Raw genomic sequence first — 456,108 nt, forward strand, 5'->3', positions numbered from 1 at the left:
GCCTTTGTCGATGAACTGCGCGACGCGGTCTATGCCGACCTGGAGACCACGCGATGAGCGGCCATGCCATCGATGCCGCCAGTCCGGCCGGCGAGGCCACGCGCCTGCCGTGGGCGGGCCTGCTTGCCTTGGCCGGCGGCGGCTTCATCACCCTGTTGACCGAGACCCTGCCGGCGGGTGTGCTGCGGCCGATGGGCTAAAGCCTGGGCGTGAGTGATGCGGCGGTCGGCCAGCTGGTGAGCGTGTATGCGCTGGGTTCGGTGATGGCCGCACTGCCGATGACCGCGCTGACCCAGCGCCTGCCACGGCGTCCGCTGCTGCTGGCGGCCATCGCTGGCTTCGTGGTGGTCAATACGCTGACGGCGTTGAGCAGCAGTTACGCGCTGATCCTGGCTGCGCGCTTCCTGGCCGGCGTGAGCGGTGGCCTGCTGTGGTCGCTGGTGGCCGGTTATGCCGCGCGCATGGTGGTGCCGTCGCTGCAGGGACGGGCCATCGCGGTCGCGATGGTCGGTTCGCCGCTGGCGCTGTCGCTGGGGGTGCCGGCAGGAACGCTGCTGGGCCAGCAGGTCGGCTGGCGCTGGGCGTTCGCGCTGATGAGCGTGCTGGGTCTGCTGCTGCTGGCCTACGCGCGCTGGGCGTTGCCTGCGCTGCCGGCCGCTGGGGCCGGGCAACGCACTTCGCTGGCGACCGTGTGGCGCCTGCCCGGTGTACGCAGTGCGCTGCTGGTGATGGCGCTGTACGTGCTGGCGCACAACGTGCTCTACACCTACATCGAGCCGCTGGCGGTCGACGCGGGTGCCGGTGCATGGCTGGACCGGCTGCTGCTGGCCTTCGGCATGGCGGCGATTGCCGGCATCGCGATTGCCGGCTGGGGCGTGGATCGCCACCTGCATGCGCTGGTGTGGGCGGCGGTGATCGGCTTCATCGTGCCGGTGCTGGCCTTGCTGGTGTGGCCTGGCGTGGCGAGCGCACTGCTGCTGGCGACGATCCTGTGGGGCGTGGCGTTCGGCGCCGTGCCGACCCTGTTCCAGACCGCCTTGGCACGGCGCGCCGGGGCCGCTGCGGACCTGGCGCAGTCGATGCTGGTGACCGGCTGGAACCTGGCCATTGCGGCCGGCGGCGTGGCAGGCGGCGTGCTGCTGCAGGCCAGCGGCCCACGCCAGCTGGGATGGCTGCCGTTGCTGCTGCTGGCGGTGACCGCCGCGTGGCTGCTGGCACGGCCGAAGGCCTGGGCGTAGGCGCAGGCCAAACGTTACGGAGGTGCCGGCCAGCGGCCGGCACTGCCGTGGTCCACGCCATCCACGCATGGCATGGATCTACCGAGCGCAGCGACCCGCGTTTGCCTTTGCTTTCGCTTTCTTCCGTTGATTCCGTGGCGGGACGCCGCCGCAATGTGCCCGTGGCCGGGTGGGTGGGTTGGGCAGGAGGCCCAACCCCGGTCTTGCCCACCCGCCCCACCTGATGGATCCACCGGGCGCGATCCGCCACGAGGGGCTCCGCCGTTCGCCGTCCTACTCCACTCCCTCACGCTCGATCGGCACGCTGCGCGGGTTCTGCATGTGTTCGCGTGCAGCGCCGTACTGCTGCTGCCGCTTCTGATGGAAGGCGACGAACTCATCGCGCGGCAGCGGCCGCGAGAACAGCCAGCCCTGTCCGAATTCCACATGCCGGCTGTGCAGATAGGCCAGCTGCGCTTCGGTTTCCACGCCCTCGGCCACCACCCACAGGCCCAGCTCCTTGGCCATGTCGATGATGTGCGGCGTGACCGGGCTGGTGGCGCTTTCGGTGCCGATCGCATCGATGAATGATTTGTCGATCTTCAGTGCATCCAGTGGCAGCTGCTGTAGGTATTGCAGGCTGGAGAAGCCGACGCCGAAATCATCGATGGCCACGCTGTGGCCGGCGCGGCGGGCGGCGGCGAGCATGGTGCGCGCGCGGTCCAGATCGAGGAAGCCACGTTCGGTGGCCTCCATCCAGATCTGCTGCGGCAGGATGCCGCTGCCGGCCATGTGCCGGGAGATCATCTTCAGGGCGCGACCGCTGCTGATGTCTTCGGCGGCGAGGTTGATCGCGATGTGCGCGCTGCGGTCGGCGACCAGCAGCTCGCGCATGTCGCGCACCACGTTCTCGATCACCAGGTCGGTGACGTCGGCGATCATGCCGGCCTCTTCGGCCAGCGGAATGAACAGGTCAGGGCGCACCTGGGTGCCATCCGGGCGTTGCCAGCGTACCAGCGCCTCGGCGCCGACGCAGATGCCGGTGTCCAGTTCGATGATCGGCTGATAATGCAGGTACAGCTCGCGGCGGCGGATGGCGGTAGCCAGTTCGCCGCGCAGGGAAAGGCGGCGCCGCGACAGCCAGATCACCAGCCCGGCGCCGGCGGCGGCCAGCAGCAGGCCCACCGGCACGTACAGCCAGGCCTGTTGGCGGAAGGCCGCAGCGAGCGCGGTGCGCGGTGTAGTGGCGACGGCCAGCCATTCCTCGTTGCGCGCGGTAGCGAACAGCGTGGTGTGGTCCAGGCCTTCGCCCGGGTCGCGCAGCAGTGCCTGCAGCAGGTCCGGATCCAGGCCGGGCTGTTTGGCCAGCAGGCGTCCGTCGGGGCTGGCCAGTGCCAGCCGCACATTCGGGTCGGCGATGACATCGACGAAGCGGCGTGGGTCCACCAGAGCGTCGTAGGACCCATACAGGATCGCCAGCACCTGGCGTCGCCCGCTGATTTCCGGGCGCACGTCCACTGCGATGCCGGCGCCGTCGCTGGTGACGTGGTCCGGCCTGGGCTGATCCACATCCGACAGGAACGGCCCCCAGGAGGTGCAGCGCAGCTTGCCTCCTTCGAAGTAGCCCATCTGGTCAATCGATGGGGTGGTCATCACCAGGGTCTGCATGCGCCGGATGTGCTCGGGGCTGCAGGACACGTAGGCACCGGCTTCGGCGGATTTCAGCGCCGCCAGCGCCTCCTGGTAGGACAGGTCGGAGCGGCGCAGGGTGCGATCGGCGATGTCGCGCAGGCGCTGCTGTTCGACGCTGACCGCGCGGTCCCAGGTGGCGTAGGCCATGACCGCGATCGGCACCGCAGCGGCCAGCAGGGCCAGTGCGGTACCGCCGATGATGACGCGCAGGCGGCTCATGGCCGGGGCTCCAGCGGGGCGGGCGGGGCAGGGCGCATGGTCGGGCCGGTCCTTGGGCAGATGCGGCTATCTCAGCATGGCACCGGGCCGGGCGGAATGGGATCAATACGGTATTCGGTCACATTGTGGTGAAAGCGGCCTGCTTTGACGCAATGGGGCCGTCTGGCGCTGGCGCTCGGCGTCGCGGAGGACTACCGTCGAACGCTTCGCCCGCCCCTTCCCGCGCCCATGACCGAGCCCGCCACGCCCCCCGAGCACCTGCGCCGCAGCCTGTCCAACCGCCACCTGCAACTGATCGCCATCGGCGGTGCCATCGGCACCGGCCTGTTCATGGGCTCGGGCAAGACCATCAGCCTGGCCGGCCCGTCCATCATCTTCGTCTACCTGATCATCGGCGCGATGCTGTTCTTCGTGATGCGTGCGATGGGCGAGCTGCTGCTGTCCAACCTGCAGTACAAATCCTTCATCGATTTCTCCACCGACCTGCTCGGCCCGTGGGCCGGGTTCTTCTGCGGATGGACCTACTGGTTCTGCTGGATCGTCACCGCCATTGCCGACGTGATCGCGATTGCCGCCTACGCACAGTTCTGGTTCCCGGGGCTTGAAGCCTGGAAACCGGCGCTGGCCTGCGTGATGCTGCTGCTGGCGTTGAACCTGGTGACGGTGAAGCTGTTCGGTGAAATGGAATTCTGGTTCGCGCTGATCAAGATCGTGGCGATCTGTGCGCTGATCATCACCGGCGCCGGTCTGGTGGCGTGGGGCTTCACCTCGCCGAGCGGCCACACCGCGTCGCTGTCGAACCTGTGGAATGACGGCGGCATGTTCCCGATGGGCCTGGTCGGTTTTTTCGCTGGATTCCAGATTGCGGTGTTCGCCTTCGTCGGCATCGAGCTGGTCGGCACCACCGCCGCCGAAACCGCCGACCCCGAGCGCAACCTGCCCAAGGCAATCAACTCGATCCCGGTGCGCATCATCATCTTCTATGTGCTGGCGCTGATTGCGATCATGGCGGTCACCCCGTGGCGGCAGGTGGTGCCGGACAAGAGCCCGTTCGTGCAGCTGTTCGTGCTGGCCGGCATTCCCGCCGCCGCCAGCCTGATCAATTTCGTGGTGCTGACCTCGGCCACGTCCTCGGCCAACAGTGGCATCTTCTCCACCAGCCGCATGCTGTACGGCCTGGCCGAAGAGGGCCACGCACCGCGCGGGCTGTCGAAACTGTCGCGCGCTGCGGTGCCGGCCCGTGGCCTGCTGTTCTCGTGCCTGTGCCTGCTGGGCGGCACGCTGCTGATCTACCTGATTCCCAACCTGGTAACCGCCTTCACCCTGGTGACGACGCTGGCGACGGTGCTGTTCATCTTCGTCTGGTCGCTGATCCTGGTGGCCTACATGGCCTATCGCCGTCGCTACCCGGAGCGCCACGCTGCATCGATCTTCAAGATGCCTGGGGGCGTCGCCATGTGCTGGGCCTGCCTGGTGTTCTTCGCCGCCGTGCTGGTGCTGCTGAGCCTGCAGGGCGACACCCGCCAGGCGCTGATCGCCAGCCCGGTGTGGTTCGTGCTGCTGGGCGCGGGGTATTGGGTGCGCCGGAGGGCCGCGAAGTGATCCAACGTCTCCGTTCCATCGATTGATCCATCGTCTCTACAGAGTTTCATCCACGCATGGCGTGGATCTACTGTCAGCCGCAGGAAATCGGCCGCTGCCGTTGAGGTTGCCGGCCAGCGGCCGGCACTACCGCGGGTGCAGGGCGCAGCCCTGCCAACCGCCCATTCACCCAACATTCGCGGGCGCGGCCGGATCATCCGGCCGCCATGTCCCATCGACCTCTCCTGCTTGCACTGGTGCTGCTGCCCATCCTGTGGCCCGGGATGGCTGCCGCGCGCACGGTCTATCGCTGCGTGCAGGGCAACACCGTCAGCCTGGCCACCGCACCGGAGCCGGGATCGCGGTGCACGCCGAAGGAGATCGACGACAACGCCATCCAGGCCCCGAACCTGTGGGGCAACATGGGCGTGTTCAGTGGTGTGCTGTACGAGCGCGAGCAGGACGGCGTGCTGGTCTATTCCACCCGCAACCTGCCCGGCTCGCGGGTATTCCTGAAGTTCACCGTGGCCACGCCGCCGGGCGAGCCGGCGCACGAGGGCCTGGGCAAGGTCGGCACGCCGCAGCTCGCGCAGCACGCCAGGCAGTTCAAGGCCGCGGCCAAAGCTACCGGCGTCGACGATGCCTGGCTGCGTGCGATCGCCCATGCCGAAAGCAATTTCGATCCGCTGGCGGTCTCGACCAAGGGCGCACAGGGCGTGATGCAGTTGATGCCGGAGACCGCACAGGAATATGGCGTGCGCGATCCGTTCTCGCCGCAGCAGTCGATCGAGGGCGGCGCGCGCTACATGCGCGCACTGCTACGCCGTTACAACGGCGATCGCCCGTTGGCGGCGGCTGCCTACAACGCGGGCATCGGTGCGGTCACCCGCTACAAGGGCGTGCCGCCCTACGCCGAAACCCTGGCCTATGTGGACAAGGTGATGGCGCTGTATGCGCGCTACCGCGAAGCGATGGGCATCCGCACCGAAGTGCCAGCCCGCTAGCGGACGGTGCTGCCTGCACGTGGCGTTGTAGAGCCGAGCCGACGCTCGGCTGCGCCAATTGCAGCCGAGCATCGGCTCGGCTCTACACAAAAGCCGCTCAGCGCGAGGTGGAAGTGCTGACCAGGTCGTAGCGCTCGATGCGGCCGACGCGTACCACTTCGGCCTGCACGTCGGCACGCTGCTTGAGTGCACGCCACGCGGCATCGATGCGCACATCGCCCGGCAATGACGGATAGGTGCGCATGTCCTGCAGGCTGGCCAGGGTTTCACCGCGTTCAACCGGCGAGCGCAGCTGTTCGATCAGCACGGCGGCGGCACCGTCCAGGTCGCCTTCTTCCAGCAGCATTTCGCGGTGGAACAGGCGGGCATCGTCGCGCTGGGCCAGGATCACCGCGCGTGCTGCATCGCGCGCCTTGGCATCACCGCGCTCGCGGGCCGCGGCGAACTGCAGCAGCGCCTGTGCGGCCTTGCCGTAACCGGCGAGGCCCGGCATGTCATTCACGGCCTGCGCAGCGTCCTGCATGCGTCCCAGCGAACTGAACACGAAGCCGACATTCATCTGGTGCTCGACACCATCCGGGCCGAGCGCGCCGATGCGGGCGGCCTGCTTCGCCGTGGCCAGTGCCTCATCGGTGCGGCCCAGCCGGCGCAGTGCGGTGAGCCGGCTGTTGAGCAGCCAGGCCACCCATTCCGCTTCCGTGGCGGCAGGCGATTCGCCGTTGCTGGCGGCAGCGGCCATGCCCTCGGTCAACGACAGCACTTCCTCGTTGCGGTCCAGCATCAGCAAGGTGGTGCTGAACTCGGCCATGCGCGCGTCCAGTGCGCGGTCGAGCAGGCCGGAAACACGCAGTTCATCGAGGTGGCGCTGTGCCGCCTGCACCGGATCGAAACGCGCGTCACCGCGATCGACATAGCGATCGAAGCGCTTGTCGCTGCGCAGGCGGATGATCTCGGCCGGGCTGTCGATGCGCGCCAGCGTGGCCGGAATGCTGTCGCCACGGCCGTTGTCGGCCTGCAGCGTGGCCAGCGCCAGCCACAGCCCGGTGGGTTCCAGGCCGCCACTCTTCCAGCCGTTGTCAAACAGCGCCTGCAGCAGGTCCATGCGCTTCTGCGGCTGGTCACGCAGGCGGTACTGCAGGTAGTTGACCGCGTGGTGATCGATCGGCAGCGGCGCGTCGGCGTGCCGCAGTGCCTTCACCAGCAAGGTGGTGGCTGCGGCCGGCTGGTTGTCCGACAGTTCCACCGACACCAGGGTGAGCAGGATCTGTGCATCCTCCGGCAGGGCCTCCTGCGCCCGCTGCAGGTAGCGGCGGGCCTGATCCGGCTTCTTCTGCATCAGAGCGGTCCAGCCGGCGACCTGCGAGGCGCGGCCGCGACGCTCGGCATCGAAGTCGTCCAGCAAAGGATCCTCCATCAGCCGCTCCATGCTGATCAGTGCACCCAGCGTGTTGCCGCCGCGTGCCTGCTGGATGGCTTCATCCCAGCGCGTGGCGTACGCCGCGTGTACTGCATCGGCGGTGGCCGATGGCTTCTGCGGGGCCACCGTGATCGAAGCGGAGGCGGGCGCACTGGCCAATGCGGCCAGCAGCAGTGCGGTGAGGGGGAGAGCGCGGGGCATGGAGAATCTCCATCCGTGGGAACCGCATTGAACCTGCTACGGCCAGCGAGGACAAGCACGACGAAGCGAATCCTGGCCTTCAGCCGCATGATCGGCCGTGGCGGATCGCACGCGCAGCGTCTATTGTCGGTGCCTCTTCAAGCAGCAGGCAGAGGCAGCGCAACACGATGGCACGGTGGCAATGGATGGCGGCAGGGGTGGCGTTGGCAACGGCGGTGGGCTTGGCTGCAACCTGGTGGGACACCCCGCTGAAAACGCTGGCCGGCCCTGCCGGCCCGGTGCCCACGCCCTTGGCCTGGACCGCGCAGATCGAGCCGCTGGCGGGTGATGGCCATCCCGGTGACCGCGACGGTGCGTCCGCGCAGGCGCGCTTCGCCGACCCGTATGCACTGCTGCGCGGCACCGATGGCAGTGTCTATTTCACCGATGCCGGTGACAACAACCGGATCCGCCGCCGCCTGCCCGATGGCCGCGTTGAAACCGTGGCCGGGCAGGGTGAGGGCCGTGTCGATGGCCCTGCGCTGCAGGCCAGCTTCAATACGCCCTCGGGCATTGCCGGCGATGCGCAGGGCAACCTGTACGTGGCCGACACCGGCAACCATGCGATCCGCCGCATCGGCACCGATGGCCAGGTGACCACGTTGGCCGGTGGCGAACAGGGCCACGCCGACGGCCCGGCCACGCAGGCCCGCTTCGATGCACCGATGGGCGTTGCGGTGGACGCGCAGGGCCAGGTCTACGTGGCGGACACGTTCAATGACCGCATCCGGGTGATCGGTACCGATGGCAGTGTGCGCACTCTGGCTGGTGGTGATCGGCCAGGCTTTGCCGATGGCGTGGGCGCCGCTGCGCGTTTCGATACGCCAGTGGCGCTGGCCTTCGACGCGCAGGGTGCGTTGCTGGTGGCCGATCTGTTCAACAACGCCGTGCGCCGGGTGGGGGCCGATGGCACGGTCAGCACCGTGGTCGCCGCCGGTGGCGTGATCAATGGGCCGCTGTCGCTGGCCACCACCCACGACGGCGTGCTGTACGTGGGTGATCTGGATGGCCGCATCGTGCAGGTGACGCCGCAGGGCCACCAGATCGCGCTGGTCGGCAATGGTCGCCTGCCGCGCCTGGCCCGCCCCAGTGGATTGGCGATGGATGCCGATGGCAGCGTGCTGGTGGCCGACGCCGCAGGCTACCGCCTGCATCGCCTGCGCCCGCTGCCGGTGGGCGAACTGCCGGCACCGGCACTGGTCGGCCCGGCCGCTGATGCCGCGCTGCCGAAGACGGGGGGCCGTTGGCCGCTCGCACCGCAGGACGGCTGGCACGAAGTGGTCGGCACCCTGGGCGAAGTGCGCGGCAACTTCAGCGGTGAGAGCCGCCACCACCTGCATGGCGGCTTCGACGTGCGCGGTGATGTGGGCCAGACCGTGCTGGCGATTGCCGATGGCAAGATCAGCAGCCCGGTGGCGGCCTGGAACCTGGGCGAGCAGGCCGAGGGCCTTGCGGTGGACCGCCTCAAGTACATCCACATGCGCGTCGGCCGCACCCCGCGCGATGTGCCGTTCGACGCGCGCTGGCAGGCGCTGTACGACGAGCAGGGCAAGCTGCAGCGGATGCGCGTGCGCCGTGGCATGCGCATCCACGTGGGTGACCGCCTGGGCAGCATCAACAACCAGGCGCACGTGCACCTGGCGGTGGGCACCGGTGGTTTCGAGACCAATGCGGTGGCGCTTGGCTTCCATAACTACGCCGATCACTTCGCACCGCGCATCACTGATGTAGCACTGCTGGACGACAACGACCAGCCGATGGCCGCAGGCAGCGATGGCGTGGTGATGGTTGCGCGGCAGGGGCGTGGCGTGCAGATCGTGGTGGAGGCCTGGGACCAGGTCGACAACAATCTGCCACGACGCCGCCTGGGCATGTACCAGGTGGGTTACCAGATCCTCGATGCTACGGGACAACCGCTGCAGGGCTACGAGCAGCCGCGCTGGAACATCGTGTTCAACCGCATGCCGCCGCAGCGGGAAGCAGTGCGCGTGGCCTACGCACCGGACAGCGGCATCACCGTGCATGGCAGCGCGGTGACCCGGTTCCGCTACCTGGCCACCAACACCGTGCGTGATGGCCTGATGGAAACCGGACGCTGGCAGCCGGCGGCGTTGCCGCCGGGCGAGTACGTCGTGCGCGCCAGCGTGCGCGACTACAGCGGCAACGAAGGCGTCGGTCCGCGCGAGATCAGGGTACGGCTGCTGCCATAGCCGCAGCCGGGGCGCCGCAGCGTTCGCGCTCGGCGTCCATGTCTTCCAGCGGCCGCACTTCGATGCTGCCGAAGCGTGCCCACGGGAAATCGCGGGCGATGCGCATGGCGTCGTCGCGGTCGCGCGCTACGATCAGGTTGAAGCCGGCCAGCAGTTCGCGGGTCTCGGCGAAGGGGCCATCCAGTACGCGGCTGTGGCCATCCCGCACGCGCAGGGTCTGCGCGGTGTCGACCGGCTGCAGCTTCTGTGCGGCCAGCAGCGTGCCTTCGGCCTGCAGTTTGTCGGCGTGGGCCAGGCAGTCGCGCATCAGCGCGTTGAATTCTTCGGTGGGCAGGGCCTGCAGCAGGGCAGGCTCGATGTAGATCAGAAGCAGGTACTGCTGCATGGCATGGTCCTGGCGGGGGCGGGTGCCCATGATCGCGCAGGATTGCGCACGGGCATGTTGCAGCGCGGAAGCGCGCCTTCGGCGGGGATCGGCGAACGGCGGAGCCCCTCCGTGGTGGGGTGGGGTTGGTCGCTGAAAGCGGTTTTCCTGAGGGTGGGCCGGGCGGGGAGGCAGGGCAGGGGGCGCTGCAAGTACGTCCATGTAAGCTCGGTCGCCGCATCCATGCGGCTCACGCCCCTGCCCTGCCTCCCCGCCCGGCCTTGGACAGATCTCTGCGGCTGACCCACCACGGGAAATCAACAACAAGAGCAAAAGCGGGTCGCTTCGCTCGCAAAGCCGAGCCCGCCAGCCAACCGCCATTGCTGTTGCTGTTGCCTTTCTCTTGATCTTCCCGCGGTGGGTACCGGAGGCAGGAAACTGTCCAGGGCCGGGTGGGTAGGCGAGGCGGGGGTATCCGCGGCATGGATGGCGCGGCTAAGCCCCCATGGATGGGTTTACGGCCTCCCCCGACCCGCCTACCCACCCGGCCAAACCCAAACCGAGCGTCAGCGACCAACCCACCCCACCACGGAGGGGCTCCGCCGTTCGCCGACCCTCGCCGAAGGCGCGCTTTCCGCGGAAGAAAAAAAACTTCCAACAGACGTGTCGATTCCCAGTCCCCTGGTTCGTTGTACCCAGTGAAGGGCACGCACCGCGCGTCCCACGGGAGACCAAAATGAAAGTGATGGTGATCGTGAAGGCCAACGCCGACTCCGAAGCCGGCCGCATGCCCAGCGAACAGGAACTGTCCGAAATGGGCGCCTTCAACGAACAACTGGTGGCCGCCGGCATCATGCTGGCCGGTGAAGGCCTGCACGCCACCCAGCGCGGCCGTCGCATTCATTTCGGCGCCGGGCCACCCAAGGTCGAGGCCGGTCCGTTCGGTCCTGCCAGCGAACAGATCGCCGGCTTCTGGCTGTGGGAGGTGCGGTCGCTGGACGAGGCCGTTGAATGGGCCAGCCGTGCGCCGTTCGGCGAGGGCGGCACGCTGGAACTGCGTCCCCTGATCTCCGCAGAAGACTTTGGTGAAGCCTTCACCCCCGAATTACAGCAGCAGGAACAGCGTCTGCGTGCACAGCTGGAAGGCTGACCCGATTCCTCTCCCAACCGGGCACGCCCCGGCACTACCACCCTGAACCGCACAACGGAGTATTGCCATGAGACTGATTCCCTTCCTCGGCTTCAGCGGCCAGGCCCACGAGGCAATGGCGTTCTATGCCAAGGCACTCGGTGGCCAGGTCACCTCGGAATTGAAGTACCGCGACATGCCGCCCTCCGATGGCTCGCCGGGCTGCAACGAAATGCCGCCGGAAACCCTCGACCACGTCGCGCACAGCCAGCTCGAGATCGGCAACGCCATCCTGATGGCAGCCGACGGCCCCGGCGGAGGCGAGGGCGGCTCGACCACCATCAATGTCGATGTCGACAGCATCGAAGAAGCCGAACGCGTGTTCGCCGCGCTGGCCGAAGGTGGCCAGGTGCAGATGCCGATCGGCGAAACGTTCTGGGCACATCGCTGGGGCATGCTGATCGACCGTTACGGCAAGCCGTGGATGGTCAACTGCATGAAGCAGCCCTGATCCCGCCTCTGTCATCCACAAGGAGCTTCAACGATGAGTGCACCACAACCGCAGATGATCTTCGTCAACCTGCCCGTGCAGGACCTGGAGAAGTCCAAGGCGTTCTTCACCGCGCTGGGCTACAGCTTCAATCCGACCTACACCAACGACGACGCGGCCGGCATGGTCATCAGCGAAAGCATCTACGTGATGCTGCTGACCCAGCCCTTCTTCCAGCAGTTCACCAACAAGCCGATTGCCGACGCGCACACCCACACCGAAGTGATCAACGCACTCTCGGCACCCAGTCGCAAGGCCGTTGACGAGTTGGTGGACAAGGCCCTGGCCGCCGGCGCCAGCGAACCGCAGCCGGCGCGCGACTACGGCTTCATGTACCAGCGTGGCTTCCAGGACCTGGACGGCCATCTCTGGGAGATCGCACACATGGACGGCGAGCCGGGCTGACGGCCGCCGCAGGAGAACCCGCATGGCTTACGTGGACGCTTACGTGCTGCCGTGCCCGCAGGACAAGGTGGCGGCCTACCGCCGCCTTGCCCGCAAGGCCGGCGCGGTGTGGAAGGACCATGGCGCGCTGCAGTACATGGAATGCGTGGCCGACGATGTGGAGCCGGGCAAGAGCACCTCGTTCCCGCGCGCGGTCAAGGCGAAACCGGGCGAGACGGTGATCGTCGCCTTCGTGGTGTTCCGCTCGCGCGCGGCACGCGACCGCATCAACGCAAAGGTGATGGCCGACCCGCGACTGGCGTCGCTGGGCCCGAAGGACATGCCGTTCGATACGAAGCGCATGTTCTGGGGCGGCTTCAAGCCGATTGTTGAAGCGTGAGCTGCGGCGCTTGTGCGGGCCGGGCCTGCGTGCTGTGATCGGCGCATGCTCGAGCCCGCACTGACGCAGCGTCTGGAAACCCTCTGGCGGATGGAGTCGCCAGTGCTGATCGCGCGCCTGGCGCGGCTGCTCGGTGGCGATGTCGGCCGTGCCGAGGAACTGGCCCAGGACACCTGGCTGGCCGCGCTGGAGCGTTGGCCGGAGCAGGGCATCCCGGACAACCCCGGAGCCTGGCTGATGACCACCGCGCGCAACCGTGCCATCGATGTGCTGCGCCAGCACCAGCGCGTGGCGCAGCAGCACGCGCAATGGGGCGAGGAACTGCATCCGGCGGCGCTGCCGGCACCCGATGACAGCCAGGCGCTGGAGGACGACCTGGGCGATGACCTGCTGCGGCTGATGTTCGTGGCCTGCCATCCCGTGCTGCCGGCCGATGCGCGCGTGGCGCTCACCCTGCGCCTGCTCGGTGGCCTGACCACCGTGGAGATCGCGCGCGCGTTCCTGCAGCCGGAACCGACCATCGCCCAGCGCATCGTGCGCGCCAAGCGCACCCTGGCGCAGAAGCAGGTGCCCTATGAAGTGCCGCGCGCGGAGGCGATGCCGGAGCGCCTGGCCTCGGTGCTGGAGGCGATCTACCTGGTGTTCAACGAAGGCTATGCGGCCAGCGCCGGCGACGACTGGATGCGCCCGGCGCTGTGCGAGGAAGCGCTGCGGCTGGCCCGCATCCTGGCCCATCGGTTGCCGGTGCCGCCGGTACTGGGCCTGCTGGCCCTGATGGAGCTGCAGGCCTCGCGCGCAGCGGCGCGGGTGGACGCGCAGGGCGTGCCGGTGCTGCTGGACCAGCAGAACCGCGCACGCTGGGATTGGCTGCAGATCGAACGTGGGCAGCAGGTGCTGGCGCGTGCGCTGGCCGCGGGTGGTGGCGACGATCCCTACGTGCTGCAGGCGCGCATTGCGGCCTGCCATGCAGCGGCGCGCCGCCCCGAGGATACCGATTGGCCGCGCATTGCTGCGCTCTATGCACAGCTTCTGCAGGTGCAGCCTTCGCCAGTGGTGGCATTGAACCGGGTGGTGGCGATCCTGCGCAGCGACGGTCCCTTTGCCGCCTGGGCGCAGCTGCAGCCCTTGCTGGTCGACGCGCGCCTGCGTGACTACGCGCCGCTGCAGGTGGTGCGTGGCGAGCTGTTGCAGGCACTGGGGCGCGAGCAGGATGCGCGTGACGCTTTTGGCGAGGCGGCTCGGCTCAGCCAGAACCAGGCCGAGCGTGGACTGTTGCGGCAGCGGGCGGGCCTGCCCCCCACGGACTGAGCCGACAAGGACAGCACTTGTCGCCGCGCGCCTTAGCGGCTATGTTTCGCGCCCAGCGGACGCATCAGCGCCCGCATTCCGTGCGTATTGACCGAGGAGCGGTTGGATGTATTCAAGGACGAAGAGCGCATCGCGCGCTTTTGCGCGCCTGCTTGCCTGTGCCCTGTGCCTGGCCGTATGGCCGATGGCCGTGCAGGCCGCGGACAAATCGCAGCAGGCCTATTGGGCCGGTTTTGCCTATACCGCTGACGCCGCCGCCGTGCAGGCGACCACCCCACATGCGCATGCGGTGCTGGAACGGCGTGGCCTGATCCCGCTGAACCAGACGCTGGCGCAGTCGCTCAAGCGCCGCGCACCGGCCCACCTGGAGCTGATCGACCAGCCGGTGGCGATGCTCGACGGCACCACCAGCGCCACCGTGCTGGCCGCCGCGCTGGACCGCGAACTGGTCTCGGTCGAGCCGATCGGCGACCAGTACAAGGTGCTGGTGGAAGTGGCGCTGCAGGCGTTGTTCTTCGACTTCCGCGAGCGCCAGGTGATCGCGTCCTATCCGCTGACCCTGCAGCGCATCGACGTGCAGGATTACCGACCGGACAACGACGATATCGACGCGATCGTCGCCGATCTGCTGTATGGCGGCGCCGATACCAGCCTGTCGCAGGTGCTGGCGGCCAGCCTCGCCCAGGCCAGGTTGCCCGACGCGGCGGTGCGCCGTCTGCAGGTCGGTGGTGTAACCCTGTCCGACGCGGTCCGCGCCAAGCTGCCCGACCCGAAGTGGGAAGCGCCGCTGCGCGCCACCCTCGCCCATGAACTGTCCAAGACGCTGTCGTCCAACACCGGCGTCGGGCTGCTGCCGCCGGCCTCGGGCCAGGCGATCGGTGGCGCGATGGCTGCCCGCTTTGCCGACGGCAAGGTCTACCAGCTGAAGATTCCCGAGCCCGACTACGTCATCAACCTGCAGGTCGATGCACTGAAGAGCGGTGTGATCGAGGAAACCCCGGCGATGAAGACGATGCTGTTCGGCGCCTTCTTCACCGCCAAGGTGACCGAGCCGTTCTCGGGGAAGGTCTATTTCGAACAGCCACTGCGCAAGGGCGCCACCAAGGTGGTGCCGGCCACGCAGTGGCAGGTCGACCAGTGGTCGGCCAGCTACGAAACCCTGCTGGCCGGGCTCGACGCCTTCGCCGGCGCCGCCGCCAAGCGTGCCGATTCGCGCGCCTGGCTGGACGAACAGAAGCCGGGCGGCCGCCCGTTGCAACAGCAGACCCAAGCCCTCCAGGAGTTGATCAAGTCATGTCGTTGATGCGTACCATCCTGCTCATCCTCATCGCGCTGGTGGTGGCCTCGCCGGTCGCTGCGCAGACCGCGAGTTCGCGCGGCACCGGCTCGGCCAGCTACGGCCTGCGCCTGAGTGCCGATACCCGTGCCCAGGCCCTGAACAAGGCCAAGGTCAATGCCCTGGAGGCGTACATCGCCGAAACCGGTGCGGCCAAGCTGCGCCTGTTCGAAGCGCGCCGCGCCGAGTTCATCGGTGAGATCGACCGCTACGTGCTCAGCGCTGTGCCGCTGTCGGACACCGAAGACAAGAAAGCCAAGACCTACACCGTCACCGTCCGTGCCGAGATCAACACCACCCTGCTGCAGACCAAGCTGGATGCGGGTTCGGCCGTGGCCGGTGCCACCGCCGCGCAGCGCTCGCTGCTGACCTTCCTGTTCATGGCGCGCTCGCAGGACACCGTGCAGTCGTTCCAGGACAAGGAATACCGCCGCGTCGACGCCAGCAGCAGCTACAGCGAGAACACCCGTGAGGGTGACAGCTTCCGCGGCAACTCGATCAGCACCAACGGCAGCATCAACCAGAATGGTTCGGTGTCGGTCACCAGCGGCGGCAGCACCACCGCGCGCGCCGACAACATCACCTGGAAGGTGGCCAACGCCGCCGAGGTCAACACCGCGATGACCGGGGCCTTCAGCGCCGCGGGCTACGAAGTGGTTGAAGCCGAATACGTGGAAGGCGAATCGCGTGGCCTGCTCAGCATCGAGCGCATCCGCAAGGACTTCAGCACCGGCAACGACCTGGCCCCGGCCACCCTGCGTGACACCGCCAACGGCATCCGTGCGGCCAACATTCCGTACATCGCCGTCGGCACCCTCGACATCGGCATGCGCGACCGTGATCCGGCCAGTGGCAACACCCGCGTGTTCGTCACCGTCACCGGCAAGGTGCTGGATGTGACCGGTCGTTTCCCGCGCACCGTGTCGTCGGTCGGCCCGGTGCAGTTCTCCGGCACCGGCCCGAATGAAACCGTGGCCCGTACCAATGCCCTGCAGCTGGCTGCCGAAAAGGCCGCCCAGCAGATGATCAACGAACTGAACGTCAAGGCGGTCCGCTGATCCGCCGCCCCCGTGGGTGCCGAGCGCGCTCGGCATCCACCGGGGCTTACCGATTCCCCACGTGCCGCACCGCGGCCGTCTCTCCCAAAGGACTCTCACATGATCCGCAATACCGCTCTTGTCCTGGCCATCGCGGCCGCCACCCTGTCGATGCCGGCGCACGCTGGCCTGGGCAAGCTGAAGGACCTGGCCGGCGCCGCCACCGGTACCTCCAGCAGCAGCGCCTCCAGCGCCGCCGCACCGGATGAAGCCGCGCAGGAAGCACTGGTGCGTCGTTTCGTCAGCTCGCAGTCGCACTCGCTGCAGGCCCAGACCTCGTTCGCCCGTGCCTTCGGCCTGGCCGAGCAGGTGCAGCTGCTGGAAGCCGAGCGCCAGGCGCTGTCGTCGGGTTCGGTCAGCGTCGATGCGATGAAGAAGTCGGTGTCGGTCAGCGAAGCCGCTCAGGCCGCGATCGACGAGCGCCAGGCCGCGCAGCCGGAGCTGAACGCTGAATCCAAGCAGCACTATGCCGAAGGCCTGGTCTCGCTGCTGGCGTCGGCTGCCGAAGCGCAGAAGCTGGGCGGCGAAGCCAGCAACTTCACCGCCGGCATGAAGAACCTGGGCGCCACCCAGATGGCCACCGTCGGCCGCAAGCTGGCTGCCGGTGCATGGGTGGCCAAGGAATCGCCGGGCTTCATCCAGGGCCTGTACGGCTCGACCAAGTCGGCCGTGACCTTCGCCAAGAAGAGCAAGGTGAAGGTGCCGTCGAACGCCGATTCGATGCTCGACTCGATCTGATCCGAGGATCAACCCCATGCGTACGACCTCCCGTTTGATCGGCCTGGGCCTGGCTGCCGTGCTGCTTGCAGCCTGCGGCAAGCAGGACACCCCGGCCGCCAATGCGCCCACACCCGCCAAGGACAAGGCAACCAGTGCACTGGCCAGCAATGCGCCAGTGGAAGCAGCGCCCCTGCGTGGCACGCCGGATTTCGGCGGCACCACCCAGGTCGCGCGCGAGGCCGACGGCATCGGCAGCACCCCGGAACTGGCGGTGCTGGCGGCGCTGCAGTCGGCGGTGGCGCAGGTCAACGGCGTACGCGTGGCCAGCCAGATGCAGGGCCTGCGCGCAGGCCTGCATGTGGACGTGGATGATGAACACGTCGGCGATATCCGCGCCGACGCGTTCACCCAGCAGATGATCGCCGGCTCGCAGGGCGCGGTGCTGGGCTATGAAATCCTGTCGCAGGACGAAGTGCGGCAGCTGGACGAGGAAACCATCGCCCGCGTGCGCGCCAGCGATGAAGGCTGGAGCTTCAAGGGCTCGGCCTCTGCCAGCGCCTCTGGCGAAGCCACGGCCAAGGGCGGCGGTGCCTCGGCCAGCGTCAGGGAAAGCTACGACGAGAAGGTCAGCGTCGATGCCAAGCGTGGCGCAAGCTCGTTCGATTCCGACGTGACCCACCGCAGCATGCGCAGCTACTGGAAGGTACGCGTGCGTGCCCAGATCGCCCAGTACCGCGCACCGGACGAGCAGGGCAAGCCGAAGATCGTGGTCGCGCTGCCGCGTACGAAGGCCGGCAGCTATGCCGTGGGCGATGGCCGCGTGAGCGCCGATGAAGTGGCCGACGCGATCCGCGCACGCCTGTCCGACACGTTGACCCAGACCCAGCGCTTCATCGTGCTGGATCGCGAGTTCGGCGACGAACTGCAGGCCGAGATCGACCACATCAACAGCGGCAACGTGCGTTTGCAGGACACTGCCCGCGTCGGCCAGCAGCTGGCGACCGACCTGATCCTGATCCCGACCATCGAACGCTTCGAGTACCCGCGCAGCGTGCGCAACCTGCGCATGTCCGACCGTCAGGTGACCTCGTACTCCGGTGGCGGCCGCATCACCCTGCGCCTAATCAACGCCACCACCGGCCAGGTGGTGATGTCCGACAGCTTCGACCACCAGTTGGCCTCGACCGGCCCGAGCACCCTGCCGCGTGTGGTGAACGGCCGCAACATGGCTGCGGCGATGATGGAATCGCTGTCCGGCCAGATCGGCACCAGCATCGTCACCACGCTGTTCCCGGTATCGGTGGTGTCGGTGGACGGTGACCAGGTGGTGCTGAGCCAGGGCGGTGACACCGTGCAGGCCGGCCAGCGCTGGCAGGCCGTGCGCCTGGGCGAGGAACTGAAGGACCCACAGACTGGCCGTTCGCTGGGCCGCAGCGAACACCCGTGCTGCACCATCCGCATCGACCGCGTGGCTGCGCAGACCTCGTACGGCACCATCGAAGATGGCGTTGACGCGATGCGCGGCGGCTTCCGTCCGGGCCAGATCGAACTGCGCCAGAAGCTGGGCAGCAAGCCGGCTGCCGCTGCTGCTGGCGCAACGGCCTCGGCAGCACCGGCTACCGCCGCGCGCCCGGTGGCCAAGCCGAAGCCCAAGCCTGCTGCCGCCCCGGCCGAAGACCCGAACTGGTAACACGCCCAAGCAACACACAGATGGGGTCAGAGCCCTTTCCTGCCGGGAAAGGGATCTGACCCCTTCGTGTTTCCGTTCGTGTCGACCAAGGTCGAGACCCCACCAACAGCAGCCGGACCCACCCCGCCTACCCTCAGGAAACCAGCTTTTGCTGTTGCTTCGGCTGTTGCCGTTGTTTCGGCAGGCGCAGGGCGCAGCCCTGCCGAATCCCATTACACTCCAGAAGGATTTCCCTGCTGGAGAGAGCAATGAAACGAGTGGTACTGGGCGTGCTGGCCCTGTCGGTGTCGAGCGCACTGATGGCGGCCACCCCGAAATTCGATGGCGCGCGGATCTCCGCCGACGTCAAGGAACTGGCCTCCGACGCCTACGAAGGCCGCTCGCCGGCCACCGCCGGCGAAGAGAAGACCATCGCCTATCTCAGCAAGCAGTTCGCCGATGCCGGGCTGCAGCCGGGCGGCGACCTGAAGGACGGCAAGCGCCTGTGGACCCAGGCCGTGCCGCTGCGCAAGGGCGACATCGTCGGCACACCGCAGCTGGCGCTGCACCAGGGCGGCAAGACCGTTACGCTGGAGCAGGGCAAGCAGATTGCCGTGCGCGCCGCCATGAACGGCGCCAGCAACGTCGACATCAGCAAGGCCCCGCTGGTGTTCCTCGGCTATGGCGTGAAAGCGCCGGAGCGCAACTGGGACGACTTCAAGGGCGTGGACCTGAAGGGCAAGATCGCCGTCGTACTGATCAACGATCCGGACTTCGAGACCGGCCAGGGTGATTTCGACGGCAAGGGCATGACCTACTACGGCCGCTGGACCTACAAGTACGAGGAAGGCGCGCGCCAGGGTGCACTGGGCGTGCTGATCGTGCACGAGACCGCACCGGCCTCCTATGGCTGGGCCACCGTGGCCGGTTCCAACACCAACACCATGTTCGACGTGGTGCGCGACAACCCGGCCGAAAGCCACCCGCTGCTGGAAGGCTGGATCCAGCGCGACCTGGCGGTGGAGCTGTTCCGCTCCGCCGGGCAGGACTTCGAGGCGCTGAAGAAGAAGGCGCAGCAGCGCGACTTCACCCCGGTGCCGCTGACCGGCGCCAGCCTGGACGCCAAGTACGCGGTAAAGACCGAAGTGATCACCTCGCACAACGTGGCCGCACGCCTGGAAGGCAGCCGCCACCCGGACGAGACGATCATCTACAGCGCGCACTGGGACCACATCGGCGTGGGCGAGCCGGACGCGCGTGGCGACCGCATCTTCAACGGCGCACTGGACAACGCCAGCGGTACCGCCTCGCTGATCGAGCTTGCCCGTGGCTTCGCCAAGGAAAAGCGCCCGCAGCGCTCGCTGCTGTTCCTGGCGGTCACCGCCGAGGAAAAGGGCCTGCTGGGGTCGGAGTACTACGCCACCCATCCGCTGTACCCGCTGGAAAAGACCGTGGCGGTGATCAACATGGACGGCATGGCGCCGTTCGGCCCGTCGCGTGACTTCGGCATCTACGGCGCCGCGCGTTTCGAGCTGCTGGACCAGCTGAAGGACGTGGCTAAGGGCTGGGATATCCGCTACACGCCGGACCCGAAGCCGGAAGCGGGCCTGTTCTTCCGCTCCGATCACTTCCCGTTCGCCAAGCGTGGCGTGCCGGCGCTGTCCTGGTCGGCCGGCCAGGACTGGGTGGACGGTGGCGTCGCCGCAGGCAAGAAAGCCTCCGAGGACTACACCGCCAAGCGTTACCACCAGCAGGGCGACGAATGGCAGCCGGACTGGGTGTTCGCCGGTGCCGCCCGCGACCTGGAAGTGCTGTACACGCTGGGCAACCAGCTGGCCAACTCCCGTGCCTGGCCGAACTGGAGCAAGGACGAGTCGTTCCGCGCCGTGCGTGACGCCAGCGCCGGCCAGCGCAAGTAAGAAGCACCGGTAGTGCCGGCCGCTGGCCGGCACTGCTGCCAGGTTTGCGGACATAACGGGATGCCGGCCAGCGGCCGGCACTACCAGAACGGCTTCCATCCGCACTTTCCGGCCCTTCGTCGCAGGCCGCTTGCTTGCCCGGCCGGCCGCCCTATGCTCGGCTCACCCCCTTCCTCCAAGGCGCCGCCGTGTTCGCCAGCCTCTCACTCCTGTTCCGTCACCTGCTGGCCTGGGCTGCGGCGCTGTTCGTCGCTGGCATGGTCTGGAGCGGCATCTTCAGTGGCATGAACGATGGCCCGGGCTGGATTTTCGGCCTGCTGGCGATGTTCCTGATCATTTCCGCGCTGGGCAGTGCCATCACCCACATCCGCCGGGTCTGGCTGGTGGCCGGTCGCCTGGACGCCACCACCCTGTCCGGTCGCCAGCGCCGCCAGATCGAACTGCCGATGGACGCCGGCCACGCCTTCTCGGTGGTGGAGGCGGCAATCTCCGAACTACCCCGCGTGGAAGACGTGGAAAGCTCGGCCGGCAGCCTGCAGGTGCGCGCCTATGTGCGCCGGGTCGATCTCTGGAATGGCCGCCAGCCGTCGCGCTGGAACCTGCCTGCGCGGCTGGCGATCAAGCGCAACAGCGTGCTGGCAACGGTCACGCCGGGGCAGGGCACCAGCACCGTTACCCTGCTGTTCGAACCCGATGCCGGCTGGTGGGCCGACCTGCTGGCGCTGGACGAGGGCAGCAACTTCGAGAACGCTGAAGCAGTCACCCGTGCGATCAGTCGCCGCGTCGCCGACCAGCGCCGCGACGAACAGGCTGCGGCCGAACAGACCCAGGTGGAAAAGGAACTGTCGGTGGCGCGGCTGAACCTGCTGCATGCGCAGGTGGAACCGCACTTCCTCTACAACACGCTGGCCAACGCGCAGGTATTGACCCGCACCGACCCGGCACGGGCCGAGCAGATGCTCGGCCACCTGATCCAGTACCTGCGCAGCTCGTTGCCACAGGTGGACGAATCGGTGTCCACGCTGGGCGTGGAGCTGGAACGCACCCGCGCCTACCTGGAGATCCTGCGCATCCGCATGGGCGCACGGCTGGCGGTGGAAGTGCAGGTGCCCAGCGAACTGCATGGCGTGCACCTGCCGGCGATGGCGCTGCAGACGCTGGTGGAAAACGCGATCAAGCATGGCCTTGAACCCAAGCCCGGCGGAGGCACGATCTGGATCCTGGCGCGCGGCTTCGACGACCACGTGACGGTGACCGTGGCCGACGATGGGCTCGGCTTCGGCCAGGGCACCAGTGGTACCGGCATCGGCCTGAAGAACCTGCGCGAGCGCCTGCGCCTGACCTGTGGTGAGCAGGCCGGCGTGGCGATCGTCGCCAACTTCCCCAGCGGCGTGGCAGCGACCATGACCCTGCCGCAGTCGCACAAGGAGCGCAGCCATGCCGCTTGAGGCACTGATCGCTGAAGACGAAGAACTGCTGCGGCAGTCGCTGGTGGAGCAACTTCGCCGGCTGTGGCCGGACCTGAAGCTGGTGGCCGAGTGCGAAGACGGCGCCAGCGCGCTGGAGCAGCTGGCCGAGAAGCAGCCGGACATCGCCTTTCTCGATATCCGCATGCCTGGCATCAGCGGCATCGAGGTGGCACGCTCGCTGTCCGAGCTGAGCCCGCGCACCCAGGTAGTGTTCGTCACCGCCTACGACCAGTACGCCATCGATGCGTTCGAACAGGGCGCGATGGATTACCTGTTGAAGCCGGTCAGCGACGAGCGCCTGCTGGCCACCCGCGAACGCATCCTGTCGCGGCTGCCATCGACGCGCCAGGACGATGCCGTGCTCGAGCGCCTGCTGCAGCGGCTGGGCCCATCGCAGGGCGCGGCCGAGCGCCCGCCACTGGCCTGGATCACCGCCAGCAATGGGCGCGAGACGCAGCTGATCATGCTGGAAGACGTGGCGTACTTCCGCGCGGACAACAAGTACACGACCGTGGTCACCGCCAGCGGCGAAAGCCTGCTGCGCACGCCATTGCGCGAGCTGCTGGAAGTGCTCGATGCGCAGCACTTCCGCCAGATCCATCGTTCGACCATCGTCAACATGAAGGCAGTGGCGGCGGTCAGCCGCGACGATACCGGGCGCGGCGTGCTGCGCCTGCGCGGGCGGACGGAGACGCTGGTGGTCAGCCAGCCGTTCATGAGCCTGTTCCGCGGCATGTAGCCGCAGCCGCATCCCCCTGCACCGAGGAATGAACATGTCCCGTCTGCTGATTGCGTGCGTTGCCGTGCTGGCACTGGCCGGCTGCGAAAAATCCCGCAACACCTCGATCACCCGCACCCATGCCAACGGCGTGGACACGTTGTACAGCAAGAGTACGGTGGTCGATGGCGAGGCGCGCTTTCAGTGCATTGCCAGCAGCAGTGGCCACTGCCATTACCTGGTGCTGGACCCAGCGTGCAGCACCGATGCCGCGTGCACCACACCGCCGCTGCGCCGGTTTGCCGTTGCAGCAGGCAAGACCGAGGCCATGCGTGGGCTACCCGACGGCTTCCGCCAGTGCGTCAGCCAGGACCCGATAGAACACTGCCACCGTGAGTGATCACGGTGGCAGTGTGGGTCCCCCCGCTTCCCTGAAGGCTCAGTAGGCAGGTTGCAGTGTCAGGTCGTGATGGTGCTCGGTCTCGCCCACATGGTTGAGGCGGCCGACCAGTTCGGAGTGCTGCTTCATCCGGCCGATCTCGGTCATGATGCGGATGTCCTCGTGGCGCAGTTCGCGCCTGGCGGTGACCGCCTGCTTATAGTCCAGCACTTCCGGGTAGTGCTCGGCCAGGTCCAGCGCCTCGGCCACGTGCTCCACGCTGTCGGCCTTGGAACTGATGCGGGCGCGGCTGTTGAACGCCTTCATCCAGCGCTCGAAGCCGGCCTGCTGATCGAACATGTTGGCCATGAACCAGATCACGAACAGGATCGAGACCCACGAGCCGAACACGATCACCACGCGGGTGAAGGTGATATGGAAGTCGTCGCGCCACAGGTAGTTGGCGATCAGGCCCAGGATCAGCAGCGAGGCCGCCTGCCAGCCGACGATCGAGGCGATCAGCCACTGGCACTTGGCCTGGGCCAGCACAGCCACTTCATCGCGGATCTGCTGCTCGCTGAGGTTGCGCCAGTGCGCCACCTGTTTGTCGAACGGGCTGCTGTAGAGCTCGTTGTCGCGAAGCAGAATTCCCAAACCCTTGAACAAGGCAATCATGGCTGGCTCCTTGTGGAACGTGCGTCGATCAGCATTGGACGGTGTGGCGGATCCAGTTCTAGCACTTCCAGCGAGCCGTGCAATGGGGGCAATGCCAAGCGGCGCAAGGGTTTGACCGGTGGGAGTGAAAATTGATGCGACGCAGCATCGCGGTCACGGCCTGCGACAGGATGTCGCAGGGTGAAACGTGCTGCGACCGCACATGAAACCGTCGCTGAGCGGGGAGGCTCGCCGCCAGAGGCGTGATCGCCGAGAATCGGAGCCAACCGCGCAAGACGCGACTGTTCTTCCGCCTCTTCTGGACCTGTGATGCCGGCTTTGCTGCAGCGACTCTCCCGCCCCGTCACGGCGCCGATCCGACGCTGGGTACTGGACGCCTTCCCGCGCGGCCAGAGTGGTATCGACTACGACCATCCGCAGGGCGACCCGGGCTGGTTCGGCCCGGACAGCGTCACCTGGCGGCTGCACGCCGAATTTCCCTCGATGCTCGCCGGTGGCCTGTGCGCGCTGATGCTGCAGACCCTGCACCCACGCGCGCTGGCCGGGGTCTATGACCACTCCAATTTCCGCCAGGACCTGGTGGGTCGGCTGCGCCGCACCACGGCCTTCGTTGCCGGCACCAGCTATGCGCCCAGCGGCGAGGTGGAGGCGCTGGTGGCCAGGGTGCGCCGCATCCATGCGCAGATCCGCGGCCAGACCGCGCAGGGCGAGCCCTACGCCGCCGACGATCCGCAGTTGCTGACCTGGGTGCACGTGACCGAAGCCTTCGGTTTCCTGCAGGGGTTCCGACGCTACGGGCGCGAGGTGCCGGCGCACATCGCCGATCGCTATTACGACGAGTACCGTTGCGTGGCCGAGGCACTGGGCGCGGTGGATGTGCCGCGCAGCGAAGCGGAAGTGGCGGCGTACTTCTGTGCACGTCAGCCGGAGCTGCGTGTGGATGAGCGCTCGCGCGAGGTGCTGGAGGTGCTGTCCGGCGTGCGCCTGCCGGTACCGGTGCCGGGGCTGTCGCGCGAGGTGTTCCTCGGTGCGGGCGCGGCGCTGCTGCCGGACTGGGCCGAAGGCATGCTTGCACGCAGTGGCCGTCAGCGCGCCCAGGCTGCGGCGTCTGCGAAGCTGATGCAGGGCATGGCGCCGCTGTTCCGCCGTGCGCTGCCCGACGGCCTCGCCAGCCGCGCCTGTGCACGCATGGGCGCGCCGGTGGAGATCCTGCGCGAGTGGCCCGCGGTTGCCTGGTAGGTGCCAACCTTGGTTGGCACGCTTTTCGCGGTGCCGCGGAAGCGCCAACCAAGGTTGGCAGCTACCCGCAAGTGAAACGGGCGCCTTGCGGCGCCCGTTCCGGTTACATCACCACACCTTGACCCGCTTGTCCGGGGCCAGGTACAGCTTCTGGCCTTCCTTCACCTCGAACGCCGGGTACCAGGCGTCGATGTTGCGCACGGTCAGTGCGCGGAACTGGCCCGGTGCATGCACATCGGTCAGCAGCGAGTTGCGCAGCGCCTGCTCGCGGCTCTTGCTGCGCCACGCCTGGGCGAAGCCGAGGAAGAAGCGCTGGTCCGGGGTAAAGCCTTCCAGGGTCTGGCCCGGCTTGCCCTGCAGCGACAGCTGGTAGGCATCGTAGGCGGTGCCCAGGCCGGCCACGTCGGCAATGTTCTCGCCCAGGGTCAGCTTGCCGTTCACATGCACGCCGGGGAACGGCTCGTAGCTGCTGAACTGCGCGGCCAGCGCATCACCGGCGGCGTTGAACTGCTTCAGGTCCTCGGCGGTCCACCAGTTGTGCAGCTTGCCGGTTTCATCGAACAGCGCACCGGCGTTGTCGAAGCCATGGCTGATCTCGTGGCCGATCACCGCGCCGATCGCACCGTAGTTCACCGCGTCGTCGGCGGCGCCGTCGAAGAACGGCGGCTGCAGGATCGCGGCCGGGAACACCAGGCGGTTTTCCAGCGGTACGTTCATCGCGTTGATGGTCTGCGGCAGCATCGCCCACTCGCTGTGGTCGACCGGCTTGCCCAGCTTGGCGATGTTGCGCTGGTACTCGAACAGCTCGGCGCGCTGCGCATTGCCCAGCGGGTCATCACGGCGGATCTCAAGGCCGGTGTAGTCGCGCCACTTTTCCGGATAGCCCATGCCCACGGTCAGGCCGGCCACCTTCGCCTTGGCGCTCGCCTTGGTCTGCGGCGACATCCACGCCAACGCGTCGATGCGCTTGGCGAAGGCGGCGATGATGTTCTTGGCCATCTCGTCCGCGCGTTCCTTGGTCTTCGCGTCGAAGTGCTTCTCGACATAGCGCTTGCCGATCGCTTCGCCGACGGCATGGTTGGCATCATCGACGGCGCGCTTCCAGCGGTCGCTCTGCTGCGGCGTGCCGCTCAGCGCGGTGCCATGGAAGGCGAAGCGGGCATCGGCGAACTTCTTCGGCAGGTAGGCGGCGGCACGGTCCAGCGCGTGGAAGGCCAGGTAGTCCTTCCACACCTCCAGTGGCTCGGTGGCGACCAGCCTGGACAGGCCGGCCACGGCCTTGGGCTGCCACACGATGAAGTCCTGCTGCTTGCCCAGCGCGGCCGCGTCGAGGAAGGCGTTCCAGTCCATGCCGGGCGCCTTGGCATTGAAGTCGGCCTGGGTCCACGGATTGGCACCCTTGGTCACATCATTGGTTTCTTCCTGGGTGGCATGCGCCTGCGCGATCTTCGTTTCCAGTGCCAGGATGCGCTGCGCCTTGCCGGCCGGATCGGCCACACCGGCCAGCTGCAGCATCTGCGCGATGTAGGCCTGGTACTGCTTGCGCAGCTCGGCCATGCGGCCGCCGCCCAGGTAGAAATCGCGGTCGGGCATGCCCAGCCCGCCCTGCACCAGGTACGGCGCGGTGCGGTCCGGCTGCAGCAGGTCCACCGACACCCACAGGCCGAACAGGCGGTCGGTGTAGAAGTTGGTGGCATTGAGCAGGTCGACGTCGGCGCGCAGGTCGCCGCCGAGGGCGCGGGCCAGCCCGGCCTTGTCGGCGATCGCATCGATCGCCTTCAGCTGCGGCTCCACGGGTGCAACGCCGCGCTGCTCGATGCCGGCTTCGTCCATGTAGGCAGCGTAGTAGTCGCCGATCAGCTTGTCGTCACCGCTGGCCTTGGTGTTGCCGGCCGCCCCTTCAAGGATGGCGCGGGTGTCGGCCAGGGTCTTCTCGGCAATGACGTTGAAGCTGCCGAAGCGCGAGCGGTCGGCCGGAATCTCGGTGTTCTTCACCCAGGTGCCATTGGCGAAGCCGAAGAAGTCGTCGCCGGCGGCGATGCTGCGATCCATGCCGCTGGCATCGAAGCCGAAACTGCCCAGCATCGGCTTGGCCGCAGCGGGGGCGGCATCGGCCGGCGCGGTGGCACCGGCGGCCGGTTCGGCCGGGCGGTCACAGGCGGCCAGGGACAGGCTGGCAACGATGGCCAGCGCCAGGGTGGGACGGCGCAGCTTGGACATGGACTTCTCTTGCAGCGGAAAACCCCAAGTCTAATCCGCTCCGGCGCCACTGGCCGCGTCCTTGCGCCGCCCGTCCTGTGCAGGATCTGGCTGAACGCGCAGACGCGATCTTCACGCCGTCACCGGGGTGGTGCATGCTGGACCCTGGAGCCCTGCGCGGACACGGGGAGGTGGCCATGCGGGGGCGGGTCAGGCGTCAAGAATGGCGTCCACCGGCCGTTGAGGTCGGGGACGTGGAGGATTCGTTCGCGCATGAAGCCAGCCGACTGCACAAGGAACACCCGCCGATGCCCGCGCTGAAACGCGCGTTGGCCCGCCCGCTGCGCGCCATTACCTGGGGCGGAGTGCTGCTGGGCGTGCTGCTGGTAACCGGCCTGACCCTCATGCTGGTCAATGACTACCACCGCCGCCTGGAAGCGGCACAGCGGCAGAGCCGGGCGCTGGCGGTGGGCAGCGAGCGCCTGCTGGCGCTGGAACTGCGCAACCTGGAGCGCGCCATGTCCGGCATCGCCGCCGACGCCGCCGAGCTGTTCCGCAGCGTGCCGGCGCAGGCGCCGGCCTTGATGGATGCCTCCATCGGCGGGGTGCTGGGCCGGCATGCCGAACTGCACAGCATCGCCGTGCTCGACCGCCATGGCCGACCGTTGACGGCCGGCGAGGGCGACCTGCAGCTGCCGCTGTGGACCGACCCGCAGCGTCGTGGCCAGGGCAGCGCCCTGTACATCGGCCCGCCGCAGCGGGCCAGCGATGGCGGTTGGGTGGTGCCGTTGGCGCTGCCGATGGCCGGCGAACGCTGGCTGCTGGCACGGCTGCGCTGTGGCGAACTGCAACGCATCGTCGGCGGCCTCGATGTCGGCCCCAACGGACTGGTCTCGATCAGCGATGCCGAGGGTTACATGCTGGCCCGCGTGCCTGATCCGCACGGCACGGTGGGCCGCCGCTACGGCCTGCCGCGCCGTGACCTGCTCGGCACGCAGGCGGTGGTCGAGCTGGGCAGCGTGCCGGGTGTGGTCGACGGCGTACCGCGCATCATGACCATCAGCACGCTGGAACACAGCCCGCTGGCGGTGCAGGTCGGCCTGGCCGACGAAGACGTACTGGCGCCGTGGTGGCCGTACCTGCAGGCGTCGGTGGCGATCGTACTGGCTTACATCGCGGTGTTGCTGGTGCTGCTGTACGCCGTGCGGCGCAGCACCCGCAGCCAGCAGGCGATGGCCGAGGAGCTGAAAACAGGCCACGCCGAGCTGCGTCTTGCGCACCAGGTCGGTCGTGTCTGTACCTGGTACGTGGATGAGGACGCCGCATTGCTGCGCTGGTCGCCGCTGGCGCGCGAGATTTTTGGCGTGCAGACCGATGCGCTGCCGGTGGCCGATTTCTTCGCACGCGTGCACCGCGACGATGCCGCGCGCCTGCAGCATGCCTTTGACCAGGCATTCGCCGGCGGCGCCGTGCTCGACCAGGTGTTCCGCCTGGTATTGCCCGGGGGCGAGGTGCGCTGGGTGGGCGCGCGTGGGCAGCGGGTGGAAGTGGCCGACAGCGAGCGGCGCATGATCGGCGCGCTGACCGACCTGAGCGAGCGTTACCAGGCGCGCGAGCAGGTGAGCGAAGTGGAACGGCGCTTCCGGCTGCTGTTCGACCGCAATCCTGCACCGTTCTGGGTGTTCGACCCGGATACGCTGCGCTTCATCGAGGTCAACGACGCTGCGGTGCGCCAGTACGGCTACAGCCGCGACGAGTTCCTGGCGATGAGCATCCTCGACATCCGCCCGCGCGAAGGCTGGGACGAGGTGCGGGGTGCCATCCAGCGCGCACAGGTGGGCGATCCTCCGGACGCGACCGTGCGCCTGCACCGGCGCAAGGACGGTAGTGTGTTCGAGGTGCGCGCACACCTGTCCAAACTCGATTTCGATGGACAGCCGGCGTGCCTCGTGCTGGCCGAGGATGTCAGCGAAAGGCTGGCCTACGAGCGCGACCTGGCCTATCGGGCACGGCACAACCCGGCCACTGGCCTGCTCAACGTGCGCGCCCTGACCGAACAGCTGGACGAGCAGCAGCAGGGCTACACCATCGCCTTCGTGCAGTTGCGTGGCCTGCAGCTTGTGGCCGATACGCTGGGCCGTGAGATCGGCGATGCGGTGCTGCAGTCGATGGCGACCCGGCTCGGTGGACTGGGGGCGCGTTGCGGCACGCTGGCATTCCAGCCGGCGGAAGACTTCGTGTTCGCGATCGGGGCCGAGCACGATACCCAGCGCGTGCTGGATGACCTGCTGCAGATCGTGTCAGCGCCGATGCGTGGCAAGGATTCGCTGCACCAGTTCGAACCGCGCATCGGTGTGGCCGTGCACACTGCCGGCGACGGCCACAGCGCCGAGCAGGTGATCGGCATGGCCGCACAGGCCGCGCACGCGGCGCGTGCCGAGGGCAACGTGGTGGTCTGGTTCGATGCGGCAGTGACCACGCGGCTGGCCGACCGCCTGCGCCTGGCCGGGCGCATCCATGCCGCCATCGACAACGAATTCCAGCTGTATTTCCAGCCCATCCGGCATGCCAGCGATGGCAGCCCGGCCGCGCTGGAGGCACTGCTGCGCTGGCCGCAGGCCGATGGCAGCTTCATCCCGCCCAACGAGTTCATCCAGCTGTGCGAGGACACCGGGTTGATCCTGGCACTGGGCCGCTGGGTGATCCGCGCCGCGGCGAAGGCACAGCGCCGGTTGGTCGAGGCCGGTTGGGGCGAGCTGCCGATCGCGGTCAACGTGTCGGCAGTGCAGTTCTTCAACAGCGACCTGGTGGCCGAATTCACCCGCGTCCAGCAGGAGTTCGGACTGGCTCGCGGCGCACTGCACGTGGAGCTGACCGAGAGCAGCCTGATGCGCAAGCCGGCGCAGGCGATGCAGACCATGCAACGCCTGCACGAGCAGGGCATCCGCGTGTCGCTGGATGATTTCGGCACCGGCTATTCCAGCATGTCCTACCTGCAACACCTGCCGCTGGACATCCTGAAGATCGATCGCAGTTTCGTCGCCGACGTGGAAACCAATCCGCGCAACGCCTCGATCTGCCGCGCATTGCTGTCGCTCGGCCACAGCATGGGCCTGACCATCATCGCCGAGGGCGTTGAAACGCCGGGGCAGCTGGACTGGCTGGCCGCGCACGGCTGCGACCAGGTGCAGGGCTACCTGCTGGGGCGGCCGGCGCCGCTGGAGCGGATCATCGACGCGCTGGATGAAGTCCCTGCCTGATCGGGGCTTCGTATTTGCCGGCCAGCGGCCGGCACTACCCGACCGAAACATTACGGATTTTCGTATTTGCCGGCCAGCGGCCAGCACACCCGACTGAAGCATGACGGTAGTGCCGGTCGCTGGCCGGCAGGCGCCCGACCGAAGCATGACGGTAGTGCCGGCCGCTGGCCGGCAGGCATCCGACCGAAGCATGACGGTAGTGCCGGCCGCTGGCCGGCAGGCATCCGACTGAAGCATGACGGTAGTGCCGGTCGCTGGCCGGCAAGCATCAGACGGAAGCATGACGGTAGTGCCGGCCGCTGGCCGGCAAGCGCGAGACTCGGCTACACCCCGGCCTCCACCAGGTGGTTGATGAAACTGCGCACCTTCGGCGCCAGGTGGCTACGGCTGGCATACACCGCGAAGATGCCGATCGGCGAGGCCTCCCATTCCGGTAGCACGCGCACCAGGCGGCCATCGGCCAGCGCGTCTTTCAGCAGGAAGTCGGGTTGCAGGATCACACCCATGCCGGCGATCGCCGCTTCGCGCAGCACGTCGCCGTTGTTGGCGTGCAGCAGGCTGTTCACCGCCACCTTCACTTCACCGCCGGGTCCCTGCAGCGGCCAGTGGTCGCCAGCGGCCCAGTAGCTGTAGCTCAGGCACGCGTGATCCTGCAGGTCCTGCGGCGTCTGTGGGGTGCCGCGTGCAGCCAGGTAGGACGGCGCCGCGCACAGGCTCACCCGCGATTCGCCCAGCCGGCGCGCGATCAGCGCCGGGCTCGGCTCGCGGGTGATGCGGATGGCCACGTCGTAGCCTTCCTCGACCATGTCCACCAGGCGGTCGGACAGGGCCAGGTCCAGTTCCACCTGCGGGAAGCGCTCGCGGTAGCTGGCCAGCAACGGGCCAAGGCGGGCGATGCCCCAGCTGACCGGTGCGTTGATGCGCAGCGTGCCGGAGGGTTCCAGCGCCTGCGCGCCGATGCTGGCCTCCAGCGCGTCGAACTCGGCCAGCAGGCGCACGCACTGGGCGTAGTAGGCGGCGCCGGTGCTGGTGGGGCTGACCCGCCGGGTGGTGCGGTGGAGCAGGCGGGTGGACAGGCGCTTTTCCAGTGCCGCGACCTGGCGGGTGACGCCGGCGGTCGACATGTCCAGGGCCTGCGCGGCGGCACTGAAGCCGTTGCGCTCGACCACCGCTACGAACACGCGCATCGCCTCGAGGGTGTCCATTGTTGCGTCTTCTGAAATAAATAAGGTCAAACGATCGTATTTATCGTCTCATGAAGGCGCAATAACCTGTCTCCACTCCCGTCAAGGTGCTTTGCCATGCACACCACGACCGCTCCTGTCTCGCCGCTGGCCCCGTACGGTGCCACCCTGCTGCGCCTGGCCCTGGGCGTGCTGTTCCTGGTCCATGCGCTGATCAAGCTGCTGGTATTCACCCCGGCCGGTACGGCGGCATTTTTCGAATCGCTGGGCCTGCCCGGCGTGCTGGCTTACCTCACCATCGGCGCCGAGCTGGTGATCACCACTGCGCTGCTGCTGGGCATCTACGCGCGCTGGGTGGGCCTGGCCGGCGTCCCGTTGCTGCTGGGCACCATCGTCACCGTGCACGGCGCCAACGGCTTCGGTTTCGCCAATGCCGGCGGCGGCTGGGAATACCCGGCGTTCTGGGCATTGGCGCTGGTGGTGCTGTTCCTGGTCGGCGACGGCAAGTGGACCCTGCGTTCGCGCTGATCGCCGCCTGACCCTGCAACCGGAGGATTCCATGTCCCGCCTGCCTTCGTTGTACATCTCCCACGGCTCGCCGATGACCGCCCTGCATCCGGGCCAGGTCGGCGTGCGCCTGGCCGAGCTGGCGCGCGACCTGCCGACGCCGCGCGCCATCGTGATGGCCTCGGCGCACTGGCTGGGGCGGCAGCCGCAGGTCGGCGCGCATCCGCAGCCGCCGACGATCCATGACTTCGGCGGCTTCCCGCGCGCACTGTTCGAACTGCAGTACCCGGCGCCGGGCGATCCGGCGCTGGCCGAAGACGTGGCCGGCCGCATCGCCGCTGCCGGCCTGCCGGTGGCGCTCGACCCTGAGCGTGGCCTCGACCATGGCGCGTGGGTGCCGCTGCGGCTGCTGCGCCCGCAAGCCGACATCCCGGTGGTGCCGCTGTCGATCCAGCCGCTGCTCGGCCCCGGGCACCAGTTCGCGCTGGGCCGCGCGCTGGCGCCACTGCGAGAGCAGGGCGTGCTGCTGGTCGGCTCGGGCAGCATCACCCACAACCTGCACGACTGGGGCGACTACCAGGACGGCAAGGAAGCGCCGTACGTGCGGCCCTTCATCGAATGGGTGGAACAGCGCCTGGCCGCCGATGATCGCCAGGCCCTGTTCGACTACCGCCGGCAGGCGCCGTTCGCCGAACGCGCGCACCCGACCGACGAGCACCTGCTGCCGCTGTTCTTCGCGATGGGCGCAGCCGGCGAGGACAGCTTCGGTGCGCGCCGCATCGATGCCGGCATCGATGCCGGCTTCCTCGCCATGGACCTGTACCGCTTCGACGGGGCATGAGCCGGGGCTGACGCGCGACCGCCCCGGCCGTCGCGCTCATGGCCGCATGTGGTAGTTTTTTCCGGGTTTCCGGCGCTGGCCTTCGAGCCTCCCCGCGCGCCGCTTCCTGGAAGAAGCATGCATACCATTGAAGTCGTCCTGGCGATGCTGGTGGCCGTTGTCGCCAGCGGCTACCTGGTTCGCGTCCTCCCGTTCTCGTTGCCGCTGCCGCTGGTGCAGATCGGCCTGGGCGCGGTCATCGCCGGGGTGTTCAACCGCGGCCACGCGCTGGAGCCGGAAGTGTTCTTCCTGCTGTTCCTGCCGCCGCTGCTGTTCCTGGATGGCTGGCGCATCCCCAAGCAGGGCCTGTTCCGCGACAAGGGCGCGATCCTCGAGCTGGCGTTCGGCCTGGTGGTGTTCACCGTCATCGGTGCCGGCCTGCTGATCCACTGGATGATTCCGGTGATGCCGCTGGCGGTGTGCTTTGCGCTGGCGGCCATCGTCTCGCCGACCGATCCGGTGGCGGTCGGCGCGATCGCTTCCAAGGCACCGATTCCCAAGCGACTGATGCACATCCTGGAAGGCGAGTCGCTGCTCAACGATGCGTCCGGCCTGGTCTGCTTCCGCTTCGCGGTGGCGGCGGTGATGACCGGTTCCTTCTCGCTGGCCACGGCCTCGCTGACCTTCGTGTGGGTGGCGGTGGCCGGCCTGGCCGTGGGCGTGGCGGTTACCCTCGGCGTGTCCACGTTCCAGCGCTGGCTGTGGCGCCGCTTCGGCGAGGAACCGGGTGCGGCGATGCTGGTCAACCTGCTGATCCCGTTCGCGGCCTACCTGCTGGCCGAAGAAATCCATGCCTCGGGCATCCTCGCCGCAGTCGCCGCCGGTATCGCGATGAGCTACGTCGAGCTGACCGGCCGTGTCTCCGGCAGCATGCGCGTACAGCGCGCGGGCGTCTGGAACATGCTGCAGTTCAGCTTCAACGGCATCATGTTCGTGCTGCTGGGCGAGCAGCTGCCCGGTATTGTCGAACGTGCCACCACCACCATGAACGAGACCGGCCACCAGAGCGCGTGGTGGCTGCTGGTGTACGTAGTGGTGATCAACCTGGCACTGATCCTGTTGCGCCTGCTGTGGGTATGGCTGTCGCTGCGCTGGAACCTGCTGCGTGCACGCCGCCGAGGCCTGGAACGCGGCGAGGCACCGAACTGGCGCATCGTGGTGGCGACCTCGGTGGCCGGCGTGCGCGGTGCGATCACCCTGGCCGGCGTGCTGACCCTGCCGTTGTTCCTGCCTGATGGCAGCGCGTTCCCGGCGCGCGACCTGGTGATCTTCCTGGCCGCGGCGGTGATCCTGTTCTCGCTGGTCGGCGCCAGCGTGGCGCTGCCGCAGCTGCTGAAGGGCCTGCAGCTGCCGGCCGATTCGGGCGAGCGCAAGGAAGAGGACCTGGCACGCCGGCTGTCGTCCAAGGCCGCGCTGGCCGGGGTCGAGCGCATGCGCCAGCAGCTGGTGATGAACCAGAACACCGAGAACGTGCAGCTGTACAACGACGCTGCCTCGCGGGTGAGCCTGCTGTACCAGCGGCACCTGGAGAAGGACAACGACGGGCCCGACGTGGACCCGGAGAAGGTGAGGCGCATGGAGCTGGGGTACCGCCAGCTGCGCAGCGCCGGCCTCAATGCCGAGCGCGAGGAACTGTTCCGGTTGACCCGGCGCGGGGTGATCTCCGATGAGATCTCGCGGCGCCTGATCCGCAACCTGGACCTGCTGGAATCGCGCAAGCGCGAGTGACGCCTGGGACCGGGCGTTGCAGACGCTGACGCGGATTCCGCCCTGGCATGTAGAGCCGAGCCCATGCTCGGCTGCGCTTGCTTCAGGCGTCATGAACCCGGAACGAAAAGCAGCCGAGTACAGGCTCGGCCCTACATGCCGGTGCCGGTTATTCCGGCTTCTGGTCCAGGAAATACACCTCGACCTTGCCCTTGACCTTGATCGTCATCGGGTTGCCACGGCGGTCGCGGGCCTTGCCGGCCTGCACGCGGATCCAGCCTTCGCTGACCGAATATTCCTCGACGTTGTCGCGCTCGACGTCGTTGAAACGCACGCCGACGCCGCGCTCCAGCGCCTGCGCATCATGGAAGGGGCTGGCCGGGTTGATCGCCAGGTGGTCGGGAGGGGTATCGCTCATCGCTTCATTCACAGTGACGGCCACCAAGGCCGGCTTCAGCGGCACAGGATAAACCGTAGAATGCCGGCCTGCCCCAGAGGACGTTCCGCCATGCCCGACAACAGCGACTATTTCGACTTCGAGGAAGACATCCACGACTTCGACGAGGATGGATTCGAGGCGCGGGTCTGGAACCTGCTGGTGCTGATCAACCCGGGCGACGAAGAGTTGGCCCTGCAGCAGTTCAACCGCTGGCGCGAGCACCTGTCCGAGGACGGGCAGCCGCTGGAAGCGGACAGCGACTGGCTGCCGGCGCTGTTCACCGCCATCGCCTGGCAGTCCGGTTTCGATGTGGAGCGCGACGACCTGGAATCGCTGCAGTCGGCGGTCAACGAGCTGGCGGCGCGCTTCAACCTGCAGCTGGACTGGGGTGGCGACCTGGACGACGAGGACTTTGCCGAAGGCCTGGACGGCGTGCAGCTGATGGCCACCGCCTTCGACCGCCTGCGCGAGCACAACTACACGCTGTGGAGCGTGGATGCCGGCAGCCACGGCTTCACCGGCGTGATGGCGCTGACCCGTGACGACGACGCGATGCTGGCGCTGTGCTCGCTGCTGAACGTGGAAATCCGGCTGGGCAGCGACCCGTTCTGATCGGGCCTGTAGAGCCGAGCCCACGCTCGGCTGCATTTCGCGTAGAGCAGCCGAGCATCGGCCCGGCTCTACAGGAGGCAAACGGCAGCCGAGCCTATGGCCGGTATTGCGCCCGGGCGTTGGCGATCACCGCCTTGACCAGTTCGCGCTCGGTGTGCCGGGAAATCGCTCGCGCGCCAAGCGCGATCGCCTGCGCGCGCAGCTCGACCGTGACATCGTAATGGGCACCGCTGGCCTTGTTCTGGAAGGCCCGCGGTGGGATGCCGAGCTGCGCCGCCATCGCGTGCAGCTCGGCCAGGGTGTCGGCCATCAGGTGCGCCCAGCGCTGTCCGCGCCAGGGATGCACCGCGTCATCGACGTAGACCGTCACCGCCGCGGCCGGTTCAGGCCTGCGGCTTGCTGTCGCTGTCAGCGGCCGGGCTGGCCTCGGCGTCGGCAGCAGCTTCAACCACATCGCCTTCGGCGGCCTCAGTGGCTTCTTCGCCTTCTTCGGCTTCCACGGTCTCGAACTCGGACACCAGCTTGTCCAGGTACTCGTCAGCGGTCTGGCCGGATTCGGCGGCCAGGGTGTCCAGCAGCTTCTGCAGCAGCTCGGAATACTCCAGGTTGACCTTGCGGCCTTCCTTTTCCTGCACGTTGGACAGGTGCTTGAGCATGGCCAGCATCGGCACCGGGTTCTCGGCGTTGCCCATGGTCTGACCACCGATGGCCAGCAGCCATTCGCGGCCCTGCAGGCCGATGGCGGCGACCACCTGGCCGTCTTCGTTGGTCAGCACGGCATGGTTCTGCACCTGCTGCTGGGCATTCAGGCGCAGGAACGGGCGCTTGGCCTGCTGCTTCTTGCGCTTGTCGCGCTTGGCCTTGGAGTTCTGGGACATGGGGTGGGGTCACCTGGAAACGGAAAGACCGCCATTGTAGCGGCCGCACGCAGGTGGGGTCAGATCCCTTTCCAGGGGAAAGGGATCTGACCGCGGTTCAGTGCGCCTTACCCTGCGCGGCCTGCACGTCCGGGTCGGCGGTCGGCGCCGACAGCCCCACCTGCGGACCGGCACCGGCCAAGGCGGCCGCTTCGGCGGCCTGGGTCATCACCACGATGCTGATGCGGCGGTTGATCGGGTTCTGCGGGTCGGCCTTGTCGAACAGCACCGATGAAGACAGGCCGACCACGCGGGTGATCTTGCTGTCCTCCAGGCCGCCGTCCACCAGTGCACGGCGTGCAGCGTTGGCGCGGTCGGCGCTCAGTTCCCAGTTGCCGTAGCCACGCGCAGCCGAATAGGCGGTGATGTCGGTGTGGCCGGTCAGGCTGATCCGGTTCGGCACGTGGTTCAGGTACTCGGCCAGCTCGTGCAGGATCTGCTGCGTGTACGGTTTCAGCGTGGCGCTGCCGAGGTCGAACATCGGCCGGTTCTGCTTGTCCACGATCTGGATGCGCAGGCCCTCCGGGGTCAGGTCCAGCAGCAGCTGGTCCTTGAACGGCTCCAGGGCCTGGCTCCTGCTGATCGCTTCCTGCAGCTCCTTCATCAGTGCTTCCAGCTGCTGCTTGTCGCGCTGCTGCTGGTCCACCGGCTGCGGTACCGCTTCCTTCTGGTTCTGGAAGGGGTCGTTGCTGTTGCCACGCGAAATGTCGGTGGCACCGCCCAGCTTGATCATCGAGGTGCTGGCGCCGCCCGGGCCGGCCATGCCGGGCGCCGGCGTGGCGCTCTGACCGCTCAACGGGCTGGGGTTGCGGAAGTACTCGGAAATGGCCGCACGGTCGTTCTTGTTGGTGGTGGCCATCAGCCACAGCACCAGGAAGAACGCCATCATCGCGGTCACGAAGTCGGCATAGGCCACCTTCCACGAACCACCATGATGGGCGGCGTGGCCGGCCTTCCTGACCCGGCGGACGATGACGGTGGGCTTGTTCTCGGCCATGGCTTACTTGACCGTCTTCAGGTGCTGCTCGAAATCGGAGAAGGCCGGGCGCACGTTCGACGGCAGGGTCTTGCGGGCGAACTCCAGCGCGATCTTCGGGTTGTAACCGCGCAGGCAGGCCAGCAGGGCGGTCTTGACCGATTCGTAGATGCGGCTGTCCTGCTCGGCGCGGGCCTCCATCGCGGCGGCCATCGGGCCGACGAAGCCGTAGCCCAGCAGGATGCCCAGGAACGTACCGACCAGCGCGCCGGCCACGTGGCCACCGACCTCGACGATGTCGCCACCGATCGAGCCCATGGTGATGACGATGCCCAGCACCGCGGCGACGATGCCGAAACCGGGCAGCCCGTCGGCGACCTTGGTCAGCACCTGTGAGGGTGCCATGGCCTCGGCGTGGTGCTTTTCCAGCTCCAGTTCCAGCAGCGGTTCCAGCTCATGCGGCTCGATGTTGCTGCCGATCATCAGGCGCAGGCAGTCGGTGATGAAGTCGATCAGGTGGTGGTCGGCCTGCACCTTGGGGTAGTTGCCGAACAGCGCGCTTTCGGCCGGGCGCTCGACATGGTCTTCCAACGCCATGAAGCCTTCGCGGCGGGCCTTGTTGAGCAGTTCATAGAGCAGGCTGAGCACATCGATGTAGTCCTGCTGCTTGTAGCGCGGGCCCTTGAACACACCCACCATGGCCTGCAGGGTCTGCTTGACCGTCTTGGCCGGGGTACCGACCAGGAAGGCGCCGAGCGCGGCGCCGCCGATGATGACCAGCTCATAGGGCTGCCAGAGGGCACCCAGGCGGCCGTGGGCACCGAGGTAGCCCCCGATCACGCTGATGATGACGACCAGGAATCCAACGATGATGAGCATGGGGCGACGCAAGGAGAGGGGATATCTCCTTGTCGGCCCGTCGCCCGGTTTTCTGAAGAGGGAATTCTGTGAAATCGGTCAGCGGGGTGTTTCAGCCCGCCACGCCGCTTTCTGCGCCGCCACGCTGCAACGGATCGGGCCAGGGCTCGCCATTGCCGGTGAACGAAAGTGAGACGGAGTTCAGGCAGTGGCGCTCGTAGGTGGGCGGCGGACCATCCGGGAACACGTGGCCCAAGTGGCTGCCGCAGCGCGCGCAGGTGATCTCGGTGCGCACCATGCCGTGGCTGGTATCACGGATCTCGCGCACGTGCGCCGGGTCGAACGGGGCAAAGAAGCTGGGCCAGCCGGTGCCGGAATCGAACTTGGTGCTGGAGCGGAACAACGGCAGCGCGCACAGCCTGCAGCAGTAGACCCCCTCGCGCTTGTTGTCGAGGAACACGCCGCAGAACGGCGCCTCGGTGCCGTGCTGCAGCAGCACGCGGCGCTCCTCGCTGCTGAGACCAGCGATCAGCGCCTCGGTCTGGGTGGCAGTGGGGGGCGTCAGGTCGAAGGCGGTCATGGCGGCGCTCCGTGGGGTCGATGGCCTGGGGATGGCGGAAAACGTGGGGGTGAAAGCGCAACCTTGCAAGTATGATGGCCGTTCATGGGCGGCACACAGGGGCAGGCGCAAGGTGAACGCGATCCACGCCGGAGCGTGCCATGAAACCGATCCTTCCCCTGCTGCTGGCCCTGTTGCCCATCGTGGCGCTGGCGCAGGTACCGACCGCCGACCCGACTGCGACCCGCAGCGCGACCACCGTGGCGCCGCAGCCCGTGGCACCACCGGCACAGGCCGCTCGCCCGCAACCGCAGGTGCTGCCGTCGCCGCAACCGGTGCAGCCGATCAAGTCCACCGGTCCGGCCCGGGTCGCGCCGGCGCCGGTGCCGAAGCCGGCCGACAAGGTCTATGACCGCAATGGCCGCATCGTTCCTGGCGTGCGCCCGGCCGGCCCGAACCGCGTGTTCGATTCGCGCACCGGCCGCTATTACGACAGCGTGCCGGCCGGCGATGGGCAGCAGATCAAGCGCTGAGCCCTGGTGCCACCAGGGTTTGCTGCTGGCTGACGCTGAGCGGGCTGAACGCACGAAAACAGCATCCAGCCGATCACTGCTTTTTCGCCTGCGATTAACCGTTGCGGGACCACCGTGGCCCTGCGCCGGCATTCCGCCGCCGCATGTCCTTCGTCCACTGGATCGCGACCATGAAAAACCAGCAGAACCGTCATCCCGGCAAGGAACCGCAGGGCCGTAACCCGCAGCAGCAACAGCAACAACAGCAGATGGAGCCGCAGCCGCCGCACAAGGGCGGCAAGCAGCAGGAACAGCGCTCGCAGAAGCATCCGCAGCAACGCTGACGGATCCGGCGTCGGAGCCCGCGTTGCGGGCTCTGACCTGATCGCCGGCCTCAATCCGGAATCGGCAGGCTCAGCGTCTCCTTCACCTCTTCCATCACGATGTAGCTTTTCGACTCACGTACATGCGGCAGTGTCAGCAACGTGCTGCCGAGCAGCTTGCGGTAGGAAGCCATTTCACTGATCCGTGCTTTCAGCAGGTAATCGAAGTCGCCCGACACCAGGTGGCATTCCAGCACGTTGGGCAGCTTCAGCGCGGCGCGGCGGAATTCCTCGAAGATGTCGCCGGACTTGTAGGCCAGGCTGATCTCCACGAACACCAGCAGGCTGGCCTTCACCGCGGCCGGGTCGAGGTGGGCGTGATAGCCGGTGATTACCCCTTCGCGTTCCAGGCGGCGTACCCGCTCGGTGCACGGGGTGGTCGACAGGCCGACCCGCTCGCCCAGCTCGGTGAAGGAGATGCGGCCTTCGGCCTGCAGGATGCGCAGGATCTTGCGGTCGATCTTGTCCAGTTCGCGGGTACGGGTGGCCATGGCCGTCAACCTTGGGGAATGAATTGCAGGAGAACATCCTGCCGGTTGATTTCAATTCAGGCAAATCAACTGGTATTGGCTGTCTATACTTCCCCAATTATGGCCCCGGCACGCTCCAGTGCAGGGAATGATCGGGTTGGAGAAGTCCCATGCGAGTCCTAGTTCTCGGCAGCGGCGTGATCGGCACTACCAGTGCCTGGTACCTGCGACAGGCCGGGTTTGAAGTCACGGTCATCGACCGCCAGCCCGGCCCAGCGCTGGAGACCAGCTTCGCCAATGCCGGCCAGCTGTCGTTCGGCTACACCTCGCCGTGGGCGGCGCCGGGCGTGCCGAAGAAGGCGATCGGCTGGCTGTTCGAGAAACACGCGCCGCTGGCGATCAAGCCGGGCATGGACCTGGCCCAGTACCGCTGGCTGTGGCAGATGCTGCGCAACTGTACCCACGAGCGTTATGCGATCAACAAGGCGCGCATGGTGCGCATGTCCGAGTACAGCCGCGACTGCCTGAACGAGCTGCGCGCGCAGATCGGCATCGAATTCGAAGGCCGCGACCTGGGCACCACCCAGTTGTTCCGCACCCAGCAGCAGCTGGATGCCTCGGCGCAGGACATCGAGATCCTGGCCCAGTACGGCGTGCCGTACGAGGTGCTGGACCGGGCCGGCATCATCCAGGCCGAACCGGCCCTGGCCCACGTCGATGGCCTGGTCGGCGCGCTGCGCCTGCCGCGTGACCAGACCGGCGACTGCCAGCTGTTCACCCGCCGCCTGGCGCAGATGTGCGTGGATGCCGGCGTCGAATTCCGCTTCGACCAGGACATCACCGGCCTGGAATTCGATGGCGACCGCATCACCGGCGTGCGCATCGACGGCAAGCTGGAAACCGCCGACCGCTTCGTGGTTGCGCTTGGCAGCTACTCGCCAGCGCTGGTTGCACCGCTGGGCATGCGCCTGCCGGTGTACCCGCTGAAGGGCTATTCGCTGACCCTGCCGATCACCGACCCGGCGATGGCGCCGACCTCGACCATCCTCGATGAGAGCTACAAGGTGGCGGTGACCCGCTTCGACGACCGCATCCGTGTCGGTGGCATGGCCGAAGTGGCCGGCTTCGACCTGTCGCTGTCGCAGCGCCGCCGCGAGACCCTGGAACTGGTGGTCAGGGATCTCTATCCGAAGGGCGGCGACCTGTCGCGCGCGCAGTTCTGGACCGGCCTGCGCCCGGCTACGCCGGACGGTACGCCGGTGATCGGCGCCACGCCGTTCCGCAACCTGTACCTCAACACCGGACACGGCACGCTGGGCTGGACCATGGCCTGCGGCTCAGGCCGCTACCTGGCCGACCTGATGAGCGCGCGACAGCCGCAGATCAGCACCGAAGGCCTGGATATTTTCCGCTACGGCCAGTACGGTCACGCGCCGCAACTCGAGAACCGCACATGCGTCCTGCCCGCGCGCTGATCGATCTGGACGCCCTGCGCAGCAACTACCGGCTCGCCCGTGAACTGGGCGGTGGCAAGGCCCTGGCGATCATCAAGGCCGATGCCTATGGGCATGGCGCGGTGCGCTGTGCGCAGGCGCTGGAGGGCGAGGCCGATGGATTCGGCGTGGCCACCATCGAAGAGGCACTGGAGCTGCGCAAGGCCGGCATCCGTGCGCCGATCCTGCTGCTGGAAGGCATCTTCGAGCCCAGCGACATGGCGCTGGTGGCCGAGCATGACTTCTGGTTCGCCGTCGGTTCGCCGTGGCAAGTGGAGGCACTGGCGGCGTTCGACAGCCCGCGCCCGTTGACGGTGTGGCTGAAGCTGGACAGCGGCATGCACCGCCTCGGCCTGGACGTGGACAGCTTCCGCGCGGCGCATGCACGCCTGTCGGCGCTGCCGCAGGTCGAGCGCATCGTGCTGATGACCCACCTGGCACGTGCCGACGAACTGGACAGCGAGCGCACCCGCGAGCAGGCCGCAACCTTCGCGCGCGCCATTGATGGATTGGAGGGCGAGACCAGCGTGTGCAACTCGCCGGCGCTGCTGGGCTGGCCGGAGGTGCGCAGCGATTGGGTGCGCCCGGGCCTGATGCTGTACGGCGCCAACCCGCTGCCGGATGACACCGCGTTGACCGCGCGACTGCGCCCGGTGATGACGATGCAGTCCAAGGTGATCGCCGATCGCTGGATTGAAGCCGGTGAACCGGTGGGATATGGCGCGCGCTTCGTGGCCAAGGCGCGCACCCGCGTGGGCGTGGTCGCGCTTGGCTATGCCGACGGTTACCCGCAGTTCGCCCCGAACGGCACCCCGGTGCTGATCGACGGCCAGCCCGGCGGGCTGATCGGGCGCGTGTCGATGGACATGTTGACGGTGGACCTGACCGCGCATCCGCAGGCCGGCATCGGCAGCGTGGTGGAGCTGTGGGGTTCCGCGCCGAAGCTGTCGGAGCTGGCGCCGCGCTGTGGCGTCAGTGCCTACCAGCTGCCGTGCGCGGTCAAGCGCGTGGCGAAGGTGTACGTGTAGAGCCGAGCGCACGCTCGGCTTCCGTAGCGGCCGACCCTGGTCGGCGCTGTGAATGCGTGTCGGCCAAGGTCGATACCTGCCGATGGGCCTACGGCCTACCGTGCTGCGGTGGCCTGCGCTGTCAGCTGCCGCTTCACCCAGTCGTCGATCAGGTGCTTTTCGTAGCGCAGTGGATCGCTGTCGCTCTTCAGGCCGATGTTGTGCAGGTAGCCGGTATCGCTCAGGCGCGCGTCGCCCTCGCTGATGATGCGGCCGCTGGCGTCCTTCAGCGTGTACTGCAGGCTGATCCGCGGTGGGTAGATGTCGCGCATGATCCGGATGTCGCGGCCGCGCGGGCCGTGCCACGGCTCGTAGTCACCGGCGCGCTTGATGTCGACCAGGGTCACATCAAGCGTCTGTCCCGGTTGCAGCGGTTTGGCGGCAGCGGTCTGCAGGTAGCGTGCCAGCTGCTGCACCCAGTCGCCACGCTCGGCTTCGAAGCGGTTGGTACTCTGGCGGATTTCGGTGAACTTGGCCGGATCGTCCCACTTCACGCTGACCGGGCCATCGGCCTGCAATGCGCGGGGAGCTTCCGGGTCGGTCACGGTGCGCGGGGCCGCGCTGGCGCCGCCCGCCGCCAGGGCGCCTGCCAACAGGGCAATCGCGAGTGAGCGTTTCATCACGGTCTCCTGCGTCCCCTCGATGGGGGCGATGTTGATCACAGATCGAGTGTGATCCTGCTTCCCGGTGTCGGCAATGGCCGCATGCGTCGTCTGCAAGAGCGGTTGCCGCCAATTCATCGACGTCAACCATGACTGACGGCGCTTGACGCTGTGAATACGCCCTTTGGAAGATGCTGTGCCTCCAACCTGGCCTGCACAGACACCCTTGTCCACACTGCCGCCCCTTGTGGAGCGCCCACCGATGACGGTGCCGGCGCCCGAACCCGACCTGCATCATGGCGTGCTTGAGCGCATCAACGCCGGTTTCTGCGTGATCCAGGTGCTGTTCGAGGGTGATCGTGCGGTCGACTACCGCTTCATCGAGGTCAACGATGCCTTCGAGCGCCACACCGGGCTGAAGGATGCGCGTGGAAAGCGCATGACGGCGCTGGAGCCCGGCCATGAGCAGGACTGGTTCCGCATCTATGGCGAGGTCGCACGCAGCGGCCGCCCGGCCCAGTTCGAGATGGAGGCGCGTGCGCTGGGCCGCTCGTTCGCGGTGGATGCGGTGCGCGTGGGCCGGCCGGGCGAGGACAAGGTCGGCATCCTGTTCTTCGACATCACCGCACGCAAGCAGATGGAAGTGGAGCTGGGCGAAAGCGAAGCCCGCTTCAGTGCGCTGGCCGACGGCCTGCCGATGCCGGTGTGGGTCTTGGACGAGCGCGGCCATGCCCGTTTCGTCAACAGTGCCTTCAGCGAGTTCTTCGGCGGTGACGAGACGCGCGTGCCGGAGGACGTCTGGCGCGGCCTGGTGCATCCGGACGACGCATCGGTCTTCGAGTACGAACTGCAGGAAGCATTGAAGGCGCAGCGCTCGATGCATGCGCTGGTGCGCGCACGCCGTGCCGATGGCCAGTGGCGCTGGCTGGAGATGAACGCCCGCCCGCGCTTCTCGCGCATGGGCCGCTTCATCGGCCTGGCCGGCAGCAGCCCGGACGTGACCGAACGCCGCGAGATCGAGCTGGCCCGCGAGGAACTGCTGCAGTCCGAGCGTGCCGCGCGCAGTGCTGCGGAAAACATGGCGCGGCTGAAGGATGAATTCCTGGCCACGCTGTCGCATGAGCTGCGTACGCCGTTGACCACCATCCTCGGCTGGAGCGAATTGCTTCTGCAGCGAGTGGACAACACCAGTCCGCTGTACAAGGGCCTGAACGTGATCGCCAACAGCGCCGGTGCGCAGAAGCGGCTGATCTCGGACATGCTCGACCTCAGCAGCATGCTGCTGGGCAAGGTGCAGCTGGAGGTGGAAGTGCTGGACCTGTGCGCGGTGCTGGGTGAGGCGATCGGCGCGCAGGAACTGGTGGCCGAAGGCAAGGCGCTGGACGTGCACCTGCAGCTGCCCACGCAACCCAGCCTGGTGCTGGGCGACGCCACGCGCCTGCAGCAGGTGTTCTGGAACCTGCTCTCGAACGCGATCAAGTTCACCCCGGCTGAAGGCCGCATCGACCTGCAGCTGCGGGCCGACGGCAACTACTGGGAGATCACCGTGCGTGACAGCGGTGATGGCATCGCACCCGAATTCCTCAATCATCTGTTCAGCCGCTTCCGCCAGGCCGACGGCACCACCACCCGCCGCCATGGCGGCCTGGGCCTGGGCCTTGCGATCGTGCAGCAGCTGGTCGAACTGCATGGTGGCACGGTCACTGCGGCCAGCGAGGGCCACGGCCACGGCGCGACCTTCACCGTGCGCCTGCCCCAGCATGTTCCCGATGCCGAACGGCGGCCGCTGCGTGAAGTGATCAGCGGGCCGATCCTGGAGCCGGTGATCGTCGAGCCGTATCCGCTGCGCGGCATGCATGTGCTGGCGGTGGAAGACCAGCCGGAAGTGCTGGAGTACTTGCGGCGCATGCTGGAAGAGCAGGGCGCCAGCGTGTCTGCGGCCAGTTCGGCTGGCGAAGCGCTGGCACTGCTGGCCGACACCGGCCACCTGCAATACCACGTGCTGCTGACCGACATCGGCATGCCGGGCATGGATGGCTATGGGCTGGTGCGCACCTTGCGCGAGGACATGGGCGTGGATGCGGCGACCTTGCCTGCGGTGGCGGTGACTGCACTGGCGCGTGCCGACGACCGTCGCCGCGCGCTGGCCTCGGGCTTCCAGGAGCATGTGGCCAAGCCGTACTCGGTAGCGCAGCTGGTGGCTGCCGTGCGCAAGGTGCAGGTGCCGCGCGCGGACAGCGCGCTGCACTGAACATTCACGGCCGATCGGCGACCCTGCAATCAGGAGGTCGCCGATGTCCCGTATAGCTCCACGTATCCACACCGATCCGGCGCAGATCGCGCGCCTGGAAGCCCTGCTGCCGCAGCTGGATGGCGAAACGCAGGTGGAACTGATTCTGCACGATGGCCGCCGCCTGCTCGGCACGGTGGCGGTGAGGCCAACTGTGCAGCAATACCGCAACGCCGCTGGTGATGAAGGCAGCAACGGCCAGTTGCGCCTGGATGACTACGACACGCCGGTGCAGCAGCACCATGTGTGGCTGGATGAAATCGCCAGTATCAACCGCCTGCCACCCAAGGCGCCTTGATCCGGTGTAGAGCCGAGCCCACGCTCGGCTCTGCCGCCGCCCGAGCGTGGGCTCGGGCGCTACGGATGTGTCAGTGCTCGAACAACGTCGGCGTCGCCTCGAATCGGCGTGCGTACGCACGCTCCTCTGCAACCCTCGCCACCTCGTCATCGGCCAGGTCCGGTGCCCCATAGACGGCGTAGGCAACGCTGCCGTCGGCACCATGACCGATCTGATGCAGCCGGTAGCGCGAGTGGCCGCCGCCGGTGTCCTCGGGGTAGTGCACGGGCGGATGGCTGCCTTCCAGGTCCATTTCACTGTTGTCGACCACGCCACCGACGAACAAGGCTCGCATGCAGGTTCTCCTGGGTTTCCGGGGGGAGCCTCTACCCTGAACGTTTCAATGTTTCTGGCGGATCAAGGCCCCGTTCGGGTTTCGCAAAGCGGGCCGCCGGGGCCGGCCCGGCCAAGCCGGTACAATGGACGGCCCTCACGCTTGAAGTACCCGCGCCGATGGCCTCCAGCGACGACGCCCCCCTGCAGACCCTGCTCCTGCCGTTCTCCCAAGGCGCCCTGCGCTGGCCGGAGGGCCCGGTGGCCTTCCTGCGTGCCCGCGATGGCTGGCCATTGCGCGAAGTGGCCGGCAACCGCGAGGTGCACTGCGAACAGAGCTTCGCCCCGTTCGCGCAACCGCTGCAGCAGTCTGCCGGCTGGACCGTCAGCGGCCAGCTGGATGACGCGGCCGGCAAGGGCCGCTACCCGTTGGTGCTGGTGCTGCCGCCGCGCCAGCGCGAAGAAGCCCGTGCGCTGTTCGCCCGTGCGCTGGCGCTGGTCGCCGATGGCGGCCGCATCGTTGCCTGCCAGTCCAACAACGAAGGTGCGCGTTCGGGCGAGGGCGACCTCAAGCAGTTGGCCGGCCTCGGTGGCTGCCTGACCAAGAACCACTGCCGCGTGTACTGGACCGCCCCGCTGCAGGGCCGGCACGACGTTGACCTGGCCAAGCGCTGGTCGGCGCTGGATGCGGTGCGCCCGATCGTGGGCGGTCGCTTCCTCAGCCGCCCGGGCGTGTTCGCCTGGGATCGCATCGATCCGGCGTCGGCGCTGCTGGCCGAGCACCTGCCGGCCGACCTGGCCGGACGCGCCGCCGACCTCGGCGCGGGCTACGGCTATCTGTCGCGCGAACTTCTGGAACGCTGCCCGAAGATCACCGCGCTGGACCTGTACGAGGCCGAGCAGCGCGCGCTGGCACTGGCCGAGCTCAATCTGGCGCCGCCGCCGCGACCGCTGCCGCTGCGTTTCCTGTGGCAGGACGTCACCGCCGGCATCGAGCCGGGCTACGACGTCATCATCAGCAACCCGCCGTTCCACACGCCTTCGCGCGCTGACCGCCCGGACATCGGCCAGCGCTTCATCGCCGTGGCTGCGCAGGCGTTGCGCCCGGGCGGGCGCCTGTACGTGGTGGCCAACCGCCACCTGCCTTACGAGCACACCCTCAACGACAGCTTCGGCGCGGTGCGCGTGGTCGCCGAGCGCGACGGTTTCAAGCTGGTGGAAGCCGTGAAGGGGAAGGGCAAGTGAAGCTGGTCAAGCACATCGCCAACCTGGGCTATGGCAGCCGCAAGCAGGTGCAATGGATGTTCCGCGAAGGCCGCGTCACCGACGCCGATGGCGAGGTGCTGTATGCCGACGACCAGGTGCCGCATGACGCCATCCGGGTCGATGGCGAGCCGCTGGACCCACCGCCGGGGCTGTCGATCGCGCTGCACAAGCCGGCTGGCTACACCTGTTCGACCAAGGACACCGGGCGCCTTATCTACGACCTGTTGCCGCCGCGCTTCCGCGACCGCGATCCGGTGCTGTCCACGGTCGGCCGCCTCGACCGCGAGACCAGTGGCCTGCTGTTGCTGACCGACGATGGTGGCCTGCTGCACCGGATCATCTCGCCGAAGTCGAAGCTGCCGAAAGTCTATGAGGTCGAGTTGAGCGAGGACCTGCGCGGCGACGAGGTGGCGCTGTTCGCCAGCGGCACGCTGATGCTGGAATCGGAGAAGACGCCCCTGCTGCCGGCTGAACTGGAAGTGCTGGATGCGCGCCGTGCGCGGCTGGTGCTGCACGAAGGCCGCTACCATCAGGTACGCCGCATGTTCGCCGCCACCGGCAACCACGTGCAGGCCCTGCACCGCAGCCGCGTCGGCGGGCTGGACCTGCAGGGGCTGGACGAAGGGCAATGGCGGCAGCTCACCCCTACCGACCTGGATACGCTGTTCGCTCCATGACCCCCATCGCTGCGCTGCCGTTTCTTCCCGACGCCGTCATCTTTGACATGGACGGCCTGATGATCGACAGCGAGCGTGTCTCGCTGGCCTGCTGGGGCCAGGCCGCCGATGAATTCGGGCTGGGCCTGGACGAGGCGGTGTTCCTGCGCATGGTCGGCCTCGGCGACCGCGATTCGCACGCGCTGCTGCGCGCGCAGGGCATCGAGGACAGCGTGATCGATGCGGTGGCCGCACGTTGCCACGACCTGTATGAGGCACGCACACAGACCGGGTTGCCGTTGCGTCCGGGCATCCTGGAACTGCTGGAGCTGCTGAAAGTGCACGCGGTACCGCGGGCGGTGGCCACCACCACGCGGCAGCCGCGGGCCAACCGCAAGCTGGCCGCTGCTGGCCTGCTGCCGTATTTCGATGCGGTGATCACCAGTGGCGACGTGGCGCGGCCGAAGCCGGCGCCGGATATCTACCTGCTGGCCGCGCAGCGATTGGGGCAGGTGCCCGGGCGTTGCCTGGCGCTGGAGGATTCACCGGCCGGTACGCGCGCGGCGCTGGCGGCTGGCATGACCGTGATCCAGGTGCCGGACCTGGTGCATCCGGATGAAGAGCTGCGTGCCCTGGGCCACCGCATCGTTGGATCCCTGGTGGACGCGCACGCGCTGCTGCTGCCGTTGCTGCCGAAGTAAGGTGGGTGCCGACCGTTGGTCGGCCCAGTGCCCCGGTAGGTGCCAACCTTGGTTGGCACAGAGCCGAGCATGGCTCGGCTCTACATCCTTGGGTGGGTGCCGACCGTTGGTCGGCACGCCCGTCCCCATCACACCCGCCCGAACACCAGCGCGGCGTTGGTGCCACCGAAGCCGAAGCTGTTGGACATCACCGTATCCAGTTTCTGCTCGCGGCTCTCGCGCAGGATCGGGAAGCTCTCCACCTTCGGGTCCAGCTCGCCGATGTTGGCCGAACCGGCAACGAAGCCATCGCGCATCATCAGCAGGCAGTAGATCGCCTCGTGCACGCTGGCTGCACCGAGCGAGTGCCCGGACAACGCCTTGGTCGAAGACAGCGGCGGCACCGCATCGCCGAACACTTCGCGGATCGCGTTGAGCTCGGTGACATCGCCCAGCGGGGTCGAGGTGCCGTGGGTGTTCAGGTAGTCCAGCGGGCGATCGACACCCTGCAGCGCCATCTTCATGCAGCGCACCGCACCTTCACCGGAGGGCGCGACCATGTCGGCGCCGTCGGAGGTTACGCCATAGCCGATCAGTTCGGCATGGATGTGCGCACCGCGTGCGACGGCGTGGTCGTAATCCTCCAGCACCAGCATGCCGCCACCACCGGCGATGACGAAGCCGTCGCGGTCCTTGTCGTACGGGCGCGAGGCGCTGGCCGGGGTTTCGTTGAAGCTGGTCGACAGCGCGCCCATCGCATCGAACATCACGCTCATCGACCAGTGCAGGTCTTCGCCACCGCCGGCGAACATGATGTCCTGCGCACCGTGCCGGATCATGTCCGCAGCGGCGCCGATGCAATGCGCCGAGGTCGCGCAGGCAGCCGACAGCGAGTAGCTGACGCCCTTGATCTGGTAGGCCGTGGCCAGGCAGGCCGAGACCGTCGAACACATCGTGCGCGGCACCATGTACGGGCCGACCTTGCGCACGCCACGTTCGCGCAGCAGGTCGACGGCACCGATCTGCCATTCGCTGGAGCCGCCACCGGAACCGGCGATCAGGCCGGTGCGCAGGCTGCTGACCTGCTCGGGGCTGAGCCCGGCATCGGCGATGGCATCGCGCATGGCCAGGTAGGCGAAGGCCGCCGCGTCGCTCATGAAGCGCTTCTGCTTGCGGTCGATCAAGGCGTCCAGGTCGAGGTCGACGCGGCCACCGACCTGGCTGCGCAGGCCTGCTTCGGCGTGGTCGGCCAAGGCGGTGATGCCCGAGCGTCCCTCACGCAGCGCGGCCGAAACGGTATCCAGATCATTGCCGAGGCAGGACGTGATGCCCATGCCGGTGATGACGACGCGACGCATCAGAAGCTCCCGGTTTCGGTGAACAGGCCGACGCGCAGGTCGCGCGCGCTGTAGATTTCGCGGTCGTCCACGTACATGCGGGCGTCCGACTGGGCCATCACCAGCTTGCGGTTGATGACCCGGCTGATGTCGATCTCGTAGCGTACGAGCTTGGCGTCCGGCAATACCTGGCCGGTGAACTTCACCTCGCCACAGCCCAGCGCGCGGCCCTTGCCGGGTGCACCCAGCCAGGTCAGGAAGAAGCCGGTCAGCTGCCACATGGCATCCAGGCCCAGGCAGCCTGGCATCACCGGGTCGCCGATGAAGTGGCAGCCGAAGAACCACAGGTCCGGGCGGATATCCAGTTCGGCGCGTACCATGCCCTTGCCATGCGGTCCGCCGTCCTCTCGGATGTCGGTGATGCGGTCGAACATCAGCATCGGGTCGTTGGGCAAACGGCCGGCGGCGGTGCCGAACAGTTCACCGCGTGCGCTGGCCAGCAGCTGTTCGCGGTTGAACGCGTGGAGACGGGTCATGAAGCACAATCCTGGAAGCGGAGAACAGGGAAACAAGCGCCCGAGAATGCCCGTGGAAACTGCGCCGATCAAACATTTCAACCGTACGCAACCGTAGTGTTTTCAAGGGAATACGCGCATCCTGTTGATGTGCAACGACCATACTTCGGCGTGTGGCCCACCCGGCCCGGCCCCGCCTTTTCCACCTGACATGACCCGACTGCGCAAGATCATCCACGTTGACATGGACGCGTTCTACGCGTCGGTGGAGCAGCGCGACGATCCGTCACTGCGCGGCAAGCCGGTGGTTGTGGCATGGCGCGGCGCACGCTCGGTGGTGTGCGCGGCATCGTACGAGGCACGCGTGTTCGGCGTGCGTTCGGCCATGCCGGCAGTGCGGGCCGAACGCCTGTGCCCGGATGCGATCTTCGTGCCGCCCGACTTCGCACGTTACAAGGCGGTGTCACGCCAGGTGCGCGAGATCTTCCTGCGCCACACCGACCTGGTTGAGCCGTTGTCGCTGGACGAAGCCTACCTGGACGTGACCGAGCCGAAGAGCGGCATCGAACTGGCGACCGATATCGCCCGTACCATCCGCATGCAGATCCGTGAGGAGACGAACCTGACTGCTTCAGCCGGGATCGCGCCGAACAAGTTCCTGGCCAAGATCGCCTCGGACTGGCGCAAGCCCGATGGCCAGTTCGTGATTCCACCGCAGCGGGTGGACGCCTTCCTGCTGCCGTTACCGGTGAGCCGGGTGCCTGGTGTCGGCAAGGTGATGGAAGGCAAGCTGGCCGCGCGCGGCATCGCCACCTGCGGCGACCTGCGGCAGTGGGCACTGATCGATCTGGAAGAAGCGTTCGGCAGTTTCGGCCGCAGCCTGTACAACCGCGCACGCGGCATCGACGAGCGGCCGGTGGAACCGGACCAGCAGGTGCAGTCGATTTCCTCGGAGGACACCTTCGCCGAAGACCTGCTGCTGGAAGACCTGACCGAGGCCATCGTGCAGTTGGCGGAGAAGACCTGGAATGCCACTCGCAAGACCGAACGTGTCGGCCATACCGTGGTGCTGAAGTTGAAAACCGCGCAGTTCCGCATTCTCACCCGCAGCTTCACCCCGGAACGTCCGCCGGAGTCGATGGAAGAACTGCGCGACATCGCACTGGCCCTGCGCGCCCGCGTCGACCTGCCAGCGGAGACACGCTATCGGCTGGTGGGTGTCGGGCTGGGCGGCTTCCGCGAAAAGGAACCGGTGGTGCAGGGGGAATTGTTCGAGCACGACATGAACAATCCCACAGATACCTAATCATCAAATAGTGGGGTCAGAGCCCGTTGCGCAGCAACGGGCTCTGACCCCGTGCCGACCAACGGTCGGCACCCACCATCAGCAGCAGGTTCCGACAGATAGCGGGAAACTGTCGAAGGCGGGGTGGGTCCGGTTGCGGGGGCGTGAGCCGCATGGATGCGGCGACCGAGCTTACATGGACGTACTTGCAGCGCCCCCCGCAACCGGACCCACCTCGCCTTCCCACCGATAGCCAGCTGTTGCTGTTGCTGTTGCCTCTGCAGGTGCAGGGCGCAGCCCTGCAAAAGAAAACTCCCCACCTCATGGCCACTGCATCTCGCCCTTGGCCACCTTCGCACTCAGCTCCAGCGATGCCACGCCGGCCAGCGTCGGGTAGCGCGCCTGCATCGCCTTCACCAGTGCCGCACTGTCCTTGGCCTTGGCCGCCTCGGCGTCGAACGCGCGGATGTAGTCCGCAGTGAAGCGCAGCGCACTGGCATCCAGTGCGGCACCCGGCGCGTAATGCCCCGGCACCACCACCTTCGGCTTCAGTGCCTGCAACCGCTGCAGGGTCTGCAGCCAGTCAGTGTGCGACTTCGTCGTCTGCGTGTCGGCCATCCACACGTGCTCACCGGCCACCACCGGAATGCCGCCGACGATCGCGCGCAGCGACGGTACCCACAGCACCGTGCGGTCCGGGGTCGGGCCATCCAGGCCGATCAGTGGCAGGCGCTGGCCTTCCAGCTGCAGGGCATCGCCGTCCAGTACCTGCGGCACCACGATGCGTGCCGGCACGTCGGCGCCCATTTTCGGTCCCCAGTGGGCCAGCTTGCCGGCCTGGGTCTGCTGGATGTGGGCGACGGTCTGCGCAGTGGCGACGATGCGTGCCTGCGGGAAGGCATCCTGCAGGGTGGCCAGGCCGAAGTAGTAGTCCGGATCGCCGTGGCTGATGTAGATCGTGGTCAGCTGCTTGCCACTGGCGCGGATCCGTTCGACCAGCTTGCGTGCGTCGCTGGCGCCGAACTGCGCGTTGACCAGGATCGCGTCGTGGCGGCCTTCGATCAGCACCGAGGATACCGAGAACATCGCCTGCGGGCCGGGATGGAAGGTCTGCAGGTGCAGTTGTGATTTCGTCGCGATGGTCGGCGCCGCGGTGGCCGGTGCGGCCAGCAGCGGCGCACTGGTGAACGTGGCGGCCAGGGCGAGGGGAAGCAGCAGGGCAGCGGTACGCATGGGGAATTCCTTGTGTCGGATAGGGAGCCGAGCGTGGGCTTGGCCCTACAGGGCTCGCGCGTCGATCAGTACGCGGCCGTGATGATCTGCTTCGGGTACTGGTGCGCTTCCAGCTCGGCGACGAACGCGGCGCCGTAGTCGGCATAACTGATGCGGCTGTGGCCGCTGGCGTCGGCCAGGAAGGCCTTGGGCTGCACACGGTACTGGCCGCGCTCTTCGCCCGGGCCGATTTCGGCGGCCGGCGAGAAGAAGGTCCAGTCCAGGTCGTCCACTGCCTGCAGGCGATTGAAGGCTTCACGATGGGCCAGCGCGTACGGCTTGTAGGCTTCCGGGAAGTTGGGGGTATCGACCAGCTGCACGCCCGGCGCGACTTCCAGGCTGCCGGCGCCACCCACCACCATCAGGCGCGGTACGCCGGCCTTGCGCGCGGCGGCCGCCAGCTGCGCGGCGATCTCGCCCACGCGGCCGATGTCATCGCCCGGACGCGGGCCGTAGGCGCTGGCCAGCACGTCGTGGCCAGCGATGGCGGCGACCAGCGCGTCCTGGTCATCCAACGAGGCGATCACCGGATGGGCACCGGCCAGTTCGGCCGGAAGGTCCTGCGCGCTGCGCACGATGACGGTGAGTTCGTGGCCGTGGGCCAGCGCGTGGCGGGCGATCTGGCGGCCGATGTTGCCGGTGGAACCAACGAGGGCGATCTTCATGGCAGGACTCCGTGGGGCGATGTGGGCTGGGAATGGGGCCACTCTAGGCCGCTGCAGTCGCTCGAAAAACAGCGTATAACGCGCTTGTTTGTTGCGTGGATCGAGCATATGGACCGATTGACCGCCATGGCCGTGTTTGTCGAGGTGGCCGAGCGCGGCAGCCTCACCGCCGCCGCAGAAGTGCTGGACATGTCGCGGGCGATGGTCAGCCGCTACCTGGCCGAGGTCGAGGGCTGGCTGGGCGCACGCCTGCTGCACCGGACCACACGCCGGGTCAGCCTGACCGGCCCGGGCGAGGCGGCGCTGGCGCGCTTCCGGCAGATGCTGGCAATCGGCGAAGAACTGCAGGGCGAGCTGGCCAGTGATGATCCCGAGCCGCACGGCACGCTGCGGGTGACCGCCAGCGTGTCGTTCGGGCAGAGCCACCTGGCGCGGGCGGTGGCCGGTTTCGTCGCACGCCATCCGGCGGCGCGCATCGAGCTGCTGCTGGTCGACCGCACGGTGAACCTGGTCGAGGAGCGCGTGGACCTGGCCGTGCGCATCGCGCGCCAGATCGACCCCAGCCTGATCGCGCGGCGGCTGGCCACCTGCCGCTCGGTGCTGTGCGCGACGCCGTCGTACCTGCAGGCGCGTGGCACGCCGACCGCGCCGGAGCACCTGGCCGCGCACAACTGCCTGACCCACCACTACGTCGGCAAGAGCCTGTGGCAGCTGCACCGCGATGGCCGTTCGCTGTCGGTGGCGGTGGGCGGCAACATCAGCGCCAACGATGCCTCGCTGCTGCTGGAGGCGGTACGCGCCGGTGCCGGGATCGCCATGCTGCCGACCTACCAGGTGGCGCCACTGCTGCGCAGCGGCGAGCTGATCGAACTGCTGCCCGGATTCAGTCTGGACGAGCTCGGCATTCATGCCGTGTACGCATCACGGCGCCAGCAGCCCGCTATCATGCGGCGATTCCTGGATTACCTGGCCGAGTGTTTCGCCAGCCCGGCCTTCCAGGATCTGGATTGGCGCCCACCGGGCAAGGAGAACACATGAACCATGGACAGGCCTTGATCGACCACAACCGTGCTGCCTGGGACCGCCAGGCCAGCGAAGTGCGCGAATGGTCGCGCCCGGTGGAGAGTTCAACCATTGCCGCCGCGCGCGAAGGCCGCTGGCAGGTGCACCTGACCCCACGCGCGCTGCCACTGGACTGGCTGGGCGACGTGCGCGGCCGCCGCATCCTGTGCCTGGCCTCGGGTGGTGGCCAGCAGGCCCCCGTGCTGGCCGCTGCGGGCGCCGACGTCACCGTGTTCGACCTGTCCGACGGGCAGCTGGAACAGGACCGCCGGGTCGCTGCGCGTGATGGACTGCAGCTGCGCACGGTGCAGGGCGACATGCGCGACCTGCACGTATTCGCCAACGACAGTTTCGACGTGGTGTTCCATCCGATCTCCAACCTGTACGTGCCCGACGTGCGCCCGGTGTGGACCGAATGCCGCCGCGTGCTGGCGCGCGATGGCATGTTGATGGCCAGTTTCTACAACCCGGTGCTGTTCGTCGGTGCACGTGATCCGCAGCTGGACGCACAGGGTTTGATCCGGCCGCAGTACGCCATTCCCTATTCGGACCTGGAAGACCTGCCCGCCGCAGAGCGTGAGGCGAAACTCGCCCGCGGTGATGCGCTGACCTTTGGCCACAGCCTGACCGAACTGATCGGCGGGCAGCTGGATGCAGGCTTCGTGATTGATCGGTTCATGGAAGACTGGCAGCCGAAGCCGCGCTTCCTGATCGACCGTTACCTGCCCACCTTTCTGGCCACCCGCGCACGCAGGATCGGATGAGGCGGATCCTGGAAAAGAACGCGGCGTACAATGGGCGGCCCCACGTTGTACAGGCGTCGTCCCTTGTCGTATCCCTATCCGCTGGTCGTATTCGATCTCGATGGCACGCTGGTCGACAGCGCATCTGACATCGCCGAAGCGCTGAACCGCACGCTGGAAGCCATCGGCATGGCACGCGTGCCGGAAGCCACCGTGCTCGGCTGGATCGGCGACGGAGTGCGCCGCCTGGTCGAACAGGCCGTGCACGCCGCCGGTCGTGAGGTCGACCTGGCCGAGGTCATGCCGGTGTTCATGGTGCACTACCGTGAATGCCTGCTGCGCAGCCCGCGCCTGTTCGATGGCGTGGCCGAGGCACTGGCGCAGCTGCGCGCGCGCGACGTGCCACTGGCGATCTGCACCAACAAGCCCGAAGCACTGGTGCCGCCGCTGCTGCAGCACCTGGGCATCGGTGATGCGTTCGCGCTGGTACTGGGCGGCGATTCACTGCCACAGCGCAAGCCCAGCGGCGAACCGCTGCGGCACATCGCCACGCACTTCGGGCTGCCGGTGCAGGCGTGCCTGATGGTGGGAGATTCGTTGACCGACTACCGCGCCGCCGAAGATGCGGGCATGCCGATCGCGCTGGTGCGCTACGGCTATCCGCGCGGCCTGGACCTGGCCAGCGCGCATGCGGTGGCGGTGATCGACGACCTGCGTGAACTGCCGGGGTTGACCGCCGGCGTCCCGGTGTAGAGCCGAGCCCATGCTCGGCTGCTTTGCTGCCTGAGCCGAGCATGGGCTCGGCTCTACAGAGAAAGCGCCGGGCAATGCCCGGCGCCTTCTTTCATTTCGGCTGGTAACGCACACTCAACTGGTACTCACGGCCCGGCTGGTTGAACCACGCCACCGTCTCATACCTGCGGTCGAACACGTTTGTGGCACGCGCCAGCAGCGACCACGACGGCGTCAGCGCGTACTCGGCGCGCAGATCCAGCGTGCCGTACCCCCCCACCTTCACCGCGTTGGCGGCATCGTCATAGCGCTTGCCCGCACCCTGAACCGTCAGGCCTGCGCGGAAGTCCCCGAAACGCCGGTCGATGTCCAAGCGCGCGGTCTGCTGTGCACGACGCGGCAGCCAGTTGTCGAACTGCGTGCTGCCGCCGGTGCGGTTGCGTGGGTCGGTGTAGCTCAGCTGGGCGTTGATGTCGAAGCCGGCCAGCAGCACGCCACCGGTCAGTTCGGCACCGCGGATGCGCGCCTTCTCCACCTGCTGCATCCTGAAGGTCGCCGCATCGTAGGTGATCAGATCATCGATGCGGGTTTCATAGACGTCCAGGCCCCAGTGCCAGCCCTGTCCCTGCTGCGAAACGCCCAGGTTGGCGCTCTTGGACTTCTCCGGGTTCAACGTCGGCACACCGCTCCACGGGTCATACAGGTCGCTGAAGGTCGGCGCCTTGAACGCGGTGCCGTAACTGGCATTGACACGCAGGCCGTGGCCGAGCTCCATCGCCCAGCCGAGGCTGCCCGTGGCGTGGTTGCCGAACTGCTGGTTGTCGTCGTTGCGCGCGCTGGCCTGCAGCTGGTGGCGGCCGAAGCGCCCCTGGTACTGCACGAACACGCCGGTGTTGCGGCGGCTGTCGACCCGATATCCGGCACTGCTGCCATCCAGGTTGTCTTCGCTCCAGTCCACGCCGGTGCTCAGCAGCTGGCCTTCGGCCAAGGCGAAGTCACCCTGCAGCGAGGCACTGTCGCGGTGGGTCTGAGCGCTGCCACGGGCACCGAAGTCACCGAAGTTGTCCGACTCGTTGTCACTGCGCCCGACATTGGCGGTGAACGCCAGGCGTTCGGACGGGGTGTAGCGCACCTTGCCGGCCAGCACCTGCTGGCGGGTTTCCGAATAGTTGTAGTAGCCGTCGTAATGGTTCTTTCCGTCGGCACGCAATGCACTGCCTTCCACGTTCCATTGGTCGTTGAAGGTGTAGCCACCGCGCAGGCTCTTGGACAGGTTGCGGTAGCCATCGCGGTCATGTTCGTCGGCAAAGCAGCCGGTGAACAGCGTTGCCGAGCCGCGGCAGGCATCGATGCCATCGGAATGCTGGTAGGCGATGTCGGCGCCGAACCAGCCGCGTTCGGTCCCGCCACCGATCCCGCCGCTGGCTTCGCGCAGGCCGTTGCTGCCGCCACCGAGCTGGAAGTGCGGGGCGAAATCACCCTGGTTGCGGCGGGTGAAGATCTGGATCACGCCGCCAATGGCATCGGCGCCGTACAGGCTCGACTGCGGGCCACGCACGATTTCCACGCGCTCGATCTGCGCCAGCGGCAGGTCCTGGTACATCGCCAGGCCGAGGTCGGCACTGTTGATGCGCACGCCGTCGACCAGCACCACGGTGTGGCCCGAGTTGGTGCCGCGCAGGAACAGCGAGCTCTGCTTGCCGAGCCCACCGGCATTGGTCAGGTTGATGCCGGCGCGGCCGCGCAGCAGTTCCTGCAGCGAGGTGGCCTGGCTGGATTCGATCTGCGCGCGGTCGATCACCTGGGCCGGCGCGATGCTGTCCTGCAGGGCGATCGGGGTGCGCGTGGCGGTGACCAGGATCTGGTCGAGCGCGGTGGTGTCATCGGCGGCCTGTGCCAGCGCGGGCAGGGCGGCCAGTACGGCCAGGGACAGCATTCGGGACTGCAGCTTCATGGGGGGACTCCAGGTGCCACGCACGCCCGCGTGGCGAAGGGGAGGAGCCGCGAAGGCAGGCACGCGCCGATGCCGCAGCGCACGCCACGGTCATCCAGCGCCATGCCCACCGCATCGCGACCTGAGGCTTCCGGGCCGGTCTCCGGGCTTGCCGCCGGGTGGCGCGAGGCCACCGTCCAGGCGCCTTCCCATGCCTGCGGCACAGTGGCGGTGTTGCCTGGAACTGACGTGCTTACCGTTGCGGGGGCAGCGCCGGCCTGGCGTGGAATCACGCGTCACCGGCTTCCCGTTTCAACCTGCCGGCCACGGCCGCAGGTCACCTGGAAGTGCGCGCAGTCTACGGCATCGCAGGCCGTCCCGTTGCGTCGCGCCTGCGCGGCTGCCTTTGCTGTGCCTTTAGAATGGTTGCTCGATCCCGTGGTGCCGTTACCGATGTCTGCCCGTTCTCCGTTGTACCTGCGTCGCCCGTCCGGGACGCACGCATGATCCTCGACCTGGTCCGCCATGCCGGCAACGGTCGCGATGAGTTCCTTGATGGCCGCAGCGATCCACCGCAGCTGGCCGGCCTGCCGCAGGAGCTGGTCGAGGCCTATGCCGAGCAACGCTGGGAGCGGGTGATCAGTTCACCGCGGTTGCGCGCCCTGCACACGGCGATGGCGCTGGCCACCCCACGCGGGCTGGACGTCGAAGCGGACGAGGAATGGGAAGAACTGGATTTCGGCGATTGGGACGGGCAGTCGCTGTTCGACCTGCCGGAAGATGCGCTGGCCGCCTTCCATGCCGATCCGCATGCGTTCCCGCCGCCGAACGGCGAGAGCTGGGGTCATTTCGAGCGGCGTATCGCGCGCGCGCTGGATCGCCTGCTCGATGATGATGATCCGGTGCCGACGCTGGTGGTCAGCCATGGTGGCCCGCTGCGCATGGTGTTGTCGCAGGTCTGCGGCCTGCCGATGTCGCTGTGCTGGGCCCTGCGCATCGACCACGGCACGCGCCTGCGGGTGTGGCTGGAGCGGGGCGAGATCGGGCTGGTGGGCGAGCTGCTGGAACTGCAGCAGCCCTGATCTGCTCTTGTAGAGCCGAGCCATGCTCGGCTGCACTTCGATCAGAAAGGCCAGCCGAGCGTGGGCTCGGCTCTACAGGAGGGCGCGGCTCAATCCTCGTCCGCGCGCTCGGCCACGTTGTCCTCGGCGTCATCGTCGGCATCGAAGCGCTGCTCGTGCACCGGGCCCGACGCCGGGCCGGCCGCCTTCAGCGGATGCGCGGCGATGCGCGCCTCATAGTCCTGCACCAGCGCCTCACGCTGCGGCTCGCTCAGCTCCTGCCAGTGGCAGTCCAGCAATGCGCCTTCCAGCGAGTACAGCAGGTTCAGGCTGGGCTTGAAGCCGGCCCGCTTGACCTTGACGAAGGCGCCGACTGCGCCGATCGCCACCAGGTCCTCGCGGCTGCGCAGCCCGACCTGGCGCAGCCAGGCTGCACTCTTCGGGCCGATGTTGCGCAGCTTCGGTGCGCTCATCCCAGTGCCTCGACGAACACGCGGGCGATGGCTTCCAGGCCGGCCTGATCGTCGGCGTCGAAGCGGCCGACCTTCGGGCTGTCGATATCGAATACGCCGATCAGTTCATCGCCGCGCAGCAGCGGCACCACCAGCTCCGAACGCGAGGCCGAATCGCAGGCGATGTGGCCGGGGAAGGCATCGACGTCGTCCACGCGCTGGGTTACGCGCTGGCTGGCGGCGGCACCGCACACACCCTTGTCCAGCGGGATGCGCACGCAGGCCGGCAGGCCCTGGAACGGGCCGACCACCAGTTCCTTGCCGTCATACAGGTAGAAGCCCACCCAGTTCAGGTCGGGCAGGGCGTGATAGACCAGTGCGGAGAGGTTGGCCGCGTTGGCGATGCGGTCGGACTCGGCGTAGACCAGGCCACGGGCCTGTTCCAGCAGCTGGGCGTATTGTTCCGGCTTGCTGCCGGTGAGCGAGGCATTGGCGAACATGCCCGCAGTCTAGCAAGTGCACCGGGCCGGCGATAATGCACACACTGTTGCCCTGTTGGAGCCCATCGATGCCGTTGCCCGCTACGCTGCCGCCCGCCCTGTTCGTTACCGGCACCGATACCGAAATCGGCAAGACCGCGGCCAGCACCGCGCTGCTGCATGCACTGCGCCAGCGTGGCCTGCGTGCAGTGGGCATGAAGCCGGTGGCCAGCGGCAGCGAGGATCTGGGGCAGGGCCTGCGCAACGAGGACGCGCTGGCGCTGCAGGCGGCCAGCTGGCCGGCGCCGGACTATGCCGACCTGAATCCCTACGCGCTGCGGCAGCCGCTGGCACCGGAGCTTGCCGCTGCCGAGGACGGCGTGCAGGTGGAGCTGGCGCCGATCGTGGCCGCGTTCGAACGCCTGCGCGCGAAGGCCGATATCGTCGTGGTGGAGGGCGTGGGCGGTTGGCTGGCGCCGGTCTCGGCCACGCTGGACCAGCTCGACCTGGTGCGTGCGCTGCAGCTGCCGGTGCTGCTGGTGGTGGGCATGCGGCTGGGCTGCGTCAACCACGCGCGGTTGACCGCGCATTCGCTGCAGGCCAGCGGCGTGGACTGCCTGGGCTGGATCGGCAACCACATCGACCCGGCAATGCAGCGCCAGGACGAGAACATCGCCACGCTGCAGCAGCGCCTGCCGATGCCGTGCTGGGGACGGCTGCCGCATCTGCCGGATGCCAGTGGTGAAGTGCTGGCGGCGCACCTGCTCGACGACCTGGGGTAGTGCCGGCCGCTGGCCGGCAACCTCGATGAATCACGTCCGTGCAGTTGCCGGCCAGCGGCCGGCACTACCGTGCTGCAGCCGCCAGCTCCCGCGCGATCGCACCCAGCCGTTCCACCGCACCGATGAAGCGTGCATCCAGGCTCTGGCAGCACGACAGCCGCAGGCAGTGGCGATAGCGCGCACCACGCGAATAGACCTGGCCGGGCATGAACACGATGTCCTCCTGCAACGCTCGCTCGAACAGCTCGCGCGTGTCCACGCCCGCCAGTTCCAGCCACAGCAGGAATCCGCCCTGTGGTTCGGTGGCGCGGGTGCCTGCCGGGAAATGCTCGGCTACCAGCTGGCGCAGCCGTCCCACCTGTTCGCGGTACAGGCGGCGCATGCGATGCAGATGGTGCTCGTAGCTGCCTGCTTCCAGATACGCGGCCACCGCATCGCCGAGCAGCTGCGGCTCACCACCGGTGGACTGGAACTTCAGCAGCGCGATGCGCTCTGCGAAGCGGCCGCCATCCAGCCAGCCGATGCGGTAATCCGGCGCCAGTGTCTTTGAGAAGCCACCGACCACCATCACCCAGCCATCGCGATCGAAGGCTTTCAACAAGGGTGCCGGCGGCTCGCAGAACTGCAGCTCGGCGTACACCGCATCCTCGATCAGGGGCAGCTGCCGTGCGTTGACCAGCTCGGCCAGGCGTTGTTTGGCGGCGGTCGGCATGGAGCAGCCGAGCGGGTTGTGCACGGTCGGCATCACCACCAGTGCGGCCAGCGGCGTGTGCTCCAGCAGCGCATCCAGTGCATCCACATCCAGCCCGTGCTGCGGGTGGGTGGGCAACTCGATTGCCTGCAGGCCGAGGTTGGCCAGCAACGGATACAGGTTGAAGTAGGACGGCGCCTCGATGCCCACTGCGTCACCGGGCTGGGTGACCGCGCGCAACGCCAGCTGCAGGGCCTCCATCGCACCATGGGTCAGCAGGAGTCGCTCGGCGTGGGTGTGCAGGCCCATGCGCGGACTGCGGCGCACGATCTGCGCCAGCAGCCGGGGGGAGCCGTTGGGTCTCGCATAGGTCTCCACCGTCTGCTGGCCGTGGCGCAGCACCTGCGCGGTATGCCGGGCCAGCTGCGCGCCGGGATAGAACTGGCGACCACGTGGGCCGGCGAAGGCCAGGTCGACCACACCCGGGCGGCGCTGCGCTTCCAGTACCCGGGCCATCAGCACCTGCTGCAGCGGCGCGGTGGGCGCGGACGGGGTGTCGCGCAGCGAACGCTCCGGCACCGACAGCCGCGGCGCGACTTCGAAGCCCGCCTTCGGCCGCGGAATCACCAGCCCGGCATCTTCCAGCTGGCGATATGCCGCGATCACCGTGTTGAGGCTGAGCCTGCGCTGCGACGCCATCTGCCGCAGCGAAGGCAGGCGGCTGCCGACCGGAAGGCGGCCGCCGTGGATGGCCTCGGCCAGTTCGTCGGAGAGCCGCTGGTAGCGTGGAGGGATCATCGTGGCCTGGTCATCTGTATCCATCGAACATGCCGCCATCTGGTTCTGTACCCATGATGATGGCGAGCCTAGCATGTCGTCGTCGGCCGGGCCTGATCGGGGCGTGGCCGGCGCATTCCAAGCGCACGGCGGGACCGCCGTGCGTCTTTTTTTGGTGTGTAGAGCCGAGCCCACGCTCGGCTGCTTTTCCGCCAACAGCAGCCGAGCGTGGGCTCGGCTCTACAGAAGCGCAGCGCCGAGCACCGATCAGCCCCAGGGGAAATGCCGTCAGCGCATCGGCACCAGCACCGCGTCGCGCCGGTACAGCGCCGGAAACTGCTTGGCCAGGGCCGCCAGCTTCGGTGCGTCGTAGTAGCGGATGTAGGCGGCCTGCGGGTAGTTGGTCATGTAGTTCTGGTGGTAGCTCTCGGCCGGGTAGAAGCGCTGGCCGCTGACCAGCTGGGTGACGATCGGCGCGCGGTAGCTGCCGGCCTGGCCGAGCTGGGCGATGTAGGCACGGCTGGCCGCCTGCTGGCGGGCGTCGTCAGTGAAGATCGCCGAACGGTACTGGCTGCCGTGGTCCGGACCCTGGCGGTTGAGCTGGGTCGGGTCGTGCGCGACTGAGAAGAACACCTGCATCAGCTGTCCATAGCTGACCTGGCGCGGGTCGTAGTCAATCTTTACGGCTTCGGCATGGCCGGTCTGGCCACCGCTGACGCGCTCATAGCGCGCATTGGCTGCACTGCCACCGATATAGCCGGACACCGCATTGCTCACGCCCTTGACGTGCTGGAACACGCCCTGCACGCCCCAGAAGCAACCGCCGGCAAACACCACGCTGGCGTGGGTGGCGTCATCGCGGAACGCCGCATCGCCGGTGGGGGCCGGCAGTGCCTGGATCTGCGCGCTGGCTTCGACCGGCGCCGCAGCCGCGCCGTGATCGACCAGCAGCACCCCGGCAATCAATGCCATGGCAACCAGGCCGGCAACACCGGCGGCGATGCTCTGTTCAAAGGAGAGTTTCATCATGTGCTCCCGGTTCAACCGAAGGTGAAGGCATAGGCCTGCACGCCCGCATCGAGGAATTCGATCTCGAAGCGATGCGGACCGACCGTGCCGCGCTGGCGTACCAGCTGGTACAGGCGATGCTCGTCGACCACGCCACTGCCATCGGCGCCGACATCACTACCGGCATCGGCAGCGGGCAGCGCCTTGCCATCCAGCCAGACGCGGAAGCGCACCGGCGTGCCGTCGCGGCTGGGCGCCAGCACCAGGTGCAGGTCACGCGCATGGAACTGGAAGGCAATGCGGCCACCGGCCTGCTGCAGCTGTGCGGCTTCATCGGTGACGGTCCAGCGCCCCGACAGTCCCCACTGGTTCAACGCCAGGGTGGTCGGCAGCGTGTAGTCGAACGCGCTGTTGCTGCGCTGTCCGCCGGGCGAGGCGAACTGCTCGGCGCGGGCGTGGCCCAGATAGGTTTCCGGCGAGCGCAGGTTGCCCATGTCGGCCTGCACGGCCACGCCTTTCAGGTCGGCGGCAGCAGGATCGGCAGGCGGCGGCAGGTTGGCCTGCCCGGCTTCGGTCAGCAGGCGACGGATCATCTGTTCCGAACGCGCGTAGTTGCCTTCGCCGAACTGGTGGCCGCGGATGTTGCCCTGCGCATCGACGAAGTACTGCGCCGGCCAGTAGCGGTTGTTGAACGCGCGCCAGATCGTGTACTGGTTGTCCAGCGCCACCGGGTACTCGACCTTCAGCTGCTGCACCGCCTTCATGACGTTGCGCGGGTCACGCTCGAAGGCGAATTCCGGCGTGTGCACGCCGATCACCACCAGGCCGTGGTCGCGGTAGCGGCGCTCCCATTCGTGCACGAACGGCATCGCGCGCAGGCAGTTGATACAGGAGTAGGTCCAGAAGTCGACCAGTACCACCTTGCCGCGCAGCTGCTGGGCCGCCAGCGGTGGGCTGTTGAGCCAGCCGGTGGCCCCGTCCAGCGCGGGCAGGGTGCCCTCGACCGGCAGCGGTGCATCGCCAGCGGCGTTGGCACCGGCCATCATCATCATCGGTGGTGCCGCCGGCTGCGCGCCGGGTACCGCGTCCAGCAGGCCCTGCTCGATACGCGCGGTGCTGACCGTGGAAAGGCGGGTCAGCAGGCCGGTATCCCAGCCCAGGCCGATCGCCACCACTGCCAGCAAGGCGGCCACGCCCAGCACCTTGCGCAGCACATCGCCGAGGCCAAGCCGCGCCTGCAGCGCACGGAACACCCGGCCGCCCACCCACACCGCCAGTGCCAGCGCGGTGATCGCGCCCAGCGCATACGCCAGCAGCAGGGCACTGGTACCCACGCTGGCACCATGCAGGGCGGCACCGGTCAGCACCAGGCCGAGGATCGGACCGGCGCATGGCGCCCACAGCAGGCCGGTGGCGATGCCGATCAGCAGCGAGGTCCACGCGCCGCCGCGCCCAGCGGCATCCGCGGCATCGGCGCGCGCGCTCAGACGGGCACCCACGCGCTGGAACGGCGCCAGCAGATGGTCGGCCACTCGTGGCCACAGCAGGGCGACCGCGAACAGCGCCATCAGCAGCAGGGCGATCCAGCGCCCGACCTGGTTGGCCTGTGCCACCCATTGGCTGCCCACCGCGGCCAGGCTGGCGACCACGGTGAAGGTGAGTGCCATGCCCAGCAGCAATGGCAGCGTGCTGCGCAGGAACGGACGGTCGGCACGCGCGAACACGAACGGCAGCACCGGCAGGATGCAGGGGCTGAGCAGGGTCAGCGCGCCTCCCAGGTAGGCAAGCAGCAACAGCAGCATCGTCAGGCTCCGGAAACAGGGGAAGAACCGACCGGCACCCGCCAGCCGTCGGCAGTGCCATCCGTGGCGCCGGGAACGAACACCATCGCTGCACCGTTCATGCAGTAGCGCAGCCCGGTCGGGCGTGGGCCATCGTTGAACACATGGCCGAGGTGGCCACCGCAGCGGCGGCAGTGCACCTCCACCCGCAGCATCCCGAAGGTGACGTCGCGGTCTTCGCCGATGGCGTTGTGCAGCGGCGCCCAGAAGCTGGGCCAGCCGGTGCCGCTCTCGAACTTGGTGGACGAGGAAAACAGCGGCAGCGCACAGCCGGCACACGCGAAGGTGCCCTGGCGGTGTTCCTTGTTGAGCGGGCTGCTCCACGGCCGTTCGGTGGCCTGCTGGCGCAGCACCGCGTACTGCTCCGGGGTCAGGCGCTGGCGCCAGTCGGCATCGCTGTGCATGACCTCGAACTGTCGCGACGGGCGCGCTTCGGCGGCGGCGGGGGCGGCGCGGCTGCAGGCCCCCAGGCCGAGCAGGCCGGCGGCGGTGGCAACACCGCCCAGGCCCAGCAGATGGCGGCGGGACAAGGACATGGCGGACTCCGGGAAGGGGGTGACGGGGCCATGCTGCGCCCGCCCGGGTCAACGAATCCTCACGCAGGATTCAATTTTTCGTGAGGTATCGGCGGCCGTCCCGCGCCACAATGCAACCCGCCTCCCCACTGGCCTTGAGCTGACGATGTCGACCAAACGCGTGCTGATTGTTGAAGACGATGCCCACATCGCCGACCTGCTGCGCATGCACCTGGGCGATGAGGGCTACGACGTCGCCCATGCTGCCAGCGGCGATGCCGGCCTGCGCCTGCTCGAGCAGGAAGGTCCCTGGGACGCGCTGGTGCTGGACGTGATGCTGCCCGGCGTGGACGGGCTGCAGGTGTGCCAGCGCGCACGCGCGATGGCGCGGTATGTGCCGATCATCATCATCAGTGCGCGCGGCAGCGAAACCCAGCGCATCGTCGGCCTGGAACTGGGCGCGGACGATTACCTGGCAAAACCCTTCTCGATGCCGGAACTGGTGGCACGCGTGCGCGCGCTGCTGCGCCGCGCCGAGGCGATGGCGCAGAGCGCACGCATCGATGCCGGCGCGATCGAGCTGGGGGGACTGCAGCTGGACCCGGTCGCGCGCACCGCCTCGGTGGATGGCAATCCATTGGAGCTGACCCCGCGCGAGTTCGACCTGCTGTTGTTCTTTGCCCGTCACCCGGACCAGGTGTTCGCGCGCATGGAACTGCTCAACCAGGTCTGGGGCTACCAGCACGACGGCTACGAGCATACGGTCAACACCCATATCAACCGCCTGCGCAGCAAGATCGAGCCCGATCCGGCCAATCCGCGGCGGCTGCTGACGGTGTGGGGCCGTGGCTACAAGCTGGTCGACCCGGCCGGAGCGGCGGCATGATCAAGCCGAACCTGTGGCAGAAGCTGGCAGTGGTGACCGCTGCGCTGATGCTGACGTGCTGCATGGCGCTGCTTGCACTGCAGATGCGTGCCAATACCCGCCACGAGCAGGAGGTGGTACAGCGGTTGTCGTTGGGCCTGGCCGAGCACATCGCCCAGCGCAGCGAGCTGATGGATACCAGCGGCATGCGTGATGCGGCGGTGCGGGCGTTGTTCGGCCAGTTGATGGCGGTCAACCCCAGCGTCGAGGTCTACCTGCTGGATGACCAGGGTCGCATCCTCGGCCACGATGCACCCAGTGGGCACCTGGTGCGAAACCGGGTGGACGTGGCGCCGCTGCGCCGCCTGCTGGCCGGTGCGCCGTTGCCGATCCTCGGCGATGACCCGCGCAGCGCGAATGGCCGCAAGGTGTTCAGCGCGGCACCTCTGATCGTGCAGGGCCGGCCGGCGGGCTACGTGTACGTGGTGCTGGTCGGCGAGCACCGGCAGATGCTGGCCGACGATCTTGCCGCCGGCAGCCAGTGGAACACCACGCTGTGGTCGGTGGTGCTGGTCGGTGGCCTCGGCCTGCTGGCCGGGCTGGTGGCGTTCTACTGGGTGACCCGTCCGCTGCGGCGGCTGACCCGGCGCATCCAGGCCTTCGACATCGACGCACCCACGCCGTTGCCACCGCCGGACCCGCTGCGCCCCGGTGAGCGCGACGAGCTGGGGATCCTCGAACACGCGCACGCGCAGATGGCGCAGCGGCTGGGCGAGCAGTGGCAGCAGCTGCGCCAGCAGGACCTGCAGCGCCGCGAACTGGTCGCCAACATCTCACACGACCTGCGCACGCCGCTGTCGTCGCTGCATGGCTACCTGGAAACGCTGGCGTTGAAGGACGCCACGCTGACAGCGGACGAGCGCCGCCGCTATCTCGGTATCGCGCTGGCGCAGAGCGCCAAGGTCGGCCGGCTGGCGCGCGCGCTGTTCGAGCTGGCGCGGCTGGAGCATGGCGAAGTGCGGTTGGAGTGGGAGGTGTTCGCGCTGCCGGAGCTGCTGCAGGACGTGCTGCAGAAGTTCGAACTGGCGGCACAGGCGCGCGGCCAGCAGCTGCACGCAGCGTTCCCCCCCGGCCTGCCGCTGGTGCGCGCCGACCTGGGCCTGGTCGAACGGGTGTTGACCAACCTGCTCGACAACGCGCTGCGCCATGCACCCGACGGTGGACAGATCGAAGTGCGCCTGCGTGCGACTCCCGACAGCGTGGAGGTCAGCGTGGCCGATGACGGCCCAGGGGTCGCGCCGGCGTTGCGCACCCAGCTGTTCCAGGCACCGGCCGCGCTGGGCGCGCGGCGCGGCGAGAACGGCGGATTGGGGCTGTTGATCGTGCAGCGCATCGTGCAGCTGCACGGCCGCCGCATCGAACTGCGCGACAGCGAGCGTGGCGCGCTGTTCGTGTTCGCCTTGCCGCGTGCGGAACCGGCGGCCTAGCAGGCCGCTTCGCATTCGACGATGCCGCCGTTTTCCAGCGGCAGGCGCAGGCGGATGCAGGCACCGCCCAGCGCCGAATCGGTCACTTCGACGTGGCCGCCATGCTTGTCGGCCACCACCTGCACCAGCGCCAGGCCGAGGCCGAAGCCGGGACTGCCCGGGTCCAGCCGGACATAGGGCTGCAGCACCTGGCCGCGTAGTTCGGGTGCGATGCCGGGGCCGTCGTCCTCCACCTGCAGGCATAGCCAGCCGTCATTGACGGTGCTGGCAATACGGATCTGCCGGCGCGCGTAACGCAGTGCATTGCCGAGCAGGTTGCGCAGTGCCAGCTCCAGCATGTGCCGGTTGACGTTGACCAGGCCCACCGGCGACAGCGCCTGCTGCACCGGCATCGGCAGCGGCGCGAACTGGGCGACCACGCCGCGCACCAGCGCCGCCAGCTGCAGGCGCTGGCGGGTCAGCTGATGGCAGCGGCCCAGTGCGGCGTACTCGACGCCTGCATCGGTCAGGTGCTGCAGCCGATCCACATCGGTGCGCAATCCGCCCAGTGCATCGCGCTGCCCATCATCAAGCGCGGTGTCCTCCAGGTCGGCCAGGCCGAAACGCATCCGCGCCAATGGCGTGCGCACTTCGTGCGCCACCGCCTGCGCCAGCACACGCTGGCTTTCCAGCAGCTGCTGCAGCTGCTCGGCCATGTGGTTGAAGGCATTGGCCAGTGGCCGCACCAGCGCGGTGCCCGCACGCGGCGCACGCGTGTCCAACTGGCCATCGCGCATCTGCCTGGCCGCCTGCGCCAGCTGCGAGACGTCGCGCCACAACCGATAGACCATCACGTACATCGGCAATGCCACCGCCACCATCAGGATCAGCAGCAGGATCGCCACGCCGGACACTTCGCTGTCCTGCCAGCCCTCGTCCGGCAGCGCTTCATCCAGCGGCCCCAGCATCACCGCGTAGTCGCTGTCACCGATGCGCTGCAGGCTGCGCATGTGCTCCAGGTCGATCTGCACGCGGCCGTTGTTGAACGGCGGACGTTGGCTGGCCGGCAACGCCTTCACTGCCTCAGCCAGCGGCACCATGCGCAGCGCGTAGGCGAAATCGGCGTCGAGTTCGCGTGCCAGCACCGGCCACTGGTCGCGCGGGGTTTCGGCGAAGCGGTGCTGCAGCAGGGCATGGGTGCCACGCATTTCGGCCTGCAGCCCGGCTTCGGTGCGGTCCTCCAGCAGGGCATCCCAGGCCCACAGGCCCAGCACGATCAGCAACAGGTGGGCAACCAGGAAGCCGATGCCGTAGCGCAGGAAGTGGAAGGCGTGGCCGCGCATCGCCGAGGGCGTGCGCTTCATCCCCATGCCGAGCGGCTGAACAGGTAGCCGCGGCCACGGACGGTCTTGATCCGTTCCGGCTGCTCGGGGTTGTCGCCCAGTTTGCGGCGCAGGCGCGAGATGCGGGCATCGATCGAACGGTCCAGGCCGTCGAAGGCGATGCCACGCAGGCCGCGCAGCAGCGCGTCGCGGTCCAGGATCTGGCCGGCGTTGCTGGCCAGCAGGAACAGCAGGTCGAACTCGGCCGTGGTCAACTCCAGCAGGCTGCCCTGCAGGTGCACGTTGCGGGTGGACGGGTCGATGTTCAGCTCGCCGAAGCGCAGGCTGCCGTCACGCGGTTCGACCCGGCGGTGGCGGCGCAGGTGGGCGCGCAGCCGCGCCAGCAGCACCCGCGGTTCGATCGGTTTGCCGATGTAGTCGTCGGCCCCCAGCTCCAGCCCCAGAACCTGGTCGATGTTGTCGGTGCGGGCGGTCAGCACGCAGATGATGCCGTCATAGAGGGGCCGGATCTGCCGACACACTTCGAAACCATCCTGGTCGGGCAGGCCGACATCGAGCAGCACCAGGGCTGGTTTCTCGGCCAGGATGCGGGCCACTGCGCGCTCGCCGCTGCGCTCGTGGGCCACCTGGTAGCCATGCCGTTGCAGGTAGTCGCTGACCATCGTTCCCAGGCGGGCATCGTCTTCGACCAGTACGATATCCAGCATTTCCAAGGCCTCCGTAGGCGCAAACGTACCGCCACGGCACGAGCGCGGCGATGCTATCCCAGCCATCGGGCCGCCCGGGTCCCGGGGGCGGGCGCCATTCAGCCGGGGTTGCTGGCGCAGGGGCCGGGTCTCAGTCCCGACAACAACTTGGCGTTCAGCATAGCCTGCCGCTGTTACAAAACGTTACCTTCGTGATACGGCGGGTGACGATCGCTGACAGCAAAGCGACTGACGCGACGGGGCCTGCGGCCGAGCATGGAGTCTTCTCCGCTCCGCGTGCCGTCCCCATGTCGCCCGCCGCCCCCTGCCTGCTGAACCCGTCCCGCCGCCGCCAGTGCGGAGGCTCCCGATGAGCGGCGTGGTCGGGGCCTGGCTGCCGCCCGCCGAGGACGAGCAGCTGCTGCAGCAGCTGGCGCCAATGCTGCGGGCGCTGCAGCAGCGTGGGCGTGGCCGCATCGGTTACTGGACCGACGCCGAGGCCGGCCTCGCGCTGGGCCACTGCCGGGCGCCGGCCGACACGCCGTTGCAGCCGCTGAGCTCGGACTGCGGTCGCTACGTGCTGTGCCTGGACGGCCGCCTGTACAACCGCGCTGACCTGCAGGCGCAGTTGCGCGATCTGCCACGCAGCTGCAGCGATGCACGGCTGCTGCTGCAGGCGATCGTCGAATGGGGCGTGCAGCGGGCGCTGGCGCGTATCGAGGGCGCGTTCGGTTTCAGTGTCTGGGACCGCGAGTCGCGCGTGCTGTGGCTGGCCCGTGATCCGGTGGGCGAGCGGCCGCTGTATTACGGCTGGTGCCAGGGCCGGTTCCTGTTCGCCTCGGAGTTGAAGGCGCTGCAGGCTTTCGCCGGGTTCGCCCCGAGCATCGACCAGGATGCGCTGAGCCTGCTGCTGCGCCACGACTATGTGCCGGCGCCGCACACCATCTACCGCGGCATCCACAAGCTGGTGGCGGGCGCGATGCTGCGCATCGATCTCAGCGACCATGCCGCGGGTTGCTCCAGCCAGGCCGCGCAGGGGGGCGCGCGTTACTGGTGCGCACGCGAAGCAATGCAGCGTGCACTGCAGGAGCCGGTGCAACCGGCGCCGAGCCTGGAACAGGCCACCGATCAGCTTGAGGCGGTACTTCAGAAAGCCATCGCTTCACGCATGCACTCGCCGCTGGCCTGTGGCGCGTTCCTGTCCGGAGGCACCGACTCCTCGCTGGTGACGGCGATGATGCAGGCCCAATCCACGCTGCCGATCGAAGCATGGACGGTCGGCTTCGACGATCCGGGACATGACGAGAGCGACTGGGCGTCGCAGGTCGCGCGCCATCTGGGTGTGCAGCACCACCTGCACCGCATGGACGCGCGCCAGGGCCTGGATCTGCTGCAGCGCCTGCCGCAGGTCTGGTGCGAACCGTTCGCCGACGCCTCGCAGCTGCCGACGCTGCTGGCCAGTGAACTGCTGGGGGCACGCAAGCCGGTGGCGCTGACCGGTGACGGTGGCGATGAACTGTTCTTCGGCCACCCCAGCTATGGCCGCGCGCTGCGCAATGCGCGCCTGTGCGGTGGCTTGCCGGACTGGGTACGCGACCTGGCGCGGCGCAGCGGCAACCGCATGAACGCCGAGCGTGGTCGCTTGGGTGGCTGGCGTGCATTGGTGGCCGAGGTTGCTGCCAACGATGTGGAAGGCCACTACCTGCAGCGGGTGACCCGCTGGCGGCAGCCGGCGCAGGTGGTGCTGGGCGCGCGTGAACCGGTGACGATCTTCCAGCAGCAGGACACGGCGCTGCCGGCCGAAGCGCGCATCCAGCTGCTGGATTTCCGCATGGACCTGGCCGAGGGCATTCTCGCCAAGGTTGACCGCGCGGGCATGGCGGCGGGCGTTGAAACCCGTGCGCCGCTGCTGGACATGGAGGTGGTGCGACTGGCCTGGCGCCTGCCGCAGCACCTGAAGTACCACGATGGCGAACACAAACTGATTCTGAAGCACCTGTTGGCACGCTACCTGCCCGAGCCGCTGGTGTACCGTCCCAAGCGCGGCTTTGGCCCGCCGATGGCGCGCTGGCTGGCCGGTCCATTGCGCGATTGGGCGGAGGCGCTGCTGGACCCGCAGCTGCTGCGCAACCAGGGCTGTTTCGATGCGGCGCGCGTGCGCGGCATCTGGGAAGCGTTCCTGCGCGGCGAGCGCAAGTGGCACACGCACCTGTGGAACGTGCTGATGTTCCAGGCGTGGCACCAGCACTGGCACGGTGGTCGCGGGCGCTGAGGTTCCTTTGCGGTGTGTTCTGCGTGGCGTGTGGCGGATTCGTTCTGCGTGGCGCAGGGCGGAGGCCCTTGCGTACGAATGTCCTCCGGCGCCGGCCGTTGGCCGTCACCTCCCCCTTTACTTCGTACGCAAGGGTCTCCGCCCTGCGTTCGAAATCTATCGGCGCTTTATTGGAGACAGCCTGCTCGATGCCTTGGCCGCCGCAAGCCGAACCTCGTCGGGGCGGGCAGGGGCCTGGGCAAAGTAAAGGAGGAGGTGACGGCCAACGGCCGGCGCCGGGGGACATTTGCCCAGACCCCTGCCTGCCCCGGCGGGGCCGTTCAATTCGCGGCGAATCGAAACGAAGGCACGCGTGCGGTGGGTTCATTTTGCGTGGCGCAGGGCGGAGACCCTTGCGTACGAATGTCCTCCGGCGCCGGCCGTTGGCCGTCACCTCCCCCTTTACTTCGTACGCAAGGGCCTCCGCCCTGCGTTCGAAATCTATCGGCGCTTTGTTGAAGGCAGCCTGCTCGGTGCCTTGGCCGCCGCAAGCCGAACCTCGTCGGGGCGGGCAGGGCCTGGGCAAAGTAAAGGAGGAGGTGACGGCCAACGGCCGGCGCCGGGGGACATTTGCCCAGGCCCCTGCCCGCCCCGGCGGGGCCCATCAGTTCGCAGAGAGTCCAAGCGAGGAAGCGCTATTCAATCCAGAAGCCAGGCAAAAAAAGACCCGGCAGAGGGAGGGATCTGCCGGGTCCGGATTGCATGGGGGGAGGGACCCATGCAATGAGCGTTGCGTCGCGTCAGTGACTGTTCGCGTCCGCCGTTGATTCGTTGTAACCCTGCACCAGTTCGGACCAGGCCTTGCTGGCCTGCAGGCCGAGACCGACCACATCCTGCTGGGCCTGGCCCAGCCGCTGCAGGTTGTCCTGCCACAGCTGTGCGCCCCTGTTGAGCATCCCGGCCGCGTCGTCGCTGCGGGCCAGTTCACCCAGCCAGCCGCCGGTCGCGGTCAGGTTGCGCTCCATCGCCTTCAACTGCACGCCGAACATGCTTTCCGCGTTCTCCAACGCCAACCGGTTCGCACGGGTTGCCGCGGCGGCGAGCTGGCGGGTGGCATCACTGAAGCGATCGCTGAAGGCGGCGGCCATGGGGCATCAGGGAGTGGCTTGATGCATTGCAGCATACGCCCTTGATGCGGCAATGCAACAAGAATAACAAAGGCGCTCAGGGCGCCTTTGAAAAACCTTTCAGATCAATGAGTTGATCAGGCCGTCGGACCGCGGTAGCGGCAGCCGGAGGTGCAGGTTTCGTGCACGGTGATCTCGCTCAGCGCTGGCAGGCTGGGCTTGAGTTCGTTCCAGATCCACACCGCCAGGTTCTCGCTGGTCGGGTTCTCCAGGCCGGGGATGTCGTTGAGGTAGTGATGGTCCAGGCGGTCATAGATGGGCTGGAAGGCCGCCTTCACGTCGCCGAAGTCCATGATCCAGCCGGTCTGCGCGCCGGGCTCGCCCTCGACCTTCAGTTCCACCCGGAACGAGTGGCCGTGCAGGCGCGCGCACTTGTGCCCCGGCGGCACGTTGGGAAGGCGGTGCGCCGCCTCGAGCATGAAGACTTTGAAGATTTCCATGGCGCAATTGTACGCCGCAGGTGGCCGGCCATCCTGAGCGGATGTCGGGCTTTCGTGAAGTAACTCTTTCCATCCGGATGAAGAGATGATAGCTTCTCTTATATCCGTATGAAGAGATGTTATTGGCCGGACCCGGGCCAGGCATGGACTACTGCGGAACTTCGTCGTCCTTACCATCTCCCCACATCGTCATGCCCAAGCACACCCTGCTCGTGGCGGCCCTGGCCGTCGCTCTGGCCGCGCCTTTGTCCGCCGCCGCCGAAACCTCCGCCGACGCCGTTGGTGACGCCAATACCCTGGCCGCCGTGCGTGTCACCGGTTCCAACATCAAGCGCACCGATACCGAGGCCTCCAACCCGGTGCAGGTGATCGGTCGCCAGCAGCTGGAACAGACCGGCAAGGCCACCGTGGCCGACGTGCTGCGTTCGATCTCGGCCAACACCGGCAACGCCGCCAACGAAACCACCAACAACGGCTGGGCGTCCGGCTCGGCCGGCATCGGCCTGCGCGGCCTCTCGCAGAAGAACGCGCTGGTCCTGCTCAACGGCCGCCGCCTGGCCAACTACGGTTTCCCGGCCGGTGGCCTGTCCGACACCTTCGTCGATCTCAATGCGCTGCCGCTGGTCGCGGTCGAGCGCATTGAAGTGCTCAAGGACGGCGCCTCGGCGGTATACGGTTCCGACGCCGTGGCCGGCGTGGTCAACATCATCACCCGGCAGAACTTCGAAGGCGCCGAGATCGGCGGCAGCTTCGGCGGTGCCGACCAGGGCGGCCTGCACGAGCAGAACCTGAAGTTCGTCGGCGGCCTCGGTGATCTGGACACCGACGGCTACAACATCCTCTTCAGCCTGCAGGGTTACAACCGCGAGCGTCTGGACCAGGACGAGCGCAATCTGACCCGCAGTGGCATCTACACCGACAAGCCCGGTGGCCGCTGGAACGGCTGGTCGGCCAAGGGCGCACGCTACCTGGTCAACGGCGTGTCGGTGCCGATGCTCGATGCCAACGGCAACTGCCCGGCCGGCACCACCCGCGTTGCCAGCGCGCCGATCGATGGCCTGTCCGGTGATACCTGCGGCTTCAACCAGGCACCGTTCACCACGCTGATCCCCTCTACCAAGCGCTATCAGGCCTACGCCAACGGTACGTTCCGCCTGAACGACAACGTCGAAGCCTTCGGCGAGGTGCTGTACAGCCAGATCAAGAGCGCCGCGTGGTTCGGCAGCAGCCCGTTCTTCACCCTGGAGAGCGGCCGCTTCGCACTGAACGCGGACAGCGGCCTGGCCGAGCCGGTGTCGTCGCTGCTGCCGGCCAGCAATCCGTATAACCCGTACGGCCGTGCGATCCCGATCGAGTACACCTTCTTCGACCTCGGCGGCACGATCAAGACCAACCGCTCAACCGCCTATCGCGGCGTGTTCGGTCTGCGCGGCACCACCGCCAACTGGGACTGGGAAGTGGCTGCATTCGGTGCGCGCAGCAGTGAGCGGGAGACTGTGTCCGGCGGGTTCGCCAACCGCTGGGCGCTGGCCAACGCACTGTCCACGGGCAGCTACAACCTGCTTGACCCGGCAGCCACGCCGCAGTCGGTGCGTGATTCGATCAACATCGCCACGCTGCGTCCGGCCGAGTCCAAGCTGCAGGGCGTCGATGCGAAGATTTCCGGCAGCCTGGGCCGCACCTGGGCCGGCGAGATCGGCTTCGCCGCTGGTGCCGAGTGGCGCCGCGAGAAGCTCGATTCCAACAACCCGTGGCAGATCGACGCCGGCCTGCAGGTGCGCCCGGCCATCGCAGAAGTACATGGCCAGCGCCAGGTCAGTGCCGCCTACGCCGAAGTGAACGTACCGCTGGCCTCGACGCTGGAGCTGTCCGCCGCTGCACGCGCCGATCACTATGATGATTTCGGCGATGCGTTCTCGCCGAAGATCGGCCTGCGCTGGCAGCCGCTGGACTTCCTGCTGGTACGTGCATCGGCCTCGAAGGGCTTCCGTGCGCCGTCGCTGTCGGAAAACTCCAACAGCACCAGCATCGCCTATGGCAGCGTGGTCGATCCGCGTGATCCGGACGTGCCGGGCTCGCGGCAGAACCCGACCTTCTTCACCGTCGGCAACAACGCATTGAAGCCCGAGCGCACCAGGAGCGTGAACTTCGGCGTGGTGCTGTCGCCGTGGGCCAACACCAATCTGAGCGTGGACTACTACTGCATCCAGCTGGACAATCTGGTCGGCACCAACAACACCCAGACCCTGGTCAACGACAACGTGGCCGGTGCCGTGCAGCGCGACGAGCGCGGCAAGCTGCAGGCGGTCTACAACCGCTACCAGAACCTGAGCGAGCTGAAGACCTCGGGCATCGACGTCGAACTGCGCCAGCGCATCCCGACCGCGGTGCTGGGTGACTTCACCGTGTCCTCGGCCTACACCCACGTGCGCGACTACCGTCGCCCGACCGTGGTCGGTGGCCCGCTGGTCGACTACGCCGGCAGCAACCTGGGCGCGACCCTGCCCAAGGACAAGGCCACCACCACGCTGGATTGGAAGTACGGTGATTTCAACGCAGCCGTGACCTGGTACTACACCAGCAGCTACCGCCAGGAAGCCAGCACCGCCGCCAAGGCCGTGCAGCAGCGCGTTGGCAGCTACAGCCAGTACGACCTGTACCTGGCCTACACCGGCATCGACAAGCTGACGCTGTATGCCAAGGTGCAGAACCTGGCCGACAAGACGCCGCCGTACGACGCCTCGTTCCCGGGCATCCGCGCGCCGTACGACTTCAGCCAGTACGACCTGCGCGGCCGCTACTTCACGCTGGGCTTCGATTACCGCTTCTGATCCATCCGCCGCAGCCGGCCACCTGAAGGGACCGGCCGCGCAACTGTCTGCCGTTGTGTTCCAGGGGAGTCACCGTGTCCTTGCATCGCCGTGCCGTTCTTCCGTTGCTGCTTGCCGCCGCCACTGTACTGTCCTGCCCGCAGCCGGCGCAGGCACAGAGTGCCTATTTCTTCCCGCAGGCCACGGATGCGGCAGCCTTCGATGCAGCGGTGCCGACGCCGGAGCAGTTCCTCGGCTACCCGATCGGTAGCCGCTACACTCGGCACGACCAACTGGTGGCGTACTTCCAGGAGCTGGCGAAGCGTTCCGACAAAATCAGCGTGCGCGAGATCGGTCGCAGCTATGAGGGCCGCCCGCTGCTGATCGCCACCGTCACTGCTGCAGGCAATCATGCGCGGCTGGAGCAGATCCGCCAGCAGCACGCGACCCTGGCCGATCCGGCGCAACCGCGCAGCGCGGCCGGTGACAGCCCGGTGGTGGTGTGGCTGGGCTACAGCGTGCATGGCAACGAGACCTCCAGTGCCGAGGCGGCGATGCTGACCGCTTACTACCTGGTGGCCAACCGCAGTGCCGAAACCCAGCAGTGGCTGCAGCACGCGGTGGTGCTGTTCGACCCGGCACAGAATCCGGACGGCCGCGACCGTGCCGCCAACTGGCACAATGCCTGGGCCTCCGATCCGGCGTCGGCCGACCCCGCCGACAAGGAACATGTCGAGCCGTTCCCGCAGGGTCGCACCAACCACTATTTCACCGATCTCAACCGCGACTGGCTTGCCCTGACCCAGCAGGACTCACGGCCGAAGGTAGAGGTGTTCCACCAGTGGTACCCGAACGTGCAGATCGATTTCCACGAGATGGGCAAGGACAGCACGTACTACTTCGAGCCTTCGCCGAAGAGCATGCACAGCCCGTTGATTCCGGCGCCGTCGTACGAGTTCAACAAGACCCTGGCCAGGTACCACGCGCAGGCGCTGGATGCCTTGGGTTCGCTGTACTACACCGGCGAGAATTTCGACAACTTCTCGCCGGTGTATGGCTCGACCTATCCGGACTTCCACGGCGCGGTCGGCGTCACCGTCGAGCAGGCCAGTTCGCGTGGCCGCGTGCAGGAATCGGTGAACGGCCTGCTGACCTTCCCGTTCACCATCCGCAACCAGGTCGCCACCGGGCTGGGCACGGTGCGTGGTGCGGTAGCTGAGCGCAGCGGCCTGTTCGACCTGCAGAAGCATTTCTTCCAGAGCGCGTTGAAGCAGGCCGCACAGCAGCCGGTGAAGAGCTTCGTGTTCGGCGACGCGCACGATCCGGCACTGACCCGTCGCCTGCTGGAACTGTTGCTGCTGCATCGCATCGAGGTGCGCGCGCTGGAGCATGCAGTCACTGTCGATGGCCAGCGCTTCGATGCCGGCAGCGCCTACGTGGTGCCGGTGCAGCAGGCGCAGTTCCGCCTGGTGCATTCGATCTTTGCCGAGACGCCGCCAATCAAGGGGGATGTGTTCTACGGCAGCACCAGCTATGCGATCGCACCGGCCTACGGCGTGGCGTTCGCCGGCAGCCGTAGCCGTATCGAGGGTGGCGCACGCGTGACCGCGCTGCCGGCGGAGCAGGGTGCGGTGCTGGGTGGCCAGGCCGGATTCGCGTACGCGATCGACTGGCGCGACTACAACGCCGGGCGCGCGCTGGCTGTGCTGCAGGGCAAGGGCGTGAGCGCACGTGCCGCGTTCCAGCCGTTCACCACCGCGACCGTGCAGGGCGAGGTCAGCTTCGCTGCCGGCAGCCTGGTGATTCCGGTTGCCGGGCAAGCGCTGCAGGGTGCGGCGCTGCTTGAGGCAGTGACATCGGCCGCGCGCGAGGCAGGTGTGCAGGTGCACGCGCTGTCCAGTGGCCGCAGCCGCGAAGGCATCGATCTGGGCAGTGACGGCGTCAAGGCGCTGCGCAAACCCGCGGTTGCGCTGGTGATGGGGGAGGGCGTGGCCGCCACCGAGATCGGCTCGGCCTGGTTCCTGCTCGACCAGCAGTTGCACTTGCCCGCCAGCAAGCTGGACCCGCAGCAGCTGGGCAAAGTGCCGCTGGACCGCTACACCACGATCGTGCTGTCCGGGGGGACCTACACCGGCGTCGATACCACGGCGGTGGCTGCACTGAAGCGCTGGGTGCAGGCCGGTGGTTCACTGGTGACCTACGGCAGTGCTTCGAAGTGGGCGATCGAACAGAAGCTCGCCGACGGCGAGAAGCTCGGCAAGGACGAAGAGACTGCCGACGAGAGCCGCCGCGCATTCGGCGACCAGCGCGACATCGCCGCGATCGAGCGGGTCAGCGGCAACATCCTCAGCGCCGATGTGGACATCAGTCATCCGCTGGCGTTCGGCGTGCCGCGCCGGCAACTGGCGGTCAACAAGGAAAACACAGTTGCCCTGCAGCCGAGTGCGAACCCATTCTCGACGGTGGTACGCATCGACACGCCGCCGCGGGTGAATGGCTATCTTTCCGAGCGCAACCGTGCGCGGGTGGCGGGCAGCGCGTGGCTGCTGGTGTCGGCGCAGGGGCAGGGCAACGTGGTGCTGTTCGCCGACGATCCGGCGCACCGGAAGTACTGGCACGGGACGGACCGGTTGCTGATCAACGCGATCTTCTTCGGGAATCTGGTGAATCCGAGCAAGGCGCGGGGTTGAGGCGTTTGGCGCCTTGACTGATGCGTGTGGGGGCGGCCGGGCGGGCTGCGCAGGACACGCGTAAACCCGTCCTTGGGGGCTCGATGGCGCCATCCATGGCGCCAACGGTCCTGCGCAGCCCGCCCGGCCGCCCCTCGACGGTTTCCTGCGGGCGCGGACGCATCGAACCCCAAGGCGGGAGCAAGGGCAAAAGCAAAAGCAAAGCCAGGAATTGCGACTTCGGCTTTTGCCTTTGAATTTGAACTTGAACTTGAATTTGAATTTGAATTTGATCTTTCTTCTCCCGGCTACCCGGCGGGAGAAGAAGGCGCAGGCAATGCTTGATGCGGATGGGCATGGGGGCAGCGCAGAACCGTTGGCGCCATGGATGGCGCCATCGAGCTTACATGGACGTATTTACAGCGTGTTCTGCGCTGCCCCCATGCCCATCCGCCCTCGGTACCGCCACCGCGTGCTTCATCACCCGGTAGCCAGCAACAAAAAAGGACGGCGCGTCAGCGCCGTCCCTCGATAGCCTCCCGCGCAACGGGAAGCACAACAGCTGTCAGCTGTGATCAGCCGGCGCGGCCGCCGCCATTGCCTCCCTGGCCGCGGCCACGGCCGCCACCATTACCGCCACCGCCACGACGCTGGCCCTGACCGGCGCCTGCACCCGCGCGCTGCTGGCCGTTGCCACCGCCCTCGCGACGGCCACCGCCGGCCTTCTTCGGGCCGGCATGCGCATGGCGCGGCGCATCACCGTGCGGACGGCGTGCGTGGCTCTTGCGCGGTGCGCGCTCGCCGGTATCGTGCTCGGCCTTGCCCGGCGCACTGTTGCCCCAGCGGATCGGCGTCTGCAGCTCGAAGCCCGGCACGTCGCGGATGTCCATGTCGCGGCCCAGCAGGCGCACGATCGCGCGCAGCAGCTTCACTTCATCCTGCGCCACCAGGGAGATCGCCTGGCCGGTGGCGCCGTTGCGGCCGGTACGGCCGATGCGGTGCACGTAGTCCTCGGCCACCATCGGCAGGTCGAAGTTGATCACCTTCGGCAGCTCGTTGATGTCGATGCCGCGCGCAGCGATGTCGGTGGCCACCAGCACGGTCACGCGGCCGGCCTTGAAGTCGCCCAGCGCACGCAGCCGCTGGCCCTGGCTCTTGTTGCCATGGATCGCCGCGGTCTTGATGCCCGACTTTTCCAGGAACGTGGCCAGCTTGTCGCTGCCGTGCTTGGTACGGGCGAACACCAGGGTCTGCTCGCGACTGTCCTGCGCCAGCAGGTGCAGCAGCAGGTCGCGCTTGCGGCCGGCATCGACTGGATGCACGCGATGGGTGATGGTTTCGGCCACGGTGTTCTTCGGCGTGACCTGGATCTGTTCCGGGTTGCGCATGAACTCCAGCGCCAGCTGGCGGATGTTGTCCTCGAAGGTGGCCGAGAACAGCAGGGTCTGGCGGTTCTGCTTCGGCAGCTTGGCCAGGATGCGCTTGATCGACGGCAGGAAGCCCATGTCGAGCATGCGGTCGGCTTCATCCAGCACCAGCAGTTCAATGCCGGACAGGTCGACACTGCGACGCTCCAGGTGGTCGATCAGGCGGCCCGGGCAGGCCACCAGCAGGTCCACGCCACGGCGCAGGATGTCCAGCTGGTTGCCCATGCCGACGCCGCCGTAGATGCAGGCGCTGGGAATGCGCAGGTACTTGCTGTAGCCGCGCAGGCTGTCATGCACCTGGGTGGCCAGTTCGCGGGTCGGGGCCAGGATCAGCGCACGCGGCTTGCGCGGGCCGGCACGCACTTCCTGCGAGGCGGTGCCCAGGTGCTGCAGCAGCGGCAGGCCGAACGCGGCGGTCTTGCCGGTACCGGTCTGTGCGCCGGCCAGCAGGTCGCGACCGGCCAGCGCCAGCGGGATCGCCTGCTGCTGGATCGGGGTCGGGTTTTCGTAGCCCTGCTCGGCAAGCGCACGCAGCAGGAAGGGCGCCAGGCCCAGCGATTCAAAAGACATTGAGATTGCTCCAGGTACAAGAAACGCCTGTCCGAGCGGACAGACGGGGGCAGATCAAAGTGATCGGCTGACTCGGAGCGTTCCCGTGAACCGCGCTGCGAGAAGTTGGGTGCAGCCGGCACGAAGCGCAGGCTGGAATGCGTGACGAACGGCGTCGGAGTGGGGGCGGGCGAAGAGGGCGGACCCTGGTCGCCGGCGATCCCGAAGGGAAACGGACGGCCGCTGCAGACCTGCCTAGTCTAACCGATGGCTGAGACCTCGCGCAAAAAGCCCCGTTCAGGTAAGGGGTTCTCTCTGCAGGGCTGCGCCCTGCACCCGCAGAGGCGGGAGCAACGTCAAAGGTCGGGTTCCTGTGGGCAGGCGGGGTCGGTCCGGTGGCAGGGGACGCTGCAAGTACCCCTCAGGGGCCCGGCCCACCCGCACTGCCCCGCCATCCCTCGGAATGGACGCTGTTGCTGTTGAGGTTGCCGGCCAGCGGCCGGCACTACCGCAGGCGCAGGCCTGCAAGCCCTGCCGACCCCCACTACGGTAGGGTGGGCCGATGCCGCGCTGCAGCTTGGCGTCGCCGCAGATTTGATTACACTTGAAACTTGTTTGCCCACGACTCCGGACACCCACCCATGAAGCTTGGTTCTTTGAAGGAAGGCGGCCGCGACGGCACCCTGATCGTCGTCTCGCGTGACCTGCGCCACGGCGTGCGCGCCACCGGCATTGCCGCCACCCTGCAGCAGGCCCTGGAGGACTGGAGCCACATCGCACCGCGCCTGAACGCCCTGTACGAATCGCTCAACGCTGGCGACGCCGATGGCGTGTTCGACCTCGATCCGCAGGCGCTGGCCGCACCGATGCCGCGTGCCTATGAATTCGTTGACGGCAGCGCCTACCTGCCGCACGTCGAGCGCGTGCGCCGCGCCCGCGGTGCCGAGGTGCCGGAGAGCTTCTACACCGACCCGCTGATGTACCAGGCCACCAGTGCGGGGTTCTACGGCCCGCGCGATGCGGTCAAGGTGGTCAGCGAGGACTACGGCATCGACCTGGAAGCGGAGATCGTGGTGATCACCGACGACGTGCCGATGGCGGCCACCCCCGAACAGGCCGCCGGCCACATCCAGCTGGTCGGCCTGGTCAACGATGTCTCGCTGCGCAACCTGATCCCGGGCGAGCTGGCCAAGGGCTTCGGCTTCCTGCAGTCCAAGCCGCGTTCGGCGCTGTCGCCGGTGTTCGTCACCCCCGATGAGCTGGGTGCTGCGTGGCAGGGCAGCAAGGTGCACCTGCCGCTGCTGACCCACATCAACGGCCAGTGGTTCGGTGCGCCGGAGGCGGGCGTGGACATGCAGTTCAACTTCGCCCAGCTGGTCGCGCATGCGGCCAAGACCCGCCCGCTGGGTGCCGGCACCATCGTCGGCTCGGGCACCATCGCCAATGAAGACACCAGCAAGGGTGCCTCGTGCTTCGCCGAGCAGCGCGTGGTCGAGACCCTGCGTGACGGCAAGCCGAGCACGCCGTTCATGTCCTTCGGCGACGTGGTCCGGATCGAGATGCTCGACGCTGCCGGCAACAGCATCTTCGGTGCGATCGAGCAGCGCATCGAACAGGCGGCCAAGCCCTGAGCATGGAGGCGGCGATGGAGATCCCGGTCGACGACGGCATCGTGCTGTACACCTACTGGCGATCCAGCGCCGCCTACCGCGTGCGCATCGGCCTGGAGCTGAAGGGCCTGGCCTGGGAGGCGCGGCCGGTGCATCTGGTGCGCGACGGTGGCGAGCAGCATCATGAGGCTTATCGCGCGCTCAATCCGCAGCAGCTGGTGCCGACCCTGCTGCATGATGGGCACACGCTGACCCAGTCGCTGGCGATCATCGAGTACCTGGAAGAGCGCTTCCCACAGGTGCCGCTGCTGCCGGCCGATGCTGCGGGCCGCGCGCGGGTGCGGGCGCTGGCGCAGCTTGTGGCCTGCGATATCCATCCGATCAACAACCTGCGGGTGATGCAGTACCTGGAACGCGACCTGCAGCTGCCTGCCGACGCCCGCACGCAGTGGACCCTGCACTGGATCGCCGAAGGCTTTGACGCGATGGAAGCGATGCTGGCCAACAGCCGCGACACCGGCACCTTCTGCCACGGCGACCGTCCTGGCCTGGCCGACATCTGCCTGCTGCCGCAGCTGTACAACGCACACCGCTTCGGCCTGGACCTGACGCCGTACCCGACCCTGCGCCGCATCGAAGCGGCGTGCCAAGCGCTGGAGGCATTCGACCGCGCGCGCCCGGAACACCAGCCCGACGCCGCCTGAAAAAAAGGGGACGGAGGGGATTAAGTCGTATATGCACTTACGACTTAATCCCCTCCGTCCCCTTTCTGTTGCAATCGGGCCAGGTCATCGCGGAACAACCGGTAGGCCTCCTCGCGGCGGGCATCGTCGGTCTGTCGCAGCACCCATGCCGGGTGCACCGTGGCGTAGCCGCGCGTGCCGTCCTCGAGGGTGTGCCAGCGCCCGCGGTCACGCGAGAGGTCGAAATCATGGCCGAACACCGAGGCTGCCGCTGTCGCGCCGAGGCACACGATCACCTGGGGCCGCACGCGCGCGATCTCACCCATCAGCCAGGGCCGGCAGGCCTGGATGTGACGGCTCTCCGGCCGCTTGTGCAGCCGCACCTTGCCGCGCCGTTCATGGTGGAAGTGCTTCACCGCGTTGGTGAGGTACAGCGTGGCGCGATCGATCCCCAGTTCCGCCAATGCGCGGTCCAGCACCTGGCCGGCAGGTCCTGCAAATGGCTGCCCACGCAGATCTTCGGTGTCACCCGGTTGCTCTCCGACCAGCATCACCCCGGCCCCTGCCGGCCCCTGTCCGAATACGGTCTGCGTGGCCTGCTCCCACAACGGACACTGGCGGCAGGCGCTGGCCTGCCCGCGCAGATTGTCCAGGCTGCTGGCTTCGGCTGCCGATGCCGGAGGGTTCGCTCGCAGCGGAATCCTGCGTTGCGGTGCCTGCGCGGGACGGTCATGCATTTCCTGCACGCGGTCGGCGGCGTCGCGTACCAGGCGAGGCAGCAATCGGGCTTCAGGCAGGTGGCGCCAGTACTTGGCCGGCATCTCCTGCATCATCATCCGCGTGTTGAGCCGGGCCGGATTGAAAATGCTGGCGTAGTAGGTCTGCCACAGCGACTCGCGTGCATCCTCGGCCGGGGCATCCTCGCGCCGTGCACCGGGGCCGAAGGCAAGCGCCTGCCCATCCCAGGCGACGCTGCGCGAAGGCGTGAGGATGGCCCAGCGCATGCCGGTGAAACGGCGCGCGAAGAACGGCGCGACCCGGTCGACGATGTGGTGCTGTGGCTCGAACCAGGCGATGAACGCATCAGGCTGGCCAGGCACTTCGCGGAAGCGCACGAATGCCTTCATCTTGTGCGTGTCGCGGCGGACCGCCTGTGCCATGGCCATCGCCCGCAGTACGTCGGCATCGGCGGGGTTTGACAGCACCGAGCGTTCGCCATGGGCGATGCGCCACAGCAACCGGTACAGGAGGGCCATGCGTTGTCCGTCGCGATGGCACAGGCAGGTGGCCGCCAGTTCCAGGAAGTCGCGCGGTACCGTCAGTGCGCCAGCATCGGCCTGTGCGGGCGCCGAGGTGACCGCTGGCGCGTCCAGCAGCGATGCGTCGCTGCCCTCGAGCCAGTCCAGCTGCTCCGGCGCGACGCCGCGCAGCAGGGCTTCGCGCGCACCGCTGCGCCAAGCCTCCAGCGACCATGGCGGATCCACCCGCAGCGACCAGCGCTGCGCGTCAGGCCGCGGACGGGGCATCGAACAGCGAACCCTGTCGCGGCGGCGGGGCCAGCTGCGCGCGCAGCGCCGCCGGGTCGTCCAGTGCTTTGCGCGGGTGATGGTCGGCCAGCAGCACGAACGGCAGCAGCTTGCTCATCGGTGCCTTCAGGCGTGCGAGGTCGGCCACGCGCAGCCGCCCGTGACGGCGCGCCATCAGCACGCGCTTGACGTTGCGCACGCCAAGGCCGGGCACGCGCAGCAGCATCTCCTTCGGTGCCCGGTTCAGATCGACCGGAAAGCGCTCGGGGTGGCGGATCGCCCAGGCCATCTTCGGGTCGATATCCAGGTCGAGCATGCCGTCCTGGGTGGTATCGGTAATTTCATCCACGCCGTACCCGTAGAAGCGCAGCAGCCAGTCAGCCTGGTAAAGGCGATGTTCGCGCTGCAGCGGTGGCGGCTGCAGTGGCAACTGCCGGCTGGCGTCCGGAATCGGGCTGAACGCGGAGTAGTAGACCCGGCGCATGCGGTAGTTGCCGTACAGGCTGTCGGCGCTGGCCAGGATCTGCCGGTCGTTTGCCCCGTCCGCGCCGACGATCATCTGGGTGCTCTGCCCGGCCGGTGCGAAACGGGGAGGGCGCGGGCGAGTGCTGCGGCTGGCCGTCGGTGCCACCGCTGCGGGGGCCCTGCGAGCTTCCTTGGCTTCCTCGATGCGCCAGCGCAGTTCGCCCATCGCGCCACGGATGGAATGAACCGTCTTCTCCGGCGCCAAGGCGCTCAGGCCGGCTTCGGTCGGCAGTTCCACGTTGATGGACAGGCGGTCGGCATAGCGCCCGGCACTGGCCAGCAGTTCCGGCGAGGCCTCGGGAATGGTCTTGAGGTGGATGTAGCCGGCGTAGCGGTGTTCTTCGCGCAGCTGCCGGGCCACTTCCACCATCTGTTCCATGGTGTAGTCCGCATTGCGGATGATGCCGCTGGACAGGAACAGGCCCTCGATGTAGTTGCGCTTGTAGAAGTCCAGGGTGAGCGTGACCACCTCATCCACGCTGAAACGTGCACGGGGCACGTTGCTGGAAACCCGGTTCACGCAATAGGCGCAGTCGTAAATGCAGAAGTTGGTCAGCAGGATCTTCAGCAACGACACGCAGCGGCCATCGGGCGTGTAGCTGTGGCAGATGCCCATGCCCTCGGTGCTGCCGATACCGCCACTGGCGCGCGAATCGCGCTTGCCCGAACCGCTGGAGGCGCAGGAGGCATCGTACTTGGCGGCATCAGCCAGAATGGCCAGCTTGCGGATGGTTTCCATTGAGGAAACCTACGGATGAGCGGTCTCATTGGATGAGACCGCCCCTGAACTCTTCAGAAAAAGGGGATCGAGGGGATCAAGTCGCCAGTGCACAAACGACTTGATCTCCTCCGTCCCGTTTTTCGTGGGATCAGAAGCCGTGGGTGATGCTGGGCGCGCCCGCCGAGAAATCGGCGTACGGGTCGTGCTCGCCGCTGCTGCCTTCGGACAGGCGGAACTTCAGGGCCAGGCCATCGCGCGAGTCGGCCGCGCGCAGCGCTTCCTCCTGCTCGATGGTGCCGGCCTTGGCCAGCCGGAACAGGCACTGGTCGAAGCTCTCCATGCCTTCTTCCAGCGAGGCTTCCATCGCGGCCTTGATCTCGTGCACCTGGCCGCGGCGCAGCAGGTCGCGGATCATCGGCGTGTTGATCAGCACCTCGGTGGCCGGCAGGCGTCGGCCCTCCTTGTTCTTCACCAGGCGCTGGCTGATCACGGCACGCAGGTTCAGTGCCAGGTTCATCAGCACGTTCTTGTGCGCGCTTTCCGGGAAGAAGTTGAGGATGCGCTCGATGGTCTGGTCGGCGTTGTTGGAGTGCAGGGTGGCCAGGCACAGGTGGCCGGTCTCGGCGAAGGCGATCGCCGCCTCCATCGTCTCCGCATCCAGGATCTCGCCGATCAGGATCACGTCCGGTGCTTCACGCATCGCGTTCTTCAGCGCGTTGTGGAAGGCATGGGTGTCCAGGCCGACCTCGCGCTGGTTGACGATCGACATCTTGTGCTTGTGCAGGTACTCGATCGGATCCTCGATGGTGAGGATGTGACCGGTGGTGGTGCTGTTGCGGTGGTCGATCATCGACGCCAGCGAAGTCGACTTGCCGGAGCCGGTGGACCCCACCACCAGCACCAGCCCGCGCGGGGTCATGATGACGTCCTTCAGCACCTGCGGCAGGTTCAGCTCCTCGATGCTCGGGATCCGGCTGCGGATGGCGCGGATGACCATGCCGACCTCGCCCCGCTGCTTGAACACGTTGACGCGGAAGCGCCCGGCATCGGGCAGGGCGATGGCCATGTTGAGCTCCAGCTCGCGCTCGAACTGCGGCACCTGGCCCTCGTCCATCAGCGAGTAGGCGATCTTCTTGACCATGCCCGGCGGCAGGCCGGTGTTGCCCAGCGGATAGAGCTTCCCCTCGATCTTGATGTAGACCGGTGCCCCGGTGGTCAGAAACATGTCCGAAGCGTTCTTTTCGGTCATCAGCTTCAGGAAGTAGCCGATATCCATTGCGAATTTTCCCCAACGAAACGGCCGACGCCCGTTGCCAGCACGGTGTCGGCTTGACGACAATGGCCGTGAACCGACAACCGGTACGGCCTCCCCAATGAAACGACTTAGCTTCGCACGAATGCGCCATGGCCTGTATGTGATGGCGTTTGCATTCGCACTGTCTGCCCCCGCCTGGGCGCAGGACGCTGCCCTGGAACTGGCGCAGGCCCGGCAGGCGGTCGACAAGGCCACCCAGGCCGATGCCGACCAGTACGCCCCGGACCTGATCGGGCTGGCCCGGCAGGGGCTGGAGCAGGCCCAGCGCGCCGCCGGCGACCGCCGCGAGCGCAAGAACGCCCCGGCGATGGCCCTGCGCGCTGCCGCCGATGCCGACCTGGCCCGCGCCCGCAGTGAGGAAGCCACCGTCACCGCGCAGCTGCAGTTGCGCCGCAACGAGGTCAACCAGCTGCAGCGCCAGCTGTCGACCGGGGAGGACCGCCGGTGAAGCCGATGACCGCCGCAACCCTGGCCGCGCTGCTGGCGCTGCCGACCCTGGCCGTGGCCGCCGACAACCCGATGGTGGCGCAGCTGAGCCAGCGCCTGATGGCCATCCAGGCCAACCCCGATACCGCTGAGCTGGGCGCCTTCGAGCGCATGCAGGCGCAGCAGGCCATCGCGACCCTGGACAAGGCCAAGCGCCGTGACCAGGAGCTGGCCACCTACCTGGCCGAGCGCCGGGTGGAGATTGCCGAGACCGCAGTGCGCACTGCGCTGGCCGCGCGCGAGGTCGACCGCCTGGAGCGTACCCGCAGCGACCTGCTGATCGAGGCCAGCCGCCGCGATGCCGCCCGTGCCCGCCAGGAAGCCGAGCAGCTGCGCATGCAGGCGCAGATGCAGGCCGAGGAGGCCGAACGCCTGCGCCAGGCGGCCGAGGCCGAGACCCTGGCCCGCCAGGACGCCGAGAATGCCCTGACCAGCGTGGCCGGCAAGCAGCAGCAGCGGCTGAGCGCTGCCCAGCAGAACGCTGCCAGGCTGGCCCGCGAGGAAGCCGAGCTGGTGTCCGGGCAGAAGCTGCCCGGTTCGAAGTTCGACGCTCGCGGTGAGGTCTTCACCTTCGGGGGTGACGCGTTCGCCGCAGGCGCCTCCAGCCTGTCCGGCGGCGCGCGCAACCAGGCCAAGGCCCTGGCCGAGTACCTGAACATCGGCAAGAAGGGCCGCCTGCGCATCGAGGCCTACGACAGTGCCAACGGCGTGGGCCAGAAGCGCGCCGAAGCGCTGCGCGACGCCCTGGTCGCGGGTGGTGTCGCCAGCAACCGGATCCAGGTCAGCGGCAAGAAGGCTGCGTCCACCCGGGCGCGCTCGGCCGAGGTCATCATCGCCCCGTAATTGCTTGATATTGTTTGTTTTTCGTTGTGATGAGCATTCAGCCTGAACCCCGCCCCGGCGGGGTTCGGTCTTTTTGTCGCAGGGGTCTTGTACCCCGCCCTGAGCAGGCGTAGGGTCAATCGTCCGGGACGCAATGCCGCGGACCGGACGATGGGAGGGCCGGGCCGATGCAAGCAGGGCGCGAACCGCAGCAGATCGACGTGCGCAGGCCAGTGCCGCAGGTCGTTGCAGGCGTCCAGGTGGCCATCGGCCGGCACTCCTCCATAAACAACGCCCCGTGCCTTGCGGCCGGGGCGTTCGTGTATCTGTCGAAGGAGGTCCATCATGTTTGAAGATCAGCCCCAGAGCGAGATCGACGCCCGTCGCGCGCGTGATCCGGAGTTCAGGGCACTCCATGACCAGCACCGCAAGTTGAACAAGAAGTGCATGGACGCGGAGTTGGGTGTACTCCCGATCGATGATGTCACCCTGGGTCGCATGAAGCGTGAGAAGCTGCTGGCCAAGCAACGTCTTCTGCGAATGTACGAAACACCGCTCCCAACGACGTCCCCCACGCTTTGACGCACTCCGTCGCGCCCGGAACGGCGTGACCCGGCCATCGATGGCCCCGCCGGGCGCTTCTGCCCCGGCATCGCGGCACCGCCGATGAGGCGGCCGCGCCAAGGCACCACAGGCGGTGGTGCCTTGGCCTGCAGGCACCACTCACCGATGCGGGCGGTACCGGTCTCCTCGTCGATCCGGGGCCGCCCGCATCCCTTTACGGGGCCGGCGGGCGGCATCTCCGCGCCGACCTGACATTCAGCGCCATCCGTCGGATAATCATCGGTCCGGCCCTGCGTGGCGCGAATCGAAAGTCCTCCGAATGCCCATCCATTCCTCCGTCCTCGAACTCATCGGCCAGACCCCGATCGTCAAGGCCCAGCGCCTGGACACTGGTGTCTGCGAGCTCTACCTGAAGCTCGAGAGCGCCAATCCGGGCGGTTCGATCAAGGATCGCATCGGCCTGTCGATGATCGAGGCGGCGGAGCAGCGGGGTGACCTGAAGCCGGGCGCAACCCTGGTCGAAGGTACCGCCGGCAACACCGGCCTGGGCCTGGCACTGGTGGCCCAGCAGAAGGGCTACAAGCTGATCCTCGTCGTTCCCGACAAGATGAGCCGCGAAAAGATCTTCAACCTGAAGGCGATGGGTGCCGAAGTGCGCCTGACCCGGTCGGACGTCGCCAAGGGCCATCCCGAGTACTACCAGGACCTGGCCAAGACCATCGCCGAGCAGACCCCGGGCGCCTATTTCATCAACCAGTTCGGCAACCCGGACAACCCGGCCGCGCATGAGTTCGGCACCGGCCCGGAGATCCTCGAACAGATGGGCGGTGACCTCGATGCCATCGTGTTCGGCTGCGGCAGCTCCGGTACCATGACCGGCCTGTCGCGTGCGTTCGCCAGGCTCTCGCCGAAGACCGAGCTGGTGCTGGCCGATCCGGTCGGCTCGATCCTTGCCGAGTACATCAACGACGGCGTGCTCAACGACAAGTCGGGCAGCTGGCTGGTGGAAGGCATCGGCGAGGACTTCCTGCCCTCGATCTCCGACTTCAGCCGTGTCAAGAAGGCTTATGCCATCAGCGATGCCGAGAGTTTCCACACCGCGCGCGAGCTGCTGGGCAAGGAAGGCATCCTCGGCGGTTCGTCCACCGGCACCCTGCTGGCCGCGGCGCTGAAGTACTGCAAGGAGCAGACCACGCCGAAGAAGGTGCTGGTGCTGGTCTGCGACACCGGCAACAAGTACCTGTCTAAGATGTACAACGACTACTGGATGCTGGACAACGGCTTCCTGGAGCGCCCGCAGCACGGCGACCTGCGCGACCTGATCCTGCGCCCGTACGGCCAGCGCGACACGGTGGTGATCGGCCCGAACGACCTGTTGACCACCGCCTACCAGCGCATGAAGCTGTATGACGTGTCGCAGCTGCCGGTGATGGACGGTGACCAGCTGGTCGGCATCGTCGATGAAAGCGACGTGCTGCTGCATGTCTACGGCGACGAAGCGCGCTTCCGCGACACCGTGGCCACCGCGATGGTCAGCAAGCTGGACCGGCTGGACGTGAAGTCGCCGATCGAGGCCCTGCTGCCGGTGTTCGACCGCGGGCAAGTGGCGATCGTGATGGACGGTGACGCCTTCCTCGGCCTGATCACCCGCATCGACCTGCTGAACTATCTGCGCCGTCGCGTGCAGTAAGCCGCTGATCGCTGCCGTTCACCGCTGAATTCCGGTTTATTCGCGTCAAAGCTCGTTAAGGCTGCGCTGATAGACTCCCGATCCTTTGACGGCGCCGCACGTCGGCGCCATTCAGGAAACGATATGTCCAACTCCTCTTCGCCCGACCGCGCGCTGGCCCTGGCCACGCTGGCCATCCACGGCGGCCAGTCGCCCGATCCCAGCACCGGCGCGGTGATGCCGCCGATCTACGCCACCTCGACCTATGCGCAGTCCAGCCCGGGCGAGCATCAGGGCTTCGAGTACTCGCGTACCCACAACCCGACGCGCTTTGCCTATGAGCGCTGCGTGGCCTCGCTGGAAGGCGGCACCCGCGGTTTCGCCTTCGCCTCGGGCATGGCGGCCAGCTCGACCGTGATCGAGCTGCTGGACGCCGGCAGCCACGTGGTGGCGATGGACGATATCTACGGCGGTAGCTTCCGCCTGTTCGAGCGCGTGCGCCGCCGCACCGCCGGGCTGGATTTCAGCTTCGTCGACCTGACCGATCTGGCGGCATTCGAAGCCTCCATCACGTCGAAGACGAAGATGGTCTGGATCGAGACCCCGACCAACCCGATGCTGAAGATCGTCGACATCGCCGCGGTCGCCGCCATCGCCAAGCGCCATGGCCTGATCGTAGTGGTCGACAACACCTTCGCCTCGCCGATGTTGCAGCGTCCGCTGCTGCTGGGCGCCGACCTGGTGCTGCATTCGGCCACCAAGTACCTCAATGGCCATTCGGACATGGTCGGCGGCATGGTGGTGGTGGGTGACGACGCGCCGCTGGCCGAGCAGATGGCGTTCCTGCAGAACTCCATCGGCGGTGTGCAGGGCCCGTTCGACAGCTTCCTGGCCCTGCGCGGCCTGAAGACCCTGCCGCTGCGCATGAAGGCGCACTGCGCCAACGCGCTGGCGCTGGCGCAGTGGCTGGAAAAGCACCCGGCGGTGGAGAAGGTGATCTACCCGGGCCTGCCCTCGCACCCGCAGCATGAGCTGGCCGGCAAGCAGATGGCCGGTTACGGCGGCATCGTCTCGATCGTGCTGAAGGGCGGTTTCGAGGCCGCCAAGCGCTTCTGCGAGAAGACCGAACTGTTCACCCTGGCCGAGTCGCTGGGCGGCGTGGAGAGCCTGGTGAACCATCCGGCGGTGATGACGCATGCTTCGATTCCCGTGGCGCGTCGGGAGCAGCTGGGGATCAGTGATGCGCTGGTAAGGCTCAGCGTGGGTGTGGAAGAGTTGGGGGATCTGCAGGTGGATCTGGAAAGGGCGCTGGGCAGGGCTTCTGAATGAGTAGCATCCACGCTGAGTTCGGCAGTTCGCCGGGTGCGCTTGTCCGCAGCCTGGTCTCCAATCGCATGCTGATCTGGCAGCTGACCCAGCGTGAGGTCATCAGCCGGTATCGAGGTTCGGTCTTCGGGCTGGCGTGGTCCTTTTTCAATCCACTGTTGATGCTGGCGGTCTACACCTTCGTTTTCTCGGTGGTGTTCAAGGCGCGCTGGGGCCTTGAAACCAGCAGTCATGGTGATTTCGCCGTCATCCTGTTCGTCGGCATCATCGTCCACGGTGTGTTCGCCGAGTGCATCAACCGTGCACCGGGGCTGATACTCAACAGCGCCAGTTACGTGAAGCGCGTCGTGTTCCCGCTGGAGACACTGCCGTGGGTCGCGATGGGCGCCACCCTGTTCCATTCGATGGTTTCGGTGCTGGTCCTGCTTATCGCCCAGTTGCTCCTGCGTGGCTCGATCCCGCTGACCGCACTGTGGTTGCCGGTGGTAATCTTCCCGCTGGTGGTCGGCACCATGGGCGTGTCCTGGCTGCTGGCGGCACTGGGTGTCTACCTGCGTGACATCGGCCAGGTCACCGGCATCGTCACCACGGTGATGCTGTTCATGGCACCGGTGCTGTATCCGGTGCAGGCCCTGCCGGAGAACCTGCGGCCGTACATCTATCTCAACCCGCTCACGTTCATCATCGAACAGGCGCGTGAGGTCCTGCTGTGGGGCCATGCCCCGGACTTCATCGGGCTGGGCAAGTACGTAGTGGGGGCCGCGCTTGTCGCGTGGTTCGGTTTCGCGACGTTCCAGAAAATGCGCCGGGGGTTTGCCGATGTCCTTTGATCCCTCCAGCGATGTCGCCATCCGGGTAAGCGGCGTCACCAAGTGCTTCCAGATTTATGACCAGCCGCACCAGCGGCTGAAGCAGGCCGTGCTGCCGCGCCTGCGCCGTGCCGCAGGCTTGGCGCCGCGCCGCTACTACGACGAGTTCTGGGCGCTGAAGGGCGTCGATTTCGAAGTGAGGCGCGGCGACACGGTCGGCATCATCGGCCGCAACGGGTCGGGCAAGTCGACGCTGCTGCAGATCATCTGCGGCACCCTGCAGGCCACCTCCGGAACGGTCGAGGTCAAGGGGCGCGTGGCGGCCCTGCTGGAACTCGGCGCGGGGTTCAACCCGGAATTCAGCGGGCGCGAGAACGTCTACCTGAGCGCCTCGATCCTCGGCCTGACCCGCGAGCAGATCGACACCCGGTTCGACGACATCATCGCCTTTGCCGATATCGGCAACTTCGTCGACCGGCCGGTGAAGACCTACTCCAGCGGGATGTACGTGCGACTGGCGTTTGCGGTCATCGCGCACGTCGATGCGGACATCTTGGTGATCGACGAAGCGTTGGCCGTCGGCGATGCGATCTTCGTGCAGAAGTGCATGCGCTTCCTGCGCAAGTTCCGCGAAACCGGCACACTGCTGTTCGTGAGCCATGACACCTCCTCGGTGCTCAATTTCTGCCAAAGCGCGGTGTGGCTCAACCGTGGCGACATGGTCATGCACGGTACTGCCGAAGACACCTGCAACGCCTACATCGAGTACTGCTCGCAGGAGGTGTACGGCGATACGGTGAAGCTGACCTCGCGCCAAGCCTCACGTGATGCGGCGCCGACAAAGCCGCGGTCCAAGGCCCAAGTGGAGCGGGACACGCGTCTGGAAATGTTCGACAACGTCGCCAATTCGGCTGGCTGGCAGTCCGGTGTCGCCAGCATTGATTCGGTGCTGCTCAGCGATCCCCAGGGCGAAACCCTCACCTCGTTCGCCGGTGGCGAGGATGTGCTGCTGCGTGTGCGGGCCACTGCACACCAAGCGCTGTCCAGCCCGTTGATCGGTTTCTTCGTCAAGGACCGGCTGGGTCAGTCGCTGTTCGGCGAGCACACCTTCACCTACATCCAGCCGCCGATGCAGGTTGAGGCCGGGACGACGCTTGAGGCCAGTTTTCGCTTCACGTTGCCGATGCTGCCCAACGGCGATTACTCGATGACCGTTTCCATCGCTGACGGTGATCCGTTCGCCAACACCCAGCATGCGTGGCTGCATGACGCGGTGCTGATCAAAGTCGCCTCGCCCAAGTTGCGCTATGGTCTGGTGGGCATCCCCTTCGATGAGGTCACCATGACGCGGGTAGGGGGAGCGGAATGAACCATGGCTTCATTCCGCCGCTGACCACCGACGACCCCCGCGTCAGCATTGGTCGCTTCACGTACGGTGGTGCCACCTTCAAGCTGTGGAGCGCCGGGGAGCGCATCGAAGTGGGCGCATTCTGTTCCTTCGCCGAAGACGTGCTGATCTTCGGTGGCGGCGAGCATCGCATGGATTGGGTCACTACCCATCCGTTGCGCATTGCGTTCAATTCGCCGGGTGCGGGCCAGGATGGGCATCCGCACAGCAAAGGCGTGACCCGCATCGGCAACGATGTGTGGATCGGCCATGGCGCGCTGGTTCTCTCCGGAGTGACCGTGGGCCACGGCGCCTGCATCGGCGCCGGTGCTGTGGTCAGCAGGGACGTCCCACCCTACGCCATCGTCGCGGGCAACCCTGGCCGTGTCGTCCGCATGCGCTTCAGCGAAGCGCAGATCGAGCACTTGCTGCACATCGCCTGGTGGAACTGGCCGGTGGAGCGGATCAAGCAGTTTGAATCCCTGCTGTGCAGCCCCAGCATCGATGCATTCATTACGGCCGCGCTGGCCGACCCGGACGCTGCGGCGTCGTTCACGTGATAGAGACTGAGATGATCGATTTCCCGTTGTCGCCGAACATGCTGATGATGCCGCGCAAGCTCCCGCACAGCGCGTGGCTTGGGCACATTCCCTTCGCCAGTTGGCTGGTGGAAGTTGTGCGGCCAACGACCATCGTGGAGCTGGGTACGCACAACGGTGCCTCGTTCCTGGCGTTCTGTCAGGCGGTGGAAAGCCAGCAGGTCAGTGCGCGCGTGTTCGCGGTGGATACTTGGGAAGGCGACGAGCATGCTGGTTTCTACGGTAATGAAATCTACGCCGAGCTTCGCGATTACCAGCAGCGCCATTACGCCGGCATTTCCGAGATGATGCGGATGCGCTTCGACCAGGCGCTGGAATACTTCGCAGATGGATCGGTCGACGTCCTGCACATTGACGGCCTGCACACCTACGAAGCCGTCCGCGAAGACTTCGAGACGTGGCGCAGCAAGCTGTCGCCGCGCGCGGTCGTGTTGTTCCACGACAGCTGCGTGCGCGAGCGCGGGTTTGGCGTGTGGGAGTACTGGAGCGAGATTTCCTCGAAGTTCCCGTCGTTCGAATTCACCCACACCCATGGGCTGGGCGTGCTGCTGGTGGGCGGGGAGCAGCCGCAGGCATTGCTGCAGCTTGCCCAGGCTGCGCGTGACGGCCAGTTCGCCACCATCAACCAGTTCTTCGATGCACTGGGTCGCAACATCAAGAACGTGGAAGAGATCGAGCGGGTGAACCAGGGCCTGACCGCCGCCCATGGCGAGATCGGCCGGCTCAACGCCGAGGAAGCACGTCTGCGCGCACTGCTGGAGAAGAACAGCGACGCCACCGAGGAGCATTACGCGATAGTGGAGTCGCAGTTGCCGAGCCTGGCCCAGGGCCTGTCACTGCTGGAGCGTCGCGTCATCGAAGGGATGAGCGAGACGCGCCAGGCACTGGACCATTCCCGTGAAGCCGCGGTCGCCAATGTGGTGGCGTCGGTGATCCCGCGCCTGGACGAGCAGGACCGGAAACTCAATCTCCTCGTGCGCCCGTGGTGGCGCCGAGCCCTTGGCCGCTGAGCAAACAGGATTCCGCAAGGCACCTACATGTCCATCGACAAGACCCTACTCAAGCGTGGCCTCAAGCGAGTGGCGGCCAAGGTGCTGTCCATCAACTGGTTCGCACCTGTTCCCGATCGCCTGAAGCTACTGGTTGCCCGTCGGGCGGGGTGCTGTGACTGGCACTGGTATGCGCGCTTCATCCTGCGTTCGTCCGGGGCGGCCGCCGAAGGCCCCAGCCACTTCCTGTCCTTTGGCAATGCCGAAGGGAAGTCACCGAGCCCGCTGTTCGACCCGGCGTGGTACTGCGCGCGTTTCGGCCTCAAGGCGTCCCCGCTTGATGCCCTGATGCAGTACCTGTTCATCGGCGAGCGCGTCGGCCTGGCGCCAAGCCCGTGGTTCGATCCGCACTACTGCCGGCGCACCGCACCGTCGTCCAGCGGCCTGCGGCCGGTGCTCGGCCAGTACCTGGTGGATTACCACAACTCGGGAACGCCACACCCGTTGTTCGACCAAGAGTGGTACCTCAACCAATACCCGGACGTGCGCGACAGCGGCGCCAATCCGTTGCTGCATTTCCTCTACGACGGCATTCCCGAAGGGCGTCTGCCCAATCCGTACTTCGCGCCGGCGTGGTATCTGGAAGCCTATCCGGATGTGGCAGGCATCGACCCGTTCGCACATTTCTTCGCGCATGGCGCGGCGGAAGGACGGAGCCCGGGGCCCGAATTCAACGCGCGACAGTATCTGGACCAGAATCCGGATGTGGCGCTGACCGGCATGAACGCGCTGGCGCATTACTTGGCGGTGGGGCGTCGCGGTGGTCGCGAGCTGGGCAAGCGCCCCTTCTCGCTGACCGATCTTGCCGCGCCCGTGGCGCCTGCCGACGCGCCGCTCCAAGACGGCGTGGTCGACATCGTCCTGCCGGTCTACCGCGGCCTGGAAGAGACGCGCAACTGCATCGATTCTGTGCTGCGCTCGCATAACCGCAGCCGTACCCGGCTGCACATCTACAACGACTGCTCGCCCGAGCCGGAAGTGACCGCCTACCTGCGTGAGCTGGCCAGCCGCGAGCCGTCGGTACGCCTGACCGAGAACCCGCAGAACCTCGGCTTCGTGCTGACCGTCAATGCCGGCATGGCGCACGCCCTGCAGCAGGCCGACAGCATCGGTGCTCTCCTGCTCAACAGTGACACAATCGTGACCGGTGACTGGGTCGACCGCATGGTTGCCCACCTGGGGGCCAATGTCGGCTCGGTCACGGCGCTTTCCAACAACGCCACGATTTGCAGTTATCCCCAACTGGGCGCCAACGCGCTGCCGGAGGGGATGGATGCGTCAGCGCTGGACCACCTGACTCGCCGCATCAATACCGGTGTGGCCGTGGATGTTCCCACCGGCGTCGGCTTCTGCATGCTGATCTCCCGCGCCGCGTTGGAAAAGGCCGGCCTGTTCGATGCCGAGGCTTTCGGCAAGGGCTACGGCGAGGAGAACGACTTCTGCATGCGCTCGGGTCGTCTCGGTTTCCGCCATCGCTTGGCCATGGACGTGTTTGTCGAACACGTGGGTGAAGTGAGCTTCGCCGACGACAGCAAGCCCGGCAAGATCATCGCGCAGAAGATCATCGACGAGCGCTACCCCGATTACGGTTCGCAGGTTGCCCGGTTCTGTTCGATGGATCCGGGCTTCTCGGCGCGCGTGCGGCTGACCCTGGAGGTTTGGAAGGCGAGGGCGCGTCCGGTCTCGGTGCTGTTGACCCACACCTGGGGCGGAGGCACCGAGCGTGCTGTGCAGGCCATTCGTGCCTCGCTGGCCGAAACCGGCGAAGTGGTGATCGTACGGCCGATGGAGGACAACAACGGGTCGGGGCTGGTCAACGTCAGCCATGCATCGGACTTCGATGGCTTCGATTTCCTGTTCCACTACCGCACGCCCGAAGAACTGGCCGCGATGCTGCAGGCACTGGGCACCGGAGCGCTGCAGATCCACCATCTGGTCGGGTTTGGCCCGTCGGTGCGTCGCGCGGTGGCGCTGACCGGGCTGCCCTACAGCTTCCACGTGCATGACAACTATGCGATCTGCCCGCAGATCACCCTGACCGACGCTACCGGCAACTACTGCGGCGAGCCTGGTGAGAACGGCTGTGACAGTTGCATCGCCGAGCGCCCGTCCAACGGCGCGGCAGACATCCGCAACTGGCGCGCCAGCAACCAGTGGCCGCTGCTGGGTGCGCAGGCCGTGTTCGCACCGAGCCGGGATGCGGCGCAGCGCATGCAGCGCTACACCGGCATTCCCGTGCAGGCCGTGTACCACGAGTCCCGCATCGACACGAATCCGGGCCGGCTTGGGCGAGGCGCGCGGCCGTACCGGGTGCTGCTGCTGGGTGTGATGGCCGCGCACAAGGGGCTGAATCACCTGATGGCCATTGCCGAGGAAGCGCGACGTGTGCGTGCACCGCTCGCGTTCCACGTGATCGGCTATCCTCAGACGGACATGCTCAGGAACCCGGGATTCAGCTGGAGCGGTCCCTATGCGGAGCAGGACCTGGACGAGCTGATCGAGGCGCATGACCCCGATGCGTTCCTGTTCCTTTCCCAGGCCCCGGAAACCTATTCCTACACCCTGTCGCACGCCCTGCGGGATGGCCGGCCGATTGCCGCCAACCGCCTCGGTGCGTTCATCGAGCGGCTGGAAGGCGTCCCCAATGCATTGATGCTGGCCCATGACGCGACTGCGGCCGATGCGGTGCGGGCGCTGGTGACGTGGCTGGAAGGTCTGTACGAGAAGGAAACTGCATGAAACAGCGATTCGGCACGGAGCTTCGTCCTGCGCTGCGCTCGCAGTACCCCCTGCGGATTGCGGTGATCCCCGAGCGCTACGGCACGGTGATGTCGCCGTGCGCGAGCATCCGCCTGCACGCGTTCACCGAGCGCTTCGCTGCCGATGTCCGCTACCTGATGCCGGAAGAGCTGTCCGCCTTTGCACCCGATCTTGTGCTCTGGAACCGCGGCGCCGTCATTGCTGGATCGGGCCTGGCGATGATCGCCGAGGCGGGACGGCAGGGGGCAGCGCTGGTCTACGACCTGGACGACAACCTGCTGGCCATGGACGAGCATCCCGAACGGGACGCCTATGCCGCAGTCATTGAAGCGGTCCGCAGCTCGATCACCCTTGCCGATGTCACCTGGTGCTCGACGCGCCCGCTGGCCGAGGTGATCAACGCTGCCGGCGGTACCGCCGAGTGGATGCCCAACGCGCTGGATGCCGATCTGTGGCAGGCAGCGCCAGGTGAGGCGCTGTCGCTTCCGGCAACCGGCACGGTACGCCTGCTGTACATGGGAACGCGGACCCACGACGACGATTTCCGACTGCTCGACGCGGCACTGCAGCAGGTCTGGGAAAAGCGTCCAGGCGCGTTCTCGCTGACCCTGGTGGGCGTCAACGCTGCGGACACCGGCAGTCGGCCCTGGATGCAAGGCCAGAGCCCCCCGGCCCATGTCGGCGCGTCCTATCCCGCTTTCGTGCACTGGTTCTCCCGCCTGCGCGGCTTCCATGCAGGCATGGCGCCTCTGCTCGGCTCGGATTTCAATCGTTGCAAGAGCTCCATCAAGGTGCTGGACTACGCCGCCATGGGCTTGGCCACGCTGGCTTCGAACGTGCCTTCCTATGCGGATGACGCGCACGACGACCGCATCTTGATCGACAATACCGCCGATGCCTGGACTGATCGGATCGTTTCGCTGGTCGATCGGCAGCTGGCGGTGGATGAGATCGCTGCACGCGCCGTATCGCGCGTGGGGCCGGACATGTTCGACGAGGCGGTGGCCCGTCGCTGGGAGAGTTGCATGCAGGTGATGGGGAAATGATGAAAGAAGGTCCAATGAAGCGCACGGCGCGCTGGCTGTTGCCGATCGAGCGGCCACGCATCGCACTGCTGCTTCTGGCACTCGGCGTGCTGGTGATGATAGTTGCGCGGCTGTTCTCCTGGCCGGGCTTCGCGACGCACGATACGGTGTTCATCACCCAAGAAGCGCTGCGTGGCGAGTACACCTCCTACCACCCGGTCCTCAACGCACTGCTGATCCGCTGGCTGGCCGTGCCCTTCGAATCCTTCAGCATCTACACCTCGCTGCAGATCCTGTTCTGCGCGACGCTGTACCTGCGCAGTGCCACGCTGTTCGCGCGGATGGTCAGCCGGCCCGCGTGGATCGTACTTGGCGTGGCGCTGTGGGCGGCAATGCCCAGTACCTACCTGTACCTGGGCATGATCTGGAAAGACGTGCTCTGCGCGTATTGCCTGCTGTTCCTGGCAACGCTGGTGCTGCAGTCGCGGCAGACCGGCGTGCTTGCGGGCCGTGCCGATGCAGTGCTGCTAGGCCTGTCCCTGTTCCTCATCGTTGCCACTCGCCATGGCATGGCGATCAATTTCCTGCTGCTGCCGCTGGCCATCGGTGTGCGCCAGCTGTGGGCGGCACGCCCGTATCGAGCGGCCTTCGTGGCGTCGGTCGTCGGCTGGCTGCTGATGTCGTTGGTCGCGGCTTCACCTCTGGTGAAGAATGATGTCGCGCACCTGTCCAAGCTGAAGATCTCGGCGGTGTCCGGGCCGTTCCTGGGCATGGTGGCCAACCGCAGTGGATACACCAGCAACGACCCCGGCCAGGACCAGGCGCTGGCCGCCCGTGTGTTCGGGCCGGACTACGCGGAGAAGTACCGTCCGGACTACCTGATGAACGAGGTGGTGCTGACGGATCCGCAGGAGCTTGATGAGGCGTACGGCCTGATCCTGCGCCGCACCGCACGGCTCTGCCTGCTCAATGTCTCCCAGTGCGGCTCGGACCGCCTGCAGATGATGCTGGCGACGCTGCAACCGAGCACCGCCTTCGGTGGCATGAAGTTCTACGACCTGGCGATCATGGAGAACTGCCCGACGGTGTTCGGCATGGACCCGGACAAGTGCGATGTACTAGAACGCTTCGAGCGTGGCGAACGCCCCGGCGTGCTGGTTGAGTTCCAGCGCAAGTTCGTTTCCCGTTTCGTGGATACCCGCGGCACTGTACAGAACGTATTCGTGTGGAACCTGCTGCCGGCCTTCGTGCTGCTGCTGGCGCTGCTGGTGTTCACCGCACCCGGCCGTCCGCTGTGGATCCTTTCGCTGTTCATCCTGATGCAGATGGTGCTGCCGATGGCAACGTCGATGGCCAACGATTTCCGCTATTACTACTTCCTGGCACCTCTGAGCACGCTGCTGGCGGTATTCGTGCTGGGTCGAGCAGTGCACGGTCGCAGCTTCTGGCGCGATCGCCCAACGCAATCCAATGAGGCAAGCCATGTCTGACGCCACGATGGAAGCGCCGCGCCAGCAGGTGGCCGTGGTGATTCCCTGTTACAAGGTCCGCCGCCACATTCTGGGCGTCATCGATGCCATTGGTCCGGAGGTCGATGCGATCTATTGCGTTGACGACCGCTGCCCGGATGCGAGCGGGGACTTCATCGAGCAGCAGGCGCGGGACCCGCGCGTGGTGGTGCTGCGCCACGAACAGAACCAGGGCGTGGGTGGAGCCGTGATGACGGGCTACCAGCGCGCGATTGCCGATGGCATGTCCATCCTGGTCAAGGTCGATGGCGATGGGCAGATGGATCCCACGCTGGTGCCGCTCTTCATCGGCCCGATCCTGAAAGGCCAGGCCGACTACACCAAGGGCAACCGTTTCTGGGATCTGTCCAACATCCGCCGCATGCCGCTGGTCAGGCGCATCGGCAACCTCGGCCTGTCCTTCATGACCAAGGCATCGACCGGTTACTGGGATGTGTTCGACCCCACCAACGGCTACACCGCCATCCATGCCAATGTCGCGGCGCGGCTGCCGTACGCATCGATCAGCCGGCGTTACTTCTTCGAGACCGATATCCTCTTCCGACTGAACATCATGCGGGCGGTGGTGTGCGACGTGCCGATGGACGCGACCTACGGCGACGAGGAGAGCAATCTCAAGATCGGCCAGGTGCTGACTGAGTTCTCCTACAAGCACGCACGCAACCTGTTCAAGCGCATCGGCTACCGCTATTTCCTGCGCGACCTGTCCATTGCATCGTTCGAGCTGCTGGCTGGCACGTTCCTGCTGGCCAGCGGCGTGCTCTACGGTGGCTGGCACTGGTTGCAGGCGCTGGAGGCTCAGCAGGCCTCTGCCGTCGGTACGGTGGTCCTGCCGTCGATTGCGGTCGTGAGCGGGCTGCAGTTCCTGCTGGCCTTCATCGGGTATGACATTGCCAGCGTCCCGCGCCAGGTGCTGCATCCCCTGTTCGCCCCGTTCCGGCCGCGCCGGCGGGACTGAGTGCCGATGGGGGCCGGTGCTGCCGGCCCCTCGGTTGCTACGTCACGCGCCCGTCGTGGGCTTGAACACCAGGCGCGAGAAGATCAGGTAGTTCCAAGCCGCGATCATGCCCATGACCACGAACTTTGCCAGCAGCACATGCAGGTGCAGGTGGTCCACCAGCAACAGCAAGGCCAGGTTGCCAAGCAGCAGGTTGATGGCGGCCAGCGCACCGTAGCGCGCCAGCTCGCTGCGCCAGCTGCCCTGGCTGCGGAACACCCAATGCCGGTTCATCATAAAGCTGACGACGAAGCCGCAGGCGAAGCTGGTTGACTGGCTCAGTACAAGCCAGCCGCTGCCCAGCGCGCCCTGCAGCGCGATGAACACGAGGTATTCGGCCGCAGCGGCCGAACCGCCGGACAGCAGGAAGCGAACGAGGCGCGGAATCATGCAGTCGCGATCATCCGGGCGACGGGGAGCGCCGCGGACGGCGCCCCCGTTACGGCGATCGACAACGGCGTCAAAGCGCCTTTTCCAGCTCAGGCAGGATCGCAAACAGATCCCCCACCAGACCAATATCGGCAATCTCAAAGATCGGCGAATCCGGATCCTTGTTGATCGCCACGATCGTGCCGGCATCCTTGATGCCGGTCAGGTGCTGGATCGCACCGCTGATACCCACGGCCACGTACAGTTCCGGCGCGATGATCTTGCCGGTCTGGCCGACCTGCAGGTCGCTGGGGACGTAGCCGGCATCGACCGCGGCGCGCGAGGCACCGACGGCGGCACCGAGCTTGTCGGCCAGCTGGAAGATCACCTTGAAGTTCTCTTCCGAACCGACGCCGCGGCCACCGGAGACCACGCGCTTGGCGCTCTGCAGGTCCGGGCGGTCGCTGGCACCCGCGGCGAGGCCGACGAAGCGGGTGTGGGTCGGCAGGGCAGCATCGACGTTGGCTGCTTCGATGGTGGCGCTACCGCCCTGGGCGGCTTCCGGCCACGAGGCGGCACGCACGGTGGCGACCACGATCTGGTCGGCCGGGACTTCCACGGTGATGATCGCGTTGCCGGCGTAGATCGGGCGCTTGAAGGTATGGCTGCCTTCAACGGTCATCAGGTCGGAGACCTGGTTGACGCCCAGCAGCGCGGCCACGCACGGCATCAGGTCCTTGCCGAAGGTGGTCGACGGGCCGAACACGTGGGTGTAACCCTTGGCCAGCTGCGCGATCTGCGGCGCCAGCACCTGGGCGATGGCCTGCGCGTTGGCGGCGTTGGTCACGGTCAGGACCTTGGCGACGCCACTGATCTTCGCGGCCTCGGCGGCAACGGCGGCCGGGTCGGCGGCCAGCACCAGCACGTCGATGCTGGCACCGCTGATAGCGGCAGCAGCGCTGACGGTTTTGGCGGTGGCGGCGTTGAGCTTGCCGTCGTGGTGTTCGGCGATAACGAGAATCTTGCTCATTACAGCAGCCCCTTCTGCTTGAGTGCGGCCACCAGTTCGGCCGCGTCCTTGACCATCACACCCTTGCTGCGCTTGGACGGTGCGGCGTACTGGGTGGTCTTGAAGGTGTCGGCGGCTTCAACGCCGAGGTCGGCCAACTGCAGGGTCTCCAGCGGCTTGGCCTTGGCCTTCATGATGTCCGGCAGCTTGATGAAGCGCGGCTCGTTCAGGCGCAGGTCGGTGGTGACCACCGCCGGCAGGTCCACTTCCAGCGTTTCCAGGCCGGCGTCGACTTCGCGGATCACCGTGGCCTTGCCGTCGGCAATGTCCAGCTTGCTGGCGAAGGTCGCCTGCGGGCGGCCCCACAGCGTAGCCAGCATCTGGCCGGTCTGGTTGGCATCGTCGTCGATGGCCTGCTTGCCCAGGATCACCAGGTCCGGCTGTTCCTTCTCGATCAGCTTGAGCAGGGTGCGTGCGGCGGTCAGCGGCTGGATGGCCTGGTCGGTGACCACATGGACCGCGCGGTTGGCGCCCATGGCCAGGCCGTTGCGCAGGTGCGCCTGGGCGTCGGCCGGAGCAATGGTGGCGACCACGACTTCGCTGGCGATGCCCTTGTCGCGCAAGCGCAGGGCTTCTTCCAGCGCGATTTCATCGAAGGGGTTGGGGGACAGCTTGACGCCGTCGGTGACCACGCCGGAACCGTCCGGCTTGACCTGAATGCGGACGTTGTAGTCCACCACGCGCTTGTACGCGACGAGGATTTTCATCTGGTACGGGGTCCTTCAATAACGGAGAGAACGTCCGGTCCTCGCACAGCAACCGGTTCGGGGGTGGGATCGCGATTCTAGCTGGCTTGAGGGAACCATGCGAATGCGTATGGTTATGCTGCAGTGCAGTATGGCTCGTGTGGATCGGGTGCGTCGTTCACGTCACGCAGGCAGTCGTGAAGACGAACCACATGTATCCTGTACTGCTGTGCTGGGTGCTTGGTAGCGCCCCCTTGGATGAATTTAGATCAGGAGAACAGGTAGTGCCCACATGGCTTGTCACCGGCGGTGCCGGATTCATTGGCGGTAACTTTGTTCTCGAAGCTGTCGCCCGTGGCATCAAGGTCGTCAATCTCGACGCCCTGACCTACGCCGGCAACCTGAAGACCCTGTCCAGCCTGGACGGCAATCCGAACCACGTGTTCGTGCAGGGTGACATCGGCGACAGCGCCCTGGTGACCCGCCTGCTGGCTGAACACCAGCCGGACGCGGTGCTGAATTTTGCCGCCGAGAGCCACGTCGATCGCTCCATCGATGGCCCGGGTGCCTTCATCCAGACCAATGTGGTGGGCACCCTGGGCCTGCTGGAAGCCGTGCGTGATTACTGGAAGGCGCTGCCGGCCGAGCAGGGCGCGGCCTTCCGCTTCCTGCACGTGTCCACCGATGAGGTGTATGGCACCCTGGGCGAGACCGGCAAGTTCAGCGAAACCACGCCGTACGCTCCGAATTCCCCCTATTCGGCGTCGAAGGCCGCTTCGGACCACCTGGTGCGTGCGTTCCACCACACCTACGGGCTGCCGGTGCTGACCACCAATTGCTCCAACAACTACGGCCCGTATCACTTCCCCGAGAAGCTCATTCCGCTGGTGATCGCCAAGGCGCTGGCCGGCGAGCCGTTGCCGGTGTACGGCGATGGCAAGCAGGTGCGCGACTGGCTGTTCGTGTCCGATCACTGCGAAGCGATCCGCACCGTGCTGGCCAAGGGCCAGGTCGGCGAGACCTACAACGTCGGCGGCAATTCGGAAAAGCAGAACATCGAAGTGGTGCAGGCGATCTGCGCCCTGCTGGACCAGCGCCGCCCGCGCGCGGATGGCCAGCCGCGCAGCAGCCAGATCACCTATGTCACCGACCGCCCCGGCCATGACCGTCGCTATGCGATCGATGCGTCCAAGCTGAAGAACGATCTGGGCTGGGAACCGGCCTACACCTTCGAGCAGGGCATCGCCTTTACCGTCGACTGGTATCTGGACAACCAGGACTGGGTCAACGGCGTGCTGGACGGCAGCTACCGTCTGCAGCGCATCGGCACTGCGGCCTGAATCCTGGAGACGACATGACGCAGCGTAAAGGCATCATTCTGGCTGGTGGCTCCGGCACCCGCCTGTACCCGATCACCAAGGGCGTCAGCAAGCAGCTGCTGCCGGTGTATGACAAGCCGATGATCTATTACCCGCTCAGCGTGCTGATGCTGGCGGGCATCCGTGAGGTTCTGATCATCAACACTCCGCACGAGCAGGCCTTGTTCCAGCAGCTGCTGGGCGACGGTTCGCAGTGGGGCATGGACATCCAGTACGCGGTGCAGCCGAGTCCGGACGGCCTGGCCCAGGCCTACCTGATCGGCCGCGACTTCGTCGCTGGCAAGCCGAGCTGCCTGGTGCTGGGCGACAACATCTTCCACGGCCACGGCCTGCGCGACGTGCTCAAGCGCGCCGATGAGCGCGTGGAAGGCTCCACGGTGTTCGGTTACTGGGTCAATGACCCGGAGCGCTATGGCGTGGCCGAGTTCGACAAGAGTGGCAAGGTCATCGACCTGGTCGAGAAGCCGGAGAAACCGCGCTCGAACTACGCAGTGACCGGCCTGTACTTCTACGATGGCAATGCCAGCGCGCATGCGGCCGAACTCAAGCCGTCGCCGCGTGGTGAGCTGGAAATCACCGATCTCAACAAGCGCTACCTGGCCGAAGGCAACCTGCATCTGGAAGCTCTGGGCCGTGGCTACGCCTGGCTCGACACCGGTACCCATCAATCGCTGCTGGAGGCGTCCAACTTCATCGAGACCATCCAGACCCGCCAGGGCCTGCAGGTCTGCTGCCCGGAAGAAATCGCGTTCGGCAAGGGCTGGATCAACGCCGAGCAGCTGGAAGCACTGGCTGCACCGCTGATCAAGAATGGCTACGGCCAATACCTGCACAAGCTTGCCCTGCGTGGAGTCGTTCCGTGAAAGTGATTGAAACCAAGTTGCCCGGTTGCGTGGTGATCGAGCCGGCGGTGTTTGGCGATGCCCGCGGCTATTTCTTCGAAACCTGGAATGCCGAGCGCTTCGCCGCGCTGGGCCTGCCGGATCGCTTCGTGCAGAGCAACGTGTCGACGTCAGCGCAGGGTGTGCTGCGTGGCCTGCATTACCAGTGGCCGCGCCCGCAGGGCAAGCTGGTCAGCGTGCTGGAAGGCGAGGTCTATGACGTGGCCGTGGACATCCGTCGCGGCTCGCCGACCTTCGGCCAGTGGGAAGCGGTGGTGCTGAGTGCGGAGAACAAGAAGCAGTTCTGGATTCCGGAAGGCTTCGCCCACGGCTTTGCAGTGCTGTCCGAGCGCGCGGTGTTCAGCTACCTGTGCACCGAGGTCTACCTGAAGGACTTCGACGCCGGCGTGCGCTGGAACGATGCGGATATCGCCGTGGACTGGCCAGTCAGTGCACCGACGTTGTCGGCCAAGGACGAGAACGCGCCGTTCCTGAAGGACATCGCCGAAGACCGCCTGCCGGTCTACGTGCCATGACGGTGCTGGTGTTCGGCGGCAACGGCCAGGTCGGCCAGGAGCTGCTGCGCGCGCTGGTGCCGCTGGGGAAGGTGATTGCAACCACGCGCAGCGGCCAACTGCCCGACGGAAGTGCCTGCGAAACGGCCGACTTTGCCCGGCCCGACAGCCTGCCGGCGTTGCTGGACCGCGTGCAGCCATCGGTAGTGGTCAATGCGGCGGCTTACACCGCTGTTGATCGCGCCGAACAGGACGTCGATGCGGCCTTCGCCGCCAATGCTCAGGCGCCAGGCGTGATCGCGCGCTGGTGTGCGGCGCATGGCGTGCCGTTCGTGCATTACTCCACCGACTACGTGTTCGACGGCCAGGGCAGCGCGCCCTACCGCGAGGACGAGCCGACCGCACCGCTGGGCGTGTATGGCACCAGCAAGCGCGATGGTGAGGACGCGGTGCGTGCGGCCGGTGGCCGCCATCTGATTTTCCGCACGGCGTGGGTGTATGCCTCGCACGGCGCGAACTTCCTGCGCACCATGCTGCGCGTCGGGGCCGAGCGCGATGCGTTGCGGGTGGTGGCCGACCAGGTCGGCACGCCGACGCCGGCCGCGCTGATCGCTGATGTCACCTTGCAGGCGCTGCAGCATCCGGGGCAGTTGTCGGGTACCTGGCACCTGACCGCCAGCGGCCAGACCAGCTGGCATGGGTTCGCCGAAGCGATCTTCGCCGAGGCGTTGGTCACCGGCGTGTTGGCCAAGGTGCCGACGGTCGAGGCGATTCCCAGCTCCGAGTACCCGACCCCGGCCAAGCGTCCGGCCTGGTCGGTGCTGGACAACCGCAAGCTGCAGCAGGATTTCGGCATCGTGCTGCCAACCTGGCAGGACGGCCTGAAGCGGGTGATGGTGGAGATTGCCTGACCCTGTAGGCGGCGTGCCGACCAACGGTCGGCACCCACCCCGACCAGCGGTCGGCGGGCGCTGGGTCAGCTGCGCCCGTAGGTATCCTCGAAGCGCACGATGTCATCCTCGCCGAGGTAGCTGCCGGACTGCACTTCGATCAGTTCCAGCGGCAGCTTGCCCGGGTTGCGCAGGCGGTGGGTCACGCCCAACGGAATGTAGGTGCTCTGGTTCTCGCTGAGCAGGATCACTTCATCGCCACGGGTCACCTCGGCGGTGCCGCTGACCACGATCCAGTGCTCGGCGCGATGGTGGTGCATCTGCAGGCTGAGCGTGCCACCGGGCTTGACCGTGATCCGCTTGACCTGGAAGCGCTCGCCGTTGTCGATCGAATCGTAGGCGCCCCATGGGCGATAGACCTTGCGATGCCAGGTGGCCTCGCTGCGGCCTTCGGCCTTGAGCTGTGCCACCACGGTCTTGACCTCCTGCATGCGGTCGGCCTTGCCCACCAGCACCGCATCGTCTGTCTCGACCACGATCACGTCATCGAGGCCGACCATGGCCACCAGGCGCTGGCCGTAGGCATAGGTATTGCGGCAGTCGATGGCGATCACGTCGCCTTGGTGGGCATTGCCATCGCCGTCCTGCTGGGAGACATCGCGCAGCGCAGTCCACGAACCGACATCGTTCCAGCCCGCATCCAGCGGAATCACCACCGCATCGGCGGTCTTCTCCATCACCGCGTAGTCGATTGAATCGGACGGAACGGCAGTGAAGGCGTCCCTGTCCAGGCGGGTGAAGTCGGCATCGCGGCGCGCCTGCTGCCAGGCCTGGCGGCTGCCAGCCAGCATCGCGGGCTGGAAGCGCTCCAGTTCCTGCAGATAGCGCGAGGCCTTGAACAGGAACATGCCACTGTTCCAGTAATACTGGCCGCTGCTGACATAGCCGGTCGCGGTGCCCAGGTCCGGCTTCTCGACGAAGCGCTCGACCGCACGCAGGCCCTGGCCATCGGCGGCCTTGATGTAGCCGTAGCCGGTTTCCGGTCCGGTCGGCACGATGCCGAAGGTGACCAGCTTGCCGGCCTCGGCAGCACCGGCCGCCGCCTGCACGGCGCTGCGAAATGCGGTCTCGTTGGTGATCACATGATCGGAGGGCAGCACCAGCAGCAGGGCGTCGGCGCCGTCGCGGGTGGCTTCCAGCGCGGCAACGGCGATGGCCGGGGCGGTGTTGCGGCCGACCGGTTCAAGGATGATCGCGGCCGGCTCGGCGCCAACCTGCTGCAGCTGCTCGGCGGCGACGAAACGGTGCTCTTCGTTGGCGATCACCAGCGGCCCGCGCGCGGCGATCGGCGCCACACGCTTCCAGGTGGCCTGCAGCATCGTCAGTTCACCCGCCAAGGGCAGGAACTGCTTCGGATACGCCTCGCGCGACAGCGGCCATAGGCGGGTACCGGATCCACCGGACAGGATGACGGGCTGGATGCTGCTCATGCGTTCCTCGGTTACTGCTGGATCAGGCGGGAGATGTCGTCGGTGCGCGCCTGCATCAGCGCGGCATCGCCACGGGCTTCAACATTCAGGCGCAGCAGCGGCTCGGTGTTGGAGCTGCGCAGGTTGAAGCGCCAGTCGCCGAAGTCGGCACTGATGCCATCGGTGTGGTCCAGGGTGGGCGACTGCGCCGCGAAATGCTCCATCACGCGCGCGACGGCGGCCTTGGCATCGGCCACCTTGAAGTTGATCTCGCCACTGCACGGATAGGCGGACATGCGGTCTTCGACCCAGTCGGCCAGCGAGCGCCCGCTTTCGGAAACCAGCTGGGCGATCAGCAACCACGGGATCATGCCGGAGTCGGCATAGGCGAACTCGCGGAAGTAGTGGTGGGCGCTCATCTCGCCGCCGTACACCGCGTCTTCGGCGCGCATCTTTTCCTTGATGAAGGCATGGCCGCTCTTGCACTGCACCGGTACACCGCCGGCCTGCTCGACCATGTCCACGGTGTTCCAGACCAGGCGCGGGTCATGCACGACCTTGCCGCCCGGGTTGCGCGCCAGGATCGCCTTGGCTAGCAGGCCCACCAGGTAGTAGCCCTCGATGAAGCGGCCGGTGTGATCGAAGAAGAAGCAGCGGTCGAAGTCACCATCCCAGGCAATGCCGAAATCGGCGCCGTGTTCGCGCACCGCGTCGGCAGTGGCGGCGCGGTTCTCCGGCAGCAGCGGGTTGGGAATGCCGTTGGGGAAGCTGCCGTCCGGTTCGTGGCAGATGCGGATGAACTCGAACGGCAGGTGCGGTGCCAGCAGGTCGACGATGGCACCGGCGCCGCCGTTACCGGCGTTGACCACCAGCTTCAGCGGCCGCAGCTTGCCGGCGTCGACATAGCTCAGCAGGTGCTGGATGTACGCGCTCTTGTCGTGCCGGGCGCTCTGCGCGGCGCGCGGCGGTTGCGCCGCGGACGTATCGGCGGCAACCGCATCGGAAATCGCGAACAGGCCAGTATCGGAGCTGATCGGCCGTGCGTTCTCCTTGACCAGCTTCATGCCGTTGTAGTCCATCGGGTTGTGGCTGGCGGTGACCATCACGCCGCCGGCCGCGCCCAGATGGTCGGTCTGGAAATAGACTTCTTCCGTGCCGCACAGGCCGATGTCGATCACCTCGCGCCCGGTACCGCGCAGGCCTGCGGCCAATGCATCCTGCAGCGCGGGGCTGGTCAGGCGCACGTCGTGGCCGAGGACCACTGGACCGGGAGCGAGCTGCGCGGCCAGGGCGACGCCGATGCGGCGGGCCAGGTCTTCGTTCAGTTCTTCCGGCACACGGCCGCGGATGTCATAGGCCTTGAAGGCGGGCAGGGGCATTGATCGGGATCCTTGGGGAGCTCAGCCCACGATTGTAGTCCCAGTCCTGTATGGGAATCGTTTCCATGGCGCAACGCCACGTGACTGGCGTCCAAGGGTCAGGTTAGCGTCGACCGCTTGCCCGCTTTACGCAAACGCTTGCCGGGCAGCCCCGGCAACGGCGCCAGCAGCGCCTGCACGTCTTCTTCGCTGAAGCGCGGCCCCGTAGCGCCGCCGCCTTCGAGAATGGAGTCGGCCAGCGTGGCCTTGCGCTCCTGCAGCTCGGCAATCCGTTCTTCGATGCTGCCTGCGGCGATCAGCCGGTAAACGAATACCGGCTGCTGCTGGCCGATGCGATGGGCGCGATCGCTGGCCTGGTTTTCGGCCGCCGGGTTCCACCACGGATCGAAGTGGATGACGGTATCGGCGGCGGTCAGATTCAACCCGACGCCACCTGCTTTCAGGCTGATCAGGAATACCGGCACCTCGCCTTGCATGAAGCGCTGCACCGGCGTGGCTCTGTCCTGGGTGTCTCCGGTCAGGGTCACATAGGCCAGGCCCAGATCATCCAACGCCTGCGCGATCAGCGTGAGCATGCCGGTGAACTGCGAGAACAGCAGGATGCGCCGGCCTTCCTCGACCATCGACGGCAACATGTCGCGCAGCAGCTCCAGCTTGGCCGAACCGGCATTGCGGGCCGGAGCGTCGCCTGGCAGAAGGCGCGGATCGCAGCAGACCTGGCGCAGCTTCAGCAACGCATCCAGCACCACGATATGGCTGCGTGCCAGCCCGCTGCCGCTGATGGCCTCGCGCACCTGCTTTTCCATCGCTGCGCGCACGGTTTCATAGAGATCACGCTGGCCGCCTTCCATTTCCACTGCACGCGTAATGAGGGTCTTGGGCGGAAGCTCTGACGCCACCTGGTCCTTGCGCCGGCGCAGGATGAACGGACGCAGCCGCTGCGCCAGCAAGGTGGCGCGGCGGTGGTCGCTGCCACGTTCGATCGGATGGCGCCAATGCTGGTTGAACTGTTTCTCGCTGCCTAGCAGGCCGGGCAGCAGGAAGTCGAACTGCGTCCACAGTTCGCCCAGGTGGTTTTCCAGCGGCGTGCCGGTCAGGCACAGCCGGTGGCGCGCCTGCAGCATGCGCAGGGTGATGGCCGCGCGTGACTTCGGATTCTTCACCTGCTGGGCTTCATCCAGAATCAGCAGATGGTAGGCATGTGCCTGCAGCGCCTGCTCGTCGCGCCACAGCAGAGGGTAGGTGGTGAGTACAAGGTCGTGCCCGGGAATCGCCTCGAACAGCGTTTCACGTGCCGGTCCATGCAGGGTCAGCACGCGCAGGCCCGGGGTGAAGCGTGCCGCTTCGCTCTGCCAGTTGTGCAGCAGCGAAGTGGGCACCACCAGCAGCGCTGGACGGTCCAGGCGGCCGGCTTCCTTCTCGACCAGCACATGCGCCAGCGTCTGTACGGTCTTGCCCAGCCCCATGTCATCGGCCAGCACGCCCCCCAGGCCCTGCTGGCGCAGGTACTGCAGCCACGACAGGCCTTCGCGCTGATAGGGACGCAGCGTTGCCACCAGCCCTGCCGGCGGCGGCACTTCACCCAATGCGGGTGCCTGCATCAGCCGCTGCACCATCGCCTGGGTGTCGCGCCCCCGGAACTGGAGGTGCGCCGTGTCCTGCAGCGCCTGCAGGCGGCCACGGTCAAGCGCAGACAGGCGCAGCGGCGCGCCGCGCTGGGCGAACAGGTCCGCCAACAGGGCCATGATCGGCTTCAGTCGTGCGGCCCGCAGTGCCAGACACGTGTTGTCGCCCGTCGTCAACAGGATGTTCTCATCGTCGCCGATGGCGTCCAGCTGGCCACGCATCCAGCGGGGATCGGACTGCAGCACCTGCTGCAGCAGCGGAACCATCGACACGTTGCGGCCTTCCACCTGAATATCCAGGCCCAGGTTGAACCAGCCCGCATCCGCCGGGTCCGCTTGGATGTCCAGGTCGATCACATCCACCCGGGTGATGCGATGGCGGAAATCGTCGTCCGTCTCCACCTTCCAGCCCAAGGCTTCCAGGCGCGGCACGTCGTCCAGCAGAAACCGTGTCCAGTCATGGGTGCGCAGCTGGAACTGAGGTCCTGCGCCCTCCAATGGCGCCCGCGGAGCCGTGTCGCGATGCAGTCCCACCGTGCGCAGCTCGGCCTCACGCCGTGATTCCTCAGCCAGGTCGCGGGGCAGCAGGGCAAGCTGGCCCTCCGGATCGTGTGCGAACAGGCTCGGATCGTCCAGGAACCGGATGTGCTCGTCGTATTCGAAGGCCACGGTCGCGATATCGGCCCATTGCGAAGCGTCGCCACGGCCAAGCCATGCCGGCCGGAACTCGATCGTATGCAGGCGCAGCACAGGAATCATCGAAGTGATCTGCAGGGTGGGCAGCGTGTCGCTTGCACCGGGGCGCGGCAGCGCAGGGTCGATTTGCTGCAGCATCTGTGCGACCACCGACGCTTCATTGGGTAACAAACTGGGCAGGCTCAGGAACGCGTCGGCGTCTTCGGGCCTGACATCCAGCTGCAGTGGACCGACCTCGCCGGTGACCGGGTCCAGATAACACGCACTCCGGCCCAGGACCACGCCTCTGGCGCCGCCCTCCACGCTCAACGTGGGTTCCAGCAGCGTCGCGCCCTGCGCCATGTCAACGACCCAGCCCAGTTCGCCGCGGCGTGGAGCGCCCGACCGGGCCAGCACGTCCTGCGTACCACATGAGACCCAGCCATGGCCGCTGGAGACGATCAGCTGCAGGGTGGCCGCGAAGTCGATCCATTCGTCTTTCGTCGCGGGCTGCCGCTGGGTGCGTAGCTGGATCATCACCGCCAGATCAGTCGGGGTGAGGTATGCGGGAGGCTCCAGCAGCAGGTCTGCGGTGATATCCATCCACTTGCCCGGGCTGATCGCACCATCGGCACCGTACTTGACGCGCCGGACCAGCACGGCGGGGCGATGGTTGTAGGTGGACAGTTCGAAGATGACACCGTTCCGGCGTGGCTGGGCCGGCCGGATCCGGGTGCTCTGCCAACGCGAGAGATCCGCCAGCAGTTCAGCACGCGGCGGTTGCGCCAGGTCCTGTTCGGTCAGGGGGCTCTCATCCATGGCCAGCGGTTCCAGCATGTGGGAGACCAGCACCGCCGCCACATGCTTGCAGGCGCGGCCGACGGGGCAGGAGCAGGCACTCTGCAGGCGGCTGCGCGCGGTGCGCATACTGGCGGCCAGATCGATCTCCACGTGGTAGGGATGCCTGGCCGAACCCTGCACCTCGGCCGTCAGCAGGCCCTCGCGAAGTTGCCGGTTGCGCACGCCACCCAGGCACTGCTCGCTTTTCTGCAGTGTCCATTCGTCGATCCAGCGGAACAGGTCTTCGTCAGTGAAGGTCAGCGTCATCGTAGATGGAGGGGCGCAGGCGCTGAGGCACCCTTCTGGGTGGAATCAGCCATTCTACCCAATGCCCGCCCGGTGCTCCGTCAATGCTGCGGCGCATCCAGGCCCTTCGCCGCCCTCCAGCTAGAATGCCGTCATCCTCAACGTGCAGGGTAGTACAGCAATGCAGCAATCGACTTCCGGCGGAAAGCGCGGCAAGCGCTACGCCAGTGCGGCGGAGGCCCTGCAGGGGGTGGTCGCCGATGGCCAGACCCTGGCCGTGGGTGGCTTTGGCTTGTGTGGCATTCCCGAGGCGCTGATCGCTGCGCTGCGCGACAGCGGCGCCAAAGGCCTGACCGTGATCTCCAACAATGCCGGGGTCGATGGCTTCGGCCTGGGCCAGCTGCTGGAAACGCGGCAGATCAAGAAGATGATTTCGTCCTACGTGGGCGAGAACAAGGAGTTCGAACGGCAGTTCCTGGCTGGCGAGCTGGAACTGGAGTTCAACCCGCAGGGCACCCTGGCCGAGCGGCTGCGTGCGGGTGGCGCAGGTATTCCGGCGTTCTTCACTGCCACCGGCTACGGCACGGTGGTGGCCGAGGGCAAGGAAACCCGCGCGTTCGATGGCAAGCACTACGTGATGGAGACCGCGTTGCGCGCCGACGTGGCGCTGGTCAAGGCCTGGAAGGCCGACGAGGCTGGCAACCTGGTGTTCCGCAAAACCGCGCGCAACTTCAACCCGGCCTGCGCGATGGCCGGCAAGGTCTGCATCGTGGAAGTGGAAGAGGTGGTGCCGGTCGGCGCCATCGACCCGGACCAGGTGCACCTGCCAGGCATCTACGTGCACCGCATCGTGCACAACCCGCATCCTGAGAAGCGAATCGAACAGCGCACCATCCGCGCGGAGGGCAACTGACATGGCGTGGACCCGCGATGAAATGGCGGCCCGTGCCGCCCAGGAACTGACCGATGGCGCCTACGTGAACCTGGGCATCGGCCTGCCGACCCTGGTCGCCAACCACATTCCCGAAGGCGTGGATGTATGGTTGCAGTCGGAAAACGGCCTGCTCGGCATCGGCCCGTTCCCGACCGACGCTGAAGTCGACGCTGACCTGATCAATGCCGGCAAGCAGACCGTCACCGCACGTGCGGGCGCCAGCTACTTCGGCAGCCACGACAGCTTCGCGATGATCCGCGGTGGCCACGTCAACCTGGCCATCCTCGGTGCGATGCAGGTGACCGACAAGGGCGATCTGGCCAACTGGATGGTGCCCGGCAAGATGGTCAAGGGCATGGGCGGTGCGATGGACCTGGTCGCTGGCGTGCAGCGCGTGGTGGTGCTGATGGAGCACACCGCCAAGAACGGCGAGCACAAGATCCTGGGCGAATGCACGCTGCCGTTGACGGGTGTTGGCGTGGTCGACCGCATCATCACCGATCTGGCCGTGTTCGACGTGACTGACAAGGGCCTGCGGCTGGTGGAGGCCGCGCCGGGTGTCAGCGATGACGAGTTGAAGGAAAAGACCGGCGTCGCGTTCCGGCGCGACTGATCAACGTGCGGGTGGGGGCGTACCGCCCCCTTTGCGCTCAGCTGCGCCGGGCGTAGGCGTAAGGCGTGTCCTCTTGATGGGGGATGCCCAGCAGGTCCGCCGCATCTTGCTGGCGATACCCTGCGTAGCGCGCGACCAAGGTAAAGGTTCGTTCGATGGCATGGGCAAGCGTGCCATCAACCTGACCGGCTTCTTCATCGAACAGCGAAGGCTGCAGGTGCGCGTCGAGCATTGGTCGCAACGCTTCAAGGCGAACCCAGAACATGCTGCCGGCGATGAAGGTGTCGTTGTCAGTATCGGCCTGCGGAAGCCCGAAACGGCTGAGCAGGCCTTGCACGTTGCGTTCGTTGGCACCCCAGAAGTAGTCCAGCCGCTGCACATGCCCTTCGGGGGGGACAAGGCCCAGGCCAGGATCTGCATCGAACGCTTCGACGATGAGTGCCGCGCGTTCGGGCGCCAGCAGGCGATCAACCAGTTCGTTGCGCCATTGGTCGCCGTCGTTGCGATGCGTGGAGCGCTTGGTATGCAGCTTCAGCACGATGTCCTCGCCGTCTTCCAGCAGCGCTTCGGCGAGCTGCAGGAACGGAAGGATGTCGCGGCCATGGTTGGCGAAGGAATGGATTTCGGCCTCGACCCCGCTGGCTGCCAGCACCTGCTGGATTTCCGCATGCCGCTCGTGGGGGGTGGTGACCACGACCCGCCACTGCAGGCCGGTGGCCTGCACCTTGCGGAGCAACTCAGCGAATACGTCCGGGTACCAGGCATGGATAACCACGCAGGGCCGGGCTGGGCGCTGCCGCGCCGGAGCCGGTACCAACGCGTCCCGCGTGGCCTGCAGCCAGGCGTGGCCGAGTCGCGCATCCGGTTCCAGGACCGCGCCTTCGGCCCATTCGTTCCAGGCGTTGATGAACACCATCCGCTGGCCCGTCGGCACGGCGGCGAGGCGCTCATGGATCGTGGCACGCAGCCAGTCGCGGTAGCCGCGTGGGGAGGCGTGCAGGTAAACGCGACCGCAGCCGGAACGACGTGCTTCGTTGTCCCATCCCGGGTTCACGCCCGGGTAAAGGGGATAGGCCGGCAGCGACCGGGTGGCGATCTCGGCTGCCAGTTCGCGCCAGTCGCGCACATCCCCGCTGAAGGCGGGATTGAGCAGCCACTGCTGCGCCGACAACGAGCGTGGATTGCTCATGTTCGGCGGGAATTCGACGGCGGCATCGAAGCCGATATCGCGGGGATCCGGCCGCTCGAAGCCCTGTACGTAGGCCAAGTGGATTTCGCCCACTCCGTTGTCGCGGCACCAGCGGCGCCAGCGCTCGGCGGTGGCGCGTGCATCGGGCAGCAGGTTCGGGCGGTAGACCAGCAGCATGGGCCGGCCATCGACCTTGAGCGCGCGGCGGTCACGCAGGTATGGCGCCACGTGAGCGATGAATGCCAGATCATCTTCCGCGCTGTGTTGCTGGCCGATCAGGATGTCGTCGTCGCGGCCGTCCCAGCGCCGTGCCCAGTTCTCATTCGCCCAGCACAGGCAGAACGGCAGCTCGATGCTGTCGTCGGCCAGCCACTGGCGCAGCGGGTCTTCCATCAGCGTGCGGCCGCTGAACCAGTAGAAGTAGAAGCAGAACGCGCCGATGCCGTGCTCGGCGGCAAGCTGCGCCTGGTCACGCATCACCTGCGGGTTGCGCAGGTCATAGAAACCCAGATCGGCCGGAAGCCGCGGCTGGATGTGGCCTTCGAACTGCGGCAGCGCACGGGTGACGTTGCGCCATTCGGTGAAGCCCTTGCCCCACCATGCGTCGTTTTCTGCAAAGGTGTGGAACTGTGGCAGGTAGAAAGCGACCAGCGTAGCGGGCATGGGGTCGGGCAGCGCGGCCTTCCGGTGCGGGCGGTAGCCGATCGCGGCCTCGTCGGCGCGCCAGCGCAGTTGCGCGCTGGCCCGTGACCCGCCCGTGTCCTGCTGTCCCTTCGGTGGCGGGGGCACCCAGTCGCCGTGCCGGGCCAGCCAGCGGGTGCGCACGCGGTCGCGCTGTGCTTGTGACAGCGGCAAGGCCCGGAACACGGTGCGCAGCAACGGGAACAACGACTGGCGCAGGCTCATCGGGCGTGGCCCCGATAAGTCAGGCAATCGGAGGATATCGGCATATGGGCAACGGTCATGGAGCCATTTTCAGTGCTGGCGGCCATGACGGCAAACGCAGCCGTGCTAGCGTGTGTCCATGCTGTTCCCACATGACCTGCCCGACGCCGACGTCCAGCACCTGCCGAGCTGGTTGGCTGTGGCCGATGCCGACCGGCTCCTGTCTGCGCTGCAGGCCGAAGTACCCTGGGAAATCCACCGCATCCGGATGTTCGGCAACTGGGTGGATTCGCCGCGGCTGAGCTGCTGGATCGGCGACCCGCAGGCGCGCTACCGCTACTCCGGTGCCGAGTTCGTGCCGCATCCGTGGCCGCCTGTGTTGCAGGCCGTGCGCGAGCGCCTGCGGGCCGAAGGCTACGGCCGCTTCAACAGCGTGCTGCTGAACCGCTATCGCGGCGGCGGCGACTACATGGGCTGGCACAGCGATGACGAGCCGGAGCTGGGGCCGGCCCCGGTGATCGCGTCGCTGAGCCTGGGTGTGGCGCGCCGTTTCCTGCTGCGCCGACGCGACGATCCGGCGCGCAAGGCTGAATTCCTGCTCGGCCATGGCGATCTGCTGGTAATGGCGGGGCAGACGCAGAGGTTCTACCAGCACGCGCTTCCGAAGATGGCACGGGTGCAGGGTGAACGGATCAACCTGACGTTCCGCTGGATTGCGCCGCGCTGATCGATCAGCGCGCGACGTTAGGTTGGTCGGCCTGCCCGCTCACCAGCGTCCATCCCACCACATCCTGCGCCAGCTGCTGCAGGCCGCGCTCGAAGGCCGCGGTCACCGCCGGTATGTCGGTGCTGCCGACCGGCTGCGCCTGGCGGAAGGTGCGGTCAGCCACCACGCGCTGGTCGGCGACGTGGATCAGCTTGGCGTTGACCTCGATCACCACGGTCGGCGTGGCCTGGCCCTGGTAATCCGATTCGAAGCGGCGCACGTCGGTGGACAGCTTGTAGTCGGCGCGGATGCCGGCGGTGCTGCGGGCCACGCCGCGGATGCGGCCGGAATCCTCGAAGCCGCGCAGCAGGGTGTCCTCGATCATGTCGGTGGCCGGCTGCGCCCAGCTGGCGCCCTTGTAGATCTCCAGCTGCGAGGGCGTCGGCCGCACGTTGATGCGCGGGCTGTCGACCATGCGCGCGGCGCTGGGCTTGGCCAGCACCAGCTGCCAGCTGGCCTGCGGCCACGCGGGGTCCGCCTTGACCTGCACGGACGGTGAGTACAGCGTCACCGCAGTTTTCTCGCTGCTGCCGAGGATGGAGCAGCCGCCCAGCAGGCCGACCATCGAAGCGGCCAGCAGCAGGCGCGGAAGGGGGGGCGTGCTCATTGGGGTTCGAACTCCTTGGGTGCGTCGCGGCCCAGCAGGTAGCGCGCGGGGTTGTTCTCGAGACGGTCGCTGACCCGGCGCAGGTCGCGGATCAGGCCGCGCAGTTCGGTCAGCGTCGGGCCCAGCTGGCCGAGGCCATCGTTGGCGAAGCTGTTGATCGCGGCGCGGTTCTCGCCAAGGATCGAATCGGCATTGCCGGCGGCCGAGTCGAGCTTGGCCAGGGTCGCGTCGAGCTTGTCGATGATGCCGGGCAGCTGCTGCACCAGGTTCCTGTCCAGGCGCTCGATGGTGCCGTTGGTGGTCTTCAGCGTGGTGTCCAGGCTGCGGGCGGCATCGCGCGCGCTGAGCAGCAGCGCCTGCGTGCCCTGGTCGCGGTCGGCCAGGCCGCCGCTGATCGTCTCCAGGTTGGCCAGCGTGGCGTTGATCGAGGCCACGTTGCGGTCGCTGAGGATCTGGTCCATGCGCTCGACGATGCGGTTGGCCACATCGGTGATGTTCTGCAGCGCCGAGGGCGTGGTCGGGATGATCGGTGCCGGATCCTTGTTGACCGTGGTCAGCGCCGGCGACTGCGGCGTGCCGCCGCTGAGCTGGATGATCGACGGGCCGGTCAGGCTGGTGATCGCCAGCTTGGCGCGGGTATCGGTCTTGACCGGCGTGTTGGAGTTCAGGCGGATGCGCGCGACCACCTGGCGCGGGTCGTCGGGCACCAGGTTCAGTTCGGTGATCGAGCCCACCGCGATGCCGTTGTACTGCACCGGGCTGCCCACCGACAGGCCGGTCACCGCTTCGCGGAAGACCACGCGGTACTCCTGCCAGGTGCGGTCGGAGGAGTACTTGGCCGCCCACAGGCCGAAGGCCAGCAGGGCCAGGCCGGTGATCAGGGTGAACGCGCCGATCAGCACGTAGTTGGCTTTGGTTTCCATGGCTCAGGCACTCTCGATCTGTTCGCCACGCGCGGCGCGCGCGCGGGGTCCGTGGAAGTATTCCTGGATCCACGGATGATCCAGTTTCTCGATGTCCGGCAGCGGCGCATTGGCCACCACCCTGCGGTCGGCCAGCACGGCGACGCGATCGCAGATGGCGTACAGCGTGTCCAGGTCGTGGGTGATCAGGAACACGGTCAGCCCCAGCGCTTCCTGCAGCGTCTTGATCAGGCGGTCGAACGCGGCCGCGCCGATCGGGTCGAGGCCGGCGGTGGGTTCGTCCAGGAACAGCAGCGGCGGATCCAGCGCCAGCGCCCGGGCCAGGCCGGCGCGCTTGCGCATGCCGCCGGAGAGCTGCGAGGGCAGCTTGTTGATCGCGTCGGCGGGCAGGCCGGCCAGTTTCACTTTCAGCAGCGCCAGTTCGTAGTGCCAGCGCTCGGGCAGTTCGCGGTGGTGTTCCTTCAACGGCACCTGGACGTTCTCACCCACGGTCAGCGACGAGAACAGGGCACCGTCCTGGAACAGCACACCGGTATTGCGTTCGATGTGCAGGCGGCTCTCGGCGTCGTCGGCACGCGCATCGCGGCCGAGGACTTCGATCTGCCCAGCATCCGGCACACGCAGGCCGAGGATCGAGCGCATCAGCACCGACTTGCCGGTGCCGGAGCCGCCGACCACGCCCAGGATCTCGCCGCGGCGTACGTCCAGATCCAGGTCTTCGTGCACGGTCTGGCTGCCGAACCGGTTGACCAGACCACGCACGCGGATGGCCAGTTCGTGGCCGTCGTCGTCGCGCATGTCGAGGGTTTCAAGGGGGGCGGATGTGCTCATGTCACCAGTCCATGTGCATGAACCACAACGCTGCGAAGGCGTCGATGATGATCACCAGCGAGATCGTCTGCACCACGCTGGAAGTGGTGCGCTCGCCGACCGACTGCGCGGTGCCTTCCACCTTCAGCCCTTCCAGGCAGCCGATCAGGCCGATCACCAGGGCGAACACCGGCGCCTTCGACAGGCCCACCAGCAGGTGCCGCACTTCCATCGTCTCGTGCATGCGCGCGATGTACATCTGCGGCGGGATGTCGAGGTCGAACGCACCGACGGTGATGCCGCCGGCCAGGCCGGCGATCATCGCGATGAAGGTCAGCAAGGGCAGGGTGACCAGCAGCGCCAGCAAGCGTGGCAGCACCAGCAGGTCGACCGGGTCCAGGCCCAGCGTACGCATCGCATCGATCTCCTCGCGTGCCTTCATCGCACCGATCTGCGCGGTGAACGCGCTGGCGGTACGGCCGGCCAGCACGATCGCGGTCAGCAGCACGGCGAACTCGCGCAGGAAGGCGATGTTGACCAGCTCGACCACGTAGATCTCGGCGCCGAAGTCGCGCAGGATGGTCGAGCCGAGGAACGCGATCACCGCACCCACCAGGTAGGACAACAGCGCCACCAGCGGCACCGCATCCAGCCCGACCTGCTCCATCTGATGCACGGTGGCGGTCAGCCGGAAGCGGCGGGGTTCCTTGACCAGCCGCGCCGCCTTGACCAGGTTCTCGCCGAGGAAACTGCACAGGGCCTTGATGTTGTGGCCGGTGGCGTGGACGCTGACGCCCAGCCGCTCCAGCGCGGCCAGCACGCCGAAATCGCGCTTGGCCTTGGGCCGGTCATCGGCCACTTCCTCGATGGTGCACACCAGCGCCTGGTGGTCCGGGCGGAACTGCAGCGCGTCTTCGTGGAGATCGGCGCGATGGGCCACGCGCAGCACCTGCAGCACGCCGGCCGAATCGAGCTGCTCGATGCCGGTGGCATCGATGCCGGTCAGCGCGTCGGGAACGCCGCGCAGGACTTCGGCCGCGGCCAGCGCGGTCTTCAAGGTCCAGGTGCCGGACAGGCGGATCAGGCCCGGGTCGTGGGCATCCTGTTCGAGCTGGGGAGCGAGGTTCGGGGTGACGTGGGCCATTCGGGTCGCAGCATAACCGTTCTGTATCGGGCTTCGCGTCGAACTTGGATGAATTTCTCCGGCGGGCCCCAGCGTAGGTAATACTACGGCGCATGTCCGCAGATGCTCACACGATCCCCACACCCCAGGCCACCTACGCACAGCGCGTGGCCTTCGTTTCCGAGATCGCCGGACGCCTGCACAGCTATGGCACCACGGCCCAGCGCCTGGAAACGGCGGTGGTTGCCCTGGCCCGCCAGCTCGATCTGGATTGTGAACCGTGGTCGAATCCCACCGGTATCATCCTCAGCTTCAGCGATCCGGCCCAGGCGATCGGCTCCAGCGACATCACCCGCGTGATCCGCCTGGCACCGGGTGAGAACGACCTGCACAAGCTCAGCGTTGCCGACCACATCGCCGAAGAAGTGTCCAACGGGCGGATGAGCATCGCCCAGGGCCACACTGCGCTGCGCCAGCTGGACAAGGATCCGGGCCGACGCGGCAAGCTGCGCACCATCCTGTCGTTCACCCTCGGCGCGGCTGGCGTGGCCGGCATGTGGAAGCTGCCGTGGCTGGACATCGCCACCGCCGGTGTCATCGGCCTGATGATCGGCCTGCTCGGCATGGTCACCGATCGCCGCCCGGCCACCCGCGAAGCCGCCGAGGCACTGGCCGCGCTGCTGGCCGGCATGGTCGCCACCCTGGTCGCGTCGTTCATTGGTGCGCTCAACCTCAATACGGTGATCATCGCCTCGCTGGTGGTGCTGCTGCCCGGCATGTCGCTGACCAATGCGGTCAATGAGCTGGCCAGCCAGCACTGGGTATCGGGTACCGCGCGCTTTGCCGGCGCGCTGACCACCATCATGAAGCTCAGCGTCGGCGCGATGATCGCGGTGACCCTGGCCGATGTGCTCGGCCTGGATCCGGTGATCCGGGCCGCGCGGCCGCAGGGGCCGTGGGTGGAATGGGGCTCGCTGCTGACCGCCGCATTTGCCTTCGCGATGCTGTTCAAGGCCAATCGCCGCGATTATCCGTGGGTGATTGCCGCCTCGGTGGCCGGTTATGCGATCTCCAAGTTCGGCGGCCACGCCTGGGGCGCACCGGCCGGTATCTTCCTGTCGGCAATGCTGCTGACCGCCGGTGGCAACCTGTTCGGACGCCTGGTCGGGCGTCCGGGCGCGATCATCCGCCTGCCGGGCATCATCATGATGGTGCCCGGCAGCACCAGCCTGCGTGGCGTGCTGACCCTGGTCCAGCAGCAGGACGTGGGCGCCGGCCAGAGCGTGTTCCTCACCGTTCTGAACGTGGTGATGGCGCTGGTGGCGGGCCTGCTGTTCGGCAACCTGCTGATGCCGGCGCGCAAGACCCTGTAGAGCCAGCCCATGCTCGGCTTTGCATATGGATAGCCGAGCGTGGGCGCGGCTCTACAAACAGGAAACGCCGGCTTTCGCCGGCGTTTTTTATTGCTCCCCGATCCGGCCTCAGGCCTTCTTGATCAGGAAATCTTCCGGCTTCTTGTTGCCCTTGGCGGTCAGTTCAGCCATCCAGCGCGGCTGCTTGCCACGGCCGGTCCAGGTTTCCTTGGGGTTGGCCGGGTTGCGGTACTTCGGGGCAACCTTGCCCAGCTTGCGGCCGGCGGTCTTCGACGGTGCCTTGGCGACCTTGGCCACCTTGCGCGCGCGCGGGGCCGGGGCGTCGCCGAACAGTTCCTCGATGGTGTAGCCCTCGGTCTTGGCCAGCTTGGTCAGCTGGGCGCGCACCTTGGTGATCGGCCGGCGCTTGGCGACGATGGTCTGCTGCTTCTTGGCGGTACGGATCAGGGCGCCCAGCTCGCGTGCTGACAGGCCGGTCAGGTCAATGCTCATTTACGGTTACTCCGGAAACTAATGTGTGGACGGGACAAGCCAGTCCATGGCGTCGGCGGACAGAATAGAGATGAATTAATCACAGCACAAATGCAGGCGGGTCATGGCGTGGCGGCATGCAGACGCTATCGCGGTGATTTTGACCGGATTATGTCCGCTGCAATATAGGGAAAGGCCGCGCGCCAAAAAAAAAAGACCGGGGCAGGCCCCGGTCTTTCCACGTCAGCCCTGCAGTCGCTGCAGCAGGGTGGCCTTGTCCAGGCTCTCCGCCTCGCTGGCGCGGCGCGCGCGGTACTCGTAGGTGCCGGCGGCCAGGCCGCGTTCGCTGACCACCACGCGGTGCGGGATGCCGATCAGTTCCATGTCGGCGAACATCGCGCCCGGGCGCAGGCCGCGATCGTCGAGCGCGGCGTCCAGGCCGGCGTCGCGCAGCTCCTGCAGCAGATTGGCTGCAGCGTCAGCCACAGCGGCATCGCCCTTCGGGTTGATCACGCACACCACGACCTGCCACGGCGCCATCGCGTCCGGCCAGATGATGCCGGCATCGTCATGGTTCTGTTCGATCGCGGCAGCCACCACGCGCGAGATACCGATGCCGTAGCAACCCATCGCCATCACCGCCGCCTTGCCGTTTTCATCCAGCACGGTGGCATCCAGCGCTTCGGCGTACTTGCGGCCGAGCTGGAACACGTGGCCGACTTCGATGCCACGGGCGATCTTCAGTTCACCGCCGTCCACGGCACGATCACCGGCACGCACGTTGCGGATGTCGGCCACTTCCGGTTCCGGGAGGTCGCGGCCCCAGTTGACGCCGGCCAGGTGGAAACCGGCCTCGTTGGCGCCGACGACGAAGTCGGACATTGCCGCCACTTCGCGATCGGCGACCACGCGGATGGCCTTGGCCGGCGCGACCGGGCCGAGGAAGCCTGGCACGCTGCCCAGGTACTCGGCGATTTCCGCCTCGCTGGCGAAGCGCTGCTCGTCCAGCCCGGCCACCTTGGCCAGCTTGATCTCGTTGACCTCATGGTCGCCACGCACCAGCACCAGCACGAACTGCTGTGCCTCGCCTTCGCCGGCGATCAGTGCCACCGACTTCACCGTGCGCTGCAGGTCGATGCCGAGCAGGGCCGCGACGTCCTCGCAGGTCTTCTGGGTGGGGGTATCCACCTTGCGCATTGTTTCGGAGGCGGCCGCACGCGGTGCCGGATCGGCGGCGATCGCCGCCTCCATGTTGGCCGCGTAGTCCGAACCGGTGGAGAACACCAGGGCGTCTTCGCCGGAATCGGCGATCACGTGGAACTCCTGCGAAGCATCGCCACCGATCGCGCCGGAGTCCGCCTGCACCATGCGGAAATCCAGGCCGAGGCGGGTGAAAATGCGGCTGTAGGCCGACTTCATGTTCTCGTACTCGCGTACCAGGCACTCATCGTGCAGGTGGAACGAATAGGCGTCCTTCATCAGGAACTCGCGCGCGCGCATCACGCCGAAGCGCGGGCGGATCTCGTCGCGGAACTTGGTCTGAATCTGGTAGAAGTTCACCGGCAGCTGCTTGTAGCTGGACAGCTCGCTGCGCGCGAAGTCGCAGGCGGCTTCTTCGGCGGTCGGGCTGTAGCAGAACACCTGGTCCTTGCGGTCCTTGATCTTCAGCAGCTGCGGGCCGAACTTCTGCCAGCGGCCGGTCTGCTCCCACAGTTCCTTCGGCTGGATGGTCGGGATCTGGAATTCCACCGCGCCGGCCCGGTCCATTTCCTCGCGAACAATGCGCTCGACCTTGCGCAGCACGCGCAGGCCCAGCGGCGACCAGGTGTACAGGCCCGATGCCAGCTTGCGGATCATGCCCGCGCGCAGCATCAGCCGGTGGCTGGTCAGCTCGGCGTCGCTGGGGGTTTCCTTGGTGGTGTGCAGGTGGAACTGGGAGAGGCGCATCGTCGGCTTCGGATAACGGCAGAGACGTCTATTCTGCCAGCCCGGCCGGGGGGAGGGGTATCGGCAGGGCTGCGCCCTGCGCCCGCCGTAGTGCCGGCCGCTGGCCGGCAACCTCAGAAGCAACAGCCGTAGCAACAGCGGGTTTCCCGTGGGATGGCGGGGTGGGTCCGGTTGCGGGGGACGCCGTGAATACGTCCATGCAGGCTCGGTCGCCGCATCCATGCGGCTCATGCCCACACCGCCCCGCCCAACCCACAGAAAGCCCAGAGCCGGCTGTTGCCCTTGCTGTTGCCTCTGCGGTGCAGGACTGCAAGCCCTGCCGATACCCTCATTGTGCTGGGCAGTAGGCCTTGATCGCCGCTTCAGCCAACCCCTTCTGTGCGGTGTGCTGCTCCGGGGTCAACGGGGTATCGGCCTTGCCATCACCATCGGTGTCCTGCATCACCTGGCCACCGCCGTCCAGCAGGGCCAGGTTGGCCCGGGCCGTGCTGCACTGCTCGGGAACCGGCGCGGCCGGGGTCTCGGTGCTGGTCGCGGCCTGCGGGGTGCGGGCCTGCTCGCGGGTCTCGTACTTCTTGCCCGCCGGTGGGGTCTCCGAGTACTGCGTCACGCCATGGGCGTCCTTCCATTTGTACACGGGACCGGCCACGGCGTTGGCACTGGCCAACAGCAGCAGGCATCCAAGGCAGGACAGGGCACGCATGGCAAACTCCACGGAATGGGCGTAGAACGCCGATTGCAGCATTGGCGCCGAGCACTGGCAAGTCGATTAAACTGGATTCCATGGACCCGATCACACCGCCGCCGCGCTCGCGCACGATTTACCTGTTGCCCAACCTGTTCACCACCGCCGGCCTGTTCTCCGGTTTCTACGCGATCATCGCCGCGGCCAACGGGGATTTCGTCAACGCCAGCATCGCCGTGTTCGTGGCGGCGGTGATGGATGGCCTGGACGGGCGCGTGGCGCGCCTGACCGGTACCAGCAGCGAATTCGGCGTGCAGTACGACTCGCTGGCCGACCTGGTCAGCTTCGGCATGGCCCCGGCGCTGGTGATGTACCACTGGTCGCTGTCGTGGCTGAAGTTCGACGATCCGCTGCTCGGCCGCGTCGGCTGGGCCGTGGCCTTCCTGTATGCGGCCTGCGCGGCGCTGCGCCTGGCCCGCTTCAACACGCAGGTGGCGGTGGTCGACAAGCGCTGGTTCGTCGGCCTGGCCAGCCCGGCCGCAGCGGGCCTGATGATGTCCTTCGTCTGGGCGTTTGCCGACGGCAACCTGGGCTGGGATGGCAACCAGCTGCGTTACGTGGCGCTGGCGGTGACGATCATCGCTGCGCTGCTGATGGTCAGCCGTATCCGTTTCTGGAGCTTCAAGGGCGGCGATGCCAAGGGCACCCGTTCGGATCGCGTGCCGTTCCTGGTGCTGGCACTGGTGCCGGTGGCGATCGCGATTGCGGTCATCGACCTGCCGCGCGTGCTGTTCGCGGTCGGCATCCTGTACGCCTTGTCCGGCCCGGTGATGTGGGCCGGGCAGCGCCTGCGCAAGAAGCCCGAGGCCGCGTGAGCCAGGACCTGCCCGTGCTGTGGTCACCGGCCCAGCAGGCCTGGCTGCAGGCCATGGGCTATACCGTCTATCACGACGGCCAGCTGGCCGCCGAGCTGGATGCCGCATTGCAGTTGAGCGTGGCCGAAGCCAGTGTTGCTCCGCCGGAGCCGGAGCCGGTGCGGGCTGCTGTGCCGCCGCGCGACGCCCATACCGCGCCCGCGACCGCAGTACGCGCGGAACGCCCGGCACCGCCGCGCCGCGAAACGCCGGTCAGTGCCCCGGATACCGTGCCGGCGGCTGAGCGCCCGCTGCCCAGCGGCAACGCACGCCAGCCGGTGGTACGCCTGCCCGATCGCCTGCAGATCGCATTGCTGCGCGCCTCCGGCTGCAACCCGAACGACCCGGCCACCCAGATGCTGATGGACAGCTGGCCGCTGGACCAGCTGCGCCGCGACCCGGCCGCCAAGCGTGCGCTGTGGCCGCAGCTGCGTGCCCTGCGCAAGCGGGGCACGCCGTGAGCGCGGTAACCCGGCCCGGCCCGGTCAGCCTGCGTGCGCTGCGCGAGAGCGACCTCAATGCCGTGATGGCGATCGAGCTGCGGGGCTATCCGTTTCCCTGGACCCGCGGCATCTTCATCGACTGCCTGCGCGCCGGTTATCCCGGCCTGGCGATGGAGCGTGATGGCCTGCTGGTCGGCTATGGCGTGCTCAGCATCGCCGCGGATGAAGCGCACGTGCTCAACATCTGCATCGATCCACTGGCACAGTCGCGCGGGCTGGGCCGCCAGCTGCTGCGCGCACTGGTGCAGCTGGCAGCCGACCGTGGCGCACAGCGCGTCTTCCTGGAAGTGCGTCCGTCCAATACGCCGGCGCTGGCGCTGTACCACAGCGAAGGCTTCAACGAGATCGGCCGCCGCCCGCGCTACTACCCGGCTGCACAGGGCCGCGAGGATGCAGTGGTGATGGCCATCGAGCTGGTCGACGGCGACCTGCAGGCGATGCCGCCGCTGTGACGCAGACGGGTTGCCGGCCAGCGGCCGGCACTACCAACGCGCCCATCACGCCAGCCGCAACGCCAGCACGCCACCGACGATGAGCGACGCCGCCAGCCAGCGCGCGCGCGGAATCCGCTCGCGCAGCAGGAACACCGAGATCAGCAGCGCGAACAGGATCGAGGATTCGCGCAGCGCCGAAATCATTGCCACCGGCGCCTGGGTCATGGCCCACAATGCCATCGCATAGGAGGCGGTGGTGCCGACGCCACCGGCCAGTCCCAGCGGCCAATGCCGCCGGGCATAGTCCAGCACCGCGCCGCCGCGCGTGTACAACGCCCACAGCGGCAGCGGAATGCCCGACAGCAGGAACAACCACAACGTGTAGCTGAGCGCGCTGCCGGACTGGCGCGCACCCTGCGCGTCGACCAGCGTGTAGGTGGCGATCATCGCTGCGGTCAGCAGCGGCAGGCGCAGTTGGCCGCCACGCGCACCCACTGCCATGCACAGGATGCCGGTGCTCACCAGTACCACGCCCAGCCACGCTGCAGCCGGCAATGGTTCACCGAGCAGGGTGCCCGCCAGTGCGACCAGGATCGGCGCGCTGCCACGCATCAGCGGGTAGGCCAGGCTCATGTCGACCTGCTGGTAACAGCGTGCGACCAGCCCGTAATAGGTCACCTGCAACAGCACCGATGCGCCCAGCCAGGGCCAGCTGTGCGCGGCGGGAAAAGGCAGGAAGGGCAGGGCGGCGGCCGACAGCAGCGCGGCGCTGCCGGTGACCAGCACGGTGCCGAGGAACTTGTCCGGCCCGCGCTTGACGATCGCATTCCAGCTGGCATGCAGTGCCGCAGCGGCGAGAACCAGCAGGAAGATCGAAAGAGGCATCCGGCGATGATGCCATGCGGGGGAAATGGAAACGCCGGGCATCGCCCGGCGTTTCCCATTTCGCTTGGGTGGGTGCCAACCTCTCCCGGCGTGGTAGGTGCCAACCTTGGTTGGCACGCACCAGAGCGCGGCGTTACAGCTTCGCGCGCTGTTCGCGCAGGCCGGCCAGCTGGGTGTTCCAGTCGGCCAGGCGCACGCGCTCCTGCTCGACCACGGCCGGCGGCACCTTGTCGGTGAACCTGGCCAGCTTGGTCTCGCTCTTTTCCTGCTCGCCTTCTACGCGCTTGATCTCCTTGTCCAGGCGCGCGCGCTCGGCATCGAGATCGACCAGGCCCTCCAGCGGCACCAGCAGCTTCAGCTCGCCCACGATCGCGGCGGCCGCCGGCGGTGCGCTTTCGCCTTCGGCCAGCCACTGGATGCTGTCCAGCTTCAGCAGGAACGACAGCGAAGCGCTGAAGCGTTCGATACGCACGCGGTCCTGTTCCAGGCCGGCCTGCAGGCGCAGCGGTACCAGCTTGGACGGCGCGACGTTCAGCTCACTGCGCACGCGACGCACCGCGCTGATCACCGCCTTCAGCCATTCCACGTCGGCCTCGGCCTGGGCGAAATCGCCTTCGAACTCGGCGGCGGTCGGGTAGGGGCGCAGCGACAGCGTGGTTTCGGCCAGGCCCAGGCGCGGGGCCAGCTGCTGCCACAGCTGTTCGGTGATGAACGGCGTCAGCGGGTGCAGCAGGCGCAGCAGTGCTTCCAGCACGTACAGCAGGGTGTGGCGGGTGCTTTCGGCATCGGCGGCGTCGGCACCGTTCAGGGCCGGCTTGCTCAGTTCCAGGAACCAGTCGCAGAACGCGTTCCACGCAAACTCGTACAGGCACTGCGCCAGCAGGTCGAAGCGATACGCGGCGAAATGCCCCTGTGCCTCGGCGGTGGTGGCGGCCAGGCGGGCGAGGATCCAGCGCTCGGCATCGGTGCGCGGCTTGGGCGCGCCGATGAACGCAGCGCCTTCGGTGTTCATCAGGGCGAAGCGGCTGGCGTTCCACAGCTTGTTGCAGAAGTTCTTGTAGCCCTCGGCGCGGTTCATGTCGAACTTGATGTCGCGGCCGTGGGTGGCCAGCGCGGCGATGGTGAAGCGCAGCGCGTCGGCACCGTGGGCGGCGATGCCGTCCGGGAATTCCTTGCGGGTGGCCTTCTCGATCTTCTCGACCATCTTCGGCTGCATCAGGCCGCCGGTGCGCTTGGCGACCAGGTCGTCGATGGTGATGCCGTCAATGATGTCCAGCGGGTCGAGCACGTTGCCCTTGCTCTTGGACATCTTCTGGCCCTGGCCGTCGCGGATCAGGCCGGTGAAGTAGACGTCCTTGAACGGGATCTTCCCGACCAGGTTGTCGGTGGCCATGATCATGCGCGCCACCCAGAAGAAGATGATGTCGAAGCCGGTGATCAGCACCGACGATGGCAGGTAGCGGTCGAAGCCGCGCTCGGCCATGGCCTGCTCATTCGGCCAGCCCAGGGTGGAGAACGGCCACAGCTGCGAGGAGAACCAGGTCTCCAGCACGTCGCTTTCCTGGTTCAGCACCACGTCGCTGCCCAGGTTGTGCTTGGCGCGCACTTCCGCTTCGCTGCGACCGACGTAGCAGTTGCCGGTGGCGGCATCGAACCACGCCGGGATGCGGTGGCCCCACCACAGCTGGCGGCTGATGCACCAGTCCTGGATGTTGTTCATCCAGTGGCGGTAGGTGTTGATCCAGTTCGGCGGCACGAAGGAAATGCTTCCGTCCTCGACCAGTTCCAGGCCACGCTTGGCCAGGTCGTCCATCTTCACGAACCACTGGTCGGTCAGGTACGGCTCGATCACCTGGCCGGTACGGTCGCCGCGCGGCACCTGCAGCTTGTGAGCCTTGGTCTCGACCAGGATGCCCAGGTCTTCCAGTTCGGCCAGCACCGCCTTGCGCGCTTCATAGCGGTCCAGGCCCTGGAAGCGTTCCGGCGCATTCTCGTTCAGTGCGGCCACCGGGGTGAACAGGTTGATCATCGGCAGGCTGTGGCGCACGCCGACTTCATAGTCGTTGAAATCGTGCGCCGGGGTGACCTTGACCACGCCGGTGCCGAACGCGCGGTCCACGTAGTCGTCGGCGATCACCGGCACGCGGCGGCCGGTCAGCGGCAGCACCACGCTCTTGCCGATCAGGTGCGCGTAACGCTCGTCTTCCGGGTGCACCATCACCGCGGTATCGCCCAGCAGGGTTTCCGGGCGGGTGGTGGCGACGACCAGGTAGTCGCGGGTTTCGCGCAGGGTTTCCACGCCGTCGGCATCGCGCTCGACGTGCTCGTAGCTCAGGCCTTCGTCCAGCGTGTAGGCGATCGACCACAGGAAGCCGTCTTCCTCGGCGCTCTCCACTTCCAGGTCGGAAATGGCGGTTTTCAGCACCGGGTCCCAGTTCACCAGGCGCTGGCCGCGGTAGATCAGGCCCTGCTCGTACCAGCGCACGAAGGCTTCATTGACAGCCGCCGACGGCTGCGGGTCCATGGTGAAGGTGCTGCGCGACCAGTCGGCGGAGGTGCCAAGGCGACGCATCTGGCGTTCGATGGTGTCGCCGGATTGCTGCTTCCACTCCCAGACCTTGCCGATGAAGCCTTCGCGGCCCAGCGAATCGCGGGTCTCGCCCTTGCCTTCCAGCGCCAGGTTGCGGCTGACCACCATTTCGGTGGCGATGCCGGCGTGGTCGGTACCGACCTGCCACAGCGTGTCGTAGCCGCGCATGCGGTGGTAGCGCACCAGCGCGTCCATCAGGGTCTGCTGGAAGGCGTGGCCCATGTGCAGGGTGCCGGTCACGTTCGGCGGCGGCAGCAAGATGGTGTACGGCTCGCCCGTGCCGGACGGCTTGAAGTGGCCGGCCTTCTCCCAGGCCTCGTAGAGGTCGGTCTCGAAGGACGTCGGGTCGTAGCTGGAGGCGAGTTGGGTCATGCGGGGGAACCAGGAGGTAATCGTTGAAGGATCAGGGCGCGGCGGCGGCCCATCAAGGGGGCCGGGGCGCGCTCACATGTCATGCTTGTTCAGGTCGTAACCGGCGGCCTTGTACTGGCGCCAGCGCTCGCGCAGCGGTTCGCGCGCTTCCGGATCGGCCGGCACCACTTCCAGCACGCGCTCGCACTGGCCCAGCCAGGGCTCGTCGCGCAGGTTGATCACCAGCGGACGCGCTGGTGCCTCGGTGCCGGGTACCGCGATCAGTACCAGGGCCTCTTCCTCGTCCATGTCTTCGCCGGCGATCTGGTGCGGGATGTAGGCGTCGTTGTCGAACGCCCACAACAGCTCGTCCAGCTCCTCGGCCTGGGCCTGGTCACGGGCCAGCACCAGGGTGAACAACCCGGCGTCGTTGGCCTTGCGCGCCAGCTCACAGACCAGGCGCAGCGGCTCGGTCAGGAAGCGGGGCTTGGCGATCAGGTAGAAGTCGGCGCGGGGCATGGCAGGGTCCGGGTCAGGCAGGGGCCCGGCAGTGCCGGGCGAGGCCCCGGCCGGCGTCTGCCGGCCAGGGTCGGGTACGGCATCAGGCGCGGGCGGCCTGGTCCAGCAGCCACTGGCTCAGCAGGCCGACCGGGCGGCCGGTGGCCATGCCACGCTTGCCTTCATCGCTGGCCACGCCGGCGATGTCCAGATGGGCCCAGCGCTGGCCTTCGGCGAAGCGCGACAGGAAGCAGCCGGCGGTGATCGCGCCAGCCCAGCGGCCACCGATGTTGTAGACGTCGGCGAAGCTCGAATCCAGCATCGGCTGGTACTCGTCCCACAGCGGCAGGCGCCAGGCGCGGTCGAACACGTGCTCGCCGGCGGCCAGCAGCTCGTTGGCCAGGTCATCGTGCTTGCTCATCAGGCCGGCGGTCTGGTGGCCGAGGGCGACCATGCAGGCACCGGTCAGGGTGGCCACGTCGACCAGCGCGGCCGGCTCGAAGCGCTGCGCGTAGGTCAGCGCGTCACACAGGATCAGGCGGCCTTCGGCGTCGGTGTTGCCGACTTCGATGGTCTTGCCCGACATCGAGGTGATCACGTCCGACGGACGATAGGCGTTGCCATCAATGGCGTTTTCCACCGCCGGGACCACCACGACGAGGTTCAGCGGCAGCTTGGCCTTGACCGCAGCGACGAAGGTGCCGATGACGTTGGCGCCACCGCACATGTCGTACTTCATTTCCTCGATGCCGCCCTGGGTCTTCAGGTTGACGCCACCGGTATCGAAGGTGATGCCCTTGCCGACCAGCACGTACGGCTTGGCGTCACCGCCATTGTTCCACTTCAGCACGACCAGGCGCGGGCGGTTGGCCGAGCCACGGGCCACGGCCAGCAGCGAGCCCATGCCCAGCGCTTCCATCTGGTGCTCGTCGAGGACCTCGGCTTCGGCACCCTCGTGCTCGCCGGCGAACTTCACGCCCACGTCGGCCAGATAGGCCGGGGTGCAGTAGTTCGGCGGCAGGTTGCCCAGCTCGCGGGCGAACTCGACACCGGCGGCGATGGCCTGGCCCTGGGCCAGCGCCTGCGCGTCGTCACCGGCGATGGCCAGCTGGGTCAGACCGGCGTCGTCGGCCTTCTTCTTGCCCAGGGTGGCGGTATAGCGGTAGGCGGCGTGATCGGCGGCGATCACCGCCTGACGGATCGCCCAGGCCGCGTCGCGGTCCTTCACCGCCACTTCGGACAGGGTGAACAGCGCGCTGCGGGTGGCGCCGGCCTTCAGCGCGCGCACGGCGTCGCCCACGGCCTTCAGGTACTGCGGCACGCCGAAACGGGCGGCTTCACCGAGGCCGACCACCAGCACGCGCGGGGCGGTCACGCCCGGCAGGTCGTGCAGCAGGGTGGTTGCGCCGGTCTTGCCGGACAGATCGCCACGCTGGGCCAGGGCGGCCAGGCGGCCACCGCTGGCGGCATCCAGGGCCTGCGCGGCCGGGGTCAGGGTATGGTCGGCATACGCGCCGACCACCAGGCAATCAACGGTGGCGGCGGCCGGAGCAACGTGGTTCAGGGTGAATTCGAGGGCCATTGAGCAGATTCCATTGGCGAGTCCGTACAATCGCAGGCCGTTTACGCCCAGACAGTAGACTGGGCGGCACCGCGAACGAACCCCAGAGTTTAAACCACCGCCCCATGCTGAAGCTCGACCGATACCTGCTGGGCGATTTCGTCCAGAGTTTCCTGGCTACCCTGATCGTCCTGCTGGTGGTCAGCGTGGGCGGCGTGCTGGTGGACATCCTCGGCAACATCGCCGACGGACGCCTGCCGGCCAAGCTGCTGTTCTCCCAGCTGGGCCTGCAGTTCATCGCCTACCTGCCGCTGATCCTGCCGCTGGCACTGATGCTGGGCCTGCTGCTGGCCGTGGCGCGGCTGTACCGAGACTCGGAAATGGCGGTCATCACCGCCATTGGTGTTGGCCCCAAGCGACTGCTGCGACCGCTGCTGATGCTGGTGGTGCCGGTGGTGCTGCTGGTCGGCGCCTGCTCGCTGTGGCTGGGCCCGTGGGCAGGCCGGGTGGCCGAGCAGATGATCATCGAGGCCAACCGCAGCGTGCTGATGGCCGGCCTGGAGCCGGGCCGGTTCACGCCGCTGCCCAATGGCGGCGTGGTCTACCTGTCCTCGATCTCGCCTGATGGCACCGAGCTGGGCAAGGTGTTCCTGCAGCGGCAGAAGGACGATCGCCTGGAGGTGGTGTCGGCCAACAGTGGCCGCATGTACTTCGAGGGCAGCCGCCAGCGTTTCCTGGAGCTGGATGATGGCCACCAGGTGGAAGGCCCGGTGGCCGCTGGGCTGGATTACCGGCTGGCGACCTTCGCCCGCAACGACGTGGCCCTGCCCGATGGCGCACAGACCCGCACCGAGGATGACCCGGAACTGATGCCAACCCTGCAGCTGATCGGTGATGCACGGCCGCAGGCGCAGGCGCAGTTGCATCGCCGGCTGGCACCGCCGCTGATCGCGCTGGCATTCGCCCTGCTGACCGTGCCGTTGGGCCGCAGCTCGCCGCGCCAGCAGCGCTACGGCCGCATGATGCTGGCCCTGCTGGCCTACATGGTGGGCACCAACCTGATGTTCATCGGCAGCGGCTGGATTGCCAACGGCAAGATTCCGCCCGCGCTCGGCCTGTGGTGGTTGACCCTGCCGCTGCTGGCGCTGGCGATCTGGATGTATGTACGTGATGGCCGCCTGGGCCGTCCGAAGGGAGCCCGCGCATGAGGCTGCGCCCGATGCGTTTCGACCTGTACCTGGGCCGGTCGGTGTTCACCACCGTGCTGCTGACCTGGGCGGTGCTGGTGGGCCTGGACGTGGTGATGGCCTTCTCCGGCGAGTTCAAGGACATCGGCAAGAACGGCTACACCCTGGGCCATGCCGCCGCGTGGGTGCTGTACACCGTGCCGCGCCGCGCCTACACGATGTTCCCGACGGCCGCGGTGATCGGCGCACTGATGGGCCTGGGCCAGCTGGCCGCGACCTCGGAGCTGACCGCACTGCGTGCACTGGGCCTGTCGCGCAAGCGCCTGAGCGTGTCGGTGGCGATTGCGCTGTCGCTGCTGACCGCGGTGATGGTGCTCAGCGCCGAGACGCTGGGCCCGTGGGGCCAGGACCGTGCCGATGCGCTGAAATCCAGCGCCAAATGGGGGCGGGATATTGCCACTACCCGTTACTCGGGGCTGTGGGCACGCGAAGGCGACACCTTCCTCAATGCGCAGAGCGGCGAGGAGCAGCTGGTGGGCGACAAGGGCACGCGGCTGATCCTGCGTGATGTGCGCCTGTACCGGGTCGCCGAAGACGGCAAGATCGCCTCGTTGACCCATGCCGCCACCGCCGAGCACGACAAGGACGGCTGGGTGTTGACCGGCGTGCGCCGCGACACCTTTGGCGAGCGCTCGGCAACCCGTCAGGAAGTGGCACGTGAGCCCTGGAACTCGAAGTTGGACCCGGCCGCGCTGGCGACCGGTATCGCCAAGCCGCGCAACCTCAGCGTGTCCGAGCTGAGCACCAGCATTGCCTACCGCGAACGCAACGGGCTGGACGCGCGCGATTTCGAGGATGTGTACTGGAGCCGCTGGTTCTATCCGGTGAACGTGCTGGCCCTGTGCCTGGCGGCGGTGCCGTTCGCGTTCGGATCGCTGCGCAGCGGCGGCATGGGCAAGCGCTTGTTCCTGGGCATCCTGTTCGCATTGGGCTTCTGGCTGCTGCAGCTGTTCTTCGGCCGCATGGCCGGCGCGCTGAAGTTCGATTACCGCATTGCCTACGCGTTGCCGCCGATCGTGATGCTGGCGGTATCCGGACTGCTGTTCCGGCGCAAGTCGGGCTGATTCTGATTGTTGTAGAGCCGAGCCTGTGCTCGGCTGTCACGTACAGTGCGGAAAGCAGCCGAGCACGGGCTCGGCGCTACAGACAGCGCCTTACCGTTTCGGCATCCGCACCAGGCGGGTACCGCTGGCGCGGTCGTGCCAGGTCAGGCGTTGGCGGTCGACCCACGCCCACCAGAATCCCAGACCGCCCAGCAGCAGGGAAAGCGTGCCTACCGCAAAGCGCAGCCACAACTGCCCGCGCCGCAACGGCGTGCCATCGATTGATTGCACTTTCAGCCGCCACGGGCGCATCCCCAGGGTCTGTCCGCCGCGGCGCCAGCTGGCCGTGGCGTACCAGCCCGTGATCGCCCAGCACACCGCCCACAGCAGCCATTGCCAGGCACTGAATGGCGCGATGTTCTCGCGCTGCGCGTGGCCGCTGAAGGTGTAGGCGAGGGTGAACAGCGTGCCGGCCAGCATCCAGAGCGCCAGCACCGGCAGTGCGTCGTAGACCATCGCCAGCGCGCGCCACAGCAGCAATGCGCGCGGATGGAGCATTTCGGTAGCGGCCGCAGGGGCCGTGTCGGTAGCAGGGCGGGACATGCGCCGAGCATACGCAAAGCTGGCCGTGCCCGCAGTGGCCCTCGTATCCTGCACGCATGGCCCTTGTCTCCACCCCCGCCGAACGCCGCCAGCTGGTCCAGCAACTACCCGAGCTTCGCGCCGACGACAGCGTGCGCATCCAGCGCTTCCTTGATGCGATCTGGGCCGAGAACGGCCTGGCCCGTGCCACCCTCGACAGCTACCGGCGTGACCTCGAAGGGTTGGCGCGCTGGATGGATGGACGCGACGGTGGCCTGGCCGGCATCGAGCGTCCCGGATTGTTCGAGTATCTGGCCTGGCGCACCCGGCATGGCTGGTCGCCGCGCAGCAATGCGCGCCTGCTGTCGGCGTTGCGGGCGTTCTTCGCCGATGGCGTGCGGCGCGGCGAACGCAGCGAGGACCCGAGTGCGCTGCCGGATCCGCCGAAGCTGCCACGGTTGCTGCCCAAGGCGCTGGCCGAGAGCCAGATCGACGCGCTGTTGGCAGCACCGGATGTCGACAGCCCACTGGGCCTGCGCGATCGCGCCATGCTGGAACTGATGTATGCCGCCGGCCTGCGCGTGAGCGAGCTGGTGTTGCTGCCGGCCACGGCGGTCAACCTTCGCCAGGGCGTGCTGCGGGTCACCGGCAAGGGCAGCAAGGAACGGCTGGTGCCGCTGGGCGAGGAATCCCAGCACTGGCTGGAGCGTTACCTGCAGCAGTCGCGCCCGCAGCTGGTCGGCAAGGGCAAGGTGCATGCCCTGGCGGATGGGCAGACCCCGTTGTTCGTCGAACCGACGCTGCATGCGCTGACCCGGCAGGCGTTCTGGCATCTGGTCAAGCGCCACGCACAGGTGGCCGGCATCGACCCGGCGCGGATCAGCCCGCATGGCCTGCGGCACAGCTTCGCCACCCATCTGCTCAACCGCGGTGCCGACCTGCGCGCGCTGCAGATGCTGCTTGGCCACAGTTCCTTGTCGACCACCCAGATCTATACCCTGGTCGCGCGCGAGCACCTGCAGAAGCTGCACGCCCGCCACCATCCGCGTGGCTGAGTGCCGGGCTGAATCGCTGCCCGGGGCGCTGCCGGCCGTCGCCGCCCGGTCGCGGTGGCTGTGTCAGAATCCGGGGTCTTCTTCTGTCGCGGACCGCTCCATGCTCCGATTTGCCATCGCCGCCGTGTTCGGTGCGCTCAGCCTGACCGCCTGCGCCCAGCCGGCTCCACCGGCCGCCAAGGCACCCGCCGCCGCTGCGGCCAAGGCCAGTCCGGCCGCGAATGCGCCCGCCGACCAGGCGGTACGCGCCGCACTGACCGCGTTGAACCCCGGTTTCCAGGTGGACTACATTGGCGCCGCGCCTTTCCCCGGCTTCCGCGAGGTCGTCGTTTCAGGCCAGCTTCTGTATGTGTCCGATGACGGCCGCTATCTGTTCCAGTCTCAGCCCTACGACACCCGCGCCAAGGGCCCGGCCAACAGCGAAGGCCTGCTCGGCTATCGCCGCGGCCTGCTGGCCAAGGCCAACCACGGCGATCGCATCGTGTTCGCCGCGCCGAACGCCAAGTACACCATCAGCGTGTTCACCGACATCGAGTGCGGTTACTGCCGCAAGCTGCACCAGGACATCGCCGAGCTCAACCGCAACGGCATCACCGTCGAGTACCTGGCGTTCCCGCGCATGGGCCTGGGCAGCAAGGACTACACCGACATGATTTCGGTCTGGTGTGCAGCGGATCGTCGCCAGGCGCTGACCAACGCCAAGCGCGGCGGCAACGTTCCCGCCAAGAACTGCACCAATCCGGTGGCGATGCAGTACGCGCTGGGCCAGCAGCTGGGCGTGAATGGTACGCCGGCGATCTTCGCGCCGGACGGCACCCAGCTGGGGGGGTACCTGCCGCCGGCACAGCTGCGTGCGGCGTTGGAAAAGCTGTCGGCCAAGCGCTGATCGCCGTCGACCTTTTCCTGTAGCGCCGAGCCCATGCTCGGCTGCGCAACCATCAGCCGAGCATGGGCTCGGCGCCACAGATCAGAGGCCGGGGGCGCAAAATGCGCCCCCGGCTTTTGCCTTATTTCAGGCCATCACTGACTGCCTTGGTCAGCGTGCCCTGCGCATCGTCACCGCTGAACTCCCAGACGAACGCGCCGCCCAGGCCCTGGGTCTTCACGTAACCCATCTTGCGGGTGATGTTGGCCGGGGTGTCGAAGCTCCACAGCGTGCTGCCGTTGTAGATCCAGGTGGCACCGGCGGTGTTGTCGGTGTAGCCCGGCCACGCCAGGTTCTTCAGCACCTTCCAGTCCTCGATGCCGGCTTCATACGTGCCCGGGGCAGCACCGCTGGCGGTCTGGTACAGGCCGTTGTTGGCATTGGCCACGCCGGTCCAGCCACGCCCGTAGTAGCCGATGCCCAGGTTGAGCTTGGCGGCGGGCACGCCACGGCTGATGAAGGCCTCGATGGCGTCGTTGCTGTTGTACAGCTTCTGGTCGCCGGTGGACGGATCATTCGGCGAATCGAACAGCGCCGACTGGTGATTGGTCCTCGCATCCCACGCGCCGTGGAAGTCGTAGGTCATCACGTTGATGTAGTCCAGGTACGGGTGGTACGCCGCCGGATCTGTGACGCGGATCTTGTCGATGCCGGCACCCACCGCCACCGTCAGCAACAGGCCCGGACGCACCGCATCGAGCTGGCGGCGGAACTCGGCCATCAGCGCGGTGAAGTTGGCGTTGTCTTCCGGCTTGCCGCATTCGATGCCGCAGGCCACCGGGTATTCCCAGTCGATGTCGATGCCGTCGAACACGCCCAGCGCCGCACCGGCGCCGCCGGCACCGTCGGTCACCGGCAGGTTGCCCTTGATGTACGCGTCGATGCACGAGGCAACGAAGGCCTGCCGGTTTTCCGGGCGCGCCGCGCTGGAGAAGCCGCGCGACCAGGTCCAGCCACCCAGCGAGATCAGTACCTTCAGGTTCGGGTACTTGGCCTTGAGCTGCTTGAGCTGGTTCCAGTTGCCGCGCAGCGGCTGGTCCCAGGTATCGGCGCTGCCGCTGACACTCTCGGCGGCACTGAAGGCCTTGGTGTAGTCGGCGAAGGCATCGCCACCGGCACCGCTGTTCGGATCCGACGGCTGGGTGATGCCGACTTCGCAGCGGTTGTTGCGCACGTTGCCGAACGCGTAGTTGATGTGGGTCAGGCGCGCCGCCGAACCGCTGCTGTCGATGTTCTTGACCCGGTAGTTGCGGCCGTAGATGCCCCACTGGGTGAAGTAACCGATGACCCGCTTGCCGGTGGTGCCGCCGTCGCCGGCCAGCGTGGTGGCGCTGATCTCGGTGCCCTGCGCCGATGCGTTGCCGGCGTTGTCGCGCGCCCGCACGCGGTAACGGTAGGTGGTCGACGCGGTCAGCCCGCCGTCGACATAGCTGGCACTGGACGGCGAACCGACCAGGCTGCCGTTGCGGTACACGTCATAGCCGGCCAGGCCACTGCCACCGGTGTTGTCGGTGGAAGGACTCCAGCTGAGCGCGATGCTGTTGGCGGTACGGGCACCGACCGCCAGCCCGCCCGGCACGCTCGGTGCGGTGGTGTCGCCGCTGGCGGCGTTGACGGTGATGGTGATCGTCGCCGTGCTGGCGGTGGCGTTGTTGTTGTCGGTGGCGACCGCGCGCAGGGTGTGGCTGCCGGCGCTGGCATTGGTCCAGCTGGCTGCATACGGCGCACTGGTGGCCACGCCGAGCGTGCTGCCGTCGCGGAAGAATTCGACCTTGGCGACGCTGCCGTCCGGATCGCTGGCGGTGGCGGTCACGTTGACCGTGCTGCCGGCGCTGAAGGTGGCGCCGTTGGCCGGCGAGGTCAGGCTGACCACCGGCGGCTGGTTGGTGCCGGTGCCATCGCAGGCACCGAGGTTGGTGTAGTAGGGCGCACCGGCCGGATGGTCCGGCGGCGCGTTCCAGATGTCCTGGTTCGCCCGATAGAGGACGCCTCCTTTCTGCAGGGTATCGCCGGCCCGGTAGATCTTGGCCTGGTCCCACTGGGCCACGCCGGCACAGCTGGCAGCCTGCGCCAGGCCGGGCAGGGCGGCGCTGCCGGCGGCCAGGGCAAGCAGCCAGGCCAGGTGGCGGGGACGACAGCTTCGGGTCGAACGTTCAGCACGGCGCACAATCGGGTCGTACATGGGTGAGTCTCCGATCAAAGGGCGCGCGGGCCCCGATGGCGCCGCGCGTGACGCAGGTCCGGGCATCGCCGGGGAAGGCGACGGAGGGGCCGGACGGAGGCACCTGGGAGGCCGGGGAGAGAGTCCGGCACCAGGTGGGGACAACGTTGTCATCAATTGCGTGGTCAATCCGTGAGCAAGCGCATGGTTCGAGGATTTGGGCGGGAAACGGCGCTGCGCGCGGTCGGCGGCCATCGGCGGAGCCCCCTCGTGGCTGGGGCTTGCTGCTAATAGCGGATTTCTGGGGGTTGGCCGGGCGGGTGGGCTCAGGCGGGGACGCCGTGAACCCGTCCATGAAGTGACCCCCGAGACTTGGACGGTGGGGTCAGGCGGCTGCTTGGGCCTGTTCCCGGTACTTTACCGGGCTTAGCCCCTTCAATTTCAATCTGATTCGCTCTTGGTTGTAGTACTTGATGTACTCCACCAGCCCGGCCTCCAGGCTTTCGATGCTGTCAAAGCTGTTCAGGTAGAAGAACTCCGACTTCAGCGTCCCGAAGAAGCTTTCCATTGCCGCATTGTCCAAGCAGTTGCCACGTCGGGACATGCTTTGCTTCAACGAGTGCTTTTCCAGCATGTGCCGGTAGTTCTCATGCTGGTACTGCCAGCCCTGGTCGGAGTGGATCATTGGCCGCTCATCCGGCGAAAGCTTCTTGATGGCCTCCTCCAGCATCTGACCTACCAGATCGAACACAGGCTGGCGCTTGATCTGATAAGCCACGATTTCACCGTTGTAGAGGTCCATGATCGGCGACAGGTACAGCTTCATGCCTTGCACCTTGAACTCGGTGACGTCGGTCACCCACTTCTGGTTGGGCCGCTCGGCATGGAACTGGCGATTGAGGTCATTGCCAACCACAACATTGGCGGCCCCTTTGAAGGACCGGTAGCGCTTCACGCGTACCCGTGATTTCAGGCCCATCTCCCCCATCAGGCGCTGTACCCGCTTGTGATTGGTCCGATGGCCCTGATTGGCCAGTTCCAGCGTCACCGTGCGATACCCATAGCGCCCTTGGCTTTGATCGTAGATTGCCCGGATGCGCTCGCACAGGGCTGCCTCATCCTGATCCGGATGGGCCAGGACATGGTTCTGGTAATAGAACGTACTGCGTGACAGCTCTGCCGCTTCGAGCAGAAGCGACAGCGTATGAACCTGCCTCAATCCTTGGATGGCTTGCGCTTTGCGTCCTGCGCCGCCTGCTCTTCCCGGATCAAGGCATCGAGTTTTTTTAGGTAGTCGGTCTCCGCACGCAGATAGGCGACTTCCTTGAGCAGCTCATCGCGGCTCATTTCCTCAGGTGGCTTGGACGAGCGGGTCTTTTTCATCGGCTTTCGGGGCGGCGGCGGAGGTGGTGCCAGCGCTTGGGCACCGCCTTGAGCATACAGGCGACGCCACCGACCCACCGCGCCGGCATCGCCAATTTGAAAGTAAGTGGTGGCCTCCCGCCCGGACATGCCGTCCTGGCCCATCTTCTTCAGGACAGCCAGCTTGAATGCGAGGTCATAGGACTGGGCCTGGCGGCGAAACCCGCGCCAACCATGCAGCCGATAGGTCGCCACCCAGCGCCTGACCGTGGAGAACTCCAGGCCGTAGCGACGAGCAACGGCTTTGACCGATGTGGAGGTCTTGCAGGCCTCTTTGGCGACCTGCAGTTTGAAACGCGCGTCGTATCTGTTCATGTATCCCTCGGGGTTGGATCTGATGTCCAACTCCCGGGGGTCACTTCACCATGGGGGCTTGGCCGCGGCATCCATGCCGCGGACACCCCGCCTGAGCCCACCCGCCCGGCCACGGACAGGTTCCTGCGCGGCCAGCCACGAAAGACGGAAGAAAAAAACAAAGGCAAAAGCCGGTCGCTGCGCTCTTCAATGCCTGACTTCTGATGTTCCCTGGATGCCGGCCAGCGGCCGGCACTACCGCAGAGCATCCACCCATGGCGTGGATTTACCGCAGATCGCGGAAATCTGTCGAAGGCGGGGTGGTGGGGGCCAGCAGGACCGTTGGCGCCATGGATGGCGCCATCGAGCCCCCATGGACGGGTTTACGGCGTGTCCTGCTGGCCCCCACCACCCCGCCATCCCACGGGAACCCAGCTTTTGCTTGGGCCGTTGCCGTTGCCGTTGTCGTTGCCGTGGCCTCGGCAGGTGCCGGGCGCCGCCCGGCCAAAGCCATCCCCCTGCTTCCGGTACAATGTCGGGCCCGTTTCCCAACTACGGTTCCCCGGACATGATGGTCCTCGAGGGCGCGCCCGCCCTGTCGCCGTTCCGCCGCGAACGTCTTGAATCCCGCCTGCAGTCCATCGCTCCCTCCCTGCGCATCAGCGGTGCCTGGCACGTCTACTTCGTGCAGCCCGAAGGCAGCGCCGCTCCCGACCTGACCACGCTGTGCCGCATCCTCGAAGCGGCGCCGCAGGCCGAGGCCGTGGCCGACGGCGCGGTCAGCCGCATCGTGGTGCCGCGCCTGGGCACGCTGTCGCCCTGGTCGAGCAAGGCCACCGAACTGGTCCGCGGTGCCGGCCAGCCGGTCAGCCGGGTCGAGCGTGGCCTGCGTATCGACGTGCAGGGCTGGCCGGCAGATGCTGACGCCCAGCAGGCGCTGGTCAAGGCGCTGCACGACCCGATGACACAGTCGGTGCTGGAGACCGTGGAGCAGGGCCAGGCGCTGTTCTCGGCGCCGGCCCGTGGCGAGCTGGAACGCGTGCCGGTGGACCAGCTGGAGGCCGCCAACCAGCGCCTCGGCCTGGCCATGGCCCAGGACGAGATCGACTACCTGCGTGAACGCTTCACCGCGCTGGGCCGCTCGCCGTCGGACGTGGAACTGATGATGTTCGCGCAGGCCAATTCCGAGCACTGCCGCCACAAGATCTTCAACGCCAGCTGGACCATCGATGGCCAGGAACAGGACCGCTCGCTGTTCCGGATGATCAAGAACACCCACCAGCAGACCCCGCAGCACACGCTCAGCGCGTACAGCGACAACGCTGCAGTGATCGAAGGCCATCCGGCGTCGCGCTACCGTCCCGATCCGGCCAGTGGCGAATACCGCCGCGAAGCGCAGGTGCCCAGTGCCTTCCAGATCAAGGTGGAAACCCACAACCACCCGACCGCGATCGCACCGTTCCCGGGCGCTTCGACCGGCGCGGGTGGCGAGATCCGCGACGAAGGCGCGACCGGCCGTGGCGGCAAGCCCAAGGCAGGCCTGACCGGCTTCTCGGTCTCGCACCTGCGCATTCCGGAATTGCCGCAGCCGTGGGAGGCGCCGCGCGCGCTGAACCCGCGCATGGCACCGGCGCTGGAAATCATGACCGACGGCCCGCTCGGCGGCGCCGCGTTCAACAACGAGTTCGGCCGCCCGAACCTGCTCGGCTACTTCCGCAGCTTCGAGCTGCCGGAAGGCGCCGACCTGGTGCGCGCCTACGACAAGCCGATCATGCTGGCCGGTGGCCTCGGTGCGATCGATCGCGTGCAGGTCGACAAGATCCCGCTGCAGGCCGGTGATGCGGTGATCGTGCTGGGTGGCCCGGCGATGCTGATCGGCCTGGGCGGCGGTGCGGCCAGTTCGGTGGCCTCCGGTGAAAGCGCCGAGGACCTGGACTTCGCCAGCGTGCAGCGCGACAACCCGGAGATGGAGCGCCGCTGCCAGGAGGTCATCGACCGCTGCGTGGCGATGGGCGCCAACAACCCGATCAAGTTCTTCCACGACGTCGGCGCCGGTGGCCTGTCCAACGCCATCCCCGAACTGCTGCACGACTCGAACGTCGGTGGTGTCATCGACCTGGGCAAGGTGCCCACCGATGATCCGTCGCTGTCACCGATGCAGCTGTGGTGCAACGAGTCGCAGGAACGCTACGTGCTGGGCGTGGCCCAGGAGCGCCTGGCCGAGTTCGCCGCGCTGTGCGCCCGCGAACGCTGCCCCTTCGCGGCCGTCGGCGTGGCCACCGCCGAGGAACACCTGGTGGTGGCTTACGGCGCCGTGCCGGGCCACACCCCGGCCGATGCACCGATCGACCTGCCGATGGACGTGCTGTTCGGCAAGCCGCCGAAGATGCATCGCGACACCGCGCATCCGCCGGCACCGCGCTGGCTGGCGCTGAAGACCGGTGGCCTGGACCTGCAGGAAGCCGGCCTGCGCGTGCTCGCGCACCCGACGGTCGCTTCGAAGAACTTCCTGGTCACCATTGGTGACCGCAGCGTCGGCGGCCTGACCGCGCGCGAACAGATGGTCGGCCCGTGGCAGCTGCCGGTGGCCGACGTGGCGATCACCCTGGCCGACTTCGATGGCGTGGCTGGCGAAGCGATGTCGATCGGCGAGCGCACCCCGCTGGCCCTGCTCGATGCCGCTGCTTCGGCACGCATGGCGGTGGGCGAAGCGCTGACCAACCTGTGCGCGGCCCCGGTCGATGCGCTGGATGAGATCAAACTGTCGGCGAACTGGATGGCTGCGGCCGGTCACCCCGGCGAAGACGCGCTGCTGTACGACGCGGTGAAGGCGGTGGGCATGGAACTCTGCCCGCAGCTGGACATCAGCATCCCGGTGGGCAAGGACTCGCTGTCGATGCAGGCGCAGTGGCACGACCAGGGCGAAGCGCACAAGAGCGTGTCGCCGGTGTCGCTGGTGATCTCGGCGTTCGCGCCGGTCGCCGACGTGCGCCAGCAGTTGACCCCGCTGCTCGACCGGGAGGTGGACAGCGAGCTGTGGCTGATCGGCCTCGGTGCCGGCAAGCAGCGCCTGGGGGGTTCGATCCTGGCCCAGGTGCATGCCGACCACGGCGACCTGCCGGCCTTCGCCGGTGCCGCCCCGGACCTGGACGATCCGCAGCGCCTGCGGGGTTTCTTCGAACTGATCCGCGATGCACGCCAGTCCGGCCTGCTGCTGGCCTATCACGACCGCAGCGACGGCGGTGCTTTCGCCGCCCTGTGCGAAATGGCCTTCACCTCGCGCCTGGGCCTGGATATCGCCCTCGATGCCTGGGGTGATGATCCGTTCCGCAGCCTGTTCAATGAAGAACTGGGCGCGGTGGTGCAGATCGCGCGCGAAGACCGTGCCGCGTTTGCCGACCTGGTTGAACGCCATGCATTGACCGAATGCGCGCAGCGCATCGCCAAGCCAACCACCGCACCGGTGGTGCGCGTGTCGCTGGGCGGCGAGAACCTGGCCGAGTGGCGCTGGGAGGCCTTGTTCGACGCCTGGTGGTCGGTCACCCACGCGATGCAGAAGCGCCGCGACAACCCGGCCAACGCCGATGCCGAGCGCGAGGTCGCGCGTGCCTTCAACGCACCGGGCCTGAAGCCGAAGCTCAGCTTCGACCTCAACGAAGACGTGGCCGCACCGTTCATCAGCACCGGAGCGCGTCCGCGCGTGGCGGTGCTGCGCGAGCAGGGCGTCAACGGCCAGATCGAAATGGCCAACGCCTTCGAACGCGCCGGCTTCCGCGCCTTCGACGTGCACATGAGCGACCTGATTGAAGGCCGCGTGGCCCTGCAGGATTTCACCGGCCTGGTGGCCTGTGGTGGCTTCAGCTATGGCGACGTGCTCGGTGCCGGCCGTGGCTGGGCCACCTCGATCCTGGAGCGCAGCGCACTGCGTGATGCCTTCGCCGCGTTCTTCGCGCGCGAAGACAGCTTCGCGCTGGGCGTATGCAACGGCTGCCAGATGATGAGCCAGCTTAAGAACATCATTCCGGGTGCCGAGCACTGGCCGCAGTTCCGCCGCAATGCCAGCGAGCAGTTCGAAGCCCGTACCGCGCTGCTGGAAGTGGTGGAATCGCCGTCGATCCTGCTGCGTGGCATGGCCGGCTCGCGCCTGCCGGTGGCGGTGGCGCATGGTGAGGGCCAGGCCGTGTTCGACAATGCCGTCGACCAGGCTGCTGCACGTGTCTCGCTGCGCTACATCGATGGCAATGGCAAGGTGGCCAGCCAGTACCCGCTGAACCCGAACGGTTCGCCGGACGGCATCACCGGCCTGACCAGCAGCGACGGCCGCGTCACCATCATGATGCCGCACCCGGAACGTACCCCGCGCGCGCTCAACCTGAGCTGGGCACCGGCGGAATGGCAGGGTGATTCGCCGTGGATGCGCATGTTCCGCAACGCGCGGGTATGGTGCGGCTGATCGCATCATTCCGCGCAGGCCGCAATGCCACCGCGTATGGAAAAACCCGCCGCTTCGTCGGCGGGTTTTTCTTTGCACGCGTGAAACCCTTGTCGCGCCCGCTAGTTACATCGGTTTTCATGCGCCAGCGGTCCGTCACGTGTACCTAACAAAATACTTTTATAAACACGTGAAATGGTGAACTGCTTCACGGCAATAGCATTTGTCGTGTCAAAGTCTTGACGATCTGCAAAGTTGCCGTTAACACTTGAACCCCGTTTCAGAACCATTCATTCCGCAGTAACCGCTCGGCGCACGCGCTCGGTTTTCTGTCGCTGCGCGCCGTTCGGCAATACCCCGCAGTAAATCACGCGAATAAACGCCCCCAGGGGACGTTGGGCCACAAGGCCCGGCGGTGGCGTTGCTTTGCCCAAAACCAGTCCAATCAGGAGCCGTACCGATGAATCGGATTTATCGCAAGGTCTGGAACAAAGCATTGGGTCAGTTGGTGGTGGCCTCGGAACTGGCCTCCTCCGACAGCAGCGGTGGTGTTGTCGACCAGCGCCGCGATACGACACCAGCCACGCCCGCGCTGTTGGCGGTGGCACTGGGCCTAGTATTGGGATTGGGCATGAGCGGTTACGCCGCTGCGCAGTCGGTGCAGATCGGCGGCAGCGCCACCTGCGTGGCATTCAGCGGCAAGCTGCTGGAAAAATGCCTGGTGGAAGGCTCCGCCAGTGCCAAGGGCAGCAACGCGGTGGCGATCGGCAGCAACAGCAGCGCCACTGCCGCCAACAGCGTGGCGCTGGGCGCAGGCTCCAGGGCCAACCGCGCCAACACGGTGTCCGTTGGCGATGCCGGCAAGGAACGGCAGATCACCAACGTGGCTGCAGGCACCCAGGCCACCGATGCGGTGAACAAGTCACAGCTGGATGCGCAGGCACGCGCCACGCAGGCCGCGCTGGCGGACGTCGCCGCAGATGGAAACCGCTATTTCAAGGCCGATGGCGCAGGTGATGACAGCGACGCGGCGAAGATCGACGGGCAGGGCGCGGTTGCAGCGGGCGCCGGTGCGCAGTCGTTGGCCAATGCCACCACCGCCATCGGTACCCAGGCGATTGCTGCCGGCCTGGGCGCCAGCGCGTTCGGCCAGGGCGCATTGGCAATCGGTGACGCCAGCGTGGTGGTCGGGCAGAGTGCTGCCGCGTTCGGTCTTGGTGACACCGCCGTCGGCGCCAGTGCCTATGCCGCAAGCGAGAATGGCGCGGCCACCGCCTTGGGCGCGTTGTCCGAAGCCACTGCCGATGGCGCCACTGCCGTGGGTGGCGGTGCCGTGGCGATGGGCCCGGGCAGTACCGCACTGGGCCGCGGCGCCACCGCCGCCAATGAAGCATCGATCGCGGTGGGTGCGTTCAGCACCGCCGTGGGTGAGTACAGCGCCGCGCTGGGGTCAAACTCGGCGGCGGTTGCCACGGGCAGCGTGGCGCTCGGCGCCGGCTCGCTGGCCGACCGCGTCGATACTGTCTCTGTCGGCGCCGCCGAATATGGCCTGACCCGGCAGATCACCAGCGTCGCTGCGGGCACTGAAGATACCGACGCGGTCAATGTCGGCCAGTTGAAGGACGTGGCCGCCGTGGCCGATGCCACCGCCAAGCACTTCCAGGCCACCGGCAGCCGCAACAGCGATGCGGGCGCGCTGGCCGAAGGTGACGAGGCACTGGCGGCCGGCGAGGCGGCCAACGCCATCGGCAATGGCACCACCGCCGTGGGTGCCGGTGCCACGGCCGTTGCGCAGAACGCCACCGCCGTCGGCAACAACGCACTGGCGTCAGGTCAGAACAGCGCCGCGTTCGGCAACAACGCACAGGCGAACGGCCCGGGCAGCGTCGCCGTCGGTGGTGCTGCAGTGGACGCCGATGGCAATCCGCTGATCACCAGTGGTGGCGTGCCGGTCGAAACCGGCGCCACCAGCGCAGGCGTCGGTGGCACTGCAGTCGGTGCCAGTGCCGAAGCCAGTGGATTTGCGGCGTCGTCCTACGGCGTTGGCGCGTATGCCGCCGGTGCGCAGTCGTCCGCATTCGGTGCGGTCGCCAATGCCATCGGTGACTACTCCACCGCACTGGGTACGCAGAGCACCGCCACCGGTACCAGCAGCGTCGCCATCGGTGGCCCGGCCGACCTGATTCCGGGCCTGGGCTTCTTCGTGCAGACCCAGGCCAGCGGCGAAGCGGCGACGGCCGTCGGCGCCGGTGCCATCGCCAGCGGTGATCGTGCGGTGGCCAACGGCAGCCTGACCGAAGCGTCCGGTGCGGAATCCACCGCCGTCGGCTACTTCGCTTACGCCCCGGGTGAGAATGCCAGCGCGCTCGGTGCGCAGACCTGGGCCAGCGGCGCGCAGAGTACCTCTGTCGGGTATTACGCTACCGCACGCGGTGCCAACAGCGTTGCACTGGGCGCGAACTCCGAAGCGGTCCGCGCCAACAGTGTGGCGGTCGGCAGCGCAGGCAACGAGCGGCAGATCACCAGCGTTGCCGCGGGCAGTGAAGCCACCGATGCGGTCAATCTGGCCCAGTTGAAGGGCGTCTCTGCCGTGGCCGATGCCACCGCCAAGCACTTCCAGGCCACCGGCAGCAGCAACAGTGAGGCCGGTGCGCTGGCCGAAGGCGAAGATGCGCTGGCCGCCGGCGAGGCGGCCAACGCGATCGGCAATGGCAGCAGTGCACTGGGAGCGGGCGCCGTTGCCATCGCGCAGAGCGCCACCGCCGTCGGCAGCAGTGCGCTGGCTTCGGGGCAGGGCAGCGCGGCGTTCGGCGCGGCGGCCACCGCCAGTGGCAGCAACGCTACCGCCCTGGGAACGCAGAGCAGCGCCACCGGCGCCGGCAGCGTCGCCATCGGTGGCCCGGCCGACATCGTGCCGGGCATGGGCCTGTATGTGCAGACGCGGGCCAGCGGTGTGTCCTCCACCGCGGTAGGCGGCGGTGCGGTCGCCAGTGGTGACCGCTCGTTGGCCAACGGCAGCTTCACGGAAGCAGTGGGCGCGGAATCCACCGCGCTGGGTTACTTCGCTTATGCCGCAGGCGACAACGCCAGTGCACTGGGCGCGCAGACCTGGGCCATCGGCAAGGACAGCACGGCCATCGGTTACTACGCCACCGCTGGCGCCGAAAACAGTGTCGCGCTGGGCGCCTATTCGGGCTCCAATCGGGCCAATACGGTGGCCGTGGGCACCAATGGCAATGAACGCCAGATCGTCAGCGTGGCCGCGGGTACGCAGGCGACGGATGCGGTGAACAAGGCGCAGCTGGACGCTGTGGCAAGCACCGCCGACGGCACCGCGCGCTTCTTCCAGGCACAGCCCGAAGCGGGCAGTGATGCCGGTGCGTTCGCCGAGGGCGAAGGCGCGGTCGCGGCCGGTTCGTCGAGCAATGCGATTGGCGCCGGCGCGGTTGCACATGGCGCTGCCGCGTCGGCGATCGGTGATGACAGCGTGGCGGTGGGTCGCAACAGCAGCGCCACCGGTAACGGCGGTGTTGCCATCGGTGGCCTCGGGCAGGCCTACGATGAGTACAACCAGCCGATCATCGGCGCCGACGGCAAGGCGCAGCAGGTGGGCACCACGGCGGCCGCCGATGCCACGGCGGTCGGCAGCGGTGCACAGGCCACCGGGGCTGCCAGCGGCGCGTTCGGCAATGCCGCCAAGGCCAGTGGCGACAACAGCTTCGCGGCCGGCGGCAAGTCGCGCGCCACCGGCAGCTATGCCGTTGCGGTCGGTGACAGCGCCTTCGCCAGCAGCGATGACAGCACCGCTGTCGGTGGTTACAGCTGGGCGACGGCCAGTGGCGCAGCAGCGTTCGGTTCGGGTGCGTGGGCCACCGCCACCAATGCCTCGGCATTCGGCAACGCGGCCTGGGCCAGTGGCAGTGGTGCGACCTCCATCGGTTACAACAGCTGGGCCAACGGCACCAGCTCCACCGCCGTCGGTCGCGGCGCATTCGGTTATGGCGACAACAGCGTGGCACTGGGCTTCCAGGCGTTGGGCAACAGCATCAACAGCATTGCCATCGGCACCAATACGGTGGCCGGCGGTGAAAGTGCGATTGCGTTGGGCGCCGGCAGCAACGCCAGCGCCAGCAATGCTGTCGCGCTCGGTGCCGGTTCGGTTGCCAGCCGTGCACGCACGGTGTCGGTGGGCAGCAGTGGCAACGAGCGGCAGATCACCAACGTCGCTGCCGGTACCCAAGCCACGGACGCGGTGAACAAGGCACAGCTGGATGCGGTCGCGAGTACCGCCACCACCACCAGCCGCTTCTTCCAGGCCAGTGGCAGCGGCGACGACGTAGCCGGTGCGCTGGTGGAGGGTGACAACGCGCTGGCTGCCGGTGATGCGGCCAACGCCATCGGCAACGGCGCCACCGCGCTCGGCAGTGGTGCCAACGCGCTGGCCAACAACGCGCAGGCGATCGGTTTCAACGCGCTGGCCAGCGCCGCCAACGCCAGCGCCGTCGGTGCCAACGCCCAGGCGACCGGTGAGTACGCCACCGCGCAGGGTGCGGAAAGCGAAGCCAGCGGCGAGCAGAGCGCAGCGTTCGGTGCCGCCAGCATCGCCAGTGGTGCCGGTAGTACCGCCAACGGTGTGTTGTCCGAAGCCTCCGGCGAGGAAGCCGTGGCGGTGGGCTACTTCAGCAACGCCAGCGGCAGCGGCGCCACCGCGGTCGGCAGCGAGAGCGTCGCCAGCGGCACCGCGTCGGCAGCGTTCGGCATCGGCGCAGAAGCGACCGGTGGCTACAGCACCGCCATCGGTGGCTATGCGCAGGCCTCGGCGTTCAATGCCACCGCCTTCGGCAACTTCGCCAATGCCTCCGGTTCCAACAGCGTGGCGCTGGGCGGCGACTCCGAGGCGTCGGGTGCCTACAGCACCGCCACCGGCCAGGGCAGCCTGGCCACCGGCACCAACAGCGTCGCCGTCGGCGGTTCGCTGTTCGGCGTGCTGGCCACCGAAGCATCGGGCAATTACTCCACCGCCGTCGGTGGTGGCGCCTGGTCCGGTGGCATCAACAGCACCGCACTGGGCAACGCCGCCGAATCGCGCGCGGCCAACAGCGTGGCGCTGGGCGCCGATTCGATCGCGGACCGCGACAACACCGTGTCGGTGGGCGGTGGTGGCAATACCCGCCAGATCACCAATGTGGCCGCTGGCACGCAGGGCACTGATGCGGTCAACAAGAACCAGCTCGACGCCGTAGCGGCTGCAGCGGAAAAGACCAGCAGGCAGTTCCAGGCCAGTGGCAACGCCGATGGTGAAACCGGCGCCCTGGTCGAGGGCGATAACGCGCTGGCGGCCGGTGATGCGGCCAACGCCATCGGCAACGGTGCCACCGCACTCGGCAGCGGCGCCAATGCACTGGCGGCCAACGCCACGGCGGTCGGCATCGATGCGCTGGCCACCGGCAACAACGCCGCAGCACTCGGCAGTACCGCACAGGCCACCGGCGAAGACAGCCTTGCGCTCGGTACCGGCGCCAGCGCCAGCGAGCTGGGTGCCAGCGCCGCGGGTGCGCGTGCACAGGCCAGTGGTGCGTACAGCACCGCGACCGGCACCGAATCCAACGCCAGCGGCACGCAGGCACTGGCCAGTGGCTTCCGCAGTGCCGCCTCCGCCGATGGCACCACCGCGGTCGGTGGCTATGCTGAAGCCAGCGGTCGCCTCGGGACCGCGTTGGGCTATGGCTCGGCGGCCAGCGGTGCCAACACCACGGCAGTGGGCTTCGGCGCCGCCGCGGCCGGTAGCGGTGCCGTTGCGGTCGGCCAGTCCAGCGAAGCCAGTGGCGCTGAGAGCGTGGCCATCGGTGGCAGCACCTTCTTCGGCCTGATCCCGTCGCGTGCCAGCGGCACCGGTGCAGCGGCATTCGGTGCGGGTGCGTGGGCGACCGAAGATTACGCCACCGCGATCGGCTGGAATTCGTGGGCGGATGCGGCAGATGCCACGGCACTGGGCGCCAGTGCCACCGCCAGTGGGTTGAACAGCGTGGCGCTGGGCGCCGGCTCCAAGGCCGAGCGCGACAATACCGTGGCCGTGGGCACCGCGGGCGGCGAACGCCAGGTGACCCATGTCGCAGCCGGCACCGAGGCCACCGACGCGGTGAACAAGGGCCAGCTGGACGCGGTTGCCAGCGTTGCCGACAGGACTGCCCGGCAGTTCCAGGCCAGCGGCAACGCCGATGGCGAAGCCGGTGCCCTGGTCGACGGCGACAACGCACTGGCCGCCGGCAACGCGGCCAACGCCGTCGGCAACGGCGCCACCGCGCTGGGCAGCGGAGCCAACGCCATGGCCGTCAACGCCACCGCCATCGGCGTCGATGCCCTGGCCACCGGCAACAACGCCGCGGCTCTGGGCAACAACGCACAGGCCAGTGGTGTCGACAGCGTGGCGGTGGGCAGCGGCGCCAGCGCCAGCGAACTCGGTGCCAGCGCCAGCGGCACCGGTGCCCAGGCCAAGGGTGCCTACAGCACCGCCAGTGGTGCGCAGGCCACGGCCAGCGGCACGCAGTCGCAGGCCAGCGGCTTCCGCGCCAACGCCTCGGCTGACGGTGCCTCCGCGCTGGGCAGCTATGCCGAAGCCAGTGGCCGGCTTGGTACGGCGGTCGGCTACGGCAGCAAGGCCACCGGCGCGAATGCCACCGCAGTGGGTGTCAGCGCCAATGCGTCGGCAGCCGGCAGCATCGCACTGGGTGCCGGCTCGGTGGCTGATCGTGCCAATACCGTGTCAGTGGGCAGCAGCACCAGTGATCGTCAGATCACCCGTGTCGCCGCCGGTACCGAGCGCACCGATGCAGTCAATCGTGGCCAGCTCGATGCGGTCGCGGCGACCGCCGATGGCACCGCACGCTACGTCAAGGCCACTGGTGCGGGTACCGCCAGTGCCAGCGGCAGCGATGCCGCTGCGGTCGGTTCGGCCGCCAGTGCCAGTGGTGCACGCAGCAATGCGCTGGGTGCCAACGCGATGGCCATTGGCAATGGTGCGCTTGCACTGGGCAACAGCGCCGGCGCGTCCGGTGCGAACTCGGTGGCGCTGGGGGCGGGCTCGCGTGCGCTCGATGCCAACGTGGTGTCGGTCGGCGGTGGCAATGGCACCGATGGCCCGGCCACGCGGCGGATCGTCAATGTGGCCGACGGCCGCATCGCTGCCGGCAGCAGCGATGCGGTCACCGGTTCGCAGCTCAACGTCACCAACCAGCGCGTGGGCGCAGTGGAAACCCGCGTGGGCGATTTCGATTCGCGCATCGCGACGGTCGAGACCACGGCGGCCAGTGCAGTCGGCTATGACGACGCCAGCCGTGACCGCCTGACCCTGTCCGGCTTCCAGGGCACCACCATCGACAACGTCGGTGCCGGCAGCATCGCCGCCGGCAGCCGCCAGGCGATCAATGGCGGGCAGTTGTTCCAGTCGCTCAGTGATGCCGCCAGCTTCCTCGGCGGTGGCGCCAGCGTCGGCATGCAGGGTGTGTTCGTGGCGCCGAACTACGTGATCCAGGGCGCGACGTACAGCAACGTCGGCGATGCGCTCGGTGCGCTGGACCGCAAGGTCAGCGAGATCGATCGCCGCACCGCCGGAGGCACGCGTTCGGGAACGGCAAGCCTGCGTTCGATGAGTGCCTCGCTGGATGAAAGCGCACTGGCCAGCGTCGCCGACGCACCGGCCACCGCCGACGCGGCACCGGCCAGCACCGCACGCGTGCAGGGCACGCCGACGGCCGCCGCCGCCGGTGCCGGGATTCCGGTTGGCACCCCGGCCACGGGCTTCAATGCCGTCGCCATGGGTGAGGGCGCAGTGGCCAGTGGCGCCTCGTCCACCGCCATCGGCCAGGGTGCCAGTGCCACGGCTGCCAACGCGGTGGCTTTGGGCCAGGGCTCGGTTGCCGATCGTGCCAACACCGTGTCGGTCGGTAGCGAAGGCAACGAACGCCAGGTCACCAACGTCGCCGCCGGCACCACCGCCACCGACGCCGTCAACAAGGGCCAGCTGGACCGTGGCATGGCCACTGCCAACAGCTACACCGACAGCCGCGTGCAGGCCGTCGCCGACAGCTTCGATGTGTTCAAGGGCGAGATCGACGGGCGCCTGCGCCACATGGATCGCCGCATCGACCGCCAGGGCGCCATGAGCGCGGCGATGCTCAACATGGCCACCAGTGCCGCCGGTATCCGCACCCAGAACCGGGTCGGCGTCGGCATCGGTTTCCAGGGCGGCGAGTCGGCGTTGTCGCTGGGCTACCAGCGTGCGATCAGCGATCGCGCCACGGTCACCTTCGGCGGTGCCTTCAGCAGCGACGACAGCTCGGTTGGCGTCGGTGCTGGTTTCGGCTGGTAAGCCAAACCACTGCGCCGGCGGCCACCCACGCCGGCGCATCACCTGCAACGAGGGCCTGGGGGGAGGTCACGGCAATCCCGGCTGGGCCGGCCGGGAGTCGTCAAGGAATGATGGCCGCAGTGTTGGTTCGATCCATGACCCAGAAGAGGAATTTCGACGTGATCAAGAAGCAGAACCTTCGCATCAATGTGCTTGCCGCCGCCGTGCTGTCGATGACCGCGGTGGGTGCCGTCCACGCCGCCGGGTTGCCGACCCGTGAACCGGTGCGCCAGGCCAGCACCGCCGAGCCGGGCGCCGAGCGCATCATCGTCAAGTATCGTGCCGGCACCGCTGCGGCGGGCGACCGTTCGGCCAAGCTGTCCACCGTGCAGTCCGCGCTGACCCGCGCCAGCCTGTCCGGTGGCACCGCCCGCGCCAGCACGCTGGGCCCGCAGGTCGTGCGCAGGCTCGGCGTCGGTGCCGACCTGATCCGCCTGCAGGGGCGCCTGGCGCCTGCGGAACTGCAGCGCGTGCTGAAGGAACTGAAGGCCGACCCGGCCGTGCAGTACGCCGAAGCCGACGTGAAGCTGCGCCGCACCGAGCTGCGCGCCGGTGACGTGCAGCCGGCGCTGGCGCCGAACGATCCGTACTACCAGCAGTACCAGTGGCACCTGCACAACGCCACCGGTGGCATCAATGCACCGTCGGCGTGGGATGTATCGCAGGGCGAGGGCGTGGTGGTGGCCGTGCTCGACACCGGCATCCTGCCGCAGCACCCGGACCTGGTCGGCAACCTGCTGGAAGGCTACGACTTCATCAGCGATGCCGAGACGTCGCGCCGTGCCACCAACGATCGCGTGCCGGGCGCGCTGGACTATGGCGACTGGGTCGAGAACGACAATGAGTGCTACACCGGCTCCGTCGCGGAGGACAGCTCCTGGCACGGTACCCATGTGGCCGGCACCGTGGCCGAGCAGACCAACAACGGCGTCGGCATGGCCGGTGTCGCGCACAAGGCCAAGGTGCTGCCGGTCCGCGTGCTCGGCAAGTGCGGTGGCTACCTTTCCGATATCGCCGACGCCATCACCTGGGCCTCCGGCGGCACCGTGGCGGGCGTGCCCGCCAATGCCAACCCGGCCGAGATCATCAACATGAGCCTGGGTGGAAGCGGCAGCTGTGACGGAACCTACCAGGATGCGATCAATGGCGCGATCTCGCGTGGCACCACCGTGGTCGTGGCGGCCGGCAACGAGACCGACAACGCATCCAAGTACCGTCCGGCCAGTTGCGACGGCGTAGTGACCGTCGGCGCCACCCGCATCACCGGCGGCATCACCTACTACTCCAACTACGGCACCCGCGTGGACCTGTCCGGTCCGGGTGGTGGCGGCAGCGTCGATGGCAATCCGGGCGGCTACGTCTGGCAGTCCGGTTCCGATGCGGCCACCACGCCGGAGTCAGGCAGCTACAGCTACATGGGCATGGGTGGCACGTCGATGGCCTCGCCGCACGTGGCTGCCGTCGCTGCACTGGTGCAGAGCGCGCTGATCGCCAAGGGCAAGGATCCGCTGGCCCCCGCCGCGATGCGCGCGCTGCTGAAGGAAACCGCGCGCCCGTTCCCGGTCAGTATCCCGGCCGCCACCCCGATCGGCACCGGCATCGTCGATGCCAAGGCGGCGCTGGCCAAGGCACTGGAAGAGCCGTGCACCGAGAACTGCGGGCCGGTGGCGACGCCGCTGACCAACAAGGCCGCCGTGGGGGGCCTGAACGGTACGGCCGGCAGCAGCCGCCTGTACAGCTTCGAGGCAGCCGCTGGCAAGCAGCTCAGCGTGATCACCTACGGTGGCACCGGCAACGTGTCGGTCTACATCGCCCAGGGACGCGAGCCGAGCGCCAGCGACAACGATGGCAAGTCGACCCGTCCCGGCACGTCCGAAACGGTACGGGTGAACAAGCCGGTGGCAGGCACCTACTACATCAAGGTGGTGGGCGAAGCGGCCTACAACGGCGTGAGCATCCTCGCCACGCAGTAAGCCTGACGTGTCGTAGTTGAACGGCCGAGGCCCGTCATCCTGTGTGACGGGCTTCGTCTTTTTACGAAAGCTGGCCGCAGGGCGGCGGAAATCATGGCTTAACTGCTAAAGTCGGTCCGATTGACAGGAGAGTCACGTGAACGCGCTCGCTGCAACCGTTACCGACGATGCCGAAGGCCGCATCCTGGATGCGCTGCTGGCACGCGGCCGGCTCAAGGAAGGAGACCTGGCGCGCGCGCGGCCGCTGCACGCCGAGGCCGGCGGCAGCCTGCTGGGCCTGCTGGTGCGCCTGGGCCTGGTGTCTGAACGCGACCAGGCACAGGCCAGCGCCGAGGTGCTGGGCCTGCCGCTGCTGGAGGGCAAACAGGTGCCGGAGGCCCCGCCGCAGGCGCTGGCCGAGGGACTGCCGCTGTCGCTGCGTTTCCTGAAGCAGTTCCATGTGTGCCCGCTGGAGCTGAATGAACACGGGGTGCGTCTGTGGCTGGCCGATGCCCACGATGCCTATCCGCAGCAGGCCGTGCAGTTGGCGCTGGGGGTTCCGGTGACACCAGTGCTGGGCATGCGTGCGGAGATCGATGACCTGGTCGAGCGCTGGTTCGGCCAGGGCCGCAGCGCGATGGGCGCGATCGTGGAAACCGCCGATGGCGAAGGCGGCGCGGTCGACGATATCGAGCACCTGCGCGACCTCGCTTCGGAAGCGCCGGTGATCCGTCTGGTCAACCTGGTGATCCAGCGTGCGGTGGAACTGCGCGCTTCGGATATCCATGTCGAACCGTTCGAGAGCCGGTTGAAGGTCCGCTACCGGGTCGATGGCGTGCTGGTGGAGGGCGAAAGCCCGCCGGCCAACCTCACCGCCGCGGTGATCAGCCGCATCAAGATCATGGCCCGGCTCAACATCGCCGAGCGCCGCCTGCCGCAGGACGGCCGCATCATGCTGCGCGTGCAGGGCAAGGAGCTGGACCTTCGCGTGAGTACCGTGCCCACCGCGCATGGCGAAAGCGTGGTGATGCGCTTGCTGGACCGTGAAACGGTGGTCTTCGATTTCCACCGGCTCGGCTTCACCGACGCCTTCCTGCCGCAGTTCCGCAAGGTACTGGAACAGCCGCACGGCATCCTGCTGGTGACCGGCCCGACCGGCTCGGGCAAGACCACCACGCTGTACACCGCGCTGAGCCAGCTCAACACCGCCGACGTCAAGATCATCACGGTGGAAGATCCGGTCGAATACCAGATCGAGGGCATCAACCAGATCCAGGCCAAGCCGCAGATCGGCCTGGATTTCGCCAACGCGCTGCGCAGCATCGTCCGCCAGGATCCGGACATCATCATGATCGGTGAAATGCGCGACCTGGAAACCGCGCGCATCGCCATCCAGTCGGCATTGACCGGCCACCTGGTGCTGTCCACCCTGCACACCAACAATGCGGCCGGTGGCATCACCCGCCTGCTCGACATGGGCGTGGAGGATTACCTGCTCACCTCGACCATCAACGGCATCCTCGCCCAGCGCCTGGTGCGCCGGCTGGAGCCGACCCATGCCGAACGCTACGCAGCCTCGCCAGAGGAGATCGAACGCTTCGAGCTGCGCCGCCTGCAGCCGGAGGGACCGATCCACCTTTACCGCCCGAAGCCCTCGGCGCTGGCGCCGACCGGCTACCTGGGGCGTACCACCATCATGGAATTCCTGGTGATGAACGATGCGCTGCGGCGTGCGGTGATGCGTCGCGATGGCATGGGCGAGATCGAGCGCATCGCCCGCGAAGCCGGCATGCGCACCATGTACGAGGATGGTCTGTCCAAGGCGCTGAGCGGACAGACCACCATCGAGGAAGTGCTGCGCGTGACCGAGGAAAGCTGATGCGTGCAGGACGCCGGGGCTGACATGCCGAACTACCGCTACAAGGCGCTCAATCCGCACGGTGAGGTCTTCGACGGGCAGATGGAGGCGGCCAGCGAGGCCGAGCTGATCGCGCGCCTGCAGGACCAGGGCCACCTGCCGATGGAGACGCAGCTGGCCGACGCCGGCGCGATCGGCGGCAGCAGCTGGCGCAACCTGCTGCAGCAGCGCCCGTTGCAGGGCGCTGCATTGCTGCAGTTCACCCAGCAGCTGGCGACCCTGCTCGGTGCCGGCCAGCCGCTGGACCGCGCGCTGTCGATCCTGCTGGGGTTGCCCGAGGACGAACGATCGCGCCGCGCGATCACCGACATCCGCGACGTGGTGCGCGGCGGTGCACCGCTGTCCACCGCGCTGGAACGCCAGCATGGGCTGTTCTCGCGGCTGTACGTGAACATGGTGCGCGCCGGCGAAGCCGGTGGCAGCCTGCATGAAACCCTGCAACGCCTGGCCGACTACCTCGAGCGCAGCCGCGCGCTGCAGGGCAAGGTCATCAACGCACTGGTCTACCCGGCCATCCTGTTGGTGGTGGTGGGCGGCGCGCTGCTGTTCCTGCTTGGCTATGTGGTGCCACAGTTCGCGCAGATGTACGAGAGCCTGGACGTGGCGCTGCCGTGGTTCACCAATGCGGTGCTGCAGCTGGGCCTGTTCGTGCGCGACTGGTGGGTGCTGCTGCTGGTGGTGCCGGCGCTGGTGGTGCTGTTCTTCGAGCGCAAGGCGCGGCAACCCGCGTTCCGGCTGGCGCTGGATGGCTGGCTGCTGCAGCGCCGTGGCATCGGCCGTCTCGTCGGTGAACTGGAAACCGCGCGCCTGGCGCGCACGCTGGGCACCCTGCTGCGCAACGGCGTGCCCCTGCTGGGCGCACTGGGCATCGCCCGCAACGTACTGGGCAACCGCGCGCTGGCCGCCGATGTGGAAGTGGCCGCCGATGAAGTGAAAAATGGTGCCGGCCTGTCGCTGGCACTGTCGCGCGGCAAGCGCTTCCCGCGCCTGGCCCTGCAGATGATCCAGGTCGGCGAGGAATCCGGCGCCCTCGATACCATGCTGCTGAAGGCCGCCGACACCTTCGAACAGGATAGTGCCCGGCGCATCGACCGCCTGCTGGCGGCGATGGTGCCGGCGATCACCCTGGTGCTGGCCTCGGTGGTGGGCGCGGTGATCGTGGCCGTGCTGGTGCCGCTGTACGACCTGACCAATGCCATCGGTTGACGATGGCACTCCCTGCAACCCCGACACTCCGCAACTGAAAGGACCGTCCATGATTGCCCGTCGCCGACCGATCCGCCTTTCCTTCACTGCCGCGCGCAACCAGTCGGGCATGAGCCTGCTGGAAATCATCATCGTCATCGTGCTGATCGGCGCGGTGCTGACCCTGGTCGCCAGCCGCGTGCTGGGCGGTGCCGACCGTGGCAAGGCCAACATCGCCAAGGCGCAGGTGCAGACCGTGGCGTCCAAGATCGACAACTACCAGATCGACACCGGCAAGCTGCCCGGCTCGCTCAATGACCTGGTGACCGCACCGGCCGGTGTTGGCGGCTGGCTCGGCCCGTACGCCAAGCCGGCCGACCTGAACGACCCGTGGGGCCACGCCTTGGAATACCGCGCACCGGGCGAAGGCCAGCCCTATGAGCTGGTCAGCCTGGGCAAGGATGGCAAGGCCGGCGGTAGCAGCGTCGACGCTGACATCCGCTACCAGCCGTAACCGCGCATGACGTATTTCCTGCCGCGCCGGTTGCCCCACCCGCGCCTGCACGGCAGGCGCGCGGCGGGACTGTCGCTGCTGGAAATGCTGCTGGTGATCGCACTGATCGCGGCGATCGGCCTGATCACTGCCGCCGGCCTGTCGCGCGGCTTCGCCGGCATGCAGCTGCGCAGCGCAGGCAAGGACATCGCCAGCCAGCTGCGCATGGTGCGCGCGCAGGCGATCGCCCGCGGTGAACCGCAGCGCTTCGTCATCGAGCCGGCGCGGCGGCGCTGGGAAGGCGCCAACCAGCGCCACGGTGAGGTGCCCGCACAGCTGCAGGTGCAGTTCGAAGGTGCCGCACAGCTGGCCACCGCGCCGGGGCAGGGCGTGATCGAATTCCATCCCGATGGTGGCTCCAGCGGTGGCCGCATCCGGTTGCAGCGCGACGGCGCCGAATGGCGCGTCGACGTCGGCTGGCTCACTGGCGAGGTCCGCTCCGGCCCCTGGCGGGCGCAATGAAGCGGCGCGCGCGTGGCTTCACCCTGCTGGAAGTGATCATCGCCTTCGCCCTGCTGGGCCTGGCGTTGACCCTGCTGCTGGGCAGCCTGTCCGGCGGCGCAAAACAGGTGCGCGATGCCGAGTTGCGCACGCGCGCGGTGCTGCACGCCCAGTCGTTGCTGGCCGAAGCCGGTGTCGACACGCCGCTGCAGGTGGGCAGCCAACAGGGTGACTGGGAACAGGGGCGCTATCACTGGGAACTGCAGGTTCAGCCGTGGGTGGAGCCCCGCGCCGGCACTGTCGGGCAGGCGACCTCACCGGGTACTGCATGGCTGGCGGAGCTGCAGTTGCAGGTGCGCTGGGGCGACAGCGAACGCGAGCAGCTGCGCTGGCGCAGCCTGCGCCTGTTGCCGCCCGACCTGGAGAATGCCCGGTGAGGCGCCGCGCCGCAGGGTTCACCCTGGTCGAAGTGATGCTGGCCACCGTGCTGCTGGCCGGCGGCCTGGCGTTGGCCTTTGCCAGCGTGCGCTCGGCGATGGCGGTCAGCCAGCGCGGCGAGCAGATCGCCGCCGAAAGCGAACGCATGCGCGCGGTGGAATCGTTGCTGCGCAGGCAGCTGGCGGCTGCGCTGCGCACGCCGCTGGAAGTTCCGGATCCCACCCGCGAGCCGGTCTTCTTCCAGGGCGAAGAGCAGCGCATGCTGTTCGCCGCCGACCTGCCCGGCTACCTCGGCCGTGGCGGACCCTACCTGCATGCGCTGCAGGTCGACGGACACGATGGCCACCAGCGCCTGCTGCTGGAGCTGGTGCTGCTGCAGGAAGGCGAGCGCATCGCCGAGAACCCGCCGCGCCCGCCCGAGGTGCTGGTGGAAAACCTGAAGTCGGTGCAGCTGCGCTATCGGGGTATCGATGCCAGCACCGGGCAGGTGACTGACTGGATGCCTCGCTGGGACGACACCCGCCGCCTGCCGATGCTGGTGGAGATCCAGATCGCGCCGGCCCGGGGTGCGCCGTGGCCGCCGCTGGTGGTGGCGCTGCGCGCCGGTGGCAGCGGAGGCGCGCGATGAGGCGTCAGGGTGGGGCGGCACTGGTGCTGGTGCTGTGGCTGATCGCGTTGATGACCGCGCTGGTCGGCGCATTCGCGCTGAGCGCACGGGTCGAACACCTGCAGCAGCGCGTGCTGGATGACGATGCACGCGGGCAGGAACGTGCGCGCGCCGGCCTCGAATATGCACTGCTGCGCCTGTCGGCCGATCCGCAGCGCGCGCCCTGGCGTGCCGATGGCCGGACCTATCGCTGGCAGTTCGACGACGCCAGCATCGAGATCAAGGTGCTGGACGAGAACGGCAAGATCAACCTGAACCTGGCCGATGCCGCGCTGCTGGCCGCCTTCCTCAAGGCACTGGGTGAAGACGATGCACAGGCCCGGCAGCTGGCCGGGGCCATCATCGACTGGCGTGACGAGGACAGCCTGCTGCAGCCGGGCGGTGGTGCCGAAGCGCAGGACTACGCCGCAGCCGGGTTGCCCTATGGCCCACGCAACAAGCGGTTCGAGACCCTGGGCGAGCTGCAGCGCGTGCTGGGCATGCGCGGCACGCTGTACCGGGCGATGTTGCCGCACCTGACCCTGTACAGCCGCCAGGCGCGGCCGGATCCCCAGTTCGCCGGCGCACCGGTGCTGACCGCACTGGGCCTGGATGCGGATGCCGTGCTGGCGCAGCGCGCCCAGCAGGAGCGTGATGCAGATTCCGCTGGTGGTACGACAACGCTTGCCAGCAGCAGCGGCACCTATAGTATCGAGTCCGCTGCCATCGACAGCAGTGGACGCAGGTCGGTGTTGCAGGCAGTGATACGCAGTGGCTCGGGCGGGGTTCCCGGGCGGACCTACACAGTGCTTCGCTGGGAGCAGGGAATGACAGCAAGATGACGGCGTGGCAGGACAGTCTGCGGCAGGTGCAGGGCCGGATCGGCCCGGGCGCTGGCCGTTTCCTGCGCTGGTGGCGGCAGTCGCTGCTGGCCTGGGTACCGGTGCGCTGGCAATGGGCGTTGGGCTGGGGCCAGGCCCGCCTGTTGCTGCAGCCTGAGAGCGACCAGCTGCAGGTCTGGCGTGAGGCCGGTGAACGCCGCGAAGTGGTGGCGCGCCTGCCGTGGCCGCTGTCGCCGGTGGAACTGGACCGGGTACTCGAGCCGCGCCTGCGCAGCCTGCCCCGGGTGTGGCTGCTGCCCGCGGCGGATGTGCTGCGGCGCACGCTGCGCCTGCCCGCCGCGGCGGCCGACCGCCTGCGTGCCGTGGTCGGTTTCGAGATCGACCGGCAGACCCCGTTCGAAGCGTCCCAGGTCAGCTATGACGTGCGTGAACTCGGCGCGGGCGGTGAAGGGCAGTTGCAGGTCGAACTGGTGGCGTGGCCACTGCGGCAGCTGGAAGCATGGCGCATGCGGGTGGGCCAATGGGCCGATGCGCTGGCCGGCGTCGATGCCATCGATGCGCAGGGCAACGTGTTGCAGGTGAACCTGCTGCCGCCCGCGCAGCGCCAATTGCGGCCAGACCCGATGCGGCGCTGGAACCTGCTGCTGGCAGCGGCATCCGTCGTGATGCTGGTACTGGCCGCGGTGCAGTTGCTGGACAACCGCCAGGCCGCCGCCGACGAACTGCGTGCGCAGGTCGAGCGCAGCGCGCGCAGCGCGCGTGGCGTGGCCAGCGAACGCGCGCAGCTGCAGGCGCTGATCGATGGTGCTGCATTCCTTGAGAAGCAGCGCAGCCAGCGCGCCGGTACGGTGGAGATCTGGAACGAACTGACCCGGCGCCTGCCGGAAGGCACCTACCTGGAAAAGCTGGCGATCGAGAACAACAACCTGCAGCTGATCGGCCTGAGCCGCGAGGCATCGCAGCTGGTGCAGCTGCTGCAGGACGCACCGCAGTGGCGCAAGGTCAACCTGACCGGGGTGCTGCAGGCCGATGGCGCGGCCAGTGGCCGCGACCGCTTCACCATGACCGCCGAACTGCAGCCGTTGCCGGCCGCAGCACAGACCCCGGAGGCGGCCGATGCCGATGCCAAGCGCACGCCGTGATCGCTGGTTGGCGCTGGCACTGCTGCTGGCAGTGCTGGGCCTGGCCTATCTGCTGCTGGTGCACCCCTGGTTCACCCAGCCGCTGCGTGCGATCGACGCCGATGTCGCCGCCCTGCGCGAACGCGAGTCGCGCGTGCAGGCGCAGCTGCAGCAGCAGCCGCAGATCGAACAGCGCCTTCGCGCTACCCGCGAGGCACTGCAGCAGCGGCCAGGCTTCCTGCGCGAAGCCACCGCCGAAGCTGCCGCCGCTGCATTGGGCGCCCGGCTGCAGGATGCGGTAGCGATGGCCAGCCCGGGCAACCGCAGCTGCACCATCAGCAACCGCACGCCGCTGACCGACAACCGGCGCGATGCCGAGTTCGTGCGCGTCGCCATGCAGGTGCGCCTGCGCTGCGGCGTGGCCGAACTGGCCACCGTGCTGCACAGCCTCGAAACCGGCAGCCCCCGCCTGTTCGTCGACAACCTCAACCTGATCGCGCAGCGCTTCCAGCAATCGCCGAACGAATCGGGGCTGGGCCTGGATGTGTCCTTCGAGCTGGCCGGCTATCTGCTGCCAGGCGCCGCCGCCGATGGCACGGTTCCGGCGCCCGCTGCAGCGCCGACGCCGGCTGCTTCGCCGGCCGAGGCCACGCCGGCGCCCCAGCCGGCGCCCCCGTCCGAAGGGCAGGAGGTGGCCGATGAAGCTTGAGCAGATCAGCCTGCGTACCGGCTTCCTGCTGGCACTGGCCGGCTGGGCGGCGGCGGTCTGGCTGGCAACCGTCTTCGGGCTGGGCAGCCAGCTGCCGGGCGCCGACGGTGATGCCGACGCCGCGCCATCGCTGCCATCGCTGCCGCCGCTGGCTGCAGAGCGCATGGCCAGCGCCGACAGCTACAGCGCGATCGGAGAGCGCCCGCTGTTCGCCGAAGACCGCAGGCCGCGGCCCTATCTGCTGGGGGGCAGCGAACCGGCGGCCAGTGCCGCGTTGCGCCTGACCGGCGTGCTGCTGACCGGCGATTTCGGCATGGCCACCTTCACCACCGAACAGAACCGCTCGCTGCGCCTGCGTCTCAACGGCGAAGCCGTGGATGGCTGGCAGCTGGTCGCGCTGCAGCCGCGCCAGGCGACGGTGATCGGCCCCGGTGGCAACCAGGTCCTGGAACTGGCCGTGTTCAACGGCCAGGGCGGTGAGCCGCCGACGGTGCTGCGCGGTGCCAACGGTGTACCGCCTGCAGGTGCGATCGTTGTGCCGCCTTCGGCGGGTGCTCCGCCGGCGCCGTCCCCGGTCGCGGCCACCCCTCCGACGCCGCCCGCCGGCAATGCCCCCACACCTGCGGCGTCAGCTGCAAAAACACCACCGGCCAACAACAACGGTCCTAGCGAAGCGCAGATGCAGGCCATCCGCGAACGCATCCAGGCCCGCCGCCGCCAGCTGCAGCAACAGCAGCAACAACCGTCGCCGCCCCCGGGCGATGGCACCAACCGATAGAGTGAATGCATGAACCTGCGTTTTCTTCCCTGGTCCTTTGCCCTCACGCTGCTGGTCGGCTGCAGTACGGTGTCCGCGCCGCACGTGCAGCGCAACGGCAACCTGTCGCCCAGCGCCGCTGCCGGCCAAGCGGCCGACGTCGCTGCTGATGCCGCCCGCGAAAGCCAGGGCGCACCGCAGGCGGTGATCCGTCGCGGCACCGGCACCATGATCAACCGTGAGGCCGCGCGCGCACCGGCCCCGGCGCTGCATGGCGCCAGCACCGGCGAGGCCACCTTCAACTTCGAAGGCGAATCGCTGCATGCGGTGGTCAAGGCCATCCTTGGCGACATGCTTGGCCAGAACTACGTGATTGCACCGGGCGTGCAGGGCACGGTGACCCTGGCCACGCCCAAGCCGGTCTCGCCGGCGCAGGCGCTGAACCTGCTGGAGATGGTGCTGGGCTGGAACAACGCGCGCATGGTCTACAGCGGCGGCCGCTACAACATCGTCGCCGCCGACCAGGCGCTGGCCGGCACGGTCGCGCCGAGCACCGCGCCGGCGGCCAGCGCACGCGGCTTCGAGGTCCGCGTGGTCCCGCTGCAGTTCATCTCCGCCACCGAGATGAAGAAGGTGCTGGAGCCGTATGCGCGTCCCAACGCCATCGTCAATGTGGACAGCGGCCGCAACGTGATCACCCTCGGTGGTACGCGCGCAGAACTGGAAAACTACCTGCGCACCGTCGAGATCTTCGACGTCGACTGGTTGTCGGGCATGTCGGTGGGCGTGTTCCCGATCCAGTCGGGCAAGGCTGAGCAGGTCGCGGCCGACCTGGAAAAGGTGTTCGGCGAAGAGAGCAAGACGCCCAGTGCTGGCATGTTCCGTTTCCTGCCGCTGGAGAACGCCAACGCCGTGCTGGTGATCACGCCGCAGGTACGCTACCTGGACCAGATCCAGCAGTGGCTGGATCGCATCGACACCGCAGGTGGCAGCGCCCGCCTGTTCTCCTATGAGCTGCGCTACATCAAGGCACGCGATCTGGCCGAGCGCCTCAGCGAGGCCTTCGCCAGCAGTGGCAACCGCGGCGCCTCCAGCCCGGCCTCGCTGGCGCCAGGCGCCATCCCGTCGCAGCTGGGCGGTGACGGCGATCGTGGCATGGACAACAACAGCAGCACCCTCGGCTCGACGCTGGGCGGGAGCAGTGGCAGTGGCAGCAGCAACGGCAGCCTGAACCTGCCGCAGCGCCAGCCCGGCAACGTCAGTGTCAGCCTGGAAGTGGAGGGCGACCGCGTCGGCGTGTCGGCGGTGGAGGAGACCAACACCCTGCTGGTGCGCTCGACCCCGCAGGCCTGGCGCTCGATCCGCGAGGTGATCGAGAAGCTGGACGTGATGCCGCTGCAGGTGCACATCGAGGCACAGGTGGCCGAAGTCGCGCTGACCGGTGACCTGAAATACGGCGTGAACTGGTTCTTCGACAACGCCGTGGCCGGTCGTGCGCTGACCGGCGCACTGGCGGGCCTGACCCTGCCGCCGGCAGCGGGCGGTTCGTGGAATACCTTCGCCGGCGGTGTCACCGGCAACGATGGCGTAGGCTGGGCGTTCACCGGTCACAACGCGGCCGCCGTGGTCAGCGCGCTGGACAAGGTCACCGACCTGCGCCTGCTGCAGACACCGTCGGTGTTCGTGCGCAACAACGCCGAGGCCACGCTCAACGTTGGCGACAAGGTGCCGATCAACACCACCACGGTGAATACCGGCGTGGGCACCAGCACCTACAGCTCGGTGCAGTACATCGACACGGGCGTGATCCTCAAGGTGCGCCCGCGCGTGACCCGCGATGGCACGGTGTTCCTGGATATCGTGCAGGAGGTCAGCAGCGCCTCCGACGTGCCGGACGCCTGCAACCCGAACGAGCGCAACTGCAATCCGCGCATCTCGACCAAGAAGCTGTCCACCGAAGCGGCGGTACAGAGCGGCGACACCATCATGCTGGCGGGCCTGATCACCGACTCGGCCACCGATGGCAGCAGCGGCATTCCGGGCCTGAGCAGGATCCCGGTGGTCGGTGCGTTGTTCGGGCAGAAGACCAGCACCAGCCGTCGTTCGGAGGTGATCGTGCTGCTGACCCCGACCATCGTCCGCAACAACCAGGAATCGCGCAACCTGACCGATGAGTACAGCAAGCGCTTCCGCGCGATGGAGCCGCTGAACCAGCCGCGCGCGAAGAAGTAAGGGGTTACGGCCGGGCGGCGCCCGGCACCCGCAGAGGCCAGAGCAACGGCAACAGCCAAAGCAACAGCGGGTTTACTGAGGGATGGCGGGGCACTGTGGGTTTGCGGGGACGCCGTAAACCCATCCATGAAGTGACCCCCGAGACTTGGACGGTGGGGTCAGGCGGCTGCTTGGGCCTGTTCCCGGTACTTTACCGGGCTTAGCCCCTTCAATTTCAATCTGATTCGCTCTTGGTTGTAGTACTTGATGTACTCCACCAGCCCGGCCTCCAGGCTTTCGATGCTGTCAAATCTGTTCAGGTAGAAGAACTCCGACTTCAGCGTCCCGAAGAAGCTTTCCATTGCCGCATTGTCCAAGCAGTTGCCACGTCGGGACATGCTTTGCTTCAACGAGTGCTTTTCCAGCATGTGCCGGTAGTTCTCATGCTGGTACTGCCAGCCCTGGTCGGAGTGGATCATTGGCCGCTCATCCGGCGAAAGCTTCTTGATGGCCTCCTCCAGCATCTGACCTACCAGATCGAACACAGGCTGGCGCTTGATCTGATAAGCCACGATTTCACCGTTGTAGAGGTCCATGATCGGCGACAGGTACAGCTTCATGCCTTGCACCTTGAACTCGGTGACGTCGGTCACCCACTTCTGGTTGGGCCGCTCGGCATGGAACTGGCGATTGAGGTCATTGCCAACCACAACATTGGCGGCCCCTTTGAAGGACCGGTAGCGCTTCACGCGTACCCGTGATTTCAGGCCCATCTCCCCCATCAGGCGCTGTACCCGCTTGTGATTGGTCCGATGGCCCTGATTGGCCAGTTCCAGCGTCACCGTGCGATACCCATAGCGCCCTTGGCTTTGATCGTAGATTGCCCGGATGCGCTCGCACAGGGCTGCCTCATCCTGATCCGGATGGGCCAGGACATGGTTCTGGTAATAGAACGTACTGCGTGACAGCTCTGCCGCTTCGAGCAGAAGCGACAGCGTATGAACCTGCCTCAATCCTTGGATGGCTTGCGCTTTGCGTCCTGCGCCGCCTGCTCTTCCCGGATCAAGGCATCGAGTTTTTTTAGGTAGTCGGTCTCCGCACGCAGATAGGCGACTTCCTTGAGCAGCTCATCGCGGCTCATTTCCTCAGGTGGCTTGGACGAGCGGGTCTTTTTCATCGGCTTTCGGGGCGGCGGCGGAGGTGGTGCCAGCGCTTGGGCACCGCCTTGAGCATACAGGCGACGCCACCGACCCACCGCGCCGGCATCGCCAATTTGAAAGTAAGTGGTGGCCTCCCGCCCGGACATGCCGTCCTGGCCCATCTTCTTCAGGACAGCCAGCTTGAATGCGAGGTCATAGGACTGGGCCTGGCGGCGAAACCCGCGCCAACCATGCAGCCGATAGGTCGCCACCCAGCGCCTGACCGTGGAGAACTCCAGGCCGTAGCGACGAGCAACGGCTTTGACCGATGTGGAGGTCTTGCAGGCCTCTTTGGCGACCTGCAGTTTGAAACGCGCGTCGTATCTGTTCATGTATCCCTCGGGGTTGGATCTGATGTCCAACTCCCGGGGGTCACTTCACCATGGGGGCTTGGTCGCCGCATCCATGCGGCTCACACCCCGCAAACCCACAGTGCCCGCCTTCGACAGTGTGCTGCTGTTGGTAGGTGTCGACCTTGGTCGACACGGTAGATCCACGCCATGCGTGGATGACTGTCTGTCAGATTTCGAAATCAGAAAAAGGGGTCAGATCCGTTTTCCAGAGGAAAACGGATCTGACCCCAGCTTTTGCTGGCAGAGCGAAGAAATCTGTCGAAGGCGGGGTGGGTCCGGTTGCGGGGGCGTCCGCGGCATGGATGCCGCGGCCAAGCCCCAAGGATGGGTTTACGGCGTCCCCCGCAACCGGACCCACCCCGCCATTCCAAGGATAGCCGGCTTCTGCTGTTGCTTCGGCTCCGGCCTCTGCAGGCGCCGGGTGCAACCCGGCCGATACCCTCCCGGTGCTACGCTGTGGCCACCGACAACCACGGAGGCGGGATGGGGGCGATCGTGTTGTTGCCGCTGTGTGTGGACGATGCCGCGCTCGACCGCTGCCTGGCCGCACTGGATGCCGGCACCGCGCCGGGCACCGCGGTCTGGCTGGCCGATGACGCGCAGGCAGGGCCGCGTGCGCAGGCCGTGGTCGAGCACTGGTTGGCGCATACGCCGCTGCAGGCCGAGTACACCCGGCGCGCGCGGCCACTGGGCGAGGTTGCCCATCTGGATGAGATGCTGCGCGCCTGCGATGGCCTGGACGTGGCCGTGCTGGCGCCGGACAGCGTGCCGTCGCCCGGCTGGTTGCAGCAGTTGCAGGATGCCTTCGCCCGCGATGCCGCCATCGCCACCGCGACCCCCTGGTGCAATGCCGGCGAGACCGCGGCGTGGCCACGGCTGGGCGAGATCAATCCCGAACCCCATGACCCGGCCTTGCTGGCGCATACCTGCGCTACATTGCCGACGCTGCACCCGGAGTTGCCATCGGCGGTCACCCACGCGGTGCTGGTACGTGGCAACGCGCGCCGCCGTGCCGGTGGCCTGGACGTGGACAGCTATGCCGGCTGGAATGCCGCGCTGATCGATCTCAGCCTGCGCATGGCGGGCCTGGGGTGGCGCAATGTGTTGTGCGAGACCGCGTTCGTCAGCCGGGCAGGGGAGGCGGTCAGCCGCGATGGCGACCTGGAGGCCCTGGCGGCACGCTGGCCGGCCTGGGTGCCGCGGCTGGCCGATTTCCTGATGCACGATCCACTGCACGGTCTGCGTGACGACCTGCAGCAGCGCATGCGGCAGGCGATAATGCCGAAGGAACAGGGCGACCTGTTTGTCCCGCCCGCGCCGGAGCCTCACGTTTGAATGCAACCATTGCCGCCATCGTCGTCACCTACCAGAGTGGCAGCACCATCGATGCCTGCCTGTCGCGCCTGCGCCAGGCGCAGGACATCGCCGAGATCCGGGTGATCGACAATGGTTCGCTGGATGGCACGCTGGACATCGTGCAGCGGCATGCCAGCCATGACCCGCGCGTGCGCTTCGTCGGCAATCCGGACAATCCCGGCTTTGCCGCCGCCAACAACCAGGGCGTGGCCGACTCGCACAGCCCGTGGCTGGCCTTCATCAACCCGGACCTGATGATTGAGCCGGACACCCTGACCGAATTGCGCAGCCGTGGCGAGGTGCTGGGCGATTGCCTGCTGGGCGTGGAGCAGGTGGACGAGCACGGCCACGCCGATGAAGCGGTGCGCCGTCGCGATCCGGATTTCCTGCTGATGCTGCGCTCGCCGGGCAAGGGCTCGAAGCTGGCGGTTCCGCGCGATCCACACCAGGCCGTGCAGCCCGTGCCGGCGTTGTCCGGTGCGCTGCTGATGATGCCGCGTACCCTGTTCGAGCGCATCGGTGGTTGGGATGCGGGTTACCGCCTGCATGCCGAGGACCTGGATCTGTGCCGCCGCGCACGCGAGGCCGGCGCGGTGGTGGCGATCGCCAACGACCTGCAGGTTACCCATGTGCGCGGCGTCTCCAGCCGCTCGCGGCCATTCTTCGTGGAATGGCACAAGCACAGGGGGCTGTGGCGCTACTTCCAGAAGTTCGAAGCGAAGCAGCGGTCGCTGCCGGTACGCGTTGCGGTGTGGGCCGCGATCTGGGCGCATGCGGCGATGCTGGTGCCGAGGCTGCTGCGCAGGTCGCTGTAGCGCCGCAGGAGCATCCACGCATGGCGTGGATCTACCAATGCTGTTCCCCGTGAGCCGAGCGTGGCCGCAGGCACCCCGGTTCACGCCGCCGGGCGCATAATCCGCTCCATGCCTATCATCCAGTCCCTGCTCGACACCGACCTGTACAAGTTCACCATGATGCAGGCGGTGCTGCACCAGCACCCCGGCGCCCAGGTGCAGTACCGGTTCAAGTGCCGTACGCCCGGCATCGACCTGGCCCGCTACATCGACCAGATCGACGAAGAAATCGACCACCTGTGCAGCCTGCGCTTCAGCGACGCGGAGCTGGACTACATGCGTGGCCTGCGCTTCGTGAAGCCGGATTTCGCCGATTTCCTCGGCCTGTTCCACCTCGACCGCAAGTACATCCAGCTGCGCGCGTCGACGGCCGTGCCCGGCGAGATCGAACTGGACATCACCGGCCCGTGGCTGCACACCATCCTGTTCGAAGTGCCGCTGCTGGCGATCATCAACGAAGTCTGGTTCCGCAACACCACCACGGCCGACTTCGCCGAAGGCGAGCGCCGCCTGCAGGCCAAGGCCGCGCTGCTGCGCGATACCCCCGGCTTCGAACAATGCCGCATTGCCGACTATGGCAGCCGTCGCCGCTACTCGCGTGACTGGCACGCGCGGCTGCTGCCGCTGCTGCGCGATGCACTCGGCCCGCAGCTGGTCGGCACCAGCAACGTCCACTTCGCGCGCCTGTACGGCATGACCCCGCACGGCACCATGGCCCACGAGTACCTGCAGGCGTTCCAGGCGCTCGGCCCGCGCCTGCGTGATTCGCAGGTGGCGGCACTGGAATCGTGGGCGCGCGAGTACCGTGGCGATCTGGGCATCGCGCTGTCCGACGTGGTCGGCCTGGACGCGTTCCTGCGCGACTTCGACATGTATTTCTGCAAGCTGTTCGACGGTGTGCGCCATGACTCCGGCGATCCGTTCGACTGGGGCGACCGCATGCTGGCGCACTTCCAGCAGCGTCGCGTCGATCCACGCAGCAAGGTGCTGGTGTTCAGCGATGGGCTCGACATCGCCAAGGTCATGCGCCTGTACGACTACTTCCGCGGTCGCTGCCAGGTCGCGTTCGGCGTCGGCACCCACCTGACCAATGACCTGGGCCCGACGCCGCTCAACATCGTCATCAAGATGGTCCGCTGCAACGGCCAGCCGGTGGCCAAGCTCAGCGATTCGCCCGGCAAGAGCATGTGCGACGACCCGGGTTACCTGGCCTACCTGCGCCAGGTCTTCGAGCTGCCGCCGGCGTAAATACGTCGGCTTACAGGTAGTCGACCACCACCAGGTAGGCGCCCTGCAGCGGCTGCTGCTTCGAAGCCTGCACGCTGTAACGCTCGGAGAAGGCGATATCGCCGGCGCGCATCGCGCTGGCCGACACCGACAGCTTCTGGCCCTGGCGCTTGCCATCGCGCAGCATCGCGGCCTGGCCATCGGCCAGTGCCGTCACTTCCACCGTCGAGCCCTTGGCCGACGGCGGGCAGGCCGCCAGGCTCAGCTCACCCTGGGACAGGTTCGTCGTGCAGCCCGGCTCGGCGATGCGGCCGCTGAAACGGATGCTGCCGCTGCTGGCCTGGGCCAGCGCACTGACGGACATCAGGGCCACACACAGCAGAATGGAATTCCTCATGACACGTTCTCTGGTTCGGTGTGTCCTAGTTAGCGACAGGATCGATCCGCCTTTAATAGGACAAATCCGAATCTGCTAGGGCCATCACCAAGAAAGAGTGATGCGCATCAAATAAGGTGATTTCCGCCTGAAAAATGCCTGTTTCCGCGCCTGCCGAACGCGCCTCTCAACGCGTCATCCACGGTTGTCCGCGACCTGGCGGCCCCGTCGTCAAAGCTTCCACGCGTCCCAGGTGCTGATTCCGCCTATCACGTCACATTTAGGGCGTCAATGAATTGGCGTTCAGAAAAATAATGAGACTTTCATCACAGTTGTGCATATACTTGCGTCACGGATTCAGGGGAAGGTATGTCCGAGTCCGGCCACAGGTGAGACGCAAGGATGGGTCTTGTTAGCCCGGCAGTGCTCCTTGCTTCCTCCTCTACTTCTCATCTCTTCAGTAGGGTTAGGTAAAAGCGAATGCACAAGATCAACCTCATTGCCGCTCTGATGCTGGCCGCCGCTCCGCTGGCCGCCAACGCCGCCGACGGCACCATCACCTTCAATGGCAAGGTGACCGACAAGACCTGCACCATCTCGACCCCGGGCGGCAAGGACTTCGCCGTGACCCTGCCGACCGTGTCGAAGAACACCCTGGCTACCGCCGGTGCCGTTGCGGGCCGTACCCCGTTCGCCATCAACCTGACCAAGTGCAGCGCCGGCAACGTCGCCACCTACTTCGAGCCGGGTTCGACCGTCGACTTCAACAGCGGCCGCCTGGTCAACCAGGCCTCGGCCAACGCTGCCACCAACGTGCAGCTGCAGCTGCTGGGCTCGAACAACCAGTTCCTGCCGATCAAGGCTGCCGGCGCTGGCCTGGCCCAGACCAACTCGCAGTGGGTCACCGTCGGCACCGACGGCTCGGCCGACCTGAACTACTACGCTGAGTACTACGCCACTGCCGCCGCCACCCCGGGCGACGTCACCAGCAGCGTCAAGTACACGATCATCTACAACTGATCGTAGCTGTACCCGCATTGGCCGGCGTACGCGCCGGCCAGTGCTCCGCGGCCCCTGGCCACACCCCTCGAGCGTAGTACTTCCGATGAAAGCACTCTTTCCCCGGGCGCTGCTGCTGGCAGCGTTCACGCTGCCCCTCTGCCAGAACGCACTGGCCGGCGTGGTGGTCAATGGCACGCGGGTGATCTACCCGGCACAGGCGCGCGAAGTCACCGTGCAGGTCGACAACGTGGGCGACTCGCCCGCACTGGTCCAGGCCTGGATCGACAGTGGCGACGCCAACCAGACCGCCGATACCAGTGATGCTCCGTTCGTGCTGACGCCGCCGATCGCGCGCGTCGAGCCGGGCCGCAGCCAGGCGCTGCGCCTGATCTTCTCCGGCGCACAGCTGCCGACCGATCGCGAGACGGTGTTCTGGCTCAATGTGCTGGACGTACCGCCGTCGCCGGACAACGCCGACAGTGGTGACCAGAATTACCTGCAGGTGGCGTTCCGTTCGCGCCTGAAGCTTTTCTACCGGCCGCAGGGCCTGAAGGGCGTCGCCAACGACGCACCGGCAGCGCTGCGCTGGACCCGCAATGGCGACCACCTGCGGGTGGAAAACCCGAGCCCCTTCCACGTCACTCTGGCCGAAGTGCATGCCGTGACCGGCAGCAGCGAAAAGGCCGTCGAGGACAAGGGCGCGATGGTCGCGCCGAAGCAGAGCCTGGAGTTCGCCGCACCGGCGGGCACGCAGCAGGTGCGCTTCATCACCATCAATGATTACGGCGGCCGGGTCGAGCACTCCGTCCGCCTCGACAGCACCGGGAGCTGAACGCGCCGCGCCGGCCAAGGGCCTGTGCATCCCGCCACCGCCGCCGTGCGGCGAATTGAAGGAATGTCAGTGTGATCGGAAACAGATTGACATTGTCGATCCATCAGGCGCTTTGCCTGCTGGTTGTTGGCGCGGCCTGCCCAGGATGGGCGCTGGCTGCACCGGCCAATCTCGGCGAACAGGCGCTGATGGCGCAGAGTGGTGCGGCCAATGCGCGTGCACCGGAATCGGCCCAGTTCAATTCCAGCTTCCTGTCCGGCCAGGCCAAGCAGGTCGACCTGGCGGCCTTCAGCAACGGCAACCCGATGGTGGCCGGCAATTACCGCGTCGACGTCTACGTCAACGGCGCCTGGCAGGGCCGTCGTGACCTGCAGTTCAAGGCCGATGCACAGGGCCGTGTCGACGCCTGCCTGCCGCTGCCGATGCTGGAAGAAATGGGCGTGGACAGCGAGGCCGTGCTGCTGCAGCAGGACCCGACGCTGCCGACCGACACGACCAGCTGCGTGCCGGTGCAGCAGCGCATGGCCAATGCCTATGGTGTCTACGACAGCGGCAACCTGCGCTACGACCTCAGCATCCCGCAGGTGTTCCTGCGCCGCGAGGCGCGCGGCTACGTCAACCCGGCGCTGTGGGACCGCGGCATCAATGCCGGTTTCGTCGGCTACAGCTTCAATGCCATCGACAGCAACAGCCGTGTCGAAGGTGGCCAGCGCAACCGCAGTGCCTATCTCGGCCTCAATGCCGGCCTGAACCTGGGCGGCTGGCAGTTCCGCCACGACTCCAACCTGACCTGGTCCGAGGGTGACGGCCGCCATTGGCAGAGCATTGCCACCTACGCACAGCGCGGTATCCCGCAGGTGCGCGGCATGCTCACCATCGGTGAGGCCTATACCACAGGCGAGCTGTTCGACTCGATCGGCTACCGCGGTGCCAGCCTGGCCAGCGACGACCGCATGCTGCCCGATTCGCTGCGCGGCTACGCGCCGGTGGTGCGCGGCATCGCCGAGACCAATGCGCGCATCGAAGTGCGCCAGAACCAGCAGCTGATCTACTCCTCCACCGTTTCGCCGGGCAACTTCGTCATCGATGACCTGTACCCGACCGGCTACGGCGGCGACCTGGAAGTGAGCGTGATCGAGGCCGACGGCCGCCGCCGCGAATTCAAGGTGCCGTTCGGCTCGGTGCCGCAGATGCTGCGCGAAGGCGTGTCGCGTTACTCGCTGACCGCCGGCCAGGTGCGCAACAAGCTGCTGGCCGACGAACCCTGGCTGGTGCAGGGCACCTACCAGCGCGGCATCGGCAACCAGCTGACCCTGTACGGCGGCAGCGCGCTGAGCGATGGCTACCTGTCGCTGCTGTACGGTGTCGGCCTGTCCACGCGGGTCGGTGCCTTCGCGGCAGACGTCACCCATGCACGCACCTCGTTCGACCACTACGGCAGCCACACCGGCGCCAGCGTGCGCTTGAGCTACAGCAACATGATCGGTGAGACCGGCACCAACCTGACCCTGGCCGCCTACCGCTACTCGACCGAAGGTTTCTACAGCCTGCAGGACGCGCTGTATGGCCGTGACTCGGACAAGCGCGGCATCGATCCGACCACCCGTGGTCGCCAGCGCAGCCAGTTCCAGGTGACCTTGAACCAGCCGCTGGGCCGTCGTGGCGGTGCGCTGTACGTGACCGGTTCGGTGCGTGACTTCTATGACCGCTCCGGCACCTCCAAGCAGTACCAGGTGGGCTACAACAACGCCTGGCGTTCGGTGAACTACGGATTCTCGGCGCTGCGCACCGAAGAAGGCGTGCTCGGCCGTTCCGACACCCAGTACCTGCTGTCGATGAGCGTGCCGCTGGGCCGTGGTACCCACCCGGTGTCGTTCAGTGCCGATCTCGGCGTGCGCGACCGCGGTGGCTACGACAACAGCCGCGTCGGCATCACCGGTTCGGCCGGCGTCGACAACAACTTCAGCTACGGCGTGGCCCTGTCCGATTCCCGCGAGGGTGGCACCACGGCGGTCGGCAATGCCGAATACCGCAGCCGCTACTCCGCGTTGAATGCCACCTACAGCCACTCGCGTGATTTCCGCCAGGCCTCGGTCGGTGCCAACGGCAGCGTGGTGGTGCATCCGGGGGGCTTCACGTTCACCCCGCAGCGTGGCGACACCATGGTGCTGGTCGAGGCCCCGGGCGCGCGCGATGCGATCGTCAGCAACGCCCCGGGCCTGCGCGTCGATGGCCGCGGCTACGCCGTGGTGCCGTACGTGTCGCCGTACCGCCTCAACACCGTCACCCTCGATCCGCAGGGCATGGCCCACGACGTCGAGCTGGAAAGCACCAGCCAGTCGATCGCACCGTTCGCCGGTGCCATCAGCTACCTGCGCTTCGATACCCGCAAGGGCAACGCGTTGCTGATCCAGGTACGCAACCCGGATGGCCGCAGCATGCCGTTCGGTGCGCAGGTCAAGGATGAGCAGGGCCAGCCGGTCGGCATGGTCAGCCAGGGCGGCCGCCTGTACGTGCGCAGTGAAAAGAACCAGGGTCGCCTGCTGGTGGAGTGGGGCGCCGGTGCCGACCAGCGCTGCACCATCGATTACCAGGTTCCGGCGGGCGCCGATGCGTCCAAGACCGGCTTCATCCCGCTGGAGGCAGCATGCCGATGATTTCTTCCCGTGGCCGCAAGGCGCTGACGGGCGTTGTACTGCTGGGTGGCGCACTGCTGGCACAGCAGGCCAGCGCGTCGTGCCGCATCCAGTCCAGCTGGTTCACCGCGCAGGACGTGACCATGGACATGGGCCAGATCGTGATCCTGCCCAGCACGCCGGTCGGTGGCGTGATCAAGGAGATCAGCGAGCCGATCAACCAGCAGAACAGCGTGGCACGTTGCGACTGGTCCGGTGGCCGTTCCACTGGCGAGTACGTCAACGCCGCGCAGAAGCGTCCGGTGGCCGGCTTCTCGAACGTCTATGAAACCGATGTGGCGGGCGTAGGTATCCGCCTGTACCGGGACTCCGGTGCGATCCAGACCTACTATCCGCACACCATCAATTTCGGCAGCAGCAGCACCATCTCGCTGGTGGGAGGCACGTTCCGCATCCAGCTGATCAAGACCGCTGCCCAGACCGGCTCGGGCGTGATCGCGCCGAACGGCCGCTTCACCACCTACTACTTCGACGGTGATGGCCCCGGTCGCCCGGTGCTGACCTCGACCTTCAAGGGCTCGGGCACCACCGTGGTCAGCCCGACCTGCGAAGTGCAGGCCGGCAGCCGCAACATCGCCGTCGACTTCGGCAGCGTGCCCAACACCACCTTCACCGGTGTCGGTTCGCGCGCGGTCGATCGTGATTTCGAGATCCGCCTGAACTGCCAGGGCAGCAATGTTGCCGCCTACCAGAGCAAGATCGGCATCCGTCTCGATGCCGACCAGGACAGCTCGAACATGCCGGGCGTGCTGAAGCTCAGCGCGGCCACCAACAGCGCCACCCGCATCGGCATCCAGATGGTCCAGCGTGTTGGCACCACCGAGCGCGAAGTGCGCTTCGGCCAGACCATCAACGTCGGCACCACCGCGCCGGGGACCAGCGTCATGGCGCTGCCGCTGCGTGCGCGCTATGTGCAGACCCAGGCTGGCACAGTCGGCGCAGGTGTCGCGAACGGCCAGGCCACGTTCACCATCCAGTACGAGTAAGGCCGCCCGGGCGGCTGCCCCTGCTGCGTTCCGCCGCAACGTCGCCCGTCCCACGGGCGGCGTTGACTGCGTCTTGATCTTCCAACGATGAAGATCACTGCCACGACGCACGTGCCATCAATCGATTGTGATGGACGTCGCGAATTTGGAGTTTCCTCATGAGGTGACCGTCTCCTGCCTGCGGGCATTGGACGGTAACGCCGAAAGGATCCAGACGTGGCTACAGCTCCTGGCATTTTCCAGCACCGGCCTTCCGGAGCACCCCGGTGAAGGTCCTGTCGGTGTTCGGCACCCGGCCGGAAGCGATCAAGATGGGGCCGCTGGTGCGCGCCCTGGCCCAGGCTGCGGATGTCGAATCGGTGGTCTGCATCACCGGCCAGCACCGGGCGATGCTCGACCAGGTGATGTCGCTGTTCGAGATCACCGCCGACCATGACCTGGATGTCATGGTGCCCAACCAGACCCTCAATGGCCTGTGTTCCAGGCTGTTCGAGCGGCTTGACGCGCTCTACACGCAGGTCCGCCCGGATCGCGTGCTGGTGCACGGCGATACCACCACGGCGATGACCGCCGCCCTGGCCGCGTTCCACCACCGCATTCCGATCGGCCATGTCGAGGCCGGCCTGCGCACCGGCGACATCAACCGGCCATGGCCGGAGGAGATGAACCGGCGGGTGATCGACGTGGTCGGTCATCAGCTGTATGCACCTACTCCCGGCTCGCGCGCCAATCTGGCCCGTGAGCATCTGGGCGGGCAGATCCTGGTCACCGGCAACACCGTCATCGATGCCCTGCAGCAGACCGTGCAGCGCCTGGATGCCGATCCGGCACTGCGTGCCCAGGCCGACGAACCCTTCCACATGCTCGACCCCGGGCGCCGCCTGCTGCTGGTCACCGGCCATCGCCGCGAGAGCTTCGGCCAGGGCTTCGAGGACATCTGCCGTGCGCTGGCCGAACTGGCCCAGCGGCCGGACCTGCAGGTACTGTACCCGGTGCACCTCAATCCGAACGTCCAGGCACCGGTCAACGCACACCTGGGCAACCTCGACAACGTGCACCTGGTGCCGCCGCAGGACTACCTGCGCTTCGTGCGCCTGATGCAGCGCGCCGACGTCATCCTCACCGACTCCGGTGGCGTGCAGGAAGAAGCGCCGGCATTGGCCAAGCCGGTGCTGGTGATGCGCGACGTCACCGAGCGCCCGGAGGCGGTCGAGGCCGGTGTGGTGACGCTGGTCGGGACCACGCCCTCGCGCATCGTCGAGGGGGTCAATGCGGCCTTGGCACAGCCACCGCAGCCGACCCGTTTCGACCCCGATGGCAGTCCCTATGGCGACGGCCGCGCCAGCGCCCGCATCGTCGCCGCCCTGCGTGGCGCTCCTCTTCCCGAGTTCTCGCCCGGTCTCCGCAGCGGCGGTGCCGCCCACCACCCTCTCCATGAAGTGACGCCATGAGCCAGACCGGCCGCTGTCCCCTGTTTGTTTCCGCCGCCGCGTTCGTCCTGTCGTGCGCGGTTGGCAGTGCCCACGCCGCCGACAGCGTCGCCGGCCAGTTCGCAGAATGGAGCGGCGACAGCACGGTGAGCCGGCAGATGACCCTGCGCGAACTCGGCTTCCGCCAGCCGCTGGTACTCAGTGGGCAGGAGAGCCAGCGCGAGGTCTACCTGCCGGTGCCGGCCGGTGTTGCCACTCGCGATGCGCAGCTGCAGCTCGATGGCCGCTATGTGCGTGGCCACGCCGGGCGAACTTCAGGCCTGTGGTCGGTGGATGGCGATCCGATCGCCGCGCGTTCGATCACCGATGCCCAGGGCGATGCCAGCCAGCTGCTGGCCATCGATGGCGAACCCCGCCAGAACGGCTTCGTGCGGGTCGGTGTCGGCTGGTGGTCGATCGTGTCCGACTACCAATGTGCCGACCAGAGCGCGCCGGCCAATGTGCTGCGGTTGTCGCCGGATTCGCGCTTCAGCTACCGCTTCGATGGGCGTGCCGTGGATACCGTCGCCAAGGCCTGGGGCGCGCTGCCACCGCGGGTGCGCCTGCTGGTGGAGGGCAAGGCGCTGCAGGCGCCAACCTATGATGCCGCCTGGCGCATTGGTACCGCGTTGCAGGCCGGCGGCAAGCAGGTGCAGGTGGTGGCGCTGCCCAAGGTCGGCGACAGCGTCGACCTGGCCGGCATCAGCGTCCCGGCCAGCCTGCAGGGCGTGCCGGCCTATGCAGCGCTGGCTACGGGCGAACGCGTGCACGCGATCAAGGATCTGGCCGAAGTGGGGGCGCTGCTGTCGTTGCGTGACAGCGGGCCGCTTGCCGCCGATGTGATGATCGGCAGCGAGGCATTGCGCGCCGGCGTACGCGCAGCGCTGGACGCGCTGGCCGCACAGGTCGGCGCGGCGGGCACCGATGCGGGCGCAGCGTTTGCTGCGTGGCGCGGTACTGACATGAGCGGCCTGGAGAAGCCCGCCGCCAACGCTTCGGTCAGCGTGGTGGCCGTTGCGGGCCGTCCGACGCTGGTGGTCGACCCGGCGGCAGCGGGCAAGGTGGCCGGACTGTTCGCCGAACAGTGGCGCAGCTATGCGCTGGGCCGCAGCCTGCAGGTCAGCGCAGCAGGAACGCCCAAACTGGACGGTGACCAGGTACTGCTGAGCCGGCTCGGAAACATCGCCGGAACCATGGATGTGGTGACCCGTGCCGACCGCAGCGCCAGCTTCGATCTGGGCACGCTGTCGGCCGATGGCCGCCTGCCCGAGCAAGTGGTGATCGATGTCTCGGCGGCCCCCAATGCGGCGGGTCAGGGCGCGGTGGCCACGATCTACCTCAACGACTACCTGCTGGGCGGCAAGGTGCTGTCGGCCAACGGCCAACCGCAACGGCTGGTGGCCAAGGTACCGGCCTACGCGCTGTCGGCGCGCAACGAGATCCGTGTCAGCTTCCTGCGCCAACCGGCACGCCCCTACTGCCACGATCCGGCGACCGGCTATCCAGTCTCGATCCTGCCCAGCAGCCACCTGACCCTGGCCAGGCGCTCGCTGGGCAGTGATTTCGTCGGTGCCAGCAGCCAGCTGTCACGCGGCAACCAGGTGTTCGTGCCCGGCGCCTGGCTGCAGGATGCACCGGCCTCGCTGGGCAAGGTCATCGCGGTGGCCAGTGCAGTGGGCGCTTCGCCGGAGGTGTCGGAACTGAAGGTGGTCGACGCCGGTGCCGCGGTCAGCCCGGGCGCGCCATGGCTGGCCTTCGGCGTTGCACCGGCCGGTGTCGATGTGGCCGGCCTGAAGGATGGCCGCCTGCGCGTCGGTGGCACGTCGCAACCGCTGCTGGATGTCAGCGGCCTGGATCACGCCGCGGTGGTGCAGGTGGGTTCGTCCGGCGGCCAGCTGGGCGTTCTCTACAGCGACCTCGGCGCACAGGCACCGTCGTTCAGCGCACCGTTCCGGTTGCTGCGCGGCGATCTGGCCGTGCTTGACGGCACTGATGTCGTGCGCGAATTCGACCGCCAGGATCCTTATGGCACTCGCCTCGCGCACGACGGCAATCCGCAATCGAAGTGGGAACGGCACATGGTCTGGTTGCTGCTGCTGGTTGGCGTGATCGTATTCGCGCTGCTGGCCGCCCGCGTCACCCAGGTGCGCCGCCGCAAGTCCGCCAACGCAGGACATTGATCCACCGTGGACGGTCTGTTCTGGAACATCCAGCTGGCCAACTACTACGCTGCCCTGGAAACCACGGCGGCGGCGGTGGCCGTGCTGATCCTGATCTCCAGCCTCGATGACCTGTTCATCGATGTCTGGTACTGGGTGCGCGAGAGCTGGCGCGCGCTGACCGTCAAGCGCCGCGACGCGTACCGGCCGCTGACCCAGGAAGACCTGCTGCAGCGGCCGGAACAGCCGCTGGCGATCATGGTGCCGGCGTGGATGGAGTACGACGTCATCGCGCAGATGGTCGAGAACATGATCAACGTGCTCGACTACCGCGAGTACGTCGTGTTCGTCGGCACCTATCCCAACGACCAGCAGACCATCGACGAAGTCGAGCGCATGCGCCGTCGCTACAAGCGCCTGCGCCGCGTGGAGGTGCCGCATGACGGACCGACCAGCAAGGCCGACTGCCTGAACTGGCTGATCCTGGCGATCTTCGACTACGAGAAGCGCCACGACATCGAGTTCGCCGGGGTGATCCTGCACGACAGCGAAGACGTGCTGCACCCGATGGAACTGCGCTTCTACAACTACCTGCTGCCGCGCAAGGACATGATCCAGCTGCCGGTCACCTCACTGGACCGCGAATGGTACGAACTGGTGGCCGGTGTCTACATGGACGAGTTCGCCGAATGGCACGCCAAGGACCTGGTGGTGCGCGAGAGCGTGTCCGGCATGGTGCCGTCGGCCGGCGTCGGCACCTGCTTTTCGCGGCGTGCGCTGCTGGCGCTGAGCGCGCAGACCGACAACCAGCCCTTCAACACCGACAGCCTCACCGAAGATTACGACGTCGGTGCGCGGCTGGCGGCCATGGGCATGCAGTCGATCTTCGCCCGCTTCCCGGTGCAGTTCCGCGTGCGTCGGCCGTCATGGTTCGGCTGGGGGCCGGTGCGCGAGCGCACCCAGCAGATGGCGCTGTGCGTGCGTGAGTACTTCCCCGACAACTTCCGCGCCTCGTACCGGCAGAAGGCGCGCTGGGTGCTGGGCATCGGCCTGCAGAGCTGGGAGTCGCTGGGCTGGCGCGGTTCGCTGGCTACCAAGTACCTGTTGGCGCGCGATCGCAAGGGCATCATCACCTCGTTCGTCAGCATCATCGCCTACCTCATTTTCCTGCAGTTGCTGCTGTTCTGGCTGTTGAAGGCGACAGGGGTGTGGACGATGCAGTTCCCCAGCGTGTTCCAGGCCGGTACCTGGCAGATGAATGTCGCGCTGCTGACCACGGCGGCACTGGCGACCCGCGTCGTGCAGCGCTTCTACTTCGTCAACCGCCTGTACGGCTGGGAGCATGCGCTGATGTCGATCCCGCGCATGGTGGTCGGCAACATGATCAACTTCATGGCCACCGCCCGCGCATGGAAGGTGTTCCTGGCCTACCTGCTGTTCGGCAAGCGCATGGTCTGGGACAAGACCATGCACGACTTCCCCGATGCGGCACAGCTGGTGCAGACCCGCAAGCAACTCGGTGAGCTGTTGACCACCTGGCAGGCGGTGGAACCGGAGCGGCTGCAGCAGGCGCTGGCGCAGCAGCATGCCGGCCGGCGGCAGCCGCTGGGCCGCATCCTGCTCACCCAGGGCTGGCTGGATGATGAAACCCTGGCCGAAGCCATCGCCTTCCAGGGCGACCTGCCGCGTGCGGTCATCGACATCGACTACCTGCGCGCAGGCTCATTCCCGGTCAGCGGCGATGCCTGCGTGCAGTGGCGCATGCTGCCGCTACCGCCGCGGCAGCAGCAGACACTGCGGCTGGCCGTGGCCAGCCCATTGCCCGAAGACGCGCTGGCGCTACTGAAGCAGGAAACCCGCAGCGCACACATCGAACAGAGCATCGCCCGCGAAAGCGAAATCAACGCAGGCCTGCGCCTGATCGGCGGCGACCAGCACTGGCAGCTGGACAACGTGCCCTTGCTGGGCGACCTGCTGGTGGAGATGCGCCTGATCGACCACGCGCGCTTCGAGATTGCACTGGATGCGTACAAGCCGCAGCGCGATGGCCGCATTGGCGATTACCTGGTCAAGCAGGGCATCACCACCGAGGACGCCGTCGCCCAGGCCATGCAGGAGCAGCGCCGGCGTGCGGCCGCGCTGCAGTCGCCGCCTCCCGGAGCCTTGCCGGCATGAAGACCACGCTGCTGTCCACCGTCATCGCTGTCGCCCTGGCAACGGCTACCGCGCCGGCACAGGCGCAGGCCGATGCGCCGCTGCCGTTGTCCGGTGCGGCCTACCGCGTCGCCGAGCAGGCCTTCGCCGCCTACGAGCGCGGTGATTACGCTACGGCCTACCAGCAGTCCAGCGAAGCGATCCGGTTGCGCCCGGACGTGGTGCGGCTGCGCCTGCTGCAGATCTATGCGTTGCAGAAACTGGGCCGGCCGGCGGAGGCGCAGCAGCAGGCGCGCCGTGCACTGGATGCCGGGTTGAAGGATCCGGCCTTGCCGGCATTGGCCGCTGCCACCGCTGCGCGCAGCACGCCCCCGGATGCCCGGGGCGGGCGCGCACCCTCTCCACCGCGCGCGGCCGGCAGCGGCGCAGACCGCGCCAGGCAGCAGGCCTACACGCTGGCCACCGAGGCCTATGCTGCCTATGACGCCGGGCGCATGTGGGAAGCGGCCAGCAAGGCCGAGCAGGCCTTCCGCCAGCAGCCGAAGCAGGGTGCCTGGGCGATGCTGTGGGTGGCGGCGCTGGAAGAACAGCAACAGGCCGAACTGGCCGACGCGGCCATCGGCACGGCGCTGCAGCTGGGCGCACCGAACGTCGAGGAACTGCGCGCGCGGCGCGTGGCGCTGGCCCGCCAGCGCGCGCTGCTGCAGGCCCAGCAGGCATACCAGTCGCTGTCCACGCAGAACGATGCGGCGGCCGTCGCGCAGGCGCGCGCCGCCGTCGAGCTTGCGCCGGATGTTGCTTCGTACCGGTTGCTGTTGATCACCGCGCAGCTGCAGCAGGGGCAGCTGGCCGACGCCGAGCGCAGCGCCGACCAGGCACTGCAGGCCGACGGCGGGGATCTCAATGCCCGGGTGATGCGCGGCTATCTGCGCCAGCGCCAGGGCAAGACCGTGCTTGCCAATGAGGACTTCGACACCGCGCTCGCCATGCCGGGGTCCACAACGCAACAGCGCAACGTGCGCCTGCTGGCCGTGGATGCGGCCCTGGCCGCTGGGGATCGCGCACGTGCGGCTGCACTGCTGGCGCCGCTGCGGCCGGTATTGCCAGCCGATGCAGGCGATGCACGCGCGCAGCAGTTGCTGCAGCAGGGCATCGAGCAGCGCGCCAGGGCGACCGGATCCAGTCGCGAGCTTCCCCGCATGAGTGCGCAGGCCTATCCAGCGCCGTTCCAGCATTGCCAATCGGATGACGCCGCCAATATCTGCGAGCTGATGCCGGCTGACCTGCAGGGCGACGGTGGCGCTGCACAGCGCGCATATGCAGCCTACGCGCGGCAGGACTTTGCCGAGGCCATCGGTGAAGCACGGCAGGCCGTGCAACTCGCACCGGACGATGCAGACCTGCAAGGCCTGCTGACCACCACGCTGGCGGCAGGCAACCGCAGCCAGCAGGACGAAGCACGGCTGCGCCTGGACGCGGCACTGGCGCAACGCCCTGATGACGCCGGGCTGCTGATGCAGCGCGGCTATCTCAACCAGAAGGCCCACGAACCGGCGCGCGCACTGGCCGACTTCCGTGCCGCCGAGGCCACCGGCAAGGCACCCAAAAGCGTGGTAATCGACCAGGCGTATGCGAGTGCGGCCAACGGCGATCATCCTCAGGCGGTGTCGCTGCTGCGTAGCGCCATTGATCGCGCCGACGCCGGTGAGCTGCCTCTGGATGCGCATCAGCGCTACAACGTGCGCAATGCCATCGCCAACTATTCGCGCGAGTGGGGCGTGATCGCCTCGGCCGGCTTCCGCGGCGCGCGCCAGGCCGCGACCAATGTCGGCGGCGCGGCGATCAGTACGCCGGGCGATTCGGTGTTCAGCACGCTGGAAGCGTTCTGGCGGCCCCCGGCGTTCAACGACCAGCATGGCACGCTGGAGCTCTACACGCGGCTGCTCAACACGCTGTACGACGAGGGCGGCACCTACGAATCGATCCGCGCAGTGGACCCGTGCACCGGCGAATCGACACCCGACGCACGTGCACGCGCCGCCCGTCTCAGCCGTTCGCGTTCCACCACCGGCTGGCCGTCCACCATCGCCTCGTTCGGCATGCGCTACGCCTTCGGCCAGACCGGCCTGAGCGCCGGCATCGAGCGCCGCCAGTTCCTCGGTAGTGCCACGCGCACGGGCGATGTCTATCCCGCCTCCGCGGCCGTGCAGTGCCGCATGCAGCTGGCCCTGAACCCGCCACTGGAATCCAGCACCCTGGCCCGCTACCGCCTGGCCAGCGGTTCCGGTGGCTGGATGTCCTACCTGACCTACGGCTATTACCACGGTACCGACCTGCGCACCGACGTGAACCAGTGGTGGATGGTCAGCGGCTACGCGCAGGGCGGTTACACATGGGATGACAACAGCGCGCATTTCACCCTGGATGCACTCGATGCCAACGGCATGCCAGTGCGGCGGATCGGTGATGCCAATGGGCGCCTGCATCGCGAACAGTGGTTCGCTGCCGCTGAACTGCGCGCCGGACGCAGCTTCCGTTTCGGTGCCGGGCAGACCCACTGGGTGGTCACGCCGTATGTTGTGGTGGGGGCGGACTGGCTGGACCAGCGCTCGCGCGTGCGCGGCATCCGCTACCCGCTGTTTCCGGTACAGTCGTTCGCGCTCAACGATACGCAGCGCAGCTGGTCAATGGGCGCAGGGCCGGGCCTCGGCGTGCGCTACTGGTTCCGCGAGGACCACTACAACACGCCGCGTTCCTACCTCGACCTGACCGTGCAGTACCGCTTTGCGATCGGTGGCGGTGATACGCAGCGCGCCAAGGGCCTGTTCGCCACCGCCATCCTCTATTACTGAGGCAGCCCCCACCGGCGCCGCAGCGCCGCCGCCTGCGGCGTGTCCTGGGTCAGCCACGGCTCCAGCGCATAGACCAGCACGTGCTGTGCGCCGCTGTCGCGTGCCCACGCCAGCTGCCGTTGGATTCGTGCGGCATCGGCAGTCTCGCCCTTGAACCCGCTGCCATCAGCGGCGCTGCCGGGCAGTTCGCGGAACAGCTCGACGATCACATCGAAGCCGATGTCGTGCGCGTGGAAATGATCGAGCAACGGCTGAAGCTGCTGCACGTTACCGGCGCCGGCAACGCCCACGCCGTCCTGCACCATCGGTCGCAGCGTGGCCTGGGCCAGTACCGCCTGCCATAGCGTGACCAGGTCGCCATCGGACTGCAGGCGGCTGAAGTAGCAGGAGATCGCGCAGTCACCGCCGCGCGCGCCGGTGGCGTCTGCCAGCCCGTGCAGCCATTGCGCCAGCCATTGCTGGCGGGCCGGATCGGCCCAGTGGTACTGCTCCAGTTCGTAGGGCAGGTACCAGCCCCCGAAGGCCGGCTGCTCGGCCCACGGCGCCTGTGCCAACCAGCTGCGTGCGTGCGCCAGGCTGTCGGCCAGGAACGCCTGCAGCGCGGCGTCGTCGGCGCCGATCGCCTGCCACCAGCGCTGCTGGAAGGGTAGGCCGACACGGATGCGCAGGTTGTTCTGGCTGGCGGCGATGAACAGCTGCTGCAGGCTGCCGTCGGGCAGTGACCAGTCGCCGTCACTGCCGCCGACGATGCCGGTCCATTGCAGCACCAGCTGACGGCAGCCCAGCGTATGTGCAAGCTTCAACGAGCGCTGCCAGTCGGCCAGTCCCCACTGCAGGTGGCTGCGCCAGGGCTGCAGGAAGGTGCCGTCGACCTGCACCGGCAGCGAGCAGCCGGGCAGGGTGGCGAGCGTACCGGCCAACGGCGCCAGCACGGCCGCGCGCAGCAGGCGGCGGCGCAACGGCGAAGACGGATCTGCGGGAAGGACGGGCGCAACCATGCCCGCATCATCCCAGAGCACCGTGCGCAGCAGGTGAACCCAGCGACCGGTGGTGCCGGCCGCTGGCCGGCACCACCGTGTGCTTACTCCAACGCGTAGCGCAGGGTGAACAGCACCGCCACCAGCCATACCGCCGGATGCACTTCGCGCCAGCGGCCGGTGCCGGCCTTCAGTGCCGCATACGCGATGAAGCCAAACGCCAGGCCATTCGCGATGGAGTAGGTGAACGGCATCGCCAGCGCACACAGTGCGGCCGGCACCGATTCGGTCAGGTCGCTCCAGTCCACTTCCACCAGTTCGCGCAGCATCAGGCCGGCCACGAACAGCAGCGCCGGTGCGGTGGCATAGCTGGGCACCATCGCCGCCAGCGGCGAGAACAGCAGCGCGGCCAGGAACAGCGCCGATACGACCAGTGCAGTCAGGCCGGTACGGCCACCCACCTGCACGCCCGAGGCGCTTTCAGCGAAAGCGGTGGTGCTGCTGGTGCCGAGCACCGAACCGGCCACGATGGCGGTGCTGTCGGCCAGCAACGCGCGGCCGAAGCGCTTCTGTGCGCCCGGCAGCTTCAGCAGACCGGCGCGGCCGACCACGCCGTACAGGGTGCCGGTGGCATCGAACACTTCCACCAGCACGAACACCAGCACCACCTGCAGCAGCACCGCGATCGGTGCGCCGCCGTCATGGTGCAGCAGGCCCGGCAGGTCCAGCTGCAGGAAGGTGGGGGCCAGGCTCGGCGGCAGCGAGACCAGGCCCTGGTACTGCACGTCGCCCAATGCCCAGCCCGCACCGGTCACCGCCAGGATGCCGATCAGGATCGCGCCGCGGATCCGGCGTGCTTCCAGCACTGCGATCAACAGGAAACCGGCCAGTGCCAGCAGTGGCGGCGCCGTGTTCAACGGGCCCAGCGCCACCAGCGTGTCTTCGTTGCCGACGATCACGCCGGATTTCTGCAGTGCGATGATCGCCAGGAACAGGCCGATGCCGGCCACGATCGCCGAGCGCAGCGACGAAGGAATGCCCGACACCAGCCATGCCCGCACACCGGTCAGCGACAACACCAGGAACACCAGTCCGGAGATGAACACCGCCCCTAGCGCCTGCTGCCACGGCAGGCCGGCAGCGCCGACCACGGTGAACGCGAAGAACGCGTTCAGGCCCATGCCCGGTGCCATGCCGACCGGGAAGTTGGCCGCCAGCGCCATTACCGCCGAACCCAGCGCGGCGGCCAGGCAGGTGGCCACGAACACCGCACCCGCATCCATGCCGGTCGTGCCGAGGATCTCCGGGTTGACGAAGACGATGTAGGACATCGTCAGGAAGGTGGTGATGCCGGCCAGCAGCTCGGTACGCACGGTGGTGCCGTGCTGCTGCAGCTGGAACATGCGCTCGAACAGGGACATGGAGATTCTCGCGACGATAAGGTGTCACGACCAACGGTCGTGACCTACCCGAATGCAGAACGTGGGTACCGACCGTTGGTGGTGGGTACCGACCGTTGGTCGGTACGCTTCAAAGCGTCACCACCAACGGTGGTGACCTACCGAAAGGAGAAAGGCCGCGCGAGCGCGGCCTTTCCGGTTGCCTTACTTCAGCGCCTTGAAGCGCAGGCGCTTGGGCGCAGCGTCATCGCCCATCCGGCGCTTCTTGTCTTCCTCGTACTCACGGTAGTTGCCCTGGAAGAACTCCACGTGCGAGTCGCCTTCGAAAGCGATGATGTGCGTGGCGATGCGGTCCAGGAACCAGCGGTCGTGCGAGATCACGAAGGTGTTGCCCGGGAACTCCAGCAGCGCGTCTTCCAGTGCACGCAGGGTTTCGATGTCCAGGTCGTTGGACGGCTCGTCGAGCAGCAGCACGTTGCCACCCTGCAGCAGGGTCTTGGCCATGTGCAGGCGGCCACGCTCACCACCGGACAGCGAACCGACCATCTTCTGCTGGTCCTGGCCCTTGAAGTTGAAGCGGCCGATGTAGGCGCGCGACTGGATCTCGATGCCGTTGATGTTGAGGATGTCCAGGCCGCCGGCGATTTCCTGGAAGACGTTGTGGTTGCCTTCCAGCTTGTCGCGGCTCTGGTCCACGTAGGACAGCTGCACGGTCGGGCCGATCACGATCTCGCCCGAATCCGGCTTTTCCTGGCCGGTGATCATCTTGAACAGGGTCGACTTGCCGGCGCCGTTCGGGCCGATGATGCCGACGATCGCGCCCGGCGGAATCAGCATCGACAGGTTGTCGATCAGCAGGCGGTCGCCGAACTTCTTGGAGACGTTCTTGAACTCCATCACCATGTTACCCAGGCGCTCGCCCGGCGGAATGAAGATTTCGTTGGTCTCGTTGCGCTTCTGGTAGTCCTGCGACTGCAGCTCTTCCAGGCGGGCCAAGCGGGCCTTGCCCTTGGAACGGCCGCCCTTGGCGTTCTGGCGCGACCATTCCAGTTCCTTCTGGATCGCCTTCTGGCGGGCCTTTTCCTGGTTTTCTTCCTGCTTCAGGCGTTCATCCTTCTGCACCAGCCATTCGGTGTAGTTGCCCTTCCACGGAATGCCGCGGCCGCGGTCCAGTTCCAGGATCCACTCGGCGGCGTTGTCCAGGAAGTAGCGATCGTGGGTGACGGCCACCACGGTGCCGGTGTAACGCGCCAGGAACTGCTCCAGCCATTCAACCGACTCGGCGTCGAGGTGGTTGGTCGGTTCGTCCAGCAGCAGCATGTCCGGCTTCTGCAGCAGCAGGCGGCACAGTGCCACGCGGCGCTTTTCACCACCGGACAGGTTGGCGATCTTGGCGTCCCACGGCGGCAGGCGCAGCGCATCGGCAGCCACGTCCAGCTGGTTTTCCAGGGTGTGGGCATCACCGGCGGCCAGGATCGCCTCCAGGCGCTCCTGCTCCTTGGCCAGCGCGTCGAAGTCGGCACCTTCTTCGGCGTAGGCGGCGTACACCGCTTCCAGTGCGGCCTGGGCCTGCAGCACTTCGCCCACGCCTTCCTCGACCGACTCGCGCACGGTCTTGTTCGGGTCCAGTTCCGGTTCCTGTGCCAGGTAGCCGACCTTGATGCCCGGCTGCGGGCGGGCCTCGCCCTCGAAATCGGTGTCCACGCCGGCCATGATCTTCAGCACGGTGGACTTGCCGGCGCCGTTCAGGCCCAGCAGGCCGATCTTCGCGCCCGGGAAGAAGGACAGCGAAATGTCCTTGATGATCTGCCGCTTGGGCGGGACCACCTTGGACACGCGGTTCATGGTGTAGATGTATTGCGAGGACATGAGGTCTCCGTAGGCGCGGCCCTGCGCCCGGCCCATCACGGGAACATCCCGTTGTGGCAGCGGGCACAGACTGGAAAGGAATACCGCCAATTATAGCCGGAACCGGTTCCGGGCCGCGCCCGTGGCAGGGGCGCTGGCTGGCCGTGGCCTGAATACTTCGTCACAGTCCTGCAGCGGGAAGCGTTTCCAGCCGGAAACGGTTCAGATCGGGTGCGCAATATGGGCTCACCACCACCCAAGCAGAGGTCTGACATGCGCATCAATCGAGTAATGGCCAGCGCCGTGGCCTCTGTGCTGGCGCTCGGCGCCGTGGCCCCGGCCTTTGCCGACAACGACCACCGTCGCGGCCATGACCGCCGCGAGTGGCGCGAGGACCGCCGCGAGTGGCGACAGGACCGCCGTGACTGGGAACGCGACCGCCGCGAGGCACGCCGCGACTGGGAGCGCGACCGCCGAGACTGGCACCGCGACCACGACCGCTACTACCGTCCGGCCCCGCCGCCGCCGCGCGTGGTCTACCGCCCGGCCTACGGCCCGGGCTACGGCTGGAAGGTCGGCCACCGCTACCGCGATTACTACCGCGGCCCGATCTATGTGGTGAACGACTACCCGCGCTACCACCTGCGCCGCCCGCCGTATGGGCACCACTGGATCCGCGACGACCGCGGCAACATGCTGCTGGTGGCGGTGGCGACCGGCATCATCGCTGACTACATCATCAACAGTCGCTGAGGATCGCGGCTGGGGTCGGATCCCTTTCCACGGAAAGGGCTGTGATCCCACGACGTCCCTCGAAACCATACGGGGCCGGATTCCTTCGGGAGTGCCGGCCCCGGCCTTTCCGGCCCCGGCAGGCCGGTGCGGGGCTACAATCAGGGGCTGAGCCGTACCCCTTTCCCTGCCTGCTGGAGTACCCGATGTTCCCGCGTGACGTCCGCATCGAAACCTACGATCCCGAACTGGCCAAGGCCATCGCCGCTGAGACCCAGCGCCAGGAAGACCACGTCGAGCTGATCGCCAGCGAGAACTACACCAGCCCGGCCGTAATGGAAGCCCAGGGCAGCCAGCTGACCAACAAGTACGCCGAAGGCTATCCGGGCAAGCGCTACTACGGTGGCTGCGAATACGTGGACATCGCCGAGCAGCTGGCGATCGACCGCCTCAAGCAGCTGTTCGGCGCCGACTACGCCAACGTGCAGCCGCACAGCGGCTCGCAGGCCAACCAGGCCGTGTACTTCGCCCTGCTGCAGCCGGGTGACACCATCCTCGGCATGAGCCTGGCCCACGGCGGCCACCTCACCCACGGTGCCAAGGTCAATGCCTCGGGCAAGCTGTTCAACGCCGTGCAGTACGGCGTCAACGACCAGGGCCTGATCGATTACGACGAGGTCGAGCGCCTGGCCCTGGAGCACAAGCCGAAGATGGTCGTGGCCGGCTTCTCCGCCTACTCGCAGGTGATCGACTGGGCGCGCTTCCGCGCCATCGCCGACAAGGTCGGTGCCTACCTGTTCGTGGACATGGCCCATGTCGCGGGCCTGGTCGCCGCCGGCGTCTACCCGAGCCCGCTGGACCACGCCCACGTCGTCACCTCGACCACCCACAAGACCCTGCGCGGCCCGCGTGGCGGCATCATCATCGCCAAGGGCGCCGACGAAGACCTGGTCAAGAAGCTGCAGTCGATCGTGTTCCCGGGCATCCAGGGCGGTCCGCTGATGCACGTCATCGCCGGCAAGGCCGTGGCCTTCAAGGAAGCGCTGGAACCGGGCTTCAAGGCGTACCAGCAGCAGGTGGTGAAGAACGCCCAGGCGATGGCCAACACGCTGATCGCGCGCGGCTACAAGATCGTTTCCGGCGGCACCCAGAACCACCTGATGCTGGTCGACATGATCGGCAAGGACGTGTCCGGCAAGGATGCGGAAGCGGCGCTGGGCAAGGCTCACATCACCGTCAACAAGAACTCGGTGCCGAACGACCCGCGTTCTCCGTTCGTGACCTCGGGCCTGCGCCTGGGCACCCCGGCCGTGACCACCCGTGGCTACGTCGAGCAGGACTGCGTGGACCTGGCCAACTGGATCGCCGACGTGCTGGACGCGCCGAACGATGATGCCGTCATCGCCCGCGTGCGCGACGCGGTCAGCGCGCAGTGCCGCAAGTACCCGGTCTACGGCTGATCGGCGCAGGGGGTCGGATCCCTTCCCGCAGGGAAGGGCTCTGACCCCGTCACCAGGAATCCCGCGCATGGATGAGCGCCGCCTCAAGTATCTGTACGCCACCCTGGCGGTGGCATTCGGCCTGCCCAGCCTGGTGGTGGGCGGTGCCGCGGCGACGATGCTGCTGCTGACGGGGCTGGGCCAGTTCGGCCATGGCACGCTGGCCGCGGTGACGGTGATGCCGCTGTGGGGCCTCGCCGGCATTGCCGGCTGCCTGGCCTGGTTGTGGCTCAGCGCCGGGTATCTGCTGCAGGGGCGTGCCGGGCTGCAGGTGCATCGCCTCTGGTGGTGGCTGCTGCTGGCCGGCGGTCTTGCCGCCGTACCCCCGCTGGGGCTGGCGCTGTGGTGGAGCATCACCGTCCACGCCGAAGGCATCGCCCTGTTGCTGTTGGGCCCATCGATGCTGGTGCCGGCGGCGATGCTGGTGTGGATCAAGCGCCGCGCATGACGTGGCCCATGGAAGGACATCGAACGCATGGATGAGCGCCTGCACAAACGCGCGATGGCGATTGCCGGCCTGCTGGTAGGCCTGCCCACCGTGGCGGCAGGCGGCACGGGTGCCATGCTGGGGCTGATGGCCGTATGGGACGGCAAGTACCTGACGGGCGACGAGTACACGCTGTTGCTGCTGTGGTCGTCGGCCGGCATCATCGGCCTGCTGTCGTGGTTGTGGCTGAGCGGGCTGTTCCTGTGGCGCGGTGTTGCCGGCCTGCGCCAATCACCGGTTGTGGCCTGGGTCGGCTTGGCGTTGGGTGGCTTGGCCGCGTCGGGCGTGGTCGTCGCCACGCTGTACTCCACGATCAGCAATGGCGAGATCTCGACATTGGGCTTTCTCGGGTTTGGCCCGCCGCTGCTGGTGATGGCCGGGCACCTGGCCTGGCTGCGCTGGGCACGCGTGGCATCGCCGCCGCCCGCACCGGGTTGAGCCGGGCTCCCCAACTCGTCGGACACGCTGGGTGGCCAGAATGCAGGCGCTTCCGCGCAGGCAGCATTTGCTGCGGCGCCCTTTCTCAGGTACCTTTGCGACGCTGCCATGATGGTGGCAATCGCTCCCTGAGCCAGGCGTTCCATGCATTGCCCCTTCTGCCAACATGCCGATACCCGGGTCATCGACTCGCGCGTCTCTGAAGACGGCGCGACGATTCGCCGTCGGCGGGAATGCGAAGCCTGCGGCGAGCGCTTCAGCACCCTGGAAACGGTCGAGCTGAAGCTGCCGGCCATCGTCAAAAGCGATGGCACCCGTGAAGCGTTCGACCAGCGCAAGGTCCGCGCGGGGTTCGACCGCGCGCTGCAGAAGCGTGCGGTTCCCGAAGACAAGATCGAAGCGGCGGTACGTGCGGTGGTGCACCAGCTGCGCATCAGCGGCGAGCGCGAAGTGCCCTCGATCAAGGTAGGCGAGTTCGTCATGAACGAACTGCGCAAGCTCGACCACGTGGGCTATGTGCGCTTCGCTTCGGTCTACCGCAGCTTCGAGGACGTGGCCGATTTCCGCGAGGAGATCGAGAAGCTCGAGCGCGACCTGCCGTCCAGCACCGAACAGCTCCAGCTGCTGGGCGATGTGATCGCCCTGACCAAGAAGAAGAAGGGCTGACCGACACCGCTGTGGTGGCACGGAGGCGCCCATGATCTGGTGGGTGCCAACCTTGGTTGGCACGGAGGTGTCCATCCACGCATGGCGTGGATCTGCCGATGGCGTGCATCCACACCGGCGGCGTTACCATGGCCGCATGACACCTTCGTTCTCCGTCCTCGACCACCTGCACATGGCCAACGCGCTGCGTCTGGCCGAACGTGCCGCTTACACCACCCGCCCCAATCCGATGGTCGGCTGCGTGATCGCCCACGGCGAACGCGTGGTAGGGCAGGGCTGGCACCAGCGCGCAGGCGGCCCGCATGCCGAGGTGTTCGCGCTGCGCGAAGCCGGCAGCGAGGCCCGCGGTGCGACCGCTTACGTCACCCTGGAGCCCTGTGCCCACTACGGGCGCACGCCGCCGTGCGCACTGGCGCTGATTGAAGCGGGCGTGACGCGCGTGGTGGCGGCGATGCGCGATCCGTTCCCGAAGGTTGATGGCGGTGGCTTCGATCTGCTGCGCAATGCGGGTATCGAGGTTGCCGAAGGACTGATGGCGGCGCCGGCGCGCGAGCTCAACAAGGGCTTCCTGTCGCGCGTGGAGCGCAACCGCCCGTGGCTGCGGGTGAAGCTGGCCGCCAGCCTCGATGGCCGCACCGCGATGGCCGACGGCAGCTCCAAGTGGATCACCGGGCCGGCCGCGCGCGAGGACGTGCAGCACTGGCGCGCTCGCGCCGGTGCGATCCTGACTGGCGCCGATACCGTGCTGGCCGACGACCCGATGTTGACCGTGCGCCTGGCCGGTACCGAAGTGATGCCACCACTGCGCGTGGTGCTCGATTCGCGCCTGCGCTCGCTCGAATGCAGCCGTGTGCGCGAGGGCGGTGCGCCGACGCTGTACCTGCACGATGCAGCGGTCAGTGCGCCGGATGCGGCCGACGCCGAATTTGCCAGCGTGCCCTGCGTTGAAGGGCGGCTGGACCTGGGCGCGGTGCTGGCGCTGCTGGCCGAGCGCGGCATCAACGAGGTGCATACCGAAGCCGGCGCGACACTGGCCGGTGCGCTGCTGCGCGCTGGCTGGGTGGACGAACTGCTGTTGTATCAGGCGCCCACGCTGCTGGGCGACAACGGTCGTCCGCTGCTGGCCGGCCTGGGCATCGATGCCATGGACCAGCAGCGTCGCCTGCACGTGGTTGACCAGCGCCAGATCGGCGAGGACATCCGGCTGCTGTTGCGCCCGTGAGGCAATGGCGGGGCACTGGCCCCGTTCCGGCGCTGTCAGGTGCCCTCGTCCTCGTGGGCGGGGCACTGCTCTTTCCATTGCTGCTTCCACAGCACATGCAGGTCACGGCAGTAGGCACCGAGTGCTTCTCCCGTCAGCTGCGTTGACTTCCACCGCAGCCTGCGCCGGCTGATGCCCTGGTCGTACTCGTCCGGCAGTACCGACGGTGCGCACTGATCGTGGTACTGCAGGAACGCGCGGCAATCGTCGTTCTCGCTCAGTTGCGCATCGATGTCGCGGTCGCGCAGCTGGGTCGACTCGAAGGCAACCGAAGGTTGCACGTAGAAGGTCCTGGGTCTGGACGCTTCGGCCTGCCAGCACGCCATTAGCGCGACAAGCAGGACCGTGGTCGAGGTTATGCGGTGCTTCATGCTGTTGCCCTCGTGGAAGAGGGCAACAGCATTGATCACGCAGTGTGCGCAAGACCATGCAACGGTTCTGAAAGTGCCGTTGATCCTGCTGCAGGCAACGGCGCTACGTCGTGCTTATGGGCACTCGTCGGTCCACATCATCTCGGCGATCGGGCGCAGTGCCTTGCACTCCTGCGTCATCTCATCGGCTGACTTGAGCTGTGCCTTGGCCTTCAGTTCCTCGGCCATCGCATCCACGCCGCTGATCTGGTCGGGTGCGACCTTCGCCACGCAGCTGCGGTGCTGCTGCAGCAGCAGGTCGCAGCCGGGTACGCCGGTCACCTTCGGTGCGCTGGCCGCCTGCACGTCCTGCATCCATTCCTCGAACGGTGCCAGCGCCCCGGTCACGCTGCCCACCAGATCATCGAAGTTGCCGCTGTACCAGTAGCCGTTGTCCTTGGCCGGGTACAGGGTGAAGGTGCCGCTGACCGGCACGCGCGCGCCACTCTGCAGCGCCTGGCTGTAAGCGTCGGTGAACTGCTTGCGCGAAGCCGGGCTGGCGTCGGCGGCAAGGCTGGCGGCGAAGAGCGGACGTACCTTGCCCAGGTCGGGCATTTGGCAGCTGAAGGTGATGCGCGCCAGCTTCTGGTCGTCCACGTACTCGTTGTCTTCAATCACGCTCTTGCTGGCGCGGCACTTCGAATCACGCAGGGCCTTGGCATACATCGCCTCGCTGGCGGCCGCGTCGGCCTTGGCGCCGGTGCTGGCAAGCACGACCTGCCACGGTTCGGCCAGCGCCTTGGCCAATGCGCCCGGGTTCGGGGTTACCGCGTCCTGGCCGTCGAAGGCGGGCTTCAGCGCATCGTTGAGGGTGCGGGTCGCGGCGGCGTCGTCTTCCAGCAGGACGCGGGCATACAGATCGAAGGCCTGTTCGGGCGTCAGCGTGGCCGGGGCGGCGCTGGCCAGCAGCGGGGCAGCCAGCAGGGCGCTGGCCAGCAGGGTACGCAGGGGAGTCTTCATGACGGTGTTTCCTGTTCCAGAGGCGCGCAAGCCTAGCGCATCGAGGTAACAAAGTGCGGCCACTGATTTCGGCTCTAGGCTTCCACGTTGTGCTGGCCCCAGCGGCCAATGAATGTATTGATCCGTTCCTCGACGGCGCTTTCGATGGTCTTCAGCCGAAGTATCGGGATGTCTACCTTAGCGAGGATCGAGTCTTTGAGCGCATCCCGTGACTTTTGATCGGGCCTGTCATGGAAGCCGCCGTCGACTTCGATGACACCGATGGGCTTCTTTCCTACCTTGAGGTAGACCACGAAGTCGCAGGTTGAGCGCTTCATGAAGCCACTCTCGCGCTCCGACCACACCGTACTGTCAGGGCTACAGATCTGGTTCAACCGGACTTGCGAGCGTGCCACCATACGTTGATGTGCTGGGGTAGATAGTGCCTGTCGAAGCAATTGGGCTACGATCTGCTCGGAACGGTAGCGTGAGTCGCTTGCGCGAAGCCGTTGATTCAGTCGGTCCAAGGACCGGTCATACTCGCCGTAAAGCAGATCGAACGCCGAGACCACCGGGGCGCGTATCAGGTGGTGTTGATGCGCATAGTAAGTAATATGGCGGATCAGCGCCGCGATGTGACCGTTGCCGTTTGCGAATACATCATCGCCGGTTACCAACGTGAAGCGCCGCTTGGCCCTTGACACGGCAACATTGACCATGCGTGGGTCATCTACGAATGCGAGCCGTTCTGGCTCCTGGTTGTATCGTTTCTTGTCCAGTACTGTGGAAAGAATTATTTCGTCGCACTCCCTGCCTTGAAACTTGTGAATCGTGTCCTTCGCGAAATCTGCGGGGAGCTTAGTTTCCGACAATGAAATCTGTGCACGGTATGGAGCGATGAAGCCCCGGCCTTCGGCATCAATGCCAACTGGATCGCCGTCGCCTTCGATGATTTCTTTAAGAGAATCCAGCTCGCGCAGGTTTGCGTTCTCACGTGCGTGGTTGCCCTTCGCTGTGACCACGAGCCGAAGTGGGGCGTCTCCTGAATCCTCGCCCATGGGAACAAGTGCGCCGTTGTAGAACTGCTGGTTGCAGAACTGGATAATTCTAGGATGGCAGCGGTAGTGTTCTTTCAACAGGGTTCGCGGGAGATCCTTCCCGAATACCGCGATGCAGGAATCCAACAGGCTGAAGCGCTCGCAATCATAGGCGTCGGAAGGTGCCGGTACTCCAATTTTTACCGGTATGTGTGCCAGCTGCCGACTGTCGCCGACTACGACAAGATTTCTCGCGCAGCCCAATGCAAGAATGCCAGGTACGATGTCCTGTAGGGACGCCTCGTCGATGATCATGTAGTCGAGGATCGCGCCAGGCGCGATCGAGTTGACGATCGAATGCGTGCCACTGCATATGATTGGAAAGTGCTGCACGAACGCGTCGAATTTTGTGCGGTAGTCCTGGGCGCCGAAGTTGGCCGAGGGTGGTGCATTTTGGTGAAGATGCTTTTTCAGATGATCCATCGAGGCGGCTCTCAATGAATTTAGTAAGGCATCAAAACTTGCGCTCTCCAGCCGCGCACGACAGGCGCGCAGCTCGGCCTGTTTTTCCAGTATTGCGGTTTCGTAGTAATGCATCTGCAATGAGAGGAAGGCCGACAGGCGATCATCCATTGACGCGAATGGAGCAGTGCGGAATATCCTGAAGCTCAGGATCAGGTCGACTCTATCTCTCAGGCGTATGCGCCGTTCCCCTAGATGGTTCAGGTAGGCCATCAAGTCCGTTGCTCTGCTTGGAGTCAGTTTGTACTTGTCCAGAGCCACGTCTGCCGGTAGTCCGCTGCTCTCCTGCCATTGCTTCAGGTAACGCTGCTCCACGACAAGCTCATCCAGATCGGCCTGCAATCTTGCACTTTCGTTCTTGTCGTGAAGGTGTTGTTTCACACGCTCCAGCAAGGCGTGGACTTCCCGAAGGGGCAGGGAGTTGGGCGGTTCCGATGTGGGCCTCGCGGGGAGTGCGTTGAAGAAGTCTTTCCTGTTGTCCCGATTGCCAAGTTTCGCAACCAGATGGCCGAGTCCGCTCTTCTCCAGCTTGGTATAGACGTTTTCTACGGCTGAGTTCGTGTTGGAGACCACTGCGGCATTCTGGCCTCGTAGCAGTAAGTTGGCCAGAATGTTGAGAATGGTCTGGGTCTTTCCGGTTCCTGGCGGGCCTTCAATCACGCTTATCTGAGCACGAAACGCATTCTCAACCGCTGCGAGCTGGCTTTCGTTCACTCCGAAGGGATAGATCAGGCCTTGATCAACGCGCTGAACGCTGTTGCGTGCCGTGCAGTATGCGTGTAATGCCGTTTCAGGGCTGCTGGAAAGCGCCTCCAGCTGCCGCACGATGTTTGCATCAATTCCGGCCTTGGATTCGGAGCGCTCCCGGCGCCTATTGGCGACTGCAGAGAAGTAGCGGAAGACTGCTTCTTCCTTCAATGACGTCGGTGTTGCGAGTACAAGTCCATCCATCTTGTAAACATAGGGTTTTTCTCGACCCGGATAGTGCACGACAGCGTAGCTCTCACCATAGATGACGGCCTTGGCGATGGACTTGACCATCGTGCTTCTCTTCTTCCTCAACAGCGTCTGGCCCAGAGTTCTGCTGGGAGATATCACGCAATCGTTGAGCGGATACGAGGCCGTCTTCCTTCCGTGGTAGGTGCACTTCAGCTGCAGTCCGTGCTGGCTGTCGTGCCGGATCGACCACTGCTGGATGTCTGCGGTCCTGTCCACGCCGTGTATATGGATAGAGGCCATACGTTCCTTGAATGCCTTGCGAACGACTGCGGATCGACCTTTTGTCGATAGCTCCATGTCGCTTTGTTTCGCGCCTGTCATTCATGGTGCCACGTTTTTCGCCAGAACTTTGCTCCAGGATTGGCACGCTGTTTCGATTGTCTTCTCAGAAGAGATGGTACTTGTGGTGGATTTTTGCGCGGCGGTTGTGTGTGGGCAAAAAAAACGGGCCCCTTGCGGGGCCCGTTCGATCGCACGACGAGGAGCGACCGTTGGATCAGAAGCTGGCGCGGACGCCGGCCGAGTACTGGGTGACGTCGCGGTAGCCGGAGATCTCGCCCACCAGGCCCCAGGTCTTGGTGAAGTTGATCTGGCCGCCAACAGTGCCGACCCAGGTGCCCTTGTAGTTGTTGCCGCCATCCATGTAGCCGGCCTTGACCCAGGCTTCGGTCATGCGCGACGGCTTGCCGCGGATGCCCATGGTGACGCGGCCCAGATTGGTGTGGTCCTTGCCGTGGTAACGCACACCGTCATAACGCAGGGTCGATTCGGCGTTCTGGCGCACCCAGGCGGCATCGGCGGTGAAGTCCAGGCGGTCGGTCCACGGCATGTGGTAGCCGATACCCAGCTCCGGCTGGTTCAGTTCCAGCTTCAGCGAATCTTCGCCGTAGTGGCGGGTCTTGCTGGTGCGCGACCAGCCACCGAACACGTAGACCTGCTCGGCCAGCGCGACCGAACCGCGCAGGTAGCCACCGTCGACCTTCGGGTCGTCCAGCAGGTTGTCGTCAACCTGGACCTGGGTCCAGCCGCCTTCAACGTAGGTGTAGCTCAGGGCCTCGGCCGAAGCCGAGAACGGGGCGGCGGCCAGCAGGGCGGCCACGATCAGGATCTTGCGCATGGAAATTCCTGTGAGTTTCAGTCCATTGGCGGGCCTGCCCTCGCGGCTGCCCGTGGCGACCTCATGTCGTCCGCTGCGGATTTTAATGAAAGTTTTACAAAATGCGAGAGACGGCCGTCACAGGCTGGCCAGACGTGGTCGGGGTCAGAGCCCTTTCCTGCGGAAAGGGATCCGACCCCGGGAATCCCACCCGTTCAGGCCGGGCTGGTACACTGACCAGACCGGTTCGCCGGTACACAAACGTCTTCAGGGCGGGGTGCAATTCCCCACCGGCGGTAGGTGCGCAAGCACGAGCCCGCGAGCGCCCCGGCCCACGGCCGGGGGTCAGCAGATCCGGTCCAATGCCGGAGCCGACGGTCATAGTCCGGATGAAAGAAGACGGTGCCACAGGGCTCTTGCCCTGCGTGCACCTGTTTGCCTTGCGGCGTTTTTCGCTCACTTTTCGCGGAGAACGTTACTTGTTTACTGGAATCATCGAAGGCGTCGGCCGTCTGGCCGCACGTGAATCCATCGGCGGCGATGTCCGCTTCACCTTCAATGTCGGGAATCTGCCGTTCGACAACGTGCAGATGGGCGAGAGCATTGCCATCAACGGCGTCTGCCTCACTGTCATCGCATTCGACGCCCGCAGCTTCCAGGCTGATGCGTCCACCGAGACTCTGGGCCTGACCACGCTGGGCCAGCTGGGCGAGGGTGCGGTCATCAACCTGGAGCGCGCCATGCGCCCGACCGACCGCCTCGGCGGCCATCTGGTCAGCGGCCACGTCGACGGCCTCGGCCAGGTGTTGTCCATCCACGAAGATGCACGTGCCCAGCGCTGGCGCTTCGCCGCGCCGGCCTCGCTGCGCCGCTACATCGCCAGGAAGGGTTCGATCTGCGTGGACGGCGTCAGCCTCACCGTCAACGAAGTGGACGATGAAGGCTTTGAAGTCGCCCTCATTCCGCACACCGTGGCCAACACCGCCTTCTCCGCCACCGGCGTGGGCAGTGCAGTCAATCTGGAAATCGATCTGGTCGCCCGTTATGTGGAGCGCCTGATCAGTGTGCCGACCAACGGTCAGCACCCACACGGAGATGCCGCATGAATTTCGCCCCGATTCCGGAAATCCTGGAAGACATCCGCCAGGGCCGCATGGTGGTCATCGTCGATGACGAAGACCGCGAGAACGAAGGCGACCTGATCATGGCCGCCGAACTGGTCAAGCCGTCGGACATCAACTTCATGGTCACCCACGGCCGTGGCCTGGTGTGCCTGCCGCTGACCCGCACCCGCGCCGCCGACCTCGGCCTGGCGCCGATGGTGCAGGCCAATACCGCGCAGTTCCAGACCAACTTCACGGTCAGCATCGAGGCCGCCGAGGGCGTTACCACCGGCATCTCGGCCCACGACCGCGCCCACACCATCCGCACCGCGGTGAAGCCCAACGCCAAGCCGTCGGACCTGCACCAGCCGGGCCACATCTTCCCGCTGATCGCCCAGCCGGGCGGCGTGCTGACCCGCGCCGGCCATACCGAAGCCGGCGTCGACCTGGCCATGCTGGCCGGGCTGGAACCGGCCGGCGTGCTGGTGGAAATCCTGAACCCGGATGGCAGCATGGCGCGCCGCCCGGAGCTGGAAGTGTTCGCGCGCGAGCACGGCCTGAAGATGGGCTCCATCGCCGACCTGATCGCATACCGCCTGGCCACCGAAAAGACCGTCGAGCGCGTGGACGAGCGCGACATCGACACCGAATTCGGCCCGTTCAAGCTGGTGACCTACCGCGACCGCATCGCCCACGACCTGCATTTCGCGCTGGTCCGGGGTACCCCGGATGCGCAGACCCCGACTTTGGTGCGCGTGCAGGTGGAAAACCCGCTGGCCGATCTGCTGCACTGGCGCCGTGACGACTTCGGCGTGGCCGCCACCGACGCCCTGCGGGCAATCGATGCCGAGGGCGCTGGCGTGATGGTGGTGCTGTCGGCCCCGCGCGATGGCGAAGCCCTGCTGGCCCGCCTGCGCCAGCAGCCGGCGCCGGTGGTGCCGGGCAAGGACAAGGACGTGGGCCAGTGGCGCCGCAACGGTGCCGGCGCACAGATCCTGTCCGACCTGGGCCTAAGCAAGCTGCGGGTGCTGGGTACCCCGCGCCGCCAGATCGGCCTGGCCGGTTACGGCCTGGAAGTGGTGGAGACGGTGACCCTGTAATGAGTAGTGCCGGCCGCTGGTCGGCAACCGCATCCCCGGGATTGCCGGCCAGCGGCCGGCACTACCGGTGGGGGCCGACCGTTGGTCGGCACACCCTGCAGGCCCCCGCCAGTCACGGCCGGGGCCCATCCACGCTAGAATTACCCCCTTATCGAGTCCCCCAAGCCGCATATGAGCCACTACGAAGGCGATCTTCGCACTCCCGAGTCGGCGCGCTTCGCCATCCTGGCCAGCCGCTGGAACGCCCGCATCACCGACGCGCTGGTCGCAGGCGCCCGCCTGAGTCTGGCCGGCAACGGCATCACCGAAGCCAACATCGACGTGATCCGCGTGCCGGGTGCCTGGGAACTGCCGCTGGTGGCTGCACGCCTGGCCGCCGCGCATGAACACGCCGCCATCCTCACCCTGGGCTGCGTGATCCGTGGCGACACCCGCCACTACGAACACGTGGCCGACCGCTGTGCCGAAGGCCTGATGCGCGTGCAGCTGGATTTCGGCGTGCCGGTGCTGAACGGCGTGCTGGCGGTGGAACGCGTTGAAGACGCCGAGGCCCGCGCAGGCGGCAGCCACGGCAACAAGGGCGAGGAAGTCGCACTCGCCGCATTGGAAATGGTCAATCTTCTGGAGCAGCTGCCATGAACAAGAACACCCAGGGCAAGCCCTCCGGTAAACCCATCCGCCGCGATGGCGTCGATCCGGTGCTGCGCTCGCGCGCCCGTCGTCGTGCCGTGCAGGCCATCTACGCCTGGCAGATCTCCGGCGGCAACGCGCAGTCGCTGATTGCCCAGTTCGCCCACGAGCAGGCCCGCGAAATCGCCGACCTGGCGTACTTCGAAGCGCTGGTGCATGGCGTGCTCGACAACCGTCGCGACATCGACGAAGCGCTCGGCCCGTACCTGGACCGTGGCATCGAGGAAGTGGACGCGATCGAACGCGCGGTGCTGCGCTTGGCCGCCTACGAGCTTCGCTACCGCCTGGACGTGCCGTACCGCGTGGTGATCAACGAGGCCATCGAATCGGCCAAGCGCTTCGGTTCCGAACATGGCCATACCTACGTCAACGGCGTGCTGGATCGTGCCGCCGTGGAATGGCGCAAGGTCGAATCGGGTCACTGACCCACCTGTGGTAGTGCCGGCCGCTGGCCGGCAGCTGCAGGGATCCTGAGGTTGCCGGCCAGCGGCCGGCACTACCGCCCACCGCGCCCTGCGCGGCACGTACAACAGCGGGAACGCCCCATGTCCCTGGCCGAATTCGCCCTCATCGACCGCATCCGCGCCCGCACCCTCGAGCGCGACGACATCCTGCTCGGCATCGGTGACGACGCCGCGCTGCTGCAGCCGCGTGCCAACGAGCAACTGGTGGTCACCGCCGATACGCTCAATAGCGGCGTGCACTTCCCGGTGGAAACCCCGGCCTTCGACATCGGCTGGAAGACCCTGGCGGTCAATCTGTCAGACCTCGCCGCGATGGGCGCGCGCCCGGCGTGGTGCACGCTGGCCCTGTCATTGCCGGAAGCGTCTGAAGACTGGATCGAGGCTTTTGCCGATGGCTTCTTCGCCCTGGCCGACCAGCACGACATCGCGCTGATCGGTGGTGACACCACGCGCGGCCCGCTCTCGCTGTCGGTCACCGCGATGGGCCAGGTCGGGCGCGGCCAGGCCCTGCGGCGCGACCGCGCGCAGCTGGGTGATGACATCTGGGTGAGCGGCACGCTGGGCGACGCCGCCGGCGCGCTGCGCCTGTGGCAGCAGGGTGCACTGAGCATCGCCACCGCCACGTTGCTGGCCGACTACGAAAGCCTGCGCCTGCGCCTGCTGCGGCCGACGCCGCGCGTCACCCTCGGCCTGCGCCTGCGGGCCTTCGCGCACGCGGCGGTGGATGTATCCGACGGCCTGCTGGCCGACCTCGGTCATATCGCCACGCGCAGCAACGTGGCCGCACATGTCGATGCCGATTCGCTGCCGATCTCGCACGCACTGCGTGAACTGCTCGGCCGCGACGGTGCGCGTGACTGCGCATTGCGCGGTGGCGATGACTACGAGCTGTGTTTCACCGCCGCCGCCGACCAGCGCGACGCACTGCACTACCTGGCCGAATCGCTGGACGTGCCGCTCACCCGCATCGGTCGTATCGCTGAAGGGCAGGGGGTGCACGTGGACGGCGAAGCCGCCGACGGCGGTTACCAGCACTTCGCGTAGCAGCAGCGGTACTGCCCTGCTGGGTCAACCTTCGGGGAGGGGGCAGATCCCTTTGCGCCGCAAAGGGATCTGACCCCAAGTGAAGCACATCGATGTTGCTCTGGTAGGTGCCAAACTTGGTTGGCACAGAGGTGTCAGCCGCCGGTGGCAACGCCGTGCCGACCAAGGTCGACACCTACCAACGCGGGCTGGTTACACGTGCGGAACCGGCGCACCGAAGCGGTTGCCACCCGGCGTGCCGGGCAGCAGCAGGAACACCAGCAGCACCAGGCTGACGAACGGCACGAACCCCAGCAACAACCACCAGCCCGAACGATCGGTATCGTGCAGGCGGCGGATGGTGGCCGCGATGGACGGCAACACGAATGCCAGCCACATCACTACGCCCAGGCCGGTGACGACCAGCGCCGGGCCCTGCGAACCGCTGTAGCCGGCATAGAAGCTCAGCAGATACAGCGGGATCGAAATGATCATGATGAACAACTGGAACCACCAGAATTCGCTGCGGCTTGCGCGGCCAGTGAACTGCGCATAGCGGGTGAGCGGAACCATCATCTTGTGCATCGAAACACTCCCTGAAAAGAAGTGCGCACCATTGGTGCTCCTGTGATGACGAGCCATCGGAATCGTTGCAATTGCGCGCAGCGTGCAACTGAACTGAGCGCTCACCCGCACTTCTCTTCGTCGGATGCTCACGCCGCCCGCAGCTGCACATCCACGTACTCGGCCAGCCCACGGCAGGCCAGCAGCAGCCCTTCGCGCGCGCCATCGCCCATCTGCTGGTCGATATCCCCATCCACGCGTACGCGTTCGGTGGCGTGCAGCAGTTCCAGCAGGAAACTCAGCCCCGCATTGGCGCGGTCGATGCGCGCCAGGGCCAGGCGTTGCCCGGGCGTGCGGTTGTTGCCGGGCCATGGTTGGCCATCGGCGGCGTCGCCCTGGCGGATGTGCTGCAGGCAGGCCTGCAGGGTAATGGCCCCGGCACTGTTACCGCTCTGCAGCGCGACGAAGGTGTCTTCCAGCGTGCGGGCCAGGTCATCGGGCAGGCGCGTGGCGGCCTCGCCCAGGGTGGCGAACAGGTGCGGGTAGGGGGAATCGGTCATGGCGGCGTCCTTGTGCAAGCGGCAAGGGGCCACCCTGCTTAACAGCGAGGGTGGCGGACGGTGCGTGGTTCCAATACCGGAGGTCGATGTAGAAGCGCCGGCGGGCACGAGGCCCCCACGCACCGCCCGCCATGTAAGCGCGGACAGAATGCCTGCCGACGCCACCCAACAAGGAAAGAGCGGCGCCGGCAGGCAAGCGTAACCAACACATCAACCTAACGGGATTGGAAGCCCGTGCCACCCGTTGTCGGTGGCGCTAGATGATTTGCATGCAGTGCCACGTATGCCAATGAGAAAGATTGGAAATTCGAAAACGTTGCAGACGTGCGGCGCGCCGTCAGTGTGGTGATTACGACATTCCCGCAGGGGCGAACTGGGACCGGAGCTGAACCATGTCCCGCCCTGTCGCGATCGTCCATTGAATGACTGCGCAAACGGTGGCGATGCTGCCGGATCGCTCGCTGCCGGTCACCCGCATGTCTGCTCCCGAACGTTCCCACAACGTTGCCATCGATGGCCTGCGTGCATTGGCGGTGCTGGCCGTCATCCTGTTTCACAACAACGCAGCCTGGTTACCGGGTGGCTTCACCGGGGTGGACCTGTTCTTCGTGGTGTCCGGCTTCGTGATCAGCCAGTCGCTGGCCTCGCGCACGCCTGCGTCACTGAGCGCGATGCTGCTCGACTTCTACCGGCGCCGCGTGCTGCGCCTGTTGCCGGCGCTGCTGGTCATGCTGGTGGCCACCTTCATACTGTCTGCGCTGTTCATTCCCCGTGCGTGGCGCAATGAACAGTTCGACCAGACCGGCTGGGCCGCGCTGGTCGGCTTCAGCAACATCGTGCTGGCTGGCCAGCAGGACGATTACTTCTCACCCGGCGCGGAACTGAACCCGTTCCTGCACACGTGGACGCTGGGGGTGGAGGAGCAGTTCTACCTGGTCTTCCCGCTGCTGTTCTTCGTCTGGCTGCGCGGGCGTGAGCGCTGGCCGTGGTCGCGTTGGCTGTTGCCGGGGCTCACCGTGCTGTCGCTGGCGTGGGCGGGCTGGCAGGCGCAGACGGCACCAGCGGCAGCGTTCTATCTGCTGCCGGCGCGGTTCTGGGAGCTGGCTGCGGGCGCGCTGCTGTACCAGTGGATGCGTACTCGTACGCCGGGCCAGAACGGTGGTGCGGTTGCAGCGGCCGGCCTGACGCTGCTGGCCGCAGGCGTGGTGATCGCCCCGCAGCTGGCGATGCCGGTGCCGGGTGTGCTGGCCACCGTGGCCGGTACCCTGCTGCTGTTGGCAAGCGTGTCGGCGCCGGGGACATCGCGCCTCGCCCGCGCGCTGGGCTGCGCACCGCTGGCCTACCTGGGCCGGTTGTCCTATTCGCTGTACCTGTGGCATTGGCCGCTGCTGGTGCTGCTGCGCTGGACCTACGGCCTGCACGGTGCCGCGCTGTGGCTGTACCCGGTGTTGCTGCTGGCGGTATCAGCTGCGTCGTATCACTTCATCGAGCGTCCGCTGCGCAGTGCGGCGCCGCTGCTGCGCCTGGCACCGGCCAAGGTGCTGGCGATGGCGTTGCCGGTGGTGGCGCTGTGTGGTGCGGGTGCCTGGGCCACCGTGGAGTACCACGAGCAGGTCTCGCTGAGCGTTACCCGTGACGGCTATGCATGGCAGGCGCGTCGCTACCCCGCGTGGCGCCCATTAGAGCCGGTGAGTGCGCCGGCGCTTGAAGGACGGCGCCTGTTCGTGTCCGGCGATTCGCACGCGGCGGCGTATCGCACCATGACCAGCATGGTCGCGCGCCAGACCGGCATGGAGGTGCGCCAGCAGGATCGCGGCGGCTGCAGCTTCGTCAATCTGCTGCGGGCCAGTCCAGCCGATTGCCAGGACTTCATTGAGCACACGCTGTCGACCATCGAGCGCGAGGCACGCCCGGGTGACATCGTGCTGCTGGCGGCCTTGCGCATGCCGGAGCTGCGCGGATTCGACTGGCGGCGGCAGGATGCACAGGAAATCTATCGTCAACTGCTGGCCGAGCGCACGCCCGCGCATGCACAAGCTGCACGCGATGAAGCCGATCGAGTGCTGGGGCGTTTGCAGAAGCTGGGTGTGCACGTGGTTGTGGATGCGCCGCTGCCGTTGTTCAAGGCCGGTGCGTACCGCTGTTCGGACTGGTTCAACCGCCGCAACCCGGCCTGTGCCGGTGGCCTGAGCATGCCGCGCGCCGACCTGGAAAGGCTGCGCGCGCCGCAGATGGCGTTGCTGTCCGAACTGGCGGTGCGCTATCCATCGCTGACGGTGTGGGATCCGCTGCCGCTGCTGTGCGGGCCAACGACCTGTTCGGCGGTGAAAGACGGGGAGCCGCTGTTCTTCGACAACGATCACCTGAGCGGGCATGGCAACCGCGTGCTGTTGCCCAGCTTCCGGCAGACCCTGATCGATATTGCAGGCGACACGCCGGTGTAGAGCCGAGCCCACGCTCGGCTTGCGCGCGGTGCGGGCTTCATCGCGATGTGGCCGAAGCGGGGCCGAGCATGGCTCGGCTCCACAGGAGTGTGAGGGTGAACGACACGTGGTTGTAGAGCCGAGCCCACGCTCGGCTCGCGCGCGCAGCGCGGGCTTCATCGCGATCTGGTCGAAGAGCCGCCGAGCATGGGCTCGGCTCTACAGGAGTGCGAAGGAATGTGCGCGGTCTATGCCGGCGGCAGCACCTTGCCCGGGTTGAGGATGCCGTCCGGGTCCAGTGCGGCCTTGATCGCGCGCATCGCCGTCAGCGTTTCCGGGGTGAAAGCCTGTGCCATGAAATCGCGCTTGGCCAGGCCAATGCCATGTTCGCCGGACAATGTGCCACCCAATGCCAGGGTCAGCTCGAAGATCTTTGGCAACGCGGCATGCGCGCGCGTGTTTTCGTCGGCATCCTCCGGGTGGTAGAGGATGTTGACGTGCAGGTTGCCGTTGCCGGCATGGCCGAAGGTGACGATGGTGAGTCTGTAGTCACGCGCCAGTGCCTGCACGCCGGCTACCAGCTCCGGAATGCGCGACACCGGGACCACAACGTCTTCATTGATCTTGCCCGGCGCAACGCTGCGCAGCGCGGGCGACAGCGCCTTGCGTGCGGCCCACAGCTGGTCGCGCGCGCGGCCCTCCATCGCCACGTCCAGCTCGATCATGCCGTCGCCTTCGGCGGCACTGGCCAGTGCCTGCAGCAGATAAGGCAGGGTGTCGTGGTCACCATCGGCCTCGACCAGCAGCATCGCGCCTGCCTCCGGCACATCGGCACCATTCAGCCGCAGCAGCTCCAGGCTGCGCGCGTCCATGAATTCCAGGCGGGTGGGTACCACCGGCTGCGACATCAACCGCGACACGCCGGCCGCAGCAGCATCGGCATCGCGGTACAGCACGCGCAGGCCGGCCTGGCTGACCGGCAGCGGGGTCAGTTTCAGCGTGGCTTCCACGATCAGTGCCAGCGTGCCTTCGCTGCCCACCAGCAGATGGGTGAGGTCGTAGCCGGTGGCGTCCTTGGTGTAGGCACCACCGCAGCGGATCACCTCACCGGTGCCGGTCACCGCCACCAGGCCCAGTACGTTGTCGCGGCTGGTGCCGTACTTTACCGCGCGCGGGCCGCCCGCATTGCAGGCCAGGTTGCCGCCGATGCTGCAGATCTCGGCGCTGGACGGGTCCGGCGCCCAGAACAGGCCGTGCGACGCCAGCGCCTGCTGCAGCGTGCCGTTCAACACGCCCGGCTGCACGACCGCGCAGCGATCACCGGCGCGGATCTCGACGATGCGGTCCATGCGGGTGAACGAGAGTACGATGCTGCCCGGCTGCGGGACCGCGGCACCGGTGGTACCGGTGCCGGCACCGCGCGCGACCAGCGCCACGCCATGCGCGCGGCATGCACGCACCAGCGCCTGCACCTGCTCGATGTCCGCCGGAAACGCCACTGCGGCCGGCCGCTGATGGCGCCATGAGTTGTCCTGCGCATTCGCCTCCAGCGCGCCGTCATCCATGCGCCAGCCCTCCGTGCCCAGCAGGGTGGACAGTTCGGCAACCAGGGCAGCAGGCAGGGCAGGACTCATGACGGATCTCGTGAGGCAGCAGGAGCGGGTTGGATCAGTTTCCAGGCGACAACGGCGCCGGCCAGTGGCAGCCACACCCAGCGCAGTTCGGAGAGCAGGGTAGCCACGCCGCGTGCGCTGAAGAACTGTGGCGCGAACGGTGACACGCGGATGGGGCGCCACGGCGCGAAGAAGCGCTGTTCGCTCCACGGCCAGGCCAGCGCGACGCCCAGACCACCGGAGGTCATCGCATCGAGCAGCGGATGGCTGGCGGCGCAGGCGAAGACGAATACAGCGGCTTGTACGGTAGATGCCAACCTTGGTTGGCACACATCCGCCGACCAAGGTCGGCGACTACCCAAGAACGCCAACGCCGCGGCCAATGCTGCCAGCACGCCGGCAAACAGCAGTGAGTGGCTGGCGCCGCGATGGCCGAAGGCATCGGCATAGGGAATGTGCAGGGCGAAGGCCAGTACATCGGCATCGGGCAGCATGGCGGCGATCACGCCGGCGGCCAGCAGGCGCGGCGGGATGCGGCCACGATCAGCGGCGCACCACAGCGCCAGCGGCACAGCGGCATGGGTGATGATCGACGGCATCAGTCACGCACCATGGTCGTACCGGCCGCGGGCCGGCTGCAGGTCCGACGGGTAGTGCCGGCCGCTGGCCGGCAAAGAGTAGCCATCAGCAGTCATCCAATCGGAACGCATCCCGCAGCCAATGCAGCTGCGGCGGTTCGCCGGTGGCTTCGACCACATCGAAACGGCAGGGCGCATTGGCCAGCGCCGGGTGGTCCTGCAGGTACAGCTGCGCGGCGTGGGCCAGGCGCCGGCATTTGCGCGCATCGACCGAAGCGGCGCCACCGCCGAAATCCGATCGCGCGCGGTAGCGCACTTCCACGAACACCACGGTGCCGGCATCGTCCATCACCAGGTCCAGTTCACCGCCGCGATAGCGCACGTTGCGCGCACGCGGCTGCAGTCCCGCCTGTTGCAGATGCTGCTCGGCGGCGGCTTCCACCGCCGAGCCACGTTGGCTGCGCTCAGCGACCACCGACGATCGGCATCGGCCGGCCGCCATTGAAGGTCGACCAGGCCGGCTGGCGCAGGATGTTGCCGTTGCTGTCCAGGAACAGGGTGCCGGTGGCACCGTCCAGGCCGCCTTCGTTGGACAGCTTGTCCAGGTAGGCGGTGATCTTCCAGGCGTCGGCACCGAAGGCGAACAGGCGGCCGGCCGCACCGCGTGCGCTCGGCAGGGTGCTGGCCACCTGGCTGGCCGACGGCAGGCCGGACACACTGCGCACGTTCCAGGCTTCGTTCGGATAGACGATGCCGTCCAGCGCCACGTCTTCTTCCACCTTGCCGCTGCCAACGGTCAGCTGCGAGGTGCCAACGCGGGTCGCGCCGCCTGCACCGGCCAGCGCCAGCTGCGGCGCCAGCAGGCGCGCCTGCGGCGCACGCACGGCGAGGAATACGGCATCGACCTGGCCGGCGTTGCGCACCTGCGCGCCGACATCGCCGACGGCATCGGTGACGCCGATCGTGGCCACCACCTGGCCACCGCGCTGCGCAAAGCGCTGGGCGAAGGCGGCGGCGGCACGGCGGCCGGTGTCATCGGCGCTGTTGATCACCAGCGCCTTGCCGCGCTCGCGGCCACGCAGGTACTCGGCGGCGACGATGCCGTCGTCTTCCGGTGCCAGCGAGAAGCCGGCACTGCCGGCCGGCGGTGCGTCCTTGCCGCGGTTCAGGGCCAGCACCGGCACCTGCAGCTGCTGCCGGCCGTACACGGCGTCCACTTCGTCGCGGCCCAGCGGACCGACCACGAAGTCGGCACCGGAGGCGACGGCCTTGTCATAGGCGGCCAGGGCACCGGCCGGGGTGCCGGCGGTGTCGAAGAAGTTGATGTCCGGGCGGCGGCGGCTTTCACCGTAATAAGCGCTCAACAGGCCATCGCGCACCGGCTGTGCGGCGGTGGCCAGGCGGCCGCTGAGCGGCAGCAGCACGGCCAGCTTGGCCGGCGGGCGGTAACCGTCGCTCATCGCCGGCGGGCGCTTGCTGGTGTCGAACTGGGCCGCGCCATCGCGGTCGAACGGGCGCGGCAGCGGCAGGCCGCGCGCGATCAGTGCACGGCCGGCGAAGTTGTAGAGCGGGTCGTTGGCCGGCAGGGCGGCGGCACGGCTGCGCAGGGTGGCGTCGTCGAGGGTGCCGAGCAGGCCGGCAATGGCGGCCTGGTTCTCGCTGCGCGCGCTGCCGGTCAGGCTGGAATGGGCGCGGGCGCGCTCGGTGGCGGCGCCGAAGGCATCGCCGGTGCCCTGCAGGGCACTGGCGCGGGCCAGGTACCAGCGCGTGCGCAGGGCCGGCAGCACGTTGTCGCCGTGGTCCTTCAGCAGGGCCAGTGCCTGCGCCGGCTGCTTGTCGGCCAAGGCGAGCTCGGCACCGGTCAGCTGGTAGCGCTGCAGGCTGGCGCCGGACAGCTGGCGTGCGGTGAGCTGGCCGAGCAGGCTGCGCGCGCGGGCACTGTCGCCGGCCAGGTGCCAGGCCCAAGCGGCATCGGCCAGGGCGTTGCTGCGGGCGCCGCCGCGCAGCGTGGCGGCCAGGCCTTCCAGCTGCAGTGCGGCGTCGCGCGGCTTGCCCTGTTCGATCAGCGCCAGCGCCTGGCTCTGGGCCGGCGAATCGGGGGTGCTGGTCAGGCTGGTGGTGGCACAACCGGCCAGCAGCATCAGCGACAACGACAGGGCGGAGATCCGTGCGGCGGGCTTGTTCATGATCGGGTCCATGCGATGAGGGCAGCGGCCTTGGCCGGGTACACGCTACGATTCTACCCTTGCCCCGTGAGTACCGCTGAAATGAGTGTGCCAACCCTGTACGTCGTCGCCACCCCGATCGGCAACCTGGCCGATCTGAGCCCGCGCGCGCAGGAGGTGCTGCGTTCGGTGGCGGCCATCTGTGCCGAGGACACCCGCCGCAGCGGCCAGCTGCTGTCCCATTTCGGCATCCAGCAACCGCTGGTGGCCCTGCACGAACACAATGAAGAGGCCTTGGCGCAGCGCCTGGTTTCGCGATTGCAGGCCGGCGAGTCGCTGGCGCTGGTCAGCGATGCCGGTACCCCGCTGGTCAGTGACCCCGGTTTCCGCCTGGTGCGTGCCGCGCGCGCGGCGGGCATCAAGGTCAGCCCGGTGCCCGGCGCCTGCGCCGCCATTGCCGCGCTGAGCGTGGCCGGCCTGCCCAGCGACCGTTTCAGCTTCGAGGGTTTCCTGCCGGCCAAGGCCAGCGGTCGCCGCGACCGCCTGCAGGCGCTGGCCGGCGAAGTGCGCACGATGGTGTTCTACGAATCCTCGCACCGCATCGCCGAGTCGCTGGCCGACATGGCGGCGATCTTCGGCGGCGAGCGCCCGGCGGTGCTGGCCCGCGAGCTGACCAAGCTGTTCGAGACCGTCCTTGATGGTGACCTGGCCGGCCTGCTGGCCAGGGTCGAGGCCGACGAGAACCAGCGCAAGGGCGAGTTCGTGGTGATGGTGCAGGGGGCGGGTGACGATGAGGAAGCGCAGCTGGCACACGGCCGCCGCGTCTACGCGAAGCTGAGCGAGCACCTGCCGCCGTCGACCGCCGCCAAGCTGGCTGCGGAACTGACCGGTGCGCCGCGCAAGGCGCTGTACGGTAGTTGATGGATCGTGCGGACCAAGGTCCGCACCCACCAGATCGGAATCCGCACCCACCAAGGCAGCGGCATCGCTAGAGCCACGCCACGCGTGGATGGATGAACCGGACGCCGCGATCGGCACGGCAGGAAAGGCGTGCGTACGCTAGAATGCGCGCTGGCGGAGTCGGCCAGACAGTCGCGTCATCCCTTCGGGGGTGCCGAGGAAAGTCCGGGCTCCATAGGGCAAGGTGCCAGGTAACGCCTGGGCGGCGCAAGCCGACGGAAAGTGCAACAGAAAGATACCGCCTACGTCTTCTTCGGAAGGCCGGTAAGGGTGAAATGGTGCGGTAAGAGCGCACCGCGAGTCTGGCAACAGACCGGCACGGCAAACCCCACCTGGAGCAAGACCAAATAGGGATCCTTTGGCGCGGCCCGCGTTGGATCCGGGTAGGTTGCTTGAGCGTTGCGGTGACGTAACGCCTAGAGGAATGACTGTCCACGACAGAACCCGGCTTATCGGCCGGCTCCGCCTCTTTCTTCGATATGCATGAACCGCGCATCTGTAGTGCCGGCCGCTGGCCGGCAGCTTCACGATGCCAGCAGTGGCGGACAGAGTGCTGCCGGCCAGCGGCCGGCACTACCTCGACGTCGCGCGGTCCTCAGCCCGGCGTGCGGTACTGCCCGGCGGAAATGAACTGCGAGAAGCGCTCGCACCACACCACCACCGTGGTGTAGTCGTCCACGTCCACGTTCGCGGGCACCTCGACCAGGAAGCGGTTGAAGGTCTTTACCTCGCCGATGCGCTGGGCCTGCGCCTTGATCTTCAGGAAGTCGGCCTTGTTGTCGACGAAATCGCGAACCAGATAGACCTTGTAATCCGGGCCCGGTCCCATCTTCCCGTCGAAGGCGACCTGGGTGGCGCTGACGCTGACCTTGCCTTCGGCCCAGTGCACCGCATCGCTGCCTTTGAGGTCGCGGCGGAAGGTGGTGCGGTAGGTGGCGTCTTTCATTGCGGCCTGTACCTGGGCGACCGGCGGGTCATCGGGGGCGATCAGGATCGGCAGCAGATAGACGCCCAGGCCGAAGCCCAGGCCGAGGGTGAGCAGATGGGTGGCGAGCAGGATGAGGATGCGGCGCATGGGGCCTCCTTGTGGTTGCGGTCGATCGCGCGGCGTGATGCCGGGCGCGACCACCCTGGGAGGTCAGGGCCGACATTTATAGACACAGTGCCAAATGCGAAAAGGACACAGTGGGCGGGCTGGAATGCCGGAACCCCTGTGGCACAGGCACATTGCGGTCGCGGCTGGAAGCTGAATGACGTTTCAAGCCCGCTGCGATGGCGACCGCCGTCACGTGGATCGCGACAGCAAGCTGCGGGTAGGGCCGGCCGCTGGCCGGCAGCGTCATGGCGAATCCGAGCATCCAAAGGCTGCCGGCCAGCGGCCGGCACTACCCCCGCCAAGAGCATCCGGCCAGGGGCCGTCACGACCGGGTCAGAAAATGACGTGGCTTTGTCCGCTCGGTGCACCCTGCGGGCCGAAGCGGCGTTCGTGGATCTCGCCGTGGCCGTCGGCGTCGATCAGCAGCACGGTGCTGGCGCGGGTGCCGTAGTCGTCGCCGCGGATGAAGGCCGGGCTCAACCAGCGCTCGCGTTCCAGGCCGATGCCGGTGTCGGGCAGGTCGCTGTCGGCGGGGCGGTGTTCATCGGCCAAGGCATTCCAGAGCGGGGTCAGGTCCGGGGTCAGATCCCTTTCGCGTTGCGAAAGGGATCTGACCCCGTCTTCCTGCAGCCAGGCTTCAAGGGCCGCCATCAACCTGCGGGTCTTCGGCCAGGGCGCGTCCAGCGCGCCGTTGGACATGCCGTGTACGCCCGGGCCAAGCGTCTGCCGTTCGGCGGGATGGTTGCCCAGGTACTCCAGGCTGTCGCTATCGGCCAGCAGGAGATTGAACGGGGCGTAGGCGCCAGCCACGGTCGCCAAGCGGTCGATATGCACGGCGGCCGGGTCGCGGCCGCGCAGGAAGTCGGCCACCAGCGCGCCTCGCGACGGTCCGGTCTGGGCCGCCAGCGGGTCGCGGACGTTGGTGACCACCGCCATCCGGCCCGAGGCGCCGACTCCGGCCCAGCCACCGCCGGAGCGCAGGTCGCGTCCTCCGATGACGGAGGTCTCATCCTGCCAGGTGGCCAGCGCCGCGGTGGGGCGGGCGTGGAACTCATCACGGTTGCCGGTCATCACCAGCCGCCAGCGCGGGTGGTGCATCCAGCCAAGAGCAAGCAGGCACATGGCCTCATTGTGCACCGTTTGCGCAGTCCGGCGCCGTTTCCGGCACGGCTCGGATGAATGCGCGGCCGATGTTTCACACCCCGTCCACGCCCCTGAACTTCCGTTCAATCTCAAAAATTGAGACGGATCAGCAACTTGTGGATAAGCCTTGAACAAGTCTCTAAAGGTTGTTGCAAGCCATTGATGCGGCTGGCGATTTCCCTGCTGAAAAGTTGTTGACAACCCTCGGCCCGCTGCTAAGGTGGGCATCAGAGGGAAATCCGGGTGTTTTGTGGGTTTTCGTGGTTCAATGTTTCACCGGGCGAAGGACAAGGTGCAGGCGTCGTGTTCCAGGGCGAGACGGCCATCACAGTTGACGACAAGGGGCGCATGGCGGTTCCCACCGCTTACCGCGACCTCGTCGCGCGCGCCAGCAACAACCGTCTCGTGCTGACCTACAACCCGTTCGAAGCCGGCTGCCTGTGGCTGTACGCAGAGTCGGAATGGGAACGGGTCCGCGACGATGTGATGTCCAAGCCCAACACCCAGCGCGTCGTGCGCCTGTTGCAGCAGAAGCTGGTCGGCTCGGCCGCCCATCTGGAGCTGGACGGCAACGGTCGCATCAGCATCCCCGCCAGCCACCGCGGTGCGGTGGGCATTGAGAAGAAGGCGGTATTGCTCGGTATGGGCGACAAGTTCGAATTGTGGAGCGAGCAGGCGCATCGGGCCCTGATCCAGCAGACATTGTCTGACGAGGATCTGGGTGATGGGTTGCTCGACCTGAAGTTGTGAGCCGGGGTGCCCGGATGCGCCCAGAAGCGCAGGCCGGTCACCTTCCGGTGTCGCAGTCGCCGGCGGTGCACCTGCCGGTCCTGTACACCCAGGTCCTTGAAGGCCTGAGGGTGATCGAAAACGGACGTTATCTGGATGGCACGTTCGGTCGTGGCGGTCATGCACGTGGCGTGCTCACCCAGCTCGGTCCCGAGGGGCGCCTGCTGGTCATGGACAAGGATCCGGAAGCCATCGCCGTTGCCGAGCGCGATTTCGCGCCGGATCCGCGCGTGTCCATCTTCCGTGGCAGCTTCGCCCAGCTGCTGCAGTGGGATGCGACGGCCGAAGGCCTGGACGGCGTGCTGTTCGACCTGGGCGTGTCGTCGCCGCAGCTGGATGTGGCCGAACGTGGCTTCAGCTTCGGCAAGGACGGCCCGCTGGACATGCGCATGGACCCGGACAGCGGTGAAAGCGCTGCGCAGTGGATCAACCGCGTGGAAGAGCGCGAGATCGCCGATGTGCTGTGGACCTACGGCGAAGAGCGCCAGAGCCGGCGCATCGCCCGCGCCATCGTGGCCCGCCGCGAGAAGCAGCCGTTCTCCCGCACCGCCGAACTGGCCGAGCTGATCGCCTCGGTGATGCCGCGTGGAAAGGACAAGATCCATCCCGCCACGCGCAGCTTCCAGGCCATCCGCATCCACATCAACCGCGAGCTGGCAGACCTGGAAGCGGGGCTCGATGCGGCGGTAGAACGGCTCAAGCCCGGTGGCCGTCTGGCGGTGATCAGCTTCCACTCGCTGGAAGACCGCATCGTCAAGCAGTACATGAACCGCCTGGCCAAGGCGCCGCCGGCCAACCGCCGCCTGCCCGAGGCCGTTGCGTTCGTGCCGACGCTGGACCTGATCGGTGGGGCCATCAAGGCCACCGACGAAGAGCTGGCCGCCAACCCGCGCGCCCGCAGCGCCGTGCTGCGCGTGGCCCAGAAGCGGGAGGCTGACGCATGAGCCGGCTGCTGCTGATCATCCTGTTGGCCTGCACCGTGGCCTCGGCGATCGGCGTCGTGTTCGTGCGTCACCGTCATCGGCAGACGTTCATCGAGCTGTCGCGCGCCGAGCGCAAGCGCGATGACATCAACCTGGAATTCGGCCGTCTGCAGCTGGAGCAGGCCACGCTGGCCGAAGCCAACCGTGTCGATCGCATCGCCCGCGAAAAGCTCGGCATGAAGTTCCCCGAGGCCGCCGACATCGTGGTGGTGCGCCCATGAGCAAGGCCGGTCGCAACCGTCCACGCAATGCCTTCAACCTGCGCCAGCGCCTGCGCTGGGTGGCGTTGGCGCTTGGCCTGTGCTCGGTGTCGCTGGTCGGTCGCGCGGCCTACGTGCAGATCATCAACAGCGACTTCTACCAGCGCCAGGGTGAGGCCCGCTACCTGCGCGAGCTGCCGATCAAGACCTCGCGCGGCATGATCACCGACCGCAACGGCGAGCCGCTGGCGGTGTCCACGCCGGTTGCCTCGATCTGGGTCAACCCGCAGGACCTGCTGCGTTCGCCCGAACGCATCCCCGAGCTGGCCCAGGCGGTCGGCATGTCGGTGGATGAGCTGAGCAGCCGCCTGTCGCAGAAGTCGGACAAGGAATTCATGTACCTGCGTCGCCGGATCAATCCGGACGAGGCGGAGAAGGTGGTCGCGCTGAAGATTCCGGGCGTGGCCGCGCAGCGCGAGTTCCGCCGCTTCTACCCGCAGGGTGAGGCGATGGCGCACGTGCTGGGCTTCACCAACATCGATGATCGCGGCCAGGAAGGCCTGGAACTGGCCTTCGACGAATGGCTGCGCGGCAAGCCCGGTGCGAAGCGGGTGATCCGCAACCGCAAGGGCGAGACCGTCGAAAGCGATCTGCTGCGTGCCGCTGAGCCGGGCAAGGACCTGACCCTCAGCATCGACCGCCGCATCCAGTACCTGGCCTTCAAGGAACTGCGCAACGCGCTGGTGGCCAACAAGGCGGCCGGCGGTTCAATGGTGATCATGGACGTGACCACCGGCGAGATCCTGGCCATGGTCAACCTGCCGACCTACAACCCGAATTCGTTGACCGGCGCGATCCCTGATACGCGCCGCAACCGCGCGGTGACCGACCTGGTCGAGCCGGGTTCGACGATGAAGCCGCTGACCATCGCCACCGCGCTGCAGGCCGGTGTGGTGACCAAGGACACCATCATCGACACCAACCCGGGCTACATGACGCTGGGTCGCTTCACCATCCGCGACGTGCCACGCAACAACGGCGTGCTGAACGTGACCGGCGTGATCACCCGCAGTTCGAACGTGGGTGCAGCCAAGGTTGCGGCGAAGATGCCGGACCAGACCTTCTACGACGGCGTGCGCCGCTTCGGCTATGGCTCGGCGCCGCACAGCGGGTTCCCGGGTGAATCGGCCGGTGTGGTGATGCGTCCGGCGCGCTGGTCGGGGACCACCAAGACCACCATGTCCTACGGCTATGGCCTGTCGGTCACGCCGCTGCAGATTGCCACCGCGTACTCGGCGCTGGCCAACGGCGGGCGCCTTATCGCGCCGACTTTCGTCAAGGGCCAGCGCAACGAAGGCCAGCAGATCATCGATGAAAACGTCGCCAGGCAGGTGGTGGCGATGATGGAGACGGTGGTCACCCAGGGCGGCGCCAAGCAGGCGGCGGTGCTGGGCTACCGCGTGGCCGGCAAGACCGGCACCGCGCGCAAGGCCGGTCCGGGTGGTTACGAGCGCGGGCATTACAACGCGCTGTTTGCCGGCGTGGTGCCGGCCACCAACCCGCGCTTCGCCACCGTCATCGTCATCAACGATCCGCAGGCCGGCAAGTTCTACGGCGGGCTGGTGTCGGCGCCGGTCTATCACAACGTGATGGAAGGCACCCTGCGCCTGATGGACGTGCCGCTGGACGACCTGCAGTCGTGGCTGGCCGCACAGCAGTCGGGCAAGGTCGGCCATTCGGCCTCGATCCTGCCCGCACCGCCGGCCGAGACCGCGCTGCCGGTCGATGCCGCCGCTGAATTCGATGCTGCGCTGCCGAGCGCGCAAGCCCAGACGCCGCCCGCTACGGGAGGCACGCAATGAGTCCTTCGATGTTGCTTTCGCAGTTGCTTCCGGACGTGGCCCTGGCGGGCCATGATCCCGTTCTGACCGGCCTGGTGCTGGACAGCCGCGCCGTGCGCCCCGGCAATGCCTTCGTCGCCATCGCCGGTTTCGGCGCGCATGGCCTGGGCTTTGTCGAGCAGGCCCGTGCGGCCGGTGCCAGCGCCATCCTGTTCGAGCCACCGGCACCGACCGAGCTGCCGGCGCCGGCCGATGCGATCGCCGTGCCGGGCCTGCGGGCGCGCATGGGGGCGATGGCCGACCAGTTCCACGGCGCGCCGTCACGGGCGATGGCGATGGTCGGCGTGACCGGTACCAACGGCAAGACCTCCACCGTGCAACTGCTGGCCCAGGCCTGGCACCTGCTCGGAACGCCCAGTGGCAGTATCGGTACGTTGGGCGCCGGACTTTATGGTGCGGTCGAGCCGACCGGATTCACCACGCCGCTGGTACTGCAGATGCATGCGCTGCTGGCACAGCTGCGCGACGCCGGTGCGCGTGCGGTGGCGATGGAAGTCAGCTCGCACGCCCTGGACCAGGGCCGCGTGGATGCCGTGCACTACGACGTGGCGGTGTTCACCAACCTCACCCGCGACCATCTGGACTACCACGGTGACATGGCCAGCTACGGCGCGGCCAAGGCGCGGCTGTTCCATCGCCCGGGCCTGAAGGCGGCGGTGGTCAACCTGGACGACGCCTTTGGTCGCCAGCTGTTCGCTGGCCTGCCTGCCGGCGTGCAACCGATCGGCCTGAGCTCGCGCGGTGCCGCTGACGCCAGCGTGCGCGCTGAAGCGCTGCAGCTGGATGGGCGCGGTATTGCCTTCGAGCTGGTCATCGACAGCCAGCGCGCCGCGGTGCAGTCGCCGCTGCTGGGCCGCTTCAACGTGGACAACCTGCTGGCCGTGGCCGGCACCCTGCACGCGCAGGGCCAGCCGCTGCCGCGCATCGCCGAAGTGCTGTCGGCGCTGCAGCCGATCCGTGGCCGCATGAACCGCCTCGGCGGCGAAGACGGCCTGCCGACCGTGGTGGTCGACTACGCACATACCCCGGACGCGCTGGAGCAGGCGCTGGACAGCCTGCACGGCCATCTGCAGGGCACGCTGTTCTGCGTGTTCGGCTGCGGTGGCGAGCGCGATTCAGGCAAGCGTCCGCAGATGGCGGCGATTGCCGAGCGCCTGGCCAACCAGGTCATCGTCACCGACGACAACCCGCGTGGCGAGAATGGCGACGTGATCGTGGCCGACATCCTGGCCGGCTTCCAGCACGCCGATGCCGTGACCGTGCAGCGCAACCGCGCGCGTGCGATCGGCCTGGCGGTGAAGCGTGCCGGTGCCGGCGACATCATCCTGATTGCCGGCAAGGGCCATGAGCCGTACCAGGAAGTGAATGGCGTGCGTCATGACTTCGACGACACCGAAGTGGCTGCGGCTGCACTGGCGGCCAAGGCCGGTGTTCTGCAGGCACAGGCCGGGGAGGGCGCCGCATGAAGCGCACCCTGCTTTCGCTGATCGCACACTGGGCCGGTGGCGAGATCCACGGCGACGACGTGGCCATCGATGCAGTCAGCAATGACACCCGCAACCTGGGCCCGGGCAGCCTGTATGTGGCGCTGCGCGGCGAGCGTTTCGACGGGCATGACTTCGCTGCCGACGCGCAGGCGCGCGGTGCCAGTGCGCTGCTGGTCGAGCGGCTGCTGCCGATCGAGCTGCCGCAGGTACTGGTGGCCGACAGCGAGCTGGCACTGGCGAAGATCGCTACCGGCATGCAGCGTGACCGTGGCACCGAGGTGTTCGCGATCACCGGCAGCAATGGCAAGACCAGCGTGAAGAGCCTGCTGCTGTCGATCCTGCAGCAGGTGGCCCAGCACGCGCACAAGGTGGTCTACGCCAACCCGGGTAACCGCAACAACGAGATCGGCCTGCCGCTGGCGGTGATCGATGCGCCGGAAGATGCCGACTACGCCGTCTACGAGATGGGCGCTGGCAAGCCTGGCGATATCGCCTACCTGACCGACATCGCCCGCCCGCGCTATGCGCTGGTCAACAACATTGCCCCGGCACACCTGGAACGCATGGGCAGCCTGCTCGGCGTGGCGGTGACCAAGGGCGCGATCTATGCCGCGCTGCCGGCCGATGGCGTGGCAGTGATCAACGCCGACGATGCCTATGGCCGCTGGTTCGAGCAGCACTTCATCAGCACCCCGGCGCGTTGCCGCGTGCTGCGCTACGGCCTCGAACACTCGGCGGACGTGACCGCGCGCGACATCCGCGCCGGTGCACAGGGCAGCCAGTTCACCCTGGTCGCACCGACCGGCGAAGCCCGCGTGGTGCTGGGCCTGCCGGGTCGCCACAACGTCAGCAATGCGCTGGCCGCCGCCAGCCTGGCGCTGGCCGCCGGTGTCGATCTGGCGCTGATTGCCGCCGGCCTGGCCGAAGCGCAGCCGGTGCCGGGCCGCCAGATTGCCCATCAGCTGCGCAACGGCGCGGTGCTGGTGGATGACAGCTACAACGCCAATCCCGGCTCGCTGGCTGCGGCCATCGATGCCCTGGCCGCCGCCCCGGAAGAGGGCTGGCTGGTGCTGGGTGACATGCGCGAACTGGGCCCGGACGCCGAGGCGCTGCATGCGCAGGCCGGCATCCGCGCACGCGCTGCCGGCCTGAAGCGGCTGTATGCGCTGGGTCCGCTCAGTGCCGCCGCTGCGGCCGCCTTCGGTGAAGGCGGTCGCCATTTCGCTACCCATGGTGCGCTGTCACAGGCGCTGCAGGATGAGTTGCACGCTGGTGTGCGCTGCCTGGTCAAGGGTTCCCGTGGCAGTGCCATGGACCTGATCGTCAAAGCGCTGCTGGCGCAAGGAGAGGAATCCCCGCATGTTGTATGAACTGGCTCGATGGTTGCAGCAGTTGGAGAGCCTGTTCGGGCTGTTCAACTACCAGACGTTCCGCGCCATCCTTGCCGCGCTGACGGCCCTGTTCCTGTCGCTGTGGCTTGGACCGGCGATGATCCGCAAGCTCGCCCAGTTCAAGGGCGGCCAGCCGATCCGCCAGGACGGTCCGCAGACCCATTTCTCCAAGGCCGGCACGCCGACCATGGGCGGTTCGCTGATCCTGCTCACCATCACCCTGTCGGTGCTGATGTGGGCCGACCTGCGCAACCGCTACGTGTGGCTGGTGCTGGCGGTGATGCTGTGCTTCGGCGCCATCGGCTGGTATGACGACTGGATCAAGATCGTCCGCCGTGACCCGAACGGCCTGAAGTCGCGCTGGAAGTACCTGCTGCAGTCGATCTTCGGCCTGGCCGCCGGCCTGTTCCTGTTCTACACGGCCGACGTGCCGGCAGCGCTGACCTTCTACATCCCGATGTTCAAGTCGGTCGCGCTGCCGCTGGCCGGCATCGGCTTCGTGGCCATCGCCTACTTCTGGATCGTCGGCTTCTCCAACGCGGTGAACCTGACCGACGGCCTGGACGGCCTGGCAATCATGCCGACCGTGCTGGTGGCCTGCGCGCTGGGCGTGTTCGCCTATGCCTCGGGCAACGTTGTGTTCGCCAACTACCTGCAGATCCCGCAGATCCCGGGCGCCGGCGAACTGGTCATCATCTGTGCGGCCATCGCCGGAGCCGGCCTGGGCTTCCTGTGGTTCAACACCTATCCGGCCATGGTGTTCATGGGCGACATCGGCGCGCTGGCGCTGGGTGCGGTGCTGGGCACCATCGCGGTGATCACCCGCCAGGAACTGGTGCTGGTGATCATGGGTGGCGTGTTCGTCATCGAAACCCTGTCGGTGATGATCCAGGTCGCCTCGTTCAAGCTGACCGGCAAGCGCGTGTTCCGCATGGCGCCGATCCACCACCATTTCGAACTGAAGGGCTGGCCGGAGCCGCGCGTGATCGTGCGCTTCTGGATCATCTCCGTCGTGCTCGTGCTGATCGGCCTGGCCACGTTGAAGGTGCGCTGAGATGAACGACCTGTCCCGCCAGGCAACACGCCTTGAAGCCATCGAAGGCAGCTACGACAAGTGGCTGCTGGGCGCGATCATCGCGCTCACCGGCGTGGGCGTGGTGATGGTGGCGTCCAGCTCGATCGCCTTGATGAGCAGCCCGTTCTACTACCTCAACCGCCACCTGATCTTCCTGGCGGTGGGTATCGTGCTGGCGGTCATCGCCGCCCGCACCGAGCTGAAATCCATCGAGCAGTACAACCAGATGCTGCTGCTGGGCTGCTTCGTGCTGCTGCTGGCGGTGTTCGCGCCGGGCCTGGGCAGCACGGTCAACGGCGCACGCCGCTGGATCAACCTGGGCATCTCCAAGTTCCAGACGGTCGAGGCGGTGAAGGTGCTGTACATCGTCTGGCTGTCCAGCTACCTGGTGCGCTTCCGCGACGAGGTCAATGCGACCTGGCCGGCGATGCTCAAGCCGCTGGGCGTGGCCGGTGCGCTGGTGGTGCTGCTGCTGCTGCAGCCGGACTTTGGTTCTTCGACCCTGCTGCTGGCGATCACCGCCGGCATGCTGGTGCTGGGCGGGGTGAACATGCCGCGCATGTCGATGCCGGTGGTCATCGGCCTGGTCGGCATGAGCGCACTGGCGATCATCGAGCCGTACCGCATGCGCCGCATCACATCGTTCCTGGACCCGTGGGCCGACCAGCAGGGCGACGGCTACCAGCTGTCCAACGCGCTGATGGCAGTGGGCCGTGGCGAGTGGACCGGCGTCGGCCTGGGCAATTCGGTGCAGAAGCTGTACTACCTGCCGGAAGCGCATACCGACTTCATCTTCTCGGTCACCGCCGAGGAATTCGGTTTCCTCGGTACCTGCGTGATCGTGGCGCTGTACGCGCTGCTGGTCGGCCGTACCTTCTGGCTGGGCATGCGCTGCGTGGAAATGAAGCGCCACTTCTCCGGCTACATCGCCTTCGGCATCGGCCTGTGGATCAGCATGCAGACCTTCGTTTCGATCGGCGTGAACCTGGGCATCCTGCCGACCAAGGGCCTGACCCTGCCGCTGATCTCCTCCGGCGGCTCGTCGGTGCTGATGACCTGCGTGGCGATGGGCCTGCTGCTGCGCGTGTCCTACGAGCTCAAGCGCGCCGAGCGTCGCCAGGCCGTGCGCATCGGTGGCGCCGAAGAAACCGCTGCCGAGTCGATGGAACCCGCCGCCACGCCGGCGGCCGCCAGCGTGCCGGTGAGCGCCGAGCCGACGGCTGCCGCTGCGGCGAACGCCGCGCGCGGCACCAGCCGCCTGCAGTCGCGCATCGAACCGACCTTCGGGAGGCTGTCATGAGTGCAGCCAACGAGAAGGTGCGCCCGGTGATGATCCTGGCCGGTGGTACCGGCGGTCACATCTTCCCCGGCCTGGCCGTGGCCCGCGTGCTGCGCGAGCGTGGCGTGCCGGTCACCTGGATGGGCGCCGAAGGCGCGATGGAAACCCGCCTGGTGCCGCAGCACGACATCGCCATCGACACGCTGGCGATCACCGGCCTGCGCGGCAAGGGCAAGCTGGCGCTGCTGGCGGCGCCATGGCGGCTGATGCGTGCGCTGCGCGCGGCCGGCATGATCATCCGCAAACGCCAGCCGCGTGCGGTGGTGGCCTTCGGTGGCTTCGCCTCCGGCCCGGGTGGCATGGCCACGCGCCTGCATGGCCTGCCGCTGATCGTGCATGAGCAGAACCGTGCGCCCGGCCTGACCAACCGCATCCTGTCGCGTTATGCGCGCCGGCTGCTGACCGGTTTCCCGGGCACCTTCGCCCAGCGCGAGGAATTCGTCGGCAACCCGGTGCGTGCGGAGATCGCCGCCATCGCTCCGCCGGAACAGCGCTTCGCCCACCGCAACGGCCCGCTGCGCGTGCTGGTGGTGGGTGGCAGCCAGGGTGCGCGCGCACTCAATGCCGGCGTGCCGCAGGCGATCGCCGCGCTGGGTGCCGGCGTGCCGGTGCAGGTGCGCCACCAGAGTGGCGAGAAGATGCATGCCGAGGCGGTCGAGGCGTATGCCAAGGCCGGCGTGCAGGCGGAAATCACCCCGTTCATCGCCGACATGGCCGAGGCCTTCGCCTGGGCCGATCTGGTCGTGTGCCGCTCCGGTGCGTCGACCCTGGCCGAGCTTTGCGCAGCCGGCGTCGGCAGCGTGCTGGTGCCATTCCCCGCTGCCGTCGACGATCATCAGACCCGCAATGCGGAGTACCTGGTCGAGCGCGGCGCGGCGGTGTTGCTGAAGCAGGACGGAACGCTGGCCGACGGCATTGCCGCACTGCTGCGCGATCTGTCCGAAAATCCCGCCCGCCGCATGCAGATGGCGCAAGCCGCGCGTGCCCTGGCCAAGGTCGATGCCGCCGAGCGCATCGCCGATATCATTCTCGAGGAAGCTGTATGAAGAAGGCATGCCACCGCGCCTGCCCTGCGCGAGGCCGCGCATGATCCGTCGCCTGCACGACACCAACGACCTGGTGCGCGCGTTCCCGCGCGTGCATTTCGTCGGCATCGGTGGCACCGGCATGAGTGGCATCGCCGAAGTGATGCTGACGCTGGGCTACGAAGTGTCCGGCTCGGACAACGCCGACAACGTGGCAACCCGCCGCCTGGCCAGCCTGGGAGCGCGCATCATGCGCGGCCACTCGGCAGCCAACGTGCTGGGCACCGACTGCGTGGTGGTCTCCAGTGCCATCCGCGAAGACAACCCGGAACTGATGGAAGCGCGCAGCCAGCGCATTCCGATCATGCCGCGCGCGGCGATGCTGGCCGAGCTGATGCGCTTCCGTCGCGGCATCGCCGTGGCCGGTACCCATGGCAAGACCACCACCACCAGCCTGACCGCGGCGGTGCTGAGCGAAGGTGGCCTGGACCCGACATTCGTGATCGGTGGCCAGCTGCTGGCTGCGGGTGCCAACGCCAAGCTGGGCGGTGGGCAGTGGCTGGTGGCCGAGGCCGACGAAAGCGATGGCAGCTTCCTGCGCCTGAATCCGCTGATGTCGATCATCACGAACATTGACGCCGACCACCTGGAAAACTACGGCAACGACTTTGCCCGCGTGCAGGCGGCGTTCGCCGAATTCCTGCAGCGCCTGCCGTTCTACGGCCTGGCGGTGCTGTGCATCGACGATCCGGAAGTGGCCGCGCTGGCCGCCAGGACCCCGCGCCACGTGATGAGCTACGGCATGAGCCCGCAGGCCGACGTGCGCGCCGAGAACGTGGTGCAGGAAGGATCGCGCATGCGCTTCACCCTGCGCCTGCCGCAGGGCACCAGCCAGGAAGTGGTGCTGGCGCTGCCGGGCAGGCACAACGTACTCAACGCGCTGGCCGCCGCCGCGGTGGGCTGGCAGCTGGGCGTGGCACCGGACGCCATCGCGCGCGCGCTGGAAGGCTTCGCCGGTGTCGGTCGCCGCTTCAATGATCTGGGCGAAGTGACCACCGCCAGCGGTGCCAAGGTGCGCATCATCGACGACTACGGCCATCACCCGAGCGAGCTGGAGGCGGTATTCGCCGCCGCCCGCGGCGGCTGGGCTGACAAGCGCCTGGTGGTGGCCTTCCAGCCGCACCGCTACAGCCGCACCCGTGACCAGTTCGACAAGTTCGCCGCGGTGCTGTCCAGCGTCGACGCGCTGGTGCTGAGCGAGGTCTATCCGGCCGGTGAGGAACCCATTGCCGGTGCCGACTCGCATGCGCTGGCCCGCGCCATCCGCGCGCGCGGCCGCAGCGAGCCGGTGGTGGTGGGCAAGGCCGCCGAGCTGGCCAGCGTGCTGCCGGACGTGCTGCAGGACGGTGACCTGCTGCTGATGATGGGTGCCGGCGACATCGGTGCCGTGGCCACCCATATCGCGGTGGAAGGCTTCCAGGCGGAGGGCCAGGCGTGAGCGCGCTGACTTTCCCGCCGCTGCGCGTGACCGACCCGGCCGTGTTCGGCCGCGTCGCCGTGCTGCTCGGCGGCAGTTCCAGCGAACGCGAGGTGTCGCTGGATTCAGGCCGCAACGTGCTCGAAGCCCTGCAGGCGCGCGGCGTCGATGCGTTCGCCGTCGATGGCATTCCGGCGCTGGCCAGCGCGCTCGCCGCCGGTGGCATCGACCGCGTGTTCAACATCCTGCATGGCCACAACGGTGGCGGTGAGGACGGCATCGTGCAGGGCCTGATGGACGCCTTCGGTGTGCCGTACACCGGCTCGGACGTGCTGGGTTCGGCGCTGAGCATGGACAAGATCCGCACCAAGCAGGTGTGGCTGTCGCTGGGCCTGCCGACCCCGCAGTACCGCAAGGTCGACGCGTCGAACGTGCATGCGCTGGCCGCCGAGCTGGGCCTGCCGGTGGTGGTGAAGCCGGCCAACGAAGGCTCCAGCGTGGGCATCAGCCGGGTCACCGACGAGACCGGCCTGGACGAGGCCGTGGCCCTGGCCGCGCGCTACGACGGCCAGTTGCTGATGGAGCAGATGGTGGTGGGCGATGAGCTGACCGTGGCCATCCTTGGCGACGTTGCCCTGCCGTCGATCCGCATCGTGCCCAAGGGCCAGTGGTACGACTACAACGCCAAGTACATCGCCGAGGACACCCAGTACCTGTGCCCGGGCCTGGACGGTGGCGACGAAGACGAGATCCGCCGCATCGCGCTGGCCGCATTCCGCGCCGCTGGCTGCCGTGGCTGGGGCCGCGTGGACGTGATGCGTGACCGGGCCAGCGGCCGTTTCTTCCTGCTGGAAGTGAACACCGCGCCCGGCATGACCAGCCATTCGCTGGTGCCCAAGGCGGCCCGCCAGGCCGGCATCGGTTTCGAGGAACTGGTGTGGCGCGTGCTGGAACAGACCCTGGAGGCCGCGCACGCATGAACGCGCTGCTGCGCATCTTCGTCTGGCTGTTGGCGCTGTCGGTGGTTGCACTGCCGGTGGTGGCCGTGGTCAATGGCTGGGTCGGCGCCGAGCGCTGGCCGCTGGCGAAGCTGCGCGTGCATGGCGAGTTCAAGCGGGTGCCCGCCGAACAGCTGCAGCAGGTGCTGCTGCCGTACGCGCGCGCCGGCTTCTTCGCGGTCAAGCTGCAGGATGCGCAGGACGCGCTGGAAAAGCTGCCGTGGGTGGAAAGCGCGCAGGTACGCAAGCAGTGGCCGGATGTGCTGGAAGTGACCCTGGTCGAGCACAAGCCGTTCGCACGCTGGGGCAACGACCGCCTGATCTCCGAGCAGGGCAAGCTGTTCCCCACGCCGAAGAAACTGTCAGACCTGGAACTGCCGGAGCTGGATGGCCCGGACAGCCAGACCCAGGAAGTGATGAAGCTGTACAGCGACTCGCGTGCCTTGTTCGCACCGGCCGGCGTCGACGTGCGCCGGGTGACGATGGATGCGCGCGGCAGCTGGTCGCTGGTGCTGAGCAACGGCACCGAAGTGGTGGTCGGCCGTGACGACGCGCGCTCGCGCATGCAGCGCTTCGTCAAGGTGCTGCCGCAGCTCAACCGCCAGGACGCGCCGATCGAGCGCGCCGACCTCCGTTACACCAATGGTTTCACGCTGAGCTGGGGTACCCCGGCCACGCCGGCGAAAACGCCGGCGACCCCGGCCAGAAGCACGCAGGAAAGGACATGAATCGCAAGGGTGACAAATCGCTGATCGTTGGCCTGGACATCGGCACCTCCAAGGTGGTGGCGCTGGTGGGCGAGTATTCGCCGGGCAACCCGATCGAGGTGATCGGCATCGGCTCGCACGAATCGCGCGGGTTGAAGCGTGGCGTGGTGGTGGACATCGAATCGACCGTGCAGTCGATCCAGCGTGCGGTGGAAGAAGCCGAGCTGATGGCCGGCTGCGAGATCCGTTCGGTGTACGCCTCGATCTCCGGCAACCACGTGCAGTGCAAGAACTCGCCGGGCATCGTGCCGATCCGCGACGGTGAAGTGACCTGGGGCGACCTGGATCGCGTGCTCGACGCGGCCAAGGCGGTGGCGATCCCGGCCGACCAGAAGATCCTGCACGCGATTCCGCGCGAGTACGTGCTGGACGATTCGCAGGAAGGCATCCGCAACCCGGTCGGCATGACCGGCGTGCGCCTGGAAGTGCATGCGCACCTGGTGGTGTGCGCGCAGTCGGCGGCGGCCAACATCAGCAAGTGCGTGCAGCGCTGCGGCCTGCAGGTGGACGACCTGGTGCTGTCCTCGCTGGCCTCCAGCGTGGCGGTGCTGACCGCCGACGAGCGCGAGCTGGGCGTGGTGCTGGTCGACATGGGCGCCGGTACTACCGACATCGCGGTGTTCGTGCAGGGCGCGATCTGCCACACCGCCTCGCTGCCGATCGCCGGCGACCACGTGACCAACGACATCGCGCACATGCTGCGCACGCCGACCCCGGAAGCCGAGCAGATCAAGGTGCGCTATGCCTGCGCCCTGGCCCAGCTGGCCACGGCCGAGGAGAGCATCCAGGTGCCGTCGGTCGGCGACCGCCCGCCGCGCCGCATGCCGCGCCATTCGCTGGCGCAGGCCGTGCAGGGTCGCTACGAGGAGATCTTCGAGATGGTGCAGGCCGAACTGCGCCGCTCCGGCTTCGAGGAACTGGTGCGCGCCGGCATGGTGCTGACCGGGGGCGCATCGAAGATGGAAGGCGTGGTCGAACTGGCCGAGGAAATGCTGCAGATGCCGGTGCGCGTGGGCATCCCGCAGCACGTCACCGGCCTGGGCGAAGTGGTCGGCAACCCGGTGCACGCCACCGGCGTGGGCCTGCTGCTGATGGGCAGCCAGATCGAGCACCCGCGGCGGCCGTCGCTGCCGACCGGGCGCGCTGGAAGCATGTTCAAGAAGCTCAAGACCTGGTTCCGCGGCGAGTTCTGACGCGGAACCCGTAACTCCGGGCCCGGCCCGGCGCAACACCCGCAGTACCCGCATCACAACGCAACAACGCACTACACAACCCACACAGCCGCAACGGCAACATGACACGCGAAGGCAGGAGGCCCGACCGTCCATGCCACCGACAAGCGGATACAACGAGGACACGGACATGGCGCATTTTGAACTGATCGAAAAGATGGCACCCAATGCGGTGATCAAGGTGGTTGGCGTGGGCGGCGGCGGCGGCAATGCCGTGGCGCACATGGTCAACTCGGCGGTGGACGGCGTGGAGTTCATCACCGCCAACACCGACTCGCAGGCCATCAAGAATTGTGGTGCCAAGCTGCAGCTGCAGCTGGGTACCAACGTGACCAAGGGCCTGGGCGCAGGCGCGAACCCGGAGGTCGGCCGCCAGGCCGCGCTGGAAGACCGTGAGCGCATCATGGACGCGCTGCAGGGCGCGGACATGGTGTTCATCACCGCCGGCATGGGCGGCGGCACCGGCACCGGCGCTGCGCCGGTGGTGGCGCAGCTGGCCAAGGAAATGGGCATCCTGACCGTGGCCGTGGTCACCAAGCCGTTCCCGTTCGAAGGCCGTCGCCGCATGCAGGTGGCGCTGAAGGGCATCGAGGAACTGAGCCAGCACTGCGACTCGCTGATCACGATCCCGAACGAGAAGCTGATCACCGTGCTGGGTCGCAACGCGACCATGATCCAGGCCTTCCGCGCCGCCAATGACGTGCTGCAGGGCGCCGTGCAGGGCATCGCCGACCTCATCGTGCGTCCGGGCCTGATCAACGTCGACTTCGCCGACGTGCGCACCGTCATGTCCGAAATGGGCCTGGCGATGATGGGTACCGGCACTGCACGGGGCGATGACCGCGCCCAGGCCGCTGCCGAATCGGCGATCCAGAACCCGCTGCTGGACGATGTGAACCTGGCCGGTGCCAACGGCATCCTGGTCAACATCACCGCCGGCGCGGACTTCACCATGGCCGAGTTCGACGAGATCGGCCGCACCATCGACGGCTTCGCTTCGGAAGACGCCACCGTCGTGGTCGGCACCGTGCTGGACCCGGACATGCAGGACGAAGTGCGCGTGACCGTGGTGGCCACTGGCCTGAACCGCGTCTCGGCCAGCAAGACCCAGCGTCCGGGCGAGCGTGCACCGATCAAGCTGGTCCGCAACGCCACCACCGGCCAGCCGGAGTTCGGCGAGTTCGACAACGGCGGCGACGCCGTGTCCAAGGCCGTCGGCGGCATGGGCCTGGGCCTGCGTCGCGCCAGCAGCGATACCGCAGCGGCTTCGGCCCCGTCGGCGCCGTCCTCTTCGGCCCCGGCCGCGGCAGAACTGCCGAACGATTACCTGGACATCCCGGCGTTCCTGCGCCGCCAGGCGGACTAAGCGGGCCGGCCCGGGGTTGTCCTCCCCGGGTTGCGCCACCATGTCCTGAAAACGCGGGCGCCGGGCCAGGATGGGCCCGGCCGCCCTGCTTCACGCGCTTTCCCAGCGGCGTGCCGGTGTGTCCTGCCGGTGGCTGTCACTGGCGTTTCAGCCAGGGTAGGGGAGTGCGCGTGTTAATCTAATGTGTCACTTCCGGTCCATCCCCATGATCCAGCAACGCACCCTCAAGAACACGATCCGCGCCACCGGCGTTGGCCTGCATAGTGGTGACAAGGTCTACATGACCCTGCGCCCGGCACCGGTCAACCATGGCATCGTGTTCCGCCGCGTGGACCTGGACCCGGTGGTGGAAGTGCCGGCCAAGGCCGAACTGGTCACCGAAGTGACCCTGTGCACCGGCCTGACCTGCAACGACGCCAAGATCCAGACCGTCGAACACCTGATGTCGGCGCTGGCCGGCCTGGGTGTGGACAACATCATCGTCGAACTGTCCTCGGCCGAGCTGCCGATCATGGACGGTTCGGCCGGCCCGTTCGTGTTCCTGCTGCAGTCGGCAGGCATCGTGGAACAGGATGCGCCCAAGCGCTTCATCCGCGTGCTGAAGACCGTGGAAGTGACCGAGGGCGACAAGGTGGCCCGCTTCACCCCGTACGAGGGTTACAAGCTGGGCTTCACCATCCAGTTCGACCACCCGATGATTCCGGCCAAGCAGTCGCGCCAGGAAATCGAGTTCTCGACGCTGGCCTACACCAAGGAAATCTCCCGCGCGCGCACCTTTGGTTTCATGCGCGACCTGGAGTACATGCGCGAGCGCAACCTGGGCCTGGGCGGTTCGATGGACAACGCCATCGTGCTGGACGAGTTCCGCGTGCTCAACGAAGACGGCTTGCGCTACGCCGACGAATTCGTGCGCCACAAGATCCTGGACGCCATCGGCGACCTCTATCTGGCCGGTGGCCAGGTGCTGGGTGCGTACGAAGGCTTCAAGTCCGGCCACGCGCTCAACAACAAGCTGGTGCGGGCCCTGATGGCCGACGCCAGCGCCTGGGAATGGGTCAGCTTCGACTCGCCGGCCACCCCGGATCCGGTGGAATACGCCACCCCGGCGTACGCCTGATTCCATAGGTTGTTGAATTTAAAGATAAAAACGCCGCCTTCCTGGGCGGCGTTCTTGTTTCCGGCGTCGGCGACGCATTCAGCGTGCTTGAAAGACGTCAAGGCTGGTTCAAGGTCACGGTTTTGTGAACCTGTTGAATCAGAAGCCTGAATTTAACGCAGTTTTAACAACAATCTAACGACAGGCCCCCGGATGGCCGCTAGGATGCGACCCGGCCCCCGAAATGTTTCACGCCGTGGTGACACGCGCGACGGGGAGCGGAGCCGGATGCTCCGTTGCCATCAGGACCGTTTCTTCGGCTTCGAGGGAACGTCCTGCAGGCAAGCCAAGGCGTCGCGTAGCCCTTTGTGCGTGGCGGCTGAAACTGCGTGGGGTCCATTCCGGTTCTCGAGCGCTGGGGAGCGCGTGGGAGTGGGAGACGCAGTCTTGATGGTCACCCTGGTGGCCTTCAGCCCGATGGAACGGGCCGCGTCGAGCAGCTGGGCTTCGGCAAGCCGCAACTTGGCATGCCAGACCGGGGACTCGACGAGAAAAACGAGGTGTTCCCCGTCCACATTGGCCAGCCGGCAACGGCTGCGCAGAGGTGGCGGCAACTGGGGGCGCAACTGACGGTCCAGCGCGTCGAGCCACAAGGCACGCCGCAGCGGGTTCCCGCTTTTGTCCGCCATTACCGCATCCAGCGCCGGTTTCGGTGCCGACGCGGGGCGAACGCTGGATTTCGGCTCAGACATGAAAACTCACTGATGGCATTCAAGAAGATCGTAATCAAAACGCGTGAAGGACAGGCCAAGTCGTCGCCGATCGCGCGTTTGCGGTTCTATTTCGAGGACCGCCCCCGTGCCCTGCTGGGCAGCGTGCTCGGGGTAGGCTGCATTATCGGCCTTGCTGGCGGCATTGGCGCCAGCGCGCTGAATGATTCCCGGCTGCAGGCCAAGGTCGAGCGCCAGGATGCGGAACTGGCCAAGGTCAAGCGCGATGCGCAGACCCAGGTCAATGCGCTGGCGGCCCGCCTCGGCGAGCTGCAGGCCCAGGCGACCCGCCTCAACGCCCTCGGCGAACGGCTGACCCAGATGGGCAAGCTGGAGGACGGCGAGTTCGACTTCAACGAGACCCCCGGCCTCGGTGACGGTGACGCAGGCGGCCCGACCAGCGACATCCCGGTCAAGGACGTCAACGCCGACTTACAGGTGCTGGAGCAGCGCTTCGCTGCTTCAGGCCGCCAGTTGTCGGTGATGGAATCGCTGATGTTCGACCACCAGCTGCAGCAGAACGCGGTGCCGTCGCGCATGCCGATCCGCAACAGCTATGTGACGTCCGGCTTCGGCACCCGTGCCGACCCGTTCGGCCGCGGCGCCGCCACCCACAAGGGCATGGACTTCCACGCAAAGGTCGGTGACCCGGTGATGGCCGTGGCCGAGGGCGTGGTCAGCTTCGCCGGCGTGAAGGGCGGCTACGGCAATGTCGTCGATGTCGACCATGGCAATGGCTATGTCACCCGCTACGCGCACAATTCGCGCCTGGTGGTGAAGGCCGGCGACCTGGTCCGTGCCGGCCAGGAAGTGGCCAAGGCCGGTTCCACCGGCCGTTCGACCGGTGCCCACGTGCACTTCGAGGTGTGGGAGAACGGCAACGTGGTCAACCCGCGCAAGTTCCTCGGCGACGGCGGCAACACGCCGGTCGGCCGCGTCAGCCGCGGCTGACGCCACATTGGGGTGCCGGCTGCCGTCGGCACTACCGCCCCCGGAGTACGGGGGCAGCGCCGTAGGCGCGGGGGTGTGGAGGCGAGGTGAGCGGGGCCCGCGGTTCGCGCAGCGAAGCGTGGGAGCGCCAGCGCGTATGCGCTGACGCGTACCCGGCCAGCGGCCGGCACTACCCCTCGGGGTTGAAACCCCTCGCGCCCGTCCCAAGCTACAATGGGTGTTGCCATCGACAGGGCGCCAGGCGCCCTGTTTCGTTTGCGGCGGACGGATCCCCAGGGGGAGGCCGGGCGTCGTGTCCATCCAACCCGGTTCCTTCAATGATCAACAGCCTGCTTACCCGCGTATTTGGCAGTCGTAACGAACGACAGCTGCGCCAGCTCAACCGCATCGTCGCCAAGATCAATGCGCTGGAGCCGGAGATCGAGAAGCTGTCCGACGAGCAGCTTCAGGCCAAGACGCCGGAGTTCAAGCAGCGCATCGCTGGCGGTGAAGCCCTGGACAAGGTGCTGCCGGAAGCGTTCGCGGTCTGCCGCGAAGCCGGTCGCCGCGTGCTGGGCATGCGCCACTACGACGTGCAGCTGATCGGCGGCATGGTGCTTCACCTGGGCAAGATCGCAGAAATGCGCACCGGTGAAGGCAAGACCCTGGTGGCGACCCTGCCGGTGTACCTCAACGCGCTGGAAGGCAAGGGCGTGCACGTGGTCACCGTGAACGACTACCTGGCCCGCCGCGACGCCGCGCAGATGGGCAAGCTGTACAACTGGCTGGGCCTGAGCGTGGGCGTGGTGTACCCGGGCATGCCGCACAGCGACAAGCGCGAAGCCTACGCCGCGGACATCACCTACGGCACCAACAACGAATTCGGCTTCGACTACCTGCGCGACAACATGGCGCTGTCCAAGGCCGACCGCTACCAGCGCGGCCTGCACTACGCCATCGTCGACGAAGTCGACTCCATCCTGATCGACGAAGCGCGCACCCCGCTGATCATCTCCGGTCCGGCCGATGATTCCCCGGAGCTGTACATCCGCGTCAACCGTGTCGTGCCGCACCTGGTCAAGCAGGAAGCGGAAGACGGCGAAGGCGATTTCTGGGTCGACGAGAAGGGCAAGCAGGTGCACCTGTCCGAAGCGGGCATGGAGCACGCCGAGCAGCTGCTGGTCGAGGCCGGCATCCTCGATGGCGAAACCGAAGGCCTGTACGCGGCGCAGAACCTGACCGTGGTGCACCACCTCAACGCCGCCCTGCGCGCGCACGCGATCTATCAGCGCGACGTGGACTACATCGTGCGCGATGGCGAAGTGGTCATCGTCGACGAGTTCACCGGCCGTACCCTGGCCGGCCGCCGCTGGTCCGATGGCCTGCACCAGGCGGTGGAAGCGAAGGAAGGCGTGCCGGTGCAGCGCGAGAACCAGACGCTGGCGAGCATCACCTTCCAGAACCTGTTCCGCATGTACAAGAAGCTGTCCGGCATGACCGGTACGGCCGATACCGAAGCGTTCGAGTTCCAGAGCATCTATGGCCTGGAAGTGGTGGTGATCCCGACCAACCGCCCGACCATCCGCAAGGACAGTCCGGACCAGGTGTTCCTCAACCGCAAGGGCAAGTTCAATGCGGTGCTGGCCGACATCGAAGAGTGCGCCAAGCGCGGCCAGCCGGTGCTGGTGGGTACCACCTCGATCGAAACCTCGGAAATGCTGTCCGAGCACCTGAGCAAGGCCGGCGTGAAGCACGAAGTGCTCAACGCCAAGCAGCATGACCGCGAAGCCACCATCGTCGCCAACGCCGGCCGTCCGGGCGCGGTGACCATCGCCACCAACATGGCCGGCCGTGGTACCGACATCGTGCTGGGCGGTTCGCTGGAAGCCGAGATCCACGCCCTGGGCGAGGACGCGACCGACGAGCAGAAGGCGGCGGTCAAGGCCGAATGGCAGAAGCGCCACGAGGCAGTAAAGGCGGCCGGCGGCCTGCACATCGTCGGCACCGAGCGCCACGAATCGCGTCGTATCGACAACCAGCTGCGTGGCCGTTCGGGCCGCCAGGGTGACCCGGGTTCGTCCCGCTTCTACCTGTCGCTGGAAGACAACCTGATGCGCATCTTCGCCTCCGACTGGGTGCAGAAGGCCATGCGCATGATGGGCATGAAGGAAGACGACGTCATCGAGGACCGCCTGGTCAGCCGCCAGATCGAAAAGGCGCAGCGCAAGGTCGAAGCCCACAATTTCGACATCCGCAAGAACCTGCTGGACTTCGACGACGTCAACAATGATCAGCGCAAGGTGATCTACGCCCAGCGCGATGAGCTGCTGGACGCCGAATCGGTGAAGGACAACGTCGACGGCATCCGTGACGACGTGATCTTCGACATCGTTGCGCGCTTCGTGCCGCCGAACTCGATCGACGAGCAGTGGGACCTGCGTGGCCTGGAAGCGACCCTGGAGTCGGACTTCGGCCTGCAGATGTCGCTGACCGACCTGGTCAAGCAGCATGAGGAACTGGATGCCGAGGCCATCGCCAGCAAGGTCCAGGAGCGCGTCAACCAGCACTTCGCCGAGAAGGAAGCCAGCCTGGGCGAAGAGACCATGCGCGCGCTGGAGAAGCACGTGATGCTGACCGTGCTGGACCAGAGCTGGAAGGAGCACCTGGCGCGCATGGATTACCTGCGCCAGGGCATCTACCTGCGTGGTTACGCGCAGAAGCAGCCCAAGCAGGAATACAAGAAGGAAGCCTTCGAGCTGTTCTCGGACATGCTGGAGAACGTCAAGCGCGAGGTGGTGACCCTGTTGGCCCGCGTGCGTATCCGCAGCGACGAGGAAGTGCAGGCCCTGGAGGCCGCCGAGCGCCAGCAGGCGCAGGCTCGCCTGAGCCAGTCGCAGTTCCAGCACCAGGATGCGGGCGGCTACAGTGCCGACGAGGAAGCCGCGCAGGTGCAGGCCGCCCAGCAGGGTGTGGCCACGCTGCAGCGCGACGAGCCGAAGATCGGCCGCAATGATCCGTGCCCGTGCGGCAGTGGCAAGAAGTACAAGCACTGCCACGGCCAGCTGAGCTGATCCCGAAGAGCCCCGCGAAAGCGGGGCTTTTCGTTTGTTGCGGGGGAGCTGCACCGGATCCGTGATTGCGCCGGCCGCCCTGTTCTGGGCATGCTTCCTCCATGCCTTCCCCCACCCGATCGATCCACGTCGTGGCCGCCGTCATCACCGACGCCCGTGGCCGCGTGCTGCTCAACCGCCGTACCGAGAACCGCGACATGGCCGGCCTGTGGGAGTTCCCCGGCGGCAAGCGCGAATCCGGCGAGACCTCTGAACAGGCGCTGGTGCGCGAGCTGCGCGAGGAACTGGGCATCGAGGCCGATGTCGGCGAGTGGCTGATGGACGTGCCGCAGCGCTATCCGGACAAGCACCTGACCCTGGAGGTGCGCCACGTGCGCAGCTGGAAGGGGACACCGCGTGGGCGGGAGGGCCAGGCCATAACCTGGGTGGCGCAGGACAAGCTGGGACGCTATTCGATGCCGCCGGCCGACCTGCCGGTGGTGGCCGCACTGCGCCAACCGGACCGCTACCTGATCACGCCGGCGCCGGCTGACGATGCCAGCGGCGTACAGCACTGGCATGACTGCCTGCAGCGCGCGGTCGCGGCGGGCCAGCAGCGCATCCAGCTGCGCCTGCCACCGGAACACCCGCAACGGCAGGCGATGATCGAACAGGCCGTGCGCGCGCATCGTCGCGGCGTGCAGTGGCTGCTCAATCGCGATGTGGCGCTGGCACGTGCACTGGGCGTGGGGGTGCACCTGGGCAGCGAGCAGCTGCAGGACCTGCAGGAACGGCCCTTGCCGGAAGGGCAGCTTGTCGCCGCGTCCTGCCACGACCTGGAGCAGCTGCAGGCGGCGCAGCGGCTGGGCTGCGACTTCGCGGTGCTCGGCCCGGTGCAGGCCACGGCCAGCCATCCCGATGCGGTGCCGCTGGGCTGGGAAGCCTTCGCCGCGCTGCGCGCGCAGGTGTCACTGCCGATCTACGCGTTGGGTGGGATGGCCGCCGGCCATATCGCCGAAGCCCGTCGCCATGGTGGGCAGGGTATCGCTGCGATTGGTGGGCTGTGGCCGGCGTGAGCCGGCATGCGCGGTTCGATCCCTGCGCAGCGGGGCTCTGACCCCATCGCGGCAATCCGGGGTCGGAGCCCTTTCCGCTGGAAAGGGATCCGACCCGTCCGGTCACAACGTGATCCAGAAACACCCGTATTGCCGCCGCAACCCCAGCACCGTCGAAGCGCGCGACACGCTGCCGGGCAGCGTCTGTTCCAGGCGCAGGCCGACCGGATGCCGCACGGTCGGCGGCTCCGGGTCGGATCCCTGCGCCGCAGGGGCCTGATCCTCATCCTGCGATTGCGGCAGCGCCTGCGAGGGATACACCGGTACCACGTCTACCAGGGGCCGCCGCGCCAGCGATTCCAGTTGACCGAGGATGCGCTGCGCACCGGCATCGGAGACTGCGCCCCACAGGTACAGCGACGACAACCGGTTCACATCGTTGCTGAGGATGCCGACGCGCAGTGCGTCCACCAGCTCGCTCAGGCGACGTGGGCAGCGCGCCCCCAGGGTGTCGCGCGACAGGGTGCTGCCGGTGGGCGCGGGCGGTGGCAATCGCGATCGGGCGCCGACACTGTCGCAGGGGCGGTCGGTGTACACGCTCTGCCCCCGTGCATCAGTGCAGCGGTTCAAGCGTGGAGACTGCGCATGGACCACGCTCGACGCCGAGCACAATGACAGCAGCAACAGCAGGAAGGAAAGCCGGTTCATCGACGCAGGGTAGCGCCGATCGTGGTGGCATGGCGTGCTTTCAGCCCTGCAGCAGCTTCAGCACCGACGTGGTCGGCCTGGCCAGGTTCAGGGTGTAGAAGTGCAGGCCCGGCGCGCCGCCCTCGACCAGGCGCTGGCACAGCCTGGCCACCACTTCGGTACCGAACGCCCGCACCGATTCGGCGTCATCGCCATAGGCCTGCATCTTGCGGCTGATCCAGCGCGGGATTTCCGCACCGCACTGCTCGGAGAAACGGCGCAGCTGGCTGAAGTTGGCGATCGGCATGATGCCTGGCGTGATGGGTACCTGCACGCCGAGCCGGCGCACGGCATCGACGAAGTGGAAGTACGCATCCGGGTTGTAGAAATACTGGGTGATCGCCGCGTCCGCGCCGGCATCGATCTTGGCCTTGAAGTGCTTGAGGTCGGCCAGTGCATCGGAGGCCTGTGGATGGGTCTCAGGGTAGGCGCCCACTTCGATGCGGAACGCATCGCCATGTTCGGCGCGGATGAACTCGATCAGCTCGGCGGCGTAGCGCATGTCGCCGGGAAACCCCATGCCGGAGGGCAGGTCGCCGCGCAGCGCCACCAGGCGATGGCAGCCGATGGCGCGGTACAGCTTGAGCAGTTCGCGGATTTCCTGGCGGGTGCCGCCGACACAGGACAGGTGCGGTGCGGCCTCGAAGCCATGGTGCTGGTTGAGGTGGCGCACGGTCTCGGAGGTATAGCTCAGGGTCGAGCCACCAGCGCCGAAGGTACAGGACACGTACTCGGGACCGTAGTCCTTCAGCTTGGCTGCGGCACGATCCAGCTGGCTGCGCTGTTCGTCGGTCTTGGGCGGATAGAACTCGAAGCTGATGGCAGTCATGGCACGGGCGGCGGCGGCGGGTGGGGATCAGTATATCGCTTCATCAAGATGGATGTTCAGTGATTCTGTGTGCAGGCGCCGCGAGCGTAAGGCCGTGCAGGTGCTGCCAGCGGTTACCCTGTGCGGCGGATTCCTAGATCGCGCCACACCATGTCCATCGTTCTTACCGATTTCGCCCGTCCCCGCCTGTTCCCGCGCATGCCGCGCGGCAACACCATCCAGGACTGCACTGCCGAACAGTTCGAGGCGTACCTCAATGCCCATGAACCGATGAAGGTCCTGCAAGGTTATGCCCCCTTCTGCAAACTGTTCGTCTATGAGAACTGGACCAGCACCCGGTGCCTGACGGTGCCGATCACCGAGGCCAACCGCCATCTGCTGCGCAGTGGTTACGAGGCGCGCAACCGGGAGGAACTGCCGGTACTGGTGCGCTGGTTCGAAGGCGTGGAATCGCCGCGCGCCAACTATCTGGTCGTCATCCTGTACAGCGCGGAGCAGCTTGCGAAGGAAGGCTCGCCGATCGAGGCTGATTGGGGCATCGTCGGCTGCATCTACACCGCTGAGCCGGACGAGGTGCCGATGGCCCCGATCACGATGATGCGCAATGCGCTGGGCGTGGAAGAGGGCGGCTCCGGCGTGCCGCTGGACCGCGAGGCGTACCGGCGTGCGGTGGAATTCTGGGAGAACAACGCCAATTGGCGGCCGTAGGGGAAGGACAGGCCAGTAGAGCCACGCCATGCGTGGCTGCTTCATCGTTCGACGGTTTTCCACTCCCACCAGGGGTAGTGATACTCGCGGTCGATCGCCTGCCAGTGTTGGCCGCAGCGGGTGCAGGCGACGCTATGGCAGTTGCCCCAGCCATCCTCCGCTGCGTCGAGCGACAGCAGCTGCATCTGCCCGTGTTCGATCAGCCGACGGGGGTCGAAGAACGGGTAGCCGGGGTTGAGCGCACACAGGCAGCCGCTGCCCGCGCGCCAGAAACGCAGCCGCTGCAGCGCCGCCTTCAGGTGCGCCTGGTTGCTGACCAGCATGCCGCCCAGCGCTATGCCTGCGCTGCGCTGCTCGATCAACGTCACGTGCGGTGCCAGCGCGTCCAGCGGCGCCGCATCGAACAGCCGGGCGAGCGTACGCGCGGCGTCGGTGATGCGCCCGCCGTCGCCTGACAGCAGGTCCTGCAGCAGCGCCTGGGCGTGGGCATTGTTGAGCATGGGGGCTGGCGCCGCAGACCAGGGCCAGCGCATCAGCGCGCCTTGCCGATGGCGGCGAAGTGTCCGCCGGTGAGCTGCAGCAGATCGCCCGGTGCCAGTTCCACTTCCAGGCCACGACGGCCGGCGCTGACATGCAGCGTGTGCAGGGATTCCGCACTGGAATCAAGAAAGGTGCGAAGGCGCTTTTTCTGGCCCAGCGGGCTGATGCCACCGACCAGATAGCCGGTCGCACGCTGTGCGGCGTCAGCGGCGGCCATCTCGCATTTCCTGCAGCGGGCAGCTTCGGCCAGCGCCTTCAGGTCCAGCTGGCCGGCGACCGGCACGATGGCCACCAGCAGTTCGTGGGTGTCGGTACTGGCCAGCAGGGTCTTGAACACCTGTGCCGGGTCCAGGCCGAGCTTTTCCACGGCTTCGCCACCATAGGAGGCGGCATGGGCATCGTGCACGTAGCTGCGCACGCTGTGGGCGATGTTCTCGCGCTTGAGCAGATGGATGGCGGGGGTCATGCGCGCATCGTAGCGCGCAGGGAATAACCTGCCTTGACCGAGGCTACTGGTGGGCCCCTGCGATAATGCGCGCTGTACACCGTCTGGACTCTCATCATGCGCGCACCGCCCCTGCTTCATGGCCTGACTCTGGATAGCGAACCGTGCGCGGGCCCGTACCCACCGCAGGGCTTCTGGCCGATCGCCGAAGGTGCACTGGGCAACGGTGATCAGTTCGGTCTGTACTGGCCGCTGGCTCGGGAGGCTGAGCCGCCCGTGGTCTGCGAAATGTTCCATGACGAGGGGCGGATGGTCTTCCGCCATTCCTCGCTGGATGTCTTCGCGCAATGGCTGGATGCCGGTGGCGCGGAACAGGACGACGATGACGGCTGCGAGCCGCGTGAGCACGCGGTACCGGATGCGGGATCGCCGTTGCCCTTGATCGAGCGTGCGCAGCGGCATGTACAGGCTGCCGAACCGGCCCAGGCAATCGCGTTGCTGGAGGATGCCTGCAGGCGCTTTCCGGAACTGCCGCGCGCGTGGGCCATGCTGGCAGGGCAGCAGATGCGCCGGGGCCAGCACGCGGCGGCCGTGGCGGCGGCACGTGCGGCGATCCTGGCCAACTGGGCTTTCGGCATTCCCGAGCCTGGCGTGCTGCGCATGCTGCGGGCCACCGATGCCGCCGGCGATCCTGTGCTGGCAATGGCGCAGCAGATGGGGTTCGCCTTCGGCGGCGCCAAGACCAACGCGGACCATGCGCGGATGCAGGCGTGCATCGATCAGTGCTGGGATGCGGGAGATACGCTGGCGGCACTGCGCATGAGCCAGAACCGCTGCTACGTGTTGAGCAGCGAGACTGTTTCCTTCCAGCAGCGCGAAGGCTTCGATCTGGAGGCCTGGCGGCGCGACTTCGCCGCACGGTGCCAGCGTGCGCTGCACGACGACCGGCAGCGCATGTAGATCCAGCCCGGCGACGCGGGATCAGCGCGACATCGATTGCTGCGTCTGTATCTGTTCCTGGGTCTGCCGCTGTGACAGCTCGTTGTCCAGCGCCTGGCTCTGCCGCGTGCTGTCCTGCAGGTTCTGGTTCACCGCCTGCGACAGGTCGACGTAGGTGCGGTGCATGGCGGGATCGCCGAGCTGGCCCTGCACCGCGAACACGCCCTGGTTGTCCGGCCGCGCCAGCACGGTATCGACCTGGCTCATGCCGGCCAACTTTGACTCGTAAGCCACCTGGCCTGCGGCGTTCTCGAGCTGGCTGCGGTCATTGAACAGCGGCGACAGGCCGCCCTGGCGCCGCTGTTCTTCCAGTGCTTCCAGCTTTTCCACGACCTGCTGGTAACGCGGGTTGTCGGCGTGGCCCGGGGTGGCCATGGTCGGCTCGGCCGCCTGTGCACGCTGCTGCGTGGCCACCTCCAGCGCCCCCAGGGTCGCGCCGCCAGCCTTGCCGTCTACGGTGAGGTGGTGATCCCGCTGGAACTGCTTGACCGCTTCCACGGTGCCGGGGCCGAAATCGCCATCGGCCACCAGCGGCTTGCCGTCCTTGCCCAGGTAGCCCAGGTCGGACAGCTTCTGCTGCATGGCCTGCACCTCATCGCCCTTGCTGCCGTTGACCAGCACGCCGTTGCCCGCAGGCGTGCCCGGTGACCCGTGCGAGGGAGCATGGGTGGGGGTGATGCCGATCTGGACCATGGCCCGGTCGAAGCGCTCATCGCGGCTGGCTACGGCGGCCTGCGACTGGATGCCGTACTTGGTGGCATCGACGAAGTTCTGCACGTCGCCGCGCGTCGGCGGATTGCCAGCCTGGACGGTGCCGCCCTGCAGCGTTTCCGCATTGCCGGCCAGATAGCTGATGAACTGCGGGCCCATGCTGCCGAACTGGTTGTCATAGTCCGCCATGGCCAGCTGCAACTCCGGGTTGGCGGCGATGGCATCGGCCGCGGCCGGATTGGTTGCACGTACCTTGGCGATGGCCTGATCGACACGCTCGATGGCGCTGTCCAGCTTGGCGTTGGTGAGCTCGTCCATCCTGGCCTGCGGAATGGCCTGCAACTTGGCGTCGAGCGCCGCCAGCTGCTGGGTGCTCAATCCGCCCTGCTGGGACAACAGTGCGATGTCACCATCGGTGAAGCCGTTGTCGCGCAGGAAGCGCCTGGCCTGCGGATTGCCGCCGACATCGAACTGCACCAGCCCGAACGAATAGGTGCTTGCGCCTTTCTGTGCGTATGAGAAGTGGTCCAGGTGGCGGGTGTTGCCGCCCAGCTCGGTGTTGAGGAACAGCGTGGACAGCTGTTCGCGCGTAAGGGTGGAATCCGTTGCCATGGTCATCGTCCTTCAATGAGGGTAAAGCGCCGGGCGTGCCCGGCGATTGTCAGCCGCCGCAGTGCTGCTGGGTGAAGCCGAGCAGCTGGCGGATGGCCTGGGTGCCGTAAGCAGCCGGCGCCGGTTCGAGGGCGAACTGGCCAACCATCTGGTTGCTGCACAGCTGCACGTTGCGCCTGCCGGCGGAGGTTTCCTGGGTGCAGTTGGCTGCGAGCAGGGCGTTGGGGCCGCCGCCCATGTTCGTGGCGGCCGTGCAGCCCAGCAGGCGGCCTTCCTGGCCGTTCTCACCCAGCAGCGTGTTGAAGTTCGCCAGCTGGCTGTTGGGATCGCGCAGCACCAGCAGGTCCACGCATTGCTGCTGGCCGTCAGGGGCTTCGCATGCATCCTGGTCGACCAGGCCGTCACGCGTGGCGGACAGCACCTTGAGGCGATCGGCGTACACCTGCTGCAGGCACTGTGCATCGGTGCACAGGTCGCGGGTGTGCTCCTGCCAGCGCTGCTGTTCGGCGTGCAGCTTGCTCTGCCCTGCTGCATCGAGCGTGGCCTGTGCGGCAGTGACCGCCTTGCCCACGTCCGCATCCAGGCCGGTCAGGGTCGGGTCCTTGCAGACCAGGGTCTGTGCCGGCGACGCTGCATCGGCGCAGCCAGCGCTCGTGTCGGCGACCGTGGCGGGCGCGTCGGCGGCCTTGCCTGCGGGGCTGGCCTGTCCGCTGGCCGCAGCCGGAGCCGTAGCGCCGGCTTCGCCGGCAGGTGGGGTGCAGGCGGCCAGCAGGGCCACCCAGCACAGGGGCATCAGGGGCTTCATGGCCCGGTTCAGTCGTTCACGGTTGCGCGGCATGTCCTGTCCTTTGGTGTCTGCGTCCCGGCGCATGGCCTGCCGTTGGCAGCCCACGCGGGCGTAAAGCCTAGCAAGCGGCTTCTTAGTGCTCCGTGACAGGGTGCGCGGATCGGTTGCCGGGTGCCGCAACGCAGAACGGGCGCCCGAAGGCGCCCGTCCTGTCTGCATCCGTTGCCGGGGTCAGAGCCCTTTCATGCGGAAAGGGATCCGACCCCGCGTACGCCGGTAGTGCCGGCCGCTGGCCGGTACCCCGCAGGCATCAGTAGCGGTAGTGGTCCGGCTTGAACGGGCCTTCCACCGGCACGCCGATGTAGTCGGCCTGTTCCTGGCTCAGGGTGGTCAGCTTCACGCCGATCTTTTCCAGGTGCAGGCGGGCCACTTCTTCGTCCAGCTTCTTCGGCAGCAGGTAGACCTTCTTCTCGTAGCTGTCCTTGTTCGCCCACAGGTCGATCTGTGCCAGGGTCTGGTTGGCGAAGCTGTTGGACATCACGAAGCTCGGGTGGCCGGTGGCGCAGCCCAGGTTCACCAGGCGGCCTTCGGCCAGCAGGAAGATCGCGTTGCCGTTCGGGAAGATGTACTTGTCCACCTGCGGCTTGATGTTGACATGCTTGATGCCCGGGTAGGACACCAGTGCATCGACCTGGATCTCGTTGTCGAAGTGGCCGATGTTGCAGACGATGGCCTGGTCCTTCATCGCGCTCAGGTGCTCGATGCGGATGATGTCGCGGTTGCCGGTGGTGGTGACATACAGGTCGGCACGGCCCAGGGTCGACTCGATGGTGTTGACTTCATAGCCTTCCATCGCCGCCTGCAGCGCGCAGATCGGGTCGATCTCGGTGACGATCACGCGCGCGCCGTAGGCACGCAGCGAGGCCGCGCAGCCCTTGCCGACGTCGCCGTAGCCGCAGACCACGGCCACCTTGCCGGCCAGCATCACGTCCATCGCGCGCTTCAGGCCGTCGGCCAGCGACTCGCGGCAGCCGTACAGGTTGTCGAACTTGCTCTTGGTGACCGAGTCGTTGACGTTGATCGCCGGGATCAGCAGGGTGCCGGCCTGCGCCAGCTGGTACAGGCGGTGCACACCGGTGGTGGTCTCTTCGGAGACGCCCTTCCAGTCCTTCACCACGCGGCCCCAGTAACCCGGGCGCTCCTTGGCCACGCGCTTGAGCAGGTTCTTGATGACCTGTTCTTCGTGCGAGGCAGAGGGGGTGTTGACCCAGTCGCTGCCGTTTTCCAGTTCGTAGCCCTTGTGGATCAGCAGGGTCACGTCACCGCCGTCGTCGACCACCAGTTCCGGGCCGGTCAGGGTGCCGTCGGCCAGGGTGAAGGTCAGCGCGTCCAGGGTGCAGTCCCAGTACTCTTCCAGGGTCTCGCCCTTCCAGGCGAACACCGGGGTGCCGGTGGCGGCGATGGCGGCAGCCGCGTGGTCCTGGGTCGAGAAGATGTTGCACGAGGCCCAGCGCACATCGGCGCCGATGTCCTTCAGGGTCTCGATCAGCACCGCGGTCTGGATGGTCATGTGCAGCGAGCCGGTCACGCGCACGCCCTTCAGCGGCAGTTCGGCCTGGTACTTGCGGCGGATCGACATCAGGCCCGGCATTTCGTGCTCGGCGATGTCCAGTTCCTTGCGGCCCCAGTCGGCCAGCGTGATATCGCGGATCTTGTAATCACCTTCGGTGGAGAAGGTCTTGGCAACAGCGTTCATTCGTGTGCTCCGGTTGTGGGCGAGCGGATGCTCGCATCTAGCCGGGCGCCGTTGTTACAAAGCCACCTTACCGAGCCTGGCCGGGCCTCGTGGGATCCGGTCGCAGCGCCCCTCGGCAGGGGAGAACCCCCATTATATCGCGGCCCCAGCGTGACATCGGCATGACCCAACCATCGGCAGATGGGGCCACGTGCACGGCCTGTTAAGGTCGGTGTTTTCACGCATCACACAGGTGGAACGATGAGCATGCACGCGCGCCGCACACGGCGCTGGACCGGCCTGGTCCTGTCGATGGGGCTGCTGGCGGTGGCCCCGCTGGCCTGGGCGGCCGCTTCGCAGCCCGTTGCCGCGCAGGCGCAGGGTGTCAACGGCTACGAACTGCCATCGGCCGCACTGCAGGCAGTGGTCGATGCCCCGCGCGCGCCGTCGCTGTTCCTGTCGCCGCGCCGCGACGTGGCCGCGATGATGCAGATGCCGTCGCTGCCGTCGATCCAGGTGGTGGCGCAGCCGGAACTGAAGCTGGCCGGCCTGCGCATCAACCCGCGCACGTTCTCCGACAGCCGCTTCAGCTTCGGCGAGAAGCTGTGGCTGATGAACGTGGCCGATGGCAAGGAGCGGCAGATCAGTGGCCTGCCGGCCACGCTGTCGATCGCCAGTGTGATGTGGTCGCCGGACCAGAAGTGGCTGGCGTTCAACCAGGTCGATGCCGCCAGTGGCGCCAATGAACTGTGGCTGGTGGATGTGGCCGGTGGCAGTGCCCGTCGCCTGGTTGCCGGCCTGAACACGGTGATCGGTAGCGGCTACCAGTGGCTGCCGGACAGCCGCGGGCTGGTGGTGTTCGCCCGCCCGGCCAACCTGGGGCCAGCCCCGGCCGCCGACGGCGTCCCGACCGGCCCTGCCGTGCAGCAGACCAGCCAGGGCGGCGGCGTGGTGTCGATCCGTACCTATCAGGACCTGCTGAAGAACGAAGCCGACGCTCGCCAGTTCGATTACTACGCTACTACCCAGCCGATGGAAGTCGGCCTGGATGGCAGTACCCGCGCGATCGGTGCGGCCGGCATCTTCATGGGCTTCTCGGTGTCGCCTGACGGCCGCTTCGTGCTGCGCCAGCCGGTGCAGCGTCCGTACTCCTACGTGGTGCCGGTAAGCAGTTTTCCGCGCCGCATTGAAGTAATCGACCGGGCCACCGGCAAGCTGGTGCATACCGTGGCGGTGCGCCCGCTGGTGGAAGGCCTGCCGACCGGCAATGATGCCGAAGTGACCGGCGTGCGCGACATCAGCTGGCGCGGTGATGCCGATGCCACCCTGGTCTGGGCCGAAGCGCAGGACGGTGGTGATCCGAACCAGGAGGCCAAGGTGCGCGATGCGGTGCTGATGCAGGCCGCGCCGTTCGACAAGCCGCCGGTCACCCTGGCCCAGCTTGGCAGCCGCCTGAGCGGCATCAACTGGGGCCGTGGCGACCTGGCCCTGCTGACCGAGTCGTGGTGGAAGACCCGCAGGACCAAGACTTGGCTGATCGCCCCGGACAACGCCGGTGTCGAGCCGCGCCTGCTGTGGGATCGTGACGCGCAGGACCGTTACGCCGATCCGGGGCGGCCGCTGCTGGCCAGCGATGAACGTGGTCGCTCGCTGCTGCAGACCAGCCCGGATGGCAGCAGCCTGTACCTGGCCGGCGCCGGTGCTTCGCCGGAGGGCGACCGCCCGTTCGTGGACCGCTTCGACATCGCCACGGGCAAGGCGACGCGTCTGTTCCATTCGCAGGCGCCGAGCTATTCGCTGCCGGTGGCATTGCTGGACAACCAGGGCAGTTCGCTGCTGCTGAGCCGCGAGAGCCCGGACGAACCGGCCAACTTCTACGTGCAGTCGCTGGCCGATGCCGGTGCCGCACCGCGCGCGCTGACCCGTTTCGCCCATCCGCTGCCGCAGCTGAAGGGCGTGCAGAAGGAGCAGATCCGCTACAAGCGCAAGGATGGGGTCGACCTGACCGCGACCCTGCTGCTGCCGCCGGGCTACGACCCCAAGCGCGACGGCCCGCGCCCGCTGCTGATGTGGGCCTACCCGGGCGAGTTCAAGAGCGCGGCCGCGGCCAGCCAGGTGACCGATTCGCCGTATCGCTTCAATGCGGTCAGCTACTGGGGCCCGCAGGCGTTCCTGGCCAAGGGCTATGTGGTGCTGGCCAGCCCGTCGATGCCAATCATCGGTGAGGGCGACAAGGAACCCAACGACACCTATATCGAACAGCTGGTGGCCAATGCGCAGGCGGCAGTGGATGAAGTGGTGCGGCGTGGTGTGACCGATCGCGAGCACATCGCCATCGGCGGCCATTCCTACGGTGCGTTCATGACCGCCAACCTGCTGGCGCACACCCGCCTGTTCAAGGCCGGCATCGCGCGCAGCGGTGCCTACAACCGCACGCTCACCCCGTTCGGTTTCCAGGCCGAGGAACGCAACTACTGGCAGGCGCAGGACGTCTACCAGAAGATGGCGCCGTTCAATTACGCCGACAGGATCAAGGATCCGATCCTGTTCATCCACGGCGTGGACGACAACAACTCCGGCACGTTCCCGATCCAGAGCGAGCGCATGTTCGCCGCGGTGAAGGGCCTGGGTGGCACCGCGCGGCTGGTGATGCTGCCCAACGAATCGCATGCCTACCGCGCACGCGAATCGATCATGACCATGCTGGCCGAGAGCGAGCGCTGGCTGGAGCAGACCATCGGCCCGGCCGAGCAGGGCAAGGCGAAGAAGAAGCGCTGATACCTGCATGAGGGCGGCCCCTGTAACAGGGGCCGCCTGTGCGGCTGCGGCGCCGCCCGAGCATGGGCTCGGGCGCTACACGGTGTCACGCGCCACGACGCTTGTAGAGCCGAGCTCATGCTCGGCTGCGTGCGTCATGGATACGTGCAGATGAAACCATTTTTGCGTCGCAGCACGCTGCCCGTTCTGGTTTAGGCTTGGGGTCTGGATCCGTTGACCGAGGCCTGTGCGTCGCCGATGAACGAGTACCGCAGCAGCATCGAGTTTGCTTCTCCCGATCTTCCGCTTCGCGATGACGTGCGCCGGCTCGGCGCACTGGTCGGTGACCTTCTGGTCGAGCAGGTATCGGCGGCCTTCCTCGACGAGGTCGAGGACGTGCGCACCCGCGCCATCGCCCGCCGCGAGAACCAGGCACCGCTGTCGGAGCTGGCCGAAGGGCTGGCCGGGCGCACGCCGCAGCAGGCCGAGACCATGGTGCGGGCCTTCAGCACCTACTTCCAGGTGGTCAACATTGCCGAGCGCGTGCATCGCATCCGCCGCCGCCGTGACTACCAGCGTGCCGGTACCGCAGGGGCGCAGCCTGACGGCCTGCAGGATGCGCTGCAGCAGCTGAAGGCGCAGGGCGTGACGCTGGACGAGCTGGCGCAATGGCTGCCGCGCATCGATATCGAACCGGTGTTTACCGCGCACCCGACCGAAGCGGTGCGCCGCGCGCTGCTGGAGAAAGAGCAGCTGATGGCGGCCAGCCTGGTCGACAACCTCGACGGCCAGCGCACGCCGGGGGAAGCGGCCGCCGATGCTGCGCGCTTCCGCATGGCGCTGACCGCGTCGTGGCAGACCACTGACTCTTCGCCGGTGCGGCCCACTGTCGATGACGAGCGCGAGCACGTCGGCTTCTATCTGGTGCAGGTGCTGTACCGCGTGATTCCGGTGCTGTACGAATCGCTGCAGCAGGCGCTGCGCGATACCTATGGTGAAGAGCTGCCACTGCCGCGCCTGCTGCGCTTCGGTACGTGGGTGGGCGGGGACATGGACGGCAACCCGAACGTGGATGCCCACACCATCTGCAGTACGCTGGATGCGCAGCGGCAGGCGGTACTGGCGCGCTACCAGAAGGAACTGCTGCAGCTGGCCAGCCTGCTCAGCCAGTCCACCGAGCGGGTGGGCGTGAGCGATGCGCTGCAGGCGCGCGTGGCGCACTACCAGCAGCTGCTGCCGCAGGTACAGTCGCGCCCGCGCCATGCCGACATGCCCTACCGCCTGCTCAACGATCGCATGCGCGCGCGCCTGCAGGCCACGCTGGAAGAGGGCGAGGGCGCTTACGCCGGCCCGGATGAACTGATCGACGACCTGCAGCTGATCCTCGACAGCCTGCGCGCGAACCGCGGCGAGCATGCCGGTGGCTTCGCCGTGCAGCGGCTGTTGTGGCGGGTGAAGACGTTCGGCTTCCATCTGGCGCGGTTGGACGTGCGCCAGGAATCGAGCGTGCATGCGCGCGCGCTGGCGGCGGTGCTGGGCGGCGACGCAGCGTGGGACGGCCTGGATGCATTGGGCCGCGCGCGCCTGCTGGCACCGCATGCCAGCGGTGAGGTGCCGTTGCCGGAAGGCGACGACGACGGCAACCGGCGGCTCGACGCCGTGTTCGCTGCATTGGCCGATGCCCGTGCGCGGCATGGCGGCGATGCACTGGGCAGTTACATCATCTCGATGGCGCACGACCGCAGCGACGTGCTGGCGGTGCTGGCGCTGGCGCGGCGTGGTGGCCTGGTCGATGCCGATGGCGGCGTGCCGCTCGATATCGCGCCGCTGTTTGAAACTGTGGACGACCTCAAGCGCGGTACCGCCACGCTGCGCGACCTGCTGGAGGATCCGGTGTACCGCGCGCACCTGCAGGCACGCGACGACGTGCAGATGGTGATGCTGGGCTATTCGGACAGCAGCAAGGACGGCGGCATCGCCGCCTCGCGCTGGGGCCTGCAGCGCGCGCAGGTGGAACTGCTGGAGGTGGCGGCCGAGGCCGGCATCCGATTGACCTTCTTCCATGGCCGGGGCGGCTCGATCAGCCGTGGCGGTGGCAAGACCACGCATGCGGTCGATGCGTCGCCGCGCGGCAGCATCGATGGCCGCCTGCGGGTGACCGAGCAGGGCGAGGTGATCCATCGCAAGTACGGCATCCGCGCGCTGGCCCTGCGCTCGCTGGAACAGGCCACCGGTGCAGTGCTGCGCGCCAGCCTGCGCCCGCGCGCCGCCGAGCCGCGCGAGGATGACTGGCGGCCGGTGATGGATGCGGTGGCTGCGGCCAGCAGCGAGGTGTATCGCGCGTTCGTCGGCCAGCCCGGTTTCATGGATTACTTCCGTACCGCCACGCCGATCGACGTGATCGAGCGGATGACGCTGGGTTCGCGGCCGTCGCGCCGGCTCGGCCAGGACGCAGCGCTGGGCAACCTGCGTGCGATTCCCTGGGTGTTCGCCTGGAGCCAGGCGCGTGCGGTGATTCCCGGCTGGTACGGCGTGGGCAGTGGCCTGCAGGCCGCGGTCGATGCCGGCCACGAACAGACCCTGCGCGATATGGCGCGGGACTGGCCGTTCTTCCGTACCTTCCTGGACGACATCGCGATGGTGCTGTCCAAGGGCGATATCACCATCGCCCAGCAGTTCTCGCTGTTGTCGGGTGAACTGCACGGGCGCTTCTTCCCGCAGGTGCAGCGCGAACTGGAGCTCACCCGGCGCTGGCTGCTGGCGTTGATGGACCAGAAGACGCTGCTGGACCACGACGCGCGGCTGGCGCTGTCGATCCGCCTGCGCAATCCCTACGTCGATCCGATCAGCGTGCTGCAGGTGGATCTGCTGCAGCGCTGGCGGGCCAGCGGGCGCGAGGATGACGATCTGCTGCGCGCGCTGGTGGCGTGCGTGAACGGCGTTTCGCAGGGCGTGCAGAACACAGGGTGACCTGGCGTTGGTAGTGCCGGCCGCTGGCCGGCAACCTCATGATGTTTGGCAGCACGCGCGAGGTTGCCGGCCAGCGGCCGGCACTACCTCATTCCTCCGGCGACGGCGGGTTCGACGCCAGCAGTTCCAGGTGGCGCTGTTCCATTTCCTGGCGCAGCTGGCGGCGGATCTGTGCTGCGGCCTGGCGGCGCTTTTCGTCGGACGTTGCCGGCTGCAAGGGCGGGACAGGCGTCGGCCGGCCTTCTTCATCCACTGCGACCATCGTGAAGAAGCAGCTGTTGGCGTGGCGCACGCTGCGCTTGAGGATGTCCTCGGCCACCACCTTGATGCCGATCTCCATCGATGAGGTGCCGGTGTAGTTCACCGAGGCCAGGAAGGTGACCAGCTCGCCGACCGCGATGGGCTGGCGGAACATCACCTGGTCCACCGACAGGGTGACCACGTAGCTGCCGGCATAGCGGCTGGCGCAGGCGTAGGCCACCTGGTCAAGCAGGCGCAGGATGGCGCCACCATGGACCTTGCCGGAGAAATTGGCCATCTCCGGCGACATCAGCACCGTCATGGACAGCTGGTGGGTTTTCAGTTCGGTCGACATGCGGCGATTGTATCGGCAACCGGTCGTGCCGGCCGCTGGCCGGCAACCACGCGGTTGTTTCCGGAGGCCATGAAAAAGCCGGCCAGCGGCCGGCTCTACCAGAAGCAGAAGGGCCGCGTGAGCGGCCCTTCGTGTTGCTTACTTCAGCTTCGCATCGGCGCGCAGGGCGGCGGCGCGGTCGGTCTTCTCCCAGGAGAAGGCCGTGGCGTTGACGGTCTCGCCTTCGCCGTTGAGGTAGCTGAACTCCTTCGGCTTGCGGCCGAAGTGGCCATAGGCCGCGGTCTGCTGGTACATCGGGTGGATCAGGTCCAGCATCTTGATGATGCCGTACGGGCGCAGGTCGAAGTGCTTGCGGATCAGCTTCTCGATCTTGTCGTCGCTGATCTTGCCGGTGCCGAAGGTGGTGACCGAGATCGAGGTCGGCTCAGCCACGCCGATGGCGTAGGAGACCTGCACTTCGCAACGGTCGGCCAGGCCGGCAGCAACCACGTTCTTGGCGACGTAGCGGGCCGCGTAGGCGGCCGAACGGTCGACCTTGGACGGGTCCTTGCCGGAGAACGCGCCACCACCGTGACGGGCCCAGCCGCCGTAGGTGTCGACGATGATCTTGCGGCCGGTCAGGCCGCAGTCGCCCACCGGGCCGCCGATCTCGAACTTGCCGGTCGGGTTGATGTGGAACTTGGTGCCCTTGTGCAGCCACTTGGCCGGCAGCACCGGCTTGATGATCTCTTCGCGGACGGCCTCGATGAGGTCCTTCTGCTTGATGCCCGGGGCGTGCTGGGTCGACAGGACCACGGCGTCGATGGCCGAGACCACGCCGTTTTCATAGCGCAGGGTGACCTGGCTCTTGGCGTCCGGGCGCAGCCACGACAGCGGCGAGTTCTTCTTCTTGCGGATCTTGGCCTGCTGCTCGACCAGGCGGTGCGACAGGTGGATCGCGGCCGGCATGTAGCTGTCGGTCTCGTTGGTGGCATAGCCGAACATCAGGCCCTGGTCGCCAGCGCCCATTTCTTCCGGCTTCTTGCGGTCCACGCCCTGGGCGATGTGCGGCGACTGCTTGCCGATCAGGTTCAGCACGCCGCAGGTGGCGCCGTCGAAGCCGACGTCGGAGCTGTCGTAACCGATGTCCGTGATGACCTTGCGGGTCAGCGCTTCCAGGTCGATCCAGGCGCTGGTGGTGATTTCACCGGCCACGATGGCAACGCCGGTCTTGACCATGGTCTCGCAGGCCACGCGGGCGCGCTGGTCCTGGGTCAGGATCGCGTCCAGCACCGCATCGGAGATCTGGTCGGCAACCTTGTCCGGATGGCCTTCGGAGACCGACTCGGAGGTGAAGAGATAGCTGGACATCAGGCGTAATATCCCTTGATTCGGATGGAAAGATGGGCGCGCATGATACACGGGGTGCGCCGCCTGTGCATTGTGAACCGGTACCGGTTGCCGGTGGTTAAGCCCGCGTAGGCCCGGCAGGGGCCGTCATGACGGGATTGGGGGCCAGCCTCGAGGCCCAGTGTTCCACCCGCGCGACAACAACAGACAGGGCTGCCCAACCCCCGACCGCGCAGGGCGCGACCCGGCCGTCAAGGGGGCCGGCCGTCATCGTTCTGCCCCGAAACCGCCATCTGGCTGCCGCCTGCCGGGCGCAGGCTGTCGGCCAATCCGGCCGCCGGGCATCAGTGGATCCGCCATGCAGGAACTCGAACAGCGTCTCCAGCAACGTTTCCCCGATTGGTTCCATGGCCGCCGTGGCCAGCTGGCACGGCCGCTGCTGCGCAGCGTCGGCCGCTGGTCGCGCCTGGACCAGATCGAAGCCTTCCTGCAGCGCAGCTCAGGCCTGCGCGGCTTCGGTTTCGTCGCCGCCGGCCTGGAGTTCATCGGCGGCCAGTACCAGGTGGATCCGGCCGCGCTGGCGAAGATTCCGGCCACCGGCCGCCTGCTGATTGTCGCCAACCACCCTTCCGGGGCGCTGGACGCATTGGCCTTGCTGGACGCAGTCGGCCGTATTCGCCGCGATGTGCGGATCGTGGCCAACGACCTGCTGGGGGCGATCGCGCCGCTGCAGGATCTGCTGTTGCCGGTGCGCATCCTGGGCGGCAAGGCGCAGCGCGGCAGCCTGCATGCGGTGGAGCAGGCGTTGGCCGCCGAGCAGTGCGTGATCGTGTTCCCGGCTGGCGAGGTCTCGCGCCTGTCGCTGCGCGGCATCCGCGATGGCCGCTGGCAGCGCGGATTCGTCCGTTTTGCCCGCGCGGCCGGTGCGCCGGTGCTGCCGGTGAGGGTGGAAGCGCGCAACTCGGCGCTGTTCTATGGCGCCTCGACCCTGTTCAAGCCGGCCGGTACCGCGTTGCTGGCACGCGAGATGTTCACCCGTCGTGGCCGCCCGCTGCGGCTGAGCATCGGCGAGCCGATGCGGCTGGGCGACGGCGGCGACCCGGGTGCCCAACTGCTGGCGGTACGTCGCGCACTCTATGCGCTGGGCCGCAATGGCGCGGCCGGCAATGCCGCTGCCTGCGCGGGCCCTGAGCCGCTGGCCGCCCCGGTGCCACCTTCGCAGGTCGCCGCTGGCATCGCTGCTGCCACCCAGCTGGGCCAGACCGCCGACGGCAAGCAGATCCTGCTGGCCACCTGCACTGCCGATTCGCCACTGCTGCTGGAACTGGGCCGCCTGCGCGAACTGACCTTCCGCCAGGTGGGTGAGGGCACCGGCCGCAGCCGTGACCTCGACAACTACGACCCGCAGTACGAGCACATCGTGATCTGGGACGCCGCCGCGCAGCGCATTGCTGGCGCGTACCGGATCATGCGTGGTGCCCACGCGTTGGCCCGGCACGGCCTGTCCGGGCTCTACAGCGCGTCGCTGTTCCGCTATTCCGACGATGCCATCACCCACATCGCCGAGGGCCTGGAACTGGGCCGCAGCTTCGTGGTGCCCGATTACTGGGGCAGCCGCAGCCTGGACTACCTGTGGCAGGGCATCGGTGCCTACCTGCAGTGCCGGCCGGGGATCCGCTACCTGTTCGGCGCGGTGTCGATCAGTGCGGCCTTGCCGCGCGATGCGCGCGAGCAGCTGGTGGCGTACTACCAGCGTTATTACAGCGGCACCGCCGGCATGGCCGAATCGAACCGGCCGTTCCAGTACTTCGCCGCACCGCCCAGTTTCGGTGAGCTGGATGCAGGCGCCGCGTTCGACGTGCTGAAGGCCAACCTGGCTGCACTCGGTACCGGCGTACCCACGCTGTATCGCCAGTACACCGATCTGTGCGAACCGGGCGGCGCGCGCTTCCTCGCCTTCGGGGTGGACCCGGACTTCAGCGATTCGATCGACGGCTTGATCGAGGTGGACCTGTGCGCGGTCCGGCCGAACAAGCGCAAACGTTACCTGCGCGACGCGGGGACGCCGGCATGAGCACGCTGGCGAACCTGTCGCCGAACCGGCGCGCGGTGTTCGTCTCCGATGTGCACCTGGGCTCGCGCCATTGCCATGCCACCGAGCTGGCGCGATTCCTCTCGCAGCTGCGCTGCGAACGGCTGTACCTGGTGGGCGACATCATCGACCTGTGGTGGATGGCGCACCGCCGTGCCACCTGGCGGCAGTCGCACAGCGAGGTCATCCAGGCGCTGCACGCGCTGCGCCGTGCCGGCACCGAGATCATCTACATTCCGGGCAACCACGACGCTTCGCTGCGCCAGGTCTGCGGTCTGATGCTGCCGGCGATGCAGGTGCGCCGCCGCGCCATCCACGTGACCGCCGATGGCCGCCGGCTGCTGGTCGCGCACGGCGACGAGTATGACGGCGTGACCCACTTCGGCGGCCTGCAGGAAAAATTCGGCGACTGGCTGTATTACCGCATCCTCACCGGCAACCAGGCCTTGAATGCAGTGCGGCGGCGGCTGGGCATGCGCTACTGGTCGCTGTCGGAGTTCCTGAAGAAGCGCAGTGGCGCCGCTGAACGCTACATCGAGCGTTTCGTGCAGGCCGGGCTGGACGACGTGCGCCGACGCGGCCTGGACGGCATCGTCTGCGGGCATATCCACCGCGCCGCGCTGATTGAACGCGATGGCCTGGTCTATGCCAATGACGGCGACTGGGTGGAGAGCCTGACCGCACTGGCCGAAGACCACGACGGCGCGCTGCGCCTGCTCGACCATAGCGGCCAGACTCTGCTGGAACTGCCCGGCGCGCGGTTGTCGCAGGCGGCATAGCCCGCGTCTGTCCCGCTGTAGAGCCGAGTCCATGCTCGGCTGCCGTTACGCGCAACGAAGAGCAGCCGAGCATGGGCTCGGCTCTACATACACCGCGCGCAAGCCGCTAGCATCGGCCCATGGATTCATTGACCCAGATCGTACTCGGCGGCGCCGTCGCCGCTGCCATCGCTCCGCCCGGCCATCGCCGCGCGGCCCTGCTGGCCGGTGCCGCGCTCGGCACCTTGCCGGACCTCGACGCCCTGTGGCTTGGCTTCACTGCGGCCGACCCGGTGGCGAACATGACCGAACACCGCAGCTTCAGCCATTCGCTGCTGGTGCTGCCCTGGGTGGCCGCACTGATCTGGTGGTTGTTCAAGCGCTTCGGCAACGGCCGCGTCGCGCAGTCACCGCTGCGCTGGTTCTGGGCGATCCAGCTGGCGCTGGTTACCCATCCCGTGCTGGATGCGTTCACCGTCTACGGTACCCAGTTGTGGTGGCCGCTGCGGCCACACCCAACCATGGGCTCCAGCGTCTTCATCATCGACCCCGGCTACACGGTGTGGCTGCTGCTGGGCTGCGTGCTGGCCTGGTTCGGTCGTGCGCGGCCCTGGGCGGGCAAGGTGCTGGGCGCGGCGTTGCTGCTCAGCAGTGGCTACCTGGGCTGGGGGCTGATCGCCAAGGCGCAGGTCGATCGGGCCGCGCAGCGGAGCCTGGCCGCGATGGGCCTGGGCGATGCGCCGCGCTTCTCGGTGCCGATGCCGTTCAACACCCTGCTGTGGCGGGTGGTGGCGATGACGCCCAATGGCTACGTGGTGGGTGATCGCTCACTGGTGGCCGACCATGGGCCGATGCGGTTCGAAGGCCATCCGTCCAACGTGCAGGCCTTGCGCGAAGCGCGGGCCATCCCGGCGGTGCAGCAGCTGCAATGGTTCAACCGCGGTTTCATGCGTGCACAGGTCGCGGACGGCCGGCTGGTGCTGAGTGACCTGCGCATGGGGCTGGAGCCGGACTACACCTTCAACTTCGTGGTGGCTGAGCAGGCCGACGGGCAGTGGCGGCCGATAACGCCCGAGCAGGTGCGAGTGGATTACAGCAGCCCGGCCGCGCGCGCCGACGCAGGTCGCCGGCTGGCCGCGATGTGGCAGCGGATCTGGCATGCGCCCGAGTAGATCCACGCCCTGCGTGGATGGCGGGACATCGGCGGTGGCAGCCACGCATGGCGTGGCTCCACTGCGTCGATCAGCGCCCGCAGCCGGTGCCGTTGAGTAGATCCACGCCATGCGTGGATGAAGGGACATCGGCGTTGGCAGCCACGCATGGCGTGGCTCTACTGCGTCGATCAGCACCCGCAGCCGGCGCCGTTGAGTAGATCCACGCCATGCGTGGATGAAGGGACATCGGCGGTGGCAGCCACGCATGGCGTGGCTCTACTGCGTCGATCAGCGCCCGCAGCCGGTGCCGTTGAGTAGATCCACGCCATGCGCGGATGAAGGGACATCGGCGGTGGCAGCCACGCATGGCGTGGCTCTACTGCGTCGATCAGCGCCCGCAGCCGGTGCCGTTGAGTAGATCCACGCCATGCGCGGATGAAGGGACATCGGCGGTGGCAGCCACGCATGGCGTGGCTCTACTGCGTCGATCAGCGCCCGCAGCCGGTGCCGTTGAGTAGATCCACGCCCTGCGTGGATGGCGGGACATCGGCGGTGGCAGCCACGCATGGCGTGGCTCTACTGCGTCGATCAGCGCCCGCAGCCGGTGCCGTTGAGTAGATCCACGCCCTGCGTGGATGGCGGGACATCGGCGGTGGCAGCCACGCATGGCGTGGCTCCACTGCGTCGATCAGCGCCCGCAGCCGGCGCCGTTGAGTAGATCCACGCCATGCGTGGATGCGGGAGCATTAGTGCCGCGTCGGCTCAATACACCGTCGCGCGGCCCTGCACGAACGAATAGAAGAACACCGAATTCGGGTCGTTCTGCACCAGGCGGAACTCGCGGCGCATGCCTTCCACGGTGTCCTCGTCCACCGAGCCGGCCTGCAGCAGCTGGTCGGCCGCCGACAGCAGCAGCTGCTCCCAGAACGCGATCATGGTCTTGCGACGCGCCGGTTCGCGGTTGTCCAGGTGGATGGTCTTGATCTCGGTATGCACGTCGCGGAAGCCGCCGGCCAGCAGCAGGTTGCCCAGCTTGGCGCCGACGAACGGGTCGCCGCCGTGGTCGTACTGGAAGTCGTTGAAGGCCATCCAGTAGCGCCAGATGTGCGGCGAGTACGGGTCGAGCAGGAACGAGGCATTCATCACTTCGGTGATGTAGACCGGCGAACCCGGTGCCAGCACGCGGCGCACTTCGCTCAGCACGCGGGCAGGGGAGGGGACGTGTTCCAGCACCCAGCACAGGAACGCCGCATCGAAGCTGCGGGCCTCGAACGGCAGTTCGCCGGCATCGGCCTGCTGCAGGGTGTAGCGGTCGCTGCACCACGGCGTGCGCGCCAGGTTCTCGCGCGCCGTGGCCAGCTGCGTTTCGCTCAGGTCCACGCCGGTCACGTGCAGCTCGGGGAAGCGGCGCAGCAGGATCTCGGTCTGCGCACCGACGCCGCTGCCGACTTCCAGCAGGCGCCGTGCACCGCTGTAGTCGATCTGGCCGAAGATGCTCGATTCCAGCAGGCGCGCCTGGGTCATCAGGCGCTGCTGTTCGGTGCCGGAAAACCCGTGCAGGTAGGTCGGAGAGGAGATCGGCGGGGTCATGGAGGCGGGCTCTGGGAGTTCAATTCGGTCGAGCAGGCTCGACGTTGTGACGCGGCAGTGCGGTCAGGCCGCCGAAGGCAGCGCCGGTTCCCCGGCAATCAGGCGGTCGAAGTACTCGGTGGTCAGCGCGATCTGGCTCTGCGGGTCTTCGGCACGGTTGACCACCGCACGGAAGGCGGCGTTCTCCGGCCGGTCCCTGGCATACCAGCCCAGGTGCTTGCGCGCGATGCGCACGCCCTGCGGTTCACCGTAGAACGCGTGCAGCGCATGCAGGTGGCCGAGCAGGATGTCGCGCACTTCGGCCAGCGATGGCGGCGGCAGTTCCTGCCCGGTGGCCAGGTAATGCGCCACTTCGCGGAAGATCCACGGCCGGCCCTGCGCCGAGCGGCCGATCATCACCGCATCCACGCCGGTCTGCTGCAGCACGTAGGCGGCCTTCTGCGGCGAATCGATATCGCCATTGGCGATCACCGGAATGCGCAGCGCGGCCTTGATCTCGCCGATGGTGGCGTACTCGGCCTGGCCGGTGTAATGCTGGTCGCGGGTGCGGCCGTGCACGGCCAGCGCGGCGATACCGCTGTCCTCGGCGATGCGCGCGATCACCGGCCCATTGCGGTGGTCACAGTCCCAACCGGTGCGGATCTTCAGGGTGACCGGCACGTCCACCGCGTTGACCACGGCTTCGAGGATGCGCGCCACCAGCTGCTCGTCGCGCATCAGCGCCGAGCCGGCCCAGGCGTTGCACACCTTCTTGGCCGGGCAGCCCATGTTGATGTCGATGATCTGCGCGCCGTGGTCGACATTGTAGCGCGCGGCTTCGGCCAGCTGCTGCGGCTCGGTGCCGGCGATCTGTACGCTGATCGGTGCCGGTTCGCCGTCATGGTCCATGCGGTGGGTCGACTTGCGCGTGTTCCAGAAGCGCGGGTCGCTGATGGTCATTTCCGAGGCGGCCAGTCCCGCGCCCAGCCGTTTGCACAGCAGGCGGAAGGGCTTGTCGGTGACGCCGGCCATGGGCGCCAGCACGACGTTGGGGGCAATGGTGTACGGGCCGATCTGCATGCGCCCATTGTAGAGCGCGGGCGCGGCCTGGGCGGTGTCGGCGGGCCCCGGGTTCAGGCCGATCGGCACCGACCTCATGCCGTACCGGCATCAGCAGATGCTTGACGGTTGCTTCCGCCGCCCCCAAGGGCGGGCGATGGTAGGTGGCTAACCCAGGCTCTGCCAGGCCTGGCGGGTACCCAGGGCGAAGGCCAGCCCCAGGCCCAGGCAGGCCAGCGAACTGACCACCCAGAAGCGCCGGCCGTTGTACCCCGGCCGGAACAGCGCCAGGCCGAAGCCCATCGCGGCGCGCAGCAGCAGCAAGGCAGCGATGGCGGGCAGGACCAGGCGGCTGGCCGGCAGCGGCGAATGCCAGCCCGCGGCGGCCAGTGCGTACAGGGTCCAGGCCACCAGCAAGGCAGTGATGCCGGCGGTCATCAGCGGTGGCCACCAGTGCCCCGCATGCGCGAGCCGGACCACGCGCTGGCCGGCACCGAAGTATCTGTACCACGCGGCGCCGAAGGCGATGCAGCCGATATGCAGCAGCGCCGCAGCGGCACTGCCTGCGGCCGCGACCAGCAACCAGGGGAATCCGTCCATGTCCTGCCCGTGCAAGGAAGCTGCGCGGATCGTGAGCGAGGGGCAGGATGTGGGCAATGCGACAGGCGGTCGCAGGGGCTGGGCAATGGGCAAAAGAAAGGCCCAGGTGCCTGTACACCCGGGCCTTGTCATCCACGCGTGGCGTGGAATTACTTGGCTTCGGCGTCGGCCGGGGTGAAGCGCGGCATTGCCGCTGCAGCGCCTTCCTTCTCGGTCGAGCGACCGGCGAACTGGTTGGCAAAGCGCACGTGGCGGGCGAACGGGGCGTCGGCCACCTGCGCCAGCGACGCGGCCAGCGCACCGTTGAAGGCATCACCGGCACCGGTGGTGTCGATGGCCTGCACCTGCTCGGCGCCGACGCGGTAGTACGGCTGGCTATCGCCGCGCAGGTTCTCGTCGGCATGCGAGACGAACACGCCCACCGAACCCAGGGTCACCACCACGGTACCGTTGCCGACCAGCTTGCGGCAGAGCGCATGCAGGCTGGCGCCATCCAGCGCGGCGACATCGTTGGCATCCACGCGCTCACCGACATGGCGGCCGAGCAGCGCGGCGAACTCGGTCTCGTTCGGGGTGATCACATCGGCCAGCTTGAGCAGGCCGATGGTCGAGGGCGCGTCGGCCGGTGCGGTGTTGAGCACGGTGGTGACACCGGCCTCGCGGGCCGTGGCCAGCGCCGCTTCGATGGTCTGCACCGGCGATTCCAACTGTACCAGCACTACCTTGGCGCCGGTCAGCAATGCCTGCTGCTGTTGCAGGAAGTCGGTGCTGAGCGCGGCGTTGGCGCCCGGGCCGATCACGATGGTGTTGCGGCCACGCGCGTCCACGTAGATGCCCGCAGTGCCGGTCGGCTCGCTGCTGGCTTCGGCAATCAGGCCGAAGCCATCGTGCGCGGCCAGTTCGCGTGCGGTGGCGCCGCCGGCGTCATCGCCCAGCGCGCACACGAAGTGCGTGTCGGCGCCGGCGCGGCAGGCCGCGACCGCCTGGTTGAAGCCCTTGCCACCGGGGCCGGTGCTGTAGCGGCCGGCAATGGTCGCACCCGGTGCCGGCAGCGACTCGCACCGCCACACGTGATCGACATTGAAGGAACCGACGACAACGACACTGCTGCTCATAGGAAATCTTTTCTCAACCAGGGGTTCAACTGAAGTGCGTCAGCACGCCGGCGATGGTCGCCGTCATGAAGGTGGCAATGGTACCGCCCAACACCGCGCGCAGGCCGAACTTGGCCAGATCGTGGCGACGTTCCGGCGCCAGGCCGCCGATGCCGCCGATCTGGATCGCGATCGAGCTGAAGTTGGCAAAGCCGCACAGCGCGTAGGTGGCGATCAGGCGACCTTCGTCGGACAGGCTCACGCCCGCCACCTGGCCGTTCACGATCTGCGACAGCTCGGTGTAGGCCACGAACTCGTTGATCACGACCTTCTGGCCGATCAGCGAACCGACGGTGGTGGCATCAGCCCACGGGGTACCGATCACCCAGGCAATCGGGGCCAGCACGTAACCGAAGATGGTCGACAGGTTGGTCGGCTTGCCGATGGCAGCGGCCAGGCCGGTCACATCGCCGATCCAGGTCAGCGGGGCGTTCAGCAGCGCGATCAGGGCGATGAAGGCCAGCAGCATCGCGCCGATGTTCAGCGCCAGCTTCAGGCCGTCACCGGCACCGGCAGCGGCCGCGTCGATGATGTTGCTGGAGGTCTTCTCGACTTCCATCTTCACCGTGCCGCGGGTCAGCGGGGTGCCCGTTTCCGGAATCAGCAGCTTGGCCACGACCAGGGTGGCCGGTGCGGCCATGATGCTCGCCGCCAGCAGGTGCTTGGCGTAGAAGGCCTGCTGCACCGGGTCGCCGCCGCCGAGCATGCCCACGTAGGCCGCCAGCACGCCGCCGGCGATGTGGGCCATGCCGCCGATCATCATGGTCAGCAGCTCGGACTGGGTCATCCTGGCGATGTACGGGCGCACGGTCAGCGGCGCCTCGGTCTGGCCGATGAAGACGCTGGCGCAGACGCTGGTGGTTTCCGCGCCGGACACGCGCATCACCTTGGTGATCGACCAGGCCATCACGCGCACGATCGCCTGCATGACGTTGAGGTGGTACATGACCCCCATCAGCGCCGAGAAGAAGATGATGGTCGGCAGCACCTGGAAGGCGAAGATGAAGCCGTAGTTCTTGGTGTCCATCAACGAGCCGAAGATGAAGCCCGAACCCTCGTTGACGAAGCTCAGGACCTTGACGAAGCCCTTGCCCAGCGCATCGAACACGTCGCGCCCGCCCGGCACCAGGATCACCAGCGCCGCGAAGGCGATCTGCAGGGTGATACCGGTGGCAACCAGCTTCCAGTCAACCGCACGCTTGTTGTTGGAAAACAACCAGGTGATGCCGATCAGCACCGCCAACCCGAACAGGCCGAAGCCGATCCTGCCCAAACCTTCGACCATGTGAGTGACTCCCCTGGGGCGTCGCGAAAAACGGGAAGCCTAGTGCAGGGCAGGGGCCGGGGCAAGAAAAAGCAGCGTGCGCGCGCCCATCGGTACCGATCAGGCCAGCAACGGCAAGGGCTTGCGGCCGGCGGCGGCAGGTAGAATGGGGCTCGATCCCGGCCCGGATGCGGGCCCGCAGCAGGAGATTTGCATGCAATACCGCCGCCTGGGCTCCACCGGCCTGCCGATTTCCGCCCTCTCCTTCGGCGCCTGGGTGACCTTCGGTGACCAGATCCCACGCGACGAGGCCCGCAACCTGGTGGCTGCCGCCTGGGACCACGGCGTCAACTTTTTCGACAACGCCGAGGGCTATGCCAACGGCCGCGCCGAACAGGTGATGGGCGATGTGATCGCCGACCTGCGCCTGCCGCGCGACGGCATCTGTGTCTCCAGCAAGGTGTTCTTCGGCAGCGCCAGGGACCCACGGCCAACCCAGCGCGGCCTGTCGCGCAAGCATGTGACCGACGCCTGCCATGCCGCGCTCAAGCGCCTGCGGGTGGACTACCTGGACCTTTATTACTGCCATCGCCCGGATCCGGACGCGCCGATCGCCGAGACCGTGCATGCCATGGATACGCTGGTGCGGCAGGGCAAGATCCTCTACTGGGGGACCTCGGAGTGGTCGGCGATGCAGATCCAGCAGGCGCTGGACATCGCCGAAGCACGCAACCTGCAGGGCCCGTCGATGGAGCAGCCGCAGTACAACCTGCTGCACCGCGAACGCGTCGAGGTCGAGTATGCGCCGCTGTATGCCAGTGCCGGCCTGGGCACCACCATCTTCTCGCCGCTGGCCTCGGGCCTGCTGACCGGCAAGTACGACCAGGGCATTCCGGCCGATGCGCGGCTGGGCCGCGAGGGCATGGAATGGCTGCAGGCGCTGGTGCTGGGTGACGACTCCGAGGCCCGCCTGGCCCAGGTGCGCCGCTTCAGCGAAGCAGCGCGTGAGCTGGGCCACGCCCCGGCCACGCTGGCGATTGCCTGGTGCCTGCGCAATCCGAACGTCTCCAGCGTGATCCTCGGCGCCAGCCGGGTCAGCCAGCTGCTGCAGAACCTGCAGGCGCTGGAGGTGCTGGAGCAGGTCGATGCGGCTGGCTGGGCGCAGGTCGAAGCCGCCTTCGCCTGAACCCCGGGGCCGACCGGGCCTGGGCCTCGGTCGGGCCGGCTCGGGCTCGTGCCTCGGTAGAGTCGCGATTTGATTGACATGATCTATCGAATCCCAGAATTCGATCATTAATCCCATCAATCAAATTGAGAATGGTTGTTGATTGTCAACTGAGAATCATTATCATTTGACTCGTCCCTCGCACGAGTCCAGATGCTCATGAATGCTCAACCTGTACTGCTGCGCCCCGAAACGCTGACCCTCCGCGATCGTCCGGTCCGTGTCGTTCCGCCGGAAGAGGTCATCGACAGCGAAGCCCTGCTCAAGGGCCGTCGTGAAATCCTGATCCAGCACGGCGACCGCTTCTACCGCCTGCGGCACACCAGCAACGACAAGCTGATCCTGACCAAGTAACCGCGGCCTGGTCGCCCGCCTCCCTCCCTCCTGCCGGCAGCGCCGGCAGGGTGGGCGACCCGTCCGCGCCCGCTCTCTCCCCCTCGGTCTACCGCGTGCACCTCCCGGGTGTGCCGGTAACCGGGGGTTCCCCTGCCTGACCGAACGAACCCGATGACCCGCCCTACCGCCCTTTGCCTCGCCGTCTGGATGGCCCTCCCCCTGTCCGCCCATGCTGCCGCCGCGGCCACCGCCGCGCCCGATGCGCGCGACTTCGACCGCGTGCAGGTCACCGCCACCCGCACCGAGCGGGCAGTGAGTGACGTGGCGGCCACCGTCGATGTCATCGACCGCGAGCAGATGGACCGGCACCTGGTGCAGGACATCAAGGATCTGCTGCGCTACGAGCCGGGCCTGTCGGTCAGCCGCAGCGCCGCGCGCTTCGGCCTTGGCAGCATCCGCATCCGTGGCCTGGACGGCAACCGCGTGCGCGTGCAGACCGATGGCATCGCCATGCCCACCAGCTTCAACATCGGCTCGTTCTCCAACGCCAACCGCAACTTCACCGATCTGGACACGCTCAAGCGCGTGGAGATCGTGCGTGGCCCGGCCAGTTCGCTGTACGGTTCCGACGCGCTCGGGGGTGTAGTGGCCTTCGTCACCAAGGATCCGGCCGACTACCTGAAGGATGGCAAGGACAGCTACGTCGGCCTGAAGTTCGGCTACGACGGTGAGTGGAAGGGCCTGCTCGGCGGCGTGACCGGCGCGTTCGGCGGCGAACACTGGAGCGGCATGATCAACATCAACCATCGCCAGGGCCAGGAAACCGGCAACAAGGGCGATGTGCGCAGCCTCGACAACACCCGGACCGCGCCCAACCCGCAGGACCGCGACGGTCGCAGTGGCCTGGCCAAGCTGGTCTATGCACCGAGCGAGGACCAGCGCTTCCGCCTGACCGTGGAAGGCAACGAAGACACCACCGATACCAACGTGCTGTCCTCGATCGACCGTACCACCACCACCGGCATGAAAGCGCGCGACACGCAGAACCGCACCCGCGTGTCGTTCGCCCATGAAATGGATGCGCTGGACAAGGGCTTCGCCGACAGCCTGCATTGGCAGCTGTATACCCAGCACAGCGAGACCAACCAGGTCACCGACGAAGACCGCGCCAACCGCAGCCGCCGCCACCGCGAGTTCAATTTCGACCAGCGCGTTTACGGCTTGCAGGCGCAGTTCAACAAGGCGTTCAGCACCGGCAGTGTCGAACATGCGCTCACCTACGGCTTCGAAGGCGCGCGTACCGAGATCCGCCAGAAGCGCGATGGCTATCAGGTTCTGGCCAATGGCCAGACCAGCACTACCATCCTGCCTGACGCCTTCCCGGTACGCGATTTCCCGATCAGCAAGACCACCGAGCTGGGCCTGTATGCGCAGGATGAAATGCGCATGGCGGGCGGCAAGCTGTCGCTGGTGCCGGGCGTGCGCGTGGATCGCTACGAGCTGAAGCCGGAAGTGGACAGCATCTTCGCCGACGACAATCCCGGCGTTGCGGTGGCCAGGCTGACCAAGACCAGCGTCTCGCCGAAGCTGGGCATGGTCTATCGCTTCACCGACGAATGGTCGCTGTTCGCCGGCTACTCGCATGGTTTCCGTTCGCCGCCGTACAACGACGTCAACCTGGGCTTCACCAACTTCGCCTTCGGTTACACCGCCATCCCCAATCCGGACCTGAAGCCGGAAACCAGCGACGGCCTGGAGCTGGGCCTGCGCTTCCTGTCACCGGCCGCCTACGTCAGTGTCAGCGGCTACTACAACGAGTACAAGGACTTCATCGAGTCGCAGTCGCTGGTCGGTACCAACGCGCAGGGCCTGATGGTGTTCCAGTCGCGCAACATCGCCGATGCGCGCATCTACGGTGCTGAACTGAAGGCTGGCGTTGACTTCGGCCAGATCAACCCGGCGCTCCAGGGTTGGGCGCTGCGCAGCTCGGTGGCCTGGTCGCGCGGTGACAACAAGACCGAGGACACGCCGCTGGATTCGGTCGACCCGCTGCGCAGCACCGTCGGCCTGATGTACGACACCGACGCCTGGGGCGTCGAACTGGCCGGTACCTTCGTCAAGCGCAAGGACCGCGTCACTGCAGCGACGGTGTATCGCCCGGCCGGCTACGGCGTGGCCGACCTGATGGCGCACTGGAACTTCGCCCCGGGCGCGACCTTCAACGTCGGCGTGTTCAACCTGGGCGACAAGCGCTACATCGATTGGTCCAATGTGGGTTCGACGCTGTCGCCGACCAGCCGCGTGCTGGATCGCTACACCAGCCCGGGCCGCACTCTTTCCGCCAGCCTTGCCGTTTCCTGGTGACCCCATGAGCCGAGCCTTGTCCGCACGCAGGAATGACGCCATCGCCGTGCAGGGCAGCGCGGCCTGGCCGACCCCGGCACAGCTGGCCACGCTCGGCACTGTGTTGTGCCTGTACCACGCCGACGGCAACGAGCTGGGGGGCTGGCGCCAGGCGGTGCGCGTGCACGCCTGCCAGAGCGTGGACAGCGAGGGCATACGCGAAAGCCTGTGTTTCCTTGATGCCCGCGGCCGCTGCGTGTGGCGCCTGTACCTGCTGCCCGACAGCGATTTCCTGGCCTGGGACCGGTTGGTCGCGGCGTTGCCGCCGGGCCCGCAGCACGACCGCGATGGCAGTGTGAGCGAACGCCTGTGGCGTCGCCTGGCCGGGCACCTCGGTGGCCAGCGCTGGCGCCTGTGCACGCTGCGCCTGCATGCCGCGGACGAGGGCCGCACCCTGGCGGCCAGCCTGTCGACCCTGTCCTCGCTGGGCGCGGCCACCGCGCGTCGCATCGCGCGATTGGAAGGAGCCGAAGGCGAGCTGGCGATCGACGATTGCTGCTGCGCCGACGCCGCGCGCCGGCCGGCACCGCGTATCCCCGGCGACCTGCCGCTGATCCGCCTGTGATCCTTTCCTGATGGAACGCCCGACGGCCCTGGACGGCCTCTCAACGAACCTGCAACCCCGAAGGAAGACCCGATGAAGTTCCAGACAGCCAGCGTCATGCTGCTGCTCGCTGCCAGCGGCGTGGCCAGCGCGCAGCCCTCCGACATCGCCCGCGACCACGACAGCATCCTGGCCATGCAGGGCGAGTACACCGTCGACTTCGCGTTCGACGAGACCGTGCTGCTCAAGCCCGGCTACGAGCGTGCGCCGGCGATGCGCAGCGGCGGCAGCGAAGTGGTCATCGTGGTCGAGGACACCCCGCAGCGCATCGTGCTGCAGCACCTGTTGCTCGATGAGAAGAGCGGCCACATCACCAAGCACTGGCGCCAGGACTGGGTCTACGAAGCGCCCAGCCGTTTCGAGTTCAGCGCCGATCAGACCTGGCAGGTACGCCGCATTCCCGCAGCGGTGAACCAGGGCGCCTGGACCCAGTGCGTGTATGAAGTGAGCGATGCACCGCGCTACTGTGGCACCGGCAAATGGACGTACACCAACAACGTGCCGAGCTGGACCAGCGACCTGAGCTGGCGCCCGTTGCCGCGTCGTGAGTACACCAAGCGCAGCGACTACAACGCGCTGGCCGTGGTCAACCGCCACACGCTCACGCCCAATGGCTGGACCCACGAGCAGTTCAACACCAAGGTGCAGCGCAACGCCGACGGCAGCCAGGTGGAGATCGCCCGCGAGTTCGGCTTCAACGACTACGTCAAGACAACCGAGGTCGACTTCACCCCGGCGCGTGACTACTGGAAGGCCACTGCCGGTTACTGGGCCAAGGTGCGCCAGCGCTGGGACGGCTTCCTCGGCCAGGCCCCGGGCGTGCACCTGAAGACCAAGCTCGATGGCATGGCGCTGATCATTCCGCTGTTCACCCAGGCCGAAGCGATCCAGTCCGGCAAGCAGGTGAAGGACACGCAGATCGACGAGGTCTTCGCCAAGTACGTGGAAAAGGCGCCCAAGGAAGGCTGATCGCCGCGATGGAGATGGGTGCCGGGCGTACCCGGCACCGCATCCACCGGCTGCCGGTGGGACCGGGCTTGCTCGGCACGCCATCCGGAGGCGCAACCGCCTCAGGCCTCACGCAACGCCAGTGCCGGCGGCGTATGCAGGATCGCCCGCGTACCCCACCAACCCGCCAACAGGCTCAAGCCGATGCCGACTACGCCGCCGATCAGCAGCCCCGGCCACGGCGGCAGCAATGGAAGCTCGAACACCTTCTGCGAGACCGCCACGCCGATCGCAGCGGCCGCGCCCACTGCCAGCATCGCCGCCAGCGTGCCCAGCGCGCCGAACTCCACCAGTACCGCGCCGCGCAACTGGCGCCGGGTCGCACCCAGGGTGCGTAGTACCGCGCTGTCGTAGCGACGCTCGCCGGCGGTGGCCTGCAGCGCGGCCAGCAGCACCAGCACACCAGCCAGCAGGCTGAACACCATCACCAGCTGCACCGCCTGCGCCACCCGCTCCATCACATCGCGCACCTGCGAGATCACCGCATCCACGTCCAGTAGCGACAGGTTCGGCTGCGCGCGTACCAGTTCGCCCAGGCCCGCCGCCTTGCCGGCCGGCAGATGGAAGGCCGACAGCAGGTTGTGCGGGGTGTCGCCCACCGCATTCGGGTTCAGCAACACGAAGAAGTTCGGCCGGAAGGTGTTCCAGTCCGCCTTGCGCACGCTGGTGACGGCGAACTCGCGTTCCTGCTCGCCCACTGCAATGGTGATGCGATCGCCCGGGTACACGCCGTAACGCTTGGCCCAGCCGATTTCCACCGAAGCTTCCGGCGCGGTGCTGTCGGCTTTCCAGAACGTGCCATTGACCAGCGTATTGGCCGGCGGGAAGGTGCTGCGCCAGCTGAAATTCAGTGGCCGGTTCTCGTCATCGTCATCGCGCTGGCCGCCTTGGGCCGGTTGCCCGTCCTGTCCTGGCTCGCGGTCTACGCGCAGCGGCGGCTTGCCGTTGATCGCGATCAGGCGGCCGGTCGCCATCGGTTCGATGCTGGCGTCGCCGGCGCCCAGTCCACGCAATGCGGCCAGCACACTGTCGCGCTGCTCGGGCTGGATGTTGATCAGGAAGTAATTCGGCGTATCCGCAGGCAGTCGCTCGCGCCATTGCTGCAGCAGGCCGGGGCCGGTCACTGCCAGCAGCAGCAACGCGCACAGCGACAGCGACAGCCCGACCAGCTGCATCACCGCGAGCAGGCGGCGCCGGGTCAGCGCGGCCAGGCCCAGCCGCCAGTTGCCATGCAGGCGGTGCTGCAGGCCGCGCAGCAGCTGCAGCAGCACGAAGCCGACCGCACCGGCCGCCAGCGCCAGCGCGGCCAGGCCGCCCAGCACCCACAGCGCCAGCTTCAGGTCGCCGGTGACTTGTACCGCCAGCAGCAGGCTGGCCGCCAGCGCTGCCACATAGGCCAGCAGTGACGCCGGCGGCAGGGCGGCGAAGGAACGGTTGAGCACGCGCATCGGCGGCACCCCACGCAGGCGCAGCAGCGGCGGCAGGCCGAAGCCGAACAGCAGCAGCAGGCCGATGCCGGCGCCGGTCAGCGCAGGCATCGCCTCGGGCAACGGCAGGCGCTGCGGCACCAGGCTGCCCAGTACCTGCACCAGGCCTTCCTGCGCGGCCATGCCCAGGCCGATGCCGAGCGCACAGGCCGGCACCGCCAGCATCAGCAGCTGCAGTGCCAGGCCCAGCAGGATGTCGCGCTGGCGCGCACCCAGGCAGCGCAGGATCGCCACCTGGTCGATGCGGCGCAGGGCGAAGCGGTTGGCCGCCAGCGCCGTGGCCACGCCGGCCAGCAGTACCGCCAGCAGCGCGCTCAGGCCGAGGAAGCGGCCGGCCAGGTCGAAGGCCTGGCGCACGCCGCGCTGGGTGTCATCCACGCTCAGCAGGCGCAGGCCTTTCACCTGCGGCAGCAACCACTGGCGCAGCGCGGCAACCTGATCGGCTGGTCCGGCGAACATCAGCCGGTAGTTGATGCGGCTGCCCGGGCCGAGCAGTCCCGTGCCGTCCACGTCGGCGCGGTTGACCAGCAGGGTGGGGGAGAGCGTCAGCAGGTCGCCACCGGTGTCGGGCTCGGCCTCGATGATGCCGGCGATGCGCAGCGTGCCGGCGCCGAACTCGAGATCATCGCCGGCCTTCAGCCCGAGCCCCTGCAGAAGGCGTGGGTCGGCATAGGCCTGGCCCTTGGGTGGCATGCCGGCATCGGTGATCAGCGCCCCGCCGGGCGTGGCCCGTACCCGCAGCGTGCCGCGCAGTGGATAGCCCGCCTGCACCGCCTTGATGCTGGCCATCTGGCTGGCATCGCCGTTGAACAGCACGCTGCCGAAGCTGGCGATGCGGGTGTAGGCCAGCCCACGCCGTTGTGCCTCGTCGGCGAATGCCTGCGGCGGGTCATCACGCCCGGCGATGCCGAGATCGCCACCGAGCATTTCCGCCGCGCTGCCGGTCAGCGCCAGGTTGACCCGGTTCACCAGCGTGCCCACCGCGGTCATCACCGCCACGCCCAGCACCAGTGCGGCGAACACCGTCAGCAGGTCGCCGGCCAGCGCCTCGCGGCGCAATGCGCGCCACGCGTGGCGCAGCACGTTCATGCCTGTGCCCCACGCTCGACCGGCAGCAGGCGGCCGTCATCGATGCGGTGGATGTACTGGCAACGCTGCGCCAGGCGCAGGTCGTGGGTGACCAGTACCAGGGTGGTGCCGCTGCCGGCGTTGAGTTCGAACAGCAGGTCGCTGACGTGCTGGCCGGTGGCATGGTCCAGCGATCCCGTCGGTTCGTCGGCGAACAGGATGCGCGGGCGGGTGACGAAGGCTCGCGCCAGTGCCACGCGCTGCTGCTCGCCACCGGACAGCTGGCGCGGGTAGTGGCGGGCACGATGGGAGAGGCCGACCTGGGCCAACACTTCGTCGACCCGCGCGCGATCCTCGCGCCCGGCCAGCTCCAGTGGCAACGCGACGTTCTCGGCGGCGGTCAGCGCCGGCAGCAGATGGAAGCTCTGGAACACGAAGCCGACCTCGCGCGCGCGCAGCTGGGCCCGCGCCTCTTCATCGAGGCCGCCCAGGTCCTGGCCCGACAGCGCAATGCGGCCGCGGCTGGGCAGGTCCAGCCCGGCCAGCAGGCCGAGCAGGGTGGTCTTGCCCGAACCGGAGGCGCCGACGATGGCCGCGCTGGTGCCTTCATGGACGGTCAGGGTGATGTTGTCCAGTATGTGGACTTCACCCTCCGGGCCCTGCACGGATTTGCCGACCTGGTCGACGGCGATGGCGACGGGCGCGCTGCGGGGGGACAGGCTGTCGATGAGGAGACTCCAATGCGCAAGACGGGATGGAGCCGGCGAGCCGGCGCGATGATGGTGCTGCTGCTAGGGTTCCTGCTGTTGCCGGGGCTGGCCTGTGCCAAAGGTCCGGCCGGCACCGTGCTGGTGCTCGGCGACAGCCTCAGTGCCGCCCACAATATCCCTGCCGACGCCGGCTGGGTCAGCTTGCTGCAACAGCGGGTCAGGCAGCAGTCGAAAACCCCGGCGCGCATCGTCAACGCCAGCATGAGCGGGGAAACCACCGCCGGCGCGCTGACCCGCCTGCCGGGCCTGCTGGCCAGGGAGAAGCCGACCGTGGTGGTGATCGCGCTGGGCGGCAATGACGCGCTGCGCGGGCTGACTCCGGCGCAGGTGCAGGGCAACCTGGGAAAAATGGTGCAGGCCAGCCAGAAGGCCGGCGCCAAGGTGCTGCTGCTGGGCATCGACGTGCCCCCCAACTACGGACCGGCCTACCGCCAGCGCCTGGCCGCGGCCTACAAGGCGCTGGCCACGCAGTACAAGGTGCCGCTGCTGCCGTTCCTGCTGGAGGGCGTCGCCCTGCAGCCGGGCATGATGCAGGCCGACGGCCTGCACCCCACGGCGCAGGCGCAGCCGAAGGTGCTGGACAACGTCTGGCCGCTGCTCAGGCCGCTGCTCTGAACCGTTTGTGTACCTCTTGACGGAACTTCACATCGCGTCCACCGTCGATCCGGCATGTTTCACAAAGCTGAAGTTAGAGGGAATCACATGCGTCAGACGAAGGAGACCTCCGGCTTGGTGCTGGTGGTCGAAGACAACCGCAACATCTCCGAGATGATCGGGGAATACCTGGAAGGTCGCGGCTTCGAAGTCGACTATGCACAGGACGGCCTGGATGGCTACCGCCTCGCGGCGGAGAACAGCTATGACGTCGTGGTGCTCGATCTCATGTTGCCGCGCCTGGACGGCATTGAAGTGTGCCGTCGCCTGCGCAACGATGCGCGCAAGTCCACGCCGGTGCTGATGCTCACGGCACGCGACACGCTGGACGACAAGCTCACCGGCCTCGGCTTCGGCGCCGATGACTACCTGACCAAGCCGTTCGCGATCCAGGAGCTGGAAGCCCGCCTGCGCGCGCTGATCCGTCGCGAACGCCGCCAGGTCGGTTCGGAGGTGCTGAAGGTCGCCGACCTGGTCCTCGATCCGGTCAGCATGCGGGCTACCCGTGCCGGCACCGAGCTGCAGCTGTCGCCGATCGGCCTGCGCCTGCTGACCATCCTGATGCGCGAATCGCCGCGCGTGGTCACCCGCCAGGAGATCGAACGCGAGATCTGGGGCAATGGCCTGCCGGATTCGGACACCCTGCGTAGCCATCTGTACAACCTGCGCAAGATCATCGACAAGCCGTTCGACCGTCCGCTGCTGCACACCGTGCAGAGCGCCGGCTATCGCATTGCCGATATTGCCCAGCCGATGGCCTGATCGGGGCCCGGCCTGTGCAGCATCAGGCCCGGCCGGGCAACGACCCCGCACCGGGCACGGATGACCGGCCGGCGTTGCCGCCGGTCAGCGTCCGTGCACGACTACGGCGCAGCGCGCTGCCTATAATCGCAGCGCTCTGACCGGGACCCCGCAATGCCGCACGGCCTGCCGCGCAAGATCCGTATCGCCTTCATCCTGCAGGCAGTCCTGGCCAGCCTGGGCATCCTGCTCGGTGCCTGGCTGGTCTCGCTGGTGATCAAGCACAGCCTGGTCGGCGCCGCCCTGCGCGAGGAAGCGGCCTATTACTGGACGTTGCACGAGGCGTCGCCGGTGCAGCCGCCGCCCAACACCCACAACATCCGCGGCTACCTGCTGGAAAGCGGGCAGTCGGCACTGTCATTGCCGGCCAACCTGCGCACCCTGGAGCCTGGCTTCCACGAGCTGCCCCAGGACGATCAGCTGGTGCTGGTCGACGTGCGCCCTGCCGGTCGCCTGTACCTGGTGTTCCTGCGCTCGCGCGCGGAGATGCTGGCGTTCTGGTTCGGCATCGTGCCGGTGCTGCTGACCCTGTTGGCGGTGTATGGCGCCAGCTGGGTCACCTACCGTGCCTCCAAACGACTGGTGTCGCCGGTGAACTGGCTGGCGCGGCGCGTCTCGCGCTGGGACCCGGGCCACCCCGAAGCGGCCGATCTGGAGCCGAACAAGCTGCCGGCGGACATGCAGGGCGAGACCCGCCAGCTGGCGGCCGCACTGCATTCACTGGCCAACCGGGTCAGCGCGCACGTGGCGCGCGAGCGCAACTTCACCCGTGATGCCAGCCATGAGCTGCGCACGCCGTTGACCGTCATCCGCGTGGCCAGCGACATGGCCCTGGGCGATGAAACCCTGCAGCCGCGCCTGCGCCGCAGCCTGCAGCGCATCCAGCGTGCAGGCCGTGACATGGAAGCGGTGATCGACGCGTTCCTGATCCTGGCCCGCGAGGCCGATGTCGAACCGCAGATCGAGCTGTTCGACGTCAACGACATCGTCCGCTACGAGGTGGACAACGCCAACGAGCTGCTGGGCAACCGGCCCGTATCGGTGCACCTGCACGGCGAAGGCCCGGTACAGCTGCACGCACCGCCGCGGGTGCTGCAGGTGGTGGTCAGCAACCTGGTGCGCAATGCCTGCAGCTACACCGACGAAGGGCGTATCGACGTGCACGTGCTCAATGACCGGGTGGTGGTGCGCGATACCGGCATCGGCATGTCCGCCGAGGCGCTGTCGCGCGCGTTTGAACCGTTCTACCGCGCCGAGCCGAGCCGCCCGCAGGGCACCGGCCTGGGCCTGTCGATCGTGCGCCGGCTGTGCGACCGCTTCGGCTGGAAGGTCAGCCTGGCCAGCGAGCCGGGCAAGGGCACCGAGGCCACGGTGATCTTCCGGTAGAGGGATTTTGCCGGGCTGCGCCCGGCACCCGCCGAGGCAACATCAACATCAAAAGCGGGCATTCCGTGGAATGGCGGGGCGGTATGGGTTTGCAGGACACGCCGTAAACCCGTCCATGGGGGCTCGATGGCGCCATCCATGGCGCCAACGGTCCTGCAAACCCACACCGCCCCGCCTTCGACAGTTTCCCGCGATCCGCAGTCGATCCACGCCATGCGTGGATGGGGTTGCTCAGTTGCAGTTGACCTTCGGCGCCAGCGCCCTGGTCCAGATGTCATAGCCGGCCGGGGTCATGTGCAGCATGTCCTCGCGGAACAGCGTCGCATCCGGCTGGCCGTCGGCGCCGAGCATCGGCGTGTAGATGTCGGTGAAGCCGGTATTGGGCAGCTTGGCCAGCGCGGCCTTGATCAGCGTGTTGGCCTCGTTGATCGCCGGCAGCAGGTGCGCGCGCGACGGGCTCGGCTTGATCGACAGGTACTCCACCCTGGTCTTCGGCAGGTCGCGATGCACGCGCTGCACGAAGGCAACCACGTCGTCGCGCACCTGCACTGGGCTGCGGCCACTGTTGAGGTCGTTGTCGCCCGCATAGAAGAACACCTTGCAGGGCGCGTAGGGCACCACGATGCGGTCGGCGTACCAGGTGCTGTCGCGCACTTCAGAGCCGCCGAAGCCGCGGTTGAACACTGGCTGGCCAGGGAAGTCGGTGGCCAGGCTCTCCCAGAAGCGGATCGAGGAGCTGCCGATGAACTCGATGCCACCGCGCGGCGGCGGGTTGGACTGGTCGGCGCCGGCGAAGCGGGCCATGTCGCCGGCCCAGGCCACGTTGGAGACCTGTTCGGGCACCCGCGGCGACTTGGCCGGGCTCAGCGCCTGGGCCAGCGGTGCGGCAGTCAGCAGGCCCAGCATCAGCAGGCAGGTACGGCGACGGGACATCAGGCGCTCCAGCAGGCAAGGGGGCATCCATCATAGGAGCATGCCCGGGCCGTTGCTTGCCCCTGGCAGGCCGTTCAGCGGGCCGGCGCGGGCTGCGGTTGGCGGCCTTGTGGCAAAATGGCCGCCATCTGCCTATTCCTGTGCACCCATGATTCCCTGCCGTGCGTCTGAGCGGTCGCTGCGCCGCGTCCCCGTTGCTGGATATTCCACCCGTGGCTGATCAGTTCGGCCACCTGCCGCGCGGCCCGCGCCGCATCTTCCAGGCCGCCCGCTGGTCCTGGCAGGGCCTGCGCGCTGCCTGGCTGTACGAGTCCTCGTTCCGGCTTGAGGTCTACCTGCTGATCCTGCTGACGCCGATCGCGATCTGGCTGGGCCAGACGCCGGTCGAACGCGCGCTGCTGATCGGCTCGATGCTGCTGGTGCTGGCGATGGAGCTGGCCAACTCGGCCATCGAAGCGGTGATCGAACGTTACGGCAGCGAGATCCATGAGCTGGCCGGCCGCGCCAAGGACATGGGCTCGGCGGCGGTGTTCGTGCTGATGATGAACGTGCTTCTGTGCTGGGCGCTGGTCGTGGTCCCGCATGCAATGGCCGGCAAATACGGCTGATCCCTCATTCCCCCTTGTTGAAGACTTCCCATGTCCCTTGAGTTTCTTGCCGATCCGAATGTCTGGTTGACCCTGTTCACGCTGAGCGCGCTGGAAATCGTGCTCGGCATCGACAACCTGGTGTTCATCTCCATCGCCGTCAGCAAGCTGCCAGAGCACCGCCGCCCGTTCGCGCGTCGGCTCGGCATCGCGGTGGCCTGTATCACCCGTATCGGCCTGCTGGTATCGCTGGCGTACCTGGCGCACATGCAGGCGAACCTGTTCACCGTGGCCGGCATGGGTATTTCCATCCGCGATCTGGTGCTGATCGTTGGTGGCCTGTTCCTGATCATCAAGGGTTGGATGGAGATCAAGGAAATGATCACCGGTGGCGAGGATGAAGATCCGAGCACGACCAAGACCTCGGCCGTGTTCGGCTACGTGATCGCGCAGATCGCGGTCATCGACATCGTGTTCTCGCTGGACTCGGTGATCACCGCGGTCGGCATCGCTGACCACGTGCCGGTGATGGTCGCCGCGATCCTGCTGTCGGTGGCGGTGATGCTGCTGGCCGCCAACCCGCTGGGCCGCTTCATCGACGCCAACCCGACCGTGAAGATGCTGGCGCTGGCCTTCATCCTGCTGATCGGTGCGGTGCTGATCCTGGATGGCCTGGACGTGCACATTCCCAAGCCCTACATCTACGCCGCGATGGGCTTCTCGGTGCTGGTGGAGTGGCTGAACCTGCTGATGCGCCGCCGCGCCCGCGAGCACCACGTGCCGGGTGCCGGCGACTGGTAAGCGCATGACCCCGAACCCCCGGCCAACGCCGGGGGTTCTTCGTTCTGCCTTGTAGAGCCGAGCCCGTGCTCGGCTGACCGGCAGGAAGCAGCCGAGCATGGGCTCGGCTCAACACCGGAACGCGGTTTTTGCACTTGTGTCTGCGTTCCGGCCTCCACTTGTGAACCAGGATCAACAGTGTTTTCCCGGGGCGAGGCTTAATCCGGCGCAGCAAAGCGCGCAGGCTACGCACTCCCGATTCCCGCCCCCAGGACCCCCCCCATGAATTCCAGAGCCGCCTTGCTGGCGCTTGCCGTTGGCGCCTTCGCCATCGGAACCACCGAGTTTGCCCCGATGGGCCTGTTGCCGGTCATCGCCGACGGCGTCGGCGTTGGCATCCCCACTGCGGGCATGCTGATCACCGCCTATGCCGTGGGCGTGATGCTGGGCGCGCCGGTGATGACCCTGCTGATGGGGCGTTTCGGCAAGCGCACCGCGCTGATGCTGCTGATGTCGATCTTCGTGGTCGGCAACCTGCTGTCCGCGCTGGCGCCGAACTACGGGCTGCTGCTGCTGTCGCGCCTGGTCACCAGCCTTAACCACGGTGCCTTCTTCGGCATCGGTGCGGTGGTCGCCGCCAGCCTGGTGCCAAAGGAAAAGCAGGCTGCTGCCGTGGCCACCATGTTCATGGGCCTGACCATTGCCAACATCGGTGGCGTGCCGCTGGCGACCTGGGTCGGCCAGCAGCTGGGCTGGCGCCTGTCCTTCGCCGGTACTGCGGCGTTGGGCCTGATCGCGATCACTGCGTTGGGCTTCGCGCTGCCGGCGTCCGCGCCGGGACCGCGCCCGGACGTGCGCCGCGAACTGAAGGCGATCCTGCAGCCGCAGGTGCTGCTGGCCATGGCCACCACCGTGCTTGGTGCGGGTGCGATGTTCACGCTGTACACCTACGTCGCACCGGTGCTGACCGAGTTGACCGGCGCTTCCAATGCCTTCATCGCGGTGTCGCTGGCCCTGATCGGCATCGGTTTCACCCTCGGCAACGGCATCGGTGGGCGCATGGCTGACTGGTCGCTCGATGGCGCCACCCGTATCCTGCTGGCTGCCCTGGCGGTGCTGATGTTCGTGCTGCCGCTGGCCTTCATGAGCCACGCCACCGCGGCGCTGGGTGTACTGCTGTTCGGTGCGGCGACCTTCGCCCTCGTGCCGCCGCTGCAGATCCGGGTGATGCAGGTGGCCAGCGAGGCGCCGGGCCTGGCGTCGTCGATCAACGTGGGTGCATTCAACCTGGGCAATGCGGTAGGTGCCGCGCTGGGTGGTGCGGTGATCAGCTTGGGCCTGGGCTACGCCGCCATTCCGGTGGCCGGTGGCCTGCTGGCCGCGTCGGGCCTGCTGCTGGCATGGCTGGGGCGTAGCCGCACTGCGGTGGCTGAGGCCTGCTGAGGGCGGAGGGTTTCCGGCAGGGCTTGCAGCCCTGCACCCGCCGAATCAACGTCAACGTCAACGGCAAAAGCCTGCATTCCGTGGGTTGGCGGGGTGGGTCCGGTTGAGGGGGACGCTGCAAGTACGTCCATGTAAGCTCGGTCGCCGCATCCATGCGGCTCACGCCCCCTCAACCGGACCCACCCCGCCTTCGACAGATTCCCGCGATCTGTCGTAACGGCGTTCCGCTCTGGTAGGTGTCGACCTTGGTCGACCCGAATGCCTGAAGAACCGGCTTTTGCTTTTGATTTTTTCTTTTGATCTTCCCGCGGTGCGCAGGAAATTGTCCGTGGCCGGGAGGGTGGGTCGGCTGGGGGCGTGAGCCGCATGGATGCGGCGACAGCTTACATGGACGTACTTGCAGCGGCCCCCAGCCGATCCACCCACCCGGCCCACCCCGAGCTGGCTGGACCACACCGCGGAGGGGGCGGCGCCCGATGGCCGGTCTTTCACCCGAACCATGGCATGCTCGGCGCCAAGCCCACCCGGAACCCCCGCCATGCGCCTGTTCACCCGTGTCCTGCCCCTGATGCTGCTGGCCTCCCTGTTGTCCGGCTGCGGCTACAACGCCATCCAGCAGAAGGATGAGGCGGTCAAGGCCAGCTGGTCCGAAGTGCTCAACCAGTACAAGCGCCGCGCCGACCTGGTGCCCAACCTGGTGCAGACCGTCAAAGGTTTCGCCAGCCAGGAAGAGCGCGTGCTGACCGAAGTCACCAACGCCCGCTCGCGTGTCGGCCAGATCAACGTCAACGCCGATGACGAAGCCTCGCTCAAGCAGTTCCAGCAGGCCCAGGGTGAACTCGGCAGCGCGCTGTCGCGGCTGCTGGTGGTGACCGAGAGCTATCCGGTGCTGAAGTCCGACCAGAACTTCCGCGACCTGCAGGCCCAGCTGGAAGGCACCGAAAACCGGATCACGGTTGCGCGTGGTCGTTACATCCAGCAGGTGCAGGACTACAACACCTACATCCGTTCGTTCCCGCAGGTGATCACCGCCAAGATCTTCGGCTACAAGACCAAGCCGAACTTCACTGTGGAGAACGAGGCGCAGATCTCCAACGCACCGGCGGTGGATTTCGGCAACGCGCCGCAGCAGCAGCCGGCAACGCAGCCGGGCCACTGACCGATGCGCCTGGCCACTGCGCTGCTGGCCCTGCTGCTGTGGCTGCCGCTGGCGGCGCAGGCCCAGCAGCTGGCGCCGATTCCGGCGCTGGACTCGCCGGTGGTCGACACCACCGGCACGCTGGATGCCGCGCAGAAGCAGGCGCTGGTGCAGCAGGCGCTGGACCTGCAGCAGCGCAAGGGCAGCCAGCTGCAGGTGCTGGTGGTACCCACCACCCAGCCGGAGGACATCGCGCAGTACGCCACGCGGGTCTTCGACCAGTGGCAGATCGGCCGCAAGGGCGTGGATGACGGCGTGCTGCTGGTGGTGGCCAAGGACGACCGGCGCGTGCGGATCGAGCCGGGTTACGGCCTGGAAGGCGCGATTCCCGATGCCATCGCCAACCGGGTCATCCAGGAATACCTGGTGCCGCGTTTCCGCGCCGGCGACTACGCCGGGGGCATCACCGATGCCACCGCCGTGCTGGTCAAGCTGATCGATGGCGAAACGCTGCCGGCACCGGTCAGTGGCCATCGTGGGCGCGAGCCGGGTGGCGGCGGCGATGCCTGGTTTCTGGCGCTGTTCATCGGTGTGTTCGCCGGCAGCATCCTGCGCGGCGTGTTCGCGCGCGTGCCGCGCCCGCTGCGTGGCCTGCTCGGCGGCGCTGGCGCAGCCGTGGCGGCGTTCCTGTTCACCTCCACCCTGCTGGCCAGTGGCCTGGCCGGCGTGGTTGGCCTGATCGTGGCGATGCTGTCCGGCCATCCGGGGCGCTTTGCCGGCGGTGGTGGCTGGGGCGGTGGCAGCTGGGGCGGGGGAGGCGGCTTCGGCGGTGCTGGTGGATTCGGCGGTGGTGGCGGCTGGGGCGGCGGCGGTGGCCGTTCCGGTGGCGGTGGCGCTTCGGGAGGCTGGTGATGATCCAACGTCTGTTCCGTCATGTATGTTCGCCGTCGGTACGTCGCGCGTTCCCGCCAGCCACGCTGCAGGCGATCACCGAGGCCATCGCGGCCGGTGAGCAGCGCCACGGTGGTCAGGTGATGTTTGCGGTGGAGGCTGATCTGCCGCTGGCCGCGTTGTGGCACAAGGTCACCCCGAGGCAGGCCGCCGAGCATGCCTTCGCACGCCTGCGCACCTGGGACACCGCCCACAACAACGGCGTGCTGATCTACCTGCTGCTGGCCGACCATGCCATCGAGATCGTCGCCGACCGCGGCCTGCATGGCCGGGTCAGCCCGGCGCAGTGGCAGCGGGTCTGCACCCATCTGCGCGAGGGCCTGCGTGGTTCCAATCCGGTGGAAGCGCTGCAGGATGCCATCGACGAGGTCTCCAGCCTGATCGAAGGGCACTTTCCGGCCTCGACCCGGTCGAACGATGACGCGTTGCCGAACTCGCCCCAGCTCCTTGGTTGAGCCGGGGCGGCACTGGCCCGAGAATAGGCGTTCAACCGCAAGGCACCTTCCATGATCTATTTCCACGACATCGACCCCATCGCCCTCTCGCTGGGGCCGATCAAGGTGCACTGGTACGGCATCATGTACCTGCTCGGCTTCACTGCGGCCTGGCTGCTGGGCCGCACGCGCATCGCCGCCGGGCGCCTGCCGGGCGTCGATGCCAACGGCTTCTCCGACCTGTTGTTCTACGCCATGCTCGGCGTGGTGCTGGGCGGCCGCATCGGCTACATGCTGTTCTACGCGCTGGGGGATTTCCTGCACAACCCGCTGCTGCTGTTCAAGGTGTGGGACGGCGGCATGAGCTTCCATGGCGGCCTGCTGGGCGTGCTGGGTGCCTGCTGGTGGTGGTCGCGCAAGCACGCGCTGCACTTCTTCGACACCATGGATTTCATGGCGCCGCTGGTACCGCTGGGCCTGGGTTTTGGTCGCATCGGCAACTTCATCGGCGCCGAGCTGTGGGGCAAGTACACCGACGGCACGTGGGGCGTGGTGTTCCCGTCGGGCCTGCCGGCGCCGCTGAACCAGTTGGACCACGCGAGCCTGCAGGCGCAGTTCGCCACCGGCGCGCTGAACCAGTTCGCCCGCCATCCCTCGCAGCTGTATGAAGCGTTCCTGGAAGGCCTGGTGATGTTCGTGGTGCTGTGGACGGTGTCGGCCAAGCCGCGCCACCGTTACCTGGTCGGCGGCCTGTTCGCGCTGATGTACGGCCTGTTCCGCTTCGCCGTCGAATTCGTACGCATGCCCGACAACGGCGTCTATGTGGCCTTCGACTGGCTGACCCGTGGCCAGATCCTCAGCCTACCGCTGATCGCTTTCGGCCTGGTGCTACTGGTAATGTCGCGCCGCGCGCCGGTACTGCAGCCGCAGCTGCCGGTGGCTGCCGAGGGCAAGGCATGAAGGCTTACCTGGACCTGCTCTCGCACGTGCTCGAGCACGGCGCCGAGAAGAGCGACCGTACCGGCACCGGTACCCGCAGCGTGTTCGGCTGGCAGATGCGTTTCAATCTGGCCGACGGCTTCCCACTGGTCACCACCAAGAAACTGCACCTGCGCTCGATCATCCACGAGCTGCTGTGGTTCCTGAAGGGCGATACCAACATCGGCTACCTGAAAGACAACCAGGTACGCATCTGGGACGAGTGGGCCGACGAGAACGGCGACCTCGGCCCGGTCTACGGCAGGCAGTGGCGCAGCTGGGCCACCGCCGATGGCCGCGAGATCGACCAGATGCAGTGGCTGGTGGACGAGATCAAGCGCAACCCCGATTCGCGCCGGCTGGTGGTCAGCGCCTGGAACGTGGGCGAGCTTTCGCAGATGGCGCTGATGCCGTGCCACAACCTGTTCCAGTTCTACGTGGTGGACGGCAAGCTCAGCTGCCAGCTGTACCAGCGCAGCGGCGACATCTTCCTCGGCGTGCCGTTCAACATCGCCAGCTATGCGCTGCTGACCCACATGGTGGCGCAGGCCACCGGCCTGGGGGTGGGCGACTTCGTGCATACGCTGGGCGACGCGCACCTGTATTCGAACCACTTCGAGCAGGCGCGCGAGCAGCTTTCGCGTGAACCGCGCGCGCTGCCGAAGCTGTGGTTGAACCCGGAGGTGACCGACCTGTTCGGCTTCCGGTTCGACGACATCCGCATCGACGGCTATGACCCGCACCCGGCGATCAAGGCGCCGGTGGCGGTGTGAGTGCCATGAAGCTCTCGATGATCGTGGCGCTGGACCGCAACCGTGGCATCGGCCAGGGCAATGCGATGCCCTGGCATCTGCCGGATGATTTCAAGCACTTCAAGGCGCTCACCCTGGGCAAGCCGATCCTGATGGGGCGCAAGACGGCCGAGTCGATCGGCCGCGTACTGCCGGGGCGGACCAACCTGGTGCTGACCCGCAGCGGCCAGGTGCCGTTCGCGGGCATGCGCGCGGTGGCGTCGCTGGACGAGGCGAAGGCGATTGCCGAAGGCGAGGGCGCCAGCGAGCTGTGCATCATCGGCGGCGGCGAGATCTTCCGTCAGCTGCTTGACCAGGCCAGCGACCTGTACCTGACCTGGGTGGATGCCGAAGTCCCCGCGGATACCCATTTCCCCGAGGTGGACGTGCAGGACTGGCGGGAAGTGAGCAGCGAGCCGCACCCGGCCGATGACCGCCACGCCTATGCGTTCCGCTTCGTGCATTACGTGCGCCGCTGAGGATGGTTTCCTGTAGAGCCGAGCCATGCTCGGCTGCTGTTGCCTGACCCCTCCCGTAGCCGAGCATGGCCCAGCACTACAGGGGCCTACGGCATCCGGTAGTGCCCGATGATCGCGTGCTGGAACAGCAGGTTCTCTTCACGCGTGCCGCGTGCGATGTTGTGCAGCACCAGCGGTGTGCCATTGGCCAGCCTCCGGTCGGAGACGATGCCGACATGCAGCAGACCGTTGCCGTTGAGCTTCCAGGCCACGATGTCACCGGCCGCATAGTCGGTGGCGAGGGCGGTGATCGGTTGCCGCCAGCCCTGCCGTTCGAACCAGCGCATCAGGTTCGGCACACGTCGATGATCAATGTTGCGGTCCGGCCGTGACAGGCCCCAGATCGCGGGATACGCGCTGAAGTTGCCGCGCATGTCTTCATGCACGCGCGCCTGCAGGTCCAGGCCCTGGCTGCGCAGGGCGCGCACCACCACGTCGGTGCACACGCCGCGATCAAGCGGGACGTCGCCGCCAGGATAGGACAGGACCTGGTAGGCGGGATCGTAACGGGTGGTGACGCCGATCTGCGCGCGCGCTGCAGCCACCAGTGGCGGCGAAGGCGCCTGTGCCTGCGAACGCGCGGGGACGGCGTTTCCGCCGCCGGTGGGAGCCGGGGCCGAAGCAGGCTGGCAGCCGCTGGCCAGGGCTAGCGTCAGCAGCAGCACCCTCCATGGTGCCCAGCCGCGTCGCGTCATGCCTGCGGCGCGGCGCCGTTGTTGTGAGGTCCACCGGAGCCCCCACCGCCACCACCTCGACGGCGACGACGGCGCGGACCACGGTTGCCCGGGTTGGCAGCAGCGGCGTTGCCGCCGCCCTGTTCCTTGCCCTGCACCGCAGTGGAGGCGCGCTCGTGCGCCGGTCGCGCCGGTGGGCGGGCGTGGGGTACGGGTGCCGGTACATCGCGGCCCGGCACCTGCACCACGCGCAGCTCGTCAGTATCGAGCTGGATCGCGGTCAGCTTGCCGCCCCAGACTGCGCCGGTGTCGATGGCGTGCACGCCCTGGGTGATGGTCAGGCCCAGCGCCGACCAGTGGCCGCAGACGATCTTGAGGTCGCGCTCGACCCGGCCCGGTACTTCGAACCAGGGGTAGAGTCCCTGTTCCTGCGTGCCGGGGGTGCCCTTGTCCTCGATGCCGATGCGCCCGCGCGGGGTGCAGTAGCGCATGCGGGTGAGCACGTTGATGATCGCGCGCGAACGGTCGTAGCCGGACAGGTTCGGCGCCCAGCTTGGCTTGTCGCCGTACATGTTGCGGAACAGCTTGCGGTAGCCGGCGCCGTGCAGCTGCACCTCGACTTCGGCAGCGTGCTTCTCTGCCATCTGCGTGGTCCACTTCGGCGCCAGGCCGGCGTGCACCATCATCCAGCCCAGCTCGCGATCCACATGCACCAGCTTCTGCAGGCGCAGCCAGTCCAGCAGTTCGTCGCGGTCCTCGGCCTGCACGATGCGCAGCAGGTCCGGGTTGACCTTGCGCTGCTCCTCTTCGGTGCGTGCACCGACGGCCAGCAGCGAAAGATCATGGTTGCCCAGCACCACCACGCTGTGATAGCGCAGCGAATGCACCAGCCGCAGCGTCTCCAGCGACTGGCCGCCACGGTTGACCAGGTCGCCGCAGAACCACAGGGTGTCCTGGGCCGGGTCGAAGCGGATCTTCTCCAGCAACCGCTGGGTAACGTCGTAGCAGCCCTGCAGGTCGCCGATCGCCCACACACTCATCGTTCGGCCTCCGTGTCAGTGCAGGGTACGCGGGACGGCCAGCACGAACGGTGCGACCGGCGCGGCAAATTCGGTGCCATCGTCGGCGACCATGTCGTAGTGCCCCTGCATGGTCCCGTGATCGGTCCCCAGCATGACACCGGACGTGTAACGGAAGTCTTCACCGGGGCGCAGCCGCGGCTGCTCGCCGATTACCCCGTCGCCATCGACATGCTCGACACGGCCATTGGCATCGGTGATGCGCCAGTGGCGTGCGACCAGGCGTGCGGCGACCCGCCCCTGGTTGTGGATGCGGATCGTGTAGGCGAACGCATAGCGCCCGTCTTCCGGCGCGGATTGATCGTCGAGGAAGCGCGGTGCGACTTCGACGGAGATGGCGTAAACGTCAGCGTCTTCCATACCGGCAGTGTAATCAGGAGGCATTGGCCAAAGCGATGAATTCGGCCACGTCCAGCTGTTCGGCGCGGGCATCGGGACGCACGCCGGCGGCAACGAACTGTTCGGCGGACACCACGTTGTTCAGGGCGTTGCGCAGGGTCTTGCGGCGCTGCCCGAAGGCGGCCTTGACCACCTCGGCGAAGCGCGTGTGGTCGTTGATGCTGATCGAGGCCGGGTCACGCGGCACCAGCCGCACCACGGCCGAATCGACCTTCGGCGGCGGCCGGAACGCGCCCGGCGGAACCACGAACAGCGAGGTCACCTGGCAGTAGGCCTGCAGCATCACGCTGAGGCGGCCATACACCTTGCTGCCGGGGCCGGCGGCCATGCGGTCGACCACCTCCTTCTGCAGCATGAAGTGCATGTCGCGGATCACTGCGGCATGCTCCAGCGCATGGAACAGGATCGGCGAGGAGATGTTGTAGGGCAGGTTGCCGACCAGGCGGATCGGCTGGCCATTGGCCAGTTCGGTGAAGTCCACGCGCAGCACGTCGCGATGGACGATGGTCAGCTCACCCAGCGGCTCGGCGGCGGCGGTCAGCGGCGCGATCAGGTCGCGGTCGAACTCGATCACCGTCAGCGTCGGGTGCACGCGCAGCAGCGGCAGGGTGATGGCGCCCTGGCCGGGTCCGATCTCGACCAGGCGGTCACCATCTTTCGGATTGACCGCCATCACGATCTTGTCGATGTAATGGCGATCGGCCAGGAAATGCTGGCCAAGCTGCTTCTTGGCCGGTGCGGTGAACACCGGGCCGGAGGGGGAATGCGGGGAATTCATGCGCTCAGTGTACGTTGCCGCGCCAGCTGCGCACACAGCGTCGTTGCCGCCTGCAGGCTGGAAGGATCGGCGATGCCGCGGCCGGCCAGGTCCAGCGCGGTGCCATGGTCGACCGCCACGCGCGGGTAGGGCAGGCCCAGGGTCAGGTTCACCGCCTGCTCGAAGCCGGAATACTTCAGCACCGGCAGGCCCTGGTCGTGGTACATCGCCAGCACGGTGTCGAAACCGGCCAGCTTGGCTGGCAGGAAGGCGGTGTCGGCCGGCAGCGGGCCGACCAGGTCCAAGCCCTCCGCGCGCAGGCGCTGCAGCAGGGGGATGACCAGGTCCAGTTCCTCGCGTCCCAGATGGCCGTCTTCGCCGGCATGCGGGTTCAGCCCGAGCACCGCGATGCGCGGCGCAGGCAGGCCGAACTCGCGGCGCAGCGCGGCATGCACCGTACGCAGGGTGTGTTCCAGGCCGGGCGCGGTGATCGCATCGGCCACCTCGCGCAGCGGCAGGTGGGTGGTGGCCAGGGCCACGCGGACAATGTGATTGGCCAGCATCATCACCACCTTCACTCCGGCCTGGTCGGCCAGCAGTTCAGTGGTGCCACTGTAGGCAATGCCGCCTTCGTTGATGACCGCCTTGTGCACCGGGCCGGTCACCACACCGTGCAGTTCACCGGACAGGCAGGCCTGGCCGGCGCCGAGCAGGGCACCGATGACCGCGCTGGCATTGGCCGGATCGGCCTGGCCGAAGTGGCTGGGCGCCGCGTTGCGGACGGCGCGCAGGCGCAGATCGCCCGGGACGCGTGCTTCGGCGTCCTCGGGCAGCAGTTGCAGGGGCAGGTTCAGCGCGGCCGCGGCCGCGCGCAGGGTGTCTGGGTCGGCGAAGGCCAGCAGCCGGCAATCTTCACGCGGCTGCTGGACGAGGCGGACACACAGCTCCGGGCCGATCCCGGCGGGCTCGCCCGGTACCAGAGCGAGCTCGGGGCGCATCGGTCAGGACTGCGGCGGAGTGGCGGTGTTTTCCGCGCGGTCGCCGCTGCGGAAACTGACGTAGGCTTCGCCACGCAGTTCCTGCAGGAAGCGGTTGTACTCGTCTTCCAGCTTGCGACGGCCGATGGTCTCGCGGACCTGGGCACGCTGGTTGTCGGTGGTCACGTCGGTCTGGCGGGTCGCCACGCGCTGCACGATGTGCCAACCGGCGTCGGTGCGGAACGGCTGGCTGACGCCACCATCCTGCAGGCCACTCACCTGCTGGCCGAAGGCCGGACCGAACGCGTCAGCCGGGAACCAGCCGAGATCACCGCCCTGGCCCTTGCTGTTGTTGTCCTCGGAGGACTCCCTGGCAACGGTCTGGAAGTCGGCGCCGCCAGCAATGCGGGCGCGCAGGGTATCGATCTTGGCCTTGGCAGCGGCATCGGTCTGGTGGTCGTCCACGCGGACCAGGATGTGGCGGCCGTGGTACTCGGTGACCGTCTGCTCACCGGCGGCGGAACTGCTGTCACGCACTTCCACCAGCTTCAGCAGCTGGAAGCCGCTCGGGCCGCGGATCGGGCCGACCACCTCGCCCGGCTTCATCTTTTCCATCAACTGGGCAAAGGCCTGCGGGATTTCATCCAGGCTGCGCCAGCCCAGATCGCCGCCTTCCAGTGCGTTCGGGCTGTCCGAATAGCGCACGGCCGCCGCGTTGAAGTCCAGCTCGCCCTTGTCCAGCAGGGCCTTCACGCCATCGGCCTTCTTCTGGCCGGTGGCGATCTGGTCGGCGTTGGCACCGTCGGGCAGGGCGATCAGGATGTGCGCCAGGTGGTACTGGTTGCCTACCGTGGCCTGCTGCTTCAGCGCGGCGTCGACTTCACCCTCGCTGACGCTGATGCGGCTCTGCGCGAAGCTCTGGCGCAGGCGCTGCACGGTGATCTCGTCACGCACCGACGCACGGAAATCGTTGAAATCGATACCGTCATGGGCCAGGCGCTGGCGCAGCGCGTCCAGGTTCGAACCGTTCTGCTGGGCAATGGCGTTCATCGCCTGGTTCAGCTCCTGGTCGCTGACACGGATGCCGCTGCCCTGGGCGCGGGCCACCTGCAGCTTGACCAGCACCAGGCGTTCGAGCACCTGGCGGCTGAGCACGTCTTCCGGCGGCAGCTGGTTTTCGCGGCCAGCGTACTGCGCCTTGATGTTGGCGATCGCACGCTGGAGCTCGCTCTGCAGGATCACGTCCTCATCGACGACGGCAGCGATGCGGTCAAGCGGCTGCGCCTCCTGGGCAAGCACCTGCAGGGGGGCGGACACGCTGGACACCGCCAGCAGCGAGGCGAGAAGAACGGGGAAGCGCTTGGTCATGGGATCAGGTTCGGATCGTAGTCATCCCGGGTCGCCCCGGTGTTGCTCGGCGGCACGAGATAGAGGTCGTCGCGGTTGTAGCCGAGGATAGCACGGCGCAGGGTACGGTCCGTGTCCTGCCCCAGGGAGCTCAGGCCCTTGAGCACGAACTCCAGCTGGATGGCGTTGTTCATCTCGCCTTCGCGGTTGCGGACGTAACGGCGGGCGACCGCACGCACGGCCAGGCAGCAGCTGTCCCACTGGACGCCGGCGATGATTTCCAGCGGTTCCTTGTCCTGCAGCGAGTAGTAGTAGCGACCGACCAGGCTCCAGCGCGCATTCAGCGGGTACAGGAACGACAGGTCGGCCTGTTCCAGCAGGGTACGGTCGTGCTTGTTGGCGGTGGCCGGGGCGCCCGAGTTGATGCGGTAGCGGTAGCTGAGATTGATCACGCCATCGTTGGGCATCAGGTAGCGGGCACGGACGCTGGCCAGATCCTCGCGCTTGTACTTCGGGTCCCACTGGTAGGTGGCACCCAGGGTCCAGCGGTCGTTGATCATGTAGTTGCCGTCGGCGATCCACGCCGACTTGCCCTTTTCCACCGGCGCGCCGCCCGGAGTGACGGTCACCCGCGACTCGTCGAAATACTGGATCTGGCCGATGGCAGCCGAGAAGCGTTCCTTGCCGGTGGTCTGGTCGATGAAGCGGGTGCCCAGTGCCAGGGTCAGCTGGTTGGCATCGTTCTGGCGGTCGGCGCCGGTGTAGCGCGAGTCGCGGAACAGTTGGCCCCAGCTGAAGGTGAAGTCACGGGTGTCGAAGATCGGCAGCTCGTCCTGGTTGCGGTACGGCGTGCGCAGGTAGAACAGACGCGGTTCCAGCGTATGCAGGAATGACTTGCCGCCGATCGTGGTCTCGCGATCGAAGAACAGGCCGGCGTCGATGCTGCCGATCGGCAGGCTGCGGCTGGGCGAGGTGTTGCCTCGCAGCTGTTCCGGCGTGGCGGTGTTCGGGTCGATCCCCTGCGAGGCCAGCACGTTGCGGCGGACGCTGTCAGCCAGGCCCTGGTCCAAGTCGTAGCCGGTGTAGCGGTAGGCCAGGGTCGGGGTGACGTACCAGGCCGCGCCACTGATCGGGAACGACACGTACGGCTTCACGTCCAGGCGCGAGCCGCCGTACATGCGTTGGGTCTGGCCGTTGCGCGTGTACTGCAGGTCCTCACCGGCATCGGCGCCGTACTTGAAGTTGATGTCGTCGTGGGTGAAGCGCACGGCTTCGGCATAGATGCCGGTTTCCAGCCACGGCAGGACCGGCTTGTCCCAGTTGAGGTACAGGCGCGGCTGGCGGTTGTACGGCAGCGCGCTTTCATTGAGCGTGTAGTCGGTCAGCTGCCAGCGGTCGGCCATGATGCCGGCCGTCCAGTTCCGGCCGGTGCCGTACAGGCCCACGGTGCTCTGCAGGTTCGAGGCAGTCACCCCGACCAGGCGGTTGGCGAAGTCCTCGACATAGCGCTCGTCGCTGACCCAGGCCAGGTTCGCACGGGCTTGCCAGTGGCTATCCACGTTGTGGTAACCGCTGAACATCACCCGGCCGCGGTCGCGGTCGCGCAGCTTGTCGTTGGGCATGAACGCGGTCAGCAGTTCACCGCGGCCGCCGTTGTAGAGATAGCGGAACTCGTTGTCGAGCATCAGGCCGCGCCGGCTCATGTAGCGCGGGGTCAACGTATCGTCGTAGTTCGGCGCCAGGTTGAAGTAGATCGGCTGTGCGTAGTCGAATCCGTTGCGCCCGGACATGCCCAGCTGCGGGAACAGCAGGCCGGTCTTGCGGCGGTCGTCGATCGGGAACTTGAAGTACGGCGCCCACAGCACCGGTACCTTGCCGATCCGCAGCACGGCGTTGCGGGCGGTGCCGAAGCCCTCGTCGTTGTCCACTTCGATCTGCGGCGCCGACAGTTTCCACACCGGCTGTGACGGGTCGCAGGTGGTGTAGGTGGAGCGGTGCATCTGGCCGACCGCGCCCTGCAGGTCGACCGACTCGGCATCGCCGTTGCCGCGGCGCGACACCAGCTGGTACTTGATGTCGGTGATCTTGTGGGTGTCGCTTTCCTGGTTGCCCTCGGCGCGCTTGGCGACCATGCGGATCGAGGAGTCCTGGTAGCGGACATTGCCGTCGGCGATGTAGTTGCCGCTCTCGGTATCGAAGCTGAGCTTGTCGGTGCCGACGAACTGGTCGCCGCGGCGCAGGGCCACGTTGCCTTCGTACTGCGGCACGGTGGTCGTGCCCAGCAGCTGGTCACCCTCGATGTCGGTCGGCTGCTGCTCGCGCGCAGCGCTGGCGGCGGCCTTGTCCTGCCCCGGGACCGGGGTGGGGGCATCGGTGAACGCGGGAATCACGTCGGTAGCCGGGCACAGGCCCCAGTTGAGCGGCTTTTCATCGGCCATTGCCGGCAGGCAGATGGCGATGCTCAGAGGCAGGGGAAGCAGGCGGAGGGCTCGGCGCACGCGGTTCGGATTCGGGCGAAAACGGACGGTAGCTTGCCCCATCCCTTGCATAGGGGCAATGAAGGACGCGGGAGCCTGCCGGCTCGGGTTCATCCGGAGACGCTGCCGGGAGGGGGCAGCAGCAGGGCCCGGACATGGGCCACGCTGCACTCGGCAAGGGCCTGCAGGTCATAGCCGCCTTCCAGCATCGAGACCACCCGGCCGGCCGCATGGCGGCGCGCCAGCGCATGCAGTTCCCGGGTGATCCAGGCGAAATCGTCGGTTTCCAGCATCAGGTCGGCCTGCGGGTCGCGCAGGTGGGCATCGAAGCCGGCCGAGATCAGCAGCAGCTGCGGGCGGAAGTCGTCGATGGCCGGCAGCATCTCGTCGGCCCACACGTTGCGGAAGCGGAAACCGCCACTGCCGGGGGGCAGCAGGATGTTCATCAGGTTGCCGGCACCGCGGTCGCGGCGCAGGCCGGAATTGGGGAACAGGCCGGCCTGGTGGGTGCTGTAGTACGAGACCCGGGCGTCGTGCTGGAAGATGTCCTGGGTGCCGTTGCCATGGTGGACATCGAAATCGACCACCGCGATCCGCTCCAGCCCATGGCGGTCGCGGGCATGGGCTGCGGCAATGGCAATGTTGTTGAGCAGGCAGAAGCCCATCGCGGTGCTGCTGGTGGCGTGGTGGCCCGGGGGCCGCACCGCGCAGAACGCCAGCGGATCCTCGCCCAGCATCACTGCATCGACCGCGGCCACCCCGGCGCCGGCGGCGTGCACGGCGGCACTGGCCGAGCCCGGCGAGGTCCAGGTGTCCATGTCCAGCTGGCGCAGCGGCGCGCTCTGCGGCTGCAGCACGAAGTCGAGCAGGGCACTGTCGTGGACCCGGGTCAGTTCGCCGAACTTGGCCGGCGGCGCCTCGCGCCAGTCGAGCTGGCCGGGGAACGCGGCGTGCAGGGCATCGAGTACTTGCTGCAGGCGTTGCGGGCACTCCGGATGGCCAGGGCCGGGGTCATGCAGCAGGCAGGACGGATGGGTGAAGACCAGCATCGTGCCGACTCAGCGCTGGCGCTGCTGTGGCTGCCACAGCGCTTCGCCATGGCCGTCGGCGCGGGCCAGTACGCGGGACAGCACGAACAACAGGTCCGACAGCCGGTTGAGGTACTGCAACGCCTCGCTGCGCACGGCTTCGTGGCGGGCCAGGGTGACCGTCTCGCGCTCGGCGCGGCGGACGATGGTGCGGGCCAGGTGGCAGCGTGCGGCGGCCTCGCCACCGGCCGGCAGGATGAACTCCTTCAACATCGGCAGGTTGGCGTTGTAGTGGTCCAGCTGCTGTTCCAGTGCCGAGACATCGGCGGCGTGGATGGCGGCGTGGCCGGGGATGCACAGCTCGGCACCCAGGTCGAACAGTTGGTGCTGCAGATGCACCACCAGCGCGCGGACATCCTCGGGCAGCGCGGTGGCAAGCAGCAGGCCAAGCGCAGCGTTGGCTTCATCGACGGTGCCGTAGGACGCCACCCGGGCGTCGTCCTTGCCGACGCGCTGGCCGTCGCCGAGGCCGGTACTGCCGTCGTCGCCGGTGCGGGTATAGATGCGCGAGAGGCGATGACCCATGGCGCGGCTCAGTGCCGGATGTCGCGGCGGGCCTGCTGGAGCTTCAGTACCTGCTCCACGGCCAGCTGCAATGCCGCCGCCAGCGCCACGTAGATCGCGGTGGTGCGCAGGTAGGGGCCGAACCATTGTGCGTAGTTCTGCGCCCAGCCGGCCAGCGTCGGCTCGGCCACGTTGCGGGTGGTCCAGTAGAAACCGCCCTGCGCCAGCAGGTGGCAGACCGCCACCGAGGCCACCAGCAGCAGCGTACCCTTGGCCAGCACCGGCCAGCGTGCGCCCTGGTAGTTGCGGCCCAGCAGCATGCCGCCGGCCCACAGCGAGAAGTATGCCGGCAGCAGCAGCCAGTAACCCGGCGACACGCAGTAGTGCTGCCAGAAATCCAGGCCGCTGCTGCGGATCACGATCCAGTCCACCAGCACGGCGAACACCATCAACAGCGGAAACGCCCAGCGTGTCCACGTGGCCAGGTAGAAGCCACCGATGAAGAACACCGCCCAGGAGGCATCGGGGATCGCCGCGAAGTGGTTGACCCGGGTCGCCGCCAGCAACAGCACAAGGACGGACAGGACGAAGGCGCGGTTGGCGGTGGCGGACATGGCAGCGGGCCCGGAGCGGATTCAGGTTTCATTCTAGCCCGCCGCGCCGGTTGGCGCAGGTCGGGTGATGTTGGGTGTTCGGGCAGGGCGAGCGCGTATCATGAACATCATGAGTGAACGACATGACGTGCTGATCGTCGGTGGTGGCCTGGTCGGTGCCAGCCTGGCCATCGCCCTGGACCGCCTGGGCCGCGATGTGGGCCTGCTCGAGGCCAGCCCGGCCGGCGAGCTGCCGGCGGTATTCGACCAGCGCAACCTCAGTTTTGCCGCTGCCACGGTCAATGCGCTGACCGCGCTGGGGGTCATGCAGAAGCTGGCGATGGCGCCGGGCCCGATCCGCCGCATCCACGTCAGCCGCGCCGGCGATTTCGGCCGCGTGCAGCTGGAGGCTTCCGACTACGACCGGCCGTGGTTCGGCCAGGTGGTGGTGGCGCGGGACTTCGGCCAGGCGCTGGAAGCGCGCCTGCAGGAGCTGCCGCGGCTGCGGCGCTACCGGCCCATGCGCTTCCTGGGCCTGGGCGAGGTGGTCGATGGCTACCGCCAGGTGCGGGTGGCCGACGAGACCGGCGAACGCGTGCTGCAGGCCCGGCTGGTGGTGGGGGCCGATGGCACGACCAGTGGCGTGCGCGGCGCGCTCGGCATCGAGGTCGACCGCCATGATTTCCAGCAGACCCTGTTCGTGGCCCGCGTGCGCAGCCAGCGCGCGCCGGACGGCACCGCCTGGGAGCGCTTCACCGATACCGGCCCGACCGCCCTGCTGCCGCGTGGTGATCGCCACTTCGGCACCGTGCACGGTGTTGCGCGCGACCAGGCCGATGCGGTGATGGCGCTGGACGATGCGGCTTGGCTGCAACGCCTGCAGAACGCGATCGGCTGGCGCGCCGGCCGGCTGCTCGAATCCGGCCCGCGCAGTGCTTATCCGCTCATCCAGGTGCTGGCGCGCGCGTTGGCCGGAGAGCGCGCGGTGCTGCTCGGCAATGCCGCGCAGACCATCCATCCGCTGGGGGCGCAGGGCTTCAACCTGGGCCTGCGCGATGCGCTGACCCTGGCTGAACTGCTGGAGGATGCGCATGAGGATGCCGGCAGCGATGCACTGCTGCAGGCCTATGTCGTGCGCCGCGAAGAGGACCGCCGGCAGACGGTGGCGTTCTCCGGCGGGCTTGCGCGCCTGACCAGCAATCCGGCGCCGTTGATGCGGCCGCTGCGCAGCCTCGGCCTGGTGGCCGCGCAGCGCGCCTCGGTGCAATCGATGCTGGTCGGTGGTGCGATGGGCTTCCGCGGCGAGGTGCCGCGGCTGTGCCGTGGAGAAGCGGCATGAGCCGGCGCGCGCGTCTTGATGTGGCCATCATCGGCGGTGGCGTGGTCGGTGCCGCGTGTGCGCTGGCGCTGGCTGATGCTGGCCTGTCGGTGGCGCTGGTGGAAGGTCGCGAACCGGCGCCGTGGCAGGCCGCACAGCCGGACCTGCGCGTGTTCGCCTTCGCTGCCGACAACGTACAGCTGCTGAATCGTCTTGGTGTGTGGCCGGCGATCGCGCAGGCCCGTGCATGGCCCTACCGGCGCATGCAGGTGTGGGACGCTGCCGGTGGCGAGGATCTGCTGTTCGACGCCGATCGCTTCGGCCGTCGCGAACTGGGCTACATCGTCGAGAACGGGCTGCTGCAGGACCGCCTGTGGTCGGCGCTGCCGGCGGCGGGTGTGCAGCTGCACTGCCCGGCACGGGTGGACGCGCTGGAGCAGGACGAGGACGGCGTGCGCCTGCGCCTGGATGACGGGCGTCGCCTGGAAGCGGCGTTGGCGGTGGCCGCCGACGGCGCCGAATCGACCCTCCGCCAGCTGGCCGGGATCGAGGTGGAACGCCATGACTACCACCAGCGTGGCGTGGTGGCCTACGTGGACAGCGATCTTCCCAACCAGGCCACGGCCTGGCAGCGCTTTCTGCCAAGCGGGCCGCTGGCGTTGTTGCCGGTGGCCGAACGCCGCAGCTCGATCGTCTGGACCCTGCCCGAGGACGAGGCGGCGCGTGTTCTGGCGCTGGACGAGGACAGCTTCAACCGCGAACTGACCCGCGCCTTCGCGGCACGCCTGGGTGAGCTGCGGTTGGCCTCATCGCGTGCGGCATTCCCGCTGCGCCGCCAGCTGGCCCGTCACTACGTGGCCGGTCGTGTGCTGGCGTTGGGTGACGCGGCGCATGTGGTGCATCCGCTGGCCGGGCAGGGCGTGAACCTGGGGCTGCGTGATGTCGCCGCCCTGCAGCAGTGGCTGGCACCCTCGGCAGAGCGCCGCGGCCAACCGCGGCTGTCGCCGCAGCGCCTGCAGCGCTGGGCACGTGAACGGCGGAGCGACAACCACATCGCCGCCTACAGCTTCGATGCGATCAACCGCCTGTTCTCCAACGACGAAATGCACCTGACCCTGGCCCGGGGCCGTGCGCTGGGCTGCGTCGGCCGATGGCCGCCGCTGGTGCAGGCGTTCTGGAAGCGCGCCGCCGGCGTCTGACCGGAATTCAGACCGCACGACGCGACGGGCGTCGCTGGCGTGTTACCAACCACGGGACGCCGCTTTGGCACCTACCGATAGCGGATCGTGCGCGCGCCGTCGGTGATCAAAAAAGGGGACGGAGGGGATTAAGTCGTATGTGCACATACGACTTAATCCCCTCCGTCCCCTTTTTCAATCCACCAGCCAACCGGCCAGGTCTGCACGATCCAGCTTGCCGCGACGCTTCACGTCCAACGCATTGAACTCATCGGCCAGCGCCGGGTTGGCCTGTGCTTCCTCGCGGCTGATGAAACCGTCGCCATTCACGTCAAGGTCGCTGAAGCGGATGCGGTACTGGCCAACCACGCTGCTGGGTTCCAGCGAGCGCACGGTCACCTGTGCCTCGCCGGCCGGCTGCGGAATATCGACGCTGCCGGTGACGCGGCCGGCATCCAGGGGCTGCTGACGGATGGCGCCGCCGGTCGGGCCCAGCGGCTGGCTCTGCGCAGGGGTGGACGGACCATGCTGGGCCATCGCCGGTACCGAAGCCAGCAGGGTGGCCACCAGCACGGCGGAACGGGGAAGGTTCATGACAGGCTCCTTGCCAGAGGGTACCGGGAGCGTACTCCCGGCAACCTGTGCCGCCGATGACGGATCAGCGCAGCGGCGAGGCCAGCACGGTGATCTCTTCACGATCGTGATAGAGCTGCTTGGCGCGCACCACCAGCGGCTTGCCGGCCTGGTCCTGGAACAGGTCCAGGCACAGCCGGGTCTCGTCCCAGCGCTTCTTCATCGGCAGCTTCAGATTGAAGATCGCATGCCTGCACCAGCCCTCGCGGAACCAGGTGGCCATGCGTTCGGCGACGCGGCGCGGCTGCTCGACCATGTCGCAGACCATCCAGTCCAACGGTTGTTCCGGATGCCAGTGGAAGCCATCGGCGCGCAGGTGCTCGACCAGGCCGGTGTCCAGCACGTGCTGGCGCAGCGGGCCATTGTCGATGCTCAGCACGTGCATGTGCTGCCGGGTGAGCACCCAGGTCCAGCCACCTGGGGCGGCGCCAAGGTCGGCCGCGCGCATGCCGGGCTTGGCCAGCGTCTCGCGTTCTTCCGGCGTCAGCAGGGTCAGCAGCGCTTCGTCCAGCTTCAGCGCCGAACGCGAAGGCGCTTCGGGCAGCAGCTTCAGGCGCGGAATGCCCAGTGCCCACGGCGCGCTGTCGGCCGGGTCGGCCACGCAGACGAAGGCGTGGGTACCGTCGACGAACACCACATGCAGGCGCGGCAGGCGGGTGTTCGGCTTGTCGCTGAGCTTGCCGGCCTTGCGCAGCGCCGGGCGCAACGCGTTGCCGAAGGCACGCGCCAGCCCGGACAACGGCTTGCCAGCGTCGGAATCGGGATGCTCCACCCACAGGTCGCCGAAGCGCGGCGCATCGGCCAGCACCTCCAGCATCGGCGTGATGCGGTCGGCCGGATCCAGCTGTGGCAGCTCAGCGAGCACAACCAGCTTCTGCCGCGCGAAGATCAGTTCGCGCCAGCGCAGGCGCGGTGCCAGCGCCGCGGCCTCGTCGCACATGAACAGCACGTAGCCGTCATTGCGCTGGGTGCGCGCATAACCGGCGAAACCGGCTTCGCCGGCACGGAACTGCAGTTCGCCTGCCAGCTCGGGCTCGAAACCCTGCCGGCACAGGCACAGCAGGCCGATGCCGGTTTCAGTAACGGGCGCCATCGCTTTCCCCATAGGCACGCAGCACGCTGCGCGCGGCGTCGCGGTTCAGGCCCTGCACCACTTCGATGCCACGCTTGTTGAGCTCGCCGACCCAGTCGGCCGGCAGCGGGCCTTCGTCGAACGGGGTCAGTTCTTCGACGTCGGCTGCACTGGCACCGATCAGCAGGCGGTCGATGCCCGCCCATACGGTGGCGCCGTAGCACTGGCAGCATGGCTGCGAACTGGTGGCCAGGGTGACCGGCGACAGCACCGCGTTCAGGCGCGGGGTCTGCAGGCGCTGCTGGGCCAGCATGTAGGCCATGTTCTCGGCATGCGCCAGCGAAGTGGCGTGCGGCATCACCCGGTTCACGCCGGCGGCGATCACCTTGTCATCCGGGCCGAACACCACGGCGCCGAACGGGCCGCCACTGGCGTGCTCGACGTTCAACCGCGACAGCTCGATCGCCAGCGCGACCTTGGCCTCATCGCCCGGATATCGACGATCCAGGTCGATCTGGTCGTGGATCCAGGCGGGAAGGGTCAGGTGGACTTGCGCGTACAGCATCGCGGGGGTGCCTCGTAGGGAATGGAAGAAGGTGCGGTTGCTTGGGAAACCGGCGCGCAGTGTAGCCGCACCGGCCTGTATCGGGTGTGGCGGTGGGTCAGCCGGGCGAGCCGGTGCGGATCACCACGTACTGCTTGCGGAACTCCAGCCCGGCCTGCGGCCAGCTGGCGGCATACGCGCGCAGCAATGGCAGGGCAGCGGCGAAGTCGTGGCCATTGACCCGGCAATCGGCCTCGCACAGGCCATCGGCATCGCGCGAGGCGAACAGGCGGATGGCCAGGAATGGGCGCGCTTTCAGCAGTTCGTCGAAGGCGTCCATGCTCCTGGTGAACAGGCAGCACGGACAGGACCCATGGTCGTCCTCGCTGCAGGTGCTGGCGTCCACCTCGTGCTCGCGGTAATGCGCCAGCGGACCCAGCACCACGGTGCGTTCGTGTTCATGGCCGTCATCGCCGGCCGGATAGGTCAGGCCCATCATCGGCAGGCCCTGTGCGTCTTCGGCGCCGATCGCGGTCTGCAGGGTCACCAGGTCCACCCGTGCCCAGGCCTGGAAGCCGGCCAGCAGCGATGCCTGTTCATCGGTACCGTTGGCGTGCTGGTACTCGAACAGGCCGTCAGCGAACAGCAGCGGATGCTGGCTTTCGATGACGGTGGAGGTCTGCCAGCCGCCGTTGTCGCGCGCGTATGCGGCCATCGCATGCGGGGTCAGGCGCAGTCCGCTGTCCAGCAGCAGCGCGTTGCCGTCGATGCGGCTGGCGACGCTGACGTCCTGCAGCGCCTGCTGCAGCAGTGGGAGGAGGGCGGTGGACGTCGTGGTCATGTCGGGCCTGTGGATGGATCGGGTGGAGCATCCAGGCCGGGCCTGGTGCTAGCGGTCGAGCGCGTCAAGTTCGGCGCGATAGCGCTGCGCGTCGGACTGCTGCTGCGGGTCGTTGCCGTGGTCGCGCAGCCAGCTTTCCAGCTCGCGGCGATAGTCCGCGCGGAAACCGGCATTGCCCGGGCTGAAGTGCAGCTTGCGCGCCGCCACCTCCACCCGCTCGCGCGCGCTGGCACGGGCTTGCGCGATGCCGTGCGGCGATTCGTTGGTGAGGATGACGAAGTTGCGTGGGAAGCCCGGCGTGTACTTCACGACGAACGGCTGGTCCTGCGCAGGGATACGGATGGCGTTCTCCAGCGGCCACAGCGAGGCGGTGTTGGTATGGAACACCACCTCCACGTCGCGGTCCTCGGCGGTGCGCAACACCGCTTCGTAACGCCAGATGTACTGTTCGTTGAGCGTGGAATTGGTTTCCTCGGCCTTCACGATCACGGCTTCACCGCGCTCGCCCACCGCATTGAGGAAAGTGGCGTTGAGGAAGCTGCCGAGGAAGATGTTGAGCATCGCCAGCGGAAACACCACGATGGCGTAGATCGGCGAGCGCCGCCACCACGAGACCAGCCCGGCCAGCACCATTGCTGCAAAGAACGTCAGCAGCGGATGCTGCGAGATGAACCAGAGCAGGGCGGACAGGGCGGTGATCATCGTCGGGGGTGTGCGGGCGCCATCCCGGCGCCCGCGCAGGTCCTCAGGCCGACCAGGTGTCGCGCAGGGTCACGCTGCGGTTGAACACCGGCTTGGCTTCGGTGTGATCGCGGCGGTCGGCGACGAAATAGCCGGTGCGCTCGAACTGGAACGACTGCTCCGGTGCGGCGCTGGCTGCGGCCGGCTCGACATAGCCGGTGACGGTACGGCGCGATTCCGGGTTCAGGTAGCCGCGGTAGGTCTTGCCTTCCGATTCGTCATCCGGGTTCGGCACCGAGAACAGGCGGTCGTACAGGCGGATCTCGGCCGGCACGCCGTGCACGGCGCTGACCCAGTGGATGGTGCCCTTGACCTTGCGGTTGGCGCCTTCCATGCCCGGACGCGATTCCGGATCGAGCCAGCCGCGCAGTTCGATGATGGTGCCGTCGGCATCCTTGATCACTTCGTCGCAGCGGATGATGCCGGCGCCACGCAGGCGCACTTCGCCGCCCGGCACCAGGCGCTTCCAGCCCTTCGGCGGCACTTCGGCGAAGTCCTCGCGATCGATCCACACTTCGCGGGCGAACGGAACTTCGCGGCTGCCGAAGCTCTCGTCCTTCGGGTGGTTGCTGAAGGTCAGCAGTTCTTCGTGGCCTTCCGGAAGGTTGGTCAGCACCAGCTTGACCGGATCGACCACCGCCATGCGGCGTGGTGCGGCGCTGTCGAGGTCCTCGCGCAGTGCGCCTTCCAGCACGCTGAAGTCGATCAGCGAATTCTGCTTGCTGATGCCCACGCGCTCGGCGAACAGGCGCATCGCGGCCGGGGTGTAGCCACGGCGGCGCAGGCCCTGCAGGGTCGGCATGCGCGGGTCTTCCCAGCCATCCACCAGCTGTTCGGTGACCAGCGCCATCAGCTTGCGCTTGCTCATCACCGTGTAGTTGATGTTCAGGCGCGAGAACTCGATCTGGCGCGGCTTGGCCGCTTCGCGTGGCAGCCCGGCATCGACCAGCGGCTGGGTCAGCGCGTCGTCATGGGCGAAATCGACGTTGTCCACGCACCAGTCGTACAGCGGGCGGTGGTCTTCGAATTCCAGCGTGCACAGCGAGTGGGTGATGCCCTCGATCGAATCACCCAGCGCATGGGCGAAGTCGTACATCGGGTAGATTGGCCACGCGTTGCCGGTGTTCTGGTGCTCGACGTGCTTGATGCGGTACAGCGCAGGATCGCGCAGGTTGATGTTGCCGCTGGCCATGTCGATCTTCGCGCGCAGGGTGCGCGCGCCATCCGGGAATTCACCGGCGCGCATGCGGCGGAACAGGTCGAGGTTTTCCTCGACGCTGCGGTCGCGCCACGGCGACGGGCGACCCGGCTCGGTCAGGGTGCCGCGGTAGGCGCGCACTTCTTCGGCCGACAGGTCGCAGACATAGGCCTTGCCCTGTTCGATCAGCTTCTCGGCGGCCAGGTAGTAGGCCTGGAAGTAGTCCGAGGCGTGGCGCAGTTCGTTCCACTCAAAGCCCAGCCAGCGCACGTCGTCCTGGATCGCGGCCACGTATTCCGGATCTTCCTTGGCCGGGTTGGTGTCGTCGAAGCGCAGGTTGCAGACGCCGCTGAACTCGCCGGCGATGCCGAAGTTCAGGCAGATCGACTTGGCATGACCGATGTGCAGGTAGCCGTTCGGCTCCGGCGGGAAGCGGGTCTTGATCGCCTGGTGCTTTCCGCTGGCCAGGTCCTCGCGCACGATCTGGCGGATGAAATCGCGCTTCTCGTGGCTGTCGGCGGGGGTCTCGGGGCTGGCAGGGGTGTGCTCGGACATGAGTCGGCGAAAAGAAAGGCAGAAAGACCAACAGTCTAGCGCGTACCGGGCAGAACTGCCGGGATTGCCGGCCAGCGGCCGGCAATACCCGGCGTCTTCCGGTAGTGCCGGCCGCTGGCCGGCAACTCTCGGGTCCCGCCCTCTCCACCATTCAGCCCCCAGGCGTATGCTGGACCCTTGCCCCGAGGAGCCGCCACATGCACATCGTGTACAAGGCCGACAACCTGTTCGACGCCCATCTGGTCAAGCACGCCCTGGAAGACGCCGGTATCCCCGCGTTCGTGTTCGGAGAGCAGTTGCTGGGCGGGATGGGCGAGCTGCCGCTGTTTGGCGTGTTGCGGGTCGGCATCCCCGATGCGGCGCGGCCGCAGGCCGAGGACATCGTAGCGGCGCTGGACTTGGGCCAGGCCCCGTCCGACCCCATTTCCGATGCAGACGACATTGCCGGCCTTCCGGCGTAGGAGCGCATCATGTTGGGAATTGGCCAGGGCATCCTCGGCATCGGCGCCTTCAAGCAGCGCCTGCCGCGCCCGGAAGAGGCGCTACCGGGGCGTGACCAACCACTGCCGCTGCACAGCAACCAGCACTTCGTGAACAGCCATCCGCTGAAGGACCGTTTCGCCGGCCTGCAGCAGATCCGCTTTGCGCTGGGCTGTTTCTGGGGCGCCGAGCGCAAGTTCTGGACCGAGCCGGGCGTGTACAGCACGTCGGTCGGCTATGCAGGCGGCATCACGCCGAACCCGAGCTATGAAGAGGTCTGCTCGGGCCTGACCGGCCACACCGAAGTGGTACAGGTGGTGTTCGACCCGGCGGTGGTGAGCCTGGAGCGGCTGCTGCAGCTGTTCTGGGAAAGCCACGATCCAACCCAGGGCATGCGTCAGGGCAACGACACCGGCACCCAGTACCGCTCGGCGATCCATGCCACCGACGAGGCCCAGTACAAGGCCGCGCTGGCCAGCCGCGAGGCCTACCAGGCGCAGCTGGCTGCGGCCGGCTACGGCCCGATCACCACCGAGATCGTGTACCCGGCACCGGCGTACTACTACGCCGAGGACTACCACCAGCAGTACCTGGCGAAGAATCCGAACGGCTACTGCGGCATCGGCGGCACCGGCGTGAGCTGCCCGATCGGGGTGGATGTGGAGGCGCCGCGCTGACGCGCGGTGGTCCGCCTGCGGCGGGCAACGTCAACATCAACATCAACAGCCAAAGCGGCTCTGGGTTGCTGATGGTTGGGCGGGACGGGGGCGGCTGGCAGGACACGCCGTAAACCCGTCCATGGGGGCTCGATGGCGCCATCCATGGCGCCAACGGTCCTGCCAGCCGCCCCCGTCCCACCTTCGACAGTTTCCCGGTGACGGTGGGCAAGAGCATGGGTTACTGACGAACTGAAGAAAAACAAAAAGGACGCGGCGTTTGCCGCGTCCTTTTTGTTTGATCCTGCAGTGCTTTCTGTAGAGCGGAGCCATGCTCCGCTCCAAGCAAGCGAAGCGCGCGACCCGCTGTTGCTCTTCTTTCCTTCTTCCGTGGCGGGCGGCCGCAGGAAACTGTCGAAGGCGGGGTGGGTAGGCCGTGCAGGGGCGTGAGCCGCATGGGCCCGAGGCATGCCTCGGGCGGGTTGGGCAGGACGCCCAACCCCGGTCTTGCCGTGTGCGCAGGACAGCGCACACGAGCAAGCGGCGGCCAAGCCTCCAGGGATGGATTCACGGCGTCTCCCGCGAACCCAACCCGCCCGACCCAGCACGGCTTTTGCTCTGAGCCCCCCGCCACGAGGGGCTCAGCCGTTGGCCGGAATCCTCACAGTGCCGCGCGGATCCGCTCGCGCAGCGCTTCCAGATCCTTGGCAAACGCATCGATGCCGGTCGCCAGCTTCTCGGTCGCCATCGGATCGGCCGCCAGATCCGCCGCGAACTTCGCCGCATCGATCGGTGTCACCGCCGTGCCATCGGCGGCGCCGGCCACCAGCTTGCGCGGCAGCTCGCCGTGGTCGGCGTCCAGCTTTTCCAGCAGGTCCGGCGAAATCGTCAGGCGGTCGCAGCCGGCCAGCGCTTCGATCTGCGCGGTCGAACGGAACGAGGCGCCCATCACCACCGTCGGCGAACCGCGACGCTTGAATTCGGCATACACGCCGCGCACGAACTTCACGCCCGGGTCTTCATCGATGGTGGCCGGGGCCTGGCCGTTGGCCACGTACCAGTCCAGGATGCGGCCGACGAACGGCGAGATCAGGAACGCCCCGGCTTCGCTGCAGGCCAGCGCCTGGGTCGGGTTGAAGATCAGCGTCAGGTTGCAGTCGATGCCCTCGGCCTGCAGGATGCGCGCGGCTTCCACGCCTTCCCAGGTCGCGGCGATCTTGATCAGGATCTTCTCGCGCGGCACGCCGGCGTCGGCGTACATCTGGATGAACTGGCGGGCCTTGGCCACGGTGGCAGCGGTGTCGTGAGCCAGGTCGGCATCCACCTCGGTGGACACCCGGCCCGGCACCAGCGTGCTCAGCAGCGCGCCGACGCCGATGGTCAGGCGGTCGGCCACGGCGTGCACCACGGCTTCGCGGTCGCCCGTCTGCTGGCGGCCCCAGGCCAGTTCGCGTTCGATCAGCTCGGCGTAGACCGGCAGGTCCAGCGCCTTCTTCACCAGGGTCGGGTTGGTGGTGCAGTCCACCGGCTGCAGGCGCTTGATCGCCTCGTAGTCACCGGTATCGGCAACAACCACGGACAGTTCGCGCAGCTGGGACAGTTTGGACGGGGTACTCATTACGGCTCCTGGGACAGGGGGATCGAATCGCGCGCGGTGCGCAGCGGTAATCAGGGGCGGTCGTTGTGGACCGCGGTCACGCGCAGGCGCAGCTTGCGGCCGCCGGGCGCGGTCCAGTCGATGCTCTGGCCGATCGAAAGGCCGAGCAGGGCACTGCCGACCGGGGCCAGCACGGAAACCTTGCCTTCATCGACGTTGGCTTCGCGGGGGAAGACCAGGGTCAGGACGTGCTTTTCGCCCGACACTTCATCTTCGCACTCCACGCGCGAATGCATCATGACGATGCCTTCGGGAATCTGGTCCGGTGCCAGCACGGTGGCCCGGTTGAGTTCTTCAGCAAGCGCGAGCGCGGCAGGCGTCTGGCTCAGCGCGGGAGATTCGAGCATGGCGTCCAGGCGGTCCATGTCGAAGGTAGAAACGGTGATCGACGGCGGCAGGCCGCTGGCGGTGTTCATGGTGACGCTCCTTGGTTGAAAGCCATGCAAAAGGCGGCACCTGCTGGCGCCGCCTGTCTGTATTGTGGGGACAAATGCGGCCGGAATCGACTCCTGCCGATTCCGGGCCGGTGCTGCAGGGGTTCAGCCGTTCAGCGCCGGGCCGGGCAGGGCCGGTGCATCGCTGCCGGCATCGAGCGCCTCCAGCGTGAACAGCGCCTGCGGCAGGCGCTTGAACTGGTCGGCCAGGTCCATCAGGAAGTCGTTCATGGCCGAGCTGCGGCGCCAGATCATGGCGATGCGGCGGCTGGGACGGCCTTCGCCGGTGAAGTCGAGCAGGCGGATGTTGTTCGAGCGCGGCACTGGCGGCTGCACCGACAGACTCGGCAGCAGGGTGATGCCGACGTCGGCGGCGACCATCTGCCGCAGCGTTTCCAGGCTGGTGGCGCGGAACTCGGACTTCTCGTTGGCGCCGAACAGGCGGCAGACTTCCAGCGCCTGGTCGCGCAGGCAATGGCCGTCCTCCAGCAGCAGCAGCTTCTGCGTGGCCAGTTCCTGCACGTCCAGGTGCTCGCGACGTGCCAGCGGGTGGCGACCGGAGACGGCCAGCAGGAACGGTTCCTCGAACAGGAACTCGGCATGCAGCTGTTCGTCGATCACCGGCAGCGCCAGCAATGCAGCGTCGAGCTTGCCTTCGCGCAGGCGGTCCAGCAGCACATCGCTCTTTTCCTCGACCAGCAGCAGTTCCAGCTCCGGGAAGCGCTCGCGGATGCGCGGGATCACATGCGGCAGCAGGTACGGGCCGAGGGTCGGGAAGATCCCCAGGCGCACCGTACCGGCTTCCGGATCGCGGCTGCGTCGCGCCGCTTCCTTCAGCTGTTCCACTTCGGACACGATCACCCGCGCCCGTGCGGCTGCTTCCTGGCCGGCCGGGGTCAGCATCACCTTGCGCGGTGCGCGTTCCACCAGCGGCAGGCCGAGCTCTTCCTCCAGCTTGCGGATCTGCGTGGACAACGTCGGCTGGCTGACAAAGCAGGACGCGGCAGCCCGGCCGAAATGCTTGTGGTCGGCCAGGGCTACCAGGTACTTCAGATCACGTAGGTTCATCCTTACACCCCAGGGGTAACGGACCGGCTGACGGCGTGGTTACCCGACAGGCAGACAATGTTCCCGGTGATCTGGGAACGGTGGATCAGGCCGCTTCAGCAACGGCACCGCTGCTGTTGCTCACCGACGAGCGGATCAGGTGGTCGAACGCACTCAGTGCGGCGGTCGAGCCGGCGCCCATGGCGATGATGATCTGCTTGTAGGGCACCGTCGTGCAATCGCCAGCAGCAAACACACCCGGCAGGTTGGTCTGGCCGCGGTCGTCGATGACGATCTCGCCGCGCGGCGACAGCGCCACCACATCCTTCAGCCACTCGGTGTTGGGCAGCAGGCCGATCTGCACGAAGATGCCTTCCAGCTCGACGCGGTGGGCATCGCCGCCGATGCGGTCCTTGTAGACCAGGCCGGTGACCTTGCTGCCGTCGCCGAGCACTTCGGTGGTCTGTGCGCTGGTCAGCACGGTGACGTTGCCCAGGCTGCGCAGCTTCTTCTGCAGCACTTCGTCGGCACGCAGGCTGGAATCGAACTCCAGCAGGGTTACATGCGACACGATGCCGGCCAGGTCGATGGCCGCTTCCACACCGGAGTTGCCGCCGCCGATCACCGCCACGCGCTTGCCCTTGAACAATGGACCATCGCAGTGCGGGCAGTAGGCCACGCCCTTGTTGCGGTACTGGTCCTCGCCCGGCACGTTCATCTGCCGCCAGCGCGCGCCGGTGGACAGGATCACCGAACGCGACTTCAGCACCGCGCCGTTCTCCAGCTGCACCTGCACCAGGCCGTCTTCGCCGGCCGGCACCAGCGCACTGGCGCGCTGCAGGTTCATGATGTCCACCTCGTACTCGCGCACGTGCTGCTCCAGCGCCGTGGCCAGCTTCGGGCCTTCGGTCTCCTTCACCGAGATAAAGTTCTCGATGGCCATCGTGTCCAGCACCTGGCCACCGAAACGCTCGGCGGCGATGCCGGTACGGATGCCCTTGCGCGCGGCGTAGATCGCCGCTGCAGCACCGGCCGGGCCACCGCCCACCACCAGCACGTCGAAGGCGTCCTTGGCGGCGATCTTCTCGGCATCGCGCTTGCTGGCATTGGTGTCCAGCTTGGCCACGATCTGCTCCAGGGTCATGCGGCCCTGGTCGAACACTTCACCGTTGAGGTACACGGTCGGCACCGACATGATCTCGCGCTTCTCGACTTCGTCCTGGAACAGGGCGCCATCGATGGCCACGTGCTGGATGCGCGGGTTGAGCACCGCGGCCAGGTTCAGCGCCTGCACCACGTCCGGGCAGTTCTGGCAGGACAGCGAGAAGTAGGTTTCGAACCTGTACTCGCCTTCCAGGTTCTGCACCTGCTCGATCAGCTCGGCGGTGGCCTTGGACGGGTGGCCGCCGACCTGCAGCAGGGCGAGCACCAGCGAGGTGAACTCGTGGCCCATCGGCAGGCCGGCGAAGGTCAGGTGGATGTCCTGGCCCGGCGTGCCCAGGTCGAAGGACGGCACGCGGCCCTGGCCATCGCGCAGGACCTGCAGCGTGATCTTGTCCGACAGGCTTTCCAGGGTCTGCAGCAGTTCCAGCATTTCCTGCGACTTGGCGCCGTCGTCGGCGTGCGCGGTGATCTGGATCGGGCGGGTCACGCGCTCCAGATAGGTCTTCAGCTGCGACTGCAGGTTGGCGTCCAACATCGGGTCATCTCCTGGCTTCAGGCAAACAGGGGGCGTGGCACCGCTGTAGAAGGTAGCGGACCAGCAGGGGGTAGGGGTGAACCCAAGACAGCGACCGTGGAAGGGGCTGGCTGGCCAAAGCTGGCGCGCGTTGGCTGTCTTGGGTTCACCCCCACGCCGGCGGGGGGACCGGCACGGGGATGAAGGGCGCGCCGTGGCGTGGGGCCACGGCAGGCCGGTACTGCCTTAGATCTTGCCGACCAGGTCCAGCGACGGGGTCAGGGTCTTCTCGCCTTCCTTCCACTTGGCCGGGCAGACCTGGTTCGGGTTGGCGGCGGTGAACTGGGCAGCCTTCAGCTTGCGCAGGGTCTCGGACACGTCACGGGCGATCTCGTTGGAGTGGATCTCCAGGGTCTTGATCACGCCTTCCGGGTTGATGATGAAGGTGCCGCGCAGGGCCAGGCCTTCTTCCGGAATGTGCACGCCGAAGGCGTTGGTCAGCTGGTGGGTCGGGTCGCCGACCAGCGGGAACTGGGCCTTGCCGACGGCCGGCGAGGTTTCGTGCCACACCTTGTGCGAGAAGTGGGTGTCGGTGGTGACGATGTAGACCTCGGCGCCGGCCTTCTTGAACTCGGCGTAGTGGTCGGCCGCGTCTTCGATCTCGGTCGGGCAGTTGAAGGTGAAGGCGGCCGGCATGAAGATCAGGACGGACCACTGGCCCTTCAGGCTGGCGTCGGAAACCTTGATGAACTCGCCGTTGTGGTAGGCGTTGGCTTCGAACGGCTGGATCTGGGTATTGATGAGGGACATCATTTTTCCTCTGGTGAAGGGGAGTGGGTGAATCGACAGGAGCTAGGTTACCCATTCGCTCGCGATAAGAACAATCCATTGATTGCATCTATTTGATAGATGTAGTCTATCAAAAGGCCGTGAGCCAGCACTGAACCATGCCGCTCCCATCCTGCAACTGCTTGTGTGGCAAGGAAAATTGCCCGGGATGTGTGAAGAGGGCTGATAGCCCCTCCTTATACCCTCTGGCGAAACCTGAACGGATTCCAGCTTTTTTGTAGCGTCGAGCCATGCTCGACGGTGGATCTGTAGAGCCGAGCCGATGCTCGGCTGTTCCAGCAGCAGCCGAGCATCGGCTCGGCTCTACAATTGAGACATGTCTTTCCAACCCGAACCCACTCTGCGTCAGGTCGTAGCCGACGCCAGTGCCCGCTTGGGCGGTGTCGACGCCCGCCACGAAGCCGAACTTCTGCTGCTGCATGTACTGGACCGCCCGCGCAGCTGGCTGTTCGCCCATGCCACCGATCCGCTGGCCGCCAATGACCAGGCCGCCTTCGAAGCCTTGCTGGCTCGCCGTGTGGCCGGTGAGCCGGTTGCCTACCTGACCGGGCGCCGCGGTTTCTGGACGCTGGACCTGGAGGTCGACCCGGCCACGCTGATCCCGCGCCCGGAAACCGAGCTGCTGGTCGAGTTGGCGCTGGAGCGACTGCCGCCGGACCAGGCGTTGCAGCTGGCCGACCTCGGTACCGGCAGCGGTGCGATCGCACTGGCACTGGCCAGCGAACGGCCCCGGGCACAGGTGCTGGCCACCGATGCCAGCCCGGGCGCGCTGGCCGTGGCCGCGCGCAATGCCGCCCGCCATGAACTGGACAACGTCCGTTTCGCCGAGGGCGGGCACGACTGGTATGCGCCGCTGCAGGGCGTGCGCTTCGACCTGATCGCCAGCAATCCGCCGTACATCGCCAGCAACGACCCGCACCTGGAACAGGGCGACCTGCGCTTCGAACCGTCTACCGCGCTGGCCTCGGGCATGGACGGCCTGGATGACATCCGCCGCATCGTCGAGGGTGGCCAGGCCCACCTGCGGCCCGGCGGTTGGTTGCTGATCGAGCACGGTTGGGACCAGGGCGCCGCGATCCGGGCACTGTTCGAGGCGACGGGATTTGCCGAGGTGCAGACCGTGCAGGACCTGGAGCAGCGCGACCGCATCACCCTGGGCCGGCGTCCGGCCTAGAATGGAGGTTCTCCTGCCCCGGCAGGGCATCACCCTGGAGCTGCAAGCATGCGTACGCTGTACCCCGCCATCACCCCCTACGACGTCGGCACCCTGAAGGTCGACGACCGCCACACGCTGTACTTCGAACAGTGCGGCAACCCGGAAGGCAAGCCGGTGGTGATGCTGCATGGTGGCCCGGGTGGCGGCTGCAGCGACAAGATGCGCCAGTTCCACGACCCATCCAAGTACCGCATCATCCTGTTCGACCAGCGCGGTGCTGGCCGTTCCACCCCGCACGCGGATCTGGTGGACAACACCACCTGGGACCTCGTCGCCGATATCGAGAAGCTGCGCGAGCACCTGAAGGTCGATCGCTGGCAGGTGTTCGGTGGCAGCTGGGGCTCGACCCTGGCCCTGGCCTATTCCGAAACCCACCCGCAGCGCGTGACCGAACTGGTCCTGCGCGGCATCTTCATGCTGCGTCGCTGGGAGCTGGAATGGTTCTACCAGGAAGGCGCCAACCGCCTGTTCCCGGATGCGTGGGAGCACTACCTCAAGCCGATCCCGTCGGTGGAGCGTCATGACCTGATCTCGGCCTTCCACCGCCGCCTGACCAGCGACGACGAAACCACCCGCCTGGAAGCGGCCAAGGCGTGGGCGGTGTGGGAAGGCGCGACCAGCTTCCTGCATGTGGATGATGACTTCATCAACAGCCACGAAGACCCGCATTTCGCGCTGGCGTTTGCCCGCATCGAGAACCACTACTTCGTCAACGGCGGCTTCTTCGAAGTGGAAGACCAGCTGCTGCGCGACGCGCACCGCATCGCCGACATCCCGGGCGTGATCGTGCACGGCCGCTACGACGTCGTCTGCCCGCTGGCCAATGCCTGGGATCTGACCAAGGTGTGGCCGAAGGCGAAGCTGGAAATCACCCCGGCCTCGGGCCACTCGGCGTTCGAGGCCGAGAACGTGGACGCGCTGGTGCGCGCCACCGATAGCTTCGCCTGACCGGTAGTGCCGGCCGCTGGCCGGCAACGCCGCACCGGTAGCGCCGGGCATGGCCCGACGCTGCCAACCCCATCCACGCATGGCGTGGATCTACCGCAGTCCACACGTGAAACGTCTGGATTTGCAGGCGCCGGCCAGCGGTCGGCGCTACCAGTCCCCAGCCAGCAACGCGTCGGCCAGTACCTGCAGCTTCGGCGAATGCTGGCGCGACGGTGGGTAGATCAGTGACAGCGCGCGGCTGCGGCCTTCAAACGGCTGCAGCACGCGCAGCAGGCGGCCGTCGGCCAAGGCGTCGGCCACCGCGAAATCCATCACCTGCACGATGCCGATGCCGGCGATCGCCGCTTCCACCAGCGGATCGCCGCTGTCGAACACCATCCGCGCCGGTGGCGTGAAGTCGTGAAGCTGGCCGTCCTGCAGGAACTGCCAGTCCACCAGCCGGCCACTGCGCAGGTTGCGCACCGCCAGGCAGGCATGATCCCGCAAGGCGGCCACATCGTCGGGCGCGCCACAGCGGTCGAGGTAGTCCGGGCTGGCCACCGTCACCCAGCGCAGCGGCCGCAGTGGCCGCGCGACGATGCGCTGGTCGGCGATGACGCCGGTGCGCAGCGCGGCATCGAAGCCTTCCTCGACCAGATCGACCAGGCGGTCGTTGAGCACGGCTTCCACCTGCAGTTGCGGGTGCTGCTGCAGCATCGGCCCCAGCAGCGGTACCAGCACCTTGCGCCCGAACATCGAGGGCGCACTGATCTTCAGGGTGCCCGAGGGTGTGCACGGACGGTCGGCCAACTGGCGTTCGGCGTCCTCGAGACCGCACAGCAGGGGCGCGACCTGATCGACGAACTGGCGACCATCCGGGGTCAGCGCCACGTTGCGGGTGTTTCGCTGCAGCAGCTTCACCCCCAGCGTGGCCTCCAGCCGACTGATCGCGCGCGACAGGCCTGACTGGCTCAGGCCCAGCTGCCCGGCGGCGACGGTGAAACTGCGTGCTTCGGCCACCTGCACCAGCATGCGCACGGCATTGAGGTCCATCGAGGTTCCATTCATGCTGAAAATCATGACAGATATGGGCGGAATGGGGTTTATTGATAGCTCTGCATCAATGAGACTGCGCTCCCCCACAGCACCGGACCGTCGATGCCTCCCCTCAAGTACCCGCGCTGGGCGCTGGCCCTGCTGGCCACCGCCCAGCTGATCATCGCCCTGGACGCCACCATCATCTTCGTCGCCCTGCATGACATGGGGCGCGCGCTGGAGATCAACGCACAGCAGCTGCAATGGGTGGTCAGTGCCTACACCGTGGCCTTTGGCGGCAGCCTGCTGCTGGGCGGGCGTGCCGCCGACCTGATCGGCCGCCGCCGCTTCTACCGGCTGGGCATGCTGCTGTTCGCACTGGCATCGCTGCTCGGCGCGCTGGCGCCGAACGCCACCCTGCTGATCATCGCGCGTGCGGCGCAGGGCATCGGCGCGGCATTGCTGTTCCCTTCCACGCTGGCGCTGATCAACACGTTGTATGCGGAAGGTCCGGTGCGCAACCGTGCACTTGCGATCTGGAGCATGGCCAGCGCGGTGGGCCTGGCGCTGGGCACGCTGCTCGGTGGCGTGCTGACCCAGGCGTTCGGCTGGCCGGCGGTGCTGGCGGTGATCGTGCCGCTGGCCACCACCTGCGCGGTGACTGCGGGTGCGTGGTTGCCGGCCGATGGCCCGCGTGCGCAGGGCCGCTCGTTCGATCTGGCCGGCTGCATCACCGTCACTGCCGGCGGCAGCCTGCTGGTCACTACCCTCGTGCAAGGGCCGGAGTGGGGCTGGACTGCGCCGGCCACGCTGGGCTGCCTGCTGCTGTCGGTGCTGTTGCTGGTGGCGTTCGTGCAGATCGAACAGCGCAGCCGCGATCCGCTGATGCAGTTCGCGTTGCTGCGGCTGCCCGGACTGCGCGCGGCACTGGGCCTGACCTTCGCCTTCATGAGCAGCTATGGGGTGCAGTACTACTTCATGGCGCTGTACTTCCAGGACGGCTACGGCTGGAGCCCGCTGCAGGCCGGCCTGGCGTTCCTGCCCGCCACTGCGGTGTGCACGGTCGGCATCCAGCTGGCCGAGTGGACGCTGCAGCGCAGGAGCGCGCGCAAGGTGCTGGTGATCGGGCAGCTGGCCGGCGCCATCGGTATCGCCTGGGTGGCCGCGACGCTGCCGCACGGCGCGAACTTCTGGCCGCTGCTGCCGGGCGTGGTAGTGCTGAGCATCGGCCAGGGCATGACCTGGACCTCGATGTGGATCGTGGCCGGGCAGGGCGTGCCGTCCGCACAGCAGGGTGTTGCATCTGGCATGGCGGCGACCGCGCAGCAGATCGGTGGTGCGCTGGGCCTGGCCGTGCTGGTGATGGTGGCCAATGCCGATGCCGGTACAGCCGGTTCGCCGAGTGCACTGGCCGGGCTGGTGCGCGCCGAATACGGTGCCGCCTTGTTTTCACTGTTCGGCGTGGTGATCGCGCTGGGCCTGCGCCCGGCACCGGCCGAATCGGCCGCCACCGTCTGCCCGGCCAACGAGGCATGATTGAAGGGGTTGCCGTGGGGGGATGTGCCGCGCCTGTGGTAGTGCCGGCCGCTGGCCGGCAACCTCGGGGTGGTTGGATCACTGAGGTTGCCGGCCAGCGGCCGGCCTACCGATACGGGATGGAACCACGCGCGTTCAACCCAGCGCCAGCAACTCCGGTTGCAGCGCGCTGAAGATCCGCGCCAACCGCTCGGCCCACGCCTGCTGCCCTGCCATATCGGCAATGAGGTCCTGGCGGATCTCCAGTTCCACGTGCACCAGCCCGCGGCCTTCGCCATGCACCGGCACCGCGTAGTCGCTGGTACTGCTGACCGAATACGGTTCGTTGTCCCCCACCACCAGGTCGCCTTCGTCGCGCAATGCCTGCAGCAGTGCATGGGCAAAACGCATGTCCTGGTGGTACAGCACGCCGGCGTGCCAGGGCCGCTGCGTGCCGTTCATCACGGGGGTGAAGCTGTGCATCATCACCAGCAGGGTGGGCTGGCCGGCATCACGGCGCGCATCAAGCTCGGTCTCGATGCGTGCATGGTACGGCGCGTGGACCGCATCGATGCGCTGCTGGCGCTGCGCCGCCGACAGCCCGGCATTGCCCGGCACCACGGTGTGGTCGCTCACCTCCGGAATCAGCGTCGGTGAGGCCAGTGGGCGGTTGCAGTCGATCAGCAGCCGCGAGTACGTCTGTTCGATCGCCCAGGCATCGAGCCGTTCGGCCAGTGCACGGGTGGTGCCGGCGATGCCGATGTCCCAGCCGATATGGCGGTCCAGCTCGGCCTGGGGCAGGCCGAGCCCGGTCAGCGCACGCGGCACCTGCTGGCCAGCGTGGTCGGCCAGCAGGAGGTAGGGCGAGACGCCCTGCGCCCGGTGGATCGTGTAGATCGCCGGGTCGTCGGCGCCGAGCAACGCAGGCAGCCTGTGCAGGTCAGCGTCAGCCACGCGGGCGCCCGTCCAGGTGGTGCTCGATCATCCACAGCCCGGCCCAGAGCTTGGCGTCCAGCTCGTAGCCTTCGCCCATCTTCTGCACCAGCCACGCTGCAGCCTCATTGCGTGGAATCTCGTGCACGGTGATGTCCTCGCTGTCATCACCGCCCCCTTCGCCGATGCGGCGCAGGCCGGTGGCGCGCACGAAGGCGATCTTCTCGCTGCTGGCGCCGGAAGACGTCGGGCCGATCATCAGCACTTCGGCGTGATCGGCGGTCCAACCTGTTTCTTCTTCCAGTTCACGCACCGCCGAGACTTCGATCGATTCGCCGGCGTGGATGTCGCCGACCAGGCCGGCCGGCATTTCGATGGTGGGCGCCTGCAGCGGTACACGGAACTGTTCGACGAACAGCACCTTGTCCTCCGGGGTGACGGCGATGATGATCGCGGCCAGGCCACCGGCATGGGTGCGTTCGCTGTACTCCCAGGTACCGCGCACCAGCATGCGCTGGTACTTGCCTTCGTAGACGACGCGCGGGGCTTCGGTATTGCGCTGGCTCATGCGGGCTCGCTGTGGGAGGGAAGAGGATCGGCCACGCCGGCGGCGTCGAACAGCCGGCGGCGGGTCATCGGGCCGAAGCGCAGGGTCTGGCACAGGCCACCGAGCAGCTCTGGATCGGCCGATTGGCGCAGCAGTCCGGGCTGGCTGCCCTCCAACGGCGCGTCCAGCGCGATGGTGGTCAGCTGGCGCCAGAGCTGGGCGTGCTCGCGCTGCTCGCGCAGCCGCACTGCCATCTGTGCAGCGCCACGCAGGCGCAGGAACGGCACTTCGTCCAGTCGTTCGAACAGCGCATCCATGCTGCCGAAATGGGCCAGCAGCACGGCGGCCGATTTGCTGCCGACGCCACTGACACCGGGAATGTTGTCCACCGCATCGCCACACAGCGCCAGGTAGTCGGCGATCTGGTGCGCGTGCACGCCGTGCCGCGCCTTCACCCCGGCCACGTTCCAGCGCTGGTTGCGGGCGTAGTCCCACTGCTCGTCATGGTCGACCAGCAGCTGCGACAGGTCCTTGTCGGCGGAGATGATCACCCCGCGATGGCTGCCCCGGTGTACGTGCAGGGCGCTGCCGATCAGGTCGTCGGCCTCGTAGTCGTGGTGGGCCAGGACCGCAAGGCCCAGCGCCGCGCACAGCGCCTTGCAGTGCACGAACTGGCGCTTGAGCGCCTCCGGTGCCGGCTCGCGGTTGGCCTTGTAGGCCGGATACAGCCGGTGGCGGAAACCGCTGTCGAGCGCTTCGTCGAAGGCGATGGCGATGTGCCGCGGGCGCTCGCGCTCGAGCAGGTCCAGCAGGAAGCGGGCGAAGCCGTGCACCGCATTGGTGGGCCAGCCCTGTGCGTCCTGGAACTGGTCTGGCAGTGAATGCCAGGCACGGAACACGTAGATGCTGGCATCAACCAGGTACAGCGACGGCGGGGCGGCCGGCAGGGTCATGCCGGGGGCGTCCAGTCGCGCAGCAGGGCCGCCGGGTCGGGGCGCTCGCGCTCGGGTACGTCGGCCTTGGGCGTACCGATGTGGATGAAGCCGGCGATGCGTTCGCCGTCGACCAGGCCCAGGTGGGCCTGCACGGCTGGATCGAAGGCCATCCAGGCGGTCAGCCACTGTGCGCCGAAACCCAGCGCCTGCGCGGCCTGCAGCAGGGCGAAACAGACGCAGCCGGCGGTCATCAGCTGTTCCTGTTCGGGCACCTTCGGGTCCGGCCGCGGGCTGGCCACCACCACGATCACCAGCGGTGCGTGGCTGAAACGCTGGCGGTCCTTCTCGAACACGGCCTCGCCCGCATGTGGGTCGCGCTGGCGGCTGCGTTCAGCCAGGAACTCGCCCAGAGTGTGACGTGCATCGCCTGCGATTTTCAGGAAGCGGAACGGCACGCGCTTGCCGTGGTCGGGCACGCGCACCGCCGAGGCCAGCATCCGCTGCAGGGTGGCCGGGTCCGGCCCGGGCTCGCCCAGTTGCCGCGAGGGCACCGAGCGGCGGGCATCCAGGGCGAGCAGGGCAGCAGGATCGGGCATGGAGTCTGAACCGGTCATCACGGGCGTTTGATTATAGTCGGGGTGGTCAATGACGCCGTTTGTGTCGCGTCCGGCCCTTGAATACCAAACTGTGATGAACATCATGCCACTGGCGGGAAACGGACAGCCGCTTCCCCTCGCCTCGTGGGCCTTGCACGGCTTACGATATCTGTCTTGCCGGGCCGCCGGTCATGAGGTTTGAAGTGAGGACTGTTTCACTGTCCGTGACGGGCTGGCCGGCCTACCATCGACGTTCCGGTACATGGGGTGTGCCGGAAGCCGCGATGTCCATGCTGTCTGTCGTACCAGAGAAGGTGGGGAGCCTTCCCGAATGATGAGCGTGCCCACACCGATGGGATCGCCGGGCCGTGACCCGGCCCAGCTCCAGCGTGCCCGGGACATGGTCCTGCCCGCGCTGTGCCAGGCCTTCGGGGCGGCACTGGCGCGTTTCGACGATGCCCTGTTCGACCGCGCCGGCAATGCCGGCTCGTCGCAGTTGCTGTTCCTGGACGCGATGCGCGAACTGCGCCGGCGCCGTGAGGACATCGCGGCCGCTTTCGCAGGCCACCTGCAGCAGGCCTGGGCCGCATTGGAGGCTGGTGAGCCGCTGTCAGCCGAGGCGACCCTGTCCGGGCCGGCCGAGGATGGGCTCAGCCTGCTGGCCGAGCATGTGCTGGAATCCCGGTTGGCGGTGCGCAATTTCGCCACTGTGTTGCTGCGTGACTTCAAGCCGGTGCTGGCGCGGCTGGATCGCCGCCTGGGCCGGTTGATCGGCGGCGCGGAACTGGACGCCGACCACAATCCGATCAGCCCCGAACACCTGGGCGTGGCCATCCACGAGGCCTTTGCCGGCTGTGAACTGGCCCCGGAAGTGCATCTGGTGCTGATCAAGCTGTGCGAGCGCGACCTGCGTGCACCAGTCGGTCGCATCTACGAGAAGCTGGACGAGCAGCTGGCCGCAGCCGGCGTGATGTCGCAGATGGGGGCTCCGCAGCGCCCACAACCGCCGGCACCGGATCCGCGCATGGCCGGGATGCTGGATGACCTGGTCGAGCATCGCCACGGCGTGGGCGTCGATCCGGGGTTCAGCGATGACGAGCAGGCCGCACCGGCCTGGGCGCAGCGCTTCGCCGCCCGCTGGTCCGAGCGCCGCGGGCATATGCAGCAGCACCTGGGCGGCGATGACGGCGCCACCGGCGAGGCCTACGCTGGCCAGCAGGGCATGCTGCTGGAAGCGCTGCACGAACTGCTGCAGCAGACCCGCCACGTGCGTGAGGATGCCACGTCTGCGGCGCAGGTGGCGGTTGGCCAGCAGCGCCCGCTCAGCCAGCGCGAAATGATGTCGGTGCTGTCGCTGCTGCAGGCCACGCCCAGCGCCACCCTGCGCGCGGCCATCGGCGAGGACGGCGAATCGCTGGCCCAGCGCCTGAAGAGCGAAGTGCTGTCCAGCGCCACCCAGCTTGGCGTCGATCCGGGCCAGACCCGGCTGGACCCGCAGGATGAGGACGCCATCGACCTGGTCGGCATGCTGTTCGACGTGATGCTGGACGAGCGCGAATTGGAAGGCCGCTCGCGCGAACTGATCGGCCGCCTGGTGGTGCCTTTCGTCAAGGTCGCCATGCTCGACCGCCGCATGTTCGTGCAGAAGACCCACCCGGCGCGCAAGCTGCTCAACTCGCTGGCCGAGGCCTGCGAGGGCAACACCGGCGAGAGCCAGGCCGAGCGCATGCTGATGGCCAAGGTCGAAGAGATCATCGAGCGCCTGGTGGCCGAGTTCAACGAGAACCTGGCGATCTTCCTGACCCTGGAAGAGGAATTCCGCGAGTTCCTGGTGCAGCATCGTCGCCGGGTGGAAATCGCCGAGCGCCGTGCCGCAGAAACGCAGCGCGGCCAGGAAAAGCTGGAGATGGCCCGCAGCCGGGCCGGTGCGGAACTGGACCGCCGCATCGGTGACGCCACGCTGCCGCCGGCCATTGCCGAGTTCCTGCGCCAGCCGTGGCAGCATCATCTGACCCTGGCGCTGCTGCGCGAGGGAGAAGAAGGCGCGTCGGTGGCCGAGGCATTGAGCCTTGGCGATGGCCTGCTTGAGGAAGTGGCCGAGGCCCGCCGCCAGATCGTCGGCAAGCCGTGGCTGCAGGCCTGGCAGCCGGTGCTGGCCAAGGTGTTTGCCAGCGTCGGCGTGCACGGCGATGCGGCCACCGCCGCCATTGATGCCCTGCATGACACCCTGCAGGGCATCGCCGAATCGCGGCCGGAACTGCAGCGTGCGCTGCCGGAGCTGCCGCAGGTTGCCTTGCCGGCGCCGCCAGTGGCTGAATCGCCGGCGGTTGAGCTTGGCGGGCAGATTGACGCCGACGATTTCGACAACGCCGATGCCGACCGCTTCCGCCGCATGGAAATCGGCAACTGGCTGGACTTCATCGACAAGGATGGCAAGGTGCAGGCGGGCAAGCTGTCCTGGGTCAGCCCGATTTCCTCGCGCCTGCTGTTCGTCAACCGTCGCGGCGTGCGCTTCTGCGTGGCCTCGCCTGAAGAGCTGGCGGTGATGATGCGGCTGGGTCGCCTGCGTGCCCACGTTGATGATGGCGCCTTCGACAGCGCCATGCAGGGCGTGATCGATCGCCTCGACCCGGGCAGCGCCACGCTGCACTGAGCGGGTGCCGCCTGCTAGGATCGGGAAACTCACCGATCAGCGGGGATCTGCATGGCCGTGGCGTTGCTGGGGATCAAGGAGACCGCGCCGGGCGAACGGCGCGTGGCACTGACGCCGGAGACCGCGCGCAGGCTCGGGGCCTTGGGCATTGCCGTCTGGTATGAGGCGGGCGCGGGTTTGGCCGCTGGTTTCACCGACGCCGCCTATGACGATGCCGGTGCACGCGTCTTCGACGCGGGCCGCTGGGCCGAGATCGATATCCTGCTGTGCGTGCAGGCCCCCCCTGCGGCGGTGCTGGAACAGCTCAAGCCCGGCGCCAGCGTGGTCGGCCTGCTGGCCCCGGCCAGCGATCCGGCGCTGGCCGCGCTGGCGGCCGATGGTCGCCTGCAGCTGTTCGCGCTGCAGCAGCTGCCGCGCACCACCCGTGCGCAGGCGATGGATGTACTCAGTTCGCAGGCCGGCATGGCCGGCTACAAGGCGGCGCTGATCGCCGCCGAACGCGCGCCGCGCTTCTTCCCGATGCTGACCACTGCTGCCGGCACCGTGCGGCCGGCCAAGGTGCTGGTGATCGGTGCCGGCGTGGCGGGCCTGCAGGCCATCGCCACCGCGCGCCGCCTCGGTGCACAGGTGGAAGGCTTCGACGTGCGCCCGGAAACCCGCGAGCAGATCCAGTCACTGGGCGCACGCTTCCTCGACCTCGGGGTCAGCGCGGCGGGCGAGGGAGGCTATGCGCGGGCGCTGACCGATGACGAGCGCGCCGAGCAGCAGCGTCGGCTGGCCGACCACCTGCGCAGTGTGGACGTGGTGATCTGCACGGCTGCGGTACCGGGCCGCCCGGCACCGACCATCGTGACCGCCGCGATGGTGGAAGGCATGGCCACCGGCAGCGTCATTGTTGATCTGGCGGCGGAAAGTGGCGGCAACTGCGCACTGACCCTGCCGGGGCAGTGCATCGAACACCAGGGCGTGACCATCGACGGTCCGCTGGGCCTGGCCAGCCGCGGCGCGACCCAGGCCAGCGAGATGTATGCGCGCAACCTGCTCAACTTCGTTGCGCTGTTTGTGCGCGAAGGCCAGCTCGGGTTCGACTGGGACGACGAGCTGCTGGCGAAGACGCGCTGGCAGGGGTGAACCTCATTGCCTCCTGTAGAGCCGAGCCCATGCTCGGCTTGCGCAGGCGCGATAGAGCAGCAGAGCGTGGGCTCGGCTCCACAAAGGGTTGAACGTTGCCTTTACCGCGGCTTCGCCGGCGGCGGATTCTCCCGCACCCAGTCCTTGCGTTGCTCCGGCGTCATCTGCGACCAGCGCTCGCGCAGTGCGTCGCGCTGCGCGGGCGGCAGATCCCGCATCTGACCGAACAGGGCCCGGGCCTGCTCACGCTGTTCCGGGCTCATGTGCTCGAAGCGGCGCAGGCCGCGGCGGGCCTTGTCGCGTTCCTCCGGGCTCATCGATTGCCAGCGCTGGCCATGCGAGAGCATCCGCTGGCGCTGGCCGGCATCGGCGCTGTTCCAGCGGTCGCGCAGCGGCGCCAGCAAGGATTCCCGCTGCGCTTCACTCAACTGTTCCCAGGCCGGCAGCGGTGGGGCTGGCGCGGGGCGTGCGGCAGGGGCGGGCGCGGCGTTCTGCGCCAATACCGGGAAGGCCGGCAGCAGCAACAGGGTCAACAGCAGCGGCAGGGTATGCAGTCGGGACATGGTTCACTCCATCGCCAGGTCGGTATCGCCCAGCCACAGGTACAGATCGGGATTTTCGTCGTACAGCACGCTGTTGTCTTCCATCGAGGCCAGCACCGGTGCCGGCACGGCGGGCGACAGGGGGCTGTGGCCGCTGAACTGCAGGCCGATCCCCAGCGCCACCACCAGAGAACAGGCGCTGGCCAGCCACCAGCGCCAGCGCCCGTGACGAGCCGCGCTGGCGCCGTGGCGGGCCTGGCGCAACCGTGCCAGCGTGGCCGGCGACAGCGCCTGCAGCGACTGCGCGTGCAGGTTGCGCAGCATGTCATCGGAGGGCAGGGAGCGGTTCACGGGTGGGTCTCCAGGTAGTCCTGCAGCGCCTGCCGGGCGCGTGCCAGATGGGTTTTTACCGCGCCTTCGCTGCAGCCCATGGCGCGGGCGGTGGTGGCCCCGTCCAGGTCCTGCAGCACGCGCAGGGTGAAGGCCTCGCGCTGGCGTGCGGGCAGGGTACGCAGCGCCTGCACCAGTTGCTGGTACTGCTGGCGCTGTTCGTGCGCCTGCGCCGGGTCCGGGCCGGGGTCGGCCCAGTCGATCCCGGCTCCGTCGGCGTCCTGGTTGTCGCGCCAGAACGGCAGGCGGAAACGGCGCCGGCGCTGCAGGTCGATCACACGGCGGCGCAGGATGCTCCAGAACAGGGGCGCCCATTCGGCCGCTGGCTTGTCTGCGTAGTCCAGCATGCGCATCAGCGCGTCCTGCACCGCGTCCATGGCGTCTTCGCGCTGGCGCAGGCCGGCCTCGGCGAAACGGAACGCGCGCGGGCCGACGCTGGCCAGGAACGCCTCCAGCGATGCCGGCAGGGCATCGGTGTCGGCGCTCGGGGGGACGGGGCTGCTCACCAGCACAGGGTACGGTTCCTCGCTCGGGCTCACCATCGACAACGCGTGAGCGTCGCCGCGGTTGACGCCGGGTGCGCGCCGGGTTCAGCCCGTGGTTATGATGGGCCGACGAAGACAGAGCGGGAGCGTTGCCAGTGAGTGACGGGTTCGTAGCGCTGTACATCTTCATGCTGGCGGCCATCGCCGGCCACGTGATCATTTCGCGGGTGCCGGTGATCCTGCATACCCCGCTGATGTCGGGTTCCAACTTCATCCACGGCATCGTGCTGATCGGCGCGATGGTGGTGCTGGGGCACGCGCAGACGCCGCTGGAAAAGGCGCTGGGCTTCCTTGCCGTGGTGCTCGGTGCCGGCAATGCCGCCGGTGGCTACGTGGTCACCGCGCGCATGCTGGAGATGTTCAAGCCGAGCGCGCCCAAGGGCGGCAGGGACGAACCGAAGGAGCCACAGGCTTGAACATCAGCACCGTCGAACTGCTCGACTGGCTGGTCAAGGCCAGCTACCTCGTCGCCGCCACGCTGTTCCTGCTGGGTCTGCAGCGCATGGCTTCGCCGCTGACCGCGCGCAGCGGCATCCGCTGGGCCGGGCTGGGCATGCTGCTGGCCACGGTGGCGACCTTCTTCCTGCCTGAACTGCACAACGTGCCGCTGATCCTGGTCGCACTGCTGCTGGGCGCGGGCCTGGCCTGGTGGTCGGCCGGCAAGGTGGCCATCACCGACATGCCGCAGATGGTGGCGTTGTACAACGGCATGGGCGGTGGCTCGGCGGCGGCGATCGGTGCGGTGGAACTTCTGCGCTATGCCTTCCTTGCCAACCGCGATACCCGCCATTGGAGCGAGCAGGCGCTGGCCGACCTGGCCGCGCGCCAGCCCTCGGGCATGGTGCTGCTGCTGGCGGTGGTCGGCGCGGCGATCGGTGCGGTCTCGCTGTCCGGTTCGGTGATCGCCTGGGCCAAACTGGACGGACGCCTGGACAAGCGCGTGACCTGGCCCGGCCAGCAGCTGATGAACCTGATGGTGGCACTGGCGGTGGCGGTGCTGGCGATCATCGCGGCCAGCACGCTAAACACCTCGGCAATCGTCGCCTTCTTCGTGCTGGCGCTGGCACTGGGCGTGCTGATGACGTTGCCGATCGGTGGCGCCGACATGCCGGTGGTGATCTCGCTGTACAACGCATTCACCGGCCTGGCGGTGTCCTTCGAAGGTTATGTGCTGGGCAATGAGGCGCTGATCATCGCCGGCATGATGGTCGGCGCGGCCGGCATTCTGCTGACCCGGTTGATGGCCAAGGCGATGAACCGGCCGATCCGCAACGTGCTGTTCTCCAACTTCGGCGGCGGTGCCGGCGGCGAGGCACAGGCGATCACCGGCGCGCAGAAGCCCATCGAAGCGTCGGACGTCGCGGCGATGATGGCCTTTGCCGAGCGCGTGGTGATCGTGCCCGGCTACGGCATGGCGGTGGCGCAGGCCCAGCACAAGATCTGGGAACTGGCGCAGCGGCTGGGCCAGCGTGGCGTGAAAGTGAAGTTCGCGATCCACCCGGTGGCCGGGCGCATGCCCGGGCACATGAACGTGCTGCTGGCCGAGGCCGGCGTGCCCTACGATCTGATCGCCGACATGGACGACATCAACCCCGAGTTCGCCAATACCGACGTGGTGCTGGTGATCGGTGCCAACGACGTGGTCAATCCGGTGGCGCGGACCGACCCGGCCAGCCCGATCTACGGCATGCCGGTGCTGGACGTGGTCAACGCGCGCAACGTGGTGGTGATCAAGCGTGGCAAGGGCACCGGTTTTGCCGGCATCGAGAATGCGCTGTTCTACGCCGACAACACCCGCATGCTCTATGGCGACGGCGCCGAAGCGGCGGCCTCGCTGGTGAGTGAACTGAAGGCGCTCGACGGCGGGCATTGAGTTGAGGACCGGGGTCGGATCCCTTTCCGCAGGAAAGGGCTCTGCCCCCCTTGCCGGCCAGCGGCCGGCACTACCCCATCCGCGCGTGGTGGCTGCAGCGGGTAGGTGCGGTCCCTGGTCCGCACGCCTTTGCCGGCCAGCGGCCGGCACTACCGAATCCACGAATCTCTACGCGCTCAGCGCGCCAGCCAGGCACCTACGGCCACGGCCACGGCCAGCCACAGCCATTCCACCGCGCCGTTGGCCAGGCTGATCAGGGTCCAGGCCAGGTGCGGGCCCATCCGCGTGGTGGCATCCCACAGGTCCAGGCCGATCGAGCCGCCCATCCAGGCGCTGGCGATGGCCCAGTTGGCCACGGCGGCCACCAGCAGGGTGCCGAGCACGACCAGGGCGACGCGCAGCCGGCCTGGGCCCAGCGTGCCCAGGCGCAGCATGAACACCAGTTCCAGGGCGGCCAGCACCGCCATCCAGCCGACCTGCCGGCCGGTCATCAGCGCCAGGACCATCCAGGCGAGGGGAGCGACAAACAGGCCCAGCAGCAGCATGAGGGGCCAGAGCCAGGTCACGGTCCTGGCACGCGCGGCATTGGAGGACATCGAAGCTCCCAGAAGATCACCCACAGGATACTGTGGTTTGCCGCAGTGCACCGGCGGTGCGGGGGCGGCTGGGCTAGAATGCCGTCTTGCGTGGCCTCGGCCACGGCCCCATATCGGTCCCCATGTATTCCCGTAGCAGCGAACCTGTCCACTTCGAACGCGATTGCGAGGCCGTGATGGTCCCGCAGGGCGACACCGTGACCCTGCCTGCCGGCAGCTATGGGTACATCACCCAGGCGCTGGGCGGCAGTTATTCGGTGTTCGTCGAGGGCAACCTGTTCCGCATCGCCGGCAAGGACGGCGATGCCATCGGCAAGGAGGCACCGGCGCCGCTCGAGTTGCCGGCCGACGCCACCGATGAACAGGTGGAGCAGCTGGTGTGGCAGCAGCTGCGCACCTGCTTCGATCCGGAAATTCCGGTCAACATCGTGGAACTGGGCCTGGTCTATGAAGTCGAGATCAAGCACCTGGATGAGGGCAAGCGCGAGATCGACGTGAAGATGACCCTGACCGCCCCGGGCTGCGGCATGGGCGAGATCCTGGTCGACGACGTGCGCAGCAAGCTTGAAATGATCCCGACGGTGGCCGAGGCCGACGTCGACCTGGTGTTCGACCCGCCGTGGAACCAGCACATGATGTCCGAGGCGGCCCGGCTAGAGACCGGCATGCTTTGACCCAGGGCCCGCAGTGACGCGGGCCTGGCACTACCCGCAACCAGAACAGGAATCCTCCGGTGTCCCAGTCCATCCCCAGCTTCGCCGTCACCCGTTCGGACCACCCGCGCAGCGCTGAAGAGCGCGCCAAGATCCTGGAGAAGCCGGGCTTCGGCCTGCACTTCACCGATCACATGGTGGAAGTGCGCTGGGACAAGGATGCCGGCTGGCACAATGCCAATGTGCGCGCCTACGGCCCGCTGCAGCTGGACCCGGCCGCCGCCGTGCTGCATTACGGCCAGGAAATCTTCGAAGGCATCAAGGCCTACCGCCACGCCGACGGTTCGATCTGGACCTTCCGCCCGGATGCCAACGGCCGTCGCCTGCAGCGTTCGGCGCAGCGCCTGGCGTTGCCGGAACTGCCGGTGGAGATCTTCGTCGAATCGCTGAAGCAGCTGATCGCCGTCGACAGTGACTGGGTGCCTTCGGCCGATGAGTCGAGCCTGTATTTCCGCCCGTTCATGATCGGCGACGAGGCCTTCCTCGGCGTGCGCGGCGCGCACAAGGCCGGCTACTACGTCATCGCCAGCCCGGCCGGCCCGTACTTCGCCAAGGGTGTTGCCCCGGTGTCCATCTGGCTGTCCACCGAGTACGCGCGTGCGGCCAAGGGCGGCACCGGTGCCGCCAAGTGCGGTGGCAACTACGCTGCCTCGCTGCTCCCGCAGCAGAAGGCGCAGGCGCAGGGCTGCTCGCAGGTACTGTTCCTCGACCCGGTCGAAGGCAAGTACCTGGAAGAACTGGGCGGCATGAACGTGTTCCTGGTCTACAAGGACGGCACGCTGGTCACCCCGGAACTGTCGGGCAGCATCCTCGAGGGCATCACCCGCGAGAGCATCCTGCAGCTGGCCCGCGACCGTGGCATGAAGGTCGAAGAGCGCAAGGTCAGCATCGACGAGTGGAAGGACGGCGTCGCCTCCGGTGCGATCAGCGAAGTGTTTGCCTGTGGCACCGCCGCGGTGGTCACTCCGATCGGCCAGCTGAAGGGCGAGGGCTTCTCGGTGGGCGACATCAACGCGCCGGCCGGCGAAGTGACCATGTCGCTGCGCAAGGAACTGACCGATATCCAGTACGGCCGCCTGCCGGACCGCCACAACTGGCTGGTCAAGCTGGGCTGATCGCCCACATCGAATCGTAGAGCCGGGCCCGCGCCCGGCTGCGCTTCTGGAAAGCCCGTCCCCGCGACGGGCTTTCTGCGTTTCGAGCCAAGGGGTCAGATCCCTTTCCGCGTGAGAAAGGGATCTGCCCCGGATCGGTGGACGCCGATGTCGGCAAAGTCATTCCAGGACACGTGACGACCCAGTCAGGTCTGTGCAGGACACGAGAAAGTTCCTTCACCTTCACAAACCCTCGACCCGAAAAGTCTCAGAACGAACATTTCATCTTGCTGAAAAGACGCTGAAAATCTTGTGGTGTCCGGTTTCGGCCATTAGCGTCATATGTACGGCGGATCGTTAGGGGGATCCGCTGACTCATCGGACTTCGAACCTCGCCAACGCAAGCCAGCCCAGGGTTCGGGCCGGTGCTTCTGCCGATTCCGGCATTCACACCACAAGAAAGGGAAATACGATGTCCCAGGTAACGCAACCGCGTGTGCGTCGAGTGTGGGTGGTCCTTGGTGCGTCCGTTCTGTCATCGCTGCTGCTGGCCACGCCTGCGCTGGCCGGTGACGTCCAGCTCAGCGGCCTGCAGTCCGCGCCGACGCACCAGCGCTTCATCGTGAAGTACCGCGACGGCAGTGCGCCGGTGGCCAACACCACGGCACTGGCCTCTTCGCTGAAGACTGCCGCCGCCGGCCTGGCCAGCAGCCAGGGCCGCGCGCTTGGCCTGCAGGAGGTCCGCAAGCTGGCCGTTGGCCCGACCCTGGTCAAGACCGATCGCCCGCTTGACCAGGCCGAATCCGAGCTGCTGATGCGCAAGCTCGCCGCCGACCCGAACGTGGAATACGTCGAAGTCGACCAGATCATGCGTGCGACGCTGACCCCGAATGACACCCGCTTCAGCGAACAGTGGGGCTTCGGTACCTCCAACGCGTCGATCAACGTGCGGCCGGCCTGGGACAAGGCCACCGGCACCGGCGTGGTGGTGGCCGTGATCGATACCGGCATCACCAACCATCCCGATCTCAACGCCAACATCCTGCCTGGCTATGACTTCATCAGCGATGCCGCGATGGCGCGCGATGGCGGTGGCCGCGACAACAACCCGAATGACGAGGGCGACTGGTACGGCGCCAACGAGTGCGGCTCGGGCATCCCGGCCTCCAACTCCAGCTGGCACGGTACCCACGTCGCCGGCACCGTGGCGGCGGTGACCAACAACAGCACCGGCGTGGCCGGTACTGCGTTCAATGCCAAGGTCGTCCCGGTGCGCGTGCTGGGCAAGTGCGGCGGTTACACCTCCGACATCGCCGACGCGATCGTGTGGGCCTCTGGCGGCACCGTCAGTGGCGTGCCGGCCAACGCCAACCCGGCCGAGGTCATCAACATGTCGCTGGGTGGTGGCGGCACCTGCTCGGCCACCTACCAGAACGCCATCAACGGCGCGGTCAGCCGTGGTACCACCGTGGTGGTCGCCGCCGGCAACAGCAACACCAACGTGTCCTCGTCGGTGCCGGCCAACTGCGCGAACGTGATCGCGGTGGCGGCCACAACCTCGGCCGGTGCGCGTGCCAGCTTCTCCAACTACGGTGCCGGCATCGACATTTCCGGCCCGGGCCAGAGCATCCTGTCCACCCTCAACACCGGTACCACCACGCCGGGCAGCGCCAGCTACGCGTCGTACAACGGCACCTCGATGGCGGCGCCGCATGTGGCCGGCGTGGTTGCGCTGATGCAGTCGGTCGCGCCAAGCCCGCTGAGCCCGGCGCAGGTCGAAAGCATCATCAAGAGCACTGCACGCCCGCTGCCGGGCGCCTGCTCGGGTGGCTGCGGCGCCGGCATCGTCGACGCCAACGCGGCCGTGGCTGCGGCGATCAACGGCGGTGGCAACCCGAACCCGGGTGGCAACGTGCTGCAGAACAACGTGCCGGTGACCGGCCTGGGCGCTGCGACCGGTGCCGAGCTGAACTACACCGTCGCCGTTCCGGCCGGTAGCAGCCAGCTGCGCGTGACGATCAGTGGCGGCAGCGGCGATGCCGACCTGTACGTGCGCCAGGGCAGTGCCCCGACCGATACCAGCTACACCTGCCGTCCGTACCTGAGTGGCAACAGCGAGACCTGCACCATCAACAGCCCTGCCGCTGGCACGTGGTATGTGCGGGTGAAGGCCTACAGCACCTTCTCGGGCGTGACCCTCAACGCCCAGTACTGAGCCCAAGTCCCTCTCCAAGGGCACGCCCTGGCTTCGGCCGGGGCGTTCTTGCTTCTGTGGGGCCGAGCCCATGCTCGGCTGCTCTGGCTGCGGACCGTTGTGCCGCGCTGGCACGCGGTTGCCGAGCATGGCTCGGCACTACAAGGGCAGCGCTCTGGCAGGTGCCGAGCTTGGTCGGCGCGCGGTTCCTCAGACCGACTCGAAGCGGTTCGCGGCCACGTTCTTGCGCACGTGCTGCGGGTCGAAGATCCGCCCGTTCATCGCGATGTACACGCCGCTCGGCAACGACTGCACCGCACCGATCGCACAGCCGATGTTGAACTCCGCATCCGAGCCGCGGAAGCGTGCCGGGCTCAGTGCACCGGTCATCACGATGGTCTTGTCGGGGATTGTCGCCAGCACCTTGCCGGTCTGCACCATCGAGTCGGTGCCGTGGGTCACCAGGACGTGCCGGGTCGGTTGCGCGGCGATGGTGGCGCGGATCAGCTCGCGGTCCTCATCGTTGATGTGCAGCGAATCCTTGCGCAGGATCGGAATCACGTTGAAGCGGAACGTCACGCCCAGCTCGCGCAGGATCATGCCGATCTGCGGATCGCCGATCTGGTAGTCCGACTTGTCGTCGAAGTAGATCTTGTCGATCGTGCCACCAGTGGTGACGACCAGGAGCTCTTCCATCATGTGCATGCGCGAAACCAGGACAGGTACTGCGGCGCGGGGCCAGGAATGCAGATGATACGGCCCAGCGGGCGCAGCGTCAGCGTTGCTTGCCGAAGCGGGCGCGCAGGCCGGGCAGGCTGGCGCTGAAGATCACCAGGAGGGCCAGCGCGATCTCGATCAGCGCCAGCCAGCGCGTTTCCGGGTGGCTCCAGGCGCTCATCACGCCGTGGCTGAACCAGCCCAGCGCCAGTACCGAGGCCCAGAATCCGGCCTTGCGCCAGCCCAGGCGCACGGCGATGGCCAGCGCCAGCGGCGGCGCGGTGAACACCAGCTGGGTCGCCAGCCAGTGCTTGTCATTGATGAACCAGCCCGCGAACAGCGCGGCCAGCCCCATCAGGGCCAGCAGCAGGACCGTGCGCGGCGCGGCGCTCATCGGGCCAACCGCTGCGCGATGCCGGCCACCCGGCGCCCCAGCGCGCGCGCCAGCACGGCTTCGTCGTCGGTCGGCTGCGGGTCGTCGGCGGCACCGGCGACGTGGCTGGCGCCGTAGGGCGTGCCACCGCTGGTGGTGTGGCTCAGCGCCGGTTCGGTGAACGGAATGCCGACGATCACGCAGCCATGGTGCAGCAGCGGCACCTGCATCGACAGCAGGGTCGATTCCTGCCCGCCATGCATGGATGCGGTGGACGTGAACACGCCGGCCGGCTTGCCAGAGAGGGTGCCATTGACCCATTCGGCGCCCAGCCCATCCAGGAAATGCTTCACCGGCGCGGCCATGTTGCCGAAGCGGGTCGGGCTGCCGAGCAGCAGGCCCTGGCATTCGACCAGGTCCTGCACGCTTACATAGGGGGCGCCATCGTCGGGTACCGGCGGCTGCGCGGTCTGGGTCACTGCGGCCACCGGCGGCACCGTGCGCAGGCGCGCGGTCATGCCCGGCACTTCGCCGATGCCCCGCGCGATCTGGCGCGCCAGCCGTGCCACCGAACCGCCCCGGCTGTAATACAGCACCAGAATCTCGCCCATCGTGCCCGCTTCTCCTCGTCGTGTGGCCACCAGTATGGCTATCCTGCGAGCATTCCGCATCGGGTACCCTTCCACCGATGGAACCTTTGGATACGCTCAACCTGTGGATGGAGCGCGCGCGGGATCGCGCACGGGCCATCAGTTTCGGCCGCTTCCTGTGGCATCGCTTCCTCGACGACCGCCTGTTCCAGGCAGCGGCGGCGCTGGCGTACACCACGGTGTTCGCGCTGGTACCGCTGGCCATCGTGGTGTTCGGCGTGCTCTCGGCCTTCCCCGTTTTCGACCGCTGGAGCGACCAGCTCAGCGACTACGTCTTCTCCAACTTCGTGCCCTCCGCTGCGCGCGCGGCCGAGGGTTACCTGCGGCAGTTTTCGGCCAGTGCCGGCCAGCTGACCGCCGCCGGCTTCATCGCACTGGTCGCCTCACTGCTGATCACGCTCAACAGCGTGGAAGAGACCTTCAACCAGATCTGGCGGGTCGGCTCGAGCCGGCCCAAGCTGACCCGCTTCCTGGTCTACTGGACCGTGCTGACCCTGGGCGCGATGCTCGCCGCTGCGTCGCTGGCGGTGTCGGCGCGGGTGTTCGCGATGCCGTTGTTCGGTACCCAGGAGGGCCGTTGGCTGGCCGAACTTGCGCTGCGGCTGGCACCGATCCTGATCGAGTTCGTCTGCATCACGCTGATGTTCCGTGTGGTACCGCACCACACGGTGAAATGGCGGCATGCCGTGCCCGGCGCGATCCTGGCGGCGGTCATCCTTGAACTGGTGAAGTGGGGCATCGGCGCGTATCTGGGCAGCTTCCAGTCCTACCAGAAGCTGTATGGCACGGTCGCCTTCGTGCCGATCCTGCTGCTGTGGATCTACCTGTGCTGGGTGGCGGTGCTGCTGGGTGCGTCGCTGGCCTCCTCGATGGCCGCCTTCCGCTACCAGCCGGTCGAGCTGCGCCTGCCGCAGGGGTACGAGTTCTATGGGCTGCTGCGCCTGCTTGGCCGCTTCCAGCATGCGCGGGCCAAGGGCAAAGGCCTGGCCGATGACGAGATCCTGCGGCTGGAGCCGATGCTGACCGATTCACTGCTGCAGGACCTGATCTGCAACCTGCAGGAGATCGACCTGCTGCGCCGCGATGAGCGCGGCGAGTGGCTGCTGTCGCGCGACCTGGACCAGGTCAGCCTGGCCGATCTGTACGAATGCACCCAGCTGCGCATCCCGGTAGCCGAGCAGCACCTGCCGTATCGCGACGACAGCCTGGGCCGTGCCGCCTTGGCGGCGCTGGATGACCTGCGACTGCCCCTGCGCGAACGCCTGAAGCGCAAGGTCAGTGATATCTATACCGACTCTGGAGACACCCCATGACCCGCAAGACGTCGTTGCCGCTGCTGCTCCCGTTGACCCTGCTGCTGGCCCTGGCGGCCTGCAAACCGGCCCAGGAGCCGGCACCGGCCAGCAGCCAGCCACCGGCGCAGGCACCGACGCCGAGCACGCCGGCACCGGTCGAGGAAACCCCGGCCGAGCGCACCACCGCCGAGTTCCCGACGCTGAAGATGAAGGCGGTGGATGGCAGCGACTACGACCTGGCCGCGCATCGCGGCAAGTGGGTGGTGGTGAACTTCTGGGCCACCTGGTGCGCGCCGTGCCGCAAGGAGATGCCCGAGCTGTCGGCCCTGCATGCGATGCGCAGCAACATCGAAGTGGTCGGCTTGGCCTACGAGGACATCGAAGTGCCGGAGATGCAGTCGTTCCTGGCCAAGCATCCGGTGACCTATCCGATCGTGATCGTGGACCCGTTCGATCCGCCGGCCGACTTCGCCACGCCACGTGGTCTGCCGCTGACGCATCTCATCGATCCGCAAGGCAAGCTGGCGCACACGTTCCTTGGCCCGGTGACCGCCGCCGACATCGAAAAGCAGATCGCTGCTGCCAAGTAGGTTGGGTATCGGCAGGGCTGCGCCCTGCACCCGCGGTAGTGCCGGCCGCTGGCCGGCAACCCCAGCAAAAGCAACAGCAACAGCAACAGCCCAAGAGGGTTTCCTGTGGGGAGGCGGGGTGGGTCCGGTTGCCGGGGACGCCGTAAATACGTCCCTGTAGGCTCGGTCGCCGCATCCATGCGGCTCACGCCCCCGCAACCGGACCCACCCCGCCTTTGACAGTTCTCCGCGATCTGTCGGAATGGGATGGCCTGCTCTTGGTGGGTGTCGACCTTGGTCGACACGTAGATCCACGCCATGCGTGGATGCTCTTCGTTCCATTGTCGAAATGTTCGATTTCAATGGAGATTCATCCACGCATGGCGTGGATCTACCAGATCGCCGGAATCTGTCAGAGGTGGGGCGATGCCGGAGTGCGGGGTGTTGCTGTTGCTGTTGCCGGCCAGCGCCCGGCACTACCGCAGGTGCAGGGCCGCAGGCCCTGCCGACCCACCCTAATCCTCGACCGGGAAGTCCTCGATCGGCTTCAGCACATCGAAGTGCTCGCGATGCAGCTTGCCCTTCAGCTTCGGCAGCTCCGGCAACGGTGCATCCACCCGCGTATCCGGCAACCGGTCCAGCAGGTTTCGCACCAGGGTCAGCCGGCCCAGCCGCTGGTCGTTGAAGTCCACCAGCGTCCACGGCGCCGCCTCGCGATGCGTCGCGCGCAGCATCGCCTCGCGGGCCTCGGTGTACGCGCTGTACTTGCTGCGCGATTTCAGGTCGACCGGTGAGAGCTTCCAGCCCTTCAGCGGATCGAGATGGCGTTCGGCGAAGCGCTTTTCCTGCTGCTCCTGGTCCACGCACAACCAGTACTTGAACAGCAGGATGCCGTCGTCCACCAGCAGCTGTTCGAACACCGGCGCCTGGCGCAGGAACTGCTGGTACTCGGTTTCGCTGCAATAACCCATCACCCGTTCAACACCGGCACGGTTGTACCAGCTGCGGTCCATCAGCACGATCTCGCCGGCGGCGGGAAGATGCGCGGCGTAACGCTGGAAGTACCACTGCGTGGCTTCACGGTCGGTGGGCTTGGGCAGCGCCACCACCCGGCATTGGCGCGGGTTGAGATGCTGGCTGATGGCCTGGATCGCACCGCCCTTGCCGGCTGTATCGCGGCCTTCGAACAGCACCAGCAGGCGTTGCCCGCTGTACTGAACCCAGCGCGCCATTGCAGTCAGTTCCAGCTGCAGCGGCAGCAGCAGTTCGTCGTAGTCCTTGCGCTTGAGCTTGGCCATCGTCACGCCACGCGGGGAGGAAGCCGGAGCGTAACGCAGCGGTTGCTCAGGGGGTGTCGACGCCGCGCCAGCCCTGCTCGCCCGCCAGCGTCTGCAGCAGGGCGGAAAGGTCCTGGGCAAAACCTGCCATGTCGAATACACCACTGTCTTCGCGTGCCTGCGCCAGTTCGGCACGCAACGCTGCCAGCGCCGCCGGCTTGTTGCCCAGCGCGCTGGCAGTGGCGATGAACGCCGCATCGTCGGCAACGTTCATCCGCGAAAGACCCAGATGATGGTTGAGGCTGCCGGCCACGCGCGCGGCGAAGGTATCACCCGGGCAGGTCAGCACCGGGCAGCCGGCCCACAGCGCATCGGAGGCGGTGGTGTGCGCGTTGTACGGATGCGTGTCGAGGAACAGGTCGGCCAGCTGATAGCGGGCCAGGTACTGCGGATGCGGCAGCTTGGCCATGAACACCAGGCGCGCCGGGTCCAGGGCTGCGGCCTGCGCGGCCGCACGCAGGCGGGCGTCGGCCTTGCCGGGCCCGGACAGCAGCCACAGCACGCTGCCGGGCACGGCCTGCAGCACCGCGAAGGCGCGGCCCATGCTGCGCGGGTTGAGCTTGTAGCTGTTGTTGAAGCAGCAGAACACCACGCCGTGTTCGGGCAGCCCGCACTCGGCGCGGGACGGTGCCGGTTCCAGTACGCGGGTGTTGTCCGAGGGCTGGAAGGCACGTGGCAGGCGCAGGACGCGTTCGCTGAAGTGAGGTTCCAGCGATGCCGGCAGCACGAATTCGTCGGCGACCACGGCATCCAGCCAGCGCGCACCTGATGTGCCGGGGTAGGCCAGCCAGTTCAGCTGCAACGGGGCCGGGCGCATGGCCAGCACTTCGGGCGTGCCGCCGCCCCCCCAGCCGCGCAGGTCGAACAGCAGGTCGATGCCCTGTGCACGGATGCGGGCCGCGATGTCGGCATGCCGCAGTGCGGCCACGTCATGCAGGCGGGTGGCGGCCTGCAGGCGTTCGCGGATGCGGCTGCCATCGGCGCGGTTCAGCGCGAACAGGTGCAGTTGCAACGCCGGGTCATGGCGCAGGTGTTCGAGCAGGGCCACGGTCAGCAGCCCGGTGGGATGGGCGCCGAAGCCATTGGAGAGGAAGCCGACGCGCAACGCGCCGTGCTCGCGAACCTTCACTGCAGGAAGGGGGCGCACCGCCGACGCAACGACCGCGGCGCGTGCGCGCGCACAGGCCAACTGCTCCGCAGCGCTTACGTCTTCACTGAGGAAGGCGAAGGGTTCCACTGCACCCTGACCCGCGGCGAGCGCGTTGCGCACCTGCGCAGCCAGCGTGTCCACGTCCTGCCAGTCGCACAGGCGGCGCTGCCAGGCCAGGCGCTGGGCGGCGATGTAGGGTTCGCCCGGCATCAGCGCGTGCGCGCGGCGATAGGCCGCTGCTGCGCCTTCGGCATCATCGGCATCTTCCAGCGCGTGGCCCAGCCACAACGCGATGCCCGGGTGCTGCGGGGCCAATGCCGAGGCCTGGCCGAGCAGCTTCGCCGCGTCGGCGTGCGCGCCGGCCATCCACGCCACGCGCCCCAGCCGCGCCAGCGCTTCGGGGTGGTTGGGGCGCAGCTGCAGGGCACGTCGTGCGGCCTGCTCGCCGGCAGCGATGTCGCCGGCTTCCAGTTCCAGGTCGGCCAGCATCACCCAGGCGACGAAGTCGCCGGGCTGGCGTGCGATCGCCTGCTGCAGGTGCTGCCGCTGCTGCCAGGCCGTCATCGTGCTCAGCCCGCCGACAGCTGGGCCAGGGCGTCGACCTGGTGTTCGTGGCTGAGCCGCTGCAGCAGCGGGTCGAGGTCACCGGCCAGGATGTTGGGCAGGTCGTACAACGTCAGGCCTTCCACGCGGTGGTCGGTGATCCGGCCCTGCGGGAAGTTGTAGGTGCGGATGCGCTGGCTGCGATCGCCGCTGCCGACCTGCAGGCGCCGCGACTCGGCCTGTGCCGCGTCCTGGCGCTGGCGCTCGGCATCGAGCAGCTGCGCCTTCAGGCGCTTCATCGCCTTGTCGCGGTTGGCGTGCTGGCTGCGCTCGGTCTGGCACTCCACCACCACGCCGGTCGGCACGTGGGTGATGCGGATCGCGGACTCGGTCTTGTTGACGTGCTGGCCACCGGCGCCGGACGAGCGGAACGTATCCACCTTCAGGTCGGCCGGGTTGATGACGATGTCATCGACTTCGTCGGCCTCGGGAATGATCGCCACGGTCGCGGCCGAGGTATGGATACGGCCCTGCGATTCGGTGGCCGGCACGCGCTGCACGCGATGCGTGCCCGATTCGAACTTCAGGCGCGAGAACGCACCACGGCCGACCACACGCGCCACCACTTCCTTGTAGCCGCCATGCTCGCCGGGGTTGTCCGATTCGATCTCGACCTTCCAGCCCTGGCGCTCGGCATAGCGGGCGTACATGCGGAACAGGTCGCCGGCGAAGATCGCGGCTTCGTCGCCGCCGGTGCCGGCGCGCACTTCCAGGAACAGGTTGCCTTCGTCGCGCGGGTCACGCGGCACCAGCAGCAGCGCAAGCTCCTGCTCCAGTTCCTGCAGGCGCGCCTGCGCGGCGGCGATTTCCTCGTCGGCCAGCTCGCGCAGGTCGGGGTCGGCGCGCATGCCTTCGGCGGCGGCCAGGTCGGCCTTGGCACGGGCTTCATCGGCCAGTGCAGTGGCGACCGGTTCAAGTTGGGCGAATTCGCGCGAAAGGTCGCGGAAACGGGTGTTGTCGGCGACCACGTCGGGTTCGGCGAGCAGGCGTTCCAGTTCTTCGCGGCGCTCGGCCAGCGCTTCCAGCTTACGGCGCAGGGTCGGCGTCATCGGGTCTCACGGGTGGGTGGTGGTAGCCCGGCGTGGCCGGGAACAGGCGCTCGGCGGCGCGGGTCAGGTCGGCATCGCCACTCAGCGCGGCGGCGCGCAGTGCGGCGGTCGGCGGATGCAGCAGGCGGTTGGTCAGGCCGTGGGCCAGCAGTTCCAGCACTTCGTCGGCGGGCTTGCCGTTGGCCAGCTGCTGGCGTGCGCGCTCCAGCAACTCGGCGCGGGTGGCCTCGCCGAACGCACGCAGCTGCCGCAAAGGCGCCTGATGGGCACTGGCCTGCTGGGTCTCGACGTAACGCGATACCTGCAGGTCGATGATCGCCTCGGCTTCGGCGGCGGCCTCGCGGCGGCCACGGCGGTTGTCTTCCACCGCGCGCTCCAGGTCATCGACCGTGTAGAGGAAGGCATCGTTGAGCGTGCCGACCTCGGCTTCGATGTCGCGCGGAACGGCCAGGTCGAACAGCAGCATCGGCTTGTGCCGGCGTGCACGCAGGGCCTTGGCCACCATCTCGCCATGGATCACCGGCTCGCGCGCCGCGGTGGCCGAGAACACCACGTCGGCCTCGCCCAGGTGACGGTCCAGTTCGGTCAGCGGCAGGGCCACGCCGCCATGGCGGCTGGCCAGTTCCTGCGCGTGGGCCAGGGTGCGGTTGGCGATCAGCAGCCGCCGCACCTTGCCTTCGCTCAGGTGCCGTGCAGCCAGCTCGATGGTCTCGCCGGCACCAACCAGCAGCACAGTGGAGTCGTCCAGCCGGGCGAACGCGTTCTGCGCCAGGCGCACCGCCGCCGACGCCACCGATACCGGGTTGGCACCGACCTGGGTATCGGTGCGCGCCCGCTTGGCCACCGAGAAGGTCTGCTGGAACAGGCGGTCCAGGCGCTGGCCGAGCAGGCCATGGTCGCGCGCGGTCGACCAGGCGTCCTTCACCTGGCCGAGGATCTGCGGTTCGCCCAGCACCATCGAGTCCAGCCCGGTGGCGACCCGGAACAGGTGGCGCACAGCCTCGGCATCGGCATGCTGGTACAGATAACCCTGCAGGTCACCGGCCTGGCTGCGCAGCCACTGGTCCAGCGCCTGTGCCGACTCGGCCACGGCGTACAGCTCGGTGCGGTTGCAGGTGGACAGCAGGACCGCCTCGGCGATCTGCGGGGTATCGCGCAGCGAGCCCAGCGCACGCGGCAACGCCTCACCGGCGAAGGCCGCGCGCTCGCGCAGCTCCACCGGTGCGGTCTGGTGATTCAGTCCGAGCACCCACAGGGTCATTGTTCAGTTGCTTGCGATAAGCTGCTGGCCATTGGACGACATTTTAAGGCCCCGATGCCGACGATGCCCGCATTGATTCGCATCCCCAGTGTTCTGCTGCTGTCCCTGGCCTGCGCGCAGGCCCTGGCGGCGGTGCCGCCCAAGGCCCCCGTGCGGGCCGCGGCCACCGGGGAACTGGCGCTGGAGCCGGTGATGGCCGGTGAGTTCGCCCTGCAGGCCGGCAAGCTGGCCGAGGCCGCGCGCTGGTACCTGCAGGCCGCGCAGCAGACTGACGGCGATGCTGGCCTGGCCGAGCGCGCGACCCGTATCTCCATGCTTGCCAACGATGACGCCAGCGCCGCCAAGGGCCTGGCCCTGTGGCAGCAGCGCGCCCCGCGTTCGTTGACCATGCGCAGCGCCGCCGGTGCGCTGGCCATGCGCCAGGGTGATGTGAAGGCCGCCCGCACTGAATTGCAGGCGCTGCTGGCCGACCCCGACGAGCGCGGCTGGAAGTTCGCCCTGGCCGCGCTGATCGGCGGTGGCCGCGACCCGGCGGTGCCGGCGCAGGTGCTCGGCGAGCTGGTCGATGCCAATGCGATTCCGCCGAAGATCGAGGCCTGGCAGGAGTTCGGCCGCCTCGCCCTGCGCATGGACAAGCCCGACCTGGCGCGTCGCATGATCGATGAAGTGGTCAGGCGCTTCCCCGAAGAACCGCGCGTTGCCTTGCTGCGTGCCAGCCAGCTGCAGCAGGCCGGCGAGACCGACAAGGCCTTGTCGCTGCTGCACGACGTCGAGCCGAAGACCCGGCAGGACCCCGAGCTGCGCAATGCGGTGGCCATCGCCTACGACAGCCTGGGGCAACCGGCTGCTGCCGAGCGCGTACTGGCATTCGGCCCGCAGGATGTGCAGACCTGGGGCATGCGCGCTTCACTGTTGGCCAAGCAGGGCGACAAGGCGGCGCTGTCCAACCTCTACAACGAACTGTCGCGGCAGGCGGCCAAGCCGGACCCCGCGCAGCGCCTGTTGCTGGGCAAGATCGCCGAATACCTGAAGCGCTATCCCGAGGCGGTGCAGTGGTACCACAGTGTGCCCGGCGGTGATGAGCTGAGCGAGGCGCGCCTGCGTGCGGCCAACGCCCAGGCGCTGGCCGGACGGCTGCCGCAGGCACTGGATGAAGTGCACGCGATCCAGTCCGACGCGGTGGTCGACGATGATGTGCGCCGTGACGCGTATCTGCTGGAGGCCGAGCTGCGCCAGCGCGGCGATGACAGTGCTGGCGAACTGGATGCGCTGGCCCGCGGCCTGGCCGCCTACCCGGATGACAATGGCCTGCTGTACGCCCGCGCGCTCACCTGGGAGCGTCGGGACGATATTCCGCGCGCCGAGGCCGACCTGCGCAAGATCCTGGTGACCGACCCGGAAAACGTGCCGGCCCTGAACGCCTTGGGCTACACCCTGGCTGACCGTACCGGGCGCCTGCAGGAGGCGCTGGAGCTGATCGACCGCGCCCGCGTCGCCGAGCCGGACAACGCCGCTATCGTCGACAGCTATGGCTGGGTGCTGTATCGCCTGGGCCGCAAGGACGAAGCGCTGGTGCAGCTGCGCCGGGCCTGGACCCTGGCCAAGGACCCGGAGATCGCCGCCCATGTCGGCGAAGTGCTGTGGGTGCTGGGCAAGCATGACGAGGCCCGCCACTTCTTCGACGAAGCGGCCAAGCTCGATCCTGAAAACCGCGCGCTGCTGCGCGCCCGCGAGAAATTCAATCCATGAGTGTTTCCCTGATCCGGCCGCTGCTGTTGGCGGCTGCGACCTTGGCGGTGACCGCCTGTACCAGCGTGGGCACGCAGAAGACCCCGCCACCGGCGGTGGTCGAGACGGTTTCGGCCGAAGCGGCGCAGGCCGAAGCGGCGCGCGTGGCCGCCCTGCATGCACAGCCGGACTGGGCCTTCCAGGGCCGGGTCGCGGTCAGCAAGGGCAAGGACGGCGGCAGCGGTCGCATCGACTGGAAGCAGGAAGGCCGCCGCTACGTGGTGGAGTTGAGCGCGCCGGTGACCCGGCAGAGCTGGAAGCTGACCGGCGATACCCATTCCGAAGCTGGCCGCCTGGAAGGACTGACGGGCGGCCCGCGCGACGGCGAGGACGCCCAGCAGCTGTTGCTGGAGGCGACCGGCTGGGACATTCCGGTCAACCAGTTGCCGGAGTGGATCCGCGGGCTGGTCGCCGGCGACGCCGCCGGCCCCGAGACGGTCGAACGCGACGGTGAAGGCCGGCCGCGCCGGATGCAGCAGATGGGCTGGCAGGTACAGTACCTGGACTGGTACCCGGCCGACGCCGGACGGCCGGCGCTGCCGCGCCGGATCGAGGCCAGCAATGGTGACGCCAAGGTGCGCCTTCTGGTGGACCAGTGGGGGCAGGGCACGCCATGAGCGGGGCAGTCGACGACGCGGGCTGGTCCTGGTGGCCGGCCCCGGCCAAGCTGAACCTGTTTCTGCACATCACCGGGCGCCGGGCCGACGGCTACCACGAACTGCAGACCGTGTTCCGCCTGCTGGACTGGGGCGATCGCATCGGCCTGCGCCTGCGTGAAGACGGCCAGGTGCGCCGGCACGGCGAGGGCCTGGCGGGCGTGGCCGAGGGCGACGATCTGGCGGTACGTGCCGCGAAGCTGCTGAAAGAGACGACCAATGTCGCGCAAGGTGCGGACATCATCGTTGAAAAGCATGTTTCAGCCGGCGGCGGCTTCGGTGGCGGCTCGTCCGATGCGGCCACGGTACTGGTGGTGCTGAACCGGCTCTGGCAGGCCGGGCTGGACGAAGAGGCGCTGGCCGCGCTGGGCCTGCGCCTGGGCGCCGACGTGCCGGTGTTCGTGCGCGGTCGCAACGCCTGGGCAGAAGGGGTGGGCGAGCGCCTGCAGCCGATCACGCTGGCGCCGGCCTGGTATGTGGTGGTTGAACCGGGCGTTCATGTTCCCACGCCGGCCCTGTTTGCAGACCCGGATTTGACGCGCGACAGCCCAGTGGCGAAAATAGAGGACTTCGCTTCCGGGACCCTGGTCGGGAACGCGTTCGAACCGGTGCTGCGCCGCCGTGAGCCTGCCGTCGAGGCAGCGCTTGCCGCGTTGAGCGACATCGGCACGGCGCGGCTGACCGGTTCGGGAAGTGGTTGTTTCGTCGAATTCGCGTCGCAGTCTGCTGCAGAGCAGGGACGGTCGAAATTGCCGAAGGAGTTGCGGGCAAGGGTGGCAGCGGGCGTTGCGCGTTCGCCACTGCTGGATGCACTCGAGCAACACTGATTTATCAATGCAGGGGCGTCGCCAAGAGGCCCAAGGCACCAGGTTTTGATCCTGGCATTCGTAGGTTCGAATCCTACCGCCCCTGCCAATAGCGGCTGTGTCCGCGCCTTCCAGCGCATCGCCCGCGCGGGACGTGGAAACAACCGCGGTGTTGTCAGCAGCAGGGGTCCATCCGGGTCCTTGCCGCCCCCGGATCCCCGCCACTCGTCCCCGCCCGAGACAATCATGATGCAAGAGTCCCCGAACCTGCTGGTCTTTTCCGGCAACGCCAACAAACGTCTGGCGCAGAACATCTGCAAGGAACTGGGGGTTCGCCCGGGCAAGGCGCTGGTCTCGCACTTCTCCGATGGCGAAGTGCAGGTGGAGATCGAAGAGAACGTCCGCAAGCAGGACGTGTTCGTGATCCAGCCGACCTGCGCGCCGAGCGCGGAAAACCTGATGGAACTGCTGGTGCTGATCGACGCGCTCAAGCGCGCATCGGTGGCCAGCGTGACCGCGGTGGTGCCGTACTTCGGCTACTCGCGCCAGGATCGCCGCATGCGCTCCTCGCGCGTGCCGATCACCGCCAAGCTGGCGGCGAAGATGTTCAGCACCGCGGGCGCTGATCGCGTGCTGACCGTCGACCTGCACGCCGACCAGATCCAGGGCTTCTTCGATATTCCGGTGGACAACGTGTACGCGTCCCCGCTGCTGCTGGCCGACATCTGGCGCGCCTACGGCACCGAGAACCTGATCGTCGTCTCGCCGGACGTGGGCGGCGTGGTCCGCGCCCGTGCGGTGGCCAAGCGCCTGGATGACGCCGACCTGGCGATCATCGACAAGCGCCGCCCGCGCGCCAACGTCTCCACCGTGATGAACATCATCGGTGACGTCGAAGGCAAGACCTGCGTGATGGTCGATGACATCGTCGATACCGCCGGCACCCTGTGCGCCGCTGCCGCTGCCCTGAAGGCGCGCGGTGCGCTCAAGGTCGCCGCCTACTGCACCCACGCGGTGCTGTCGGGCCCGGCGGTGGACAACATCACCAATTCCCAGCTCGACGAGCTGGTGGTGACCGACACCATCCCGCTGAAGGACGCCGCGCGGGTGTGCAGCAAGATCCGCCAGCTGAGCGTGGCGGAGATGCTGGCCGAAACGATGCGCCGCATCGCCTTCGGCGAGTCGGTCAGCTCGCTGTACGTCGACTGAGTTTTTCGTCCCTGCCGGCAACGGCGGGGACATACCCCGGGTGCTTCTGGTCGCGGAAGCATCTTCAACCGCCACGCCGCAGGGCGCGGCAACAACCTGAGTAGTCGAAAATGTCGAAGACCCATGAAATCAAGGTCACCAAGCGTGAACTGCAGCGTAAGGGTGCGAGCCGCCGCCTGCGTCACGCCGGTGTGATCCCGGCCATCGTGTACGGCGGCAACGCCGAGCCGGTCGCCATCAGCCTGGACCACAACGAAATCTGGCTGGCCCAGCAGAACGAGTGGTTCTATGCCTCGATCCTGGACCTGAACCTGGACGGCCAGGTGCAGAAGGTCCTGCTGCGTGACATGCAGCGCCACCCGTACAAGCAGCTGATCATGCACCTGGACTTCCAGCGCGTGAACGAGAACGAAGCCCTGACCGCTTCGGTCCCGCTGCACTTCGTCAACGAAGACACCTCGCCGGCCGGCAAGGCTGCCGACGTCGTGGTCACCCACGAACTGAAGGAAGTGACCATCACCTGCCTGCCGAAGGACCTGCCGGAGTCGATCGAAGTCGACCTGGGTGAGCTGAAGGCCGGTGACGTGGTGTACCTGTCCGACATCAAGCTGCCGAAGGGCGTGGAAATCCCGGCCCTGGCGCTGGGCAAGGACCACGACGACGCCATCGTCACCGCCAAGGCCGGCAAGGCCGACGCGGCCGACGAAGAAGCGGCTGCCGCCGAGTAATACCGCTGCGGTGCCTGCCTCCGGGCAGGCACCGTACTGGAAGGAACCATGGCAGGACTGCGACTGATCGTCGGTCTGGGCAACCCCGGATCGGAACACGCCCGGACCCGGCACAATGCCGGGTTTCATTTCGTTGAGGCCCTGGCGGAAAAAGCCGGTGCGCGATGGAATGTGGACAGCAAGCTGTTCGGCGAGACCGCCAAGGTCGAGATCGCCGGGCAGACGGTGTGGCTGCTCAAGCCCGCCACCTTCATGAACCTCAGCGGCAAGTCGGTCACCGCCGCGCAGCGGTTCTGGAAGATCGAGCCGGAGGAAACCCTGCTGGCCCACGACGAACTGGACCTGCCGCCCGGCGCGGCACGGCTGAAGTTCGACGGTGGCCACGGTGGCCAGAACGGCCTGCGCGACACCATGCGCCTGCTCGGCCACGGCAAGTTCCATCGCCTGCGCGTGGGCATCGGCCATCCCGGCCACAAGGACCGCGTGGTGGGTTGGGTGCTGGGGCGCCCGTCGAAGGACGACGACGTGCTGATCGCACGCGCCATCGATGATGCGATCGACGTGATGCCGCTGGCGGTGCAGGGCGATTTCAACGAAGCGATGAAGCGGCTGCACACCCCGAAGTAAACCGCTTTGGGTAGGTGCCAACCTTGGTTGGCACACAATGATCGACACCGAGATGGATTGGCCAAGCAGCGCGCGCGCTGTTTCACCAATCACTTTCACCCCAGAGAGCTGTCACCCATGGGTATCAAATGCGGCATCGTCGGCCTGCCCAACGTCGGCAAGTCGACCCTGTTCAATGCGCTGACCAAGGCGGGTATCGCCGCGGCGAACTTCCCGTTCTGCACCATCGAGCCGAACGTCGGCATCGTGCCGGTACCGGATCCGCGCCTGAACGAGCTGGCGGGCATCATCAACCCGCAGAAGGTCATCCCGACCGCGGTCGAGTTCGTCGACATCGCCGGCCTGGTGGCCGGTGCCGCCAGCGGTGAAGGCCTGGGCAACAAGTTCCTGGCGCACATCCGCGAAGTCGATGCGATCACCCACGTGGTGCGCTGCTTCGAGCACGGTGACATCGTGCACGTGGCCGGCAAGGTCGATCCGATCTCGGACATCGAAACCATCGATACCGAGCTGGCGCTGGCCGACCTGGACAGCGTCGAGAAGGCGCTGAACCGTGCCGAGCGCGCCGCCAAGGGCGGTGACAAGGACGCCGCGGCGCGCAAGCCGGTGCTGGCCAAGCTGCAGGCGGCGCTGTCGGAGGGCAAGGCCGGTCGCTCGGCGGGCCTGGACGAGGAAGAGAAGGCGCTGGTGCGCGATCTGTTCCTGCTCACCCTGAAGCCGGTGATGTACATCGCCAACGTGCTGGAAGACGGTTTCGAGAACAACCCGCACCTGGAAGCCGTGCGCGCGCATGCCGCCGCCGAGGGCGCGCAGGTGGTGCCGGTGTCGGCCGCGATCGAAGAAGAGCTGTCCCAGCTCGACGACGAGGACCGCGATACCTTCCTGGCCGACCTGGGCCTGAGCGAGCCGGGTTTGAACCGCGTGATCAACGCGGCCTACAGCCTGCTCGGCCTGCAGACCTACTTCACCGCTGGCGTGAAGGAAGTCCGTGCGTGGACCGTGCGCAAGGGCGCCACTGCCCCGCAGGCCGCCGCGGTCATCCACACCGACTTCGAGAAGGGTTTCATCCGCGCCGAAACCATCGCGTATGACGACTTCATCAAGTACAAGGGCGAAGCCGGCGCCAAGGAAGCCGGTCGACTGCGCCTGGAAGGCAAGGAATACCGCGTGCAGGAAGGCGACATCCTGCACTTCCGCTTCAACGTCTGATCCAGCGGCATCGGATCGACCCCGGACGCCCCGCCTTGTGCGGGGCGTCTGCGTTTCTGGCGATGGACAAAAAATCACCACGCTGCGAAACGCTTGCGGCGTGACGTTCGCCGGCACTTGTCCACAGCAAACTCCCATCGCTTTCCACGCCGCATGTGGAAAACCGTGCAGCTCCCCTGTAGCGCCGAGCCCACGCTCGGCTTGGGGGGCATCAGCCGAGCGTGGGCTCGGCTCTGCCAGGCTTGCCTGTGCAATGTGGACAAATTTTCACCACGCTTCGAAATGCTTGCGGTGCAATGCTCGCACCCACTTGTCCACACCAAATCCCAACCACTCTCCACGGCGGATGTGGAAAACCGCGCATGGGCGTGGACAAAAAAACGCCACTCCCTGAAACGCTTGATGCGTGGAGCTCACCGCCACTTGTCCACATCAAACTCCCATCGCTTTCCACGCGGCATGTGGAAAAAGTGCCCGGCACTCCCTTGCCGGACACTTCCCGCATCACCAGGTGTACGACACGCCCAGCTGGGCACCGACGTCGCGGAAGCCCATGCCGCCGCTCTGCCGGCTCACTTCGCCCCAGCCGCGCCAGCCGCCGGACAGATCCACCTGTACACCGGCCTTGGCTTCGTAGATGTCGCGCGGCAACTGCCGCTGCAGCCGTTCACCGTCCATCGCCAAGCCCGCGCCATTGCCGCCGGACCACCAGTTCACTGCCATGTACGGATGCACCTGGCCCTGCGCCGGGCTCAACCCGCGGCTGTAGAGGCGCAGGCCGAGGCGGGTGCTGGTCTCGTCACCACTGCGGTCTTCGACCACCGTGCCGTTGGCCTCGACCACGCGGTCGCTGTCATAGCGGCTGTGCACCACCTGCAGTTGCGGTTGCAGGTAGATGCCGCGCTGCGCGGTGCGCCGCAGGGGCAGCACATAGCCGGCTTCGGCCGATGCACTCCAGTTGCGGGCGTCATAACGTTCCTTCTGCAGGCCATCGCCCTGCACGCTGTTGCGGAAGCGGCCGTACTGCAGCCAACCATCCACATAGGCGCCGCCCTGCATGCGCGCATCCTGCAGCCACGTGGCATAGGCACCCACACTGGTGCCGGTGACCACGCCACGCGCGGTATAGCCGGTCACCTGCGAGCGGCTGTCATTGCGCGCGCGGCCGTGGCCGAGCATCGCACCTGCCTGCAGTTCGCCCGCGCCGCCCACCTCGAAGCGACGGCCGACGCCGACCAGCACGCTGCTGATCTGCCCATCGACCTGGATCTGGCGGCTGCGGTCGTGGCTGTCGGGCTGCGCGCTCCGAAGGTGCATCCAGGCCACGGCATCGCTGCTGGTGCCGGCCTCGGCGGCGGGGTCACCGGCGCGGTCGTGCAGGCTGTGCCGGAACATGCCCAGCGCGGCGCTGCGGTTGGCCAGGTAGGCCGCCGGTTCCGGGCGTTCCACCTGCGGGCGCGGTGGATCGATCGGCGGCTCCGGCGGCAACGGTGGATCGACCGGCGGTTCCGGCGGTGACGGTGGATCGACCGGCGGCTCCGGCGGCTGCGGCGGATCAATCGGCGGTTCCGGCGGATCGACGGGTGGCACGTATTCCGAACGCAGGTACCAGTTGCCATCATCCGGGGTCGACACGCCGCCCTTGAACAGGAAGTAGTCGTAGGCACCGGCGACCGCGCGTCCCTGCAGGCTGAACTGTGCATCGGACTGGCCGCCAACGGTGATCAGGCGGATACCCTCCTGCGTCAGTGCACCGGCACCGCCGGCATTGCGCACGCTCACGCTGGCAGTGCCGCTGCTGTTGCCACTGATGACCAGCTGGTCGCCCAGCGAAGTGTCGTCACCCAGTGCACGGTTGAAGATCCACTGACCACCGTTGCCCACATAGTCGCCGCTGACAGTGACGGTCTTGAAGCCGCTTGCCCCCGGGGCATCGAAGGCGATGGTGCCGGCGTGTTCGAGCGCGCCGACGCTGGAACTGGCACGCACGTTCCACTGGCTGCTGCCATCCAGCGCAAGCTGTGCGACCTGGTAGCCTGAGTTGTTGCGCAGGGCACCGCTGAACGTGGTGCCGTTGCCCAGCACCATGCGTAAGTCAGCCGTTGCGCTGTCGACCACCACGTCACCGCGCAGCGTGCTGGCGTCGGCGCTGAAGTCGATGCGGCTGGTCGCCACGCTGCTGCCATCGGTGAACACCGTGTCGCTGACCCGCAGCAGGCGCCCGCTGCCGTCGCCTGCGGTCACGTCGCTGCCATTGACGGTCAACGCATGGTTGCTGCCCTGCAGCCAGAACGCGGCGCCGCTGGCGGTCTCGATGTGGCTGTCATTGAAGGTGGCCCGGTTCCAGTACGGGCCGAACGCGGTCAGGTAGGAGCGGTAGCCACCACTGTTGCTGCCGGTCATGCGGATGTCCAGGCGATCGGCCTGGGTCAGCCGCGCGGTGTTCATGTGCACGATGCCGAACGCGTTCTCGCCGTCGCCGCGGATCGCAACGGTGTCGAGCAGCGCGGTGGCGGTGGAGCCACCGATGAACACGCCGCCACCCCCGTTGCCGCGCACGTCGATCACGTTGCCGGTGGCTTCAATGCGGCTGGCGGTGCTGCCGGTGGAACCGGTCACGCGTACGCCATAGGTCGTATCGCCGTGCGTGGTGATCCGGCCGCCCTGCACGGTGGCGACCCCGCCGGCGATCTCGACACCGTAGCCGTAGGTGTCGGTCCAGGTGTCGATGGTGCTGTCGGTCAGCTGCAGGCGCGACTCATCGCTGGCCAGCCAGAATCCGGAGTAGCCATCACGCACATCGAACGCGGCGTCGCGGGCGGTCAGCTGCCCCCAGCTGTTGATGTTCACGCCATAGCCGCCGACAGTGTAGAAGCTGCCGCCGTTGATCACTGCGCTGGAATAGGTCTTGCTGATGCGGCTGCCGAGCAGGCGCATGCTGCCACCCACCGAGTGCGCTTCCACGTTCTCCAGCAGCACGCTGCCACCACTGTCGATATCGAACCAGCCGCCTTCCATGTAGGTGTCATACAGCTCGGCGCGGCTGCCCGCGCCATCGACGGCAACGCCGGCGAGGATGCCACCGGGAGCGAGGGTGATGCGGCTGTTGCGGATCGTCAGCAGGCCCGCGCTGTCGGCGCGCAGACGGGCACCACCGTCGGCGCTCATCTGCAGATCGGCCAGGTGCAGTTCACTGCCCTTGCCGGACGCACCGGCCAGCGCCGCACCGGTACCTGTCACTGAAAGGCGGCCCCCGGTGTAACGGATCACGCCACCGTTGTAGGCCTGCACGCTGCCGAATCCGCTGCCGTTGCGCGTGGCATCGATATCGACATCGCGCGCATCGATCACGCTGCCGGCACCATTGGCATACAGTGCGTAGAAGCCCACGCCGGTAGCGGGTGCGATCGACAGGGTGGCACCGCGCAGCTGCACCTGGCCGCCACTGGCAGCAGACACGGCGCTGCCATTACCGGTCACGTTGATGCGGCTGCCGTCGATCAGTGCGCTGCTGCCAGCGCCGGTGACGGTCAGTGCGAAGCTGCCCGCGCCATGGGTGAGGACATCATCGGCACCCAGCTGCAGGTTGTTGCCATCGCTGACCTGCAGGGGCCCGGTCAGATCGGCGGCGTGGACTGGCAGTGCCGCCCACAGGGCGGTTGCCAGCAGGCTGGGAAGGAGGGGAGCAGGCGCGAGGCGCGCGCGCCCGGACGCTCGGCGGCGCCGAGTGGGGGAGGCGTACATGCTGTTGGACTTCCTGTGGCAGGGCGCAGCAGGGCTGCGCGGACTGGCGCGGCAGGGCCGCGTCGCTGCGGAAGCCACACGCGATGGCAGCTGCAGGCGCCATCGGGCTTCCGTCCCCCACGGCGACGCGGTTGCTGCCGGCAGGCGCACCATGGCGGGATGCGTCCAGCCTAGAAATCGGCACTGTCCTATGGAATCAGGCGTTTCCTAAAGCCGTCGCAGGCCCCCGCACGGGGCCTGCAGGATTCAGCCTGGAGTGGGCCTCAGGCGAACAACGAGGCCTGCAGGCAGTACTCGATCAGTGCCTGGTCACTGTCCACGCCGAGCTTGCGCATCGCACTGATCTTCTGCGTGCTGACCGTCTTGGCGCTGCGCTGCAGCTGGCGTGCGATGTCGCCCACGCTCATGCCGCCGGTAAACAGTCGGATCACTTCCAGTTCGCGCGGCGACAGGCGTGCACGGACCGCATCGGCATCGGCTGGTTCGCTCGCCGCGACCGGCAGCAGGCCCGGTGGCCGGTAGACGCGGTCGGCCAGCACCACGCGCAGGGCCTGTACCAGGCTGCCCAATCCATGGCTCTTGAGCACGACGCCGCCGGCGCCGGCGGCATACATGGCTGCAACCAACGACGGATTGGACACCATCGTCAGCACCAGCAGGCGCGTCTCCGGGAAGCTGCGGCGAAGGAACGAGATCAGCTTGATGCCGTCACCGAAGCGGTCGCCCCCCGGCATGCTGTAGTCGGTGATCACGACCTGCGGGCGGGTGCGGGTCATCAGTTCGATCAGCGTCGCCGGGTCGGCCGCCTCACCCACCACGTCCAGATCCAGTTCCCCGGCCAATACGTCGCGGATGCCGGCAAGCACGATCGGGTGGTCGTCGGCGATGAGGATCCGTGTGGTCATGGCAGGGTCGGGTCGTCAGGTGGGGAAGGGGAGGCCGCATCAAGCAGCGGATGCAACAGCTGTTCGAGGCGTCGCTGGAAGCGGGCAAGCGACGCCGCCTGGGTGGTCAGGTCATCGCCGCTCGCAAGGCTGTGCTCGATCTGCAGGCCGCTGTCCACCAGGGCGGGTGCGCCCACGATGACCAGTGCGCCACGGATGCGATGCAGTACCTGCACCACGCGCGCGGGATCGGCGCTGGCAATCGACTGGCGCAGGCTGTCCAGGTCGGCCTGCATGGTCTGCACGAACAACGCCTGCATCTTCGCGGGAACCTGCAGCGGGAGATCATCATCGCCCGTATCGGTGGATTCCGGTGCTTGCGGTGGCGCGGCAACCGCTGCATCGCCCCGGGTGATCTGGATCAGCAGGCGTTGCAGCGCTTCCAGCGTGATCGGCTTGACCAGCACGCCCTGCATGCCCGATTCCTGGCAGCGCTGGCGTTCGGCCGGGTCGGCATTGGCGGTGGCGCCGTGGATCGGCACGCTGACACCGCGCGCCCGCAAGGCGCGCGCCAGGCCATAGCCATCCAGCCCGGGCATGTTCAGGTCGGTCAGCACCAGCGCGAACTCGTCCTGATGCCAGTAGCCCAACGCTTCATTGCCGTCGCTGGCGACCACGGCGCGGCAGCCGAGCTGTTCCAGCTGGTCGCGCAGGATCGCCTGGTTGATCGGGTTGTCCTCGGCCACCAGCACCTGCAGGCCGAAACGGCGCGTCGCCGGCAGGCGCCCTTCGGCGCTGGCCGCCAGCGGCTGGCCACTGGCGGCAGCCAACGCGAGCACGATCGCGTCGAACCGGTGCAGGCCAACCTGCCAGGCGCCATCGATCTGCCGTGGCCGCACGCCGCCGTCGCGGCAGGCAACCGCACGCGGTCCATCCACCCACCCGGGCAACGCGTCGTCCAGGACCAGGTCGAGCAGCACGGTGGACGACGGCAAGCCCGCCGCGCTTTCATCGCGGTATACGCTGGCCAGGGCACCGCGCTGCTGCAGGCGCTCGCACAGCGATTGGACCAGCTCGCGCACACCGCCCCGCACCTGTACCTGCAGGCCCGCAGGCAACTGCGGCGCAGGAGATTGCTGCGGATCGGCCGGCGCCGGGGGCAGCGGCAGTTCTACGCTGAAGCTGCTGCCCAGGCCGCTCTCGCTGACCACGCGCAGCTGGCCTTCCATCAACGCCACAAGATGCGCGCAGATGGAAAGGCCCAGGCCGGTGCCGCGCATCGCATCGGTGCCCGGGTTGGCCTGGAAGAACGGCTCGAACAGGTGTGCCTGGTGCTCGCTGGCAATGCCGATGCCGGTATCGGCGACCTGCCACTGCAGCCAGCAGCGCTGCTCTTGCCAGCGTGCCGAGACGCGCACCACCACGCGTCCGCTGTCAGTGAACTTCAGCGCGTTGCTGATCAGGTTGTTGAGTATCTGGCGGATCCGTGCCGCATCACCGCACACCACGGACGGCACGTCGGCATCGATGCAGGCGTAGAACTGCAGCCCTTTGCTGGCGGCCGCGGCAGCATACGAGTCGAGCGCATCCTCGGTCAGATGCACTGGATCGAACGGGCTGGGTTCCAGGCTCAGTTGCCCGGCCTCGGCCTTGCTGACATCGAGGATGTCGCTGATCAGTTGCATCAGCGTCGAGGACGAACGCTGGATCGTCCCCAGGTAGTCCCGCTGACGCGCATCCAGTGGCGTGAGTCCGAGCAGTTCGAGGGTGCCGAGCACGCCGTACAGCGGCGTGCGGATCTCGTGGCTCATGGTGGCCAGGAACTGGCTCTTGGCCCGGTTGGCCTGGTCGGCGGCACGGCGCGCCTGCTGCAGCACCTGCTCGGCTTCGTGCTGGCTGCTGAGATCGATGAACAGACACAGCACCGCCGGCTCGCCGCGATAGCGCGCCGGCGTCGCGGTCACCAGCAGGTGGCGGCCTTCGGGCGTGGTGTAGGCCAGCCCATCGCCGAGCGTGGTGCCTCCAGCGGACAGCACGCTGCGCCGCCAAGGGCCATGCCAGCCTCCGCTGTGGTGGTCTTCGCCCAGCCAGCGGCGGGCGAGGGTGTTGTCCAGCAGCACATTGCCATCGGTACGGTGCAGCAGGCACAGCCCGATCGGCGCGTTGTCCAGGATGGTGCGGCTGAAGGCTTCGCTTTCCAGCAGCCGCGCGTGGTTGCTGCGCAGCGGCTCGATGACCGAACGCCGATACGCGCGCAGCACCAGCGTGCCACCCAGTGCCAGCAGCAGGGCCACCACGGTCGCACCGAGCAAGGGCCCCTGTGGGTGCTGGAACACCTGCCGCCAGCTGACGTGGTACACCGCCAGCCAGCCGCGCTCGCTGCGCATGCGGAACTGCAGGCCTGCAAGGCCAGCCTTCCAGGAGGTGCCAGCGTCACTGGCGTCTGCTGCATCGCCCAGCAGGCGCTGGCCATCGGCATCGAACAGCGACAGCCGCTGGAACACCGGAACACCCAGCACCTGCCGGTAGTCATCGACACGTGCCGGATCGAGCAGGCACGCCAGCGCGGCCTGCGAATCCTTGCCGTCCTCACCCCACAGGCGCGCATCCTGCGGGGTGTGGGCGATGGCGAGCAGCCAGGTCTGCCGGTCGCGCCACGGCACGCTTACCCAGGCGATGCCGCCGCGCTGCAGCGTGGGCCGCGTACCCAGTGCGCGGTGGATGTCGGCGATCGCCGGTCGCAGGTGATGCGGGCTGTTCTGGCTTGCATCGGTACCGACGGTCTGTACCGGTGCCAGCAGCCCGCGTGTGCCCTGGCCATCGACCAGCAGGCATTGCGGTGGTGGGTAGCGCGAAGCGGACCAGAACGTGCCGTAGAAGCGCAGGAACCGGTCGCCCAGCTCGGTCGGTGGCGAACGACCGGCCCCCTCGCTCCCGATCACCGCGAAGTTGGCATACAACGGACCGCGTTGCAGTTCCACGCTGGCATCGGCAACCGGCTGGCCTCGTACGCCGACATCATGCAGCCGCCACTGGCGCAGGAAGCGCTCCTGCTCGCGCAACGTACCGTCCAGGCGGCGGAAGTGGTACTCGATCTTGCTGCGCTCTTCGTTCAACAGTTGCGAGCCGGCCGACAGCAGCAGTCCGGCCTGCAGGGTCGCCAGCACCACCACGCCGATCAACAGGGCATGGACGCGGAGCGAGCGGCGAGCGAGTCGGCGTACAGGAGCGGCCTCGGCCGGCATGGCAGGTCTCAGGGCATGGGGCGGACATCGGCACCGGTGGCGGCGCGAAGTCCGCCGCTACTGCATAGACAGGATCATCAATGCCGCTTGATGTTTTTGTGAAGCCGTCGTGGAATCCGCGTCAGCGCAGGGCGGCCCGCGGTCTTTCGTCCAGTTGCGGTGCTTCCTCGTCCAGCAAACGGTTGAATTCGTCCGACGGCAGCGCCTGCGAGATCAGGAACCCCTGCACCTGGCTGCACCCTAACTGCCGCAGTGCGGCCAGGTCGGCATCACTTTCCACGCCCTCAGCCACGATGATCAGGCCCAGCTGGTTGGCCAGTGCGATCACCGTCGACAGGGTCAGGTGCAGGGCCGGGTCTCGGGCGCAGCCACTGACCAGCGCGCGGTCGATCTTGACCTCGGTGAAGGGGGTATTGACCAGGTTGTGGACCGAGCTCAGGCCCTGCCCGAAATCATCCTGGGCCAAGCCGAAGCCCTTCATGCGCAGCCGGCAGGCACCGGCATAGAAGTCGCTGACGTGCCGCGTGGTGCTGTTCTCCATCAGTTCGAAGCACAACTCGCCGGGCGTCCCGCCGTGGGCCAGGGTCAGCGCCAGCAGCTCATCGGGCAGGTCCGACTGCTCCAGCAGATGAGGCGGCAGGTTGATCGACACCGGTACCCGGAAGCCCTGCTTGCGCCAACGCGCCTGTGCGCTGATGCTGGCCTTGAGCATCATCCGCAGCAGGTCGCCCTCCAGCCCGTAGCGGCAGATCGCCGGCAGGAAGCTGCCGGCGGCCAGCGTGCCCAGCTGTGGGTGGCGCCAGCGCACCAGTGCTTCGGCCGCCACCACCCGTCCGGACTGCAGTGACTTCTTGGGTTGGAACCACGCCGTCAGGCTGCCATCGGCCATCGCCTGGCGCAGCTGCGACGCATCCGGTTCGGGGACTGCCGCTGCCGCGAGTGAGGGGGCCTTGTCGGTGGCCGGGCGCGCCTGCGCCAGCGCCTCGAACAGCGCGTCCACGTCGGCGGCCGCCACCGGCTTTGGCAGCAGGCCGATCACATCCAGCCCCAGCGATTCGGCCATCAGCCGTGCCGAGGTCATCATCCGCCGCGGGGCCGCGCTGACCACGGCAAGGCGCGGCGGGCGTGGTTGCGCCGCCAGTGCCTGGATGAACTGGATGCCGTCCTGCCCGGGCATCAGCAGGTCACTGACCACCAGGTCGTAGGGCTGGCAGGCACACAGTGCGATGGCGGCATCCACGTCTTCGCAGGCATCGACCTGGACACCGGCGCGGCTGCCGAACAGATTGGCCAGGAAACCACGCTGGAAGGGCTGGTCTTCCAGGATCAGGACGCGCTGGGTCATGCGGGGTCTCCTTGGCGCAGGGCGGTGAGCGCCTTGCGCAGGCGGGCGATGTCGACGGGTTTGCTGAGGTAGCCCTGCATGCCACTGGCCAGGCAGCGCTCGCGCTCCTCTGCGGTGGCATTGGCGGTGGCGCCGATCACCGGTACCGGGTTGCCGTCATCGCGCAGCTGGCGGGCCAGCGCGTGGCCGTCCATGCGCGGCATGTTGATATCGGTCACCACCAGATCGAAGCACTGCTCACGGCACCGCTGCAACGCTTCCATGCCATCCTGTGCCAGCTCCACGTCGCAGCCGAGGGTGCGCAGCTGCTCGGCCAGGATCACCCGGTTGATCGGGTTGTCCTCGACGGCCAGCACACGCAGGCCCAGAGGCATCGGTGGTGCCGTACGCGTGGCCACCGGCTGCGCTGCACGCTGGTGCTGCACGCTGGCCAGCGCCTTGCCGATCGCGGTCATGCTGTGCAGGGTCACCACCAGGCTGCCATCACCGGCAGTGATCGGCTGGTCACCGCCCTCGATCGAAGCCACCACGCGCGGGCCCGACCAGGCCAGCGGCATCCCGGCTTCGCCATCCATCAGGATCGCACCGTCATGGTCCAGCAACGCCGGGTCGCCAAGCAGGGGCTGCGCGTTGGCGCCCCAGCGACACAGCCAGCCACAGGCACTGTCGACCAGCTCGCGGTCGCGGCCGCGCACCAGGATCGGTGGTTCCGGCAGTAGTGTGGGGCCATCCTCGGCAGCGGCCAGCACCGGCAACGGCAGGCGGACGCTGAAGCTGCTGCCCAGCCCGGGTTCGCTCACCACCTGCAGCTCGCCGCTCATCAGACGTACCAGGCGGTCGCTGATGGACAGGCCCAGGCCGGTGCCCTGCGCGCTGGCTGCGCCGCGGACCTGGCGGAACGGTTCGAACAACCGCGCCTGTTCCTCCGCAGCGATGCCCACGCCGGTATCGGTCACCTGCCAGGCCAGCACGCTCGATTCAGCTTCGCGCTGCACCTGGCGCACGCGCAATACCACCCGGCCATGCTCGGTGAACTTGATTGCATTGCTGAGCAGGTTGCCCAGCACCTGGCGGATGCGGTCGGCATCACCGAGCACCCGTGTCGGCAGGCTCGGATCGGTACAGACCAGGATCTGCAGGCCCTTGCAGGTGGCCGACGCGGCGAAGCTGCGCAGCACGCTCTCGGTCAGCTCGCGCGGCGAGAATGCCGTCGGCTCCAGGCTGAGCTGGCCTGACTCGATCTTGGAAACATCCAGCACATCGCTGATCAACTGCAGCAGGACCGACGAGGAACTCTCGATGGTGCGCAGGTACTGCGACTGCCGGGCGTCCAGCGAGGTGTGCCCCAGCAGCTCCAGCGTGCCCAGCACGCCATACAGCGGGGTGCGGATCTCATGGCTCATGGTGGCCAGGAACGCGCTCTTGGCCTGGTTGGCCGCATCGGCGGCCTGGCGTGCCGACGACAGTGCGGCCTGTGCCTGGCGGTGCCGGGAAATATCATGGAAGACGCATAGCAGCACGTCATCGCCCTGGTAGCGGCAGGCCGCGTGCAGCACCTGCAGCTGGCGCCCATCGCGGGCGGTGAATTCAAGTCCACGCCCGCGTTCGCCGGCATGTCCGCGCCATGGTGCCTGCCAGTCGCTGTGTTCGCCTTCTTCGCCGAGCCAGTCGCGCAGCAGCTGGTTGGAGAGCAGCAACGCGCGGTCGCTGCGGCGCAGGACGCAGATGCCGACCGGCGCCATGTCGATCACCGTCGAACTGAAGTCCAGGTTCTCCAGCAGGCGGCGGTGCTGCTGCAGGGCCGGCTCGATCAGCTGGAGCTCCACGCGATGCCGTATCAGGCGCAGCGCAACACCGGCCAGCAGCAGCAAGAGCACGCAGACCAGCAGGGGCACGGCCAGGTCGCCCAGCAGCAGCTGTGGCGGCAGGTGGTAGACCAACCGCCAGCCGTCATTGCCGACACTTTTCACCAGCGCTACGCCGCGCGGCAGGCCGCCGCTCCACAACGTGCCGAAGCTGTCGTCCTGGCGCTCCCGCAGGGTCTTCCAGCCCGCACCATCCAGCCGCGGTGCCTGGCTGGATAATGCAGGCTGCCCAGCACGGTCGAGCAGCGCATAACCGCCAATGCCCTGGCCGTCGATCATGCTCGCCGCCGCCGCGCCATCGAGCAGCAGCACCAGCCACTGCGCCGGTTGGGGGCCCGCCTGTACCGGCTGCGCCAGCGCAACGCCACTGTCACCCGGCCGCAGCCAGTACACCGGGTCTGCACCCTCGAGGCTGCCGCTGCGTGCCTGCAGCGCACGCAGCGATGGCAGGTGCACCAGGTCGACGTCGACCTCGCCCCCGGCCAGCCAATGCGCGCCGTGTGCATCGATCAGCAGCAGGTGCGTCTGCAGTGCCTGCAGCGTGTGCTCAGCGCGCGCTGACAGCAGCAGCCGCTGGCCCGGCTGGCCACCGGGACCATCCAGCGGCAGCTGTCGCACGCCCTCGCTGTCTGCGGCCGGTGCATCCGGGTTGCCGGCCAGCACCGAATCACCCAGGTAGCGCAGCAGGGCTTCGCGCTGGTCGAAATAGATCTGTGCCTTGTAGGCCGCTGCATTCATCTCGCGGCGATGGGTCGAGATGTCTTCGGTGAATGCCGTGAGCAGGTAGAATCCGGCCGCGGCGGCCAGGCAGATGAAGACGCAGACGGTCAGGCAGCGCAGCAACACCGACGCGGTGGTTGATGGCACGGCCTGCTGCAGCGAAGGGCGGGGAAAGCGGAGCATGCAACGATGCTAGGGAGCGGCGCTGATGGCGCGGAATCAGCTGTTTCCTAAAATCCCCCGCTGGCCGGTCAGGCCGGAGCCTGCGCGTGGGTACCGTTCAGGCGGCAGAAAAGAGAACCCCCGCCAAAGCGGGGGTCCCCTGTATCGGCGCTGGCCAGGCACTTACAGTGCGCTGCCACCGAACTTGTGGGTGTACTGCAGGTTGATCGTGCGGCCGACACTGTCGAACCAGGACACGTCGTAGTACGGGTAAGCGGTGTACGTACGGTCCTTCGGCGGCATCTTGTTGAACACATTGACCACCGACAGCGACAGGCGCGAGTGGTCGTCGAAGCGGTACTGCAGCGAGGCGTTGTAGCGATAGGTCGCCGTCACGTACGGGCTGTCGCCGCTATCCCAGTCGAACACCTGGTCGTAGCTGTCCGAGGTCGGCAGCTTGCCCAGGCGCGAGCCGTACACCGTTGCCGACCACGCATCCTTCTCCCAGGTCACGCTCAGGCTGGTCTTGGTGCGCGGAATGTCGAAGCCACTGTTGACCGCGAACTGGTCTTCGGTGCGGTCGCCGGGGTAGCGCTGGAAATCATGCTTCTTCACCCAGGTGTGCGTGCCGTTGAAGATGAAATCGCCGATGCCCGTCTGCAGGCGATAGCGCAGGCCGACGTCGATGCCGGAGGTGGATTCGCGGGCGACGTTGATCGGCTCCACGTGCACGCCATACAGGCGTCCGTCGTTGCTGCGGGTGATGCGGGCGAGCGCGTCCACGCAGGTCGGCGAATTGATGTCGGCGCTGCCCAGGCGGCAGTTTGCTTCGTTGGCCAGGAGCGTGCGCACGTCCATGTCCTGCACCTGGTTGCGCATGTCGATGTCGAACCAGTCCACCGACAGGTCCAGGCCGATCGCCGGCGACCAGACGATGCCGGCGCTCCACGAGGTGCTGGTTTCCGGTTCGAGCTGGCGGTTGCCGGTGCGACTGCGGATCAGGTTGCGCTCGTAATCGGAACAGTCGCTGGCTTCCTCAAGGCGGCAGGTGTACAGATCCTCGGCGCTGGTCTCGTCGTTGCCCGGTCCGGCAAACACATAGTGCAGGTCCGGTGCACGGAATGCGGTGCCGTAGGAGCCGCGCACCAGCAGGGTATCGATCGGGCGCCATTCCAGGCCGCCGCTCCAGGTCGCCTTGCCGATGCTGTGTCCGGAATAGCGGTACTGGTCGTAGCGGCCCGCCATGCTCAGGTTGACCGTGTCGTGCAGCGGCATGCGCAGCTCCGCAGCCGTCGCCCAGCGGTTGCGCGAACCCTTGCCGTCCGAATCCTTCCAGCTGTAGTAGTAGTACCCGGTCGCCAGCGGATCGGGGTTCAGCGAATAGGCCTGCTGGCCCACTTCCACGGTCGCGGCAAACGCGGCGTCGCCCCCCGGCAGAGCGAACAGGGCCGAGTTGGTCAGGGTGAAGGCGGCAGTCTCCGTGCGCGACTTCGGAGTGTAGGTGGTACGCGCGGCGATCGAGTCGTACTCGGCGCGGGTCAGTGGACGGTACAGCCGTGACGGATCGGCGTTGTAGACCGGGAAACCGTCGTCATCCACGCCCAGCTGCGGGCCGAGGAACAGGTCGTTGGCCTTGGCGGCAATGATCTGTGCCCAGCTGATGCGCGACTGGTACTGCGAATGGCTCAACGCCGCTTCGTAATCCCAGTTGCCAATCAGGTTGCCCTTGAAGCCGGTGGTCACGCTGAAGGTCTTCTGCGTGCTGCGCACCATGGCGTTGCGCAGGCCACCCATTTCCTCGGGCGAGAACTGGCGCTGCCAGAACTCGATCTCGCCAGTGGCTTCGTTGTTGAAGTAGCCCGACTCATCACCGTTGGCATCCATGCGGCCCCACTGGGTGACGTCGCGCATCAGCGACATCGTGTGGTAGCCGAGCTGCGCGTCGGCGAACCACTGCTGGCCATTGTCGAAGTCGTAGCTCAGCGACGCGTAGCCGTTGGCACCGCGGCGCTTGCTGAGGATGGTGCCGTAGCCGATCGAGCTGTCGCTGCCGCAGTAGTAGCCATACTTCGGGCGGTAGGCACGATAGGTGCTGCCCTGGTTCTGGCCGGACAGCGCTTCGCAGGTGGCGGCGCCCGGGTCCAGGTAGTCATCGTTGTAGTCGGTGCGCAGATAGGCACGGCGCGCGATGCGCGAACCCTCGGTGGGGCCATCCCGGGTCGAGTCCTGGATGTCACGGTCATAGGCCCACAGCGGGGTCTGCGACTGCAGCTCGACGCTGTACACGGCGTTGAAGTTGCCACGGCTGAAACCGCTGGCCAGGCTCATGTCGAACGACTCGCCGCCGCCTTCGGTGGTGGTGCCCATGCGCATGTCGATGGTGGTGCCGTCGGCCTTCTTCTTCAGGATGAAGTTGACCACGCCGGCGATCGCGTCCGAGCCGTAGATGGCCGAGGCGCTGCCGGTCAGCACTTCGATGCGCTCGATCATGCCCAGCGGGATGTTGGAGACATCGGTGAAGTTGCTGCGGCCCTTGAACGGCATCGGGAAATCGGCAATGCGCCGACCATTGACCAGCACCAGCGTGTGGTTCGGGCCCAGGCCGCGCAGGTCCACCTGCTGGGCGCCCGGCGAGAAGTCGGCGCCACTGGAAGACTGCTGGCTCTGCGTCTCACCGCCGTTCTGGGTCATTGCACGCAGTACGTCCGGCACGCTGGTGAAGCCACTGGAGCGGATCTGCTCGGCATTGATCACCGTGATCGGAGCGGGGCCTTCCACCTGGGCGCGCGGAATGCGCGAGCCGGTGACCTGCACCGCATCCAGTTGTTGCACCGAAGAGGAAGCCGGTGCCTGGGCCGCCGCGGAAGCAGCCACGCCCATCAACGCCAGCTGGATCGACCACGCCATCGCCTGTCTACGCATGAGGAATTCTCGGAAATGAAGCCGGCCCGCAGAGGAGGGGCCCTGTCCCCCATTCAGACTTCGGAATGGGCGCGCGCATTTAACGCCTTTTTCATGTCCTTGACTACTGGGCCCCTATCTGGCAAAGAGTGAAAACGCTTGCAACTCGATTTTGTTCAGGGAGATCAAGATGCGACGCCTCGACCGGACCCTCCCTGGCCCCTTCGCTTGGCTGGCGCTGCTGGTGCTGGGCTGGCCATTGGCCGCGCCCGCGCAGGACCTGCAGGGCCCCGGCTTCGCCTATTACGAAGTCGGCGATCTGGAATCTCCGCGTCCCGGTTCGCGCGCGCCCGCCATGATGCTGATGGGCGGTGGCGAGTGGGTGCCGGAGGCCTTCCAGTGGTGGCTGAAGCAGGCCGGCAATGGCCGTGTGCTGATTCTGCGTGCCTCCGGTGGCGACGAACTGCAGGACCGCCTGTACCGCGAGATCGGCGGCACCACCGCAGTGCAGACCCTGGTCTTCGACAGCCGCCGCGGTGCCGATGATCCGGCGGTGCTGCGCGTGGTCGCGGCGGCCGATGCCATCTTCATTGCCGGCGGCGACCAGTCCCGCTATATCCGCTTCTGGAAGGGCACCGCACTCAACCGTGCACTCAACGCCCATGTGCGCGCCGGCAAGCCGATTGCCGGTACCAGCGCTGGCCTGGCCATCCTCGGCGGCTATGCCTATGGCGCCATGGATGGCGGCAGCATCACCTCGGCCGGTGCGCTGGCCGACCCGATGGGCAGTGCCGTGACCCTGGACAGCGGCTTCCTGCAGATGCCCTACCTGCAGCGCGTGGTCACCGACACCCATTTCGACAAGCGGGACCGGCTCGGCCGCCTGATCGTGTTCGTGGCACGTGCCGCCCAGGACAGCGGCGACCCTGACATCGTCGGCATCGGCGTCGATGAGGACACCGCCCTGTGCGTTGAGCCCGATGGCCGGGCCCAGGTCTACAGCGCAGATGGCGAAGGCAAGGTCTGGGTGGTCAGCCCCGGCCGCGACGCCGATCGCCTGGTCGAGGGGGAACCGCTGCGCTTCCATGCAGTGCCGGTGACGGTGGTCGCCAGCGGCAGCCGCATGCGGCTGGATGATTTCCAGGCCGAGGCCGATTACCAGGCCGTGGCCGACGTCAGTGACGGCGAGATTGAGTTCACGCTTCGGTAGTGCCGGCCGCTGGCCGGCAACCCACCTTCCTGATGCGACCGGTGCCGGCCAGCAGCCGGCACTACCGGTGCAATCCTTTCACTACACCTGCTGGAGATGTGCCCGATGAAACTGCGCCTGGTGCTGTCCGCGCTGCTGTCCCTGCCGTCGCTTGCCCAGGCCGCCCCGGCCGCCTCGCCGTTGCTGGTCATCCACGGCGGCGCCGGTGTCGAGCGCAAGGACCTGTCGCCGGCTGAAGAGAAGACTGCGCGCGACGCGTTGCGCGCGGCGCTGCTGAAGGGCCATGCCGAACTGGCGGCCGGTCGCCCGGCGCTTGCAGCCGTCACTGCGGCAATCACCGTGCTGGAGGACGATCCGACCTTCAACGCCGGCAAGGGCGCGGTGTTCACCCATGACGGCCACAACGAACTGGATGCCGCAGTGATGGATGGCGCCACCCAGGCTGCAGGTGCGGTGGCCGGCGTGCAGCGGGTGCGCAACCCGATCCTGCTGGCCCAGACCGTGATGCAGAAGTCCAGGCACGTGATGATGGTCGGGCAGGGGGCCGAGGCGTTCGCGGTGGAGCAGGGCATCGGCCTGGTCGATCCATCCTACTTCCGTACCGACAAGCGCTGGCAGCAACTGCAGCGCGCATTGAAGGAAGAGGCCAGTGGCCAGGCGCACGCCGACCTGGAGACCGCAAGGCACTTCGGCACGGTGGGCGCGGTTGCGCTGGATGCGCAGGGGCAGCTTGCTGCCGGCACCTCCACCGGTGGCATGACCAACAAGCGCTATGGCCGTGTGGGCGATTCGCCGATCATCGGTGCCGGTACCTGGGCCGACGCGGGCTGCGCGGTATCGGGCACCGGGTGGGGCGAGTACTACATCCGGACTGCGGCCGCGCACGAGATCTGTGCGCGCATGCGCTACCAGCGGCAGACGCCGGAGCAGGCCGGCAAGGGCGTGATCAACGAGATGATTCCGAAGATGGGCGGCGACGGCGGCGCGATCGTGCTTGCCGCAGACGGAAAAATGGCCATGCCGTTCAACACCCAGGGCATGTATCGGGGCTGGATCGGCGCCGATGGCGTCCCCCATGTCGCAATTTTCGCCAGCGAGACCCTGCCGGTCCCTGGGCAATAACCTTGCGTATCAATGGGTTTGCGACAACGTGTGAAAAAGATGGAAAAAAGCGTTGACAGCCCCCCGCCTGATCAGCAGAATAAGCGGCTCACCACCACACACCGCAACGCTTCGGCGGCAACGGGTTGGGGTGGTAAGGAGGGATACCCAAGCGGCCAACGGGGGCAGACTGTAAATCTGCTGGCTTACGCCTTCGGTGGTTCGAATCCACCTCCCTCCACCAGTTTCACGTTGTGACATTCCCGGCGCGGGAGTAGTTCAATGGTAGAACCTCAGCCTTCCAAGCTGATGGTGCGGGTTCGATTCCCGTCTCCCGCTCCATTGAATGAACTTTGAATATTATCGAGTTCATGTCATAATGCAAAACTCGGCTCACGTAGCTCAGTCGGTAGAGCACTTCCTTGGTAAGGAAGAGGTCGAAGGTTCGATTCCTTTCGTGAGCACCATCTTAAGCATCACCTCTCAGACGAATTCGAGATAAGCAGCCATGGCCAAGGGTAAGTTCGAGCGCACCAAGCCGCACGTCAACGTCGGCACCATCGGTCACGTCGACCACGGCAAGACCACGCTGACCGCCGCACTGACCAAGATCGGTGCCGAGCGCTTCGGTGGCGAGTTCAAAGACTACTCCTCGATCGACGCCGCGCCGGAAGAAAAGGCGCGTGGCATCACGATCTCGACCGCGCACGTCGAATACGAATCCCCGACCCGTCACTACGCCCACGTTGACTGCCCGGGCCACGCTGACTACGTCAAGAACATGATCACCGGTGCCGCCCAGATGGACGGCGCGATCCTGGTGTGCTCGGCCGCTGACGGCCCGATGCCGCAGACCCGTGAGCACATCCTGCTGTCGCGCCAGGTCGGCGTGCCGTACATCGTCGTGTTCCTGAACAAGGCCGACATGGTGGACGACGCCGAGCTGCTCGAGCTGGTCGAGATGGAAGTGCGCGAGCTGCTGAGCAAGTACGAGTTCCCGGGCGACGACACCCCGATCATCGCCGGTTCGGCCCGTCTGGCGCTGGAAGGCGACCAGAGCGACATCGGCGTGCCGGCCATCCTGAAGCTGGTCGACGCGCTGGACAGCTGGATTCCGGAGCCGGAGCGTGCGATCGACAAGCCGTTCCTGATGCCGGTGGAAGACGTGTTCTCGATCTCGGGCCGCGGCACCGTGGTGACCGGTCGTATCGAGCGCGGCGTGATCAAGGTTGGCGACGAAATCGAAATCGTCGGCATCCGTCCGGTGCAGAAGACCACCGTGACTGGCGTTGAAATGTTCCGCAAGCTGCTGGACCAGGGTCAGGCAGGCGACAACGCTGGCCTGCTGCTGCGCGGCACCAAGCGTGACGACGTCGAGCGTGGCCAGGTGCTGGCCAAGCCGGGCACGATCAAGCCGCACACCAAGTTCGAAGGCGAAGTGTACGTCCTGTCGAAGGACGAGGGCGGCCGCCACACCCCGTTCTTCAACGGTTACCGTCCGCAGTTCTACTTCCGCACCACCGACATCACCGGTGCCGCCAAGCTGCCGGAAGGCGTCGAAATGGTGATGCCGGGTGACAACGTCAAGATGGAAGTCACCCTGATCAACCCGGTGGCCATGGACGAAGGCCTGCGCTTCGCCATCCGCGAAGGCGGTCGTACCGTCGGCGCCGGCGTGGTCTCGAAGATCATCGAGTAAGCCTGCAGTACCGGTGGTTGCATAGCGCCGCCGGTTACGCGAATGGCGGGCCGGGAACCTCGGTCCGCCTTCGCCGTCTAAGGGAAGGCAAGTTTTCAACGTACGCCAGTAGCTCAATTGGCAGAGCAGCGGTCTCCAAAACCGCAGGTTGGGGGTTCGAGTCCCTCCTGGCGTGCCATCTGCCCACCTTATCCAGCGGCCTGGGCCGCTAAAGCAGACACAGCCGGATGAATAGCAAGATCGAACACTCCAAGGACAACTCCGCCAACGGTGGAGATATCGTCAAGTATGTCGCCGCATCGCTGCTGGTGCTGGCCGGTCTGTTCGTCTGGTTCTGGTTCTCCGCCGACTCCGGTCGCGCCGCCCAGCTGGGTGCGTGGGCGGGTCAGCTGCGTGCATTGGCGGTCGTGGTCGGTCTGGTTGGCGGTATCGGCGTGTTCATGCTGACCGGCAAGGGGCGCGACACCCGCGAATTCCTCTCCGAGTCGCGCTTCGAACTGCGCAAGGTGGTCTGGCCTACGCGCCAGGAAGCCGTCCGCATGACCTGGGTCGTGATCGTCGTGGTGCTCATCCTCAGTCTTCTGCTGGGTGGCTTCGACTTCCTGATCCAGAAACTGACTCAGTGGTTCCTGAGCCGCTAAGGAGAATTGCATGAAGCGTTGGTACGTCGTTCACGCCTATTCGGGCTTCGAGAAGTCGGTGGCGCAGGCTCTGCGCGATCGCATCGTCCGTGACGGCATGGAAGAGCGCTTCGGCGACGTCCTGGTCCCGACCGAGGAAGTGGTCGAGATGCGCGCCGGCCAGAAGCGCCGTTCCGAGCGCAAGTTCTTCCCGGGTTACGTGCTGGTCCAGATCGAGACCCACGAGGAAGCCGGCATTCCGCGCATCGACAACGAAAGCTGGCATCTGGTCAAGGAAACCCCGCGGGTCATGGGCTTCATCGGCGGCACCGCCGATCGTCCGCTGCCGATCGCCGATTCCGAGGCCGAAGCCATCCTGAATCGCGTTCAGGAAGGTGTCGAGAAGCCGCGTCCGAAGGTGCTGTTCGAGCCGGGCCAGATGGTCCGCGTCACCGACGGTCCGTTCAACGATTTCAATGGCGTCGTCGAAGAAGTCAACTACGAGAAGAGCCGTCTGCGCGTCTCGGTGCTGATCTTCGGTCGTGCCACTCCGGTCGAGCTCGAGTTCGGCCAGGTCGAAAAGGCCGTCTGACCTGTCCTGTCGAGTCGAGCCATGCTCGACTCCGGGGTCTGGATGGTGCGGTAGTCGGGCATGGCTCGACTCTCCAAAGGGAACCGGGCCTGGCCCGGTTCCGTTCGTTTACCTGCCGCTTCAGGCATGTGAAGAAAAAACCTGTTATAGTGCGCGGCTCCCCGCTGGGGAAGCCAGCAGGACGAGGCCGCCGCAAGGTGGCCTTCAGCATGATTTCAAAACGCGATGCCGGGACGCGTGATTCCCGGTCCGATGGGGAGCCTGTTGTCGAAAGGCGCTAGCACCCGGAGAGCACTCACATGGCAAAGAAAGTTGTCGGTTACATCAAGCTGCAGGTGAAGGCCGGTCAGGCCAACCCCTCGCCGCCGGTCGGTCCTGCGCTGGGTCAGCGTGGCCTGAACATCATGGAATTCTGCAAGGCGTTCAACGCTGCCACGCAGAAGCTCGAGCCGGGTCTGCCGGTTCCGGTGATCATCACGGCCTACTCGGACCGTACGTTCACCTTCATCACCAAGAGCACCCCGGCTACCACCCTGCTGAAGAAGGCCGCTGGCATCTCGTCGGGCTCCAAGCGCCCGAACACCGAGAAGGTCGGCAAGGTCACCCGTAAGCAGCTGGAAGAGATCGCCAAGGCGAAGGAACCGGATCTGACTGCCGCCGACCTGGACGCCGCCGTGCGTACCATCGCTGGCTCTGCCCGTTCCATGGGCCTCGTGGTGGAGGGTTAATAAGATGGCACAGACCAAGCGTGAGAAGGCCATCAAGGCCGCCGTCGTTCCGGGCAAGGCATACGCCTTCGAGGACGCGATCAACATCCTGAAGACCGCCACCAAGGCCAAGTTCGTCGAGTCGATCGACGTCGCCGTGCGCCTGGGCGTCGATGCGAAGAAGTCCGACCAGCAGGTCCGTGGCTCCACCGTGCTGCCGGCCGGTACCGGCAAGTCGGTCCGCGTCGCCGTGTTCGCTCCGGCCGGTGCCAAGGCTGACGAAGCCCTGGCTGCTGGCGCCGACGCCGTCGGTATGGATGACCTGGCCGAGAAGATGCAGGCCGGCGATCTGAACTACGACGTCGTCATCGCGACCCCGGACGCCATGCGCGTCGTCGGTAAGCTGGGCACCGTGCTGGGCCCGCGCGGCCTGATGCCGAACCCGAAGGTCGGCACCGTTTCCCCGAACCCGGGTGAAGCCGTGAAGAACGCCAAGTCGGGTCAGGTCCGTTACCGCACCGACAAGGCCGGCATCATCCACTGCACCATCGGCAAGGCCGACTTCGCCGAAGACGCGCTGAAGTCGAACCTGACCGCGCTGCTGCTGGACCTGATCAAGGCCAAGCCGGCCACCTCGAAGGGCACCTACCTGCAGAAGGTTTCGGTCAGCTCGACGATGGGCCCGGGCGTCACCGTCGACCAGTCGTCGCTGACCCTGAAGTAATTGTTTCAAGCGGTCACGGTGCCCCGGGTGCCGTGACCGTGACATTTGAAGGCATCGCTGGCAGTGCATCGCCCGCGGTAGCCGTCAAAGACCGCAGGCGCGGTCGTGGCAATACCGGCGACGGGCATGGAAGCTCGATCTGGCAAGGAGTCGCCGCCGGAGCAGTCAGGAGCGCTTAATCGATTCCCCGGAATCACCCTGCGTAGATGGTGCCCTTCTGGAGTTTTTCTGGTTCACGCACGTCTGGGTTTCCCAGGTTGGCCCACTCCAGGTCTAGAACGGCCCACCCCCGGAACATCATCCCGATGCTCCCGGCGTCCAGGATGGATGCCGCACAGGACCGCACACGGCAGGAGCCGTAAGCGGAGTTCAATAGGAGGAGTGCAATGGCTCTCAATCTGTCCCAGAAGCAAGAAGTAGTCGCCGAGCTGGCAGACGTCGCCGCCAAGGCCCACTCCTTGATCGCAGCCGAATACGCTGGCACCACGGTCGCCCAGATGACCGCGATGCGCAAGCAGGCTCGTGAAACCGGTGTTTTCTTGAAGGTTGTCAAGAACACCCTGGCTTCGCGCGCCGTTGAAGGCACCGAGTTCGCAGTCGCCCAGGACCAGATGGTTGGTCCGCTGCTGTACGCGTTCTCGCTCGAGGAGCCCGGCGCTGCCGGTCGCCTGATCAAGGAAGCCGCCAAGGGCAACGACAAGCTGAAGGCTAAGGTCGTCGCCATCGGTGGCGAAGTGTTCCCGGCAAGCCACGTCGAAGTGCTGGCCTCGCTGCCGACCCGCGACCAGGCCCTGGCCATGCTGGCCCGCGTCCTGACCGAGCCGGTCACGATGTTTGCCCGCGCCATCAAGGCCGTTGGCGAGAAGCAGGGTGGTGGCGATGTCGCCGCTGACGCTGCCGAGCCGGCCGCCGAGACCGCCTGAGTTTCGACTTACCGTGGTTCCTGACGGAACCTCAATCCAGAAAATCATCCAAAGGTATTAATCATGTCCCTTACCAACGAACAGATCGTCGACGCCATCGCCGAGAAGTCCCTGATGGAAGTGATGGAGCTGGTCAAGGCCATCGAAGAGAAGTTCGGCGTCTCCGCCGCTGCTCCGGTTGCCGTGGCTGCTGCCGCTGGCCCGGCTGCTGCTGTTGAAGAGCAGACCGAATTCGTCGTCACCCTGAAGACTGCCGGCGAGAAGAAGGTCGAAGTCATCAAGGCCGTCCGCGCCATCACCGGCCTGGGCCTGAAGGAAGCGAAGGACCTGGCCGAAGCCGGCGGCGTCCTGAAGGACAACGCTTCGAAGGAAGAAGCCGAGAAGATGAAGAAGGACCTGGAAGCTGCTGGCGCGACTGTCGAAGTCAAGTAAGCAGTTACCTTGCATCGTCACCGATTCGCGGCGATGCAGCCAAGGCTGGGGGCGTAAGCCCCCGGCCTTTGGTCGTTGTTGCGGTGTTGTAGATCCGCACCATGCGTGGATGTGAAAAAAGCAGGAAAAAGCCCAACACGGGCTGCAGTCAAACCCCGGCAGGCCAGCGCCGAGCGCGGCAGCGGGGGAGTGGTAGCAGACGAGTTGGCAGTTGGAAGTAGCGGGAGAAGGCGTGCTGGTGCCGGCAATACCAGCGACTTCCAACTGACAATTTCAAGTTCCCTTCGGATCGTGGGCGCACGATCCGCACAACAAGGTGGAAGACCTCATGACGTCCTATTCGTTCACCGAAAAAAAGCGTATCCGCAAGGATTTCGGCAAGCAGCGCTCGATTCTCGAAGTGCCGTTCCTGCTCGCCATCCAGGTGGATTCCTATCGTGAATTCCTGCAGGAAAACGTCGATCCGGCCAAGCGCACGGACCACGGCCTGCACGCTGCGCTGAAGTCGGTCTTCCCGATCGCCAGCTACAGCGGCAACGCTGCCCTGGAATACGTCGGCTACAAGCTGGGCGAACCGGTCTTCGACGAGCGTGAGTGCCGCCAGCGCGGCATGAGCTACGGCGCCCCGCTGCGCGTGACCGTGCGCCTGGTGATCTACGACCGTGAGTCGTCGACCAAGGCCATCAAGTACGTGAAGGAGCAGGAGGTCTATCTGGGCGAAATCCCGCTGATGACCGAGAACGGCACCTTCATCGTCAACGGCACCGAGCGCGTCATCGTCTCCCAGCTGCACCGCTCGCCGGGCGTGTTCTTCGACCACGACCGTGGCAAGACCCACAGCTCGGGCAAGCTGCTGTACAGCGCCCGCATCATTCCCTACCGCGGCTCCTGGCTGGACTTCGAGTTCGACCCGAAGGACGCGCTGTTCACCCGTATCGACCGCCGCCGCAAGCTGCCGGTGTCGATCCTGCTGCGCGCGCTCGGCTACAGCAACGAAGAGATGCTGGCCGAGTTCTTCGAGATCAACACCTTCCACATCAACCCGGATGAAGGCGTCCAGCTGGAGCTGGTGCCGGAGCGCCTGCGTGGCGAGACCCTGGGCTTCGACCTCGCCGACGGCGACAAGGTCATCGTGGAAGCCGGCAAGCGCATCACCGCGCGCCACATCAAGCAGCTGGAAGCCTCGGGCATCGCCGCCCTGGCCGTGCCGGACGACTACATCGTCGGCCGCATCCTGTCGCACGACGTGGTCGATGCCTCGACCGGCGAACTGCTGGCCCAGGCCAACGACGAGATCACGGACGAGCAGCTGCAGGCCTTCCGCAAGGCCGGTGTGGATGCCGTGGGCACCCTGTGGGTGAACGACCTGGATCGTGGCCCGTACCTGTCCAACACCCTGCGTATCGACCCGACCAAGACCCAGCTGGAAGCCCTGGTCGAGATCTACCGCATGATGCGTCCGGGCGAGCCGCCGACCAAGGATGCCGCGCAGAACCTGTTCCACAACCTGTTCTTCACCTTCGAGCGCTACGACCTGTCCGCGGTCGGCCGCATGAAGTTCAACCGTCGCGTGGGCCGCAAGGAAACCACCGGCGAAGCCGTGCTGTACGACAGCAAGTACTTCGGCGAGCGCAACGACGAAGAGTCCAAGCGCCTGGTCGCTGCCCACGGCGAAAGCTCCGACATCCTGGACGTGATCAAGGTCCTGACCGAGATCCGCAACGGTCGCGGCGTGGTCGACGACATCGATCACCTGGGCAACCGTCGCGTGCGTTCGGTCGGCGAAATGGCCGAGAACGTGTTCCGCGTCGGCCTGGTCCGCGTCGAGCGTGCGGTCAAGGAGCGCCTGTCGATGGCCGAATCGGAAGGCCTGACCCCGCAGGAACTGATCAACGCCAAGCCGGTCGCCGCTGCCATCAAGGAGTTCTTCGGCTCCTCGCAGCTGTCGCAGTTCATGGACCAGAACAACCCGCTGTCGGAAGTGACGCACAAGCGTCGCGTCTCGGCCCTGGGCCCGGGCGGCCTGACCCGTGAGCGCGCCGGCTTCGAAGTGCGCGACGTGCACCCGACCCATTACGGCCGCGTCTGCACCATCGAAACCCCGGAAGGCCCGAACATCGGCCTGATCAACTCGCTGGCCGTGTACGCCCGCACCAACAAGTACGGTTTCCTCGAGACCCCGTACCGCAAGGTCGTGGACGGCAAGGTCTATGACGAAGTCGAGTTCCTGTCGGCCATTGAAGAGAACGAGTACGTCATTGCGCAGGCCAACGCGCTGACCGACGCCAAGGGCACCCTGACCGAGCAGTTCGTTCCGTGCCGCTTCCAGGGCGAATCGCTGCTGAAGCCGCCGGCGGAAGTCCACTTCATGGACGTTTCGCCGATGCAGACCGTCTCGATCGCGGCCGCGCTGGTTCCGTTCCTGGAGCACGATGACGCGAACCGCGCACTGATGGGCGCCAACATGCAGCGTCAGGCCGTGCCGACCCTGCGTTCGCAGAAGCCGCTGGTCGGTACCGGCATCGAGCGCGCCGTGGCGCGTGACTCGGGTGTGACCGTGAACGCCCGTCGTGGTGGTGAGATCGTGCAGATCGACGCCGCCCGCATCGTGGTCAAGGTCAATGAGGAAGAGATCGTTGGCGCCACCGACGCCGGCGTGGACATCTACAACCTGGTCAAGTACACCCGGTCGAACCAGAACACCTGCATCAACCAGCGTCCGCTGGTCCAGGTGGGTGACGTCATCGCCCGCGGTGACGTGCTGGCCGACGGTCCGTCCACCGACATCGGCGAGCTGGCCCTGGGCCAGAACATGCTGATCGCGTTCATGCCGTGGAACGGCTACAACTTCGAAGACTCCATCCTGCTCTCCGAGCGCGTGGTGGAAGAGGATCGCTACACCACGATCCACATCGAAGAGCTGACCTGCGTCGCGCGTGACACCAAGCTGGGGCCGGAGGAAATCTCCGCCGACATCCCGAACGTCTCCGAGCAGGCGCTGAACCGCCTGGACGAGAGCGGCGTGGTGTACATCGGTGCCGAAGTGCGCGCCGGCGACATCCTGGTCGGCAAGGTCACCCCGAAGGGCGAAAGCCAGCTGACCCCGGAAGAGAAGCTGCTGCGCGCGATCTTCGGCGAGAAGGCTTCGGACGTTAAGGACAGCTCGCTGCGCGTTCCGCCGGGCATGGACGGCACCGTCATCGACGTGCAGGTCTTCACCCGCGACGGCATCGAGAAGGACAAGCGCGCGCGCCAGATCGAAGAGTCCGAAATCAAGCGCGTCAAGAAGGACTTCGATGACCAGTTCCGCATCCTGGAAGCGGCCATCTACATGCGTCTGCGTTCGCAGATCGTGGGCAAGGTGGTCAATGGTGGTGCTGGCCTGAAGAAGGGTGACGTGATCACCGACGCCTTCCTCGACGGCCTGAAGAAGTCTGACTGGTTCGCCCTGCGCATGAAGGACGAGGACGCCTCGGAAGCCATCGAGCGCGCCCAGAAGCAGATCCAGGCGCACGAGAAGGAATTCGAGCGTCGCTTCGCCGACAAGCGCGGCAAGATCACCGCGGGCGACGACCTCGCCCCGGGCGTGCTGAAGATGGTCAAGGTGTTCCTGGCGGTGAAGCGCCGCATCCAGCCGGGCGACAAGATGGCAGGCCGCCACGGCAACAAGGGTGTGGTGTCCAACGTGGTGCCGGTCGAGGACATGCCGTACATGGCCTCGGGCGAGACCGTGGACATCGTGCTGAACCCGCTGGGCGTGCCGTCGCGTATGAACATCGGCCAGATCCTGGAAGTGCACCTGGGCTGGGCCGCCAAGGGCCTGGGTCGCAAGATCCAGGCGATGCTGGAAGCCCAGGCCGCGGTGGCCGACCTGCGCAAGTTCCTGGACGACATCTACAACCACGACGACACCAACGTGGCCAACCGTGTCGACCTGTCGCAGTTCAGCGACGAGGAACTGCTGCGCCTGGCCCGCAACCTGACCGACGGCGTGCCGATGGCCACCCCGGTCTTCGACGGCGCCACCGAAGCGGAAATCAAGCGCATGCTGGAACTGGCCGACCTGCCGAGCAGTGGCCAGACCCAGCTGTACGACGGCCGCACCGGTGAAGCCTTCGACCGCCATACCACCGTCGGTTACATGCACTACCTGAAGCTGAACCACCTGGTCGACGACAAGATGCACGCCCGTTCGACCGGTCCGTACTCGCTCGTCACCCAGCAGCCGCTGGGCGGCAAGGCGCAGTTCGGCGGCCAGCGCTTCGGTGAAATGGAAGTCTGGGCGCTGGAAGCCTACGGCGCGGCCTACACCCTGCAGGAAATGCTGACGGTGAAGTCCGATGACGTGCAGGGCCGCAACCAGATGTACAAGAACATCGTCGACGGCGAGCACGAGATGGTCGCGGGCATGCCGGAATCCTTCAACGTGCTCGTGAAGGAAATCCGCTCGCTGGCCATCAACATGGAACTGGAAGACAACTGATCCATGCCGGCGCGGCGGTCCGCCGCCGCGCCGCTGGCAGTGAACTGAAAGCCCATCGACACAGCATTCCTCCTTCTGGAGAACACCATGAAAGACCTGCTCAACCTCTTCAACCAGCAGCGCCAGACGCTGGACTTCGACGCGATCAAGATCGCGCTGGCCTCGCCGGACCTGATCCGTTCGTGGTCCTTCGGCGAAGTGAAGAAGCCGGAAACCATCAACTACCGTACCTTCAAGCCGGAACGCGACGGCCTGTTCTGCGCCGCCATCTTCGGCCCGGTGAAGGACTACGAGTGCCTGTGCGGCAAGTACAAGCGCATGAAGCACCGCGGCGTGGTCTGCGAAAAGTGCGGCACCGAAGTGACCCTGGCCAAGGTGCGTCGTGAGCGCATGGGCCACATCGACCTGGCTTCGCCGGTCGCGCACATCTGGTTCCTCAAGTCGCTGCCGTCGCGCATTGGCCTGATGCTGGACATGACCCTGCGCGACATCGAGCGCGTGCTGTACTTCGAAGCGTACGTGGTGACCGAGCCGGGCCTGACCGCCCTGGAGCGCCGCCAGCTGCTGACCGAAGAACAGTACCTGCAGGCCCGCCAGGAGCACGGCGACGACTTCGACGCCGCCATGGGCGCCGAGGCCGTCTACGAACTGCTGCGCACGATCGACCTGCAGTCGGAGATGACCCGCCTGCGCGAGGAGATCGCCGCTACCGGTTCGGAAACCAAGCTCAAGCGCCTCACCAAGCGCATCAAGCTGATCGAAGCCTTCCTGGAATCGGGCAACCGTCCGGAATGGATGGTCATGACCGTGCTGCCGGTGCTGCCGCCGGACCTGCGTCCGCTGGTCCCGCTGGATGGCGGCCGCTTCGCGACCTCCGACCTGAACGACCTGTACCGCCGCGTCATCAACCGCAACAACCGCCTGCGCCGCCTGCTCGAACTGAGCGCGCCGGACATCATCGTGCGCAATGAAAAGCGCATGCTGCAGGAATCGGTCGATGCACTGCTGGACAACGGCCGCCGCGGTCGTGCCATCACCGGCACCAACAAGCGCCCGCTGAAGTCGCTGGCCGACATGATCAAGGGCAAGCAGGGCCGCTTCCGCCAGAACCTGCTCGGCAAGCGCGTCGACTACTCGGGCCGTTCGGTCATCGTGGTCGGCCCGTACCTGCGCCTGCACCAGTGCGGCCTGCCGAAGAAGATGGCGCTTGAGCTGTTCAAGCCGTTCGTCTTCGCCAAGCTGCAGCGTCGTGGCCTGGCCACCACCATCAAGGCCGCCAAGAAGCTGGTCGAGCGCGAAGAAGCCGAAGTCTGGGACATCCTGGAAGAGGTCATCCGCGAGCATCCGGTGATGCTGAACCGTGCGCCGACCCTGCACCGCCTGGGCATCCAGGCGTTCGAGCCGGTACTGATCGAGGGCAAGGCCATCCAGCTGCACCCGCTGGTCTGCACCGCGTTCAACGCCGACTTCGACGGTGACCAGATGGCCGTCCACGTGCCGCTCTCGCTGGAAGCCCAGCTGGAAGCGCGTGCGCTGATGATGTCGACCAACAACATCCTGTCGCCGGCCAACGGCGAGCCGATCATCGTGCCGTCGCAGGACGTCGTGCTGGGTCTGTACTACATGACCCGCTCGCTGGAGAACAAGAAGGGCGAGGGCATGGCCTTCGCCAACATCGCCGAAGTCAAGCGCGCCTACGACAACCGCGTGGTGGAACTGCACGCCAAGGTCAAGGTCCGCATCACCGAGGTGGTGACCGACGAAGACGGCAACAAGCAGAACAAGACCTCGATCGTGGACACCACGATCGGTCGCGCCCTGCTGGCTGAAATCCTGCCGGAAGGCCTGCCGTTCGCGCTGGCCAATGTCGAGCTGACCAAGAAGAACATCAGCCGCCTGATCAACTCCAGCTACCGCCAGCTCGGCCTGAAGGACACGGTCGTGTTCGCCGACAAGCTGATGTACACCGGCTTCGCCTATGCGACCCGCGCCGGCGTCTCGATCGGCATCGACGACATGCTGATCCCGGACGAGAAGAAGGGCATCCTCACCGAGGCCGAAGCCGAAGTGCTGGAAATCCAGGAGCAGTACCAGTCGGGCCTGGTCACCGCCGGCGAGCGCTACAACAAGGTGGTCGACATCTGGTCGCGCACCAACGAGCGCATCGCCAAGGCGATGATGGACACCATCGGTACCGAGAAGGTCGTCAATGCCAAGGGCGAGACCATCGACCAGAAGTCGATGAACTCGCTGTACATCATGGCCGACTCCGGTGCGCGTGGTTCGCAGGCGCAGATCCGTCAGCTGGCCGGCATGCGTGGCCTGATGGCCCGCCCGGACGGCTCGATCATCGAGACGCCCATCAAGGCGAACTTCCGCGAAGGCCTGAACGTGCAGGAGTACTTCAACTCCACCCACGGTGCCCGTAAGGGTCTGGCCGATACCGCGCTGAAGACCGCGAACTCGGGTTACCTGACCCGTCGCCTGGTCGACGTGGCGCAGGACGTGGTGATCACCGAAGTGGATTGCGGTACCACCGAAGGCCTGATCATGACCCCGATCGTGGAAGGCGGCGACGTGGTCGAGCCGCTGAAGGATCGCGTGCTGGGCCGCGTGGTTGCCGAGGACGTGTTCCTGCCGGGCAACGACGAAGATCCGATCGTCACCCGCAACACCCTGCTGGACGAAGCCTGGGTTGCCAAGCTGGAAGATGCCGGCGTGCAGACCATCAAGGTCCGCTCGACCATCTCCTGTGAATCGGCCTTCGGTGTCTGCTCGCGCTGCTACGGCCGCGACCTGGCGCGTGGCCACCTGGTCAACATCGGTGAAGCGGTCGGCGTCATCGCCGCCCAGTCCATCGGTGAGCCGGGTACCCAGCTGACCATGCGTACGTTCCACATCGGTGGTGCGGCGTCGCGAGCTGCTGCGGTCGACAACATCACCGTCAAGACCACCGGCTCGGTCAAGTTCAGCAACCTCAAGTCCGTGGAGCACGCCAACGGCTCGCTGGTGGCGGTGTCGCGCTCGGGCGAAATCTCGGTGCTCGATGCGCACGGCCGTGAGCGTGAGCGTTACAAGCTGCCGTACGGTGCGACCATCACGTCCAAGGACGGTGATGCGATCAAGGCTGGCCAGACCGTGGCCAACTGGGATCCGCATAACCACCCGATCGTGTCGGAAGTGGCCGGCTTCATCCGCTTCATCGACTTCGTCGACGGCGTCACCGTCATCGAGAAGACCGACGAGCTGACCGGCCTGGCCTCGCGCGAAATCACCGATCCGAAGCGTCGTGGTACCCAGGCCAAGGACCTGCGCCCGATCGTGCGCATCGTCGACGCCAAGGGCAACGACCTGTCGATCCCGGGCACCGACCTGCCGGCGCAGTACCTGCTGCCGCCGCGTTCGATCGTCAACCTGCAGGACGGCGCCCCGGTGGGCGTGGGCGACGTCGTCGCCAAGATCCCGCAGGAAGCGTCGAAGACCCGCGACATCACCGGTGGTCTGCCGCGCGTGGCCGACCTGTTCGAAGCGCGCAAGCCGAAGGATCCGGCGGTGCTGGCCGAGCGTTCGGGCATCATCAGCTTCGGCAAGGACACCAAGGGCAAGCAGCGCCTGATCATCAAGGACACTGATGGTTCGGAGCACGAAGAGCTGATCCCGAAGTACCGCCAGGTCATCGTGTTCGAAGGCGAGCATGTCACCAAGGGTGAAACCATCGTGGACGGCGAGCCGAGCCCGCAGGACATCCTGCGCCTGCTGGGTGTCGAGCCGCTGGCTGCCTACCTGGTCAAGGAAATCCAGGACGTGTACCGCCTGCAGGGCGTGAAGATCAACGACAAGCACATCGAGGTGATCACCCGCCAGATGCTGCGCAAGGTCGAGATCACCGACCAGGGCAGCAGCAAGTTCCTGAACGGCGAACAGGTGGAGCGCCAGCGCGTTATCGAGGAGAATGCGCGCCTGTCGACCCGCAACGAACTGCCGGCGCGCTTCGATCCGGTCCTGCTGGGTATCACCAAGGCCTCGCTGGCGACCGAATCGTTCATCTCGGCGGCCTCCTTCCAGGAGACCACCCGAGTGCTGACCGAGGCTGCCGTCCGCGGTACCAAGGACAACCTGCGTGGCCTGAAGGAAAACGTCATCGTCGGCCGCCTGATTCCGGCCGGTACCGGCCTGTCCTACCACAGCAGCCGCCGTCGCGGCGCTTCCGGTCTCACCGACTCGGAAATGCAGACCCTGGCCGGCACCCCGGCTGCGGTCGAGTCCCCGGTGGTTGAAGCCGAAGCTGAACAGGCCTCGGGCGAAGAATGAGGTATCCGGTCCGGCCGCAAGGCCGGACCACCCCGTCGATCCATCGATGGGATTGGGAAAGGGCAGGGGAGATCGTCCGCGATCGACCCAGCCAACCTGAACGGGGTACATGGAGGCCCCCCAGTAACGTCCCGGGATCAGGGACGGGCTTGACAGGAGGCGTTTGACTGCTTTCCTTGCAGGTTGCTACAATCGTCTGTCTCAGCAGGCCAAAATTTCGGCCTGCTTTAACATTTCCGCATCTCTGGCCGGATTTTCCGGCCACCAATCAGAAGAACCTACTGATGGCGACGATCAACCAGCTGGTCCGCAAGCCGCGGCAAGCGACCACCTACAAGAGTGCCTCGCCGGCGCTCGACAAGTGCCCGCAGCGCCGTGGCGTCTGCACCCGTGTCTACACCACCACTCCGAAGAAGCCGAACTCGGCTCTGCGCAAGGTTGCCAAGGTCCGCCTGACCAACCAGGAAGAAGTGATTTCCTACATCGGTGGTGAAGGCCACAACCTGCAGGAGCACTCCGTGGTCCTGATCCGCGGCGGTCGCGTCAAGGACCTGCCGGGTGTGCGTTACCACACCGTTCGTGGCTCGCTCGACGCCGCCGGCGTTGCCAAGCGTCGCCAGGCCCGTTCCAAGTACGGCGCCAAGCGTCCGAAGGCATAAGGAGAGAGCACTATGTCGCGTAAGGGTAATACTCCGCAGCGTTCCGTCCTGCCCGATCCGAAGCACGGAAGCGAAACCATCGCCCGTTTCATCAACATGGTCATGCAGAGCGGCAAGAAGTCCGTCGCCGAAAAGATCGTGTACGGCGCCATGGACGTGATCACCGAGAAGAACAGCAGCGCCAACGCCATTGAACTGGTGCAGAAGGCTCTGGACAACGTCGCTCCGGCGGTCGAAGTCAAGTCGCGCCGCGTCGGTGGTGCCACCTACCAGGTGCCGGTCGAAGTGCGTTCGTCGCGCAAGATGGCCCTGGCCATGCGCTGGCTGATCGACTCCGCGCGCAAGCGTGGTGAGAACACCATGCCGAAGAAGCTGGCTGCTGAACTGATCGACGCCTCGGAAAACCGCGGCGGCGCCATCAAGAAGCGCGAAGAAACCCACCGCATGGCCGAAGCCAACAAGGCATTCGCGCACTACCGCTGGTGAGTTTGACGGCCTTGTAAAACAGGCAGGGCAGCACCACTTCGGTGCGTGCTGCCTCGCGGTCCCAGAAGGACTGCGCCAATCCGAAGGCCGCCGAAAGGCGGCGTTCGGCCATCCGAAATCCAAGAAATCTGAGAGGCTCCCGTGGCCCGTTCCACTCCCATCGAGCGTTACCGTAACTTCGGCATCATGGCTCACATCGATGCCGGCAAGACCACCACGTCCGAGCGCATCCTGTTCTACACCGGCAAGAGCCACAAGATCGGTGAAGTGCACGACGGCGCCGCCACCATGGACTGGATGGAGCAGGAGCAGGAGCGTGGCATCACGATCCAGTCCGCTGCCACCACCGCGTTCTGGAAGGGCATGGACAAGTCCCTGCCGGAGCACCGCTTCAACATCATCGACACCCCCGGGCACGTCGACTTCACCATCGAAGTGGAGCGTTCGCTGCGCGTGCTCGACGGTGCCGTCTTCGTCCTGTGCGCCGTCGGTGGCGTGCAGCCGCAGTCGGAAACCGTGTGGCGCCAGGCAAACAAGTACCACGTGCCGCGCATCGCGTTCGTCAACAAGATGGACCGCACCGGTGCCAACTTCCAGAAGGTCGTCGGCCAGCTGAAGGCCAAGCTGGGTGCGGTTGCCGTGCCGATGCAGCTGCCGATCGGCGCTGAAGACAACTTCAAGGGCGTCGTCGACCTGCTGAAGATGAAGGCCATCCACTGGGATGAAGCTTCGCAGGGCATGAAGTTCGAATACAGCGACATCCCGGCCGAACTGCAGGGCCCGGCTGAAGAGGCTCGCCAGTTCATGGTCGAGACCGCTGCCGAAGCCAGCGAAGAGCTGATGGAAAAGTACCTGGGCGGCGAAGAGCTGGCCGAGGCTGAAATCATCAACGCCCTGCGTACCCGCACCCTGGCCACCGAGATCGTGCCGATGTACTGCGGCTCGGCCTTCAAGAACAAGGGCGTGCAGGCCATGCTGGACGGCGTGATCCAGCTGCTGCCGTCGCCGGTCGACGTGCCGGACGTGAAGGGCGTGGACGTTGACGACGACACCGTCGAAATGACCCGCAAGTCGGACGACAAGGCTCCGTTCTCGTCGCTGGCCTTCAAGATCATCACCGACCCGTTCGTCGGCGCGCTGACCTTCTTCCGTGTCTACTCGGGCACCCTGAACGGTGGCGACACCGTGCTGAACTCGGTGAAGGGCAAGAAGGAGCGCATCGGCCGCATCCTGCAGATGCACTCGAACAACCGCGAGGAAATCAAGGAAGTTCTGGCTGGTGACATCGCCGCTGCCGTGGGCCTGAAGGACACCACCACCGGTGACACCCTGTGCGCCGTGGACGCCCCGATCATCCTGGAGCGCATGACGTTCCCGGAGCCGGTGATCTCGATGGCCGTCGAGCCGAAGACCAAGTCGGACCAGGAAAAGATGGGCCTGGCCCTGGGCCGCCTGGCGCAGGAAGATCCGTCGTTCCGCGTCAAGACCGACGAAGAATCCGGCCAGACCATCATCTCGGGCATGGGCGAGCTGCACCTGGACATCATCGTTGACCGCCTGAAGCGCGAGTTCAACGTTGAAGCCAACGTCGGCGCGCCGCAGGTGGCCTACCGCGAAACCATCACCCTGGCCGACGTCAAGTCGGACTACAAGCACGCCAAGCAGTCCGGTGGTAAGGGTCAGTACGGTCACGTCGTGATCGAGCTGTCGCCGATCACCGCTGCCGACCGTGCCGATCCGAAGATCGCTCCGATGATCAAGGACGACTTCCTGTTCATCAACGACATCACCGGCGGCGTGATCCCGAAGGAATTCATCCCGTCGGTCGAGAAGGGCCTGCGCGAAACCATCACCAGCGGCCCGCTGGCTGGCTTCCCGGTCGTGGACGTCAAGGTGAAGCTGGTGTTCGGTTCGTACCACGACGTCGACTCCTCGGAAATGGCGTTCAAGCTGGCTTCGTCGATGGCCTTCAAGCAGGGCTTCGCCAAGGCCAAGCCGGTGCTGCTGGAGCCGATCATGAAGGTCGAGATCGTGACCCCGGAGGATTACCAGGGTGACGTGATGGGCGACGTCAGCCGTCGTCGCGGCGTGCTGCAGGGTTCCGACACCACCGGTGACGGTTCGGCCAGCATCATCAACGCGATGATCCCGCTGGGTGAAATGTTCGGCTACGCCACTGCGCTGCGTTCGCAGACCCAGGGCCGCGCCACCTTCACCATGGAATTCGATCACTACGAGCCGGCTCCGAGCAACATCGCCGAAGCCGTCATGAAGAAGGGCTGAGCCTCGCTCAGCCTCTCTTGAAACCACTTACGAACAATCAAGGTATAGAACAATGGCAAAGGGTAAGTTCGAACGCACCAAGCCGCACGTCAACGTCGGCACCATCGGTCACGTCGACCACGGCAAGACCACGCTGACCGCCGCACTGACCAAGATCGGTGCCGAGCGCTTCGGTGGCGAGTTCAAGGACTACTCCTCGATCGACGCCGCGCCGGAAGAAAAGGCGCGTGGCATCACGATCTCGACCGCGCACGTCGAATACGAATCCCCGACCCGTCACTACGCCCACGTTGACTGCCCGGGCCACGCTGACTACGTCAAGAACATGATCACCGGTGCCGCCCAGATGGACGGCGCGATCCTGGTGTGCTCGGCCGCTGACGGCCCGATGCCGCAGACCCGTGAGCACATCCTGCTGTCGCGCCAGGTCGGCGTGCCGTACATCGTCGTGTTCCTGAACAAGGCCGACATGGTGGACGACGCCGAGCTGCTCGAGCTGGTCGAGATGGAAGTGCGCGAGCTGCTGAGCAAGTACGAGTTCCCGGGCGACGACACCCCGATCATCGCCGGTTCGGCCCGTCTGGCGCTGGAAGGCGACCAGAGCGACATCGGCGTGCCGGCCATCCTGAAGCTGGTCGACGCGCTGGACAGCTGGATTCCGGAGCCGGAGCGTGCGATCGACAAGCCGTTCCTGATGCCGGTGGAAGACGTGTTCTCGATCTCGGGCCGCGGCACCGTGGTGACCGGTCGTATCGAGCGCGGCGTGATCAAGGTTGGCGACGAAATCGAAATCGTCGGCATCCGTCCGGTGCAGAAGACCACCGTGACCGGCGTTGAAATGTTCCGCAAGCTGCTGGACCAGGGTCAGGCAGGCGACAACGCTGGCCTGCTGCTGCGCGGCACCAAGCGTGACGACGTCGAGCGTGGCCAGGTGCTGGCCAAGCCGGGCACGATCAAGCCGCACACCAAGTTCGAAGGCGAAGTGTACGTCCTGTCGAAGGACGAGGGCGGCCGCCACACCCCGTTCTTCAACGGTTACCGTCCGCAGTTCTACTTCCGCACCACCGACATCACCGGTGCCGCCAAGCTGCCGGAAGGCGTCGAAATGGTGATGCCGGGTGACAACGTCAAGATGGAAGTCACCCTGATCAACCCGGTGGCCATGGACGAAGGCCTGCGCTTCGCCATCCGCGAAGGCGGTCGTACCGTCGGCGCCGGCGTGGTCTCGAAGATCATCGAGTAATCTGGTAGTATCTGCGCCCCGATGTTGCCTGGGTAGGGCATCGGGGCGTATCAAATGGGAAAGCAGGCACAGGATGTGCCTTGTGTTCCCCGGACCAGGAAGGGTCAATGCCATTCAGGCGGCGTCAACAGGTGACTGTTGACAGCTGCCTTGCGTGCCATTATGCTTCTACGTCTGGGCAGGCCGGGTAACTGGTCTGCCTACGTTTTTGAGGTCCACGGATTGACCTTGGCGGCCTGCAGGACTGCGGGCCGTCCGTATTCAGGAATTTCATGGGGCAAAGCAACCCAGAGGCTTTGTCTGTCGCTCTTTTAACGAAGGAACCTACCGCCATGGCGGACCAAAAGATCCGGATCCGGCTGAAAGCGTTCGATCATCGTCTGATCGACCGTTCGGCCAGCGAGATCGTTGAAACGGCAAAGCGGACCGGCGCGCAAGTGCGTGGCCCGATCCCGCTGCCGACCAAGATCGAGCGTTACACCGTTCTCGTTTCCCCGCACGTCGACAAGGACGCGCGTGACCAGTACGAGACCCGCACGCACAAGCGCGTGCTCGATATCGTTGACCCGAATGACAAGACCGTGGACGCGCTGATGAAGCTCGAACTGGCTGCCGGCGTCGACGTTCAGATCAAGCTGACCTGAGGACTACGACCATGACGAAGAAGTATTCGTTGGGCTTCGTGGGCCGCAAGGCCGGCATGAGCCGCGTGTTCACTGAAGATGGCCGCTCCATCCCGGTGACCCTGATCGAAGCAACCCCGAACCGCATCGCGCAGATCAAGACCGTCGAAACCGACGGCTACAGCGCCGTGCAGGTGACCGTCGGCGCGCGTCGCGCTGCCCTGGTCAACAAGCCGGAAGCCGGCCACTTCGCCAAGGCGAAGGTGGAAGCGGGTCGTGGCCTGTGGGAATTCCGCGTTGAAGACGCGCAGCTCGGCGATTTCGCCGTTGGCGGCGAAGTCAAGGCGGACATCTTCGAAGTCGGCCAGATCGTCGACGTCCAGGGTGTCACCAAGGGTAAGGGCTTCCAGGGCACCATCAAGCGCCACAACTTCCGTATGGGCGATGCAACCCACGGTAACTCGCTGTCGCATCGCGCGCCGGGTTCGCTGGGTCAGCGCCAGACCCCGGGTCGCGTTTTCCCGGGCAAGAAGATGTCGGGCCACATGGGCGCGGTGCAGCAGAGCACCCAGAACCTGGAAGTGGTCAAGGTCGACGTCGAGCGCGGTCTGATCGCGGTTCGCGGCGCCGTTCCGGGCGCGGCGGGTGGCGATGTGATCGTCCGTCCGGCGAGCAAGGCATAAGGAGAGATGACGATGGAACTCGTTATCACGGGTAGCAACAACAAGGTCTCGGTCTCCGAAGCCGTGTTCGGTCGCGATTTCAGCGAAGATCTGGTCCACCAGGTCGTCGTTGCTTACCGCAACGCCGGTCGCGCCGGCACCAAGGCACAGAAGACTCGCTCCGAAGTGGCTGGTACCACCAAGAAGTCGAAGAAGCAGAAGGGCGGCGGCGCGCGTCATGGCGCACTGACGGCTCCGATCTTCGTCGGCGGCGGTGTCACCTTCGCGGCCAAGCCGCGCAGCTTCGAGCAGAAGGTCAATCGCAAGCAGTACCGTGCCGCCATGTGCGCGATCCTGTCCGAGCTGAACCGTCAGGGCCGTCTGACCATCGTGGAGGCCTTCGACGTCGAAGCCACCAGCACGAAGGGTCTGATCGCCAAGCTGGCCGGCCTGGAAGTGGGCAAGCGCCCGCTGATCGTCACCGAGGAAGCGTCCGAGCACCTGTACCTGTCCGCCCGCAATCTGCCGTACGTGCAGGTGCGTGACGTGCAGGGTCTGGACCCGGTCTCGCTGGTGGGTGCCGACACGGTCGTCATCACCGCTGACGCGGTCAAGAAGGTCGAGGAGTGGCTGGCATGAACAGCAACGAAAAAATCTTCAGCGTGCTGCGTGCCCCGCGTGTCTCGGAAAAGACCGCGCGCCTGCAGGAACTCTCCAATCAGTATGTCTTCGAAGTTTCGAACGAAGCCACCAAGGCCGATGTAAAGGCCGCGGTTGAGCAGCTGTTCGACGTCAAGGTCGAAGCCGTCAACGTGGTCAACGTCAAGGGCAAGAACAAGTCCTTCCGTAACCGTGCTGGCCGCCGCGGCGATTGGCGCAAGGCGTACGTTCGCCTGGCCGACGGCCAGTCGATCGATGTAACGGCCAAGGCCTGAGGTACATCCCATGCCATTGATGAAATTCAAGCCCACCTCCCCCGGCCGCCGTTCGGCCGTGCGCGTGGTCACCCCCGACCTGCACAAGGGTGCTCCGCACGCCGCGCTGGTCGAGTCGCAGAGCCGCTCGGGTGGTCGTAACCACCACGGTCGCATCACCGTGCGTCACGTCGGTGGTGGTGCCAAGCAGCACTACCGCATCATCGACTTCAAGCGCAACAAGCTGGGCATCCCGGCGCGCGTGGAACGCATCGAATACGATCCGAACCGCACCGCCCACATCGCTCTGCTGTGCTACGTCGACGGTGAGCGTCGCTACATCATCGCCCCGAAGGGCCTGAAGGCTGGTGATCAGGTGATCGCTGGTTCGGACGCCCCGATCAAGGCCGGCAACACCCTGCCGCTGCGCAACATCCCGGTCGGCACCACCATCCACTGCATCGAACTGAAGCCGGGCAAGGGCGCTCAGATCGCTCGTGCCGCTGGTGCGGCCGTGCAGCTGGTGGCTCGTGAAGGCATCTACGCCACCCTGCGCCTGCGCTCGGGTGAAATGCGCAAGGTTCCGGTCGAGTGCTGCGCCACCATCGGCGAAGTCGGCAACGACGAGCACAGCCTGGAAAAGCTGGGCAAGGCCGGTGCCAAGCGTTGGCGCGGCGTCCGCCCGACCGTTCGTGGTGCTGCCATGAACCCGGTTGACCACCCGCACGGTGGTGGTGAGGCCAAGGCCGGCCAGGGTAACCCGCATCCGGTCACCCCGTGGGGTGTCCCGACCAAGGGTTACAAGACGCGCCATAACAAGCGCACTCAGCAGTTCATCGTCCGCGATCGTAGGGGCTAATCGACCATGGCACGTTCACTCAAGAAGGGCCCGTTCGTCGATCACCACCTCGTCAAGAAGGTGGAGGCCGCTGCGGGCAGCAAGAAGCCGATCAAGACCTGGTCGCGCCGTTCGATGATCCTGCCTGACATGGTAGGCATCACCATTGCCGTGCATAACGGCAAGAACCACATCCCGGTTCTCGTCAACGAGAACATGGTCGGCCACAAGCTCGGCGAATTTGCCATCACCCGGACCTTCAAGGGTCACGGTGGTGACAAGAAGTCGGGCAAGTAAGGAGAGATGACAATGGAAGCGAAAGCCATCCTGCGCACTGCGCGCATCTCCCCGCAGAAGGCTCGTCTGGTCGCTGACCAGGTGCGCGGTCTGCCGGCCGAACGTGCGGTCAACCTGCTGAAGTTCTCGGACAAGAAGGCTGCCCACCTGATCAAGAAGGTGGTGGAGTCGGCAATTGCCAACGCCGAGAACAACCAGGGCGCCGACGTCGACGAGCTGAAGGTTCAGACCATCATGGTTGATGAAGGTCCGACCCTGAAGCGTTTCATGGCGCGGGCGAAAGGCCGCGGTACCCGCATCCTCAAGCGCACCAGCCACATCACTGTGGTTGTGGGCGCCGCCAAGTAAGCGGATAAGGAAAAGACCATGGGTCATAAAGTTCATCCGATTGGTATCCGCCTCGGCATTTCCAAGGACTGGAACTCCAAGTGGTACGCCAACAAGGCCGAGTTCGCCGGTTACCTGGCAGCCGACCTGAAAGTGCGCGACATGCTGCGCAAGAAGCTGGCTCAGGCCGGCATCAGCAAGATCCTGATCGAGCGTCCGGCCAAGACCGCTCGCGTGACGATCCACACCGCCCGTCCGGGCGTGGTGATCGGCAAGCGCGGTGAGGACATCGAGAAGCTGCGCAAGGAAGTGAGCGAGATGATGGGCGTCCCGGCGCACATCAACGTCACCGAAGTGCGCAAGCCGGAACTGGACGCGCAGCTCGTTGCCGAGTCGATCGCCCAGCAGCTGGAGCGTCGCATCATGTTCCGCCGTGCAATGAAGCGCTCGGTCGGCAACGCGATGCGCCTGGGTGCCCTGGGCATCAAGGTCAACGTCGGTGGCCGCCTCAACGGTGCAGAAATCGCCCGTTCGGAGTGGTACCGCGAAGGCCGCGTGCCGCTGCACACCCTGCGTGCCGACATCGACTATGGCTTCGCTGAAGCCAAGACGACCTACGGCATCATCGGCATCAAGGTCTGGATCTACAAGGGCGAGGTCTTCGATTTCTCCCAGGTTGGCCAGGAAAAGCAGGACGACACCCCGTCGCGCAACGATCGTCACGATCGCGGCGACCGTGGTGACCGTCAGCGCCCGGCCCGTGAAGCGAGGTAACGACAATGTTGCAACCCAAGCGAACCAAGTACCGCAAGGTACACAAGGGCCGTAACGATGGCCTGAGCTGGAGCGCCAACGCTGTCAGCTTCGGCGAATACGGCCTGAAGGCAACCGCACACGGTCAGCTGACCGCGCGCCAGATCGAAGCGGCCCGCCGCTCGATCAGCCGCTACGTCAAGCGCGGCGGCAAGATGTGGATCCGCGTGTTCCCCGACAAGCCCATCACCAAGAAGCCCATCGAAGTCCGAATGGGTTCGGGTAAGGGTAACGTGGAATACTGGGTGGCCCAGATCCAGCCCGGCCGCATGATCTATGAAATCGAGGGTGTTTCCGAGGAAGTGGCTCGCGAGGCGTTCCGCCTGGCCGCCGCCAAGCTCTCGGTCACCACCACTTTCGTGACCCGTACGGTGCGCTGATGGATATCAAAACTCTCCGTGAAAAGTCGGCTGACGAACTCAAGGCCCACCTGATCGACCTGCGTAAGGAACAGTTCTCTGTCCGTATGCAGCAGGTCACCGGCCAGCTGCCGAAGACCCACGACATTCGCCGGGTCCGTCGCGAGATTGCTCGCGTCAAGACCCTGCTCGGCAGCACGAAGTAAGGATGGCCGCTATGAGCGACAATACTGAAAAGAAGACGCTGCGCACGGTCGAAGGCCGTGTCGTCAGCAACAAGATGGACAAGACGGTTACCGTCCTGGTTGAGCGTCAGGTCAAGCACGCGCTGTACGGCAAGTACATCAAGCGCTCGACCAAGCTGCACGCCCACGATGCCGACAACGCCTGCAAGGAAGGCGACGTCGTCCGCGTGACCGAGATTGCTCCGATGTCCAAGACCAAGAACTGGCGCGTGGTGGAAGTCATCACGCGTGCGGCTGAATAAGGAGTCTGAATCATGATCCAGATGCAGAGCTACCTTGACGTCGCGGACAATTCGGGTGCCAAGCAGGTGATGTGCTTCAAGGTGCTGGGTGGTTCCAAGCGCCGTTACGCCGGTATCGGCGACATCATCAAGGTCACCGTGAAGGATGCAATTCCGCGCGGCAAGGTCAAGAAGGGTGAAGTGTATGACGCCGTCGTGGTGCGTACCCGCAAGGGTGTGCGTCGCGCCGACGGTTCGCTGATCCGCTTCGACGGCAACGCTGCCGTCCTGCTGAACAACAAGCAGGAGCCGATCGGTACCCGTATCTTCGGGCCGGTGACCCGTGAACTTCGTTCGGAGAAGTTCATGAAGATCGTCTCGCTCGCTCCCGAAGTGCTGTGAGCGACAGGAGATAATCATGGCTAACCGTATCAAGAAGGGCGACCAGGTTGTCGTCAACGCTGGCAAGGACAAGGGCAAGCAGGGCGAAGTCGTCCGCGTCGACGGCGACCGCGTGGTCGTGGCCAACGTGAACATCGTCAAGCGCCACACCAAGCCGAACCCGCAGGCAGGTGTTGCCGGCGGCGTGGTCGAGCGCGAAGCTTCGATCCATATCTCCAACGTGAACGTGCTGAACCCGGCTTCGGGCAAGGGCGAACGCGTTGGCTTCAAGGTGCTGGAGGATGGACGCAAACTGCGTGTGTTCCGCTCCAGCGGTGAGGCGCTCGACGCCTGAGGAATGTGAAGATGACTTCCCGTCTCGAAAAGATCTACAAGGAAGAAGTGGTGCCGGCGCTGATGAAGCAGTTCGGCTACACCAATCCGATGGAAGTACCGAAGCTCGTCAAGGTCACCCTGAACATGGGTGTCGGCGAGGCTGCCACCAACAAGAAGATCCTGGAAAACGCCGTCGCGGACATGACCAAGATTTCCGGCCAGAAGCCGGTTGTCACCAAGTCGCGTATCTCGGTTGCGTCGTTCAAGATCCGTGATGGTTGGCCGATCGGCTGCAAGACCACGCTGCGTCGCCACAAGATGTACGAGTTCCTGGACCGCCTGATCAACATCTCGCTGCCGCGCGTGCGCGACTTCCGTGGTGTTTCCGGTCGTTCCTTCGACGGCCGCGGCAACTTCAACATGGGTGTGAAGGAGCAGATCATCTTCCCGGAAATCGACTTCGACGCCGTCGACGCGATCCGCGGTATGGATATCGCCATCACCACCACTGCGAAGACCGACGCGGAAGCGAAGGCGCTGCTGGCAGCGTTCAAGTTCCCGTTCCGTAACTGATCTGTCGAGGAAACCGAAATGGCAAAGACCTCCATGGTCAACCGCGACATCAAGCGGGAAAAGCTGGCCAAGAAGTACGCTGAGAAGCGTGCGGCTCTGAAGAAGATCGTGTCCTCCGTGGACGCGACCTACGAAGAGAAGATCGACGCCGCAACCAAGCTGGCCAAGCTGCCGCGCGATTCGTCGCCGAGCCGTCAGCGCAACCGTTGCGAGCTGTCGGGTCGTCCGCGTGGCGTGTACAGCAAGTTCGGCCTCGGCCGCAACAAGCTGCGCGAAGCCACCATGCGTGGCGACGTCCCGGGCCTGCGCAAGGCCAGCTGGTAATCCCAGCCGGCCCTGCGATCAGGAGCCCCCTCGGGGGCTTCTGAACCGGGGAGGGAGGCGTTCAGCTTCCTTTCTGCGAAAAAACCCGAAGAGCCCGGCGCAAGTCGGGCTCTTTTGGCGTATACTCCCGCGTCTTGCCCTGCGCAAACGGGGTTGTAGGAGTGGGCCCCGGCCCGCTGCATCAAGGGACCTGGCCCGTTTCCAGGAGACAACAGATTTTCGCGAAAGCGGATATCGGTGCACTCAAAGGTACTCATATGAGCATGACTGATCCCATCGCCGACCTGCTGGTCCGCATCAAGAATGCGGCTGCGGTTGGCAAGCAGACGGTGAAAGCCCCGTCGTCCAAGATCAAGGTTGCGATCGCCCAGGTCCTGAAGGACGAGGGTTACATCACCGACCTGCGCGTGACCCAGCTGGAAAACAACAAGTCCGAGCTGGAAATCGTGCTGAAGTATTTCGAAGGCAAGCCGGTCATCGCGACCCTGAAGCGCTTCTCGCGTTCGGGCCTGCGCCAGTACCGCGGCAAGAGCGAGCTGCCGAAGGTCATGAATGGCCTGGGCATCTCCATCATTTCCACCTCCAAGGGCATCATGACTGATGCGCAGGCGCGCCAGCTGGGCGTCGGCGGCGAAGTCCTGTGCTTCGTGGCCTAAGGCGAAAGGAGTAGAACTATGTCCCGCGTAGCCAAGAAGCCCGTCACCCTGGGTAAGGTCGAACTGAACGTCCAGTCGGAAAGCATCACCGTCAAGGGCCCGAAGGGCACCCTGTCGCTGGTCAAGCCGGCCGGTATTGCCATCAACGTCGACAGCGGCGTTGCCACCCTGAGCACCGAGAGCGCCGACCTGGTCGCGCTGACCGGTACCGTGCGCGCGATCCTGGCCAACATGGTCAAGGGCGTGTCCGAAGGCTTCGAGCGCAAGCTGGAGCTGGTCGGCGTGGGTTACCGTGCTGCCATGCAGGGCAAGGATCTGAGCCTGTCGCTCGGTTTCTCGCATCCGGTCGTGTTCGTGGCACCGGAAGGCATCACCATCTCCACCCCGACCCAGACCGAGATCCTGGTCCAGGGCGCTGACAAGCAGGTCGTCGGTGAAGTCGCCGCCAAGATCCGTGCGTTCCGCAAGCCGGAGCCGTACAAGGGCAAGGGCGTGAAGTACTCCGACGAAGTCATCATCCGTAAGGAAGCCAAGAAGGCCTAATTAGGCGCTTCCGCTTTCAAGGAAAAAACATCATGAACAAGAACATCGCCCGCCTGCGTCGCGCCAAGTCGACCCGCGCCCACATCCGTGAGCTCGGCGTCGCCCGCCTGTCGGTGCTGCGCACCGGCCAGCACCTGTACGCCCAGGTCTTCACCGCTGACGGTTCGAAGGTGCTGGCTGCCGCCAACACCACCCAGACCGACGTCAAGGAAGGCCTGAAGAACGGCAAGAACGCCGATGCCGCTGCCAAGGTCGGCCGCATCGTTGCCGAGCGCGCCAAGGCCGCCGGCATCGAGAAGGTTGCCTTCGATCGTTCGGGCTACCGCTACCACGGCCGCATCAAGGCCCTGGCAGAAGCCGCCCGCGAAGCCGGCCTGCAGTTCTAAGGGATCAGGGCAGGGGGCCGATGGCCTCCTGCCCACCTGCTCGCCAGCCTGAGCGAGGCTGGACGGCGCCGCTCTTCTGCAGCGGCCCACCGGAACAACGCGTCACTCCACAACCATAAGCGGCCCCGAGCCGTACATACCCAAACAACCAAGGAATCAACATGGCAGAAGAGCGTCAGCAGCGGGGTCGCGATCGCGACCGTAACCGCGAAGAGAAGATCGACGACGGCATGATCGAAAAGCTGGTCGCGGTCAACCGCGTCAGCAAGACCGTCAAGGGTGGCCGCCAGTTCACCTTCACCGCCCTGACCGTTGTCGGCGACGGCGAAGGCAAGGTCGGTTTCGGTTATGGCAAGGCCCGCGAAGTGCCGGTCGCCATCCAGAAGTCGATGGAACAGGCCCGCAAGAACCTGGTCAGCGTTGACCTGAACAACGGCACCCTGTGGCACACCATCAAGGATGGTCACGGCGCAGCCCGCGTGTTCATGCAGCCGGCTTCGGAAGGTACTGGCGTCATCGCCGGCGGTGCCATGCGCGCCGTGCTGGAAGCCGTTGGCGTGAAGAACGTGCTGGCCAAGGCCACCGGTTCGCGCAACCCGATCAATCTGGTGCGCGCCACCGTGAAGGGCCTGACTGCTGCGCAGTCGCCGGCCCGCATCGCGGCCAAGCGCGGCAAGAAGGTGGAGGAACTCAACCATGGCTAATGAGTCCAACAAGACTGTGAAGGTCCGCCTGGTGCGTGGCCTGCGTGGCACCCAGTCGCGTCACCGCCTGTCGGTGCGTGCCCTGGGCCTGAACAAGCTCAACGATGTGCGTGAACTGAAGGACAGCCCGCAGGTGCGCGGCCTGATCAACAAGGTTCAGTACCTCGTCCAGGTTGAGGAGTAATCGACCATGACTCTGCGTCTCAATGAACTGAGCCCGGCACCGGGCGCCCGCACCGAGCGCACCCGCGTCGGCCGCGGTATCGGCTCGGGCCTGGGCAAGACTGCCGGCCGCGGCCACAAGGGTTCGTTCGCCCGCAAGGGTGGCGGCAAGATCAAGGCTGGCTTCGAAGGCGGCCAGACCCCCATGCAGCGTCGTCTGCCGAAGATCGGCTTCCGTTCGCCGATCGCCAAGGACACCGCTGAAGTGCTGCTGTACGCGCTGGACAAGCTGCCGGCCGGTGAGATCGACTTCGCCGCCCTGCGTGCTGCCAAGCTGGTCCCGAGCACTGCCAAGAAGGCCAAGGTCGTCGTCAAGGGCGAAGTGACCAAGGCGTTCACCCTGAAGGGTATTGCTGCCACGGCTGGTGCCAAGGCTGCGATCGAAGCTGCCGGCGGCAGCGTAACGGAGTAAGAAAATCATGGCGCAAGCTGGCATCGGTAACCTCGCGGGCGGAATGGGCAAGTTCACTGAACTTCGCCAACGTTTGCTGTTCGTCGTCGGGGCTTTGATCGTCTATCGCATCGGCTGCTACGTGCCGGTGCCGGGCGTCAATCCCGATGCCATGCTTGCCATGATGCAACAGCAGGGCGGCGGCATCGTGGACATGTTCAACATGTTCTCGGGCGGCGCCCTGCACCGTTTCAGCATCTTTGCGCTGAACGTGATGCCGTACATCTCGGCATCGATCGTGATGCAGCTGGCCGTGCACATCTTCCCCGCCCTGAAGGCGATGCAGAAGGAAGGTGAGTCCGGCCGCCGCAAGATCACCCAGTATTCGCGCATCGGCGCCGTGCTGCTGGCAGTGGTGCAGGGCGGTTCGATCGCGCTGGCCCTGCAGGGGCAGGTTTCGCCGTCGGGCGCTCCGGTCGTGTACGCCCCCGGCATGGGCTTCGTGCTCACCGCGGTGGTCGCACTGACTGCCGGCACCATGTTCCTGATGTGGGTCGGTGAGCAGGTCACCGAACGCGGTATCGGCAACGGCGTGTCGCTGATCATCTTCGCCGGTATCGTCGCCGGCCTGCCGGGTGCGGTCATCCACACCTTCGACGCCTACCGCGACGGCAACATCCAGTTCATCCAGCTGCTGCTGATCGCTATCGTCGTGCTCGCTTTCACCTTCTTCGTGGTGTTCGTGGAGCGCGGCCAGCGCCGGATCACGGTCAATTACGCGCGCCGCCAGGGCGGTCGCAACGCGTACATGAACCAGACCTCGTTCCTGCCGCTGAAGCTCAACATGGCCGGCGTCATCCCGGCGATCTTTGCCTCGAGCCTGCTGGCCTTCCCGGCCACCCTGGCCATGTGGTCCGGCCAGGCTGCCAACCAGAGCAGCTTCGGTCAGGTCCTGCAGAAGGTCGCCAATGCCCTGGGCCCGGGCGAGCCGCTGCACATGATCGTGTTCGCTGCGCTGATCACCGGTTTCGCGTTCTTCTATACGGCGCTGGTGTTCAATTCGCAGGAAACCGCCGACAACCTGAAGAAGTCGGGCGCTTTGATTCCGGGCATCCGTCCGGGCAAGGCCACCGCCGACTACATCGACGGCGTGCTGACCCGCCTGACCGCGGCCGGCTCGGCCTACCTGGTGATCGTCTGCCTGCTGCCGGAACTGATGCGCACGCAGCTGAATGCCTCGTTCTACTTCGGTGGCACGTCGCTGCTGATCGTGGTGGTGGTGGTGATGGACTTCATCGCCCAGGTGCAGGCACACCTGATGTCCCACCAGTACGAGAGCCTACTGAAGAAGGCCAACCTGAAGGGCGGCAACCGCGGCGGTTTTGCCCGCGGCTGATAGGCCTGTTATACTTTCGTCTTCCTGACGTGATGGTCCCTCCGCTTCGCGGATTCCGGCCACACAAACGAAGGGCGGCCCCCGCAGCGGTTCCGGGTGGGGGTGTGATGAGGTGGTCCCGCGCTGGAGTAGCGCGGGCGGCCCCGGGGGAAACCCCAGGTCCAACCCCATCCGGCGCCGGAGCCTGGGCACACTCCCCAGGCCGGGTTCATGAAACCAATGGTTTCACGGGCTTCCATGTAAACCGGAACCTTGTTAGTATCGCTAGTTCACTTTTTTGATCCATCCTGCCGGATTGGCGTGCCCGAGGCGCGCTGTCGGCCATCACTCAGCTGGAGAACCGCGTCATGGCGCGTATTGCAGGCGTCAACCTGCCAGCCCAGAAGCACGTCTGGGTCGGGTTGCAAAGCATTTACGGCATCGGCCGTACCCGTTCGAAGAAGGTCTGCGAAGTCGCAGGCGTTGCTTCGACCACCAAGATCCGCGATCTGTCGGAGCCGGAAATCGAGCGCCTGCGCGCCGAAGTCGGCAAGTACATCGTGGAAGGCGATCTGCGCCGTGAGATCGGCATCGCGATCAAGCGCCTGATGGACCTGGGCTGCTACCGCGGCCTGCGTCACCGTCGTGGCCTCCCGCTGCGTGGCCAGCGCACCCGTACCAACGCCCGCACCCGCAAGGGTCCGCGCAAGGCGATCAAGAAGTAAGGGACTGAGAAATGGCTAAGCCCGCTGCTAAGACCAAGAAGAAGATCAAGCGCGTCGTCACCGACGGCGTTGCCCACGTCCACGCTTCGTTCAACAACACCATCGTCACCATCACCGACCGCCAGGGCAACGCTCTGTCGTGGGCGACCTCCGGTGGCGCTGGCTTCCGCGGTTCGCGCAAGTCGACCCCGTTCGCTGCCCAGGTGGCTGCTGAAAAGGCCGGTCGTGCTGCGCTGGACTACGGCGTGAAGTCGCTGGAAGTCCGCATCAAGGGCCCGGGTCCGGGCCGTGAGTCGGCCGTGCGTTCGCTGAACAACGTCGGCTACAAGATCACCAACATCATCGACGTGACGCCCATCCCGCACAACGGGTGCCGTCCGCCGAAGAAGCGTCGCGTCTAAAGGGAGCGATAAGAAATGGCTCGTTATATCGGTCCTACCTGTAAGCTCGCCCGCCGCGAAGGCGCCGACCTGTCCCTGAAGAGCCCGGCGCGTGCGCTGGACTCCAAGTGCAAGCTGGAGCAGAAGCCCGGCCAGCACGGCGCCACTGCCCGCAAGGGCAAGCTGTCCGACTACGCCACCCAGCTGCGTGAAAAGCAGAAGGTCAAGCGTATCTACGGCCTGCTGGAGCGTCAGTTCCGCAACTACTACAAGAAGGCCTCGACCAAGAAGGGCAACACCGGCGAGAACCTGCTGCAGCTGCTGGAAACCCGCCTGGACAACGTCGTCTACCGCATGGGCTTCGCCGTGACCCGTCCGGCTGCCCGTCAGCTGGTGTCGCACCGCGGCGTCACCGTGAATGGCAAGTCGGTCAACCTGGCTTCGTACCAGGTCAAGGCTGGCGACGCCATCGCTCTGTCCGAAAAGGCTGCCAAGCAGCTGCGCGTCCAGGAAGCCCTGACCGTCGCCGCCCAGCATGACCTGAGCCCGTCGTGGGTTGAAGTGGATTCCGGCAAGTTCACCGGCATCTTCAAGGCTGTTCCGGATCGTTCGGATCTGCCTGCGGACATCAACGAAGCGCTGATCGTCGAGCTGTATTCGAAGTAATTCACATTGGAGAGCCCCCGGCGACGGCCGGGGGTTCACTAGGAGAACCCGCAACATGACGGTTACCGCCAACCAGGTTCTGCGTCCTCGCGGTCCGCAGATCGAACGCCTTACCGACACCCGTGCAAAGGTCGTTATCGAACCTTTGGAGCGGGGTTACGGGCATACGCTGGGCAACGCCCTGCGTCGCGTGCTGCTGTCGTCCATCCCGGGCTTCGCCATCACGGAAGTCGAAATCGACGGCGTGTTGCATGAGTACACCACGGTCGAAGGTCTGCAGGAGGACGTGCTCGAAGTCCTGCTCAACCTGAAGGATGTGGCCATCCGTATGCACTCCGGCGACAGCGCCACCCTGTCCCTGTCCAAGCAGGGCCCGGGCGTTGTCACCGCTGCCGACATCAAGGTCGACCACAATGTGGAGATCCTGAACGGCGACCATGTGATCTGCCACCTGACCAAGGACACGGCAATCAACATGCGTCTGAAGATCGAACGTGGTTTCGGCTACCAGCCGGCTGCCGCGCGTCGTCGTCCGGACGAAGAAACCCGTGCCATCGGCCGCCTGGTCCTGGATGCCTCGTTCTCGCCGGTCCGCCGTGTCGCCTATGCCGTGGAAGCGGCGCGTGTCGAACAGCGCACCGACCTGGACAAGCTGGTCATCGATATCGAGACCAACGGCACCATCGATGCCGAGGAAGCCGTGCGCACCGCCGCCGACATCCTCAGCGACCAGCTGTCGGTGTTCGGTGACTTCACCCACCGCGACCGCGGTGCGGCCAAGCCGGCCAACAACGGCGTGGATCCGGTGCTGCTGCGCCCGATCGACGATCTGGAGCTGACCGTGCGTTCGGCCAACTGCCTGAAGGCTGAAAGCATCTACTACATCGGCGATCTGATCCAGAAGACCGAAGTGGAGCTGCTGAAGACCCCGAACCTGGGCAAGAAGTCGCTCACCGAGATCAAGGAAGTGCTGGCTCAGCGCGGCCTGTCGCTCGGCATGAAGCTGGAGAACTGGCCGCCGGCCGGCGTCGCCAGCCACGGCATGCTGGGCTGATATCGGCAATGCCTGAAGGCTCCACCGTTCGCGGTGGGGCCTTCAACGCAACACAACATGCCACGACGAACCCCAGGTTCGCGGGCAGGTCGTCCAGGACGGGCGGCCAGGACCATCCGCAGTCCGCGCAGCAACGCCAGGATGGCGACAACGATCCGCACAGCCTCATCATTAACCAAGGAATATCACCATGCGTCACCAGAAGTCTGGCCGTAAGTTCAGCCGCACCAGCGCCCACCGCGAAGCGATGTTCAAGAACATGGCCGCCTCGCTGTTCAAGCACGAGCTGATCAAGACCACCCTGCCGAAGGCCAAGGAACTGCGCCGCGTTGCCGAGCCGCTGATCACCCTGGCCAAGGTCGACTCCGTCGCCAACCGCCGTCTGGCTTTCGCTCGCCTGCGCGACAACGAAGCCGTGGGCAACCTGTTCACCATCCTGGGCCCGCGCTACGCGAACCGTCCGGGCGGCTACCTGCGCCTGCTGAAGTGTGGCTTCCGCGCTGGCGACAACGCGCCGATGGCCTACGTCGAGCTGGTTGACCGTCCGGTCGTGGCCGAGGAAGTGGCCGAGTAATCGGACCGCTCCAACGCGACACAGCGAAAGCCCGGCCTCTGCCGGGCTTTTGCGTTTCTGCGGGATCTGACCCGCACCGTTCCGACAGGCGTCACCTGTGGCGGTTCGAATGGCATGCACTCTCGGTTACGCTTGGCGCCTTGATCCATTCGAGCGTTGACGATGAATCCACTGCGCTGGCCCTTCCGCGCCCAGTTCTTCCTGGGCTTCCTGATCTGCGCGGGCCTGCTGGGCTACGCGATCTTCCTGCAGCTGAAGATGGGCCTGGAGCCGTGCCCGCTGTGCATCTTCCAGCGGCTGGCGTTCGCCGCGCTGGGCCTGCTGTTCCTGATCGGTGCACTGCACGGGCCCTCCAACCGTCCTGGCCGGGCAACCTACGGCGTGCTCGCCTTCATTGCCGCCGCGGTCGGCGTAGGCATCGCTGCGCGCCACGTCTACGTGCAGATGCTGCCACCGGAGATGGGTGCGACCTGCGGCCCGCCGCTGAGCTTCCTGCGCGAGACCATGGGGCCGCTGGAAGTATTCCGCACGGTGCTGACCGGTACCGGCAACTGCGGCAATATCGACTGGACGTTCCTGGGCCTGACCATGCCGATGTGGTCGGGCGTGTGGTTCGTGCTGCTGGCGCTGTGGGCGTTGGTGGTGTCGCTGCGCAAGGTCAAGCGCTGAACTAAGGCGGGGTCGGAGCCCTCTCCTGCGGAAAGGGGTCCGACCCCAGGCACCCTGGCGTCCTCAGAAATCCTGCTGCAGGCTCAGGTAGGCGCCACGGCGCGGTCCCCACTGCGGGGCGAACACGCCGACGCCACCGCCATCGCGCAGTTGGTAGCTGCGGTCCAATGCATTGATGACCGCCAGCTGCACATGCAGCGGATGGCCGCTGCCGGCATTGAAGTCATGCCCGGCGCTGAGGTTCACCTGCAGGTAGGACGGCAGCTCGCCGCCGTTGGGCACGCCCTCGATGTCCGAACGCAGGCCGCTACCGAACACGTAGTTGGCGCCGACCCGGTTGTGTCCGGCAAAGGCGTAGCTGAAGCCACCCGATGAGGTCAGCTTCTGGTCGTGGTCGAGGTGGATCCAATGGTTGGCCACATAGGCCAGCGCGTCCGGATCGAGGTTGTACTGGCTGGTGATGACCTGGGTGCCGATGGCCTTGTTGTACGCTGCGTTGACGTAGGCGCTGAACGGACCGTCGCTGTAGTCGGCACTGAACTCCAGGCCATGGATATGGCCGCGGCGGTAGTTGAACGTCGAGTAGATGTAGGCGGCACCGAACTGGCCTTCGTCCTGCAGGCGCGCGACGCGTCGGTCATAGGCATCCAGGCCCAGGGTCAGGTGTTCGCCCACCTGCTGCGACACGCCGATGTCGTAGTAGTCGCTGCGCTCGGCCAGTGGCGTGTTGTTGCCGCCGCTGGGTTGCTGGTTGGTGGTGCCGTCGTACAGCGCGATGTCGCTGCTGGCGATCAGCTCACTGGCCGGTGGCGTGAAGTAACGCGAATAGCCGGCATGCACGGTGGTGCTGTCGCTGGCATTCCAGGCCACGCCCACGCGGGGGCTGAGCTGGCCCTCGGTGTGGCCAAAGGCCTTGTAGCGATCTCCGCGCAGGCCGTAGTTGACGGTCCAGTCGTCGCCGATCTTCCATTCATCCTGCACGTACAACGCCTGCGTGCTGGCATGGAAGGCACTGTGGTCAGGTATCAGCAGCGGCGTGGTGCTGGATTGCTGGCCGGCGTCATCGACCGGAAACACCCAGCTGCTGTTGTTCGCACGCGCGTTCTCGTAATTGCCGTACAGGCCATAGCGCAGCGTGTGGTCGCTGCCCAGCGGGGTGGAGAAATCGGCCTGCAGCGTGTTGGCGCGGTTGCTGCGCTGCACCTGCGAGGCGACGCCACTGAATACCAGGTCGCCGATGACATCCGGGTTGAACGCCACATCGCTGTAGCGCTGCCCGGCTGACAGCTGGTAGGCGGTGCTGCCCAGCGCGCCCTGCAGCACCAGCATGCCGAAGCGGGTGGTCTCGCGCTGGGTTTCATCCAGCTGGCTGGAGTCGAAGGTGGTGGTGTCCAGGTAACCGAACTGCGGGGTCTGGCCGGGGTTGACCGGGATCTGCAAGCGATTGTTGGCGAAGCCGGCGAACACGCTCAGGCGCGTGTTCTCGTTGACCAGGTAGGTGAGGTCAGCGAACGCTTTGCCTTGGTGGGTGTCGTCGTGCAGCGGCTTGCGCGAGCGGGTCGGGTTCTCCAGGCCAACCTCGTTCTGGTCGTAGTTGCCAGTAAGGAACCAGCTCCATCGCCCCTGGTTGCCCCACCACGAGGCATTCGGATTGATCTTGCCGAACGAGCCTGCGGTCAGACCGGCGCTGCCGCCATTGCCGAGCTCGGCGCCATTGCGGGTGGTGATGTCGACCACTGCAGCGGTGCGCTCGCCGAACTGCGCCGGCAGCGCGCCATCCATCAGGCGGATGCTCTTGATGGTGCGGGCATCCAGTGTCTGGCCGAAGCCGGAGATCGATTCGGGCAACAGCACGCCATTGATGCGGTACTGCAGATTGGCGTGGTCGCCGCGCACGTGCACGCCGCCATAGGAATCCTGGACCACGCCCGGGGCCTGCAGCAGTACCTGGCTGAGCGGCGCGGAGGCACCCAGCGGCTGCTTCTGGATGTCCTCGGCGGTGATCTGGTACTGGCTGCTGCCGATGTCCGGCGACAGCGCGTTGCGGGCCTGGTCGAGCTGGGCGTGGACGGTGACTGCGTCCAGATCCTTGACGGAGGAAGAGGTGTCGTCGGTCGTTGCGGCGAAGGCGGGCAGGCTGGCCAAGGCCAGGGCGAAGGCAATGCCGGTAGCGAGGGGTGAGGGCTTCATGGTGAGAGAGGGGGCGGCTGGGCGTGGAAGGGGCCGGTCCATGACGTGGAAGTGTTACTCCGTAACAAATCATGCGCCTGTCCCGTGCGGCTGACCATGCTGGATCTGGCTGCCGGCGCTGGCCTTTCCCTGCCGTTCAGGTGGCTGGGGCGGTGGGTGTGGGCCTTTGCGTCAGCGGCTGGCTCTGCGACCATGACCGCCCCCCACCCCGGAAGTCTGCAATGAGCCTGTCCGCCGTTCCACCCGCGTCCGATCCCGCCGCGACCACCGCTGGCGCTGCCTGGTCGCCGGAGAGCTGGCGTGGCAAGACCGCGCTGCAGATGCCGACCTACCCGGACCCGGTGGCATTGGACGCCGCTCTGCACGAGCTGAAGCGGCTGCCGCCGCTGGTCACCTCGTGGGAGATCCTGGCGTTGAAGCAGCAGCTGGCCGAGGCCCAGGAAGGCAAGCGCTTCCTGCTGCAGGGCGGCGACTGCGCCGAGAACTTCAGCGACTGCGAATCGGGCACCATCTCCAACCGCCTGAAGGTACTGCTGCAGATGAGCCTGGTGCTGGTGCACGGCCTGCGCCAGCCAGTGATCCGCGTGGGCCGCTTCGCCGGCCAGTACGCCAAGCCGCGCTCGGCCGACACCGAGACCCGCGACGGCGTGACCCTGCCCAGCTACCGCGGTGATGTGATCAACGCACCGGCGTTCACCGAAGCGGCGCGCCTGCCGGACCCCAAGCGGATGCTGCAGGCCCACGCGCATTCGGCGATGACGATGAACTTCGTGCGTGCGCTGATCGACGGCGGTTTCGCCGACCTGCACCACCCCGAATACTGGAATCTGGAGTGGGTAAGCCACTCGCCGCTGGCGGCCGAGTACCAGAAGATGGTGGCCTCGATCGGCGATGCGGTGCACTTCATGGAGACCCTGGCCGGGGCCCGCGTGCACAACCTCAACCGCATCGACTTCTACACGTCGCACGAAGCCCTGCTGCTGCCCTACGAGCAGGCGTTGACCCGCCAGGTGCCGCGCCAGCAGGGCTGGTTGAACCTGAGCACGCATTACCCGTGGATCGGCATGCGCACGGCCGCGCTCGATGGCGCGCACGTGGAGTACCTGCGTGGCGTGCGCAATCCGATTGCGATCAAGGTGGGTCCGTCGGTGACGCCGGACCAGCTGCTGCGCCTGATCGATGTGCTCAACCCACATGACGAGCCGGGCCGCCTGAGCTTCATCCACCGGATGGGCGCAACGCAGATCGCCGAGAAACTGCCGCCGCTGCTGGACGCGGTCAAGCGTGATGGTCGCCGCGTGCTGTGGGTGTGCGATGCGATGCATGGCAATACCGAAAGCACCGCCAACGGTTTCAAGACACGCCGCTTCGACAACGTGCGTGGCGAGGTGGAGATGTCGTTCGATCTGCATGCGGCCGCCGGTACGCGCCTGGGCGGTGTGCACCTGGAACTGACCGGCGAGGACGTGACCGAGTGCATCGGCGGCGCGCGCGAACTGACCGAGCGCGACCTGGAGCGTGCGTATCGTTCGACGGTGGACCCGCGGTTGAACTACGAGCAGTCGCTGGAGATCGCGATGGCGATCGTGCGCAAGCAGGAGCAAGTGCGGTAAGTGCGTTGCGGCAGGGCTTGCAGCCCTGCACCTGCCGAATCAACGTCAACTTCAACGTCAAACGCGGGCATTCCGTGGGAAGGCGGGGTGGTATCGGAGTGCGGGGACGCCGCAAGTACGTCCTTGTAGGCTTGGCAGCCGCTTGCTCGTGTGCGCAGGAAAGCGCACACGAGCAAGCGGCGACCGAGCTTACATGGGTGAGGGCGCTTTGCTTGCGAAGCACTGCTTCGCAAGCGCCCGAACGCACAGCCGCCAGCGGCTGGGCCGGGCCCCGGAGGGGTACTTGCAGCGCCCCCCGCAACCGGACCCACCCCGCCATCCCACAGCAAACCCGCTTCTGCTTCGGCTGTTGCTGTTGCCGTTGCTGTTGCTTCGGCTTCTGGGCAGGTGCAGGGCTGCAAGCCCTGCCGATCAACACCCTCCTTACGAACGGCTGACGTGACGCTCATGTGCCATGCGCGAGGCTGTCCACTTGCTTGTCCGACTGGAGGTGGCAACGGTGCACTGGCAGAGCGCACAGGCCTACGCATGGCCGTTGGGTTTGGCCGCATTGGTGGGCGGCATCGGCGCGTGGCTGATCCTGTGGATCTACCATCGGCTGAAAGGGCGTGATCGGCGGCGCGCGCGCATCGGGCGTGTGCTCGGGCTGCCAATGGCCACCGCATGGCCGCTGCTGCTGTTGATCCCTGCGTTGCAGGCCACGCCGCTGCAGGATCCCCTTCTGGGCAACCTGCAACGGGTGCTGCATATCGCACTGACCGCCTGCTTCATCTGGTTGCTGGTACGCGCAGTGGCAGCGGGTGAGCGGGCCATCCTGCGCAGCCATCCCATCGATGTCTCCGATAATCTGGAAGCGCGCCGCATCCAGACCCAGACGCGGGTGCTCAGCCGTGTGCTGATGGGCGGCATCATCGTGCTGGGTGCTTCGCTGGTGCTGTTGACCTTTCCCATGGTGCAGAAGATCGGCACCGCGCTGCTGGCCTCGGCGGGCCTCATCGGCCTGGTGGCCGGTATCGCCGCAAAGCCGGTGTTCGGCAATCTGATCGCTGGCCTGCAGATTGCAGTGACCCAGCCGATCCGGCTGGACGATGTGGTGATCGTCGAGGGCGAGTGGGGACGCATCGAGGAGATCGGCAGCAGCTACGTGGTGGTACGCATCTGGGACGAGCGGAGGATGGTGGTGCCGCTGACCTGGTTCATCGAGAACCCCTTCCAGAACTGGACCCGGCGCAGCGCCGATCTGCTCGGTACGGCGTTTCTGTGGCTGGACTATCGTGCCCCGATCGCGGCGATCCGCGCTGAGCTGGAGCGCATCTGCCGGGGTGAGGCATTGTGGGATGGCCGGGTCTGCGTGACCCAGGTGACCGAAACCAGCGAGCGTGCGATCCAGGTGCGCCTGCTGGTGAGTGCGCGCAGCTCTGGCGACGCGTTCGACCTGCGTTGCCTGGTACGCGAGCGCATGCTCGATTTCCTCGCACGTGAGCATCCGCAGTCGCTGCCGCAGCTGCGTGCGCGGCTGCAGCATGCTGACGAGCTGGACATGCCGCGTGGTCCACGCGCACGTACTGCAGATGTGCGTTCGCCGGGGGCTGAAGACGGTGAGGCGGCAATCGTGCCGATGGAGCCGGAACCCGAACGGTAGCGCCGGCCAGCGGCCGGCACTACCGGATCAAGGCTCGCCGGCGTCGATCAGCGTGTCGGTGCCGAAGTGCGGTGGCCGCCGCGCGCGGGTGCGCTGTTCGTAGGCGTACGCCATTTCGATCAGCTTCGGTTCGCTCCAGGCGGTGCCCATGAACAGCAGGCCGACCGGCAGGCCATCGATCTGGCCCATCGGCACGCTGAGGCTGGGATAGCCGGCGACGGCGGCGGCACTGTAGCTCTCGCCGGGGAAGTCGTCGCCTTCGCTGCGGATCGGCCACGCCACGCCGGTGGTCGGCGCGACCAGGGCGTCGAGCTGGTGGGCGGCGAGGGCGGCATCGATGCCTTCCGGGCCCGCCAACCGGCGCGCATCGCTGCGTGCGCGGATATAGGCGGGGTCGGCCAAGCCAGCGGTAGCGTCAGCTTCCACCAGCAGTTCCTGGCCGAACAGGCCCAGTTCCTGCTTGCTGTGCGCCCGGTTGAAGGCGATCAATTCGGCCAGGCTGTGCAGGGGAGCGCGGTGGGCGCTGAAGTAACGCTCCAGCCCGGCCTTGAACTCGTACAGCAGTACCTTGCGTTCGGCGTCGGCCCAGGCGCCCTGGTTGGGCAGCTCCACCGGCACCACGACGGCGCCGGCCCGACGCAGCTCGGTGGCGGCGTGTTCGATCAGTGGCGGCATGCCGCGGTATTTCAGCAGCGGCGTCTGCAGCAGGCCGATGCGCTTGCCACGCAGTCCCTGCGGATCCAGCCGCGCGGTGTAGTCGTACACCGCACGGCCGGGCATGGTTGCGGTGGCCGGGTCGGCATCATCGCGGCCGGCAATTGCGGTCAGTACGGCCGCAGCGTCGGCGACGCTGCGTGTCATCGGCCCCGCAGTATCCTGGCTGAAGGAAATCGGGATGATGCCATCGCGGCTGACCAGGCCGACGGTCGGCTTGAGGCCGACGATGCCATTGATCGCCGCAGGGCAGACGATGCTGCCGTCGGTTTCGGTGCCGATCGCCACGCTGGCCAGGTTGGCGGCGACCGCTACCGCGCTGCCGCTGCTGGAGCCGCAAGGCGAGTGGCTGAGGCGATAGGGATTGCGGGTCTGGCCGCCGCGCGCGCTCCAGCCGGACACCGAATCGTTGCCGCGGAAATTGGCCCATTCGCTGAGATTGGTCTTGCCCAGCACCACGGCCCCGGCCTCGCGCAGGCGCCGCACCAGATACGCATCGTCAGGGCGGAACCCCTGCAGGGCCAGAGAGCCGGCACTGGTGGCCATCGGCGCCGCGTTGATGTTGTCCTTCAGCAGTACCGGGATGCCGTGCAGCGGGCCACGCAGGCGTCCATCGCGGCGCTCGCGGTCGCGCGCCGCGGCTTCCTTCAGGGCATCGGGGTTGAGCTCGATCACCGCGCGCAGGCGGGGGCCGGCCCGATCCAGGGCGGCGATGCGCTGCAGGTAGGCCTGGGTCAGGGTGGTGCTGTCCAGTTCACCGGCGGTCATCCGCGCCTGCAGGTCGGCAACATCGGTTTCAGCGTACGGGAACGGCACGTTGCGGCTCGCAGGTTCGGCCGCATGCGCGCTGGGCGTGGCCGGGCTGCAGCCAGCCGAAAGCAGCGCAGGCAGCGCGGCGAGCAGGCAGGTCAGCAGAGGCGGCAAGGACGGGCGCATGGGGCGGCTTGGTCGGCTCCAATCCCCAGTGTAGCCGGTGCTCAGCGGTGGCGCTTGCGCAGGTCGCGGGCGAGAACGTAGACCACGATCAGGTTGATCGCCAGGATCGTCCACGACGGCCAGCCGGGGTGGCGGATGATCGCGAAGATGTCGAAGGGCAGGTACAGCGAGGCAGTCAGGCAGCCCAGCCAGGAGGCCCAGGCCTTGGCCCGCCACAAGCCCCAGGCTTCGACCAGGTGCAGCAGGCCGTAGCCGATCATCCCCGCCGCGGCCAGGTGGACCGCGTCGGGGCTGATCATATGCAGCAGCGAGGGCAGGGTGCCATGGTCCGGATCCAGGCTGAAACGCCGGATCAGGACCATGATGCCGTGCCGAAGCGGCTGCGGTCCGAGCACTTCCAGCCCGGTGGCGGCCAACAGCGCCAGCATCGCCTTGCTCGCTTCGAGCAGGGCGATGACGTGCAGACCCGGATGCCGGTGTGGATCCGGGTTGTAGCCGCTCTGGTTCACGGGGTGCTGGCTCAGCCGCCGCGCGAAGCCTTCTTGCGGTCGCTCTCGGTCAGGAACTTCTTGCGCAGGCGGATCTCCTTCGGGGTGATCTCGACCAGCTCGTCGTCTTCGATGAAGTCCAGGGCCTGTTCCAGCGAGTACTTGATCGCCGGGGTCAGCTGGATCGCATCGTCCTTGCCGGAAGCGCGCATGTTGGTCAGCGGCTTGGTCTTGATCGCGTTGACGGTCAGGTCGTTGTCCTTGGAGTGGATGCCGACCAGCTGACCTTCATACACGTTGTCGCCTTCGGCAGCGAAGAGCTTGCCGCGTTCCTGCAGCGGGCCCAGCGAGTAGGCCGGCGTGACGCCCGGCGCATTGGCGATCATCACGCCGTTGATGCGCTTGGCGATGGCGCCCTGTTCCTTCGGGCCGTAGTGGTCGAACACGTGGAACAGCAGGCCCGAACCCTGGGTCAGGGTCTTGAACTCGTTCTGGAAGCCGATCAGGCCACGGGCCGGGATCTGGTACTCCAGGCGCACGCGGCCCTTGCCGTCCGATTCCATGTTCTTCAACTGGCCCTTGCGGGTGCCCAGCTTTTCCATCACGCCGCCCTGGTGGACTTCTTCGATGTCCACCACCAGCTGCTCGATCGGCTCCATCAGCTGGCCGTCGATTTCCTTGATGATCACTTCCGGGCGCGACACGGCCAGCTCGTAGCCTTCGCGGCGCATGTTCTCGATCAGCACCGACAGGTGCAGTTCGCCACGGCCCGAGACCAAGAACTTGTCGGCGTCTTCCAGCTGCTCGACCTTCAGGGCCACGTTGTGGACCTTTTCACGGTCCAGGCGGTCCTTGATCTGGCGGCTGGTCAGGAACTTGCCACCGGACAGGTCCTTGTTGCCGGCGAACGGCGAATTGTTCACCTGGAAGGTCATCGAGATGGTCGGCTCGTCGACGGTCAGCGCAGGCAGGGCTTCCGGGAAGTCCGGTGCGCAGATGGTGTCGGAGATGGTCAGCTCCTGGATGCCGGAGATGGCCACGATGTCGCCGGCCTCGGCCGAATCCTGCTCGATGCGCTCCAGGCCCATGAAGCCCAGCACCTGCAGCACCTTGCCGTTGCGCTTCTTGCCTTCACGGTCGATGACCGCGACCTGCATGTTCTTCTTCAGGGTGCCGCGCTGGATGCGGCCGATGCCGATCACGCCCACGAAGTTGTTGTAGTCCAGCTGGCTGATGCGCATCTGGAACGGGCCTTCCGGGTCCACTTCCGGCTTCGGCGCGTGCTGCATGATCGCTTCGTACAGCGGGGTCATGTCGCCGTCGCGCACGGTGTCTTCCAGGCCCGCGTAGCCGTTCAGGCCCGAGGCGTAGACGATCGGGAAGTCCAGCTGCTCGTTGGTGGCACCGAGCTTGTCGAACAGGTCGAAGACCTGGTCGATCACCCACTCCGGACGGGCGCCCGGACGGTCGACCTTGTTGACCACGACGATCGGCTTGAAGCCCATCGCGAAGGCCTTCTGGGTCACGAAGCGGGTCTGCGGCATCGGGCCGTCCATCGCATCGACCAGGATCAGCACGGTGTCGACCATCGACAGCACGCGCTCGACCTCACCGCCGAAGTCGGCGTGGCCGGGGGTGTCGACGATGTTGATCCGGTTCTTGATGCCGGTCTTCTTGTCTTCCCAGGTGATGGCGGTGTTCTTGGCCAGGATGGTGATGCCGCGTTCCTTTTCCTGGTCGTTGCTGTCCATCACGCGCTCGGCGAGGACGGTGCGCTCGGACAGGGTGCCGGACTGCTTCAGCAGCTGGTCGACCAGGGTGGTCTTGCCATGGTCGACGTGGGCGACGATGGCGATGTTGCGAAGATTTTCGATGGACATACGAAAGGGGGCCAGTCGGCGCCGGATTTGGAAAAAGAAGTCCAACATTATACGTCGAACTTGACGATTCGCGAAAAGGTGGATTTCACGCCGGCCAAACGGCCCATTCAGCTGGCTGTCCACCGCTTCGGCCGAGGTCGCCAGGACGGCCCCTCGGCTCACCTTCCCCTGGCTGAAGGCGGGGGCTCCACCGATGGTCGAAGGCACCGCCGCCACGAGGCAGGTGTAAACTAGGTGGCTAGACGCATTCCCCTTTGCACCAAGGATCTTCATGTCCCTCATCGCCACTTTCGACACCACCCAGGGCCCGATCAAGGTCGAGCTGTTCGCCGACAAGGCGCCACTGACCGTGGCCAACTTCGTGAACCTGGTCAAGCACGGCTTCTATGACGGCCTGATCTTCCATCGCGTGATCGCCGACTTCATGATCCAGGGCGGCTGCCCGCAGGGCCGTGGCACCGGCGGCCCGGGCTACAAGTTCGAAGACGAGAAGAATGGCGTGAAGCACGAGGTCGGCTCGCTGTCGATGGCCAACGCCGGCCCGAACACCAACGGCAGCCAGTTCTTCATCACCCACATCAAGACCGATTGGCTGGACGGCCGCCACACCGTCTTCGGCAAGGTCCTGGAAGGCCAGGCCATCGTCGATTCGGTCAAGCAGGGCGACGTGATCCATTCGATCACCCTGGAAGGCGACGTCGACGCCGTGCTGGCCGCCCAGGCCGAGCGCGTCGCGGAGTGGAACAAGCACCTCGCCGCCTGACCCCCTTTCGAAACGGCCACCCACGGGTGGCCGTTTCCCTGTTCCCCGCCGCCCGCCCGGCCTGCGTGGCCATGCCCGCGGCGCCCCATCAAACGCTTGCAAGCAAGAGGAAACCCCCATGAAAGCACCCGTTCGTGTTGCCGTGACCGGCGCCGCCGGCCAGATCGGTTATGCCCTGCTGTTCCGCATCGCCTCCGGCGAAATGCTGGGCAAGGACCAGCCGGTCATCCTGCAGCTGCTGGAACTGCCGGTCGACAAGGCCCAGGCCGCCCTGAAGGGCGTGATGATGGAGCTGGAAGACTGCGCGTTCCCGCTGCTGGCCGGCATGGTTGGCACCGATGACGCCGAAGTCGCGTTCAAGGACGCCGACATCGCCCTGCTGGTCGGCGCACGTCCGCGTGGCCCGGGCATGGAGCGCAAGGACCTGCTGCTGGAGAACGCCAAGATCTTCACCGCCCAGGGCGCCGCGCTGAACAAGGTCGCCAGCCGTGACGTGAAGGTGCTGGTGGTCGGCAACCCGGCCAACACCAATGCCTACATCGCGATGAAGTCGGCTCCGGACCTGAAGCCGGAGAACTTCACCGCCATGCTGCGCCTCGACCACAACCGCGCGCTGAGCCAGCTGTCGGCCAAGCTGGGCAAGCCGGTCGGTGGCATGGAGAAGCTGGTGGTGTGGGGCAACCACAGCCCGACCATGTACCCGGACTACCGTTTCGCCACCGCCGACGGCGCCTCGATCGCCGATGCGATCAACGACCAGGAGTGGAACGCCAACACGTTCATCCCGACCGTCGGCAAGCGCGGCGCGGCGATCATCGAAGCCCGTGGCTCGTCCTCGGCCGCTTCGGCCGCCAATGCCGCCATCGACCACGTGCGTGACTGGGTGCTGGGCAGCAACGGCAAGTGGGTCACCATGGGCGTGCCGTCCGACGGTTCCTACGGCATTCCGGAAGGCGTGATCTTCGGTTTCGCGGTGACCACCGAGAACGGCAAGTACACCCTGGTCAAGGATCTGCCGATCGACGACTTCAGCCAGAAGTACATCGACAAGACCCTGGCCGAGCTGGAAGAAGAGCGCGCCGGCGTCGCCCACCTGCTGGGCTGATGCAGGCGGTACCGGCTCCGGTCGGTAGGTCTTGCATCAAGGTAGGTACCGACCGCTGGTCGGTACGCAGAAAACGGGGAGGCTTCGGCTTCCCCGTTTTCATTTGGAATTCCTGGAATCGCATGATCCACCTGCACTACATCGACGACGCGCTGCTGGTGGCTGAAAAGCCCGCCGGCCTGCTGTCCGTGCCCGGCCGCAGCGCCGAGAACCAGGACTGCGTCGTCGCGCGCCTGCAGTCGCTGTACCCGGATGCGTTGACCGTGCACCGCCTGGACCAGGTGACTTCCGGGCTGCTGCTGCATGCGCGTGGCAAGGACATGCAGGCGGCGTTGTCGATGCAGTTCGAGCAGCGCCGGGTTGGCAAGCGCTATGAAGCGATCGTGGAGGGACTGCTTGAAGGCGATGCCGGCGACGTGGATCTGCCGCTGATTGTGGACTGGCCGAACCGGCCGAAGCAGACGGTCGATCACGAACGCGGCAAGCCGGCGCTGACGCGCTGGCGCGTAATGGCGCGTGATGTGGAAGCGCAGCGTACCCGCGTGGAGCTGGAACCGATCACCGGCCGCAGCCATCAGCTGCGGTTGCACATGGCCAGTATTGGCCATCCGATTGTTGGCGACGTGCTGTATGACGCGGCACCGGCGCAGCGCGTGCACCTGCATGCGCGCAGCCTGCGGTTCACGCATCCGCTGACGGGCGAGGCGCTCGCGTTCGAGTCCGCGGCTCCGTTCTAGGGGGTCGGCAGGGCTTGCAGCCCTGCACCTGCTACGAACCGGAGCAACGTCAAACATCAAAGGCGGGCTATCCGTGGGTTGGCGGGACGGTGTCGGAGTGCGGGGCCGCCGCAAGTACGTCCGTGTAGGCTTGGCAGCCGCATCCATGCGGCTGACACCCCGCACTCCGACACCGCCCCACCTTCGACAGGTTCACTCGGCTGTTGGTAACGGTGGCCGTTGTTCCGCGCAGCTGTTGGTAGGTGTCGACCTTGGTCGACACGATTTTTCTGTCAGATATCGAATGAATCATCCACGCATGGCGTGGATCTACCGTGTCGACCGAGGTCGACACCTACCAGAACAATATGCCGTTCCGACAGATCGCGGAATCTGTCGAAGGTGGGGTGGGTCCGGTGGCGGGAGTGTCCGCGGCATGGATGCCGCGGCCAAGCCCCCACGGTGAAGTGACCCCCGAGACTTGGACGGTGGGGTCAGGCGGCTGCTTGGGCCTGTTCCCGGTACTTTACCGGGCTTAGCCCCTTCAATTTCAATCTGATTCGCTCTTGGTTGTAGTACTTGATGTACTCCACCAGCCCGGCCTCCAGGCTTTCGATGCTGTCAAAGCTGTTCAGGTAGAAGAACTCCGACTTCAGCGTCCCGAAGAAGCTTTCCATTGCCGCATTGTCCAAGCAGTTGCCACGTCGGGACATGCTTTGCTTCAACGAGTGCTTTTCCAGCATGTGCCGGTAGTTCTCATGCTGGTACTGCCAGCCCTGGTCGGAGTGGATCATTGGCCGCTCATCCGGCGAAAGCTTCTTGATGGCCTCCTCCAGCATCTGACCTACCAGATCGAACACAGGCTGGCGCTTGATCTGATAAGCCACGATTTCACCGTTGTAGAGGTCCATGATCGGCGACAGGTACAGCTTCATGCCTTGCACCTTGAACTCGGTGACGTCAGTCACCCACTTCTGGTTGGGCCGCTCGGCATGGAACTGGCGATTGAGGTCATTGCCAACCACAACATTGGCGGCCCCTTTGAAGGACCGGTAGCGCTTCACGCGTACCCGTGATTTCAGGCCCATCTCCCCCATCAGGCGCTGTACCCGCTTGTGATTGGTCCGATGGCCCTGATTGGCCAGTTCCAGCGTCACCGTGCGATACCCATAGCGCCCTTGGCTTTGATCGTAGATTGCCCGGATGCGCTCGCACAGGGCTGCCTCATCCTGATCCGGATGGGCCAGGACATGGTTCTGGTAATAGAACGTACTGCGTGACAGCTCTGCCGCTTCGAGCAGAAGCGACAGCGTATGAACCTGCCTCAATCCTTGGATGGCTTGCGCTTTGCGTCCTGCGCCGCCTGCTCTTCCCGGATCAAGGCATCGAGTTTTTTTAGGTAGTCGGTCTCCGCACGCAGATAGGCGACTTCCTTGAGCAGCTCATCGCGGCTCATTTCCTCAGGTGGCTTGGACGAGCGGGTCTTTTTCATCGGCTTTCGGGGCGGCGGCGGAGGTGGTGCCAGCGCTTGGGCACCGCCTTGAGCATACAGGCGACGCCACCGACCCACCGCGCCGGCATCGCCAATTTGAAAGTAAGTGGTGGCCTCCCGCCCGGACATGCCGTCCTGGCCCATCTTCTTCAGGACAGCCAGCTTGAATGCGAGGTCATAGGACTGGGCCTGGCGGCGAAACCCGCGCCAACCATGCAGCCGATAGGTCGCCACCCAGCGCCTGACCGTGGAGAACTCCAGGCCGTAGCGACGAGCAACGGCTTTGACCGATGTGGAGGTCTTGCAGGCCTCTTTGGCGACCTGCAGTTTGAAACGCGCGTCGTATCTGTTCATGTATCCCTCGGGGTTGGATCTGATGTCCAACTCCCGGGGGTCACTTCACGGACGGGTTTACGGCGTCTCCCGCCACCGGACCCGCCCCGCCATCCCTCAGTAAGCCAGCTTCTGCTGTTGCTTCGGCTTCTGCAAGTGCAGGGCGCAGCCCTGCATGAAAAACCCACCCCCCTACCAAGGTAGGGCGGCCCGCGCGCCAGCGCCGGACTATCCTCGAACCCATGACTTTGTCTGGGAGGGCTGCGTCATGAACTACGAGGAAACCTACCGTCGCTCGATCGACGAGCCGGAGGCGTTCTGGGGCGAGGAAGCCAAGCGCATCCATTGGCACAAACCGCCGCAGCAGGTGCTCGATTACAGCAACCCGCCGTTCCGGCGCTGGTTCGTCGGTGGTGAAACCAATCTCTGCTACAACGCCGTCGACCGCCACCTGGCAACGCGCGCCGACCAGCTCGCGCTGGTTGCGATTTCCACCGAAACCAACAGCACCCGCGAGATCACCTATCGCCAGCTGTATCGCGAAGTGAACGACTTCGCCGCCGTGCTCAAGCATCTCGGCGTCGGCCACGGTGACCGCGTGGTGATCTACATGCCGAACATGGCCGAAGCCGTGTTCGCGATGCTGGCCTGCGCGCGCATCGGTGCGGTGCACTCGGTGGTGTTCGGTGGCTTCGCCGCGCACAACCTGGCGCTGCGCATCGACGATGCGAAGCCGAAGTTGCTGATCGCAGCGGATGCCGGCATGCGCGGTGGCAAGCTGATTCCGTACAAGCCGATGGTCGACGCGGCCTGCGCCGAAGCGGCGTCGCCTCCGCCACACGTGCTGATCGTCTCGCGTGGGCTGGATGCCGCCGAACCCCGCGTGCCGGGTCGCGACGTGGACTACGCCGCGCTGCGTGCACAGGTTGGTGAAGTCGATGTGCCGGTGCAGTGGCTTGAAGCGAGCGAGCCGAGCTACCTGCTGTACACCTCCGGCACCACCGGCAAGCCGAAGGGCGTGCAGCGCGATGTCGGTGGTTACGCGGTGGCGATGGCGCAGTCGATGGAGACCGTGTTCGACTGCAAGCCGGGCCAGGTGATGTTCTCCACTTCCGACGTCGGCTGGGCGGTGGGCCACTCGTACAACGTGTACGGCCCGCTGATCGGTGGCTGCACCTCGTTGCTGTACGAGGGGCTGCCGACGAATCCGGACCCGGGCATCTGGTGGGCGCTGTGCGAACAGTACAACGTGCGCACCATGTTCTCCTCACCCACCGCCATCCGCGTGCTGAAGAAGCACGACGCGGACTTCATCCATCGCCACGACCTGAGCGCCCTGAAGTACCTGTTCCTGGCCGGCGAGCCGCTGGACGAACCCACCGCGCACTGGATCAGCGAAGCGCTGGGCAAGCCGATCATCGACAACTACTGGCAGACCGAAACCGGCTGGCCGGCACTGACCCTGCTGCCGGGCCTGGAGATGAAGCCGGTGCGCTTCGGTTCACCGGGCTTCCCCAATCTCGGCTATCGGATGAAGGTGATCGACGAGAACACCGGCGAGGAAGTGGCGCCGGGGCAGAAGGGCGTGCTGGTGGTGTCGCCGCCCTTGCCGCCGGGTTGCATGAGCACGGTGTGGAACGACGACAACCGATTCCTGCAGAGCTACTTCAGCCACTTCAAGGAACTGCTGTACAGCTCGCTGGACTGGGCGATCCGCGATGACGATGGCTATACCTTCATCCTCGGCCGTACCGACGATGTGATCAACGTGGCCGGGCATCGTCTGGGTACGCGCGAGATCGAGGAGGCCATCTCCAGCCACCCGCGCGTGGCCGAGGCTGCCGTGATCGGGGTCAAGGACGAGCTGAAGGGGCAGGTGCCGCTGGTGTTCGTCACCCTCAAGCAGGGGCTTGAGGGCGAGGATCCGGCGCCGGTGGTGGCCGAGATGATGGCGACGGTGACAACTTCGCTTGGTGCGGTCGCGCGCCCGGCGCATGTGCACGTGGTCAATGCGCTGCCCAAGACCCGTTCGGGCAAGCTGCTGCGGCGCTCGTTGCAGGCGTTGGCCGAGCAGCGCGACCCGGGCGACCTGTCGACGCTGGACGACCCCAGCGCGCTGGAGGAGATCCGCCGCGCGCTGGGCCGTTGATCCGGTAGCGCCGGCCGCTGGCCGGCCCCCCCCATCAATCCCGAGGTTGCCGGCCAGCGGACGGCACTACCCGCGGCACTTGCGCTAAGCTCGGCCTGTCATCGACCTGCAACACGCGGTGCGCGCCGGGGAACGCGCGCGCCGCCCGGGGATGGCAATAAGGGGGGCGTGCCCGCACACGGCACGCTGGCATGGCGCATCAAGGGAGGGGGAGGCAATGGCATTGCTGCACGCCAAGACGGCTGCTGGCCGTCAGGAAATCGAAGACCGTGGCCGGCGCCTGCCGGCGGCACTGCGTTCAATCCTGCTGATGGTCGATGGCCATCGCGATGACACCGAACTGCGCGGCCTGTTCGATGGCCTGCGCGCACCTCCGGATGCACTGGAGCAGCTGGCCGCACAGGGACTGATCGAGGTGATCGGCGGGAGCGTAGAGGCCGCTCCGGCGCGTGGCATCAGCACCGGCCGCGAACAGGACCCGGCGCTGTACCAGCAGTTGTACGACGCGATGAGCGAGGCGGTGCGGCGCCATCTGGGGCTGAAGGGCTACTTCATGCAGTTGAAGATCGAACGCTGCACCGATGCGCTGGCGCTGGAACGCCTGTGCCCGGAACTGCTGGCGGCGGTGGGCAAGGCGCGCAGCCCGGCGCTGGCCCAGCGCTGGTGGCAGGAAACCCAGTCCGCCGTAGTAAACGCTGGCAAAGAGGTCGTGCAGGCCTGAGCCACCGCGTAAAGTGATCGGTTCACTTTCCCACAAGGAGTCCCGCGTGCAGGACGACCACGATGACACCGACACCCCCGGCTGGGACGCGATCAATGCGGCGCTGGCGCCGCTGTATGCCGGGCAGGAGCCGCGACACTACGGCACCGCGCTTCCCTACACGCTCGGCGGCCAGGATCCGCTGGATGGCATCAGCGTGTACTGGGCGGATGCGCCGGTTCCGCATTGGCACTACATCACCTACGGTTTCTCCGAGCTGTATGCCAAGGAGAGCAGTGATGCTGCCGCCAGCGGCTATGGTTTCGAGCTGACGTTCCGTCTTGCTGCCGAAGCCGCTGAGAACGCCGACAGCACGCCGCCGGTGTGGCCGATGAACCTGCTGCAGAACCTGGCGCGCTATGTGTTCGGCAGCGGCAACGTGTTCGAGGATGGCCACCATCTGAATGCGAACGGCCCGATCGCACTGGAGACCGACACGCGGTTGTGCCACTTGGCCTTCATTGCCGACCCGCAGTTGCCGGCACGCGACACCGCCAATGGCCACCTGCAGTTCCTGCAGCTGGTCGGGCTGACCGATGAGGAGATGGAGGCGGTCAAGCGCTGGTCGACACGTGGCGTGCTGCAGGCACTGCAGCCGGCAATGCCGCTGTGGGTCAGCGACCTGCATCGCGGCAACCTGCTGGAAGATCCGGCATTGGCCGAACGGGTGAGGGCCGGCAGCGAGCGCGAGGGCTCCAGCACCGGCATGCTGTTCGTCGAGACGTTGGACTGGCGGCAGGAGGCGGGCGTCACCACGCTGGTGCTCGGCGCGGGCCAGGTCGCCAGCGTGTGCGAACTGCTACCGCTGCGCCTGCGCCACGGAAAGTCGCTGGAACTGGTCGGTCGCGAGCGGCAATGGGCGTTCATTCCAGCCGGGCATGGCGACGTGGGCGAACTGTCGGCGGACAGCGCGCGCTGGGCGCTGAGCGAGGCGGGGCTGCGGGCCCTGGCCGGCGTGCGTGCCGAACGTGGCATCTACCCGTTGACGGAGGCGCTGCGCATCGACGTGGTGCCGACCTATCTGCGCGATGCCAAGGGCGAAGTGATCCGCCAGATCGGCTGATCACCCCGTTGGAGCCGAGGGGTCAGAACCGCCTGCTGCGCAGACGGATCCGACCCCGCTTGGTAGCCGGTGGCGTCAGGCCAGGCCTTCGGCCTTCAGCGCGGCCTGCACGCCGGCATCGGCGTCCATGCGTGCCTTGTAGGCGGCCAGGTTGTCCAGGCCGGACAGATCAACCTTGGTACCGGCGGCCCAGCGCAGGGTGATGTAGAAGTACGGGTCGGCGAAGCTGCGGAAGCCGGCCAGCCAGGGCTTGTCGGCCAGCTGCCTGTCAGCGGTCTCGAACAGGCTACGCAGGCGCTTGTGCGCGGCGGCGCGGATCGCGTCGTACTGGCTCTCGTCGGCGATGAACTTGCCCGGCGCGAACAGCGGCGAGAAGGCCGGGTGCACGTCGGAATTGACGAAGGCCAGCCAGCGGGTGGCTTCGGCGCGCTGGCGCGGACTGCCGTCACCGCCGAGGCCGGCCTGCGGGAAGCGGTCGGCGATGTAGCCCATGATCGCGGCGTTCTGCAGCAGCACGAAGTCGCCGTCGACCAGTGCGGGAACGGCACCGGCCGGATTGATCTTGAGGAATTCCGGACCCTTCAGGGTGTCCTTGTTCAGCAGTTCAACCTCGAACGGCTGGCCGGTCCACTGCAGGGCGATGTGGTCGGCGGTGGAACAGGCACCGGGCTTGCTGTACAGCTTCATGGGAACTCCAGGTGATGCGGGCGGGAAACGCCCACTATCCCAGAGCCCGGCGGCGGCCGGCAACGCTGCCGCCAGCACGGATCGTTACGACTGCCGCGGCTTGAGGTTCTGCACCTTGTAGAAGGTGTGATCGCCGATGGTCGCCACCTGGTAGGCGTTGCGCCAGTTCGGGCTGGCGATGGACAGCGCGGCGAAGTGGCTGGCACCGGGCACGATCTCGCGGCGTTCGCCGGCCGGCAGCGCCCAGTTGCGCTCGGCGTCGAAGGCCACGTTCATCGCTTCGCTCCACGCCGCGTCATTGCCCAGCTGGGTGCCGGGGGAGACGATGGTCGGTGCGAACTGCTTGCGCGCGGTGACCACCTGGCACATCGAGTCGCCCCACAGGCCACTGTCGAGACGGCGCAGGGCGACCTCGGCAACAGCCTGCTGGCCGCGCAGGGTCTGGTCGCGGGCTTCCAGGTAGACGGTGGTGCTCAAACACAGTGAATCAGCGGCCGGCTGAGGCAACAACTGCGACAGCCAGAGAATCCAGGCCAGTTTCATATAACTCCTTGCTCCGTATGGGCCGCACCCTCCGGTTCCGGCCGCGGGGCGACAGGAGGTGGGGGACGACTTGGCGTCATGGGGAGGCGGCCATCGGGGCCGCCCCGTGGGCAGCCCCAAAAGAAACGATCAGTACCGATCGTGGGGACTGCGCCGGCTCACCGGAAACTGGCTGGTGAGCGGAAAGACGGCGCAAGGTAGGGGGGCATAGCCGAACGCATCGTGAACCGCTCGGCTTGACATTCAGGTTCAACCGGGGTGACGGAAATCACATTCCGTCCCCCATTCAGGCGCTCATCAGAGCGCGGCGGCGACCCGGCTGCCCTGGTCGATGGCGCGTTTCGCATCGAGTTCGGCGGCCACGTCGGCACCGCCGATCAGCTGCGCGTTGATGCCGGCCGCCTGCAGTTCGGCCTGCAGCGTGCGGTTCGGTTCCTGCCCGGCGCAGATCACCACATGGTCGACCGGCAGCAGCTGTTCGCTGCCGTCCACGCGGATGCGCAGGCCCTCGTCGTCCACCCCCAGGTACTCGACGCCACCGAGCATGCGCACGCCCTTGGCCTTCAGCGTGGCGCGATGGATCCAGCCGGTGGTCTTGCCCAGCCGCGCGCCCGGCTTGCCCGGGCTGCGCTGCAGCAGCCACAAGCGTCGCGGTGACGGCTCGACCTCGGGCCGACCCAGCGAGCCGCGTGCCTCGAAGCTGGGGTCCACGCCCCATTCGGCCATCCAGCGCTGCGGATCCAGCGAGGGGGATTCACCGGCGTGGCTGAGGAATTCGCCGACATCGAAGCCGATGCCGCCGGCGCCGATGATCGCCGCATTGGCGCCCACTTCGACCCGTCCCAGCAGCACGTCCAGGTAGCTCACCACCTTGGCGTGATCGGCACCGGGGAAATCGACCTTGCGCGGGGTGATGCCGGTGGCCAGCACCACCTCGTCGAAGCCAGCCAGTTGGGAAGCGTCGACGCGGGTACCCAGGCGCAGCTGTACGCCGGTCTCCTGCAGCGCGTGGCGGAAGTAGCGCAGGGTCTCGTGGAACTCTTCCTTGCCGGGGATGCGCTTGGCCACGTTGAACTGGCCGCCGATCTCATCATTGGCATCGAACAGGGTGACCTGGTGGCCACGCTGGGCAGCGACAGTGGCGCAGGCCAGGCCGGCGGGGCCGGCACCGACCACCGCGACCTTCTTCGGCGTAGCCGTGGGACGATAGACCAGCTCGGTCTCGTGGGCGGCGCGCGGATTGACCAGGCAGCTGGCCAGCTTGTTCTCGAACACGTGGTCCAGGCAGGCCTGGTTGCAGGCGATGCAGGTGTTGATCGCCTCCGCGCGGCCGGCACGGGCCTTGTTCGGCCACTGCGGGTCGGCCAGCAGCGGGCGTGCCAGCGACACCATGTCGGCGCCGCCACCGGCCAGGATGCGTTCGGCAACGTCGGGCATGTTGATGCGGTTGGTCGCCACCAGCGGTACCTTCACATGCGGCTTGAGCTTGGCGGTGACGCCGGCAAAGGCCGCGCGCGGCACCGAGGTGGCGATGGTCGGAATGCGCGCTTCGTGCCAGCCGATGCCGGAATTGATGATCGTTGCGCCAGCCGCCTCGATCGCCTGCGCCTGCTGAACGATCTCGTCCCAGTCGCTGCCGTCGTCGACCAGATCCACCAGTGACAGGCGGTAGATGATGATGAAGTCCGGGCCGCAGGCCTCGCGGATGCGGCGCACGATCTCGACCGCGAAGCGCATGCGCTGGCGCGCGTCGCCGCCCCAGGCATCGGCGCGCTTGTTGGTGCGCGGGGCGATGAACTCGTTGATGAGGTAGCCCTCCGAGCCCATCACTTCCACGCCGTCGTAGCCGGCCTCGCGGGCCAGCTTGGCACTGCGAGCGTAGTCGGCGATATGGCGCTCTACGCCGCTGGCCGACAATGCGCGCGGGGTGAACGGGTTGATCGGTGCCTTCAGCTTCGTCGGTGCCACCGACAACGGGTGGTAGGCATAGCGGCCGGCATGCAGCAACTGCAGGCAGATCTTCGCGCCGTGCTGGTGCGCGGCGGCGGTGAGCTGGCGGTGCGGCCGCACTTCCCAGGGCCAGGACAGCTTGCCACCGAATGGCTTCAACCAACCGACCACATTGGGCGCGAAGCCGCCGGTGACGATCAGGCCGACGCCGCCCTCGGCGCGCTCGGCGAAGTAGGCCGCCAGCCGCGGGAAGTCGCGGGCGCGATCTTCCAGGCCGGTGTGCATCGAACCCATCAATACGCGATTGCGCAGCTGGGTGAAGCCCAGGTCCAGCGGGGCGAACAGGTGGGGATAGGCGCTTTCGTTGGCTGGCGACATGGTCGATACGCTTGCGTACGGAAGCGCGAAGCGTGCCGCGAAACGGCGGCCGGGGCAAGGGCCGCTTCTTTGGAAGGGGTGGCCGCTGTCTGACGGTTTGGCAGTGCCGGCCGCTGGCCGGCACTCCGGTCAACTCAGGGCGATTGCGGTTGCCGGCCAGCGGCCGGCACAACCGGAGCGGGCCGACCGATCCCGAACCAGCCCAGCGTCATTCCGCACAGCGGCCCGATCAGCAGGGCGAAGGCGAGGGTGCCGAGGCCGACATTGCCGCCCAGGCACCAGCCCAGCAGCAGTACGCTGCCTTCGATCAGGCTGCGCACCTTCCAGATCGGCCAGCCGGTACGGGCATGCAGACCGGTCATCAGGCCATCGCGTGGCCCCGGGCCAAGGCGGGCACCGATGTACAGGCCGGTGGCCAGCGCCACCAGCAGCATGCCGGCACAGAACATCGCCAGCTGCCAGCCAAGGCCGACGGCCGGCGGCAGCAGCCACAGCCCGAACTGTGCGGAGGGGCCGATCAGCATCACGTTGAGCACGGTGCCGACGCCCGGCTTCTGCCGCAGCGGCCACCACAGCAGCAGCACCAATGCACCGATGGCATTGGTTGCCAGGCCGAATGACAGTGGCGTCTGCGCAGCGATGCCCTGCGACAGCACATCCCAGGGTGCCACGCCGATGGCGGCACGGATCATCAGCGAGGCGCCGAAGCCGTACAGGAACAGGCCGGTGATCAATTGCAGCAGGCGCAAGGGCATGGCGGTGGGCATGGCGGTCCGGGGGGGGGGGATCTGTTTCCACCGTATCGCTGTTTCTGCATCATCCATAGATACAGATGCCGGCCAATCCGCCGCTACAGGTAGCGTCGATCCTGCATGCGGGCGGTTGTGCAGGGCCGAGCCCGTGCTCTGCGGGTGGCGGCAGGCACAGCAGCCGAGCGTGGGCTCGGCTCTACATCACCGCGTCAGTCGTCCCAGCCGACCAGCGCCAGCTTGCCTACCGTGCGCCCGCTGGCCAGGCGCTGATGCGCGATGTCCAGGTTGGCCGCATTGATCGTGCCCAGCGTTTCCTTGAGCGTGCCACGCAGCTGGCCGGCATCGATCATGCTGGCCGCACGGCTGAGGATGCGGTGCTGTTCGATACAGTCGGCGGTGGCGAAGCGCGAACGCGCGAACATGAATTCCCAGTGGATGCCGATGCATTTGGCCTTGTAGGGATCGCCGATGCGCAGCGCACCCCGCGGCTCGACGATCAGGCCGACGTGGCCCTGCGGTGCCAGCAGCTGGCCCAGTTCATCCCAGTAGTGGTCGGTGTCGGCCAGATTGAGCGCGACCTGCACCGCATCGATGCCCAGCGCCCGCAACTGGGGCTGCAGTGGCTGCCGATGGTCGATCACATGCGTGGCCCCCATCTGCCGGCACCACTCGATTGAGGCCTCGCGCGAGGCGGTGGCGATCACCTCGAAACCGGCATGGCGTGCCAGCTGGATCGCCATCGAGCCGACGCCGCCGGCGCCGCCGATCACCAGCAGGTGCTGGCCCACGTGGCGGCGGCCATCGAGCTGCAGCGGCATGCGCTGGAACAGCAGTTCCCAGGCTGTGAGAGTGGTCAACGGCAGCGCCGCCGCTTCAGCGAAATCGAGCGTGGTCGGCTTGCGCGCGACCAGGCGCTCATCAACCCACTGGTACTGGGCGTTGCAGCCCGGCCGGGTAACGTCACCGGCGAAGTAGACCTCGTCACCGGAGGCGAACAGGCTGGCCTCGTCACCGATGGCTTCGACCACGCCGGCTGCGTCCCAGCCGAGCACCCGGGGAACCTCAAGGGTGGCCGGATCGGTGGCGGCCCGCTGCTTGCCATCGACGGGGTTGACCGAAACCGCTTCGATCCGCACCAGCAGATCGCGACCGCGAGGAGGCAGCGGCGGCGGCAGCAGGACATCACGCAGGGCGGGCGCGTATTCACGACTCAGGGCGACGGCTTTCATCACGGCTCCGGCTGGGTTCGTGATCCCATCATAAGGTTCCTCACGTTTCCTCAGACGCGCTGAACCGTGTGATGCAGCACGTTGCGCAATATGTCGCTTCTCGCGCCTAAACCCCGTCAAACCCTTGCAGCGTGTGGGTCTTGCGGATTTTCATCATCCTGTATAGGGTTTCAACGTCGGACCGGTGGACGGTCGGGCGCAACACTTCACATGTTACGGGACTGTTAACATGGCCTTCACCCGCCTGAGCATAATGTTCGCGGCGGTGGCGTGCTGAATCGGCTGTCGAACATCGACGCACTAGTGCTGGCCCATGCCTCTACCGGTTTCATACCCCCGAAATAGGAGCTGTACTCAATGAACAAGAAGATCCTTACTGCCGCGCTGCTGGGCGGCCTGGCTTTCGCCCAGGCAGCTTCGGCGCAGGAGTTCGATGACCGCTGGTACCTGACCGGTTCGGCCGGCTTCAACTTCCAGGACAGCGACCGTCTGACCAATGACGCTCCGTTCGTGACTCTGGGCCTGGGTAAGTTCATCAGCCCGAACTGGTCGCTGGACGGTGAGCTGAACTACCAGAACCCGAACTTCGACAGCAACCAGGACCTGAACTGGTCGCAGTACGGCGTCTCGCTGGACCTGCGTCGCCACTTCATCAAGGAAGGCCGCGGCTGGAACCCGTACATCGTCGGTGGCCTGGGCTACCAGAAGTCGGAAGAAGAGTACGCTGCGCTCGACAACAACGGCCCGCGCCAGCGTAAGGACGGCAATGTTGCCGCCAAGCTGGGCGTCGGCCTGCAGACCACCTTCGAGAAGCGTGTTGCTGTCCGCGCCGAAGTGGCCTACCGCGCTGACTTCGACGACCAGAGCATCGCCGCACGTGACGAGAGCTGGTTCGGCGACGTGCTGGCTTCGGTCGGCGTCGTGATCCCGCTGGGCCCGGCTCCGGTCGCGGCTGCTCCGGCTCCGGCTCCGGTTGCCCCGAGCTGCGCCGACCTGGACGACGACGGTGACGGCGTCAACAACTGCGACGACAAGTGCCCGAACTCGCAGCCGGGTCAGACCATCGGTCCGGACGGTTGCCCGGTTCCGGTCTCCATCGACCTGAAGGGCGTGAACTTCGACTTCGACAAGTCGAACCTGCGTCCGGACGCCGTGGCGATCCTGAGCGAAGCCACCGAGATCCTGAAGCGTTACCCGGATCTGCGCGTTGAAGTTGCCGGTCACACCGACTCGAAGGGTACCGACGCTTACAACCAGAAGCTGTCGGAGCGTCGTGCTACCGCCGTGTACAACTACCTGACCAAGAACGGCGTTGACGCCGGTCGCCTGGTCGGCCCGATCGGCTACGGCGAGAGCCGTCCGATTGCTCCGAACACCAACCCGGATGGTTCGGACAACCCGGAAGGTCGCGCCAAGAACCGTCGTACCGAGCTGAACGTCCAGAACTAAGTTCTGACGCTCCGCCCGTAGGACACTGCAGGACCCGGCTTCGGCCGGGTCTTGTTGTTTCTGCGGCCGGGAAGCTCGCCTGTGACGCGGCAACACAACCGTTCGTCGGTCTTTTGTCCGTAAAACCAACAAGTTGTCGTATTCATTGAAAGTGGCGCTTGAAAGCTGACGCGGCATTGCTAAACTCGCCGCGTCACTTCCTTCCGTGGATGCCCCTCATGCTGCGCTCTGCATCGGCCGCCGTCCTGGCGCTGGCCCTGGTTCCCGCCGCCCACGCTGCGGTCGATTGCTCGGTCAACACCAGCGCCTCGCCGCTGCCGTTGCCGGCCACGACCATCGCGCCGGTGGCCGACGAGCTGTACATCCGTGGCAACCAGCTGGGCATGCCGGCCGGTGTGCTGAGCAGCAACTACGACCCGTCGCAGTCGCTGGACCAGGTGCTGCAGCGCCTGCGCATCGACGGCTGCCAGAACATCGCCAAGGCCATTCCGAGCGCACCGGCGGTGAAGCCGAACGATCCGGCGGCCTATAAGCCGCAGACCGAATTCGACAACACGCCCTGGCGCTTCGACATGAGCCAGAACGGCAAGCGCATGACCGCCGAAGAGTTCGACGCCTGGATGAAGGCGCGCGGTGTTCGCGTGGTCAAGGCGCGTCCGGCTCCGGCCGCCACTCCGGCCCCGGCCGAAGCACCGGCTGAGACCAAGCCGGTCGACAAGAAGTAAGCGCCGCGGGGGCAGAGGCTTGCGCACGCGCCGCCCACCTGCCGCCCCCGCCGCCCGCTCCCGCGCACCGCGTGGGCGTGCGACTCCGAATGTCACCAGTGGCGTGCGCCATGGCCTGGCGCGCATACTGTCCAAGGCCGGCGTGTGCTCGCGCAGCGAGGCCGCGCGCTGGATCGCCGAGGGCCGCGTGCGCGTGTCCGGCCGCATCGTTCGTGATCCCGAGTTCCCGATTGCCAGTCCGCCCCCGCCGATCGAGGTCGACGGCCAGCCGATGGGGGCGCCGCAGCGCCTGTACCTGATGCTCAACAAGCCGCGCGGGGTGGTCACCACGGCGCAGGACGAGCGTGGTCGCGACACCGTGTATCGCTGCTTCGATGGTGCCGGCCTGCCGTGGATCGCGCCGGTCGGGCGCCTGGACAAGGCCAGCGAAGGCTTGCTGTTGTTCAGCAATGATCCGCAGTGGGCGGCGCACCTGACCGATCCGGAGACCGGCCCTCAGAAGACCTATCACGTGCAGGTGGATCGTCTGCCCGATGAGGACACCCTGGCCGCGCTGCGCGCCGGTGTCGAAGACGCGGGCGAGCTCCTCGCCGCCTGTGCCGTGCGCGTACTGCGCAGTGGCGACAAGACCGCATGGCTGGAGGTGGTCCTCGACGAGGGCCGCAACCGCCATATCCGCCGCCTGTTGGCGGCCTTCGACCTGCAGGTGCTGCGCCTGGTCCGGGTCGCGATCGGTGGGCTGCTGCTCGGCGATCTCGGCAAGGGCCAGTGGCGGGTTCTGCAGGTCAGCGACCAGCAGCGGCTGGGGGCCGCTGCACCGGGCTGATCATCGCCCGTGGCCGGCAGTTGCCGGCCGCCGTTCCAGGCGTAGGGGGCGCCTGGCTGTCGACTTTCCCGAACGGAGCCTGCCATGTACCACCCGACCCTCAATCAAACCCTGCGCTGTGCAGGCCTGCTGCTGCCGATGGTGCTGCTGGCCGCCTGCGGCGGCCACAAGAAGGTGGCCAAGGCGGAAACGCCTGCCGAGACCCCGGTGGTGGAAGTGAAAACCCCGGAGCTGGATGGTCGCGGCAGTTACCGCTTCCTGATGAGCAACGGCGACAAGAAGATGACCGCCGATGAGTTCGATGCCTGGATGAAGGCCAACGGCATCCGCGTTGCCAAGGGCAATGGCCAGGACGCTGCCGCCAAGCCGGTAGTGGTTGCCAGCAAGGAAGAGCCGAAGGGCAAGAAGAAAAAGAAGTGACGCCCGTGGGTGCCGACCCTGGTCGGCACGTCATCAGGCTCCGGTAGGTGCCGACCTTGGTCGGCACGCTTTGACCGTGCGGGGTCAGAGCCCTTTCCTGCGGAAAGGGATCCGACCCCGGCCATGATCAGCCCTTGACCACGCCCAGTTCGACACCAATGCGGGTGAACGCATCAATCGCCCGGTCCAGGTGCTCGCGGCTGTGCGCGGCGCTGATCTGGGTACGGATGCGGGCCTGGCCCTTGGGTACCACCGGGAAGAAGAAGCCGATGGCGTAGATGCCTTCTTCCAGCAGGCGCTCGGCGAACTTCTGCGCCAACGGTGCGTCATACAGCATCACCGGGCTGATCGGATGCACGCCCGGCTTCACGTCGAAACCGGCGGCGGTCATCTTTTCGCGGAAGTAGGCGGTGTTTTCGGCCAGGGTGCTGCGCAGGTCGTCAGCGGCCGCCAGCATTTCGAACGCCTTGATGCCTGCGGCCACCACGTGCGGCGGCAGCGAGTTGGAGAACAGGTACGGGCGCGAGCGCTGGCGCAGCAGTTCGATCACCTCGGCGCTGGCGCAGGTGAAGCCGCCCAGTGCGCCACCCATGGCCTTGCCCAGAGTGCCGGTGATGATGTCGATCTTCTCCAGTACCCCCTTCACTTCGGCCGAGCCGCGGCCGGTGGCGCCAAGGAAGCCGGTGGCGTGACATTCGTCGATGTGCACCAGGGCGTTGTACTTCTTTGCCAGCGCGGTGATCTCGTCCAGCGGCGCGATGAAGCCATCCATCGAGAACACGCCGTCGGTGGTGATCAGCTTGGTCTTGCAGCCGGCGGCATCGGCGGCCTGCAGCTGGGCTTCCAGATCGGCCATGTCACAGTTGGCGTAGCGGAAGCGCTTGGCCTTGCACAGACGCACGCCGTCGATGATCGAAGCATGGTTCAGTGCATCGGAAATGATCGCGTCGTTCTCGCCAAGCAGCGGCTCGAACAGGCCGCCGTTGGCGTCGAAGCAGGCCGCGTACAGGATGGTGTCCTGCTTGCCGAAGAAGTCGGCGATCTGCTTTTCCAGCTGCTTGTGCAGGTCCTGCGTGCCGCAGATGAAGCGCACCGAGGCCATGCCGAAGCCGTGGGTATCGAGTGCGTCCTTGGCGGCCTGGATCAGGTCCGGATGGTCGGCCAGTCCCAGGTAGTTGTTGGCACAGAAATTCAGCACCTTGCGGCCGTCGTCGAGGGTGATCTCGGCCGACTGCGGGCTGGTGATGATCCGCTCGGACTTGAACAGGCCCTGGGCGCGGATGGCGTCCAGTTCCTCGGCGTAGTGGCGGGTCAGGGCGGAGGAGGCGTCGGTCATGGCGTGGGCACGGCTCTGAACGGGAAACCGCTGATTCTAACGGGCATCGCCGCTTGCCGACCGGCCCGGGCGGGGCATCGCCACGGCCGGCGCATGTTGCATCGCAATAGCAAAGTGGTTAAAAATTCGTGAACCGGAGCTGTCCCGTTCCGGCCGATACGCCCGCCCTCGGCCTTCCACGCCACCGCCCCCACCGGAGACGCTCATGAAGCACGCCCGTGCCTGCCTCGCCATTGCCGCTGCCTTGACCCTGGCTGCCCCGTTCGCCGCCAGTGCCCAGGAAAACGAATCGCCGTACAGCTGGAACGTCACCGCCGTGTCGGACTACCTGTTCCGTGGTGTCTCGCAGACCGACGAAAAGCCGACCCTGCAGGCCGGTTTCACCTACACCTCGCCGGTAGGCCTGTATGCCGGTATCTGGGGGTCGGGCGTGGACTTTGGTCCGGGCGACCCGAACACCGAGGTCGACTACCAGATCGGTTACGGCGTGGACGTCACCCCGCGCGTCAACTTCGATGTGCTGCTGAACCGCTATACCTACATCGGTGCCAGCAACCAGAACTACAACGAGCTGGTGACCACCACCACGCTGGATGAGACCTACAAGCTGACCGTGGCCTACACCAATGACCAGTGGAACAGCGGCACCGACGGTTGGTACTACGGTGTCGGCGGCCAGTGGGGCCTGCCGCGTGACTTCACCCTCAACGCCAATGTCGGCCGCAGCAGCTTCGAGAAGGGCCTGGCCAAGGACTACACCGACTGGAACGTCGGCGTCAGCCGCCAGTTCGGCCTGTTCAACGTCGGCCTCGGCTACTACGGCACCGACGGCAACGGCCGCGACAACTCCGGCAAGCTGGCACACAGCCGCGTGCTGCTGACCGTGGCCGTCGGCAAGTAACCCTTGCTTCGGTAGGTGCCGGGCTTGCCTGGCACGCTGTACGAAAAAGGCGCCCATCGGGCGCCTTTTTCAATTCCGCAGTGTTCTTGATCCCATCCGGGGGAGAGCCCCCTTGTTGTTCAAGGGGGCGCGCCAAAGGCGCGGGGACAAGGAAACATGCGGGGGAATTGACCCTTCGGGTCAATTCCAGCTGAGCACGACCTTGCCGGCCTTGCCTTCTTCCATCAGGTCGAAGCCCTTCTGGAAGTCGTCGATAGGCAGCTGGTGGGTCATCACCTTGCCGAGCGGGAAGCCGGACAGCACCAGCTGGGTCATCTTGTACCAGGTCTCATACATCTTGCGGCCGTAGATGCCTTGCACGGTCAGGCCCTTGAAGATGATCTTGTCCCAGTCGCAGCCGGCACCCTTGGGCATGATGCCCAGCATGGCGATCTTGCCACCGTGGTACATGCAGTCGAGCATGTCGTTGAACGCACGCGGGTTGCCGCTCATTTCCAGGCCCACATCGAAGCCCTCCATGTGCAGTTCCTTCATCACGTCCTTCAGCGACTGGTTGGCGACGTTGACCACGCGGGTGGCACCCATGTCGGCGGCCAGCTTCAGGCGGAAGTCGTTGACGTCGGTCACCACCACGTTGCGCGCACCGATGTGCTTGCAGATGCCGGCGGCGATGATGCCGATCGGGCCCGCGCCGGTGATCAGCACGTCCTCACCGATCACGTCGAATTCCAGTGCGCAGTGCGCAGCGTTGCCGTACGGGTCGAAGAACGCGGCCAGCTCCGACGGGATCTGGTCCGGGATCGGCCACAGGTTGCTGGCCGGCATCACCATGTATTCGGCAAAGGCACCATTGACGTTGACGCCGATGCCGACGGTGTTCGGGCACAGGTGCGGGCGGCCGCCACGGCAGTTGCGGCAGTGGCCGCAGACGATGTGGCCTTCGGCCGAGACGCGCTGGCCGATCTCGTAGCCGGTCACGCCCGGGCCGATTTCGGCAATGCGACCGACGAATTCATGGCCGATGGTCAGGCCCGGCTTGATCGTGCGCTGGCTCCACTCGTCCCACAGGTAGATGTGCAGGTCGGTACCGCAGATCGCGGTCTTCTCGAGCTTGATCAACACCTGGTTGGGGCCCGGAGTCGGCACCGGAACCTCTTCCATCCAGATGCCCTTGGCTGCTTCGCGCTTGACCAGGGCCTTCATCGTTTGCTGCGCCATCGGGGTGGAACTCATCAGGGGGAAAGCGCGGATTATAGGGTGCCGCGCGGATTTCCCATGTTGCGCTGCGGGTGCTTTGGCGGAACGAAAGGCGTGCGCCGGCGGGCGTTTCGAACGGGGCCGCTGCACTCGCCGGGCATGGCCCGGCGCTACCGTCCGAGGCCAGGAAATTGTCGGGAGACGGGAGGCCAGGCCGATGCAGGACCGTGAGCGCCATGGATGGCGCGATCGAGCCCCCATGGGTGAGGGCGCTTTGCTTGCGAAGCACTGCTTCGCAAGCGCCCGAACGCACAGCCGCCAGCGGCTGGGCCGGGCCGCGGAGCGGGGTTTACGGCGTGTCCTGCATCGGCCTGGCCTCCCGCCTCCGTCCGATCTCAGTGGAGACGCTGAACGGTGGAAGCATCCGATTGCATGACTTCCGGGGTTCGGGCCGGGGCAGGGCGGCGGGCTACAATCGAGGGTTCCACTACCAGGGGCCGCTCCATGCGCTCGAACCTGCTTGCATTTTCCATCGTCGCCAGCCTTGGGCTGGTCCAGGTCGCCCACGCCGCAGAAGGCATGTGGGTGCCGCAGCAGCTGCCGGAAATCGCCGGGCCGCTGCAGAAGGCTGGCCTGAAGCTGTCCCCGGAGCAGCTGGCCAACCTGACCGGTGACCCGATGGGTGCGGTGGTTGCGCTGGGGGGCTGCACCGCCAGCTTCGTCTCGCCGCAGGGCCTGGTGGTCACCAACCACCACTGCGCGTATGGCGCCATCCAGCTCAATTCGACCGCGCAGAAGAACCTGATCAAGGACGGCTTCAACGCACCGACCCTGAAGGATGAACTGAGCGCCGGCCCGAACGCCCGCGTGTTCGTGCTCGACCAGATCACCGACGTCACCGCCCAGGCCAAGGCCGCCATCGCCGCCGCCGGCAACGACCCGCTGGCCCGCAGTCGCGCGCTGGACGCCTTCGACAAGGCCCAGGTTGCCGCCTGTGAAGCCGATGCCGGCTTCCGCTGCCGCCTGTACAGCTTCTCCGGCGGCAACACCTATCGCCTGTTCCGCAACATGGAAATCAAGGACGTGCGCCTGGTCTACGCGCCCCCGGGCAGCGTCGGCAAGTTCGGCGGCGACGTCGACAACTGGATGTGGCCGCGCCACACCGGCGATTTCTCGTTCTACCGCGCCTACGTCGGCAAGGATGGCAAGCCGGCCGCCTTCGCCGCCGACAACGTGCCGTACCAGCCCAAGCACTTCCTGAAGTTCGCCGACCAGCCGCTGGGCGCCGACGACTTCGTGATGGTGGCCGGCTACCCGGGCCGCACCAACCGCTATGCGCTGGCCGGTGAGTTCAACGAAACCGCCAGCTTCACCTACCCGACCATCGCCAAGCACTACAACGCCGTGCTCAAGATGATCGCCGACGCCGGCAAGGCCGACGCCGACGTCAAGGTGAAGTACGCCGCCACCGCCGCCAGCATGAACAACGTGGCCAAGAACTACCTGGGCCAGCTGGAAGGCTTCAAGCGCATCGACGCTGCCGGCCAGAAACAGGCGGAAGAGGCCGCCGTACTGGCGTGGCTGAAGAAGCAGGGCGCTGCCGGCAAGCCCGCGCTGGCCGCACATGCGCAGCTGCTCAAGCATCTGGATACCAGCAAGTCGACCCGCGAACGCGACCTGTTCGTCGGCCAGTTCAACAACACCTCGGCCGTTGGCGCTGCAATCACCCTGTACCGTCTGTCGATCGAGCGCAGCAAGCCGGATGCCGAGCGCGAAGCCGGTTACCAGGAACGCGACCTGACCACCATTGAAGGTGGCCTGAAGCAGATGGACCGCCGCTACGTGGCGAAGATGGACCAGCAGCTGCAGGCCTACTGGCTGGAGCAGTACGTGGCCCTGCCGGCCGCGCAGCGCGACAATGAAGTGCTGAACAAGTGGCTGGCCGGTAGCGATGCCAACGCAGTCAAGGCGCTGGTGGGCAAGCTGTCGGGTACCGAGCTCGGCAGCCTGGACGCACGCCTGAAGTGGTTCAAGGCCGACCGTGCCGCGTTTGAAGCCAGCAGCGATCCGGCCATCCAGTACGCCGTGGCTGTCATGCCGGCACTGCTGAAGCAGGAAGAGCAGAAGAAGATCCGCGAAGGTGAATCGCTGACCGCGCGTCCGCTGTACCTGCAGGCCGTGGCCGACTACAAGAAGAGCCAGGGCGAGTTCGTCTACCCGGACGCCAACCTGTCGCTGCGCATCACCTTCGGCAACGTCATGGGCTACGGCAAGGACGGCGTGAAGTACACCCCGTTCACCACCCTGGAAGGCGTGGCGGCGAAGGAAACCGGTGAAGATCCGTTCGATTCGCCGAAGGCGCTGCTCGACGCGGTCAAGGCCAAGCGTTATGGCGGCCTGGAAGACAAGCGCATCGGCTCGGTGCCGGTGAACTTCCTGTCCAACCTGGACATCACCGGCGGCAACTCGGGTTCGCCGGTGCTGGACGCCAACGGCAGGCTGGTCGGCCTGGCATTCGACGGCAACTGGGAATCGGTCAGCTCCAACTGGGTGTTCGACCCGGTGATGACCCGCATGATCGCCGTCGACAGCCGCTACATGCAGTGGATCATGCAGGAAGTGGCGCCGGCGCCGCAGCTGCTGAAGGAACTGAACCTGGCGAAGTAAGGTAGTGCCGGCCGCTGGCCGGCAACCTCGACCAGATAGCCGGAGTTTTCGAAACCCCGCGACCCACGTCGCGGGGTTTTTTCATGCCCGCCCCGACCCGGCGCGCCGAACAGGTATCATCCGTGTTCCGCGCACTTCACAGGATGTGAACGAAACGCGGGAACCTCCTCCCCCCCAGGACCCCTTGCACGCATGCGCATCCTGCTTGCCCGCCACGGTGAAACGCCGTGGAACGCCGAAGGCCGCTATCAGGGCCAGATCGACATCCCGCTGTCGCCGATCGGCGAAGCCCAGGCCCAGGCACTGGGTGCCCGCCTGGCCTCGGTCGACATTACCCGTGCCGTCGCTTCGCCGCTGTCGCGCGCGCAGCGCACCGCGCAGCTGGCGCTTGGCGCCGCCCGTGCCGACATGCTGCTGACCGAGCCGGAACTGCAGGAAATCGCCCACGGCGAATGGGAAGGGCTGCTGGCCAGCGAGATCCATGAGAAGGATCCGTCGCGCCTGCAGGCCTGGCGCGAGGAGCCGGATACCGTGCTGATGCCCGGCGGCGAATCGCTGCGCCTGGTGCTGGAGCGCAGCTGGCGCGGCCTGGCCCGCGCCACCGAGGGCCTCGGCGAGCACGACACCCTGCTGGTGGTCGCCCATGACGCGGTGAACCGCGTGATCCTGTGCAAGGTGCTGGGCCTGCCGATCTCCCGCCTGTGGACCTTCCGCCAGGCACCGACCACGCTCAACCTGCTCGAAGGCGCCGACCTGGACAGCCTGGAAGTGGTGCGCCTGAACGACTGCGCCCACCACACGCCGTTCTTCGGCGAAGCCAAGCACCGCGCACTCTGATCGATCCCCTCGCACCAACTGCTTCTGCTGGAACCGCTGCCGTGACGAACACCCCGACCACCCTGGCCGACTGGCTGGACTACATTGAACGCCAGCACCCGGCGAGCATCGACATGGGCCTGGAGCGCGTGCGCGCCGTGGCCACGGCGATGGGCCTGGGGGCGCCGGCCAAGCGCACCATCGTGGTCGGTGGCACCAACGGCAAGGGCTCCACCGTGGCCTTCATCGAAGCCATTGCACGTGCCGCCGGCTGGAAGGTGGGCGCGTACACCTCGCCACACCTGCTGCGCTACAACGAGCGCGTGCGCATCGACGGCCAGGACGTGGACGATGCCGCGCTGGTCGCTGCGTTCAGTGCGGTCGAGGCCGCGCGTGGCGAGACCACGCTGACCTATTTCGAGTACGGCACGCTGGCTGCGCTGCAGCTGTTCGCCGACGCCGGGCTGGACCTGGCGGTGCTGGAAGTGGGCCTGGGCGGCCGCCTGGATGCGGTCAACATCGTCGATGCCGATGTGGCGGTGATCACCACCGTGGACATTGACCACGCCGAGTGGCTGGGCGAGGACCGCGAGGCGATCGGCACCGAGAAGGCCGGCATCATCCGCGGCTGGAAGCCGGTGATCCTGGGCGAGACCGACCCGCCCTCGAGCGTGCTCGCGCGTGCCTACCTGGTCGGTGCCAACGCGATCCGCGGCGGCAGCGATTACTTCTACGAGCCGATCGACGCCCAGCGCTGGCGCTGGCGCGATGTCGGCCTGCGCATGGAATTGCCGACCCCGGCGCTGGCCGGCCCGATCCAGCTGGCCAATGCCGGTGCGGCCATCGCCGCGCTGCGCGCGCTGGACAAGCCGGTGCCGCGCGCGGCGTGGGCCGCCGGTATCGCGGCGGCGCGCATTCCGGGCCGCCTGCAGGCGTTCGAGCGTGGCGGTGTGCAGATCCGCGTCGACGTCGGGCATAACCCGCAGGCGGCGGGCCAGCTGGCGCGCGCGCTGAAGGCCGAGGCGTCGGCCGGGCGCACCTTGGCGGTGTATGCCGCATTGCAGGACAAGGACGCGGTGGGTGTGGTGCAGGCATTGCAGGGCGTGGTTGCCGAGTGGACCCTTGCCGGCCTGGACGGCCCGCGCGGCCAGAGTGCCGCCCAGTTGCAGGCGCGCCTGGCCGAGACCGCTGCTGGCAGCGCGCAGCTGGCCGCTTCGGTCGAACAGGCGCTGGCGCAGGTACTGGCCCGGGCCGAGCGCGGTGACCGCGTACTGGTGTTTGGCTCCTTCCATACCGCTGCCGCCGCATTGCAGTGGTTGCAGGGCAGCGCCTGAGCCACGTTCAGCCAATCCCGACGCCGTCCGGTCCGGCACCCGTATAATCGACCGCAACCTCCGGACAGTTGCCGCCTCACGTGGATACGCCTCTGAAACAGCGTCTGATTGGTGCCATCGTGCTGGTTGCACTGGCCGTGATTTTCCTGCCGATGCTGGTCAAGGGGCCTGCACCGGACAGCGGCGTGGCCTCGGTGCCGATCGCCGCGCCGGATGCACCGGCCGATGGCCAGTTCGAAACCCGTGAACTGCCGCTGGTGGCCCCGGCCGGTGGGGCTACCGGCCTGCAGACCGGGCAGGCCAAGCCGCTGCAGGAGGCCGCCACGCCGGCCACGCCGCCGACCGTGGACACGTCCCCGGCGGTTGCCGCCGGCAACTACGCCGTCACTTTCGGCGCCTACGGCAGCAAGGCCGACGCCGATGCCGTGATCGCCTACCTGCAGCGCTCGCAGCTGCCGGGCTTCGCAGAAGCGACTACCATCAACGGCCGTCAGGCATGGCGTGTGCGCGTGGGGCCGTATGCCGACCGTGCACAGGCCGAGGCGGCCCGGCTGCAGGCGGTGAAGATCCGCGCCGATGTGAAGGCCGAAGTGATCACCCTGGATGCCGCAACGGGCAGTAGCGCCCCGGTGGCAGCTACCCCGGCACCGGCTACGCCAAGCGCCAGTACCCCGTCCGCAGCCACCTCGCCGTCCGCCAGCAGCAACCCGGTGCGCAGCGAAAGCCTGCCGCCGAGTACGCCGACTGCGACGGCCACTCCGGCGGCCAAGCCCGAGCCGCCGAAGCCGGCGCCGAAGCCCGAAACCCCGAAGCCCGAGCCGAAGCCGGAGGCCACCGCCAGCAAGCCGGTGACGGCACCGACCACGCCGGCTGCACCGGCGGCCAGCGGCGTCGGCTTCGCCGTGCAGCTGGGCGCGTTCGGTCAGGCCAGCGATGCCAATGCGCTGCGTGACAAGGTCCGTGCTGCCGGCTTCAGCGCCTTCGTCGAGCAGGTGCGTACCGAAAAGGGCACCCTGCATCGCGTCCGTGTCGGACCGGTGGCCAACCGGGCTGACGCCGAACAGCTGAAGGCGCAGGTCGCCGCCAAGGTTGGCGTCGCCGGCATGGTCCGACCGCACCCATGACCGACGCGCAGGCCCGTTGCCAGCGCCGCCGAAGGAGCGGGGCGCCATGATCGACGTGGTGCTGCTGATCGTGATCGCCGCCTCGACCCTGCTCGGGATGCTGCGTGGCTTCGTGGGAATCGTCATCGGCACGTTGTCGTGGCTGCTGGCCGCATGGGCGGCCTTCGCCTTCGGCAACGATGCCGCGCGCTGGTGGGCGGCGCCCGCCGCACCTGGCGGCGAACATTTCGTCGGCGGCTACCTGGGCGTGGGCATTGGCGTGATGATCGTGGTCGCGGTGATCGGCATGGTCATCAAGGCGATGATCCACCGCAGCATGCTGACCAGCCTGGACCGGTTGCTGGGCGGTGTACTGGGTGCCGTGCGTGGTGGCCTGATCGCGGCGATCCTGGTGCTGCTGGCCGGCTTCACCCCGCTGACTGCCGAGCCCTCCTGGAAGCGCTCGACGGTTCGCCCGGTGCTGAATCCGGCCGTGACCTGGATGAACGGGAAGCTGCCGCGCTGGCAGGTACCGGGCGCCGATATGCTGCCCAAGGCCTTGCCGACCGACATGCTGTCCCCATCTGCATTGATGGAATTGGGGAAGAACGCAGGCGCCGGGTTGGGAAAGCCGGGCGGGGCAGGCGATAATGGCATCCTCAACCAGGTAGTGGCGGGCGGCGGATGGCTGCGGCCCGCGAAAGCGGAACAGGGCGATGCATACGATCCGGCCGAAGTGCGCCCGGACGCCCCAGCACTGCCGGACAGTATCGAGCCGGACGATCCGGCCAATGTCGACCGCAGGCGCGGCGACCACCGCGGCCAGGTACGGCCACCTTCCTTGTAACTGGGCACAGCCCAGCGGAGACCTCGCACCATGTGTGGCATCGTCGGAATCGTCGGCAACCAGAACGTCGCCGGGCAGTTGTATGACGGCTTGACCGTTCTCCAGCATCGCGGCCAGGACGCGGCAGGTATCGCCACCGCCAATGGCAGCCGCCTGCGGGTGCAGAAGGCCACCGGCCTGGTCCGCGATGTGTTCGACGCCCGCACCATGTCCACGCTGGAAGGCAGCGTCGGCATCGCGCACGTGCGCTATCCGACGGCAGGTTCGGAAGGCATGGACGAGGCACAGCCGTTCTACGTGAATTCGCCTTACGGCATCGCGCTGGCCCACAACGGCAACCTGATCAACACCGAGGCGCTGCGCCAGCAGGTGTTCGAACAGGACCGGCGCAACGTCAACACCGATTCGGACAGCGAAGTGCTGCTGAACGTGTTCGCCTACGAACTGGAGCAGCAGCGCCAGCTCAGCCCGGAAGCCGCGATCCGCGCGGTGGCCGGCGTGCATCGCCGCTGCAAGGGCGGCTATGCAGTGGTCAGCGTGGTGCTGGGCCTGGGCCTGGTGGCCTTCCGCGACCCGCATGGCATCCGCCCGCTGGTGCTGGGCAAGCGCAGCCACGCAGAAGGCGACGAGTACATCGTGGCGTCCGAGTCGGCCGCGCTGGACGTGCTGGGTTTCCAGCGCGTGCGTGACGTGCAGCCGGGCGAAGCGCTGGTGATCACCGCGCGCGGCGAGCTGTTCTCGGAAATCTGCGCCGAGCCGGCCGAGCACACACCATGCATCTTCGAATACGTCTACTTCGCGCGCCCGGATTCGATGATCGACAACGTCTCGGTGCACAAGGCACGCATGCGCATGGGCATCAAGCTGGGCGAGAAGATCCTGCGCCTGCGCCCGGACCACGACATCGACACCATCATCCCGATCCCGGATACCTCGCGCGATGCCGCGCTGGAGATCTCCAATGTGCTCGGGGTGAAGTACCGCGAAGGCTTCATCAAGAACCGCTACATCGGCCGCACCTTCATCATGCCGGGGCAGGGTGAACGCGTGAAGTCGGTGCGCCGCAAGCTCAACCCGATCCACCTGGAGTTCCGCAACCGCGTGGTGCTGCTGGTGGACGATTCGATCGTGCGTGGCACCACCAGCCAGCAGATCGTGCAGATGGCCCGTGATGCCGGCGCGCGCAAGGTCTACCTGGCCAGCGCCGCGCCGCCGGTGCGTTACCCGAACATCTACGGCATCGACATGCCGGCGGCCGAAGAGCTGGTCGCGCACAACCGCACGGTGGAAGAGATCGAGGCCCACCTGGGCTGCGACTGGCTGATCTACCAGGACCTGGAAGACATGGAAGCGGCGGTGAGCGAAGGCAACCCGGCGCTGCGCAGCTTCGATTCGTCCTGCTTCAACGGCCACTACCCGACCGGTATCGAGCCGGGCTACTTCGAGCGCATCCAGCAGTTGCGTTCGGACGATGCCAAGCACAAGCGCCGCGCCTGAGGATCAGGCGTGGTGGATGTGCCCGACGTTGGTGGCGACCTGCTGCGCGCTGCGCAGCAGTGCCTGGCTGAAGCCGATCCGCTGCGCAAGGTCGCATCGACCCAGGCGTATGCGGCCGCGTTCCGTGCCGGCCGCCTGAAGGTGGCCGCGGATGCGCCGCCGCCGGATCCGATCTGCATGCCGGGTCGTCCGGGACGACTGGTGCTGGTGCATCCGCGCGAGGTGCCACGGCGTGGACTGGGTGGCGTGGAAGGGCGGGCTGCCTTCATCCACGCGATTGCCCATATCGAGCTCAATGCGATCGACCTGGCCTGGGACGCGGTGTACCGGTTCCGGGGCCTGCCGTCGGCGTTCCATGCTGATTGGGTCAGCTGTGCCGATGACGAATCGCGGCATTTCATGCTGCTGCGCGAGCGCCTGCAGGTGCATGGCCACGACTATGCGGATTTCCCCGCACACAACGGTCTGTGGGAAATGTGCGAAAAGACCGCGCATGACGGCCTGGCGCGCATGGCGCTGGTGCCGCGCGTGCTGGAAGCGCGTGGCCTTGACGTCACCCCGGGCATGATCGAGAAGCTGCGCAATGTCGGCGATGGCGAAACCGCCGATGTGCTGGAGGTGATCCTGCGTGAGGAAGTGGCGCATGTTGCCGCCGGTTCGCGCTGGTATCGCTGGTACTGCGACCGCGCCGGTGTCGAGCCGCGCACGCGTTTCAAGGAGCTGCTGGTGGAGTACGCCGGCGGCTACCTGCACGGGCCGTTCAACATGGAAGCGCGCCTGCTGGCCGGATTCGATGCGGACGAACTCGCCAACCTGGTCGAGCAGGCCGGTTGAAGAAAAGGGGACGGAGGGATCAAGTCGTTTGTGCCAAAACGACTTGATCCCTCCGTCCCCTTCTTCATGCGTTCGGCAGTACCACGCGCTTGCCATCCACCGTTGGCCGGTTGATGTAGAACAGGCCGGGGCCCGGCCGGTACGGCAGCTCGCTGACGCCGGCGTCGGCAGCGTAGGTCAGTGCGGTGTCGCCCAGCGCGTCGAAGTTCCAGTGCGCCGACTGCATCAGGTAACGCCGTCGCAACAGCGCCTCCTGCGTTTGCGTCAGTGGCTGTCCGGCCACCAGTCGTCGTGCGATTGGTTGCAGGGCCGACGGCAGTTCCCAGCCGGGGACTGCGTTGGCATTGGCCGTCCATTGCACGCCGGCATCGATGGCATGCTGCTGCATTACCTGAAGCGCGATCAGCTGGTAGCGCCAGTCGATGCGCCGGCGCAACACCACGGCCGCCGTCACGTACAGCACCGGTGACAGCACTACGCTGCGGCTGCCGGCGCGACGCTGTTGCTGCCACTGGTGCCAGACATCCACCCAGACTTCCTTTTCGTCCAGGCCCAACTGCTGCCGCCAGCGCTCGGCGTCGGCCTGTGCCTCGGCGTAGGCCGTGGTCGCCTGCAGGATCGCCAGCGGTGGCGTCTGGTACTCGGCCACGCTCGGGCGGCGCAGCAGCTGCCGGCGCGGGCGACTGAGCAGCTTGGGCCCTTCTTCGAGCTGGTTGTAGCCGCCGCCGATGTTGGCGTGTACGCCGGGCAGGGCGATCTCGGTGAACGTTGGCGCCACGCTGGTCAATGGATAGTGCTGGCGATGCTCGTCACGCGCGCTCAGTTGCAGCACCTGCCTGGCAACGCCTGCATGCAGCGCGAGATGAGGTTGTTCGTCGGTGCGGCCACCGCTGACCGCAACCACCGTGTCGAACAGGCCGATGAAGCGCAGCGGCGGAGCGGCCGGGGCGAAGTCCGTTGTGCAGGACAGGCCAGCGGCCTGCAACAGCTGCCGCCAGCGGGTGCGATCCCAGGCCTGCAACTGGTTGGCCACATCGCGCGCGGCGGCCGCACCCCGTGAAAAGCCAAACAGATCCAGCTGCACGCCACGCAGTGGTCGCTGCCAGCGCGTAGCGAGTGCACCCAGTGCCGCCGGCAGCAGCACCTGCAGCGCGCGCTGCACTTTGGCGCGCACACCGCTGGCGCCAATGCCGAACGCCAGTCCGATCAGGTCGTCGTCGGCGTCATCGCGGGTACCGACACCTTCCACGTAGATCGACAGGGAGGGGCGCGCCGATGTCCCGCTGCGGCTGTCCGGGTACAGCTGCTGCAGGCGGGCGATGTTGGTCAGGCCATTGTCGTAGCTGCTGGTCAACCGGCTCTGGTAGGTCGAATCGTCATCCGCACGCAGCTGCGCCGGGCGCGGTTGCGGCAGCTGGGGCCTGCCACGGGCCAGGTTGTGTGCGTTGTTGCGGGTGCCATCGAAGAACAGCCCGATCCGCAGCAAGCCGACATCTTCGTCCGTGTCCTGCGATGGTGCCATGTGCATTCCCCGTCGTGGCTGCGTCACGGTAGCGCGAAAGCGGTGTCTTGGCGACGTGTAGTAACGCTTTTGACCTTACTTAACCCAGATGCGGTCGATCACAAATCCTGATTTTCACTTCTCTCGCCTATTGAATTCACACGACCCGCGCAGGCCATATGACCAGACCCGGCAAACCGGGTCGTGCTGCATCAACGCTGTTCACATCATTCAAGGAGCGACGCAATGTTGTCCAGATCGATTGGCAAAGCGGCAGGTGGCCTGGTGTTGGGTTTGTCGGTGGCAGCGGCCGCACATGCGGCACCGTTGTTCGAGCCGGTGACGGTCATCAGCCGCGCATCGGCAAACAGCGAGCCCGCACTGGGCAAGCTGCTGGCCACCCCGTCCACGGCGACGGTACAGGAAGTGCGTGTCGATGCAGCAGCTACTGCACAACCGCAGCTGGAATTCGAACTGCTCGGCCGGCGGGTGCAGGCGGTGCGCAGCAAGGTCGAAGCACTGCCCGATGGCGGCAGCATCTGGTACGGCCAGTTCCGTTCGCCCTCGGACAAACTGACCGCGGCCACCTCCAACGGCCAGGACGACCCCGGCAATTCGCTGATCCTGGTGCGCTCGGGCGACACCGTCACCGGCTCGATCCGCAAGGATGGAAAGCTGTATCGCCTGCGCCCGTTGGGCAACCGCCACGTGCTGGTGGAAGTGGATGAATCGCGGATGCCGGCCGACCATCCGGCCGACTACAACCAGCTGCCGAAGATCCCGATGGGCAACAACGATCGCATCGGCATCGCGCAGGCATCGTCCGGTACGCCGGCGACCATCCGTGTGCTGGTGGTGGCGACCAATGCCGCCGTCGCCGCCTATGGCGGCAACATGCAGTCGCTGGTCCAGCTGGCGGTGGCCGAGTCCAACCAGGGCTACGGCAACAGCAACGTCGGCCTGACGCTGCAACTGGCCGGTTACGAGACCACCAGCTACAGCGAGTCTGGCAACTTTACCACCGACCTGTCGCGTTTCCGTGGCACCAGCGACGGCTACATGGACAGCATCCACACCAGCCGCAACACCACCGCGGCCGATGTCGGCGTGCTGCTGATCAACAACAGTGCCTACTGCGGCCTGGCCTCGGGGATCGGCTCGACCGCGTCGACGGCGTTCGCGGCGGTGTACTGGGATTGCGCGACCGGCTACTACTCATTCGCGCATGAGATCGGCCACCTGCAGAGCGCGCGGCATGACATCGCCACCGACCCGAGCACATCGCCCTACGCCTATGGCCACGGCTACCGCTATGAGCCGTCCAGCGGCACCGGCTGGCGCACGATCATGGCCTATAACTGCACCCGCAGCTGCCCGCGCCTGAACTACTGGTCCAACCCGAACATCAGCTACAACGGCATCCCGATGGGCAACGCCAGTACCGCCGACAACCAGCGCGTGCTGGTCAACACCAAGGCCACCATCGCGGCCTTCCGCTGAGTCTGTACTGTCCGCGGCCGCCTTGTGCGGCCGCGGATTTCCTGCCGGCGGGAATTACCCGCGGGGCAGGGTATCCAGCGACCAGCCATTGGCATCCACGCGCAGCACCGAGCCCTGTTCGTACCAGTCGCCGAGCACGATGCGGGTGCGGTCGCGGCCGCCGGCCTGCAGCGTATGGATGGCCGGGCGGTGGGTATGGCCATGGATCATGGTGTCCACGCCGTGGCGGACGAAGGTTGCATCGACTTCGGACGGGGCGACGTCGGTGACGGTCTCGAACTGCGCGCGATCGCCCTGCTTCATTTCCGACTGGCGGGCCTGGCTCGCCTCGCGCGCCTTCTGCGCGAAGGCGATGCGTGCGGCCAGCGGCTGCGACAGGAACTGCGCCTGGAACACCGGGTCGCGGGTCTGCGCACGGAACTGCTGGTAGGGGATGTCATCGGTGCACAGCAGGTCACCATGCTGCAGCAGCACCGGGCGGCCGTACAGCTCGATCACGCACGGGTCGGGCAGGATGCGCAGGCCGGCACGGCGCGCATAGTCCTCGCCAAGCAGGAAATCGCGGTTGCCGCGGATGAAGTACACGGGCACGCCGCTGTCGGACAGCACCTTCAACGCATCGGCCACCGCATCGGCGGCCGGAGAGGGCGTGTCGTCGCCGATCCAGGCCTCGAACAGGTCGCCGAGAATGTACAGCGCATCGGCGCCGGGCGCCTGCTCGCGCAGGAAGCGCAGGAACAGGTCGGTGATCTCCGGACGGCTGGGGTCCAGGTGCAGGTCGGAAATGAACAACGTGGTCATGCCTGCATTCTAGGCCATCAATGATGATGGTAGCGCCGCGGGAGTCGCGCGGTCGGATCCCTTTCGGATGGGAAAGCGATCTGATCCCTGGGCTACACCGGCAGCGGCAGCCAGGTCAGGCTGGCCGAAGCCAGCAGGACGGCGATGCCCGTGGCAGCGAGCACGTCGGAAGGATAGTGCAGGCCCAGCACCACCCGCGACAGCGCGACACCGAGGGTGAACGGTACCAGCAAGGGTGCCAGCCAGGGGTAATAGGCCAGTGCGACGATGGTGAACGACACTGCGTGCAGGGTGTGCCCGGAGGGGAAGCTGAATTCGTCCAACGGTGCCACCCAGGCGCGGATGCGAAGATCGGCCGCGTAAGGCCGCGGACGCCGCGTCCAGCGCTTGAGGCCCTTGTACAGCAGCAATGCGGCCAGGCCGGTGGCGGCCATGTGCACCGAGGCGCGCAGGCCATCGAAGCCATCCAGCACCACCAGCGCAGCCATCAGCACATACCAGAACACGCCATCGCCGAGACGGCTGATGACCGAGAACAGGCGGCGCACGCGGCGGCGCCGGCAGTAGTGGTTCGCCCGCCGGCACAAGCGCGCCTCGCGCCCTGCCAGCAGTTCAAGCGGCGTGGTGCGCATGGCCGCTCCTCCGCGACTGCGCAAGCTCGGCCAGCAACGCATCGAACTCGGCCACCACCTGCTGTGGATGCAATCGCTTCATCGCGCGTGCAGCATTGCCGCCCAGTTCGTGGCGTTTCGCGTCATCGGCGGCCAACTGCACGGCGGCCTCGATGAACTGCTCGTCGCTGTCCACCGCTGCGCCGTTCTCGCCGTTGCGCAGGTACTCACGCGCGGCGCCGTAGTCGAAGGCCACGGTGGCCACACCGCTGGCCATGCTTTCCAGAGTCACGTTGCCGAATGTCTCGCTGCGGCTGGGGAACAGGAACAGATCGCCGCTGGCGAAGTGGCGGGCCAGCGCATCGCCGCGCTGGATGCCACAGAAGATGAAATCGGGATTTTCATGTGCCAGCTTCTCGCGGGCCGGGCCGTCACCCACCCATACAAAGCGTGCCTTGGGCCGGATCTGCTGCAGGCGGCGGAATGCCTTCACCGCCAGGCCGAGGTTCTTCTCGGCAGCAATGCGGCCGACATAGATCGCCACCAGGCCGTTGCCATCCACGCCCCATTCCTCGCGCAGTGCAGGGTCGCGCCGGCCTGGATCGAACTGCTGGCTGTCCACCGCACGGGCCAGCAGGCGCACGCGTTCGAAGCCCTGTTCGCCGAGGAACTGCTGCAGTTCGCGGGTCGGCACCAGGGTAGCGTCCGCCTGGTTGTGGAAGCGGCGCATCCAGCGCATGGCCGCGGCCTGCAGCCATGCCACGCCATAGTCGGGCAAGTACTCGTCGAAGCGGGTGTGGAAGCCGCTGGCGACCGGAATGCCGAGGCGACGTGCGGTACGCAGTGCCGACCAGCCGAGTGGGCCTTCTGTGGCGATGTAGACCGCATCCGGACGCTGATTCTGCCAATGGCGGCCCAGCCGGATCGGGGCTGGCAGGCCGAAGCGCAGGCCGGGGTAGCGGGGCAGGGCAGCGCCGGGAACCAGCAGGGTGCCGGGTGCCGAATCCAGCGCTTCGGTGGACTGGCGGGGGCGGACGAGGTCGATCTCGTGTCCGGCTGCACGCAGACCCTGCTCCAGGCCCTGTACGGTGAGGGCGACGCCGTTGACTTCCGGCGGATAGGTCTCGGTGACGATGGCATAGCGCATGGCGGGCCTCCCGGTTTCCGGCATGCTCGGCCCTGGCGATGTAGCCGACATGACCGCTTTGCGACCGTCAGATGACGGGGGCGCCGGCCACCGCAGGGGCGCTGCGGCCAACAAAAAACCACGGCCCCGAAGGGCCGTGGTCCTGGTGCTTCATGTCACAGCGCGATGGATCAGAAGCGCTGCTGGTACTTCATGTAGACGAAGCGGCCGATGTCGTAGCCACCGTAGTACGAGAAGGCCGAGTTCGGCTTGCTGTACATGATCGGGCCGGTCTTTTCGAACACGTTGTTGGCACCGACCGACACGGTGGCATCCCACGGCAGCGAGTAACGCACCTGCACGTCGTGGAAGGTGACCGCACCACGCTCGTTGTAGTTGCGGGCGCCCTTGTACCACGGTGCATACACACCCGGATCCGAGCATTCGTCCGGGTACAGCGCGATGTTCGAGCAGGTTTCCTTCACGCCCGAGTAGTAACGCGCGGTCCAGCTCGCGCCGAAGTTGCCCCGCTCGTAGCCCAGCACCAGGTTGGAACGGACGCGGAAGGCGCTGCCGATGCCGTTGGTGACGATCGGAACGATCGAGTTGTCGTTGGAGGTGCGGTAGGTCGCACTGGACACGTAGGTGGTGGCCGAGTTCACGTTGAACTTGCCGAACCGGGTGTCCAGACGGTAGCTCACGTCCAGGTCGTAGCCTTCGGTTTCCATGAAGCCCGCGTTGCGGTTGCCGAACTTCAGGTTGGTCACGATGCCGGTCACCGGGTCACGCTGGAAGCGCGAGCAGCGCGCTTCGATGCCCGACTCGTAGCAGTCCTGCAGGATCTGGGTCGGCGTGTCGGCGATGATCGTGTTGTCGATGCGGATCTTCCACCAGTCCAGCGAGGCGTTGAAGCCCTGGATGAAGCTCGGGCTCCAGACCAGGCCCAGGGTCTTGCTGGTCGAGGTTTCCGGCGTCAGCAGCGGGTTGGACCCGGAGGTGAACGGCACCGGGGTTGCGTCCGTCGACGTGTTCACCGGGGTGCCGCCCTGGCGCAGCTGGCGGAAGGTATTCGCATTGGCGATGTCGCGTGCGCAACGTGCACGGACTTCGGCGCTGGAGGCCGAGGAACCGAAACGGGTGTCGCACGGATCGCTGAACTGCGCGAAGGTCTCCGAACCACCACCGAACAGGTCGCTGATGGTCGGTGCACGGAAGCCCTCGGCCCAGGTGCCACGCACCATCAGCGAGTCGATCGGCTTCCACTTGAAGCCGAACTTGCTGTTGAGCGTGTTGCCGAAGGTGTTGTAGTCCGAGAAGCGGGTTGCGCCATTGAAGCTCAGTTCCTTCGCGCCCGGCAGGTCGGCCAGCACCGGAACGTTCACTTCCAGGTAGGCCTCGTTGACGGTGTAGTCACCGCCGGTCGGGCCTGCGGCCAGGTTGGTGGTAGCGCCGGTCTGGGCCAGGGCATCCGGGGTGTACTTGCCTTCTTCCTTGCGGCTTTCCACGCCGAAGGCGAAGCCGAGATCGCCAGCCGGCAGGGTCACGATGCTGCCAGCGATGTTGGCAAAGAAGTTCTTGGAGGTGGTGCGGCCCTTGGTGATCTCTTCCGGGAACAGCCACGCCTGCAGTTCTTCGTTGCCGTACAGGCCATCGGCAGCCGTCGTGCCATACGGCACCAACGGGTTCCACGGCTTGCACACGTCATAGGAGATCGGTGCAGCTGCGGTACCGCACTGCACCTTGCCGGTGGCGGCGTTGTAGAACGACGGGCCGACGCCGCCGGCGACGCGACCCTTGTGCAGGTTGCCGGTGGCCACCGATTCCAGCTCATTGCGGTTGTACTGGTAGCCCACTTCCCAGTCGAAGTAGCGGCTGCCGATCTCGAACGAACCGTCGAACGACGCCACCGCGCGGTAGGTCTTCAGCTCGCTGGTGGTCACGCGCGGCACTTCCCAGGTGCGGCGGTTCCAGGCCACGGCGGTCGGGTTGGCGTAACCGTGCTGGCGGCCGAACGGGTTGAAGTAGCTGTTGATCGACATCGAGCCGACACCGGCGGTGCTCGACTGCAGCGGATAGCCCGCGATCTGGCGGGTGGACTCACGCTTGTTGTAGCCCAGCTCGGTGCGGAAGTTGACGCTGTCGGTGATCTTGAAGCGGCCGTCGAAATAGACCGAGTCGCGCTTGACCGGATACATCACATGCATCTGGTCGTTGGCGTTGCTCACGTCACCGGTGAAAGGCGTGGTATCGGTGAGGTGGTAATTGGCCGGGTTGGTGGGATCCGCGCCGCGGTTGAGGGAATAGCCGCAACCCGCAGTGGCGGTACAGCCCGGGCCGCGCAGACCCGTGAACTGGCCGTACTGGCTGATCGTGGTCCAGTTGCTGCTGTCGTAAGGATGGCGATCGGTCATGCCGTACTTGCTGAAGCCGCGATCGCGCGCCCACACGCCCTTCTCTTCGGCATGCTCGGCCGACAGGGTCAACGACACGCGCTCATTGCTCCAGCCGGCGACCACGTCGAAGCGGTCGCGGGCACCGTCGCCCTGGCTGTACTGGCCGTGGTAGACGTTGGCAGTCACACCAGTGACATTGGAACGGGTGATGATGTTCACCACACCGGCCATGGCGTCGGAGCCATAGATCGCAGAGGCGCCGTCCTTCAGCACCTCGATGCGTTCCACGGCGGACACCGGCAGCGTGGAGATGTCCTGGTAGCCGGACGTGCTGATGCCCAGGCGCTTGCCGTTGACCAGCACCAGGGTGCGCTGGGTGCCCAGGTTGCGCATGTCGATGTAGGTGCCGCCCGCGTTCTCGCCTGCGGTCAGCGCATTGGCGCGGCTGATGGTCGGGCTGCCCATCGCGGTGACGTTCTGCAGGATGTCGGCAACCGAGCTGAACCCCTGCTTTTCGATGTCGTTGCGGCTGATCGCGAACACCGGCTGTGCGGTTTCCACGTCCACCTGGCGGATGCGCGAGCCGGTGATCTCGATGCGGTCGAGGTTGGTCGGGTTGGCGTTGCTGCCTTCCTGGGCAAACGCGGGCAGCGCTGCCAGCGCTGCAGTGGTAGCCAGGGCGTAGCGGATGGCCTGCCCCAGTGCGGTGGTGCGTGAAGTCATGGCGAGCTCTCTCTCTCTCAGGTCGTGCACAGGACGCCAAAGGGGGCGTCGAAGGAGCCAGCAGGGTCGATGACCGAGCCGGTGACCCGATAGTAGTCTCGTTAGTTAATGCTCTGTAAAGAGTTCGTATCCATTCATGTCACGCGGCCGCGCCAGCCTTCACAAAACGTGAACAAAAGCAGGCGCTTACGTGATGGCAGCGATGGCCCACAGCGCGCCGTTGTGGTGCGGAGCAGCACAAAAAACCGCCAGACTGCGCAAAGTGGGAGTGGGAAATGCGTCACCTCGGTTGTCCTGTGGACAACAGCGGACAGCGTATTCAGGCCACGAACGGACGGAACTGGATGCCCAGCCCGGCGATGCCATCGGTCTCGCCGATCAGGTCCGCGCGCAGCAGCGGGCGGGCATCGATGAAGGCCTGCGGCACGATCAGCGACAGCCGGTTGTCGTCGGCGGTCAGTTCCAGTGCCGGCAGCGGATCGTCTTCGTGGGCGCGATTGAGCAGCACCGCCAGCCGCAGCAGGGCCGCCAGCCGGCGTGCGGTCAGCAGCAGTCGCTCGGGCAGGGCGTCGAAGGCGGTCTTGGTCACGCTGCGGCGGTGGCTGCGCACCAGAGCCGCCAGCATCTGCTGCTCCTGGCGCGAGAAGCCGGCGATATCCGAGTGTTCCAGCACATAGCTGCCATGCACGTGGTAGCCGCTGTGCGCGATCATCAGGCCCAGCTCGTGCAGGCGCGCGGCCCAGCCGAGCATGCGCGCATCGTCGGCATCGAGCCTCCAGCGCTCCTGCACCTGTTCCAGCAGGGACAGCGCGGTGTCCTGCACGCGCTCGGCCTGGACGGTATCGATACCGTAGCGCTGGCTGAGCGCAGCCACCGATTCGTCACGCAGGTCGTTTTCGCCGGCGCGGCCGACGATGTCATACAGGATGCCTTCGCGCATCGCCGCCTTGCTGACCAGCAGTTTCTGCAGGCCCAGCGCCTGGAAGGCCGCTTCCAGCACCAGGATGCCGCCGGCGATGATCGGGCGGCGGTCGCTGGACAGGCCCGGCAGCTGGATGTCGTCGATCTTCTTGGCCTTCAGCAGTTCATCGCGCAGCTGCGGCAGGGCCTCGGCGGTGATGGCGCCCTTGCTCAGCTTCATCGTCGCGCAGATCTCGCTGATCGCCTTGTGCGTGCCCGAAGAGCCCAACGCTTCCTGCCAGCCCAGCGCGCGGTACTTGCTGGCGAAAGGCTGGAACTCGCGGCCAATCTCGGCCAGCGCGTCCTTCCAGCGCTTCTTGCTCAGCTTGCCGCCGGGGAAAAAGCGCCGGGTGCTGGCGATGCAGCCGGCCTGCAGGCTTTCGCGCTCCAGGGTCTGCATGCCCATGCCGATGATGAACTCGGTGGAGCCACCGCCGATGTCGATCACCAGCCGGCGCTGGCCGGGCTTGGGCGGTTGCGCGTGGGCCACGCCCAGGTAGATCAGGCGCGCTTCTTCGCGCCCGCTGACCACTTCGATGGCATGCCCCAGTGCGGTTTCGGCCGGTACCAGGAATGACTGCGGCGAGCGCAGCTGGCGCACGGTGTTGGTGGCCAGCGCGCGCACCCGGTGCGGCGGCACATTGCGGATGCGCTGGCCGAAGCGGGCCAGGCATTCCAGTGCACGTTGGCGTGCAGCGGAAGAGAGACCACCCTTGCCATCCAGGCCATCGGCCATGCGCACCGTCTCGCGCAGGCGGTCGATCACCCGCAGCTGGCCGAGCGTATAGCGCGCGATGACCATGTGGAAACTGTTGGAGCCAAGGTCGATGGCGGCCAGCAGGTCGCCATCCTGCAATGCGGGCGGAGTCGTGGTGGTGTGCGGCATGGACGAATGTTAGCCGAAGGGGCGGTGTGCTCGTCACCGCGCGGCCTTCACATTTTGGAAGAGGGCGTGCCGCAGGACTGCAAGGGGTCAGATCCCTTTCCCGCAGGAAAGGGATCTGACCCCGTGGCGATCGAACCCCGACCAGCGGTCGGGATCTACCGGGGCAGGGTCAGAGCCCCTGCATCAACGCCATCTGCGCCGAATGCGGGGCTTCGTCGTGGGCTGGGGCACGCTTGTGGTAGATGCCGTGCGCGTCCAGTTCCCAGGCGTTGAGGTTGTCGTCAAGGTAGTTCTGCAGGACTTCGCGGTAGACCCGCTTGGCCAGTTCCGGATCGAGGATCGGGAAGCAGGTCTCGACCCGGCGCAGCAGGTTGCGTTCCAGCCAGTCCGCGCTGGCGCAGTACATTTCCGGTGCGCCGTCGTTGCCGAACCAGTAGACGCGGCTGTGTTCCAGGAAGCGGCCGACGATCGAGCGCACGCGGATGTTGTCCGAGATGCCCGGCACGCCCGGTCGCAGCGTGCAGGCGCCGCGGATGATCAGGTCGATCTGCACGCCGGCCTGCGACGCGGCGTACAGCGCGCGCACCACCTGCGGTTCGTTAAGTGCGTTCATCTTGGCGATGATCCGCGCCGGGCGGCCGGCGGCGGCGATGCGCGTCTCGCGCTCGATGCGGCCGAGGATGCCGGTGTGCAGGGTGAAGGGCGACTGCAGCAGGCGCTTGAGCTTCATCTTCGACGCCAGCCCGGACAGCTGCTGGAACAGCAGGTGCACGTCATTGCCGATGTCCGCATCGGCGGTGATCAGGCTGATGTCGGTATACGCGCGGGCGGTGCCGCTGTGGTAGTTGCCGGTACCCAGGTGCACATAGCGGCGCAGCTTGCGGCCCTCGCGGCGCACGATCAGCAGCATCTTGGCGTGGGTCTTGTAGCCGACCACGCCGTACACCACCTGCACGCCGGCTTCCTGCAGGCGATCGGCCAGGCCGAGGTTGGCTTCTTCGTCGAAGCGGGCGCGCAGTTCGACCACCACGGTCACGTCCTTGCCGTTACGCGCGGCCTGGATCAGCGCATCGACGATCAGTGAGTCCTTGCCGGTGCGGTACAGGGTCTGCTTGATCGCCAGCACGTTCGGATCGATTGCCGCCTGCCGGATCAGGTCCAGCACTGCGGTGAAGGCGTCGAATGGGTGGTGCAACAGCAGGTCCTGGCGCGCCACCGTCTCGAAGATGCCGTCACTGTCGCGCAGCGTGCGCGGGGTCATCGGCGGGTATTTCAGGTCCGGTTGCGCGATCAGGTCGTACAGCTGGATGATGCGGTTGAGGTTGACCGGGCCATCGATGCGGTACACCGCGTTCTCGGTCAGGCCGAAATTCTGCAGCAGGGTCCGCACGATCTCGCGCGGCATGTCGTGCGCGATCTCCAGCCGCACCGCTGGCCGGTAGCCGCGGTCGACCAGTTCGTCGCGTAGTGCCAGCGCCAGGTTCTCCACTTCCTCCTCGTCCACCACCAGCTCGGAATTGCGGGTGACGCGGAACTGGTAGGCGCCCTGGACTTCCATGCCCGGGAACAGCTCATCGACGAAGGTCGACAGCACCGACGAGAGGAACACGAAGTTCTGGGGCCCGCCGAGCTTTTCCGGCAGCTGGATGATGCGCGGCAGTGAGCGCGGCGCACGCACGATGGCCAGGTGGCCGGCGCGGCCGAACGCATCGGTGCCCTTGAGCACCACCACGATGTTCAGCGACTTGTTGAGGATCTTCGGGAACGGGTGCACCGGGTCCAGGCCCAGTGGCGACAGCACCGGCATGATCTCGTTGCGGAAGTAGGCGCGCAGCCAGCGCTTCTGGCGGTCGGTCCAGGAGTGGCGGCCGAGCACGCCGATGCCGGCCTCCATCAGCGCCGGCCGCAGCGTCTCGTTCCAGCAGCGGTACTGCTGGTCCACCAGTTCGGCGGCGCGGTCATGGATGGCGCTCAGGATGGCCTGCGGGCTCATCCCGTCCGGTGCGGGTGGCAGGCCGTACTCCTGCGCGTGGCGCACGGCGGCGGCGCGGATCTCGAAGAACTCGTCGAGGTTGGTGCAGGAGATGCACATGAAGCGCAGGCGCTCCAGCAGCGGCACCTGCGGGTCCATCGCCTGGGCCAGCACGCGGAAGTTGAAATCCAGCTGTGACAGTTCGCGATTGATGTACAGCGCCGGGTCACGCAACGGATCGTTGTCCGGGCTCACGGGGAGGGGGAGGGATCCGAGGCTGCTCATGGCGTCATTCTTCGATGGAGGTCAGGGGGGCGGACTCGCGCGGGCGCACGTGGTCGGCATCGAAATGGCAGGAGAACACCGAGCCCTTGCCGACTTCGCTTTCAATTTCCAGCCGTGCGTGGTGCAGGCCGAGGATGTGCTTGACGATGGACAGGCCCAGGCCGGTACCACCGCTTTCGCGCGAGCGGCTGCTGGAGACACGGTAGAAGCGTTCGGTCAGGCGCGGCAGGTGGGTGGCCGGGATGCCGTAGCCGGAGTCACGCACCGCCAGCACCGCACCGTCGCCCTCGCGGCGGAACTCCACCGCGATGCGGCCACCGGCCGGCGTATAGCGCACCGCATTGGTGACCAGGTTGGAGAAGGCGCTGTGCAGCTCCTTGGTCGAGCCCTGAAGGTCAACGCCGGCCAGGTCGTCGATGCTGATCTGGTGGCGGCCCTGGCTGTGCGCTTCGGCTTCGCGGCGCAGGGTGGCCAGCATCGGCTGCATGGCTACGGTCTCGTCCTCGCTGTGTTCCTGCGATTCGAGGCGCGACAGGGTCAGCAGGTCTTCCACCAGCTGGGCCATGCGCTGGCTCTGCTTGCGCATTTCTTCCAGCATCGGTCCGGTTCCCGGGAAATCCTCCGGGTCCATCATGTCCAGGTAGCCGTGGACCACGGTGAGCGGCGTGCGCAGCTCGTGTGAAACGTTGGCGACGAAATCCCGCCGCACCTGCTCCAGGCGCAGCAGCTTGCTGACGTCACGCGCGATCAGCAGCCAGTAGTCCGACGAATAGGGAATCAGGCGCAGGTTCAGGCGGATCGCCGGATCGACCGGCGAGGGTACGTCCAGGATGGGCTCGGCATTGCGGCCACCGGCCAGCCAGTGCGCCAGCGGCATCGGCTGCAGGCGCTCGACCAGGGCCTCGCCAAGGTCGCCGGGATGGTGCAGGCCGAGCAGGGCGGTAGCCGCTTCGTTGAACCACTGCACGCGCTGGCTGTTGCGATCCAGCACGACGACAGCATCGGGCAGCGCGGCGGCGGCAGCGCGGTAGCTGCGCAGCATGTCCAGCAGGCGGCGCTTGCGCACGCGCATTTCCACCTGGTTGCGGTACAGCAGGCGGTCCAGTTCGTTCCAGACGCCGGTGCCTTCTTCGGCGGTGTCCCAGCGCTGGCGAGCGGTCAGCCGGCGCAGAACGCTGCGCAGGCGCCAGTAATGCCAGGCCAGGGCCGCCAGCGCGCCCAGTGCGATGCACAACCACAGATGGCCCGTGAACCACCCCACCAGTCCGGCGAACAGCAGCACCGCGGCAACGGTGGCCAGGGTCTTCAACCAGGCAGAGCGGATGTGGCGGGGCATTGCGATCTCGTCGTTGAGGTGCGGCGGTTCACTGGGGTGAACCGAGGGTTATAGCAGAGTTGCCGGCACCGGCACCCGCAGGTGCGCGGTGCCGGCACGACGAGACTCAGGTAGCAGTGGAGAAGCGGTAGCCGGCGCCGCGCACGGTCTGCACCATGTTCTCGGCGTTGAACGGCTCCAGCGTCTTGCGCAGGCGGCGGATATGCACGTCGATGGTGCGCTCCTCCACGTACACGCTGCCGCCCCATACATGGTCCAGCAGCTGCGCGCGGGTGTAGACGCGCTCCGGGTGGGTCATGAAGAAATGCAGCAGGCGGTATTCGGTCGGGCCGATCGGCACCGGCTGGTCGTTGGCGAACACGCGATGGGCGGCGCCGTCGATACGGATCGGGCCGACGGCTACGCTGCCGTCCTCGTCATCTTCGCGGGCGCGGCGCATGACCGCGCGGATGCGGGCCAGCAGTTCGCGTGCCGAGAACGGCTTGACCACATAGTCATCGACACCGGCCTCGAGGCCACCGACGCGATCGTTCTCCTCGCCGCGGGCGGTCAGCATGATGATCGGCACTTCGCGGGTCAGCGTTTCCTTGCGCCAGCGACGGGCCAGGTCCAAGCCGCTGGTGCCGGGCAGCATCCAGTCCAGCAGGATCAGGTCGGGAACGCGATCGGCGATCGCGGTCTGGGCCTCCCGGGCATCGCCGGCGTGGACCGGTTCGTAATCGCCCTTGCGAAGGGCGAAGGCGACCATTTCACGGATCGCGGGCTCGTCATCGACGATCAGGATGCGTTTCTGCACGAGGACACCGTAGGGCTCGGTTACTGGAGTGGTGCCAGTAGACTACGGTTTGATGACATGTTTGTGACTACCCGGCCGGAACCGGCCTGGATTGCCATCGGCCGGTCATGCGGTGCTCAGCGACGGTCCAGATCCGGGTCCTGCACGCCCTGCCGGCGCAGTTCCAGCACCGTCGGGGTGATCGATTCGATGCGCGCGTCAACCCGCGCGCGGCCGATGTAATCCAGCGCCGGGTTGCGCTTGAGCGCCTGCAGCTGCATCAGCGCCTGTTCTGGCCGCCCGCTGAGGAAGGCGGCCTCGGCATAGGCCTCGCTGGCGCGCACGCTGTCGCCAGCCAACTCACTGGCGCGGGCGAAACGCTGCTGGAAGACCGGATCGTTACCACTTTGCGACAGCAGGGGGCGCAGCATCGCCTGCGCACGCTGGCCGGCTTCGCGGCTGCCTTGTTCGTTCAGGATCTCGGCATAGGTCAGTGCCACCGGGCGGCTGTTGGGGTGTTCGCGCAACAATTGCTCGAAGCGGCTGTTGGCCTGGGCCGCCTGGCCTGCGCGTGACTCCGCCTCGCCCAGGCCCAGCGCCAGCCACAGGTTGCCGGGGTGGGTCTGCAGCAGGCCGGCCAGGGTCTGCCGGGCCTGGCCGGCACCGGCACGGCCACCGCGCATCACCGCCAGCGCCTGGCCGTAGCGCTGCGCATCGTTGAGGCCGTCCTTCTGCCGCTTGGCCAGGTCGGCGTACTCGCGCTCCAGCTCGGGGGTGGAGTCCGCGCTGAGCACGCGCAGACGCTCACGCGCCCACTCGAAGTCACCGCTGGCGCCACGGTTGAGCTGGCCGATCGGCAGGCGCAGCACACTGCCGGGCAGCAGCGGGTTGTTGCCGCGCAGCAGCGGCTCGCCCAGGCTGGGATCGGCCGGGTCCACCCGCTCCTTGCGCTCGCCGGTGGGCGTGCTGGTGGTGAGCAGCACCGTATCCTTCTTCATCTGCTGGGCGCGGGACTTGGCCTCGCTGATGCGGGTGATGTTGACCGGGTGGGTGCGCAGGAACTCGGGCACGCTGTAGCCGCCTTCGTTGCCGCGCATGGCTGCCGACATCCGCTCGAAGAAGCCGGCCATGGCATCCACGTCGTAGCCGCTGCGCGACAGGGTGCGGATGCCGAGGCGGTCGGCCTCGGACTCGTTGGAGCGGGTGTAGTTGATCTGCCGCTGCTGCATCAGGCCCATGCCGGAGCTGATCGCCGCCATCGTCGCGTTGCCGGACGACGTGCTGTTGCTGGCCTGGGCGGCCACTACCGCCGCCAGCATGCCCAGCAGGATCGGGATCTGGTCGCGCTGGGCGCGCTCGACACCGCGCAGCACGTGCTGCTGGGTGACGTGGGCGATTTCGTGGGACAGCACCGCAGCGACCTCGTCCTCGCGCTCGGCGGTCAGCACCAGTCCGGCATTGACCCCGATGTAGCCGCCCAGCGTGGCGAACGCGTTGATCTGGCGGTCGTTCATCACGAAGAAGGTGTACGGCTGCCGCGGCTGGTCACTGTTGGAGCCGAGCCGGGTACCCATGGTCTGCAGCCAGTCGTTGACCAGCGGATCTTCCAGCAGGTAGCCGTAGTTGCGCAGCTCGCGCAGCATCATCGCGCCGTACTCGGCCTGGCGGGCCGGGGTCAGCAGCTCGCCGGCCGAAGAGCCGATGTCGGGCAGCTTCTCCTGGGCCTGGGCCAGCGGCATGGCCAGGGCCAGGGTGACGGCGGTAGTCAGCAGCAGGGCTCGCAAGCAGAAGGTCCTCGGGCGGGGCGCGCCAAGCGTGGCAGGGCGGGGGGCAACCATTCGTTAATCCACAGTGTTGCGGCCGTGGCGTGGAAATTCCAGCGCACCGGTACCATATGTAGACCGTCGATCCATCGTGGAGTTTCCCGTGACAGCCCAGACCGCCGGCGGTGCCCCCGCCATCACCATCTATTCCACTGCCGTCTGCCCGTACTGCGTGGCCGCCAAGAACTTCCTGAAGAGCAAGGGCCAGCAGTGGACCGAGGTCCGCATCGACCTGGACCCGGCCGAGCGCGAGAAGATGATGGCGCTGACCCGCCGCACCAGCGTGCCGCAGATCTTCGTCGGCGACGTCCATGTCGGCGGCTACGACGACATGATGGCCCTGCACCGTGAAGGCAAGCTCGAGCCGCTGCTGGCCGGGCAGGGCCAGGCATGAGCGCGGCCGACGACGGCAGCAAGGACCGCATCGCCGAGTTCACCGAGTTCCGCAAGCGCATGAACGAGCGCATCCTGGGCGAACCGAACCAGGTGGTGCGCCGCTTCTTCGCGCTGGATACGCAGACCTACCAGGCCGGCGCGCTGGACGTGAAGACCAAGGAGCTGCTG

The 456,108-nt window shown here is 67.0% G+C and carries 396 protein-coding genes, 5 tRNA genes, 1 other RNA gene, 2 pseudogenes and 3 riboswitches (2 of these 407 cut by a window edge); of the genes and pseudogenes, 249 read left to right on the forward strand and 155 right to left on the reverse strand.

All coding sequences use genetic code 11. The features are described from left to right. Positions 1-57, forward strand: the 3' portion of a protein-coding gene (locus ACSDHM_RS00575; protein WP_439426562.1) for a serine hydrolase domain-containing protein. The gene continues 1,122 nt to the left of window position 1, outside the view; only the last 57 of its 1,179 coding nucleotides appear in the window; the start codon falls outside the window, past its left edge; the stop codon is at positions 55-57. Continuing rightward, positions 54-1,238: pseudogene (locus ACSDHM_RS00580) on the forward strand (MFS transporter). Before ACSDHM_RS00575 ends, ACSDHM_RS00580 begins: the two are co-directional and overlap by 4 nt. Positions 1,239-1,511: 273 nt before the next feature. Here ACSDHM_RS00580 and ACSDHM_RS00585 read toward each other — a convergent pair. Next, the gene (locus tag ACSDHM_RS00585) at positions 1,512-3,128 is read right to left on the reverse strand and encodes an EAL domain-containing protein (RefSeq protein WP_072167714.1); all 1,617 of its coding nucleotides are present in this window, start codon (positions 3,126-3,128) and stop codon (positions 1,512-1,514) included. A gap of 228 nt (positions 3,129-3,356) precedes the next feature. Between ACSDHM_RS00585 and cycA the strand changes: the two genes are divergently transcribed. After that, positions 3,357-4,730, forward strand: a complete 1,374-nt coding sequence (cycA, locus tag ACSDHM_RS00590; protein ID WP_069140079.1) for a D-serine/D-alanine/glycine transporter — start codon at positions 3,357-3,359, stop codon at positions 4,728-4,730. Between the two features lie 206 nt (positions 4,731-4,936). Further along, positions 4,937-5,713, forward strand: coding sequence for a lytic transglycosylase domain-containing protein (locus ACSDHM_RS00595; RefSeq protein ID WP_088496303.1), 777 nt, complete (start codon positions 4,937-4,939; stop codon positions 5,711-5,713). 97 nt (positions 5,714-5,810) lie between these two features. Here the strand turns inward: ACSDHM_RS00595 and ACSDHM_RS00600 are convergent, their stop codons facing one another. Continuing rightward, entirely contained in the window at positions 5,811-7,331 is a 1,521-nt protein-coding gene (locus ACSDHM_RS00600) for a tetratricopeptide repeat protein (RefSeq protein WP_252745130.1), read from the reverse strand. A gap of 167 nt (positions 7,332-7,498) precedes the next feature. Between ACSDHM_RS00600 and ACSDHM_RS00605 the strand changes: the two genes are divergently transcribed. Continuing rightward, positions 7,499-9,580 carry a gluconolaconase gene (locus ACSDHM_RS00605; protein WP_188241590.1) on the forward strand — a complete coding sequence of 694 codons (2,082 nt, stop codon included), beginning with the start codon at positions 7,499-7,501 and terminating at the stop codon, positions 9,578-9,580. Here ACSDHM_RS00605 and ACSDHM_RS00610 read toward each other — a convergent pair. Then, positions 9,558-9,965 (reverse strand): YciI family protein, encoded by a 408-nt coding sequence (locus tag ACSDHM_RS00610; RefSeq protein WP_049413606.1) that lies wholly within the window; start codon positions 9,963-9,965, stop codon positions 9,558-9,560. The two genes, ACSDHM_RS00605 and ACSDHM_RS00610, sit on opposite strands and share 23 nt — an antisense overlap. Before the next feature lie 715 nt (positions 9,966-10,680). Here ACSDHM_RS00610 and ACSDHM_RS00615 point away from each other — a divergent pair. The 13 genes from ACSDHM_RS00615 (at position 10,681) to ACSDHM_RS00675 (ending at position 23,043) form a co-directional block, all read left to right on the forward strand. Next, positions 10,681-11,094 carry a YciI family protein gene (locus ACSDHM_RS00615; protein ID WP_439426563.1) on the forward strand — a complete coding sequence of 138 codons (414 nt, stop codon included), beginning with the start codon at positions 10,681-10,683 and terminating at the stop codon, positions 11,092-11,094. A gap of 67 nt (positions 11,095-11,161) precedes the next feature. Next, complete coding sequence (locus tag ACSDHM_RS00620) at positions 11,162-11,584, forward strand: VOC family protein (protein WP_088496423.1); 423 nt, start codon at positions 11,162-11,164, stop codon at positions 11,582-11,584. A 33-nt stretch (positions 11,585-11,617) separates the two neighbouring features. Then, a complete protein-coding gene (locus ACSDHM_RS00625; RefSeq protein ID WP_005415091.1) occupies positions 11,618-12,028 on the forward strand; it encodes a VOC family protein in 411 nt (136 codons plus the stop codon). 22 nt (positions 12,029-12,050) lie between these two features. After that, positions 12,051-12,407 (forward strand): DUF1428 domain-containing protein, encoded by a 357-nt coding sequence (locus ACSDHM_RS00630; RefSeq protein WP_032128771.1) that lies wholly within the window; start codon positions 12,051-12,053, stop codon positions 12,405-12,407. A gap of 45 nt (positions 12,408-12,452) precedes the next feature. Further along, complete coding sequence (locus ACSDHM_RS00635; protein WP_088496424.1) at positions 12,453-13,715, forward strand: RNA polymerase sigma factor; 1,263 nt, start codon at positions 12,453-12,455, stop codon at positions 13,713-13,715. Between the two features lie 106 nt (positions 13,716-13,821). Then, positions 13,822-15,018 (forward strand): hypothetical protein, encoded by a 1,197-nt coding sequence (locus ACSDHM_RS00640; RefSeq protein ID WP_088496425.1) that lies wholly within the window; start codon positions 13,822-13,824, stop codon positions 15,016-15,018. Then, the gene (locus ACSDHM_RS00645; protein WP_439426564.1) at positions 15,009-16,109 is read left to right on the forward strand and encodes a hypothetical protein; all 1,101 of its coding nucleotides are present in this window, start codon (positions 15,009-15,011) and stop codon (positions 16,107-16,109) included. Before ACSDHM_RS00640 ends, ACSDHM_RS00645 begins: the two co-directional genes overlap by 10 nt. Positions 16,110-16,208: 99 nt before the next feature. Next, positions 16,209-16,886, forward strand: a complete 678-nt coding sequence (locus ACSDHM_RS00650) for a hypothetical protein (protein WP_005415096.1) — start codon at positions 16,209-16,211, stop codon at positions 16,884-16,886. 16 nt (positions 16,887-16,902) lie between these two features. After that, positions 16,903-18,558, forward strand: a complete 1,656-nt coding sequence (locus tag ACSDHM_RS00655) for a CsgG/HfaB family protein (RefSeq protein WP_353080496.1) — start codon at positions 16,903-16,905, stop codon at positions 18,556-18,558. Between the two features lie 248 nt (positions 18,559-18,806). Beyond that, positions 18,807-20,456 (forward strand): M28 family metallopeptidase, encoded by a 1,650-nt coding sequence (locus tag ACSDHM_RS00660; RefSeq protein ID WP_439426565.1) that lies wholly within the window; start codon positions 18,807-18,809, stop codon positions 20,454-20,456. A 188-nt stretch (positions 20,457-20,644) separates the two neighbouring features. Beyond that, positions 20,645-21,904 (forward strand): sensor histidine kinase, encoded by a 1,260-nt coding sequence (locus ACSDHM_RS00665; RefSeq protein WP_069140068.1) that lies wholly within the window; start codon positions 20,645-20,647, stop codon positions 21,902-21,904. After that, a complete protein-coding gene (locus ACSDHM_RS00670; protein WP_134968927.1) occupies positions 21,894-22,664 on the forward strand; it encodes a LytR/AlgR family response regulator transcription factor in 771 nt (256 codons plus the stop codon). Before ACSDHM_RS00665 ends, ACSDHM_RS00670 begins: the two co-directional genes overlap by 11 nt. Before the next feature lie 34 nt (positions 22,665-22,698). Then, on the forward strand, positions 22,699-23,043 hold the full coding sequence (locus ACSDHM_RS00675) for a hypothetical protein (RefSeq protein WP_031270794.1): 345 nt from the start codon (positions 22,699-22,701) through the stop codon (positions 23,041-23,043). A 39-nt stretch (positions 23,044-23,082) separates the two neighbouring features. On the opposite strand, the gene ACSDHM_RS00680 is transcribed toward ACSDHM_RS00675, so the two are convergent. After that, positions 23,083-23,697 carry a hypothetical protein gene (locus ACSDHM_RS00680; protein ID WP_049411437.1) on the reverse strand — a complete coding sequence of 205 codons (615 nt, stop codon included), beginning with the start codon at positions 23,695-23,697 and terminating at the stop codon, positions 23,083-23,085. Between the two features lie 309 nt (positions 23,698-24,006). On the opposite strand from ACSDHM_RS00680, the gene ACSDHM_RS00685 reads away from it, so the two are divergent. Then, positions 24,007-24,936, forward strand: coding sequence for an oxygenase MpaB family protein (locus tag ACSDHM_RS00685; RefSeq protein WP_072167724.1), 930 nt, complete (start codon positions 24,007-24,009; stop codon positions 24,934-24,936). 108 nt (positions 24,937-25,044) lie between these two features. Here ACSDHM_RS00685 and ACSDHM_RS00690 read toward each other — a convergent pair whose 3' ends face one another. Next, positions 25,045-27,156 carry a M13 family metallopeptidase gene (locus ACSDHM_RS00690; RefSeq protein WP_072167725.1) on the reverse strand — a complete coding sequence of 704 codons (2,112 nt, stop codon included), beginning with the start codon at positions 27,154-27,156 and terminating at the stop codon, positions 25,045-25,047. 176 nt (positions 27,157-27,332) lie between these two features. On the opposite strand from ACSDHM_RS00690, the gene ACSDHM_RS00695 reads away from it, so the two are divergent. Continuing rightward, positions 27,333-30,395 carry a bifunctional diguanylate cyclase/phosphodiesterase gene (locus ACSDHM_RS00695; RefSeq protein ID WP_088496439.1) on the forward strand — a complete coding sequence of 1,021 codons (3,063 nt, stop codon included), beginning with the start codon at positions 27,333-27,335 and terminating at the stop codon, positions 30,393-30,395. 323 nt (positions 30,396-30,718) lie between these two features. Here the strand turns inward: ACSDHM_RS00695 and ACSDHM_RS00700 are convergent, their stop codons facing one another. Further along, positions 30,719-31,600, reverse strand: a complete 882-nt coding sequence (locus ACSDHM_RS00700) for a LysR family transcriptional regulator (protein ID WP_072167727.1) — start codon at positions 31,598-31,600, stop codon at positions 30,719-30,721. 96 nt (positions 31,601-31,696) lie between these two features. On the opposite strand from ACSDHM_RS00700, the gene ACSDHM_RS00705 reads away from it, so the two are divergent. From ACSDHM_RS00705 to ACSDHM_RS00715, 3 genes are all read left to right on the forward strand, one after another. Further along, positions 31,697-32,107, forward strand: a complete 411-nt coding sequence (locus ACSDHM_RS00705) for a DoxX family protein (protein ID WP_061478627.1) — start codon at positions 31,697-31,699, stop codon at positions 32,105-32,107. A 31-nt stretch (positions 32,108-32,138) separates the two neighbouring features. Continuing rightward, positions 32,139-32,927 (forward strand): dioxygenase family protein, encoded by a 789-nt coding sequence (locus ACSDHM_RS00710; RefSeq protein WP_111008070.1) that lies wholly within the window; start codon positions 32,139-32,141, stop codon positions 32,925-32,927. Positions 32,928-33,044: 117 nt separating this feature from the next. Then, positions 33,045-34,694, forward strand: coding sequence for a Na+/H+ antiporter (locus ACSDHM_RS00715; RefSeq protein WP_088496430.1), 1,650 nt, complete (start codon positions 33,045-33,047; stop codon positions 34,692-34,694). A gap of 148 nt (positions 34,695-34,842) precedes the next feature. Here ACSDHM_RS00715 and ACSDHM_RS00720 read toward each other — a convergent pair whose 3' ends face one another. Beyond that, positions 34,843-35,091, reverse strand: coding sequence for a DUF3297 family protein (locus tag ACSDHM_RS00720; RefSeq protein ID WP_005415112.1), 249 nt, complete (start codon positions 35,089-35,091; stop codon positions 34,843-34,845). A 90-nt stretch (positions 35,092-35,181) separates the two neighbouring features. Between ACSDHM_RS00720 and ACSDHM_RS00725 the strand changes: the two genes are divergently transcribed. Further along, complete coding sequence (locus ACSDHM_RS00725; RefSeq protein ID WP_188241540.1) at positions 35,182-35,724, forward strand: DUF6630 family protein; 543 nt, start codon at positions 35,182-35,184, stop codon at positions 35,722-35,724. 94 nt (positions 35,725-35,818) lie between these two features. Here ACSDHM_RS00725 and ACSDHM_RS00730 read toward each other — a convergent pair whose 3' ends face one another. The 5 genes from ACSDHM_RS00730 to msrB (ACSDHM_RS00750) form a co-directional block, all read right to left on the reverse strand. Next, entirely contained in the window at positions 35,819-36,094 is a 276-nt protein-coding gene (locus tag ACSDHM_RS00730) for a DUF4031 domain-containing protein (RefSeq protein ID WP_061478631.1), read from the reverse strand. Positions 36,095-36,107: 13 nt separating this feature from the next. Next, entirely contained in the window at positions 36,108-36,602 is a 495-nt protein-coding gene (locus ACSDHM_RS00735) for a hypothetical protein (RefSeq protein WP_005415115.1), read from the reverse strand. Between the two features lie 97 nt (positions 36,603-36,699). Beyond that, positions 36,700-37,638 (reverse strand): flagellar motor protein MotB, encoded by a 939-nt coding sequence (gene motB, locus ACSDHM_RS00740; RefSeq protein WP_439426566.1) that lies wholly within the window; start codon positions 37,636-37,638, stop codon positions 36,700-36,702. Between the two features lie 3 nt (positions 37,639-37,641). Further along, on the reverse strand, positions 37,642-38,496 hold the full coding sequence (motA, locus tag ACSDHM_RS00745; RefSeq protein ID WP_005407915.1) for a flagellar motor stator protein MotA: 855 nt from the start codon (positions 38,494-38,496) through the stop codon (positions 37,642-37,644). 91 nt (positions 38,497-38,587) lie between these two features. Then, positions 38,588-39,055: a peptide-methionine (R)-S-oxide reductase MsrB gene (gene msrB / locus ACSDHM_RS00750; protein WP_005415117.1), complete on the reverse strand. Its 468-nt coding sequence runs from the start codon at positions 39,053-39,055 to the stop codon at positions 38,588-38,590. A 140-nt stretch (positions 39,056-39,195) separates the two neighbouring features. On the opposite strand from msrB (ACSDHM_RS00750), the gene ACSDHM_RS00755 reads away from it, so the two are divergent. Together ACSDHM_RS00755 and ACSDHM_RS00760 are read left to right on the forward strand one after the other, a co-directional pair. Further along, entirely contained in the window at positions 39,196-39,567 is a 372-nt protein-coding gene (locus tag ACSDHM_RS00755) for a classical arabinogalactan protein 4 (RefSeq protein ID WP_439426567.1), read from the forward strand. Between the two features lie 143 nt (positions 39,568-39,710). Then, positions 39,711-39,890: a lana protein gene (locus ACSDHM_RS00760; RefSeq protein ID WP_072167733.1), complete on the forward strand. Its 180-nt coding sequence runs from the start codon at positions 39,711-39,713 to the stop codon at positions 39,888-39,890. 50 nt (positions 39,891-39,940) lie between these two features. Here the strand turns inward: ACSDHM_RS00760 and ACSDHM_RS00765 are convergent, their stop codons facing one another. Further along, a complete protein-coding gene (locus ACSDHM_RS00765) occupies positions 39,941-40,420 on the reverse strand; it encodes a winged helix-turn-helix transcriptional regulator (protein ID WP_005407919.1) in 480 nt (159 codons plus the stop codon). 149 nt (positions 40,421-40,569) lie between these two features. Here ACSDHM_RS00765 and ACSDHM_RS00770 point away from each other — a divergent pair, with 149 nt between their 5' ends. Both ACSDHM_RS00770 and alr read left to right on the forward strand, forming a co-directional pair. After that, on the forward strand, positions 40,570-41,874 hold the full coding sequence (locus ACSDHM_RS00770) for a D-amino acid dehydrogenase (RefSeq protein ID WP_111008072.1): 1,305 nt from the start codon (positions 40,570-40,572) through the stop codon (positions 41,872-41,874). Beyond that, on the forward strand, positions 41,853-42,920 hold the full coding sequence (alr, locus tag ACSDHM_RS00775; protein WP_188241539.1) for an alanine racemase: 1,068 nt from the start codon (positions 41,853-41,855) through the stop codon (positions 42,918-42,920). The genes ACSDHM_RS00770 and alr overlap by 22 nt, the downstream gene beginning before the upstream one ends. 95 nt (positions 42,921-43,015) lie before the next feature. Here the strand turns inward: alr and ACSDHM_RS00780 are convergent, their stop codons facing one another. Then, a complete protein-coding gene (locus tag ACSDHM_RS00780; protein WP_072167817.1) occupies positions 43,016-43,579 on the reverse strand; it encodes a DUF3016 domain-containing protein in 564 nt (187 codons plus the stop codon). 244 nt (positions 43,580-43,823) lie between these two features. Between ACSDHM_RS00780 and ACSDHM_RS00785 the strand changes: the two genes are divergently transcribed. Next, a complete protein-coding gene (locus ACSDHM_RS00785) occupies positions 43,824-45,812 on the forward strand; it encodes a hybrid sensor histidine kinase/response regulator (RefSeq protein WP_005415123.1) in 1,989 nt (662 codons plus the stop codon). Positions 45,813-45,855: 43 nt separating this feature from the next. Further along, positions 45,856-46,149: a DUF3247 family protein gene (locus ACSDHM_RS00790; protein ID WP_019660923.1), complete on the forward strand. Its 294-nt coding sequence runs from the start codon at positions 45,856-45,858 to the stop codon at positions 46,147-46,149. A 70-nt stretch (positions 46,150-46,219) separates the two neighbouring features. Here ACSDHM_RS00790 and ACSDHM_RS00795 read toward each other — a convergent pair whose 3' ends face one another. Next, positions 46,220-46,483 carry a hypothetical protein gene (locus tag ACSDHM_RS00795; protein WP_005415125.1) on the reverse strand — a complete coding sequence of 88 codons (264 nt, stop codon included), beginning with the start codon at positions 46,481-46,483 and terminating at the stop codon, positions 46,220-46,222. A 158-nt stretch (positions 46,484-46,641) separates the two neighbouring features. On the opposite strand from ACSDHM_RS00795, the gene ACSDHM_RS00800 reads away from it, so the two are divergent. The 3 genes from ACSDHM_RS00800 to ACSDHM_RS00810 are packed head-to-tail and all read left to right on the forward strand — an operon-like array spanning position 46,642 to position 49,084. After that, positions 46,642-47,706, forward strand: coding sequence for a class I SAM-dependent methyltransferase (locus ACSDHM_RS00800; RefSeq protein WP_439426568.1), 1,065 nt, complete (start codon positions 46,642-46,644; stop codon positions 47,704-47,706). Continuing rightward, positions 47,703-48,404, forward strand: coding sequence for a pseudouridine synthase (locus ACSDHM_RS00805; protein ID WP_072167738.1), 702 nt, complete (start codon positions 47,703-47,705; stop codon positions 48,402-48,404). The genes ACSDHM_RS00800 and ACSDHM_RS00805 overlap by 4 nt, the downstream gene beginning before the upstream one ends. After that, positions 48,401-49,084: an HAD family hydrolase gene (locus ACSDHM_RS00810; RefSeq protein ID WP_072167739.1), complete on the forward strand. Its 684-nt coding sequence runs from the start codon at positions 48,401-48,403 to the stop codon at positions 49,082-49,084. The genes ACSDHM_RS00805 and ACSDHM_RS00810 overlap by 4 nt, the downstream gene beginning before the upstream one ends. A gap of 128 nt (positions 49,085-49,212) precedes the next feature. On the opposite strand, the gene fabB is transcribed toward ACSDHM_RS00810, so the two are convergent. Together fabB and fabA are read right to left on the reverse strand one after the other, a co-directional pair. Next, positions 49,213-50,421, reverse strand: a complete 1,209-nt coding sequence (gene fabB / locus ACSDHM_RS00815; RefSeq protein WP_005415129.1) for a beta-ketoacyl-ACP synthase I — start codon at positions 50,419-50,421, stop codon at positions 49,213-49,215. Further along, positions 50,421-50,936 (reverse strand): 3-hydroxyacyl-[acyl-carrier-protein] dehydratase FabA, encoded by a 516-nt coding sequence (fabA, locus tag ACSDHM_RS00820; RefSeq protein ID WP_005415130.1) that lies wholly within the window; start codon positions 50,934-50,936, stop codon positions 50,421-50,423. Before fabA ends, fabB begins: the two co-directional genes overlap by 1 nt. A gap of 190 nt (positions 50,937-51,126) precedes the next feature. Between fabA and dinB the strand changes: the two genes are divergently transcribed. Beyond that, positions 51,127-52,221 carry a DNA polymerase IV gene (dinB, locus tag ACSDHM_RS00825; RefSeq protein ID WP_072167741.1) on the forward strand — a complete coding sequence of 365 codons (1,095 nt, stop codon included), beginning with the start codon at positions 51,127-51,129 and terminating at the stop codon, positions 52,219-52,221. A gap of 300 nt (positions 52,222-52,521) precedes the next feature. Here dinB and ACSDHM_RS00830 read toward each other — a convergent pair whose 3' ends face one another. After that, a complete protein-coding gene (locus ACSDHM_RS00830; protein WP_334271494.1) occupies positions 52,522-53,433 on the reverse strand; it encodes an MBL fold metallo-hydrolase in 912 nt (303 codons plus the stop codon). A gap of 65 nt (positions 53,434-53,498) precedes the next feature. Beyond that, complete coding sequence (locus tag ACSDHM_RS00835; protein ID WP_072167743.1) at positions 53,499-54,137, reverse strand: NAD(P)-dependent oxidoreductase; 639 nt, start codon at positions 54,135-54,137, stop codon at positions 53,499-53,501. 108 nt (positions 54,138-54,245) lie between these two features. On the opposite strand from ACSDHM_RS00835, the gene ACSDHM_RS00840 reads away from it, so the two are divergent. The 3 genes from ACSDHM_RS00840 (at position 54,246) to gph (ending at position 56,695) form a co-directional block, all read left to right on the forward strand. Continuing rightward, positions 54,246-55,175 (forward strand): LysR family transcriptional regulator, encoded by a 930-nt coding sequence (locus ACSDHM_RS00840; RefSeq protein WP_072167744.1) that lies wholly within the window; start codon positions 54,246-54,248, stop codon positions 55,173-55,175. Continuing rightward, complete coding sequence (locus ACSDHM_RS00845) at positions 55,172-55,963, forward strand: class I SAM-dependent methyltransferase (RefSeq protein WP_005415136.1); 792 nt, start codon at positions 55,172-55,174, stop codon at positions 55,961-55,963. The genes ACSDHM_RS00840 and ACSDHM_RS00845 overlap by 4 nt, the downstream gene beginning before the upstream one ends. Positions 55,964-56,026: 63 nt before the next feature. Continuing rightward, positions 56,027-56,695, forward strand: coding sequence for a phosphoglycolate phosphatase (gene gph, locus ACSDHM_RS00850; protein ID WP_072167746.1), 669 nt, complete (start codon positions 56,027-56,029; stop codon positions 56,693-56,695). Between the two features lie 91 nt (positions 56,696-56,786). Here the strand turns inward: gph and btuB are convergent, their stop codons facing one another. Continuing rightward, on the reverse strand, positions 56,787-58,628 hold the full coding sequence (gene btuB, locus ACSDHM_RS00855; RefSeq protein WP_088496579.1) for a TonB-dependent vitamin B12 receptor: 1,842 nt from the start codon (positions 58,626-58,628) through the stop codon (positions 56,787-56,789). A 116-nt stretch (positions 58,629-58,744) separates the two neighbouring features. Further along, positions 58,745-58,967, reverse strand: a riboswitch (cobalamin riboswitch). 143 nt (positions 58,968-59,110) lie between these two features. On the opposite strand from btuB, the gene ACSDHM_RS00860 reads away from it, so the two are divergent. Beyond that, the gene (locus ACSDHM_RS00860; protein WP_072167748.1) at positions 59,111-59,689 is read left to right on the forward strand and encodes a histidine phosphatase family protein; all 579 of its coding nucleotides are present in this window, start codon (positions 59,111-59,113) and stop codon (positions 59,687-59,689) included. 89 nt (positions 59,690-59,778) lie between these two features. Here ACSDHM_RS00860 and ACSDHM_RS00865 read toward each other — a convergent pair whose 3' ends face one another. Further along, the gene (locus ACSDHM_RS00865; RefSeq protein ID WP_053498035.1) at positions 59,779-60,141 is read right to left on the reverse strand and encodes a TfoX/Sxy family protein; all 363 of its coding nucleotides are present in this window, start codon (positions 60,139-60,141) and stop codon (positions 59,779-59,781) included. Next, the gene (locus tag ACSDHM_RS00870) at positions 60,138-60,620 is read right to left on the reverse strand and encodes a GAF domain-containing protein (RefSeq protein ID WP_004140850.1); all 483 of its coding nucleotides are present in this window, start codon (positions 60,618-60,620) and stop codon (positions 60,138-60,140) included. Before ACSDHM_RS00870 ends, ACSDHM_RS00865 begins: the two co-directional genes overlap by 4 nt. 68 nt (positions 60,621-60,688) lie before the next feature. Between ACSDHM_RS00870 and bioD the strand changes: the two genes are divergently transcribed. Continuing rightward, a complete protein-coding gene (bioD, locus tag ACSDHM_RS00875; RefSeq protein WP_088496577.1) occupies positions 60,689-61,381 on the forward strand; it encodes a dethiobiotin synthase in 693 nt (230 codons plus the stop codon). Between the two features lie 64 nt (positions 61,382-61,445). On the opposite strand, the gene ACSDHM_RS00880 is transcribed toward bioD, so the two are convergent. The 4 genes from ACSDHM_RS00880 to msrB (ACSDHM_RS00895) form a co-directional block, all read right to left on the reverse strand. Continuing rightward, positions 61,446-62,894 carry a PLP-dependent aminotransferase family protein gene (locus tag ACSDHM_RS00880; protein ID WP_439426569.1) on the reverse strand — a complete coding sequence of 483 codons (1,449 nt, stop codon included), beginning with the start codon at positions 62,892-62,894 and terminating at the stop codon, positions 61,446-61,448. A 243-nt stretch (positions 62,895-63,137) separates the two neighbouring features. Further along, a complete protein-coding gene (gene msrA, locus ACSDHM_RS00885; RefSeq protein WP_111008275.1) occupies positions 63,138-63,875 on the reverse strand; it encodes a peptide-methionine (S)-S-oxide reductase MsrA in 738 nt (245 codons plus the stop codon). A 14-nt stretch (positions 63,876-63,889) separates the two neighbouring features. Continuing rightward, a complete protein-coding gene (locus ACSDHM_RS00890; RefSeq protein ID WP_111008271.1) occupies positions 63,890-65,659 on the reverse strand; it encodes a cytochrome c biogenesis protein DipZ in 1,770 nt (589 codons plus the stop codon). Positions 65,660-65,661: 2 nt separating this feature from the next. After that, positions 65,662-66,234: a peptide-methionine (R)-S-oxide reductase MsrB gene (gene msrB, locus ACSDHM_RS00895; protein ID WP_439426570.1), complete on the reverse strand. Its 573-nt coding sequence runs from the start codon at positions 66,232-66,234 to the stop codon at positions 65,662-65,664. Between the two features lie 145 nt (positions 66,235-66,379). Here msrB (ACSDHM_RS00895) and ACSDHM_RS00900 point away from each other — a divergent pair, with 145 nt between their 5' ends. Then, a complete protein-coding gene (locus ACSDHM_RS00900) occupies positions 66,380-67,099 on the forward strand; it encodes a response regulator transcription factor (RefSeq protein ID WP_005415146.1) in 720 nt (239 codons plus the stop codon). Further along, positions 67,096-68,565, forward strand: a complete 1,470-nt coding sequence (locus tag ACSDHM_RS00905; protein ID WP_439426571.1) for a sensor histidine kinase — start codon at positions 67,096-67,098, stop codon at positions 68,563-68,565. Before ACSDHM_RS00900 ends, ACSDHM_RS00905 begins: the two co-directional genes overlap by 4 nt. Here the strand turns inward: ACSDHM_RS00905 and ACSDHM_RS00910 are convergent. Next, entirely contained in the window at positions 68,562-69,908 is a 1,347-nt protein-coding gene (locus tag ACSDHM_RS00910; protein ID WP_111008273.1) for an ATP-binding protein, read from the reverse strand. The two genes, ACSDHM_RS00905 and ACSDHM_RS00910, sit on opposite strands and share 4 nt — an antisense overlap. Beyond that, complete coding sequence (locus ACSDHM_RS00915; RefSeq protein ID WP_069139418.1) at positions 69,905-70,594, reverse strand: winged helix-turn-helix domain-containing protein; 690 nt, start codon at positions 70,592-70,594, stop codon at positions 69,905-69,907. The genes ACSDHM_RS00910 and ACSDHM_RS00915 overlap by 4 nt, the downstream gene beginning before the upstream one ends. A 349-nt stretch (positions 70,595-70,943) precedes the next feature. Between ACSDHM_RS00915 and asnB the strand changes: the two genes are divergently transcribed. After that, a complete protein-coding gene (gene asnB / locus ACSDHM_RS00920) occupies positions 70,944-72,845 on the forward strand; it encodes an asparagine synthase (glutamine-hydrolyzing) (protein WP_439426572.1) in 1,902 nt (633 codons plus the stop codon). 779 nt (positions 72,846-73,624) lie between these two features. Here asnB and ACSDHM_RS00925 read toward each other — a convergent pair. Next, positions 73,625-73,972, reverse strand: a complete 348-nt coding sequence (locus ACSDHM_RS00925) for a phasin family protein (RefSeq protein WP_061480483.1) — start codon at positions 73,970-73,972, stop codon at positions 73,625-73,627. A 116-nt stretch (positions 73,973-74,088) separates the two neighbouring features. Then, a complete protein-coding gene (gene queD, locus ACSDHM_RS00930) occupies positions 74,089-74,451 on the reverse strand; it encodes a 6-carboxytetrahydropterin synthase QueD (RefSeq protein ID WP_005407953.1) in 363 nt (120 codons plus the stop codon). Between the two features lie 191 nt (positions 74,452-74,642). Here queD and ACSDHM_RS00935 point away from each other — a divergent pair, with 191 nt between their 5' ends. Together ACSDHM_RS00935 and ACSDHM_RS00940 are read left to right on the forward strand one after the other, a co-directional pair. Beyond that, positions 74,643-77,282, forward strand: coding sequence for a TonB-dependent receptor (locus tag ACSDHM_RS00935; protein ID WP_439426573.1), 2,640 nt, complete (start codon positions 74,643-74,645; stop codon positions 77,280-77,282). A gap of 74 nt (positions 77,283-77,356) precedes the next feature. After that, positions 77,357-79,951, forward strand: a complete 2,595-nt coding sequence (locus ACSDHM_RS00940) for a M14 family zinc carboxypeptidase (protein ID WP_072167758.1) — start codon at positions 77,357-77,359, stop codon at positions 79,949-79,951. 554 nt (positions 79,952-80,505) lie between these two features. Here the strand turns inward: ACSDHM_RS00940 and ACSDHM_RS00945 are convergent. Then, complete coding sequence (locus ACSDHM_RS00945; protein WP_049414254.1) at positions 80,506-81,927, reverse strand: DEAD/DEAH box helicase; 1,422 nt, start codon at positions 81,925-81,927, stop codon at positions 80,506-80,508. 620 nt (positions 81,928-82,547) lie between these two features. On the opposite strand from ACSDHM_RS00945, the gene ACSDHM_RS00950 reads away from it, so the two are divergent. Together ACSDHM_RS00950 and maiA are read left to right on the forward strand one after the other, a co-directional pair. Beyond that, entirely contained in the window at positions 82,548-83,537 is a 990-nt protein-coding gene (locus ACSDHM_RS00950; RefSeq protein WP_111008190.1) for a fumarylacetoacetate hydrolase family protein, read from the forward strand. A gap of 14 nt (positions 83,538-83,551) precedes the next feature. Beyond that, positions 83,552-84,220, forward strand: a complete 669-nt coding sequence (maiA, locus tag ACSDHM_RS00955) for a maleylacetoacetate isomerase (RefSeq protein WP_065179111.1) — start codon at positions 83,552-83,554, stop codon at positions 84,218-84,220. Positions 84,221-84,264: 44 nt separating this feature from the next. Here the strand turns inward: maiA and ACSDHM_RS00960 are convergent, their stop codons facing one another. From ACSDHM_RS00960 to ACSDHM_RS00970, 3 genes are all read right to left on the reverse strand, one after another. Continuing rightward, a complete protein-coding gene (locus ACSDHM_RS00960; protein ID WP_227837866.1) occupies positions 84,265-85,725 on the reverse strand; it encodes a UdgX family uracil-DNA binding protein in 1,461 nt (486 codons plus the stop codon). Then, a complete protein-coding gene (locus ACSDHM_RS00965; protein ID WP_088496867.1) occupies positions 85,706-86,989 on the reverse strand; it encodes a putative DNA modification/repair radical SAM protein in 1,284 nt (427 codons plus the stop codon). Before ACSDHM_RS00965 ends, ACSDHM_RS00960 begins: the two co-directional genes overlap by 20 nt. A 130-nt stretch (positions 86,990-87,119) precedes the next feature. Continuing rightward, on the reverse strand, positions 87,120-88,247 hold the full coding sequence (locus ACSDHM_RS00970; protein ID WP_049416904.1) for a PilT/PilU family type 4a pilus ATPase: 1,128 nt from the start codon (positions 88,245-88,247) through the stop codon (positions 87,120-87,122). A gap of 121 nt (positions 88,248-88,368) precedes the next feature. On the opposite strand from ACSDHM_RS00970, the gene ACSDHM_RS00975 reads away from it, so the two are divergent. From ACSDHM_RS00975 to ACSDHM_RS01035, 13 genes are all read left to right on the forward strand, one after another. Then, positions 88,369-88,734 carry a DUF4398 domain-containing protein gene (locus ACSDHM_RS00975; protein WP_008264627.1) on the forward strand — a complete coding sequence of 122 codons (366 nt, stop codon included), beginning with the start codon at positions 88,369-88,371 and terminating at the stop codon, positions 88,732-88,734. Then, entirely contained in the window at positions 88,731-89,615 is an 885-nt protein-coding gene (locus ACSDHM_RS00980; protein WP_154329989.1) for an OmpA family protein, read from the forward strand. Before ACSDHM_RS00975 ends, ACSDHM_RS00980 begins: the two co-directional genes overlap by 4 nt. A gap of 324 nt (positions 89,616-89,939) precedes the next feature. Further along, positions 89,940-90,176: a YdcH family protein gene (locus ACSDHM_RS00985; protein ID WP_005407964.1), complete on the forward strand. Its 237-nt coding sequence runs from the start codon at positions 89,940-89,942 to the stop codon at positions 90,174-90,176. A 301-nt stretch (positions 90,177-90,477) separates the two neighbouring features. Then, the gene (locus ACSDHM_RS00990; RefSeq protein WP_164093329.1) at positions 90,478-91,848 is read left to right on the forward strand and encodes a pyridoxal-phosphate dependent enzyme; all 1,371 of its coding nucleotides are present in this window, start codon (positions 90,478-90,480) and stop codon (positions 91,846-91,848) included. Positions 91,849-91,971: 123 nt separating this feature from the next. Further along, a complete protein-coding gene (locus ACSDHM_RS00995) occupies positions 91,972-93,156 on the forward strand; it encodes a cystathionine gamma-synthase (RefSeq protein WP_439426574.1) in 1,185 nt (394 codons plus the stop codon). Continuing rightward, positions 93,153-93,983 carry an ABC transporter permease gene (locus tag ACSDHM_RS01000; protein ID WP_227837870.1) on the forward strand — a complete coding sequence of 277 codons (831 nt, stop codon included), beginning with the start codon at positions 93,153-93,155 and terminating at the stop codon, positions 93,981-93,983. Before ACSDHM_RS00995 ends, ACSDHM_RS01000 begins: the two co-directional genes overlap by 4 nt. Then, on the forward strand, positions 93,973-95,331 hold the full coding sequence (locus tag ACSDHM_RS01005) for an ABC transporter ATP-binding protein (RefSeq protein ID WP_227837872.1): 1,359 nt from the start codon (positions 93,973-93,975) through the stop codon (positions 95,329-95,331). Before ACSDHM_RS01000 ends, ACSDHM_RS01005 begins: the two co-directional genes overlap by 11 nt. Further along, the gene (locus ACSDHM_RS01010; RefSeq protein WP_276577096.1) at positions 95,328-95,909 is read left to right on the forward strand and encodes a CatB-related O-acetyltransferase; all 582 of its coding nucleotides are present in this window, start codon (positions 95,328-95,330) and stop codon (positions 95,907-95,909) included. The genes ACSDHM_RS01005 and ACSDHM_RS01010 overlap by 4 nt, the downstream gene beginning before the upstream one ends. An 11-nt stretch (positions 95,910-95,920) precedes the next feature. Then, positions 95,921-96,958, forward strand: a complete 1,038-nt coding sequence (locus ACSDHM_RS01015; RefSeq protein ID WP_439426575.1) for a class I SAM-dependent methyltransferase — start codon at positions 95,921-95,923, stop codon at positions 96,956-96,958. Positions 96,959-96,985: 27 nt separating this feature from the next. Beyond that, a complete protein-coding gene (locus tag ACSDHM_RS01020; protein WP_439426576.1) occupies positions 96,986-99,736 on the forward strand; it encodes a glycosyltransferase in 2,751 nt (916 codons plus the stop codon). Next, the gene (locus tag ACSDHM_RS01025; protein ID WP_227837878.1) at positions 99,733-100,803 is read left to right on the forward strand and encodes a glycosyltransferase; all 1,071 of its coding nucleotides are present in this window, start codon (positions 99,733-99,735) and stop codon (positions 100,801-100,803) included. The genes ACSDHM_RS01020 and ACSDHM_RS01025 overlap by 4 nt, the downstream gene beginning before the upstream one ends. Positions 100,804-100,817: 14 nt before the next feature. Beyond that, positions 100,818-102,272: a hypothetical protein gene (locus tag ACSDHM_RS01030; RefSeq protein WP_260808600.1), complete on the forward strand. Its 1,455-nt coding sequence runs from the start codon at positions 100,818-100,820 to the stop codon at positions 102,270-102,272. Continuing rightward, positions 102,265-103,269, forward strand: a complete 1,005-nt coding sequence (locus tag ACSDHM_RS01035) for a glycosyltransferase family 2 protein (RefSeq protein ID WP_227837882.1) — start codon at positions 102,265-102,267, stop codon at positions 103,267-103,269. Before ACSDHM_RS01030 ends, ACSDHM_RS01035 begins: the two co-directional genes overlap by 8 nt. A gap of 42 nt (positions 103,270-103,311) precedes the next feature. Here ACSDHM_RS01035 and ACSDHM_RS01040 read toward each other — a convergent pair whose 3' ends face one another. The 3 genes from ACSDHM_RS01040 to ACSDHM_RS01050 form a co-directional block, all read right to left on the reverse strand. After that, the gene (locus ACSDHM_RS01040; RefSeq protein ID WP_227837885.1) at positions 103,312-103,698 is read right to left on the reverse strand and encodes a GtrA family protein; all 387 of its coding nucleotides are present in this window, start codon (positions 103,696-103,698) and stop codon (positions 103,312-103,314) included. 70 nt (positions 103,699-103,768) lie between these two features. Further along, positions 103,769-104,707 (reverse strand): electron transfer flavoprotein subunit alpha/FixB family protein, encoded by a 939-nt coding sequence (locus ACSDHM_RS01045; RefSeq protein WP_438915127.1) that lies wholly within the window; start codon positions 104,705-104,707, stop codon positions 103,769-103,771. Further along, on the reverse strand, positions 104,707-105,453 hold the full coding sequence (locus tag ACSDHM_RS01050) for an electron transfer flavoprotein subunit beta/FixA family protein (RefSeq protein WP_069139440.1): 747 nt from the start codon (positions 105,451-105,453) through the stop codon (positions 104,707-104,709). The genes ACSDHM_RS01045 and ACSDHM_RS01050 overlap by 1 nt, the downstream gene beginning before the upstream one ends. A gap of 263 nt (positions 105,454-105,716) precedes the next feature. Between ACSDHM_RS01050 and rfbB the strand changes: the two genes are divergently transcribed. Genes rfbB through rfbD form a run of 4 tightly spaced genes read left to right on the forward strand, consistent with a single transcriptional unit; the run spans position 105,717 to position 109,118 of the window. Continuing rightward, positions 105,717-106,772: a dTDP-glucose 4,6-dehydratase gene (gene rfbB / locus ACSDHM_RS01055; RefSeq protein WP_111008211.1), complete on the forward strand. Its 1,056-nt coding sequence runs from the start codon at positions 105,717-105,719 to the stop codon at positions 106,770-106,772. Positions 106,773-106,786: 14 nt separating this feature from the next. Next, entirely contained in the window at positions 106,787-107,674 is an 888-nt protein-coding gene (gene rfbA, locus ACSDHM_RS01060) for a glucose-1-phosphate thymidylyltransferase RfbA (protein ID WP_227837888.1), read from the forward strand. Further along, the gene (rfbC, locus tag ACSDHM_RS01065; protein ID WP_004141806.1) at positions 107,671-108,228 is read left to right on the forward strand and encodes a dTDP-4-dehydrorhamnose 3,5-epimerase; all 558 of its coding nucleotides are present in this window, start codon (positions 107,671-107,673) and stop codon (positions 108,226-108,228) included. Before rfbA ends, rfbC begins: the two co-directional genes overlap by 4 nt. Then, positions 108,225-109,118 (forward strand): dTDP-4-dehydrorhamnose reductase, encoded by an 894-nt coding sequence (rfbD, locus tag ACSDHM_RS01070; protein WP_439426577.1) that lies wholly within the window; start codon positions 108,225-108,227, stop codon positions 109,116-109,118. The genes rfbC and rfbD overlap by 4 nt, the downstream gene beginning before the upstream one ends. A 65-nt stretch (positions 109,119-109,183) precedes the next feature. On the opposite strand, the gene ACSDHM_RS01075 is transcribed toward rfbD, so the two are convergent. The 3 genes from ACSDHM_RS01075 to ACSDHM_RS01085 all read right to left on the reverse strand — a co-directional run bounded on the left by ACSDHM_RS01075 (position 109,184) and on the right by ACSDHM_RS01085 (position 115,352). Beyond that, complete coding sequence (locus tag ACSDHM_RS01075) at positions 109,184-110,587, reverse strand: mannose-1-phosphate guanylyltransferase/mannose-6-phosphate isomerase (RefSeq protein WP_272040669.1); 1,404 nt, start codon at positions 110,585-110,587, stop codon at positions 109,184-109,186. 11 nt (positions 110,588-110,598) lie between these two features. Then, a complete protein-coding gene (locus ACSDHM_RS01080; protein WP_272040671.1) occupies positions 110,599-111,945 on the reverse strand; it encodes a phosphomannomutase CpsG in 1,347 nt (448 codons plus the stop codon). A 98-nt stretch (positions 111,946-112,043) separates the two neighbouring features. Further along, entirely contained in the window at positions 112,044-115,352 is a 3,309-nt protein-coding gene (locus ACSDHM_RS01085) for a DEAD/DEAH box helicase (RefSeq protein WP_111008214.1), read from the reverse strand. A gap of 160 nt (positions 115,353-115,512) precedes the next feature. On the opposite strand from ACSDHM_RS01085, the gene ACSDHM_RS01090 reads away from it, so the two are divergent. Both ACSDHM_RS01090 and ACSDHM_RS01095 read left to right on the forward strand, forming a co-directional pair. Beyond that, positions 115,513-116,244, forward strand: a complete 732-nt coding sequence (locus ACSDHM_RS01090; protein ID WP_069139451.1) for a CoA transferase subunit A — start codon at positions 115,513-115,515, stop codon at positions 116,242-116,244. A 1-nt stretch (position 116,245) separates the two neighbouring features. Further along, positions 116,246-116,878, forward strand: a complete 633-nt coding sequence (locus tag ACSDHM_RS01095; RefSeq protein WP_438915132.1) for a CoA transferase subunit B — start codon at positions 116,246-116,248, stop codon at positions 116,876-116,878. 37 nt (positions 116,879-116,915) lie between these two features. Here the strand turns inward: ACSDHM_RS01095 and ACSDHM_RS01100 are convergent, their stop codons facing one another. Further along, positions 116,916-118,973 (reverse strand): glycoside hydrolase family 99-like domain-containing protein, encoded by a 2,058-nt coding sequence (locus tag ACSDHM_RS01100; RefSeq protein WP_438915133.1) that lies wholly within the window; start codon positions 118,971-118,973, stop codon positions 116,916-116,918. Between the two features lie 118 nt (positions 118,974-119,091). Between ACSDHM_RS01100 and ACSDHM_RS01105 the strand changes: the two genes are divergently transcribed. Then, positions 119,092-119,679 (forward strand): alpha-ketoglutarate-dependent dioxygenase AlkB family protein, encoded by a 588-nt coding sequence (locus ACSDHM_RS01105; RefSeq protein WP_439426578.1) that lies wholly within the window; start codon positions 119,092-119,094, stop codon positions 119,677-119,679. A gap of 4 nt (positions 119,680-119,683) precedes the next feature. Here the strand turns inward: ACSDHM_RS01105 and ACSDHM_RS01110 are convergent, their stop codons facing one another. From ACSDHM_RS01110 to ACSDHM_RS01125, 4 genes are read right to left on the reverse strand one after another with little or no spacing between them, the layout of a single operon-like run. After that, on the reverse strand, positions 119,684-120,325 hold the full coding sequence (locus ACSDHM_RS01110; protein ID WP_438915135.1) for an ABC-type transport auxiliary lipoprotein family protein: 642 nt from the start codon (positions 120,323-120,325) through the stop codon (positions 119,684-119,686). Then, entirely contained in the window at positions 120,322-121,248 is a 927-nt protein-coding gene (locus tag ACSDHM_RS01115) for an MlaD family protein (RefSeq protein WP_088496891.1), read from the reverse strand. Before ACSDHM_RS01115 ends, ACSDHM_RS01110 begins: the two co-directional genes overlap by 4 nt. 3 nt (positions 121,249-121,251) lie before the next feature. After that, a complete protein-coding gene (locus ACSDHM_RS01120; RefSeq protein WP_227837902.1) occupies positions 121,252-122,079 on the reverse strand; it encodes an ABC transporter ATP-binding protein in 828 nt (275 codons plus the stop codon). Position 122,080: 1 nt separating this feature from the next. Further along, positions 122,081-123,202, reverse strand: coding sequence for an MlaE family ABC transporter permease (locus tag ACSDHM_RS01125; RefSeq protein ID WP_065179137.1), 1,122 nt, complete (start codon positions 123,200-123,202; stop codon positions 122,081-122,083). A gap of 92 nt (positions 123,203-123,294) precedes the next feature. Between ACSDHM_RS01125 and ACSDHM_RS01130 the strand changes: the two genes are divergently transcribed. Beyond that, positions 123,295-124,554, forward strand: a complete 1,260-nt coding sequence (locus tag ACSDHM_RS01130) for a threonine/serine ThrE exporter family protein (protein ID WP_046428410.1) — start codon at positions 123,295-123,297, stop codon at positions 124,552-124,554. A gap of 108 nt (positions 124,555-124,662) precedes the next feature. On the opposite strand, the gene ACSDHM_RS01135 is transcribed toward ACSDHM_RS01130, so the two are convergent. The 3 genes from ACSDHM_RS01135 to ACSDHM_RS01145 form a co-directional block, all read right to left on the reverse strand. Then, a complete protein-coding gene (locus tag ACSDHM_RS01135) occupies positions 124,663-125,046 on the reverse strand; it encodes an H-NS histone family protein (RefSeq protein ID WP_005415203.1) in 384 nt (127 codons plus the stop codon). A 222-nt stretch (positions 125,047-125,268) separates the two neighbouring features. Then, a complete protein-coding gene (locus tag ACSDHM_RS01140) occupies positions 125,269-126,972 on the reverse strand; it encodes a proline--tRNA ligase (RefSeq protein ID WP_154350209.1) in 1,704 nt (567 codons plus the stop codon). Positions 126,973-127,300: 328 nt separating this feature from the next. Further along, positions 127,301-127,675 (reverse strand): DUF4124 domain-containing protein, encoded by a 375-nt coding sequence (locus ACSDHM_RS01145; protein WP_072168890.1) that lies wholly within the window; start codon positions 127,673-127,675, stop codon positions 127,301-127,303. 80 nt (positions 127,676-127,755) lie between these two features. On the opposite strand from ACSDHM_RS01145, the gene pssA reads away from it, so the two are divergent. From pssA to rimI, 3 genes are read left to right on the forward strand one after another with little or no spacing between them, the layout of a single operon-like run. Continuing rightward, positions 127,756-128,532, forward strand: coding sequence for a CDP-diacylglycerol--serine O-phosphatidyltransferase (gene pssA, locus ACSDHM_RS01150; RefSeq protein ID WP_111200804.1), 777 nt, complete (start codon positions 127,756-127,758; stop codon positions 128,530-128,532). Beyond that, positions 128,529-129,032: a hypothetical protein gene (locus tag ACSDHM_RS01155; RefSeq protein WP_072168871.1), complete on the forward strand. Its 504-nt coding sequence runs from the start codon at positions 128,529-128,531 to the stop codon at positions 129,030-129,032. The genes pssA and ACSDHM_RS01155 overlap by 4 nt, the downstream gene beginning before the upstream one ends. Then, positions 129,029-129,526 (forward strand): ribosomal protein S18-alanine N-acetyltransferase, encoded by a 498-nt coding sequence (gene rimI, locus ACSDHM_RS01160; protein ID WP_049465109.1) that lies wholly within the window; start codon positions 129,029-129,031, stop codon positions 129,524-129,526. The genes ACSDHM_RS01155 and rimI overlap by 4 nt, the downstream gene beginning before the upstream one ends. 45 nt (positions 129,527-129,571) lie before the next feature. Here rimI and ACSDHM_RS01165 read toward each other — a convergent pair whose 3' ends face one another. From ACSDHM_RS01165 to ACSDHM_RS01180, 4 genes are all read right to left on the reverse strand, one after another. Then, complete coding sequence (locus ACSDHM_RS01165; protein WP_134709453.1) at positions 129,572-130,393, reverse strand: EamA family transporter; 822 nt, start codon at positions 130,391-130,393, stop codon at positions 129,572-129,574. A gap of 133 nt (positions 130,394-130,526) precedes the next feature. After that, positions 130,527-133,355 (reverse strand): valine--tRNA ligase, encoded by a 2,829-nt coding sequence (locus ACSDHM_RS01170; protein WP_439426579.1) that lies wholly within the window; start codon positions 133,353-133,355, stop codon positions 130,527-130,529. 72 nt (positions 133,356-133,427) lie between these two features. Then, complete coding sequence (locus ACSDHM_RS01175) at positions 133,428-133,853, reverse strand: DNA polymerase III subunit chi (protein ID WP_005415211.1); 426 nt, start codon at positions 133,851-133,853, stop codon at positions 133,428-133,430. Between the two features lie 82 nt (positions 133,854-133,935). Next, on the reverse strand, positions 133,936-135,414 hold the full coding sequence (locus ACSDHM_RS01180) for a leucyl aminopeptidase (protein WP_439426580.1): 1,479 nt from the start codon (positions 135,412-135,414) through the stop codon (positions 133,936-133,938). Positions 135,415-135,518: 104 nt separating this feature from the next. Between ACSDHM_RS01180 and lptF the strand changes: the two genes are divergently transcribed. Next, positions 135,519-136,601, forward strand: a complete 1,083-nt coding sequence (gene lptF / locus ACSDHM_RS01185) for an LPS export ABC transporter permease LptF (RefSeq protein WP_072168875.1) — start codon at positions 135,519-135,521, stop codon at positions 136,599-136,601. Then, on the forward strand, positions 136,598-137,704 hold the full coding sequence (lptG, locus tag ACSDHM_RS01190; protein ID WP_049414332.1) for an LPS export ABC transporter permease LptG: 1,107 nt from the start codon (positions 136,598-136,600) through the stop codon (positions 137,702-137,704). The genes lptF and lptG overlap by 4 nt, the downstream gene beginning before the upstream one ends. Positions 137,705-137,794: 90 nt before the next feature. Here the strand turns inward: lptG and ACSDHM_RS01195 are convergent, their stop codons facing one another. Continuing rightward, positions 137,795-138,286 carry an RDD family protein gene (locus ACSDHM_RS01195; protein ID WP_088496900.1) on the reverse strand — a complete coding sequence of 164 codons (492 nt, stop codon included), beginning with the start codon at positions 138,284-138,286 and terminating at the stop codon, positions 137,795-137,797. Between the two features lie 56 nt (positions 138,287-138,342). Between ACSDHM_RS01195 and xerD the strand changes: the two genes are divergently transcribed. Further along, a complete protein-coding gene (xerD, locus tag ACSDHM_RS01200) occupies positions 138,343-139,320 on the forward strand; it encodes a site-specific tyrosine recombinase XerD (RefSeq protein WP_439426581.1) in 978 nt (325 codons plus the stop codon). Between the two features lie 100 nt (positions 139,321-139,420). Further along, positions 139,421-140,206: a thioredoxin fold domain-containing protein gene (locus ACSDHM_RS01205; protein WP_088496901.1), complete on the forward strand. Its 786-nt coding sequence runs from the start codon at positions 139,421-139,423 to the stop codon at positions 140,204-140,206. Between the two features lie 121 nt (positions 140,207-140,327). On the opposite strand, the gene ACSDHM_RS01210 is transcribed toward ACSDHM_RS01205, so the two are convergent. Both ACSDHM_RS01210 and ACSDHM_RS01215 read right to left on the reverse strand, forming a co-directional pair. Continuing rightward, complete coding sequence (locus ACSDHM_RS01210; protein WP_439426582.1) at positions 140,328-142,427, reverse strand: glycosyl hydrolase family 18 protein; 2,100 nt, start codon at positions 142,425-142,427, stop codon at positions 140,328-140,330. Between the two features lie 364 nt (positions 142,428-142,791). Further along, positions 142,792-144,143, reverse strand: a protein-coding gene (locus ACSDHM_RS01215; RefSeq protein ID WP_439426583.1) for an IS3 family transposase whose coding sequence is annotated in 2 segments (ribosomal slippage) — positions 142,792-143,696 and positions 143,696-144,143 — 1,353 coding nt in all. Because the reading frame shifts where the segments join, the coding sequence is not laid out codon by codon here. A gap of 547 nt (positions 144,144-144,690) precedes the next feature. Between ACSDHM_RS01215 and purL the strand changes: the two genes are divergently transcribed. From purL to gspD, 14 genes are all read left to right on the forward strand, one after another. After that, on the forward strand, positions 144,691-148,575 hold the full coding sequence (purL, locus tag ACSDHM_RS01220) for a phosphoribosylformylglycinamidine synthase (protein WP_439426584.1): 3,885 nt from the start codon (positions 144,691-144,693) through the stop codon (positions 148,573-148,575). A 439-nt stretch (positions 148,576-149,014) separates the two neighbouring features. Beyond that, positions 149,015-156,922, forward strand: coding sequence for an ESPR-type extended signal peptide-containing protein (locus ACSDHM_RS01225; protein ID WP_439426585.1), 7,908 nt, complete (start codon positions 149,015-149,017; stop codon positions 156,920-156,922). A gap of 158 nt (positions 156,923-157,080) precedes the next feature. Then, positions 157,081-158,934, forward strand: coding sequence for a S8 family serine peptidase (locus tag ACSDHM_RS01230; protein ID WP_188241611.1), 1,854 nt, complete (start codon positions 157,081-157,083; stop codon positions 158,932-158,934). Positions 158,935-159,070: 136 nt separating this feature from the next. After that, positions 159,071-160,792 carry a type II secretion system ATPase GspE gene (gene gspE / locus ACSDHM_RS01235; protein ID WP_053499707.1) on the forward strand — a complete coding sequence of 574 codons (1,722 nt, stop codon included), beginning with the start codon at positions 159,071-159,073 and terminating at the stop codon, positions 160,790-160,792. Positions 160,793-160,816: 24 nt separating this feature from the next. Next, positions 160,817-162,037, forward strand: a complete 1,221-nt coding sequence (gene xpsF, locus ACSDHM_RS01240) for a type II secretion system protein XpsF (RefSeq protein WP_072168883.1) — start codon at positions 160,817-160,819, stop codon at positions 162,035-162,037. 49 nt (positions 162,038-162,086) lie between these two features. Next, positions 162,087-162,530 (forward strand): type II secretion system major pseudopilin GspG, encoded by a 444-nt coding sequence (gspG, locus tag ACSDHM_RS01245; protein ID WP_005415225.1) that lies wholly within the window; start codon positions 162,087-162,089, stop codon positions 162,528-162,530. Between the two features lie 6 nt (positions 162,531-162,536). Beyond that, entirely contained in the window at positions 162,537-163,031 is a 495-nt protein-coding gene (xpsH, locus tag ACSDHM_RS01250) for a type II secretion system protein XpsH (protein WP_049417201.1), read from the forward strand. Beyond that, positions 163,028-163,447: a type II secretion system protein XpsI gene (xpsI, locus tag ACSDHM_RS01255; RefSeq protein ID WP_061478437.1), complete on the forward strand. Its 420-nt coding sequence runs from the start codon at positions 163,028-163,030 to the stop codon at positions 163,445-163,447. The genes xpsH and xpsI overlap by 4 nt, the downstream gene beginning before the upstream one ends. Continuing rightward, entirely contained in the window at positions 163,444-164,076 is a 633-nt protein-coding gene (locus ACSDHM_RS01260) for a type II secretion system protein J (protein ID WP_072168885.1), read from the forward strand. Before xpsI ends, ACSDHM_RS01260 begins: the two co-directional genes overlap by 4 nt. Then, on the forward strand, positions 164,073-164,936 hold the full coding sequence (locus tag ACSDHM_RS01265) for a general secretion pathway protein GspK (protein ID WP_072168886.1): 864 nt from the start codon (positions 164,073-164,075) through the stop codon (positions 164,934-164,936). Before ACSDHM_RS01260 ends, ACSDHM_RS01265 begins: the two co-directional genes overlap by 4 nt. After that, a complete protein-coding gene (locus tag ACSDHM_RS01270; protein WP_188241608.1) occupies positions 164,933-166,078 on the forward strand; it encodes a PilN domain-containing protein in 1,146 nt (381 codons plus the stop codon). The genes ACSDHM_RS01265 and ACSDHM_RS01270 overlap by 4 nt, the downstream gene beginning before the upstream one ends. Beyond that, positions 166,053-166,766: a type II secretion system protein GspM gene (gspM, locus tag ACSDHM_RS01275; RefSeq protein WP_061478433.1), complete on the forward strand. Its 714-nt coding sequence runs from the start codon at positions 166,053-166,055 to the stop codon at positions 166,764-166,766. Before ACSDHM_RS01270 ends, gspM begins: the two co-directional genes overlap by 26 nt. Beyond that, the gene (locus ACSDHM_RS01280) at positions 166,756-167,544 is read left to right on the forward strand and encodes a general secretion pathway protein GspN (RefSeq protein WP_072168888.1); all 789 of its coding nucleotides are present in this window, start codon (positions 166,756-166,758) and stop codon (positions 167,542-167,544) included. The genes gspM and ACSDHM_RS01280 overlap by 11 nt, the downstream gene beginning before the upstream one ends. 9 nt (positions 167,545-167,553) lie before the next feature. Then, positions 167,554-169,755 carry a type II secretion system secretin GspD gene (gspD, locus tag ACSDHM_RS01285; RefSeq protein ID WP_439426586.1) on the forward strand — a complete coding sequence of 734 codons (2,202 nt, stop codon included), beginning with the start codon at positions 167,554-167,556 and terminating at the stop codon, positions 169,753-169,755. Between the two features lie 158 nt (positions 169,756-169,913). Here gspD and ACSDHM_RS01290 read toward each other — a convergent pair. Continuing rightward, positions 169,914-171,265, reverse strand: a protein-coding gene (locus tag ACSDHM_RS01290) for an IS3 family transposase (protein ID WP_088497681.1) whose coding sequence is annotated in 2 segments (ribosomal slippage) — positions 169,914-170,818 and positions 170,818-171,265 — 1,353 coding nt in all. Because the reading frame shifts where the segments join, the coding sequence is not laid out codon by codon here. A 504-nt stretch (positions 171,266-171,769) separates the two neighbouring features. On the opposite strand from ACSDHM_RS01290, the gene ACSDHM_RS01295 reads away from it, so the two are divergent. The 3 genes from ACSDHM_RS01295 (at position 171,770) to pncB (ending at position 174,744) form a co-directional block, all read left to right on the forward strand. Then, positions 171,770-172,621 carry a glycosyltransferase family 2 protein gene (locus ACSDHM_RS01295; RefSeq protein ID WP_111007844.1) on the forward strand — a complete coding sequence of 284 codons (852 nt, stop codon included), beginning with the start codon at positions 171,770-171,772 and terminating at the stop codon, positions 172,619-172,621. After that, the gene (locus tag ACSDHM_RS01300; RefSeq protein WP_111007845.1) at positions 172,618-173,457 is read left to right on the forward strand and encodes a glycosyltransferase family 2 protein; all 840 of its coding nucleotides are present in this window, start codon (positions 172,618-172,620) and stop codon (positions 173,455-173,457) included. Before ACSDHM_RS01295 ends, ACSDHM_RS01300 begins: the two co-directional genes overlap by 4 nt. Before the next feature lie 108 nt (positions 173,458-173,565). Then, positions 173,566-174,744: a nicotinate phosphoribosyltransferase gene (gene pncB, locus ACSDHM_RS01305; RefSeq protein WP_005415236.1), complete on the forward strand. Its 1,179-nt coding sequence runs from the start codon at positions 173,566-173,568 to the stop codon at positions 174,742-174,744. 10 nt (positions 174,745-174,754) lie between these two features. On the opposite strand, the gene ACSDHM_RS01310 is transcribed toward pncB, so the two are convergent. Beyond that, positions 174,755-175,120 carry a hypothetical protein gene (locus ACSDHM_RS01310; RefSeq protein WP_072167823.1) on the reverse strand — a complete coding sequence of 122 codons (366 nt, stop codon included), beginning with the start codon at positions 175,118-175,120 and terminating at the stop codon, positions 174,755-174,757. Positions 175,121-175,579: 459 nt separating this feature from the next. Between ACSDHM_RS01310 and ACSDHM_RS01315 the strand changes: the two genes are divergently transcribed. From ACSDHM_RS01315 to ACSDHM_RS01350, 8 genes are all read left to right on the forward strand, one after another. After that, on the forward strand, positions 175,580-176,119 hold the full coding sequence (locus ACSDHM_RS01315) for a fimbrial protein (protein ID WP_005415238.1): 540 nt from the start codon (positions 175,580-175,582) through the stop codon (positions 176,117-176,119). Positions 176,120-176,204: 85 nt separating this feature from the next. After that, on the forward strand, positions 176,205-176,933 hold the full coding sequence (locus tag ACSDHM_RS01320) for a fimbrial biogenesis chaperone (RefSeq protein ID WP_151354772.1): 729 nt from the start codon (positions 176,205-176,207) through the stop codon (positions 176,931-176,933). 92 nt (positions 176,934-177,025) lie between these two features. Then, a complete protein-coding gene (locus tag ACSDHM_RS01325) occupies positions 177,026-179,590 on the forward strand; it encodes a fimbria/pilus outer membrane usher protein (RefSeq protein ID WP_100477550.1) in 2,565 nt (854 codons plus the stop codon). Continuing rightward, a complete protein-coding gene (locus ACSDHM_RS01330) occupies positions 179,581-180,615 on the forward strand; it encodes a fimbrial protein (RefSeq protein WP_227838176.1) in 1,035 nt (344 codons plus the stop codon). The genes ACSDHM_RS01325 and ACSDHM_RS01330 overlap by 10 nt, the downstream gene beginning before the upstream one ends. Before the next feature lie 266 nt (positions 180,616-180,881). Then, a complete protein-coding gene (gene wecB / locus ACSDHM_RS01335) occupies positions 180,882-182,066 on the forward strand; it encodes a non-hydrolyzing UDP-N-acetylglucosamine 2-epimerase (RefSeq protein WP_088496286.1) in 1,185 nt (394 codons plus the stop codon). Continuing rightward, positions 182,063-184,264 carry a hypothetical protein gene (locus ACSDHM_RS01340; RefSeq protein WP_180890812.1) on the forward strand — a complete coding sequence of 734 codons (2,202 nt, stop codon included), beginning with the start codon at positions 182,063-182,065 and terminating at the stop codon, positions 184,262-184,264. Before wecB ends, ACSDHM_RS01340 begins: the two co-directional genes overlap by 4 nt. Before the next feature lie 6 nt (positions 184,265-184,270). Then, positions 184,271-186,418, forward strand: coding sequence for a glycosyl transferase family protein (locus tag ACSDHM_RS01345; RefSeq protein WP_353080394.1), 2,148 nt, complete (start codon positions 184,271-184,273; stop codon positions 186,416-186,418). Continuing rightward, the gene (locus ACSDHM_RS01350) at positions 186,415-189,249 is read left to right on the forward strand and encodes an NfrA family protein (RefSeq protein WP_439426587.1); all 2,835 of its coding nucleotides are present in this window, start codon (positions 186,415-186,417) and stop codon (positions 189,247-189,249) included. Before ACSDHM_RS01345 ends, ACSDHM_RS01350 begins: the two co-directional genes overlap by 4 nt. On the opposite strand, the gene ACSDHM_RS01355 is transcribed toward ACSDHM_RS01350, so the two are convergent. The 3 genes from ACSDHM_RS01355 to ettA all read right to left on the reverse strand — a co-directional run bounded on the left by ACSDHM_RS01355 (position 189,243) and on the right by ettA (position 193,495). Beyond that, positions 189,243-190,247: a DUF4434 domain-containing protein gene (locus ACSDHM_RS01355; RefSeq protein ID WP_334271909.1), complete on the reverse strand. Its 1,005-nt coding sequence runs from the start codon at positions 190,245-190,247 to the stop codon at positions 189,243-189,245. The two genes, ACSDHM_RS01350 and ACSDHM_RS01355, sit on opposite strands and share 7 nt — an antisense overlap. An 83-nt stretch (positions 190,248-190,330) precedes the next feature. After that, positions 190,331-191,647 carry an NCS2 family permease gene (locus ACSDHM_RS01360; RefSeq protein ID WP_070488733.1) on the reverse strand — a complete coding sequence of 439 codons (1,317 nt, stop codon included), beginning with the start codon at positions 191,645-191,647 and terminating at the stop codon, positions 190,331-190,333. Positions 191,648-191,830: 183 nt separating this feature from the next. Further along, the gene (ettA, locus tag ACSDHM_RS01365) at positions 191,831-193,495 is read right to left on the reverse strand and encodes an energy-dependent translational throttle protein EttA (protein WP_005415249.1); all 1,665 of its coding nucleotides are present in this window, start codon (positions 193,493-193,495) and stop codon (positions 191,831-191,833) included. Between the two features lie 252 nt (positions 193,496-193,747). On the opposite strand from ettA, the gene ACSDHM_RS01370 reads away from it, so the two are divergent. From ACSDHM_RS01370 to ribD, 6 genes are all read left to right on the forward strand, one after another. Then, positions 193,748-194,227, forward strand: coding sequence for an RcnB family protein (locus tag ACSDHM_RS01370; RefSeq protein WP_049414548.1), 480 nt, complete (start codon positions 193,748-193,750; stop codon positions 194,225-194,227). 185 nt (positions 194,228-194,412) lie between these two features. Next, positions 194,413-195,666 (forward strand): serine hydroxymethyltransferase, encoded by a 1,254-nt coding sequence (glyA, locus tag ACSDHM_RS01375; protein ID WP_057494411.1) that lies wholly within the window; start codon positions 194,413-194,415, stop codon positions 195,664-195,666. 67 nt (positions 195,667-195,733) lie between these two features. Further along, positions 195,734-196,153 carry a hypothetical protein gene (locus ACSDHM_RS01380; protein ID WP_072167831.1) on the forward strand — a complete coding sequence of 140 codons (420 nt, stop codon included), beginning with the start codon at positions 195,734-195,736 and terminating at the stop codon, positions 196,151-196,153. A gap of 27 nt (positions 196,154-196,180) precedes the next feature. Beyond that, positions 196,181-196,630: a hypothetical protein gene (locus ACSDHM_RS01385; protein ID WP_088496290.1), complete on the forward strand. Its 450-nt coding sequence runs from the start codon at positions 196,181-196,183 to the stop codon at positions 196,628-196,630. A 144-nt stretch (positions 196,631-196,774) separates the two neighbouring features. After that, on the forward strand, positions 196,775-197,296 hold the full coding sequence (nrdR, locus tag ACSDHM_RS01390; RefSeq protein WP_005415256.1) for a transcriptional regulator NrdR: 522 nt from the start codon (positions 196,775-196,777) through the stop codon (positions 197,294-197,296). Positions 197,297-197,432: 136 nt separating this feature from the next. Then, on the forward strand, positions 197,433-198,518 hold the full coding sequence (gene ribD, locus ACSDHM_RS01395; RefSeq protein WP_072167921.1) for a bifunctional diaminohydroxyphosphoribosylaminopyrimidine deaminase/5-amino-6-(5-phosphoribosylamino)uracil reductase RibD: 1,086 nt from the start codon (positions 197,433-197,435) through the stop codon (positions 198,516-198,518). Positions 198,519-198,553: 35 nt separating this feature from the next. On the opposite strand, the gene ACSDHM_RS01400 is transcribed toward ribD, so the two are convergent. The 4 genes from ACSDHM_RS01400 to ACSDHM_RS01415 all read right to left on the reverse strand — a co-directional run bounded on the left by ACSDHM_RS01400 (position 198,554) and on the right by ACSDHM_RS01415 (position 203,581). Then, positions 198,554-198,928: a hypothetical protein gene (locus tag ACSDHM_RS01400; protein ID WP_072167922.1), complete on the reverse strand. Its 375-nt coding sequence runs from the start codon at positions 198,926-198,928 to the stop codon at positions 198,554-198,556. Positions 198,929-199,042: 114 nt separating this feature from the next. Further along, on the reverse strand, positions 199,043-199,927 hold the full coding sequence (locus ACSDHM_RS01405; protein WP_111007850.1) for a hypothetical protein: 885 nt from the start codon (positions 199,925-199,927) through the stop codon (positions 199,043-199,045). A gap of 74 nt (positions 199,928-200,001) precedes the next feature. After that, positions 200,002-202,506 (reverse strand): AAA domain-containing protein, encoded by a 2,505-nt coding sequence (locus tag ACSDHM_RS01410; RefSeq protein ID WP_227838186.1) that lies wholly within the window; start codon positions 202,504-202,506, stop codon positions 200,002-200,004. A 454-nt stretch (positions 202,507-202,960) separates the two neighbouring features. Next, positions 202,961-203,581: a hypothetical protein gene (locus ACSDHM_RS01415; RefSeq protein ID WP_072167834.1), complete on the reverse strand. Its 621-nt coding sequence runs from the start codon at positions 203,579-203,581 to the stop codon at positions 202,961-202,963. A 238-nt stretch (positions 203,582-203,819) separates the two neighbouring features. Next, positions 203,820-203,965: riboswitch (FMN riboswitch) on the forward strand. A gap of 74 nt (positions 203,966-204,039) precedes the next feature. Between ACSDHM_RS01415 and ACSDHM_RS01420 the strand changes: the two genes are divergently transcribed. The 5 genes from ACSDHM_RS01420 (at position 204,040) to thiL (ending at position 207,961) form a co-directional block, all read left to right on the forward strand. Then, positions 204,040-204,666, forward strand: a complete 627-nt coding sequence (locus ACSDHM_RS01420) for a riboflavin synthase (protein WP_065178777.1) — start codon at positions 204,040-204,042, stop codon at positions 204,664-204,666. Continuing rightward, positions 204,663-205,763 carry a 3,4-dihydroxy-2-butanone-4-phosphate synthase gene (gene ribB, locus ACSDHM_RS01425; RefSeq protein WP_334271913.1) on the forward strand — a complete coding sequence of 367 codons (1,101 nt, stop codon included), beginning with the start codon at positions 204,663-204,665 and terminating at the stop codon, positions 205,761-205,763. Before ACSDHM_RS01420 ends, ribB begins: the two co-directional genes overlap by 4 nt. Before the next feature lie 171 nt (positions 205,764-205,934). Then, positions 205,935-206,402, forward strand: a complete 468-nt coding sequence (ribH, locus tag ACSDHM_RS01430) for a 6,7-dimethyl-8-ribityllumazine synthase (protein ID WP_005415267.1) — start codon at positions 205,935-205,937, stop codon at positions 206,400-206,402. Beyond that, on the forward strand, positions 206,399-206,878 hold the full coding sequence (nusB, locus tag ACSDHM_RS01435) for a transcription antitermination factor NusB (RefSeq protein ID WP_072167837.1): 480 nt from the start codon (positions 206,399-206,401) through the stop codon (positions 206,876-206,878). Before ribH ends, nusB begins: the two co-directional genes overlap by 4 nt. Positions 206,879-206,998: 120 nt before the next feature. Beyond that, positions 206,999-207,961, forward strand: coding sequence for a thiamine-phosphate kinase (gene thiL / locus ACSDHM_RS01440; RefSeq protein ID WP_334272054.1), 963 nt, complete (start codon positions 206,999-207,001; stop codon positions 207,959-207,961). Positions 207,962-208,153: 192 nt separating this feature from the next. Here thiL and ACSDHM_RS01445 read toward each other — a convergent pair whose 3' ends face one another. Then, complete coding sequence (locus ACSDHM_RS01445; protein WP_088497844.1) at positions 208,154-208,525, reverse strand: DUF805 domain-containing protein; 372 nt, start codon at positions 208,523-208,525, stop codon at positions 208,154-208,156. A 128-nt stretch (positions 208,526-208,653) separates the two neighbouring features. Then, positions 208,654-209,064, reverse strand: a complete 411-nt coding sequence (locus tag ACSDHM_RS01450) for a hypothetical protein (RefSeq protein WP_439426588.1) — start codon at positions 209,062-209,064, stop codon at positions 208,654-208,656. Positions 209,065-209,486: 422 nt separating this feature from the next. On the opposite strand from ACSDHM_RS01450, the gene ACSDHM_RS01455 reads away from it, so the two are divergent. Further along, a complete protein-coding gene (locus ACSDHM_RS01455; protein ID WP_439426589.1) occupies positions 209,487-211,508 on the forward strand; it encodes an acyltransferase family protein in 2,022 nt (673 codons plus the stop codon). 227 nt (positions 211,509-211,735) lie between these two features. Here the strand turns inward: ACSDHM_RS01455 and ACSDHM_RS01460 are convergent, their stop codons facing one another. From ACSDHM_RS01460 to ACSDHM_RS01475, 4 genes are all read right to left on the reverse strand, one after another. Next, entirely contained in the window at positions 211,736-213,121 is a 1,386-nt protein-coding gene (locus ACSDHM_RS01460) for an FAD-binding oxidoreductase (protein WP_072167842.1), read from the reverse strand. Continuing rightward, the gene (locus ACSDHM_RS01465; protein WP_072167843.1) at positions 213,118-213,699 is read right to left on the reverse strand and encodes a metal-dependent hydrolase; all 582 of its coding nucleotides are present in this window, start codon (positions 213,697-213,699) and stop codon (positions 213,118-213,120) included. The genes ACSDHM_RS01460 and ACSDHM_RS01465 overlap by 4 nt, the downstream gene beginning before the upstream one ends. 85 nt (positions 213,700-213,784) lie before the next feature. Then, entirely contained in the window at positions 213,785-214,153 is a 369-nt protein-coding gene (locus ACSDHM_RS01470) for a YraN family protein (RefSeq protein WP_049439300.1), read from the reverse strand. Next, the gene (locus ACSDHM_RS01475; RefSeq protein ID WP_088497867.1) at positions 214,143-215,864 is read right to left on the reverse strand and encodes a penicillin-binding protein activator; all 1,722 of its coding nucleotides are present in this window, start codon (positions 215,862-215,864) and stop codon (positions 214,143-214,145) included. The genes ACSDHM_RS01470 and ACSDHM_RS01475 overlap by 11 nt, the downstream gene beginning before the upstream one ends. An 81-nt stretch (positions 215,865-215,945) precedes the next feature. Here ACSDHM_RS01475 and rsmI point away from each other — a divergent pair, with 81 nt between their 5' ends. Next, entirely contained in the window at positions 215,946-216,764 is an 819-nt protein-coding gene (gene rsmI, locus ACSDHM_RS01480) for a 16S rRNA (cytidine(1402)-2'-O)-methyltransferase (RefSeq protein WP_061478399.1), read from the forward strand. Positions 216,765-216,919: 155 nt separating this feature from the next. Next, an RNA gene (gene rnpB / locus ACSDHM_RS01485) (RNase P RNA component class A) lies at positions 216,920-217,271 on the forward strand. 127 nt (positions 217,272-217,398) lie between these two features. Here rnpB and ACSDHM_RS01490 read toward each other — a convergent pair. After that, complete coding sequence (locus tag ACSDHM_RS01490; protein WP_005415283.1) at positions 217,399-217,878, reverse strand: DM13 domain-containing protein; 480 nt, start codon at positions 217,876-217,878, stop codon at positions 217,399-217,401. A 354-nt stretch (positions 217,879-218,232) separates the two neighbouring features. Then, a complete protein-coding gene (locus ACSDHM_RS01495; RefSeq protein ID WP_088497848.1) occupies positions 218,233-219,021 on the reverse strand; it encodes an NRDE family protein in 789 nt (262 codons plus the stop codon). 324 nt (positions 219,022-219,345) lie between these two features. Between ACSDHM_RS01495 and mraZ the strand changes: the two genes are divergently transcribed. The 15 genes and pseudogenes from mraZ (at position 219,346) to lpxC (ending at position 236,189) form a co-directional block, all read left to right on the forward strand. Next, positions 219,346-219,792, forward strand: a complete 447-nt coding sequence (mraZ, locus tag ACSDHM_RS01500) for a division/cell wall cluster transcriptional repressor MraZ (protein ID WP_004143635.1) — start codon at positions 219,346-219,348, stop codon at positions 219,790-219,792. 14 nt (positions 219,793-219,806) lie between these two features. Then, entirely contained in the window at positions 219,807-220,775 is a 969-nt protein-coding gene (gene rsmH / locus ACSDHM_RS01505) for a 16S rRNA (cytosine(1402)-N(4))-methyltransferase RsmH (RefSeq protein WP_049468237.1), read from the forward strand. Continuing rightward, positions 220,772-221,035, forward strand: coding sequence for a cell division protein FtsL (ftsL, locus tag ACSDHM_RS01510; RefSeq protein ID WP_005415286.1), 264 nt, complete (start codon positions 220,772-220,774; stop codon positions 221,033-221,035). The genes rsmH and ftsL overlap by 4 nt, the downstream gene beginning before the upstream one ends. Further along, entirely contained in the window at positions 221,032-222,876 is a 1,845-nt protein-coding gene (locus ACSDHM_RS01515; RefSeq protein ID WP_069139504.1) for a peptidoglycan D,D-transpeptidase FtsI family protein, read from the forward strand. Before ftsL ends, ACSDHM_RS01515 begins: the two co-directional genes overlap by 4 nt. Further along, positions 222,873-224,381 carry a UDP-N-acetylmuramoyl-L-alanyl-D-glutamate--2,6-diaminopimelate ligase gene (locus ACSDHM_RS01520; protein WP_072167848.1) on the forward strand — a complete coding sequence of 503 codons (1,509 nt, stop codon included), beginning with the start codon at positions 222,873-222,875 and terminating at the stop codon, positions 224,379-224,381. Before ACSDHM_RS01515 ends, ACSDHM_RS01520 begins: the two co-directional genes overlap by 4 nt. Beyond that, positions 224,378-225,772, forward strand: coding sequence for a UDP-N-acetylmuramoyl-tripeptide--D-alanyl-D-alanine ligase (locus tag ACSDHM_RS01525; protein ID WP_072167849.1), 1,395 nt, complete (start codon positions 224,378-224,380; stop codon positions 225,770-225,772). Before ACSDHM_RS01520 ends, ACSDHM_RS01525 begins: the two co-directional genes overlap by 4 nt. Then, positions 225,762-226,847: a phospho-N-acetylmuramoyl-pentapeptide-transferase gene (gene mraY / locus ACSDHM_RS01530; protein ID WP_005415291.1), complete on the forward strand. Its 1,086-nt coding sequence runs from the start codon at positions 225,762-225,764 to the stop codon at positions 226,845-226,847. The genes ACSDHM_RS01525 and mraY overlap by 11 nt, the downstream gene beginning before the upstream one ends. A gap of 1 nt (position 226,848) precedes the next feature. Then, the gene (ftsW, locus tag ACSDHM_RS01535) at positions 226,849-228,168 is read left to right on the forward strand and encodes a putative lipid II flippase FtsW (RefSeq protein ID WP_188218676.1); all 1,320 of its coding nucleotides are present in this window, start codon (positions 226,849-226,851) and stop codon (positions 228,166-228,168) included. Then, a complete protein-coding gene (gene murG / locus ACSDHM_RS01540) occupies positions 228,165-229,253 on the forward strand; it encodes an undecaprenyldiphospho-muramoylpentapeptide beta-N-acetylglucosaminyltransferase (RefSeq protein ID WP_439426590.1) in 1,089 nt (362 codons plus the stop codon). Before ftsW ends, murG begins: the two co-directional genes overlap by 4 nt. Before the next feature lie 40 nt (positions 229,254-229,293). Then, positions 229,294-230,730: a UDP-N-acetylmuramate--L-alanine ligase gene (gene murC / locus ACSDHM_RS01545; RefSeq protein WP_061478391.1), complete on the forward strand. Its 1,437-nt coding sequence runs from the start codon at positions 229,294-229,296 to the stop codon at positions 230,728-230,730. Then, the gene (locus ACSDHM_RS01550) at positions 230,727-231,689 is read left to right on the forward strand and encodes a D-alanine--D-alanine ligase (protein WP_439426591.1); all 963 of its coding nucleotides are present in this window, start codon (positions 230,727-230,729) and stop codon (positions 231,687-231,689) included. Before murC ends, ACSDHM_RS01550 begins: the two co-directional genes overlap by 4 nt. After that, positions 231,686-232,363, forward strand: a pseudogene (locus tag ACSDHM_RS01555) (cell division protein FtsQ/DivIB); the annotation flags it as partial. The gene ACSDHM_RS01550 and the pseudogene ACSDHM_RS01555, both read left to right, overlap by 4 nt. A gap of 68 nt (positions 232,364-232,431) precedes the next feature. Further along, a complete protein-coding gene (gene ftsA, locus ACSDHM_RS01560; RefSeq protein WP_005408083.1) occupies positions 232,432-233,667 on the forward strand; it encodes a cell division protein FtsA in 1,236 nt (411 codons plus the stop codon). 169 nt (positions 233,668-233,836) lie between these two features. Beyond that, positions 233,837-235,072 (forward strand): cell division protein FtsZ, encoded by a 1,236-nt coding sequence (ftsZ, locus tag ACSDHM_RS01565; protein ID WP_088497852.1) that lies wholly within the window; start codon positions 233,837-233,839, stop codon positions 235,070-235,072. A 205-nt stretch (positions 235,073-235,277) separates the two neighbouring features. Beyond that, entirely contained in the window at positions 235,278-236,189 is a 912-nt protein-coding gene (lpxC, locus tag ACSDHM_RS01570) for a UDP-3-O-acyl-N-acetylglucosamine deacetylase (protein ID WP_008267619.1), read from the forward strand. A 281-nt stretch (positions 236,190-236,470) separates the two neighbouring features. On the opposite strand, the gene ACSDHM_RS01575 is transcribed toward lpxC, so the two are convergent. Beyond that, positions 236,471-236,920, reverse strand: a complete 450-nt coding sequence (locus tag ACSDHM_RS01575; protein WP_172412162.1) for a DUF721 domain-containing protein — start codon at positions 236,918-236,920, stop codon at positions 236,471-236,473. A 12-nt stretch (positions 236,921-236,932) separates the two neighbouring features. On the opposite strand from ACSDHM_RS01575, the gene ACSDHM_RS01580 reads away from it, so the two are divergent. From ACSDHM_RS01580 to ACSDHM_RS01590, 3 genes are all read left to right on the forward strand, one after another. Continuing rightward, positions 236,933-237,889 carry a M23 family metallopeptidase gene (locus ACSDHM_RS01580; RefSeq protein WP_033834438.1) on the forward strand — a complete coding sequence of 319 codons (957 nt, stop codon included), beginning with the start codon at positions 236,933-236,935 and terminating at the stop codon, positions 237,887-237,889. A gap of 317 nt (positions 237,890-238,206) precedes the next feature. Beyond that, on the forward strand, positions 238,207-240,939 hold the full coding sequence (secA, locus tag ACSDHM_RS01585) for a preprotein translocase subunit SecA (RefSeq protein WP_072167854.1): 2,733 nt from the start codon (positions 238,207-238,209) through the stop codon (positions 240,937-240,939). A gap of 101 nt (positions 240,940-241,040) precedes the next feature. After that, positions 241,041-241,994, forward strand: a complete 954-nt coding sequence (locus ACSDHM_RS01590; RefSeq protein WP_439426592.1) for a Nudix family hydrolase — start codon at positions 241,041-241,043, stop codon at positions 241,992-241,994. A gap of 102 nt (positions 241,995-242,096) precedes the next feature. Here the strand turns inward: ACSDHM_RS01590 and ACSDHM_RS01595 are convergent, their stop codons facing one another. Both ACSDHM_RS01595 and metF read right to left on the reverse strand, forming a co-directional pair. Beyond that, entirely contained in the window at positions 242,097-242,681 is a 585-nt protein-coding gene (locus ACSDHM_RS01595) for a DUF4124 domain-containing protein (RefSeq protein ID WP_072167856.1), read from the reverse strand. Positions 242,682-242,721: 40 nt separating this feature from the next. Then, positions 242,722-243,549: a methylenetetrahydrofolate reductase [NAD(P)H] gene (metF, locus tag ACSDHM_RS01600; RefSeq protein ID WP_072167857.1), complete on the reverse strand. Its 828-nt coding sequence runs from the start codon at positions 243,547-243,549 to the stop codon at positions 242,722-242,724. A 150-nt stretch (positions 243,550-243,699) separates the two neighbouring features. On the opposite strand from metF, the gene ACSDHM_RS01605 reads away from it, so the two are divergent. Then, positions 243,700-244,257 (forward strand): DUF3228 family protein, encoded by a 558-nt coding sequence (locus ACSDHM_RS01605; RefSeq protein ID WP_072167858.1) that lies wholly within the window; start codon positions 243,700-243,702, stop codon positions 244,255-244,257. A 41-nt stretch (positions 244,258-244,298) separates the two neighbouring features. Here the strand turns inward: ACSDHM_RS01605 and ACSDHM_RS01610 are convergent, their stop codons facing one another. Together ACSDHM_RS01610 and ybaK are read right to left on the reverse strand one after the other, a co-directional pair. Continuing rightward, positions 244,299-244,790, reverse strand: a complete 492-nt coding sequence (locus tag ACSDHM_RS01610) for a hypothetical protein (protein WP_151354733.1) — start codon at positions 244,788-244,790, stop codon at positions 244,299-244,301. Beyond that, positions 244,790-245,263, reverse strand: coding sequence for a Cys-tRNA(Pro) deacylase (gene ybaK / locus ACSDHM_RS01615; protein ID WP_151354734.1), 474 nt, complete (start codon positions 245,261-245,263; stop codon positions 244,790-244,792). The genes ACSDHM_RS01610 and ybaK overlap by 1 nt, the downstream gene beginning before the upstream one ends. Before the next feature lie 96 nt (positions 245,264-245,359). Here ybaK and ACSDHM_RS01620 point away from each other — a divergent pair, with 96 nt between their 5' ends. Further along, the gene (locus ACSDHM_RS01620) at positions 245,360-246,202 is read left to right on the forward strand and encodes a tetratricopeptide repeat protein (RefSeq protein ID WP_151354735.1); all 843 of its coding nucleotides are present in this window, start codon (positions 245,360-245,362) and stop codon (positions 246,200-246,202) included. 21 nt (positions 246,203-246,223) lie between these two features. Here ACSDHM_RS01620 and ACSDHM_RS01625 read toward each other — a convergent pair whose 3' ends face one another. The 3 genes from ACSDHM_RS01625 to ahcY form a co-directional block, all read right to left on the reverse strand. After that, complete coding sequence (locus ACSDHM_RS01625) at positions 246,224-247,564, reverse strand: XVIPCD domain-containing protein (protein WP_439426593.1); 1,341 nt, start codon at positions 247,562-247,564, stop codon at positions 246,224-246,226. Between the two features lie 49 nt (positions 247,565-247,613). Then, positions 247,614-248,369, reverse strand: coding sequence for a lysozyme inhibitor LprI family protein (locus ACSDHM_RS01630; RefSeq protein WP_439426594.1), 756 nt, complete (start codon positions 248,367-248,369; stop codon positions 247,614-247,616). Positions 248,370-248,661: 292 nt separating this feature from the next. Next, positions 248,662-250,107, reverse strand: coding sequence for an adenosylhomocysteinase (gene ahcY / locus ACSDHM_RS01635; protein ID WP_072167863.1), 1,446 nt, complete (start codon positions 250,105-250,107; stop codon positions 248,662-248,664). A gap of 36 nt (positions 250,108-250,143) precedes the next feature. After that, a riboswitch (S-adenosyl-L-homocysteine riboswitch) is annotated at positions 250,144-250,227 on the reverse strand. A gap of 120 nt (positions 250,228-250,347) precedes the next feature. On the opposite strand from ahcY, the gene ACSDHM_RS01640 reads away from it, so the two are divergent. Beyond that, positions 250,348-252,864, forward strand: coding sequence for a S9 family peptidase (locus ACSDHM_RS01640; protein WP_439426595.1), 2,517 nt, complete (start codon positions 250,348-250,350; stop codon positions 252,862-252,864). 237 nt (positions 252,865-253,101) lie between these two features. Then, positions 253,102-255,813: a phosphoenolpyruvate carboxylase gene (gene ppc / locus ACSDHM_RS01645; protein ID WP_439426963.1), complete on the forward strand. Its 2,712-nt coding sequence runs from the start codon at positions 253,102-253,104 to the stop codon at positions 255,811-255,813. Positions 255,814-255,901: 88 nt separating this feature from the next. Here the strand turns inward: ppc and ACSDHM_RS01650 are convergent, their stop codons facing one another. Then, complete coding sequence (locus ACSDHM_RS01650; RefSeq protein WP_005415314.1) at positions 255,902-256,408, reverse strand: acyl-CoA thioesterase; 507 nt, start codon at positions 256,406-256,408, stop codon at positions 255,902-255,904. 138 nt (positions 256,409-256,546) lie between these two features. Continuing rightward, positions 256,547-257,758, reverse strand: coding sequence for a methionine adenosyltransferase (gene metK / locus ACSDHM_RS01655; protein WP_005408103.1), 1,212 nt, complete (start codon positions 257,756-257,758; stop codon positions 256,547-256,549). A gap of 337 nt (positions 257,759-258,095) precedes the next feature. Between metK and ACSDHM_RS01660 the strand changes: the two genes are divergently transcribed. The 3 genes from ACSDHM_RS01660 to ACSDHM_RS01670 all read left to right on the forward strand — a co-directional run bounded on the left by ACSDHM_RS01660 (position 258,096) and on the right by ACSDHM_RS01670 (position 261,759). Further along, entirely contained in the window at positions 258,096-259,811 is a 1,716-nt protein-coding gene (locus tag ACSDHM_RS01660; protein ID WP_111007862.1) for a lysophospholipid acyltransferase family protein, read from the forward strand. Continuing rightward, positions 259,808-260,608, forward strand: a complete 801-nt coding sequence (locus ACSDHM_RS01665; RefSeq protein ID WP_088497858.1) for a UDP-2,3-diacylglucosamine diphosphatase — start codon at positions 259,808-259,810, stop codon at positions 260,606-260,608. The genes ACSDHM_RS01660 and ACSDHM_RS01665 overlap by 4 nt, the downstream gene beginning before the upstream one ends. 119 nt (positions 260,609-260,727) lie before the next feature. Beyond that, the gene (locus tag ACSDHM_RS01670; protein ID WP_151355081.1) at positions 260,728-261,759 is read left to right on the forward strand and encodes a metal-dependent hydrolase; all 1,032 of its coding nucleotides are present in this window, start codon (positions 260,728-260,730) and stop codon (positions 261,757-261,759) included. Positions 261,760-262,503: 744 nt separating this feature from the next. Here ACSDHM_RS01670 and ACSDHM_RS01675 read toward each other — a convergent pair. The 5 genes from ACSDHM_RS01675 to ACSDHM_RS01695 all read right to left on the reverse strand — a co-directional run bounded on the left by ACSDHM_RS01675 (position 262,504) and on the right by ACSDHM_RS01695 (position 267,408). Further along, positions 262,504-263,331, reverse strand: coding sequence for a methyltransferase domain-containing protein (locus ACSDHM_RS01675; protein WP_439426596.1), 828 nt, complete (start codon positions 263,329-263,331; stop codon positions 262,504-262,506). Positions 263,332-263,394: 63 nt separating this feature from the next. Beyond that, positions 263,395-264,390, reverse strand: a complete 996-nt coding sequence (dusB, locus tag ACSDHM_RS01680; RefSeq protein ID WP_439426964.1) for a tRNA dihydrouridine synthase DusB — start codon at positions 264,388-264,390, stop codon at positions 263,395-263,397. Between the two features lie 147 nt (positions 264,391-264,537). After that, complete coding sequence (locus ACSDHM_RS01685) at positions 264,538-264,969, reverse strand: hypothetical protein (RefSeq protein WP_065178745.1); 432 nt, start codon at positions 264,967-264,969, stop codon at positions 264,538-264,540. A 149-nt stretch (positions 264,970-265,118) separates the two neighbouring features. Further along, on the reverse strand, positions 265,119-266,084 hold the full coding sequence (locus ACSDHM_RS01690; RefSeq protein ID WP_088497859.1) for a ribokinase: 966 nt from the start codon (positions 266,082-266,084) through the stop codon (positions 265,119-265,121). A gap of 25 nt (positions 266,085-266,109) precedes the next feature. Further along, entirely contained in the window at positions 266,110-267,408 is a 1,299-nt protein-coding gene (locus tag ACSDHM_RS01695) for a NupC/NupG family nucleoside CNT transporter (protein ID WP_072167869.1), read from the reverse strand. A 193-nt stretch (positions 267,409-267,601) separates the two neighbouring features. Between ACSDHM_RS01695 and ACSDHM_RS01700 the strand changes: the two genes are divergently transcribed. The 5 genes from ACSDHM_RS01700 to ACSDHM_RS01720 all read left to right on the forward strand — a co-directional run bounded on the left by ACSDHM_RS01700 (position 267,602) and on the right by ACSDHM_RS01720 (position 272,924). After that, on the forward strand, positions 267,602-268,573 hold the full coding sequence (locus ACSDHM_RS01700; protein ID WP_072167870.1) for an aldo/keto reductase: 972 nt from the start codon (positions 267,602-267,604) through the stop codon (positions 268,571-268,573). Between the two features lie 198 nt (positions 268,574-268,771). After that, positions 268,772-268,966: a hemin uptake protein HemP gene (gene hemP / locus ACSDHM_RS01705; protein ID WP_005412278.1), complete on the forward strand. Its 195-nt coding sequence runs from the start codon at positions 268,772-268,774 to the stop codon at positions 268,964-268,966. 153 nt (positions 268,967-269,119) lie between these two features. Next, positions 269,120-271,312, forward strand: a complete 2,193-nt coding sequence (locus ACSDHM_RS01710; RefSeq protein WP_353080554.1) for a TonB-dependent hemoglobin/transferrin/lactoferrin family receptor — start codon at positions 269,120-269,122, stop codon at positions 271,310-271,312. Positions 271,313-271,316: 4 nt separating this feature from the next. Next, complete coding sequence (locus ACSDHM_RS01715) at positions 271,317-271,916, forward strand: Hemin transport protein (protein WP_088497861.1); 600 nt, start codon at positions 271,317-271,319, stop codon at positions 271,914-271,916. Positions 271,917-271,988: 72 nt separating this feature from the next. After that, a complete protein-coding gene (locus ACSDHM_RS01720) occupies positions 271,989-272,924 on the forward strand; it encodes a DUF6607 family protein (RefSeq protein ID WP_188241501.1) in 936 nt (311 codons plus the stop codon). Positions 272,925-273,025: 101 nt separating this feature from the next. On the opposite strand, the gene ACSDHM_RS01725 is transcribed toward ACSDHM_RS01720, so the two are convergent. Beyond that, a complete protein-coding gene (locus tag ACSDHM_RS01725; protein ID WP_439426597.1) occupies positions 273,026-275,539 on the reverse strand; it encodes an ABC transporter permease in 2,514 nt (837 codons plus the stop codon). Beyond that, complete coding sequence (locus ACSDHM_RS01730) at positions 275,536-276,183, reverse strand: ABC transporter ATP-binding protein (RefSeq protein ID WP_088497863.1); 648 nt, start codon at positions 276,181-276,183, stop codon at positions 275,536-275,538. The genes ACSDHM_RS01725 and ACSDHM_RS01730 overlap by 4 nt, the downstream gene beginning before the upstream one ends. A gap of 75 nt (positions 276,184-276,258) precedes the next feature. On the opposite strand from ACSDHM_RS01730, the gene ACSDHM_RS01735 reads away from it, so the two are divergent. The 3 genes from ACSDHM_RS01735 (at position 276,259) to ACSDHM_RS01745 (ending at position 279,129) form a co-directional block, all read left to right on the forward strand. Further along, positions 276,259-276,903 (forward strand): arylesterase, encoded by a 645-nt coding sequence (locus ACSDHM_RS01735; RefSeq protein ID WP_061478363.1) that lies wholly within the window; start codon positions 276,259-276,261, stop codon positions 276,901-276,903. An 87-nt stretch (positions 276,904-276,990) separates the two neighbouring features. After that, positions 276,991-277,704 (forward strand): response regulator transcription factor, encoded by a 714-nt coding sequence (locus ACSDHM_RS01740; RefSeq protein WP_002811889.1) that lies wholly within the window; start codon positions 276,991-276,993, stop codon positions 277,702-277,704. A 153-nt stretch (positions 277,705-277,857) separates the two neighbouring features. Continuing rightward, positions 277,858-279,129, forward strand: coding sequence for a sensor histidine kinase (locus tag ACSDHM_RS01745; RefSeq protein ID WP_005415333.1), 1,272 nt, complete (start codon positions 277,858-277,860; stop codon positions 279,127-279,129). A gap of 231 nt (positions 279,130-279,360) precedes the next feature. Here the strand turns inward: ACSDHM_RS01745 and ACSDHM_RS01750 are convergent, their stop codons facing one another. Beyond that, a complete protein-coding gene (locus ACSDHM_RS01750) occupies positions 279,361-280,062 on the reverse strand; it encodes an SGNH/GDSL hydrolase family protein (RefSeq protein WP_088497864.1) in 702 nt (233 codons plus the stop codon). A gap of 212 nt (positions 280,063-280,274) precedes the next feature. On the opposite strand from ACSDHM_RS01750, the gene ACSDHM_RS01755 reads away from it, so the two are divergent. The 9 genes from ACSDHM_RS01755 to ACSDHM_RS01795 all read left to right on the forward strand — a co-directional run bounded on the left by ACSDHM_RS01755 (position 280,275) and on the right by ACSDHM_RS01795 (position 287,643). Next, entirely contained in the window at positions 280,275-280,670 is a 396-nt protein-coding gene (locus tag ACSDHM_RS01755; protein WP_072167877.1) for a diacylglycerol kinase, read from the forward strand. Between the two features lie 30 nt (positions 280,671-280,700). After that, positions 280,701-281,450 carry a TerC family protein gene (locus ACSDHM_RS01760; protein ID WP_072167878.1) on the forward strand — a complete coding sequence of 250 codons (750 nt, stop codon included), beginning with the start codon at positions 280,701-280,703 and terminating at the stop codon, positions 281,448-281,450. 261 nt (positions 281,451-281,711) lie between these two features. Continuing rightward, on the forward strand, positions 281,712-282,872 hold the full coding sequence (locus ACSDHM_RS01765) for an MFS transporter (RefSeq protein ID WP_072167879.1): 1,161 nt from the start codon (positions 281,712-281,714) through the stop codon (positions 282,870-282,872). A 538-nt stretch (positions 282,873-283,410) separates the two neighbouring features. Then, complete coding sequence (locus ACSDHM_RS01770) at positions 283,411-284,031, forward strand: LemA family protein (RefSeq protein WP_439426598.1); 621 nt, start codon at positions 283,411-283,413, stop codon at positions 284,029-284,031. A gap of 3 nt (positions 284,032-284,034) precedes the next feature. Continuing rightward, the gene (locus ACSDHM_RS01775; RefSeq protein ID WP_439426599.1) at positions 284,035-284,922 is read left to right on the forward strand and encodes a TPM domain-containing protein; all 888 of its coding nucleotides are present in this window, start codon (positions 284,035-284,037) and stop codon (positions 284,920-284,922) included. After that, the gene (locus ACSDHM_RS01780; RefSeq protein WP_005415340.1) at positions 284,922-285,416 is read left to right on the forward strand and encodes a TPM domain-containing protein; all 495 of its coding nucleotides are present in this window, start codon (positions 284,922-284,924) and stop codon (positions 285,414-285,416) included. The genes ACSDHM_RS01775 and ACSDHM_RS01780 overlap by 1 nt, the downstream gene beginning before the upstream one ends. 51 nt (positions 285,417-285,467) lie before the next feature. Further along, positions 285,468-286,355 (forward strand): prolipoprotein diacylglyceryl transferase, encoded by an 888-nt coding sequence (lgt, locus tag ACSDHM_RS01785; RefSeq protein WP_439426600.1) that lies wholly within the window; start codon positions 285,468-285,470, stop codon positions 286,353-286,355. Next, positions 286,352-287,146 carry a thymidylate synthase gene (locus tag ACSDHM_RS01790; RefSeq protein ID WP_061478354.1) on the forward strand — a complete coding sequence of 265 codons (795 nt, stop codon included), beginning with the start codon at positions 286,352-286,354 and terminating at the stop codon, positions 287,144-287,146. The genes lgt and ACSDHM_RS01790 overlap by 4 nt, the downstream gene beginning before the upstream one ends. 5 nt (positions 287,147-287,151) lie before the next feature. After that, positions 287,152-287,643 (forward strand): dihydrofolate reductase, encoded by a 492-nt coding sequence (locus ACSDHM_RS01795; protein WP_072167883.1) that lies wholly within the window; start codon positions 287,152-287,154, stop codon positions 287,641-287,643. Between the two features lie 86 nt (positions 287,644-287,729). On the opposite strand, the gene ACSDHM_RS01800 is transcribed toward ACSDHM_RS01795, so the two are convergent. The 10 genes from ACSDHM_RS01800 to ACSDHM_RS01845 all read right to left on the reverse strand — a co-directional run bounded on the left by ACSDHM_RS01800 (position 287,730) and on the right by ACSDHM_RS01845 (position 297,598). Next, positions 287,730-288,377, reverse strand: coding sequence for a DUF1287 domain-containing protein (locus tag ACSDHM_RS01800; RefSeq protein WP_439426601.1), 648 nt, complete (start codon positions 288,375-288,377; stop codon positions 287,730-287,732). Beyond that, the gene (locus ACSDHM_RS01805) at positions 288,374-289,396 is read right to left on the reverse strand and encodes a symmetrical bis(5'-nucleosyl)-tetraphosphatase (RefSeq protein ID WP_439426602.1); all 1,023 of its coding nucleotides are present in this window, start codon (positions 289,394-289,396) and stop codon (positions 288,374-288,376) included. The genes ACSDHM_RS01800 and ACSDHM_RS01805 overlap by 4 nt, the downstream gene beginning before the upstream one ends. Positions 289,397-289,411: 15 nt before the next feature. After that, positions 289,412-289,795 carry a Co2+/Mg2+ efflux protein ApaG gene (apaG, locus tag ACSDHM_RS01810; RefSeq protein WP_005415346.1) on the reverse strand — a complete coding sequence of 128 codons (384 nt, stop codon included), beginning with the start codon at positions 289,793-289,795 and terminating at the stop codon, positions 289,412-289,414. 13 nt (positions 289,796-289,808) lie between these two features. Beyond that, the gene (rsmA, locus tag ACSDHM_RS01815) at positions 289,809-290,612 is read right to left on the reverse strand and encodes a 16S rRNA (adenine(1518)-N(6)/adenine(1519)-N(6))-dimethyltransferase RsmA (RefSeq protein ID WP_138953246.1); all 804 of its coding nucleotides are present in this window, start codon (positions 290,610-290,612) and stop codon (positions 289,809-289,811) included. Continuing rightward, entirely contained in the window at positions 290,609-291,589 is a 981-nt protein-coding gene (pdxA, locus tag ACSDHM_RS01820) for a 4-hydroxythreonine-4-phosphate dehydrogenase PdxA (protein WP_439426603.1), read from the reverse strand. The genes rsmA and pdxA overlap by 4 nt, the downstream gene beginning before the upstream one ends. A 3-nt stretch (positions 291,590-291,592) precedes the next feature. Next, positions 291,593-292,936, reverse strand: a complete 1,344-nt coding sequence (locus tag ACSDHM_RS01825; RefSeq protein ID WP_111201127.1) for a peptidylprolyl isomerase — start codon at positions 292,934-292,936, stop codon at positions 291,593-291,595. Continuing rightward, positions 292,933-295,413, reverse strand: a complete 2,481-nt coding sequence (lptD, locus tag ACSDHM_RS01830; protein ID WP_353080557.1) for an LPS-assembly protein LptD — start codon at positions 295,411-295,413, stop codon at positions 292,933-292,935. Before lptD ends, ACSDHM_RS01825 begins: the two co-directional genes overlap by 4 nt. Before the next feature lie 89 nt (positions 295,414-295,502). Beyond that, complete coding sequence (locus ACSDHM_RS01835) at positions 295,503-296,441, reverse strand: histone deacetylase family protein (RefSeq protein WP_439426604.1); 939 nt, start codon at positions 296,439-296,441, stop codon at positions 295,503-295,505. Between the two features lie 9 nt (positions 296,442-296,450). Further along, positions 296,451-297,005: a cob(I)yrinic acid a,c-diamide adenosyltransferase gene (locus ACSDHM_RS01840; protein WP_111008017.1), complete on the reverse strand. Its 555-nt coding sequence runs from the start codon at positions 297,003-297,005 to the stop codon at positions 296,451-296,453. Between the two features lie 8 nt (positions 297,006-297,013). After that, the gene (locus tag ACSDHM_RS01845; RefSeq protein ID WP_069139530.1) at positions 297,014-297,598 is read right to left on the reverse strand and encodes a hypothetical protein; all 585 of its coding nucleotides are present in this window, start codon (positions 297,596-297,598) and stop codon (positions 297,014-297,016) included. A 109-nt stretch (positions 297,599-297,707) separates the two neighbouring features. On the opposite strand from ACSDHM_RS01845, the gene ubiH reads away from it, so the two are divergent. Together ubiH and ACSDHM_RS01855 are read left to right on the forward strand one after the other, a co-directional pair. Beyond that, entirely contained in the window at positions 297,708-298,916 is a 1,209-nt protein-coding gene (ubiH, locus tag ACSDHM_RS01850) for a 2-octaprenyl-6-methoxyphenyl hydroxylase (protein ID WP_439426605.1), read from the forward strand. After that, the gene (locus tag ACSDHM_RS01855; protein ID WP_088496055.1) at positions 298,913-300,094 is read left to right on the forward strand and encodes a UbiH/UbiF family hydroxylase; all 1,182 of its coding nucleotides are present in this window, start codon (positions 298,913-298,915) and stop codon (positions 300,092-300,094) included. The genes ubiH and ACSDHM_RS01855 overlap by 4 nt, the downstream gene beginning before the upstream one ends. 174 nt (positions 300,095-300,268) lie before the next feature. Here the strand turns inward: ACSDHM_RS01855 and ACSDHM_RS01860 are convergent, their stop codons facing one another. From ACSDHM_RS01860 to ACSDHM_RS01885, 6 genes are all read right to left on the reverse strand, one after another. Beyond that, the gene (locus ACSDHM_RS01860; protein ID WP_072167892.1) at positions 300,269-300,667 is read right to left on the reverse strand and encodes a hypothetical protein; all 399 of its coding nucleotides are present in this window, start codon (positions 300,665-300,667) and stop codon (positions 300,269-300,271) included. A gap of 64 nt (positions 300,668-300,731) precedes the next feature. Continuing rightward, entirely contained in the window at positions 300,732-301,799 is a 1,068-nt protein-coding gene (gene rlmM, locus ACSDHM_RS01865; RefSeq protein WP_088496053.1) for a 23S rRNA (cytidine(2498)-2'-O)-methyltransferase RlmM, read from the reverse strand. After that, the gene (locus tag ACSDHM_RS01870; protein ID WP_005415358.1) at positions 301,783-302,343 is read right to left on the reverse strand and encodes a nucleoside deaminase; all 561 of its coding nucleotides are present in this window, start codon (positions 302,341-302,343) and stop codon (positions 301,783-301,785) included. The genes rlmM and ACSDHM_RS01870 overlap by 17 nt, the downstream gene beginning before the upstream one ends. A 97-nt stretch (positions 302,344-302,440) precedes the next feature. Further along, positions 302,441-303,163 (reverse strand): DUF6348 family protein, encoded by a 723-nt coding sequence (locus ACSDHM_RS01875; protein WP_439426606.1) that lies wholly within the window; start codon positions 303,161-303,163, stop codon positions 302,441-302,443. A gap of 48 nt (positions 303,164-303,211) precedes the next feature. Further along, positions 303,212-303,865, reverse strand: a complete 654-nt coding sequence (locus tag ACSDHM_RS01880; RefSeq protein WP_188241492.1) for a hypothetical protein — start codon at positions 303,863-303,865, stop codon at positions 303,212-303,214. Positions 303,866-303,908: 43 nt separating this feature from the next. Beyond that, positions 303,909-305,657 (reverse strand): glutamine--tRNA ligase/YqeY domain fusion protein, encoded by a 1,749-nt coding sequence (locus tag ACSDHM_RS01885; RefSeq protein ID WP_439426607.1) that lies wholly within the window; start codon positions 305,655-305,657, stop codon positions 303,909-303,911. Positions 305,658-305,854: 197 nt separating this feature from the next. Here ACSDHM_RS01885 and ACSDHM_RS01890 point away from each other — a divergent pair, with 197 nt between their 5' ends. Both ACSDHM_RS01890 and msrA (ACSDHM_RS01895) read left to right on the forward strand, forming a co-directional pair. Beyond that, complete coding sequence (locus tag ACSDHM_RS01890) at positions 305,855-306,118, forward strand: putative signal transducing protein (RefSeq protein WP_005415362.1); 264 nt, start codon at positions 305,855-305,857, stop codon at positions 306,116-306,118. 30 nt (positions 306,119-306,148) lie between these two features. Further along, entirely contained in the window at positions 306,149-306,814 is a 666-nt protein-coding gene (gene msrA / locus ACSDHM_RS01895) for a peptide-methionine (S)-S-oxide reductase MsrA (protein WP_439426965.1), read from the forward strand. A 640-nt stretch (positions 306,815-307,454) separates the two neighbouring features. Here the strand turns inward: msrA (ACSDHM_RS01895) and ACSDHM_RS01900 are convergent. The 5 genes from ACSDHM_RS01900 to ahpC all read right to left on the reverse strand — a co-directional run bounded on the left by ACSDHM_RS01900 (position 307,455) and on the right by ahpC (position 312,419). Further along, positions 307,455-308,411, reverse strand: coding sequence for a transaldolase (locus ACSDHM_RS01900; RefSeq protein ID WP_061480133.1), 957 nt, complete (start codon positions 308,409-308,411; stop codon positions 307,455-307,457). 50 nt (positions 308,412-308,461) lie between these two features. Then, positions 308,462-308,866 (reverse strand): nucleoside diphosphate kinase regulator, encoded by a 405-nt coding sequence (gene rnk / locus ACSDHM_RS01905; RefSeq protein ID WP_049414505.1) that lies wholly within the window; start codon positions 308,864-308,866, stop codon positions 308,462-308,464. A 123-nt stretch (positions 308,867-308,989) separates the two neighbouring features. Next, positions 308,990-309,952 (reverse strand): LysR substrate-binding domain-containing protein, encoded by a 963-nt coding sequence (locus ACSDHM_RS01910; protein ID WP_111008012.1) that lies wholly within the window; start codon positions 309,950-309,952, stop codon positions 308,990-308,992. An 85-nt stretch (positions 309,953-310,037) separates the two neighbouring features. Next, positions 310,038-311,630, reverse strand: coding sequence for an alkyl hydroperoxide reductase subunit F (ahpF, locus tag ACSDHM_RS01915; RefSeq protein WP_088497416.1), 1,593 nt, complete (start codon positions 311,628-311,630; stop codon positions 310,038-310,040). 225 nt (positions 311,631-311,855) lie between these two features. After that, on the reverse strand, positions 311,856-312,419 hold the full coding sequence (gene ahpC / locus ACSDHM_RS01920; protein WP_005408159.1) for an alkyl hydroperoxide reductase subunit C: 564 nt from the start codon (positions 312,417-312,419) through the stop codon (positions 311,856-311,858). Between the two features lie 355 nt (positions 312,420-312,774). Between ahpC and prmC the strand changes: the two genes are divergently transcribed. Both prmC and pip read left to right on the forward strand, forming a co-directional pair. Beyond that, positions 312,775-313,632, forward strand: a complete 858-nt coding sequence (prmC, locus tag ACSDHM_RS01925) for a peptide chain release factor N(5)-glutamine methyltransferase (RefSeq protein ID WP_111008010.1) — start codon at positions 312,775-312,777, stop codon at positions 313,630-313,632. Positions 313,633-313,680: 48 nt separating this feature from the next. After that, a complete protein-coding gene (pip, locus tag ACSDHM_RS01930) occupies positions 313,681-314,622 on the forward strand; it encodes a prolyl aminopeptidase (RefSeq protein WP_439426608.1) in 942 nt (313 codons plus the stop codon). A 147-nt stretch (positions 314,623-314,769) separates the two neighbouring features. Here the strand turns inward: pip and ACSDHM_RS01935 are convergent, their stop codons facing one another. Continuing rightward, on the reverse strand, positions 314,770-315,654 hold the full coding sequence (locus tag ACSDHM_RS01935) for a LysR family transcriptional regulator (RefSeq protein ID WP_111008009.1): 885 nt from the start codon (positions 315,652-315,654) through the stop codon (positions 314,770-314,772). 105 nt (positions 315,655-315,759) lie between these two features. Here ACSDHM_RS01935 and ACSDHM_RS01940 point away from each other — a divergent pair, with 105 nt between their 5' ends. Then, positions 315,760-317,172, forward strand: coding sequence for an MFS transporter (locus tag ACSDHM_RS01940; RefSeq protein WP_439426609.1), 1,413 nt, complete (start codon positions 315,760-315,762; stop codon positions 317,170-317,172). Positions 317,173-317,307: 135 nt separating this feature from the next. On the opposite strand, the gene ACSDHM_RS01945 is transcribed toward ACSDHM_RS01940, so the two are convergent. From ACSDHM_RS01945 to ACSDHM_RS01960, 4 genes are read right to left on the reverse strand one after another with little or no spacing between them, the layout of a single operon-like run. Then, positions 317,308-318,105 (reverse strand): N-formylglutamate amidohydrolase, encoded by a 798-nt coding sequence (locus ACSDHM_RS01945; RefSeq protein WP_414604852.1) that lies wholly within the window; start codon positions 318,103-318,105, stop codon positions 317,308-317,310. Beyond that, positions 318,098-318,652, reverse strand: a complete 555-nt coding sequence (locus ACSDHM_RS01950; protein ID WP_061480126.1) for an NUDIX hydrolase — start codon at positions 318,650-318,652, stop codon at positions 318,098-318,100. The genes ACSDHM_RS01945 and ACSDHM_RS01950 overlap by 8 nt, the downstream gene beginning before the upstream one ends. Then, on the reverse strand, positions 318,649-319,584 hold the full coding sequence (locus ACSDHM_RS01955) for a 5'-3' exonuclease (RefSeq protein WP_088496471.1): 936 nt from the start codon (positions 319,582-319,584) through the stop codon (positions 318,649-318,651). The genes ACSDHM_RS01950 and ACSDHM_RS01955 overlap by 4 nt, the downstream gene beginning before the upstream one ends. Then, positions 319,581-320,162 carry a nitroreductase family protein gene (locus tag ACSDHM_RS01960; protein ID WP_061480136.1) on the reverse strand — a complete coding sequence of 194 codons (582 nt, stop codon included), beginning with the start codon at positions 320,160-320,162 and terminating at the stop codon, positions 319,581-319,583. Before ACSDHM_RS01960 ends, ACSDHM_RS01955 begins: the two co-directional genes overlap by 4 nt. Before the next feature lie 331 nt (positions 320,163-320,493). On the opposite strand from ACSDHM_RS01960, the gene ACSDHM_RS01965 reads away from it, so the two are divergent. Both ACSDHM_RS01965 and ACSDHM_RS01970 read left to right on the forward strand, forming a co-directional pair. Beyond that, entirely contained in the window at positions 320,494-322,815 is a 2,322-nt protein-coding gene (locus ACSDHM_RS01965) for a DUF1631 domain-containing protein (protein ID WP_088496470.1), read from the forward strand. A 51-nt stretch (positions 322,816-322,866) separates the two neighbouring features. Then, positions 322,867-323,946: an NAD(P) transhydrogenase subunit alpha gene (locus ACSDHM_RS01970; protein ID WP_111008006.1), complete on the forward strand. Its 1,080-nt coding sequence runs from the start codon at positions 322,867-322,869 to the stop codon at positions 323,944-323,946. A 101-nt stretch (positions 323,947-324,047) separates the two neighbouring features. Here the strand turns inward: ACSDHM_RS01970 and ACSDHM_RS01975 are convergent, their stop codons facing one another. Genes ACSDHM_RS01975 through ACSDHM_RS01985 form a run of 3 tightly spaced genes read right to left on the reverse strand, consistent with a single transcriptional unit; the run spans position 324,048 to position 325,420 of the window. Further along, complete coding sequence (locus ACSDHM_RS01975; RefSeq protein ID WP_053500492.1) at positions 324,048-324,509, reverse strand: DUF3106 domain-containing protein; 462 nt, start codon at positions 324,507-324,509, stop codon at positions 324,048-324,050. A gap of 3 nt (positions 324,510-324,512) precedes the next feature. Next, positions 324,513-324,839 (reverse strand): hypothetical protein, encoded by a 327-nt coding sequence (locus tag ACSDHM_RS01980; RefSeq protein ID WP_111008004.1) that lies wholly within the window; start codon positions 324,837-324,839, stop codon positions 324,513-324,515. Continuing rightward, a complete protein-coding gene (locus ACSDHM_RS01985; RefSeq protein WP_111008003.1) occupies positions 324,836-325,420 on the reverse strand; it encodes an RNA polymerase sigma factor in 585 nt (194 codons plus the stop codon). Before ACSDHM_RS01985 ends, ACSDHM_RS01980 begins: the two co-directional genes overlap by 4 nt. Positions 325,421-325,518: 98 nt before the next feature. Here ACSDHM_RS01985 and ACSDHM_RS01990 point away from each other — a divergent pair, with 98 nt between their 5' ends. Further along, the gene (locus tag ACSDHM_RS01990) at positions 325,519-325,839 is read left to right on the forward strand and encodes an NAD(P) transhydrogenase subunit alpha (protein ID WP_005415382.1); all 321 of its coding nucleotides are present in this window, start codon (positions 325,519-325,521) and stop codon (positions 325,837-325,839) included. Beyond that, positions 325,836-327,296, forward strand: a complete 1,461-nt coding sequence (locus ACSDHM_RS01995) for an NAD(P)(+) transhydrogenase (Re/Si-specific) subunit beta (protein WP_072167909.1) — start codon at positions 325,836-325,838, stop codon at positions 327,294-327,296. The genes ACSDHM_RS01990 and ACSDHM_RS01995 overlap by 4 nt, the downstream gene beginning before the upstream one ends. A 176-nt stretch (positions 327,297-327,472) precedes the next feature. Here ACSDHM_RS01995 and ACSDHM_RS02000 read toward each other — a convergent pair whose 3' ends face one another. After that, a complete protein-coding gene (locus ACSDHM_RS02000; protein WP_032953950.1) occupies positions 327,473-327,892 on the reverse strand; it encodes a membrane protein in 420 nt (139 codons plus the stop codon). A gap of 122 nt (positions 327,893-328,014) precedes the next feature. Between ACSDHM_RS02000 and sufT the strand changes: the two genes are divergently transcribed. The 3 genes from sufT (at position 328,015) to ACSDHM_RS02015 (ending at position 331,914) form a co-directional block, all read left to right on the forward strand. After that, the gene (sufT, locus tag ACSDHM_RS02005; RefSeq protein WP_005415385.1) at positions 328,015-328,566 is read left to right on the forward strand and encodes a putative Fe-S cluster assembly protein SufT; all 552 of its coding nucleotides are present in this window, start codon (positions 328,015-328,017) and stop codon (positions 328,564-328,566) included. Between the two features lie 59 nt (positions 328,567-328,625). Then, on the forward strand, positions 328,626-329,720 hold the full coding sequence (locus tag ACSDHM_RS02010; protein ID WP_005412326.1) for a branched-chain amino acid aminotransferase: 1,095 nt from the start codon (positions 328,626-328,628) through the stop codon (positions 329,718-329,720). 451 nt (positions 329,721-330,171) lie between these two features. Then, entirely contained in the window at positions 330,172-331,914 is a 1,743-nt protein-coding gene (locus ACSDHM_RS02015) for a S8 family peptidase (protein WP_072167910.1), read from the forward strand. Between the two features lie 189 nt (positions 331,915-332,103). Here the strand turns inward: ACSDHM_RS02015 and ACSDHM_RS02020 are convergent, their stop codons facing one another. The 3 genes from ACSDHM_RS02020 to wrbA form a co-directional block, all read right to left on the reverse strand. Continuing rightward, positions 332,104-332,589: an asparaginase domain-containing protein gene (locus tag ACSDHM_RS02020; protein ID WP_010481766.1), complete on the reverse strand. Its 486-nt coding sequence runs from the start codon at positions 332,587-332,589 to the stop codon at positions 332,104-332,106. 79 nt (positions 332,590-332,668) lie between these two features. Continuing rightward, entirely contained in the window at positions 332,669-333,004 is a 336-nt protein-coding gene (locus tag ACSDHM_RS02025) for a DUF2069 domain-containing protein (protein WP_005415388.1), read from the reverse strand. Further along, entirely contained in the window at positions 333,001-333,594 is a 594-nt protein-coding gene (gene wrbA / locus ACSDHM_RS02030; protein ID WP_049438254.1) for an NAD(P)H:quinone oxidoreductase, read from the reverse strand. Before wrbA ends, ACSDHM_RS02025 begins: the two co-directional genes overlap by 4 nt. 77 nt (positions 333,595-333,671) lie before the next feature. Here wrbA and ACSDHM_RS02035 point away from each other — a divergent pair, with 77 nt between their 5' ends. Both ACSDHM_RS02035 and ACSDHM_RS02040 read left to right on the forward strand, forming a co-directional pair. Next, positions 333,672-334,946, forward strand: coding sequence for a YihY family inner membrane protein (locus tag ACSDHM_RS02035; RefSeq protein WP_005415390.1), 1,275 nt, complete (start codon positions 333,672-333,674; stop codon positions 334,944-334,946). Beyond that, the gene (locus ACSDHM_RS02040; protein WP_072167911.1) at positions 334,943-335,518 is read left to right on the forward strand and encodes a TlpA family protein disulfide reductase; all 576 of its coding nucleotides are present in this window, start codon (positions 334,943-334,945) and stop codon (positions 335,516-335,518) included. The genes ACSDHM_RS02035 and ACSDHM_RS02040 overlap by 4 nt, the downstream gene beginning before the upstream one ends. Positions 335,519-336,012: 494 nt before the next feature. Here ACSDHM_RS02040 and ppk2 read toward each other — a convergent pair whose 3' ends face one another. From ppk2 to hemA, 4 genes are read right to left on the reverse strand one after another with little or no spacing between them, the layout of a single operon-like run. Then, positions 336,013-336,795, reverse strand: a complete 783-nt coding sequence (ppk2, locus tag ACSDHM_RS02045) for a polyphosphate kinase 2 (RefSeq protein WP_072167912.1) — start codon at positions 336,793-336,795, stop codon at positions 336,013-336,015. 46 nt (positions 336,796-336,841) lie between these two features. Further along, positions 336,842-338,548 carry an O-linked N-acetylglucosamine transferase, SPINDLY family protein gene (locus ACSDHM_RS02050; protein WP_072167913.1) on the reverse strand — a complete coding sequence of 569 codons (1,707 nt, stop codon included), beginning with the start codon at positions 338,546-338,548 and terminating at the stop codon, positions 336,842-336,844. A 5-nt stretch (positions 338,549-338,553) separates the two neighbouring features. Continuing rightward, positions 338,554-339,636 carry a peptide chain release factor 1 gene (gene prfA, locus ACSDHM_RS02055; RefSeq protein ID WP_014036080.1) on the reverse strand — a complete coding sequence of 361 codons (1,083 nt, stop codon included), beginning with the start codon at positions 339,634-339,636 and terminating at the stop codon, positions 338,554-338,556. Next, positions 339,614-340,897 (reverse strand): glutamyl-tRNA reductase, encoded by a 1,284-nt coding sequence (gene hemA / locus ACSDHM_RS02060; protein WP_439426610.1) that lies wholly within the window; start codon positions 340,895-340,897, stop codon positions 339,614-339,616. The genes prfA and hemA overlap by 23 nt, the downstream gene beginning before the upstream one ends. 63 nt (positions 340,898-340,960) lie before the next feature. On the opposite strand from hemA, the gene ACSDHM_RS02065 reads away from it, so the two are divergent. The 8 genes from ACSDHM_RS02065 (at position 340,961) to ychF (ending at position 347,920) form a co-directional block, all read left to right on the forward strand. Beyond that, complete coding sequence (locus ACSDHM_RS02065) at positions 340,961-342,646, forward strand: tetratricopeptide repeat protein (RefSeq protein WP_172412111.1); 1,686 nt, start codon at positions 340,961-340,963, stop codon at positions 342,644-342,646. Next, on the forward strand, positions 342,643-343,302 hold the full coding sequence (gene lolB / locus ACSDHM_RS02070) for a lipoprotein insertase outer membrane protein LolB (RefSeq protein WP_072167915.1): 660 nt from the start codon (positions 342,643-342,645) through the stop codon (positions 343,300-343,302). Before ACSDHM_RS02065 ends, lolB begins: the two co-directional genes overlap by 4 nt. Continuing rightward, entirely contained in the window at positions 343,299-344,168 is an 870-nt protein-coding gene (gene ispE / locus ACSDHM_RS02075; protein ID WP_072167916.1) for a 4-(cytidine 5'-diphospho)-2-C-methyl-D-erythritol kinase, read from the forward strand. Before lolB ends, ispE begins: the two co-directional genes overlap by 4 nt. Positions 344,169-344,179: 11 nt before the next feature. Next, a tRNA-Gln gene (locus ACSDHM_RS02080) sits at positions 344,180-344,256 on the forward strand. Between the two features lie 140 nt (positions 344,257-344,396). Beyond that, the gene (locus ACSDHM_RS02085) at positions 344,397-345,356 is read left to right on the forward strand and encodes a ribose-phosphate diphosphokinase (protein ID WP_005415400.1); all 960 of its coding nucleotides are present in this window, start codon (positions 344,397-344,399) and stop codon (positions 345,354-345,356) included. A 110-nt stretch (positions 345,357-345,466) separates the two neighbouring features. Beyond that, positions 345,467-346,084 (forward strand): 50S ribosomal protein L25/general stress protein Ctc, encoded by a 618-nt coding sequence (locus tag ACSDHM_RS02090; protein WP_005415401.1) that lies wholly within the window; start codon positions 345,467-345,469, stop codon positions 346,082-346,084. Between the two features lie 48 nt (positions 346,085-346,132). Further along, positions 346,133-346,711, forward strand: coding sequence for an aminoacyl-tRNA hydrolase (gene pth, locus ACSDHM_RS02095; protein WP_072167917.1), 579 nt, complete (start codon positions 346,133-346,135; stop codon positions 346,709-346,711). 117 nt (positions 346,712-346,828) lie between these two features. Further along, positions 346,829-347,920, forward strand: coding sequence for a redox-regulated ATPase YchF (gene ychF, locus ACSDHM_RS02100; protein ID WP_005415403.1), 1,092 nt, complete (start codon positions 346,829-346,831; stop codon positions 347,918-347,920). Between the two features lie 504 nt (positions 347,921-348,424). On the opposite strand, the gene ACSDHM_RS02105 is transcribed toward ychF, so the two are convergent. From ACSDHM_RS02105 to ACSDHM_RS02130, 6 genes are all read right to left on the reverse strand, one after another. After that, complete coding sequence (locus tag ACSDHM_RS02105; protein WP_439426611.1) at positions 348,425-351,664, reverse strand: autotransporter family protein; 3,240 nt, start codon at positions 351,662-351,664, stop codon at positions 348,425-348,427. Between the two features lie 263 nt (positions 351,665-351,927). Then, on the reverse strand, positions 351,928-352,569 hold the full coding sequence (locus ACSDHM_RS02110) for a response regulator (RefSeq protein WP_049416983.1): 642 nt from the start codon (positions 352,567-352,569) through the stop codon (positions 351,928-351,930). Beyond that, a complete protein-coding gene (locus tag ACSDHM_RS02115) occupies positions 352,566-355,793 on the reverse strand; it encodes a hybrid sensor histidine kinase/response regulator (RefSeq protein WP_088496491.1) in 3,228 nt (1,075 codons plus the stop codon). The genes ACSDHM_RS02110 and ACSDHM_RS02115 overlap by 4 nt, the downstream gene beginning before the upstream one ends. A 121-nt stretch (positions 355,794-355,914) precedes the next feature. Then, a complete protein-coding gene (locus tag ACSDHM_RS02120) occupies positions 355,915-357,138 on the reverse strand; it encodes an EAL domain-containing response regulator (protein ID WP_088496492.1) in 1,224 nt (407 codons plus the stop codon). Next, the gene (locus ACSDHM_RS02125; protein WP_088496493.1) at positions 357,135-359,906 is read right to left on the reverse strand and encodes a response regulator; all 2,772 of its coding nucleotides are present in this window, start codon (positions 359,904-359,906) and stop codon (positions 357,135-357,137) included. The genes ACSDHM_RS02120 and ACSDHM_RS02125 overlap by 4 nt, the downstream gene beginning before the upstream one ends. Positions 359,907-360,068: 162 nt before the next feature. After that, complete coding sequence (locus tag ACSDHM_RS02130; protein WP_439426612.1) at positions 360,069-362,807, reverse strand: TonB-dependent receptor plug domain-containing protein; 2,739 nt, start codon at positions 362,805-362,807, stop codon at positions 360,069-360,071. A 169-nt stretch (positions 362,808-362,976) separates the two neighbouring features. Here ACSDHM_RS02130 and ACSDHM_RS02135 point away from each other — a divergent pair, with 169 nt between their 5' ends. The 47 genes from ACSDHM_RS02135 (at position 362,977) to ACSDHM_RS02365 (ending at position 399,517) form a co-directional block, all read left to right on the forward strand. Beyond that, positions 362,977-363,996 (forward strand): cyanophycinase, encoded by a 1,020-nt coding sequence (locus tag ACSDHM_RS02135; RefSeq protein WP_134972560.1) that lies wholly within the window; start codon positions 362,977-362,979, stop codon positions 363,994-363,996. A 105-nt stretch (positions 363,997-364,101) separates the two neighbouring features. Continuing rightward, entirely contained in the window at positions 364,102-365,118 is a 1,017-nt protein-coding gene (locus tag ACSDHM_RS02140) for an isoaspartyl peptidase/L-asparaginase family protein (protein WP_353761871.1), read from the forward strand. A 137-nt stretch (positions 365,119-365,255) separates the two neighbouring features. Then, a tRNA-Tyr gene (locus ACSDHM_RS02145) sits at positions 365,256-365,341 on the forward strand. Between the two features lie 24 nt (positions 365,342-365,365). After that, positions 365,366-365,439: transfer RNA gene (locus tag ACSDHM_RS02150), tRNA-Gly, on the forward strand. Between the two features lie 49 nt (positions 365,440-365,488). Continuing rightward, positions 365,489-365,564, forward strand: a tRNA-Thr gene (locus ACSDHM_RS02155). 41 nt (positions 365,565-365,605) lie between these two features. Next, positions 365,606-366,796, forward strand: a complete 1,191-nt coding sequence (gene tuf, locus ACSDHM_RS02160; RefSeq protein WP_065178958.1) for an elongation factor Tu — start codon at positions 365,606-365,608, stop codon at positions 366,794-366,796. A gap of 102 nt (positions 366,797-366,898) precedes the next feature. Further along, positions 366,899-366,974 (forward strand) — tRNA-Trp (locus tag ACSDHM_RS02165). Between the two features lie 49 nt (positions 366,975-367,023). Then, positions 367,024-367,437, forward strand: a complete 414-nt coding sequence (secE, locus tag ACSDHM_RS02170; protein ID WP_004145202.1) for a preprotein translocase subunit SecE — start codon at positions 367,024-367,026, stop codon at positions 367,435-367,437. A gap of 10 nt (positions 367,438-367,447) precedes the next feature. Further along, a complete protein-coding gene (nusG, locus tag ACSDHM_RS02175; RefSeq protein WP_004154362.1) occupies positions 367,448-368,008 on the forward strand; it encodes a transcription termination/antitermination protein NusG in 561 nt (186 codons plus the stop codon). Between the two features lie 299 nt (positions 368,009-368,307). After that, the gene (rplK, locus tag ACSDHM_RS02180) at positions 368,308-368,736 is read left to right on the forward strand and encodes a 50S ribosomal protein L11 (RefSeq protein WP_004145248.1); all 429 of its coding nucleotides are present in this window, start codon (positions 368,308-368,310) and stop codon (positions 368,734-368,736) included. Between the two features lie 4 nt (positions 368,737-368,740). Beyond that, positions 368,741-369,439, forward strand: a complete 699-nt coding sequence (rplA, locus tag ACSDHM_RS02185; RefSeq protein WP_005415407.1) for a 50S ribosomal protein L1 — start codon at positions 368,741-368,743, stop codon at positions 369,437-369,439. Between the two features lie 386 nt (positions 369,440-369,825). Beyond that, positions 369,826-370,362, forward strand: a complete 537-nt coding sequence (rplJ, locus tag ACSDHM_RS02190; protein ID WP_010480377.1) for a 50S ribosomal protein L10 — start codon at positions 369,826-369,828, stop codon at positions 370,360-370,362. A 63-nt stretch (positions 370,363-370,425) separates the two neighbouring features. Beyond that, positions 370,426-370,794 (forward strand): 50S ribosomal protein L7/L12, encoded by a 369-nt coding sequence (gene rplL / locus ACSDHM_RS02195; protein ID WP_005415408.1) that lies wholly within the window; start codon positions 370,426-370,428, stop codon positions 370,792-370,794. 328 nt (positions 370,795-371,122) lie between these two features. Further along, positions 371,123-375,277 carry a DNA-directed RNA polymerase subunit beta gene (rpoB, locus tag ACSDHM_RS02200; RefSeq protein ID WP_005415409.1) on the forward strand — a complete coding sequence of 1,385 codons (4,155 nt, stop codon included), beginning with the start codon at positions 371,123-371,125 and terminating at the stop codon, positions 375,275-375,277. 87 nt (positions 375,278-375,364) lie between these two features. Further along, positions 375,365-379,588, forward strand: a complete 4,224-nt coding sequence (gene rpoC / locus ACSDHM_RS02205; protein ID WP_061480645.1) for a DNA-directed RNA polymerase subunit beta' — start codon at positions 375,365-375,367, stop codon at positions 379,586-379,588. Positions 379,589-379,872: 284 nt separating this feature from the next. Then, positions 379,873-380,247 carry a 30S ribosomal protein S12 gene (rpsL, locus tag ACSDHM_RS02210; protein ID WP_004145320.1) on the forward strand — a complete coding sequence of 125 codons (375 nt, stop codon included), beginning with the start codon at positions 379,873-379,875 and terminating at the stop codon, positions 380,245-380,247. A gap of 12 nt (positions 380,248-380,259) precedes the next feature. Next, on the forward strand, positions 380,260-380,733 hold the full coding sequence (gene rpsG / locus ACSDHM_RS02215; protein WP_004145321.1) for a 30S ribosomal protein S7: 474 nt from the start codon (positions 380,260-380,262) through the stop codon (positions 380,731-380,733). Between the two features lie 141 nt (positions 380,734-380,874). Continuing rightward, positions 380,875-383,016 (forward strand): elongation factor G, encoded by a 2,142-nt coding sequence (fusA, locus tag ACSDHM_RS02220; protein WP_072167920.1) that lies wholly within the window; start codon positions 380,875-380,877, stop codon positions 383,014-383,016. 52 nt (positions 383,017-383,068) lie between these two features. Continuing rightward, positions 383,069-384,259 carry an elongation factor Tu gene (tuf, locus tag ACSDHM_RS02225; RefSeq protein ID WP_065178958.1) on the forward strand — a complete coding sequence of 397 codons (1,191 nt, stop codon included), beginning with the start codon at positions 383,069-383,071 and terminating at the stop codon, positions 384,257-384,259. Positions 384,260-384,591: 332 nt separating this feature from the next. Beyond that, entirely contained in the window at positions 384,592-384,903 is a 312-nt protein-coding gene (gene rpsJ, locus ACSDHM_RS02230; protein WP_005408208.1) for a 30S ribosomal protein S10, read from the forward strand. Positions 384,904-384,914: 11 nt separating this feature from the next. Then, entirely contained in the window at positions 384,915-385,565 is a 651-nt protein-coding gene (rplC, locus tag ACSDHM_RS02235) for a 50S ribosomal protein L3 (protein WP_004145336.1), read from the forward strand. Between the two features lie 12 nt (positions 385,566-385,577). Then, positions 385,578-386,183: a 50S ribosomal protein L4 gene (gene rplD / locus ACSDHM_RS02240; protein WP_005415412.1), complete on the forward strand. Its 606-nt coding sequence runs from the start codon at positions 385,578-385,580 to the stop codon at positions 386,181-386,183. Beyond that, on the forward strand, positions 386,180-386,479 hold the full coding sequence (gene rplW, locus ACSDHM_RS02245) for a 50S ribosomal protein L23 (protein WP_004145338.1): 300 nt from the start codon (positions 386,180-386,182) through the stop codon (positions 386,477-386,479). The genes rplD and rplW overlap by 4 nt, the downstream gene beginning before the upstream one ends. A 10-nt stretch (positions 386,480-386,489) precedes the next feature. After that, the gene (gene rplB, locus ACSDHM_RS02250; protein ID WP_004145339.1) at positions 386,490-387,317 is read left to right on the forward strand and encodes a 50S ribosomal protein L2; all 828 of its coding nucleotides are present in this window, start codon (positions 386,490-386,492) and stop codon (positions 387,315-387,317) included. 6 nt (positions 387,318-387,323) lie between these two features. After that, positions 387,324-387,593: a 30S ribosomal protein S19 gene (gene rpsS, locus ACSDHM_RS02255; protein ID WP_005415413.1), complete on the forward strand. Its 270-nt coding sequence runs from the start codon at positions 387,324-387,326 to the stop codon at positions 387,591-387,593. Between the two features lie 12 nt (positions 387,594-387,605). Beyond that, positions 387,606-387,941, forward strand: a complete 336-nt coding sequence (rplV, locus tag ACSDHM_RS02260; protein ID WP_004145348.1) for a 50S ribosomal protein L22 — start codon at positions 387,606-387,608, stop codon at positions 387,939-387,941. A gap of 18 nt (positions 387,942-387,959) precedes the next feature. Continuing rightward, entirely contained in the window at positions 387,960-388,694 is a 735-nt protein-coding gene (gene rpsC, locus ACSDHM_RS02265) for a 30S ribosomal protein S3 (protein ID WP_005415414.1), read from the forward strand. Between the two features lie 5 nt (positions 388,695-388,699). Further along, complete coding sequence (gene rplP / locus ACSDHM_RS02270) at positions 388,700-389,113, forward strand: 50S ribosomal protein L16 (protein WP_004154486.1); 414 nt, start codon at positions 388,700-388,702, stop codon at positions 389,111-389,113. Further along, the gene (rpmC, locus tag ACSDHM_RS02275; protein WP_004154487.1) at positions 389,113-389,298 is read left to right on the forward strand and encodes a 50S ribosomal protein L29; all 186 of its coding nucleotides are present in this window, start codon (positions 389,113-389,115) and stop codon (positions 389,296-389,298) included. The genes rplP and rpmC overlap by 1 nt, the downstream gene beginning before the upstream one ends. Positions 389,299-389,309: 11 nt before the next feature. Then, positions 389,310-389,579 carry a 30S ribosomal protein S17 gene (gene rpsQ, locus ACSDHM_RS02280; protein WP_004154489.1) on the forward strand — a complete coding sequence of 90 codons (270 nt, stop codon included), beginning with the start codon at positions 389,310-389,312 and terminating at the stop codon, positions 389,577-389,579. A 12-nt stretch (positions 389,580-389,591) separates the two neighbouring features. After that, a complete protein-coding gene (gene rplN, locus ACSDHM_RS02285) occupies positions 389,592-389,960 on the forward strand; it encodes a 50S ribosomal protein L14 (RefSeq protein ID WP_010483978.1) in 369 nt (122 codons plus the stop codon). 16 nt (positions 389,961-389,976) lie between these two features. Then, complete coding sequence (rplX, locus tag ACSDHM_RS02290; RefSeq protein WP_004154490.1) at positions 389,977-390,294, forward strand: 50S ribosomal protein L24; 318 nt, start codon at positions 389,977-389,979, stop codon at positions 390,292-390,294. Positions 390,295-390,305: 11 nt separating this feature from the next. Next, on the forward strand, positions 390,306-390,848 hold the full coding sequence (gene rplE, locus ACSDHM_RS02295) for a 50S ribosomal protein L5 (RefSeq protein WP_005415416.1): 543 nt from the start codon (positions 390,306-390,308) through the stop codon (positions 390,846-390,848). An 18-nt stretch (positions 390,849-390,866) separates the two neighbouring features. Beyond that, positions 390,867-391,172, forward strand: coding sequence for a 30S ribosomal protein S14 (rpsN, locus tag ACSDHM_RS02300; protein WP_005408209.1), 306 nt, complete (start codon positions 390,867-390,869; stop codon positions 391,170-391,172). Between the two features lie 257 nt (positions 391,173-391,429). Next, positions 391,430-391,828: a 30S ribosomal protein S8 gene (gene rpsH, locus ACSDHM_RS02305; protein ID WP_005408210.1), complete on the forward strand. Its 399-nt coding sequence runs from the start codon at positions 391,430-391,432 to the stop codon at positions 391,826-391,828. A gap of 18 nt (positions 391,829-391,846) precedes the next feature. Beyond that, positions 391,847-392,371: a 50S ribosomal protein L6 gene (rplF, locus tag ACSDHM_RS02310; protein WP_049416175.1), complete on the forward strand. Its 525-nt coding sequence runs from the start codon at positions 391,847-391,849 to the stop codon at positions 392,369-392,371. A gap of 32 nt (positions 392,372-392,403) precedes the next feature. Further along, the gene (rplR, locus tag ACSDHM_RS02315) at positions 392,404-392,757 is read left to right on the forward strand and encodes a 50S ribosomal protein L18 (protein ID WP_004154495.1); all 354 of its coding nucleotides are present in this window, start codon (positions 392,404-392,406) and stop codon (positions 392,755-392,757) included. Between the two features lie 161 nt (positions 392,758-392,918). After that, on the forward strand, positions 392,919-393,461 hold the full coding sequence (gene rpsE, locus ACSDHM_RS02320) for a 30S ribosomal protein S5 (RefSeq protein ID WP_005415419.1): 543 nt from the start codon (positions 392,919-392,921) through the stop codon (positions 393,459-393,461). Beyond that, positions 393,454-393,645 (forward strand): 50S ribosomal protein L30, encoded by a 192-nt coding sequence (rpmD, locus tag ACSDHM_RS02325; RefSeq protein WP_005408214.1) that lies wholly within the window; start codon positions 393,454-393,456, stop codon positions 393,643-393,645. The genes rpsE and rpmD overlap by 8 nt, the downstream gene beginning before the upstream one ends. 6 nt (positions 393,646-393,651) lie before the next feature. Beyond that, entirely contained in the window at positions 393,652-394,095 is a 444-nt protein-coding gene (rplO, locus tag ACSDHM_RS02330; protein ID WP_004154498.1) for a 50S ribosomal protein L15, read from the forward strand. A gap of 7 nt (positions 394,096-394,102) precedes the next feature. Next, on the forward strand, positions 394,103-395,470 hold the full coding sequence (gene secY, locus ACSDHM_RS02335) for a preprotein translocase subunit SecY (protein WP_005415420.1): 1,368 nt from the start codon (positions 394,103-394,105) through the stop codon (positions 395,468-395,470). 347 nt (positions 395,471-395,817) lie between these two features. Next, positions 395,818-396,174, forward strand: coding sequence for a 30S ribosomal protein S13 (gene rpsM / locus ACSDHM_RS02340; RefSeq protein ID WP_004154500.1), 357 nt, complete (start codon positions 395,818-395,820; stop codon positions 396,172-396,174). Between the two features lie 11 nt (positions 396,175-396,185). Next, a complete protein-coding gene (gene rpsK, locus ACSDHM_RS02345; RefSeq protein ID WP_004145443.1) occupies positions 396,186-396,575 on the forward strand; it encodes a 30S ribosomal protein S11 in 390 nt (129 codons plus the stop codon). Between the two features lie 15 nt (positions 396,576-396,590). After that, the gene (gene rpsD / locus ACSDHM_RS02350) at positions 396,591-397,220 is read left to right on the forward strand and encodes a 30S ribosomal protein S4 (RefSeq protein WP_004145446.1); all 630 of its coding nucleotides are present in this window, start codon (positions 396,591-396,593) and stop codon (positions 397,218-397,220) included. A 55-nt stretch (positions 397,221-397,275) separates the two neighbouring features. Further along, positions 397,276-398,274 carry a DNA-directed RNA polymerase subunit alpha gene (locus tag ACSDHM_RS02355; RefSeq protein WP_005408216.1) on the forward strand — a complete coding sequence of 333 codons (999 nt, stop codon included), beginning with the start codon at positions 397,276-397,278 and terminating at the stop codon, positions 398,272-398,274. 190 nt (positions 398,275-398,464) lie between these two features. Then, positions 398,465-398,848: a 50S ribosomal protein L17 gene (gene rplQ, locus ACSDHM_RS02360; protein WP_005408217.1), complete on the forward strand. Its 384-nt coding sequence runs from the start codon at positions 398,465-398,467 to the stop codon at positions 398,846-398,848. Positions 398,849-399,010: 162 nt separating this feature from the next. After that, positions 399,011-399,517, forward strand: coding sequence for a disulfide bond formation protein B (locus tag ACSDHM_RS02365; RefSeq protein WP_005415421.1), 507 nt, complete (start codon positions 399,011-399,013; stop codon positions 399,515-399,517). Positions 399,518-399,580: 63 nt separating this feature from the next. Here the strand turns inward: ACSDHM_RS02365 and ACSDHM_RS02370 are convergent, their stop codons facing one another. Further along, positions 399,581-401,707, reverse strand: a complete 2,127-nt coding sequence (locus ACSDHM_RS02370) for a TonB-dependent receptor (RefSeq protein WP_072169159.1) — start codon at positions 401,705-401,707, stop codon at positions 399,581-399,583. Between the two features lie 221 nt (positions 401,708-401,928). Between ACSDHM_RS02370 and ACSDHM_RS02375 the strand changes: the two genes are divergently transcribed. Both ACSDHM_RS02375 and ACSDHM_RS02380 read left to right on the forward strand, forming a co-directional pair. Further along, positions 401,929-403,320 (forward strand): class II 3-deoxy-7-phosphoheptulonate synthase, encoded by a 1,392-nt coding sequence (locus ACSDHM_RS02375; protein ID WP_072169160.1) that lies wholly within the window; start codon positions 401,929-401,931, stop codon positions 403,318-403,320. Positions 403,321-403,774: 454 nt separating this feature from the next. Next, positions 403,775-404,962: a mechanosensitive ion channel family protein gene (locus tag ACSDHM_RS02380; RefSeq protein WP_439426613.1), complete on the forward strand. Its 1,188-nt coding sequence runs from the start codon at positions 403,775-403,777 to the stop codon at positions 404,960-404,962. Positions 404,963-404,989: 27 nt separating this feature from the next. On the opposite strand, the gene ACSDHM_RS02385 is transcribed toward ACSDHM_RS02380, so the two are convergent. Genes ACSDHM_RS02385 through typA form a run of 3 tightly spaced genes read right to left on the reverse strand, consistent with a single transcriptional unit; the run spans position 404,990 to position 408,980 of the window. After that, on the reverse strand, positions 404,990-406,612 hold the full coding sequence (locus ACSDHM_RS02385) for an amidase (protein ID WP_072169161.1): 1,623 nt from the start codon (positions 406,610-406,612) through the stop codon (positions 404,990-404,992). A 41-nt stretch (positions 406,613-406,653) separates the two neighbouring features. After that, positions 406,654-407,121, reverse strand: a complete 468-nt coding sequence (locus ACSDHM_RS02390) for a DUF2127 domain-containing protein (protein WP_005415426.1) — start codon at positions 407,119-407,121, stop codon at positions 406,654-406,656. Between the two features lie 11 nt (positions 407,122-407,132). Next, positions 407,133-408,980 (reverse strand): translational GTPase TypA, encoded by a 1,848-nt coding sequence (typA, locus tag ACSDHM_RS02395; RefSeq protein WP_061480552.1) that lies wholly within the window; start codon positions 408,978-408,980, stop codon positions 407,133-407,135. Between the two features lie 271 nt (positions 408,981-409,251). Here typA and ACSDHM_RS02400 point away from each other — a divergent pair, with 271 nt between their 5' ends. From ACSDHM_RS02400 to ACSDHM_RS02410, 3 genes are all read left to right on the forward strand, one after another. Next, positions 409,252-409,743 carry a peptidylprolyl isomerase gene (locus tag ACSDHM_RS02400; protein WP_004153629.1) on the forward strand — a complete coding sequence of 164 codons (492 nt, stop codon included), beginning with the start codon at positions 409,252-409,254 and terminating at the stop codon, positions 409,741-409,743. 118 nt (positions 409,744-409,861) lie between these two features. Next, positions 409,862-410,848 carry a malate dehydrogenase gene (locus ACSDHM_RS02405; RefSeq protein WP_005415428.1) on the forward strand — a complete coding sequence of 329 codons (987 nt, stop codon included), beginning with the start codon at positions 409,862-409,864 and terminating at the stop codon, positions 410,846-410,848. A gap of 122 nt (positions 410,849-410,970) precedes the next feature. Continuing rightward, entirely contained in the window at positions 410,971-411,585 is a 615-nt protein-coding gene (locus ACSDHM_RS02410) for an RluA family pseudouridine synthase (protein WP_088496498.1), read from the forward strand. Positions 411,586-412,058: 473 nt separating this feature from the next. Here the strand turns inward: ACSDHM_RS02410 and ACSDHM_RS02415 are convergent. Then, positions 412,059-413,410, reverse strand: a protein-coding gene (locus ACSDHM_RS02415) for an IS3 family transposase (RefSeq protein ID WP_439426583.1) whose coding sequence is annotated in 2 segments (ribosomal slippage) — positions 412,059-412,963 and positions 412,963-413,410 — 1,353 coding nt in all. Because the reading frame shifts where the segments join, the coding sequence is not laid out codon by codon here. 247 nt (positions 413,411-413,657) lie between these two features. On the opposite strand from ACSDHM_RS02415, the gene prpE reads away from it, so the two are divergent. From prpE to ACSDHM_RS02430, 3 genes are all read left to right on the forward strand, one after another. Next, positions 413,658-415,538, forward strand: a complete 1,881-nt coding sequence (gene prpE, locus ACSDHM_RS02420) for a propionate--CoA ligase (RefSeq protein WP_269777712.1) — start codon at positions 413,658-413,660, stop codon at positions 415,536-415,538. A gap of 217 nt (positions 415,539-415,755) precedes the next feature. Continuing rightward, the gene (locus tag ACSDHM_RS02425) at positions 415,756-416,259 is read left to right on the forward strand and encodes a hypothetical protein (protein WP_005415431.1); all 504 of its coding nucleotides are present in this window, start codon (positions 415,756-415,758) and stop codon (positions 416,257-416,259) included. Between the two features lie 46 nt (positions 416,260-416,305). Further along, the gene (locus tag ACSDHM_RS02430) at positions 416,306-417,361 is read left to right on the forward strand and encodes a suppressor of fused domain protein (RefSeq protein ID WP_072169147.1); all 1,056 of its coding nucleotides are present in this window, start codon (positions 416,306-416,308) and stop codon (positions 417,359-417,361) included. Positions 417,362-417,436: 75 nt separating this feature from the next. Here ACSDHM_RS02430 and ACSDHM_RS02435 read toward each other — a convergent pair whose 3' ends face one another. From ACSDHM_RS02435 to ACSDHM_RS02455, 5 genes are all read right to left on the reverse strand, one after another. After that, positions 417,437-418,048 carry a glutathione S-transferase N-terminal domain-containing protein gene (locus ACSDHM_RS02435; protein ID WP_072169148.1) on the reverse strand — a complete coding sequence of 204 codons (612 nt, stop codon included), beginning with the start codon at positions 418,046-418,048 and terminating at the stop codon, positions 417,437-417,439. Positions 418,049-418,132: 84 nt separating this feature from the next. Beyond that, on the reverse strand, positions 418,133-418,591 hold the full coding sequence (locus tag ACSDHM_RS02440; RefSeq protein WP_004154513.1) for a cell wall hydrolase: 459 nt from the start codon (positions 418,589-418,591) through the stop codon (positions 418,133-418,135). A gap of 297 nt (positions 418,592-418,888) precedes the next feature. Continuing rightward, positions 418,889-420,919 (reverse strand): NADPH-dependent 2,4-dienoyl-CoA reductase, encoded by a 2,031-nt coding sequence (locus ACSDHM_RS02445; protein ID WP_227836572.1) that lies wholly within the window; start codon positions 420,917-420,919, stop codon positions 418,889-418,891. A 134-nt stretch (positions 420,920-421,053) separates the two neighbouring features. Continuing rightward, a complete protein-coding gene (locus tag ACSDHM_RS02450; RefSeq protein ID WP_227836573.1) occupies positions 421,054-421,686 on the reverse strand; it encodes a YczE/YyaS/YitT family protein in 633 nt (210 codons plus the stop codon). A gap of 194 nt (positions 421,687-421,880) precedes the next feature. Beyond that, positions 421,881-422,900, reverse strand: coding sequence for a zinc-binding alcohol dehydrogenase family protein (locus ACSDHM_RS02455; RefSeq protein WP_072169151.1), 1,020 nt, complete (start codon positions 422,898-422,900; stop codon positions 421,881-421,883). A gap of 357 nt (positions 422,901-423,257) precedes the next feature. Here ACSDHM_RS02455 and ACSDHM_RS02460 point away from each other — a divergent pair, with 357 nt between their 5' ends. From ACSDHM_RS02460 to ACSDHM_RS02475, 4 genes are all read left to right on the forward strand, one after another. Continuing rightward, positions 423,258-424,349: an OmpA family protein gene (locus ACSDHM_RS02460; protein ID WP_049416163.1), complete on the forward strand. Its 1,092-nt coding sequence runs from the start codon at positions 423,258-423,260 to the stop codon at positions 424,347-424,349. A 218-nt stretch (positions 424,350-424,567) separates the two neighbouring features. Beyond that, positions 424,568-425,074 (forward strand): hypothetical protein, encoded by a 507-nt coding sequence (locus ACSDHM_RS02465; protein WP_005408235.1) that lies wholly within the window; start codon positions 424,568-424,570, stop codon positions 425,072-425,074. Further along, positions 425,046-425,900: a pseudouridine synthase gene (locus ACSDHM_RS02470; protein ID WP_430543882.1), complete on the forward strand. Its 855-nt coding sequence runs from the start codon at positions 425,046-425,048 to the stop codon at positions 425,898-425,900. The genes ACSDHM_RS02465 and ACSDHM_RS02470 overlap by 29 nt, the downstream gene beginning before the upstream one ends. An 84-nt stretch (positions 425,901-425,984) precedes the next feature. Continuing rightward, positions 425,985-426,320, forward strand: a complete 336-nt coding sequence (locus ACSDHM_RS02475) for a hypothetical protein (RefSeq protein WP_005415439.1) — start codon at positions 425,985-425,987, stop codon at positions 426,318-426,320. Positions 426,321-426,447: 127 nt separating this feature from the next. Here the strand turns inward: ACSDHM_RS02475 and kbl are convergent, their stop codons facing one another. Beyond that, positions 426,448-427,656, reverse strand: a complete 1,209-nt coding sequence (kbl, locus tag ACSDHM_RS02480) for a glycine C-acetyltransferase (RefSeq protein WP_005415440.1) — start codon at positions 427,654-427,656, stop codon at positions 426,448-426,450. Positions 427,657-427,861: 205 nt separating this feature from the next. Between kbl and ACSDHM_RS02485 the strand changes: the two genes are divergently transcribed. Continuing rightward, entirely contained in the window at positions 427,862-428,557 is a 696-nt protein-coding gene (locus ACSDHM_RS02485) for a TorF family putative porin (protein ID WP_353080127.1), read from the forward strand. A gap of 180 nt (positions 428,558-428,737) precedes the next feature. Here the strand turns inward: ACSDHM_RS02485 and tdh are convergent, their stop codons facing one another. Continuing rightward, entirely contained in the window at positions 428,738-429,760 is a 1,023-nt protein-coding gene (tdh, locus tag ACSDHM_RS02490; protein WP_005415442.1) for an L-threonine 3-dehydrogenase, read from the reverse strand. 498 nt (positions 429,761-430,258) lie between these two features. On the opposite strand from tdh, the gene ACSDHM_RS02495 reads away from it, so the two are divergent. The 7 genes from ACSDHM_RS02495 to ACSDHM_RS02525 all read left to right on the forward strand — a co-directional run bounded on the left by ACSDHM_RS02495 (position 430,259) and on the right by ACSDHM_RS02525 (position 438,852). Next, positions 430,259-432,421 (forward strand): S46 family peptidase, encoded by a 2,163-nt coding sequence (locus ACSDHM_RS02495; protein ID WP_061480604.1) that lies wholly within the window; start codon positions 430,259-430,261, stop codon positions 432,419-432,421. 192 nt (positions 432,422-432,613) lie between these two features. After that, the gene (locus ACSDHM_RS02500; RefSeq protein ID WP_008268389.1) at positions 432,614-433,258 is read left to right on the forward strand and encodes a histidine phosphatase family protein; all 645 of its coding nucleotides are present in this window, start codon (positions 432,614-432,616) and stop codon (positions 433,256-433,258) included. 41 nt (positions 433,259-433,299) lie between these two features. Continuing rightward, positions 433,300-434,571: a bifunctional tetrahydrofolate synthase/dihydrofolate synthase gene (gene folC, locus ACSDHM_RS02505; RefSeq protein ID WP_111008086.1), complete on the forward strand. Its 1,272-nt coding sequence runs from the start codon at positions 433,300-433,302 to the stop codon at positions 434,569-434,571. Between the two features lie 80 nt (positions 434,572-434,651). Beyond that, on the forward strand, positions 434,652-435,695 hold the full coding sequence (locus ACSDHM_RS02510) for an SPOR domain-containing protein (RefSeq protein WP_072169154.1): 1,044 nt from the start codon (positions 434,652-434,654) through the stop codon (positions 435,693-435,695). Between the two features lie 46 nt (positions 435,696-435,741). After that, entirely contained in the window at positions 435,742-436,521 is a 780-nt protein-coding gene (locus ACSDHM_RS02515; RefSeq protein ID WP_353080128.1) for a CvpA family protein, read from the forward strand. Positions 436,522-436,551: 30 nt separating this feature from the next. Next, positions 436,552-438,018, forward strand: coding sequence for an amidophosphoribosyltransferase (gene purF / locus ACSDHM_RS02520; RefSeq protein WP_049414284.1), 1,467 nt, complete (start codon positions 436,552-436,554; stop codon positions 438,016-438,018). A 9-nt stretch (positions 438,019-438,027) separates the two neighbouring features. Next, entirely contained in the window at positions 438,028-438,852 is an 825-nt protein-coding gene (locus ACSDHM_RS02525) for a ferritin-like domain-containing protein (protein WP_439426614.1), read from the forward strand. Positions 438,853-438,916: 64 nt separating this feature from the next. Here the strand turns inward: ACSDHM_RS02525 and ACSDHM_RS02530 are convergent, their stop codons facing one another. Beyond that, a complete protein-coding gene (locus ACSDHM_RS02530; protein WP_439426615.1) occupies positions 438,917-440,374 on the reverse strand; it encodes a DUF2235 domain-containing protein in 1,458 nt (485 codons plus the stop codon). 225 nt (positions 440,375-440,599) lie between these two features. Between ACSDHM_RS02530 and ACSDHM_RS02535 the strand changes: the two genes are divergently transcribed. Continuing rightward, positions 440,600-441,853 carry a M12 family metallo-peptidase gene (locus ACSDHM_RS02535; protein WP_069138938.1) on the forward strand — a complete coding sequence of 418 codons (1,254 nt, stop codon included), beginning with the start codon at positions 440,600-440,602 and terminating at the stop codon, positions 441,851-441,853. 54 nt (positions 441,854-441,907) lie between these two features. Here the strand turns inward: ACSDHM_RS02535 and lpxH are convergent, their stop codons facing one another. The 9 genes from lpxH to ACSDHM_RS02580 form a co-directional block, all read right to left on the reverse strand. Continuing rightward, a complete protein-coding gene (gene lpxH / locus ACSDHM_RS02540; RefSeq protein WP_072169156.1) occupies positions 441,908-442,654 on the reverse strand; it encodes a UDP-2,3-diacylglucosamine diphosphatase in 747 nt (248 codons plus the stop codon). A gap of 92 nt (positions 442,655-442,746) precedes the next feature. Then, positions 442,747-443,286 (reverse strand): phosphatase PAP2 family protein, encoded by a 540-nt coding sequence (locus ACSDHM_RS02545; RefSeq protein ID WP_005415455.1) that lies wholly within the window; start codon positions 443,284-443,286, stop codon positions 442,747-442,749. After that, the gene (locus tag ACSDHM_RS02550) at positions 443,267-444,412 is read right to left on the reverse strand and encodes a glycosyltransferase family 4 protein (RefSeq protein ID WP_053500127.1); all 1,146 of its coding nucleotides are present in this window, start codon (positions 444,410-444,412) and stop codon (positions 443,267-443,269) included. Before ACSDHM_RS02550 ends, ACSDHM_RS02545 begins: the two co-directional genes overlap by 20 nt. A gap of 170 nt (positions 444,413-444,582) precedes the next feature. Then, positions 444,583-447,507 carry a TonB-dependent receptor domain-containing protein gene (locus tag ACSDHM_RS02555; protein WP_111007531.1) on the reverse strand — a complete coding sequence of 975 codons (2,925 nt, stop codon included), beginning with the start codon at positions 447,505-447,507 and terminating at the stop codon, positions 444,583-444,585. Between the two features lie 319 nt (positions 447,508-447,826). Further along, entirely contained in the window at positions 447,827-449,353 is a 1,527-nt protein-coding gene (ppx, locus tag ACSDHM_RS02560) for an exopolyphosphatase (protein ID WP_005415458.1), read from the reverse strand. Between the two features lie 169 nt (positions 449,354-449,522). Beyond that, positions 449,523-451,610 (reverse strand): polyphosphate kinase 1, encoded by a 2,088-nt coding sequence (gene ppk1 / locus ACSDHM_RS02565; protein WP_053500783.1) that lies wholly within the window; start codon positions 451,608-451,610, stop codon positions 449,523-449,525. Positions 451,611-451,614: 4 nt separating this feature from the next. Then, complete coding sequence (gene phoR, locus ACSDHM_RS02570) at positions 451,615-452,946, reverse strand: phosphate regulon sensor histidine kinase PhoR (RefSeq protein ID WP_252745377.1); 1,332 nt, start codon at positions 452,944-452,946, stop codon at positions 451,615-451,617. A 106-nt stretch (positions 452,947-453,052) separates the two neighbouring features. Then, positions 453,053-453,742, reverse strand: coding sequence for a phosphate regulon transcriptional regulator PhoB (gene phoB / locus ACSDHM_RS02575; RefSeq protein ID WP_005408258.1), 690 nt, complete (start codon positions 453,740-453,742; stop codon positions 453,053-453,055). A gap of 116 nt (positions 453,743-453,858) precedes the next feature. After that, the gene (locus tag ACSDHM_RS02580; RefSeq protein WP_172412112.1) at positions 453,859-455,559 is read right to left on the reverse strand and encodes a M48 family metalloprotease; all 1,701 of its coding nucleotides are present in this window, start codon (positions 455,557-455,559) and stop codon (positions 453,859-453,861) included. An 88-nt stretch (positions 455,560-455,647) separates the two neighbouring features. On the opposite strand from ACSDHM_RS02580, the gene grxC reads away from it, so the two are divergent. Further along, positions 455,648-455,938 carry a glutaredoxin 3 gene (gene grxC, locus ACSDHM_RS02585; protein ID WP_004154541.1) on the forward strand — a complete coding sequence of 97 codons (291 nt, stop codon included), beginning with the start codon at positions 455,648-455,650 and terminating at the stop codon, positions 455,936-455,938. Continuing rightward, positions 455,935-456,108 carry the 5' portion of a carboxymuconolactone decarboxylase family protein gene (locus ACSDHM_RS02590; protein WP_004154542.1) on the forward strand. The gene runs 219 nt beyond the window's last position, so only the first 174 of its 393 coding nucleotides appear in the window; it begins with the start codon at positions 455,935-455,937; its stop codon lies beyond the right edge, outside the window. The genes grxC and ACSDHM_RS02590 overlap by 4 nt, the downstream gene beginning before the upstream one ends.

This window comes from Stenotrophomonas sp. T8 (genome assembly GCF_051853085.1).
In the GTDB taxonomy this organism is placed as follows: Bacteria; Pseudomonadota; Gammaproteobacteria; order Xanthomonadales; family Xanthomonadaceae; genus Stenotrophomonas; species Stenotrophomonas sepilia.

Excerpts from the sequence above, each read along its gene's own strand:
- ACSDHM_RS00585 (WP_072167714.1), bottom strand. The coding sequence starts at position 3,128 with ATGAGCCGCCTGCGCGTCATCATCGGCGGTACCGCACTGGCCCTGCTG.
- cycA (WP_069140079.1), top strand. The coding sequence starts at position 3,357 with ATGACCGAGCCCGCCACGCCCCCCGAGCACCTGCGCCGCAGCCTGTCC.
- ACSDHM_RS00595 (WP_088496303.1), top strand. The coding sequence starts at position 4,937 with ATGTCCCATCGACCTCTCCTGCTTGCACTGGTGCTGCTGCCCATCCTG.
- ACSDHM_RS00600 (WP_252745130.1), bottom strand. The coding sequence starts at position 7,331 with ATGCCCCGCGCTCTCCCCCTCACCGCACTGCTGCTGGCCGCATTGGCC.
- ACSDHM_RS00605 (WP_188241590.1), top strand. The coding sequence starts at position 7,499 with ATGGCACGGTGGCAATGGATGGCGGCAGGGGTGGCGTTGGCAACGGCG.
- ACSDHM_RS00610 (WP_049413606.1), bottom strand. The coding sequence starts at position 9,965 with ATGCAGCAGTACCTGCTTCTGATCTACATCGAGCCTGCCCTGCTGCAG.
- ACSDHM_RS00615 (WP_439426563.1), top strand. The coding sequence starts at position 10,681 with ATGAAAGTGATGGTGATCGTGAAGGCCAACGCCGACTCCGAAGCCGGC.
- ACSDHM_RS00620 (WP_088496423.1), top strand. The coding sequence starts at position 11,162 with ATGAGACTGATTCCCTTCCTCGGCTTCAGCGGCCAGGCCCACGAGGCA.
- ACSDHM_RS00625 (WP_005415091.1), top strand. The coding sequence starts at position 11,618 with ATGAGTGCACCACAACCGCAGATGATCTTCGTCAACCTGCCCGTGCAG.
- ACSDHM_RS00630 (WP_032128771.1), top strand. The coding sequence starts at position 12,051 with ATGGCTTACGTGGACGCTTACGTGCTGCCGTGCCCGCAGGACAAGGTG.
- ACSDHM_RS00635 (WP_088496424.1), top strand. The coding sequence starts at position 12,453 with ATGCTCGAGCCCGCACTGACGCAGCGTCTGGAAACCCTCTGGCGGATG.
- ACSDHM_RS00640 (WP_088496425.1), top strand. The coding sequence starts at position 13,822 with ATGTATTCAAGGACGAAGAGCGCATCGCGCGCTTTTGCGCGCCTGCTT.
- ACSDHM_RS00645 (WP_439426564.1), top strand. The coding sequence starts at position 15,009 with ATGTCGTTGATGCGTACCATCCTGCTCATCCTCATCGCGCTGGTGGTG.
- ACSDHM_RS00650 (WP_005415096.1), top strand. The coding sequence starts at position 16,209 with ATGATCCGCAATACCGCTCTTGTCCTGGCCATCGCGGCCGCCACCCTG.
- ACSDHM_RS00655 (WP_353080496.1), top strand. The coding sequence starts at position 16,903 with ATGCGTACGACCTCCCGTTTGATCGGCCTGGGCCTGGCTGCCGTGCTG.
- ACSDHM_RS00660 (WP_439426565.1), top strand. The coding sequence starts at position 18,807 with ATGAAACGAGTGGTACTGGGCGTGCTGGCCCTGTCGGTGTCGAGCGCA.
- ACSDHM_RS00670 (WP_134968927.1), top strand. The coding sequence starts at position 21,894 with ATGCCGCTTGAGGCACTGATCGCTGAAGACGAAGAACTGCTGCGGCAG.
- ACSDHM_RS00675 (WP_031270794.1), top strand. The coding sequence starts at position 22,699 with ATGTCCCGTCTGCTGATTGCGTGCGTTGCCGTGCTGGCACTGGCCGGC.
- ACSDHM_RS00680 (WP_049411437.1), bottom strand. The coding sequence starts at position 23,697 with ATGATTGCCTTGTTCAAGGGTTTGGGAATTCTGCTTCGCGACAACGAG.
- ACSDHM_RS00685 (WP_072167724.1), top strand. The coding sequence starts at position 24,007 with ATGCCGGCTTTGCTGCAGCGACTCTCCCGCCCCGTCACGGCGCCGATC.
- ACSDHM_RS00690 (WP_072167725.1), bottom strand. The coding sequence starts at position 27,156 with ATGTCCAAGCTGCGCCGTCCCACCCTGGCGCTGGCCATCGTTGCCAGC.
- ACSDHM_RS00695 (WP_088496439.1), top strand. The coding sequence starts at position 27,333 with ATGCGGGGGCGGGTCAGGCGTCAAGAATGGCGTCCACCGGCCGTTGAG.
- ACSDHM_RS00700 (WP_072167727.1), bottom strand. The coding sequence starts at position 31,600 with ATGGACACCCTCGAGGCGATGCGCGTGTTCGTAGCGGTGGTCGAGCGC.
- ACSDHM_RS00705 (WP_061478627.1), top strand. The coding sequence starts at position 31,697 with ATGCACACCACGACCGCTCCTGTCTCGCCGCTGGCCCCGTACGGTGCC.
- ACSDHM_RS00710 (WP_111008070.1), top strand. The coding sequence starts at position 32,139 with ATGTCCCGCCTGCCTTCGTTGTACATCTCCCACGGCTCGCCGATGACC.
- ACSDHM_RS00715 (WP_088496430.1), top strand. The coding sequence starts at position 33,045 with ATGCATACCATTGAAGTCGTCCTGGCGATGCTGGTGGCCGTTGTCGCC.
- ACSDHM_RS00720 (WP_005415112.1), bottom strand. The coding sequence starts at position 35,091 with ATGAGCGATACCCCTCCCGACCACCTGGCGATCAACCCGGCCAGCCCC.
- ACSDHM_RS00725 (WP_188241540.1), top strand. The coding sequence starts at position 35,182 with ATGCCCGACAACAGCGACTATTTCGACTTCGAGGAAGACATCCACGAC.
- ACSDHM_RS00735 (WP_005415115.1), bottom strand. The coding sequence starts at position 36,602 with ATGTCCCAGAACTCCAAGGCCAAGCGCGACAAGCGCAAGAAGCAGCAG.
- motB (WP_439426566.1), bottom strand. The coding sequence starts at position 37,638 with ATGGCCGAGAACAAGCCCACCGTCATCGTCCGCCGGGTCAGGAAGGCC.
- motA (WP_005407915.1), bottom strand. The coding sequence starts at position 38,496 with ATGCTCATCATCGTTGGATTCCTGGTCGTCATCATCAGCGTGATCGGG.
- msrB (WP_005415117.1), bottom strand. The coding sequence starts at position 39,055 with ATGACCGCCTTCGACCTGACGCCCCCCACTGCCACCCAGACCGAGGCG.
- ACSDHM_RS00755 (WP_439426567.1), top strand. The coding sequence starts at position 39,196 with ATGAAACCGATCCTTCCCCTGCTGCTGGCCCTGTTGCCCATCGTGGCG.
- ACSDHM_RS00760 (WP_072167733.1), top strand. The coding sequence starts at position 39,711 with ATGTCCTTCGTCCACTGGATCGCGACCATGAAAAACCAGCAGAACCGT.
- ACSDHM_RS00765 (WP_005407919.1), bottom strand. The coding sequence starts at position 40,420 with ATGGCCACCCGTACCCGCGAACTGGACAAGATCGACCGCAAGATCCTG.
- ACSDHM_RS00770 (WP_111008072.1), top strand. The coding sequence starts at position 40,570 with ATGCGAGTCCTAGTTCTCGGCAGCGGCGTGATCGGCACTACCAGTGCC.
- alr (WP_188241539.1), top strand. The coding sequence starts at position 41,853 with ATGCGTCCTGCCCGCGCGCTGATCGATCTGGACGCCCTGCGCAGCAAC.
- ACSDHM_RS00780 (WP_072167817.1), bottom strand. The coding sequence starts at position 43,579 with ATGAAACGCTCACTCGCGATTGCCCTGTTGGCAGGCGCCCTGGCGGCG.
- ACSDHM_RS00785 (WP_005415123.1), top strand. The coding sequence starts at position 43,824 with ATGACGGTGCCGGCGCCCGAACCCGACCTGCATCATGGCGTGCTTGAG.
- ACSDHM_RS00790 (WP_019660923.1), top strand. The coding sequence starts at position 45,856 with ATGTCCCGTATAGCTCCACGTATCCACACCGATCCGGCGCAGATCGCG.
- ACSDHM_RS00795 (WP_005415125.1), bottom strand. The coding sequence starts at position 46,483 with ATGCGAGCCTTGTTCGTCGGTGGCGTGGTCGACAACAGTGAAATGGAC.
- ACSDHM_RS00800 (WP_439426568.1), top strand. The coding sequence starts at position 46,642 with ATGGCCTCCAGCGACGACGCCCCCCTGCAGACCCTGCTCCTGCCGTTC.
- ACSDHM_RS00810 (WP_072167739.1), top strand. The coding sequence starts at position 48,401 with ATGACCCCCATCGCTGCGCTGCCGTTTCTTCCCGACGCCGTCATCTTT.
- fabB (WP_005415129.1), bottom strand. The coding sequence starts at position 50,421 with ATGCGTCGCGTCGTCATCACCGGCATGGGCATCACGTCCTGCCTCGGC.
- fabA (WP_005415130.1), bottom strand. The coding sequence starts at position 50,936 with ATGACCCGTCTCCACGCGTTCAACCGCGAACAGCTGCTGGCCAGCGCA.
- dinB (WP_072167741.1), top strand. The coding sequence starts at position 51,127 with ATGACCCGACTGCGCAAGATCATCCACGTTGACATGGACGCGTTCTAC.
- ACSDHM_RS00830 (WP_334271494.1), bottom strand. The coding sequence starts at position 53,433 with ATGCGTACCGCTGCCCTGCTGCTTCCCCTCGCCCTGGCCGCCACGTTC.
- ACSDHM_RS00835 (WP_072167743.1), bottom strand. The coding sequence starts at position 54,137 with ATGAAGATCGCCCTCGTTGGTTCCACCGGCAACATCGGCCGCCAGATC.
- ACSDHM_RS00840 (WP_072167744.1), top strand. The coding sequence starts at position 54,246 with ATGGACCGATTGACCGCCATGGCCGTGTTTGTCGAGGTGGCCGAGCGC.
- ACSDHM_RS00845 (WP_005415136.1), top strand. The coding sequence starts at position 55,172 with ATGAACCATGGACAGGCCTTGATCGACCACAACCGTGCTGCCTGGGAC.
- btuB (WP_088496579.1), bottom strand. The coding sequence starts at position 58,628 with ATGAAGCTGCAGTCCCGAATGCTGTCCCTGGCCGTACTGGCCGCCCTG.
- ACSDHM_RS00860 (WP_072167748.1), top strand. The coding sequence starts at position 59,111 with ATGATCCTCGACCTGGTCCGCCATGCCGGCAACGGTCGCGATGAGTTC.
- ACSDHM_RS00865 (WP_053498035.1), bottom strand. The coding sequence starts at position 60,141 with ATGAGCGCACCGAAGCTGCGCAACATCGGCCCGAAGAGTGCAGCCTGG.
- ACSDHM_RS00870 (WP_004140850.1), bottom strand. The coding sequence starts at position 60,620 with ATGTTCGCCAATGCCTCGCTCACCGGCAGCAAGCCGGAACAATACGCC.
- bioD (WP_088496577.1), top strand. The coding sequence starts at position 60,689 with ATGCCGTTGCCCGCTACGCTGCCGCCCGCCCTGTTCGTTACCGGCACC.
- ACSDHM_RS00880 (WP_439426569.1), bottom strand. The coding sequence starts at position 62,894 with ATGGATACAGATGACCAGGCCACGATGATCCCTCCACGCTACCAGCGG.
- msrA (WP_111008275.1), bottom strand. The coding sequence starts at position 63,875 with ATGAAACTCTCCTTTGAACAGAGCATCGCCGCCGGTGTTGCCGGCCTG.
- ACSDHM_RS00890 (WP_111008271.1), bottom strand. The coding sequence starts at position 65,659 with ATGCTGCTGTTGCTGCTTGCCTACCTGGGAGGCGCGCTGACCCTGCTC.
- msrB (WP_439426570.1), bottom strand. The coding sequence starts at position 66,234 with ATGTCCTTGTCCCGCCGCCATCTGCTGGGCCTGGGCGGTGTTGCCACC.
- ACSDHM_RS00900 (WP_005415146.1), top strand. The coding sequence starts at position 66,380 with ATGTCGACCAAACGCGTGCTGATTGTTGAAGACGATGCCCACATCGCC.
- ACSDHM_RS00905 (WP_439426571.1), top strand. The coding sequence starts at position 67,096 with ATGATCAAGCCGAACCTGTGGCAGAAGCTGGCAGTGGTGACCGCTGCG.
- ACSDHM_RS00910 (WP_111008273.1), bottom strand. The coding sequence starts at position 69,908 with ATGAAGCGCACGCCCTCGGCGATGCGCGGCCACGCCTTCCACTTCCTG.
- ACSDHM_RS00915 (WP_069139418.1), bottom strand. The coding sequence starts at position 70,594 with ATGCTGGATATCGTACTGGTCGAAGACGATGCCCGCCTGGGAACGATG.
- asnB (WP_439426572.1), top strand. The coding sequence starts at position 70,944 with ATGAGCGGCGTGGTCGGGGCCTGGCTGCCGCCCGCCGAGGACGAGCAG.
- ACSDHM_RS00925 (WP_061480483.1), bottom strand. The coding sequence starts at position 73,972 with ATGGCCGCCGCCTTCAGCGATCGCTTCAGTGATGCCACCCGCCAGCTC.
- queD (WP_005407953.1), bottom strand. The coding sequence starts at position 74,451 with ATGGAAATCTTCAAAGTCTTCATGCTCGAGGCGGCGCACCGCCTTCCC.
- ACSDHM_RS00935 (WP_439426573.1), top strand. The coding sequence starts at position 74,643 with ATGCCCAAGCACACCCTGCTCGTGGCGGCCCTGGCCGTCGCTCTGGCC.
- ACSDHM_RS00945 (WP_049414254.1), bottom strand. The coding sequence starts at position 81,927 with ATGTCTTTTGAATCGCTGGGCCTGGCGCCCTTCCTGCTGCGTGCGCTT.
- ACSDHM_RS00950 (WP_111008190.1), top strand. The coding sequence starts at position 82,548 with ATGAAGCTTGGTTCTTTGAAGGAAGGCGGCCGCGACGGCACCCTGATC.
- maiA (WP_065179111.1), top strand. The coding sequence starts at position 83,552 with ATGGAGATCCCGGTCGACGACGGCATCGTGCTGTACACCTACTGGCGA.
- ACSDHM_RS00960 (WP_227837866.1), bottom strand. The coding sequence starts at position 85,725 with ATGCCCCGTCCGCGGCCTGACGCGCAGCGCTGGTCGCTGCGGGTGGAT.
- ACSDHM_RS00965 (WP_088496867.1), bottom strand. The coding sequence starts at position 86,989 with ATGGAAACCATCCGCAAGCTGGCCATTCTGGCTGATGCCGCCAAGTAC.
- ACSDHM_RS00970 (WP_049416904.1), bottom strand. The coding sequence starts at position 88,247 with ATGGATATCGGCTACTTCCTGAAGCTGATGACCGAAAAGAACGCTTCG.
- ACSDHM_RS00975 (WP_008264627.1), top strand. The coding sequence starts at position 88,369 with ATGCGCCATGGCCTGTATGTGATGGCGTTTGCATTCGCACTGTCTGCC.
- ACSDHM_RS00985 (WP_005407964.1), top strand. The coding sequence starts at position 89,940 with ATGTTTGAAGATCAGCCCCAGAGCGAGATCGACGCCCGTCGCGCGCGT.
- ACSDHM_RS00990 (WP_164093329.1), top strand. The coding sequence starts at position 90,478 with ATGCCCATCCATTCCTCCGTCCTCGAACTCATCGGCCAGACCCCGATC.
- ACSDHM_RS00995 (WP_439426574.1), top strand. The coding sequence starts at position 91,972 with ATGTCCAACTCCTCTTCGCCCGACCGCGCGCTGGCCCTGGCCACGCTG.
- ACSDHM_RS01000 (WP_227837870.1), top strand. The coding sequence starts at position 93,153 with ATGAGTAGCATCCACGCTGAGTTCGGCAGTTCGCCGGGTGCGCTTGTC.
- ACSDHM_RS01005 (WP_227837872.1), top strand. The coding sequence starts at position 93,973 with ATGTCCTTTGATCCCTCCAGCGATGTCGCCATCCGGGTAAGCGGCGTC.
- ACSDHM_RS01010 (WP_276577096.1), top strand. The coding sequence starts at position 95,328 with ATGAACCATGGCTTCATTCCGCCGCTGACCACCGACGACCCCCGCGTC.
- ACSDHM_RS01015 (WP_439426575.1), top strand. The coding sequence starts at position 95,921 with ATGATCGATTTCCCGTTGTCGCCGAACATGCTGATGATGCCGCGCAAG.
- ACSDHM_RS01020 (WP_439426576.1), top strand. The coding sequence starts at position 96,986 with ATGTCCATCGACAAGACCCTACTCAAGCGTGGCCTCAAGCGAGTGGCG.
- ACSDHM_RS01025 (WP_227837878.1), top strand. The coding sequence starts at position 99,733 with ATGAAACAGCGATTCGGCACGGAGCTTCGTCCTGCGCTGCGCTCGCAG.
- ACSDHM_RS01030 (WP_260808600.1), top strand. The coding sequence starts at position 100,818 with ATGAAGCGCACGGCGCGCTGGCTGTTGCCGATCGAGCGGCCACGCATC.
- ACSDHM_RS01035 (WP_227837882.1), top strand. The coding sequence starts at position 102,265 with ATGTCTGACGCCACGATGGAAGCGCCGCGCCAGCAGGTGGCCGTGGTG.
- ACSDHM_RS01040 (WP_227837885.1), bottom strand. The coding sequence starts at position 103,698 with ATGATTCCGCGCCTCGTTCGCTTCCTGCTGTCCGGCGGTTCGGCCGCT.
- ACSDHM_RS01045 (WP_438915127.1), bottom strand. The coding sequence starts at position 104,707 with ATGAGCAAGATTCTCGTTATCGCCGAACACCACGACGGCAAGCTCAAC.
- ACSDHM_RS01050 (WP_069139440.1), bottom strand. The coding sequence starts at position 105,453 with ATGAAAATCCTCGTCGCGTACAAGCGCGTGGTGGACTACAACGTCCGC.
- rfbA (WP_227837888.1), top strand. The coding sequence starts at position 106,787 with ATGACGCAGCGTAAAGGCATCATTCTGGCTGGTGGCTCCGGCACCCGC.
- rfbD (WP_439426577.1), top strand. The coding sequence starts at position 108,225 with ATGACGGTGCTGGTGTTCGGCGGCAACGGCCAGGTCGGCCAGGAGCTG.
- ACSDHM_RS01075 (WP_272040669.1), bottom strand. The coding sequence starts at position 110,587 with ATGAGCAGCATCCAGCCCGTCATCCTGTCCGGTGGATCCGGTACCCGC.
- ACSDHM_RS01080 (WP_272040671.1), bottom strand. The coding sequence starts at position 111,945 with ATGCCCCTGCCCGCCTTCAAGGCCTATGACATCCGCGGCCGTGTGCCG.
- ACSDHM_RS01085 (WP_111008214.1), bottom strand. The coding sequence starts at position 115,352 with ATGACGCTGACCTTCACTGACGAAGACCTGTTCCGCTGGATCGACGAA.
- ACSDHM_RS01090 (WP_069139451.1), top strand. The coding sequence starts at position 115,513 with ATGCAGCAATCGACTTCCGGCGGAAAGCGCGGCAAGCGCTACGCCAGT.
- ACSDHM_RS01095 (WP_438915132.1), top strand. The coding sequence starts at position 116,246 with ATGGCGTGGACCCGCGATGAAATGGCGGCCCGTGCCGCCCAGGAACTG.
- ACSDHM_RS01100 (WP_438915133.1), bottom strand. The coding sequence starts at position 118,973 with ATGAGCCTGCGCCAGTCGTTGTTCCCGTTGCTGCGCACCGTGTTCCGG.
- ACSDHM_RS01105 (WP_439426578.1), top strand. The coding sequence starts at position 119,092 with ATGCTGTTCCCACATGACCTGCCCGACGCCGACGTCCAGCACCTGCCG.
- ACSDHM_RS01110 (WP_438915135.1), bottom strand. The coding sequence starts at position 120,325 with ATGAGCACGCCCCCCCTTCCGCGCCTGCTGCTGGCCGCTTCGATGGTC.
- ACSDHM_RS01115 (WP_088496891.1), bottom strand. The coding sequence starts at position 121,248 with ATGGAAACCAAAGCCAACTACGTGCTGATCGGCGCGTTCACCCTGATC.
- ACSDHM_RS01120 (WP_227837902.1), bottom strand. The coding sequence starts at position 122,079 with ATGAGCACATCCGCCCCCCTTGAAACCCTCGACATGCGCGACGACGAC.
- ACSDHM_RS01125 (WP_065179137.1), bottom strand. The coding sequence starts at position 123,202 with ATGGCCCACGTCACCCCGAACCTCGCTCCCCAGCTCGAACAGGATGCC.
- ACSDHM_RS01130 (WP_046428410.1), top strand. The coding sequence starts at position 123,295 with ATGTCCGCAGATGCTCACACGATCCCCACACCCCAGGCCACCTACGCA.
- ACSDHM_RS01135 (WP_005415203.1), bottom strand. The coding sequence starts at position 125,046 with ATGAGCATTGACCTGACCGGCCTGTCAGCACGCGAGCTGGGCGCCCTG.
- ACSDHM_RS01140 (WP_154350209.1), bottom strand. The coding sequence starts at position 126,972 with ATGCGCCTCTCCCAGTTCCACCTGCACACCACCAAGGAAACCCCCAGC.
- ACSDHM_RS01145 (WP_072168890.1), bottom strand. The coding sequence starts at position 127,675 with ATGCGTGCCCTGTCCTGCCTTGGATGCCTGCTGCTGTTGGCCAGTGCC.
- pssA (WP_111200804.1), top strand. The coding sequence starts at position 127,756 with ATGGACCCGATCACACCGCCGCCGCGCTCGCGCACGATTTACCTGTTG.
- ACSDHM_RS01165 (WP_134709453.1), bottom strand. The coding sequence starts at position 130,393 with ATGCCTCTTTCGATCTTCCTGCTGGTTCTCGCCGCTGCGGCACTGCAT.
- ACSDHM_RS01170 (WP_439426579.1), bottom strand. The coding sequence starts at position 133,355 with ATGACCCAACTCGCCTCCAGCTACGACCCGACGTCCTTCGAGACCGAC.
- ACSDHM_RS01175 (WP_005415211.1), bottom strand. The coding sequence starts at position 133,853 with ATGCCCCGCGCCGACTTCTACCTGATCGCCAAGCCCCGCTTCCTGACC.
- ACSDHM_RS01180 (WP_439426580.1), bottom strand. The coding sequence starts at position 135,414 with ATGGCCCTCGAATTCACCCTGAACCACGTTGCTCCGGCCGCCGCCACC.
- lptF (WP_072168875.1), top strand. The coding sequence starts at position 135,519 with ATGCTGAAGCTCGACCGATACCTGCTGGGCGATTTCGTCCAGAGTTTC.
- lptG (WP_049414332.1), top strand. The coding sequence starts at position 136,598 with ATGAGGCTGCGCCCGATGCGTTTCGACCTGTACCTGGGCCGGTCGGTG.
- ACSDHM_RS01195 (WP_088496900.1), bottom strand. The coding sequence starts at position 138,286 with ATGTCCCGCCCTGCTACCGACACGGCCCCTGCGGCCGCTACCGAAATG.
- xerD (WP_439426581.1), top strand. The coding sequence starts at position 138,343 with ATGGCCCTTGTCTCCACCCCCGCCGAACGCCGCCAGCTGGTCCAGCAA.
- ACSDHM_RS01205 (WP_088496901.1), top strand. The coding sequence starts at position 139,421 with ATGCTCCGATTTGCCATCGCCGCCGTGTTCGGTGCGCTCAGCCTGACC.
- ACSDHM_RS01210 (WP_439426582.1), bottom strand. The coding sequence starts at position 142,427 with ATGTACGACCCGATTGTGCGCCGTGCTGAACGTTCGACCCGAAGCTGT.
- purL (WP_439426584.1), top strand. The coding sequence starts at position 144,691 with ATGATGGTCCTCGAGGGCGCGCCCGCCCTGTCGCCGTTCCGCCGCGAA.
- ACSDHM_RS01225 (WP_439426585.1), top strand. The coding sequence starts at position 149,015 with ATGAATCGGATTTATCGCAAGGTCTGGAACAAAGCATTGGGTCAGTTG.
- xpsF (WP_072168883.1), top strand. The coding sequence starts at position 160,817 with ATGCCGAACTACCGCTACAAGGCGCTCAATCCGCACGGTGAGGTCTTC.
- gspG (WP_005415225.1), top strand. The coding sequence starts at position 162,087 with ATGATTGCCCGTCGCCGACCGATCCGCCTTTCCTTCACTGCCGCGCGC.
- xpsH (WP_049417201.1), top strand. The coding sequence starts at position 162,537 with ATGACGTATTTCCTGCCGCGCCGGTTGCCCCACCCGCGCCTGCACGGC.
- xpsI (WP_061478437.1), top strand. The coding sequence starts at position 163,028 with ATGAAGCGGCGCGCGCGTGGCTTCACCCTGCTGGAAGTGATCATCGCC.
- ACSDHM_RS01265 (WP_072168886.1), top strand. The coding sequence starts at position 164,073 with ATGAGGCGTCAGGGTGGGGCGGCACTGGTGCTGGTGCTGTGGCTGATC.
- ACSDHM_RS01270 (WP_188241608.1), top strand. The coding sequence starts at position 164,933 with ATGACGGCGTGGCAGGACAGTCTGCGGCAGGTGCAGGGCCGGATCGGC.
- gspM (WP_061478433.1), top strand. The coding sequence starts at position 166,053 with ATGCCGATGCCAAGCGCACGCCGTGATCGCTGGTTGGCGCTGGCACTG.
- ACSDHM_RS01280 (WP_072168888.1), top strand. The coding sequence starts at position 166,756 with ATGAAGCTTGAGCAGATCAGCCTGCGTACCGGCTTCCTGCTGGCACTG.
- gspD (WP_439426586.1), top strand. The coding sequence starts at position 167,554 with ATGAACCTGCGTTTTCTTCCCTGGTCCTTTGCCCTCACGCTGCTGGTC.
- ACSDHM_RS01295 (WP_111007844.1), top strand. The coding sequence starts at position 171,770 with ATGGGGGCGATCGTGTTGTTGCCGCTGTGTGTGGACGATGCCGCGCTC.
- pncB (WP_005415236.1), top strand. The coding sequence starts at position 173,566 with ATGCCTATCATCCAGTCCCTGCTCGACACCGACCTGTACAAGTTCACC.
- ACSDHM_RS01310 (WP_072167823.1), bottom strand. The coding sequence starts at position 175,120 with ATGAGGAATTCCATTCTGCTGTGTGTGGCCCTGATGTCCGTCAGTGCG.
- ACSDHM_RS01315 (WP_005415238.1), top strand. The coding sequence starts at position 175,580 with ATGCACAAGATCAACCTCATTGCCGCTCTGATGCTGGCCGCCGCTCCG.
- ACSDHM_RS01320 (WP_151354772.1), top strand. The coding sequence starts at position 176,205 with ATGAAAGCACTCTTTCCCCGGGCGCTGCTGCTGGCAGCGTTCACGCTG.
- ACSDHM_RS01330 (WP_227838176.1), top strand. The coding sequence starts at position 179,581 with ATGCCGATGATTTCTTCCCGTGGCCGCAAGGCGCTGACGGGCGTTGTA.
- ACSDHM_RS01340 (WP_180890812.1), top strand. The coding sequence starts at position 182,063 with ATGAGCCAGACCGGCCGCTGTCCCCTGTTTGTTTCCGCCGCCGCGTTC.
- ACSDHM_RS01350 (WP_439426587.1), top strand. The coding sequence starts at position 186,415 with ATGAAGACCACGCTGCTGTCCACCGTCATCGCTGTCGCCCTGGCAACG.
- ACSDHM_RS01355 (WP_334271909.1), bottom strand. The coding sequence starts at position 190,247 with ATGGTTGCGCCCGTCCTTCCCGCAGATCCGTCTTCGCCGTTGCGCCGC.
- ACSDHM_RS01360 (WP_070488733.1), bottom strand. The coding sequence starts at position 191,647 with ATGTCCCTGTTCGAGCGCATGTTCCAGCTGCAGCAGCACGGCACCACC.
- ettA (WP_005415249.1), bottom strand. The coding sequence starts at position 193,495 with ATGTCCTCGCAATACATCTACACCATGAACCGCGTGTCCAAGGTGGTC.
- ACSDHM_RS01370 (WP_049414548.1), top strand. The coding sequence starts at position 193,748 with ATGCGCATCAATCGAGTAATGGCCAGCGCCGTGGCCTCTGTGCTGGCG.
- glyA (WP_057494411.1), top strand. The coding sequence starts at position 194,413 with ATGTTCCCGCGTGACGTCCGCATCGAAACCTACGATCCCGAACTGGCC.
- ACSDHM_RS01380 (WP_072167831.1), top strand. The coding sequence starts at position 195,734 with ATGGATGAGCGCCGCCTCAAGTATCTGTACGCCACCCTGGCGGTGGCA.
- ACSDHM_RS01385 (WP_088496290.1), top strand. The coding sequence starts at position 196,181 with ATGGATGAGCGCCTGCACAAACGCGCGATGGCGATTGCCGGCCTGCTG.
- nrdR (WP_005415256.1), top strand. The coding sequence starts at position 196,775 with ATGCATTGCCCCTTCTGCCAACATGCCGATACCCGGGTCATCGACTCG.
- ribD (WP_072167921.1), top strand. The coding sequence starts at position 197,433 with ATGACACCTTCGTTCTCCGTCCTCGACCACCTGCACATGGCCAACGCG.
- ACSDHM_RS01400 (WP_072167922.1), bottom strand. The coding sequence starts at position 198,928 with ATGAAGCACCGCATAACCTCGACCACGGTCCTGCTTGTCGCGCTAATG.
- ACSDHM_RS01405 (WP_111007850.1), bottom strand. The coding sequence starts at position 199,927 with ATGAAGACTCCCCTGCGTACCCTGCTGGCCAGCGCCCTGCTGGCTGCC.
- ACSDHM_RS01410 (WP_227838186.1), bottom strand. The coding sequence starts at position 202,506 with ATGGTCAAGTCCATCGCCAAGGCCGTCATCTATGGTGAGAGCTACGCT.
- ACSDHM_RS01415 (WP_072167834.1), bottom strand. The coding sequence starts at position 203,581 with ATGCGCAAGATCCTGATCGTGGCCGCCCTGCTGGCCGCCGCCCCGTTC.
- ribB (WP_334271913.1), top strand. The coding sequence starts at position 204,663 with ATGAATTTCGCCCCGATTCCGGAAATCCTGGAAGACATCCGCCAGGGC.
- ribH (WP_005415267.1), top strand. The coding sequence starts at position 205,935 with ATGAGCCACTACGAAGGCGATCTTCGCACTCCCGAGTCGGCGCGCTTC.
- nusB (WP_072167837.1), top strand. The coding sequence starts at position 206,399 with ATGAACAAGAACACCCAGGGCAAGCCCTCCGGTAAACCCATCCGCCGC.
- thiL (WP_334272054.1), top strand. The coding sequence starts at position 206,999 with ATGTCCCTGGCCGAATTCGCCCTCATCGACCGCATCCGCGCCCGCACC.
- ACSDHM_RS01445 (WP_088497844.1), bottom strand. The coding sequence starts at position 208,525 with ATGCACAAGATGATGGTTCCGCTCACCCGCTATGCGCAGTTCACTGGC.
- ACSDHM_RS01450 (WP_439426588.1), bottom strand. The coding sequence starts at position 209,064 with ATGACCGATTCCCCCTACCCGCACCTGTTCGCCACCCTGGGCGAGGCC.
- ACSDHM_RS01455 (WP_439426589.1), top strand. The coding sequence starts at position 209,487 with ATGACTGCGCAAACGGTGGCGATGCTGCCGGATCGCTCGCTGCCGGTC.
- ACSDHM_RS01460 (WP_072167842.1), bottom strand. The coding sequence starts at position 213,121 with ATGAGTCCTGCCCTGCCTGCTGCCCTGGTTGCCGAACTGTCCACCCTG.
- ACSDHM_RS01465 (WP_072167843.1), bottom strand. The coding sequence starts at position 213,699 with ATGCCGTCGATCATCACCCATGCCGCTGTGCCGCTGGCGCTGTGGTGC.
- ACSDHM_RS01475 (WP_088497867.1), bottom strand. The coding sequence starts at position 215,864 with ATGAACAAGCCCGCCGCACGGATCTCCGCCCTGTCGTTGTCGCTGATG.
- rsmI (WP_061478399.1), top strand. The coding sequence starts at position 215,946 with ATGAGTGTGCCAACCCTGTACGTCGTCGCCACCCCGATCGGCAACCTG.
- ACSDHM_RS01490 (WP_005415283.1), bottom strand. The coding sequence starts at position 217,878 with ATGCGCCGCATCCTCATCCTGCTCGCCACCCATCTGCTCACCCTCGGC.
- ACSDHM_RS01495 (WP_088497848.1), bottom strand. The coding sequence starts at position 219,021 with ATGTGCCTGCTTGCTCTTGGCTGGATGCACCACCCGCGCTGGCGGCTG.
- rsmH (WP_049468237.1), top strand. The coding sequence starts at position 219,807 with ATGCGCCCAGAAGCGCAGGCCGGTCACCTTCCGGTGTCGCAGTCGCCG.
- ftsL (WP_005415286.1), top strand. The coding sequence starts at position 220,772 with ATGAGCCGGCTGCTGCTGATCATCCTGTTGGCCTGCACCGTGGCCTCG.
- ACSDHM_RS01515 (WP_069139504.1), top strand. The coding sequence starts at position 221,032 with ATGAGCAAGGCCGGTCGCAACCGTCCACGCAATGCCTTCAACCTGCGC.
- ACSDHM_RS01520 (WP_072167848.1), top strand. The coding sequence starts at position 222,873 with ATGAGTCCTTCGATGTTGCTTTCGCAGTTGCTTCCGGACGTGGCCCTG.
- ACSDHM_RS01525 (WP_072167849.1), top strand. The coding sequence starts at position 224,378 with ATGAAGCGCACCCTGCTTTCGCTGATCGCACACTGGGCCGGTGGCGAG.
- mraY (WP_005415291.1), top strand. The coding sequence starts at position 225,762 with ATGTTGTATGAACTGGCTCGATGGTTGCAGCAGTTGGAGAGCCTGTTC.
- ftsW (WP_188218676.1), top strand. The coding sequence starts at position 226,849 with ATGAACGACCTGTCCCGCCAGGCAACACGCCTTGAAGCCATCGAAGGC.
- murG (WP_439426590.1), top strand. The coding sequence starts at position 228,165 with ATGAGTGCAGCCAACGAGAAGGTGCGCCCGGTGATGATCCTGGCCGGT.
- murC (WP_061478391.1), top strand. The coding sequence starts at position 229,294 with ATGATCCGTCGCCTGCACGACACCAACGACCTGGTGCGCGCGTTCCCG.
- ftsA (WP_005408083.1), top strand. The coding sequence starts at position 232,432 with ATGAATCGCAAGGGTGACAAATCGCTGATCGTTGGCCTGGACATCGGC.
- ftsZ (WP_088497852.1), top strand. The coding sequence starts at position 233,837 with ATGGCGCATTTTGAACTGATCGAAAAGATGGCACCCAATGCGGTGATC.
- lpxC (WP_008267619.1), top strand. The coding sequence starts at position 235,278 with ATGATCCAGCAACGCACCCTCAAGAACACGATCCGCGCCACCGGCGTT.
- ACSDHM_RS01575 (WP_172412162.1), bottom strand. The coding sequence starts at position 236,920 with ATGTCTGAGCCGAAATCCAGCGTTCGCCCCGCGTCGGCACCGAAACCG.
- ACSDHM_RS01580 (WP_033834438.1), top strand. The coding sequence starts at position 236,933 with ATGGCATTCAAGAAGATCGTAATCAAAACGCGTGAAGGACAGGCCAAG.
- secA (WP_072167854.1), top strand. The coding sequence starts at position 238,207 with ATGATCAACAGCCTGCTTACCCGCGTATTTGGCAGTCGTAACGAACGA.
- ACSDHM_RS01590 (WP_439426592.1), top strand. The coding sequence starts at position 241,041 with ATGCCTTCCCCCACCCGATCGATCCACGTCGTGGCCGCCGTCATCACC.
- ACSDHM_RS01595 (WP_072167856.1), bottom strand. The coding sequence starts at position 242,681 with ATGAACCGGCTTTCCTTCCTGCTGTTGCTGCTGTCATTGTGCTCGGCG.
- metF (WP_072167857.1), bottom strand. The coding sequence starts at position 243,549 with ATGACTGCCATCAGCTTCGAGTTCTATCCGCCCAAGACCGACGAACAG.
- ACSDHM_RS01605 (WP_072167858.1), top strand. The coding sequence starts at position 243,700 with ATGTCCATCGTTCTTACCGATTTCGCCCGTCCCCGCCTGTTCCCGCGC.
- ACSDHM_RS01610 (WP_151354733.1), bottom strand. The coding sequence starts at position 244,790 with ATGCGCTGGCCCTGGTCTGCGGCGCCAGCCCCCATGCTCAACAATGCC.
- ybaK (WP_151354734.1), bottom strand. The coding sequence starts at position 245,263 with ATGACCCCCGCCATCCATCTGCTCAAGCGCGAGAACATCGCCCACAGC.
- ACSDHM_RS01620 (WP_151354735.1), top strand. The coding sequence starts at position 245,360 with ATGCGCGCACCGCCCCTGCTTCATGGCCTGACTCTGGATAGCGAACCG.
- ACSDHM_RS01625 (WP_439426593.1), bottom strand. The coding sequence starts at position 247,564 with ATGGCAACGGATTCCACCCTTACGCGCGAACAGCTGTCCACGCTGTTC.
- ACSDHM_RS01630 (WP_439426594.1), bottom strand. The coding sequence starts at position 248,369 with ATGAAGCCCCTGATGCCCCTGTGCTGGGTGGCCCTGCTGGCCGCCTGC.
- ahcY (WP_072167863.1), bottom strand. The coding sequence starts at position 250,107 with ATGAACGCTGTTGCCAAGACCTTCTCCACCGAAGGTGATTACAAGATC.
- ACSDHM_RS01640 (WP_439426595.1), top strand. The coding sequence starts at position 250,348 with ATGAGCATGCACGCGCGCCGCACACGGCGCTGGACCGGCCTGGTCCTG.
- ppc (WP_439426963.1), top strand. The coding sequence starts at position 253,102 with ATGAACGAGTACCGCAGCAGCATCGAGTTTGCTTCTCCCGATCTTCCG.
- ACSDHM_RS01650 (WP_005415314.1), bottom strand. The coding sequence starts at position 256,408 with ATGTCGACCGAACTGAAAACCCACCAGCTGTCCATGACGGTGCTGATG.
- metK (WP_005408103.1), bottom strand. The coding sequence starts at position 257,758 with ATGTCCAGCTATCTCTTCACCTCCGAGTCGGTCTCCGAAGGCCATCCG.
- ACSDHM_RS01660 (WP_111007862.1), top strand. The coding sequence starts at position 258,096 with ATGCAGGAACTCGAACAGCGTCTCCAGCAACGTTTCCCCGATTGGTTC.
- ACSDHM_RS01665 (WP_088497858.1), top strand. The coding sequence starts at position 259,808 with ATGAGCACGCTGGCGAACCTGTCGCCGAACCGGCGCGCGGTGTTCGTC.
- ACSDHM_RS01670 (WP_151355081.1), top strand. The coding sequence starts at position 260,728 with ATGGATTCATTGACCCAGATCGTACTCGGCGGCGCCGTCGCCGCTGCC.
- ACSDHM_RS01675 (WP_439426596.1), bottom strand. The coding sequence starts at position 263,331 with ATGACCCCGCCGATCTCCTCTCCGACCTACCTGCACGGGTTTTCCGGC.
- dusB (WP_439426964.1), bottom strand. The coding sequence starts at position 264,390 with ATGCAGATCGGCCCGTACACCATTGCCCCCAACGTCGTGCTGGCGCCC.
- ACSDHM_RS01685 (WP_065178745.1), bottom strand. The coding sequence starts at position 264,969 with ATGGACGGATTCCCCTGGTTGCTGGTCGCGGCCGCAGGCAGTGCCGCT.
- ACSDHM_RS01690 (WP_088497859.1), bottom strand. The coding sequence starts at position 266,084 with ATGAGCAGCAGTGTCGTTGTCGTCGGTTCCTTCAATGTCGATCACGTG.
- ACSDHM_RS01695 (WP_072167869.1), bottom strand. The coding sequence starts at position 267,408 with ATGGTCGAAGGTTTGGGCAGGATCGGCTTCGGCCTGTTCGGGTTGGCG.
- ACSDHM_RS01700 (WP_072167870.1), top strand. The coding sequence starts at position 267,602 with ATGCAATACCGCCGCCTGGGCTCCACCGGCCTGCCGATTTCCGCCCTC.
- hemP (WP_005412278.1), top strand. The coding sequence starts at position 268,772 with ATGAATGCTCAACCTGTACTGCTGCGCCCCGAAACGCTGACCCTCCGC.
- ACSDHM_RS01710 (WP_353080554.1), top strand. The coding sequence starts at position 269,120 with ATGACCCGCCCTACCGCCCTTTGCCTCGCCGTCTGGATGGCCCTCCCC.
- ACSDHM_RS01715 (WP_088497861.1), top strand. The coding sequence starts at position 271,317 with ATGAGCCGAGCCTTGTCCGCACGCAGGAATGACGCCATCGCCGTGCAG.
- ACSDHM_RS01720 (WP_188241501.1), top strand. The coding sequence starts at position 271,989 with ATGAAGTTCCAGACAGCCAGCGTCATGCTGCTGCTCGCTGCCAGCGGC.
- ACSDHM_RS01725 (WP_439426597.1), bottom strand. The coding sequence starts at position 275,539 with ATGAACGTGCTGCGCCACGCGTGGCGCGCATTGCGCCGCGAGGCGCTG.
- ACSDHM_RS01735 (WP_061478363.1), top strand. The coding sequence starts at position 276,259 with ATGCGCAAGACGGGATGGAGCCGGCGAGCCGGCGCGATGATGGTGCTG.
- ACSDHM_RS01740 (WP_002811889.1), top strand. The coding sequence starts at position 276,991 with ATGCGTCAGACGAAGGAGACCTCCGGCTTGGTGCTGGTGGTCGAAGAC.
- ACSDHM_RS01745 (WP_005415333.1), top strand. The coding sequence starts at position 277,858 with ATGCCGCACGGCCTGCCGCGCAAGATCCGTATCGCCTTCATCCTGCAG.
- ACSDHM_RS01750 (WP_088497864.1), bottom strand. The coding sequence starts at position 280,062 with ATGTCCCGTCGCCGTACCTGCCTGCTGATGCTGGGCCTGCTGACTGCC.
- ACSDHM_RS01760 (WP_072167878.1), top strand. The coding sequence starts at position 280,701 with ATGTCCCTTGAGTTTCTTGCCGATCCGAATGTCTGGTTGACCCTGTTC.
- ACSDHM_RS01765 (WP_072167879.1), top strand. The coding sequence starts at position 281,712 with ATGAATTCCAGAGCCGCCTTGCTGGCGCTTGCCGTTGGCGCCTTCGCC.
- ACSDHM_RS01770 (WP_439426598.1), top strand. The coding sequence starts at position 283,411 with ATGCGCCTGTTCACCCGTGTCCTGCCCCTGATGCTGCTGGCCTCCCTG.
- ACSDHM_RS01775 (WP_439426599.1), top strand. The coding sequence starts at position 284,035 with ATGCGCCTGGCCACTGCGCTGCTGGCCCTGCTGCTGTGGCTGCCGCTG.
- ACSDHM_RS01780 (WP_005415340.1), top strand. The coding sequence starts at position 284,922 with ATGATCCAACGTCTGTTCCGTCATGTATGTTCGCCGTCGGTACGTCGC.
- lgt (WP_439426600.1), top strand. The coding sequence starts at position 285,468 with ATGATCTATTTCCACGACATCGACCCCATCGCCCTCTCGCTGGGGCCG.
- ACSDHM_RS01790 (WP_061478354.1), top strand. The coding sequence starts at position 286,352 with ATGAAGGCTTACCTGGACCTGCTCTCGCACGTGCTCGAGCACGGCGCC.
- ACSDHM_RS01795 (WP_072167883.1), top strand. The coding sequence starts at position 287,152 with ATGAAGCTCTCGATGATCGTGGCGCTGGACCGCAACCGTGGCATCGGC.
- ACSDHM_RS01800 (WP_439426601.1), bottom strand. The coding sequence starts at position 288,377 with ATGACGCGACGCGGCTGGGCACCATGGAGGGTGCTGCTGCTGACGCTA.
- ACSDHM_RS01805 (WP_439426602.1), bottom strand. The coding sequence starts at position 289,396 with ATGAGTGTGTGGGCGATCGGCGACCTGCAGGGCTGCTACGACGTTACC.
- apaG (WP_005415346.1), bottom strand. The coding sequence starts at position 289,795 with ATGGAAGACGCTGACGTTTACGCCATCTCCGTCGAAGTCGCACCGCGC.
- rsmA (WP_138953246.1), bottom strand. The coding sequence starts at position 290,612 with ATGAATTCCCCGCATTCCCCCTCCGGCCCGGTGTTCACCGCACCGGCC.
- pdxA (WP_439426603.1), bottom strand. The coding sequence starts at position 291,589 with ATGCGCCCCGAGCTCGCTCTGGTACCGGGCGAGCCCGCCGGGATCGGC.
- ACSDHM_RS01825 (WP_111201127.1), bottom strand. The coding sequence starts at position 292,936 with ATGACCAAGCGCTTCCCCGTTCTTCTCGCCTCGCTGCTGGCGGTGTCC.
- ACSDHM_RS01835 (WP_439426604.1), bottom strand. The coding sequence starts at position 296,441 with ATGCTGGTCTTCACCCATCCGTCCTGCCTGCTGCATGACCCCGGCCCT.
- ACSDHM_RS01840 (WP_111008017.1), bottom strand. The coding sequence starts at position 297,005 with ATGGGTCATCGCCTCTCGCGCATCTATACCCGCACCGGCGACGACGGC.
- ACSDHM_RS01845 (WP_069139530.1), bottom strand. The coding sequence starts at position 297,598 with ATGTCCGCCACCGCCAACCGCGCCTTCGTCCTGTCCGTCCTTGTGCTG.
- ubiH (WP_439426605.1), top strand. The coding sequence starts at position 297,708 with ATGAGTGAACGACATGACGTGCTGATCGTCGGTGGTGGCCTGGTCGGT.
- ACSDHM_RS01855 (WP_088496055.1), top strand. The coding sequence starts at position 298,913 with ATGAGCCGGCGCGCGCGTCTTGATGTGGCCATCATCGGCGGTGGCGTG.
- ACSDHM_RS01860 (WP_072167892.1), bottom strand. The coding sequence starts at position 300,667 with ATGAACCTTCCCCGTTCCGCCGTGCTGGTGGCCACCCTGCTGGCTTCG.
- rlmM (WP_088496053.1), bottom strand. The coding sequence starts at position 301,799 with ATGGCGCCCGTTACTGAAACCGGCATCGGCCTGCTGTGCCTGTGCCGG.
- ACSDHM_RS01870 (WP_005415358.1), bottom strand. The coding sequence starts at position 302,343 with ATGCTGTACGCGCAAGTCCACCTGACCCTTCCCGCCTGGATCCACGAC.
- ACSDHM_RS01875 (WP_439426606.1), bottom strand. The coding sequence starts at position 303,163 with ATGACCACGACGTCCACCGCCCTCCTCCCACTGCTGCAGCAGGCGCTG.
- ACSDHM_RS01880 (WP_188241492.1), bottom strand. The coding sequence starts at position 303,865 with ATGATCACCGCCCTGTCCGCCCTGCTCTGGTTCATCTCGCAGCATCCG.
- ACSDHM_RS01885 (WP_439426607.1), bottom strand. The coding sequence starts at position 305,657 with ATGTCCGAGCACACCCCTGCCAGCCCCGAGACCCCCGCCGACAGCCAC.
- ACSDHM_RS01890 (WP_005415362.1), top strand. The coding sequence starts at position 305,855 with ATGCACATCGTGTACAAGGCCGACAACCTGTTCGACGCCCATCTGGTC.
- ACSDHM_RS01900 (WP_061480133.1), bottom strand. The coding sequence starts at position 308,411 with ATGAGTACCCCGTCCAAACTGTCCCAGCTGCGCGAACTGTCCGTGGTT.
- rnk (WP_049414505.1), bottom strand. The coding sequence starts at position 308,866 with ATGAACACCGCCAGCGGCCTGCCGCCGTCGATCACCGTTTCTACCTTC.
- ACSDHM_RS01910 (WP_111008012.1), bottom strand. The coding sequence starts at position 309,952 with ATGAACCTACGTGATCTGAAGTACCTGGTAGCCCTGGCCGACCACAAG.
- ahpF (WP_088497416.1), bottom strand. The coding sequence starts at position 311,630 with ATGTTGGACGCCAACCTGCAGTCGCAGCTGAAGACCTATCTGGAGCGC.
- ahpC (WP_005408159.1), bottom strand. The coding sequence starts at position 312,419 with ATGTCCCTCATCAATACCCAGATCCAGCCGTTCGAAGCCAACGCCTAC.
- prmC (WP_111008010.1), top strand. The coding sequence starts at position 312,775 with ATGTCTTTCCAACCCGAACCCACTCTGCGTCAGGTCGTAGCCGACGCC.
- pip (WP_439426608.1), top strand. The coding sequence starts at position 313,681 with ATGCGTACGCTGTACCCCGCCATCACCCCCTACGACGTCGGCACCCTG.
- ACSDHM_RS01935 (WP_111008009.1), bottom strand. The coding sequence starts at position 315,654 with ATGGACCTCAATGCCGTGCGCATGCTGGTGCAGGTGGCCGAAGCACGC.
- ACSDHM_RS01940 (WP_439426609.1), top strand. The coding sequence starts at position 315,760 with ATGCCTCCCCTCAAGTACCCGCGCTGGGCGCTGGCCCTGCTGGCCACC.
- ACSDHM_RS01950 (WP_061480126.1), bottom strand. The coding sequence starts at position 318,652 with ATGAGCCAGCGCAATACCGAAGCCCCGCGCGTCGTCTACGAAGGCAAG.
- ACSDHM_RS01955 (WP_088496471.1), bottom strand. The coding sequence starts at position 319,584 with ATGACCCTGCCGGCCGCCCCGCCGTCGCTGTACCTGGTTGATGCCAGC.
- ACSDHM_RS01960 (WP_061480136.1), bottom strand. The coding sequence starts at position 320,162 with ATGCCCGATCCTGCTGCCCTGCTCGCCCTGGATGCCCGCCGCTCGGTG.
- ACSDHM_RS01965 (WP_088496470.1), top strand. The coding sequence starts at position 320,494 with ATGATGAGCGTGCCCACACCGATGGGATCGCCGGGCCGTGACCCGGCC.
- ACSDHM_RS01970 (WP_111008006.1), top strand. The coding sequence starts at position 322,867 with ATGGCCGTGGCGTTGCTGGGGATCAAGGAGACCGCGCCGGGCGAACGG.
- ACSDHM_RS01975 (WP_053500492.1), bottom strand. The coding sequence starts at position 324,509 with ATGTCCCGACTGCATACCCTGCCGCTGCTGTTGACCCTGTTGCTGCTG.
- ACSDHM_RS01985 (WP_111008003.1), bottom strand. The coding sequence starts at position 325,420 with ATGGTGAGCCCGAGCGAGGAACCGTACCCTGTGCTGGTGAGCAGCCCC.
- ACSDHM_RS02000 (WP_032953950.1), bottom strand. The coding sequence starts at position 327,892 with ATGTCCTCCAATGCCGCGCGTGCCAGGACCGTGACCTGGCTCTGGCCC.
- sufT (WP_005415385.1), top strand. The coding sequence starts at position 328,015 with ATGTATTCCCGTAGCAGCGAACCTGTCCACTTCGAACGCGATTGCGAG.
- ACSDHM_RS02015 (WP_072167910.1), top strand. The coding sequence starts at position 330,172 with ATGTCCCAGGTAACGCAACCGCGTGTGCGTCGAGTGTGGGTGGTCCTT.
- ACSDHM_RS02020 (WP_010481766.1), bottom strand. The coding sequence starts at position 332,589 with ATGGAAGAGCTCCTGGTCGTCACCACTGGTGGCACGATCGACAAGATC.
- ACSDHM_RS02025 (WP_005415388.1), bottom strand. The coding sequence starts at position 333,004 with ATGAGCGCCGCGCCGCGCACGGTCCTGCTGCTGGCCCTGATGGGGCTG.
- wrbA (WP_049438254.1), bottom strand. The coding sequence starts at position 333,594 with ATGGGCGAGATTCTGGTGCTGTATTACAGCCGGGGCGGTTCGGTGGCA.
- ACSDHM_RS02035 (WP_005415390.1), top strand. The coding sequence starts at position 333,672 with ATGGAACCTTTGGATACGCTCAACCTGTGGATGGAGCGCGCGCGGGAT.
- ACSDHM_RS02040 (WP_072167911.1), top strand. The coding sequence starts at position 334,943 with ATGACCCGCAAGACGTCGTTGCCGCTGCTGCTCCCGTTGACCCTGCTG.
- ppk2 (WP_072167912.1), bottom strand. The coding sequence starts at position 336,795 with ATGGCCAAGCTCAAGCGCAAGGACTACGACGAACTGCTGCTGCCGCTG.
- ACSDHM_RS02050 (WP_072167913.1), bottom strand. The coding sequence starts at position 338,548 with ATGACGGCCTGGCAGCAGCGGCAGCACCTGCAGCAGGCGATCGCACGC.
- prfA (WP_014036080.1), bottom strand. The coding sequence starts at position 339,636 with ATGACGCCGACCCTGCGCCGTAAGCTGGAAGCGCTGGCCGAGCGCCGC.
- hemA (WP_439426610.1), bottom strand. The coding sequence starts at position 340,897 with ATGACCCTGTGGGTGCTCGGACTGAATCACCAGACCGCACCGGTGGAG.
- ACSDHM_RS02065 (WP_172412111.1), top strand. The coding sequence starts at position 340,961 with ATGCCCGCATTGATTCGCATCCCCAGTGTTCTGCTGCTGTCCCTGGCC.
- lolB (WP_072167915.1), top strand. The coding sequence starts at position 342,643 with ATGAGTGTTTCCCTGATCCGGCCGCTGCTGTTGGCGGCTGCGACCTTG.
- ispE (WP_072167916.1), top strand. The coding sequence starts at position 343,299 with ATGAGCGGGGCAGTCGACGACGCGGGCTGGTCCTGGTGGCCGGCCCCG.
- ACSDHM_RS02085 (WP_005415400.1), top strand. The coding sequence starts at position 344,397 with ATGCAAGAGTCCCCGAACCTGCTGGTCTTTTCCGGCAACGCCAACAAA.
- ACSDHM_RS02090 (WP_005415401.1), top strand. The coding sequence starts at position 345,467 with ATGTCGAAGACCCATGAAATCAAGGTCACCAAGCGTGAACTGCAGCGT.
- pth (WP_072167917.1), top strand. The coding sequence starts at position 346,133 with ATGGCAGGACTGCGACTGATCGTCGGTCTGGGCAACCCCGGATCGGAA.
- ychF (WP_005415403.1), top strand. The coding sequence starts at position 346,829 with ATGGGTATCAAATGCGGCATCGTCGGCCTGCCCAACGTCGGCAAGTCG.
- ACSDHM_RS02105 (WP_439426611.1), bottom strand. The coding sequence starts at position 351,664 with ATGTACGCCTCCCCCACTCGGCGCCGCCGAGCGTCCGGGCGCGCGCGC.
- ACSDHM_RS02110 (WP_049416983.1), bottom strand. The coding sequence starts at position 352,569 with ATGACCACACGGATCCTCATCGCCGACGACCACCCGATCGTGCTTGCC.
- ACSDHM_RS02115 (WP_088496491.1), bottom strand. The coding sequence starts at position 355,793 with ATGCCGGCCGAGGCCGCTCCTGTACGCCGACTCGCTCGCCGCTCGCTC.
- ACSDHM_RS02120 (WP_088496492.1), bottom strand. The coding sequence starts at position 357,138 with ATGACCCAGCGCGTCCTGATCCTGGAAGACCAGCCCTTCCAGCGTGGT.
- ACSDHM_RS02125 (WP_088496493.1), bottom strand. The coding sequence starts at position 359,906 with ATGCTCCGCTTTCCCCGCCCTTCGCTGCAGCAGGCCGTGCCATCAACC.
- ACSDHM_RS02130 (WP_439426612.1), bottom strand. The coding sequence starts at position 362,807 with ATGCGTAGACAGGCGATGGCGTGGTCGATCCAGCTGGCGTTGATGGGC.
- ACSDHM_RS02135 (WP_134972560.1), top strand. The coding sequence starts at position 362,977 with ATGCGACGCCTCGACCGGACCCTCCCTGGCCCCTTCGCTTGGCTGGCG.
- ACSDHM_RS02140 (WP_353761871.1), top strand. The coding sequence starts at position 364,102 with ATGAAACTGCGCCTGGTGCTGTCCGCGCTGCTGTCCCTGCCGTCGCTT.
- tuf (WP_065178958.1), top strand. The coding sequence starts at position 365,606 with ATGGCCAAGGGTAAGTTCGAGCGCACCAAGCCGCACGTCAACGTCGGC.
- secE (WP_004145202.1), top strand. The coding sequence starts at position 367,024 with ATGAATAGCAAGATCGAACACTCCAAGGACAACTCCGCCAACGGTGGA.
- nusG (WP_004154362.1), top strand. The coding sequence starts at position 367,448 with ATGAAGCGTTGGTACGTCGTTCACGCCTATTCGGGCTTCGAGAAGTCG.
- rplK (WP_004145248.1), top strand. The coding sequence starts at position 368,308 with ATGGCAAAGAAAGTTGTCGGTTACATCAAGCTGCAGGTGAAGGCCGGT.
- rplA (WP_005415407.1), top strand. The coding sequence starts at position 368,741 with ATGGCACAGACCAAGCGTGAGAAGGCCATCAAGGCCGCCGTCGTTCCG.
- rplJ (WP_010480377.1), top strand. The coding sequence starts at position 369,826 with ATGGCTCTCAATCTGTCCCAGAAGCAAGAAGTAGTCGCCGAGCTGGCA.
- rplL (WP_005415408.1), top strand. The coding sequence starts at position 370,426 with ATGTCCCTTACCAACGAACAGATCGTCGACGCCATCGCCGAGAAGTCC.
- rpoB (WP_005415409.1), top strand. The coding sequence starts at position 371,123 with ATGACGTCCTATTCGTTCACCGAAAAAAAGCGTATCCGCAAGGATTTC.
- rpoC (WP_061480645.1), top strand. The coding sequence starts at position 375,365 with ATGAAAGACCTGCTCAACCTCTTCAACCAGCAGCGCCAGACGCTGGAC.
- rpsL (WP_004145320.1), top strand. The coding sequence starts at position 379,873 with ATGGCGACGATCAACCAGCTGGTCCGCAAGCCGCGGCAAGCGACCACC.
- rpsG (WP_004145321.1), top strand. The coding sequence starts at position 380,260 with ATGTCGCGTAAGGGTAATACTCCGCAGCGTTCCGTCCTGCCCGATCCG.
- tuf (WP_065178958.1), top strand. The coding sequence starts at position 383,069 with ATGGCAAAGGGTAAGTTCGAACGCACCAAGCCGCACGTCAACGTCGGC.
- rpsJ (WP_005408208.1), top strand. The coding sequence starts at position 384,592 with ATGGCGGACCAAAAGATCCGGATCCGGCTGAAAGCGTTCGATCATCGT.
- rplC (WP_004145336.1), top strand. The coding sequence starts at position 384,915 with ATGACGAAGAAGTATTCGTTGGGCTTCGTGGGCCGCAAGGCCGGCATG.
- rplD (WP_005415412.1), top strand. The coding sequence starts at position 385,578 with ATGGAACTCGTTATCACGGGTAGCAACAACAAGGTCTCGGTCTCCGAA.
- rplW (WP_004145338.1), top strand. The coding sequence starts at position 386,180 with ATGAACAGCAACGAAAAAATCTTCAGCGTGCTGCGTGCCCCGCGTGTC.
- rplB (WP_004145339.1), top strand. The coding sequence starts at position 386,490 with ATGCCATTGATGAAATTCAAGCCCACCTCCCCCGGCCGCCGTTCGGCC.
- rpsS (WP_005415413.1), top strand. The coding sequence starts at position 387,324 with ATGGCACGTTCACTCAAGAAGGGCCCGTTCGTCGATCACCACCTCGTC.
- rplV (WP_004145348.1), top strand. The coding sequence starts at position 387,606 with ATGGAAGCGAAAGCCATCCTGCGCACTGCGCGCATCTCCCCGCAGAAG.
- rpsC (WP_005415414.1), top strand. The coding sequence starts at position 387,960 with ATGGGTCATAAAGTTCATCCGATTGGTATCCGCCTCGGCATTTCCAAG.
- rplP (WP_004154486.1), top strand. The coding sequence starts at position 388,700 with ATGTTGCAACCCAAGCGAACCAAGTACCGCAAGGTACACAAGGGCCGT.
- rpmC (WP_004154487.1), top strand. The coding sequence starts at position 389,113 with ATGGATATCAAAACTCTCCGTGAAAAGTCGGCTGACGAACTCAAGGCC.
- rpsQ (WP_004154489.1), top strand. The coding sequence starts at position 389,310 with ATGAGCGACAATACTGAAAAGAAGACGCTGCGCACGGTCGAAGGCCGT.
- rplN (WP_010483978.1), top strand. The coding sequence starts at position 389,592 with ATGATCCAGATGCAGAGCTACCTTGACGTCGCGGACAATTCGGGTGCC.
- rplX (WP_004154490.1), top strand. The coding sequence starts at position 389,977 with ATGGCTAACCGTATCAAGAAGGGCGACCAGGTTGTCGTCAACGCTGGC.
- rplE (WP_005415416.1), top strand. The coding sequence starts at position 390,306 with ATGACTTCCCGTCTCGAAAAGATCTACAAGGAAGAAGTGGTGCCGGCG.
- rpsN (WP_005408209.1), top strand. The coding sequence starts at position 390,867 with ATGGCAAAGACCTCCATGGTCAACCGCGACATCAAGCGGGAAAAGCTG.
- rpsH (WP_005408210.1), top strand. The coding sequence starts at position 391,430 with ATGAGCATGACTGATCCCATCGCCGACCTGCTGGTCCGCATCAAGAAT.
- rplF (WP_049416175.1), top strand. The coding sequence starts at position 391,847 with ATGTCCCGCGTAGCCAAGAAGCCCGTCACCCTGGGTAAGGTCGAACTG.
- rplR (WP_004154495.1), top strand. The coding sequence starts at position 392,404 with ATGAACAAGAACATCGCCCGCCTGCGTCGCGCCAAGTCGACCCGCGCC.
- rpsE (WP_005415419.1), top strand. The coding sequence starts at position 392,919 with ATGGCAGAAGAGCGTCAGCAGCGGGGTCGCGATCGCGACCGTAACCGC.
- rpmD (WP_005408214.1), top strand. The coding sequence starts at position 393,454 with ATGGCTAATGAGTCCAACAAGACTGTGAAGGTCCGCCTGGTGCGTGGC.
- rplO (WP_004154498.1), top strand. The coding sequence starts at position 393,652 with ATGACTCTGCGTCTCAATGAACTGAGCCCGGCACCGGGCGCCCGCACC.
- secY (WP_005415420.1), top strand. The coding sequence starts at position 394,103 with ATGGCGCAAGCTGGCATCGGTAACCTCGCGGGCGGAATGGGCAAGTTC.
- rpsM (WP_004154500.1), top strand. The coding sequence starts at position 395,818 with ATGGCGCGTATTGCAGGCGTCAACCTGCCAGCCCAGAAGCACGTCTGG.
- rpsK (WP_004145443.1), top strand. The coding sequence starts at position 396,186 with ATGGCTAAGCCCGCTGCTAAGACCAAGAAGAAGATCAAGCGCGTCGTC.
- rpsD (WP_004145446.1), top strand. The coding sequence starts at position 396,591 with ATGGCTCGTTATATCGGTCCTACCTGTAAGCTCGCCCGCCGCGAAGGC.
- ACSDHM_RS02355 (WP_005408216.1), top strand. The coding sequence starts at position 397,276 with ATGACGGTTACCGCCAACCAGGTTCTGCGTCCTCGCGGTCCGCAGATC.
- rplQ (WP_005408217.1), top strand. The coding sequence starts at position 398,465 with ATGCGTCACCAGAAGTCTGGCCGTAAGTTCAGCCGCACCAGCGCCCAC.
- ACSDHM_RS02365 (WP_005415421.1), top strand. The coding sequence starts at position 399,011 with ATGAATCCACTGCGCTGGCCCTTCCGCGCCCAGTTCTTCCTGGGCTTC.
- ACSDHM_RS02370 (WP_072169159.1), bottom strand. The coding sequence starts at position 401,707 with ATGAAGCCCTCACCCCTCGCTACCGGCATTGCCTTCGCCCTGGCCTTG.
- ACSDHM_RS02375 (WP_072169160.1), top strand. The coding sequence starts at position 401,929 with ATGAGCCTGTCCGCCGTTCCACCCGCGTCCGATCCCGCCGCGACCACC.
- ACSDHM_RS02380 (WP_439426613.1), top strand. The coding sequence starts at position 403,775 with ATGCGCGAGGCTGTCCACTTGCTTGTCCGACTGGAGGTGGCAACGGTG.
- ACSDHM_RS02385 (WP_072169161.1), bottom strand. The coding sequence starts at position 406,612 with ATGCGCCCGTCCTTGCCGCCTCTGCTGACCTGCCTGCTCGCCGCGCTG.
- typA (WP_061480552.1), bottom strand. The coding sequence starts at position 408,980 with ATGTCCATCGAAAATCTTCGCAACATCGCCATCGTCGCCCACGTCGAC.
- ACSDHM_RS02400 (WP_004153629.1), top strand. The coding sequence starts at position 409,252 with ATGTCCCTCATCGCCACTTTCGACACCACCCAGGGCCCGATCAAGGTC.
- ACSDHM_RS02405 (WP_005415428.1), top strand. The coding sequence starts at position 409,862 with ATGAAAGCACCCGTTCGTGTTGCCGTGACCGGCGCCGCCGGCCAGATC.
- ACSDHM_RS02410 (WP_088496498.1), top strand. The coding sequence starts at position 410,971 with ATGATCCACCTGCACTACATCGACGACGCGCTGCTGGTGGCTGAAAAG.
- prpE (WP_269777712.1), top strand. The coding sequence starts at position 413,658 with ATGAACTACGAGGAAACCTACCGTCGCTCGATCGACGAGCCGGAGGCG.
- ACSDHM_RS02425 (WP_005415431.1), top strand. The coding sequence starts at position 415,756 with ATGGCATTGCTGCACGCCAAGACGGCTGCTGGCCGTCAGGAAATCGAA.
- ACSDHM_RS02435 (WP_072169148.1), bottom strand. The coding sequence starts at position 418,048 with ATGAAGCTGTACAGCAAGCCCGGTGCCTGTTCCACCGCCGACCACATC.
- ACSDHM_RS02440 (WP_004154513.1), bottom strand. The coding sequence starts at position 418,591 with ATGAAACTGGCCTGGATTCTCTGGCTGTCGCAGTTGTTGCCTCAGCCG.
- ACSDHM_RS02445 (WP_227836572.1), bottom strand. The coding sequence starts at position 420,919 with ATGTCGCCAGCCAACGAAAGCGCCTATCCCCACCTGTTCGCCCCGCTG.
- ACSDHM_RS02450 (WP_227836573.1), bottom strand. The coding sequence starts at position 421,686 with ATGCCCACCGCCATGCCCTTGCGCCTGCTGCAATTGATCACCGGCCTG.
- ACSDHM_RS02455 (WP_072169151.1), bottom strand. The coding sequence starts at position 422,900 with ATGAAAGCCGTCGCCCTGAGTCGTGAATACGCGCCCGCCCTGCGTGAT.
- ACSDHM_RS02460 (WP_049416163.1), top strand. The coding sequence starts at position 423,258 with ATGAACAAGAAGATCCTTACTGCCGCGCTGCTGGGCGGCCTGGCTTTC.
- ACSDHM_RS02465 (WP_005408235.1), top strand. The coding sequence starts at position 424,568 with ATGCTGCGCTCTGCATCGGCCGCCGTCCTGGCGCTGGCCCTGGTTCCC.
- ACSDHM_RS02475 (WP_005415439.1), top strand. The coding sequence starts at position 425,985 with ATGTACCACCCGACCCTCAATCAAACCCTGCGCTGTGCAGGCCTGCTG.
- kbl (WP_005415440.1), bottom strand. The coding sequence starts at position 427,656 with ATGACCGACGCCTCCTCCGCCCTGACCCGCCACTACGCCGAGGAACTG.
- ACSDHM_RS02485 (WP_353080127.1), top strand. The coding sequence starts at position 427,862 with ATGAAGCACGCCCGTGCCTGCCTCGCCATTGCCGCTGCCTTGACCCTG.
- tdh (WP_005415442.1), bottom strand. The coding sequence starts at position 429,760 with ATGAAGGCCCTGGTCAAGCGCGAAGCAGCCAAGGGCATCTGGATGGAA.
- ACSDHM_RS02495 (WP_061480604.1), top strand. The coding sequence starts at position 430,259 with ATGCGCTCGAACCTGCTTGCATTTTCCATCGTCGCCAGCCTTGGGCTG.
- ACSDHM_RS02500 (WP_008268389.1), top strand. The coding sequence starts at position 432,614 with ATGCGCATCCTGCTTGCCCGCCACGGTGAAACGCCGTGGAACGCCGAA.
- ACSDHM_RS02515 (WP_353080128.1), top strand. The coding sequence starts at position 435,742 with ATGATCGACGTGGTGCTGCTGATCGTGATCGCCGCCTCGACCCTGCTC.
- purF (WP_049414284.1), top strand. The coding sequence starts at position 436,552 with ATGTGTGGCATCGTCGGAATCGTCGGCAACCAGAACGTCGCCGGGCAG.
- ACSDHM_RS02530 (WP_439426615.1), bottom strand. The coding sequence starts at position 440,374 with ATGGCACCATCGCAGGACACGGACGAAGATGTCGGCTTGCTGCGGATC.
- ACSDHM_RS02535 (WP_069138938.1), top strand. The coding sequence starts at position 440,600 with ATGTTGTCCAGATCGATTGGCAAAGCGGCAGGTGGCCTGGTGTTGGGT.
- lpxH (WP_072169156.1), bottom strand. The coding sequence starts at position 442,654 with ATGACCACGTTGTTCATTTCCGACCTGCACCTGGACCCCAGCCGTCCG.
- ACSDHM_RS02545 (WP_005415455.1), bottom strand. The coding sequence starts at position 443,286 with ATGCGCACCACGCCGCTTGAACTGCTGGCAGGGCGCGAGGCGCGCTTG.
- ACSDHM_RS02550 (WP_053500127.1), bottom strand. The coding sequence starts at position 444,412 with ATGCGCTATGCCATCGTCACCGAGACCTATCCGCCGGAAGTCAACGGC.
- ACSDHM_RS02555 (WP_111007531.1), bottom strand. The coding sequence starts at position 447,507 with ATGACTTCACGCACCACCGCACTGGGGCAGGCCATCCGCTACGCCCTG.
- ppx (WP_005415458.1), bottom strand. The coding sequence starts at position 449,353 with ATGCCGCACACCACCACGACTCCGCCCGCATTGCAGGATGGCGACCTG.
- ppk1 (WP_053500783.1), bottom strand. The coding sequence starts at position 451,610 with ATGAGCAGCCTCGGATCCCTCCCCCTCCCCGTGAGCCCGGACAACGAT.
- phoR (WP_252745377.1), bottom strand. The coding sequence starts at position 452,946 with ATGCCCCGCCACATCCGCTCTGCCTGGTTGAAGACCCTGGCCACCGTT.
- ACSDHM_RS02580 (WP_172412112.1), bottom strand. The coding sequence starts at position 455,559 with ATGGTTGCCCCCCGCCCTGCCACGCTTGGCGCGCCCCGCCCGAGGACC.